359 protein-coding genes, 1 tRNA gene, 1 pseudogene and 1 riboswitch (2 of these 362 only partly in view) are annotated in these 384,769 nt (G+C 69.2%); of the genes and pseudogenes, 184 read left to right on the top strand and 177 right to left on the bottom strand.

Annotated features, from left to right (window positions below; genetic code table 11):
• Both ACWPXE_RS27615 and ACWPXE_RS27610 read right to left on the bottom strand, forming a co-directional pair.
• Positions 1–154, bottom strand: partial view of a phosphatase PAP2 family protein gene (locus tag ACWPXE_RS27615; protein ID WP_454020388.1) — the 5' portion only. It extends 551 nt beyond the left edge of the window; the window shows 154 of its 705 coding nt (coding positions 1–154); it begins with the start codon at positions 152–154; its stop codon lies off the left edge, out of view.
• A gap of 113 nt (positions 155–267) precedes the next feature.
• Positions 268–738 (bottom strand): DUF411 domain-containing protein, encoded by a 471-nt coding sequence (locus ACWPXE_RS27610; protein WP_454020387.1) that lies wholly within the window; start codon positions 736–738, stop codon positions 268–270.
• A 347-nt stretch (positions 739–1,085) separates the two neighbouring features.
• Between ACWPXE_RS27610 and ACWPXE_RS27605 the strand changes: the two genes are divergently transcribed.
• Together ACWPXE_RS27605 and ACWPXE_RS27600 are read left to right on the top strand one after the other, a co-directional pair.
• On the top strand, positions 1,086–2,654 hold the full coding sequence (locus ACWPXE_RS27605) for a diguanylate cyclase (RefSeq protein ID WP_454020386.1): 1,569 nt from the start codon (positions 1,086–1,088) through the stop codon (positions 2,652–2,654).
• A gap of 320 nt (positions 2,655–2,974) precedes the next feature.
• Positions 2,975–3,097, top strand: coding sequence for a hypothetical protein (locus ACWPXE_RS27600; protein WP_014239103.1), 123 nt, complete (start codon positions 2,975–2,977; stop codon positions 3,095–3,097).
• A gap of 72 nt (positions 3,098–3,169) precedes the next feature.
• On the opposite strand, the gene pspC is transcribed toward ACWPXE_RS27600, so the two are convergent.
• The 4 genes from pspC to ACWPXE_RS27580 all read right to left on the bottom strand — a co-directional run bounded on the left by pspC (position 3,170) and on the right by ACWPXE_RS27580 (position 4,835).
• Entirely contained in the window at positions 3,170–3,571 is a 402-nt protein-coding gene (gene pspC, locus ACWPXE_RS27595) for an envelope stress response membrane protein PspC (protein WP_237904442.1), read from the bottom strand.
• A 45-nt stretch (positions 3,572–3,616) separates the two neighbouring features.
• Complete coding sequence (gene pspB / locus ACWPXE_RS27590; RefSeq protein WP_454020385.1) at positions 3,617–3,844, bottom strand: envelope stress response membrane protein PspB; 228 nt, start codon at positions 3,842–3,844, stop codon at positions 3,617–3,619.
• A 125-nt stretch (positions 3,845–3,969) separates the two neighbouring features.
• The gene (gene pspA, locus ACWPXE_RS27585; RefSeq protein WP_454020384.1) at positions 3,970–4,641 is read right to left on the bottom strand and encodes a phage shock protein PspA; all 672 of its coding nucleotides are present in this window, start codon (positions 4,639–4,641) and stop codon (positions 3,970–3,972) included.
• A 47-nt stretch (positions 4,642–4,688) separates the two neighbouring features.
• Positions 4,689–4,835 carry a hypothetical protein gene (locus tag ACWPXE_RS27580; RefSeq protein WP_014239099.1) on the bottom strand — a complete coding sequence of 49 codons (147 nt, stop codon included), beginning with the start codon at positions 4,833–4,835 and terminating at the stop codon, positions 4,689–4,691.
• A gap of 164 nt (positions 4,836–4,999) precedes the next feature.
• Here ACWPXE_RS27580 and pspF point away from each other — a divergent pair, with 164 nt between their 5' ends.
• Entirely contained in the window at positions 5,000–6,004 is a 1,005-nt protein-coding gene (gene pspF, locus ACWPXE_RS27575; RefSeq protein ID WP_454020383.1) for a phage shock protein operon transcriptional activator, read from the top strand.
• 6 nt (positions 6,005–6,010) lie between these two features.
• Here the strand turns inward: pspF and ACWPXE_RS27570 are convergent, their stop codons facing one another.
• Complete coding sequence (locus ACWPXE_RS27570; protein ID WP_014239097.1) at positions 6,011–6,322, bottom strand: polyhydroxyalkanoic acid system family protein; 312 nt, start codon at positions 6,320–6,322, stop codon at positions 6,011–6,013.
• A gap of 207 nt (positions 6,323–6,529) precedes the next feature.
• Between ACWPXE_RS27570 and ACWPXE_RS27565 the strand changes: the two genes are divergently transcribed.
• A complete protein-coding gene (locus ACWPXE_RS27565) occupies positions 6,530–8,704 on the top strand; it encodes a transglycosylase domain-containing protein (protein ID WP_454020382.1) in 2,175 nt (724 codons plus the stop codon).
• Positions 8,705–8,785: 81 nt separating this feature from the next.
• Here the strand turns inward: ACWPXE_RS27565 and ACWPXE_RS27560 are convergent, their stop codons facing one another.
• The 7 genes from ACWPXE_RS27560 to groES form a co-directional block, all read right to left on the bottom strand.
• Positions 8,786–10,060: an NAD(P)/FAD-dependent oxidoreductase gene (locus ACWPXE_RS27560; RefSeq protein WP_454020381.1), complete on the bottom strand. Its 1,275-nt coding sequence runs from the start codon at positions 10,058–10,060 to the stop codon at positions 8,786–8,788.
• A gap of 123 nt (positions 10,061–10,183) precedes the next feature.
• Positions 10,184–10,447 (bottom strand): hypothetical protein, encoded by a 264-nt coding sequence (locus tag ACWPXE_RS27555; protein WP_454020380.1) that lies wholly within the window; start codon positions 10,445–10,447, stop codon positions 10,184–10,186.
• Positions 10,448–10,556: 109 nt separating this feature from the next.
• Complete coding sequence (locus ACWPXE_RS27550) at positions 10,557–11,705, bottom strand: NapC/NirT family cytochrome c (protein WP_454020379.1); 1,149 nt, start codon at positions 11,703–11,705, stop codon at positions 10,557–10,559.
• Between the two features lie 184 nt (positions 11,706–11,889).
• The gene (locus ACWPXE_RS27545) at positions 11,890–12,894 is read right to left on the bottom strand and encodes a cytochrome-c peroxidase (protein ID WP_454020378.1); all 1,005 of its coding nucleotides are present in this window, start codon (positions 12,892–12,894) and stop codon (positions 11,890–11,892) included.
• A 236-nt stretch (positions 12,895–13,130) separates the two neighbouring features.
• Positions 13,131–14,822, bottom strand: coding sequence for a catalase (locus tag ACWPXE_RS27540; protein ID WP_454020377.1), 1,692 nt, complete (start codon positions 14,820–14,822; stop codon positions 13,131–13,133).
• A 210-nt stretch (positions 14,823–15,032) separates the two neighbouring features.
• Positions 15,033–16,676: a chaperonin GroEL gene (groL, locus tag ACWPXE_RS27535; protein WP_035670811.1), complete on the bottom strand. Its 1,644-nt coding sequence runs from the start codon at positions 16,674–16,676 to the stop codon at positions 15,033–15,035.
• Positions 16,677–16,729: 53 nt separating this feature from the next.
• The gene (groES, locus tag ACWPXE_RS27530; protein ID WP_014239088.1) at positions 16,730–17,020 is read right to left on the bottom strand and encodes a co-chaperone GroES; all 291 of its coding nucleotides are present in this window, start codon (positions 17,018–17,020) and stop codon (positions 16,730–16,732) included.
• Between the two features lie 294 nt (positions 17,021–17,314).
• On the opposite strand from groES, the gene ACWPXE_RS27525 reads away from it, so the two are divergent.
• On the top strand, positions 17,315–17,578 hold the full coding sequence (locus tag ACWPXE_RS27525; RefSeq protein WP_454020376.1) for an usg protein: 264 nt from the start codon (positions 17,315–17,317) through the stop codon (positions 17,576–17,578).
• Between the two features lie 139 nt (positions 17,579–17,717).
• Positions 17,718–18,209, top strand: coding sequence for a lysozyme (locus ACWPXE_RS27520; protein WP_237904449.1), 492 nt, complete (start codon positions 17,718–17,720; stop codon positions 18,207–18,209).
• Positions 18,210–18,239: 30 nt separating this feature from the next.
• Here the strand turns inward: ACWPXE_RS27520 and ACWPXE_RS27515 are convergent, their stop codons facing one another.
• A complete protein-coding gene (locus tag ACWPXE_RS27515) occupies positions 18,240–21,734 on the bottom strand; it encodes a pyridine nucleotide-disulfide oxidoreductase (protein WP_454020375.1) in 3,495 nt (1,164 codons plus the stop codon).
• A 193-nt stretch (positions 21,735–21,927) separates the two neighbouring features.
• On the opposite strand from ACWPXE_RS27515, the gene ACWPXE_RS27510 reads away from it, so the two are divergent.
• Positions 21,928–23,013, top strand: a complete 1,086-nt coding sequence (locus ACWPXE_RS27510) for a COX15/CtaA family protein (RefSeq protein ID WP_454020374.1) — start codon at positions 21,928–21,930, stop codon at positions 23,011–23,013.
• 53 nt (positions 23,014–23,066) lie between these two features.
• Here ACWPXE_RS27510 and ACWPXE_RS27505 read toward each other — a convergent pair whose 3' ends face one another.
• The 3 genes from ACWPXE_RS27505 to ACWPXE_RS27495 all read right to left on the bottom strand — a co-directional run bounded on the left by ACWPXE_RS27505 (position 23,067) and on the right by ACWPXE_RS27495 (position 27,800).
• Entirely contained in the window at positions 23,067–24,287 is a 1,221-nt protein-coding gene (locus ACWPXE_RS27505; protein ID WP_454020543.1) for a polyhydroxyalkanoate depolymerase, read from the bottom strand.
• Positions 24,288–24,594: 307 nt separating this feature from the next.
• On the bottom strand, positions 24,595–25,407 hold the full coding sequence (locus tag ACWPXE_RS27500) for an endonuclease/exonuclease/phosphatase family protein (RefSeq protein WP_454020373.1): 813 nt from the start codon (positions 25,405–25,407) through the stop codon (positions 24,595–24,597).
• Entirely contained in the window at positions 25,404–27,800 is a 2,397-nt protein-coding gene (locus tag ACWPXE_RS27495; protein WP_454020372.1) for a VTT domain-containing protein, read from the bottom strand. The genes ACWPXE_RS27500 and ACWPXE_RS27495 overlap by 4 nt, the downstream gene beginning before the upstream one ends.
• Positions 27,801–28,058: 258 nt before the next feature.
• On the opposite strand from ACWPXE_RS27495, the gene ACWPXE_RS27490 reads away from it, so the two are divergent.
• The 5 genes from ACWPXE_RS27490 to ACWPXE_RS27470 all read left to right on the top strand — a co-directional run bounded on the left by ACWPXE_RS27490 (position 28,059) and on the right by ACWPXE_RS27470 (position 33,747).
• Positions 28,059–28,550 carry a hypothetical protein gene (locus tag ACWPXE_RS27490; protein ID WP_454020371.1) on the top strand — a complete coding sequence of 164 codons (492 nt, stop codon included), beginning with the start codon at positions 28,059–28,061 and terminating at the stop codon, positions 28,548–28,550.
• Complete coding sequence (locus tag ACWPXE_RS27485; RefSeq protein WP_454020370.1) at positions 28,516–28,737, top strand: hypothetical protein; 222 nt, start codon at positions 28,516–28,518, stop codon at positions 28,735–28,737. The genes ACWPXE_RS27490 and ACWPXE_RS27485 overlap by 35 nt, the downstream gene beginning before the upstream one ends.
• Positions 28,738–28,776: 39 nt before the next feature.
• On the top strand, positions 28,777–30,060 hold the full coding sequence (locus ACWPXE_RS27480; protein WP_454020369.1) for an ATP-binding cassette domain-containing protein: 1,284 nt from the start codon (positions 28,777–28,779) through the stop codon (positions 30,058–30,060).
• A 190-nt stretch (positions 30,061–30,250) separates the two neighbouring features.
• On the top strand, positions 30,251–31,261 hold the full coding sequence (locus tag ACWPXE_RS27475; RefSeq protein WP_454020368.1) for an oligopeptide/dipeptide ABC transporter ATP-binding protein: 1,011 nt from the start codon (positions 30,251–30,253) through the stop codon (positions 31,259–31,261).
• 185 nt (positions 31,262–31,446) lie between these two features.
• Positions 31,447–33,747 (top strand): mechanosensitive ion channel domain-containing protein, encoded by a 2,301-nt coding sequence (locus ACWPXE_RS27470; protein ID WP_454020367.1) that lies wholly within the window; start codon positions 31,447–31,449, stop codon positions 33,745–33,747.
• Between the two features lie 63 nt (positions 33,748–33,810).
• Here ACWPXE_RS27470 and ACWPXE_RS27465 read toward each other — a convergent pair whose 3' ends face one another.
• Entirely contained in the window at positions 33,811–35,445 is a 1,635-nt protein-coding gene (locus ACWPXE_RS27465) for a DUF3369 domain-containing protein (RefSeq protein ID WP_454020366.1), read from the bottom strand.
• A gap of 287 nt (positions 35,446–35,732) precedes the next feature.
• Here ACWPXE_RS27465 and ACWPXE_RS27460 point away from each other — a divergent pair, with 287 nt between their 5' ends.
• Entirely contained in the window at positions 35,733–36,443 is a 711-nt protein-coding gene (locus tag ACWPXE_RS27460) for an orotate phosphoribosyltransferase (protein ID WP_454020365.1), read from the top strand.
• Between the two features lie 48 nt (positions 36,444–36,491).
• Here ACWPXE_RS27460 and ACWPXE_RS27455 read toward each other — a convergent pair whose 3' ends face one another.
• The 3 genes from ACWPXE_RS27455 to ACWPXE_RS27445 form a co-directional block, all read right to left on the bottom strand.
• A complete protein-coding gene (locus ACWPXE_RS27455) occupies positions 36,492–38,303 on the bottom strand; it encodes a glycoside hydrolase family 17 protein (protein ID WP_454020364.1) in 1,812 nt (603 codons plus the stop codon).
• A 204-nt stretch (positions 38,304–38,507) separates the two neighbouring features.
• On the bottom strand, positions 38,508–39,281 hold the full coding sequence (locus tag ACWPXE_RS27450; RefSeq protein ID WP_454020363.1) for a ferredoxin--NADP reductase: 774 nt from the start codon (positions 39,279–39,281) through the stop codon (positions 38,508–38,510).
• A 182-nt stretch (positions 39,282–39,463) separates the two neighbouring features.
• Positions 39,464–40,906 carry a helix-turn-helix domain-containing protein gene (locus tag ACWPXE_RS27445; protein WP_454020362.1) on the bottom strand — a complete coding sequence of 481 codons (1,443 nt, stop codon included), beginning with the start codon at positions 40,904–40,906 and terminating at the stop codon, positions 39,464–39,466.
• A 188-nt stretch (positions 40,907–41,094) separates the two neighbouring features.
• On the opposite strand from ACWPXE_RS27445, the gene aceA reads away from it, so the two are divergent.
• Positions 41,095–42,372: an isocitrate lyase gene (aceA, locus tag ACWPXE_RS27440; protein ID WP_014239066.1), complete on the top strand. Its 1,278-nt coding sequence runs from the start codon at positions 41,095–41,097 to the stop codon at positions 42,370–42,372.
• Positions 42,373–43,059: 687 nt separating this feature from the next.
• Positions 43,060–43,623 carry a DJ-1/PfpI family protein gene (locus ACWPXE_RS27435; protein ID WP_454020361.1) on the top strand — a complete coding sequence of 188 codons (564 nt, stop codon included), beginning with the start codon at positions 43,060–43,062 and terminating at the stop codon, positions 43,621–43,623.
• 167 nt (positions 43,624–43,790) lie between these two features.
• On the opposite strand, the gene ACWPXE_RS27430 is transcribed toward ACWPXE_RS27435, so the two are convergent.
• The gene (locus tag ACWPXE_RS27430) at positions 43,791–45,773 is read right to left on the bottom strand and encodes an ATP-binding protein (RefSeq protein WP_454020360.1); all 1,983 of its coding nucleotides are present in this window, start codon (positions 45,771–45,773) and stop codon (positions 43,791–43,793) included.
• Positions 45,774–46,025: 252 nt separating this feature from the next.
• On the opposite strand from ACWPXE_RS27430, the gene ACWPXE_RS27425 reads away from it, so the two are divergent.
• The 5 genes from ACWPXE_RS27425 (at position 46,026) to ACWPXE_RS27405 (ending at position 50,355) form a co-directional block, all read left to right on the top strand.
• Complete coding sequence (locus ACWPXE_RS27425) at positions 46,026–46,718, top strand: sulfite oxidase-like oxidoreductase (RefSeq protein WP_454020359.1); 693 nt, start codon at positions 46,026–46,028, stop codon at positions 46,716–46,718.
• A gap of 225 nt (positions 46,719–46,943) precedes the next feature.
• Entirely contained in the window at positions 46,944–48,665 is a 1,722-nt protein-coding gene (locus ACWPXE_RS27420) for a 2-oxoacid:acceptor oxidoreductase subunit alpha (protein ID WP_454020358.1), read from the top strand.
• A 20-nt stretch (positions 48,666–48,685) separates the two neighbouring features.
• Complete coding sequence (locus ACWPXE_RS27415; RefSeq protein WP_454020357.1) at positions 48,686–49,528, top strand: 2-oxoacid:ferredoxin oxidoreductase subunit beta; 843 nt, start codon at positions 48,686–48,688, stop codon at positions 49,526–49,528.
• On the top strand, positions 49,525–50,058 hold the full coding sequence (locus ACWPXE_RS27410) for a ferritin-like domain-containing protein (protein ID WP_103040092.1): 534 nt from the start codon (positions 49,525–49,527) through the stop codon (positions 50,056–50,058). Before ACWPXE_RS27415 ends, ACWPXE_RS27410 begins: the two co-directional genes overlap by 4 nt.
• A 99-nt stretch (positions 50,059–50,157) precedes the next feature.
• Complete coding sequence (locus ACWPXE_RS27405; protein WP_454020356.1) at positions 50,158–50,355, top strand: DUF1289 domain-containing protein; 198 nt, start codon at positions 50,158–50,160, stop codon at positions 50,353–50,355.
• Between the two features lie 24 nt (positions 50,356–50,379).
• On the opposite strand, the gene ACWPXE_RS27400 is transcribed toward ACWPXE_RS27405, so the two are convergent.
• Entirely contained in the window at positions 50,380–50,847 is a 468-nt protein-coding gene (locus ACWPXE_RS27400) for a PA2169 family four-helix-bundle protein (RefSeq protein WP_149165499.1), read from the bottom strand.
• A 191-nt stretch (positions 50,848–51,038) separates the two neighbouring features.
• Between ACWPXE_RS27400 and ACWPXE_RS27395 the strand changes: the two genes are divergently transcribed.
• A complete protein-coding gene (locus ACWPXE_RS27395; protein WP_149165498.1) occupies positions 51,039–51,554 on the top strand; it encodes a YciE/YciF ferroxidase family protein in 516 nt (171 codons plus the stop codon).
• Positions 51,555–51,614: 60 nt separating this feature from the next.
• Here the strand turns inward: ACWPXE_RS27395 and ACWPXE_RS27390 are convergent, their stop codons facing one another.
• Positions 51,615–52,166 carry a YgjV family protein gene (locus tag ACWPXE_RS27390; RefSeq protein ID WP_454020355.1) on the bottom strand — a complete coding sequence of 184 codons (552 nt, stop codon included), beginning with the start codon at positions 52,164–52,166 and terminating at the stop codon, positions 51,615–51,617.
• Positions 52,167–52,824: 658 nt separating this feature from the next.
• Between ACWPXE_RS27390 and ACWPXE_RS27385 the strand changes: the two genes are divergently transcribed.
• Positions 52,825–53,004, top strand: coding sequence for a hypothetical protein (locus ACWPXE_RS27385; protein ID WP_454020354.1), 180 nt, complete (start codon positions 52,825–52,827; stop codon positions 53,002–53,004).
• A 77-nt stretch (positions 53,005–53,081) separates the two neighbouring features.
• Here ACWPXE_RS27385 and ACWPXE_RS27380 read toward each other — a convergent pair.
• A tRNA-Arg gene (locus ACWPXE_RS27380) sits at positions 53,082–53,158 on the bottom strand.
• Between the two features lie 170 nt (positions 53,159–53,328).
• On the opposite strand from ACWPXE_RS27380, the gene gpt reads away from it, so the two are divergent.
• Positions 53,329–53,829: a xanthine phosphoribosyltransferase gene (gene gpt, locus ACWPXE_RS27375; RefSeq protein WP_035670736.1), complete on the top strand. Its 501-nt coding sequence runs from the start codon at positions 53,329–53,331 to the stop codon at positions 53,827–53,829.
• 166 nt (positions 53,830–53,995) lie between these two features.
• Here the strand turns inward: gpt and ACWPXE_RS27370 are convergent, their stop codons facing one another.
• The 4 genes from ACWPXE_RS27370 to ACWPXE_RS27355 all read right to left on the bottom strand — a co-directional run bounded on the left by ACWPXE_RS27370 (position 53,996) and on the right by ACWPXE_RS27355 (position 58,172).
• A complete protein-coding gene (locus ACWPXE_RS27370) occupies positions 53,996–54,829 on the bottom strand; it encodes an ABC transporter permease (protein WP_454020353.1) in 834 nt (277 codons plus the stop codon).
• A gap of 8 nt (positions 54,830–54,837) precedes the next feature.
• A complete protein-coding gene (locus ACWPXE_RS27365; protein ID WP_454020352.1) occupies positions 54,838–55,785 on the bottom strand; it encodes an ABC transporter permease in 948 nt (315 codons plus the stop codon).
• Positions 55,786–55,825: 40 nt separating this feature from the next.
• Positions 55,826–57,337, bottom strand: a complete 1,512-nt coding sequence (locus ACWPXE_RS27360) for an ABC transporter substrate-binding protein (RefSeq protein WP_454020351.1) — start codon at positions 57,335–57,337, stop codon at positions 55,826–55,828.
• A gap of 88 nt (positions 57,338–57,425) precedes the next feature.
• Positions 57,426–58,172 (bottom strand): creatininase family protein, encoded by a 747-nt coding sequence (locus ACWPXE_RS27355; protein WP_454020350.1) that lies wholly within the window; start codon positions 58,170–58,172, stop codon positions 57,426–57,428.
• Between the two features lie 168 nt (positions 58,173–58,340).
• On the opposite strand from ACWPXE_RS27355, the gene ACWPXE_RS27350 reads away from it, so the two are divergent.
• Positions 58,341–59,873, top strand: coding sequence for a YifB family Mg chelatase-like AAA ATPase (locus tag ACWPXE_RS27350; RefSeq protein ID WP_454020349.1), 1,533 nt, complete (start codon positions 58,341–58,343; stop codon positions 59,871–59,873).
• A gap of 19 nt (positions 59,874–59,892) precedes the next feature.
• Here ACWPXE_RS27350 and ACWPXE_RS27345 read toward each other — a convergent pair whose 3' ends face one another.
• The 5 genes from ACWPXE_RS27345 to glnK all read right to left on the bottom strand — a co-directional run bounded on the left by ACWPXE_RS27345 (position 59,893) and on the right by glnK (position 66,052).
• Complete coding sequence (locus ACWPXE_RS27345) at positions 59,893–60,513, bottom strand: HdeD family acid-resistance protein (protein WP_454020348.1); 621 nt, start codon at positions 60,511–60,513, stop codon at positions 59,893–59,895.
• A 151-nt stretch (positions 60,514–60,664) separates the two neighbouring features.
• A complete protein-coding gene (locus tag ACWPXE_RS27340; protein WP_454020347.1) occupies positions 60,665–61,327 on the bottom strand; it encodes a LolA family protein in 663 nt (220 codons plus the stop codon).
• Positions 61,328–61,520: 193 nt separating this feature from the next.
• On the bottom strand, positions 61,521–64,043 hold the full coding sequence (locus tag ACWPXE_RS27335) for a DNA translocase FtsK (RefSeq protein WP_454020346.1): 2,523 nt from the start codon (positions 64,041–64,043) through the stop codon (positions 61,521–61,523).
• Positions 64,044–64,129: 86 nt separating this feature from the next.
• Positions 64,130–65,362 (bottom strand): aminotransferase class I/II-fold pyridoxal phosphate-dependent enzyme, encoded by a 1,233-nt coding sequence (locus tag ACWPXE_RS27330; protein ID WP_454020345.1) that lies wholly within the window; start codon positions 65,360–65,362, stop codon positions 64,130–64,132.
• 351 nt (positions 65,363–65,713) lie between these two features.
• Complete coding sequence (glnK, locus tag ACWPXE_RS27325) at positions 65,714–66,052, bottom strand: P-II family nitrogen regulator (RefSeq protein WP_035670687.1); 339 nt, start codon at positions 66,050–66,052, stop codon at positions 65,714–65,716.
• 319 nt (positions 66,053–66,371) lie between these two features.
• On the opposite strand from glnK, the gene ACWPXE_RS27320 reads away from it, so the two are divergent.
• Complete coding sequence (locus ACWPXE_RS27320) at positions 66,372–67,622, top strand: UbiH/UbiF/VisC/COQ6 family ubiquinone biosynthesis hydroxylase (RefSeq protein WP_454020344.1); 1,251 nt, start codon at positions 66,372–66,374, stop codon at positions 67,620–67,622.
• Positions 67,623–67,810: 188 nt separating this feature from the next.
• On the opposite strand, the gene thpR is transcribed toward ACWPXE_RS27320, so the two are convergent.
• From thpR to ACWPXE_RS27300, 4 genes are read right to left on the bottom strand one after another with little or no spacing between them, the layout of a single operon-like run.
• Entirely contained in the window at positions 67,811–68,347 is a 537-nt protein-coding gene (gene thpR, locus ACWPXE_RS27315; RefSeq protein WP_454020343.1) for an RNA 2',3'-cyclic phosphodiesterase, read from the bottom strand.
• 16 nt (positions 68,348–68,363) lie between these two features.
• Positions 68,364–69,407 carry an NADP(H)-dependent aldo-keto reductase gene (locus ACWPXE_RS27310; RefSeq protein ID WP_454020342.1) on the bottom strand — a complete coding sequence of 348 codons (1,044 nt, stop codon included), beginning with the start codon at positions 69,405–69,407 and terminating at the stop codon, positions 68,364–68,366.
• 13 nt (positions 69,408–69,420) lie between these two features.
• Positions 69,421–70,596: an FIST signal transduction protein gene (locus ACWPXE_RS27305; RefSeq protein ID WP_454020341.1), complete on the bottom strand. Its 1,176-nt coding sequence runs from the start codon at positions 70,594–70,596 to the stop codon at positions 69,421–69,423.
• Between the two features lie 5 nt (positions 70,597–70,601).
• Positions 70,602–71,210 carry an arylesterase gene (locus ACWPXE_RS27300; RefSeq protein WP_454020340.1) on the bottom strand — a complete coding sequence of 203 codons (609 nt, stop codon included), beginning with the start codon at positions 71,208–71,210 and terminating at the stop codon, positions 70,602–70,604.
• A 145-nt stretch (positions 71,211–71,355) separates the two neighbouring features.
• On the opposite strand from ACWPXE_RS27300, the gene ACWPXE_RS27295 reads away from it, so the two are divergent.
• Both ACWPXE_RS27295 and ACWPXE_RS27290 read left to right on the top strand, forming a co-directional pair.
• Complete coding sequence (locus ACWPXE_RS27295) at positions 71,356–72,090, top strand: ABC transporter ATP-binding protein (protein ID WP_454020339.1); 735 nt, start codon at positions 71,356–71,358, stop codon at positions 72,088–72,090.
• A 108-nt stretch (positions 72,091–72,198) separates the two neighbouring features.
• A complete protein-coding gene (locus ACWPXE_RS27290) occupies positions 72,199–74,724 on the top strand; it encodes an ABC transporter permease (protein WP_454020338.1) in 2,526 nt (841 codons plus the stop codon).
• Between the two features lie 120 nt (positions 74,725–74,844).
• On the opposite strand, the gene ACWPXE_RS27285 is transcribed toward ACWPXE_RS27290, so the two are convergent.
• The 3 genes from ACWPXE_RS27285 to dnaK form a co-directional block, all read right to left on the bottom strand.
• Complete coding sequence (locus tag ACWPXE_RS27285) at positions 74,845–75,972, bottom strand: diguanylate cyclase (protein WP_454020337.1); 1,128 nt, start codon at positions 75,970–75,972, stop codon at positions 74,845–74,847.
• A 302-nt stretch (positions 75,973–76,274) separates the two neighbouring features.
• Positions 76,275–77,420: a molecular chaperone DnaJ gene (gene dnaJ, locus ACWPXE_RS27280; protein WP_237904486.1), complete on the bottom strand. Its 1,146-nt coding sequence runs from the start codon at positions 77,418–77,420 to the stop codon at positions 76,275–76,277.
• Between the two features lie 162 nt (positions 77,421–77,582).
• Positions 77,583–79,652, bottom strand: a complete 2,070-nt coding sequence (dnaK, locus tag ACWPXE_RS27275) for a molecular chaperone DnaK (protein ID WP_454020542.1) — start codon at positions 79,650–79,652, stop codon at positions 77,583–77,585.
• A gap of 400 nt (positions 79,653–80,052) precedes the next feature.
• Here dnaK and ACWPXE_RS27270 point away from each other — a divergent pair, with 400 nt between their 5' ends.
• On the top strand, positions 80,053–80,256 hold the full coding sequence (locus tag ACWPXE_RS27270) for a hypothetical protein (RefSeq protein WP_014239027.1): 204 nt from the start codon (positions 80,053–80,055) through the stop codon (positions 80,254–80,256).
• A gap of 175 nt (positions 80,257–80,431) precedes the next feature.
• Here ACWPXE_RS27270 and ACWPXE_RS27265 read toward each other — a convergent pair whose 3' ends face one another.
• Complete coding sequence (locus ACWPXE_RS27265; RefSeq protein ID WP_454020336.1) at positions 80,432–80,947, bottom strand: hypothetical protein; 516 nt, start codon at positions 80,945–80,947, stop codon at positions 80,432–80,434.
• Positions 80,948–81,056: 109 nt separating this feature from the next.
• Here ACWPXE_RS27265 and ACWPXE_RS27260 point away from each other — a divergent pair, with 109 nt between their 5' ends.
• Complete coding sequence (locus ACWPXE_RS27260; protein WP_454020335.1) at positions 81,057–81,953, top strand: DUF1848 domain-containing protein; 897 nt, start codon at positions 81,057–81,059, stop codon at positions 81,951–81,953.
• Between the two features lie 34 nt (positions 81,954–81,987).
• Here ACWPXE_RS27260 and ACWPXE_RS27255 read toward each other — a convergent pair whose 3' ends face one another.
• The 3 genes from ACWPXE_RS27255 to hrcA all read right to left on the bottom strand — a co-directional run bounded on the left by ACWPXE_RS27255 (position 81,988) and on the right by hrcA (position 84,340).
• Positions 81,988–82,353: a response regulator gene (locus tag ACWPXE_RS27255; RefSeq protein WP_014239024.1), complete on the bottom strand. Its 366-nt coding sequence runs from the start codon at positions 82,351–82,353 to the stop codon at positions 81,988–81,990.
• A 243-nt stretch (positions 82,354–82,596) separates the two neighbouring features.
• On the bottom strand, positions 82,597–83,220 hold the full coding sequence (gene grpE, locus ACWPXE_RS27250; RefSeq protein ID WP_454020334.1) for a nucleotide exchange factor GrpE: 624 nt from the start codon (positions 83,218–83,220) through the stop codon (positions 82,597–82,599).
• A gap of 79 nt (positions 83,221–83,299) precedes the next feature.
• Positions 83,300–84,340 (bottom strand): heat-inducible transcriptional repressor HrcA, encoded by a 1,041-nt coding sequence (gene hrcA, locus ACWPXE_RS27245; RefSeq protein WP_035670634.1) that lies wholly within the window; start codon positions 84,338–84,340, stop codon positions 83,300–83,302.
• Positions 84,341–84,505: 165 nt separating this feature from the next.
• Between hrcA and rph the strand changes: the two genes are divergently transcribed.
• From rph to ACWPXE_RS27220, 5 genes are all read left to right on the top strand, one after another.
• Complete coding sequence (rph, locus tag ACWPXE_RS27240; RefSeq protein ID WP_174440200.1) at positions 84,506–85,225, top strand: ribonuclease PH; 720 nt, start codon at positions 84,506–84,508, stop codon at positions 85,223–85,225.
• A 133-nt stretch (positions 85,226–85,358) separates the two neighbouring features.
• Positions 85,359–85,961 (top strand): RdgB/HAM1 family non-canonical purine NTP pyrophosphatase, encoded by a 603-nt coding sequence (gene rdgB, locus ACWPXE_RS27235; RefSeq protein WP_454020333.1) that lies wholly within the window; start codon positions 85,359–85,361, stop codon positions 85,959–85,961.
• A complete protein-coding gene (hemW, locus tag ACWPXE_RS27230) occupies positions 85,949–87,115 on the top strand; it encodes a radical SAM family heme chaperone HemW (protein WP_454020332.1) in 1,167 nt (388 codons plus the stop codon). The genes rdgB and hemW overlap by 13 nt, the downstream gene beginning before the upstream one ends.
• A 188-nt stretch (positions 87,116–87,303) precedes the next feature.
• Positions 87,304–88,995, top strand: a complete 1,692-nt coding sequence (locus ACWPXE_RS27225; RefSeq protein ID WP_454020331.1) for a methyl-accepting chemotaxis protein — start codon at positions 87,304–87,306, stop codon at positions 88,993–88,995.
• 32 nt (positions 88,996–89,027) lie between these two features.
• Positions 89,028–89,534 (top strand): dihydrofolate reductase, encoded by a 507-nt coding sequence (locus tag ACWPXE_RS27220; RefSeq protein ID WP_454020330.1) that lies wholly within the window; start codon positions 89,028–89,030, stop codon positions 89,532–89,534.
• 4 nt (positions 89,535–89,538) lie between these two features.
• On the opposite strand, the gene ACWPXE_RS27215 is transcribed toward ACWPXE_RS27220, so the two are convergent.
• Positions 89,539–90,363 carry a helix-turn-helix transcriptional regulator gene (locus tag ACWPXE_RS27215; RefSeq protein WP_454020329.1) on the bottom strand — a complete coding sequence of 275 codons (825 nt, stop codon included), beginning with the start codon at positions 90,361–90,363 and terminating at the stop codon, positions 89,539–89,541.
• A 109-nt stretch (positions 90,364–90,472) separates the two neighbouring features.
• On the opposite strand from ACWPXE_RS27215, the gene ACWPXE_RS27210 reads away from it, so the two are divergent.
• The gene (locus tag ACWPXE_RS27210; RefSeq protein ID WP_454020328.1) at positions 90,473–91,366 is read left to right on the top strand and encodes an SDR family oxidoreductase; all 894 of its coding nucleotides are present in this window, start codon (positions 90,473–90,475) and stop codon (positions 91,364–91,366) included.
• Positions 91,367–91,394: 28 nt separating this feature from the next.
• On the opposite strand, the gene gshB is transcribed toward ACWPXE_RS27210, so the two are convergent.
• From gshB to rsmI, 4 genes are read right to left on the bottom strand one after another with little or no spacing between them, the layout of a single operon-like run.
• A complete protein-coding gene (gene gshB / locus ACWPXE_RS27205; protein ID WP_454020327.1) occupies positions 91,395–92,363 on the bottom strand; it encodes a glutathione synthase in 969 nt (322 codons plus the stop codon).
• Between the two features lie 35 nt (positions 92,364–92,398).
• Positions 92,399–93,232 carry a SirB1 family protein gene (locus ACWPXE_RS27200; RefSeq protein WP_454020326.1) on the bottom strand — a complete coding sequence of 278 codons (834 nt, stop codon included), beginning with the start codon at positions 93,230–93,232 and terminating at the stop codon, positions 92,399–92,401.
• A 33-nt stretch (positions 93,233–93,265) separates the two neighbouring features.
• Positions 93,266–93,634: a YraN family protein gene (locus ACWPXE_RS27195; protein ID WP_454020325.1), complete on the bottom strand. Its 369-nt coding sequence runs from the start codon at positions 93,632–93,634 to the stop codon at positions 93,266–93,268.
• Positions 93,631–94,572, bottom strand: coding sequence for a 16S rRNA (cytidine(1402)-2'-O)-methyltransferase (gene rsmI, locus ACWPXE_RS27190; RefSeq protein ID WP_404801035.1), 942 nt, complete (start codon positions 94,570–94,572; stop codon positions 93,631–93,633). Before rsmI ends, ACWPXE_RS27195 begins: the two co-directional genes overlap by 4 nt.
• Here rsmI and ACWPXE_RS27185 point away from each other — a divergent pair.
• Positions 94,566–95,756, top strand: coding sequence for a penicillin-binding protein activator (locus ACWPXE_RS27185; RefSeq protein ID WP_454020324.1), 1,191 nt, complete (start codon positions 94,566–94,568; stop codon positions 95,754–95,756). The two genes, rsmI and ACWPXE_RS27185, sit on opposite strands and share 7 nt — an antisense overlap.
• A 91-nt stretch (positions 95,757–95,847) precedes the next feature.
• On the opposite strand, the gene ACWPXE_RS27180 is transcribed toward ACWPXE_RS27185, so the two are convergent.
• Together ACWPXE_RS27180 and metZ are read right to left on the bottom strand one after the other, a co-directional pair.
• Positions 95,848–96,363, bottom strand: coding sequence for a phasin family protein (locus ACWPXE_RS27180; RefSeq protein ID WP_454020323.1), 516 nt, complete (start codon positions 96,361–96,363; stop codon positions 95,848–95,850).
• A gap of 111 nt (positions 96,364–96,474) precedes the next feature.
• Entirely contained in the window at positions 96,475–97,683 is a 1,209-nt protein-coding gene (gene metZ, locus ACWPXE_RS27175) for an O-succinylhomoserine sulfhydrylase (RefSeq protein ID WP_237904502.1), read from the bottom strand.
• 76 nt (positions 97,684–97,759) lie between these two features.
• Positions 97,760–97,839, bottom strand: a riboswitch (SAM riboswitch).
• A 127-nt stretch (positions 97,840–97,966) separates the two neighbouring features.
• Between metZ and ACWPXE_RS27170 the strand changes: the two genes are divergently transcribed.
• Together ACWPXE_RS27170 and ACWPXE_RS27165 are read left to right on the top strand one after the other, a co-directional pair.
• Complete coding sequence (locus ACWPXE_RS27170; RefSeq protein ID WP_454020322.1) at positions 97,967–98,479, top strand: STAS domain-containing protein; 513 nt, start codon at positions 97,967–97,969, stop codon at positions 98,477–98,479.
• A 76-nt stretch (positions 98,480–98,555) separates the two neighbouring features.
• Positions 98,556–98,753 carry a hypothetical protein gene (locus ACWPXE_RS27165; protein WP_014239005.1) on the top strand — a complete coding sequence of 66 codons (198 nt, stop codon included), beginning with the start codon at positions 98,556–98,558 and terminating at the stop codon, positions 98,751–98,753.
• A 376-nt stretch (positions 98,754–99,129) separates the two neighbouring features.
• Here the strand turns inward: ACWPXE_RS27165 and mutS are convergent, their stop codons facing one another.
• Entirely contained in the window at positions 99,130–101,772 is a 2,643-nt protein-coding gene (mutS, locus tag ACWPXE_RS27160; RefSeq protein WP_454020541.1) for a DNA mismatch repair protein MutS, read from the bottom strand.
• A 194-nt stretch (positions 101,773–101,966) separates the two neighbouring features.
• Between mutS and ACWPXE_RS27155 the strand changes: the two genes are divergently transcribed.
• Positions 101,967–102,503 (top strand): hypothetical protein, encoded by a 537-nt coding sequence (locus ACWPXE_RS27155; protein ID WP_454020321.1) that lies wholly within the window; start codon positions 101,967–101,969, stop codon positions 102,501–102,503.
• A gap of 22 nt (positions 102,504–102,525) precedes the next feature.
• Here the strand turns inward: ACWPXE_RS27155 and ACWPXE_RS27150 are convergent, their stop codons facing one another.
• Complete coding sequence (locus tag ACWPXE_RS27150) at positions 102,526–102,846, bottom strand: hypothetical protein (protein ID WP_237904506.1); 321 nt, start codon at positions 102,844–102,846, stop codon at positions 102,526–102,528.
• A 252-nt stretch (positions 102,847–103,098) separates the two neighbouring features.
• Between ACWPXE_RS27150 and ACWPXE_RS27145 the strand changes: the two genes are divergently transcribed.
• Positions 103,099–105,900, top strand: a complete 2,802-nt coding sequence (locus ACWPXE_RS27145) for a [protein-PII] uridylyltransferase (RefSeq protein ID WP_454020540.1) — start codon at positions 103,099–103,101, stop codon at positions 105,898–105,900.
• Between the two features lie 22 nt (positions 105,901–105,922).
• Here ACWPXE_RS27145 and ACWPXE_RS27140 read toward each other — a convergent pair whose 3' ends face one another.
• Positions 105,923–106,501 (bottom strand): phosphatase PAP2 family protein, encoded by a 579-nt coding sequence (locus tag ACWPXE_RS27140; RefSeq protein WP_454020320.1) that lies wholly within the window; start codon positions 106,499–106,501, stop codon positions 105,923–105,925.
• A gap of 555 nt (positions 106,502–107,056) precedes the next feature.
• Here ACWPXE_RS27140 and ACWPXE_RS27135 point away from each other — a divergent pair.
• Positions 107,057–107,989 (top strand): replication protein RepA, encoded by a 933-nt coding sequence (locus ACWPXE_RS27135; RefSeq protein WP_014238998.1) that lies wholly within the window; start codon positions 107,057–107,059, stop codon positions 107,987–107,989.
• 90 nt (positions 107,990–108,079) lie between these two features.
• Here the strand turns inward: ACWPXE_RS27135 and ACWPXE_RS27130 are convergent, their stop codons facing one another.
• The 3 genes from ACWPXE_RS27130 to ACWPXE_RS27120 form a co-directional block, all read right to left on the bottom strand.
• Positions 108,080–108,457, bottom strand: a complete 378-nt coding sequence (locus tag ACWPXE_RS27130) for a hypothetical protein (RefSeq protein WP_454020319.1) — start codon at positions 108,455–108,457, stop codon at positions 108,080–108,082.
• Between the two features lie 211 nt (positions 108,458–108,668).
• Positions 108,669–109,781, bottom strand: coding sequence for an ABC transporter substrate-binding protein (locus ACWPXE_RS27125; RefSeq protein WP_035670548.1), 1,113 nt, complete (start codon positions 109,779–109,781; stop codon positions 108,669–108,671).
• Positions 109,782–109,963: 182 nt separating this feature from the next.
• Positions 109,964–112,477 (bottom strand): ATP-binding protein, encoded by a 2,514-nt coding sequence (locus ACWPXE_RS27120; protein WP_454020318.1) that lies wholly within the window; start codon positions 112,475–112,477, stop codon positions 109,964–109,966.
• Positions 112,478–112,671: 194 nt separating this feature from the next.
• Here ACWPXE_RS27120 and murJ point away from each other — a divergent pair, with 194 nt between their 5' ends.
• The 3 genes from murJ to ACWPXE_RS27105 all read left to right on the top strand — a co-directional run bounded on the left by murJ (position 112,672) and on the right by ACWPXE_RS27105 (position 116,125).
• Positions 112,672–114,246: a murein biosynthesis integral membrane protein MurJ gene (gene murJ / locus ACWPXE_RS27115; RefSeq protein ID WP_454020317.1), complete on the top strand. Its 1,575-nt coding sequence runs from the start codon at positions 112,672–112,674 to the stop codon at positions 114,244–114,246.
• A 61-nt stretch (positions 114,247–114,307) separates the two neighbouring features.
• The gene (gene trpS / locus ACWPXE_RS27110) at positions 114,308–115,306 is read left to right on the top strand and encodes a tryptophan--tRNA ligase (protein WP_149165450.1); all 999 of its coding nucleotides are present in this window, start codon (positions 114,308–114,310) and stop codon (positions 115,304–115,306) included.
• A gap of 201 nt (positions 115,307–115,507) precedes the next feature.
• Entirely contained in the window at positions 115,508–116,125 is a 618-nt protein-coding gene (locus ACWPXE_RS27105) for a pyroglutamyl-peptidase I family protein (RefSeq protein ID WP_454020316.1), read from the top strand.
• 19 nt (positions 116,126–116,144) lie between these two features.
• Here the strand turns inward: ACWPXE_RS27105 and ACWPXE_RS27100 are convergent, their stop codons facing one another.
• From ACWPXE_RS27100 to ACWPXE_RS27080, 5 genes are all read right to left on the bottom strand, one after another.
• A complete protein-coding gene (locus ACWPXE_RS27100) occupies positions 116,145–116,906 on the bottom strand; it encodes a YkgJ family cysteine cluster protein (RefSeq protein WP_454020315.1) in 762 nt (253 codons plus the stop codon).
• Between the two features lie 15 nt (positions 116,907–116,921).
• A complete protein-coding gene (locus ACWPXE_RS27095) occupies positions 116,922–117,401 on the bottom strand; it encodes a YchJ family protein (protein ID WP_094301341.1) in 480 nt (159 codons plus the stop codon).
• A 97-nt stretch (positions 117,402–117,498) separates the two neighbouring features.
• On the bottom strand, positions 117,499–117,885 hold the full coding sequence (locus ACWPXE_RS27090; protein ID WP_014238989.1) for a MarR family winged helix-turn-helix transcriptional regulator: 387 nt from the start codon (positions 117,883–117,885) through the stop codon (positions 117,499–117,501).
• A 394-nt stretch (positions 117,886–118,279) separates the two neighbouring features.
• A complete protein-coding gene (locus ACWPXE_RS27085) occupies positions 118,280–118,480 on the bottom strand; it encodes a hypothetical protein (protein ID WP_454020314.1) in 201 nt (66 codons plus the stop codon).
• 116 nt (positions 118,481–118,596) lie between these two features.
• Positions 118,597–119,283 (bottom strand): TetR/AcrR family transcriptional regulator, encoded by a 687-nt coding sequence (locus ACWPXE_RS27080; protein ID WP_454020313.1) that lies wholly within the window; start codon positions 119,281–119,283, stop codon positions 118,597–118,599.
• A gap of 148 nt (positions 119,284–119,431) precedes the next feature.
• On the opposite strand from ACWPXE_RS27080, the gene ACWPXE_RS27075 reads away from it, so the two are divergent.
• From ACWPXE_RS27075 to ACWPXE_RS27065, 3 genes are all read left to right on the top strand, one after another.
• Positions 119,432–120,184: an SDR family NAD(P)-dependent oxidoreductase gene (locus tag ACWPXE_RS27075; RefSeq protein ID WP_454020312.1), complete on the top strand. Its 753-nt coding sequence runs from the start codon at positions 119,432–119,434 to the stop codon at positions 120,182–120,184.
• Positions 120,185–120,401: 217 nt separating this feature from the next.
• A complete protein-coding gene (locus ACWPXE_RS27070) occupies positions 120,402–121,607 on the top strand; it encodes an OpgC family protein (RefSeq protein WP_454020311.1) in 1,206 nt (401 codons plus the stop codon).
• Between the two features lie 156 nt (positions 121,608–121,763).
• The gene (locus ACWPXE_RS27065; protein ID WP_454020310.1) at positions 121,764–123,281 is read left to right on the top strand and encodes an alpha/beta hydrolase; all 1,518 of its coding nucleotides are present in this window, start codon (positions 121,764–121,766) and stop codon (positions 123,279–123,281) included.
• Between the two features lie 3 nt (positions 123,282–123,284).
• On the opposite strand, the gene speE is transcribed toward ACWPXE_RS27065, so the two are convergent.
• The gene (gene speE, locus ACWPXE_RS27060) at positions 123,285–124,145 is read right to left on the bottom strand and encodes a polyamine aminopropyltransferase (protein ID WP_454020309.1); all 861 of its coding nucleotides are present in this window, start codon (positions 124,143–124,145) and stop codon (positions 123,285–123,287) included.
• Positions 124,142–124,555: an adenosylmethionine decarboxylase gene (gene speD / locus ACWPXE_RS27055; RefSeq protein ID WP_236778146.1), complete on the bottom strand. Its 414-nt coding sequence runs from the start codon at positions 124,553–124,555 to the stop codon at positions 124,142–124,144. The genes speE and speD overlap by 4 nt, the downstream gene beginning before the upstream one ends.
• A 307-nt stretch (positions 124,556–124,862) precedes the next feature.
• Here speD and ACWPXE_RS27050 point away from each other — a divergent pair, with 307 nt between their 5' ends.
• Positions 124,863–125,624 carry a gamma-glutamyl-gamma-aminobutyrate hydrolase family protein gene (locus ACWPXE_RS27050; RefSeq protein ID WP_454020308.1) on the top strand — a complete coding sequence of 254 codons (762 nt, stop codon included), beginning with the start codon at positions 124,863–124,865 and terminating at the stop codon, positions 125,622–125,624.
• 88 nt (positions 125,625–125,712) lie between these two features.
• On the opposite strand, the gene ACWPXE_RS27045 is transcribed toward ACWPXE_RS27050, so the two are convergent.
• A complete protein-coding gene (locus ACWPXE_RS27045) occupies positions 125,713–126,207 on the bottom strand; it encodes a MarR family winged helix-turn-helix transcriptional regulator (RefSeq protein ID WP_145676155.1) in 495 nt (164 codons plus the stop codon).
• A gap of 397 nt (positions 126,208–126,604) precedes the next feature.
• Between ACWPXE_RS27045 and ACWPXE_RS27040 the strand changes: the two genes are divergently transcribed.
• Positions 126,605–127,288, top strand: a complete 684-nt coding sequence (locus tag ACWPXE_RS27040; protein WP_454020307.1) for a fumarylacetoacetate hydrolase family protein — start codon at positions 126,605–126,607, stop codon at positions 127,286–127,288.
• Between the two features lie 25 nt (positions 127,289–127,313).
• The gene (xth, locus tag ACWPXE_RS27035) at positions 127,314–128,108 is read left to right on the top strand and encodes an exodeoxyribonuclease III (RefSeq protein WP_454020306.1); all 795 of its coding nucleotides are present in this window, start codon (positions 127,314–127,316) and stop codon (positions 128,106–128,108) included.
• 22 nt (positions 128,109–128,130) lie between these two features.
• Here the strand turns inward: xth and ACWPXE_RS27030 are convergent, their stop codons facing one another.
• The 5 genes from ACWPXE_RS27030 to ACWPXE_RS27010 all read right to left on the bottom strand — a co-directional run bounded on the left by ACWPXE_RS27030 (position 128,131) and on the right by ACWPXE_RS27010 (position 133,469).
• Entirely contained in the window at positions 128,131–128,715 is a 585-nt protein-coding gene (locus ACWPXE_RS27030; RefSeq protein WP_454020305.1) for a histidine phosphatase family protein, read from the bottom strand.
• Positions 128,712–129,188, bottom strand: a complete 477-nt coding sequence (locus tag ACWPXE_RS27025) for a glycosyltransferase (RefSeq protein WP_454020539.1) — start codon at positions 129,186–129,188, stop codon at positions 128,712–128,714. The genes ACWPXE_RS27030 and ACWPXE_RS27025 overlap by 4 nt, the downstream gene beginning before the upstream one ends.
• 755 nt (positions 129,189–129,943) lie before the next feature.
• Positions 129,944–130,924: a diguanylate cyclase gene (locus ACWPXE_RS27020; RefSeq protein WP_454020304.1), complete on the bottom strand. Its 981-nt coding sequence runs from the start codon at positions 130,922–130,924 to the stop codon at positions 129,944–129,946.
• Positions 130,925–130,965: 41 nt separating this feature from the next.
• Positions 130,966–132,240 (bottom strand): glycosyltransferase, encoded by a 1,275-nt coding sequence (locus tag ACWPXE_RS27015; RefSeq protein WP_454020303.1) that lies wholly within the window; start codon positions 132,238–132,240, stop codon positions 130,966–130,968.
• Complete coding sequence (locus ACWPXE_RS27010; protein ID WP_145623201.1) at positions 132,237–133,469, bottom strand: glycosyltransferase family protein; 1,233 nt, start codon at positions 133,467–133,469, stop codon at positions 132,237–132,239. Before ACWPXE_RS27010 ends, ACWPXE_RS27015 begins: the two co-directional genes overlap by 4 nt.
• 193 nt (positions 133,470–133,662) lie before the next feature.
• On the opposite strand from ACWPXE_RS27010, the gene ACWPXE_RS27005 reads away from it, so the two are divergent.
• The 9 genes from ACWPXE_RS27005 (at position 133,663) to ACWPXE_RS26965 (ending at position 145,359) form a co-directional block, all read left to right on the top strand.
• On the top strand, positions 133,663–136,302 hold the full coding sequence (locus ACWPXE_RS27005; RefSeq protein WP_454020302.1) for an ABC transporter transmembrane domain-containing protein: 2,640 nt from the start codon (positions 133,663–133,665) through the stop codon (positions 136,300–136,302).
• Positions 136,303–136,330: 28 nt separating this feature from the next.
• Complete coding sequence (locus ACWPXE_RS27000; RefSeq protein ID WP_454020301.1) at positions 136,331–136,786, top strand: cyclic nucleotide-binding domain-containing protein; 456 nt, start codon at positions 136,331–136,333, stop codon at positions 136,784–136,786.
• A 6-nt stretch (positions 136,787–136,792) separates the two neighbouring features.
• The gene (locus ACWPXE_RS26995) at positions 136,793–137,950 is read left to right on the top strand and encodes a glycosyltransferase family protein (RefSeq protein ID WP_454020300.1); all 1,158 of its coding nucleotides are present in this window, start codon (positions 136,793–136,795) and stop codon (positions 137,948–137,950) included.
• Between the two features lie 82 nt (positions 137,951–138,032).
• Positions 138,033–138,827 (top strand): polysaccharide deacetylase family protein, encoded by a 795-nt coding sequence (locus ACWPXE_RS26990; RefSeq protein ID WP_454020299.1) that lies wholly within the window; start codon positions 138,033–138,035, stop codon positions 138,825–138,827.
• A gap of 3 nt (positions 138,828–138,830) precedes the next feature.
• Positions 138,831–139,388, top strand: coding sequence for a hypothetical protein (locus ACWPXE_RS26985; RefSeq protein ID WP_454020298.1), 558 nt, complete (start codon positions 138,831–138,833; stop codon positions 139,386–139,388).
• Positions 139,385–141,298 (top strand): ABC transporter ATP-binding protein, encoded by a 1,914-nt coding sequence (locus ACWPXE_RS26980; protein ID WP_454020297.1) that lies wholly within the window; start codon positions 139,385–139,387, stop codon positions 141,296–141,298. Before ACWPXE_RS26985 ends, ACWPXE_RS26980 begins: the two co-directional genes overlap by 4 nt.
• Positions 141,298–143,190 carry an ABC transporter substrate-binding protein gene (locus tag ACWPXE_RS26975; protein WP_454020296.1) on the top strand — a complete coding sequence of 631 codons (1,893 nt, stop codon included), beginning with the start codon at positions 141,298–141,300 and terminating at the stop codon, positions 143,188–143,190. The genes ACWPXE_RS26980 and ACWPXE_RS26975 overlap by 1 nt, the downstream gene beginning before the upstream one ends.
• A 4-nt stretch (positions 143,191–143,194) precedes the next feature.
• On the top strand, positions 143,195–144,193 hold the full coding sequence (locus tag ACWPXE_RS26970) for an ABC transporter permease (RefSeq protein ID WP_119507538.1): 999 nt from the start codon (positions 143,195–143,197) through the stop codon (positions 144,191–144,193).
• Positions 144,190–145,359: an ABC transporter permease gene (locus ACWPXE_RS26965; protein WP_454020295.1), complete on the top strand. Its 1,170-nt coding sequence runs from the start codon at positions 144,190–144,192 to the stop codon at positions 145,357–145,359. Before ACWPXE_RS26970 ends, ACWPXE_RS26965 begins: the two co-directional genes overlap by 4 nt.
• A 3-nt stretch (positions 145,360–145,362) precedes the next feature.
• Here the strand turns inward: ACWPXE_RS26965 and ACWPXE_RS26960 are convergent, their stop codons facing one another.
• Complete coding sequence (locus tag ACWPXE_RS26960) at positions 145,363–146,178, bottom strand: DUF882 domain-containing protein (RefSeq protein ID WP_454020294.1); 816 nt, start codon at positions 146,176–146,178, stop codon at positions 145,363–145,365.
• Between the two features lie 146 nt (positions 146,179–146,324).
• Positions 146,325–147,200, bottom strand: coding sequence for an MBL fold metallo-hydrolase (locus ACWPXE_RS26955; protein ID WP_454020293.1), 876 nt, complete (start codon positions 147,198–147,200; stop codon positions 146,325–146,327).
• A gap of 245 nt (positions 147,201–147,445) precedes the next feature.
• On the opposite strand from ACWPXE_RS26955, the gene ACWPXE_RS26950 reads away from it, so the two are divergent.
• Positions 147,446–148,177, top strand: a complete 732-nt coding sequence (locus ACWPXE_RS26950; RefSeq protein WP_454020292.1) for a hypothetical protein — start codon at positions 147,446–147,448, stop codon at positions 148,175–148,177.
• A 16-nt stretch (positions 148,178–148,193) separates the two neighbouring features.
• Here the strand turns inward: ACWPXE_RS26950 and ACWPXE_RS26945 are convergent, their stop codons facing one another.
• The 3 genes from ACWPXE_RS26945 to ACWPXE_RS26935 all read right to left on the bottom strand — a co-directional run bounded on the left by ACWPXE_RS26945 (position 148,194) and on the right by ACWPXE_RS26935 (position 150,805).
• Complete coding sequence (locus ACWPXE_RS26945; RefSeq protein ID WP_454020291.1) at positions 148,194–149,555, bottom strand: PQQ-dependent sugar dehydrogenase; 1,362 nt, start codon at positions 149,553–149,555, stop codon at positions 148,194–148,196.
• Positions 149,552–149,995, bottom strand: coding sequence for a DUF2231 domain-containing protein (locus ACWPXE_RS26940; protein ID WP_454020290.1), 444 nt, complete (start codon positions 149,993–149,995; stop codon positions 149,552–149,554). Before ACWPXE_RS26940 ends, ACWPXE_RS26945 begins: the two co-directional genes overlap by 4 nt.
• 120 nt (positions 149,996–150,115) lie before the next feature.
• Positions 150,116–150,805, bottom strand: coding sequence for a response regulator transcription factor (locus ACWPXE_RS26935; protein WP_109069931.1), 690 nt, complete (start codon positions 150,803–150,805; stop codon positions 150,116–150,118).
• 265 nt (positions 150,806–151,070) lie between these two features.
• Between ACWPXE_RS26935 and ribA the strand changes: the two genes are divergently transcribed.
• From ribA to ACWPXE_RS26920, 3 genes are all read left to right on the top strand, one after another.
• The gene (gene ribA, locus ACWPXE_RS26930) at positions 151,071–152,243 is read left to right on the top strand and encodes a GTP cyclohydrolase II (RefSeq protein ID WP_454020289.1); all 1,173 of its coding nucleotides are present in this window, start codon (positions 151,071–151,073) and stop codon (positions 152,241–152,243) included.
• Positions 152,244–152,422: 179 nt separating this feature from the next.
• A complete protein-coding gene (locus ACWPXE_RS26925; protein ID WP_454020288.1) occupies positions 152,423–153,394 on the top strand; it encodes a hypothetical protein in 972 nt (323 codons plus the stop codon).
• Between the two features lie 65 nt (positions 153,395–153,459).
• The gene (locus ACWPXE_RS26920; protein ID WP_454020287.1) at positions 153,460–153,981 is read left to right on the top strand and encodes a L,D-transpeptidase family protein; all 522 of its coding nucleotides are present in this window, start codon (positions 153,460–153,462) and stop codon (positions 153,979–153,981) included.
• A gap of 6 nt (positions 153,982–153,987) precedes the next feature.
• On the opposite strand, the gene ACWPXE_RS26915 is transcribed toward ACWPXE_RS26920, so the two are convergent.
• Positions 153,988–154,695 carry a YggS family pyridoxal phosphate-dependent enzyme gene (locus tag ACWPXE_RS26915; protein WP_454020286.1) on the bottom strand — a complete coding sequence of 236 codons (708 nt, stop codon included), beginning with the start codon at positions 154,693–154,695 and terminating at the stop codon, positions 153,988–153,990.
• A 99-nt stretch (positions 154,696–154,794) separates the two neighbouring features.
• Between ACWPXE_RS26915 and ACWPXE_RS26910 the strand changes: the two genes are divergently transcribed.
• Positions 154,795–155,331: a hypothetical protein gene (locus tag ACWPXE_RS26910; protein WP_454020285.1), complete on the top strand. Its 537-nt coding sequence runs from the start codon at positions 154,795–154,797 to the stop codon at positions 155,329–155,331.
• Positions 155,332–155,420: 89 nt separating this feature from the next.
• Here the strand turns inward: ACWPXE_RS26910 and ACWPXE_RS26905 are convergent, their stop codons facing one another.
• Together ACWPXE_RS26905 and ACWPXE_RS26900 are read right to left on the bottom strand one after the other, a co-directional pair.
• On the bottom strand, positions 155,421–156,578 hold the full coding sequence (locus ACWPXE_RS26905) for a porin (RefSeq protein ID WP_237904549.1): 1,158 nt from the start codon (positions 156,576–156,578) through the stop codon (positions 155,421–155,423).
• Positions 156,579–156,983: 405 nt separating this feature from the next.
• Positions 156,984–158,156 (bottom strand): porin, encoded by a 1,173-nt coding sequence (locus ACWPXE_RS26900; RefSeq protein ID WP_454020284.1) that lies wholly within the window; start codon positions 158,154–158,156, stop codon positions 156,984–156,986.
• Positions 158,157–158,499: 343 nt separating this feature from the next.
• Between ACWPXE_RS26900 and ACWPXE_RS26895 the strand changes: the two genes are divergently transcribed.
• The 4 genes from ACWPXE_RS26895 (at position 158,500) to holA (ending at position 163,343) form a co-directional block, all read left to right on the top strand.
• A complete protein-coding gene (locus tag ACWPXE_RS26895) occupies positions 158,500–159,039 on the top strand; it encodes a DUF3576 domain-containing protein (RefSeq protein WP_014238944.1) in 540 nt (179 codons plus the stop codon).
• Positions 159,040–159,150: 111 nt separating this feature from the next.
• Positions 159,151–161,721 carry a leucine--tRNA ligase gene (gene leuS / locus ACWPXE_RS26890; RefSeq protein WP_454020283.1) on the top strand — a complete coding sequence of 857 codons (2,571 nt, stop codon included), beginning with the start codon at positions 159,151–159,153 and terminating at the stop codon, positions 161,719–161,721.
• Positions 161,708–162,271, top strand: coding sequence for an LPS assembly lipoprotein LptE (lptE, locus tag ACWPXE_RS26885; RefSeq protein ID WP_454020282.1), 564 nt, complete (start codon positions 161,708–161,710; stop codon positions 162,269–162,271). The genes leuS and lptE overlap by 14 nt, the downstream gene beginning before the upstream one ends.
• Before the next feature lie 49 nt (positions 162,272–162,320).
• Positions 162,321–163,343, top strand: a complete 1,023-nt coding sequence (holA, locus tag ACWPXE_RS26880; RefSeq protein ID WP_454020281.1) for a DNA polymerase III subunit delta — start codon at positions 162,321–162,323, stop codon at positions 163,341–163,343.
• A gap of 24 nt (positions 163,344–163,367) precedes the next feature.
• Here the strand turns inward: holA and ACWPXE_RS26875 are convergent, their stop codons facing one another.
• The 8 genes from ACWPXE_RS26875 to ACWPXE_RS26840 all read right to left on the bottom strand — a co-directional run bounded on the left by ACWPXE_RS26875 (position 163,368) and on the right by ACWPXE_RS26840 (position 171,181).
• The gene (locus ACWPXE_RS26875; protein ID WP_454020280.1) at positions 163,368–164,747 is read right to left on the bottom strand and encodes an esterase-like activity of phytase family protein; all 1,380 of its coding nucleotides are present in this window, start codon (positions 164,745–164,747) and stop codon (positions 163,368–163,370) included.
• 113 nt (positions 164,748–164,860) lie between these two features.
• Entirely contained in the window at positions 164,861–165,772 is a 912-nt protein-coding gene (locus ACWPXE_RS26870) for a ParB/RepB/Spo0J family partition protein (protein ID WP_454020279.1), read from the bottom strand.
• A complete protein-coding gene (locus tag ACWPXE_RS26865) occupies positions 165,772–166,566 on the bottom strand; it encodes a ParA family protein (RefSeq protein ID WP_094301379.1) in 795 nt (264 codons plus the stop codon). The genes ACWPXE_RS26870 and ACWPXE_RS26865 overlap by 1 nt, the downstream gene beginning before the upstream one ends.
• A 49-nt stretch (positions 166,567–166,615) precedes the next feature.
• Positions 166,616–167,230, bottom strand: coding sequence for a 16S rRNA (guanine(527)-N(7))-methyltransferase RsmG (rsmG, locus tag ACWPXE_RS26860; RefSeq protein WP_454020278.1), 615 nt, complete (start codon positions 167,228–167,230; stop codon positions 166,616–166,618).
• On the bottom strand, positions 167,230–169,098 hold the full coding sequence (gene mnmG / locus ACWPXE_RS26855; RefSeq protein ID WP_454020277.1) for a tRNA uridine-5-carboxymethylaminomethyl(34) synthesis enzyme MnmG: 1,869 nt from the start codon (positions 169,096–169,098) through the stop codon (positions 167,230–167,232). Before mnmG ends, rsmG begins: the two co-directional genes overlap by 1 nt.
• A 109-nt stretch (positions 169,099–169,207) precedes the next feature.
• Complete coding sequence (mnmE, locus tag ACWPXE_RS26850; protein WP_454020538.1) at positions 169,208–170,539, bottom strand: tRNA uridine-5-carboxymethylaminomethyl(34) synthesis GTPase MnmE; 1,332 nt, start codon at positions 170,537–170,539, stop codon at positions 169,208–169,210.
• Between the two features lie 34 nt (positions 170,540–170,573).
• Complete coding sequence (locus ACWPXE_RS26845; protein WP_237904559.1) at positions 170,574–170,933, bottom strand: (2Fe-2S) ferredoxin domain-containing protein; 360 nt, start codon at positions 170,931–170,933, stop codon at positions 170,574–170,576.
• Entirely contained in the window at positions 170,930–171,181 is a 252-nt protein-coding gene (locus tag ACWPXE_RS26840) for a DUF6489 family protein (RefSeq protein ID WP_014238933.1), read from the bottom strand. Before ACWPXE_RS26840 ends, ACWPXE_RS26845 begins: the two co-directional genes overlap by 4 nt.
• A 154-nt stretch (positions 171,182–171,335) precedes the next feature.
• Between ACWPXE_RS26840 and ACWPXE_RS26835 the strand changes: the two genes are divergently transcribed.
• Genes ACWPXE_RS26835 through ACWPXE_RS26825 form a run of 3 tightly spaced genes read left to right on the top strand, consistent with a single transcriptional unit; the run spans position 171,336 to position 174,877 of the window.
• Positions 171,336–173,354 carry a thioredoxin domain-containing protein gene (locus ACWPXE_RS26835; RefSeq protein ID WP_454020276.1) on the top strand — a complete coding sequence of 673 codons (2,019 nt, stop codon included), beginning with the start codon at positions 171,336–171,338 and terminating at the stop codon, positions 173,352–173,354.
• A 5-nt stretch (positions 173,355–173,359) separates the two neighbouring features.
• On the top strand, positions 173,360–173,881 hold the full coding sequence (locus ACWPXE_RS26830) for a methylated-DNA--[protein]-cysteine S-methyltransferase (protein WP_454020275.1): 522 nt from the start codon (positions 173,360–173,362) through the stop codon (positions 173,879–173,881).
• A gap of 21 nt (positions 173,882–173,902) precedes the next feature.
• Positions 173,903–174,877, top strand: coding sequence for a quinone oxidoreductase family protein (locus ACWPXE_RS26825; RefSeq protein ID WP_454020274.1), 975 nt, complete (start codon positions 173,903–173,905; stop codon positions 174,875–174,877).
• Between the two features lie 41 nt (positions 174,878–174,918).
• Here ACWPXE_RS26825 and dnaQ read toward each other — a convergent pair whose 3' ends face one another.
• The 5 genes from dnaQ to ACWPXE_RS26800 are packed head-to-tail and all read right to left on the bottom strand — an operon-like array spanning position 174,919 to position 178,532.
• The gene (gene dnaQ, locus ACWPXE_RS26820; RefSeq protein ID WP_454020273.1) at positions 174,919–175,596 is read right to left on the bottom strand and encodes a DNA polymerase III subunit epsilon; all 678 of its coding nucleotides are present in this window, start codon (positions 175,594–175,596) and stop codon (positions 174,919–174,921) included.
• Positions 175,589–176,233, bottom strand: coding sequence for a dephospho-CoA kinase (gene coaE, locus ACWPXE_RS26815; RefSeq protein WP_454020272.1), 645 nt, complete (start codon positions 176,231–176,233; stop codon positions 175,589–175,591). Before coaE ends, dnaQ begins: the two co-directional genes overlap by 8 nt.
• Before the next feature lie 9 nt (positions 176,234–176,242).
• Positions 176,243–177,082 carry a shikimate dehydrogenase gene (locus ACWPXE_RS26810; RefSeq protein ID WP_454020271.1) on the bottom strand — a complete coding sequence of 280 codons (840 nt, stop codon included), beginning with the start codon at positions 177,080–177,082 and terminating at the stop codon, positions 176,243–176,245.
• Positions 177,079–177,687, bottom strand: a complete 609-nt coding sequence (locus ACWPXE_RS26805; protein WP_454020270.1) for a Maf family protein — start codon at positions 177,685–177,687, stop codon at positions 177,079–177,081. The genes ACWPXE_RS26810 and ACWPXE_RS26805 overlap by 4 nt, the downstream gene beginning before the upstream one ends.
• Positions 177,684–178,532: a pyruvate, water dikinase regulatory protein gene (locus tag ACWPXE_RS26800; protein ID WP_454020269.1), complete on the bottom strand. Its 849-nt coding sequence runs from the start codon at positions 178,530–178,532 to the stop codon at positions 177,684–177,686. The genes ACWPXE_RS26805 and ACWPXE_RS26800 overlap by 4 nt, the downstream gene beginning before the upstream one ends.
• A 447-nt stretch (positions 178,533–178,979) precedes the next feature.
• Between ACWPXE_RS26800 and hemE the strand changes: the two genes are divergently transcribed.
• Positions 178,980–180,005, top strand: a complete 1,026-nt coding sequence (hemE, locus tag ACWPXE_RS26795) for a uroporphyrinogen decarboxylase (RefSeq protein ID WP_454020537.1) — start codon at positions 178,980–178,982, stop codon at positions 180,003–180,005.
• A 49-nt stretch (positions 180,006–180,054) separates the two neighbouring features.
• Complete coding sequence (hemJ, locus tag ACWPXE_RS26790) at positions 180,055–180,483, top strand: protoporphyrinogen oxidase HemJ (protein ID WP_454020268.1); 429 nt, start codon at positions 180,055–180,057, stop codon at positions 180,481–180,483.
• Between the two features lie 16 nt (positions 180,484–180,499).
• On the opposite strand, the gene ACWPXE_RS26785 is transcribed toward hemJ, so the two are convergent.
• The gene (locus ACWPXE_RS26785; RefSeq protein ID WP_454020267.1) at positions 180,500–183,259 is read right to left on the bottom strand and encodes a cation-translocating P-type ATPase; all 2,760 of its coding nucleotides are present in this window, start codon (positions 183,257–183,259) and stop codon (positions 180,500–180,502) included.
• Between the two features lie 360 nt (positions 183,260–183,619).
• Between ACWPXE_RS26785 and rho the strand changes: the two genes are divergently transcribed.
• Positions 183,620–184,876, top strand: coding sequence for a transcription termination factor Rho (gene rho, locus ACWPXE_RS26780; RefSeq protein WP_014238917.1), 1,257 nt, complete (start codon positions 183,620–183,622; stop codon positions 184,874–184,876).
• A 140-nt stretch (positions 184,877–185,016) separates the two neighbouring features.
• On the opposite strand, the gene secB is transcribed toward rho, so the two are convergent.
• Positions 185,017–185,514 (bottom strand): protein-export chaperone SecB, encoded by a 498-nt coding sequence (gene secB, locus ACWPXE_RS26775; protein WP_035670309.1) that lies wholly within the window; start codon positions 185,512–185,514, stop codon positions 185,017–185,019.
• Between the two features lie 100 nt (positions 185,515–185,614).
• Positions 185,615–186,232: an FxsA family protein gene (locus tag ACWPXE_RS26770; protein ID WP_014238915.1), complete on the bottom strand. Its 618-nt coding sequence runs from the start codon at positions 186,230–186,232 to the stop codon at positions 185,615–185,617.
• Positions 186,233–186,474: 242 nt separating this feature from the next.
• Between ACWPXE_RS26770 and ACWPXE_RS26765 the strand changes: the two genes are divergently transcribed.
• The 3 genes from ACWPXE_RS26765 to ACWPXE_RS26755 all read left to right on the top strand — a co-directional run bounded on the left by ACWPXE_RS26765 (position 186,475) and on the right by ACWPXE_RS26755 (position 189,337).
• Positions 186,475–187,149, top strand: coding sequence for a Tim44/TimA family putative adaptor protein (locus ACWPXE_RS26765; RefSeq protein WP_038531572.1), 675 nt, complete (start codon positions 186,475–186,477; stop codon positions 187,147–187,149).
• Between the two features lie 13 nt (positions 187,150–187,162).
• Positions 187,163–188,368 carry a murein transglycosylase A gene (gene mltA, locus ACWPXE_RS26760; protein WP_454020266.1) on the top strand — a complete coding sequence of 402 codons (1,206 nt, stop codon included), beginning with the start codon at positions 187,163–187,165 and terminating at the stop codon, positions 188,366–188,368.
• A gap of 93 nt (positions 188,369–188,461) precedes the next feature.
• Positions 188,462–189,337, top strand: a complete 876-nt coding sequence (locus ACWPXE_RS26755) for a DUF2279 domain-containing protein (RefSeq protein ID WP_454020265.1) — start codon at positions 188,462–188,464, stop codon at positions 189,335–189,337.
• Between the two features lie 151 nt (positions 189,338–189,488).
• Here ACWPXE_RS26755 and ACWPXE_RS26750 read toward each other — a convergent pair whose 3' ends face one another.
• The 7 genes from ACWPXE_RS26750 to hisB are packed head-to-tail and all read right to left on the bottom strand — an operon-like array spanning position 189,489 to position 193,648.
• A complete protein-coding gene (locus ACWPXE_RS26750; RefSeq protein ID WP_454020264.1) occupies positions 189,489–189,857 on the bottom strand; it encodes a histidine triad nucleotide-binding protein in 369 nt (122 codons plus the stop codon).
• 30 nt (positions 189,858–189,887) lie between these two features.
• Complete coding sequence (locus ACWPXE_RS26745) at positions 189,888–190,241, bottom strand: phosphoribosyl-ATP diphosphatase (protein WP_454020263.1); 354 nt, start codon at positions 190,239–190,241, stop codon at positions 189,888–189,890.
• Positions 190,234–191,019, bottom strand: a complete 786-nt coding sequence (hisF, locus tag ACWPXE_RS26740; RefSeq protein WP_145701550.1) for an imidazole glycerol phosphate synthase subunit HisF — start codon at positions 191,017–191,019, stop codon at positions 190,234–190,236. The genes ACWPXE_RS26745 and hisF overlap by 8 nt, the downstream gene beginning before the upstream one ends.
• Complete coding sequence (gene hisA / locus ACWPXE_RS26735) at positions 191,019–191,768, bottom strand: 1-(5-phosphoribosyl)-5-[(5-phosphoribosylamino)methylideneamino]imidazole-4-carboxamide isomerase (protein ID WP_454020262.1); 750 nt, start codon at positions 191,766–191,768, stop codon at positions 191,019–191,021. Before hisA ends, hisF begins: the two co-directional genes overlap by 1 nt.
• Before the next feature lie 14 nt (positions 191,769–191,782).
• Positions 191,783–192,325 (bottom strand): N-acetyltransferase family protein, encoded by a 543-nt coding sequence (locus ACWPXE_RS26730; protein ID WP_454020261.1) that lies wholly within the window; start codon positions 192,323–192,325, stop codon positions 191,783–191,785.
• A gap of 2 nt (positions 192,326–192,327) precedes the next feature.
• Positions 192,328–192,972, bottom strand: coding sequence for an imidazole glycerol phosphate synthase subunit HisH (hisH, locus tag ACWPXE_RS26725; protein ID WP_454020260.1), 645 nt, complete (start codon positions 192,970–192,972; stop codon positions 192,328–192,330).
• Positions 192,973–193,024: 52 nt separating this feature from the next.
• Positions 193,025–193,648 carry an imidazoleglycerol-phosphate dehydratase HisB gene (gene hisB / locus ACWPXE_RS26720; RefSeq protein ID WP_145676035.1) on the bottom strand — a complete coding sequence of 208 codons (624 nt, stop codon included), beginning with the start codon at positions 193,646–193,648 and terminating at the stop codon, positions 193,025–193,027.
• A 148-nt stretch (positions 193,649–193,796) separates the two neighbouring features.
• Between hisB and ACWPXE_RS26715 the strand changes: the two genes are divergently transcribed.
• From ACWPXE_RS26715 to ACWPXE_RS26700, 4 genes are all read left to right on the top strand, one after another.
• Positions 193,797–195,371, top strand: coding sequence for a serine protease (locus tag ACWPXE_RS26715; protein WP_454020259.1), 1,575 nt, complete (start codon positions 193,797–193,799; stop codon positions 195,369–195,371).
• A gap of 84 nt (positions 195,372–195,455) precedes the next feature.
• Positions 195,456–196,004, top strand: a complete 549-nt coding sequence (hslV, locus tag ACWPXE_RS26710) for an ATP-dependent protease subunit HslV (protein ID WP_014238902.1) — start codon at positions 195,456–195,458, stop codon at positions 196,002–196,004.
• A gap of 22 nt (positions 196,005–196,026) precedes the next feature.
• Positions 196,027–197,364: an ATP-dependent protease ATPase subunit HslU gene (gene hslU, locus ACWPXE_RS26705; RefSeq protein ID WP_454020258.1), complete on the top strand. Its 1,338-nt coding sequence runs from the start codon at positions 196,027–196,029 to the stop codon at positions 197,362–197,364.
• Between the two features lie 300 nt (positions 197,365–197,664).
• Positions 197,665–199,293: an ABC-F family ATP-binding cassette domain-containing protein gene (locus ACWPXE_RS26700; RefSeq protein ID WP_454020257.1), complete on the top strand. Its 1,629-nt coding sequence runs from the start codon at positions 197,665–197,667 to the stop codon at positions 199,291–199,293.
• Here ACWPXE_RS26700 and ACWPXE_RS26695 read toward each other — a convergent pair.
• The 6 genes from ACWPXE_RS26695 to ACWPXE_RS26670 all read right to left on the bottom strand — a co-directional run bounded on the left by ACWPXE_RS26695 (position 199,253) and on the right by ACWPXE_RS26670 (position 205,003).
• Positions 199,253–200,794 (bottom strand): PAS domain S-box protein, encoded by a 1,542-nt coding sequence (locus tag ACWPXE_RS26695; protein WP_454020256.1) that lies wholly within the window; start codon positions 200,792–200,794, stop codon positions 199,253–199,255. The genes ACWPXE_RS26700 and ACWPXE_RS26695 overlap by 41 nt on opposite strands.
• 161 nt (positions 200,795–200,955) lie before the next feature.
• Positions 200,956–201,360 carry a helix-turn-helix domain-containing protein gene (locus ACWPXE_RS26690; protein WP_454020255.1) on the bottom strand — a complete coding sequence of 135 codons (405 nt, stop codon included), beginning with the start codon at positions 201,358–201,360 and terminating at the stop codon, positions 200,956–200,958.
• Between the two features lie 12 nt (positions 201,361–201,372).
• Positions 201,373–201,774, bottom strand: coding sequence for a Smr/MutS family protein (locus ACWPXE_RS26685; protein ID WP_454020254.1), 402 nt, complete (start codon positions 201,772–201,774; stop codon positions 201,373–201,375).
• Positions 201,775–202,087: 313 nt separating this feature from the next.
• Positions 202,088–202,774 carry a LutC/YkgG family protein gene (locus tag ACWPXE_RS26680; protein WP_454020253.1) on the bottom strand — a complete coding sequence of 229 codons (687 nt, stop codon included), beginning with the start codon at positions 202,772–202,774 and terminating at the stop codon, positions 202,088–202,090.
• 2 nt (positions 202,775–202,776) lie between these two features.
• Positions 202,777–204,213: a LutB/LldF family L-lactate oxidation iron-sulfur protein gene (locus tag ACWPXE_RS26675; protein WP_454020252.1), complete on the bottom strand. Its 1,437-nt coding sequence runs from the start codon at positions 204,211–204,213 to the stop codon at positions 202,777–202,779.
• Positions 204,214–204,217: 4 nt separating this feature from the next.
• Positions 204,218–205,003 carry a (Fe-S)-binding protein gene (locus ACWPXE_RS26670; RefSeq protein WP_454020251.1) on the bottom strand — a complete coding sequence of 262 codons (786 nt, stop codon included), beginning with the start codon at positions 205,001–205,003 and terminating at the stop codon, positions 204,218–204,220.
• Between the two features lie 338 nt (positions 205,004–205,341).
• Between ACWPXE_RS26670 and ACWPXE_RS26665 the strand changes: the two genes are divergently transcribed.
• On the top strand, positions 205,342–206,655 hold the full coding sequence (locus tag ACWPXE_RS26665; RefSeq protein ID WP_454020250.1) for a methyl-accepting chemotaxis protein: 1,314 nt from the start codon (positions 205,342–205,344) through the stop codon (positions 206,653–206,655).
• Between the two features lie 62 nt (positions 206,656–206,717).
• Here the strand turns inward: ACWPXE_RS26665 and ACWPXE_RS26660 are convergent, their stop codons facing one another.
• A complete protein-coding gene (locus tag ACWPXE_RS26660) occupies positions 206,718–207,317 on the bottom strand; it encodes a LysE/ArgO family amino acid transporter (RefSeq protein WP_454020249.1) in 600 nt (199 codons plus the stop codon).
• Between the two features lie 106 nt (positions 207,318–207,423).
• Here ACWPXE_RS26660 and ACWPXE_RS26655 point away from each other — a divergent pair, with 106 nt between their 5' ends.
• Entirely contained in the window at positions 207,424–208,308 is an 885-nt protein-coding gene (locus ACWPXE_RS26655) for a LysR family transcriptional regulator ArgP (protein ID WP_454020248.1), read from the top strand.
• A 3-nt stretch (positions 208,309–208,311) separates the two neighbouring features.
• On the opposite strand, the gene znuB is transcribed toward ACWPXE_RS26655, so the two are convergent.
• Both znuB and znuC read right to left on the bottom strand, forming a co-directional pair.
• A complete protein-coding gene (gene znuB / locus ACWPXE_RS26650; protein ID WP_149165374.1) occupies positions 208,312–209,100 on the bottom strand; it encodes a zinc ABC transporter permease subunit ZnuB in 789 nt (262 codons plus the stop codon).
• Complete coding sequence (znuC, locus tag ACWPXE_RS26645; protein ID WP_454020247.1) at positions 209,093–209,917, bottom strand: zinc ABC transporter ATP-binding protein ZnuC; 825 nt, start codon at positions 209,915–209,917, stop codon at positions 209,093–209,095. The genes znuB and znuC overlap by 8 nt, the downstream gene beginning before the upstream one ends.
• An 89-nt stretch (positions 209,918–210,006) precedes the next feature.
• Between znuC and znuA the strand changes: the two genes are divergently transcribed.
• On the top strand, positions 210,007–210,999 hold the full coding sequence (gene znuA, locus ACWPXE_RS26640) for a zinc ABC transporter substrate-binding protein ZnuA (protein ID WP_454020246.1): 993 nt from the start codon (positions 210,007–210,009) through the stop codon (positions 210,997–210,999).
• A gap of 71 nt (positions 211,000–211,070) precedes the next feature.
• Positions 211,071–211,868, top strand: coding sequence for a 4-hydroxy-tetrahydrodipicolinate reductase (dapB, locus tag ACWPXE_RS26635; RefSeq protein ID WP_014238885.1), 798 nt, complete (start codon positions 211,071–211,073; stop codon positions 211,866–211,868).
• A gap of 16 nt (positions 211,869–211,884) precedes the next feature.
• On the opposite strand, the gene ACWPXE_RS26630 is transcribed toward dapB, so the two are convergent.
• Positions 211,885–212,772: a bifunctional transcriptional activator/DNA repair enzyme AdaA gene (locus tag ACWPXE_RS26630; protein ID WP_454020245.1), complete on the bottom strand. Its 888-nt coding sequence runs from the start codon at positions 212,770–212,772 to the stop codon at positions 211,885–211,887.
• Between the two features lie 88 nt (positions 212,773–212,860).
• Positions 212,861–213,373, bottom strand: a complete 513-nt coding sequence (locus tag ACWPXE_RS26625) for a DUF2244 domain-containing protein (RefSeq protein WP_454020244.1) — start codon at positions 213,371–213,373, stop codon at positions 212,861–212,863.
• 93 nt (positions 213,374–213,466) lie between these two features.
• Between ACWPXE_RS26625 and nth the strand changes: the two genes are divergently transcribed.
• On the top strand, positions 213,467–214,126 hold the full coding sequence (gene nth / locus ACWPXE_RS26620) for an endonuclease III (RefSeq protein ID WP_454020243.1): 660 nt from the start codon (positions 213,467–213,469) through the stop codon (positions 214,124–214,126).
• Between the two features lie 112 nt (positions 214,127–214,238).
• Here the strand turns inward: nth and ACWPXE_RS26615 are convergent, their stop codons facing one another.
• Both ACWPXE_RS26615 and ACWPXE_RS26610 read right to left on the bottom strand, forming a co-directional pair.
• Entirely contained in the window at positions 214,239–215,054 is an 816-nt protein-coding gene (locus tag ACWPXE_RS26615; protein ID WP_454020242.1) for a bactofilin family protein, read from the bottom strand.
• Positions 215,055–215,247: 193 nt separating this feature from the next.
• Positions 215,248–215,940 (bottom strand): EI24 domain-containing protein, encoded by a 693-nt coding sequence (locus tag ACWPXE_RS26610; RefSeq protein ID WP_454020241.1) that lies wholly within the window; start codon positions 215,938–215,940, stop codon positions 215,248–215,250.
• Between the two features lie 177 nt (positions 215,941–216,117).
• Here ACWPXE_RS26610 and ACWPXE_RS26605 point away from each other — a divergent pair, with 177 nt between their 5' ends.
• From ACWPXE_RS26605 to ACWPXE_RS26590, 4 genes are all read left to right on the top strand, one after another.
• Positions 216,118–217,116 carry an adenosine kinase gene (locus ACWPXE_RS26605; protein WP_014238879.1) on the top strand — a complete coding sequence of 333 codons (999 nt, stop codon included), beginning with the start codon at positions 216,118–216,120 and terminating at the stop codon, positions 217,114–217,116.
• Positions 217,117–217,179: 63 nt separating this feature from the next.
• Positions 217,180–218,097: a sulfite exporter TauE/SafE family protein gene (locus tag ACWPXE_RS26600; RefSeq protein ID WP_014238878.1), complete on the top strand. Its 918-nt coding sequence runs from the start codon at positions 217,180–217,182 to the stop codon at positions 218,095–218,097.
• Positions 218,094–218,873, top strand: coding sequence for a TIGR02186 family protein (locus ACWPXE_RS26595; RefSeq protein ID WP_237904598.1), 780 nt, complete (start codon positions 218,094–218,096; stop codon positions 218,871–218,873). Before ACWPXE_RS26600 ends, ACWPXE_RS26595 begins: the two co-directional genes overlap by 4 nt.
• 3 nt (positions 218,874–218,876) lie before the next feature.
• Positions 218,877–219,407 (top strand): universal stress protein, encoded by a 531-nt coding sequence (locus ACWPXE_RS26590; RefSeq protein ID WP_454020240.1) that lies wholly within the window; start codon positions 218,877–218,879, stop codon positions 219,405–219,407.
• A gap of 6 nt (positions 219,408–219,413) precedes the next feature.
• Here the strand turns inward: ACWPXE_RS26590 and ACWPXE_RS26585 are convergent, their stop codons facing one another.
• Together ACWPXE_RS26585 and ACWPXE_RS26580 are read right to left on the bottom strand one after the other, a co-directional pair.
• On the bottom strand, positions 219,414–220,880 hold the full coding sequence (locus tag ACWPXE_RS26585) for a fused MFS/spermidine synthase (protein WP_454020239.1): 1,467 nt from the start codon (positions 220,878–220,880) through the stop codon (positions 219,414–219,416).
• A gap of 30 nt (positions 220,881–220,910) precedes the next feature.
• Positions 220,911–222,155: an adenylate/guanylate cyclase domain-containing protein gene (locus ACWPXE_RS26580; RefSeq protein ID WP_454020238.1), complete on the bottom strand. Its 1,245-nt coding sequence runs from the start codon at positions 222,153–222,155 to the stop codon at positions 220,911–220,913.
• Between the two features lie 108 nt (positions 222,156–222,263).
• Here ACWPXE_RS26580 and ACWPXE_RS26575 point away from each other — a divergent pair, with 108 nt between their 5' ends.
• Positions 222,264–222,818, top strand: coding sequence for a NifU family protein (locus tag ACWPXE_RS26575; RefSeq protein WP_454020237.1), 555 nt, complete (start codon positions 222,264–222,266; stop codon positions 222,816–222,818).
• 63 nt (positions 222,819–222,881) lie between these two features.
• Here ACWPXE_RS26575 and ACWPXE_RS26570 read toward each other — a convergent pair whose 3' ends face one another.
• Both ACWPXE_RS26570 and ddpX read right to left on the bottom strand, forming a co-directional pair.
• Entirely contained in the window at positions 222,882–223,922 is a 1,041-nt protein-coding gene (locus ACWPXE_RS26570; protein ID WP_454020236.1) for a polysaccharide deacetylase family protein, read from the bottom strand.
• A 231-nt stretch (positions 223,923–224,153) separates the two neighbouring features.
• Positions 224,154–224,705 carry a D-alanyl-D-alanine dipeptidase gene (ddpX, locus tag ACWPXE_RS26565; RefSeq protein WP_454020235.1) on the bottom strand — a complete coding sequence of 184 codons (552 nt, stop codon included), beginning with the start codon at positions 224,703–224,705 and terminating at the stop codon, positions 224,154–224,156.
• Between the two features lie 101 nt (positions 224,706–224,806).
• Between ddpX and tsaB the strand changes: the two genes are divergently transcribed.
• Both tsaB and ACWPXE_RS26555 read left to right on the top strand, forming a co-directional pair.
• Positions 224,807–225,493, top strand: a complete 687-nt coding sequence (gene tsaB / locus ACWPXE_RS26560) for a tRNA (adenosine(37)-N6)-threonylcarbamoyltransferase complex dimerization subunit type 1 TsaB (RefSeq protein WP_454020234.1) — start codon at positions 224,807–224,809, stop codon at positions 225,491–225,493.
• A complete protein-coding gene (locus ACWPXE_RS26555) occupies positions 225,490–226,002 on the top strand; it encodes a GNAT family N-acetyltransferase (RefSeq protein WP_454020233.1) in 513 nt (170 codons plus the stop codon). Before tsaB ends, ACWPXE_RS26555 begins: the two co-directional genes overlap by 4 nt.
• A gap of 3 nt (positions 226,003–226,005) precedes the next feature.
• On the opposite strand, the gene ACWPXE_RS26550 is transcribed toward ACWPXE_RS26555, so the two are convergent.
• Positions 226,006–226,296: a sulfurtransferase TusA family protein gene (locus ACWPXE_RS26550; RefSeq protein WP_014238868.1), complete on the bottom strand. Its 291-nt coding sequence runs from the start codon at positions 226,294–226,296 to the stop codon at positions 226,006–226,008.
• 55 nt (positions 226,297–226,351) lie between these two features.
• Between ACWPXE_RS26550 and ACWPXE_RS26545 the strand changes: the two genes are divergently transcribed.
• The 11 genes from ACWPXE_RS26545 to trmB all read left to right on the top strand — a co-directional run bounded on the left by ACWPXE_RS26545 (position 226,352) and on the right by trmB (position 237,554).
• A complete protein-coding gene (locus ACWPXE_RS26545; RefSeq protein ID WP_014238866.1) occupies positions 226,352–226,768 on the top strand; it encodes a MucR family transcriptional regulator in 417 nt (138 codons plus the stop codon).
• Between the two features lie 311 nt (positions 226,769–227,079).
• Positions 227,080–227,904, top strand: a complete 825-nt coding sequence (locus ACWPXE_RS26540) for a GNAT family N-acetyltransferase (RefSeq protein WP_051140022.1) — start codon at positions 227,080–227,082, stop codon at positions 227,902–227,904.
• 28 nt (positions 227,905–227,932) lie between these two features.
• A complete protein-coding gene (locus tag ACWPXE_RS26535) occupies positions 227,933–228,766 on the top strand; it encodes a lysophospholipid acyltransferase family protein (protein ID WP_454020232.1) in 834 nt (277 codons plus the stop codon).
• Positions 228,767–229,064: 298 nt separating this feature from the next.
• A complete protein-coding gene (miaB, locus tag ACWPXE_RS26530; protein WP_454020231.1) occupies positions 229,065–230,414 on the top strand; it encodes a tRNA (N6-isopentenyl adenosine(37)-C2)-methylthiotransferase MiaB in 1,350 nt (449 codons plus the stop codon).
• A gap of 5 nt (positions 230,415–230,419) precedes the next feature.
• A complete protein-coding gene (locus ACWPXE_RS26525; protein WP_454020536.1) occupies positions 230,420–231,499 on the top strand; it encodes a PhoH family protein in 1,080 nt (359 codons plus the stop codon).
• A complete protein-coding gene (ybeY, locus tag ACWPXE_RS26520; protein WP_014238860.1) occupies positions 231,499–232,029 on the top strand; it encodes an rRNA maturation RNase YbeY in 531 nt (176 codons plus the stop codon). Before ACWPXE_RS26525 ends, ybeY begins: the two co-directional genes overlap by 1 nt.
• A complete protein-coding gene (locus tag ACWPXE_RS26515) occupies positions 232,026–232,943 on the top strand; it encodes a hemolysin family protein (RefSeq protein ID WP_454020230.1) in 918 nt (305 codons plus the stop codon). The genes ybeY and ACWPXE_RS26515 overlap by 4 nt, the downstream gene beginning before the upstream one ends.
• Positions 232,944–233,139: 196 nt before the next feature.
• Positions 233,140–234,729, top strand: coding sequence for an apolipoprotein N-acyltransferase (lnt, locus tag ACWPXE_RS26510; protein ID WP_454020229.1), 1,590 nt, complete (start codon positions 233,140–233,142; stop codon positions 234,727–234,729).
• Positions 234,730–234,842: 113 nt separating this feature from the next.
• Positions 234,843–235,331, top strand: coding sequence for a helix-turn-helix domain-containing protein (locus tag ACWPXE_RS26505; protein ID WP_145623114.1), 489 nt, complete (start codon positions 234,843–234,845; stop codon positions 235,329–235,331).
• Between the two features lie 255 nt (positions 235,332–235,586).
• A complete protein-coding gene (gene metK, locus ACWPXE_RS26500) occupies positions 235,587–236,756 on the top strand; it encodes a methionine adenosyltransferase (protein ID WP_014238855.1) in 1,170 nt (389 codons plus the stop codon).
• An 87-nt stretch (positions 236,757–236,843) separates the two neighbouring features.
• Positions 236,844–237,554 carry a tRNA (guanine(46)-N(7))-methyltransferase TrmB gene (trmB, locus tag ACWPXE_RS26495; RefSeq protein WP_454020228.1) on the top strand — a complete coding sequence of 237 codons (711 nt, stop codon included), beginning with the start codon at positions 236,844–236,846 and terminating at the stop codon, positions 237,552–237,554.
• Here the strand turns inward: trmB and ACWPXE_RS26490 are convergent.
• Positions 237,532–237,846 carry an antibiotic biosynthesis monooxygenase family protein gene (locus ACWPXE_RS26490; RefSeq protein WP_454020227.1) on the bottom strand — a complete coding sequence of 105 codons (315 nt, stop codon included), beginning with the start codon at positions 237,844–237,846 and terminating at the stop codon, positions 237,532–237,534. The genes trmB and ACWPXE_RS26490 overlap by 23 nt on opposite strands.
• Positions 237,847–238,150: 304 nt before the next feature.
• On the opposite strand from ACWPXE_RS26490, the gene rimP reads away from it, so the two are divergent.
• The 10 genes from rimP (at position 238,151) to ACWPXE_RS26440 (ending at position 249,596) form a co-directional block, all read left to right on the top strand.
• Positions 238,151–238,636, top strand: a complete 486-nt coding sequence (gene rimP / locus ACWPXE_RS26485; protein WP_094301442.1) for a ribosome maturation factor RimP — start codon at positions 238,151–238,153, stop codon at positions 238,634–238,636.
• A 54-nt stretch (positions 238,637–238,690) separates the two neighbouring features.
• Complete coding sequence (gene nusA / locus ACWPXE_RS26480; protein WP_454020226.1) at positions 238,691–240,226, top strand: transcription termination factor NusA; 1,536 nt, start codon at positions 238,691–238,693, stop codon at positions 240,224–240,226.
• 30 nt (positions 240,227–240,256) lie between these two features.
• A complete protein-coding gene (locus ACWPXE_RS26475; RefSeq protein ID WP_454020225.1) occupies positions 240,257–240,976 on the top strand; it encodes an RNA-binding protein in 720 nt (239 codons plus the stop codon).
• 14 nt (positions 240,977–240,990) lie between these two features.
• Positions 240,991–243,726 carry a translation initiation factor IF-2 gene (infB, locus tag ACWPXE_RS26470; protein ID WP_237904617.1) on the top strand — a complete coding sequence of 912 codons (2,736 nt, stop codon included), beginning with the start codon at positions 240,991–240,993 and terminating at the stop codon, positions 243,724–243,726.
• A gap of 129 nt (positions 243,727–243,855) precedes the next feature.
• On the top strand, positions 243,856–244,434 hold the full coding sequence (gene rbfA, locus ACWPXE_RS26465) for a 30S ribosome-binding factor RbfA (protein WP_454020224.1): 579 nt from the start codon (positions 243,856–243,858) through the stop codon (positions 244,432–244,434).
• Positions 244,424–245,362, top strand: a complete 939-nt coding sequence (gene truB / locus ACWPXE_RS26460) for a tRNA pseudouridine(55) synthase TruB (RefSeq protein ID WP_454020223.1) — start codon at positions 244,424–244,426, stop codon at positions 245,360–245,362. Before rbfA ends, truB begins: the two co-directional genes overlap by 11 nt.
• A 15-nt stretch (positions 245,363–245,377) precedes the next feature.
• Positions 245,378–245,647 (top strand): 30S ribosomal protein S15, encoded by a 270-nt coding sequence (gene rpsO / locus ACWPXE_RS26455; protein WP_035670129.1) that lies wholly within the window; start codon positions 245,378–245,380, stop codon positions 245,645–245,647.
• Between the two features lie 296 nt (positions 245,648–245,943).
• Positions 245,944–248,064 (top strand): polyribonucleotide nucleotidyltransferase, encoded by a 2,121-nt coding sequence (pnp, locus tag ACWPXE_RS26450; protein WP_454020222.1) that lies wholly within the window; start codon positions 245,944–245,946, stop codon positions 248,062–248,064.
• A 195-nt stretch (positions 248,065–248,259) separates the two neighbouring features.
• Positions 248,260–249,021, top strand: a complete 762-nt coding sequence (locus tag ACWPXE_RS26445) for a class I SAM-dependent methyltransferase (protein WP_454020221.1) — start codon at positions 248,260–248,262, stop codon at positions 249,019–249,021.
• A 62-nt stretch (positions 249,022–249,083) separates the two neighbouring features.
• Positions 249,084–249,596: a hypothetical protein gene (locus tag ACWPXE_RS26440; RefSeq protein WP_454020220.1), complete on the top strand. Its 513-nt coding sequence runs from the start codon at positions 249,084–249,086 to the stop codon at positions 249,594–249,596.
• An 11-nt stretch (positions 249,597–249,607) separates the two neighbouring features.
• Here ACWPXE_RS26440 and ypfJ read toward each other — a convergent pair whose 3' ends face one another.
• On the bottom strand, positions 249,608–250,501 hold the full coding sequence (gene ypfJ / locus ACWPXE_RS26435) for a KPN_02809 family neutral zinc metallopeptidase (protein ID WP_454020219.1): 894 nt from the start codon (positions 250,499–250,501) through the stop codon (positions 249,608–249,610).
• A 125-nt stretch (positions 250,502–250,626) separates the two neighbouring features.
• Between ypfJ and ACWPXE_RS26430 the strand changes: the two genes are divergently transcribed.
• On the top strand, positions 250,627–251,181 hold the full coding sequence (locus ACWPXE_RS26430) for a TspO/MBR family protein (RefSeq protein WP_454020218.1): 555 nt from the start codon (positions 250,627–250,629) through the stop codon (positions 251,179–251,181).
• Here ACWPXE_RS26430 and ACWPXE_RS26425 read toward each other — a convergent pair whose 3' ends face one another.
• The gene (locus tag ACWPXE_RS26425; RefSeq protein ID WP_454020217.1) at positions 251,182–252,216 is read right to left on the bottom strand and encodes a lysine-2,3-aminomutase-like protein; all 1,035 of its coding nucleotides are present in this window, start codon (positions 252,214–252,216) and stop codon (positions 251,182–251,184) included.
• A gap of 65 nt (positions 252,217–252,281) precedes the next feature.
• Here ACWPXE_RS26425 and ACWPXE_RS26420 point away from each other — a divergent pair, with 65 nt between their 5' ends.
• From ACWPXE_RS26420 to ACWPXE_RS26400, 5 genes are all read left to right on the top strand, one after another.
• Complete coding sequence (locus tag ACWPXE_RS26420) at positions 252,282–253,031, top strand: glycerophosphoryl diester phosphodiesterase (protein ID WP_454020216.1); 750 nt, start codon at positions 252,282–252,284, stop codon at positions 253,029–253,031.
• Positions 253,032–253,260: 229 nt separating this feature from the next.
• On the top strand, positions 253,261–254,658 hold the full coding sequence (locus tag ACWPXE_RS26415) for an NAD(P)H-dependent flavin oxidoreductase (RefSeq protein WP_247883177.1): 1,398 nt from the start codon (positions 253,261–253,263) through the stop codon (positions 254,656–254,658).
• A 137-nt stretch (positions 254,659–254,795) separates the two neighbouring features.
• The gene (gene irrA / locus ACWPXE_RS26410) at positions 254,796–255,227 is read left to right on the top strand and encodes an iron response transcriptional regulator IrrA (RefSeq protein ID WP_114860375.1); all 432 of its coding nucleotides are present in this window, start codon (positions 254,796–254,798) and stop codon (positions 255,225–255,227) included.
• A gap of 200 nt (positions 255,228–255,427) precedes the next feature.
• Complete coding sequence (locus ACWPXE_RS26405) at positions 255,428–255,847, top strand: rubrerythrin family protein (RefSeq protein WP_014238831.1); 420 nt, start codon at positions 255,428–255,430, stop codon at positions 255,845–255,847.
• The gene (locus tag ACWPXE_RS26400) at positions 255,844–256,437 is read left to right on the top strand and encodes a DUF3501 family protein (RefSeq protein ID WP_454020215.1); all 594 of its coding nucleotides are present in this window, start codon (positions 255,844–255,846) and stop codon (positions 256,435–256,437) included. The genes ACWPXE_RS26405 and ACWPXE_RS26400 overlap by 4 nt, the downstream gene beginning before the upstream one ends.
• A gap of 16 nt (positions 256,438–256,453) precedes the next feature.
• On the opposite strand, the gene ACWPXE_RS26395 is transcribed toward ACWPXE_RS26400, so the two are convergent.
• On the bottom strand, positions 256,454–257,008 hold the full coding sequence (locus ACWPXE_RS26395) for an SH3 domain-containing protein (RefSeq protein WP_454020214.1): 555 nt from the start codon (positions 257,006–257,008) through the stop codon (positions 256,454–256,456).
• A 231-nt stretch (positions 257,009–257,239) separates the two neighbouring features.
• On the opposite strand from ACWPXE_RS26395, the gene ACWPXE_RS26390 reads away from it, so the two are divergent.
• Positions 257,240–258,229 carry a 2-hydroxyacid dehydrogenase gene (locus ACWPXE_RS26390; RefSeq protein WP_237904630.1) on the top strand — a complete coding sequence of 330 codons (990 nt, stop codon included), beginning with the start codon at positions 257,240–257,242 and terminating at the stop codon, positions 258,227–258,229.
• A gap of 56 nt (positions 258,230–258,285) precedes the next feature.
• Here the strand turns inward: ACWPXE_RS26390 and ACWPXE_RS26385 are convergent, their stop codons facing one another.
• Positions 258,286–260,970 carry a bifunctional acetate--CoA ligase family protein/GNAT family N-acetyltransferase gene (locus ACWPXE_RS26385; protein WP_454020213.1) on the bottom strand — a complete coding sequence of 895 codons (2,685 nt, stop codon included), beginning with the start codon at positions 260,968–260,970 and terminating at the stop codon, positions 258,286–258,288.
• A 313-nt stretch (positions 260,971–261,283) separates the two neighbouring features.
• Between ACWPXE_RS26385 and ACWPXE_RS26380 the strand changes: the two genes are divergently transcribed.
• Together ACWPXE_RS26380 and ACWPXE_RS26375 are read left to right on the top strand one after the other, a co-directional pair.
• Complete coding sequence (locus tag ACWPXE_RS26380) at positions 261,284–262,225, top strand: L-lactate dehydrogenase (RefSeq protein ID WP_200776617.1); 942 nt, start codon at positions 261,284–261,286, stop codon at positions 262,223–262,225.
• A 187-nt stretch (positions 262,226–262,412) separates the two neighbouring features.
• On the top strand, positions 262,413–262,859 hold the full coding sequence (locus tag ACWPXE_RS26375; RefSeq protein WP_454020212.1) for a hypothetical protein: 447 nt from the start codon (positions 262,413–262,415) through the stop codon (positions 262,857–262,859).
• Between the two features lie 159 nt (positions 262,860–263,018).
• Here ACWPXE_RS26375 and ppa read toward each other — a convergent pair whose 3' ends face one another.
• Positions 263,019–263,576, bottom strand: a complete 558-nt coding sequence (gene ppa / locus ACWPXE_RS26370) for an inorganic diphosphatase (RefSeq protein ID WP_149164613.1) — start codon at positions 263,574–263,576, stop codon at positions 263,019–263,021.
• A gap of 148 nt (positions 263,577–263,724) precedes the next feature.
• On the opposite strand from ppa, the gene ACWPXE_RS26365 reads away from it, so the two are divergent.
• A complete protein-coding gene (locus ACWPXE_RS26365; RefSeq protein WP_454020211.1) occupies positions 263,725–265,533 on the top strand; it encodes an extracellular solute-binding protein in 1,809 nt (602 codons plus the stop codon).
• Here ACWPXE_RS26365 and ACWPXE_RS26360 read toward each other — a convergent pair.
• The 3 genes from ACWPXE_RS26360 to ACWPXE_RS26350 all read right to left on the bottom strand — a co-directional run bounded on the left by ACWPXE_RS26360 (position 265,488) and on the right by ACWPXE_RS26350 (position 268,711).
• A complete protein-coding gene (locus ACWPXE_RS26360) occupies positions 265,488–266,234 on the bottom strand; it encodes a cytidylate kinase-like family protein (RefSeq protein WP_454020210.1) in 747 nt (248 codons plus the stop codon). The genes ACWPXE_RS26365 and ACWPXE_RS26360 overlap by 46 nt on opposite strands.
• A 121-nt stretch (positions 266,235–266,355) precedes the next feature.
• Entirely contained in the window at positions 266,356–267,897 is a 1,542-nt protein-coding gene (gene ubiB / locus ACWPXE_RS26355) for a 2-polyprenylphenol 6-hydroxylase (RefSeq protein ID WP_454020209.1), read from the bottom strand.
• A gap of 4 nt (positions 267,898–267,901) precedes the next feature.
• Positions 267,902–268,711 (bottom strand): class I SAM-dependent methyltransferase, encoded by an 810-nt coding sequence (locus ACWPXE_RS26350; protein ID WP_079285102.1) that lies wholly within the window; start codon positions 268,709–268,711, stop codon positions 267,902–267,904.
• Positions 268,712–268,849: 138 nt separating this feature from the next.
• Between ACWPXE_RS26350 and ACWPXE_RS26345 the strand changes: the two genes are divergently transcribed.
• The 9 genes from ACWPXE_RS26345 (at position 268,850) to ACWPXE_RS26305 (ending at position 280,386) form a co-directional block, all read left to right on the top strand.
• Positions 268,850–270,742, top strand: a complete 1,893-nt coding sequence (locus ACWPXE_RS26345) for a tetratricopeptide repeat protein (protein ID WP_454020208.1) — start codon at positions 268,850–268,852, stop codon at positions 270,740–270,742.
• Positions 270,743–270,802: 60 nt separating this feature from the next.
• Entirely contained in the window at positions 270,803–272,824 is a 2,022-nt protein-coding gene (locus ACWPXE_RS26340; protein ID WP_454020207.1) for a tetratricopeptide repeat protein, read from the top strand.
• A gap of 99 nt (positions 272,825–272,923) precedes the next feature.
• Entirely contained in the window at positions 272,924–273,766 is an 843-nt protein-coding gene (gene mutM / locus ACWPXE_RS26335; protein ID WP_454020206.1) for a bifunctional DNA-formamidopyrimidine glycosylase/DNA-(apurinic or apyrimidinic site) lyase, read from the top strand.
• A 14-nt stretch (positions 273,767–273,780) separates the two neighbouring features.
• Positions 273,781–274,275, top strand: a complete 495-nt coding sequence (locus tag ACWPXE_RS26330; protein ID WP_454020205.1) for a hypothetical protein — start codon at positions 273,781–273,783, stop codon at positions 274,273–274,275.
• Positions 274,276–274,354: 79 nt separating this feature from the next.
• A complete protein-coding gene (locus ACWPXE_RS26325; RefSeq protein WP_237904642.1) occupies positions 274,355–275,131 on the top strand; it encodes an enoyl-CoA hydratase in 777 nt (258 codons plus the stop codon).
• A gap of 173 nt (positions 275,132–275,304) precedes the next feature.
• Positions 275,305–275,565, top strand: coding sequence for a 30S ribosomal protein S20 (gene rpsT / locus ACWPXE_RS26320; protein WP_014238814.1), 261 nt, complete (start codon positions 275,305–275,307; stop codon positions 275,563–275,565).
• A gap of 633 nt (positions 275,566–276,198) precedes the next feature.
• Entirely contained in the window at positions 276,199–277,752 is a 1,554-nt protein-coding gene (gene dnaA / locus ACWPXE_RS26315; RefSeq protein WP_454020204.1) for a chromosomal replication initiator protein DnaA, read from the top strand.
• Positions 277,753–277,933: 181 nt separating this feature from the next.
• Positions 277,934–279,118 carry an extracellular solute-binding protein gene (locus ACWPXE_RS26310; RefSeq protein ID WP_454020203.1) on the top strand — a complete coding sequence of 395 codons (1,185 nt, stop codon included), beginning with the start codon at positions 277,934–277,936 and terminating at the stop codon, positions 279,116–279,118.
• 206 nt (positions 279,119–279,324) lie between these two features.
• Positions 279,325–280,386, top strand: coding sequence for an ABC transporter ATP-binding protein (locus ACWPXE_RS26305; protein WP_454020202.1), 1,062 nt, complete (start codon positions 279,325–279,327; stop codon positions 280,384–280,386).
• A 6-nt stretch (positions 280,387–280,392) separates the two neighbouring features.
• On the opposite strand, the gene ACWPXE_RS26300 is transcribed toward ACWPXE_RS26305, so the two are convergent.
• The 3 genes from ACWPXE_RS26300 to ACWPXE_RS26290 are packed head-to-tail and all read right to left on the bottom strand — an operon-like array spanning position 280,393 to position 283,001.
• Complete coding sequence (locus ACWPXE_RS26300) at positions 280,393–282,009, bottom strand: copper resistance CopC/CopD family protein (RefSeq protein WP_454020201.1); 1,617 nt, start codon at positions 282,007–282,009, stop codon at positions 280,393–280,395.
• A gap of 15 nt (positions 282,010–282,024) precedes the next feature.
• Positions 282,025–282,564 carry a YcnI family copper-binding membrane protein gene (locus ACWPXE_RS26295; RefSeq protein ID WP_137139663.1) on the bottom strand — a complete coding sequence of 180 codons (540 nt, stop codon included), beginning with the start codon at positions 282,562–282,564 and terminating at the stop codon, positions 282,025–282,027.
• A 38-nt stretch (positions 282,565–282,602) separates the two neighbouring features.
• Complete coding sequence (locus ACWPXE_RS26290) at positions 282,603–283,001, bottom strand: DUF2946 family protein (protein ID WP_454020200.1); 399 nt, start codon at positions 282,999–283,001, stop codon at positions 282,603–282,605.
• 197 nt (positions 283,002–283,198) lie between these two features.
• Here ACWPXE_RS26290 and ACWPXE_RS26285 point away from each other — a divergent pair, with 197 nt between their 5' ends.
• Together ACWPXE_RS26285 and ACWPXE_RS26280 are read left to right on the top strand one after the other, a co-directional pair.
• Complete coding sequence (locus tag ACWPXE_RS26285) at positions 283,199–284,083, top strand: ABC transporter permease (RefSeq protein ID WP_454020199.1); 885 nt, start codon at positions 283,199–283,201, stop codon at positions 284,081–284,083.
• A 13-nt stretch (positions 284,084–284,096) separates the two neighbouring features.
• Positions 284,097–284,906 (top strand): ABC transporter permease, encoded by an 810-nt coding sequence (locus ACWPXE_RS26280; RefSeq protein ID WP_454020198.1) that lies wholly within the window; start codon positions 284,097–284,099, stop codon positions 284,904–284,906.
• Positions 284,907–284,915: 9 nt separating this feature from the next.
• Here ACWPXE_RS26280 and ACWPXE_RS26275 read toward each other — a convergent pair whose 3' ends face one another.
• A complete protein-coding gene (locus ACWPXE_RS26275; RefSeq protein ID WP_149164597.1) occupies positions 284,916–285,158 on the bottom strand; it encodes a hypothetical protein in 243 nt (80 codons plus the stop codon).
• Positions 285,159–285,321: 163 nt separating this feature from the next.
• On the opposite strand from ACWPXE_RS26275, the gene ACWPXE_RS26270 reads away from it, so the two are divergent.
• The 3 genes from ACWPXE_RS26270 to ACWPXE_RS26260 are packed head-to-tail and all read left to right on the top strand — an operon-like array spanning position 285,322 to position 288,468.
• Complete coding sequence (locus ACWPXE_RS26270) at positions 285,322–285,738, top strand: acyl-CoA thioesterase (RefSeq protein ID WP_454020197.1); 417 nt, start codon at positions 285,322–285,324, stop codon at positions 285,736–285,738.
• 7 nt (positions 285,739–285,745) lie between these two features.
• A complete protein-coding gene (locus ACWPXE_RS26265; RefSeq protein WP_454020196.1) occupies positions 285,746–287,149 on the top strand; it encodes a multicopper oxidase family protein in 1,404 nt (467 codons plus the stop codon).
• Positions 287,146–288,468, top strand: coding sequence for a class I SAM-dependent RNA methyltransferase (locus tag ACWPXE_RS26260; protein WP_454020195.1), 1,323 nt, complete (start codon positions 287,146–287,148; stop codon positions 288,466–288,468). The genes ACWPXE_RS26265 and ACWPXE_RS26260 overlap by 4 nt, the downstream gene beginning before the upstream one ends.
• Positions 288,469–288,544: 76 nt before the next feature.
• Here ACWPXE_RS26260 and ACWPXE_RS26255 read toward each other — a convergent pair whose 3' ends face one another.
• Complete coding sequence (locus tag ACWPXE_RS26255; RefSeq protein ID WP_454020194.1) at positions 288,545–289,753, bottom strand: class I SAM-dependent rRNA methyltransferase; 1,209 nt, start codon at positions 289,751–289,753, stop codon at positions 288,545–288,547.
• 117 nt (positions 289,754–289,870) lie between these two features.
• The gene (locus ACWPXE_RS26250; RefSeq protein ID WP_014238796.1) at positions 289,871–290,401 is read right to left on the bottom strand and encodes a hypothetical protein; all 531 of its coding nucleotides are present in this window, start codon (positions 290,399–290,401) and stop codon (positions 289,871–289,873) included.
• A gap of 246 nt (positions 290,402–290,647) precedes the next feature.
• Between ACWPXE_RS26250 and ccoN the strand changes: the two genes are divergently transcribed.
• From ccoN to phoB, 17 genes are all read left to right on the top strand, one after another.
• Positions 290,648–292,144, top strand: a complete 1,497-nt coding sequence (ccoN, locus tag ACWPXE_RS26245) for a cytochrome-c oxidase, cbb3-type subunit I (protein WP_014238794.1) — start codon at positions 290,648–290,650, stop codon at positions 292,142–292,144.
• A 19-nt stretch (positions 292,145–292,163) separates the two neighbouring features.
• Positions 292,164–292,904 (top strand): cytochrome-c oxidase, cbb3-type subunit II, encoded by a 741-nt coding sequence (gene ccoO, locus ACWPXE_RS26240; protein WP_114861498.1) that lies wholly within the window; start codon positions 292,164–292,166, stop codon positions 292,902–292,904.
• 13 nt (positions 292,905–292,917) lie between these two features.
• A complete protein-coding gene (locus tag ACWPXE_RS26235; protein WP_014238792.1) occupies positions 292,918–293,079 on the top strand; it encodes a cbb3-type cytochrome c oxidase subunit 3 in 162 nt (53 codons plus the stop codon).
• A 3-nt stretch (positions 293,080–293,082) separates the two neighbouring features.
• Positions 293,083–293,970 carry a cytochrome-c oxidase, cbb3-type subunit III gene (gene ccoP, locus ACWPXE_RS26230; RefSeq protein ID WP_454020193.1) on the top strand — a complete coding sequence of 296 codons (888 nt, stop codon included), beginning with the start codon at positions 293,083–293,085 and terminating at the stop codon, positions 293,968–293,970.
• Positions 293,971–294,296: 326 nt separating this feature from the next.
• Positions 294,297–295,859 (top strand): cytochrome c oxidase accessory protein CcoG, encoded by a 1,563-nt coding sequence (gene ccoG / locus ACWPXE_RS26225; protein WP_454020192.1) that lies wholly within the window; start codon positions 294,297–294,299, stop codon positions 295,857–295,859.
• A 46-nt stretch (positions 295,860–295,905) separates the two neighbouring features.
• Positions 295,906–296,430: a FixH family protein gene (locus ACWPXE_RS26220; RefSeq protein ID WP_454020191.1), complete on the top strand. Its 525-nt coding sequence runs from the start codon at positions 295,906–295,908 to the stop codon at positions 296,428–296,430.
• A 48-nt stretch (positions 296,431–296,478) separates the two neighbouring features.
• Entirely contained in the window at positions 296,479–298,947 is a 2,469-nt protein-coding gene (locus ACWPXE_RS26215) for a heavy metal translocating P-type ATPase (protein WP_454020190.1), read from the top strand.
• Positions 298,901–299,038: a cbb3-type cytochrome oxidase assembly protein CcoS gene (gene ccoS, locus ACWPXE_RS26210; protein ID WP_454020535.1), complete on the top strand. Its 138-nt coding sequence runs from the start codon at positions 298,901–298,903 to the stop codon at positions 299,036–299,038. The genes ACWPXE_RS26215 and ccoS overlap by 47 nt, the downstream gene beginning before the upstream one ends.
• 207 nt (positions 299,039–299,245) lie before the next feature.
• Positions 299,246–299,908, top strand: coding sequence for a Crp/Fnr family transcriptional regulator (locus tag ACWPXE_RS26205; protein WP_237904659.1), 663 nt, complete (start codon positions 299,246–299,248; stop codon positions 299,906–299,908).
• A 218-nt stretch (positions 299,909–300,126) separates the two neighbouring features.
• On the top strand, positions 300,127–302,397 hold the full coding sequence (locus ACWPXE_RS26200) for an NADP-dependent malic enzyme (RefSeq protein ID WP_454020189.1): 2,271 nt from the start codon (positions 300,127–300,129) through the stop codon (positions 302,395–302,397).
• A gap of 150 nt (positions 302,398–302,547) precedes the next feature.
• A complete protein-coding gene (locus ACWPXE_RS26195; protein ID WP_454020188.1) occupies positions 302,548–304,053 on the top strand; it encodes an ATP-binding protein in 1,506 nt (501 codons plus the stop codon).
• Positions 304,054–304,244: 191 nt separating this feature from the next.
• Positions 304,245–305,288 (top strand): PstS family phosphate ABC transporter substrate-binding protein, encoded by a 1,044-nt coding sequence (locus ACWPXE_RS26190; protein ID WP_237904664.1) that lies wholly within the window; start codon positions 304,245–304,247, stop codon positions 305,286–305,288.
• Between the two features lie 92 nt (positions 305,289–305,380).
• Positions 305,381–306,763: a phosphate ABC transporter permease subunit PstC gene (pstC, locus tag ACWPXE_RS26185; RefSeq protein WP_237904665.1), complete on the top strand. Its 1,383-nt coding sequence runs from the start codon at positions 305,381–305,383 to the stop codon at positions 306,761–306,763.
• A complete protein-coding gene (gene pstA, locus ACWPXE_RS26180; RefSeq protein ID WP_454020187.1) occupies positions 306,756–308,054 on the top strand; it encodes a phosphate ABC transporter permease PstA in 1,299 nt (432 codons plus the stop codon). The genes pstC and pstA overlap by 8 nt, the downstream gene beginning before the upstream one ends.
• 37 nt (positions 308,055–308,091) lie before the next feature.
• A complete protein-coding gene (pstB, locus tag ACWPXE_RS26175; RefSeq protein WP_172428312.1) occupies positions 308,092–308,877 on the top strand; it encodes a phosphate ABC transporter ATP-binding protein PstB in 786 nt (261 codons plus the stop codon).
• Positions 308,878–308,936: 59 nt separating this feature from the next.
• Positions 308,937–309,737, top strand: a complete 801-nt coding sequence (gene phoU, locus ACWPXE_RS26170; protein WP_454020186.1) for a phosphate signaling complex protein PhoU — start codon at positions 308,937–308,939, stop codon at positions 309,735–309,737.
• Between the two features lie 31 nt (positions 309,738–309,768).
• Positions 309,769–310,473 (top strand): phosphate regulon transcriptional regulator PhoB, encoded by a 705-nt coding sequence (gene phoB / locus ACWPXE_RS26165; protein WP_137103701.1) that lies wholly within the window; start codon positions 309,769–309,771, stop codon positions 310,471–310,473.
• 197 nt (positions 310,474–310,670) lie between these two features.
• Here the strand turns inward: phoB and ACWPXE_RS26160 are convergent, their stop codons facing one another.
• The 8 genes from ACWPXE_RS26160 to coaBC all read right to left on the bottom strand — a co-directional run bounded on the left by ACWPXE_RS26160 (position 310,671) and on the right by coaBC (position 316,614).
• Positions 310,671–310,928 (bottom strand): hypothetical protein, encoded by a 258-nt coding sequence (locus ACWPXE_RS26160; protein WP_454020185.1) that lies wholly within the window; start codon positions 310,926–310,928, stop codon positions 310,671–310,673.
• Between the two features lie 5 nt (positions 310,929–310,933).
• Positions 310,934–311,371 (bottom strand): DsrE family protein, encoded by a 438-nt coding sequence (locus ACWPXE_RS26155; RefSeq protein WP_454020184.1) that lies wholly within the window; start codon positions 311,369–311,371, stop codon positions 310,934–310,936.
• 26 nt (positions 311,372–311,397) lie between these two features.
• Positions 311,398–312,186, bottom strand: a complete 789-nt coding sequence (locus ACWPXE_RS26150) for a HesA/MoeB/ThiF family protein (protein WP_454020183.1) — start codon at positions 312,184–312,186, stop codon at positions 311,398–311,400.
• Between the two features lie 71 nt (positions 312,187–312,257).
• Positions 312,258–313,067 carry a hypothetical protein gene (locus tag ACWPXE_RS26145; protein ID WP_454020182.1) on the bottom strand — a complete coding sequence of 270 codons (810 nt, stop codon included), beginning with the start codon at positions 313,065–313,067 and terminating at the stop codon, positions 312,258–312,260.
• Positions 313,068–313,376: 309 nt separating this feature from the next.
• Positions 313,377–314,336 (bottom strand): cysteine synthase A, encoded by a 960-nt coding sequence (gene cysK / locus ACWPXE_RS26140; RefSeq protein WP_454020181.1) that lies wholly within the window; start codon positions 314,334–314,336, stop codon positions 313,377–313,379.
• 75 nt (positions 314,337–314,411) lie between these two features.
• Positions 314,412–314,867 (bottom strand): RrF2 family transcriptional regulator, encoded by a 456-nt coding sequence (locus tag ACWPXE_RS26135; protein WP_014238770.1) that lies wholly within the window; start codon positions 314,865–314,867, stop codon positions 314,412–314,414.
• Positions 314,867–315,361, bottom strand: coding sequence for a dUTP diphosphatase (gene dut / locus ACWPXE_RS26130; protein WP_454020180.1), 495 nt, complete (start codon positions 315,359–315,361; stop codon positions 314,867–314,869). Before dut ends, ACWPXE_RS26135 begins: the two co-directional genes overlap by 1 nt.
• The gene (gene coaBC / locus ACWPXE_RS26125) at positions 315,358–316,614 is read right to left on the bottom strand and encodes a bifunctional phosphopantothenoylcysteine decarboxylase/phosphopantothenate--cysteine ligase CoaBC (protein WP_454020179.1); all 1,257 of its coding nucleotides are present in this window, start codon (positions 316,612–316,614) and stop codon (positions 315,358–315,360) included. The genes dut and coaBC overlap by 4 nt, the downstream gene beginning before the upstream one ends.
• A gap of 281 nt (positions 316,615–316,895) precedes the next feature.
• On the opposite strand from coaBC, the gene ACWPXE_RS26120 reads away from it, so the two are divergent.
• Positions 316,896–318,332 carry a sigma-54-dependent transcriptional regulator gene (locus ACWPXE_RS26120; protein ID WP_454020178.1) on the top strand — a complete coding sequence of 479 codons (1,437 nt, stop codon included), beginning with the start codon at positions 316,896–316,898 and terminating at the stop codon, positions 318,330–318,332.
• A 369-nt stretch (positions 318,333–318,701) separates the two neighbouring features.
• Positions 318,702–318,911 carry a cold-shock protein gene (locus tag ACWPXE_RS26115; protein WP_014238764.1) on the top strand — a complete coding sequence of 70 codons (210 nt, stop codon included), beginning with the start codon at positions 318,702–318,704 and terminating at the stop codon, positions 318,909–318,911.
• A 7-nt stretch (positions 318,912–318,918) separates the two neighbouring features.
• Here the strand turns inward: ACWPXE_RS26115 and ACWPXE_RS26110 are convergent, their stop codons facing one another.
• The 5 genes from ACWPXE_RS26110 to ACWPXE_RS26090 are packed head-to-tail and all read right to left on the bottom strand — an operon-like array spanning position 318,919 to position 326,313.
• Entirely contained in the window at positions 318,919–322,329 is a 3,411-nt protein-coding gene (locus ACWPXE_RS26110) for a PAS-domain containing protein (protein ID WP_454020177.1), read from the bottom strand.
• A gap of 31 nt (positions 322,330–322,360) precedes the next feature.
• Positions 322,361–323,347, bottom strand: coding sequence for a metal ABC transporter permease (locus tag ACWPXE_RS26105; RefSeq protein ID WP_454020176.1), 987 nt, complete (start codon positions 323,345–323,347; stop codon positions 322,361–322,363).
• The gene (locus ACWPXE_RS26100; RefSeq protein ID WP_454020175.1) at positions 323,344–324,549 is read right to left on the bottom strand and encodes a metal ABC transporter permease; all 1,206 of its coding nucleotides are present in this window, start codon (positions 324,547–324,549) and stop codon (positions 323,344–323,346) included. Before ACWPXE_RS26100 ends, ACWPXE_RS26105 begins: the two co-directional genes overlap by 4 nt.
• The gene (locus tag ACWPXE_RS26095; RefSeq protein WP_454020174.1) at positions 324,546–325,349 is read right to left on the bottom strand and encodes a metal ABC transporter ATP-binding protein; all 804 of its coding nucleotides are present in this window, start codon (positions 325,347–325,349) and stop codon (positions 324,546–324,548) included. The genes ACWPXE_RS26100 and ACWPXE_RS26095 overlap by 4 nt, the downstream gene beginning before the upstream one ends.
• A 22-nt stretch (positions 325,350–325,371) precedes the next feature.
• Positions 325,372–326,313, bottom strand: coding sequence for a metal ABC transporter solute-binding protein, Zn/Mn family (locus tag ACWPXE_RS26090; protein WP_454020173.1), 942 nt, complete (start codon positions 326,311–326,313; stop codon positions 325,372–325,374).
• Between the two features lie 225 nt (positions 326,314–326,538).
• Between ACWPXE_RS26090 and ACWPXE_RS26085 the strand changes: the two genes are divergently transcribed.
• On the top strand, positions 326,539–327,267 hold the full coding sequence (locus tag ACWPXE_RS26085; RefSeq protein WP_454020172.1) for an SAM hydrolase/SAM-dependent halogenase family protein: 729 nt from the start codon (positions 326,539–326,541) through the stop codon (positions 327,265–327,267).
• Here the strand turns inward: ACWPXE_RS26085 and ACWPXE_RS26080 are convergent.
• From ACWPXE_RS26080 to ACWPXE_RS26065, 4 genes are all read right to left on the bottom strand, one after another.
• On the bottom strand, positions 327,262–327,648 hold the full coding sequence (locus ACWPXE_RS26080) for a response regulator (RefSeq protein ID WP_454020171.1): 387 nt from the start codon (positions 327,646–327,648) through the stop codon (positions 327,262–327,264). The genes ACWPXE_RS26085 and ACWPXE_RS26080 overlap by 6 nt on opposite strands.
• A 126-nt stretch (positions 327,649–327,774) precedes the next feature.
• Positions 327,775–328,473, bottom strand: coding sequence for an HAD family hydrolase (locus tag ACWPXE_RS26075; protein WP_454020170.1), 699 nt, complete (start codon positions 328,471–328,473; stop codon positions 327,775–327,777).
• Positions 328,474–328,714: 241 nt separating this feature from the next.
• Positions 328,715–328,957 carry a hypothetical protein gene (locus tag ACWPXE_RS26070; protein ID WP_237904683.1) on the bottom strand — a complete coding sequence of 81 codons (243 nt, stop codon included), beginning with the start codon at positions 328,955–328,957 and terminating at the stop codon, positions 328,715–328,717.
• A 162-nt stretch (positions 328,958–329,119) separates the two neighbouring features.
• A complete protein-coding gene (locus tag ACWPXE_RS26065; protein ID WP_035679968.1) occupies positions 329,120–329,554 on the bottom strand; it encodes a Fur family transcriptional regulator in 435 nt (144 codons plus the stop codon).
• A 193-nt stretch (positions 329,555–329,747) separates the two neighbouring features.
• Between ACWPXE_RS26065 and ACWPXE_RS26060 the strand changes: the two genes are divergently transcribed.
• Together ACWPXE_RS26060 and ACWPXE_RS26055 are read left to right on the top strand one after the other, a co-directional pair.
• Positions 329,748–330,689 carry a transglutaminase family protein gene (locus ACWPXE_RS26060; protein WP_454020169.1) on the top strand — a complete coding sequence of 314 codons (942 nt, stop codon included), beginning with the start codon at positions 329,748–329,750 and terminating at the stop codon, positions 330,687–330,689.
• 103 nt (positions 330,690–330,792) lie between these two features.
• Complete coding sequence (locus tag ACWPXE_RS26055; RefSeq protein WP_454020168.1) at positions 330,793–331,986, top strand: sensor histidine kinase; 1,194 nt, start codon at positions 330,793–330,795, stop codon at positions 331,984–331,986.
• A 99-nt stretch (positions 331,987–332,085) separates the two neighbouring features.
• On the opposite strand, the gene htpG is transcribed toward ACWPXE_RS26055, so the two are convergent.
• Positions 332,086–333,975 (bottom strand): molecular chaperone HtpG, encoded by a 1,890-nt coding sequence (gene htpG, locus ACWPXE_RS26050; RefSeq protein ID WP_454020167.1) that lies wholly within the window; start codon positions 333,973–333,975, stop codon positions 332,086–332,088.
• A 230-nt stretch (positions 333,976–334,205) separates the two neighbouring features.
• Positions 334,206–335,843: a hypothetical protein gene (locus tag ACWPXE_RS26045; protein ID WP_454020166.1), complete on the bottom strand. Its 1,638-nt coding sequence runs from the start codon at positions 335,841–335,843 to the stop codon at positions 334,206–334,208.
• 172 nt (positions 335,844–336,015) lie between these two features.
• On the opposite strand from ACWPXE_RS26045, the gene ACWPXE_RS26040 reads away from it, so the two are divergent.
• The 3 genes from ACWPXE_RS26040 to ACWPXE_RS26030 all read left to right on the top strand — a co-directional run bounded on the left by ACWPXE_RS26040 (position 336,016) and on the right by ACWPXE_RS26030 (position 339,958).
• On the top strand, positions 336,016–338,529 hold the full coding sequence (locus tag ACWPXE_RS26040; protein ID WP_454020165.1) for a helicase-related protein: 2,514 nt from the start codon (positions 336,016–336,018) through the stop codon (positions 338,527–338,529).
• A 141-nt stretch (positions 338,530–338,670) separates the two neighbouring features.
• A complete protein-coding gene (locus ACWPXE_RS26035; RefSeq protein ID WP_454020164.1) occupies positions 338,671–339,105 on the top strand; it encodes an RNA-binding S4 domain-containing protein in 435 nt (144 codons plus the stop codon).
• A gap of 121 nt (positions 339,106–339,226) precedes the next feature.
• A complete protein-coding gene (locus ACWPXE_RS26030; RefSeq protein ID WP_454020163.1) occupies positions 339,227–339,958 on the top strand; it encodes a TerC family protein in 732 nt (243 codons plus the stop codon).
• A 73-nt stretch (positions 339,959–340,031) separates the two neighbouring features.
• Here the strand turns inward: ACWPXE_RS26030 and ACWPXE_RS26025 are convergent, their stop codons facing one another.
• The 3 genes and pseudogenes from ACWPXE_RS26025 to ACWPXE_RS26015 form a co-directional block, all read right to left on the bottom strand.
• Entirely contained in the window at positions 340,032–340,460 is a 429-nt protein-coding gene (locus ACWPXE_RS26025) for a CBS domain-containing protein (protein WP_145623349.1), read from the bottom strand.
• A 133-nt stretch (positions 340,461–340,593) separates the two neighbouring features.
• A complete protein-coding gene (locus ACWPXE_RS26020) occupies positions 340,594–341,208 on the bottom strand; it encodes a DUF938 domain-containing protein (RefSeq protein WP_454020162.1) in 615 nt (204 codons plus the stop codon).
• Between the two features lie 9 nt (positions 341,209–341,217).
• Positions 341,218–342,320, bottom strand: a pseudogene (locus ACWPXE_RS26015) (YbfB/YjiJ family MFS transporter).
• Between the two features lie 218 nt (positions 342,321–342,538).
• Here ACWPXE_RS26015 and ACWPXE_RS26010 point away from each other — a divergent pair.
• From ACWPXE_RS26010 to ACWPXE_RS25990, 5 genes are all read left to right on the top strand, one after another.
• Entirely contained in the window at positions 342,539–343,462 is a 924-nt protein-coding gene (locus ACWPXE_RS26010) for a LysR substrate-binding domain-containing protein (protein WP_454020161.1), read from the top strand.
• A gap of 145 nt (positions 343,463–343,607) precedes the next feature.
• Entirely contained in the window at positions 343,608–343,940 is a 333-nt protein-coding gene (gene fdxA, locus ACWPXE_RS26005) for a ferredoxin FdxA (RefSeq protein ID WP_014238741.1), read from the top strand.
• A 319-nt stretch (positions 343,941–344,259) separates the two neighbouring features.
• The gene (locus ACWPXE_RS26000) at positions 344,260–344,760 is read left to right on the top strand and encodes a CarD family transcriptional regulator (RefSeq protein ID WP_014238739.1); all 501 of its coding nucleotides are present in this window, start codon (positions 344,260–344,262) and stop codon (positions 344,758–344,760) included.
• A 199-nt stretch (positions 344,761–344,959) separates the two neighbouring features.
• Positions 344,960–345,775 (top strand): hypothetical protein, encoded by an 816-nt coding sequence (locus ACWPXE_RS25995; protein ID WP_014238738.1) that lies wholly within the window; start codon positions 344,960–344,962, stop codon positions 345,773–345,775.
• 273 nt (positions 345,776–346,048) lie between these two features.
• On the top strand, positions 346,049–346,951 hold the full coding sequence (locus ACWPXE_RS25990; RefSeq protein ID WP_145675807.1) for an RNA polymerase factor sigma-32: 903 nt from the start codon (positions 346,049–346,051) through the stop codon (positions 346,949–346,951).
• A 120-nt stretch (positions 346,952–347,071) separates the two neighbouring features.
• Here ACWPXE_RS25990 and ACWPXE_RS25985 read toward each other — a convergent pair whose 3' ends face one another.
• Both ACWPXE_RS25985 and ACWPXE_RS25980 read right to left on the bottom strand, forming a co-directional pair.
• Positions 347,072–349,042 carry an adenylate/guanylate cyclase domain-containing protein gene (locus tag ACWPXE_RS25985; RefSeq protein ID WP_454020160.1) on the bottom strand — a complete coding sequence of 657 codons (1,971 nt, stop codon included), beginning with the start codon at positions 349,040–349,042 and terminating at the stop codon, positions 347,072–347,074.
• A gap of 104 nt (positions 349,043–349,146) precedes the next feature.
• On the bottom strand, positions 349,147–350,613 hold the full coding sequence (locus ACWPXE_RS25980; RefSeq protein WP_454020159.1) for a M48 family metalloprotease: 1,467 nt from the start codon (positions 350,611–350,613) through the stop codon (positions 349,147–349,149).
• 84 nt (positions 350,614–350,697) lie between these two features.
• Here ACWPXE_RS25980 and ACWPXE_RS25975 point away from each other — a divergent pair, with 84 nt between their 5' ends.
• The 7 genes from ACWPXE_RS25975 (at position 350,698) to ACWPXE_RS25945 (ending at position 358,042) form a co-directional block, all read left to right on the top strand.
• The gene (locus ACWPXE_RS25975) at positions 350,698–351,537 is read left to right on the top strand and encodes a thermonuclease family protein (protein ID WP_454020158.1); all 840 of its coding nucleotides are present in this window, start codon (positions 350,698–350,700) and stop codon (positions 351,535–351,537) included.
• 130 nt (positions 351,538–351,667) lie between these two features.
• On the top strand, positions 351,668–352,618 hold the full coding sequence (gene pip / locus ACWPXE_RS25970; protein ID WP_237904697.1) for a prolyl aminopeptidase: 951 nt from the start codon (positions 351,668–351,670) through the stop codon (positions 352,616–352,618).
• Between the two features lie 179 nt (positions 352,619–352,797).
• Positions 352,798–352,998: a 50S ribosomal protein L35 gene (gene rpmI / locus ACWPXE_RS25965; RefSeq protein WP_014238730.1), complete on the top strand. Its 201-nt coding sequence runs from the start codon at positions 352,798–352,800 to the stop codon at positions 352,996–352,998.
• Between the two features lie 21 nt (positions 352,999–353,019).
• On the top strand, positions 353,020–353,391 hold the full coding sequence (rplT, locus tag ACWPXE_RS25960; RefSeq protein ID WP_014238729.1) for a 50S ribosomal protein L20: 372 nt from the start codon (positions 353,020–353,022) through the stop codon (positions 353,389–353,391).
• Positions 353,392–353,513: 122 nt separating this feature from the next.
• The gene (pheS, locus tag ACWPXE_RS25955) at positions 353,514–354,596 is read left to right on the top strand and encodes a phenylalanine--tRNA ligase subunit alpha (RefSeq protein WP_137115274.1); all 1,083 of its coding nucleotides are present in this window, start codon (positions 353,514–353,516) and stop codon (positions 354,594–354,596) included.
• A 13-nt stretch (positions 354,597–354,609) separates the two neighbouring features.
• Positions 354,610–357,006: a phenylalanine--tRNA ligase subunit beta gene (gene pheT, locus ACWPXE_RS25950; protein WP_454020157.1), complete on the top strand. Its 2,397-nt coding sequence runs from the start codon at positions 354,610–354,612 to the stop codon at positions 357,004–357,006.
• Between the two features lie 526 nt (positions 357,007–357,532).
• Positions 357,533–358,042 (top strand): response regulator, encoded by a 510-nt coding sequence (locus ACWPXE_RS25945; RefSeq protein WP_237904699.1) that lies wholly within the window; start codon positions 357,533–357,535, stop codon positions 358,040–358,042.
• A gap of 27 nt (positions 358,043–358,069) precedes the next feature.
• On the opposite strand, the gene ACWPXE_RS25940 is transcribed toward ACWPXE_RS25945, so the two are convergent.
• From ACWPXE_RS25940 to ACWPXE_RS25930, 3 genes are all read right to left on the bottom strand, one after another.
• A complete protein-coding gene (locus tag ACWPXE_RS25940; RefSeq protein WP_237904700.1) occupies positions 358,070–359,656 on the bottom strand; it encodes a DUF3369 domain-containing protein in 1,587 nt (528 codons plus the stop codon).
• Between the two features lie 157 nt (positions 359,657–359,813).
• The gene (locus ACWPXE_RS25935; RefSeq protein ID WP_454020156.1) at positions 359,814–360,773 is read right to left on the bottom strand and encodes an SH3 domain-containing protein; all 960 of its coding nucleotides are present in this window, start codon (positions 360,771–360,773) and stop codon (positions 359,814–359,816) included.
• 117 nt (positions 360,774–360,890) lie between these two features.
• Complete coding sequence (locus ACWPXE_RS25930; RefSeq protein WP_454020155.1) at positions 360,891–361,775, bottom strand: LysR substrate-binding domain-containing protein; 885 nt, start codon at positions 361,773–361,775, stop codon at positions 360,891–360,893.
• Positions 361,776–361,920: 145 nt separating this feature from the next.
• Between ACWPXE_RS25930 and ACWPXE_RS25925 the strand changes: the two genes are divergently transcribed.
• Positions 361,921–362,091, top strand: a complete 171-nt coding sequence (locus tag ACWPXE_RS25925; RefSeq protein ID WP_454020154.1) for a hypothetical protein — start codon at positions 361,921–361,923, stop codon at positions 362,089–362,091.
• A 7-nt stretch (positions 362,092–362,098) separates the two neighbouring features.
• Here the strand turns inward: ACWPXE_RS25925 and ACWPXE_RS25920 are convergent, their stop codons facing one another.
• The 4 genes from ACWPXE_RS25920 to glgC form a co-directional block, all read right to left on the bottom strand.
• Positions 362,099–362,854 (bottom strand): hypothetical protein, encoded by a 756-nt coding sequence (locus tag ACWPXE_RS25920; protein ID WP_454020153.1) that lies wholly within the window; start codon positions 362,852–362,854, stop codon positions 362,099–362,101.
• Between the two features lie 149 nt (positions 362,855–363,003).
• Complete coding sequence (gene lepA, locus ACWPXE_RS25915; protein WP_145675786.1) at positions 363,004–364,806, bottom strand: translation elongation factor 4; 1,803 nt, start codon at positions 364,804–364,806, stop codon at positions 363,004–363,006.
• A 142-nt stretch (positions 364,807–364,948) separates the two neighbouring features.
• Positions 364,949–366,427, bottom strand: a complete 1,479-nt coding sequence (gene glgA / locus ACWPXE_RS25910; RefSeq protein WP_454020534.1) for a glycogen synthase GlgA — start codon at positions 366,425–366,427, stop codon at positions 364,949–364,951.
• 79 nt (positions 366,428–366,506) lie between these two features.
• Entirely contained in the window at positions 366,507–367,778 is a 1,272-nt protein-coding gene (gene glgC / locus ACWPXE_RS25905; RefSeq protein ID WP_454020152.1) for a glucose-1-phosphate adenylyltransferase, read from the bottom strand.
• Between the two features lie 549 nt (positions 367,779–368,327).
• Here glgC and ACWPXE_RS25900 point away from each other — a divergent pair.
• On the top strand, positions 368,328–369,644 hold the full coding sequence (locus tag ACWPXE_RS25900; protein ID WP_454020151.1) for an ammonium transporter: 1,317 nt from the start codon (positions 368,328–368,330) through the stop codon (positions 369,642–369,644).
• A 91-nt stretch (positions 369,645–369,735) separates the two neighbouring features.
• On the opposite strand, the gene ACWPXE_RS25895 is transcribed toward ACWPXE_RS25900, so the two are convergent.
• The 3 genes from ACWPXE_RS25895 to ACWPXE_RS25885 form a co-directional block, all read right to left on the bottom strand.
• Complete coding sequence (locus ACWPXE_RS25895) at positions 369,736–370,974, bottom strand: class I SAM-dependent methyltransferase (RefSeq protein WP_454020150.1); 1,239 nt, start codon at positions 370,972–370,974, stop codon at positions 369,736–369,738.
• Between the two features lie 100 nt (positions 370,975–371,074).
• A complete protein-coding gene (locus tag ACWPXE_RS25890; RefSeq protein ID WP_454020149.1) occupies positions 371,075–371,926 on the bottom strand; it encodes an AraC family transcriptional regulator in 852 nt (283 codons plus the stop codon).
• Between the two features lie 56 nt (positions 371,927–371,982).
• Positions 371,983–373,083, bottom strand: coding sequence for an asparaginase (locus ACWPXE_RS25885; RefSeq protein WP_454020148.1), 1,101 nt, complete (start codon positions 373,081–373,083; stop codon positions 371,983–371,985).
• 118 nt (positions 373,084–373,201) lie between these two features.
• Between ACWPXE_RS25885 and ACWPXE_RS25880 the strand changes: the two genes are divergently transcribed.
• Positions 373,202–373,786 carry an RNA methyltransferase gene (locus ACWPXE_RS25880; RefSeq protein ID WP_114857863.1) on the top strand — a complete coding sequence of 195 codons (585 nt, stop codon included), beginning with the start codon at positions 373,202–373,204 and terminating at the stop codon, positions 373,784–373,786.
• 34 nt (positions 373,787–373,820) lie between these two features.
• On the opposite strand, the gene ACWPXE_RS25875 is transcribed toward ACWPXE_RS25880, so the two are convergent.
• The gene (locus ACWPXE_RS25875; protein WP_454020147.1) at positions 373,821–374,507 is read right to left on the bottom strand and encodes a ChrR family anti-sigma-E factor; all 687 of its coding nucleotides are present in this window, start codon (positions 374,505–374,507) and stop codon (positions 373,821–373,823) included.
• The gene (locus ACWPXE_RS25870; protein ID WP_454020146.1) at positions 374,504–375,079 is read right to left on the bottom strand and encodes a sigma-70 family RNA polymerase sigma factor; all 576 of its coding nucleotides are present in this window, start codon (positions 375,077–375,079) and stop codon (positions 374,504–374,506) included. The genes ACWPXE_RS25875 and ACWPXE_RS25870 overlap by 4 nt, the downstream gene beginning before the upstream one ends.
• A 404-nt stretch (positions 375,080–375,483) precedes the next feature.
• Between ACWPXE_RS25870 and ACWPXE_RS25865 the strand changes: the two genes are divergently transcribed.
• From ACWPXE_RS25865 to ACWPXE_RS25845, 5 genes are all read left to right on the top strand, one after another.
• A complete protein-coding gene (locus tag ACWPXE_RS25865) occupies positions 375,484–376,032 on the top strand; it encodes an invasion associated locus B family protein (RefSeq protein ID WP_454020145.1) in 549 nt (182 codons plus the stop codon).
• Between the two features lie 78 nt (positions 376,033–376,110).
• Complete coding sequence (gene rlmN / locus ACWPXE_RS25860; RefSeq protein WP_454020144.1) at positions 376,111–377,280, top strand: 23S rRNA (adenine(2503)-C(2))-methyltransferase RlmN; 1,170 nt, start codon at positions 376,111–376,113, stop codon at positions 377,278–377,280.
• A 27-nt stretch (positions 377,281–377,307) separates the two neighbouring features.
• A complete protein-coding gene (locus ACWPXE_RS25855; protein ID WP_014238704.1) occupies positions 377,308–377,544 on the top strand; it encodes a hypothetical protein in 237 nt (78 codons plus the stop codon).
• Entirely contained in the window at positions 377,544–377,855 is a 312-nt protein-coding gene (locus ACWPXE_RS25850) for a hypothetical protein (protein WP_200527342.1), read from the top strand. The genes ACWPXE_RS25855 and ACWPXE_RS25850 overlap by 1 nt, the downstream gene beginning before the upstream one ends.
• A 300-nt stretch (positions 377,856–378,155) precedes the next feature.
• Positions 378,156–379,391: an argininosuccinate synthase gene (locus tag ACWPXE_RS25845; RefSeq protein ID WP_035669763.1), complete on the top strand. Its 1,236-nt coding sequence runs from the start codon at positions 378,156–378,158 to the stop codon at positions 379,389–379,391.
• Between the two features lie 86 nt (positions 379,392–379,477).
• On the opposite strand, the gene ACWPXE_RS25840 is transcribed toward ACWPXE_RS25845, so the two are convergent.
• The 3 genes from ACWPXE_RS25840 to ACWPXE_RS25830 form a co-directional block, all read right to left on the bottom strand.
• Positions 379,478–381,148: a methyl-accepting chemotaxis protein gene (locus ACWPXE_RS25840; protein ID WP_454020143.1), complete on the bottom strand. Its 1,671-nt coding sequence runs from the start codon at positions 381,146–381,148 to the stop codon at positions 379,478–379,480.
• A gap of 220 nt (positions 381,149–381,368) precedes the next feature.
• A complete protein-coding gene (locus ACWPXE_RS25835) occupies positions 381,369–381,803 on the bottom strand; it encodes a VOC family protein (protein WP_454020142.1) in 435 nt (144 codons plus the stop codon).
• A 1-nt stretch (position 381,804) separates the two neighbouring features.
• Positions 381,805–382,218, bottom strand: a complete 414-nt coding sequence (locus ACWPXE_RS25830) for a rhodanese-like domain-containing protein (protein WP_454020141.1) — start codon at positions 382,216–382,218, stop codon at positions 381,805–381,807.
• 156 nt (positions 382,219–382,374) lie between these two features.
• On the opposite strand from ACWPXE_RS25830, the gene ACWPXE_RS25825 reads away from it, so the two are divergent.
• Complete coding sequence (locus tag ACWPXE_RS25825; protein ID WP_454020140.1) at positions 382,375–382,788, top strand: YkvA family protein; 414 nt, start codon at positions 382,375–382,377, stop codon at positions 382,786–382,788.
• Positions 382,789–382,792: 4 nt separating this feature from the next.
• Here the strand turns inward: ACWPXE_RS25825 and ACWPXE_RS25820 are convergent, their stop codons facing one another.
• Together ACWPXE_RS25820 and ccmI are read right to left on the bottom strand one after the other, a co-directional pair.
• Positions 382,793–383,722, bottom strand: a complete 930-nt coding sequence (locus tag ACWPXE_RS25820; RefSeq protein ID WP_200475416.1) for a DMT family transporter — start codon at positions 383,720–383,722, stop codon at positions 382,793–382,795.
• Between the two features lie 122 nt (positions 383,723–383,844).
• Positions 383,845–384,769, bottom strand: partial view of a c-type cytochrome biogenesis protein CcmI gene (ccmI, locus tag ACWPXE_RS25815; protein WP_454020139.1) — the 3' portion only. 515 nt of this gene lie beyond the right edge of the window; 925 of the gene's 1,440 nt are visible here — the last part of the coding sequence; its start codon lies beyond the right edge, outside the window; the stop codon is at positions 383,845–383,847.

The following is a 384,769-nucleotide window of genomic DNA, read 5'->3' as shown; positions in this document are numbered from 1 at the left end:
GCCGGGTCCAGCACCACCACAGCAGCGCCATCAGCACACCGCCCTTCAGCAGGTCGCTTTGAGCGATGACATAGATGGTCTTGTCCGCCGCCATGCTGGCGCGGCTGTAGCCGTTCAGCCAGCCAATGATGACGAGGTCGAATGCCGTGGTCACGCCGTTCCCTCCGTTCCGCCAAGCCGGGCGACCTTTGGAAGGCCCGCCGCTGGAAGCTAGGAACGGAAGGGCAAGCCCCGAGGGCGCCGGTTATCGGACTTATCCCGGAAGGGTCAGCGCCGCTCGTAGACGCTGTCGCCACCAGCCCCACCGAACAGAACGACGTCGTAAGGGTCCTTCACCCCTGTCTCCATGCCGGGCGAGCCCTGCGGCATGCCGGGAACGGCGAGGCCGACCGCCGCCGGGCGTTCGCGCAGCAGCCGCTGCACGCTGTCGGCGGGCACATGGCCTTCCAGGGCATAGCCGCCGACCAAGGCAGTGTGGCAGGACTGGAGCCGGGCGGGCACGCCGAGACGCACCTTCACCGGTTCCACATCGTCGACCTCCTGCACGGTCACCGGAAAACCGGCGGCCCGCATATGGTCCACCCAGCCGCCGCAGCAGCCGCAGGTCGGCGATTTCCACACCATCACCTCCGGCTTGGCCGCGGCAGAGGCCGCGGCGACGGAGGTGCCGGCCAGGCTGCGCACCGCGATGGCCAGAGCGCCCACCGTCAAGCTCGCCCCCATGGCCGTGAGAAACATCCGACGATCCAACATTCGCAACACCCGCTCCACAGACTTGCGGAAAGATGGCCTGCCGCCACCCCGTTTCAACGCAGTCTGCCGCCCGCCGCCGCCGCCTGCTTTGATCGTGGTCAAACGACATGCCGCGGACCGACGGTTGCGAAAGGACGAAATTCATTCCATAAGGACAACGAACCCGTTGCGCAGGTGAAGTTGCATCGGTTACCGCTGAATGGCAGCAATCCGCGTGGCAAACCCTGACCGGCACCGCCGGGAAACCGGTTGTTGGCCGGCAACAGGCCTAACGGACGGGCAGGCTGAACGGGCAGGCTGAACGGACGGACAGGACGGGCGGAACGCACAGCATGGAAACCGACCTTCTGTTCGCAGACGACGACCAGCCGCCGCCGCCCGAGGACGGGGCGGAGCCGTGGATCGTGCTGATCGCCGACGACGATCCGGAGGTCCATGCGGTCACCCGGCTGGCGCTGGGGGGCCTGCGCTACAAGGGGCGTCGCCTGTCGCTCGTCAGCGCCCTGTCGGCGGGCGAGGCCGCGGCCATCCTGCGCTGCACTCCCAACGTCGCCATCATCCTGCTCGACGTGGTGATGGAGACGGACGATGCCGGGCTGCGGCTGGTCCGCACCATCCGCGAGGAGCTGAACAACCACGCCATCCGAATCATTCTGCGCACCGGCCAGCCGGGACAGGCGCCGGAGGAGGACGTGGTCCTCGCCTACGACATCAACGACTACAAGTCCAAGGCGGAGCTGACGGCGAAGAAGCTGTTCACCTCCGTCGTCGCGGCCCTGCGCGCCTACGCCGACATCGTGGCGCTGGAAACCAACCGCCGCGGGCTTCAGCAGATCATCCAGTCCACCGACCGCCTGTTCGAACTGCGCTGCATGCAACAGTTCGCGGCCGGGGTGCTGACGCAGCTGTCCGCCTTCCTGCGGGTGAAGCCCGACGCCATCCTGTGCGCCCAGCGCGGCGCCACCGGCCGGCCGCTGCCCGACGGCGCCTTCTACGTGCTGGCCGGGGCCGGCTGCTACGCCGAGGCGGCCGGGCAGACCGCGTCGCCGACCAGAGCGGTGGCCCCGGACGCGATGATCCCGCCGGCCCTCGCCGACCGCATCACCGACGCCTTCCGCAGCCGCCGGAGCCATTACGGCGCCAACGAGACGACCTTGTTCATCCGTGTGCCGGACGGGCACGAAGTGGCGGCCTGGATTCACACCGACCGGCCTCTGGACGACGTGGACCGTGGGCTGGTCGAGGTGTTCGCCTCCAAGATCGCCATCAGCTTCGCCAACGTCAGCCTGTATGAGCGGCTGCGCGAAGCCAACGAGACGCTGGAGGCCCGGGTCGCCGAACGCACCCGGGCGCTGGAGGCGGCGAACGCCAAGCTGGAGCGGCTGGCTACGGTCGATCCTCTGACCGCCGTGTGGAACCGCCGGCATTTCCTGGACCTCGCCGCCGCGGAGCTGGGGAGGGCGCATCGACACGGGCGACGGCTGAGCGTGATCCTGCTCGACCTCGACAATTTCAAGGCGGTCAACGACGGCCACGGCCACGCCGCCGGGGACGAGGCGTTGCGCACGGTGGTGGTCCGCGCCCGCGAGGCCCTGCGCACCTCGGACCAACTCGCCCGCTTCGGTGGGGAGGAGTTCGTCGCGCTGCTGCCGGAGACCGACCTTGCCGGGGCCCGCATCGTGGCCGAGCGGGTGCGCGCCGCCATTGCCGGAAGCCCGGTGGTGACCGATGGCCGGGCCATCCCGATCACCGCCAGCCTGGGCGTGGCCGAGTGGAGCGCGTCGGAGCCCTCCATTGAGCTGACCTTGCGCCGCGCCGACGCCGCGCTCTACGAGGCCAAGCTGGCCGGACGCGACCGCGTGTGCGTCGCGGACGAGCCTAAAACCCCAGCCCGCCCCTGATCCGGCGTCGCGCCGCGCGCGTCACCGGCAGCCAGGAGAAGACGGCTCTGGAGCGCTGGAAGAGGGGCCGCCGCTTTCTGCTCTGGGGCCTGGACGAGGCGAAGGTGCGGGAGAAGATCAACGCCCGCCATCCCGAACACAACGGCTTCTCCATTCTTTCAGTAAAGCCTTACCTCGGTTGACGACCCGGACGGATAGGCTTCCTCATTGGGGGGGAGCCCCGGTGGCGGTCATCTGCCGGACGGACGGTTGCTGTCACCTCTTTTCGCTACCATGTCCTTCACAGTTGCGTCATTCTGCTCGGGTCAAGCGGAGGAGCCATGATGGATCTCGATCTGGTCGTGCTCGTTGGGGCGATGGCTGCGGCCCTCGCCGGTCTCGCTGCCGCCCGCCCGGCCATGAAGCCGGTGCGCGTGCGCAGCCGGAACCGCCGTCGGCGCTGACCCACCGGCGCCGCGTCAGGCGGCGCTGCGGTCAGGCGGCGGCCTTGCCCCGGAGACGCTCCGGGGCTGCCGTCAGCGGTCCAGGTTGCGGATCGCGCGGTTGAGTTCATACTCTTTGGAAGCGACATGCGCTTCCAGGTTTCCCACGCGCTTCTCGAAATCGCGGAAGCGTTGCGTCAACCCGGCCAGGGTGCGGTCGGGCTTGATCGAAACGCCGCGCCAGAAGGCCTCCTCCTCCGAATTGCGGTAGACTGCCGGCGGCTTGACCGGCAGGACCAGCACCGCGATCACATAGGCGAGAAGCACCGGCGGCATGAAGAAGAACAGGCCGAGCACCAGGGCCAGCCGCACCAGTCCGGGCCGGAACCCGAAATAATCGGCGACGCCGGCGCACACGCCCCCCACCACGCCACGCTGCGGATCGCGAAAGAGCCGGTGCGGGTTGGGCGAGTCGTAGGGCGAAGAACGGTCCATCGTCGGGCTCCCGTCAGGTCGGAATGAATGTGGAATACGGCCGGCTCACAGCTTGTCGCGCCAGTTGGGCGACTCCGCGTCGAGCACCCGTTCCAGCGCGTGGATGCGGCCCTCCAGGCGGTTGGAGATGTCCCACAACTCGCCCAGAAGCTGCTCGTCCTGGGCCGACAGCCCGCGCTGCCCGCGCCATTTGGTGATGTAGTGGAAGATGATCCAAAGCGGTGCCACCACGGTCATGAAGAGCACCGCGAGGACGAAGCTGAAACCGCTCATCGGGGGACGGCCTTTCTTGTTGTTTGGGAAACCCCTCTCCCGCGAACCGGCGGGAGAGGGGACTCAACGCCAACCCCGCTGTCGGGAAAGACGAAGTCGGGGCCGGCGCCCGCGCCGGTGCGAGATCAGCTTCCCCGGCGCGCGGCGACGCGGGCCTTCAGCGCGGCCAGCTCGTCCTGAACCTTCTTGTCGGCCTCCAGCTCCGCGATCTCCTCGGTCAGCGTCTTGGTGCGGCCCACATCGTAGGCCTCCACACGGCCCTCCAGCTCGTCGAGGTTGCGCTCCACCTGCTCGAAGCGGGAGAAGGCGTCGTTGATCCGCTCGTCATGCAGGGTGGAGCGGACGCGCACGCGGTTGGCCGCCGTCTTGGTGCGGGCGACCAGCGCCTTCTCGCGGTTCTTGGCGTCGGTCAGCTTGGCCTGGAGACGGCCGATGTCCTCGTTGGACTTGGACAGCGCCTCCTCGACCTGGACCAGCTGGGCGGTCAGGACATCGGCCTCCTCTGCAGCGCGGGACTTGGCCAGCAGCGCCTGTTTGGCGAGATCCTCGCGGTCGTGGGTCAGCGCCGTCTCGGCCTTGCGGTCCCAGGAGTCGCGCTCGCGGTGCAGGTCGGCGATGCGGCGCTCGATCTCCTTGCGCTCGGCGATGATCTTCACCGTGGAGGAACGCACCTCGACCAGCGTGTCCTCCATCTCCTGGATGATCAGACGGATCAGCTTCTCCGGGTCCTCCGCGCGGTCGAGCAGGGAGTTGAGGTTGGACTGCACGATGTCGGTCAGGCGCGAAAAGATGCTCATGGGGATGTGTCCGTTCTTGGTCGCTTGGTGGTCGGGCGTTGACGGCGTCAGCCGAGGATCGTGGCGATCAGCAGGCCGGCGGCGAAGAACGCCCAGCTCTCGGTCGGGCGGGAGGTCAGGTAGGTCCGGATGCGCGCCGCCAGCGGACGGGCCTCGCGGGTGTAGCGGCGGTGGTAGTCGCTGTAGTGGCTCATGCGGGTCTCCTTGTTTGGTCCTCTTCTTCGCAATGGCCATGCCAAAGCCGGGAATCCCCGCAAAGCCCTGGATTTTCTGGAGTGAGTGGACGGCGTCCAGGCTTGGAGCATCGCCCTTTCCGCGATAGAATGAAGAAATTCGCCAACTCTTCGCCTTTTTGACCATGCAGCCCAATCCGCCCCCTCTGCTCGGGGAGTCCCCGGCCTTCCACGCGGTCCTTGCCCACGTCTCCCGCGTGGCCCCGCTGGAGCGCCCCCTGCTGGTCATCGGGGAGCGCGGAACCGGCAAGGAGTTGATAGCCGCCCGCCTGCACTATCTGTCCCGCCGCTGGGACCGCCCCTTCGTGAAGGTGAACTGCGCCGCGCTGACAGAGAGTCTTCTCGATTCCGAACTGTTCGGGCACGAGGCCGGGGCCTTCACCGGGGCGATCCGGCGGCAGATCGGGCGGGTGGAGCAGGCCGACAGCGGCACGCTGTTTCTGGACGAGATCGCCACCGCCAGCGCCGCCGTTCAGGAAAAGCTGCTGCGCGCCGTCGAGTATGGCGAGATCGAGCGGGTCGGCGGGCGGACCCAGACCGTCGATGTGCGGGTGATCGGGGCGACCAACGCCGACCTGCCGGCGCTCGCCGAGACCGGGCGGTTCCGCGCCGACCTGCTGGACCGGCTGGCCTTCGACGTGGTGACCCTGCCGCCGCTGCGCGCCCGGCGGGATGACATCCCCATCCTCGCCGAGCATTTCGCGCTGGGCATGGTGCGCGAGCTGGAACGCCCCCTGTTTCCCGGCTTCGCCCCGCGGGCGCTGGAGCAGCTTCTGGACCATGACTGGCCGGGCAACGTGCGCGAACTGCGCAACGCGGTGGAGCGCTCCGTCGCTGCGTCCGACCCGGAGGGACCGGTGGAGGAGATCCTGCTCGACCCCTTCGCCTCCGCCTGGCGGCCGGAGGCGCCGACGACTCCCGCCCCGTCACCGGACGTCGCGACGAACGAGGTGCCCGTTGCCGCCGGAGACTTCCAGGAGCAGGTGCGGCGCTTCGAGTCCGGGCTGCTGGAGACGGCGCTGGAGCGCAACCGCTTCAACCAGCGCCAAACCGCCGAGGCGCTGGGGCTCGGCTACCACCAGCTTCGCGGGCTTCTGAAGAAGCACGGGCTGATCGGAAAGCCCGAGTAGGAGCGGCTATTTCTTCTCCAGCAGCAGCGTCCCCTTGCTCTGAAGCCGGTCCTTCACCTTGTTGGCCAGCAGGCCGAGCGCCCAAGGAAGCTGCACCTCCACGGTGACGCTGTCGTCCTGCACATCGATGAAGCCGGTAACGGTCTGGGCCATCGCCACCACGCGGAAATCCACGCGGTCGTCGGTCCAATGGTCGTCCATGCTGCTGGCGACCGCGGCGAGGTGGGAGCGGGCCTGCCCCACCCCCTCCGCCACGCGCCGCTTCGCCTCGTCGCGGCCGAGCTTGTGGGGAATGGAAACGGTCAGGGGTTTTGACATGAACAGGCTCTCCGCTGCGTCAACGCTTATTCATGGAAACAACAGTCCGCGGCGGCTTTTCTTCCACCCCCGTCATCCATCTGCAACGGTGCTAAGACAAATCTTATCTCTTTCGAGGGCGCTCTTTCGTCGCAACGGGGCGGCGGCGTATAGCTTTCCATCACAGATTACATCGGGCATGGATTTCTTGGGGGCCGCGACCGCGCCGTGAGCAACGATCGACCGGGCGAACTCTTTGCGGGGCCGCGCCCCATCCAGACGCGGGGCGAGGAACCGACGCTGCGCCCCCGCCTGCCCAAACGCGCGCCCAAGCCGGAAAAGCCCGCCAAGCCCGAGAAACCCAAGGCCGAGAAGCCGCGCAAGCCCGCTCCTCCGCCACGGAAGGCCGCTCCGAAAACCGCCAGAAGCGGCGGGCGGCGGACGATCCTCGGCACGCTGGTCTATGCCGGGATGGTCGCCGGGGTGTGGTGCGGCATCGCGCTGGGCGCGGTGCTGGCTTGGTTCGCCCTGGACCTGCCGGACATCTCCAAGGTCGCGCAGTTCGAACGGCGCGCCTCGGTCACCGTGCTGGCGGCCGACGGGGCGGAGTTCGCGCGCTTCGGCGACCTGCACGGCACGACGCTGGGCGTGCGCGACCTGCCGCCGCATCTGATCAACGCCGTTCTGGCCATCGAGGACCGGCGCTTCTACTCGCATTTCGGCGTCGATCCCATCGGTCTGGCCCGCGCGCTCTACGTCAACTGGCGGTCCGGGCGCTCGGCGCAGGGCGGCTCCACCATCACCCAGCAGCTCGCCAAGAACCTGTTCCTGACGCCCGAGAAATCGCTGAAGCGCAAGATCCAGGAAGCCATGCTGGCGCTGTGGCTGGAGCATCGCTTCACCAAGGACCAGATCCTCACCGCCTATCTGAACCGCGTCTATCTGGGGGCGGGCACCTTCGGGGTGGACGCGGCGGCGCGCACCTATTTCGGCAAGCCGGCGACCCAGCTCGACCTGCGGGAATCGGCGATCATCGCCGGCCTGCTGAAGGCGCCCTCGCGCTACGCCCCGTCCTCCAACCCGGACGAGGCGGCGGAGCGGTCGCGCGTCGTGATGGGCGCCATGGTCGACGCCGGCTTCATCACCGCGCAGGAGCTGGAGGCGGCGCGCAACGCCCCGCCGTCGGCCAAGCGCAAGCCGGGCGGCGATGGGCGCTATTTCGCGGATTGGGTGACGGAACTGGTCTCGGCCTTCGTCGGCTCCGGCCACGGCGACGTGGTGGTCCGCACGACGCTGGACCTCAAGCTGCAGCGCGCGGCGGAGCAGCGGCTGGAGGAGATCCTGTCCGGCCCCGGTGCCGCCGCCAACGCCCGCCAGGGCGCCCTGGTCGCCATGACCACCGACGGCGCGGTGCGCGCCCTGGTCGGCGGGCGGGACTACGACAACAGCGAGTTCAACCGCGCCACCCAGGCGATGCGCCAGCCGGGATCGGCCTTCAAGCCCTTCGTCTATCTGGCGGCGCTGGAGGCCGGCTGGTCGCCGGACAGCCCGGTCGAGGACGCCCCGGTCCGCATCGGCGGCTGGAGCCCCGGCAACTACGACGGCAAGTTCCGCGGCACCGTCACCATGGCCAACGCGCTGGCCCACTCGTCCAACACCGCGACCGTGCGCATCATCGACCGCATCGGGGTGGAGCGGGTGCGCCGGGTGGCGGCGGGGCTGGGCATCAACTCGCCGATGGGCAAGGACCTGTCGCTGGCGCTCGGCACCAGCGAGGTCAACCTTCTGGAGCTGACACGCGGCTACGCCGGCATCGCCAACCGCGGCGCCCCGGTCTGGCCCTACGCCATCACCGAGATCCGCGACCGCGACGGCAACGTCCTGTACCGGCGGCAGGCCGGCGGCTCCGTCCCGGTGGTCGACCCGGCGCACGCGGTGCAACTCACCCGCATGATGACCGGCGTCATCGAGTACGGCACCGGCAAGTCGGCCAAGCTCGACCGCCCGGCGGCGGCCAAGTCGGGCACCACCCAGGATTACCGCGACGCTTGGTTCGTCGGCTTCACAGCCGACCTCGTGGCCGGGGTGTGGCTGGGCAACGACAACAACGCCGAGATGAAGCGGGTCACCGGCGGCTCGCTGCCGGCCAAGCTGTGGCAGGGCTTCATGCTGGACGCCCACGCCGGACGCCCGCCCCGCCCCCTGCCGGGGATGGAGGGCGCCCCCGCCTATGTCGCCTCCGGCGGCATCGCCGAACCCGCCCGCGCCACCCCGGCGGCTGCTCCGGCGCGCGGGTCTTCGGGTAGCGGGGTGGCTTCCGGCATCGGCTCGCTGATCGAGAGCCTGACCGGCAAGGGCAGCGCGCCCCAGGTGCAGTACGACTACGGCAATCCTGTGCGGTGAGGGGGCGCGTTGCCCCCACCCCGGCCCTCCCCGCTTCACAGGGGAGGGAGATTTAGTCCCCTCCCTGCGAAGCGGGGAGGGTTAGGGAGGGGGCGATAGGGGCGAAAGCTCAGCCCCCAGATACCCCAGCACGCCCTTCCCTGCCCGCGCGCCCATGGCGAAGCAGCCCTGGAGGAGGTAGCCGCCGGTCGGCGCTTCCCAATCCAGCATCTCCCCGGCGACGAAGGTCCCCGGCAGGCGGATCAGCATCAAAGTATCGTCCAACTCCCCCAGCCGGACACCGCCGGCGGTGGAGATGGCGCGCTCGATCGGCCGCACCCCGGTCAGCACCATCGACAGGCCCTTGATCTGGCGGGCCAGCGCCGCCGGGTCGGACAGCTCGGACGCCGGGGTGAACTCGCGCAGCAGGGCGGCGCGCGGGCCGGTCAGCGACAGGGACTTCTTCAGGAAGGTCGAAAGCGATTCCGCGCCGCGGCGGCGCAGCCGTTTGGCAATCGCCGACTCCGGCAGATCCGGCATCAGGTCGATGGTCAGGGCGGCCCAGCCCTCGCGCTCGATGGCGTCGCGCAAGGCAGCGCTCAGCGCGTAGACGGCGCCGCCCTCGATGCCGGTTTCGGTGATGACGAACTCGCCCTTCAGCCGCCGGTCGCCGAAGGCGAGGCCGACGCTCTTGACCGGCTGGCCGGCGAAGCGCTCGCGCAGGTGATCGGACCAGGGCACCTCGAAGCCCATGTTGGACGGGCGCAGCGGCGCGATGTCCACCCCGCGCGCCGCCAGAAGCTCGGTCCAGGCGCCGTCGGAGCCGGTGCGCGGCCAGCTCGCCCCGCCCAGCGCCAGCAGAGTGGCCCGCGGGGCGACGGTGGTCTCGGTACCGTCGCCCCGCTGGAAGCGCAGCGCGCCGGACGCGTCCCAGCCGAGCCAGCGGTGGCGGGTGTGCAGGGTGACGCCCAGCCCCTCCAGCCGGCGCAGCCAGGCGCGGACCAGGGTGGACGCCTTCATCTGCACCGGAAAGACGCGCCCGCTGGAGCCGACGAAGGTCTCGATCCCCAACCCCGCCGCCCAATCGCGCAGGTCCGCCGGGGAAAGGCCGCCCAGCAACTCGGCGAACAGCGGGGCCTGCGCGCCGTAGCGGGCGGTGAAGGCGTCCAGCGGCTCGGAATGGGTCAGGTTCAGCCCGCCGCGCCCGGCCAGCAGCAGCTTGCGCGCCGGGGTGGGCATCCGCTCGAAGACGGCGACCGAGCGGCCCGCGGCGGCGATGACCTCCGCCGCCATCAGCCCGGCCGGGCCGGCGCCGATGATCGCAACATCGGGAGGGAAGGCGTCGGGAGAAGAAACAGTGTCAGGGGCGTCGGTCATCGGGTCCCCCGAGGGGTGAAGGATGTCGACCGGTCCCGTCCGCACCGCCTTCGCCGAAGGAAAAAGCAGGGTCGGACGGGACCGGGGCACTCAAGAAGCGGGAATCGGCGGCGCGGGACTGGATCAGTCCGCGTCGTCCTCCTGGGCCACCTCGTCGGCAAGGTCGTTGGCCATGTCGGCGAAATAGCCCGCGTCCACCTCCAGCCCGTTTTCCTCGCAGATCCGCATGAAGATGCGGTAGGCGTGCAGGATCGCGACGTCGAGAACGGCGAGGTCGCCCTCCTCGCTGTGCTTGTCGGTGATGCCACGCTCCTGGAGCGTGCCGACGATGTCGTGAGAGGCGGCCTGAAGCACCGCTTCCATGGCTTGTTTGTGCAGAGTCGACATCGCGGGGGTCCTCTTTCTCAAGTGGTCGTCTGCCGTCGGGAGCGGCGTGTTCAGCGCCGGCCCGTGGTAGAAAACCCCTCTTAGCAGCTTCGGGTTCTCGCCGCAGCGATCATCGCGCGCCGTCCTTCGCATGGCTCTGCAGATAAGTCAGCAGCAGGCGGCCCTCCTCCTCGTCCAGCCGGGTCAGCCGCTTCATGGCGTTCATCTTGCCGATCCAGGCGTTCGCGTCGAAGTCGGCCGGCGGGTGCAGCGTGTGGCAGAGCGAGCAGTTGGCGTCGTAGACCCGCGCGCCGTAATCCCACAGCGCGCCGAGCGTGCCCACATAGCCGCCCGCGCCGGTCCAGGCGGTCAGGCGGACCTCCGTCCACTCCTGTTCGGTCTCGGGATCGGTGACGGTGCGCAGTGCAGCCGCTTGCCCGGCCGCCGCCGCGTTCAACCTGACCGTGGTGATGCGCTTGCCCGGTTGGGCGTAGAGCGTCTGGGTGGAACTGCCGCGCTGCCAGCCGGTGATTTCCACCTTGAGGGCGCCGCCCTCCGCCGTTAGGACCTTGACCGGAGTCGCCGCGGCGATCTCGCCGTCCCCGGACGCCCCCGGTGCCGGCGGCGCGCCGTACAAAGCGAGGCTGGTCAGGGCGTAGGCGGTGTCGCCGGGCTTCAGGGCCAGCGCCTTCGCCTGATCCGATAGGCCGGCGAAAAGCTGGCGATGGCCGGCGGTGACGTCGGGGAAGCTGTGGGCGATGCCCTTGTGGCAGTCGATGCAGGTCTTGCCGGCCTTCTCCGCCCCTTCCATGGCGCTGGCCGCCTTCGGCGTCTGCTTGTGGAAGTCCATGGCGCCGAAGGAATGGCAGTTGCGGCATTCCTGGCTGTCGGTGGCCCGCATGCGGTCCCATTCGCGGCGTGCCAGCGTGTGGCGCTTGGCCTCGAACTTCTCCTTGCTGTCGATGGAGCCGATGAGCCAGTGGTACAGCTCGCCCGACGCCTGCACCTTGCGGATCACCTTGTGCGTCCAGTCGCGCGGGACGTGGCAGTCGGCGCAGGTCGCCCTTACGCCCGAGGCGTTCTGGTAGTGCGGCGAGGTCTTGTACTCGACATACACGTTGTCGCGCATCTCGTGGCAGGAGATGCAGAATTCCATGCTGTTGGTCGCTTCCATCGCGGTGTTGAAGCCGCCCCAGCCGACCACCCCGACGACGACGCCCACCAGACCGGCCAGCGCGAGCGCCCCGAAGCCGCCCGCCGTCTTCCATCCCCACCGCATGTCGATACCCTGATAACCACCTTGAACAGGTGAGGGGGTGCGCGTTTCCGGCACGTCCGGCACAAGCGCACCCCCCTCACCCAAACCCTCTCCCCGCTTTCGGCGGACCAAAGGTCCGCCTGTCGCGTCAGCGCAAACTTCGTTTGCGCGTGAGCGGAGGGGAGAGGGGATACACCCGCCCCCGTCAGTCGAAGGGATGCGGCTTCGGCGTCTTGTCCGTGGACGGCGGCAGGATCGGCAGAGCGAAGCTCGGCTGGTCACCGGTCAGCGACTTCAGGAAGGCGACGATCTTGGCGTTCTCGTCGGACGAGAACTTCTTGCCCAACTGGATGCGGCCCATGACGTCCACAGCGTCGGACAGCGTCGCGGCCTCGCCGTCGTGGAAGTAGGGGTAGGTCAGCGCGACGTTGCGCAGCGTCGGAACCTTGAAGTTGAAGCGGTCGGCCTCCTCCTTGGTCACCGCGATGCGGCCCTCGGCGGGGTTGTTGGTCTTGTAGGGCTCGACGACGCCCATCTTCTGGAAGGTGTTGCCGCCGGCGGCCGAGCCGTTGTGGCAGGCGGTGCAGCCCGAGTCCTTGAACAGCTCGTAGCCTTCCAGCTCGACGGTGGTGAGGGCCTTCTTGTCGCCCTTCAGCCACTGGTCGAAGCGGGAGTTCGGCGTGACCAGCGTCTCCTCGAAGGCGGCGATGGCCTTGGTCACCTCCTCGATGGTGATCTTGGTCTCGCCGAAGACCTCGCCGAATTCCTTCTGGTATTCGGGGATGGAGCGCAGCACCTCGACCGCCAGGGCGTGGGTGGAGCCCATCTCGCCCGGGTTGGCGATCGGGCCGCCGGCCTGCTCCTGCAGCGTCAGCGCGCGGCCGTCCCAGAACTGCGCCACGTTCAGGCTGGAGTTCAGCACGGTCGGCGAGTTGATCGGGCCCTGCTGCCAGTTGTGGCCGATGGAGGTCTTCAGGTTGTCGGTGCCGCCCATGGACAGGTTGTGGCACGAATTGCAGGAGATGAAGCCGGACTTGGACAGCCGGGGATCGAAGTACAGCTTCTTGCCGAGTTCAACCAATCCGGGATTGGTGATCTTCGCCGGCTCGATCGGCGAAATCGGTTCCCCGGCGGCGAACGCGGGCGCGCCGAAGGTGGCGACGGAGGCCGCCAGCATGGCCGCAAACGACACGGCAGCACGCATGGACATCGCACTTCTCCCTTATCGAAGTTCTAATATTTTGGCTAATGCCTTGATGCAAAATGACAGTGACATGCCCCACTCTGGTGATACCAGTGACAGGCGTGTCGCGCGGCAACTTGCCGCATGTCCGTACACGAACTATGGCTACTCAAAGCAATCCTTATGCGGGCGTGAAAAAGGGGCGGCGGAATGCCCCGCCGCCCCCATCGGGACGATGCTCGAACAATGACTTTTGGTTGCGCCTAATCGGCGGCTTGGCTGGTCATGCCGCCTTGCACACCGGACGGCATGCCCTTCACCACCTCGTCCGCCGTGGCGCGGTGGACCTTCACGGAGCCGGTCCACTGGCCCCAGGCCTTCGGGTCGATCGTGTCGCCGTTCTTGCCCAGCGACTTCAGCCGCTTCTGGTCCTCGTCGGTCAGCACCTGCTTGGGCAGGGGGGCCAAGCCGGCGACGTCGGCGGCGGTCATGCCCAGCATGCCGGCGACCCGGCTGCCATAATCGTCATGAACCAGGAAGAAGTGCCAGAGCATCCGTTCCTGGACGTCGCGTTCGCACTGGCCAAGCAGCGTGCCCATGTTCAGAACCAGATCGTCGCGTTCCCAGTCCATCATGGTGCAGTAGCGGGCGCGTGCCTGAACGTAATCGTTGCGGCGCTCGATCACGCTGCGGGTCAGGCGGCCATGGATTTCCGGTGGGTTGTTCGGTTCCTCCCGCTGGGCTTCGCTGAGGCCGTTGTGGATGGACGGCTCGAAATTGACGTGCGGGTTCTGCCCCGGCGCCAGATCGCGCTGGTAGGACATCTGCCCGCCCGACAGGTTGGTGGCGACCGCAGCGTTCTTGGCTTGGTTGATCGGCAACTGCTGATAGTTGGGGCCGACCCGGTAGCGCTGCGTGTCGGAGTAGGAGAAGGTCCGCCCGACCAGCATCTTGTCGTCGGAGAAGTCCAGCCCGTCGACCAGCACGCCGGTGCCCATGGCGATCTGTTCGTTCTCGTTGAAGACGTCCTCGACGTTGCGGTTCAGCGTCATCACACCGACATGGCGCAACGGGAAGTCCGACTCCGGCCAGATCTTGGTGTCGTCCAGCGGGTCCCACTCCAGTTCGGGATGGTCGTGGTCCTCCATGACCTGGACAAACACATCCCACTGCGGATAATCGCCCCGGTCGATGGCCTCGTAGAGGTCCTTGGAGGCGGAGCCGAGATCCTGCCCCTGCACCTTTGCCGCCTCCTCCGCCGTCAGGGAGGCGACGCCGCAGCGCGGGTGGAAGTGGTACTTGACCAGCACCGTGTCGCCGTTGGCGTTCACCATCTTGTAGGTGTTCACGCCGAAGCCTTCCATGTGCCGGTAGTTGGCCGGAATCCCGCGCGGGCTGAACAAATGCGTCAGCATGTGCATGGACTCGGGCGTCTGGCTCATGAAGTCGAAGATGCGGTTCGGTTCCTGCCGGAAGGTCACCGGATCGGGCTTCAGCGAATGGATCACGTCCGGGAACTTGATGGCGTCGCGGATGAAGAAGACCGGCAGATTGTTGCCGACGAGGTCCCAGTTGCCGTCCTCGGTGTAGAACTTCACCGCGAAGCCGCGCGGGTCGCGCGCCACCTCCGACGAATCGCGCCCGCCGATGACGGTGGAGAAGCGGATGGCCAGCGGGGTCTTTTTGCCGGCCTGTTGGAACAGCTTAGCGCGGGTGTATTTGGACGCCGGCTCGTCGCCGATCTTGCCCGTCGCTTCGAATTCCCCGTAGCAGACGAAGCCGCGGGCATGGACCACGCGCTCCGGAATGCGCTCGCGGTCGAAGTGGGAGATCTTCTCCAGGAACTGGTAATTCTCCAGCGTCGCCGGACCGCGGGCTCCCACGGTGCGCTGGGACTGGTTGTTGGTGATCGGGTGGCCCTGACGGTTGGTCAGAGTCTTCGATTGGTCAGCCATCGCTTTCTCCCTGAACAGCAAGCCGTGCCGGCGCACCTCTGGGGCGTCCGGTTGGGAGGTCAACGGCCCCAGTTTGGAACCGTTCCAATCCAAAACACCGCACGGCGGCACCCTGTCCGTCAGGGAGATGCCCAAACGGAAAAGGGCGGCCCCGAGGGACCGCCCTTTCCGCAAACGTCGTGGATGACGTGAGCTTCTCGACGCAGGCTATTAGAAGCCCATGCCGCCCATGTCGTCCATGCCACCCGGCATGCCGGCCGGAGCAGCCTTCTTCTCCGGCTTCTCGGCGATCATCGCCTCGGTGGTGATCAGCAGACCGGCGATCGAGGCCGCGTCCTGCAGGGCGGTGCGAACCACCTTCACCGGGTCGATGATGCCGGCGGCGACCAGATCGGTGAACTCACCCTTCTGGGCGTCGTAGCCGAAGTTGGCGTCGTTCTGGTCCAGCAGCTTGCCGACCACGATCGAACCGTCGGTGCCCGCGTTGTAGGCGATCTGACGGACCGGGGCCTGCAGGGCGCGGCGGATGATCTCGATGCCGACGCGCTGCTCGTCGTTGATCGGCTTCAGGGCGTCCAGGGCCTTGGTGGCGTACAGCAGAGCGGTACCGCCGCCGGCGACGACACCCTCTTCCACCGCGGCGCGGGTGGCGTGCATGGCGTCGTCAACGCGATCCTTGCGCTCCTTCACCTCGACCTCGGTGGCGCCGCCGACGCGGATGACGGCAACGCCGCCAGCCAGCTTCGCCAGACGCTCCTGCAGCTTCTCGCGGTCGTAGTCCGAGGTGGTCTCCTCGATCTGCGCCTTGATCTGGCCGATGCGGGCCTGGATGTCCTCGGCCGAGCCGGCGCCGTCGACGATGGTGGTGTTCTCCTTGGAGATCACGACCTTCTTGGCGGTGCCCAGCATGTCGATGGTGACGTTCTCGAGCTTGATGCCGAGATCCTCGGAGATGACCTGGCCGCCGGTCAGGATGGCCATGTCCTCCAGCATCGCCTTGCGGCGGTCACCGAAGCCCGGGGCCTTGACGGCAGCGACCTTCAGGCCGCCACGCAGCTTGTTCACGACCAGGGTCGCCAGGGCCTCGCCCTCGACGTCCTCGGCGATGATCAGCAGCGGACGCGAGGACTGCACGACGGCCTCGAGGACCGGCAGCAGGGCCTGCAGACCCGACAGCTTCTTCTCGTGGAGCAGGATGAACGGGCTCTCGAGGTCCGCGATCATCTTGTCGGCGTTGGTGATGAAGTACGGCGACAGGTAGCCGCGGTCGAACTGCATGCCCTCGACGACGTCCAGCTCGGTCTCGAGGCTCTTCGCCTCCTCCACCGTGATGACGCCCTCGTTGCCGACCTTCTCCATGGCCTGGGCGATCATCTTGCCGATCTCGCCTTCGCCGTTGGCGGAGATGGTGCCGACCTGGGCGATCTCGTCGTTGGTCGTGACCTTCTTGGCACGGCCGCGGATGTCGTTCACGACGGTCTCGACGGCGAGGTCGATGCCGCGCTTCAGGTCCATCGGGTTCATGCCGGCGGCCACCGACTTCACGCCCTCGCGGACGATGGCCTGGGCCAGAACGGTCGCCGTGGTGGTGCCGTCGCCGGCCAGGTCGTTCGTCTTCGACGCGACCTCACGCACCATCTGGGCGCCCATGTTCTCGAACTTGTCCGACAGCTCGATTTCCTTGGCGACCGAGACGCCGTCCTTGGTGATGCGCGGAGCGCCGAAGGACTTCTCGATCACGACGTTGCGGCCCTTCGGACCCAGCGTCACCTTCACGGCGTCGGCGAGGATGTCCACACCGCGCAGCATCTTCTCGCGCGCGGCGGCGGAGAACTTAACTTCCTTGGCAGCCATTGCTCACTTCCTTGAAATTCGGGGGGTTGGATCGCTCAAGCGCGGGCGGAGGCTCAGGCCTCGACGACGCCCATGATGTCGGATTCCTTCATGATCAGGAAATCCTCGCCCTCGATCTTCACCTCGGTGCCCGACCACTTGCCGAACAGGATGCGGTCGCCGGCCTTCACGTCGAGCGCAACGACCTTGCCGCTCTCGTCACGGGCGCCCGGACCAACCGCGACCACCTGGCCCTCCTGGGGCTTTTCCTTCGCGGTGTCGGGAATGATGATCCCGCCCTTGGTCTTGGTGTCGGACTCCAGACGCTTGACGACGACGCGGTCGTGCAGCGGACGGAACTTCATGGGGATGCCTCCAGGATCAAGGCTTATTGAAAGGATTGGCGCCGGGCTCGGGGCTGTTAGCACTCTCCCCCGGCGAGTGCCAGACAGCTAATCGAGCTGAGGTTTCGATTCAAGAGGGTCGTTGCGGCAATCGGTGCGATTCCTGGCAGCAGTCACCATGGCTTGCTGCTAATGCATTGAAACAGAAGAAAAATTTTTGTTGCCCGCCGCAGCCGCGAACGGCACACTTTCACAAAAGAATCACGTAGGCACAGCGCGAGGACGCCACCGGTTCCACCATCACGGAGGCAGAGCATGGCCAGTCTGGGGCTTCAGCTTCGCGATTACCGCCTGACCACGGCGGAGATTCTGTACCACATGCCGGACCACCCGCACCTGCTGCAGAGCTATCTCTGGCAGGAGTTGGATCTCGCCCCCGGCTACCCGGTGCTGCGCCGGTTCCTGGATTTCTGGCAGGCCAACCTGGACGGCAGGCTGCATTCGGTGAAGCTGGCGACCCATCGCCTGATCACACCGGGGGAGGCCCGCGCGGTGGCCGCGGAATTCCGCTGGACCTGACACCCGGCCAAGCCCTCTCCCCATGCGGGTAAATGTGAATAAATAAACCATTTTTAGGAGTTTATTGCTTCGGATACCCTTTCCCAAGCACGAACCGTTCGTGCCAATGCACGTTCACGACACGCTGGGGAAGACGATCATGACGACGCCGGTTTGCGAAGAAGCGGTCAACCTTGTGAAGCATTTCGAGGGTCTTTACCTCAAGGCCTACCTGTGTCCGGCGGGGGTGCCGACCATCGGCTACGGCCACACCGCCGGGGTTGAACTGGGGCAGAGCATCTCCTCCGCCCAGGCCGACGACCTGCTGAAGTCGGACCTGACCTCCGCCGCCGCCCAGGTGGACAAGCTGGTCACCGTCGCGCTGAACCCGAATCAGCGCGGCGCGCTGGCCTCCTTCGTGTTCAACCTGGGGGCCGGCAGCCTGCAATGCTCGACCCTGCTGCGCCTGCTGAACCAGGGCGACTACGAAGGCGCCGCCGGCCAGTTCAGCCGCTGGGTCTACGCCACGGTCAACGGCGTCAAGACGCAGCTTCCGGGTCTGGTGAAGCGCCGCGCCGCCGAGGCCGACCTGTTCGAAAGCTCCACCGAGCCGCTGCCCCAGGCGGCGGTCAGCACCGCAACGGGCGCGTGATCGCGCGGATGGGGGTGGCCAGCCACCCCCTCACCCCTTCCGCTGGCCGGTCAGCCGCAGGCCGCGGTCGATCCATTGGGCGGTCAGTTTTTCCTGGACGGCGTTCTGGCGCAGCCGCTGGTTCAGGTTGGCGAAATCCACACGGTCGAGGCTCTGGTCCTGGTTGAAGCAGGAGAAGACCACCGTCTCCTCGCCGGTCGCCGGGTCGGTGTGCCGTTGCAGGCACTGGGCACAGATCTCCTTCATCATGCATTGCATGGGGGAGTTGATGGAGCCGATGGCCGCGTGGCCGGGCTTCAGGTATGGCTTCAGCGCGCCGTGCCGTGCCGCCCCCACCGCCGCCATCATGCGGTCGGAGCCGATGGCGACGATGCGGTCCACCGTTTCCAGGGGGATGTCCGCCGGCCCCAGATCGCCCGTCGCGTAGGCGCGCATGGCCTCCACGATGTTGCCGACGAAGGTCCGGTCGCCGGGGCGCGACGGCGTGAAGCCCGGCGCCTCGTCGCAGCACCAGACGACGCGGTCGGCGGCGGCCTCGATCTGTTCGGTCTTGTAACGATCCTCCATCCGCTTGTAGCCGGCGAAGTAGACAACCCGGTTGCCGCGCGCCCGGCAGGCCTGCCCGATGGAGAACAGCACCGCGTTGCCCAGCCCGCCGCCGACCAGCGCCACCGTCTCGCCCTCCGGGATCTCGGTCGGGGCGCCGGTCGGCCCCATCACCACCACCGGGTCGCCGGGTTTCAGCAGGGCGCAGAGGTCGGATGAGCCGCCCATCTCCAGAACGATCAGGGAGAGCAGCCCGACGTCCTTGTCCACCCAGGCGCCGGTCAGGGCCAGCCCTTCCATGGCCAGCGTGGTCCGGCCGATCCGTTGCGCCAGCGTTTCGAAATTCTGCAGCCGGTAGAACTGTCCGGGTTCGAAACGGCGCGCCGCGGCGGGGGCCTTCACCACCACCTCCACGATGGTCGGGGTCAGGCGGGTCACGCCGTGCACCAGGGGCCGCAGGTCGGTGTTCAGGCGCCGCACCAGCGCCTCCGGCGTCACGGAGGTCGGCGCCCGGCGGGCCAGCGCGCGGCTGACCACCGGATAGCCGCGCTTCGCCCCGCCCATCGCCTTCACCACGTTGCCGGCGAAGGACGGGTGCAGGTCGCCGAAGAAGCTGAGGAACCGCCCGTCCGGCGCACGGGCCATCAGCACATGCGCCTGGGCCGGCTTGGCCTGCCGCTCCGGCGTCACCGGCCGGCCGTCCTCGTCGATGGCGCGGAAGCAGCGCCCGTCCAGTTCCACCCACTCCGGTTCCTCGCGGGCCAGGACGGTGTTCGGCTGGGTGCCGGCGGCCACCAGGATGGTGCGGGCGGGGAGTCGCGCGTCCACCGCAGCGGGCGCCACCACCCCGTCCGGCCCGACCGGGCTGATGGCGAGGTGGATCGCCCGAGCGGCTCCCGATTCGTCGATCTCCACCCCGCGCGGGGCGGCGCATTCCAAGAAGCGAATGCCCTCGGCCAGCCCGTGCGCCACCTCCTCGTGGTTCAGCGTGTAGCTGGGGCTGTCGATCAGCCGCCGTCGATAGGCGATGGTCGAGCCGCCCCAGGATTGCAGCAGCGCCGTGACGCGCGGCTCGCGCCCCTCGTCCCCCGCCGCCAGACGCTCCGCCCGGATGGCGCGAGCGTGGGCCAGGAACTCGTCGGCAAGGTCGGCCTCGTCGGGCGTCCAGCGGGCGCGCACCGCCGCCTCCCCCCGCTCGGCCCCCAGGACCTCGTAACGGGAGAGGAACTTCTCGACCTGGACCGGATAATAGGCCAGCGCCTCCGTCGCCGTGTCGATGGCGGTCAGCCCGCCGCCGATCACCACGATGGGCAGCCGGACCTGGAGGTTGGCGATGCTGTCCGGCTTGGCCGCCCCGGTCAGTTGCAGCCCCATCAGGAAGTCCGAGGCCTGCCGCACCCCGCGGGCGAGCCCGTTCGCCATCGGCACGACGGTCGGCTTGCCCGCCCCCATGCACAGGGCGATGTGGTCGAATCCCAGCTCCAGCGCCCCGTTGATGGTCAGCGTGCCGCCGAAGCGCACCCCGCCGATGATCGTCATGCGCCCCCGGCGCTCCAGCAGCAGCCGGATCACCTTCAGGAAATTCTTGTTCCAGCGCACGGTGATGCCGTATTCGGCCACCCCGCCGAAGCCGGCCATCACCCGCTCGTCCAACCGGTCGTAGAGGTCGCGCACGTCGCGGATCGGCCGGAAGGGCACCCGCGTGCCGCTCGGCAGCACGCCGGAGAGGTCGGCGGGCAGCGGCTCGATCTTCAGCCCGTCGATGCCGACCACCGTGTGGCCGTCGTTCATCAGATGATGGGCCAGCGTGAAGCCCGCCGGCCCCAGCCCGGCCACCAGCACCTTGTAGCCGCTGTCCGGCCGCATCAGCGGGCGGCGCAGGTCCAGCGGGTTCCAGCGGGTCAGCAGGCTGTAGATCTCGAAGCCCCAGGGCAGCTCCAGCACATCCTTCAGCGTGCGGGTCTCCGCCTGCGGGATGTCCACCGGTTCCTGTTTTTGATAGATGCAGGCCTTCATGCAGTCGTTGCAGATGCGGTGGCCGGTGGCCGCGCACATCGGGTTGTCGACCACCACCACGGCCAGCGCCCCGATGGGCACGCCGTCCGCCTTCAGCGCGTGCATCTCGGAAATCTTCTCTTCCAGGGGGCAACCAGCCAGCGCGACGCCGAAGGCGCTCTTCTGGAACTCCCCGGTCTTGCGGTCGCGCAGCCCCTTGGAGCAGCTGTCCTTGCCCTGGTTGTGGCACCAGATGCAGTAGTTGGCCTCGTCCAGCGCCCCGGCCAGATCGGTGCCAGGGTCGGTCAGGTGGAAGCCCTGGCGCTCGCGGCATGCCCCGTCGGGCAGGCGCATCATGGTGACGCCGTGCCGCTCCACCGTCTCCACGGGAACGAGACGCTGCGGATCGGTGCGGTGCGGCACCTGGAACAGCACGCCGCCGCCGTGCCGGGCGCGCCCGGCCTCGCTGAAGACCGCCCAGGCGGCGTATTGGGCGGCGCTGTCGAGCTGGTCGGCGTGGGCCGCCTCATCCTCCATCCAGGCCAGCACCTGCCGGGCGAAGGCGGCCTCGGTCAGCGGGCCGCCCAGCCAGTCCTCCAGCCTTGCCGCCAGCTCCGCCCCGTCGAGCGCGGCGACCGCCTCCGGCTTGACCGCCTTGGCGGCGCGGCGCTGAACGAACAGGCGCTTGGCGGTGTAGAGCGGCGCCAGCTCCGTGTGGCGGGCGCGCAGTTCGTCGAGCGCGGCGCGGATGCCGAACAGGTCGCCGATGAAATCCTCGGCCTGGGGGGCGAGCGCGATCAGCAGGTCGCTTTCCGCCTTGGCCTCCAGCCGGTCGGGCTGGGCGCGGGCGGAGAGCAGCCGGTTGGCGAGCGCCAGGTCCGTGTCGGACAGCCGGGCGAGGAAGGCGCGGTCGAGCCGAGCCAGCCCGTCCTGCCCGTAAAGCTCGTGGAACGACAGGCCGAAGCCGAGGGTGAGGTCCGCCATCGCCGCCCCGCATTCGAAGCCGTTGGTAAGACTGATATTTGTAACACCCGCAACCCGCCGCCTTCACCCGAAACCGGTGTCGCCGGCCACGGGGTAACCCGTGTCCGTTTGACGCAGCCGCTGCCGCACCCCACATGAGCCGGAGGTCCCTATCCCCCCGGACCTTGTCCGCATCATCCGGAGCCGCCCGTCCGTGACCGACATCACCGCCCCCGCCATCGCCGGGAAAGACGTCCGCGACCCCGCCTCCACCCGCCCCATCGCCTATTGGCTTCTCGTCTGCTGCGCGATGGTCTTCGCCATGGCGGTGATCGGCGCCATCACGCGCCTGACCGAATCCGGCCTGTCGATGGTGGAGTGGAAGCCGCTGATCGGCATCCTGCCGCCGCTGTCGGAGGCGGAATGGAACCGCGTCTTCGGCCTCTACCAGACCACGCCGGAGTTCCGCATCTACAACGCGGCGATGGATCTGGCGGCCTTCAAGCAGATCTTCTGGTGGGAGTGGTTCCACCGCTTCTGGGGCCAGCTGATCGGCTTCGTCTTCCTGATCCCCTTCCTGCGCTTCTGGGTCAACGGGCGCATCCCCGCCGACCTGTGGCCCAAGCTGGCCGGGCTGTTCCTGCTCGGCGGGCTCCAGGGGGTGATCGGCTGGTACATGGTCAAGAGCGGTCTGGTCGACCGGCCTGACGTCAGCCACTACCGGCTGGCGCTTCATCTCGGCACGGCGATCGTGATCTACGGGCTGCTGCTGCGCACCGCGCTGGGGATTCTCGACCCGCTGCCGCTGGCCGGCTGGGCGACCGAGTCCGGCCGGCTGCGCAAGCACGCGCGCTGGGCCTTGGGGCTGACCGGCGTCACCATCGTCTGGGGCGCCTTCGTCGCCGGGACGGACGCCGGGCTGGCCTACAACACCTTCCCGCTGATGGCCGGCCACGTCATCCCGCCGGAGGTCGCCAACCTGACGCCCTGGTGGATCAACGTTTTCGAGAACACCGCGGCCATCCAGCTGACGCACCGGGTGCTGGCGCTGCTGACGGGCCTCGTGGTCCTGGGGCTGGCCCTGCGGGTGTGGGTGGTCCGCCTGCCCGGCCGCGCCGGGCGGGTGGCGCTGCTGAGCGCGGCGATGGTGCTGGTGCAGATCGGGCTGGGCATCGCCACGCTGCTGAGCGTCGTGTGGATACCGCTGGGCGCCGCCCATCAGGCAGGGGCGATCCTGCTGGTGTCCGGGCTGGTCTGGCTGCTCCACGAACTGCGCCCGGTGGGCGTTCCAAAGCGCTGAACAGGAGAACACCCCCGCCACGCCGCAGCGCGGCGGGCGGGGGCTGACGGGTCTCAATCGTGCTTGCGGATGAACTCCCGCACCGCCGGCATGATGCTCTCGCGCCAGCGCCGGCCGTTGAAGATGCCGTAGTGGCCGACGCCCTTCTGGAAATGGCGGGCGCGCATGTCGTCCGGCAGCGAGGCGCAGAGGCGGTGCGCCGCCTCGGTCTGGCCGGGGGCGGAGATGTCGTCCAGCTCGCCCTCTACCGTCATCACGGCGGTCCGGCGGATCGCCGCCGGCTCCACCTTGCGCCCGCGCGACTCCATGGTGCCGTTGGCGAGCGAATGCTTCTGGAACACCGTCTCGATGGTCTGCAAGTAGAATTCCGCCGACAGGTCCATCACCGACAGATACTCGTCGTAGAAGCGGCGGTGCTGCTCCGCGGAATCACCGTCGCCGCGGACGAGGTGGCGGAACAGGCCGACATGCTCCCCGATGTGGCGGTCCAGGTTCATCGACATGAAGCCGGAGAGCTGGACGAAGCCCGGATAGACCTGACGGAAGCCGCCCGGATAATAGGCCGGGACGGTGGTGACGACGTTGCGCTCGAACCAGGACAGCGGGTGGGTCGCCGCCAGCTTCACCGGCACGGTCGGGTTGGCCATCGGGTCGATGGGACCGCCCATCAGCGTCATGGAGCGCGGCTGCACCGCCTCGTCCCCCGCCGCCATCAGCGACACCGCGGCCAGCACCGGCACCACCGGCTGGCACACCGCGATGACGTGGGTCTGCGGCCCCAGGAAACGGATCTGCTCCGTCACCGTGTCGATGTAGTCGTCCAGATCGAAGCGCCCGCGCGCCAGCGGCACCAGCCGGGCGTCGATCCAGTCGGTCACGAAGACGTCGTGGTCGGCCAGCAGCGCCGCCACCGTGCCGCGGAGCAAGGTCGCGTGGTGGCCCGACATCGGGGCGACCAGCAGGACGCGCGGCTGCGCCGGGGTGCCCTCCGGCTTGGCGAAGTGCAGCAGGTTGCAGAAGGGCTTGCGGTGGGCGATGCGCTCGGTGACCGCCACCGTCTCGCCGTTCACCACCGTGGTCTTCAGGCCGAATTCCGGCTTGGGGAAGCGGCGGGTGGTGCGCTCCAGCAGTTCCGCGCCGGCGGCCATGGCGCGACCGACGCGGGTGTAGGACACCGGGCTGAACGGGTTCTGGAAGGTGTGCTGGGTCGCTTCGGCCAGGAGGCGCATCGGGCGCAGAGCGGCGTGCTGCAGATCGTAGAGATGGTAGAGCAACATGTCCTCGCTTCGGCGGTTGGTCCCACGCCCGGTCGGCTGGGTGCCGTCATTGGTCGGCCGTCATTGGTCGTATGACCAACCGATAGATTGGCCAGCCCTTATCCGGAAGGTCAATAGCCGACACCCGTTCTCGGGCAAAAAACTTACATGGGAAACAGTCAGCGACACGAAACAGACCGCGCAACGCTGCACTGCAAAGGAGGCAAGGCAGGAGGATCAAGCCCAAAGAAAAAGGCGCGTCCGCGGAACCGCGCACGCGCCTTGCAGCAATCAAGGGTCCGGCATACCCCAGCGGGAATATCGGTTATGGCACCGCCACGGTGGCGCGCACCGGCAGATGATCGGACGCGCGACGCGTCAGCACCGTGCGCACCACCTCGTAGGATGGGATGGTCAACCCGTTGTTCACGTAGATGCGGTCGAGCCTCAGGGTGGGCATCCGCGCGTGGAAGCTGCGCGGACTGGCCCAGTCGGGGAATGCCTCGGCCAGCTTGCGCAGCCGAGGCGAGTTGGGCGCCCATTCGTTGAGGTCACCCATGAACAGGGTCGGCAGGGCCGGCTGTTCCTCCAGCCGGTCGACGATGGCGCCGACCTGCCGCGCCCGCTCCCACGGGTCGAGGCCGAGATGGGCGACGATGATGCGCACCGGGCGCCCCTCCACCTCGACGATCACGTCGATGCCGCCGCGCGGCTCCCGCCGCCCGATGCTGAGGTCGATGGGCTCGCATTTCAGGACCGGCAGCCGTGTCAGGATGGCGTTGCCGTAATGGGCGTGGGCGTTGTGCTTGGTCGGGCCGGCGTGGGCCTTCAGGCCGGTCGCCCGTTCCAGGAAAGCAAATTGATCCAGCCCGGATTCGCCGCGGTGGTGCCAGCCGACCTCCTGGAGCCCGACGAGATCGACGTCCAGCTCCTTGATGACCTCGGCGATGCGGTCCGGCGCGAAGCGCGCGTCCAGCCCGACGCAGCTGTGGATGTTCCAGGTCGCCACGCGCAGCGGCGCCATGCCCTCCGGCACCGGGCCGCTGCGGCTGTCGACGCGGCGCTTCGGGCGGCGGACACGGGCGGCGCGCAGCGCGGAGGCGATCCGCTGCACTCGCTCTCGGCTGAATCGGATCACCGCTGTTGGTCTCCCTTCGCTGTCTCTCCAGTGGTCGGCCCCACGGCCGGCCGTTTCGCCGCCAGAGCCCGCACCAGCCGATTGCCGGCCCAGCCGAGCCCCAGCGCGGTCACCGCCGCCAGCCCCAGAAGAACCATGTCGGTGGGCGTCGGTTCCGTCAACACACGCTCAAGCTGGTGCCCGAGCAGGTTGAAGACAAGAATTCCCGGCGCCATTCCCAGGATCGTCCCGAACAGATAGTCGGGAAAGCGGATGCGGGAAGCCCCCGCGACGAGGTTCACCACGGTGAAGGGCGCCACCGGCACCACCCGCAGCGCCGCCATGGCCAGCACGCCGCGCTCGCCGAGCGCGTCGCTGGCCCGCCGCACCACCGCGCCGCCGTAGCGCTCGATGGGGCGCCGGCCGGCGAGGCGGCCCACCCAGAACAGCGCCGCGGCGGAGGCCAGCACCCCGGCCAGCGCAGTGGGGAAGCCCATCCACGGCCCCAGCGCGATGGCCGTCGCCGCGATCAGCAGCAGCACCGGAAACAGCACGAAGCCCCCGGCGACATAGAGCAGGATCAGCCACAGCGGCCCGAAGGCCGATTGGCGCAGGCGTTCGAACGCCCCGAGGACGGCATCCAGGGTCGCCCAGTCGCGCAGCGGCGTGTGGTTCCACAGCCCCCAGACTCCGCCGACCACCGCCAGGATGACCCCCAGCGCCAGCCAGTGGTGACGGCGCGGGATGCGCGACGGCAGAACGCGCCACACGATGTCCGCCGCCCCCACCGGGCGTTCCGGGTCGAAGAGCATGGAGTCGGCGACGGCGGCGGCCAGCAGGCCGGGATCGGCGTCCTCCAGCGGCTCCAGCGTCCGCCCGCCGGGCCGGCGCAGCGTCTCCACCGTGCGGATGAGCGAGCCGGAGCGGCGCAGTTCCGCCGCGACACTTTCCGGCGCCACCCCCAGATGCTCGGCGATCAGGTCGTCGCGCACCCCGGCGATGGCCCGCCGGGCCTCGCGACCCTCCGTCTTCCCGTGTGGCGCCTCCAGCGCCAGATCGCATTCGGTATCCAGCCCCATCGACCGGTTGTTCAGGTTGGCCGAGCCGATGCGCAGAAGCCGGTCGTCCACAACCATCACCTTGGCGTGGATCGTGATGCCGACGCTGCCGGTTTTGGCGCTCTCGGTCTTCGCCTCCCCGGTCTTGGCGATGTAGAAGCGGAAGCGCCCGTTCCGGTCGGCCTCCCGCAGCTCCTTCACCAGCCGGGCGCGGGCGCCGAGCATCACGGTGTTCTCCAGCCAGCTCGACGTGCGGGCGGAGTTGACAACGACCACCTCCGGCCCGTCCGGCTCGGCCAGCCGCGCCTTCAGCGCCTCGGCCACGGCGACCGAGGCGAAATACTGGCTCTCCATGTAGATGAAGCGCTCGGCCGAGGCGATGGCGGCGGTGTAGAGCGCCTCGACCTCCCGCACCTCGGCGCGCCCGTTGTAGCCGGGTTCGGTGCGGGCGATGCCGACCGGCATGCCCTTGAGCAGTGGGACGAGCTGTTGCGGCCAAGGGTCGGGGCTGTCCGGCCCGGCCCGGCGCGCCTTCAGCCGCAGCCGCCGAGGACGCTTGCCGTCGGAAACGCCGCCACCGCCGCCAAGCACGTCCATGGCGGGCGGCGACAGCACGCAGCCGGTGGCGCGGCGCCAGCGTTCGCGGAACAGGTCGCCCAGCGCGCGGGCGGCGTCGCCGTCCACCGCCATCATCACGTCGTGGAAGGGCTCGTAGGGGGTGCCGTCCGGCTGGCGGCGCAGCGGCTCGTCGGCGCGGTGGGCGCGGGTGTCCCAACGGTTGGCGGTGATGTCCAGCCCGCCGCAGAAGGCCAGCCGGTCGTCGATCACCAGCATCTTCTGATGGTGGCAGGCCCCGGCGGGATGGTCGCCGTCCAGCCGGTACTGGAGCCGCGAATGGCTGAGCCAGCCGCGCAGGAACAGCGGCTGCGACCAGCGGGCCAGATCGAACAGCTCCGCGAAGTCCCACTTCAGCACATGGATGGTCAGGTCCGGGCGGGTCGCGGCCAGCCAGTTCAGCAGGTTGCCGAGCTTGTCGGGGCGGCGCGGGTGGCGCGCCTGCGGGGTCAGCCGGATGCGGGCGTCGAAGTCCCAGGCGGTCAGGTAGATGCTGCGCCGCGCCTGCCGCATCGCCGCCTTGGCGAGCGCGAAATAGTCCTCCGCATCGACGACGACCCCGACCCGCTCGGCCCGCTCCACCCGCCAGCAGGTGCGGCCCGGCACCAGCAGCGGGTCCGCGGCTGCACTGGAAAGCGCCGCGGCGGGCGCCCCGGTGAGCGCTGGTTCAGGCGGCATTGGGAAGGACGGCTGGTCGGGCATGGGACGCGGCTGGACCGGGGTTCCTGCGGGGATCGGCATCAGGGGTTCACATATGGTGCGTCCGGGACGGGCTGCGACCGACCAGGAAGGCGAATGCCCGAACAACACCGCAGCCGCCCAACCCTCCCCACCCCCCGCCGAGAGGCGAAATTCCATTGCCCGACCGGCCGGGACCTGGGTACCGTCAGGAGGAATCCATTCGTGCCCGTCCTTGCCCCGTGACCCGCTTGTTGTGAGCCGCTTGTCCGTCCCTCCACACCATCCGCCCGTCACGGCCGCCCACTCCCGGCGGGGCCTATGCTGAGCCTCGTCCTGCGCCGGGTGTTGGCCGTGGTGCCGGCCCTGCTGGGCCTCGCGCTTGCCGCCGCCGTGGTGGCCGCGCTGGCGGGACCCGGCTGGACGCAGGCATTGGGCGCCGTGCTGGCCGCCCTGCCGGCGACGCTGGCGCTGGTCGTGCCAGCGCTGGCGCTGGGGACCGGCCTCGGCGTCCTGCTCGGTGTCTTGGGCGGGGCGGGCGCCGTTTTGGGCGGGGTGGGCCCGGCCCTGCCGGGCTTTTTGCTGGCCGCGGGCTTCGCCCCCACCCTGGCGAAGGCGCCCGTCCTGCTTGGCCTCGCCCCCCTCGCTCTTCCCCCCGCCCCCCAAGCCCCGCCCCCCCCCCGCCCGGCCCGGGGGGGGGGGGTTGGCCTCCCCCCCCCCCCGGCCCCTGCGACCCAGGGGGGGGGAGGGGGGGGCAACCGCCGGCGCGCGGGCGGGGTTGTCCCGATGGGCGTGGCAGCGGTGGGAACGTGACCGCGGCCTGGCGGTAAGCCTGTTCGGCCGCACCGGTGCCGGACAACTGTTCGTCGAGGCGGCGCGCGCCGGGGACACCGGCATGGCCGTCGCCGCGCTCGCCGGTCTGTGCGGCCTCGCCGTGCTGCTGGGCGCCCTGGGCGGCGCGCTGCACGGCCGGATCGACCCACGGGTCCGGATGGCCTGATGCACGGACCTGCCGGCACCGACTCCGCACCGATCCTCATTGGCGCGACGGCCCTGGCAGAAGGCCGGGCAGCGGCTGACCGCGCACCGGCCCGCCGCCGCGGGGCTGGCTGTTCTCGCGGCGCTGATGCTGGCGGTCGCGGCGGGCCTCGTCGTCGGGGGCGGCCCGGTGGGGGCGGCGCTGGCCGCCGGGCACCAGAGCCTGACCTTCGCGCTGCTCGGCGGGCTGGGCGGGGCCGCCCTCGGCCTGCTCTGGGGAGGCACCGCGGTGGCCCTGGGCGAGCGGGCGGAGCGGGCGATGATGGCGCCCGCCATCGCACTGACCGGCCTTCCCTTGGCTTTGGCCGTTCCGCTGGCCGGTGGGCTGCTCGGTCCGGAGCGCGGGCTGGCGCCGATGGCCGTGGTGACCGTCCTGATCGCCGCCCCGGCGGTGGCCGTCATCGCGCGGGACGAGCTGCGCGCCCTGCTGCGGCGGGAGTTCCTGAGCGCCGCCCAGGCCGCCGGGCTGACCGGCGGACGCCGGCTGCGCCGCCACATCCTGCCCAACGCCGTCCTGCCGCTCGCCGCGGCGGCCTGGACCGCCCTTCCCCGCGCCCTGATGGCGGAAAGCCTCGCCAGCTTGCTCGGCCTCGGCCTGCCGGAGGGTGACCGGCTGGGGAACCGCCATCGGCGCGGCGGCGCGGGCGGGCGACGCCACGGCGCTGGCCGGCCCGGCCCTGCTGCTGGCGCTGACGCTGTGGGCGCTGCACGGGGTGGGCGACGGGATGCGGCTGGCCTTCTCCACGACCGGAGGGCGCCGGTGAGCGGATCGGAAGAGCGCGCGCCGCTGCGGGTGGAAGGGCTGTCCCTGCTGACCAGCCGCGACATCCTGCTCGACCGGCTGAGCTTCGCCGTCACGGCCGGTGAGGTGCTGGCCCTGTCAGGCGGCGCCGGGGCCGGCAAGACGCTGCTGCTGCGCGCGCTGGCCGGCCTCGCGCCCAAGGGCATCACGGTGCTGGGCGACATCCACATCCGAGGGCGGCGCATCCTGGTCACCCAGGACGGCGCCCTGGACCCGCTTCGCACGCTGGGCGCTCAGTTCGTGGACCTGCTGGCCTGCCAGTCCGGGATGGACGAGCGCACCGCCCTGCGCTGCGGCGCCGAGGCGCTGGAGCGCTTCCAGGTGCCCGCCGCCGCGCGCCGGCTGGCGCTCCACCCGCATGAGCTGGGCGAGGCGATGCGCTGGCGGGCCGCGCTGGCGCTGGCCATGGCGGCGCAGCCGGCGCTGCTGCTCGCCGACTCCCCGCCGCCGCGCTCGACCCCACTCAGCGCGTCCGCCTGCTGAGCGACCTCGCCGCCTGGACGCGGGAAGCCGGAACGGCGCTGCTGCTGGCCGGACGCCCGCACCACGACCCAATCAAGGCCGATCCAATCCAGGCCGATCCGGTTCCTTCCGGTCTGGCCGACCGCCGCCTGATCCTGGCCCATGGGCGCCTGGAAGAACCGGAGGAGGGGCCCACCCCGCCCCGCCCACGGTGGAGCCGGTCAGCGCCTCGGCGCCGCAGCGCAGGGCGGTGCGCGACCTGCGCGTCGCCTTTCCGCTGGGGCGGAGCTGGCGCGGCGAGGAGCGCTGGCTGACCGTCGTGGACGGCCTGTCCATCGCTCTGGCCGAGGGCGAGACGCTGGCCCTGCTCGGCGAGACGGGCAGCGGCAAGTCGGTGCTGGCCCGCGCCATCCTGCGGCTGGTGCCGCCGGTCGGCGGTCAGGTGTCCTGGCTGGGGACCGACCTCGCCGCCGCCCCGCCGGAGGCGATGCGCCGGGCGCGGCGGGATCTGCAAATCCTCTTCCCCGATCCGCTGGCCGCCTTCGACCCGCTGATGACCATCGGCGCGCAGTTCGCCGAGACGCTGGAGTCGCTGCAGCCCACCCGGTCCACCGCCCAATCCCCCGCCGACCGCGCTGCGCGGCTGGCCGAGGCGCTGGAGGAGGTCGGGCTGCCCGCGGCGGTCCTCGACCTGTACCCCGGCGCACTCCTACCGGCGGAGGCGGCGCGCGCCGGGCTGGCCCGCGCCCTGCTGCCGGAACCGCGCCTGCTGGTCTGCGACGAGCCGGCGGCGACGCTCGACGAGGGGGCGGAGCGGGCCGACTTCCTGGACCTGCTGCAGGCGATCCGCCGCCGCCGCCGGCTGGCCCTGCTCTACGCCACCCAGGACGCGGCAGAAGGCTTGCGGATCGCGCGGCGGGCGCTGGTGCTCCTGCTCGGCCGAATCGTCGAGTCGGCGGACAGCGCGGTTCTGGCCGCCGCGGCGCGCCCCCCCTACAGCCGCGCGCTGATCGCGGCGTCGGGCCTCGCCCGCCCGGCGCTGCACGGCGATCCGCCCTCCCCCCTGCGCCCGCCGACGGGCTGCGCCCTGCGGCTGCGCTGCCCGCTCGCCCACGACGGCTGCGCCCAGGTCCCGCCGACGCTCGACCCCGTGGCGCCGGGCCACCGAGTCGCCTGCCATGTCGCGCAGGACGAGGTCCAAGAGGACGGAAAAGCCCCGTAACCCCCTCGCAAGGGCCGCCAACGCCTTGGGCGGGGCCGCAATTCCGTCCCAAAAAGGTCTGAAACTGCGCGGGTTGGCAAGGAGGCGGGCACGGGATAACGTCCCCGGCCTTCACGCCCGCATTGCTGAAATCACAGAAAAGGACAGGGATGCTTCGCGCACGCACCCGGTGGACGGTCCCCTGCATGGGCGCACTCGCCGTCCTTCTGCTGCTTCTCGCCGGCTTCGCTTCGCCGTCGCTGGCCGCCGGCCCCGTTCCGGGCGCCACCATGCCGGCCCCCGCCGCCGCGGCCCCCGCCGAGTCCACTGCCTCGCCCGATCCAACGCCCGAGCAGATGCAGGCGATGATCACGACGCTGGAGGACCCGGCGGCCCGCGCCCGGCTGGTCGAGCAGCTGAAGGCGCTGGTCGCCGCGCAGAAGGGGCTGGAGCAGGCCAAGGCCGAGGAGGCCCCGGCGGCCAGCACCCTGCCCGAGACCATCGGCGCCAGCGCCCTGTCCTTCCTGGCCGAGCGCATGGACGTGCTGAGCCGCCAGCTCGTCCAGGTCGGCAACGTGTTCAAGGAACTGCCCGGCGCCATCGAGTGGGCGAACCGGCAGATGGTCGACCCGTCGGCCCGCGATCGCTGGGTGCAGATCGCCATCCAGTTGACGATGATCCTGACCGCCGGTCTGGCAATCGGGCGCTTCGTCGGCTGGCTGCTCGCCCGCCCGCGCAACGCCCTGGCCACCCGCCGGGGCACCACGGCGCTGGTGCGCCTGCCGCTGCTGCTCGGCCGCGCGCTGCTGGAACTGGCCCCCATCGCCGCCTTCATCGTCGTCGCCTACGCCATCCTGTCGGTCAGCGAGCCGGGGCCGCGCGTCCGGCTGGTCGCGCTGGCCGTCATCAACGCCACCGTCATCCTGCAGATCCTGCTGGTCGCCGCCCGCATCCTGATCTCGCCCTTCGCGCCGTCCCTGCGGATGGTGCGGATGGGCGACGCCAACGCGCTGCGCCTCTACCGCTGGGTCCGCCGGCTGGCCGCGGTCGGCGTCTACGGCTATTTCCTGGCGGAGGGCGCCTATGTGCTGGGCCTGCCGCTCGGCGCCTACGGCGCGCTGCTGAAGCTGCTGGGGCTGGCGATCGCCGGGATGCTGATCGCGCTGATCCTGCAGAACCGCCGCATCGTCGCCGACTGGATGCACGGCAACCCGCTGTCCGGCGATGGCGACCCGGCGGCCACCGCGGAGCGCGAGTCGGAGGGCCAGGGCGCCGTCCTGCGCTCCGCCCGCCGCCGCTTCGCCGACGTCTGGCACGTTCTGGCGATCATCTATGTCGTGGTGACCTTCGGCGTCTGGGTGCTGAACGTCTATGGCGGGTTCGAGTATCTGGCCCGCGCCACCGGGACCACCATCCTGGTCGCGGTGATCGCCCGGCTGATGGTCAACGGCATCAACCGGGGCCTGCGCCGCGGCCTGCGCATGGTTCCGGACAGCCAGGGCGCCCTGCCGCCGCTGAAGGACCGCGCCTCCCTCTACCTGCCCTTCCTGCACCGGGTGGTGAAGACGGTGATCTGGGTCGGTGCCGCGATGATGATCCTCTACGGCTGGGGCTTCGACACGCTGGCCTGGACGGACACGCGACTCGGCCAGCGCATCCTGCGCAGCACGGTCACCATCGGCCTTCTGCTGGTCGGCTCCATCGTCGCCTGGGAGGTGGTGAGCGCGATGATCGAGCGTTTCCTCGCCTCCACCGACCGCAACGGCACGCGGATCGAGCGCAGCGCGCGGGTGCGCACCCTGCTGCCGCTGCTGCGCAACGCCTTCCTGGTGGTGCTGGTGACCATGGTGTCGCTGATCACCCTGTCGGAGCTGGGCGTCAACATCGCGCCGCTGCTGGCCGGTGCCGGTGTGGTCGGTCTGGCCGTCGGTTTCGGGTCGCAGACGCTGGTCAAGGACATCATCACCGGCCTGTTCATCCTGTTCGAGGACAGCATCTCCATCGGCGACGTGGTGGATGTGGGCGGCGGCCATTCCGGTGTGGTCGAGGCCATCTCCATCCGCTCGATCCGGCTGCGCGACGGCTCGGGCGCCATCCACACCGTGCCCTTCAACTCGGTCAGCACCGTCAAGAACATGTCGAAGGACTTCTCCTACGCCCTGTTCGAGGTGCGGGTCGCCTACCGCGAGGACCCGGACCGCGTGATCGAGCTGCTGAAGGAGATCGGCACCGGCCTGCAGACCGACGCGCTGTTCGCGCCCGACATCATGGCGCCGCTGGAGGTCATGGGCCTGGACAAGTTCCAGCCCGATTCGACCCAGCTGATCACCGCGCGCTTCAAGACCCGCCCGACCCGGCAGTGGGGCGTGTCGCGCGAGTTCAACCGCCGCATGAGGAAGCGCTTCGAGGAGCTGGGGGTGGAGGTGCCGACCGGCTCCATGCAGCTCATCGTCGGCGGGAACCACCCCGACCGCGCGCTGGCCGAGGCGCTCAGCCAAGGCTCTTGAAAAGGCCGGGGCTCGTAAAAAGGCCAAGGCTCGTAAAAAAGAACGGTGCGGCCGGGGGCTGGTCTACGCCTCCGGCCCGCCGCGCTCCAGGATCGCGACGAAGGCGTCGACGACGCGCGGGTCGAAATGCCGGCCCGCCTCGGCGCGAATCAGATCGACCACCGCCGCCAGCTCCCACGCCTCCTTGTAGGGGCGGCGATGCAGCAGGGCATCGTAGACGTCGGCGACCGCCACGATGCGGCCCGACAGCGGAATGGCGTCGCCCGCCAGCCCGTGGGGATAGCCGGTGCCGTCGAACTTCTCGTGGTGGCTCTCGGCGATCTCCGCCCCCATCGACAGGTAGCTGCGCCCGCCGACCGGGCCGGAGGCGTCGCGCAGGATGCGCCCGCCGATGGTGGCGTGCTCGCGCATCTGGACCATCTCCTCGGGGTCCAGCTTGCCGGGCTTGCGCAGGATCTGGTCGGGGATGGCGACCTTGCCGACGTCGTGCAGCATGCTGGCCAGCCCGATCAGCTCGCAGAACCGGTCGTCGGCGTCACCGCCGCAGGCACCCCGCGCCTGGAGCTCCCTTGCGATGGCGGTGGCCCAGCGGCCGATGCGCCGGACATGCTCCCCGGTGACCTCGTCCTTGTATTCGGCCAGCTTGCCGAGGGCGTGCACCGTGGCGATCTGCGCGAGGCGGAGCTGTTCGTACAGCGACACGTTGTCGAACCCGACCGACATCCGGGAGCAGAAGATCTCCAGCAACCGCCGCTCCACCTCCGGCAGGCCGCCGTGCCCGCCGATGAACAGCGCGCCGGGGCCGGGGCTCTGGGTGTGGAAGAGCGCGACGCAGTGGTCGTCGCGGTGCAGGCTGCGGCCCCGGGCCAGGGCGGCGGCGATGTCGGCGCAGACCGCCTCGGGCAGCACGGCGCCGACCGGCCGGCCCGCGGCATCGGCGAAAACGCCGGTCCCGCACAGCACCACCGCCTCCCAAGGCCGGCCGTCCGGCGCTTGGCCTTCAAGATTTGGGCTTTCCGGATTTCGGCCGGGCGGCACCGCGCACAGGAAGGCGCCTGCCGCCCGCGGCAGCAGGGCGGCGACCCGCTCCACCACGCCAATGGCGAAGCGGTCCATGGAGCGCTGCTCGAACAGGGCGCCGGCGGCGTCGACGATCGTCTCCAGCCCTTGCCGGTTGCGCTCGATCGCGTCGATGTGCTGATAGGAGCGCAGGGCCGCCACCGTGGCGGTGAACAGCTTCTGGGCGGTCAGCTCGCTCTTGGCCTTGTAGTCGTTGATGTCGTAGCTGACGATCACCTGCCGCTCCGGCGCCTGTCCGGGCTGGCCGGTGCGCAGGATGATGCGGACCCGCCGGTTGCCCAGCACCTCGCGGATGTGATGCACCAGCCGCAGGCCGGCGTCCTCCGTTTCCATCACCACGTCCAGCAGGACGGCGGCGATGTCGGGGTGCTCGCTCAGGATCGCCCGCGCCTCGACCCCCGAATGGGCGGACAGGAACTGCAGGCGCCGCCCGTCGAAGGTCACGTCGTTCAGCACCACGCGGGTGATCGCGTGCACCTCCGGATCATCATCGACGATCAGCAGCTTCCAAGGGGCGGCGGCGGAGCCGGACGTCGCGGAGGACGAGTCCGGAGCGTCCTCGTCGGCGAACAACAGATCGTCGTCATCGTCCTGGCTCCAGCCCTGGATGTCCGACATCGCCGCTCCCCGCCCCGCTCTGCCAAAGCTGCATGGCTACAATTCGATTCTCTTTTTCAACGCTTGTCGCGCTTCGTGTCAACCGCTCCGGCACCTGGGCACACACGACTGCAGGCGGAGGGAGGCTGCGGCGCGTTGTCTCCCCCCGTTCCGGCTAACACCAAAGCGCCCGCCCCGGCGCGTGTGGAGGGGTTGCGGCCCGCCCCGAACGGGTGATCATCGGGAGAAAGGTGTGAGGCGAAAAAAACGAAGCTGAAGAAACAACGCGAAAAAGACGGGGGCAGGCCATGATACCGGACGCTTGGGACATCGAGCTGCGCGAAGGGGCCATCAGCGTGGCCCGCCATCTGATCGAGACCGGCTGCGTCCGGTACGACCCGGACCATCTCTGCCGCCACGGCTCGGGGCTGGTCAGCCCGGTCCATCTGGAGGGGCGGCGGCTGCTCTCCTACCCCCCGGTGCGCGACGAGGTGCTCGACTTCGCGCTGCGGATGATCGGGCAGGAGATCGGCGACGGCGAATTGGACGCCATCGCCGCCGCCGAGGGAGCCGGCGTACCCTGGGCCGCGCTGATCGCCGATCGGTTGGAGCTTCCCCTCGTCTTCGTGCGCAAGGAGGTGCCGGAGGGCCAGCAGGATTACAAGCACCGGATCGAAGGGCGGGTGGAGCCGGGCTGGCGCGTGCTTCTGGTCGAGCAGATCGCCGCCGACGGCCATCGCAAAGCTCGCTTCGCCCAGCCGCTGAAGGAGGCGGGCTGCGACGTGCGCGACCTGTTCGTGCTGTTCCAGTACGGGATCTTCGACGAGATCCAGGAGCATCTGGCCCCGCTGGGCATCACGATGCACGCGCTGGCGACCTGGTGGGACGTGCTGGAGGTGGCGAACCGCGGCCATTACCTGGACGGGCAGGCCCAGGGCGAAATCCACGCCTATCTGCACGACCCCAAGCGCTGGACCACGGAGCACCAGGGCAGCCGGAAGAGCGAGAAGGCAGCCTGAAGCGGAGCAGGCCCCCTCTCCCACGCCAAGCGGGAGAGGGGGAACCGGTCACTGCCCGGCGATGCGGACCCACTGGTGGCCGGCGCGGGCGGTTTCGCCACAGCGGACGGCCAGGACGGTGGCGGCGTAGGGCACCGCCAGCAGAAGCTGAAGACCGGCCCAGGACAGCGCTTCCCAGTTCGGGCTGGTCCACACCACCTCGTGCAGGGCCTCCATGAAGGGAAGCTGCCCGTAGATCAGCGACTCCATCGGCACCACGCCTTCCGCCAGCACGGTCAGCAGCGCGCCGAGCAGCAGCAGGACGGCCAGCGCCGACTCCAGCGGCAGGCGGCGGACGGCGCCGCACAGGCCACTCGCCGGAGCATCGGCCACCGGGACGGCGGGGCGGAACAGCCCGCCGATGCCCCAGGCGGCCAGCGCCCCCGTGCCCTCCGGACGCCGTGTTGCACGCATGGCGCCGAGCGCCAGCAGGCCGAGCGCCGGCAGGGCGAAGTACCCGTTGGGGAAGTCGCGGTAGCGTCCGTCGAACACGATCAGGAAGCTCCAGACGATCCCCAGCAGGGCGAGGGCCACGGCGGCGGCCTTGCCCACCGTCTCCAGCCGCGACAGCGCCGGACGGCCGCGCAGCGGGGCCAGCGGCTCCAGCGCCAGACCGCCGCTGCCCAGCGCCCGCCGGGCGGCCAGCAGGACGGCCATCGACAGAACGCCCGTTGCCGCCAGCATGACGACCGACAGCGCCACGTCCTGCGGGTAATGCTTGCCGTGCAGCGCCCCCCAGACGGCGTGGACGTAGAGGGTGGACAGCGCCTGCGCCAGGAAGGCCAGGGCGGCGAAGGCCCCGGAGGTCAGCGGACGGCCGCGCAGGGTCAGTCCGATGACGAGCGCCAGCGCGAGGCCGGAGGAGACGCCGAACAGCATCGGCCATTGGCGGTTCTCCACCACCGGCCCGGCCAGGGCAAACTTGGCCTGACGGTCGGCGGTGTAGAGGCCCCAGTGGCCGCCCACCGTGCCCTCCAGCTTGGCCTTCCAGCCCTGGTCGAAGGCCTCGATCACGTTGTAGTCGAAGCCCTCCTGCTCGGCGAGGCGGACGAAGCCGTTGACGAACTTGGCCTTGTTGACCAGCCCGGTGACCGCGGCGCCGCGCGACCGGCCCTCCGTCGGCCAGCCGGTCTCGCCGACCAGGATCGGCTTGCCGGGGAAGCGCTGGGCGATCGTGCGGTAGCTGCCGCGGATACGCTCCATGGCGCCGGCCACGTCGGTCGGCACGTCCTCCCAATAGGGCAGCAGGTGGATGGTCAGGTAATCGACGTGATCCGCGATCTGCGGGTATTTCAGCCACCACTCCCAGACGTCGGCGTAGGACACCGGCTGCTTCACCGCCGCCTTCACGCGGTCGATGTAGCCGGCCACCTGCTCCGGCGTCAGCTCGCGGCGCAGAAGCACCTCGTTGCCGACGATCACGCGGGTGATGACGTCCGGGTAACGGTTGGCGAGGTCGATGAGGGAGGCGACCTCCTTCTCGTTCTTGTCCAGCCGCGACGACAGCCACGCCCCCATGGTGACCTGCATGCCGTGGCGACGCGCCAGTTCCGGCACCACCTCCAGCCCTTCCAACGAGGTGTAGGTGCGCACCCCCGCCACCTGCGGGGCGAGGGCCGCCAGATCCTCGTCGATCTGCTCGGTGCTGGGGAATTTTTGCGTCAGCGGGCTCTGCCCGTCGCGGAAGGGTGCGAAGGACACGCTTTTCAGCTTGCCGCCGGGCGGCGGGTCGAGCGGCACCGGCTGGTTCGGCAGCGACCAGACGGCAAAATTCGCGAGGCCGGCCACGAGCAGCACGGCGAGGATCGTGATGAGGCGCATGGAGGGGATGTCTACACCAAATGCGGGATCGGCAAAACGGTCTGGCGAACCGGGTTGGTTCCAGAAGGAAAACGGGCGCGCCCCCGGGAGGGAGGCGCGCCCGTCAAGGACCGGTCTGGCCCGATCGGGCCGACTGGAGTTGATGACGTGCCATCGTCACGATCCATCAACGAACCACGGCCCGCTTTATTCCAGCGATTCCGCTCAGCGTTCCACAAAAGCCTTTTCGATCACGTAATGACCGGGTTCGCCGTTATGGCCCATGGAGAAGCCCAGCTCGTTCATGATGCCGCTGGTCTCGTCGAGCATGGCCGGGCTGCCGCAGATCATCACGCGGTCAACCTCGCGGTCGAAGGGGGCCAGCCCGACGTCCGAGAACAGCTTGCCGTTGCGGATCAGGTCGGTGATTCGGCCCTGGTTGCGGAACGACTCGCGCGTCACGGTCGGGTAATAGATCAGCTTCTGCGCCACGTCCTCCCCGAAGAACTCGTTCTCCGGCAGGACGGTGTTGATGATGTCGGCGTACGCCAGCTCGCCCACCGTACGCGTCGTGTGGGTCAGGATCACCTTGTCGAACCGGGCGTACATCTCCGGGTCCTTGATGATGCTGAGGAACGGGGCGAGGCCCGTGCCGGTGCTGAGCAGGTACAGGTTGCGGCCCGGCAGCAGGTTGTCGGTGACCAGCGTGCCCGTCGCCTTGCGGTTGACCAGCAGCGTGTCGCCTTCCTTGAGGTGCTGGAGGCGCGAGGTCAGCGGGCCGTCCTGCACCTTGATCGAGAAGAACTCCAGCGTCTCCTCGTAGCTGGCGCTGACCAGGCTGTAGGCGCGCAGCAGCGGACGGCCGTTCACCTCCAGGCCGATCATGGTGAACTGTCCGGGATCGAAACGGAACGAGGGATCGCGCGTGGTGGTGAAGCTGAACAGAGTGTCCGTCCAGTGGTGAACGCGCAGGACGCGCTCATGAATCAGATTGCTCATGGAATCCGCAGGTCCGTTTCGGTGACCGGCATGCTGTGGCCGGTGTCGTTTCAGAAGCCAAGCCGTGCCGCATTGCAGCACACTTCTTTAACAACAAATTCGTCAACAGACCACTAATTTATACCAACAATTTTGTTGTGGCCTTTCGGTTACCACAAGGCAGTATTGCCAAATAAACGGCCTTACTCTCCCGCTGGCGGGGCGAAGAGGTAAGGCGACAAACCGCGCAGATTCTCATCGACAATCAGGCGATGGTTCAGCGGTGGGAAGGCGCGTTGCGAGCAATCCAGCCGCGGACAGAGCCGGCAATTCACACCGATGGGCGTCGCCGCCTCGGTGTTTTCCAGATCCACACCGTCCGCATAGGTGATCTGCGCCGCGTGCTGGAGGTCGCAGCCCAGCGCGATGGCGAATTGCTGCGGCGGGCTGCGGAAGCCGCCGCCGGCCTTCACCACCGTGCGGGCGATGGAGAAATAGGTGGTGCCGTCGGGCATCTGGGCCAGCTGGCTGTGAATCTTTCCCGGCGTGCGGAAGGCCTCATAGACGATCCAGCGGGCGCAGCCGCCGCCGAAGCGCGCCAGATGGAAGCCGGCGCCGGAAAAGCGCTTGGACACGTTGCCGGCGCTGTCCACCCGCATCAGGAAGAAGGGAACGCCCTTCGCCCCCGGCCGCTGCAGCGTGGTCAGCCGCTGGCAGACCTGCTCGAACGAGGCATCGAACCGGCGCCGTAATATTTCGATATCGTATCGAACCTGATTGGCCGCCTCCCAGAAACGGGCGTAGGGCATCACCACCGCCGCCGCGAAATAGTTGGCCAGCCCGATGCGGGCCAAGCGCCGCGCCTCGTCCCCCGTCAGACCGGACGACTCGACGATCTGGTTCAGCAGGTCGCGGTGGCGCAGCAGCGCGATCTGGCAGGCGAGCTGGAAGTTGCGGCCGGACGGCGCCAGCATCTCCGACAGCAGGATGCGTCGCCCATGCCGGTCGAACCGGCGCACCGCGTAGCCCATGATGTCGGACGGCAGCAGCCGGACGCGGACGCTGTGGTTGTTCAGCAGATAGTCGGTCAGGCCCCGGTAGAGGTCGCCCTTCTCCAGCCGGCCTTCCAGCCACAGCTCCTCCGCCGCCGCCTCCAGCTCGGCGAAGTGGTTGGAATGGGCCTGGAAGAGGTCGCGCACCTCGTCCTGCGGGAAGGAGGAGGTCTGGACCAGATGCAGCTTCTCGCGGTCGGCCACCCGTTCCGACAGGGTCTGCAGGTCGTCGCGGCTGGTGCGGAAGGCGCGGTAGAGCGCCACCACCGCCTGCCCCAGCGTCGGGGCGACCGCCGCCAGCTCGCGGAAGTCCTGGTTCTTGATGTCGGAGCCGTCGAACAGCGGGTCGGCGAAGACCTCGCGCAGGCCGGCGACGAGGCGGCTCTCCTCGTCCTCGGCGAAGCTCTGCAGGTCCACCCCGAACTGCTGGCCCAGCTTCAGCAGCAGCGGCACGGTGACCGGGCGCTGGTTGTGCTCGATCAGGTTCAGGTAGCTGGGGGAGATGCCAAGCTGCTCGGCCATCTGGGCCTGGGTCAGCCCGTGGTCGCGGCGCAGCCGACGCACCTTCGGACCCAGCATCGCCTTCTTGTCCATGGCCACCCGAACTCCAGCTTGGCTGATTTACAATATTTACTGATTTACAGAGCTTTTCTGACGGTAGTTTACAAACAGACCCTTTTACAAACAAGGGCATGTTGCAAGGCAGCGAAGGCCGTTTTAGTTGTTTTGTCAGGGCAGCGCTCAAAAGCAGCGCAACGGTGACGAAAAGAAGGAAAACGACCATGTCGCTCGACGAAAAGACCAAGGCCGCTCTCCGCGCCGCGCGCTTCGAAGGCATCAAGCGCGATTACACCCAGGACGACGTGAAGCGGCTCAGCGGCTCGGTCAAGATCGAGTACACGCTGGCCGAGATGGGCGCCCAGCGCCTGTGGGAACTGCTGAACACCGAGCCGTACATCAACACGCTGGGTGCCCTGACCGGCAACCAGGCGATGCAGGCGGTGAAGGCCGGCCTGAAGGCCATCTACCTGTCCGGCTGGCAGGTCGCCGGCGACGCCAACCTGGCCGGCCAGATGTACCCGGACCAGAGCCTGTACCCGGCCAACTCGGTGCCGGCGGTGGTCGAGCGCATCAACAACACCTTCAAGCGCGCCGACGAGATCCAGACCGCCGAGGGCAAGGGCGACACCTACTGGTTCGCGCCGATCATCGCAGATGCCGAGGCCGGCTTCGGCGGCCCGCTGAACGTCTTCGAGCTGATGAAGGCGATGATCAAGGCCGGCGCCTCGGGCGTCCACTTCGAGGACCAGCTCGCGTCCGAGAAGAAGTGCGGCCATCTCGGCGGCAAGGTGCTGATCCCGACGCAGCAGCACATCCGCACGCTGAACGCCGCCCGTCTGGCCGCCGACACCATGGGCACCTCGACCATCGTCCTCTGCCGCACCGACGCGGAGTCCGCGCAGCTCATCACCTCGGACGTCGACGAGCGCGACCATCCCTTCATCGACTTCGACGCCGGCCGCACCTCGGAGGGCTTCTTCCGCCTGAAGAAGGGCACGGGTGTCGACCACTGCATCGCCCGCGGCCTGTCCTACGCCCCCTACTCCGATCTGCTGTGGTGGGAGACCTCGCGTCCGAACCTGGAGGAGGCCAAGCGCTTCGCCGAGGCGATCCGCAAGGAGTTCCCGAACAAGCTGCTGGCCTACAACTGCTCGCCGAGCTTCAACTGGAAGGCCAACCTGGACGAGGCGGACATCGCCAAGTTCCAGCGCGAGATCGGCGCCATGGGCTACAAGTTCCAGTTCGTGACGCTGGCCGGCTTCCACAGCCTGAACTACTCGGCCTTCAAGCTGGCCAAGGGCTACGCGGCGCGCGGCATGGCCGCCTACTCGGAGCTGCAGGAGGCGGAATTCGCGGCGGAGGCCGAGGGCTACACCGCGACCAAGCACCAGCGCGAGGTCGGCACCGGCTACTTCGACGCGGTCGCCACGGCGATCTCGGGCGGCCAGTCCTCCACCACCGCCTACAAGGACTCCACCGAGGCCGATCAGTTCCATTGATCCACAGCAGGGCGCGTCCGGTTCCATCCGCCGGACGCGCCCGCCTCGAACGAGACAGCACTTTGCCCCGCAAAGTGTGAAAGGGTCATACGGCCGCCCATCGCGGCAGCCTCCCCGGCTCGGGTCGTATGACCGGTTTGCGCCGATCCTCCGGACGGTTGGCTTCGGCCCCCCGCCCCGGTGACCGGTGGTTCCCGATCCGGTGTGCGAGCCGGATCTCTTCGAACGGCTGACGCTATTGACTTCAAACGGCCGGGGGTCCGCCCCCGGCCGCTTCTTTTTGCGCCAACCCGCTTTCCTTACGACCATTCGTTGTCACAGCCGCGCCATGACGGCATGGCTGACCTGCGCCATCCCAACCGACACCACCGGGAAATCGTGATTAAGTCTTGAGCGCGACCGCGAAATTGCCGCGTCGGCAGCCCTGCCCGACGGTGGGGAAGCTGCGTTGCAGTGCGGAATAAGCCATTGACTTGGGACCTCGTTGCCGCCACTTGTGTTCCATGCTCACCACAAACCGATCAGGGGCGTGATCGCCCCCCCGCCGGACCTCAGCTGACGAGGGCCGGCTGCGGGTTCCATCGCCGCGCAAGACCTTGCGCGGCGTGCGCCGTTTCTTTTCCCCGACGGCGCATTCCTCGGCGATGGCCCGCACACACTGGTTGAACGATGAAAGGACAAGACAGTATGGATCAACCCCTCGCAGGAAAGAGCATTGCCATTCTCGTCGCCAACGGCTTTGAGGAACTGGAGATGACGGAGCCGCAACGGGCTCTCCTCAAGACCGGCGCTACTCTTCGTACGATTTCTCCCGAGCAGGGACTGGTGAACGGCTGGCACGGTAAGTCCTGGGGCCATTACTTCCCGGTGGACAAGCAGGTCGGCGAGGTTTTGGGTGCCGACTATGACATGCTGCTGCTGCCGGGTGGCGAGCGCAGCGTCACCAAGCTCCAGCAGAGCGCCCACACCCGCCGCATCGTCGGCCACTTCCTGGACGCCGGCAAGCCGATCGCCGCGATCGACCAGGGCATCCAGCTCCTGGCCATCCCGAGCAAGCTGAAGGGCCGCACTCTGGCTGCCCCCGAGGCCGTCCGCGCCGAGCTGGAAGCCGCCGGCGGCAAGATCAGCGACGAGGCCCTGGTGGTGGACAACGTGACCATCACGGCGCTGGGTCATGACGAACTGGCCGCTTTCGTCGAGCAGGTCGTCAAGGTCTTCTCCGAGGCTGCCGCCGTCCGCAAGGCCGCCTAAGGCCAAGCCAGCCTAAGGCCAAGCCAGCGCGCCTCGACAGGCCGCCCGTCTTTCCTGCGGGTTTCGTCTTGTGAGTCCACGGCCGCCGCGCCTCCAGCGCGCGCGGTCGTTGCGCGTTTCGTTGCGCGTTTCAAGGCACGCGTTTCAGCGCGTGTCGTTTCCGGTCTTCAGGGCCGTCGCATGCCCCCACCGACCCGGCAGGGCGGGAAGGTCAGGCGCACGGTCGTTCCGGCCCCGAGCCGGCTGTCGATGTGGAAGGTACCGCCGTGCAGCGCGATCAACGCGCGGGTCAGCGGCAGACCCAGGCCGGAGCCGCGCTCCGCCGCCCGGTCGCGGCCCGGATTGTGGCCATGCACCTGCCCGAAGGCGTCCAACGCCACTGGAATTTGTTCTGGGCGCATGCCGATGCCGTTGTCGGCGACGGTCAGCGCGATGCCGCCATCCTCCGTCAGCTCCGCACCCACCCGCACGCGCCCGTCCTTGGCGGGGGCGAACTTGATGGCGTTGCCGATCAGGTTGGTCAGCATCTGCCGGATCTGCGAGGCGTCGCCGTGCAGGCTCGGCAAATCGTCGGGAATTTCCATGCACAGCGCAACTGCCGCCTCGCACGCCCGCGGCTGCATCATGCCGAAGGTCAGGTCGACCAGCAGGGACAGGTTGCAGGCCTCCTCGTGCAGGTCCATCCGCCCCGCCTCGATCCGCGCGAGGTCGAGCAGGTTGTTGATGAGGTCCAGCATATAGACGCCGGCCGCCGCGATCTGCCCGGCATATTCGCGGTAGCGCGGGTTGTTCGGCCCCATCATCTCGTCATGGATGATCTGGGCGAAGCCGAGCACGGCGTTCAGCGGCGTGCGCAGCTCGTGGCTCAAATGGTGGACATAGTCGGACTTGCGCTGGTTGGCCTGTTCGGCCTCGTCGCGGGCGGCGCTCAACTCAGCCTCGCGGGCTTTCAGATCGGTGATGTCGGCGCGGATGCCGACGGTTCCGCCCTCGTGGGTCCGCCACTCCTCGATGCGGATCCAGCGCCCGTCGTGAAGCTGCACCTCCATCGGAGCGCCGGCGCTTCGGTGCTGCTCGATGCGCCGTTCGATCCAGCTGTCCAGATCGCCGTCCGGCACCTGATAGACGCCCCGTTCCACCCCGCCGCGCAGCACCTCCTCGAACCGGGCCCCCGGCGTTATGAGGTCGGTGTTGGCGGAAAACAATTCCCGATAACGCCCGTTGCACAGGACCAGCCGGTCCTGGGCGTCGTACAGAACGAAGCCCTCGGTGATGCATTCGATGGCGTCGGACAGCAGATGATGGGCGCGCCGGGCCGCGCTTTCCGCCAGCACCCGCTCCGTGACGTTGCGGATGCTGCACATCACGCGGTCGCTGTCGGGCAGGGCGACCAGCCGCGCCTCGAAGAATTTGGTGCCCGCCATCTGTCCGGCTCCCGTCTGGCCAGCCCCGGTCTGGCCAGGAGGCGGCGGCAGGGAGAAGTCCAGGCCGATGACCGTCTGCCCTTCGTTCAGCCGGCCGAGCGCCGCGGCCAGCATCCCGGCGGCGGGATCGGGCAGCACCTCCTGCACGCGGTGCGCCAGGAAGCGCTCGGCGGGGACGTTCAGGTCGCCTGGGCTGGCGGCGGCGAAGTCGAGGATGGTGCCGTCGCGCAGCAGTTCGAAGCGGATGTCGGGATAGGCGTAGGACAGCGCGATGAGCTGCTCGTTCAGCCGCATCATCTCCTGCCGGGCGCCGCTGTCGGCGGGGGCTTCGGCCAGGATCAGCCCGCTCGGGCGCGGCGTCGGAACCAGCCGGAGGTCCACCTCCAGCGGCAGGGTCAGGGGGGCGTGGACGGTCGCCCGCGCGTCCACCGCCCGCCCCGCGGCGGCCTGCTCCAACGCGGCGGGGAACCGGCTGGACAGGCTGACCCGGACGGCGGCGGCGGGCGCGTCGCGCTCCAGGCCGATCAGCGCGCGGGCGGCGCCGTTCAGCCACACGGTCAACCCATCGGGGCGGAGCAGCCACAGCGGCGTGGCGAGCGCGTCCAGCCATTGCAATCCCGCTGCTTCTTCCGGGGCCATGTCCAGCTCGTCCTCCTCCAGCCGGGCCCGTCCCAGCCCGGAGGGCGCCGCATCGGTTTGCGGGGCGACGGGCAGGGCGGTGGTCATGGGCGGCAACATGGCAGGTAATGCATAGCGGACATGCTACCAGAGCAAGGCAGGGCGTGAACAGGGGCAGGGCAACCGTCCGAACCGTCTATTTCCGGCCCAACCGTGGAAAATGGGACGGAAGGGTAGCGGATCAGCCTTTCGCACCGCAAGAAACCGTGGGATCGGCGCTGACACCGGCCCCCATCCATGCATAAATCCGTACCGGTCACCAGAGACATCGCTGCCGATCCACCCCTTTGGAGGACCGCCATGGCCGACGAGCTTCCTCAAGATGGTCCGCAGGACGTGCCACAGGACGGCCGGATCCGCGACAAGCTGATCGCCACCAAGGAGCAATGGGCGCGGGAGGGCCGGGGCCTGACCGGGGAGACCGCCGACCCGGCGCGCGACCGCCTGCCGCCGGGCCAGCGCTTGGTGGAGACCTGGCCGGTGCTCGATCTCGGCATCGTTCCGCGGGTGAGCGAGGCGAACTGGACCCTGGCGGTGGACGGGCTGGTCGACACCCCCGTCACCTGGAGTTGGGCGGACCTGCAGGCCCAGCCGCGGGAGCGCGTCGTCTCCGACATCCACTGCGTCACCACATGGTCGCGCTACGACAACCAGTGGGAGGGCGTGTCCACGCGGCATCTGCTGTCGGTCGTCCAGCCACGGCCGGACGCGCGCTTCGTCCTCTGCCACTCCTCGGACGGCTACACCACAAACCTGCCGTTGGAGACCTTCGCGGCGGAGGACGCGCTGCTCGCCACCAGTTGGGAGGGCCAGCCGATCAGCCGCGACCATGGCGGACCCGTCCGAGTCGTCGTGCCGAAGCTCTATTTCTGGAAAAGCGCCAAGTGGGTGAAGCGAATCGAGTTCCTGGCGAAGGATCGCCGCGGCTATTGGGAGGTCCGCGGTTATCACAATGACGCCGACCCCTGGCGGGAAGAACGCTACAGCGAGTAGCGTGCGACGGCGCCCGCCATTCCGGACCAGAAACAATCCCGGCAACAGTCGGTGCCAAGGGATGGCCGTTAACGGGCAAGATTTGGTCAGACCTTTCCAAGACGTGACTTCGCAAAATCGTGACGTCTTTCGTCTGATTTGCGCCAGATCATTCCCCTGTTCCGCAATGCTGACGTAGCCGTACAGGCGTCGGGCGACTCACATTCGGACGCAAGGGATTAACCAATGACAGTGGACTCGGTCACGATTGCCCTGGTGGGCAGCGGTGGCGCCGGCGCGATGACCGCCGGACAGATGCTGCTGGATGCCGCCGCCAACGTGGGATGGTACGGATTGATGTCGCGGTCGACCGGCCCGCAGATCCGTGGCGGCGAGGCCGCCGCCCTCGTTCGCCTGTCGCCGACACCCGTTCACGGTCCAGGGGACCGTTTCGACATCATCATCGCCTTCGACTGGCAGAATGTGGAGCGCTTCGCGGCCGAGCTTCCCCTGTCGGAGAAGAGCGTCATCATCACCGACCCCAGCCAGGGCGACGTGCCCGCGGTCCTGGCCGCCAGCGGCGCCAAACAGGTCGAACTGCCGATCAAGGAACTGGCCGGGCGCATCCCCGGCGGGCGCGTCAACATGGTGGGGCTGGGCGCCGTCGCGGCGATCATCGGCCTGCCGCGCGCCGGCATCGACGCGGTGATCCAGAAGGCGCTGGGCAAGAAGGGCGACGCCGCCATCCAGGCGTCCAACGCCGGCATCGACGCCGGGTCCAAGGAGGCCGCCGGCTGGAACCTCGGCCTGGAACTGGCCACCCCCAACAAGGAGGGTGCCACCCGCTGGAACATCTCCGGCAACGAGGCCGCCGGGCTGGGCGCGCTGAAGGGCGGGGTGAAGTTCTGCGCCGCCTACCCGATCACGCCGGCGACCGAGATCCTGGAATGGCTGGCCCCCAACCTCGCCAAGACCGGCGGCAAGCTGGTCCAGGCGGAGGATGAGCTGGCCTCCATCGCCATGTGCCTGGGCGCCTCCTTCAGCGGCGTGCCGTCGATCACCGCGACCGCCGGCCCAGGCCTGTCGCTGATGACCGAATGCATCGGCCTGGGCGTGGCCTCCGAAACCCCGGTGGTGATCGTCGACGTGCAGCGCGGCGGCCCGTCCACCGGCATCCCGACCAAGTCTGAACAGTCCGACCTGAACATCGCCGTCTACGGCCTGCACGGCGACGCCCCGCATCTGGTGGTCGGCCCGACCTCCATCGGCGACTGCCTGTTCACCACCCAGTGGGCGGTGCATCTGGCAGAGGCCCTGCAGACCCCGGCCATCGTGCTGTCCGATCAGGCGATGGGCCAGTCCCGCGCCATCGTCGACAAGCCGGCCGACGCCCCCCACAAGGCGAACCGCCTGCTGGCGACCGACCTCGGCGGCGAGGCGAAGTACAAGCGCTACGCCGACACCGAGTCCGGCGTCTCCCCCGCCGCCATCCCCGGCATGCCGGGCGGCGAGCACACCGCCGACGGGCTGGAGCATGCGGAGAACGCCCTGCCCTCCTCGCAGGCGTCCGATCACCAGAAGCAGCTCGACAAGCGTCTGCGCAAGCTGACCTCCCACGACTACGGCGACGCCTGGGCCGACATCGAGGGCGAGGGCGAGATCGCCGTCGTCACCTGGGGCTCCGCCACCGGCCCGTCGCGCGAGGCGGTGCGCCGGTTGGAGGCCGCCGGCACCAAGGCCCGGCTGGTCGCCATCCGCCTGATCTCCCCGGTCCAGCCGGCCAAGCTGGCCGCGGCGCTGGACGGCGTCTCCAAGGTCCTGGTCGTCGAGCAGACGCACGGCGCCCAGTTCCACAAGTTCCTGCGCGGGCATTACGACCTGCCGGGCACGGTGTCGGTGTTCAGCCGCCCCGGCCCGCTGCCGATCCGCGCCCGCGAGGTGCACGAGACGCTTCTTTCCCTGATCTGACCGGCCGGAGCACGAAATCCATGGATACCCATCTGACCGACGATGTCGTGGGCCCGCTGCCCGGCGACTACAAATCCGACGTGAAGCCCATCTGGTGCCCCGGCTGCGGCGATTATTCCGTGCTGGCCGGCATCACCCGCGCCATGGCGACCATGGGGCTGAAGCGCGAGGACACCGTCGTGGTGTCGGGCATCGGCTGCTCGTCGCGCATCCCCGCCTACACCAGCGTCTACGGCTACCACACGGTGCATGGCCGCTCACTGGCCGTGGCGTCCGGCGTGAAGCTGGCCCGGCCGGAGCTGAACGTGCTGATCTTCGGCGGCGACGGCGACGGCTTCTCGATCGGCGGCAACCACTTCCTGCACGCCTGCCGCCGCAACGTCGACATGACCTACATCGTCATGGACAACCAGGTCTACGGCATGACCAAGGGCCAGGCCTCACCGACCACCGAGGCCGACTGGTGCGAGTCGAAGCTGACCCCGGAAGGGCCGGGCGTCAACCCGATCCAGCCGGTCGCCCTGGCGCTGGCCTGCGGCGCGAACTTCGTCGCCCGCGGCTTCTCCAACAACCCGAACGAGGTCGCGCGCCTGATCGTGGAAGGCGTGAAGCACCCCGGCTTCTCGGTCATCCACATCCTGTCCCCCTGCGTCACCTTCCGCCCCGAGCAGCGCGGCTGGAAGAGCACGGTCCATCCCTACGGCCGCGAGCCGACGGACGACCCGAGCGAGGCGATGCGCGCCGTCCTTGAGGACGACGGGTTCGGCCTCGGCATCTTCCTCGCCGGCAACCGCCGTCCGTTCCAGCCGGGATCGACGGTCACCCACAGCATCGCCCAGATCGAAGAGGGGTTCGCGGTATGAAGACGAAAGTCCTGAACGGGGCCGCCAACGTCGGTCTGTTCCTGGCCCACGCGCTGGCGCTGGAGATCGAGGCGGCGGAGCGCTACACCGAACTGGCCGACAGCATGGAGGCCCACAACAATGTGGAGGTCGCCAAGCTGTTCCGTGATCTGTCCACCTACTCGGCCAAGCATGCCGAAGAGGTGAAGCAGATCGCCAGGGAGCACGGCGCGCTGCCCAAGGTCGCCCCCTGGGAGTTCCAGTGGGACGCCACCACGGAGTCGCCGGAAGCCGCGGCCTTCGAGAACGCCCATTATCTGATGAAGCCGCACCACGCGCTGAAGATGGCGCTGCTGAGCGAGCATCAGGGCAACAACTATTACGCCTCGGTCGCCGCCGAGACGAAGGACCCGGAGGTCGCCCGCCTCGCCCGCGAGTTCGCGGAGGAGGAGGCCGGCCACGTCGCCCTGGTCCGCAAGTGGCTGGAGCGCTACCCGGCCCCGAAGGACGACTGGTCGGACGATCCCGACCCGCCCAACATCTCCGACTGAAACGATCGGGCAAAAGGCCTTTAGGATTGAGACCGGGCGCTACCGGGTGGTAAGGACGGGACGGCCCAGCGCCGTCCCGTTTCCTTTTTGGCCCCCGGAATGACCGACGGAACTCCCGATACCACCATCGTCCAGTCCCCCTGCGTCAGCGTGTGCAAGCTGACCGCCGACCGCGCCTATTGCATCGGCTGCCTGCGCACGCTGGAGGAAATCCGCGGCTGGAAGCACATGGACGCCGACCAGAAACGCGCCCTGCTGGCCGATCTGGAGAACCGGCAGGCCGCCGCCGCGGAGTGACCATCCCTCGATCGATGTCTTTCGTCAGGCCGCGGCGCCGCGCAGCAGGGTCATGCGGTCGCGGTCGGCGCGGATGCGGTCGAGATGCTGCACCGCCACGGCAGTGATCGGCAGGGGCAGTTCCTTGGCCAAGGCCTCCTCGTAGGCACGGACGCATTCGCCCTCGCCGCGCTGCACCTCGGCCAGGATCGCCTCGCGGTCGTGGCCCAGCACATTGGTCTTGAGTTCCAAAAAGAAGCGGTGCGCGCCGCCCATCACGGTGCCGCCCATGTCCGGCGCCCCGCCCTGTTCGGCGACGAGGCGCTGCACCTCCCGCACGATGGCGCCGCGCTGGGCGGCGAGATCGTTGAACAGGGCCTTCAAATCCTCGTCCTCCAAGGCTTCCGCGGCCTGACGATAGGCTTCGTGGCTGTCCTCGACGATGCGGATCAGATCGTTGAGGGTATCGACGATCTGGTCTTTTCCCATCATGGCCGGTTCATTTGCCGACATGGCCGCTCCCTCCCCTGGCAGTCTGCCCATCCGCTTTGAAAAACCTCCCGCCCCGGTGAAGGTTCCTTGATGCATCCGAAGGGTGCTCCGCTTGGTCAGGCCGCGTCGTCCGATGGTGACGAACCGCTGCTCCGCCTGTTGTCGGTCCATCCCCAATGGACTGTCCGATAACGCAACGAGGGAGAGGACCTGTGGCCAACACCACCAAGGAAACCCTGATCGACTGGCTGCGCGACGCCCATGCCATGGAAAGCCAGGCCGTCGAGATGCTGGAGCGGCAGGCGGAGCGCATCAAGAACTATCCGGACGTCCTCGCCAAGGTGCAGGAGCACATTGAGGTGTCGAACCGGCAGGCCGACCGGCTGAAGCAGTGCCTGCAGCGTCTGGGCACCGACACCTCGGCCATCAAGACCGGCGTCGCCATGCTGATCGGCAACGCCCAGTCGCTGTCCGGTGTGGTGGCGTCCGACGAGATCGTGAAGGCGTCGATCTTCGACTATTCCTTCGAGCATTTCGAGATCGCCAATTACCGCGCCCTGATCTCCGCCGCGGAGCAGGCCGGGGAGCCGGAGATCGCCCGCATGCTGCAGCCCAGCCTGGACGAGGAGTTGGAGATGGCGGCGTGGCTGGAACAGCGCCTGCCGCAGCTCACCAAGACCTATCTGGAGCGCCGGGAAACCGCCGGCGTCGCCGAAGCGAAGCGCTGATCCCAACATCTCGCTTACGAGACCGTGCCGGGGCACCGTCCCCGGCACGGTTTCCGTTCGTCAATGCACCGCCAGCGCCGATTGCCGGCGCACCGCCGGGCGGGCACGCCACAGGCTGAGCAGATGGCCGGACAGGGTCATCGCGTCCGACGCCAGCCCGAAAGCCGAACCGGCCAGCGCGTTGTGGCCGGCCCCGACCACCGTCGAGGACAGGAAGAACAGCCGCATCCGCCCGACCGTGCTCTGCCAGCGACCGATGGTGCCCAGAACGAAGCCCGCCGCCGACAGGGCGGACATCGGTCCCTGCCACGTCGTCGCCGCGACAGCCAGTGCCGCCGGGACGGTCAGTGCGAACAGCACGCCCAGCCAGCGGGGCCGCCGTTCCGGATAGGCGGCGGCCATCTGCACGAGGCCGAGCGCGCACATCAGCATCCCCGTATGGGCACCCAGAGCGAAGAAGTGGACGACGAACAACGCGCCGGCCCCGGCCTGCGCGGTCAGGATCGCCCGCCGGTCCTGCAGCAGCGTGGACAGCACGCCCAACGCCAGACCGGCAAGCCCGCTCACCGCGACCAGCGACAGGGACGGCAGGTAGTGCAACAGGAAAACCATGGATAACGCCTTCACCCTTCGGAAAATGCTGCGCCGCAGCAAAAGGCCGCGGCGAAGGGGGCGGACGCTAGGCGCGGATGGTTAACCGGCTGTGAATCGGGGTGTGATCAAGAGTGGGCGTCCCGTCCCGCCGCACTGACTCGGGATAAAGGCAAAAAGCGTTTAATGCCAACGATCTCGCAACCCATGGCCTGACCATGGGCATACCCCTGTGGTCGGGGGCACCCCATGGGCATTTCACCTTTGCGACGTTTCCCCGGAACGGCCGGACCGTCATTCTTCGCACCGCAAGATGACACGCCCAACAACACACGCTCTCGACGCCGTGCCTTCCCGAAACGCCGTGCCTGAGACGCCTCTGGAATAAGACGCTCTGGATGAGATGCCCTATGACCCAGCTGACGAAACGGGACGCCGCACGTCTTCCCGCACCACCCACCTGTTGCCATTGCGGGAAACCTTTGCGGGCCGGGGAACCGCATTGGGCCGGCGATAGCGAGAACCGCCCCTGGCATTATGGTTGCGCCGAGCGGGTCGGCCTGACCATGTCCTGGACGCGGGTCCGCCACCGCCGCGCGATCGTCGCGGGAGCATGACCGCGCCGCGCTGTTACCTCCCTGACCGAGATTGATCGGCAGGACTTCAAAAAGGGGGAAGCATGAAGGGGACACCACAAAGCATCTGGCTGTCCATGGCCAACCGGTCGGCCAGTCAGGCGATCGGTTTCTGGAGCGGCGTGTTCAACGCCGCCGCCCGGCGCAACCAGACCTCCCTGTTCAACACCATGACCAAGCCACCCAAGGCGAAGCGCACGACACCGAGAAAGAAAAGCCGCTAAGGCAAACATCGGCGAGATGGACACCAGAAAGCACAAAAGCCGCCCAAGGGCGGCTTTCTTGTGCAGACTGAAAGGAATGGCGCGCCCGAAGAGATTCGAACTCCTGACCCCCAGATTCGTAGTCTGGTGCTCTATCCAGCTGAGCTACGGGCGCATTCCTGTTTGTCTTCCCGGCGGCGGCGGTAACCGTCCGTCGTCGAGGCGCGCAACTTACTCAAAAGGATTCCGGGCTGCAAGACCTTTTTTCGCCTTTTCACGCGGTCGATTGCCCGGCGGTGGGGCTTGCGGTATAAGCGGCGCACGTTTCTTTCGGAGTCCATAGCCGTGCCAGAAGCCGTTCCGTTCAACAAGCACTTCCCGGTGTCGTGGGAGGAGCTTCACCGCAACGCCAAGGCGTTGGCCTGGCGCCTGATCGACAAAGGTCCGTGGAAGGGCATCATCGCCATCACCCGCGGCGGGCTCGTCCCGGCGGCGATCATCGCGCGCGAGCTTGAGCTGCGCATGATCGACACCGTCTGCGTCTCCAGCTACGACCACCAGAACCAGCGCGAGGCGATGGTTCTGAAGGGCGTGGAGGGCGCCAACGCCGGGGACGGCGAAGGCTGGCTGATCATCGACGATCTGGTCGACACCGGGAAGACCGCGGTGGTCGTGCGCAAGATGCTGCCCAAGGCGCATTTCGCCACCGTCTACGCCAAGCCGCTGGGGCGTCCGCTGGTCGACACCTTCATCACCGAGGTGAGCCAGGACACCTGGATCCACTTCCCCTGGGACATCGAGCTGCAATTCTCCCAGCCGATCGCCAAGCAGCACCGCGGCGCCTGAAAATTGCCCTCTCCCCTCTGGGGAGAGGGTGGCCCGGAGGGCCGGGTGAGGGGGTTGCGCTTGTGCCGAACGTACCGCCACGCGCATCCCCCTCACCCTAACCCTCTCCCCAGAGGGGAGAGGGGATTATGACACTTGACACAAGCCCGGCCGTCTTGTGTCAAGTTTACAGCAGCCCCGCCGAGCGGTGGCGCGGGTCGAGCGCGTCGCGCAGCCCGTCGCCCAGCAGGTTCAGCCCCAGCACCGTCACCGCGATGGCCGCCCCGGGAAAGATCGCCTGGAGGGGGGAGGTGAACAGGAAGGTCTGCGCGTCGCCCAGCATCTTGCCCCAGGACGGCGAGGGCGGCTGGATGCCAAGGCCGAGATAGCTCAGCGCCGCCTCGTTCAGCACCGCCACGGCGAACAGCACCGTCCCCTGGACGATCACCACCCCGGCGATGTTGGGCAGCACATGCACCAGCGTCACCGACAGCGGCCCGCGCCCCAGCGCCAGCGCGGCGCGCACGAAGTCCCGCCGCCAGACGGCCAGCGCCGCCCCGCGCGCCACCCGCGCGAGGACCGCGGCGTTGAACAGGCCGAGCGCCAGCACGACGTTCAGCGCCCCCGCCCCCAGCGCCGCCGTCAGCAGGATCGCCGTCAGCACCGCGGGAAAGGCGAACAGCAGGTCGCCCAGCCGGGCCACCGCCTCGTCCCCCCAGCGCCCCCAGGCGGAGGCGGCCAGCCCCAGCGGCACGCCCAGCAGGGCGCCCAGCGCCACCGCGGCCGCCCCGACGGCCAGCGAGTTGCGCGCGCCGACCAGGATCATCGACAGCACGTCGCGCCCGAAATGGTCGGTGCCCAGCCAGTGGACCGGCCCCGGCGGGCGCAGCCGGGCGACCACCCGCACCTGCTCCGCCGGGAAGGGCGTCCAGACCAGCGACAGCAGCGCCGCCCCGACCACCAGCGCGGTGAGCAGCCCGCCCAGCAGCAGACTGACCGGCAGGCGTTTCAGCCGTTTCATAAATCGTGTCATGCCGTCACCCGCGGGCGCGGGTCGATGGCGGCGCAGGCGATGTCGACCAGCGCGTTGACCGCCACCACCGTAACCGCCAGCAGCACGACGACGCTCTGCACCACGATCAGGTCGTGCTGGCCGATGGCCTGATAGAGCAGCCGGCCCAGCCCCGGCAGGGTGAAGACGTTCTCCACCACCACCGCTCCCGCGACCAGAAAGGAGAATTGCAGGCCGAGGATGGTGGCGACGGGGATCAGCGCGTTGGGCAGCACATGGCGCCGCAGGACCACGCGGCGCGGCAGGCCCTTGGCGACCGCCGTGCGCACATACTCCTCGCGCAGCGTGTCGAGCGCCGCCGTGCGGGTGATGCGCGCCAGGATCGCCGCCTCCGGCAGGGCCAGCGCCACGGCGGGCAGCAGCAGCGCCTTCAGCGCCGGCCCCGCCCCGGCCTCACACCCCGGAAAGCCGCCGGCGGAGAACCAGCCCAGCCGCACGGAAAACAGCAAAATCAACAGGATGGCGAACCAGAAGCCGGGCACCGCGATGCCCATCTGCCCGAAGGCCATGACCGCCCAGTCCCCCGCCCGCCCCTGCCGCCCGGCGGCGAACAGGCCGAGCGGGATGGCGATGCCCGCCGAGAGGACCAGTGCCAGCCCGGCCAGCGGCAGGGTGATGGCCAGCCGGTCGGCGACCAGCCCGGCGACCGGGCGCGCGTAGGTCAGGCTGGTGCCGAAATCGCCGTGCAGCATGCCGCCCACCCAGCCGGCGTAGCGGGCGGGCCAGGGCCGGTCGAGCCCCATCTGGGCGCGCAGGGCGGCCACCGCCTCCGGCTGCGCGCTGGTGCCCAGCATCACCAGGGCGGGGTCGCCGGGGATCGCCTCCAGCACGGCGAAGACCACCAGCGTGGCCAGCCACGCCGTCAGCGCCAGGGTCAGCAGACGCCGCACCAGGAAGGCGAGCACGCGGGTCAGCCCCCGCCGGGTCCGGTCCGGCCGCGCCGGATCACTTCCACCGGACGCCCGTCACGTCGTTGGCCTGGATCGGGCGGTTGACCCACATGCCCTGCACCGCCGACTTCTGCACGGTGGCCGAGGGCAGCATGAAGAGGAAGCCGTTCACCGCGTCCTCGGCCAGGATGCGCTGCTGCTCGCCGTAGAGGGCGTTGCGCTTGGCAGGGTCCTGGGTGCGGTCCAACTCCGCTCCCACGGCGTTGAAACGCTCGCTGCGGTAGTTGAAGTAGTAGTCGGGGCGCCCGTAGATGTCGATGTCCAGCGGCTCCGTGTGGGCGATCAGGGTCAGGTCGTAATCCTTGCCCTTGAAGACCTTCTCCAGCCAGGGCGCCCATTCCATCGGCTCGACCGTCACACGGATGCCGACCTCGGCCAGCATGGCGGCGATCAGTTCGCCGGAGCGGCGGGCGTAGATCGGCGGCGGCAGGCGCAACGTCGTCGCGAACCCGTCCGGAAGACCGGCCTCGGCGAGCAGCGCCTTGGCCTTGTCCGGGTCGTAGGGGTAGAGGCCGGTCAGGTCGACGTAGCCGGCGCGGTGCGGCGGGAAGTGGCTGCCGATGGCCGCCCCGTTGCCGAACAGCACCCCGTCGATCAACGTCTTGCGGTCGATGGCGTGGGCCATCGCCCGGCGCACCCGCAGGTCGTCGAAGGGCTTTCGGGCGTTGTTGGTGCCGAGGATCGTCTCCCCCTCCGTCGTGCCGACCATGACGGTGAAGGCCCCGTCGTCGCGGAACTGGGGCAGCGCCTCGTAGGTGTCGAATTGCGGGAAGCTGTCGATGTCGCCGGCCTTCAGCGCGGCGACCTGGGCCGCCGGGTCGCTGATGAAGCGGAAGGTGACGCGCTCCAGCGCCGGCTTCGCCCCGTCATAGTCGGGGTTGCGCACCAGCACCACCCGGTCGCCGGCCACCCAGCGCTCGAACTTGAAGGGACCGGTGCCGACCGGGGTCTGCTTGTTGGCGCCCGCCGACTCCGGGGCGACGATGGCCGCGTCGCCCGACGCCATGTGGAAGAGGAACAGCCCGTTCGGCCGCGACAGGGTGACGACCACGGTCCCCGCATCGGGCGCCTCGACAGCGGCGATGGCGGCGAAATAGCCCTTCTGCGCGTTGACCGACTCGGCGCCGCGGGCGCGGTCGAGCGAAAACTTCACGTCCGCCGAATCGGCGTCGGTGCCGTCGTGGAACTTCGCCCCCTTGCGCAGATGGAAGGTGTAGGTCAGCCCGTCCGCCGACACCTCCCACTTCTCGGCGAGGCCCGGCACCACCTTGCCTTCGGCGTCGATGCGGGTCAGCGGCTCGAACAGGTTGGCGTAGGTCACCTCGTCAATGGCCGCGGCCGCCCCCGCCGTGGGGTCGAGGTGCGGCGGCTCCAGCCGCATCCCGACCACCAGATCGGTGCGGGGAGCCGCCTGCGCGAGGGCCGGACCGGCGGCCAGCGCGCCGGCCAGCCCGAGAACCGCTCCCATGGTGATGGCGAGCGCGGCGCGCCTCTGGCGGTTCGGCATGACGGCTGTTTCCCCCAATCGTTGTCTCGGCGCGGGATGATGCGGTGAAGCCCCGCCCGAGTTCAAGACCGCAGGATGGCTTTTCCGCTCACGCCTCCGCCATGAAGGCGCCGTACTGGCGGGAAATCGCCTCCACCGCCGTGTCGAACAGCCGCTTGCCGTGCTCCGGCGAGGCGAGGCCGGGGGCGGAGCCGATGCGCCCGTCCGGGTGGCGGCGCCGGAAGTCGCGGGCGTCGTAGAAGCCGCCGGGCGACGCGGTCTCCGGGTCCATCGCCGCCGTCTTGATCGACTCGGGATAGGCGTACTGGGTCAGCGACACCTCGCTGGGCGTGGCGTGGGAGCCCTCCTTGCCGCCGAACAGCTCCCGCGACAGGCGGCCGATCTCCTGGTTCTCCCACCAGTTGACCAGGGTGCAGCGCAGCTCCGGCGCCTGCCGGCCGCGCAGGGCGCGGTTCTCCGCGTAGATCTCGTAGAAGGCGGCGCGGACCGACGCGACGTTGCCGCCATGGCCGTTGACGAAGAAGAAGCGCTCGAACCCATGCTCGGCCAGCGACATCACATAGTCGCGCAGCAGGGCGATCAGGGTGGAGGGCTTCAGCGTCATGGAACCGGCGAAGTCCATGTGGTGCACGGCCATGCCCACCGGGATGGTCGGCCCGACCATGGCCCCGGTGGCGTCGCCGACGCCGCGGGCCACGACTTCCGCACAGATGGCGTCGGTGCCGATCAGGCCGTTCGGCCCATGCTGCTCGGTGGAGCCGATGGGCAGGATGATGCCCTTGGAGGTCTTCAGGTAAGCCTCGGCCTCGGCCCAGGTGCTGAGAAGAAGCTGCACGGTCTCTGACCCTTGCTGTGTGTTTTGCTCTGGGAAGAAGTGTAGGGCAGCACCGCCCGCCGCCCAAGGCCGCTTGGCCGCGGAACGGCCCTGCGCCGCCCGGCACGCTGGCAATTCCCCTCGCCCGACCATACACTCGCGTGCATTTCCCAAGGAATGGCGTCTTTTATGGTTGCGCGGATCAACACGGTGGCGTTCCAGGGCATCGAGGTTCTGGACATCGACGTTCAGGTGCAGATGTCCGGCGGCATCGTCGCCTTCACCGTGGTCGGCCTGCCCGACAAGGCAGTGGCCGAAAGCCGGGAACGGGTGCGGGCGGCGCTGCACGCGCTCGGCCTCGCCCTGCCGGCCAAGCGGATCACCGTCAACCTCGCCCCGGCGGACGTGCTGAAGGAGGGCAGCCATTTCGACCTGCCCATCTCGCTGGCCCTGCTGACCGTCATGGGCGTGCTGCCCGACCTGGAGATGAGCCGCTATTGCGCGCTGGGCGAACTGGCGCTGGACGGGGCGCTGACCCCGGTGGCCGGGGTGTTGCCGGCGGCGATCAACGCGCTGGCCCACGACCGCGGGCTGATCTGCCCGGAGGCCTGCGGTGGCGAGGCGGCCTGGGCGGGCGAGGGGCTGGACGTGCTGGCGCCCGCCACGCTGCTCGCCCTCATCAACCATTTCCGCGGCCAGCAGGTGCTGACCCGCCCCCGCCCGCGCATCCAGGAGAGCGCCGAGACACCGCTCGACCTGCGCGACGTCAAGGGCAACGAGACGGCCAAGCGCGCGCTGGAGGTCGCCGCCGCCGGCTCGCACAATCTGTTGATGATCGGGCCGCCCGGCTCCGGCAAGTCGATGCTGGCCGCAAGGCTGCCCGGCCTGCTGCCGCCGCTCGACCCGGCGGAGGCGCTGGAGGTGTCGATGATCCACAGCGTTGCCGGGCTGCTGGAGGGCGGTAAACTGCTGCGCCAGCGCCCCTACCGGTCGCCGCACCAGTCAGCCAGCCTACCCGCCCTGGTCGGCGGCGGGTCGCGCGCCAAGCCCGGCGAGATTTCGCTCGCCCACAAAGGCGTTCTGTTTCTCGACGAGCTTCCCGAGTTCCCGCGCGGCACACTGGAGGCTCTGCGCCAGCCCTTGGAGACCGGAAAAGCGGTCGTCAGCCGGGTGAACCACCATGTGACCTACCCGGCGCGGGTACAGTTGATCGCCGCCATGAACCCCTGCCGCTGCGGGCATCTCGACGACGCGTCGCTGGCCTGCGCCCGCGCGCCGAAATGCGCCGCGGACTACCAGTCGAAAATCAGCGGGCCGCTGTTCGACCGCATCGACCTGCACATCGACGTGCCCGCCGTCAGCCCCGCCGACCTCAGCCTGCCGCCGCCCGCCGAGGGCAGCGCCGAGGTGGCCGCCCGCGTGGCGGTGGCCCGCGCCATCCAGGCGGAGCGCTACGCCGGCTTCGGCCCCTTTCCCGAGGGCCGGGCGGTGCGCACCAACGCCGAAGCGGACGGCGAACTGCTGGAAAAGGCCGCCGCCCCCGACCAGCTGGGCCGCGCCCTGCTGACCGAGGCCGCGGAGCGGCTGAAGCTGTCGGCCCGCGGCTATCACCGCGTCATGCGCGTCGCCCGCACGCTGGCCGATCTGGAGGGCGGGGGCGGCGTGCGCCGCCCGCACATCGCGGAGGCGCTCGGCTACCGCCGCATCGCCCCCGGTCGATAGGCTTGGGTCCGCTGAGCGTTTATTCCGCCGCCACGGCGTTGCCGTGGTTGGAATGATGGTTCCGGTCGTGCAGGCAGCGGCGCAGGCGGACGGCGGTGATGATGGCCAGCGCGCCATAGGCGATCAGATAGCTGCCCACGCCCAGCGCCACGGCCAGCAGGCCCAGCGACGGCAAAACCCACATGCCGAAGCCAAACAGCACCGACAGGGCGCCGGCGACGCCCCAGGCCCATTTGCCGTGGGTGCGGTGCATGCGCCACGCCGTCATGATCTTGGCGAAGCCGGTGATGACCGACCAGGCGGCGATCACGAAGATCAGCGCGAAGAGGCTCGCCTCCGGCCACAGCAGGGCTACGGCGCCCGCCACCAGACTGACCACGCCGTCAAGGAGGAAGGGCAGGCTGCGCTCCTGCGCCTGGGCGGCGCGGACGCCGCCGACGATGGCGAACAACCCGTCCATCAGCAGGTAGGCCGCGAGCAGAACCGCCAGGGTGGCGACCGTCGCCCCCGGCAGAAGGAAAGCCAGCAGGCCGAGCATCACCGCCCCGGCACCGCGCAACGCCAGCGCCCACCAGTTGCGTGCCAGCAGATCGTTCATGCCCTGGACCCGCTGGGCCTCGTACATCGCCTCCGTTGCCATGTCTCGTCTCCCCTCATCCGTTCGAGTGCACCGGACGCGGGTGAGCGCGCCCCATACAGCACGGCAACAGGATCAGGAGGACTTCGTTGCGGCGGCGGGTTGTCGCGGCGGCGGGATTCGCGCGAAATCCGTGCGAATTCTTTGGGGCGGGTCAGTTGCTGCGGCCGTAGTCGCCCTTGCTGGGTTCGATGAAGTAGAAGAGCTTCGAGTCGAACTGCATGCCCTCGCGCGGGTTCATCAGCGCCACCTCGGTCGTCAGCCCCTGGGCGTCCAGCACCCGCCATTTGCGGAGCTGGAAGGGCCGATCCTCGAAGACCAGCGTCAGGGTGCCCTTGCCGGGGTCCTTGGTCTCGGTCAGGCTGATCTCCACCAGCCCCGGCGCCTGAAAGACGCCGGTCACCGTCACGTCGCCGGACAGCCGGATGTTCTTGCGCAGGATGAAGTCGGCCAGCGTGCTGCCGATGGGAGCGCTGGACTGCTGCCGCATCTCCCCGTCCCAATAGAAGATGAAGGCGCCGTCGGCGACGACGAAGTCCTTCACCGGTGGGTCGTACTCCAGCCGCATCCGGCCGGGACGCGCCAGGTAGAAGGTGCCGGCGGTCTGGTGCCCGTTCGGGGCGACCTGCACGAACTTCGATTGCAGCGTGCCGATGCCGTTCAGATAGCTTTCCGCCTGGGCCACCAGCGCCTGGTCCTGGGTGGACAGGGCGGCGGCGCGCGGCGCGGCGAGCGCGGGGTCGAGGATCGCCCCCGCCGTGGTGACGGACAGAGCGACGGCAGCGGCAGCCAGAATGCGGCGGAACGGGATCTTCATGATGCCTGCTAGGTAACCGGACGTTCCGGGCGGAAATGGGGCGTGGCGGTGGTGGTTCCAAGGATTAAAGCGAACTCACGGTGCCCCCACCCCGACCCTCTCCCGCTGACGCAGGGGAGGGAGTCTAGCGCGAAGCGGCGGCAGTCCCCTCCCCTGCGAGAGCGGGGGAGGGCTGGGGTGGGGGCAAACGCCGCTACTCCTCGATGTTGCGGGCCAGTACCTCGCGCTTGCCGGCGTGGTTGGGCTTGCTGACCACGCCTTCGGTCTCCATCCGCTCGATCAGACGGGCGGCGGAGTTGTAGCCGATGCGGAGCTGGCGCTGGATGAAGCTGGTCGACGCCTTGCGCTCGCGGCAGACCACCGCCACCGCCTTGTCGTAGAGGTCGTCGCCCGATCCGCCGCCGGCACCCGACCCGTCGTCGAAGGAACCGCCGTCCTCGTCGTCCTCCTCGGTGATGGCGTCCACGTAGCTCGGCTCGCCCTGGGTTTTCAGGAACTTCACCACCTGCTCGACCTCGCCGTCGGCGACGAAGGGGCCGTGGACGCGGGTGATGCGGCCGCCGCCGGCCATGTAGAGCATGTCGCCCTGGCCGAGAAGCTGCTCCGCCCCCTGCTCGCCCAGGATGGTGCGGCTGTCGATCTTGGAGGTGACCTGGAAGCTGATGCGCGTCGGGAAGTTGGCCTTGATGGTGCCGGTGATGACGTCGACCGAGGGGCGCTGCGTCGCCATGATCAGGTGGATGCCGGCGGCCCGCGCCATCTGGGCGAGGCGCTGGATTGCGGCCTCGATGTCCTTGCCGGCCACCAGCATCAGGTCGGCCATCTCGTCGACGATCACGACGATGTAGGGTAGCTCCTTCAGGTCGAGCGGCTGCTCCTCGAAGATCGGCTTGCCGGTGTCGGGGTCGAAGCCGGTCTGGACGCGGCGGGTCAGCAGTTCGCCGTCGGCGCGGGCCTCGCGCAGGCGGGCGTTGTAGCCCTCGATGTTGCGCACACCCAGCTTGGACATGTTGCGGTAGCGGTCCTCCATCTCCCGCACCGTCCATTTCAGGGCGACGACCGCCTTCTTCGGGTCGGTGACGACCGGCGTCAGCAGATGGGGGATGCCCTCATAGACCGACAGCTCCAGCATCTTGGGGTCGATCATGATGAAGCGGCAGCGGTCGGGCGGCAGGCGGTAGAGCAGCGACAGGATCATCGTGTTGATCGCCACCGACTTGCCCGAGCCCGTGGTGCCGGCGACCAGCAGGTGCGGGAAGCGGGCGAGATCGGCCACCACCGACTGGCCACCGATGTCCTTGCCCAGCGCCAGCAGCAGCTTGCCCGCCGTCTTGTCGAAGACGTCGCCGGCCAGCAGCTCGCGCAGCAGCACCGTCTCGCGCTTGGCGTTGGGCAGCTCGATGCCGATGACGTTGCGGCCCGGCACCACGGCGACGCGGACAGACACCGCGCTCATCGAGCGGGCGATGTCGTCGGCCAGGCCGATGACGCGGGACGACTTGGTGCCGGGGGCCGGCTCCAGCTCGTAGAGGGTGACGACCGGGCCGGGATGGACCTTCTGCACCTCGCCACGCACGCCGAAGTCGGACAGCACGCCTTCCAGCTTCACCGCGTTCTCGCGCAGCGCCGCCTCGTCCACCTTCTCGCCGCGCACGCTGGTCGGGACGATCTGGAGCAGGTCGAGCGGCGGCAGCTCGTAGCCGTCCGCCTCCTCCAGATTGAGGGCGGCCTGCTTGGACGGGCGTCCCTGGTCGGCGGCCTTCTTGCCGCCGGCGGGCGGGGTGACCACCGGAACGGCGCGGGTCTTGGCCTCCACGCGCGGCTCGACGCTGATGGAGTCGGACAGCCGGCCGCGCGGCGCGGCGCGCAGGGTGATGGCGGCGCTGTCCTCGTCGGGTGTCTCGTCGAGAGTCGGGGCGACGGCCTTCTTGTCCGCGGTGGCGAGGCTGGGCTCCCGGCGCAGCAGGCCACCGGTCTGGTGAACCGCGTTGCGCGCGGCCTCCGCGCCCTTGTCGCGCACGAAGGACACGCCGGCCCGCGCGCCCCGCCCGAGGCGGGCAAGGCCGGCGGCGGTCTCGCGCAGGCTGGCCGCCCATTCGCGGATCGACAGTCCCATGGCGACGAACAGGATCAGCCCGCCGGCCACGCCGGCCACGGTGCCGACCAGCGGATTGCCGGGGCCGCCGAACAGCAGCTTGCTGACCCCGTCCAGCAGCACGATGCCGAAGCTGCCGCCAGGATGGCCGTTCAGCGGGTCCCCGCCCCCGCCGCCCATCCCGGCCAGGAACATGGCGACCAGAAGCACGCCCCACACCGCCAGCACGCTGCGGAACAGCGGGTGGCGGATGCTCTTCTGCAGGCTGAGCCGCCAGCCCCACATCATCGGAACCAGCGCCAGCAGATAGGCCGCCCAGCCCAGCGACTGGATCAGGACGTCCGCCAGATGGGCGCCGAACCGGCCGAACAGGTTGTGGATGTGGGTGTTCGCCGCCGGAACCGCGTTCCACGAGGGGTCGGCCGGGTTGTAGCTGCCCAGGATGACCATCAGCACCAGACCGACCACGCCCAGCGCGAAGCCCGCCAGCTCGCGCGCCCGCGCGACCACGAAGGCGCGCGTGGCGGGCGAGAAGAAGGGCGGCTTCTCCGGCCGCGCACCGGCGGGCCGTGCTCCAGCGCTTTTGCCGCTTCCGCTGCGGGGGCTTGCGGGTCGTGCCATGGGCAGAAGGTCCTCAAGAACGTGCTGAACCGGACCCGTCCTTCGGGGCGAAAGACCGGGGTGACGTGAGCCGAACCGGGCGGCTCTTATCCCAGAATGCGGGCGATGGTGCTGCAGGCGTGGGCGACCGTCTCGGCGTCGTTCACCAGCGCGATGCGGATGAAGGGCGCGCCGGGGTTGACCTCGCCGGGGTTGCTGCGGGTCAAGTAGGCGCCGGGCAGCACGCGGATGCCGCCCTCCGCCCACAGGCGGCGCGTCGCCTCCTCGCCGTCGCCGACCTCCAGCCATAGGAAGAAGCCGCCGTCCGGCCGGTAGTAGCCGTAGCGCCCCTTCAGCGCGGCTTCCGCCGCGTCGAACTTGGCGCGGTAGAGCGCGCGGTTCTCCTCGACATGGGCCTCGTCCCGCCACAGGCCGGCGCTGGCCGCCAGCACCGGCAGCGGCATCCCGGCGTTGGAGTAGCTGCGCAGGCGTGTGAAGCGGGACATCAGCTCCGGATCGCCGGCCACGAAGCCCGACCGCAGCCCGGCGGCGCTCGACCGCTTGGACAGGGAATGGAAGACCAGGATGTTCGCCCAGGGCTTCCCGCCATGAGCCAACCCCGACGCGACCTGGAGCGCGCCGACCGGCGGCCTGTCCAGGTAGATCTCGGCGTAGCACTCGTCCACCGCCAGGATGAAGCCGTAGCGCCGCGCCAGCCCGATCGCCCGCTCCAGATAGGCGGCGTCGGCCGCCGCCCCCTGCGGGTTGGCCGGAGTGCAGAGGTAGAACAGCGCCGTGCGCTCCAGCAACTCCGGCGTCAGCGCGTCGAGGTCGGGCAGGAAGCCGGTCTCGCGAGTGGAGGGCAGGAACACCGGCTCCGCCCCCGCCAGCAGGGCTGCCCCCTCGTAGGGCGCGTAGAAGGGGTTGGGCATCAGCACCGCCGGCTGCCGGCCCGCCTTGGACGGCGGCACGGCAAGCAGGGCGAGCAGGAACAGCGCCTCGCGCGTGCCGGACACCGGCAGGACGGACTTTTCGGCGTCGAACAGCCCGTCCGGCAGGGCGTAGCGGCGGGTCAGCCAAGCGCCCACCGCCTCGCGGAACTCCGGCGTGCCGCCGACCGGCGGGTATTTGCCCCACAGATGGGCGTTGGCGCGCAGCGTCTCGTCGATGATGGCCGGCGGCTGGTGCTGCGGCTCGCCCACCGACATCATGATCGGCTCGGCGTTGGCGCGCGGCGTCACCCCGGACAGCAGGGCCGCCAGCCGCGTGAAGGGGTAGTCCGACAGCCGGTCGAGCCGGTCGTTGACGAGAGCGAAGGTGCCGAGGTCCGGGAGCGACATGCCGCCGAGAATCCTTTCCATGAGGACGGCCCGAGAAGGCCGGGCCGGCCCCGAAGGGCACGGCCCGTCAGGGGCCTCTGGGGGCCTCTGCCCGATACGAAACGGAAACGATCCTATCGACGGTGGAGTCCCGGCACAAGGGCACAAAACCGGACGAGGCCCGGTCAAGGGAAAGCATACGCCGCCCGTTCCGGCGGCCTTGGCGCCACGGTGGAAAGACTGGCGCGCCCGGCCTCAAGTCACCGGGCAGATCATCGATGCCCCGCGGCAAGAAAAAGCGGACGCGCCTTCCCCCCTTGCGGGAGGGGCCGGGCCATGACGCCCCGCCCTGTCCGCTTCCTCCAGGACGCCTCAGAGAGCTTCGGTGTTGGTTTCGCCGGTGCGGATGCGCACGGCCTGGGCGATGTCCAGCACGAAAATCTTGCCGTCGCCGATGCGGCCGGTGTTGGCGGCCTTCTGGATCGCCTCGACCACCTGCTCGTACTGGTCGTCGGACACCGCGACCTCGACCTTCACCTTGGGCAGGAAGCTCACGGAATACTCGGCGCCGCGGTAGATCTCGGTCTGACCCTTCTGGCGTCCGAAGCCCTTCACCTCGCTCACCGTCAGGCCCTGGATCCCGAGCGACGTCAGCGCCTCGCGCACTTCGTCGAGCTTGAACGGCTTGATGATGGCCATAACCAGTTTCATGTGGCTTCCCCTTGGGTATGCGTGTTTGCGGGCCCTTGCGGTCGCCCGGTCCCCCCTCGGCCGATCCCGCCATGACGGCGGGTTTTCCGAACGTGACTCGAGCGTGTTCGCCTCGACCATAAAAAGCAATGTCTTCAAAAATCGTGCCGGTTGCAGAATCGGCCCTTTTCAGCGGTTTTTGGCTGTTTCGCCGATCGATTGGGCAGGTCATGCCTAATAATTACGCAATTTGGGGGCCGCGACGCAGCGCCGCTGGACATCCGGACCAAGCGGAACGATTGTTCGTACCCGTCTACACTGATCGAAGGGCAGCGCCATCATGACCGAATCGGGCACCACCGCAGCGCAGGAGATCACGACCGACGTCGTCGTGTTGGGCGGCGGACTGGCCGGACTCAGCATGGCGGCGGCCCTGGCCACCGCGGGCGTTCCGGTCGTCTGCATCGACCGCGACAGCCCGGACCGGCAGGCGGGGGACGACTTCGACATCCGCACCACGGCGGTCGCCTATGCCTCGATGAAGGTGCTGGAGGGGGCGGGCGTGTGGAAGCACATGGAACCCTACGCCGGCCCGATCCTGGACATCCGGGTGGCCGACCAGTTCTCGCCCCTGTTCGTCCATTACGACCACACGGAGCTGACCTGGGACGGCAAGAACCAGCCCTTCGGCTGGATTCTCGACAACAAGGACATGCGCCGCGCCCTGTTCGCCCGCGCCAAGGAACTGCCCGGCCTGCACCATCTGGCCCCGGCCCAGGCGGTGTCGATCGAGCGCACCCGCAGCGGCGCCACGGTGACGCTGGCCGACGGGCGGGTGGTCAAGGCGCGGCTGGTCGTCGGGGCCGACGGGCGCCGCTCGATGGCGCGGGAGAGCGCCGGGATCAAGCTGCGCACCTGGGCCTACGACCAGACCGCGATCATTTGCACGATCCGCCATTCGGAGCCGCACAACGGCGTGGCGGTGGAGCATTTCCTGCCCAACGGCCCCTTCGCCGTGCTGCCGATGACCGAGAACCGCTCCTCCATCGTGTGGAGCGAGAAGCGGTCGCTGGTCGACATGTATCTGAAGCTGCCCGAGGACCAGTTCATCGACGAGTTGACTCGCCGGTCGGGCGGGTATCTGGGCGACATCGAGCTGGTGACCCGGCGCGACGCCTGGCCGTTGTCGGTCCTGCTGGCCGAGCGCTTCATCGCCGAGCGCGTCGCCCTGATCGGCGAGGCGGCCCACGCCATCCACCCCATCGCCGGGCAGGGGCTGAACCTGGGCCTGCGCGACGTGGCGGCGCTGGCCGAAGTGATCGTGGACGCCCACCGGCTGGGGCTGGACGTCGGCTCGCCGGAGGTGCTGGCCCGCTTCCAGCGCTGGCGCCGCTTCGACACGGTGCTGCTGGCCGTGGTCTGCGACGGTCTGGTGCACCTGTTCTCGAACAACATCCCGCCGATCAAGCTGGCCCGCGACGTCGGCATGGCCGTCGTCAACCGCCTGCCGCCGCTGAAGCGCTTCTTCATGCGGCACGCGATGGGCGTGGTCGGCGAACTGCCGCGGATGATCAAGGGCGTGCCGCTGTAAGAGCGGTTGGTTTCTCGGGGGACAAGAGGGTCTTCACGGATTACACGGATTTCTTTTGTTCATGCTTCAGCGCATGCCTTACCGATCAGCTCGCACTGGGCAAGACCAAATAAAAAATCCGTGTAATCCGTGCCTAAATCCGGGAAATCCGTGAAGACCCTGTTGCCCGACAAGAATCCCGAACCCACTCACCCCAACCCGTATTCCGACAGCGCCTCGTACACCGCGGCCCCCTTGCCCAGGTGGCTGCGGTAGAGCGTGAAGTGCTCCACCCGGATCGGACCGGCGCGGAACATCCCGCGCTCCTCGACGAAGCGCCCGATCCGGTCCTTCGGCGCGTCCTTCAGCCGGGCGAGCGTGACGTGGGGCGAGAATTTGCGCTCCTCCGCCGGCAGGCCGCAGCGGACCAGCGCCGACTCGACCTTGGACTGGAGGTGCGACAAGGCGTCGCTGCGCTCCACCCCAGCCCAGAGGACGCGGGCGTTGCGGCCGCTGCCGTACACGCCCACGCCGTCCAGAACCAGATCGAAGGCCGGCGCCACGATCTGCGCCAGCGACTCGTCGATCTCCGCCGCCTGATCTCCCGGCACCTCCCCGATGAAGCGGAGCGTCAGGTGCAGGTTGTCCGCATCGGTCCAGCGGGCGCCGGGCACACCGCCGCCCAGCCCCGCCAGACGCCGGCGCACATCCTCCGGAAAATCGAGGGCGACGAAGAGACGGATCATTGGCTTTCCGGAACGGTTACGGGCAGGGGTCGGGATAGCGGGCGTTGACCGCCTCGATATCCTTCATCACCTCATCCGACAGCGTGACGTCCACCGCCGCGATGTTGGACTTCAGGTCCTCCATGGTCGTCGCGCCGATCAGCGAGGACGCCACGAAGGGCTGCTGCAGGGTGAAGGCGATGGCCATCTGCGTCGGCGACAGGCCGTGGCGCCGGGCGACATCCAGATACTCGCGGGTGGCCGCATCGGCGTTGACGGTGGCGTAGCGCGACTTGCGGTGATCCAGCGCGCGGCGGGTGCCGGCGGGAACGGCGCCGTCCAGATATTTGCCGGTCAGCGTGCCGGCGGCCAGCGGCGAGTAAGCGAGAAGCCCCACATCCTCGCGCAGGGACACCTCGGCCAGACCCTGCTCGAAGGTCCGGTTCAGCAAGTTGTAGGCGTTCTGGATCGAGGCGATGCGCGGCAGGCCCTTGTCCTCCGCCAGCTTGAGGAACTGCATCACCCCCCAGGGCGACTCGTTCGACACGCCGATGTGGCGGACCTTGCCGGATGTCACCAGCTCGTCGAGCGCCGCCAGGGTCTCCTCGATGGGCGTGCCGTCCTTCTCCGGCCGGTGGACGTAGTTGCGCGCGCCGAAGCGGTTGGTCGAACGGTCGGGCCAGTGGAGCTGGTACAGGTCGATGTAGTCCGTCTGGAGCCGGCGCAGGCTGGCCTCCACCGCCGCGAAGATGTTGGCGCGGTCGAGCTTTGCCTCGCCGTTGCGCACCCAGGCGAAGCCGCCGTCGGTGGCGCCGACGACCTTGCTCGCCAGGATCACCTGGTCGCGCTTGCCGTTCGCCTTGAACCAGGTGCCGATCACCTCCTCCGTACGTCCGTACGTGTCGGCGGTCGGGGGGATGGCGTACATCTCCGCCGTGTCCCAGAAATTGACGCCCTCGCCGAGCGCGTAATCCATCTGGGCGTGGCCCTCGGCCTCGCTGTTCTGGCGGCCCCAGGTCATGGTGCCCAGGCCGATGGCGCTGACCGACAGGCCGGTGCGGCCGAGCGGACGGTATTGCATTTGTCTATGATCCTTAAAGGAACAGGGTGAGCACGCCCGTGTATCCGTACAGGCGGGCGTTGGAGATCTCGCCGCTGGCGAAGAATCCGGCCAGCGGGATGTCGCCGAAGGTTTCGCGGATCAGCGCCAGCTCCTGGCTGCCCTCGCCGAACAGGCTGGGGCCGCGGGCGATGCAACTGACGTAGAGGGCGCCCTTCGGGGTGGTCTTCACGCGCTTCTTCAGATTGGCCAGCATGCGGCGCATGTCGGCCTCGGCGCTTTGCTGGTCGCGGCGGGTGAACAGGATGGGCTGGCCGCTCTGCACATGGTGGGCGACGGCGATCCAGCCGGCGCGCGGGTCGATGGCGATCAGGTCGCGGACCAGATAGTCCGCTGTGTCGCTGCCAGCGATCGGCAGGCCGGCGAAGATGTAGCCGGACACCCGCTTGAGGTCGCGGGCCAGCAACTCGCCGATGTCCTCCTTGAAAACCTCCAGCGCCGGGCGCCCGTCGATCTCCAGGACGACGTTGTCCTCCGCCGCGGTGATGGTGCGCACCGGCCCGATGGGCGTGCAGCCCTGGCTGAGCCCGGTGGCGACCGGCACCTGCGGCGCGAACAGCACGCCCGACACGCCGCCGTCGGCCACCGGCCCGCCGACCATCGTGGCGGTGTTGCCGGGGATGGTGAATTGCGGGAACTCCGACCGCGAGGCCGACAGGCCGCCGACCAGGAAGGCCCCGGTTGATTCCGCCAGCGAAACGACCAGCCCGGCCAGATCCTGGTGGCGCGGGTCGGCGTGGGCGAGCGCCAGCATGGCGCCGTGCTTGTCCAGCCAGCCGCCGGCCATGCGGCGCAACGGCTCCATGTCGCCCGACACCACCGGGAACAGGCGGAAGCCCTCCGGCGGCAGGCGGGCCACCATCACGGCGATGCCCGGCTTGTCGAAGATCTCCTCGTCGTTGGCGCAGACGCCGATGCCGACCGTGCCCACCCAGTCGCGGATGCCGGTGACGCCGCGCAGCAGGGTGACCATGCTCGTCGCGTGCTCGGCCAGCGCGTCGGTGATGTAGAGGAAGCCGAGGTTGCAGCCCTCCACCGCGCCGAGTTCGTCCAGGCACGACTTGACGACGGCGCCCCATTCGGTGCCGGTGGCCGATGCGGCCTTGAAGCAGGTCTCGGTGGTGGCGCTGTCGCCGGCCAGGGTCGCCATGGGTCTCAGTCTCCGCTTTTGGCGATGCCGTCCAGAAGGCGGGCGACGTGGGGCGTGATGCGCTCCACGATCACCTTCACGCCGGCCGCGTTGGGATGGATGCCGTCGGGCTGGTTCAGCGCGGCGTCGGCCGCTACGCCGTCCAGGAAGAACGGGTAGAGCTGTACGTCGTACGCCTTCGCCAGATCCGGGTAGATGGCGTTGAAGCTCTCCATGTACGCGCGGCCCAGGCTGGGCGACGCGTACATGCCGGCCAGCAGCACGGGCAGCTTCTCGCCGGTCAGCCGCTTCAGGATGGCGTCGAGGTTGGCGCGCGCCGCGGCGGGGTCGAGCCCGCGCAGCATGTCGTTCGCCCCCAGTTCCACCAGCACGGCGTCCGGCTTGTCGGCCAGCGCCCAGTCGAGCCGCGACAGACCGCCGGCCGTGGTGTCGCCCGACACGCCGGCGTTGACGACGGTGACGTCGTAGCCCTTCGCCCGCAGCGCCGCCTGCAACTGGGGAGTGAAGGACTGCGCTTCGGGAAGGCCGTAGCCGGCGGTCAGGCTGTCGCCGAGCGCCAGAAGGGTGTAGGGGCCTTTCCCCGCCCCGCTCTGGGCGAGCGCGGGGGCGGTCATGCCGACCCCTGCGCCGATTCCCACAACGACGGCGAGAGCGGCCAGCCCTGACCGAAGGAGGGCCATGTTGAAATGGCGGCGCACCATGCCATATGGCGTGAGGTTTTCCCGCCCATTTCCCCGCCCGTTCCAGAGACGCATGCCAATGTCCCGACCCGATTCCGTTGAGGCCACCATCGTCGATCTCGACGAGGTGCATCTGAGATTGGACAGCGCGGCCGGACCCGTCAACATCCTGAGAGGCTTGAATCTCCGCATCCGGCCCGGTGAACGGGTCGGCGTGGTCGGCCCGTCGGGCTCCGGCAAATCGACCATGATGATGGTCATGGCCGGGCTGGAACGCCCCACGGGCGGGACCGTGCGCGTCGCCGGACAGGATCTGGGCCGGCTGGACGAGGACGGGCTTGCGCGCTTCCGCCGCGACCATGTGGGGATCGTCTTCCAGGCTTTCCACCTCGTGCCGACGATGACCGCGCTGGAGAACGTCGCCATCCCCCTGGAATTCGCCGGGGCCGCCGACGCCTTCGACCGCGCGCGCTCCGGGCTGGAGGCGGTCGGGCTGGGCCACCGGCTGAGCCACTATCCGGGCCAGCTGTCCGGCGGCGAGCAGCAGCGCGTCGCCCTGGCCCGCGCCTTCGTCGCCGAGCCGTCGCTGCTGCTGGCCGACGAGCCGACCGGCAACCTCGACATCGGCACCGGCGCCACCATCGTGGAGCTGCTGTTCGACCTTGCCGAGCGGCGGGGCACAACGCTGGTGCTGATCACTCACGACCCCTCCCTGGCCGACCGCTGCGACCGGACCGTGCGCCTGATGGACGGACGCATCGTCGACGACGGCCTCGCCGCCCGCGCCGAACGCGAACGCGTGGTGGGGGATTGAGATGTCCGGGAGCGTGGCTGAGCCGGGCCCCCACCCAACCCCCCCCCGATGTGCAGGGGGGGGCTTTATCCACCCCTCACACATCGTCACACCCGGCCGGACGCACCGATGACCAACCTCGCCCTCGCCTTCCGACTGGCCCGCCGCGAGCTGCGCGGGGGCCTGAAGGGGTTCCGCATCTTCCTGGCCTGTCTGACGCTCGGCGTCGCGGCCATCGCTGCGGTCAATTCCGTGTCCGGCGGCGTGCTGTCGGGCCTGCAGGCGGACGGGCGGGCAATCCTGGGCGGCGACGTCGCGCTGCGGCAGATCTACGCACCGCCGACCGACGAGCAGCGCTCCTGGCTGGAACAGGCCGGGCGCCTGTCGCAGTCGGTGGACATGCGCGCCATGGCCCGCTCCGCCGACGACGCGCGGTCCACGCTGGTCGAACTGAAGGCGGTGGACGGCGTCTACCCGCTCTACGGCTCCGTGGCCCTGGCGCCGGAGGGTGACCTGCACACGGCGCTGGCCAACCGCGACGGGCGCTGGGGGGCGCTGGTCGAGGACGGGCTGCTCGACCGGCTGGGGCTGAAGACCGGCGACACGCTGCGGCTGGGCGAGGGCGAGTTCGCCGTGCGCGGCGTGCTGACGCGGGAGCCGGACCGGGCGTCCAACGGCGCCTTCTCGCTGGGGCCGCGGGTGATGATCGGCCTGCCGTCGCTGGAGGGCACCGGCTTGCTCCAGCCCGGCAGCATCGTCTATTGGACCGCCAAGCTGGCCCTGCCGCCGGGCACCGACGTGGCGGCGTGGCAGAAGGCGCTGACGGCGCGCTTCCCCGATGCCGGCTGGCGGGTCCGCGACTTCACCAACGCCTCCCCGCAGATCGAGCGCTTCATCGACCGCATGACGCTGTTCCTGACGCTGGTCGGGCTGACCGCCCTGCTGGTCGGCGGGGTCGGGGTGGGCAACGCGGTGCGCAGCCATCTCGACTCGCGCGCCCGCACCATCGCCACGCTGAAATGCCTGGGCGCGCCGGGCGATCTGGTCTTCCAGGTCTATCTGCTGCAGATCCTCGCCTTGTCCGGACTGGGCATCCTCTTGGGGCTGCTGCTCGGCGCGGTGGCGCCGCTGGGGCTGGGGTCGCTGCTCGATCAGGTGTTGCCGGTGCCCACCCGGATCGGCGTCTACCCGGGCGCCCTGGCGCTGGCCGCGCTCTACGGCCTGCTGACCGCGCTGACCTTCTCGCTGTGGCCGCTGGGCCGCGCGCGGGAGGTGCCGGCGGCGGCGCAGTTCCGCGATGTGGTCGCCCCCGCCGGAGGCCGCCCGCGCGCGGTCTATCTGGCGGCGATGGCGCTGACCGTGGCGGCGCTTGCCGGGCTGGCCGTCGCGACGGCGCACAACAAAATGTTCGCCGCCTGGTTCGTGGGCGGCTCCATCGCCACCTTCATCGCCTTCCGCGTGGCCGCCTGGCTGGTGGTGCGCGGGGCCGCGGCGGCGGGGCGCCCACGCCGTCCGGGGCTGCGGCTGGCGCTCGCCAACCTGCACCGGCCTGGCAACCCGACCGGGGCGGTGGTGCTGTCGCTCGGCCTCGGCCTGACGGTTCTCGTCGCCATCGCGCTGATCGAGGGCAACTTCTCCCGCCGGGTCAACGAGACGATCCCGAAGGACGCGCCCAGTTTCTTCTTCGTCGACATTCAGCCCGACCAGTTCGAACCGTTGAAACGGATGGTCAGCGCTCTGCCCGGCACCAGCGGGTTCGAAGCGGTGCCGTCCTTGCGCGGACGGATCGAGACGGTGAACGGTCAGCCGGCGGAAAGGGCGCTGGTCAACCCCGAGCAGTCCTGGGTGCTGTCCGGCGACCGCGGCATCACCTATTCCGCCAAGCTGCCGGAGCATTCGGAGATCGTCGCCGGCTCCTGGTGGCCGGAGGACTACAAGGGGAAGCCGCTGATCTCCATCCACCAGAACGTGGCGAGCGCCTTCGGCATCGGTCCCGGCGCGACGATGGGGATCAACGTCCTGGGCCGCACCATCGAGGCGACGGTTGGCAACGTGCGCGCCGCCGACTTCTCGACGCTGGCCATCAACTTCGCCCTGGTCTTCGCGCCGGGCACGCTGGAGCGGGCGCCACAGACCTGGATCGCCACCGTCCGCAGCACCCCGGCGGCGGAGCCGGAGGTCCAGCGCTCCGTCCTGCAGCGCTTCCCCAACGTGACGCTGGTCCGGGTGAAGGACGCGCTGGACACGGTGGGCACCATGCTGGGCCACATCGGCACGGCGGTGCGCATCACCGCGGGCATCACGCTGGCCGCCGGCACGCTGGTGCTGGCCGGCGCGGTCGCCGCCGGGCACCGCCGCCGGGTCTACGACGCGGTGGTGTTGAAGGTGCTGGGCGCCACGCGGGCCGACGTGCTGAAGGCGTTCCTGCTGGAATACGGGCTGCTGGGCATCCTGACCGCGGCCATCGCCGGGGTCATCGGCACCATCACGGCCTGGGCGGTGATGACCTTCCTGATGCGCTGGGACTGGACCTTCCTGCCGTCGGCCGTGCTGACCACGGCGCTGCTCAGCACGGCCATCACGCTGGCCTTCGGCTTCCTCGGGACGTGGCGGGCGCTCGGCCAGCCCTCCGCCCCGCTGCTGCGCAACGACTAAAGCGGATTGCCATCCGCTTTGGACCGCGACGGCGGTCCCGGTCGCACATGCGACCGGAGCCCGCCGGCGAATGAGGCGATAAGAGTCTAAAGCGAACGGAAGTTCGCTTTAAGGGAGCGGTCAGGCCGGTTCGGGGACCCGGTCGTCGGCGACGATCCGGTTCTTGCCGGACTGCTTGGCCGCGTACATGCGCTGGTCGGCCAGATCGACCAGCCTTTCCCAGTCCACCGGGCGGTCGTGGAGGTATTCGGCGACGCCGATGCTGGCGGTCTGCGGGGTGCCGTCCGGGCGCTTGCCCAGGCCCCGCTCGTGCAACCGCTCCACCGCGGTCAGGGCGCCCTGACGGCCGGTGTTGGGCATGATGACCACGAACTCCTCGCCGCCCCAGCGGACCAGCACGTCGGACTGGCGCAGCATGGCGCGGATCGCCTCCGCCGATCGCCCGAGCTGTTTGTCGCCCTGGTCGTGGCCGAACCGGTCGTTGATCGACTTGAAATTGTCCAGGTCGAAGAAGATCACCGACAGCGGATGGTCCGAGCGCTGGGCGTGCGCGAACTGCAACCGCAGAAGCTCCTCCCCGATGCGGCGGGAGAAGGCGCCGGTCAGCCCGTCGTGCGACGCCTGATCGACCAGGGCCATCATGAAGTGCAGCTGGCTCATCGCCGCCAGCGTCGCCACCACCATGATGAGCACCAGCAGCCACAGGGCGCCCAGATAGGAGGGGAAGGGGAAGACCAGCGAACCGTAGAACCCGGCCAGCATATGCGCCGCCAGCATCGGCGTCGCGAAGGCGAGCCCCTCCAGCGCGGTCAGCGGGAAGACGCTGAGCCCCGCCACCATCACGAAGGGCAGGAAGGCGTAGCCGGCGGCGACCGCCAGCGCGCTGCCCGCGATCATGTCCTCGTTCAGCATGGGGTGCGAGGCGAGGAAGAAGATCGTCGGCACCGCCAGCAGCAGGGCCAACCCCCGCCACGCGCTGCCCATGTCGTCGCAGATCCGGTAGCCGAGCGCCAGCGCGCCGAAGGCGAAGCTGGACACCAGCCGCAGGCCGGCCAGATAGCCCCACAGAGGCCAGGGGAAGATGAAGACGTCGATGACGATCCACAGCGGCGTCAGCACCGCGAACACGGCCGCGACCATGCGGACGCGGGAATGGATCAGCACGGCCCGGCGACGCTGGATGATCGGGGTGTGCCCCCCGGGATGCATCAGGTCGCGCAACTGCTCGAAGGAGAGATCGCCGCTCACCGCCTGGAATGCCCTCTCCGCGAACCGTCTGAGGAGATTAAGCGCTTGTTGATACACGCGATGCCCCCCATCGGCAACGGCAATTGCTATGATTTCCAGGGATACGTGCGTATGCGGCGCGGCCTGTGGCATCAACGCATGTGTACGTGATTTGCCGGGACAGTCTTCCCGCCACCCGCCGCTGTCAACGCCAGAGTGGTCATACCACTGGGGCAAAAGCACGCGGCGCGCATGAAAAAGGCCCGGCACGAAAAAGGCCCGGCGATGGGCCGGGCCTTTTCCTGCGGTCGGAACGGAGGCGGTCAGTCCTTCAGGTCTTCCCAAAGCTCCTTCACCTTGGCGAAGAAGCCTTCGGACTGCGGGTGCGAACCTTCCTTGCCGGCGGTGTCGAACTCGCGCAGAAGCTCCTGCTGCTTCTTGGTCAGGTTGACCGGAGTCTCGACGACGGCCTGGATGTACATGTCGCCGCGCTGCTGGCTGCGCAGCACCGACATGCCCTTGCCCTTGATGCGGAACTGGTGGCCGGACTGGGTGCCGGGCGGGACCGTCACCTTGGTGCGGCTGCCCTCGATGGTCGGCACTTCCACCGTGCCGCCCAGCGCCGCGGTGGTCATGGGAATCGGCACGCGGCAATGGATGTTGGCGCCATCGCGCTGGAAGATCGGGTGCGGCGCGATGGCCAGGAAGATGTAGAGGTCGCCCGGCGGCGCCCCGCGCAACCCCGCCTCGCCCTCGCCGGCCAGACGGATGCGCGTGCCGTCCTCCACGCCAGCGGGGATGTTGACCTGGAGGGTCTTCTCCTTGCGCAGGCGTCCGGCACCGCCGCAGCTCTTGCAAGGGTCCTTGATGACGCGGCCCTGGCCGTGGCAGGCCGGGCAGGTGCGCTCGATGGTGAAGAAGCCCTGCTGGGCGCGCACTTTGCCATGGCCCTGGCAGGTCGGGCAGGTGACCGGCTGGGTCCCCGCCGCCGCCCCGGAGCCGCTGCAGGAGTCGCAGGCGACGGTAGAGGGAACGCGGACGTTGGCCGTGGTGCCCTTGAAGGCTTCCTCCAGCCCGATCTCCAGATTGTAGCGCAGATCCTGGCCGCGGCCCGACGCGCCGCCGCCGCCGCGGCGCCCGCCCATGAACTCTCCGAACATCTCGTCGAAGATGTCGGCAAAGCCGCCGCCGCCGCCGCTGAAATCGAAGCCGCCGAAACCACCGCCGGCCCCGCCGCGCCCGTTCTCGAAGGCGCCGTGGCCGAAGCGGTCATAGGCCGCGCGCTTCTGCTCGTCCTTCAGAACGTCGTAGGCTTCGCTGATTTCCTTGAACTTGTGCTCGGCGTCCTTGTCACCCTGGTTGCGGTCCGGGTGATACTGCATCGCCATCTTGCGGTACGCTTTTTTGATCTCGTCCGCGCTGGCGCCCTTCGCCACCCCGAGCAGCTCGTAATAGTCCTGTTTCGCCATGGGCCCCGACCGCCTTCACATACTAATAGACCAATCATATCTCCGGCCCGCCACCGCAGGACGGATGACGGGCCGGACGATACTGCATGGCGCCGGGTTCTCCCGGCTGTGACACCGGAGGCAACGGGCGGTTGCCCAACGGTTGCCTCCGGTTCCGAACGCTTAGGCCGACTTCTTCTTGTCGTCGTCCACTTCCTCGAAGTCGGCGTCGACCACGCCCGGCTCGTTCGGGGCGGCGCCCGCCGCACCGGCGGCACCGGCGCCCGGGGCCTCGCCCTGGCCGGCCTTGTACATGGCCTCGCCCAGCTTCATCGACACCTGGGCCAGCGCCTCGGTCTTCGCCTTCACGGCCTCCAGGTCCTCGCCGTCCAGCACCGACTTCAGCTCGGCCACGGCGGCCTCCGCGGCGGTCTTGTCGGCGGCGGGGATCTTGTCGGCGTTCTCCTTGATCGTCCGCTCGGTCGTGTGGATCAGGGCGTCCGCATGGTTGCGGGCGTCCACCAGCTCACGCCGCTTCTTGTCGTCGGCGGCGTGGGCCTCGGCGTCCTTGACCATCTTGTTGATGTCGGCGTCCGACAGGCCGCCCGACGCCTGGATGCGGATCTGCTGCTCCTTGCCGGTGGCCTTGTCCTTCGCCGTGACGCTGACGATGCCGTTGGCGTCGATGTCGAAGGTCACCTCGACCTGCGGCACGCCGCGCGGGGCCGGCGGGATGCCGACGAGGTCGAACTGGCCGAGCATCTTGTTGTCCGCGGCCATCTCGCGCTCGCCCTGGAAGACGCGGATGGTCACCGCGTTCTGGTTGTCCTCGGCGGTCGAGAAGGTCTGGGACTTCTTGGTCGGGATCGTCGTGTTGCGGTCGATCAGGCGGGTGAAGACGCCGCCCAGCGTCTCGATGCCCAGCGACAGCGGGGTGACGTCGAGCAGGAGGACGTCCTTGACCTCGCCCTTCAGCACGCCGCCCTGGATGGCGGCGCCGATGGCGACGACCTCGTCCGGGTTCACGCCGCGGTGCGGCTCACGGCCGAAGAACTGCTTCACCGCCTCGATGACCTTGGGCATGCGGGTCATGCCGCCGACCAGGATCACCTCGTCGATCTCGTTGGCCTTCAGGCCGGCGTCGCGGAGCGCGGCCTTGCAGGGCTCGATCGTGCGGGCGACCAGCTCGTCGACCAGGGCTTCCAGCTTGGCGCGGGTCAGCTTGACGTTCAGGTGCTTCGGGCCGGACTGGTCGGCGGTGATGAAGGGCAGGTTGACCTCGGTCTGCATGGCCGAGGACAGCTCGATCTTCGCCTTCTCCGCGGCTTCCTTCAAACGCTGCAGTGCCAGACGGTCCTTGCGCAGGTCGATTCCCTGCTCCTTCTGGAACTCGTCGGCGAGGTAGTCGATGATGCGGGCGTCGAAGTCCTCACCGCCGAGGAAGGTGTCGCCGTTGGTCGACTTCACCTCGAACACGCCGTCGCCGATCTCCAGCACGGAGACGTCGAAGGTGCCGCCGCCGAGATCGTAGACCGCGATGGTGCCGGCGCCCTTCTTCTCCATGCCGTAGGCCAGAGCGGCCGCCGTCGGCTCGTTGATGATGCGCAGCACTTCCAGGCCGGCGATCTTGCCGGCGTCCTTGGTCGCCTGGCGCTGGCTGTCGTTGAAGTAGGCCGGAACGGTGATGACCGCCTGGGTCACCTTCTCGCCCAGGTAGTTCTCCGCCGTCTCCTTCATCTTCTGCAGGATGAAGGCGCTGATCTGCGACGGGCTGTACTTCTTGCCGACGGCCTCCACCCAGGCGTCGCCGTTGTCGCCGGAGATGATCTTGTAGGGAACGAGGCCCTGGTCCTTCTTGGTCAGCGGATCGTCGTAGCGGCGGCCGATCAGACGCTTGATCGCGAAGAGGGTGTTCTCGGGGTTCGTCACCGCCTGACGCTTGGCCGGCTGGCCGACCAGACGCTCCGCGTTCTGCGCGAAGGCGACCATGGAGGGCGTGGTGCGCGTGCCTTCGGCGTTCTCGATCACCTTGGCGCTGGAGCCTTCCATGACGGCCACGCAGGAGTTCGTGGTGCCGAGGTCGATGCCAATGACTTTGCTCATGTTCAGCCTCTGTTGTTCGGCAGATGCGTGGCGGCCCGTTTGGTCCGGCACCGCCGCGATCCCCTTGGGGTCGGTGGAACGGTTGGGTGGATTCACGTCTGTCGCCGGAGATATAGGCAGGTGCGTTTCGGGCTGCAACGCCCTGGTCATTCCGCCAACCGTCAAAAGACCAAAAGGTGACGCGCACGCCGGGGCATATCGTCGCGCCTGCGGCTTCGCGCCGCAAGTGAATACCAGGGTATTCAGAAGCATAAGGCGTGCAACCGCCCTCCTTTATCCCCCGACCGTGCCGGAAGCGGTCTGTTACAGGGCTTTAACACAAGCAAAACGGTCGCAACCCAGCCATGTTAACTTTTCATTAACAAGTAATGGTGTGCATTACAGTGCACAATCAATTGCCGGTTGCCTTGTTTCTTTGTTGTCCGAAGATTCTAATAGTGGAGAGTCGAAGGAAATATGATATATCCCTCGCTGGTCAGGGGGCCGCTCTTGCCAGCAGATATGGCTTTCCGAAGCGGGACCGTGTGCAGCATTCCATAGGGGGATCAAGATGATGGACGAACGGCGCGACATGGCTCTGGCCATCAAGTCCTGCCTCGACAGCCTTATGGACGACGCGACGAAGTGCGACCTGGACGATCTGGCGCGCTTCATCAGCTTGGCCGCCCTGGCGGCGGAAGAGGCGGCCATGGCCTTCGATCCGAAGGCGGCGCAGTTGAAGGCCCTGATGTCCGGCGGCGCCGGCCACTGCTGACCGCCGGAATCTTGATTGCCGGAATCTTGACCGCCTGAGCGCTGAACGCCTGAACCGGCGCGGGAACGCCGGAGACTTCGGGCTCGCAAGACATCAGGCCGCAAAAGAACCGGAAAAGAAAAAGCCGCCCTCGACGGGGCGGCTTTCCTGCTTCCGACGGCTGTCCCGAATCGTTCTACAGGATCTCCGCCGCGCGGATCGCCCCGTCGAGCAGGGCCAGCGTGCCGGCGCAGGACTCATCCCCATCCATGACCATGGGCAGGCGGTAGCTGAACATGGCCGCCGCCGCCTCGCCGTCCCGCTCCGCCCCGACCAGCCAGAGGTAATGGGCGTCGGTGCCGCCGTCCTCCTCCGTCATCATCACCGCCTGGGCCAAGACGCCGTCGTCGCCCCAGGGCTCGACGATCCGGTCGCTGGCGCGCTGGTCGTCGGGGCGCACGAAGCGCAGCGCCATCTCGCGCAGCACCGCCACCGCACCGTCCGGCCCGTCCTTGGGCGCCACCCGGTCGGTGACCAGCCGCAGCACGCCCCCCGCCGGGGCCGGCGGGTGGAAGGCGGCCACGGCGTGGCCCTCATGCTCCTCCACCTCCGGGCGCCAGCCGTCCGGCAGCCGGAACCGCACCACCCCTTCCCACTCCACGCTGTGGCCCGCACCGTTGCCCACGCTGTGGCCGTCCTGTCCGCCCGTCACGGCATCCTCCCCTGATCCTGTGCCCCTCTGATCCTGTGCCGGCACTTTAGGCCGAAGCGCCGGCGAATCCAGCCTTGATCGCGGCCCGCCGGGCCACCATGGTCCGGCGATGATCATTTCCGCCAGCTACAAGACGGACATCCCCGCCTTCTACGGGCGCTGGTTCCTGAACCGGCTGGAGGCCGGGCACTGCCGCATGGTCAACCCCTATGGCGGCCAGACCTACCGCATCGGTCTGACCCGCGCGGAGGTCGATGGCTTCGTCTTCTGGACCAAGAATCTCGGCCCCTTTCTGCCGGGGCTGGAGGAGGTCTCGGAACGCGGCTTTCCCTTCGTCGTCCAGTACAGCATCACCGGCCTGCCCACTGCGCTGGAGCGCTCCGTCCCCGACGCGGAGCTTGCGGTGGAGCACATGGCCCGGCTGCGCGACCGCTGGGGGCCGCGCGCCGCCGTCTGGCGCTACGACCCCATCGTGACGGCACCCATCGTGGAGGCAGAAGCCACGCCGCCGTCCTGGCACCGCGAGACCTTCGCCCGGCTGGCTGGCCGGATGCGCGGCCTGACCGACGAGGCGGTGGTGTCCTTCCTTCAGCCCTACCGCAAGACGGCGCGCAACCTGGACGCCGCCGGTGTGCCCTGGCGCGACCCGGACCCCGAGGAAAAGCGCGCCCTGCTGGCCGATCTGGCCGGCATCGCCGCGGAGCACGGCATGGTGCTGACGCTGTGCACCCAGCCGGAACTGGCCGGCGTCCCCGGCACGGCGCCAGCCCGCTGCGTGGACGCGCAAAGGCTGTCCGACGTCGCCGGGCGGCCCATCGCGGCCAAGGAAAAGGGCAACCGCCCCGGCTGCCTGTGCGCGGAAAGCCGCGATATCGGCGATTACGACACCTGCCCGCACGGCTGCGTCTATTGTTACGCCGTCGCCAACCGCGCCACCGCGCAGCGACGCTTCGCCGCCCACGATCCGGAGGGGGAGTTCCTGTTCACGCGGGAGCGGGCGGGATAAGGCCCCCCGGCCCGCCGTCTCGGCGCCTTCCCGGTTACGGACAGACCTTCTTCACGGTCTCGACCAGCTTGTCCGGGTTGAAGGGCTTGACCAGCCAGCCGGTGGCCCCGGCCTCGCGGCCGGCAGTCTTCTTGGCGGGATCGGCCTCGGTGGTCAGCAGCAGGACAGGGGTGGCGCGGTTGAGCGCGCTGCCGCGGATGGCCCGGGTCAGTGCCAGACCGTCCATGCCCGGCATGTTCAGGTCGGTGATGATGCAGTCGAACTTCTGCCGGTTGACCTCCGCCAGACCGGCGGTGCCGTCCGCCGCCTCGGTGACGCCATAGCCGGCGTTGCGCAGCGTGAAGGCGACCATGTCGCGGATGGTCTTGGAGTCGTCGACGGTCAGAATGGTCTTGGCCACGGGTCCGGTTCCCTGAATGAGCGGCCGCCCGGAACGGGCAATTCACGGGGCGCCGCGAGACTCCCCGACGCGAATCGGGGTTCCGATGCGAATAGGCGAAGGACCAGCCCGGCGCAAGCCCTTCGGTACGCAAAGGATCGCGCGCGGACACTCATCCGGGACCGCCGAGCGAAAAAAAGCGGCGCGGCGGGCCATGCCGCCGCGCCGCCGCAAGAGACGTGCAGCCTGCCGTCCGGAGGACGGTCAGGCCTTCGTATCGACGTGCTGGCCGCCCATCTCGTGAGGACCGGCCTTGGCGACGCCCACCATGGCCTCGCGCAACAGGCGGCCGTGGATGGTGTAGCCGGGCTGGAGCACCTGCACGACGGTGCCGGCGGGCTTGCCGGTGTTCTCGATCTCGAACATCACCTGATGGAAATTCGGATCGAACAGCTCGCCGGTCGGGTCGATCTTCTTGATGCCCGCACGCTCGAAGGCGGAGATGAGCTGGCGCTCCGTCGCCTCCACGCCGACGGAGAGGCTCTTCAGCACCTCGTCGTTCTCTCGGCCCTCGGCGGGAACGGCCTCCAGCGCGCGGCGCAGGTTGTCGGCCACCGTCACCAATTCCTTGGCGAAGCTGGACACGGCGAACTTGCTGGCGTCCTCGCGGTCGCGCTGGGCGCGGCGGCGGGTGTTCTCCACCTCGGCCATCTGACGCAGGAGCTGGTCCTTCAGGCTGGCGACCTCGGCCTCAAGCTGGGCCACGCGATCCCCGGCACCGGCGTCCGCGGCCTTGTCCTGGGCGGCCTTCTCTTGGGCGGCCTTGTCCTGGACGGCTTCGGTCTGCTCCACCTCGGCTTCGGCGGGCTTGTTCTGCTCTTCGCTCATGGCTCTCTCGTTGTCGTCTTGGGTCGTCGTCTGATGAGGGATGGGTGAAGCATTGCCAAGGTCGTCACACGACAGGTCGTCACCCGACAAGGCGGCTGATGACCTTGGCTGTATAATCCACAAGCGGGATGATCCGGGCATAATTGATGCGGGTCGGGCCGATCACGCCGATGGCGCCGATCACCTGCTCGCGGCTGTTCTGGAAGGGAGAGATGATCAGCGAACAGCCGGAATGGCCGAACAGCACATTCTCCGCGCCGATGAAGATCTGCACCCCGTCGCCCTTCCCGGTGGCGTCGAGCAGGCGCAGCATGGTCTCCTTGGTCTCCAGCGCCTCGAACAGGGCGCGCACGCGCTCCAGGTCCGACAGGGCGGTGACGTCCTCCAGCAGCTTCGCCTGGCCGCGCACGATCAGCTGGCCGCTGTTCTGCCCGCCGCTGCCCGCCCAGGTGGCGAGACCGGCGGAGACCACGCGCTGCGACAATTCGTCCAGCTCGGTCTTCTGGTCCTCAATCTCGCGCAGCACGGCCTGCCGCGCCTCGTCCAGCGTGCGGCCGACCAGCTTCGCGCTGAGGAAGTTCGACACCATCTGCAGCGTCGCGGCGGGCACGCCGACCGGAACCTCGATGACGCGGTTCTCGACCAGCCCGTCCTCGTTGACCAGCACGACCAGCGCCCGGCCGGGCGCCAGCGACACGAACTCGATGTGCTTCAGCGGCCGGTCGGTCTTCGGCGCCACCACCAGCCCGGCGCAGTGCGACAGTCCCGACAGCAGGGTGGAGGCCTCGCCCAGCACGTCCTGCAGCGACCGCCCGGAGGAGGCGCATTTCGCCTCGATGGAACCGCGCTCGTCCTCGCTCAGGCTGCCGATCTCCAGCAGGCCGTTGACGAACAGGCGCAGCCCGGCCTCGGTCGGGATGCGGCCGGCGGAGGTGTGGGGGGCGTAGAGCAGCCCCTGTTCCTCCAGATCGGCCATGACGTTGCGGATGGTCGCGGGCGACAGGGCCATGCCGAGCCTCCGCGAGATCGTGCGCGAGCCTACCGGCTCGCCGGTCGCCACATAGGCGTCGACGATCAGCCGGAAGATCTCGCGGGACCGTTGGTTCAGCTCGGTGATCATGGCGGGGCGGGGACCGGACGATGCTGTTGGGGCACGGATAAGGGGCGTCCCGAATTTAGGCAGGTGTCCGCGCCGAATCAACGTGCGCCCCGGTTGCGCGCTGGACGGCGGGGGCGGCGGGCGCTAGCTTGCCGCCGATTTCAACAGATTCGCGGATCATGCCCGATGCGTCCCTCCGGCCGCGCCCACGACCAGTTGCGCACCATTTCCCTTGAGCCCCATTTCAGCAAGCACGCCGAGGGGTCCTGCCTGGTGCGGTTCGGCGACACGCACGTCCTGTGCACCGCCAGCGTGGACGAGGGCGTTCCGCGCTTCCTGAAGAACACCGGCCTGGGCTGGGTCACCGCCGAATACGGCATGCTGCCGCGCTCCACCCACAGCCGCACCGACCGCGAGGCCGCCAAGGGCAAGCAATCGGGGCGCACCCAGGAGATCCAGCGCCTGATCGGCCGTGCGCTGCGCGCCGTCACCGACCGTGCCGCCATGGGCGAGAAGCAGATCAAGATCGACTGCGACGTCATCCAGGCCGACGGCGGCACCCGCACCGCCGCCATCACCGGCAGCTTCGTCGCCCTGCATCTGGCCTTCCAGCATCTGATGCAGATCGGCGCGCTCAAGACCATGCCGCTGACCGACCATGTGGCCGCCGTCTCCTGCGGCATCTACAAGAACGCCAGTGTTCTCGACCTCGACTACGCCGAGGATTCGACGGCGCAGGCCGACGCCAACTTCGTGCTGACCGGCAACGGCGGCATCGTCGAGGTGCAGGGCACTGCCGAGGAGCGCCCCTTCAGCGAGCCGCAGTTCATGGAGCTGCTGGCGCTCGCCCGCAAGGGCATCAACGAGCTGGTGGCCTTGCAGAAGGCGGCGATCGCGGTGAAGTAAGGCGTCGCCCCCTCCCGCCCGCTTCGCGGGCACCCTCCCCCGCCGCCGGCGGTGGAGGGGAACAGGCCCCCTCTCCCGCGAAGCGGGGGAGGGTCGGGGTGGGGGCAACAGTCCACATCGAAGGAACTCCCCCATGACCACGCCTCCCCGCCGCTTCACGGGCGGCACGCTGGTGATCGCCAGCCACAACAAGGGCAAGGTCCGCGAGATCGCGGCTCTGCTCGGCCCCTACGCCGCGTCCTTCGTGTCCGCGGGCGAGCTTGGCCTGCCGGAGCCGGAGGAGACGGGGACCAGCTTCGTCGCGAACGCCGAGCTGAAGGCCCTGGCCGCCGCCAAGGCGGGTCATGTCGCGCTGGCCGACGACAGCGGGATGGTGGTGCCGGCGCTGAACGGCGATCCCGGCATCTACTCCGCCCGCTGGGCCGGTCCGGACAAGGACTTCCAGATGGCCATGGGCAAGGTCGAGGACGGGCTGAAGGGCCAGACCGACCGCCGCGCCTGGTTCGTCTGCGCCCTGTCGCTCGCCTGGCCGGACGGCCATGTCGAGACGGTGGAGGGCCGCTGCCCCGGCACGCTGGTCTGGCCGCCGCGCGGCGCGCATGGTTTCGGTTACGATCCGATGTTCAGGCCGGACGGCCACGACATCACCTTCGGCGAGATGGACCCGGCCAGGAAGCATGAGATGAGCCACCGGGCCGACGCCTTCCGCCAGCTTGTGGAGCGATGCTTCAAGTGACCCCCGATCCGGGCTTCGGGATCTACATCCACTGGCCCTTCTGCAAGGCGAAGTGCCCGTACTGCGACTTCAACAGCCACGTCCGCGACCGGGTCGAGCATGACCGCTGGCGCGCCGCGCTGGTGCGGGAGCTGGATCATTACGCGGACGCAACGCCCGGCCGCCGAGTCACCTCGGTCTTCTTCGGGGGCGGCACGCCGTCGCTGATGGAGCCGGCGACGGTCGGCGCCGTGCTGGAGCGCATCGCCACCCGCTGGACGGTCGGCGACGACCTGGAAGTGTCGCTGGAGGCCAATCCGACCTCGGTCGAGGCCGACAAGTTCCGCGCCTTCCGCGCCGCCGGGGTCAACCGCCTGTCGATGGGCATCCAGGCGCTGGACGACGCCGCGCTGAAGTTCCTCGGCCGCCAGCACAGCGCGGCCGAGGCGACCGGCGCCATCGCGCTGGCCGCCCGGACCTTCCCCCGCTTCAGCTTCGACCTGATCTACGCCCGCCCCGGCCAGTCCGTCGCAGCGTGGGAGGCGGAGCTGACCCGCGCGCTCGACCACGCGGTCGGCCATCTGTCGGTCTATCAGTTGACCATCGAGGAGGGCACGGCCTTCTTCCCCCTGCACGCGCGGGGCGATCTGGTGCTGCCCGACGAGGATCTGGCCGGCGACCTCTACGAGGCGACGCAGAACCTGCTCGACCGCGCCGGGCTGCCCGCCTACGAGATTTCCAACCACGCCCGCCCCGGCGAGGAGAGCCGCCACAACCTGACCTACTGGCGCTACGGCGATTACGTCGGCGTCGGTCCCGGCGCCCACGGCCGGCTGACGCTGGACGGCGAGAAGTTCGCCACCCGCGCCCACCGCGCCCCGGAAATCTGGCTGGAGCGGGTGGAGCGCGACGGCCACGGCGCCGCCGCGCCCGAGCCGGTCGCCCGCGAGTCCCGCGGGTCGGAGCTGCTGATGATGGGGCTACGCCTGCGCGAGGGGGTGGCCCGCGCCCGGCTGGTCGAGGAGACCGGCCGCGACCTCGACGGGCTGGTCGATCCCGCCGCGCTGGAGCGTCTGGTGGCCGGCGGCTTCCTGGAGGTCGGCAAGGACACGTTGCGCGCAACCCACGAGGGGCGGCAGCGGTTGAACGCCGTTCTGGGGGCTCTTCTGGCCTGACCGCGCCAATACCCGGAAACGTGGTGTGACAAAGGCGCCCAGTCCCCGGCGAGCGCCGCATTTTTATATGTCCGTTTATGATTTTCCTGTGACTGTCGATCATTCTTGGAGTCCCGGCAAAGACAAGGGCAAACAACCGCCGCTTGCCGGGACGCGGGACAGGGCAGACAGTTTCAGGCAGACATCCCATGACCCTCACGAAGCTTTCCATTCGGGCCAAGCTGTGGGCGCTCGTCGTCGCGGCTTCGGTCGCATCCTTCGCCATCGCCGGTGCCGGCCTTTATCTCAATTACAGCCGAATGCACGCCGACCGGCTGGACACGCTGCACAGCATCGTGGAAACCGGGGTCACCCTGGCCGCCACGCTGGAGGCGGACGCCGCCGCTGGCAAGATCACCCGCGAGGAGGGGCAGGCCCGCTTCAAGGCCGCGGTGGCCGGCATCCGCTACGCCGGCGGCAAGGAGTATCTCTTCGCCCACACCATGGACGGCTACGGCTTCGCCCACGTCAACGCGAAGCTGATCGGCGCCGACGTCAAGCCGCTGAAGTCGGCCAACGGCGTCCACATGATCGTGGAGTTCATCCGCATGGTCCGCGCCACCGGCGACGGCCTGCTGGAGTACGACTGGCCGCGCACGGTCGGCGGCAGCGACTTGGCGGTGAAGCTGGGCTATGTCCGCGGCTTCGAGCCGTGGAACATCTTCATCGGCACCGGCATCTTCATCGACGACATCCGGGCCGCCTTCCTGGACCAGCTCCGGACGCTGGCCTTCGTCATCCTCGCGCTGGCGGTGCCGGCCATCGGCCTGATCGCCTGGGTTGGCACCGACATCAGCCGGGTGTTGCGCGGGCTGGGCGCCAAGATGCGCTCGCTGGCCGACGGCAACCTGTCCACCCGCTTCCCCGAGGCGGAGCGCGGCGATGAGATCGGCGCCATGGCCAAGGCCGTGCTGGTCTTCCAGACCAACGCCCGCGACAAGCAGCGGCTGGAGGCCGAACAGGCCGCCTCGGCCCAGCGCGCCGGGGAGGAGAAGCGCCGCGCCATGCTGGCGCTGGCCGCCAGCTTCGAGCAGAGCATCGGCGCCGTCGTCCGCACCGTGTCCGACGCGGCGGCGACCATGGAGGAGCGCGCGGCCGAGATGAACCGCGCCGCCGCCCAGACCGACGAGCTGGCGACCTCGGTCGCTGCGGCGACCGAGCAGACCTCCGCCAACGTGCAGACCGTGGCCGCCGCGTCGGAGGAACTGGCCGGCTCGATCCAGGAGATCAGCCGTCAGGTCGCCGAGTCGTCGCGCATCGCCGGCGAGGCGGTGACTCTCAGCGGGCGGGCCAACGACAAGGTCGGCGGGCTGGCCGAGGCGGTGCAGAAGATCGGCGCGGTCGTCCAGCTCATCAACGACATCGCCAGCCAGACCAACCTCTTGGCGCTCAACGCCACCATCGAGGCGGCCCGCGCCGGCGAGGCCGGCAAGGGCTTCGCCGTGGTGGCGAGCGAGGTCAAGGCGCTGGCCAACCAGACCGCCAAGGCGACCGAGGAGATCGCCGCCCAGGTCGCCAACATCCAGTCCGTGACCGGCGACGCGGTCGGCGAGATCCAGGGCGTCACCCAGGTCATCCTGCGGGTGAACGAGATCGCGACCTCCATCGCCTCGGCGGTCGAGGAGCAGGGGGCGGCGACCCGCGAGATCAGCCGCAACGTCCAGGAAGCGGCGGGCGGCACGCAGGAGGTGTCGGCCAACATCACCGGCGTCACCGGTGCGGCGACCCAAAGCGGCGCCACCGCCCGCGACGTGCTGGAGATGTCGCGCCGGCTCGGCCACCAGCTCGACACGCTGCACCGCGAGGTCGGAGGCTTCCTTCAGCAGCTCCGCGCGGCGTAAGGTGGGGTGAGGGGTCCAGGAAAGGGATTGGGATGCGCATCAGTCTGGTGGTGGCCGCCGCGCGCAACGGTGTGATCGGCCGCGACGGCACCCTCCCCTGGTCCCTGCCCGGCGACCTGAAGCGCTTCCGGGAGCTGACGATGGGTAAGCCGGTCCTGATGGGCCGGCGCACCTGGGAGTCGCTGCCCCGCAAGCCCCTGCCCGGCCGCGACAACCTCGTGGTCAGCCGCAGCCATCCGGCGGGGGAGCGCGACGGCGCGCGCTGGTTCGGCGGCCTCGACTCGGCGCTGGACTGGTGCCGCGGCCGCGGCGTCCCGGAGGTCGCCGTGATCGGCGGCGCCGAACTGTTCCGCGAAACCCTGCCACTCGCCGACATCGTCCACCTGACCCGCGTCGAGCGGGATGTGGAGGGCGACACCGTCATGCCGCCGCTTGGGCCGGAGTGGGTGGAGACGGAACGCGGCCCGCTGCTGACCGAGAACGGGCTGGATTACCGCTACCTGGACCTCGTACGGCGCCCCGTCCGCGCTGGGGCGTGACGGGTCAGGCCAGCAGCGCCCGCACCCGCTCGGCGTCTTCCGGGGTTGCCGGGTTGTAGACGAGCATCGTCAGGTCCGGCCGCCCGTCCACGGCGAAGGCCGAATATTCCAACTCCAACGTGCCCAGCGTGGGATGGCGGAGGCGTTTGACGCCCTCCCCGAAATGGCTCACGTCGTTCGCAGTCCACAGGGCGGCGAATTCCGGACTCTGGCGCGACAGATCCTCGACCAGCACCCGCACCGCGTCGTCGGCACCGGCGCGCGCCGCGTCGGCGCGGAAGGCACCGACGACGAAGCGCGCCACCCCCTCCCAATCGAACTGGGCGGCCCGCACGCGCGGGTCGCAGAAGATGAGCCGCAGGATGTTGCGCCGGGCCGCCGGCAGGGCGCCATAGTCGGTCAGCACCGCGGCGGCGGCGCGGTTCCAGGCGACGACGTCCCAGGTCGCCGTCTTGACCAGGGCGGGGCTGGGGTTCAGCGCGTCCAGCACCCGCTGCAGGCGCGGCGTCACCGCCTCCCCCACCGGATGGCGCAGCGTGGGCAAGCGGTTGAGGCCGAGGAGGAAGAGATGCTCACGCTCGGCGTCGGTGAGCATCAGGGCGCGGGCGATGCGCTCCAGCACGTCGGCGGACGGCGCTCCGCCGCGCCCCTGCTCCAGCCAGGTGTACCAGGTGGTGCTGATGTTCGCGCGCTGGGCCACCTCCTCGCGGCGCAGGCCGCGCGTGCGCCGGCGCTCCGCGGAAAAGCCGAAGGCCGCGGGATCGAGCTTCGCCCGGCGGTCCTTCAGATAGGCGCCCAGCCGGCTTCCCCCCGATCCGTTCTCCGTCATGGCGCGCCGGCCCGTCCTGTTGGTCATTATACCCCGATAACGTCACGACTTTACCAGAATAAGCCCCGCACCGACAGTGGCCTGCGACCCTGATCGGAAGAGGTTTCCCATGCGTGTCTTCGTCACCGGCGCCACCGGCTTCGTCGGTTCGGCCATCGTCCAGGACCTGCTCGCCAACGGGCACCGGGTTCTCGGCCTCGCCCGCTCCGACGCGGCGGCGGCGTCCCTTGCCGCGGCCGGGGCGGAGGTCCACCGCGGCTCCCTCGACGACCTGGAGAGCTTGCGTGCCGGTGTGTCCGCGGCCGACGGCGTGATCCACACTGCCTTCAATCATGATTTTTCGCGCTTCGCCGACAATTGCCGGGAGGACCATCGGGCGATCCTCGCCATGGGCGAGGCGCTGGAGGGCAGCGACCGTCCTCTGCTGGTGACGGCCGGCGCGGTCGTGGCCGCGCGCGGGCCGGTGGCGGTCGAGAGCGATCCGCACCGGCCGCCGTCCGACGCCCTGCCCCGCCAGACCGAAGTCGCCGCCGGGGAGCTGGCCGCCCGCGGCGTCCGGGTCGGCGTCGTGCGCCTGCCGCCCTCGACCCATGGCGTGGGCGACCATGGCTTCGCGCGCATCCTGCACGACATCGCCCGCCGAACCGGCGTTTCAGCCTTCATCAGCGACGGTGGGAACCGCTGGGCGGCGGTGCACCGCCGCGACGCGGCGCGGCTGTACCGGCTGGCCCTGGAGGCCGGCGCCCAGGGCGGCCCGTTCCACGCCATCGCCGAGGAAGGCGTGCCGCTGCGCCGCGTCGCCGAGGCCATCGGCGCGCGGCTGGGCCTGCCCGTGGTGTCGAAGACGCCGGACGAGGCAACCGCCCATTTCGGGTGGTTCGCCTTCTTCGCCGGCGTCGATTGCCCGACCTCCAGCGCCCACACCCGCGCCCTGCTGGGGTGGGAGCCGCGCGAGACCGGCCTCGTCGCCGACCTCGGCCAGCCCGGCTACTTCACCGAGTGACCGGCCGGGGGGCGGGAGGCTCCGGCCCTCAGGCCCCCTTGTTCTCGCCCTTGTTCTGGCGCTGGCGGCGCTCGATGGCGTCCCACAGGGTGGCCTCCAGCGCCGATCCGTCGAGCCGGTTGATCTCCTGGATGCCGGTGGGCGAGGTCACGTTGATCTCGGTCATGTAGTCGCCGATCACGTCAATCCCGACGAAGACCAGACCCTTCTCGCGCAGCACCGGACCGATGGCCTTGCAGATCTCCTGCTCGCGCGGGGTCAGCTCGGTCTTCTTGGCGCTGCCGCCGGCGTGGAAGTTGGCGCGGGCCTCGCCCTCCTGGGGCATGCGGCTGACGGCGCCGGCGGGCTCGCCGTCGATCAGGATGATGCGCTTGTCGCCCTGGCGGATCTCCGGCAGGTACTTCTGCACGATCACCGGCTCGCGATAGAGCTGGGTGAAGAGTTCCAGCAGCGAACCGAGATTCTCGTCGTCCGGCTTCAGGTGGAAGACGCCGGCCCCGCCGTTGCCGAACAGCGGCTTGACGATGATGTCCTTGTGCTGCGCCCGGAAGTCCAGGACGGCCTGCTTGTCACTGGTGATCAGCGTCGGCGGCATCAGGTCGGGGAAATGGGTGACGAACAGTTTCTCCGGCGCGTTGCGCACCTCCGCCGGGTCGTTCAGCACCAGCACCTTGGGCTGGATGTGCTCCAGCATGTGGGTGGCGGTGATGTAGGCCATGTCGAAGGGCGGGTCCTGGCGCATCAGCACCACGTCCATGGTCGACAGGTCGACGATCCGCGGCTCGCCCAGCGTGTAGTGGGCGCCCTTCTGGCGGACCACGGTCATCTCGCGCAGGCGGGCGGTCAGGACGTTGCCGGTCAGGCTGAGGTCGCGCGGGTGGTAATGGTAGAGTGTGTGCCCGCGCTTCTGCGCCTCAAGCGCCATCATGAAGCTCGAGTCGGTGTCGATGTTGATGGACTCGATGGGGTCCATCTGGAAGGCGACGGCGAGGCTCATCCTGCGGGTCTCCGAAACGGGCTTTTGAAATGGGATCAGTTCAGTTGGTTCTTGAGCTGCTGGATCAGCGCGGCGACCTGATGGCGGTGCCGTTCACTGGCGGTCAGCTCCAGGAAGCTCTCCAGCGCGGCGATGGCGGCGGCGAGGTTGCCGTTGTGGGCCTCCAGAAGGCCGGTCTCCCGCCACAGCGACGCCTCGCCCGGGGCGAACAGCCGCATCGCCTCCAGCACCTCCAGCGCGCGCGGCACGTCGCGGGCGGTCAGGTGGCGCAGCTTGATGTTGTTCTGAAGCCGCAGCAGGATCTCGCGGTTGGACACGGTCTGGTAATGGCCGGGCTCCAGCTCCGCGGCGCTGCCGGCGGTGGCCTTCAGCAGGTCGCGCAGGTCCACGGCGGTGCGCACCTGCCCCTCGTTGAAGGGGTCGAGGATGGCGCGGGCGCCGTCGGCCTCCAGCCGCACCAGGAAATGGCCGGGGAAGTTCAGCCCCAGCATCGTCCAGCCCTGCGAGCGGGCGGCGTGCAGGTACAGGATGCCCAGCGCCACCGGCAGGCCGCGGCGGCGGTCGATGACGCGGAGCAGGTTGGCGTTCTGCAGGTCGTCGTAGGTTTCCTGGTCGCCGGCGTAGCCGTGGCGCTCCACGATGACCTCGTGCAGCCAGGAGACGCGGGCCTCCAGCCCGTCGAGGGTGGGCGAGACGCGCTCCGCCAGATCGTGGGCGATGTCGGCGAGGTGGCGGCGGTAGTCGGCCAGCGCGGCGCCCGGCACCTCCAGCGCGCCCAGCGCCAGGGCGGCTTCGGCCAGATCGATCTGCTCGTCCGGCTGCTGCCCCACGCGGCGCAGGATGTCACGGGCCTCGGCGCGGCTGGTCACGGGCGGCGTCCTTCCTCTTCTTCAGCCTTCGCGTCAGGCCCGCCACGCGTCCGGCACGTGGCGCGGCCAGGACCAAGGGGTAACGAGCATGACGTCGAAGCGCAAGACATAGCCGGCATAGTGGGGGTTGGCCCCCAGATAGGCGTGGGCGGCGCGGGCGAGGCGGCCCCGCTGGCGGGCGTTGACCACCTCGTTCGCGGTGTCCCAGTCGCCGCGGGCCTTGACCTCGACGATCGCCAGAGTGTCGCCCCGCCGGGCCACGATGTCGATCTCTCCCATTGGTGTGCGCAGGCGGCTTTCCAGGATGCGGTAACCCTTCAGCCGCAGCGCCAGCCGGCAGAGCTGCTCGGCGTAGCGGCCGTAATTCTCCGCCCGGCGGCGCAGGGCGTCCGGCGCGCTCATGGTTTCCCCTCCCGTGACAGCTCCAGCGCGCGGGCGTAGACGGTCCGCTTGTTCTGGCCGGTGCGGGCGGCCACGTCGGCGGCGGCGTCGCGGACCGACAGGCGGGTCAGCGCCTCGCGCAGCAGGGCGTCCACGTCGGCCTCGCTCGGGGTGGCCTCCTCGCCGGGCGGACCGATGACCAGCACGACCTCGCCCTTCGGCGGGCCGGCCTCGGCGTAGTGGGCGGCCAGCTCCGGCAGGGTGCCGCGCCGCACCTCTTCGTAGAGCTTGGTCAGTTCCCGCGCCACCGCGGCCTCCCGCGCGCCCAGGATGTCGGCGAGGTCGGCCAGCGACTCGGGCAGGCGCTGCGGCGACTCGAAGAAGACCAGCGTGGCCGGAACGTTCTTCAGTTCCCCGGCGGTGGCGCGCCGCGCGCTGCTCTTGTTCGGCAGGAAGCCGGCGAACAGGAAGCGGTCGGTCGGCAGGCCGGACAGCACCAGCGCCACCAGCGGGGCGGAGGCGCCGGGCAGCGTGGTGACCGCCACCCCCTCCGCCACGCACTCGCGCACCAGCTTGTAGCCGGGGTCGGAGACCAGCGGCGTGCCGGCGTCGGTGACCAGCGCGATGGATTCGCCCGCTTTCATGCGGCCGATGAGGACCGGACGCATCTTCGCCGCGTTGTGTTCATGATAGGAGACGAAGGGCGTGTGGATGCCATGGATGCCCATCAGCTTCGCCGTCACCCGCGTGTCCTCGCAGGCGATGGCATCGGCGCGGCGCAGCGTGTCGAGCGCGCGCAGCGTGATGTCGGCGGCGTTGCCGATGGGGGTGGCGACCACATAAAGGCCGGCGCCGAGTTTACTTGCGGCCCTCGGCTCGCTACCTTCAGCGTCACCAGAGACGCCGGGCCCGGAAACGGGTTCGGGCGCCGGACCGGATGTGGAGATCGTTGGTGGCACGCTTGACGACACCTTTCTCGCGCGCTTGGGGGCAGCGGGCTGCCGCCGCCCTGTTGGTTGTCGGCACGCTTTCGGCCTGCTCGACTGTAAAGGCCCCGGCGCCGCCGACTCAAGCGCCGCAAGCGCCCGTCGCCGCCGTTCCGGCCGCCCCGCAGACCCTGAAGGTGGCGATCCTGCTGCCGCTGTCCGGGTCCAGCGCCGCCATCGGGCAGGCCATGCTGGAGTCGGCGCAGATGGCGCTGTTCGATCTGGCCGGCGACCGGTTCGAGCTGCTGCCCCGCGACACCAAGGGCACGCCCACCGGCGCCGCCGATGCGGCGCGGCAGGCGATCGCCGAGGGGGCGAGCCTGATCCTCGGCCCGCTGTTCGCCGCCGACGTGGCGGCGGTGAAGCCGGTCGCCCAGTCCGCGGGCGTGGACGTTCTGGCCTTCACCAACGATTGGACCCAGGCCGGCAACGGCACCTACGTGCTGGGCTTCGTGCCCGCCGATCAGGTCACCCGCGTGATCGGCTTCGCCCGCTCGCGGGGCGCCACGCGCTACGTCGCGCTGGCCCCGCGCACCGCCTATGGCGACGCCGTGGTCAACGCCGTGCAGGCCGCCTCGCGCCAGTTCGGCGGGCAGGTGGCGCAGGTCGAGCGCTACGACCCGGCGGTGACCGATCTCGCCCAGCCGGCGCGGCAGGTGACCCAGGCCGGCGTGCAGCCGCAGGCGGTCATGCTGGCCGAAGGCGGGCCGCGCGCCCAGGGCCTGGCGTCGGCGCTGTCGGCCAACGGGCTGAACACCCAGCAGGTCAAGCTGCTCGGCACCGGCCTGTGGGACGAACCCGGCCTGGGCCAGGAACCCGCTTTGGCCGGCGCTTGGTTCGCCGCCCCGTCCCCGCAGAGCCGCGCCGACTTCGAGGCGCGCTTCGAGAGGACCTATGGGCGCAAGCCGCCGCGCATCGCCACCCTGTCCTACGACGCAACGGCCATCGCCGCGGTGCTGGCCAAGATGCCCGACGCGTCGGGCCGCTTCGACCGCGCGGCGCTGAACAACCCCAACGGCTTCGAAGGCATGGACGGCGTCTTCCGCCTGCGCGCCGACGGCGTCGTGGAGCGCGGTCTGGCCGTTCTGGAGGTCACCCCCAGCGGCCCACGCGTGATCGATCCCGCCCCGTCCAGCTTCGAAGTGCTGGGGCAGTGATCGCAAAGCGCTGAAACAGAAAGTTCTTAACCTCGAAGGCACAAGAGCACGAAAAGTTCGTGTCTTTGTGCCTTCGTGGTGAACCGCAACCTTATCCGTGCTGCTTCGCCAGACGGCGGGCGTTGGCGCGGACGGTGCGGTAGGCAGGGGTCATGCCGGCCTGGGTCAGGGCCGTGGCCGACTCGACCATGTAGAGCGCGGCGTGGATCCCGGCCTCCACCGACTCGGTGACGGTGCGGCGCTGCAGTTCCATCAAGTCGGCGGGGTTGCGGCACTGGCCGAGGCCGGTCACCATCACCATGGCGACCTGAAGCTGGCCCTGCATGAGGGTCATCCAGGCCTGCTGCATTTCCCCGATGCCCTTGGCGACGGCGTGGGTGGCCTCCACCATCGCCTCCACCTTCTCGGAGCCCATGCGGACGAACTCCGGGTTGGCGAGGTCGATGGGGTTGTTCATGGCCGCCGCCATCATCGCGGTTCGGTAGCCGATCGTCTGGGCCGCCGCCACCCCCATCTCGCCCGTCTTGACGCCGGTCCGGGTCAGATCGCCCGCCACCGTCAGAAAGCGTTGCGTCGGTTCGCCGTTGCCGGCCTTGCGTCTCGCCATTCGCTCCACCTCACCAAAGGACCCGACCGGACCAAAAGCCCCGGCCGGGCCAAAAAAACCGTGACCCGGACGCCAACGCTGCACTGCAGCATTTGGTTCCGGGTCCAGTCTTTACAGGGAAGCGAGCGCGCGGTCGAGATCTTCAACGATGTCCTGGGCGTCCTCCAGCCCGACGGACAGGCGGAGCAGGTTCGGACGGATGTTCGCCGCCGCCTTCTCCTCGACCGTCAGCTTGGAATGGGTGGTGGTGTCGGGGTGGGTGATCAGGCTCTTGGAGTCGCCAAGGTTGTTGGAGATCATCACCATCCGCAGGTCATTCAGGGCGCGGAAGGCCTCCTCCTTGCCGCCCTTCAGGAAGATCGACAGCATGGTGCCGCCGCCGGTCATCTGGCTGCGGACAAGATCGTGCTGCGGGTGGCTGGGCAGGCCCGGGTAGAGCACCCGCTCCACCTTCGCGTGGCCTTCCAGGAACTCCGCCACGGTCAGGGCCGCCGCGCTCTGCGCCGAGACGCGCAGTTCCAGCGTCTCCAGCCCCTTCAGAAGCAGCCAGGCGTTGAAGGGCGAAATGGTCGGGCCGGTGTGGCGCAGGTAGGGGTGGATCACGTCCGACCCGTACTGCTTGTCGTTGGTCAGGATGATGCCGCCCAGACAACGGCCCTGGCCGTCGATGTGCTTGGTCGCCGAATAGATGACGACGTCGGCCCCCATCTCGAACGGGCGCTGCAGCACCGGCGTGGCGAAGGCGTTGTCCACCACCACCTTGGCCCCGGCCTTGTGGGCGAGAGCGCTGACCGCGCGCAGGTCGACGACCTCCAGCCCCGGGTTGCTGGGCGTTTCCAGGAAGACGACCTTGGTCGGCTTGGCCAGCGCCTCCTCCCACTGGGACAGGTCGGTGCCGTCGACGAAGACGGCCTCGACCCCGAAGCGGGCCGACAGCTCCTTGATCACCCAATAGCAGGAGATGAACAGCGAGCGCGGCGCCACGATGCGGTCGCCGGTGCGCAGGTTCGACCACAGGGCGCCGTGCACCGCGGCCATGCCGCTGGTCGTGGCGTAGGCCCAGGCCGCCCCCTCATACTCGCACAGCCGGTCCTCGAACATCGCCGTGGTCGGGTTGCGGAAGCGCGAATAGACGTGGCGGGAGCCGTCGTTGACGAAGGCGCTCTCCGCCTCCTCCGCCGAGCCGTAGACGAAGCCGGAGGTCTGGTAGAGCGCCTCGCAGGTCTCGTCGAAGGACGAGCGGCGGACGCCGCCATGGACCAGACGGGAACGCGGGCGAAGCCCCGCGACGTTCGGATTGCGATGATCGGTGCGCGCCATGGCCGCTTTGTCTCCTCTGTCCGCCGGCGGGGCAGACCGGCAAAACAAAAAACGCCCCGACCGATCGGGTCGAGGCGCGGACGCGGCTCGGACCTTTTTAGCGGGTTGTTTTACGTGGCCCGCAAGCCGGTCGACCAAATCACCACGTGCCCCCGCTTGTAGGACCGCCGCGGCGCGGCGTCAAGGGACAAGGAGGCCGTGACAAAAAGAGGGCGACCTGCGTCAACATCGCGCAGGACCGCAGGCCGCCGCCCGCTTGCCCAGCGAAGGCCCGGACCGGATCATGGCCGCCGGACGTCAGGAAAGGGTGCGGACCGTGCAGTATCGCAAGGAGCAGGAGCGGCACTTCACCCGTCTGGTGTTCACCGGGCGCTTCACCAGCCAGGACGCCGGTCCGGTGCGGCAGGCCATCGCCGACGTGACGGGCGGACCGGAGCGCCGCCACCTCCTCGACCTGACCGGGCTGGAGTTCATCGACAGCACGGGCGTCGGCCTGTTGCTGGTGATGAATGGGGAGGCCCTGTCGGCGGGCAAGGCCCTGTCCCTGCTCTGCGCGTCCGGGCAGGTGCGCAAGGTGGTGGACCTGACCCGCATCGCCATGATCATCCCGGTGTATGAGACGGTGGCCGACTACATCGCCGCCAGCGTGCCCGAAGCCCTGCTGGTCGCCACCCATCCCTGCGCGCCGGGCGAGGACCCCATGGCCGTCGCCGCCCGCGCGCTGCACGCCAAGCCGCTCCTGCCACCCGCGAGCGCCCCACCGGACGCTTCCGATCGGGACGGCGCTTCGGGATAGGGCGCTCGCAGCGCGGGCACGGGCTTCCCATCTGAAGCATCGGACAGAGTCCGTTCCGCGTTGGGGGAGGCACCGAATGGTTCATCTGCACAAGTCGCTGGAATCCGAAGCGTCGAAGGCCGCCGAGCGGGAGGGCCGCTCGCTCGACCAATTCGTGAACGAGGCGGTGGAGGAGAAGCTGCGCCACGCGCAACGCCCCGCTACCCAACGCCACGTCACCCCTATCCATGACCGCGGCGCCCCGATGGACGAGGACGCCGTGGAACGGGCGTAGCGCCCATGGAATGACCCTGGGGATGGGATTGCGGCGGCTGTGGTTCAGCGCTATATTTCTCGCACCAGTGGTCAATAGACGACACCTCCGGTACCGCGCGCTCGGAAAGGCCGATGGCCGGAACGGCGTGCACACGAAAAGAGGGGCGGCGTTGCAGCGCCGCCCCTCCGTCGTCTGGGTTACAGCACGGCGACGAGCAGCGCGAGGATCGCGACGACCGTCTGGATGACCGTGCAGATCACCAGCACCTTACCAGGGGTCAATAACCACACCCCCTTCCCGCCGCTTGGATGACAACGCCCCTTGCCCATGGCCCGGGACGCTGCGGCGGCGGATTTTCATACAATGACGTGTGTTCCGTCGCAAATATTCCCGTTCAACGCATCAAACCCCTCAGGCGATACAACTCATCGAGCGCCTGCCGTGGCGTCAGGCTGTCCGGGTCGATGGACTTCAGCGCCTCCTCCACCCGCGACGGCTCCGGCGGGGCGGCGGGGGACGCCGCCGGGGCCGGCGGCGGACGCTTCAGGGCGGCGCTGAACAGCGGCAGATCCTCGGCCAAGCGATGGATGGCCGCGTTCTGGTCGCCCGATTCCAGGATGGTCAGCACCTCCTCGGCGCGGCCCACCACGGCGCCGGGCAGCCCGGCCAGCTTCGCCACATGGATGCCGTAGCTGCGGTCCGCCGCCCCCGCCGTCACCTCGTGCAGGAAGACGACGTCGCCCTGCCATTCCTTGATGCGCATGGTGTGGCAGGATAGGCCCGGCAGCTTGCCGGCCAGCATGGTCAACTCGTGGTAGTGGGTGGCGAACAGCGCGCGGCAGCGGTTGACGTCGTGCAGATGCTCCACGCAGGCCCAGGCGATCGACAGGCCGTCGAAGGTCGCCGTGCCGCGCCCGATCTCGTCCAGGATGACCAGCGCGCGGTCGCCGGACTGGTTCAGGATGGCCGCGGTTTCCACCATTTCCACCATGAAGGTCGAGCGGCCGCGCGCCAGATCGTCGGCCGCACCCACGCGGCTGTAGAGCCGGTCCACCACCCCGATGTGCGCGCTCTCCGCCGGCACGAAGCCGCCCATCTGGGCGAGCACGGCGATCAGCGCGTTCTGCCGCAGGAAGGTCGATTTGCCGGCCATGTTCGGGCCGGTCAGCAGCCACAGCCGGTTGTCCGGGGCGAGGTCGCAGTCGTTGGCGACGAAAGGCCCGGCGTTGCCGGCGTCGAGCACTGCCTCCACCACCGGGTGCCGCCCGCCCTTGATCGAAAAGGCGAGGCTGCCGTCCACCACCGGCCGGCGGTAGCGCCGCTCCGCCGCCAGCTCGGCCAGCGAGGCGGCGACGTCGAGCGCGGCCAGCGCGTGGGCGGCCTGGGCGATGGCCTCGGCGCGGCTGGTCACCTCCTCCACGAGGTCGTTGAACAATTCCAGCTCCACGGCCAGCGCCTTGTCGGCGGCCTCGGAGATGCGGCGCTCCAGGTCCGACAGCTCCACCGTGCCGAAGCGCACGGCGTTCGCCATGGTCTGGCGGTGCATGAAGACCTCGCGCCCCTTCTCGGACATCAGCTTGTCCGCGTGGGTCGCCGTCACCTCGATGTGATAGCCGAGCACGTTGTTGTGCTTGATCTTCAGCGCCGGCACCCCGGCGATTCCGGCGTATTTGACCTGAAGCCCGGCGATCAGCCGCCGGCTCTCGTCGCGCAAGGTCACCAGCTCGTCCAGCGCGTAGGAATAGTCGCGCGCGATGAAGCCGCCGTCGCGGGCGAGCAGCGGCAGCTCCGGCGCCAGCGCCTGCGTCAATTGCTGGACCAGCTCGCTGTGCTCGCCCAGCCCCTTGGCCACGGCGCCCAGCCCGTCGGGCAGCGGGCCGCCGGGATGGCCGTTGAGCAGCAGGCGGATGGCTGAGGCCTGGGCCAGACCGTCGCGCACGGCAGCGAGGTCGCGCGGACCGCCGCGCCCCAGCGTCAGGCGGGACAGGGCGCGCTCCAGGTCCGGGCAGCGGCGCAGCGCCTCGCGCAGGTCGCCGCGCAGCCGCTCCTCGTTCAGCGCGAATTCGACCATGTCCAGCCGCTTGGCGATGGCCGCGGGGTTGGTCAGCGGCGCCGAGAGCTGGGCGGCGAGCAGACGCGCCCCCGCCCCGGTCACCGTGCGGTCGATGGTGGCGAGCAGGCTGCCGCGCCGGTCGCCCGTCAGGGTGCGGGTCAGCTCCAGGTTGCGGCGGGTCGCCGCGTCGATCTCCATGACGGCGCCGGGGCCGAGCCGGCGCGGCGGCGACAGGCGCGGCACGCGGCCCTTCTGCGTCAGCTCCACATAGGCGACCAGGGCGCCCGCCGCCGCCACCTCGGCGCGGGAGAACGGACCGTAGGCGTCCAGCGTGCCGACGCCGTAGAGGGTGAGCAGCCGCTGCCGCCCGTTCTCGCTGTCGAAGCGCGGGGTCGGCTGCACGGTCAGGCGGGACTTCCATTCGCCCCACAGCTCGTAGAGGTCGGGGCTCTGGCACAGCTTCTCGGAGACCAGAACCTCCTGCGGGTCGAGGCGGCCGAGCGCGGCGCCCAGCCCGGCGCGCTCCACCGGCTGCACGACCAGCTCGCCGGTGGACAGCTCCAGCCAGGCCAGCCCGAGGCCGCCCGCAGCCTCCGCCACCGCGGCCAGCCAGTTGGAGGCGCGGGAGTCGAGCAGGCTGTCCTCGGTCAGCGTGCCGGGGGTGACGATGCGGATGACGCCGCGCTTCACCACCGACTTGGAACCGCGCTTCTTGGCCTCCGCCGGGTCCTCCATCTGTTCGCAGATGGCGACGCGGAAGCCCTGGCGGATCAGGCGCTGCAGGTAGGATTCATGGCTGTGGACCGGGACGCCGCACATCGGGATGTCCTCGCCCAGATGCTGGCCGCGCTTGGTCAGCGCGATGTCCAGCGTCCGGGCGGCGTTCACCGCGTCCTCGAAGAACATCTCGTAGAAATCGCCCATCCGGTAGAACAGCAGACAGTCGGGATGGGCCTGCTTGATCTCCAGATATTGCGCCATCATCGGGGTGGCGTCGGGAGGAATGGCGGGGGGCGAAATGGCGGCGGGCGCGTCGGACACGGGTCTTCAACCGGTTGCGTTGTGTCGGGCAAGGTCGGGGCGGCACCCTAGCACGCCCGCGCTGGTGCCGCGATGACCGCTTCGTTAGACTGTTCGATGCCCGTAGAACGAGCAAGCCGAAGCTGAAGGAGACCGCCGTGACGCAAGCGCCCGACAACACTGATGGCCGGACCACGAACGGCCAGGACACCGTCCGGGAGGTGCGCGAGGTCGTCGCCCTGTTCAAGACCCGCGAGGCGTTCGACAAGGCCGTGGCCGCCCTTCTGGACGCCGGCTTCGACCGCGACGACCTGTCGGTGCTGGCCAGCCACACCTCGCTGGAGGTCGCCGACCAGCGCCCGCAGGCCCCGTCGGACGAGGCTCTGACCGGGCTGGTGGGCGAGCTGAAATACGCCTTTCCCCTGACCACCGCGGGGCTTCTCGCCATCGTCGGCGGCCCGATCGCCGCGCCGCTGGCGGCCATCGTCGCCGCCGGCCTGGGCGGCGTCGCCATCAAGGATTACCTGGACGAGCTGACCAGCCACCCCGACACCGACGAGTTCAGCCGCGCGCTGGAGGCCGGCGGCGTCATCCTGTGGGTGCGCACCGCCGAGGTGGAGGACGAAGTGGAGGCCGCCGAGATCCTCGAAGGCAACGGCGGCGCCAACATCCACCTGTCGGTGCGCGAGGAGTAGGCGGGGAAGGAAACGCCGTCCGTCAGGCGGCGCAGGCGCGCCTCTCGCCTCCGCCGCCGACCACGGTCAGCCCGCGCAGGCGGAACTGCGCCCGCACCACCGCGGCCCAGCCCTTGCGGATCTGGGCGATCTTGATGGCGTCGGAGGCCTTGGCGTCGGTGGCGGTGCCGCAGATCTCGAACAAAAGCGCGTCGCCGATGGAGCCGGGGCACAGCGCCAGGGCGTGCACCAGCCAGGCCATCAGCTCGGCCGGGGTGTGACGCGGCAGACCGCGCTCCGCCAGGGTCAGGGCGTTCCCGAGGTTCGCCAGCTCCCGCCGTGCCGTTCCGGGGTTCGGGATCATCAATGGCCTCCCTCGCGCGTGTCTCACGGACGACTCCTTACCTCTTTGGAATGGAGCGCGTCAGTGACGGCCATCACAGCACGACCGTTCCAGCACAGCCGTCGCAGCAGCGCTCCCAGTTGGATCATGCAGGAAACAGACGGCAGCCTCTTTTGGTGTGCCGCGTGCGAATTATCCTCTTTCCCGTTATAGTCGGGACGCCGCACGGTTCGTCGCACCCCTCGCATCCCTGGGAAGGCTCACGTTTTGTCGATGCTCTCCACCCGCGCCGCCTCCGCCGACGCGTCCGACGCCAAGGACGCCGGCACCGCCAACATCCCCAACAAGCGCGCGATCCTGTCCCGGCGCAAGCTGGCGGAGGACCTGGAGAAGCTGGTGGCGGAGCATGGGACCGGCGACAAGCTGCGCCCCGCCCTGATCGCCCGGCTGCGCGGCGCGCTGAACGACGGGCGGGCGGAGGTGCGCGCCCGCTTCGAGGCCAAGGGATCGGGTGAGGACTGCGTGCGGCAGAACTGCTACCTCGCCGACGGGGTGGTGCGTTCGCTGGCCGACCTCACGGTCACCCACATCTTCCCCTCGCCCAATCCGACCTCCGGCGAGGTGTTCGACATCGTCGCCACCGGCGGCTACGGCCGGGGCGAGCTGGCGCCCTTCTCCGACATCGACCTGCTGTTCCTGCTGCCCTACAAGCGCACCCCGCGGGTGGAGCAGGTGGTGGAGTACATGCTCTACATCCTGTGGGACCTCGGGCTGAAGGTCGGCCACGCGGTGCGCAGCGTCGACGATTGCATCCGCCAGTCCAAGGCCGACGTCACCATCCGCACCGCCATCCTGGAGTCCCGCTACCTCTGGGGTCCGCGCAAGCTGTTCACCGAGCTGCGCCGCCGCTTCGACCGCGAGGTGGTGGCCGGCACCGGGCCGGAATTCGTCGAGGCCAAGCTGGCCGAGCGCGACAACCGCCACCTGAAGCTGGGCGACAGCCGCTACGTGCTGGAACCCAACCTGAAGGACGGCAAGGGCGGCCTGCGCGACCTGCAGACCCTGTTCTGGATCGCCAAGTACCTGTACCGGGTCGAGGACGTCGACGATCTGGTCGGCAAGAAGGTGCTGCTGCCGGAGGAGGCGCAGCGCTTCGCCAAGGCGCAGAACTTCCTGTGGACCGCGCGCTGCCACCTGCACTACCTGACCGGGCGCATGGAGGACCGGATGACCTTCGACGTGCAGACGTCGATCGGCAACCGCATGGGCTACACCGACCACGCCGGGACCAAGGGCGTGGAGCGCTTCATGAAGCATTACTTCCTGGTCGCCAAGGACGTGGGCGACCTGACCCGCATCTTCTGCGCGGCGCTGGAGGCGGAATCGAAGCGCCCGCCCAAGTTCAACATCCTGCGGCTGGCCGCACTCGCCCGCCGCAAGGACGTGGACGGCTTCGTGGTGGACGGCGAGCGGCTGAACGTGCGCAGCGACCGCCAGTTCAAGGACGAGCCGCTGGACATGATCCGGCTGTTCCACACCGCCCAGCAGAATGACATCGACATCCACCCCAACGCGCTGCGCGCCATCACGCGCTCGCTGTCGGTGGTGGGGCCGAAGCTGCGCGCCGACCTGGAGGCCAACCGGCTGTTCCTGGAGATCCTGACCGGCCGCAAGGACCCGGAGATCACGCTGCGCCGCATGAACGAGGCCGGGGTGCTGGCCCGCTTCATCCCCGACTTCGGCCGGGTGGTCGCGCAGATGCAGTACGACATGTACCACGTCTACACGGTGGACGAGCACACGCTGTTCGCTCTCGGCATCCTGCACAAGATCGAGATGGGCGAGCTGACCGACGAGCTGCCGCTGTCGTCGGAGGTGATCCACAAGGTGGTGTCGCGACGCGCGCTCTACGTCGCCGTGCTGCTGCACGACATCGCCAAGGGCCGCGGCGGCGACCATTCCATCCTCGGCGCGCGGGTGGCGGAGAAGCTGTGCCCGCGGCTCGGCCTGACGGCGGAGGAGACGGAGACGGTGGCTTGGCTGGTGCGCTGGCACCTCGCCATGTCCTACACCGCCTTCAAGCGCGACCTGGAGGACGACAAGACGGTGCGCGACTTCGTCTCGCTCGTCCAGTCGCCGGAGCGGCTGCGCCTGCTGCTGGTGCTGACGGTGGCCGACATCCGGGCGGTCGGCCCGCAGCGCTGGAACAACTGGAAGGCCACGCTTCTGCGCGAGCTGTACAACCGCTCGGAGGAGGTGATGTCCGGCGGCCTGTCGGTCGAAGGGCGCGGGCGCCGCATCCAGGCCGCCCAGGCAGCGCTGCGCGCCGAGCTGTCCGACTTCGACGATGCCGATTTCGAACGGCATCTCGCGCTCGGCTACCCGGCCTACTGGCTGGCCTTCGACGCGGAGACGCTGGGCCGGCAGGCGCGGCTGGTCCGCGAGGCGCTGCGCGACGAACGGCCGCTGACCGTCAACACGCGCATCGACCGCGGCCGGGCGATCACCGAGGTGACGATCTTCGCCACCGACCACCACGGTCTGTTCTCCCGCCTCGCCGGGGCGCTGGCGGCGGCGGGGGCGGACATCGTCGACGCCCGCATCTTCACGATGACCAACGGCATGGCGCTGGACGTCTTCACCGTGCAGGACGCGGCGGGCGGCGGCGCCTTCGAGAGCGGCGACAAGCTCGCCAAGCTGTCGGTGATGATCGAGAAGGTGCTGTCCGGCCAGTTGAAGCCGCTGCACGACCTGACCAAGCGCAAGGCCCCGCACGCCAGCCGCACCCGCGTCTTCCACGTGCCGCCGCGCGTGCTGATCGACAACAACGCCTCCACCACCCACACGGTGATCGAGGTCAACGGGCGCGACCGCCCCGGCCTGCTCTACGACCTGACCCGCGCGCTGACCAACCTGACCCTGCAGATCTCCTCGGCGAAGATCTCGACCTACGGGGAGAAGGCCATCGACGTCTTCTATGTGAAGGACGTCTTCGGCCTGAAGGTCACCCACGAGAGCAAGCTGGCCCAGATCCGCGAACGGCTGCTGCACGCGCTCGCCGACCCGGCGGGGTGAGGACGGGGGTGACGCCCGTTCCTCAGGACAGTTGGTCCTCCACCCAGCCGTCGATCACTTCGGCGGCCAGACCGGCCAGCACGCCCGTCGCCATGCCGGCGGCATAGTCGGACGCCCAGTGCCGTTCGGTGGCGAGGCTCGACCAGCCCACCGCCGCGGCGAAGCCCAGGCTGACCATGGTCGCCGAGGACAGGCCGCGGTTCAGCCCGACCGCCGTGGTCAGCGCCGACACGTTGATGGCGTGGCCGGAGGGGAAGGAGGCGTGCTTGCCGTCCGCCTTGCCCCAGCGGCTGGGGTCGCGGCCCTCGTTCGGGCGGGCGCGGCAGACGACGCGCTTGATCCCCTTGCCGGCCACCGTCCCCAGCGCGATGGCGAGCAACCCCTGCCGGGCGAGGCGCGACCAGCCCGGCTTCTCCATGCCCAGCCCGGCGGCCCACAGCGCCCCCAGCGCCGGCATCAGCACCATGCGGGAGCTGGGCACCTGGAGCCCGTCACGCAGGGCCGGCACCTCCGCGCCCAGGGCGACGGCCTTGCGGCGGGCGGTTCCGTCCAGCCCGTTCACGCCGTCCAGAACGCGGTCCGTGAAACCCTCATCGCTCATCTCGCGGATCTCCCAAAGCACGCCCCCAATCACCGCGGAGGCCAAGCGTAAACAGCCGCGCTGGCGTTTCGTGCCCGCATGGCCCCGCAAGGCAGAAGTGCCCGGCGCGGAGGGGCGCCGCCTTGGCAATCGCCGACCATGCCGCTTCCCCTCACCCGCCGAGGAGAGGGAGGAGTCGGCGATTGCCAAACCGGCCCACCGTGGCGCCTTGGCAATCGCCGACCGCCGGTCCAGACATCGGCCAGACATCGCCAAGATCACCCCATGAAATCCCGAGTCGCGACTCGCCCGCTCCACCCCGCCTTGGCAATCGCCGACCAATGCCCGAGTCGCTTTAAGTCTGGGCCGAGTCTCCGATGATTCCCACACGGTCCCTTGGCGAACGCCGACGAGTCTTCTGGCAATCGCCGACGCACCCCCGAGTCGTCCCCAGGCAATCGCCGACCTAGCAAATAGACTCCAGCAATTAGGTCTCAATTAGCCTCGTCGGCGATCGCCAAATGGACTCTCCGGACGGTGCATGATCGACTGCAGGCAGAATGGACGGGGGGACCTATGGGCGACGTGCACCAACTCATCATGACGCATGGCCGGCGCGAGGCGCGGAACCTCGTGGACCCGAAGCGGGCCAGCGTCGTCGATGTCGCGGCGGCGGTGCTGGAGGACGAGTCCAACGCGCTGGGCATCACCTACTCCGGCTTCTGCCTGACCAGCCTGCCCCACCGGAAGCTGGCGCCGGACGCCGAATGGCGCCGCGACCAGGGCCGCGTCACCCTGCTGGTGGAACCGGGCAAGGAGCGCAAGCGCGACGGCAGCCTGATGCCGGTCGGCGTCCCCTACGGCGCCAAGGCGCGGCTGATCCTGCTCTATCTCCAGACCCGCGCCATCCAGGACAACAGCCGCGAGATCGAGCTGGGCCGCTCGATGAACGACTGGCTCGACCGCATGGGCGTCTCGGCCGGCGGGTCCACCTACAAGGCGGTGCAGGAGCAGGCGACCCGCATCAACCTGTGCCGCCTGACCTTCTTCTGGGACAAGGACGGAGCCGAGGGCTTCGCCAAGGAGAACATCGTCAACGGCGGCATCCGCCTGCGCGACGACGACGGCCAGGGCACCCTGTGGCGCGAGACGGTGCAACTGTCGGAAACCTTCTTCGCCGCGCTGAAGCGCTCCCCCGTCCCGATCTGGGAGCCGGCGATCCGCCACATCGGCGGCTGCTCGATGGCGATCGACGTCTATGTCTGGCTGGCCTACCGGCTGCATGTGCTGCGCGACCCGATTCCGGTGACCTGGAAGGCGCTCTTCACCCAGTTCGGCGGCGGCTACAAGGAGCTGAAGCACTTCAAGCCGGAGTTCCGCGTGGCGCTTGATCTGGCGCTGGCCGTCTACGAGGCGGCGCGGGTGGAGTTCTCCGACACCGGCGTCCTGCTCTACCCCTCGCCCCCGCCGATTCCGGAGCGCAAGATCCTCCCCGCCGCGCGCGGGTGAGTCGGCGGCGGGTCAGTCGGCGATTGCCAACCCACCCGGCTCCGGAATCGGAGTCGGCGATTGCCAGAGCCCCAGCGGCCGAGGCGACGCCTACCCCGCCTTGAAGGCCTGCACGTTGCCGCCTTCCCGCGTGTAGACCTGCATCGGGCGGCAGCTCTCGTCCATCTTGACGATGAGGACGCCGGCCTTGTCGCGCGGATAGAGCCACATCTCGTACTGCGACACCCGCGCGCTCGGCCCGGTGCGCGCTTCGCTGTAGATCGCGGTCCGGAACTGCCCGACCGGAATCCCCTCCCCGGCCAGAACGGAGGCGACGGGACGGTTGCAGGGTCCCTTCACCATGCCGTCCAGCGCCTCCACCGCTCCAGGCGCGGGCTCCGCGGTGCGCGGCGGTCCCAGCGAGGCGCAGGCGCCGAGGCCGAGAAGGCTGGCGCACAGGATGATCCCGGCGGTCCTGCGAGTGCGCAAACGGCGTCCGGCGTGGCGATGCATCGCGGCCTCCCTGCCCAATGACGGTGTGCAGTTACCTCTGCGCAAACACGGCGACGGGGAAAAAGGTTCGCACCGGTCCTTGGCAATCGCCGACCCACTGGAGAATCGGGCGGGCCGGGAATCAGGCGGACAGAAAAAAGGCGGGGCACCGCGGCCCCGCCTTCCTTTCCGAATCGGCCGGATGGACTCAGTCCACCTGGACCTTCTCGCCGTTCTTCCAGGCCCAGAACACATAGCCCGGCTGCTTCAGGTCGCCCTTGTCGTCGAAGGACAGCGACCCGACCACCGTGTCGAAGGACGGGCCGGCGCGCAGCGCCTTCGCCACGGCGTCGGACTTGGCGCTGTTGGCCTTCTGCACGGCCTCGGCGTAGGTCTGCACCGCGGCGTAGGCGAACAGGGTGAAGCCGTCGGTGCGGATGTTCTTGGCCTGCAGAGCCTCGACCACCGGCTTGGCGGCGGGGTTGCGCTGCGGGTCGGGCGAGAAGGTGAACAGCGTGCCTTCCGCCGTGTCGCCGGCGATGTTCCAGTAGGACTGCGGCTGGATGCCGTCGGCGCCGATGATCTGCGGGCGGAACTGCTGGTCGGCGGCCTGGCGGGCGATCAGACCCAGCTCCTGGTCGTAGCCGCCGTAGTAGAGCACGTCCACGCCGTCCGACTTCAGCCGGGTGATGAGCGCGGAATAGTCCTTCTCGCCGGCGGTGATGCTGGTGAAGGCGGCCTCGGTGATGCCGGCGGCGTTCAGGCGGCGCTTCACGTCGTCGGCGAGGCCCTGGCCGTAGGCCTGCTTGTCGTGGACGATGGCGACCTTCTTGCCCTTGTAGCGGTCGGCGATCAGCTTGGCCGCCACCTCGCCCTGCTGGTCGTCGCGGCCGCAGACGCGGAAGACGTTCTTCAGGCCGCGGTCGGTGAGCTGCGGGCTGGTCGCGGTGGGGGAGATCATCACGATCCCCTCCTCGCCATAGACGTTGGAGGCGGCGATGGAGGCGCCGGAGCAGACATGGCCGATCACCGCGGCGACGTTCTGGCTCACCAGCTTGTTGGCGGCGGCCACCGCCTGCTTGGCGTCGCAGGCGTCGTCGGCGATGGTCAGGACCAGCTTCTGCCCGAGCAGCCCGCCCTTGGCGTTGATGTCGGCCACGGCGGCCTCGACGCCGGCACGGGTCTGCTCGCCATAGGCGGCGGCGGCGCCGGTCATCGGACCGGCCAGCGCGATGGTGATGTCGGCCTGGGCGGCCCCGGCCCACAGGCCGGCCCCCAAGGCGACGGCGGCGGCGGTCACAGCCAGCTTCGCACGGATCATGGGTGGATTCCTCTCTCCGGGAACAGGTTCTTTTTGTCGAACGCTTTCGGGTCGGAGACCGCGGACGCTGCCTCCGAAACAGGCAAACAAGCAAAGGGACGGGTTCGACGCAATGGGCAAACAGGCACGGGCTGCCGCACGCCCGGCGCATGACACGGCCTTTAGAATGGCAAAGGGCTGGTTCAGTCGACCAATTCGCGCGACGCTGCGCCGGACGGCGTGGCTGGCGCCGGTGGGGCCAGCGCGGCCGGGGCCAGGGCCAGCGCGATGGCCCGGCGCAGATCGTCGGCCAGGACGGGCTTGTGCAGGATGCTGAACTTGCCGGCCTCGGCCTCCGCCAGACGCTCCGGGGCGGTGTCGCCGGTCACCAGGATGCCGGGGATCGGGCGCTTCGACCGCCGCCGCACCTCGCGGATGGTTTCGGTGCCGGTGTGCCCCTCGCCCAGCCGGTAGTCGGCGACGATCACGTCGGGATCGGGGTGGCGGCGCAAAGCCTCCACCGCCTCGCCGAAGCTGGCGGCGGGAAACACCTCGTGCCCCCATTGCCGGATCATCGCGCACAGCCCCTCGCGGACGATGGGGTCGTCCTCGACCACCAGCACGCGGGCACCGGCCCGCATGCGGGCGGTCACGGGGAAGTCTCCCGGCAGCGTCTCGGCCGGGGCCGGAGCATCGGCGAGCGGCACCTCCACCCGGAAGACCGATCCGCGCCCCGGTTCGGAGCGCAGGCTGACCGGGTGGTTCAGCATGCCGGCCAGCCGGCGCACCACGGCGAGCCCGAGACCCAACCCCTGGTCGCGGTCGCGGCTGGCGTTCCCGACCTGCACGAACTCCTGGAAAATGTCCTCCTGCCGGTCGGTCGGGATGCCGATGCCGGTGTCCCACACCTCGATCCGCAGCACCGCGCCGCGCCGCCGGCAGCCGACCAGGATACGCCCGCGGTTGGTGTAGCGCAGCGCGTTCTCGACAAGGTTCTGCAGGATGCGGCCGAGCAGCATCGGGTCGCTGTCCACATGGGCGCCGCAGGGCATGATGTGCAGCAGCAACCCCTTGCGCACCGCCACCGGGCGGCTGTTGGCGGCGATGCGGTCCAGCAGCTCGGTCACCGGGAAGACCGCGCGCTTCGGCTCCACCGCCCCGGCCTCCAGCCGCGACACGTCCAGCAGCCCGTCGAGCAGCATCTTCAGGGCGCCCAGCGCGCGGTCCATGGTGGTCAGGATCTTGCGCATGGCGGGATCGGTGGCGCGGGCGGACAGCGCCTCCATCAGCAACATCAGCGACTGCACGGGCTGGCGCAGGTCGTGGCTGGCCGCCGCCAGGAACTTCGACTTGCCGATGTTGGCGCGGTCGGCCTCCCGCCGCGCCTCGGCCAGCGCGGCCTGGGCGGTCTTGTGCTCGGTGATGTCGCGGACGGTGGCGATCACGCTGACCAGCCTCCCCCCGGCGCCGCGCACCGGCGAGGCGCGCAGCTCCAGCCAGACCTCCGGCGCGCCGCGTCCCGCGGCGCCGCCGGGACGCAGGAACTCCGCGCTCATGTCCCCGGCGTCCTCGGCGCCGTCGCACAGCGGGCCCAGCCCCGCCTTGTCCCCCATCAGCCCGGCCAGCACCTCCCGCGCGGCGCGCCCGTCGGCGGCGCCGGGGCCGATCCCCATCAGCCGGGAAAAGGCGGGGTTGGTGTAGACCACCGGCACGCCAGGCCGGGTGGCGTCGGCGATCAGGATGCCGTCGCCGCTCCATTCCATCGCACGGTTGCGGATGCGCAGCGCCCGGTCGCCGTGGCGCCGCCGCTGAAGCTCCACCAGGAAGGCGGTTGTGAACAGCAGGATCACCGCGGTGGCGGCGGCGGCCCAGATGATGGAATAGAAGCGGTTCTGCCGCCACGCGCCGAACACCGTCTCCACCGACTCGCCGACCACCGTCATCAGCGGGTAGTCGGCAGAGGCGCGGAAGGCATAGATGCGCTCCACCCCGTCCACCGGGCTGACGACGCGATGGTGCCGGACCGTTCCGCTGCCGGCCTCCGGCCACAGGCCGGAGCCCCGGAAGCTGCGCCCGAACACCTGATCCTGAAGGGCCTGGCGGGCCAGCAGGGGCCCGTCTGCGCGGGCGATGGCGACCGAGCTGTCGCGCGGCAGGTCCAACCGGCCATAGAAGCGGGAGAAGATCTCCGCCGGGACGTCCACCACGGCGACGCCGCGGAACGTCCCGTCCGCCCCTTCCAGCCGGCGCGACACCGGGATGAACACATCCGACGTGCCCGGGCCGACGAAGGGCAGGCCGATGACGAAGCCCTTCTGATTTCCCTTCCGGTGGGCGTTCGACTTGTGCCGGGCGAACTCCTCCCACTCCAGCACCGGATTGCGGGTGGTGGTCCGCCCCAAGCCCATGGACAGCCAGCTGTTCGCGTCGTAAATCCGGATGGAGGCGGCCAAGCCTTCCTCGAACGACCGCCGGGTGGGAATCAGGAGCGGAATGTCCTTTTCGACATGGGAGGCGACGTCGATCAGAAGATCGTCCAGCCGGCGGAAGGTGGCGATGGCCTGTTCCTCGACCAGCTGCGCCATCGCCGCCGTGTGCTGGCGGGTCGTCTGGTCGAGGAAGCGTTCCTCACGGTCGATGCGGGTCAGCAGCGTCCACCAAAGCGCCGCGATGGCGACGGCGACCGCAACGGCGGGAAAAACGAGACGAGCCTCCATCCCCCGCGGAAAAGCGATCCATCGTCGCACTGCCGACCTCAAACACTGCCTAATGGTCATTATGCGCCAGCCGACTTCCCCCTTCAATGGACAAACCGGCGACCAATGATACAGGAAATAGAGAGCAATCAAACTTTTGCGGGTTCTTTGGTACCGCCGCCGCAAGGATCGGCGCCGAACGGGATGGTCGGCGGATGAGTTTCGCCCGCGCCATCGCAACCGTCGGCAGCCTGACGCTGCTGAGCCGGCTGGCCGGCTTCGCCCGCGACATTCTGACCGCGGCGGTGCTCGGCGCCGGGCCGGTGGCCGACGCCTTCTTCGTGGCGCTGAAGCTGCCCAACTTCTTCCGCCGCCTGTTCGCGGAGGGGGCCTTCAGCGTCGCCTTCGTCCCGCTGTTCGCGGCGGAGCTGCAGCGCAACGGGCGCGCAGCCGCGGTGGCCTTCGCCGAGCAGGCGCTGGCCATCCTGCTATGCGTGCTGCTGCCTTTCACCGCCCTGGCCATCCTGGCGATGCCCGCCCTGATGCACGCCCTGGCGCCGGGATTCGTGGACGAGCCGGCGAAGTTCGCTCTGGCCGTGGACATGGCGCGGCTGACCTTCCCCTATCTGACGCTGATTTCGCTGGTGGCGCTGCTGGGCGGCGTGCTGAACGCGCTGGACCGCTTCGGCCCCTTCGCCGCCGCCCCCATCGCCTTCAACCTGACGCTGATTGCAGCCCTGCTGACCGCGCCGCGGCTGGGGCTGGAGCCGGGGCGGGCGATGGCCGCGGCGGTGACGCTGTCGGGCGTGGTGCAGCTGGTCTGGATGGGCTGGGCCTGCCGGGCGGCGGGGGTGACGCTGCGCCTGAGCCGGCCGCGGATGACCGAGGGGATGCGCCGCCTGTTCCGGCTGGTCGGGCCGGGGGCCATCGGCGCCGGGGTCATGCAGATCAACCTGTTCCTGAACGTCGTTCTGGCCTCGCTGCTGCCGTCGGGCGCGGTGTCCTTCCTCTATTACGCCGACCGGCTGAACCAGATGCCGCTGGGCGTCATCGGCATCGCCATCGGCACAGCACTGCTGCCCGTGCTCGCCCGCCACGCCGCGGCGGGGGACGAGCGGATGGTCCGCCATTACCTCAGCCGCGCCCTGGAATTCAGCCTGCTGCTCGGCCTGCCGGCGGCGGTGGCGCTGGGCGTGGCCGGTGCGCCCATCGTGTCGGTGCTGTTCGAGCGCGGCGCCTTCGGCCCGGCGGAGGCGCAGGCGACGGCCTGGGCGCTGGCCGCCTACGCCATCGGCATTCCCGCCCATGTCATCGTCAAGGCGCTGAACGCCGCCTTCTTCGCCCGCCAGGACACGGCGACCCCGGTGCGCGTCGCCGTGGTGGTGACCGTCGCCAACTTGGCGCTGGGCATCGCGCTGATGCCGGTGTTGGGGCATGTGGGGATCGCGCTGGCGACAGGGCTGACCGCTTGGCTGAACCTCGCCCTGCTGGGCCACGCGCTGCGCCGCCGTGGCTTCCTGCAGCTCGACGGGCGCTTCCTCGGCCGCGCGCCGCGCATCGCCGCGGCGGCGCTGGGCATGGGGGCGGCGCTGCTGGCCGGCGCGGCGCTGCTGGCGCCGGGGCTGGAGGCCGCGTCCACGCTGGTCCGCTTCGGCGCGCTGGCCCTGCTGGTCGGCGGCGGCGTGGCGGTGTTCGGGACGCTGGCGCAGCTGACCGGCGCCACCGATCTGGCCGACCTGAAGGGCTTCCTGCGCAAGGGCACTCCGGAATTGGAGCCGCCCGTGTCTTGACCCCGCCCGGTTCCGGGGCGATAACAGCCGCCTTCCAGAAGTTTCGAGCGAGAGTCCTCCCGTGAACCGCATCTTCTCCGGCATGCAGCCGACCCGGCAGCTTCACCTCGGCAACTATCTGGGGGCGCTGCGCAACTGGGTCGAGCTGCAGAACAGCTACGAGTGCATCTTCTGCGTCGTCGACCTGCACGCGCTGACCATCGATCAGGACGCGGAGGTCCTGCGCAACAACATCCGCGAGGTCACCGCGGCCTACATCGCCGCCGGCATCGACCCGGAGAAGAACATCCTTTTCAACCAGTCCTTCGTCCCGGCCCATTCGGAGCTGGCCTGGATCCTCTCCTGCCACACGCCGCTCGGCTGGCTGAACCGCATGACGCAGTTCAAGGAGAAGGCCGGCAAGCAGAAGGACATGGCGAACCTCGGCCTCTACTCCTACCCGGTGCTGATGGCCGCAGACATCCTGCTCTACAAGGCCACCCACGTCCCGGTGGGCGAGGACCAGAAGCAGCATCTGGAGCTGGCCCGCGACATCGCCGGCGCCTTCAACCGCCGCTACGACACCGAGTTCTTCCCGCTGCCCGAGCCGCAGATCCTCGGCGAGGCGACGCGCGTGATGTCCTTGCGCGACGGCACCAAGAAGATGAGCAAGTCGGACGAGTCCGAATATTCGCGCATCAACATGACCGACGACGCCGACACCATCGCGACCAAGATCCGCAAGGCCAAGACCGATCCGGAGCCGCTGCCGGACAATGTGGCCGACTTGGAGAAGCGTCCGGAGGCCGACAACCTCGTGACCATCTACGCCGCCCTGTCCAGCCAGACGCGCGAGCAGACGGTGCAGCAGTTCGCGGGCGCCCAGTTCTCCGGCTTCAAGGCGGCGCTGGTCGACCTGTCGGTCGCCAAGCTGGCACCGATGACCACCCGCATGAAGGAGCTGCTGGACGACAAGGCGGAAATCGACCGCCTGCTGCGCCGCGGCGGCGAGCGCGCGGCGGCCATCGCCGAGACGAACCTGAACGGCGTGAAGGACATCATCGGCCTTCTGCGTCCTTGAGCTAAAATGATTGGGTTCAGCCTTCTTAGCCCTCTCCCCTCTGGGGAGAGGGTGGCCCGAAGGGCCGGTGAGGGGGTTGCGCTTTTGCCGGACATATCGACACGCTCAACCCCCTCACCCTAACCCTCTCCCCAGAGGGGAGAGGGGACTTGGAATGCCATAGCCGCAGTTCTTGACCACTCCGACCGAAAGGCGTCCGCCGTGACGGCTCCCATCCTGCTCACCGGGTTCCAGCCCTTCGGGGATCACGCCGTCAACCCGACGGCGCTCCTCATGGAGCGGCTGGCCGGCGAGCCGGGGATCGTCACCGCGGTCCTTCCCGTCGAATACGACGCCTGCGGCGCGGCCTTCGCCACCCTGCTGGAGGAACACCGGCCCGCCGCCGCCCTGTGCTTCGGGATGGCCGCCGGGTCCGAATACATCAAGATCGAGCGGTTGGCCTGGAACCGCGACGAAAGCGAGCAGGCCGACAACGCCGGCGTGATGCGCACCGACGACGTCATCGAGCCTGACGGGCCGACCGCCTACGGCTCCACCCTGCCCGTCCCCACGCTGATCCGCGAGCTGGCCATCGCCGGCCTGCCGGTGACCTTCAGCGACCACGCCGGCGGCTTCGTCTGCAACCACCTGTTCTACCGCGCCCGCCACGTGATCGAGACGGCGGACCTTGACGTTCCCATGGGCTTCGTCCACCTGCCGCCGCTGCCCGAGCAGGTCGCCGACCAGCCCGGCCGCTCCGGCCTCACGCTGGACCAGCAGGAACGGGCGCTGCGCGTGCTGGTCGGGCTGCTGCGCCAGGGGCTGGGGATCGCCGCCTGACCCCCTGGCTTCGCCGCGATCAGGGGCGCTGCGCCAGCCGCTCCATCTCCTTGGCCCAGCCCGCGTAGTTCTTGTGGAACTCCGCCAGTGCCGGATCGTTCCGGGTGCGCTCGGCCATCGCCTGCATCAGCGGCACCTGGGCTGCCGCCAGTTCCCGCGCATCGGTCCGCCGCGTCGCGGTCAGGAAGGAGGACAGGCTGGTGACCAGTTTCCCCCCCGCCGGGGCCGTTGCCATCTTCGCCAGTTCGTTGACGATCCAGGGCATGTATTTCAGCATATAGTCGGCGTAGACGCGCATGACCGGCGCCTGCTCCAGCAGCTCGGCGCGCTCGCGGTCGAAGTCCGCACGGTCGAGGATGGCGTGGTTGCGGTAGACGACCGGCGCCTCCGCCGAGACGTCGCACTCCCAACCCTTGCGCGGAACCAGCAGGTCGGCTTGGTCCTTTTCCTCGCGGTAGGGGTAGAAGGGCATGGTCCGGCAGCGCGACGGCTTGTCGGCGTGGATGCCGCAGAGATTGTCCGGCTGGAGCGCCGGGCAGGGGAAATGGTTCGGCAGGTAGGCGGTGGGTTGGATCAGCACAGCCACCGTCTTGCGGTTGGGCAGGCGCACGGTGGTGCCCAACCGGGTGGCGAGGTCGTAGGATTTGGCGTTCGACCGCACCACCGTCCAGACCAGCGCCAGCGGAAAGCGGACGGCGTGGACCACCGCGTCCGTGAGCGTCAGCGGCAGCAGCCCGTGGCAGCATTTTCCGCAGGCGGTGCAGGCGAAGCGCGGTTCCATGATCCGGGTTCGCCCTCAGCGGCCGCAGCAGGCCTTGAACTTCTTCCCCGACCCGCAGGGGCAGGGCTCGTTGCGGCCGACCTTGACGACGCGGCGCGGCTCGCCCTTCGGGTTCACCTCGCCGGCGCTGTAGAGCCACTGGCCGTCCAGGCGGCGGAAGGACGCGCGCTCGTGATGGCGCATGTCCTGGCCGTCGCGGCGGAAATGGATGAGAAATTCGACGGTGCCCTCGTCGCCTTCCTCCGTCGCGCGCAGTACGTCGAGCCGCTGCCAGTCGCACTCGTCGGCCACCCGCTCCGCCTCGGCGCGGTTGAAGTCCTCGCGGATCTCCGGCGCGTGGGTGCGCTCCACATGGTCGAGGTCGTGGCGCACGAAGGCGGTGTAGCGCGACCGCATCAGCGCCTCCGCGGTCGCGGCGGGCGCGCCGGCCAGGATCGGGCCGCAGCAGGTCTCGAAGGAAAGGCCCGAACAGCAGGGGCAGGCGGAGGAGGTCATGGCGCGCGGGTCCGTCGGTGGGTCCGGGGCTGGTGTGGCAGGATGGACCACCCCGGTCAAGCGCTGCGGACCGAACACAACGGATGGGCAGGTGGACTCAGGCCGAACGGGCGCGGCGCGGTTCGGACGGGGTGTGGACCGCCGGCTTCACGATGGCGCGCAGCTCCTCAAGGAAGGCGCGGCCGGTGTCGGTGAGCGTGACGATCTTGCGGCGGCGTTCGCGCGGGTCTTCCTGGGCCTGGACGAGGTCGAGTCCGGCCTTCCCGAAGCTGTGCCAGCGGCTGAGCGCCGCGACGTTGCGCGACGCGGAGGATTGGGCGATGCCCAGGCGTTCCGCAAGCTCGCCGATGGAAATCCCTTCGTTCTGCGCGATCGTCATGAAGGACAGCGCATACTGGATCGGCAGGTCGGGATCGAGCTTGCGAAACGCCTCGAGCACATGGACGACGGTGGTCACCTCGTCAGGGCGAACGTGGGCCGGCATCAGCGACCCTCCCCGAGCGAGGACCCCATCGGGCCGGTGTGTAGATGATGTTCAGGCGTCCAAGCCATATCACGAATTCCCCGTTATCCCGCCGGGCGTCGAAAAAACGATCCGGAGAGGCCCAATGGGCGTGCTCAACGAAGACCGAACGACCGCAAAACCCCAAAAAGACACACATGGCTTCCTCTCGATATCCGGAATTCGCGTTCCAATGCGCTGGGTTGAAGAAGGGAGCCGTTAGCTCGCTGGGTGGTATGGGCGGACCAATCGCCCTGTCGGCGATTCGGGGTGGTGGGTACGATGGCTTTCATCGTCGTCTCCGTGGGTTGAAGAAAGGCAGGGGTTGAAGGAAGGCGCGGCCCCGAAGGGAAACCGCAGGATCGGGTATCGCCTGTCAGCGATACGCTTGCAACGTCAAAAATGACCGGGCATCCGAAAGGTTCCGTTCCCGGATATGTTGGGCCGGGATATAGCCCGCTTCGCTTCCGTCCAGCCCGATGTCGCGCCGCAGATGGGCGCTCAGCGTCTCCACGCCGGCATCGTCGCCGTCGCGGTCCAGCCACTGCCGCAGCAGGGCGTTCCACAAGGTTTGCATGACTCCTCTCCTTGGTGCAGAGGAGCAATTAATCCGCTATCGGATGATTTCCGTCAAGCCCGATTTCCGCGTGCCGGACCAAGCGGTTGGATGACAGGGGACGCTTCCCCGAAATCTCAGGTGGCCGGGTGGCCGCCGACGCGGGCGTCCCAGCCCAGCATCGCGACCTCGGCCACGGCCTCCAGCTCGGCGCGCTCCGCGCCGTCGCGGGCGAGGATCGACATGCCGGCCTGCACCGTCTGCACGAAACGGGCGAGCGCGTGGAGATCGACCGAGGCCGGAATCTCGCCCTCGGCCACGGCCCGCGCCATACGCTCCGTCAGGATATCGACCGCCGAGGCGCGCGCCGATCGCACCACCTCGCCCAGTTCGGCGTGCCCCTCGCTGCCGACCGCCGACAGCGTCACCATGCAGCCGCGCGGGATGTCGCCGCGGCAGCCGGTGAGCGCCGCGGCCGAGTCCATCAGCAGGCCCATGACCGCCTCGCGCGCCGTGCCGGCGGTGAAGAAGCGCCCCCAGACCAGCCCCTCGTAGCTTTTGCGGTAATGGTTCACCGCCTCGACGTAGAGCGCCTCCTTGGAGCCGAAGGCGGCGTAGAGACTGGGCGAGCCGATCCCCATGGCCTCCGTCAGGTCGGCGATGGAGGTCGCCTCGTAGCCCTTGGTCCAGAACAGGCGGGTCGCCTGAGTCAGGGCGGCCTCGCGGTCGAAGGCGCGCGGCCGGCCGCGCCCGCGGGCGGGTGGCGTGCCGTCCGTCTGGACGGTCCTGTCGTCGGTGGGCGGGGTCGGGCGTGATTTCTGCATCGATCACTATTTAATCCCGCCGACGCGTGGGGGCAATGACCTCGGACAGCGGCGTTCTATTTCTGTGTCGATCAATACAAAAAACATTGACCGCGGCGCCGAACGCCTCTAGCTATTTTTGTATCGAACGATACAGAAAGTCCGGAACATGGTTGAGCCGAGTGGTGAGTTGGTTGGCAAGCGCGCGCTGGTGACGGGCGGTTCGCGGGGCATCGGCGCCGCCATCGCGCTGGCGCTCGCCGACAAGGGCGCGGATGTGGCGATTTCCTACGAGCGGTCGGCCGAGCGCGCCGCCGAGGTCGTCCGGGCGATTGAGGCAAAGGGCCGGCGCGCGGTCGCCATCCAGGCCGACAGCGCCGATCCGGCGGCCATGGCGACCCTGGTCGGCCGGACGGTGGAAGCGCTCGGCGGCCTCGACATCCTGGTCAACAACGCCGGCATCGCCCGCCAGGGCATGGTCGCGGAGATGAGCCTCGCCGACATCGACGCGCTTCTGAACGTCAACGTGCGCGCGGCGGTGCTCGTGGCGCAGGCGGCCATCCCGCATCTCAAGGACGGGGGGCGCATCGTCTTCATCGGGTCGTGCCTCGCCGACCGCATCACCGCCCCGGGCGTCACCGTCTATTCGATGACCAAGTCGGCGCAGGTCGCCCTGACGCACGGCCTCGCCCGCGAACTCGGCCCGCGCGACATCACGGTCAATCTGGTCCAGCCGGGGGCGACCGACACCGACATGAATCCCGCCGACGGCGCCCATGCCGAAATCCTGCGCTCGCAGACGCCGCTCGGCCGTTACGGCCAGCCGGAGGATGTGGCGGCGGCGGTGGCCTTCCTGGCCAGCCCGGCGGCCCGCCAGATTTCCGGGGCCACCCTGACGGTGGACGGCGGCCTGAACGCCTGAGGCCTGAACACCCGATGCTGGAACCGGTTCGGGGAAGCCTTTGTTCGAAAAGGCTCTCCCGGACGGCTTCGGCCAAGGATTAACGATCCGTTAACGCCGAATATGGGGCGACCCGAGGAGCGCCCACACCAGCGACGGAGACGCGACAGATGCGCCACGCACCGATGAAAACGGCCGTTTCCCCCACAACCCGGCCGCCGCGGCGGAGCGTTGCCCAATGAGCCGCTCCGCGACGCTCGACGGGTTGCGGGGGTATTTCCTCGTCTTCATGATGGTGAACCATGTGGTGCTGGCCGGCGGCGTGCTGCTCGCCAAGGTCAACCACGCCGAACTCGGCTATGTGCAGGACGCCCAGGGCTTCGTTCTGCTGTCGGGCATCGTCGCCGGGATGTACTACACCCGCGTCTGGACCCAGCGTTCACCCGAGGCGGCCCGGCGGCGCCTGTTCGCCCGCGCCCGCGAGCTGTACGTCTCGACCATGCTGGTGATCGCTCTGGTCACCGCCATGGTGGTGCTGGTCCCCGGCGCGCGGGAGCCGCTGGGCGGCTTCCTCGGGCATCTGGCTTGGCTGGAGCCCGGCACCCTGCTGGCGAGCGCGCTCCTTCTGCATTCCCCGACCTTCACGGATCTGCTGATCCAGTACATCCTCTACCTCGCGGCGACGCCGCTGCTGCTCCGCCTGATCCTCGACGGCCACGCCCGCAAGGTCGCGCTGGGCAGCGCCGCGCTGTGGGCCGCCGTGCAGATGGGCCTGCATGTGCCGGTGCTGACCGCTCTCGACGCTGGCCTGGGGCGGCTCAGCGACGGGCTGGCGGTGCGCGGGCCGTTCAACCCGCTCGCCTGGCAGGTGCTCTACGTCGCCGGGCTGCTGATCGGCAGCGCCGTGCAGCGGGGCCGCTTCGACACCGACCGCTGGTTCCCGGTCGAGCGGCCGCCCTGGCTGGTTCCGGCGCTGGTCACCGTGGTGGTCTGCGCGGCCTGGCACCTGTCCTTCGTCCATGAGCTGGTCAGCCCGATCGTCGGCGAGCGTTTCCTGCGCTACGTCGACCGCACCGAGTTCAGCCTCGTCTACCTCGCGAATTTCGCGGCGCTGGCCTATGCCGTGTCCTGGCTGCTCATCGCCGGGCCGCGGTCGTCCCACCCGGTCGCCGCCGGCACCGCCCGGCTGCTCACCGCGCTGTTCAACCTGCCCTTCCTCCGGCTGCTGGGACGGCACTCGCTGCAGGTCTACCTGTTCCACGTCCTGGTCGCCTACGCGATCCTGCTGATCGACCTGTTCGGCGGCCCCTTCAACCAGCTCACCAAGGCGGTCCTGCTGCTCGCCAGCGTCGCCAGCCTCGCCATCCCCGCCCTGTGGCGGGAGCGGAGCCGCGCCAAGCCGGCGGAGCGAGGCGCCGTCCGGATGGGCCCGTCCCGGGGCTGAACGCGCCGGGGCCTGGACGGACGGAATTCCTCTTGTCCTGGACAAGCCCGCCCCGCTGGGTCAAAGAGAAAGCATCAAAAGTGGTGGGACCGGTGGATGGGCCATCGCCCGGCCGATCCCCGCCCGCCCTTTCGCTGCTGAGGACGATCGACCCGCGTGACGAGACGCGCCCATCATCGGTGGTTGGGGACTCTCTCCGCCGCCCTGCTGGCGGTGGCGCTGGCGCCCGCGCTTGCTCCGGCGCCGGCCAAGGCCGACCCCCGCTTCGTGCCCGGCCCCTGCTGGTTCTCCGTGCCGGAGGGTGAGGCCGCGCTGTGCGGGACCGTCGGCGTGCCCGACCGGCGCGACCGTCCGGCGACGCGGGCCTTCCGTCTGCCGGTCGTCGTCCTGCTGTCCACCGCCAAGCAGCCGTCCCCCGACCCGGTCCTGTTTCTGGAGGGCGGCCCCGGCGCCTCCCCCTTCGGCAGCGGCGAGGCGGTGGAAGAGCGGATGGAGGTGTGGTGGTCGCTGACCGCCGGCTTCCGCCGGTCGCGCCACGTCGTGCTGTTCGACCCGCGCGGCGCCGGACGAGCGGAGCCGGACACCGACTGCCCGGAGCTGGACGTGCTGGGCGCCTCGCCCCGCCTGCGCCCGGTGTCGCGGGACCGCCGCGCCGCGCTGGAGCGCACCGCCATCGCCGCTTGCCGCGACCGCTTCACCGCCGCCGGACTGGACGGCGCCATGTTCACCACCCCCATCGCCGCCGACGACGCCATGGACGTCGCCGCGGCGCTGGGCGCGCAGCGGGTCAACCTGTTCGCCGTGTCCTACGGCACGCGGGTGGGGCTGGAGATCCTGCGGCGCCACGGCGGGCGGGTGCGCACGGCGGTGCTCGATTCCATCTACCCGCCGGACGTCAACGCGACGGAGGAGGCGCCCTGGCTGGCGCACCGGGCGTTCAAGCGGCTGTTCGACGATTGCGCGGCCAACCGCGTGTGCCGCGCCGCCTATCCGGACTTGGAGCGCCATCTGCTGGAGCTGGTGGAACGGCTGGGCAAGGCCCCGGTGGACGTGCCGGTGGGCGATCCGGAGATTCCGCGCTGGGCGCGGCTGGACAGCGGCGCCGCCCTATCGGCCCTGCTGGAGGCGATGGCCGAGGGCGAGAGCGTGCCCCGCCTGCCCGCCCTGATCGAACGGGCGTGGCGGGGGCGGTACGACCGCCTGTCCGACTGGGTGCCCGCCCCCTGGCTGGGCGACCCCGACTCGGCGGAGGGCATGGCCTTCTCCATCGAATGCCGGGAGACGGTGAACCCCGCCGACCCGCTGCGGCTGGCCGACACCGCCCGCCGCTTCGCCCCCTACGGCGCCGTCACCGCCGACGATCCCGGCCGACGCGTCTGCGCCCAATGGCCCGCCGCCGCGCAGGAGGCGTCGGAACGGCTGCCGGTGGCCAGCCCGGTGCCGGTGCTCCTGCTGTCCGGCGCTTACGACCCGCTGACCCCACCGGAATGGGCGGAGCGCGCCGCGGCGACCCTGCCGAAAAGCCGGCATCTGGTCTTCCGCAGCGCCGGGCATCTGGTCACGGCGTCGGACGACTGCGCCGTGTCCGTCGCCGCACAGTTCGTGGATTCGGAAACCCTGCCCGCCAACGCCTGCCCGGCGGCGGCCAAGCCACCGGGGTTCCAGCCGCCGTAAGCCCTACTTCAGCGCGTCCAGCATGAAGGCCGGAAGGGCGAAGCTGGCGATGTGGATGTCGGGCGTGTAGTAGCGGGTGGTCAGCCCCGCCGCCGCGAAGCGCGGGCGGATCGCCTCCGCCGTCTGGCGGCGCAGCGCCGCGTCGTCGGTGGCCCAGCCGAAGGCCATGAAGCCACCATAATAGCTGGGCACCGGCGCCACGAAGAAGCCGGCATCGCCGAACAGCCGGCCGAGCCGCCGGTGACTGTCCTTCAGCTCGCCCGGCTGGAGGAACGGCACGCCGTTCTGGGTGACCAGCACACCGCCGGGGGTCAGCCGCGCCTTGCAGTCGGCGTAGAACTCCTCGGTGAAGAGGACGGCGCCCGGCCCGTGGGGGTCGGTGGAATCGACGATGACGACGTCGAACCGCTCCGTGGTCTCCTTGACGAAGGCGCAACCGTCGGCGATCACCAGATCGGCGCGCGGGTCGTCGAAGGCCCCGGCGCTGATCGACGGCAGATGGGCGATGGACAGATCGACCACGGAACGGTCGATCTCCACCATCGTCACCCGCTCCACCGCCCTGTGCTCCAGGCAGCGGCGCAGCATGCCGCCGTCGCCGCCGCCGACGATCAACACGCGGCGGACGCGCCCATGCGCCAGGATCGGCACATGGGTCAGCATCTCGTGATAGACGAACTCGTCGCCTTCGGTGGTCTGGACGACGCCGTCGAGCGCCATCACGCGGCCCAGCACCGGGTTCTCGAAGATCACCAAGTCCTGGAGGCCGGTGCGGTCGCGGTGCAGGACGCGGCCCATGCGCAGGCGCTGGGCCACATCCGTATGCAACGTCTCGTCGTACCAGCCGGAGCCGGAGTCGCTCATGACCCGGTTTCGCCGCGCAGCAACTCGTCGCACTTCACGCCCGTGGGCTTGAAGGCGCGCTCCAGCACCGGGATGGCCTTCATGGGCTGGGCGTCGCCGCACATGAAGATGTCCAGCGCGGCGTAGCCGCGTTCCGGCCAGGTGTGGATGCTGATGTGCGACTCGGCGAGCACCGCCACGCCGGAAATGCCGCCGTTCGGCGTGAAATGATGCAGGTGGATGTGCAGGAGCGTAGCCCCCGCCACCTCCACGGACTCGATCAGCGTGGAACGGACATGGTCCAGCTCGTCCAGACGTTCGGCACCCCACAGATCGACGATCAGGTGGGTGCCGGCGCAGACCTTGCCATCGCGGACGATGAAATGGTCCTTGCGGTCGTCTTGAGATTCCCTCCAGGGACCAGAAGTCACGTTGGTCCGGTTGGAGATTTGACCTTCCGTTTGGGCTTTCCTTGGATCGCTTCCCAAGTCCATCCCCAATTGGAAGAGAGAAGCGGTCTTCGCCATCGTTCTCCCCCATCAGCAGATGTTCCGCGCAGATGGCGCGGAGGAGGGGGGCATATGGGACAAATTCGCATGCGAATCAACACAATTCTGTCCCCGCATCCCCTTTGTGCTTGGCGGCGGGCCTCTGGCGCGGCGCGCGGCGGCGGCGCATAATCGCCCGTCCGCCGACTTCCGGAGCGGTCCGGAATCCTGTCTGGAGGTCCTCCCCGCCATGAACCGCAAGCCGCTGATCGGCGTTCCCGCCTGCACCCGCATGATGGGCGAGCATCCCTTCCACGTCGTCGGCGACAAGTATGTGCGCGCGGTGTCGGACGGGGCCGGCGGCATGCCGCTGCTGATCCCGGCGCTGGGGACGGCGCTGGACATGGACGAGGTGGCCGGACGGCTCGACGGGCTGCTGGTCACCGGAAGCCCGTCGAACGTCGAGCCGCACCGCTACGGCGGGTCGCCCAGCGAGCCGGGCACCCTGCACGACCCGGAGCGCGACGACACCACCCTGCCGCTGATCCGCGCCGCTCTGGAGATGGGCGTCCCGCTGCTGGGCATCTGCCGCGGCTTCCAGGAGCTGAACGTGGCGCTGGGCGGCACGCTGCACCAACGGGTGCACGAGGTGCCGGGCTACGCCAACCACCGCGAGGACAAGGAGGCGCCGCTGGCCGTGCAGTACGGGCCGTCGCACAGCGTCCGGCTGACCCCCGGCGGCGTGCTGGAAGGGCTGGCCGGCGGGGCGGCGGCGGTCACCGTGAATTCCCTGCACGGGCAGGGGATCGACCGGCTGGCCGACGGGCTGATCGTCGAGGCGATGGCCGAGGACGGGCTGGTCGAGGCGGTGCGGGTGGCCGGGGCGCCGGCCTTCGCGCTGGCCGTGCAGTGGCACCCGGAATGGCGGTTCTGGGAGAACCCGCTGTCGGCGGCGATCCTGCGCGCCTTCGGAAGCGCCGCCGCCGATCGGGCGCGGCGGCGCCTTTCCTGAAAGATGATTTCAGGACAATAGATTAGGTCAACAATCGGCGGGTGCCGCGTGCCCAGGATTTGGGCACGCCACTCTCAGCCCGTCAGCTTCAGCCGGCCCGCGAGATGCGGCGGAGGAAGTCGATGAGCTGCGCCTGCTCCTCGGCCGAGAGATCCTTCACCATGGCCTTGTCATGGGCCTGGATGCGCGGAATCAGCTCGTCCAGCAGCTTCTCCCCTTCCGGGGACAGGCGGAGCGCGTAGGAGCGGCGGTCGTTGGGCGAGGGCGCCCGGATGACCAGGCCGCGCGACTCGAGCCGGTCGATGACCGCGACCATGGTCGAACGGTCGATGCCCACCGCCGAGCCCAGGTCGGACTGCGACAAGCCCTCGTTCTCCTTGATCATGATCAGGACGCCGAATTGCCCCGGCGTCATGTCGTGGGGCGCCACGGCGTTCTGGAAGCTCTGGAACACGGCCACCTGCGCCTTGCGCAGATTGTAGCCGACGAGCTCCGGCAGAGGGCCAAGGGCCATCTTTCCGGACTTGCTCGGACGCTGGCGGGTGCGCCGGTCCGAGGGGGTGGGGCGGTCGATGTCGGTCAACGTGAAAGCCGTCGTTTATTGACTAGTCTATTGGTCGTGTAAAATGCAGGCAGGTGCCGATTTTGTCAGCAAGAACCACACAATCCGCCTCGCATGCATAGCACCCATTCCCGTTACGCATTGGTTCCACCCGGAAGCGGCTCCACCTCTAGCCCTATGAAGTGATCGCGCTCCTGACCCCGGCCCCCCCGGAAACAGGCATGCCGGCGCGGTTGCCCGCCGACGGTTCATTCCCCTGCCGCAGACGGGTTCCGAAAACGGAGCTTCCGACGCCCGGTCCCCCCCAGGCCGGGCGTCTTCGCGCCAAAGCCCCGGCCCAACGGCTGGGGCTTTTTTCTGGTGCTCTTTCCGGTAGGGTGGTTGCCCAAACCGCACCCCTCCGAAAGAAAGGCGCGCCATGGCCTACGCCATTCCCCTGTGGCCCCAGCCCACCGTTCCGGTCGCCGGCGGCGATCCGTTCCCGGTCCGCCGCATCTACTGCGTCGGCCGCAACTACGCCGCCCACGCGCGCGAGATGGGCGCCGATCCGGACCGCGAGCCGCCGTTCTTCTTCATGAAGCCCGCGGACGCCATCGTCGCCGACGGCACCGCCATCCCCTACCCGCCCCGGACCGCCAACCTGCACCATGAGATCGAGCTGGTCGTGGCCATCGGCACCGGCGGGCGCGACATCCCGGTGGAGCGCGCGCTGGACCATGTCTACGGCTATGGCGTGGGGCTGGACATGACCCGCCGCGACCTGCAGAACGCGGCCAAGAAGGAAGGCAAGCCCTGGGACATGGGCAAGGGCTTCGACCAGTCCGCCCCCTGCGGCACTCTGCGCCGCGCCACCGACATCGGGCACCCCGACAAGGGGTCGGTGACGCTGTCGGTCAACGGAGAGCTGCGCCAGAAGGGCGATCTGGCCGACCTGATCTGGTCGGTGTCCGAAACGATTTCCTACCTGTCGGGTCTGGTCGAGCTGCAGCCGGGCGACCTGATCTACACCGGCACGCCGGAGGGCGTCGGCCCGGTGGTCGCCGGCGACCGGCTGGAAGGCGCGGTCGAAGGCGTCGGCTCCATCGCCGTCACCATCGCCTGACATCGGCAATACGGATCACCGGACGATGCGCATCGCCACCTGGAACATCAACTCCGTCCGCATGCGGATGGACCTGCTGTTGCGCCTCATCGACGAGGCGCAGCCGGACGTCATCTGCCTGCAGGAGACCAAGGTCGTCGACACCGACTTCCCGATGGCCCCGCTGGCCGGGAAGGGCTACGTCCACGCTCACATCCACGGGATGAAGAGCTACAACGGCGTCGCCATCCTGTCGAAGCTGCCCTTCGCGTCGCGCGACGTGCAGCACTGGTGCGGCAAGCAGGACTGCCGCCACGTCTTCGCCGAACTGCCCGGCGGGATCGAGCTGCACAGCGTCTACATCCCGGCGGGCGGGGACATTCCGGACCCGGAACAGAACGACAAGTTCGCCCACAAGCTTCAGTTCGTAGACGAAATGACCGAGTGGTGGACGACCCGGCGCAGCCCGGACCGCCGCATGGTCATGGTCGGCGACCTGAACATCGCGCCGCTGGAGAACGACGTCTGGAGCCACAAGGAGCTTCTGAAGATCGTCTCCCACACCCCGGTGGAGGTGGCGAAGCTGACGGCGATGCAGGAGTCCATCGGCTGGGTCGACGCGCTGCGCCATTTCGTTCCGCCCACGGAAAAGCTCTACACATGGTGGAGCTACCGCGCGAAGGACTGGGCGGCCTCCGACCGCGGCCGGCGGCTGGACCACATCTGGGTCACCCCGCCGCTGAAGGACGCGCTGACCGGCCACCGCGTCCTGCGCGAGGCCCGCGGCTGGGAGCCGAAGCCGTCCGACCATGTGCCGGTGATGGTCGATCTCGCCGTGTGATCTGGACTTATGATCCGCTGAGTCACCGCGCCGCCAGCGGCACGTTCATCGCCACGACCGACGGCGTCCCGTCCTCCGCCACCCGGAAACGGTGGGCGCAGCCGTCGGTCAGGCGGTGGGCGGGCTTGCCAACCATGTCCCAGCCGGTGGCCAGCGCGTAGAGCGCCCGCATCACTCCGTTGTGGGCCACCGCCCCGGTCGGCACGCCTCCGGCGCCCACCTCGGCCAGCCAGGGAATCAGCCGCGCCTGCACGTCGCGCGGGCTCTCCCCGCCGGGCGCCCGGAAGTCGAGGCCCATCCGCTCGCGGTCCGCGGTCAGGGCGCCGCTCGACCGCAGTTCCTCCAGCAGGCGACCTTCCCACTCGCCCCAGCCCATCTCGACCAGACGCGGTTCCGGCACCGGGTCGAGGCCGAGCAGCCGGGCGGTCTCCCAGGCCCGCCGCTTCGGGCTGGCGACCCAGCGGTAGCCCAGAACGTCCGGCGGCAGCCTCCAAGTGGCGACTCGGGCGCGGCCCTCGTCGGACAGCGGCTCGTCGATGCCGCCCTGGAGACGGTGCGCGGCGTTCCAGGCGGTCGGCCCGTGGCGCAGGATGATGAGGTCGGTCATGGATTCCCTTTCCGCGCGGCGCGCCGGACGACGGTGTCCAGAACCTCCATCGCATTGCTCAGATCGTGCTCCGCAGCGGCGATGCGACGTGCGGCCTCGCCGAAACGGCGGCGTTTCCCCGGGTCGTCGAGCAGCACCCGGACGGCGGCGGCGAAGGCCTCCGCGTCGCCCACCGGCGGCAACAGGCCGGTCACCCCGTCGCGCACCACGTCCGGCACCCCCCCGGTCCGCCCCGCCACCACCGGCAGCCCGGCGGCCTGGGCCTCCAGCAGGGCCATGCCGTAGGCCTCGTTCACCGCCGGCCAGACCATCAGGTCAGCGGCGGCGTAGAGCGCGGTGAGATCGCAAGAGCTTTGCTGGCCGAGGATTAAGCCTCCCCCCCCCGCCCGGCGGGGGAGGGTGGGGGTGGGGGTAAGTGCGCCTCCCCCGAACAGCGCCTCGATCCGGGAACGCACGGGACCGTCGCCGGCGATCAGCAGATGCGGACTCGCCCCCCCCCCCCCCCCCCCCCCCCCCCCGGCGGGGGGGGGGGGGGGGGGGGGGGGGGGGGGGCCCCCCCCCCCCCGGGGGGGGGGGGGGGATCATGCCGACGGCCAGCAGCCACGGGACGTCCGGGTTCAGGCCGTAACGCTCGGCCAGCTTCGCCCGGTGCCGGTCGCGCTCCGCAGCGGCGGCCGCGAAGGGGCGCGTGTCGAGGAAAGGCCGCAGCCGCACCAGCCGGTCCGGCGATTCGAGCAGCGGCAGCACCCCCTCCGCGTCGTGGCCGGCAAGGTTGACGACGGCGGCGGCTTGCCGGATCGCCGCCTCCGCGGCGCGGTGGCCGGCGGCGAAGGGGCCGGTGGCCCGCTTGGCCGCGAAGGACGCCTCCGCCACCACATAGGGGATGCCGAAACGGCGGCTGACCGCCGGGCCGATCCAGTCCGGCGCCTTGTGATACAGGTGATACGTGAACCAAAGATCCGGCGGGTCGTCCCGCCAACGCGCCGTCAGGCGGTCGGCGCAGCGCGCGCCCAGCGCCGCCAGACGCTCCGCCCGGCCCGGACGGCGTCCGTCGTCCCAGCTGCGCAAGGTGCAGGCCAGCGTCACCCTGTGCCCGGCCGCCTCCAGCGCGGCCATCAGCAGCCGGGCCATGCGCCGGTCGCCCGAGGGCACCGGGTGGGTCGGGGATTTCAGCGGGGCATAAAAGGCGATGCGCATCGCGGCCCCGGTGTCATGGTGGAAAAAACGCTCAGAACGGGGTCGGTTCCCGCGCGCAGACGACCCGGTTCCGTCCGGCGGCCTTGGCGCGGTACAGCGCCTCGTCCGCGCTGGACAGCATGGCGTCCACGTCGCGCGTCCCGGCGGCGCAGCAGGCCACGCCGATCGACACGGTGAAACGCACGGTCTCGACTCCCGATGGGACCTTCAGTTCCGCCGTGCGGCGGCGGATGCGCTCCGCCACTATGCGCGCCCCGGCGATGTCGGTCTCCGGCAGCAGGATGGCGAACTCCTCGCCGCCGGTGCGGCCCAGCAGATCGTTCTCCCGCAGCAGGGCGCGGCAGGCGGCGGTGAAGGTCCGCAACGCCTCGTCCCCCACGGCGTGGCCGCGGCTGTCGTTGATGCTCTTGAAATGGTCCAGGTCGAGCATCAGCAGGGTGACCGGCCGGCCGTAGCGGCGGGCACGGGCCAGCTCCTGCTCCGCCGCTTCGACGAAATGGCGGCGGTTGGACACGCCGGTCAGCGAATCGGTGATCGAGAGCCGGCGCAGCCGCTCCTCCGACTCCTTCAGCGCCGTCACGTCGTTGATCAGCACGTAGATGACCGGCAAGCCGTCCCAGGGCAGGGGCGACATGCTGACCTGGACGCAGGTGCGCTGCCCGTCGGTGGACACCATCACCCCGTCCTGGCACCGCACCAGCTCCTGCTGGCGCAGGCAGCGCAGGAAGGCGTCCCGCTGGTCGTCGATGCCCGACTCCTCGACGAAATCCAGGAAATGGCGCCCGACCAGGGCGTCGCCGCTCTGGCCCAGGATGCGCGCCGCCTCCTGGTTGGCGAAGACGATGCCCATTTCCTGATGGATCAACAGCCCGGCGGGCAGCAGGTCGAGCATGTCGCCCAGCTTGCTGCGCGTCAGCGACAGCTCGTGGCTGGTGGCCACGGCATCGCTGTCGTCGTCGAAGTCGATGAAGGAAAGGATTTCCGGTTCGGGAAAGGCGGACAGAGTCGACATGACGTCGCAAAGGTGGAGCAAAGCCGCACTCTATCCCGTCATCAGCCGCCGTGCAATGCACAGCATCCCCCAAACGGCATAAAGGACTGTTGGCTATTTCCGGTTGTGAAACGATCGTGAAGCCGATCGATGCCTGAATCGCTGCCGAAGTCGCGGCGTACCCGCGCGGCACCCGCCGCCGCCAGCGCCGCGCGGCGGGCCGGGTCGCGAAGCAGCGACTCGAGCGCACCGGCCAGCGCGGCAGGGTTCTCGGGGGCCACCAGCGTGCCGGTGACCCCATCCTCGATCAGCTCGGCCACTGCGGCGGCGCGGGTGGACAGGCAGGCCAGCCCCTGGCTCTGCGCCTCCATCAGCACGTTGGGCAGCCCGTCACGGTCGCCGTCGCGCGCGGTGCGGCAGGGCAGGACGAACAGGTCGGCGCGGCGGTACTGGGCGATCACCGCGTCCTGGGCCTTCGCCCCCTGCCAGTCGATCCGCCCCTCCAGCCCCAGCGCCGCCGCCTGCGCCTTCAGCGCGGACAGCCGGTCGCCGCCGCCGATGTGGGTCCAGCGCCAGTGCAGCCCGGCGGGCAGGCGCGCCAGCGCGTCGAGCAGCAGGTCGAAGCCCTTCTTCTCCACCGCCCGACCGACCGACAGCAGCCGCACCGGGTCGGCGGGGTCGGACCCGTCGCGCGCCGGGCGCGCGTCCGGCGGGGCGGGGAAGCGGCTGAAGTCCAGGCCGTGGTAGAGCAGGTCCACCCGCTCCGGCTCCGGCGCCAGTTCGCGCAGGCGGGCGAGGCCGAGCGCGGTGCAGGTGACGCCCCAGCGAGCCTCGGCCAGCTTGTCCCGCAGGTCCCAGTCCGGCGAGGTCCAGATGTCCTTGGCGTGGGCGGAAAAGCTCCAGGGCAGGCCGGTCAGCAGCGCGGCGTAGCGCGCGACGCTGGCCGGGGTGTGCAGGAAATGGGTGTGCAGCCAAGTGACGTCCGCTGGCAGTTCCGCCGCCAGCACGCAGGCCTGGCCGAAGCGGCGCGCGCGGTTGCGGCTGGGGTCGCGCCGCAGGTCGGCCAGCCAGGCGGCCCGCGCCGCCGGCCAGCCGGGGCGCCGCCGCGCCGCGGCCAGCGCGCGCAGCACGCGGGCGGGCGCGTCGTGCAGATATTCGGGCAGATAGGTCACCGGGGCGGTGACGCGGCGGTTCAGTTCGTGCACCGCCTTGTCGGTCGGTTGACGCAGGCTGACGATCAGTTGACGCAACCCCCGCCGTTCCAGCCCCAAAATCTCCTGCGCGATGAAGGTTTCCGACAGGCGGGGCCAGCCCTTCACGATGACGGCAACGGTCACGCCGCGTCCCCGGCGGCCAGTTGGCGCTCCGAAGCGCAGGGTTCGGAGGACGGTTCCGGCAGATAGCGGGCCGACAGGCGGTTGACGCTCTCCAACCCACCGAGCAGGCCCGGCACCACGACCGAGGAGGGCGGCGCCTGCCAAGGCAGCCGGCGCAGCGCCGCCGCCATCGCCGCGGCGTCGCGCACCCCGTCGTCCATCAGGACGGAGACCAGACCCAGTTCCTGCGCGCGGGCGGCGCGGATGGTCTGCTCGCGCCGCGGCACCTCGCGCGGGACGATCAGCGCCTTCTTGTCGAAGGACAGGATCTCGCAGAAAGTGTTGTAGCCGCCCATGGCGACCACCCCCACCGCCCCCTGCATCAGCCGCTCGATCCGCGCCTCGAAAGCGGTGGCCTCGACGTTGGGCAGGGCTTCCGCCCGGGCCAGGAACTCGGCCTGGAGGTCCGGCTGCATGAAGGGGCCGAACACCAGCACGGCGCGGTAGGGGATGCCGGGATCGCTCTCGTAGGCGCGCAGCACCCAGTCGACCAGCGCCTCGCCGTCGCCGCCGCCGCCGGGGGTGACCAGGATGTAGGGTTCGTCCGGCAGGCCGGGACCGTGCGGGACCGCCGGGGGCACGGTGCGGTGCAGGTAGCCGGTGTAGACCATCTTGTCGCGCACCGACTGCGGGACCTCGATCCCCTCCAGCGGGTCGCAGATCTGCGGCAGGCCGTAGGCCCAGATCTCGTCGTACAGGTTTTCCAGCGCCGGCAGGACCTTCTTGCGCTCCCACTCCGGGGCGAGCAGGGCCGGCTCGTCCATCACGTCGCGCAGGCCGAGCACCAGCGGCACGCCGCGGCCCTTCAGAAGCTCCAGCGTCTCCCGCACCTCGCCGCGCAGGCCGAGCGGTTCCTTGTCCACGATGAACAGGTCGGGCTGGTAGATCTCCGCCGTGTGGCGGATCAGCGAGGCCCGCATGGACAGGATCTCGTCGATGTCCAGATGCAGGTTCAGCGCCGTGTATTCGCCGTTGCGCAGCTTGATGACGCCGGGGATGCGCACGAAATCCACCCGCGTGCGGAAGTCGAAGCTGCCGACGATGGGCGAGCCGGACAGGATCAGCACGGACAGGTTGCTGTAGCGTTCCACCAGCGCATGGGCGATGGCCCGGCAGCGGCGCAGATGGCCGAGGCCGAACGTGTCATGGCTGTAGATGAGCACGCGGCCCGAGGTCGGACGTTCGCTCATGAAGTTCCTACCTCTCCCGATTGGCCTCTTGTGTCCGGCCGCGGCTTGGCCGATGAACGGGTGTGCGTCATGCCGCCGTCACAATGGCGGCAGACCGCGTGCAGGCAAACCATAGTCCCAGCGGCCAAGCGGCAGAGGGGGTAAGGTTTCTGCCTGCTCCCGGCACCGGCGTCCCCTTGCGTAGAATGGCGCTATGGAATCCAGCATTTTCCGATTCATCCTTCGGCACAGCGTCCGTCAGCAGATCGTGCTGACACTGATGACCCTGGCGTCCTTTCCCTTCCTCTACGCCTCGCTCGACCTTCCGAAGAGGATCGTCAACGAGGCGATCGCCGGGAAGAAGCTGCCGGAGTCCTTCCTAGGCTTCCATCTCGATCAGGTCAGCTATCTGTTCGTCCTATGCGGACTGTTCCTGACTTTGGTGCTGGTCAACGGCGCGTTCAAGTACGTCATCAACACCTACAAGGGCCGGCTGGGCGAGCGGATGCTGCGCCGCCTGCGGTACGAGCTGTACGTTCGCGTCCTGCGCTTCCCCCTGCCCCGCTTCCGCAAGATGTCGCCCGGGGAGATCATCCCCATGATCACGGCGGAGGTGGAGCCGCTGGGCGGCTTCATCGGGGACGCCATCGCCATCCCGGTGTTCCAGGGCGGCACCCTGCTGGTCTACATCGCCTTCATCTTCGTCCAGGACCCGGTTCTGGGGGCAGCGGCGGTGTCGCTGTACCCGTTCCAAGGCTGGCTCATCCCACGGCTGCAGCGCAAGGTCAATCAGCTTGGCAAACAGCGCGTACGTGCCATGCGCCAGATCGCCGACCGCATCGGCGAGACGGTGTCCGGCATCCAGGAGGTGCACACCCACAACACCGCGTCCTGGCATCTCGCCGATCTCAGTCACCGTCTGGGCGACGTGTACCGCATCCGTTTCGAGATTTACCAAAGAAAGTTTTTTGTCAAATTTCTAAACAATTTCATAAACCAGCTGACCCCGTTCTTCTTCTACTCGATCGGCGGTTATCTGGTGATCCATGGTCAGCTGTCCTTCGGCGCGCTGGTCGCGGTGCTGGCCGCCTACAAGGACTTGGCCGCTCCTTGGAAGGAGCTTCTCGACTGGTACCAGCAGAAGGAGGACAACCGAATCAAGTACGAGCAGGTGGTGGAGCAGTTCCACGTTCCCGACCTGCTGGCCGAACGCCTGCTGCGCGAGGAGGAGGACGTGCCGTTCAAGGGCAGCCTGTCCTTCCGCAACGTCGCGTTCGGGGAGGACGGCGGGTCGCCCATCCTGGAGGGGGTGACCTGCGACATCCCGCTGGACGGCCACACTGCGCTGATCGGCGTCGGCTCCGGGCGGGACGAGCTGGCGCAGCTCGCCGCGCGCGTGCTGCTGCCCTCGTCGGGCCAGATCCGGCTGGGCGAGCGCGACTATGCGGAGCTGCCCGAGAGCGTGACCGGGCGGCGCGCCGCCTATGTCGGCGCCACCCCCTACCTGTTCTCGGCCTCGCTCTACGACAACCTCGTCTACGGGCTGCGCCACCGGCCGCTGCGTGAGAACGGCGACGGTGAGGAAGCGGCGGAGCGGCGCAAGAGCCGGATGGCCGAGTCGGTGCTGTCCGGCAACGCCACCGACGACGTGGACGCCGACTGGATCGACTACGCCGCCGCCGGCTGCGACGGGCCGGAGGACCTGAAGGCCCGCATCCTGCGCGTGGTGACGATGGTCTCGCTTCAGGACGATGTGTACGGCATGGGTCTCAACCGCACCGTCGACCCGGAGCGGCGCCCCGACGTGGCCGCCCGCGTGCTGGAGGCGCGCGACGCCATGCGCGCCACGATGCTGAACAACCCGGACCTGGGGCGGCTGGTGGAGCGCTTCGACCCCGACCGCTACACCGTGAACGCCACGCTGGCGGAAAATCTGCTGTTCGGCACGCCGGTCGGCCCGATCTTCCAGACCGACGCGCTGGCCTCCAACCCCTACATGCTGCATGTGCTGGACAAGGTGGGGCTGACCGACACCATCCTGGAAACCGGCCACAAGGTGGCGGAAACCATGGTCGAGCTGTTCGCCGGCCTGCCGCCCGGCCACGAGTTCTTCGAGCGCTTCTCCTTCATCGGCTTCGCCGAGCTGCCGGAATATCAGGGCATCCTGGCGCGCACCGCGAAGGAGGGGCTGGGCGCGCTGCGGCCCGAGGAGCGGACGCGGCTGATGACCCTGCCCTTCAAGCTGATCGGCGCCCGCCACCGTTTGGGTCTGATGACCCCGGACCTGGAGAAGAAGCTCTTGCAGGCGCGGCACCTCTTCGCCAGCGACCTGCCGGCGGACCTGAAGCACGCCGTCGCCTTCTTCGACCCGGAGGCCTACAACGCCGCGGCCAGCATCCAGGACAACATCCTGTTCGGCAAGATGGTCTACGGGCAGGCGCAGGTGCAATCCAAGGTGGGCCGCATCGTGGCGGATCTGGTGGACCAGCTTCACCTGCGCGACACCATCGTCGAGGTCGGGCTGGACCATCCCGTGGGGGTCGCCGGGTCGCGCCTGTCCGCGGCGCAGCGCCAGAAGGCGGCGCTGGCCCGCGCCCTGCTGAAGCGGCCGGACCTGCTGGTGCTGAGCGAGGCGACCAGCGGCCTGGACACCAGCAGCCAGACCAAGGTGCATTCGGCCATCATGGGGGAACGCAAAGGATGTGGTCTTGTGTGGGTTCTGCACCGCGCCGGCTTGGCACGGGCGTTCGAGCGAGTCATTGTAATGAAGGACGGGCGAATCGCCGAACATGGGCGCTTCGACGAGTTGAACAGGCCCGGTACGTTGTTGCATGAATTGGTGTCCGCCGAATAAGGCCGGCGGCGTTGAGGAGGCAGACGGCATGAGCATCGCCGAAGAAGTCAATTGCCTGCGCAGGATTCCCCTGTTCGCCAACATCGACACTGCCAAGCTCAAGCTTCTCGCCTTCACCAGCGAACGGTTGAGCTTCCGGTCCGGCGACATCCTGTTCGAGCAGGACGAGATGGGCACCTGCGCCTACATCCTGCTGCGCGGGGAGGCGGAGGTGATCGTGACCGGCCCCGGCGGGCCGCTGGCCGTCGCGACGCTGGGGTCCAACGAGATCGTCGGCGAGATCGCCATCCTGTGCGACGTGCCGCGCACCGCCACCGTCCGTGCCAGCACCGACCTGGAAGCGCTGTGCGTGCCAAAGGACCATTTCCTTCAGATGATCGCCGACTTCCCGCAGATGGGGCTGGAGATCATGCGTTCCCTGGCCCACCGCCTGGAGCAGACGACGACGCGCCTGCGCGAGGTGCTGGCCGCCCGGGCGATCTGACAACTCATGCATGTTCTTTTCCACGTCCAGCATCTGCTGGGCATCGGCCACGACCGCCGCGCCGCGCTGATCACCCGGGGACTGGCCGAGGCGGGCGTCGCCGTCACCGTGCTGCGCGGCGGGCATCCGGTGCCGGGGATCGATTACGGCCCGGCGGCGGAGATCGTCCAGCTCCCCCCCGCCCGCGCCGCCGACAGCGGCTTCAAGACCCTGCTCGACGAGCACGACCGGCCCATCGACGACGCGTGGCGCGCCCGGCGCCGCGCCGCGGTTCTGGAAACCCATGAGCGGGTACGGCCCGACGCGCTGCTGATCGAATCCTTCCCCTTCGGGCGCCGCGCTTTCCGGTTCGAGCTTCTGCCGCTGCTGGAGGCCGCCAAGGCCGGCGGGGCGGTCACCGCCGCGTCGGTGCGCGACATCCTGGTGACCAAGGCCAAGCCGGAGCGGCTGGAGGAAACCGTTTCGACGGTGGAACGGCTGTTCGACCATGTGCTGGTCCATGGCGACCCGGAGCTGATCCCCTTCGCGGCGACCTTCCCAGCCGCCGCGCGGATCGCCGACCGCATCCGCTACACCGGTTACGTCGCGGCCCCGCAGGGCGGCGCTGCGACCGGCGCCGACGGCACCGGCGAGGTGATCGTGTCGGTGGGCGGCGGCGCGGTCGGCCTGCCGCTGCTGCGGGCGGCCCTGGCGGTGCGTGCGTCAACTCCCGCTGGACTTGACGCACCCTGGCGCCTGCTGGCCGGTCCGGACGTGCCGGAGGCGGATTTCCGCGCGCTCGCCGCCGCGGCACCGCCGGGCACCGTCGTGGAGCGGGCGCGGCCAGACTTCCCCGCCCTGCTCCGCCGCTGCCGCCTGTCGATCAGCCAGGCCGGCTACAACACCGCGCTCGACGTGCTCCAGGCCGGCTGCCGGGCGGTCGTCGTTCCCTTCGCCGCGGGCAGCGAGACGGAGCAGGCCACCCGTGCCCGCCTGCTGGAGGAGCGGGGCCGGCTGGCCGTGGTCGACGAAGCCATCCTGACCCCGGAAACCTTGGCCGCGGGCGTTGCCAGGGCGCTCGCCCTGCCCCCGGCGCCGGCCATCCCGCTGCGCCTGGACGGTGCCGCCGCCACCGCCCGGCTGCTGTTGGACGCGGTGGCCTACCGCCAAGGCAACAGTCGCTAAGCCAATCAAGACGCTTGGATTTTTCCGGTGCGGGGGCCATGCTGGGGCTGATCCCCTGCCTCGGCCCAGCCTTGCGATGACCATGACCGCCCCTTCCGACAGCCCGCCGCGCGCCGGTTGGGACGCGTTGACCGCCGAGCTGGACGCCTGGGCCGCCGCCGGGCGCACCGCCACCCTCTGGTGGCGTGACGACGACGCCGTCGAGCCGACGCCAGCGCTCGACCGGATGGTCGCCCTGTCCGTCGAGACCGGGGCGCCGCTGGCCCTGGCCGTCATCCCCGCCGGGGTCACGGACGCCCTCGCCCCCGTTGTGGACGCGGCCCCCACCGTCACGGTGCTTCAGCATGGCTGGTCGCACACCAACCACGCCGCTCCCCCCGCGAAGAAGGCGGAACTTGGCGCGGACCGGCCCGCCGCCGCTGTGCTGGCGGAACTGGCCGAGGGGCGGAACGTGCTGGACCGTCGGTTCGGGCCGCGCGCCCTGCCCGTTCTGGTGCCGCCCTGGAACCGCATCGCGCCCGGCGTGGCCGCGGGCCTGCCCAGTGCGGGCTTCGCCGGCCTGTCGGTGTTCGGGCCGAGACGTGTGTCAACCGTCAACATGATGTGTGTCAATACACACATCGATCCGGTGGCCTGGAAGGACGGCAAGCGCTTCCTGGGCGACGTGGAGTCGCTGGGCATGACGGTCGCCCATCTGCGCGCCCGGCGGCTGGGCGCGGTGGACGCGGCGGAGGCGACCGGCCTGCTGACGCATCATTTGGCGATGGACGGTGAAACCTGGGCCTTCACCGCGCGTTTCCTGACCGTGACCCGCCGCCACCCGGCGGCTCGTTGGCTGCCCGCTGATACCTTGTTCGCCGCAGAAGGACTTCGCTGAGACATGGCCGAGCTGCCCATGGCCAGACCCTCGACCGGAGAGACGCCGAGCGTCGCGGAGATGCGCTACCCCGCCGGGGCGCTCGCCGGCGACTACGCGCGGGCCGGGGCGGGGCTGGCGCTGACGGTGCTGCCGCTGGCCTTCCTGCCCGTCATCCCCTGGATCGCCGTGCCGCTGGCGGCCTGCGCGCTGCTGTTCGCGGTCTTCGCGGCGCGCACCCTGCAACGCCAGCTGACCCGCCTGACCATGGACGGCGAGGGCTTGCGGGCCGACGGGCCGCTGGGCGGCGCCATCCGCTGGGACGCGCTGTCCGGGCTGAAGCTGCGCTATTACGCGACCAGGCGGGGGCGCGACGACGGCTGGATGCAGGCGGCGCTGACCGGTGGCGGCAAGACCCTGCGCTTCGACAGCAACCTGGAGGGCTTCGACGCGGTGATCGAACAGGCCGCCCTCGCCGCCGGGCGCAACGGCGTGGCGCTGACCCCGGTGACGGTGGACAATCTGATCGCTCTCGGCATCGAGCCGCCGGAGGACCCCAACGAAAAGAGGCCGGCGCCATGAGCCGCACGCTGCTCCGGGTGGAGGACCTGAAGGTCGATTTCCAGGTGCCGGGCGGCGTGGTCCATGCGGTGCGCGGCGTGTCCTTCCGGGTGCGGGCGGGGTCCACCGTCGCCCTGGTCGGGGAATCCGGCTCGGGCAAGTCGGTGGCGGCGCAGTCGATCCTGCGCATCCTGCCCCGCAACGCCGCCATCGCGGGCGGGACAATCCTGTTCGACGACGGAATCGTCAGCGAGGGCCCAGTAAACAAGAGTGGTGGCCCTGTCGACATCGCCGGGCTGAAGGCCGACGGCACGGCGATGCGGGCGCTGCGCGGTGGCCGCATCTCGATCATCTTCCAGGAGCCGATGACCTCGCTGTCGCCCCTGCACACGGTGGGCGACCAGGTGGGCGAGGCGGTGCGGCTGCACCAGCGGGTGACCGCCCGGCAGGCCCGCGCGCAAGCCGAGGACATGCTGCGCCGGGTGCGTTTCCCCGACCCGAAGCGGGCGCTGGACACCTACCCGTTCGAGCTGTCGGGCGGCCTGCGCCAGCGCGCGATGATCGCCATGGCGCTGGTCTGCCGCCCTGCCCTGCTGATCGCTGACGAGCCGACGACCGCGCTGGACGTCACCATCCAGGCGCAGATCCTGAAGCTGATCAAGGACCTCCAGGCCGATCTCGGGATGGCCGTCCTGCTCATCACCCACGACTTGGGGGTGGTCGCCAACCTCGCCGACGAGGTGGTGGTGATGCACCGCGGTCGGATCATGGAATCCGGCACCCGCGAGGACATCTTCGCCGATCCCCGCCATCCCTACCTGAAGGCGCTGCTGCGCGCCGTTCCGCGCTTCCACATGGCGCCGGGGGAACGGCTGGCGCCGATCCGCTCGATTACCTCGCAGGGCGGCAGCCTGCTGGAGAAGGATCACCAGCCCTGGCCGCCCGGCGCCGACGCGGCGGGGCCGCTGCTGGTGGTGGAGGGGGTGCGCAAGCGCTACGGCGCGCGCAAGGCCGGCTGGTTCGGCGCCAAGGCCGGGGCCGGCACGCTGGCGGTGGACGATGTCAGCTTCGCCATCGCGCGCGGCGAATGCGTCGGGCTGGTCGGCGAGTCGGGCTGCGGCAAGACCACCCTGTCGAAGATCCTGATGCGCGCCCTGACTCCAGACGCCGGCGGAGTGCGCTTCAACGACCATGGCCGGATCGTCGACGTGCTGGGGCTGGAGGGCGCCGCGCTGACCGCCTTCCGCCGCAAGGTGCAGTTCGTCTTCCAGGACCCCTTCGGTTCCCTGAACCCGCGGATGACCGTCTTCGACATCATTGAAGAACCGCTGGTCATCCACGGCATCGGCGACGAGGCGGAGCGCGCCGCGCGGGTCAAGGAGCTGATGGGGCTGGTCGGGCTGGACGCGCGGCATCTGCGTCGCTACCCGCACAGCTTCTCCGGCGGCCAGCGCCAGCGCATCGGCATCGCCCGTGCGCTGGCCCTGCGGCCCGAGCTTCTGCTGCTCGACGAGCCGGTGTCGGCGCTCGACGTGTCGATCCAGGCGCAGGTTCTCAATCTGCTGAAGGACCTGAAGGAACGGCTCGGCCTGACCTACCTGTTCGTCAGCCACAATCTGGCTGTGGTGGACTACATGGCCGACCGCATTCTGGTGATGTGCCGCGGCCGCATCGTCGAGTCGGCGCCGCGCGAGGCGCTGTTCCGCAACCCGGTCCACCCCTACACCCGCGCCCTGCTGGCCGCCGTGCCGGAACCGGACCCCAGCCGCCCGCTGTCGCTGACCGACCTGGAGGAAGGCCGCGCCTCCGACCCCGCGCGCTGGCCGGCCCCCTTCACCATCGACGAGGACCACCAGCCCCATCTGGTCGATCTCGGCGGCGGCCATTGCGTGCGCGCCGACGCCGCCGTCCGCGTGCGGGAGGTGGCGTGATGAGGCTGGCCCGCCCCGCCCTGCTGCTGCTTGCCTTCCTCGGACTCAGCGCCTTCGACGCGGTCGAGACGCCGATGCTGGAGAACGCGGTCGGCGCCGGATCGCTGCCGCCGGTGGAGAAGCGGCTGCCGCTCACCCCCCTGGTCGAGCCGATGGACCGGCCCTGGCAATCGCCGGGGCGCCACGGCGGCGACCTGCGCCTGCTGATGGCGCGGACCAAGGACACGCGGCTGATCTACGTCTACAGCTACGCCCGGCTGGTCGCGCTGACCCCGAGCCTGCGCATCGTCCCCGACATCCTGGAGCGGGTGGATGTGGAGGAAGGGCGGATCTTCACCTTCACGCTGCGCCGCGGCCACCGCTGGTCGGACGGCCATCCCTTCACGGCGGAGGACTTCCGCTACTGGTGGGAGGACATGGCCAACAACCCCAAGCGCTCCCCCGGCGGGCCGCCGCCGGAGATGATGGTGGCCGGGGAAGCGCCCAAGTTCGAGGTGCTGGACGCCGCGGCGGTGCGCTACACGTGGACCCGCCCCAACCCCTTCTTCCTGCCGATGCTGGCCGGGGCCAAGCCGGTGGAGATCTACGCCCCGGCCCATTACCTGCGGCGCTTCCACCCCCGCTTCACCGAGCCGCTGGAGCTGAAGCAGCGCGTGGAGGCGGAGCGGCAGAAAAGCTGGCAGCAGCTTCACAACCGCAAGGACAATCTGACCGAGTTCGACAACCCGGACCTGCCCACCCTGCAGCCCTGGGTTCCGACAACCGCTCCGCCCGCGGAACGTTTCATTTTCGTAAGAAACCCCTATTTCCATCGGGTGGACCCGGCGGGGCGGCAGTTGCCCTACATCGACCGGGTCATCATGACGGTGGCCGACGCCAAGATCATCCCGGCCAAGACGGGGGCGGGCGAGAGCGACCTCCAGGCACGCTACCTGCGGTTCGACAACTACACCTTCCTGAAGCAGGGGGCGAAGCGCAACGACCAACGGGTCACGCTGTGGCGCACCGGCATCGGGGCGCAGGTGGCGCTGTTCCCCAACCTGAACTGCAACGACCCGGTGTGGCGCGCGCTGAACCGCGACGTGCGCTACCGCCGCGCCCTGTCGCTGGCCATCGACCGCGAGGAGATGAACCAGGTCATCTATTACGGCCTCGCCATCCCGTCCAACAACACGCTCTTGGAGGTCTCGCCCCTGTGGGTGCCGGCCTACCGCGACCGCTGGGCGCAGTTCGACGTCCGGCAGGCCAACCGGCTGCTCGACGAAATCGGCCTGACCAAGCGCGACGTCAACGGCGTCCGCCTGCTGCCCGACGGCCGCCCGCTGGAGATCGTCGTGGAGACGGCCGGGGAAAGCACGGAGGAGACCGACGCGCTGGAGTTGATCGCCGACGGCTGGCGGCGCGTCGGGGCGCGGCTCTACATCCGCTCCTCGCAGCTCGACGTGTTCCGCAACCGCATCTTCGCCGGCGACACCTGCATGTCCATCTCGCGCGGGCTGGACAACGCCATCGCCACTGCGGACATGAGCCCGGCCGAGCTGGTGCCGGTCGATCAGGCCAAGTACCAGTGGCCGAAATGGGGCCAGTTCTTCCAGACCATGGGCAAGGACGGCGAGCGCCCCGACATGCCCGAGGCGCGCGACCTGCTGGAGGCCTTCCGCGCCTGGCGCGACGCCCCGGACGAGGCGGGTCGGGCGGCGGCCTGGACGCGCATCCTGACGCTCAACGCCGAGCAGGTCTTCACCATCGGCACGGTCGCCGGGGTGCCGCAGCCGGTGGTGGCGCGCCGCACCCTGCGCAACGTGCCGGAGGAGGGTCTGTTCAACTACGACCCCGGCGCGCATTTCGGGCTGTACCGGCCCGACGGCTTCTGGTTCGACGGAAAGGGGTGAGGCCATGCTGGGCTACGTGATCCGCCGCATCCTCATCATGATCCCGACGCTGCTGGCGATCAGCGTCATCACCTTTGTCATCATCCAGCTTCCCCCCGGCGACTATCTGACCACGCTGGTCAACGAGATGCAGAGTCGGGGCGAGAGCATGGACCAGGGCCGGCTGGCCATGCTGCGCGAGACCTACGGGCTCGACCGGCCCATGTATGAGCAGTACGCGCTGTGGCTGGCCGGGATGCTGCGCGGCGACTTCGGCTATTCCTTCGAATACAACCTGCCGGTGTCGGACGTGGTGGGCGACCGGCTGTCGCTGACCGCCATCGTGTCCTTCGCGACCATCCTGTTCATCTGGGTGGTGTCCTTCCCCATCGGCATCTATTCGGCGACGCGGCAGTACAGCCTGGGCGACTACGTCCTGACCTTCCTCGGCTTCCTGGGTCTCGCGACGCCCAGCTTCCTGCTGGCGCTGGTGATGCTGTACTTCGCCAACGTGTGGTTCGGCACCTCGATCGGCGGGCTGATGGACCCGCGCTACATCGGCCAGCCCTGGAGCTGGGGCAAGGCGATGAGCGTGTTCGAGCACATGTGGATTCCGGTGATCGTCATCGGCACCGCCGGCACCGCCGCGATGATCCGCCGCCTGCGCGCCAACCTGCTGGACGAGCTGCACAAGCCCTACGTCGTCACTGCCCGGGCCAAGGGCCTGCCGCCGGGGCGGGCGCTGGTGAAATACCCGCTGCGGGTCGCGCTGAACCCCTTCGTGTCGGACATCGGCAACCTGCTGCCGCAGGTCGTCTCCGGCGCCGCCATCGTGTCGGTGGTGATGTCGCTGCCGACGACGGGGCCGATGCTGCTCCAGGCGCTGCGCAGCCAGGACATGTATCTGGCCGGGTCCTTCCTGATGTTCCTGGCGGTGCTGACGGTGATCGGCGTCTTCCTGTCCGATCTGGCGCTGGCCGCGCTCGACCCGCGCATCCGCCTGAGCGGGGGAGCCAGCCGATGAGCGCGCTTCCGACCCAGACGCCCCTGCCCCACACCGTCGACACCGCCCCCTGGGACCCCGACGAGGTCGAGCGGCTGTCGCCCGAGCAGGAGCGCTTCACCACCGCCTCGCAATGGCGGATGGTCTGGTGGAAGCTGCGGCGGCACAAGCTGGCGGTGGCGTCGGGCATCGTGCTGCTGCTGCTCTACGCCTCGACCCTGGTCAGCGAGGTCCTGGCGCCCTACGCGGTGGACAGCCGCAATTCCCACTTCATCCACGCCCCGCCGCAGACCGTGCACCTGTTCCACGAGGGGCAGTTCGTCGGCCCCTTCGTCTACGGCTACAGCTACCGGCTGGACATGGAGATCCTGAAACGGGACTACACGCCCGACCCCACGAAGGTGCAGCCGATCCGCTTCTTCTGCCGCGGCGACCGCTACGAGTTCTGGGGGCTGGTGGAGAGCGACTGGCACCTCGCCTGCCCGGCCGACGGCGGGACGCTGTTCCTGATGGGCACCGACCGGCTGGGGCGGGACCTGCTGTCGCGGATGATCTACGGGACGCGCATCTCGCTGACCATCGGGCTGATCGGCGTCGCGGTCAGCTTCGTGCTGGGCATCGTGATCGGCGGCATCGCCGGCTATTACGGCGGCTGGGTGGACAACCTGATCCAGCGGCTGATCGAGATCATCCGCTCCTTCCCCGAGCTGCCGCTGTGGATGGCCCTGTCCGCCGCCTTGCCCGTCACCTGGAACCCGATCTTCATCTATTTCGGGATCACGGTGATCCTGGGCCTTCTGGAATGGACGGGCCTCGCCCGCGCCGTGCGGTCCAAGCTGCTGGCCCTGCGCGAGGAGGACTTCACCACCGCCGCCCAGCTCATGGGGGCCAGCCCGGCGCGCATCATCGGGCGGCACCTGCTGCCCAGCTTCATGAGCCACCTGATCGCCTCGGCGACGCTGGCGATTCCGGGCATGATCCTGGGCGAGACGGCGCTGAGCTTCCTCGGCCTCGGCCTGCGCCCGCCGATCACCAGCTGGGGGGTGCTGCTGACCGAGGCGCAGAACATCAACGTGGTGGCGCTGTACCCCTGGCTGATGTTGCCGGTGCTGCCGGTGATCGTGACCGTGCTGAGCTTCAACTTCCTCGGCGACGGACTGCGGGACGCCGCGGACCCGTATCGGTAAAGCTCAGGGCTTCTTCTTCGCCGCAGGCTCCGGCTGCTCCTTGAGGGAGGCCAGCACCATGCGGACACGGGCGAGGTCGGCGTCACCGCCCTTCGCGGGGGTGGAGGCGGGCGCGGCCTTGGCCGGAGTACGCTTCGGCGGGGTGGGCTCCGCCGCCGCGACCTGCGTCCGCGGTGCGGTGGGAGCGGGCTTGGCGGCGACCGCCTTGCCCGACGCGGCCTTCGCCGGGGTCGCCCTGGCCTCAAGGATGCGGGGATCGCCGCTCTTCGGACTCCAGGTGCGGACCGGGCCGGTGTCCACATGGACGTGGCCGGTGTGGGGATAGAGCGCGTAGCCGCCGCGCTGCAGGGCTGCGGCCTCGTCGGCGAGGCGGCGGGGCGGGACGCCGGGAATGGAGATGTCGGCGGCCTGGCCGCGGAGGTGATAGCTGTTCTCCGCCACATTCGGGTTGCTGCGGGCCAGCGTGACGTTGGTCAGCGGCGAGCGGTAGCCCGAGGTGATGTGGACCGGCGTGTCGGCGTCGGCGCCGCAGCGGTCCCGCAGGTCGGCCAGAAGCTCCACCAGGGTGGGATCGACGGGCACCGTCTCGCCGGTGCGGCGGTCGCGGAACAGGCTGGCGATGCGGTCCAGAGCTTGAGGATCATAGCCGTCGGCGCGGCGGTAGGTGACGCTGACCGTCTCGCCGCTGGCGGGATGGTGCAGGACGATCGAACGGGGGCCGCCCTCGAACGAGGCCTGGGAACCCGGAGTGGAGGCGCAGCCGGCGAGCGTTCCGCCGGCGAGCAGGCCCAGCAACGATAAGCGCAGAAGATGCCGCATGCGTCTCCCCAGAGTTCTCTCTGCGGTTGCAGGCGGTTTTCATACCATAATTGTCACACGATCCGGCAGTGACAACGGGCCACGGGACGCGAACGGAGGCTTGGCCGTGTCCTTGGCGCATCACTGTCCAAGGGGATAGTTGTCGATCAGAGGGGAAGCGCCATGCCTTCGCGGGCAACCAGCGTGCCGGGGCGCCGGGCTTCGGCGGCGGTGGCGATGACGTCCAGGTCGGCATCGCTGCGCCGGGGGTCGTGATGGAAGATGACCGCGCGCTTCACATCGGCCTCGTCGGCGATGCGCAGGCACTCCTCCCAGGTCGAATGGCCCCAGCCGATGCGGGCGGCGTATTCGTCGTCGGTGTAGGTGCAGTCGTAGATCAGCAGGTCGCTGCCGCGCACCAGCTCCATCACGGCGGGGTCGCGGCCCTCGGCGGGATGCTCGGTGTCGGTGACGTAGCACAGGCTGCGCCCGGCGAACTCCACGCGGTAGCCGGTGGCCCCGTCCGGATGGTTCAGCGCGGCGGTGCGCACGGTGACTCCCGGTTTCACCGCCAGCGTCTCGCCGCTGACGAAATCATGGAAGGTGCAGTCGGCCCGGAAGATCTCCACCGGCACCGGGAACAGCGGTGCCGACATCATGCATTCCAGGACGGAGCGCATCGTCCGCTCCCGCTCCAGATGACCGGCCCTGATCCGCACGCGGCTCGCCGCGTCGAAGGCCGGCGCGAAGAAGGGCAGGCCGCAGATGTGGTCGAGGTGGCTGTGGGTCAACAGCAGATCGACGTCCACCGGCTCCCCCTGGCGCATCAGCGTTTCGCCCAGCGGGCGCAAGCCGGTGCCGGCGTCGAGGACCAAGAGAGCGTTCCCGCAGCGCAGCTCGACGCAGGGGGTGTTGCCGCCGTAGCGGACCGTGTCCGGCCCCGGGGAGGCGATGCTGCCGCGCACGCCCCAGAAGCGAACGGTGAAGTCCGGCGGGGTGTCAGGCGCACCGGAACAGGCGTCGGAAACGGTTCGTGCCGTCATGGTACCGACAATTTGGCGGTAGGACCCTCGCGAGTCGAGTGAAAAGGTTGTTTCACGAAACGACCCTCCGGCGCGTCCATAAGCCGGTCCGCCTCGATGGAAGGGGGGACGGCGCGAGACGGGGGTAGGAGGAAAAGGCGTGCCGCACCGCCGAGATGTGGAGATGCCCAATCCAATAAGATGTGGTAGTTTGCGCCCGTTCGCCCATCGACGCGAAAAATCGCCTCCGGACCCCGACCCCTCGGATGGACCCAGACAAACTCGCCAAAGTCCTTGCCATGGCCGAGTCGGAGCATCAGGGCGAGGCCCAGTCCGCTCTGCGCGCCGCGCGCATCATGCTGTCGAGGGCCGGCCTGTCGTTCCGCGATCTTGCCCGCGGTGCCCGTCCGGTCTCCACCACCCCGGAACCGCCGCCCGCCGCCAGTGCCCCGCCGCCCGACCGTCCGCCGCCGCCCGACCAGCTCGTCCACGGCTTGCGCCGACAGGTGCGCGATCTGGAGCTGGAGGTGGCCGGGCTGAAGCGGCAGCTTGAAAAGAGCAACGGCGACATGGAGCGCCAGAGGGAGGAGGTCGACCGCTGGCGCGGCCTCGCCCGCGAGACCGCGGAAAAGCTCTGGGACCTCGGCAAGGCGCTGGAGCGCAAGCACAGCCGCCACACCAGCCTGGACAAGCGCCGCGCCATCCTCGACTTGTTGCAGGACCCCAACAGCGCCCTGCTGGCCGATCATGAGATCGCGCGGCGGGTGGGCACCTCGCCCAAGCTGGTCGCCCATTGGCGGCGCCGGCTGGCCATCGTCGGGCGCAAGATCCGCCTGCTGCCCGTGGTGCCGCGCGGCCGCGGCCTGTGGGGCGGCGGGCGTCCGGCCGGACCGGCCCGCGGCGGCGCGGCCCTGGAGAACAAGCGCCAGCGCTGGATGGGCTATCCGGTCGCCGTCACCATCTCGGACCGGTCAGGACCGCTCGGCAAGCGGCCCTGACGCGGCGTTCCCAGTTTCAATTGGACGATCCGTTCCCACCGGACGTCGCGCTGCCCATATCCGCTGGTGCCTGGGCGCTGGGCGAGCGATCGGTCACCGCGACGCGCCAGACGGTGTTCGACAGGTCGTCGGCGACGATCAGCGCGCCCTTGGGGTCCACGGTGACGCCGACCGGCCGGCCGTAGGTGTGGCCGTCCTCGCCCATGAAGCCGGTCACCACCTCGACCGGATCGCCGGAGGGTGCGCCGTCGCGGAAGGGGACGAAGATCACCTTGTAGCCGCTGGGCACGCTGCGGTTCCAACTGCCATGTTCGCCGACGAACACGCCGTCGGCGAAGCGCTCGCCCATCACCGGCGAGGAGAAGGCCACGCCCAGGGCCGCAACGTGCGATCCCAGGCTGTAGTCCGGCTTGATCGCCGCGGCGACCAGCTCAGGCTTCTGCGGCTGGGCGCGCGGGTCGACGTTCTGGCCCCAATAGCTGAAGGGCCAGCCGTAGAAGCCGCCTTCACGGACCGAGGTCAGGTAATCGGGGACGAGGTTGGGGCCAAGCTCGTCGCGCTCGTTGACCACCGCCCACAGTGTGCCCGTTCCCGGCTGGATGGCCAGCGCGGTGGGGTTGCGCAAGCCCGTGGCGTAGGGCCGGTGCGCGCCCGTCCGCGCGTCGATCTCCCAGACCATCGCGCGGTCGGCCTCGGCGGGCATCCCGCGTTCCGTGATGTTGCTGTTGGAGCCGATGCCGACATAGAGGAACCGCCCGTCCGGGCTGGCCGCCAGCGACTTGGTCCAGTGATGGTTGATGTAGGAGGGCAGGTCGGTGACCTTCTCCGGCGGCCCCTCGGCGCGGGTCTGGCCCTCGCGGTAGGGGAAGCGCACCAGCGCGTCCTGGTTCGCGACGTAGATCTGGCCGTTCACGAACGCCAGCCCGTAGGGCGCGTTCAGATGGTCGGCGAAGACCGTGCGCTCCTCGTATTGCCCATCGCCGTCGGCGTCGCGCAGCAGGGTGATGCGGTTGCCGCTGGGAACCGAGGTTGTGCCCTTGGCCTTGATGATGCCGGCGATGAAGTCCTTGGGCCGCAGCGGCGGGGCCGAGCCGCCCCGGCCTTCGGCGACCAGGATGTCACCGTTGGGAAGGACGAGGGTCTGGCGCGGAATGCCGAGGTCGGTGGCGATCGCCGTGACGGTGAAGCCCTCCGGCACGGTCGGTTTCCGGTCCCCCCAGGAGGCGGGGTTGGCGATCTTCATGCTGGGCAGCAGACCGTGCTGCTGCTCCGGCAGCGGCGGGTTGGCGCCGTACACGGGCTGCGACGGGTTGTTGTCGTCGCAGGCGGTCAGCAGGGCGACGAGCGCGGCGGCGGCCAGCAGGCTAGTGCGTTTCATCGCGTCTCTCCCATCGGACGGCTCATGCCGAAGCTGGAGAAGCCGAACCAAGTCGCCAGGAGGGCGGTCACGGCGACGGCCGCCGACAGGATCAGGCCCTCCGGCATGATTCCCCAGGCGTCCCGCGCGTGCACGAAGGCGTTGACGAGGCCGAGCGCGACGGTGACGAGCAGCAGGACGAAGTAGACGAGCCCGCGGCCGCGGCGCCGGCCGGCGCGGAACAGGTCGATGAAGGCCCAGAGGAGCGAGAAACCGGCGAAGACCATGCCGCCGGCGATCAGCCAGGCGGCGAAGTTGCTCCACTGGATCTCGAAGCTCCTGGAATAGGCGATGTCGCAGAGCAGGCCCCCCAGGAACAGCGGAAGGGAGGCGGCAAGCAGCACCGCGTGCAAGGGATGGATGGCCCTTGCCGGCCTGCCGTGATCGACGATGGCTACCAAGACGTCATCTCCTTGCCCGACGGGGGTCCGTGCCGCGGCGGCCCGGAAATCAATCTTTTCAATGGGCAGGGATGAGGATGGTTCCGCGCCGCGGCAGGCCGGCGGTCGCCTGACCGGGGATCAGGGCACCAGACGGTAGCCGCCGGGCTCCGTCACCAGGATCTCGGCGTTGGACGGGTCACGCTCGATCTTCTGGCGCAGGCGGTAGACGTGGGTTTCCAGCGTGTGGGTGGTGACCCCGGCGTTGTAGCCCCACACCTCACCCAGCAGGGTCTCGCGCCCGATCACCGCGCCGCCGGCCCGGTACAGGTATTTCAGGATCGCCGTTTCCTTCTCGGTCAGGCGGATCTTGCGGGCGCCGCCGTCGGCGAGGAGCAGCTTGCCCGCCGGGCGGAAGCTGTAGGGGCCGATGGCGAAGACGGCGTCCTCGCTCTGTTCGTGGACGCGGAGCTGGGCGCGCAGCCGGGCCAGCAGCACCCCCATGCGGAAGGGCTTGGTGACGTAGTCGCTGGCCCCGGAATCGAGCCCGAGGATGGTGTCGGCGTCGGAGGCCGCCGCGGTCAGCATGATGACCGGGCAGCGCACCCCCTCGCGCCGCAGCAGGCGGCACAGGTCGCGCCCGTCCATGTCCGGCAGCCCGACGTCGAGCAGGATGGCGGCGAAACCGCCCTCCCGCGCCACGGCCAGGGCCGAGGCGCCGTCTCCGGCCTCCACCGTCTCGAATTCCTCCAGAAGCTGGAGCTGCTCGGCGAGGGACTGCCGGAGGGCGGTGTCGTCGTCGATCAGAAGGATGCGTTTCGCAAGCGTCATTCGGGGGCGTTCACCGGTGGCTCCGGGCGCGGAACTTATCATGGCCCGCGCGGGATTGCCCTAGACTTATCGGAAAGGCCTGAGCATGGCACAACCCGGCTTCGCCCGCACCGGCGGCGGTTTCCAGCATCGTTGCGCCGTCGGCAACGGTGTGGCGCGCGGGATTTGCTGGACAGGGGTGCGCCACCTGCGCTTTGCTTCCCGCGCTCTCCGACCCATGTCGGGATCTTTCGCCCTTCGGGGCGCAGCACGCGAAGCCTCCGTTATGTACGCCGACGCCCCTTCCGACTCCGCCCCGCCCGAAGCCGTCCTGCCCATGGACGAAGCCGCCATGCGCGCGGTGGACCGGGCCACGGCCGCCCTGCGCCGGGGCGAGGCCGTCGCCATCGAGACCGCCGACGGCAGCGTCGGCGCCGCGGTGTCGGTGGAATCCGTGGCGATCGACGCCGTGCAGCGGCTGGTGCAGCTGACCGGCGCCGCGCCGGTCCTGGCCGTCACCCGCCGCCGCGCCACGGTGCTGAAGCTGATGGGTGAGGGGACGGGCGTCGTCGCCCTGTCGCTTCCCCGCTGCCTGACCGCGGACGAGGCCCACGCGCTGGCCGACCCCGAACACCGCCCGGACGGGGCGATGCCGGAGGGCCTGACCGCCACGGCCATGGACCCCGGGTCGCGGGAAACGGCGGCGGTGGACCTTGCCCGGCTGGCGCGTCTGCTGCCGGCAGCCATCGTCGCCCCCGCTACTGAACACACGGCCACCGGCCACACCGGCAGCGCCGGGGAATGGGCGGCGAAGCACGACCTGCTGCTGGTCCGCGCCCGCGACATCGCCGACTACCGTGTCCATGTGGTGCGCACGCTGCGCCGGGTGGCCGAGGCCCGCGTCCCGCTGTCCGGCGCCGAGAACACCAGCATCGCCGCCTTCCGCCCCATCGACGGCGGGCCGGAGCATCTGGCGATCATCGTCGGCAACCCGGTCGCGGGCGAGCCGGTGCTGGCCCGCCTGCATTCGGAATGCTTCACCGGCGACCTGCTGGGCAGCTTGCGCTGCGACTGCGGCCAGCAGCTGCGCGGCGCCATCGCCGAGATCGCCCGGCAGGGCAGCGGCGTCCTGCTCTATCTGGCGCAGGAGGGGCGGGGGATCGGCCTCGTCAACAAGCTGCGCGCCTACCGCATCCAGGACCGCGGCTTCGACACGGTGGACGCCAACGAGATTCTCGGCTTCGAGGCGGACGAGCGGGTCTATCTGCCGGCGGCGGAGATGTTGCGGCAGTTGGGCTTCACCGCCGTGCGGCTGATGACCAATAACCCGGAGAAGCTGCGCCAGCTCGCCCGCTGCGGGATCGAGGTGGTCGAGCGCGTTCCCCATATCTTCCCGTCCAACGGCCACAACGAAGGCTATCTGCGCACCAAGGCGGAGCGCAGCGGGCATATGTTCTGAGACCACATCTCCTGAGAATCGATTCTTCAGGGGGCAGGAAACGCCCCTTGCCCGGCAGATCTTGCCGGGTCGCCGTCCGGACCCATGCCGAAAGCGCCCGAGACGACGGGATTCCAGCCCAGGGAACTGGCACACCGGTTGCTTAGGACAGGGCTGGACACCGCGACGGGAGACCGCCCATGGCCATCGACGCCACCACCATCGACGCAGCCGCCGCTTCGCGGCCGGTGCAGCGCGAGCGGTCGCCGGGCCAAGCGACGCCCGCCCTGACGGTCATGGAGAGCCGGGACAGCCCTGACCGGTACGAGGCCGAGGCCGATATGTCCTTCGGCGACTTCCTGGACATCATCAACCCGCTCCAGCACATCCCCATCGTCAACACCGTTTACCGGGAGATCACCGGCGACACCATCAGGCCGTCGTCCAAGGTCATCGGCGGCATTCTGTTCGGCGGCCCACTGGGCGGCATGGCGTCCATCGCCAACGCGGTGGTGGAACAGGCCCAGGGCAAGGACATCGGCGGGCAGATCATGGCCTCGCTCGGCTTCGACGGGGACGCCGCTGCCAGCCATCCGCCCGCCGGCACCGCCGGAGCCACCGCGGTCGCCACCCTGCCGGACTCCGCCGCCGGCACCTCGGCACCGGCCATGGCCGCTGCGGCGCCGGCCGCCCAGCCGGCCCGCACCGTCACGGCGGAGCTGCCGGACGCCAAGCGGCCCGCAGCGCCGCCTCATGGGGTGGGGGCGGCGGAGGGCGGGTCCGGGCGCGATGGCCTGACGGACACGCCGCACCCCTCGCGGATGCCGGCGCGCGACACCCCGCTGGCGAACAGCCTGATGGCCAAATACGCCGCCAAGCCGCACCCCTCCACCATCGGCTTCGCCGCCACCGCGGCTCCCTCCGGCTTCCGCAAACCCGCGGAGGCGCCGGCGGCGGCCCAACCGGACGCCGTGGCCGGTACCGGGGCGGCGAATGTGCCAACGAACACGCCGGCGCAGGCGAACGCCGCCCCGGCGGCGGCCAACAGCAATGCCTTTGCACCCGTGACGCCGGACATGCTGTCTGAGACGATGATGCGCAATCTGGCCAAGTACGAGCAGGGCCGGCGGGCCGCGCAGACCCCGGCGCCCAGCTTGCGGGTGTCGGGCTGAGCGCAATGACCCCAGAAACGGACAGGGCGGAAACGGACAGGCCGGAAACGGGCGAGGGAAGGGCGATGGAGATCACGGTTCGTCTTGCGGACCCGCCGTCCGATGGCCGTCTTGACTGGCCCGGCGGCTCGTTCCGCTGCGTTCTCGGCCGCGGCGGCATCCGCTCCGACAAGCGGGAGGGCGACGGCGCCACCCCGGTCGGCCGCTTCGCGCTGCGCCGCGTGCTGTGGCGCGACGACCGTCTGGAGCGGCCCGAGACGGGCTTGCCGGCATCGCCCATTGCGCCAGACGACGGCTGGTGCGACGACCCTGCGGATCCCGCCTACAACCATCCGGTCAAGCGCCCCTACGCCGCCAGCCACGAGGAGCTGTGGCGCGACGACCATGTCTACGACGTCATCGTGGTGATGGGACACAACGACGATCCGGTGGTGCCGGGTCTGGGCAGCGCCGTGTTCATGCATGTGGCGCGGCCCGACCAGGCGCCGACGGCGGGCTGCGTCGCGCTGCCCCTGCCGGACCTGCTGCGGCTTCTCAAGGATTGCGCGCCGGGCACCGCACTGACCGTGGCGGACCCGGCGGAATAGGCGGCGCTATCCGGCGGCGGGGGTGGGGCGGGCGCCGAAGATCGCCGTGCCGACCCGCACATGGGTGGCGCCGAAGCGGATCGCCGTCTCGTAATCGCCGCTCATCCCCATGCTGACCTCGGGCAGGCCGGCGCGGCGCGCCATGTCGGCGAGCAGGGCGAAGTGCATCGCCGGCTCCTCGTCCACCGGCGGGATGCACATCAGGCCGGTCACCGGCAGGTTCCAGCTGTCGCGGCAGGCGGCCAGAAAGGCGTCCAGCTCCGCCGGGGGAATGCCGGCCTTCTGCGGCTCCTCGCCGGTGTTGACCTCGATCAGGCAGCGCGGGCGGCGCCCGCTGCGCGCCATCTCCTCGGCCAGGGCCTCGGCCAGCTTGGGCCGGTCCACTGTCTGGATCACGTCGAACAGGGCCACCGCGTCCTTGACCTTGTTGGTCTGGAGCGGGCCGATCAGGTGCAGTTCCAGGTCCGGAAAGCGCTCGCGCAGTGCGGGGAACTTCGCCTTGGCCTCCTGCACGCGGTTCTCGCCGAAGACGCGCTGGCTGGCGGCCAGGGCCTCCTCCACCGCCTCGACCGGGTGGGTCTTGGAAACGGCGACCAGCGTCACCGCGCCGGGATCGCGCCCGCTGGCGGCGCAGCCGTCCTGGATGGAGCGGCGGACGGACTCGAGCCGGGCTGTGACGGTGGCGTCTGGTGTGTCGGTGTGCGAAGCGGACATGCCGGTCCTCCCCCTTTTATGGCGCCTGCCTGTACAGGAACCGGAGGGCGTGGTAACGGACGGGCCGACGAAACGCAAGCACCCCGAGGAGAACAAGGCATGCGTGGTTGGATGCGTCCCCTGATCCTGTCGGCGCTGATTCTGGGGGCCGCCCCGTTCACGGCCGGCAACGCCCTTGCCCAAGGCACCGGGAACCCAAACGCCGGAAGCCAGAATGGCGGCAAGCCCGCCGCCGGCAAGGAAGCTCCCAAGACGGCGGCGGGGTCGGCCATCGCCCAGGCGCCCTTCGCCGTGCGACCGTTCCCGCTGCAGGACGACGGCACCTACAAGGAATTCTTGGGCGCCGCCGCCGCCGACCTCAACCGGCGCTGCACCAAGCAGGAAAATTATGGTTGGGAGTTCAAGAAGGACGACGACGCCCGCCGTGACCAGATTCTCGAATCCACCCTCGGCGGCTTCCGCAAGGCTGGCTGGAAGCTGGGCGAAGTGAAGGTCCGTTCCATCCGCGATGCGGGAACCACCGCCTACACGGCGGAAAAGGCCAAGCAGCGCCTGCTGGCCGTCTGGACCCCGATGGAGGACGCGGCGATCCTGCTGCTCTGCGAGACCGAAGCGGCGCCAGCGACCAAGAAGTAAGGGTCACCGGAAAGCAAGGCCCGGCACCAAAGAAAACGGCGGCGGATGGGTATCCGCCGCCGTTTTTGTCAGAGCTGCCGCAAGGCCGATCAGAAGGCCAGGCGGGTGTCGATCATGATGATGTGCGCGCGGTCGTCCGGGTTGATGCCGCCGTTGTCGAGCGTCGTCATCTTCGAGTCGAGGTCGAGGTAGCTGTACTCCAGGCCCGTGGTCAGGCCGGGCGCGATGGTGTAGGTCACGCCGGCCTGATACAGCTCGGCCTTGACCGGGGCCACGAAGCCGGTGTTCGGGCTGGTGCCGTTCGAACGCGACTGCGAGTAGTTGGCGGCCAGGATGAACGGGCCGGTGGCGTACTGGGCGCCGACGATCCAGATGTCCTGCTTCTCCTTCACGGTCAGCGACTTGTCGTAGCCGCTGTCGCCGCTGTAGGCGTAGCTGCCGCCGATCTTGAAGTCGCCGTAGCCGACGTTCAGGCCGGCATGGACCGAGCTGAGCTTCTCGAAGCGGGTGGCGCCGACGCCAACGCCGTCATCGACCGCATCGCCGAACTGGTAGAAGGCGCTGGCCGCGACGCTGAAGCCGCCGAACTCGTTGGTGTAGGTGCCGCCGGCCTCGACGACGTCCTGGAAGCCGCCGTTGTCCTGACGACGGTTGATCGAGGTGTGCGAGTCGCCCGTGCGCGGGGTGTAGGAGACGCCGCCCTGGAAACCGGCGATGGTCGGGGTCAGGTAGATGACCTTGGTGCCGACGTCGCCCGAGGCGAAGGCGCGGAAGTTGTTGGTGGTGGTCGGCAGCAGCGAGTAGGTCTGCGAACCGGTGAGGAACTCCACCGTGTTGTTGTCCGGACCGCCGGCGATGCCCTCAACGTTCGGGCCGATGATGCCGAACTCGTCGGACAGGCCGTTGATCGTGCCGGCCTGCAGGGTGCCGAAGCCGCTGTTCACGAAGATGAAGGCGCGGTCGGAGTCCATCGTGCGGACATTGCCGGCGCCGTTGGCGGCGCGCATGCGGACGCGGCCGCCGTACTCCAGACCGTTGTCGGCCGTGGCGACCGGCGTGACGGTCACGCGGAAGCGGTTGGCGAACTCCGTCGAGCGGGTGCCTTCATCACGGTCCTGTTCGACATAGGCGCCCTGGAAGAAAGCGTCACCGCCGACCTTGACCTCGAACTTGGTCTGGGCGGAAGCCATGCCGCTGCAGGCGATGATCGCGATGGCTGCGCAGCCCGTAACAAGAGAACGCTTCATTGATGGTCCATCCTTCTAGCAGGCTCCCAAGAAGACTGGAGCCGTGCGGTTGTGCTTCCCATCAATTACTAAGCCACCCGTTCGCTCACCCGACAAGAGCGATTCGACAGTGGCAACGGTGCAACTGTAACACAGTTGCTATTCCGACACAGTTGTAAGTGTTTAGAGTATAATGGTTTTTCCCGTATGCCGTAAATATAGCACATTGCTTGTCCAGATTTTGGGCGCGATGAACAAACTTTACGCACCAAAAAGCACCAGGGCAGACGGCGAACCGGCGGGCGAAAGCGCACGGAAAAGGCGTAGCGCGACAGGCAAGGGCAGCGTGACAGGCAAGGAAGATGGGCAAAGAAAAAGGGCGGTGGCCGAAGCCACCGCCCTTCTCCATCCACGGATGACCGCAGATTAGAACGCCAGGACCGTACGGAGCAGGACGACGTGACCGTCGTTGTCCAGGTCCGCAGCGGCCGTGCTCAGGTCGCTCTCGGCCTTGAAGTAGTCATACTGAGCCTGCAGGGTCAGGCCCGGAGCGACGGTGTAGCCGGCGCCCACTTCGATGACTTCCAGGGTGCGGTCGCCAGCGGTGTAGAGGCTGCCGGCGTCCTTGCCGCTCTTGTAGTTGGCGCCGACGACGATCGGGCCAGCGGTGTACTGAGCGCCGACAACCCAGAGGCGGCTCTTCTCGTTGTCCGAGGTCGCGGTCTGGATCTGGCCCGACTCACCGAAGTCGGTGTACGAACCGCCGAGCGAGAAGCCGGCGTAGCCAAGCTGGGCACCGACCTGCCAGGCGTTCAGGTCCTCGACGCTGGCGCCGACCGTGGTCGTGCCGGCAGCGGAACCCCAGTAGTAGCCAGCGCTGGCCTTCAGCGAAACGCCGCCGAAGGTGTTGCTGTAGTTGGCGCCGACTTCGACCAGATCCTCGAACGTGGTCGAGAAGCCGCGGCCGGTGGCGGTGACCGGGGTCAGGTCAGCGCGGTTGACCGAGGCGTGCGAGTCGTCGTTGCGCGGGGTGTAGCTGGCGCCCACCTGCAGGCCGGCGAAGCGCGGCGAGAAGTACACGATCTTGGTCGCGTTGTTCTCGACGACCAGCGACTGGCTCAGCATCGAGCCGTTCAGACCGGCGAGGCCGCCACCGATGTCGGAGGTCTGGCCGATCCAGGCGGCGACGCCGTCATAGATGCCGAGCTGCAGGTAATCCTGCGGAGCGGTGACGTAGGTGGCGTCGTTGAAGGAGTTGGTCACGCCCATCTGGACCTGACCGAACGCGCCCTGCGCGAAGATGTAGCCGCGGTCGGCGTCCATCGTGCGGGCGTTGTTGGCACCCGAGTTGGCGCGCATACGGATGCGGCCACCGTACTCCAGACCGTTGTCGGCCTTGGCGGTCGGGGTCACGATGACGCGGAAGCGGTTGCGGAAGTCAACCGAACGGGCGCCCTGGTCGCGGTCTTCGTTGACGTAGCCGCCTTCGAAGTAGGCGTCGCCGCCGACCTTGACTTCAAACTTGGCCTGAGCGTTGGCAGCGCCGGCACCCAGAGCCAGAGCGGCAGCGGCGCAGCCCGCGAGCAGATAACGGTTCATGATTGTTGCCTCCATCCTGGCAGCAGAATTTTCAGCCCGGTTAACGTCCTGGCTGGCTCTGTGGTACGCAGATGCGGGGACGCCAGCAAGCCGGAAATCGAAAAGTTGCAGCAATGAAGGAACAGTGTGTCCGACGGAACACACCTTCATTGTGCGCCGCCGTTGGAATTCCGCCGCCCGCGCCATCCCGTCCGCAGGGCTCCGGCATCGCCCCGGACACAGCAAAGGCACAGGCTGCGCCCCGCATCGGCTGTTGCCGCGGGCGGGCTTTTATGGTCTTTTCACCGGCATCCGCCGCGGTATCGTGCGCGGTACCCCGAATTTATTGATCCAGGTTCCGACCATGCGCCGTTCCCGTGTCCTTCGCCTTGCCCCCGTCGTGCTCGCGGCGTCGCTCGCCGTGGCCGGCTGCTCCAGCTGGGGCGGCCAGACGGAAACCGTCGATGAGCAGATCAAGAAGGAATACAAGTTCGGCAGCCTTCTCGGCACCGACGGCGGCTTCAGCCTGTTCGGCAAGAACAAGCGCAACGGTGCCGAGCAGGGCGATCCCAACGGCATCGGCGTCAACAGCTTCCTGTGGCGCGCCTCGCTGGACACGCTGTCCTTCATGCCGATCGTCTCCGCCGACCCGTTCGGCGGCGTCATCCTGACCGACTGGTACACCCCGCCGGACACCCCGAACGAGCGCTTCAAGGTCAACCTGTACATCATGGATCGCCAGCTCCGCGCCGACGGCGTGCGGGTGTCGGTGTTCAAGCAGCAGCGCGCCGGGTCGGACTGGCGCGACAGCGCGGTCGGGCCGGAGACGGCGACGACGCTGGAGGACGCGGTGCTGACCCGCGCCCGCCAGATCCGCGTCGCCCAGCAGGCCGCGGCACGCTGAACGGGGGCGCCGGGCGGGGTGGGGGGCAGGCATCGGTCCGCCGCCTGTTGCCCCGCCGTCGGCGCCTTATTTGTCTAGATCCACGAAACTCACGGAACGGCGTCTGCGGTCATGTCGCGTTACAATGTCAAGGAAACCGAAGCGAAGTGGCAGGGCGAGTGGGAGCGGCAGGGCTGCTTCACCGCGCGCGAGGACGCTTCCCGTGAGAAGTATTACGTGCTGGAGATGTTCCCCTACCCGTCGGGGCGCATCCATATGGGGCATGTCCGCAACTACACCATCGGCGATGTGATCGCGCGCTACAAGCGCGCCCGCGGCTTCAACGTGCTGCACCCGATGGGCTGGGACGCCTTCGGCCTGCCGGCGGAGAACGCCGCGCTGGAGAAGAAGACCCACCCGGCCAAATGGACGCGCGAGAACATCGCGGCCATGCGCGCCCAGCTGAAGACGATGGGCCTGTCCATCGACTGGGACCGCGAGATCGCCACCTGCGACGTGGAGTATTACCGCCACGAGCAGAAGATGTTCCTGGATTTCCTCAAGGAAGGCCTGGCCTACCGCAAGGAGTCCTGGGTCAACTGGGACCCGGTCGACAACACGGTCCTCGCCAACGAGCAGGTGATCGACGGCCGCGGCTGGCGCACCGGGGCGCTGGTCGAGAAGCGCAAGCTGTCGCAGTGGTTCCTCAAGATCACCGCCTACGCCGACGAGCTGCTGAAGGGGCTGGACACGCTGGACCGCTGGCCGGAGCGCGTGCGCCTGATGCAGGAGAACTGGATCGGCAAGTCCACCGGCGTGCGCTTCCGCTTCGACCTCGTCGGGCGGACGGATAAGCTGGAGGTCTTCACGACCCGGCCCGACACGCTGTTCGGCGCCTCCTTCGCGGCGATCTCGGCCAACCATCCGCTGGCCGCCGAACTGGCCACCGGCAACCCCGCGCTGGCCGAGTTCATCGCCGAGTGCAACCGTCTGGGCACCAGCGAGGAAGCGATCGAAACCGCCGAGAAGCGCGGCTTCGACACCGGGCTGCGGGTGGTGCATCCCTTCGACCCGTCCTGGGAACTGCCGGTCTACGTCGCCAACTTCGTGCTGATGGAATACGGCACGGGCGCCATCTTCGGCTGCCCGGCCCATGACCAGCGCGACCTGGACTTCGCCCGCAAGTACGGCCTGCCGGTCACGCCGGTGGTCGTTCCGGCGGACGCCGATCCCGCTGCCTTCACGGTCGGCGACGAGGCCTATACCGGTCCCGGCCTGCTGCGCAATTCGCGCTTCCTCGACGGGCTGGAGGTCGAGCCGGCCAAGCAGGAGGTCGGCAAGCGGCTGGAGGAGCAGGGGCAGGGCGAGCGCACCACCCAGTACCGCCTGCGCGACTGGGGCGTTTCCCGCCAGCGTTACTGGGGCTGCCCGATCCCGGTCATCCACTGCGAGAGCTGCGGCATCGTCCCGGTTCCGCAGCAGGATCTGCCGGTCGTTCTGCCGGACGACGTGACCTTCGACAAGCCCGGCAACCCGCTGGACCACCACCCGACGTGGAAGCACACGAGCTGCCCGAGCTGCGGCAAGCCGGCGGTGCGCGAGACGGACACCTTCGACACCTTCATCGAGTCGAGCTGGTATTTCGCCCGCTTCTGCTCGCCCAAAGCCGAGGACGTCGCCTTCACGCGCGAGGCGGTGGATTACTGGCTGTCCGTGGACCAGTACATCGGCGGCATCGAGCATGCCGTGCTGCACCTGCTCTATTCCCGCTTCTGGACGCGGGCGATGAAGCAGTGCGGCTACCTGAACGTGGAGGAGCCCTTCGCCGGTCTCTTCACCCAGGGCATGGTCAATCACGAGACCTACAAGGACGCCGGCACCGGCGCCTGGCTGGCCCCGACCGACATCCGCAAGAACGATCTCGGCGACTACATCCGCAACGACAACGACGGTCCGGTGACGGTCGGCCGCGTCGAGAAGATGTCGAAGTCCAAGAAGAACGTGGTGGATCCGGCGCACATCATCGGCACCTACGGCGCCGACGCCGCCCGCCTGTTCATGCTGTCCGACAGCCCGCCGGAACGCGACCTGGAATGGACCGAAGCCGGCATCGACGGCGCCTGGCGCTACATCAACCGCCTGTGGCGGATGGTGACGGAATCGCCGGTCGCTCTGCCGCCCACCGGGACGCCGAAGCCGGACGTCTTCAGTGCCAAGGCCGAGGCCACCCGCCGTCTGGTCCACAAGGCCATCGCCGGCATCTCGGAAGACCTGGAGAAGTTCCGCTTCAACAAGGCGGTGGCCCGCGTGCGCGAGCTGTCCAACGCCCTGGCCGAGCTGGACGGCGCGGGCGAAGGCGAAGCCTGGGTCCTGCGCGAAGGCTTCGAGGCCACCGTCCGCCTGATCGCCCCGATGATGCCCCATCTCGCCGAGGAGCTGTGGGCGCAGCTCGGCCATGCCACGCTGCTGGTCAACCAGCCCTGGCCGCAGGCCGACGCCGCCCTGGTGGTCGAGGACTCGGTCACCATGGCGGTGCAGGTCAACGGCAAGCTGCGCGCGACGCTGGAGCTGCCGCGCGACATGGCGAAGGATGCCGCGGAGCAGGCCGCCCTGGCCGATCCAAACGTCCAGCGCGCCCTGGAGGGCAAGCCGGTGCGCAAGGTCATCGTCGTCCCGAACCGGGTGATCAATGTCGTCGTCTGACCTTCATAACGACAATAGCCACAACGGCAAAGCCGGCGTCCGGCGGCGGGGGCTTCTGGCCTTCGCCCTGCTCGCGCCGGCGGTGCTTGCCACGGCGGCCTGCGGTTTCCAGCCCATGTATGGAAACCTCGGGGCGAACAGCATCGGCACCGCCGAGCTCCAGCAGGTCGAGATCGGCGGCATCAAGGACCGTTATGGCCAGAAGCTGCGCAATCTCCTGATCGACCGCTTCTACGCCGATGGCCGCCCCGCCGCCCCGCGCTACCGGTTGGAGACCGTGCTGACCGCGTCGGAGCAGAAGCTGTCCCTTCAGAAGGACGCGACCGCCACCCGCGCCCAGCTCGTCGTGAACGCCCCTTACCAGCTCATCGACGCGGCAACGGGCGCGATCCTGTTCCAGGCCAACGCGCGCTCCTACATCAGCTACAACGTGCTGGAGCAGCAGTACGGCGCCCTGGTCACGGTGGAGAACGCCTACGACCGCGCAATTCTGGAAATCTCCAACGAGATCACCACCCGCGTGGCCGCCCAGCTCGGCCGCAAGCTCTGATCCACACTGGACAACCGGAGGCCGGTCCTCCGCCACCGACGGTGTCTTCGTGAAGCTGCAAGCCCGGGCGATCGACGGCTTCCTGCGCAGCCCCGATCCCAAGATCCGCGCGGTCCTGCTCTACGGCCCGGACACCGGTCTGGTGCGCGACCGCGCCATGGGGCTGGGCCGCACCGTGGTCGCCGACCTGTCAGACCCTTTCCGGGTCACCGAGATGCTGGGCCGCGCCGTCGCCGACGACCCCGCGCGTCTGGCCGACGAGGCCGCCGCCCTGTCCTTCACCGGAGGCCGCCGCCTGATCCGCGTGCGCGAGGCGGAGGACAACGTCGCCGCCGCCTTCACCGCCTTCCTGGCTGCACTTCCGCCCGGCGACAGCCTCGTCATCGTCGAAGCCGGCGATCTCGGCAACCGGTCGAAGCTGCGCACCCTGTTCGAAGGGGCCGACGGCGCCGTCGCCATTCCCTGCTATGTGGAGGAGGAGGCGGCGCTCGGCCGGGTCATCGCCGACATCCTGCACGGCCATGGCCTGACCGCCGACCCCGACGCCCTGACCTTCCTTGCCGGCAACCTGGTCGGCGACCGCATGGTGGCGCGCGGCGAGATGGAGAAGCTGGCGCTCTACATGGGCACTGAGACGCGTGTCCGACTGGAGGATGCCCAGGCCTGCGTCGGTGACAGCGCGGCCCTGTCGCTCGACGAGCCGATCTGGGCGGCGGCGGAGGGCGACTTCGCGACGCTCGACCGCTCGCTGGCCCGGCTGTTCGCCGAGGGCATGTCCCCGGTGCCGATCCTGCGCGCCGCCCAGCGTCATTTCCAGCGGCTGCAGCTGGTCGCCGGGCAGGTGGCGGCGGGCAAGTCGGCGGACGCCGCGGTGGAAGCGCTGCGCCCGCCGGTGTTCTTCAAGATGAAGCCGCGGCTGACCGGTCAAGCCCGCCGCTGGCCGGCGCCGCTGGTCCGTCAGGCGCTGGAGCGGCTGGTCGAGGCCGAGGCGGATTGCAAGCGCACCAACATGCCTGACCAGACGCTCTGCGCCCGCGTCCTCTTCCAGCTCGCCTCGCTGGCGCGGCGCTGACGCTCTTCCTTATTTTGCGGCCCCTTATTTGGCAGCCAGGAACTGCGGCACGCGCAGCAGGATCAGCTCGTTGTGGTCCTGCTTGCCCAGCGCACGGCCCGACGAGTAGGGGAGGTTGTTGTCGTTGCCGACGACGATGTGCTCGGCGTCCACCACATCGACATTCTCGATGGTCACGAAGGGGAAGGTGAACGTGCCCTTGTCGCCGCCGAGCCGGGCGACGCCCTTCGGATCGTCGATGTCCATCAGGTCGACATAGCCCACCTTCTTCACGAAGCCCTCCGCGTCGGCTTGGGCGAAGTCGATTTTGTAAACACGCTTGAACTTCGCCGGGACGTTGAAGCAATCCGGGGTGGGTTGGCCGGTGCAGCCCTGGGCCGGGTTGCCCTCGCCGTTGTCGCGCTCGATGATCAGGCCGGTGGTGGCGTCGATCATGTTGAAGTCGCCGATGTTGTTGCCGTTGGCCTCCAGAAGGTATTTGAAGCTGCGGCCCGTGAAGTCGCCCTTGGCGACGTCGAACTCGGCGATGCGCAGATACTCCCGCCCGTCCTTGGTCTCCCAGGCACCACCCGTCCCAAGCTGGGCGTTGAACAACGGCCCTTCGAACAGCGTGTAGAGGAACCGGCCGTCCTTCGACGCGGCCATCCCTTCGAAGCCACGCGAGCGCCGCACCTCGAAGCCGACGGCGCCCGGCACAGCCGGGGTGGACACCGCGTAATGGTCGGGGGAGCGCACGGGCTTGCCGTCCACCGTGCTCTCATGCAGGGACAGCAGCGTGCCGGTCCGGTCGGTCACCAAGATGTAGGGGCCGAACTCGTCGCCGAAATACATCCGGTCGCCGATGATCTGCACGCTCTCGACGTCGAAGTCGGCACCCGTCAGGTAGCGTTCCTTGGTCGCCTCGGTAACGATGGGGAAGGGCACCTTGCGGTCGGGATCGCGCAGGAACAGCGTCTCGGCCACCGCCGCCGCGCCGGTCTTCCAATCGATGGTCAGCCTGTGCACCGTCAGCATGGCGTCGGCGGAGTTGCCCTTGCTGCCGAAGCCGTTGTCGGTCAGCACCAGGAAGCTGCCGCCGCCCAGCGCCTTGATCCCGGAGAAGCCCTGGACCGGCTGGCCCTCGAAGGGCAGTGCCATGCCGGTGCCGCGCGCCGCGCCGGGTGCCGACAGGAAGGATGTGCCGTCGATGCTGCGGGGCTGGTCGACGCGCTTGCGGTCGGCAGCGGTGAACTTGCCGGAGGTGCGGAAGAGGTCCGGCGCGTCGGCGGGCGGCGTCACAAAGGTCGCCGCGTCGATGACGCCGTGCCCGACCAATTCCGCCGGGAATTTCTGGTCCGCAAGAGCCGGCCCCGCAATCAGTGCCGCGGTAAGGCCGGCAAGGCACAGGCCGTGGATAGGCTTCATGATTTCCCCCTCTGTGTCGGCTCCGGCCACGTCGCTGCGGCCGGACGACCCTGTTTAGGGGGAGATCATGTTAGTGCCGTTTCACTAAAGTGACAGTTTGGTTCCGCGACTTCCTACTCACCACCAAGCCGGCGCAGTACGTCGTCGAGCTGGTCCAGCGTCTGGTAATGAATGGTGATGGAGCCGCCCTTGCCCTGGGGCGTGATGGCGACCTTCAGCCCGATGCGGGCCGAGATCTCCTCCTCCAGATTCACCAGATCGACGTCCTTGAGCGTCGGGTCGGTGGCGGCACCGCCACGTCCGCCAGCCTTCTTGGTCTTGACCGGCGCACTGCCGCGCATCAGGTCTTCGGTCTGGCGGACGTTCAGCCCACGCTTGACCACCTCGCGCGCCACCGACACCGGATCGGAGGAGGTGAGCAGGGCGCGGGCGTGACCGGCGCTGAGTGCCCCCTCCTGCACCATGCCCTTGACCGGATCGGGCAGGGCGAGCAGGCGCATCATGTTGGCGACGTGGCTGCGGCTCTTGCCGACCGAGCGCGCCAGATCCTCCTGGGTGTGTTCGAACTCCTCCATCAGGCGCTTATAACCCTCCGCCTCTTCGAGCGGCGTCAGGTCCTGGCGCTGGATGTTCTCGATCAGCGCGATTTCCAGCGCTTCACGATCCGACAGCTCGCGGATGACGACCGGCACTTCGTGCAGGCCGGCGATCTGCGCGGCCCGCCAGCGGCGTTCGCCGGCGATCAGCTCATAGGAGTTGGTCGTCTCCGAATCCCGGCGGACGAGCAGGGGCTGGAGGATGCCCTTGTCGCGGATCGACTCGACCAGCCCCTGCAGCGCCTCATCGTCGAACGTGCGGCGCGGCTGGTACTTGCCGGGATGGATGAACTCGATGGGCACCTGCTTGGACTGGCGCACCTTGTCGAGCGCGGAATAGTCCTCCGCCGCCTCGCCGAACAGGGCGGACAGGCCACGACCCAGGCTGGCGCGGCGGGCACCGCCGTCCGAACGTTTGGTATCCTCCATCACGCGCTCAGCCTCTTCTCACGGCGCAGCACCTCGCCGGCCAAATGAATGTATGCCTGCGACCCAGGGCAGCGCATGTCGTAGATCAGCACCGGCTTGCCGTGGGACGGCGCCTCCGAGACCTTCACGTTCCGCGGGATGACGGTGTCGTAGACCTTCTCCCCGAAGAAGCCGCGGACGTCGGCGGCCACCATGTCGGACAGGTTGTTGCGCTTGTCGAACATGGTCAGCACGACGCCATGGATATCGAGGTCTGGGTTGAAGGCGCGCTTCACCCGCTCGATGGTGCGGACGAGGTGGCTGAGCCCCTCCAGCGCGTAGAACTCGCACTGCAGCGGCACCATCACGGCGTGGGAAGCGACCAGCGCGTTCAGCGTCAGCAGGCCGAGCGCCGGCGGGCAGTCGATCAGCACGTAGTCGTATTCCAACGCGCTCTTGTCCACCGCCTCGCGGAGCCGGAACTCGCGCCGCTCGGAGGTGACCAGCTCGACCTCGGCGCCGGACAGATCGACGGAGGAGGTGATGATCGACAGGTTCGGCACCGTCGACACCGTCGCGGCGTCCTCCAGCGGCATGCCGTCGAACAGCACGTCGTAGATGCCGACACGCCGGTCGGCGCGCGGGATGCCGAGGCCGGTGGAGGCGTTGCCCTGGGGATCGAGATCGATCACCAGAACACGCTTGCCGATGGCGGCCAGGGCGGTTGCCAGATTGATGGTGGTCGTGGTCTTGCCCACGCCGCCTTTCTGGTTGGCAATCGATATGACGCGAGCAGAGGGAAGGGCGGAGGGCATGTCAGCCTCGCGGGAAGCGTCGGAGCGGGAATGCATCAGGGTCGCGGTCTTAGACACGGGCGATACCACTCACACGCAGGATGGTTCCGGTGGGGTCGGTGCGGCTGTCGAAGCGCTCGGTCCGCATCTTCCAATATTTGGTGGTATCGGTCAATTCGTCCGCCACATTTTGCCCCTTGGGAAACAGTGCCGCACCCCGGTCCTGGAGGAAGGGATAGGCCCAGGTCAGCAGGTCGTTCAGCGGCGCCAGGGCACGGGCCGTCACCACGTCGGCGGCAATCGGCGGCACCGCCTCGATCCGCTTGTTGTGGACGGTGACCGGCGCTCCGGCGACGCGGGCCGCCTCGCGCAGGAAGGCGCATTTGCGGGAGTCGCTCTCCACCAGATGAACCTCCGGCACACCCATGATCGCGAGGATCAAGCCGGGGAAGCCGGCGCCGCTGCCCAGATCGACCAGCACCCGAGCGCCTTCGGGCAGCAGCGGGTAGAGCTGCGCGGAGTCGAGGAAATGACGGCGCCAGGCGTCGGGCAGGGTGGAGGGACCGACGAGGTTGATCTTCGGCTGCCACTTGCGCAGCGTCGCCTCATAGGCGGCGAGGCGGTCCAGCGTTTCACGTGAAACACCGGTCTCATCCTGGAAGGCCGCAGCATCGAACAGGCTCATCAGACGGCCACCTTCACGTCGCGCCGTTTCACGTGGCGGAGCAGGGATACCAGCGCCGCCGGGGTCATACCGGGAATGCGGGCCGCTGCCCCCAAAGTCGCCGGGCGGGCCTGCCGGAGCTTCTGCCGGATCTCCGCCGACAGGCTGCCGATGGTGTCGGGATCGAGATCGTCGGGCAGCTCCAGCGCCTCGTCCTTGCGGAAGGCACGGATGTCGGCCTCCTGCCGGTCGAGATAGCCGGCGTATTTCCCGTCGATCTCCAACTGCTCGGCAACGTCGGCAGGGATCGCCGATAGCTCCGGCCACAGCCGGGCGAGAGTGGAGAGGTCGAGGTCGGGATAGCGCAGCAGGTCGGCAGCGGTCCGCCGCACACCGTCCTGGTTGACCGCGATGCCCTGCCGTTGCAGCTCCGCCGGGGTGGCCTGAAGGGCGCGCACCAGCGTGCGACCGGTGGACAGCGCCTCGGCCTTCGCCGTGAAAGCGTCGCGCCGCGCCGACCCGACGCAGCCGATGGCCAGCCCCTTCGGTGTCAGTCGTTGGTCGGCGTTGTCGGCGCGCAGGATCAGCCGGTACTCGGCGCGCGAGGTGAACATCCGGTAGGGCTCGTTGGTGCCCCGGGTGATCAGATCGTCGACCAGAACCCCGATGTAAGCGTCGGCGCGGTCGAGCACGAAGCCCTCCGCCGAGCCGCCGGCCAGCAGGGCGGCGTTGATGCCGGCCATCAGGCCTTGCGCCGCCGCTTCCTCGTAGCCGGTGGTGCCGTTGATCTGGCCGGCGAAGAACAGACCGGGAGTCCGGCGGGTCTCCAATGTCGGCTTCAGTTCCCGCGGGTCCACGAAGTCGTATTCGATGGCGTAGCCGGGACGAATCATCACCGCCCGCTCCAGCCCCGGCATCGTCTTCAGAAAGCCGAGCTGGACATCGCGGGGCAGGGAGGTCGAGATGCCGTTCGGATAGACCGTGTCATCGTCCAGCCCCTCCGGCTCCAGGAAGATCTGGTGGCGCTCCTTGTCGGCGAAACGCACCACCTTGTCCTCGATGGACGGGCAGTAGCGCGGGCCGGTGCTCTGGATTTTGCCGGAGTACATCGGCGCACGGTGGAGGTTGCCGCGAATCAGCGCGTGCATCTCCGGCGTCGTCCAAGTGATCGCGCAGTCGATCTGCGGCGTGTCGATGCGGTCGGTCAGATAGGAGAAGGGCGGGGGCGGCGTGTCGCCCGGCTGCTTCTCCAGAACGTCCCAATCGATGGTCTTGCCGTCGAGCCGCGGCGGGGTGCCGGTCTTCAAACGGCCAAGCGGAAAACCCAAACGCGCCAGCGTGTCCGACAGACCAATGGACGGCGCCTCGCCGACGCGTCCCGCCGGGGTGGTTTCCTCGCCGATGTGGATCAGCCCGCGCAGGAATGTTCCGGTGGTCAGCACCACGCTTCCCGCCGCGAGGGTCTCGCCGGAACCGGTCACCACACCCGTGACGCGGCCGTCCTCGCCGATGGTCAGGTCCTCGGCGCCACCGGCCTCGATGGACAGGTTCGGCTGTTCCGCGAGGATCGCCTGCACCGCCTGCCGGTACAGCTTGCGGTCGGCCTGGGCGCGTGGGCCGCGGACGGCGGGACCCTTGCTGCGGTTCAGGATGCGGAACTGGATGCCGCCGCGGTCGATGGCGCGGGCCATGACGCCGTCGAGCGCATCGATCTCGCGCACCAGATGCCCTTTCGCCAACCCGCCGATGGCCGGGTTGCAGGACATCTCGCCGATGGTGTCCAGCTTGTGGGTGAGCAGCAGGGTGCGCGCACCCATGCGCGCCGCGGCGGCGGCAGCCTCGCAACCGGCGTGGCCTCCGCCGACAACAATGACGTCGAACGTTCGCATGGCCGGACCATAGCCGAGTCAGCGCCGGACGCCAAGCGCCGCGACGCCGCGCGGCCCGTGTTTCACGTGAAACAGAGCGGCACGGCGCGTTTGTCACGACATCCATAGTTCACTTGCCGATGCAGAAATCCCGGAAGATCACATCCAGCAGGTCTTCGACATCGACCCGCCCGGTGATGCGACCAAGGGCGCGGCTCGCCAGACGCACATCCTCGGCCATCAGCTCCGGCAATGGAGCGGTCAAGGCGCGGCGAAGGGCATCCCGACACTCCTCCAGGGCGGAGCGGTGGCGGGCACGGGTCAGGGCGGGGGCACCGCTGCCCGCCAGCCGATCGGCGGTAAACGCCGTCAAACGCCGCTCCAGCTCCGGCAGGCCGGCGCCGGTCCGGGCCGAGACCGCCACCGCTTCCCAGCCGCCGACCACCGGCACCGCGGCATCGACGACGTCCGTCTTGTTCAGGACGACCACCGTGTCCTTGTCGAGCAGGGCGACGGTCGCCGGGTCGAGTGTGGGTAGGGCGGTGGCATCGAACACGGCGACCTTCACGTCGGCCCGGGCGGCGCGGTCGAGTGCGCGGCGGATGCCTTCTTCTTCCACCTCGTCGGCGGCCGCCTCCCGCAGGCCCGCCGTGTCAGCCAGCACCACCGGGTAGCCGCCAAGGTCGAGATGGACTTCGATCACGTCGCGGGTAGTGCCGGCGCGGGCCGAGACGATGGCGGCCTCGCGGCGAGCGAGAGCGTTCAGCAGGCTCGACTTCCCAGCGTTCGGTGCGCCGACGATGGCGATGTGCAGCCCCTCGCGCAGCCGTTCCCCACGGCCACGGTCATCGAGGTGGGCGTCGATCTCGCCGGCGAGAGTGCTCAGTATGGGACGCGCGGCGTCCGAGACGCCGGAAGGCAAATCCTCATCAGGGAAGTCAATGTCGGCCTCGATGTGGGCGAGCGACCGGGTCAGCCGATCGCGCCAGCCGTCGTAGAGTTTGCCGAGCGCTCCCTCCATCTGGCGCAGGGCCTGACGGCGCTGGACAGAGGTCTCCGCGTCCACGAGGTCGGCGACCGCCTCGGCCTCGGTGAGGTCGAGCTTGCCGTTCTCGAAGGCGCGGCGGGTGAACTCACCGGGTTCGGCGACGCGCAGGCCGGGCAGGGTGGACAGCGCCTCCACCACGCCGGCCACCACGGCGCGCCCGCCATGCAGGTGCAACTCGACCACGTCCTCACCGGTGAAGCTGCGGGGGGCGGTGAAGCGCAGGACCAGGGCGTCGTCCAGCGCCTCGCCGGTTTTGGGATCGCGCAACCGGACGAGCGTGGCCATGCGGGGTCCGGGAAGCGGCTTGCCGGTCAGGGCGGCGAGCGCGTCGCCGGAAGCCGGACCCGAAACGCGAACCACCGCCACACCGGCGCGGCCGGGGGCGGTGGCGAGGGCGAAGATGGTCGGGATCATCGTGCCGAGTATCATCGTGCCGGTTCCGGAACGATCAGCCGACCTGTTCCGGCAGCAGTTCTTTTTGTTCCGGCTTCAGCATGAGCCGTTCCACGCGGTCACCACCAACCAAGTGCGTCTCCAGGATCGCGTCCACGTCGGCGAAGGAGCGGTAGGTGTACCAGACGCCCTCTGGATAGATGACCAGCACCGGACCCAGCTCGCAACGGTCCAGGCAACCGGCGGCGTTGATCCGCACACGGCCGTCCAGACCCAGCTCGCGGGCGCGGGCCTTCATGTAGTCGCGGAGTTTTTCGGAACCCCGGGCGGCACAGGAACCGCGCTTGTGTCCGTCGGGGCGGCGGTTGGTGCAGGAGAAAACATGGGCTTCGAAGTAGGGCTTCGGATCGGTCACTTGCGTCCATCCTGTCCCATGGCGGCGGCCATCTGGGACCAAAACATTTTCTGAAGCTGCTCCATGCCCTGAATCCCCGCCGGCAGCCACGTCTTCATCATCGTCTCGGGGTCCATGGCGAGCAGGGAGGCCTGCATCCGGTCCTGAATCTCCTGCATCATGGCGTCCTGCATGGGCTTCACGTCGGGAAGGCCCAGGAAGTGGCGCGCCTCCTCGGGAGTGCAGTCGATGTCGATGGTGATTTTCATGGCCCCATTCCCTTGGAAGGCGCGCGGTGCGCGGGAAATTAAGGGTTGAGCGCCGCTTCGGCTCATGCCCCACTATACAGATAGGGAGCCCTGGCGCAACGGCACCGCCGCGCCAGTTTATTCCCAACCACGCCACAGACCGGAAACGCCTGCGATGCCCGCGAACCTGCTTGGCCGGGAGACCAGCCCCTACCTGCTCCAGCACAAGGACAACCCCGTCCATTGGATGGCCTGGGGCCGCGACGCCTTCGAACGGGCCAAGCGCGAGAACAAGCCGGTGCTGCTGTCGGTCGGCTACGCCGCCTGCCACTGGTGCCACGTCATGGCGCACGAGAGCTTCGAGAACCCCGAGATCGCCGGGCTGATGAACGAGCTGTTCGTCAACATCAAGGTGGACCGGGAGGAGCGGCCCGACGTCGACCAGATCTACCAGTCGGCCCTGGCCATGCTGGGGCAGCAGGGCGGCTGGCCGCTGACCATGTTCCTGACCCCGGAGGCCGAGCCCTTCTGGGGCGGCACCTACTTTCCGCCGGCCTCGCGCTACGGGCGGCCCGGCTTCCCCGATGTGCTGCGCGGCGTGGCGGAGACCTACCGCAACAAGCCGGAGAACGTGACCCGCAACGTCGCCGCGCTGAAGGACGCGCTGGGCAAGCTGGCCGAGAACCGGGCGGCGGGGGAGGTCGACCTCGCCATGCTGGACCAGATCGCCGACCGGCTGGTCCGCGAGGTCGATCCCTTCCACGGCGGCATCGGCCACGCCCCGAAATTCCCCCAGGTGCCGATCTTCACGCTGCTGTGGCGGGCCTGGCTGCGCACCGGCAAGGAGCCCTACCGCGAGGCGGTCACCAACACGCTGGCCCATATGAGCCAGGGCGGCATCTACGATCATCTGGGCGGCGGCTTCGCCCGCTACTCGGTGGACGAGATGTGGCTGGTGCCGCATTTCGAGAAGATGCTCTACGACAACGCCCAGCTCCTCGACCTGATGACGCTGGTCTGGCAGGCGGAGCGGGAGCCGCTGTTCGAGGCGCGCATCCGTGAAACGGTGAGCTGGGTTCTGCGCGAGATGATCGCCGAGGGCGGCGGCTTCGCGGCGACCCAGGACGCCGACAGCGAGGGCGAGGAGGGCCTGTTCTACATCTGGAACGAGGAGGAGATCGACCGGCTCCTCGGCCCCGGCGCCGAGGTGTTCAAGCGCGCCTACGGCGTCACGCCCCAGGGCAACTGGGAGGGGGCGACCATCCTCAACCGGCTGCACCGCATCGAGGCGCTGGACGCCGAGACCGAGGCAACGCTGGCCGAACAGCGGGCGATCCTCTGGCGGGAGCGCGAAAAGCGGATCAAGCCGGGCTGGGACGACAAGGTGCTGGCCGACTGGAACGGCCTGATGATCGCGGCCCTCGCCCAGGCCGGCATGGTCTTCGACGAGCCAGAGTGGATCGCGGCCGCGCAGCGCGCCTACGCCTTCGTCCGCGACCGCATGACCGAGGACGGGCGCCTGCTGCACAGCTGGCGGGCCGGGCAGCTCAAGCACCGGGCAACGCTGGACGACTACGCCCACATGGCACGCGCAGCACTCGCCCTGCACGAGGCGACCGGCGACGCCGGCGCGCTGGAACAGGCGCGGGCCTGGGTGCGGGTGCTCGACGCGCATTTCTGGGACGCCCAGGCCGGCGGCTACTTTTACACGGCGGACGACGCCGACGACTTGATCGTCCGCACCAAGTCGGCCGGCGACGCGGCGACGCCGAGCGGCAACGGCACCATGCTGGCCGTTCTGGCGACCCTGCACCACCGCACCGGCGAGGTCGCCTACCGGGAGCGGGCGGATGCCCTGGCCGCCGCCTTCTCCGGCGAGCTGAGCCGCAATTTCTTCCCGCTGCCGACCTACCTGAACGCGGCGGAGCTTCTCCAGAAGGCCCAGCAAATCGTCATCGTCGGCGACCCGCAGGCGTCGGACACCGCGGCGCTGCGCCGGGCGGTGCTCGACCGACCGCTTCCCGACCGCATCCTCAGCGTCCTGCCGCCGGGGACGGATCTGCCCGCCGGGCACCTGGCGCACGGCAAGGGCATGCAGGGCGGGGTGGCGACCGCCTATGTCTGCACCGGCATGACCTGCTCCCCCCCGGTGACCGCGCCCGACGCGCTGGCTGCTGCCCTGGCCCGGAGATGACCAACATGGCGACGACCCTCAAAAACCCGGCCACCGGCAGCCTGACCATCGATAGCCCACTGGGCCTGCTGACCCTGACCAGCGCCGCCGGCGCCATCGTGGCGCTCGACTGGGGCAGGCTGGGCGACGACCGGCCGGACCCCGTGCTGGAGGAGGCGGCGCGCCAGCTCCGCGACTATTTCGCCGGGACGCGGTTGGATTTCGACCTGCCGCTGTCCCCCCGCGGGACGGCCTTCCGGCAGAAGGTCTGGGCGGCGATGCAGGGCATCCCCTACGGCGGCGTCCTGACCTACGGCGACGTCGCGCGGCTGCTGGACACGGCGCCGCGGGCCGTCGGCGGGGCCTGCGGAGCCAACCCGATCCCGGTGATCATCCCCTGTCACCGCATCGTCGGGGGCGGTGGGGCGCCCGGCGGCTATTCCGGCCTGGGCGGCCTGCAAACCAAGGACTGGCTGCTCCGCCACGAGCGGCGGTACCGGGTGACAGCGGAACAGGCCGGCGATACGCTGGAGCTTCAGCTTCAATAAAAAGGGAAGGGACCAACCACCATGGTTCACGCGATCCGCATCCACGACTACGGCGGACCCGAAGCGCTGCGCTGGGACGAGATCGAGGTGGGCGACCCCGGCCCCGGTCAGGTGCGCCTGCGCCAGACTGCCGTCGGGCTGAACTACATCGACACCTATCACCGCTCCGGCGCCTACAAGCTGCCGCAGCTTCCCGCCATCATCGGGACCGAGGGCGCCGGCGTGGTCGAGGCCGTGGGGCCGGACGTGACGACGCTGAAGCCCGGCGACCGGGTGGGCTACGCGCCGCTGATCGGCGCATACGCCGAATCCCGCCTCGCCCCCGCTGACCGGCTGATTCCGCTGCCGAGCTGGATCGAGGACCGGCAGGCCGCCGCCATGCTGCTCCAGGGTATGACCGCGCAGTTCCTCCTGCGCTCCACCTACGCGGTGCAGCCGGGCGACACCATCCTGGTCCAGGCCGCCGCGGGCGGCGTCGGCCAGATCCTCTGCCAGTGGGCGAAGCATCTGGGCGCCACCGTGATCGGCACGGTCAGCAGCGACGAGAAGGCTGAGCTGGCCCGCTCCGCCGGCTGCGACCATCCCATCGTCTACACCCGCGAGAATTTCGTGAATCGCGTGAAGGATCTGACCGACGGGCAGGGCGTGCCGGTGGTCTATGACGGCGTCGGCAAGACGACCTTCATGGACAGCCTGGACTGCCTGCGGCCCCGCGGCTTCATGGTGCTGTTCGGCGCGGCGTCCGGACCGGTCCCGCCGCTGGATCTCCAGGTCCTGGCGGCCAAGGGCTCGCTCTACGTCACGCGCCCGACCTTGTTCAGCTACGTTTCCAAGCGCGACGACCTGATGGCCAGCGCCGCCGACCTGTTCGAGGTGGTGCATACCGGCGGGGTGACCATCAACGTCGGCCAGACCTTCGCGCTGCGCGACGCGGCGGAGGCCCATCGGGCGCTTGAGTCCCGCGCGACGACCGGGTCGACGGTGCTGCTGCCGTAAGGTTCAAAGCCCTCTCCCGCCCCGGGAGAGGGAATAACAACTCACTCGGCGGCCCAGAGCGGGTTCTTCAGCTTCTTGAGAAGCTCCGCATGGGCCGCCAGCTCCTCCTCGCTCGGCGCGTGGGCGCGCGGGGCGCGGTAGGGGCGGTCGATGCGGATCGCCGCGGGACCGCCCGCCGCCGGGCCGGAGGCCAGCGCCAGACCGGCCTGACGCCCGCCGCGCAGCTCCAGATACACCTCGGCCAGAAGCTGGGCGTCGAGGAGCGCGCCGTGGTAGGTGCGGCTGGAGTTGTCGACGCCGAAGCGCTTGCAGAGCGCGTCCAGGGTGGCCGGCGCGCCGGGGAACTTCTGCCGCGCCATCATCAGCGTGTCGATGGCCCGGTCCTTCGGCATCACCGGGTAGCCGGCGATCCGCATCTCCCAGTTCAGGAAGTGCATGTCGAAAGCGGCGTTGTGGATCACCAGCGGCGCGTCGCCGATGAAGGCCACGAACTCCGCCACCACGTCGTTGAACAGCGGCTTGTCCGACAGGAACTCCGTCGTCAGCCCGTGCACCGCCACGGCGTCCGGCGGCACGTCGCGCTCCGGGTTGACGTAGCAGTGGAAGGTCTTGCCGGTGGCGACGTGGTTGTGCAACTCGACGCAGCCGATTTCGATCAGCCGGTGCCCTTCCTCGGGCTTGAAGCCGGTCGTTTCCGTATCGAGGACGATCTCACGCATGAACCACCTGTCCGGGCTGGTATCCCCGCGGTGGCCACTGCCGTCCGCGGCGCCGCTTCACGTCGGCGAGGATGTTGCGCAGCGCCCGCCGGGTGGCCCGCCGCCCGTCGCCGGTGTTGACGACGTGGTCAGCGCGCCGCCGCTTCTCCGCGTCGGGCATCTGCCGGGCCAGAATAGCGGCGAACTTGTCCGGCGTCATGCCCGGCCGCGCCAGCACCCGTGACTTCTGCACCAGGAAGGGGGCGGTGACCACCACGCTGCGGTCCACCTTGCGTTCCCCGCCGGTCTCGAACAGCAGGGGGATGTCCAGCACCGCCACGCGGACGCGGCGGCGCGCCGCCTGCCTCAGGAAGCGCCGCTGTGCGGCCTGCACCGCCGGGTGGAGGATCGCCTCCAGCCGCTTCAGCGCCGCCGGGTTGCCGAAGACCGCGCCACCCAGCGCCCGCCGGTCCACCGCACCGTCCACCACGACACCGGGGAAGGCGGCCGCGATGGCCGGCACCGCTGCGCCGTGACGCCCCAGCAGGCCGTGCACCACGGCGTCGCTGTCACAGACCGGCGCGCCCATACGCTTCAGCATACGCGCCGCCGTGCTCTTGCCCATGCCGATGGAGCCGGTCAGTCCCAAGACGATCATCGCGCGACCTCAGCCCTGGAGAACGGCGACCTTCAGCCCCTCGGTCACCTCCGGCTCTCGGCCGAACCAAGCGGCGAAGCCGGGACGGGCCTGGTGGAGCAGCATGCCGACGCCGTCCACCACACGGTTGCCGCGGGCCTGCGCCGCGGTCAGCAGCGGGGTCATCAGGGGCGTGTAGACGATGTCGGTGACGACGGCCGAACCGGGGAGGGCGCGCAGGTCCAACTCCAGCGGCGGCTGACCCGCCATGCCCTGGGTGGTCGTGTTCACCACCAGCGCCGCCCCTTCGAGAAGCGTTTCACGTGAAACCCAATCGGCGGTCTCGATGGCGCCTCCGATGTCGGCGGCCAGTTCGTCCGCCCGCGCCCGCGTGCGGTTGACCAGCCAGACCCGTGGTGCTCCTTCGTCGAGGAGCGAGGCGACGACGGCCCGCGCCGCGCCACCGGCCCCGATGACCAATGCCGGCCCGTTCGCGGCATTCCAGCCCGGTGCGCCGCTCTTCAGGTTCTCAATGAAGCCGAAGCCGTCGGTGTTGCGGCCCTCCAGCGTCCCGTCCTCGCCGACCACGATGGTGTTGACGGCGCCCATCCGTTTGGCGGTGTCGTCCAGCCGGTCGACCGTGCGGTAGGCGGCCTCCTTGTGCGGCACCGTCACGTTGCAGCCGCGAAAGCCCAGCGCGGGCAGGGCGCGGATGGCCTGCTCGATGCGGTCGGGCGGCACGGCCAGCGGCACATAGGCGCCGTCGATGCCGTACTGCTCCAGCCAATAGCCGTGCAGCCGGGGCGAGCGCGAATGGCCGATCGGCCAGCCCATCACCCCGGCCAGCTTCGCCTTGCCGCTGATCGTCATTCCGCAATCACCCCATGCACCCGCAGGAACCCGAGCAGCGGCAGCAGCGGCAGCCCGAGGATCGTGAAGAAATCGCCGTCCACCCGGTGGAAGAGCTGCGCACCCAATCCTTCGAGGTGATAGGCGCCGACCGACCCCAGCACGTCGTCCCCCGCCGCGTTCAGGTAGGATTCCAGGAAGGCGTCGCTGAACGGGCGCATGGTCAGACGGGCGCGGTCCACATGGTGCCACAGCCGCTCACCGTCGCGGATCACCACAGCGCAGCTCACCAGCCGGTGCGTCTTGCCGCGCAGGTCCTGCAACTGCGTCCGTGCAGCGTCGCGGTCGGCCGGCTTGTCGAACCAGCGGCCCTCGCATTCCAGCATTTGGTCAGCGCCGATCACCAGCGCACCGGGGTGCTTGCGGGTGACGCGCTGCGCCTTCAGCTCGGCCAGCGCCTCGGCCACATCCTCGACCGGAGCGCCCTCGGCGCGGGCGGCCAGCTTAATCTCCTCCTCGTCCACCGCCGCCGGGGCGAGCGTGACGCGCACCCCGGCGCGCTCCAGCATCTCCGCCCGCGTGCGGGAGCCGGAGGCGAGGACGACGGTGGGAACCGCTCCGCTCACGTCATCGGCCCTTCGGGAACGATGCCGGGCAGACCGCCGGTCTGGCGGCGGGCGAGCAGCATCATGATCTCCGCCGCCGTCTCCTCGATGGAGCGGCGCGACACGTCGATCACCGGCCAGCCGCGCCGGGTGAACATGCGCCGTGCGTCGGTGACCTCGGCGCGCACCACCTCGGGATCGACGTAGGTCGAGGACTCGTTCTGGTTCAGCAGCTTCAGCCGGTTGCGGCGGATCTGCACCAAGCGGTCCGGGTCCTTGGTCAGGCCGACGACCAGCGGCCGGGTCAGCTTCTCGATTTCCGGCGGCATCGGGCATCCCGGGACAATCGGAATGTTCGCCGCCTTGATGCCGCGGTTCGCCAGATAGATGCAGGTCGGCGTCTTCGACGTGCGCGACACGCCCATCAGGATCACGTCGGCCTCATGCAGGTCCCAGCTCGACTGGCCGTCGTCGTGCGCCAGCGCGAAGTCCATCGCGTCCATGCGCCCGAAATACTCGGCGTCCAAGGCGTGCTGGCGGCCGGGCTGACGCTGCGATTCCACACCGAGGAATGCGGCCAGCGCGTTGATCAGCGGGTCGAGCACCGGGATGCAGGGGACCTGCACCTCACGGCAGAAGTCCTGGAGGCGGCGGCGCAACTTCTCGTCGACCAGCGTGAACATGACGAGGCCGCGATTTTCCTGGACGCCCTCCAGAACCATGTCGAGCTGACGCTCGGTCCGCACGAGATTCCAGAAATGCTCGACCGGGCGAACATCGTCGAACTGGATGACGCAGGCGCGGGCGACGCTGTTGATCGTCTCGCCGGTCGCGTCCGACACAAGATGCAGGTGGAACTGTCTCATCCGTCCCCAACGTGTTGTGGAGAACCCGTCCGAATCTGTGGACAACGGGGATCTCCTGGATTCTGTCCCTCCGGGCGGGACTCGTCGCCCCCGCTGGCGCCCCCTTCGGGACAATCCGCGCGCCCTCTCCGGAACATGGGTACAATGACTCCCGCGGACCATGTTATCCACGGGATTCCCAGGCTTCCCGGTATAGCATTTCCGCCGTTTCCAGCGAAAGCGTCCGGAGTCGTCCACAGAATCCAGATTTCGTCCACAGCGCGCCGTCCAGCCTGTGGACGATTCTGCGCAAAGCGGGGATTCCCGTTTTCCACAGGCACCCACCACCCCTTCTTCCTTTCTCTCTTTAAAAAGAATACTGAGTAGAGGGTGAGAACCCGCAGACCCGATTCACTTACAGGGGAACGATCCGCCGTGTCCGAGGCCGTGTCCAAGATTGCCAAGCCGATGCTCGCCGCCCTTGCCGGCGAGGTGCGCCAGCGCCCGCCCTTCTGGCTGATGCGCCAGGCCGGCCGTTACCTGCCGGAATATCGGGAATTGCGCGCCAAGGCCGGCAGCTTCCTGGACATGTGCTACAACCCGGATCACGCGGTGGAGGTGACCCTGCAGCCGCTGCGCCGCTACGACATGGACGCGGCGATTCTGTTCTCCGACATCCTGGTGGTGCCGCACGCCCTGGGTCAGCCCTTGGCCTTTCTGGAGGGCGAGGGGCCGAAGCTCGACCCTGTGAGAAGCGTGGAAGACCTCAAGCGCCTGTCCCGCGACCGCTTCCACGAGCGGCTGGAGCCGGTCTATGAGACCGTCCGCCGCCTCTCCAGCGCGATTCCGACCCACACCACGCTGATCGGCTTTGCCGGGGCGCCCTGGACGATCGCCTGCTACATGGTCGAAGGGGCGGGGTCCAAGGAGTACGCGCACGTCAAGCGCTGGGCCTACGGCGATCCCGCCGGGTTCGGTGCGCTGATGGATCTGCTGGTCGAGGTGACCGCCGATTACCTGTGCACCCAGATCGAGGCCGGGGCCGAGGTCGTGCAGCTGTTCGACAGCTGGGCGGGGGTTCTGCCGGCGGGCGAATTCCGCCGTTGGGTGATCGAGCCGACGCGGCGGATCGTGGAACTGGTCAAGGCGCGCCACCCCGCGATTCCGGTCATCGGTTTCCCGCGCGGTGCGGGCCTCTCCTATGAGGCTTACGTCACGGGCAGTGGGGTGGATGCCGTCGGGCTCGACACCACCGTCCCGGTGGCTTGGGCGGCCGGGAATCTGCAATCCAGATTGCCGGTGCAGGGCAACCTCGACCCGATCATGCTCGCCGCCGGTGGCGAGGCCCTGCGCAGTGCGGCGTCGGAGATTCTGGAGACGCTTGCCGGGAAGCCCTTCGTCTTCAACCTGGGCCACGGCGTGATCCAGACCACGCCACCGGACCACGTCGCCGAGCTTGCCCGTCTGATCAAGGATTGGCCGAACCAGGGCTGAGACCTCGGTGGGTTAAGAAAGCGCGCAACAGGAAGGGAAGGGGAGACCGGTGCTTTATCTCTGGGTCAAGGCTCTGCACGTCATCAGCATCATCGCCTGGATAGCCGGGCTTCTCTATTTGCCGCGGCTGTTCGTCTACCATTGCGAGACGGCGCCGGGCTCCGAATCCTCGGAGCGGTTCAAGGTGATGGAGCGCCGCCTGCTGCGCGCCATCATGAATCCGGCGATGGGTGCGGCCTACCTTTTCGGAATCGCGATGATCGTGATGGAGCCGGCCTGGATGAAGCAGGGCTGGCTGCACGCCAAGCTGCTGTTCGTCCTGGCCCTGACCGGCACGCACATGATGATGGCGCGCTGGCGCAAGGACTTCGAGGCGGACCGCAACTCCCGCCCGCAGCGTTTCTTCCGCATGTGGAACGAGGCGCCGACCCTGCTGATGATCGGCATCGTCATCTTCGTGATCGTGAAGCCGTTCTGACGGGAAGGGGCGGCGGTCAGCCCCGCCGCCCCATCATCCGGCGGGTGACCGCCTTCTCCGCCTCGACCGCCAGGAAGATCCCCAGACCGGCCGCCGTCATGGCCACCCACTGGGTCCAGTCCACCGCCGACGTGCCGAACAGGCTCTGCAGGGGCGGGGCGTAGGTGAAGGCGAGCTGGAAGACCAGCATCAGCCCGATGGAGATCCACACCGGGCGGCTGCCGAACAGCCCTTGCCGGTTCAGCACCGAGGCGGTGACCGCCCGGGCGTTCAGCAGGAAGAAGATCTCCCCCATCACCAGCGCGTTGACGGCCATGGTGCGGGCGACCGGCGTCGGGTCGCCGTGGCCCTCGTGCAGCAGGAAGAATCCGAAGCTGGTGGCGACCAGAAGCGCCATCACCAGCACCATGCGCCCGATCAGGAAGCCGGGCAGGATCGGCTCGTCCTGCGGGCGGGGCGGGCGCTTCATCACCGCGGCCTCCGGCGGCTCGAAGGCCAGCGCCAGGCCCAGCGTCACCGCGGTCACCATGTTGACCCACAGAATCTGGACCGGGGTGATCGGCAGCGTGTAGCCGGCCAGCACGGCGACCAGGATCACCAGCGCCTGGGCGCCGTTGGTCGGCAGCATGAACAGGATCGTCTTGCGCAGATTGTCGTAGACGGTCCGCCCTTCCTCCACGGCGTGGGCAATGGAGGCGAAGTTGTCGTCGGCCAGCACCATGCTGGCGGCCTCCTTCGCGGCCTCCGTGCCCTTGCAGCCCATGGCGACGCCGACGTCGGCGCGCTTCAGGGCGGGGGCGTCGTTCACCCCGTCGCCGGTCATGGCGACCGTGTGGCCGGCGGTCTGGAGCGCGCGGACGAGGCGCAGCTTGTGCTCCGGCGTGGTGCGGGCGAAGACGTCGGCGTCGCGCGCCACGGCGACCAGCGCCGCGTCGTCCAGCCGGTCCAGATCGGTCCCGGACACGGCGTCGCCCGACAGGTTGAATTGCCGCCCGATGGCCTGGGCGGTGCCGGCGTGGTCGCCGGTGATCATCTTGACGCGGATTCCCGCCGCCTGGCACTCGGCCACCGCCGCCACGGCCTCCTCGCGGGCCGGGTCGATGAAGCCGCACAGGCCGAGCAGGATCAGCCCCTCCCGCACGTCGTCCATGTCGAGCACAGTCTGGCCGGGCAACGCAGGGCGGGCGGCGAGCGCCAGGACGCGCTGGCCATGAGCCGCCAGGTCCTCCACCTGCACCAGCCAGTGGGCGGCGTCGAGCGGCGCGCTGCCGCCGTCCGCAGCCCGTACGTGCGTACACATGGACAGCACGCGCTCCGGCGCACCCTTGACGTACAGCAGCCCGTGCCCCTCATGGTCGTGGTGCAGGGTGGCCATGTACTTGTGTTCGGATTCGAAGGGGATGACGTCCGTACGCGGGCAGCGGGCGGCTTCCTCCCGCGCGTCCAGCCCGGCCTTCATGCCGAGCGCCAGCAGGGCGCCGTCGGTCGGGTCGCCGGCCACCGTCCAGCCGCCGCTGCCATCGCCGCCGTCCTCGCCGCGCTGAAGCTCCGCGTCGTTGCACAGCAGGGCGGCGCGGGCCAGCTCGACCAGCACGGGATCGGCGGCGGGGTCCAGGGCCTTGCCATCGCGGCGGAACTCGCCTTCGGGGCGGTAGCCGGTGCCGGTCACCGCGCAGTCGCCCGCCGCGGTCACCACGGTCTGCACGACCAGCTCGTTGCGGGTCAGCGTGCCGGTCTTGTCGGAGCAGATGATCCCGACCGAGCCCAGCGTCTCCACCGCCGGCAGGCGGCGGATGATGGCGTTGCGCCGGGCCATGCGGGTGACGCCGATGGCCAGCGTGATCGTCATCACCGCCGGCAGCCCTTCCGGAATCGCCGCTACCGCGAGACCGACCGCGGCCATGACCATGTCCGGCCAGGGTTCCCCCTGCACCAGCGAGCCGTAGAGGAAGGTCAGCGCGGTCAGCGCCAGGATGCCGATGGTCAGCCAGCGCCCGAAGACGGCCATCTGGGCGAGCAGCGGCGTGGTCAGCTCCTCAACGCCCGCCAGGAGCGTGCCGATGCGGCCCAGCTCTGTCCGGTCCCCTGTGGCCACCACGACGCCCGTGGCCTGTCCCTGGGCCACCAGCGTGCCGGAATAGGCCATGCCGCCGCGCTCCGCCAGGGGAGCGTCCGCGGCCACCGCGTCGGCGCTCTTGGCGACCGGCACGGACTCCCCGGTCAGCGCCGCCTCCTGCACGCGCAGCCCCTTGACCCGGACCAGCCGCAGGTCCGCCGGCACCTTGTCCCCCGAAGCCAGCAGGACGCGGTCGCCGGGCACCAGATCCTCCGCCGCGACGGTGACCTGATGGCCGCCGCGCAGAACCACCGCCTGCGGCGACAGCATGCTGCGGATGGCGTCCAGCGCCTGCTCCGCCTTGCCTTCCTGGACATAGCCGATGGCCGCGTTGATCAGCACCACGCCGGCGATCACCGCGGCGTCGACGAACTCGCCGAGCAGGACTGTGACGACTCCCGCGCTGATCAGCACATAGATCAGCAGATTGTCGAACTGCGCCAGGAAGCGCATCAGTGCCGACCGGCGGGGCGGCGGGGTCAGCCGGTTGGGGCCGTAACGCCGTCGGCGCTCCGCCGCCTCGTCGGGCGTCAGCCCGTCGTCGGGGCTGTCCAGCGCGGCCAGGGCTTGGTCCGGGGGTTGGGCGTGCCAGGGCAGGGGGTCGGTGGAGGCTTCGGGAGCAAGGATGGTTCCGGGTCCGGAACGGTCATGCGGGCTCATGATGTCAACCAAACCGTTTCTGTCCTGAACGTTCAGGTCGTGCGCTGGTGGCCTGGATAACAGGGGATGCGGCATCGTGACCCGGACGAAGACGCGCAAGAATCCAGCCCGTTTCCAAGAATTCGCTTTCATTTGACTTGCAGACGGCGTTCCGCTAACCATCTTTCCCACCACGGGGCGGCAAGCCTCGCGGGCACCCATCCCACATCCGCCGTTCCGTCCCTCCCCAACGATCTGGGCGCGACGTCCGACAGGCATTCCCAGCCTTCAGCGCCGTTCGACGCTCAACCGACGCACCCTGCGCCGGCCCGGGACCTCTGGCACTCCCCCTCGCATGACCGATTCCCTTAAGGCACCCCCATGCATCTCCAAGAGCTGAAGTGCAAGAGCCCCGCCGAACTGCTGGCGTTCGCCGAGGAACTGCAGATCGAGAACGCCAGCACGCTGCGCAAGCAGGACATGATGTTCGCCATCCTCAAGCAGCTGGCGGAAAACGATGTCCCGATCTACGGCGACGGCGTGCTTGAGGTTCTTCAGGACGGCTTCGGGTTCCTGCGCTCGCCGGAGGCCAACTATCTTCCCGGCCCTGACGACATCTATGTCAGCCCCAGCCAGGTGCGCCGCTTCAGCCTGCGCACCGGCGACACGGTCGAAGGCCAGATCCGCGCGCCCAAGGACGGCGAGCGCTACTTCGCCCTTCTCAAGGTCAACACGATCAACTTCGATGCGCCGGACAAGGTCCGCCACCGCATCAACTTCGACAACCTGACCCCGCTCTATCCGGAAGAGCGGCTGCGCATGGAAGTCGACGACCCGACCAAGAAGAACTACACGGGCCGCATCATCGACCTCGTGGCGCCGCTGGGCAAGGGCCAGCGCGGGCTGATTGTCGCCCCGCCGCGCACGGGCAAGACCGTGATGCTGCAGAACATCGCCCATTCCATCGCGACCAACCACCCGGAAGCCTATCTGATCGTCCTGCTGATCGACGAGCGTCCGGAAGAGGTGACCGACATGGCCCGCTCCGTGCGGGGCGAGGTCATCAGCTCCACCTTCGACGAGCCGGCGACGCGCCACGTCCAGGTCGCCGAGATGGTCATCGAAAAGGCCAAGCGGCTGGTCGAGCACAAGCGCGACGTGGTCATCCTGCTGGACTCCATCACCCGTCTGGCCCGCGCCTACAACACCGTCGTTCCCTCCTCGGGCAAGGTGCTGACCGGTGGTGTCGACGCCAACGCGCTGCAGCGCCCGAAGCGCTTCTTCGGTGCGGCCCGCAACATCGAGGAGGGCGGTTCGCTGACCATCATCGCGACCGCGCTGATCGACACCGGCAGTCGCATGGACGAGGTGATCTTCGAAGAGTTCAAGGGCACCGGCAACTCGGAAATCGTGCTGGACCGCAAGCTCTCCGACAAGCGCACCTTCCCGGCCATCGACATCTCCAAGTCGGGCACCCGCAAGGAGGAGTTGCTGGTGGACAAGGGCACCATCTCCAAGATGTGGATCCTGCGCCGCATCCTGATGCCGATGGGCGTGACCGACGCGGTGGACTTCCTGGTCGACAAGCTGAAGCACACAAAGTCGAACTCGGAATTCTTCGAGTCCATGAATCAGTAGTCGGTGGTTTCCTCTCCCCCATCCGGTCCAAGGACGGGGGAGGGCACAAAAAAGGCGGGAGGCCCCAGTGGAGCCTCCCGCCTTTTTGTTTGCCCGAAACCGATGGCCCGGATCAGAACGCTGCCGTCAGAACCGCCATGTCAGAACGGCGACTGCGGCGCCTCTTCGGCCTGGGCCTGCTGGCCGGCGGTCTGGCGGCGGTACAGGTCGACGAAGTCGATCGGGTTGATCATCAGCGGCGGGAAGCCGCCGTCCTGGGTGCAGCCGGCCACGATGGCGCGGGCGAAGGGGAACAGCATCCGCGGCGCCTCGATCAGCAGCACCGGGCGGTGATGCTCCTGCGGCAGGCCCGGAAGCTGGAACAGGCCGCCGTAGGCGACCTCGACCAGGAAGGCGGTCGCCTCGGCCTGCTTGGCTTCGCAATGCAGCTTGAGCACGACCTCGTAAACGTCCTCGCCCATCGGCTGAACCTGCACGTCCACGCCGATGTTGACCTGCGGCTGCGGCTGGCCGGGCAGCAGGCTCTGCGGGGCGTTGGGGTTCTCGAAGGACAGGTCCTTCACATACTGCGCCAGCACATGCATCGGCAGCGACGAGGCGGCTTCCTGATCTTGACCGTTGATCTGCTGATCGGACATGGACAACTCCTGGCCGCGGGGCGGCATCACGATGGAAAGGTCTTCAAGACCCGCTGGCTAGCACGGAACCGCTGGCTCCACAAAGTGAAACCGGTGCGTTTCACCCGCGGTCGTTGCGGTGGGGCGAACCGGGCGGCGCCCAGCGGGAGTCACCGAGCTTCGGCATGTCATCCGGACCGTCGCGGTCCGACGGACCGGCGCTTCCCGGGCGGCCGCCGTCGGGGTCGACCTCCTGGTATTCGACGTCGATCACGCCCGGCGGCGGGCGGTTGCGCGGCCCGCCGTGGGGGCCGTTCGGATTGCCGGCGTTCCAGCCTTGGCCGCCCGCCTGACCGCCCATGCGGCCATGCATCTGGAAGGAGGTAGCGCCTTTCATACGGTCGAACAGCCAGCGGCCCAGGGCGTTGCGGATCGGGCGCACGAACAGCAGGATTCCGACGATGTCGGTCAGGAAGCCGGGGATGATCAGCAGCAGACCGGCGACGACGACGCAGAATCCCTCGAACACGGCGCCGACCGGGCTTTCGCCGCGCTCCGCCGCCTGCTGCGCGCGCTTCAGCACGGACAGACCCTGCCAGCGGATCAGCACAGACCCGAGGATGGCGGACAGGATGACCAGCCCGACCGTCGGACCGGCGCCGATCCAGTCGCCGACCTCGATGAAGGTCGCGATTTCCGCGATCGGCAGCAGAAGGAACAACAGCAACAGTGGATTCATGGCCGTCCTTGCTCTTTCAACCCCAAGGGCCTATCTACACCAGGGTACGCACCCGATCTTTGGTTGGAAGAACAGCTCCGGCACGGGTCATCGGGTGGAATCCTCGGCGGAGAGAGCGAGCAGGGACTTGGTCCCGGCACCGTTCCGGTACACTTAATGCTCACCCGCCGGAGGGTCCAGTAGTGGATCAAGCGGGGCCGGTGATTTCGGGGCCGGCCTTCAGTCACCCGGAAGGATGGATGATGGGAGATGGGTTTGTGTTCGTCGAGATCCTGATCTTCGCGATGATCGCGGCGTTTCTCGTGTACCGGCTGCGCAGCGTGCTCGGCCGCCGCACCGGTGAGGAACGCCAGCGGCCGAACCCCTTCACGGCCCGCCCCAACAACCAGCCCGACAACGTGGTGGCGATGCCCAACCGCGAGCGGCCTGTGCCGAACGCCGCCCCGTCGCCCGACGAGCCGGTGTCGCTGGCCACCGCGCTGGAGCAGATCAAGGCCGCCGACCCCAGCTTCGACGAGAAGTATTTCCTGCAGGGCGCCCGCGGCGCCTTCCAGATGATCGTGGAGGCCTTCGCCAAGGGCGACACGGCCACCCTGCGCCCGCTGCTCTCGGACGAGGTCTACGACAACTTCGCCCGTGCGGTGCGCGAGCGCCAAGCGGCCGGCGAGACGCTGGAGACCCGCATCGAGACGATCACCGACGCCGACGTGGTGGAGGCCCGCATGGACGGCCGCACCGCCCTGGTCACCGTGAAGTTCGTGTCGGAGCAGATGAACGTCGTGCGCAACAGCGCCGGTGCCGTGGTGGACGGCGATCCGAACAGCGTGGTCGAGGCCGTGGACGTCTGGACCTTCGCCCGCAACACCCGCGCCGGCGACCCGAACTGGGCGCTCGTCGAAACCCGCACCCCTCAATGACCGATCGGTTCTGATGTTTTCTCTTCCGGTTGTTCGTCTCAGCGCCGCGGCAGTCCTTGCCGCGGCGTTTCTCATTGGCTGCGAGCGGAAGGAGGAGGAGGCCAAGGCGCCGCCGCCTCCGCCGCCCGAGAAGCTGGTCCTCACCCCGGTCGCCTTCACGGCGCTGCCCGGCTGGAGCGCCGACCGCGTGGCGGAGGCCGTCCCGGCCTTCCAGCGCTCCTGCGCAAAGGTCAGGGCGCTGGCCGCCGACCGTTCCATCGGCCCGGACGGGGTCGGCGGCAAGGCGGCGGACTGGCAGGACCCTTGCGCCGAACTGGCCAAGCTGCCGCCCGGCGACGACGCGGCGGCGCGGGCCTATTTCGAGACGTGGTTCACCCCCTACGCCGCGGCCAACAACGCCGAGCGGCGCGGCCTCTTCACCGGCTATTACGAGGTCGAGTTGAAGGGCAGCCGGTCGCCGGACCCGGCCTTTCCGGTGCCGCTCTACAAGCGCCCCACCGATCTGGTGATGGTCGACCTCGGCGAGTTCGCCGACCGCTGGAAGGGCGAGCGCATCGCCGGGCGCGTCACCGCCGGGCGGCTGAAGCCCTTCGAGGACCGCGCGGCCATCGAGGCCGGGGCGCTGAGCGGCAAGGGGCTGGAGCTGGTCTGGCTGCAGGACCCCATCGCCACCTTCTTCCTGCACATCCAGGGGTCGGGTCGGGTCAGCTTCCCCGACGGGACGGAGACGCGCGTCGGCTACGCCGCCCAGAACGGCCACAAATACGTCGCCATCGGGCGGGAGCTGATCGACCGCGGCGCCCTGAAGCGCGAGGAGGTGTCGCTCCAGACCATCCGCGCCTGGCTGCAGGCCAACCCCGGCGAGGCGGCGGCGCTGATGAACAGGAACCCCTCCTACGTCTTCTTCCAAGAGCTGAAGGGGGAGGGGCCGAACGGCGCCCAGAACGTCGCCCTGACGCCGGGGCGCAGCCTCGCCATCGATTCCAAGTTCCTGCCCTACGGCGTGCCGGTCTGGCTGGACGCCGAGGACCCGTTGGACGCCCAGACGCGGCTGCGCCGCTTGCTGATCGCCCAGGACACCGGCGGGGCCATCCGCGGCCCGGTCCGCGGCGACGTCTTCTGGGGTCACGGTCCGGAGGCGGAGGAGAAGGCCGGCGTGATGAAGAGCGCCGGGGAGTATTACGTTCTGCTGCCGAAGACCGTCGCGCCGGCGTCCTAACCGGACGTCCAACATCCGGAAGAATCGGGGCGGAGCGGGGGCTCGTGTGTCATCATGCCGGGAAGCGTCCACCGGAAGGAGGGCTCATCCCGCATGATGCTCCTGGCCCGAGCGATGGCGGCCCGAGTGACCGGACAGGTGATCGCGGGGTTCCTGACCGCCGCGTTGCTCCTGCCCGGAAGACCGGTCTCCGCCTCCATGATGGAGGACCAGGGATGGAGCAAGGAGGACAAGGCGCTCGCCCTCAACGTCGGCACCGGCGTATTGGCCCTGGGGTGGGGCGTATGGTCCTGGGATTGGGGCACCGGCGGCCCTCGCTTTCAGGATGAGGGTTGGTTCGGCCGCAGCACGACCGAAGGCGGTGCCGACAAGATCGGCCATGCCTGGACCGGTTACGCGATCAGCCATCTGCTGGCCCGCCAATATCAGAGTTGGGGCTTCACCCAGACGGACTCCGCCCGGTACGGCGCGCTGTCGTCGCTGGGCATCATGGGCTTGGTGGAGGTCGGTGACGCCTTCAGCGACGACTACGGATTCTCCTATCAGGACATGCTGTTCAACACCGTCGGGGCCGTGGCTGGCTACATCTTGTGGGACAACCCGGAATTGGCCCGCAAGGTTGATTTCAGGGTCGAGTACAACCCGTTCTCCGGCGGCGACAAATACCAAACCGACGTCTTCACCGATTACAGACGGCTAAAATATCTGCTCGCGGTAAAGGCGGATGGGTTCGACGCCATCCAGGACCCTCTGCTGCGGCATCTGGAGTTCCATGTCGGCTTCTACGCGCGGGGCTACGAGGATTACAGCACCAACCCCAGCCGCGACGATCGAAGCCAATATTTCTATCTCGGCATTGGCTTGAACCTGACCCGCCTGCTCAGCCCGCATGTGAAGACCGGCGGCGTGTTCCACTACATCCAGCCGCCCTACACCTACATATCCAAGGATTGGCGCATCGCTCCCTGAGCGGAACCGATACCCTTGCAGAGCACCGGATCAGCGCCCAGGGATGAAGAAAAGCAATGGGGCGCCGAAGGTTTCCCTCGGCGCCCCGATGTTTCACGTGGATCGGCGGGTGGGATCGGAGTGGGATTCCTTTCTCATTACCCCTTGGCCATCATCCCCTGGTGATCATCGGGCCCAGGCGACGGCCGGCGAAGACGTGGATGTGCAGGTGCGGGACTTCCTGGTTCGCGTCCTCCCCGCAGTTGGACAGGATGCGGTAACCGGGCTCGGCGGCGCCGGCGCCGCGCGCCACCTCGCCGACCGCGCGGAACAGGCCGGCGATCTCCACCTCCGTCGCGCGGGCGCTGAAGTCGTCCATGTCGACGTAGGCGCCCTTCGGGATCACCAGGATGTGCGTCGGGGCCTGCGGGTTGATGTCGTGGAAGGCCAGCGCGTGCTCGGTCTCCAGGACCTTCTTGCACGGGATTTCGCCGCGCAGGATGCGGGCGAAGACGTTGTTCGGATCGTAGGTCTTGGCCATCGCGTCGTTTCCCCTTCCGCCTTGCAATCGTTAAGCTTTGCGCGCGTTCTTTTCGGCGATGCCGCTGGTGCCCTCGCGCTGGGCCAGCTTCTCCCACACCTCGGCGGGCTCCAGCCCGGCGTCTGCCCACAGCACCATCAGGTGATAGAGCAGGTCCGCCGACTCCGAGGCCATCGCCGCCTTGTCGCCACGCACCGCCTCGATGACCGTCTCCACCGCCTCCTCGCCGACCTTCTGGGCGATCTTGGCGGTGCCGCGGTGGAACAGCTTGGCGGTGTAGGAGGTCTCCGGATCGGCGCCCTTGCGCGCCTGGACGGTGGCGTAGAGCCGGTCCAGGACCTCGGCGGAGATGGCCGCGGCGGTGGCCGCCTTGTCCTCAGCCATGCGCGGCCTCCCTCACACGGGCCGGGCGCACCGGGATGCCGGCCTCGGCGAGCGCCGCCTTGGCTTGCCCGATGGTGTAGGTGCCGAAATGGAAGATGGAGGCCGCCAGAACCGCCGTGGCGTGGCCCTCGCGGATGCCCTCCACCAGATGGTCCAGCGTGCCGACGCCGCCCGACGCGATGACCGGGATGCGCAGGCCGTCCGCCACCTTGCGGGTCAGGGCGAGGTCGAAGCCGCTCTTGGTGCCGTCGCGGTCCATCGAGGTCAGCAGGATCTCGCCGGCGCCGTAGGACTCCATGCGCTTGGCCCATTCGATGGCGTCGATGCCCGTGGCCTTGCGCCCGCCGTGGGTGAAGATCTCCCAGCGGCCCGGCTCGACCTGCTTGGCGTCGATGGCGACGACGATGCACTGGGCGCCGAACTTCTCCGCCGCCTCCTGCACGAACTCCGGGCGGTGGATGGCCGCGGTGTTGATCGACACCTTGTCGGCGCCGGCCAGCAGCAGCTTGCGGATGTCCTCGACCGTGCGCACGCCGCCGCCGACGGTCAGCGGCATGAACACCTGCTCGGCGGTGCGGCGCACCACGTCGTAGATGGTGTCGCGGTTCTCGTGGCTGGCCGTGATGTCGAGGAAGGTCAGCTCGTCCGCCCCCTCCCGGTCATAGACGCGGGCCTGCTCCACGGGATCGCCGGCGTCGATCAGATCGACGAAGTTGACCCCCTTGACGACCCGCCCGTCCTTGACGTCCAGGCAGGGGATGACGCGCATCTTGAGCATCAGCCGGCCTTTCCGGTGACGGGAGCGGGAGAGAGCAGGTCCAGCGCCGTCTTCGGATCGATGCGCCCGTCGTAGAGCGCGCGGCCGCAGATGACGCCTTCGATGCCGGTGTCCTCCTCCTTCTTCAGCGCGATCAGGTCGTCGATGGAGGAGACGCCGCCCGACGCGATCACCGGGGTGGTCAGGTGGAAGGCGAGGTCGGAGGTCGCCTCGACGTTCACGCCGCCCATGGCGCCGTCGCGGTTGATGTCGGTGTAGATGATCGCGGCGACGCCGCTGTCCTCGAACTTCAGCGCCAGATCCAGCGCCTTGATGGTCGAGGTCTCGGCCCAGCCGGCGACGGCCACGTAACCCTCGCGCGCGTCGATGCCGACGGCGACCTTGCCCGGGAACTCCCGGCAGGCTTCACGGACCAGCTCCGGTTCGCGCAGGGCGACGGTGCCGAGAATGACCCGGCTGACGCCCTTCTCCAGCCACATGGCGATGGTCTTGAGGTCACGGATGCCGCCGCCCAGCTGCACCGGGATGGTCACGGCGCCCAGGATGCTCTCGACCGCCTTGCCGTTGACCGGCTTGCCCTCGAAGGCGCCGTTCAGATCGACCAGATGCAGCCATTCGAAGCCCTGGCTTTCGAACAGGCGGGCCTGATCGGCGGGTTCGGTGTTGAAGACGGTCGCCTGGCTCATCTCGCCGCGCAGCAGCCGAACGCAGGCACCGTCTTTGAGGTCGATGGCGGGATAGATGATCATCGCGGTGTCTCGTCCTATGGCGTGTCGTGGAGCGTGTCGGGGGTGAGGTCTTTCACATAGAAATGTCCGGCCAGCCTTTTGCCGTCCACCAGCGCATAGAAGGGATGCGTGCCCCAGCGTTTGAAGCCCAGATCCTCGTACAGCGTGATGGCCGCGCTCTGGGTCTCGCGCACGTCGAGGTTCAGCACGCGGAAGCCGGACGCCCGCGCCTCCTCTTCGACCGCCACGGTCAGGCGGCGGGCGAGGCCATGGCCGCGCGCCCAGGGGGCGACGAAGCTGGTGGTCAGGGTGGCGGCGTGGGCCTGCGCCTCGTTGTTGCGGGCCGGTTTGACGAGCTGGGCGGAGCCGGCGATGACGCCGTCCAGACGGCCGACGAACAGGATGCGTTCCGGCACCACCAGAACGCCCTTCCAGTAGCGTTCCATGATCTCGCGGGGGGGTGGCGCCACCCAGCCGAAGCCGCCCCCGGCCTTGACGGCGTCGTCGGCGGCGTCGCACAGGTCGTGCAGGTCGCCGGTCTTCAGCGTGTCGATGCGTTCGACCGTGACGTCGGTCATGGTCAGACCCGCCAGGTCAGGAAGTTGGCGACCAGGGCAAGCCCGGTCTCCTGGCTCTTTTCCGGGTGGAACTGGGTGCCGACCAGATTGTCGCGCCCGACCACCGCGGCGAAGGGGCCGCCGTAATCGGCGCTGGCGATCACGTCCTCCGACCGTTCCACGGCGAAGCGGTAGGAATGGACGAAATAGGCGTGCGCCCGCTCCGGCAGGCCGGCCAGAACCGGGTGCGCCCGGCGGATGTCCAGCTCGTTCCAGCCCATGTGCGGGATCTTCAGCGTCGGGTCAGCGGGCTCCAGCTTCACCACCTCGCCCTTGATCCAGCCCAGCCCCTCGGTCACGCCGTATTCGCGCCCGCGCTCCGCCATCAGCTGCATGCCGACGCAGATCCCCAGGAAGGGGCGGCCCTTGGCATGCACCACCTCGTCCAGCGCGTCGAGCATGCCGGGGACCTCCGACAGGCCGCGCTTGCAGTCGGCGAAGGCGCCCACACCCGGCAGGACGATGCGGTCGGCCTTGCGCACGGCGTTGGCGTCGGAGGTCACCAGGACCTGGAAGGAGGCATGGGACTCCGCCGCCGCGCGCTCCAGAGCCTTGGCGGCGGAACGCAGGTTGCCGGAGCCGTAATCGATCAGCGCAACGGTTTCCATGAAACGAGGACCTTCAAGAGAGACCCGGCCTTGTCGGAGCCGCCGGTTTTTTTCAGAGGGAGCCGCCCAGCGTCCCCTTGGTCGAGGGCACGGCGTCGCGCTTGCGCGGGTCGATGTCGATTCCGGCCCGCAGCGCGCGGGCAAGCGCCTTGTAGCAGCTTTCCACGATGTGGTGGTTGTTCTCGCCGTAGAGGCATTCGACGTGCAGCGTCACGCCCGCGGCCATGGCGAAGGCCTGGAACCATTCGCGGAACAGTTCGGTGTCCATGTCGCCGATCTTGTCGCGGCTGAAGGACACCTTCCAGATCAGGTAGGGCCGGTTGGAGAAGTCCAGCGCGACCCGGGTCAGCGTTTCGTCCATCGGGATGTAGGCGTGGCCGTAGCGCTGGATGCCCTTGCGGTCGCCCAGCGCCTTCGCCACCGCCATGCCGATGGCGATGCCGCTGTCCTCGGTCGTATGGTGGGCGTCGATGTGCAGATCGCCCTCAGCCACCACCGACAGGTCCATCAGGCTGTGGCGCGACAGCTGCTCCAGCATGTGGTCGAGGAAGCCGACGCCGGTCTTCACGTCATAGACGCCGGTGCCGTCCAGATTCACGGCGACCCGGATCCGGGTTTCGGTGGTGTTCCGCTCGATCGAGGCGCGGCGGACGCCATTGGCAAGGCTCTGGTCCATGAGTCCGGGTTTTATCAGGAAGCGCGCGGGCGCGCCAGAGGCGCAGCCCCCGAAAACGCCTATGACCGTCGGTCGAGATGCCGCATAATGCGTGTGTGTGCATGGTCGTGTGCACGCTCGACGCGCATAATGGGATATGCCACCGGACATGCCGACGCCCGGACGCGTTTTTCTGCCCCTCGCCGCCCTGCTGGCGTTGGCCGCCTGCATGGGCGGGGACCTGCCGCAGACCCGCAAGGCGCCGCCCGTCGCCCGCGGTTCGACGGAGCCGGTCCGCTTCGACGGCCTGTCGCTCGGCTCGATGCGGCGGGGCATGGTGACGGGGCGTTACGTCTGGGCGCTGGAGTGCTGGCCGCCCTATGAGGACGTCCACTGGACCAGCGGGCGCAGCCTGCACGAGAACTCCACCTTCCAGGAGCGCTTTGCGGAGGTTCTGGCCGACGCCGGCTACGACGTCGCGGGTGCCCCGGGCAGCGATTACGAGGCGGAGTTCGACCGCAAGCGTGCCCGCTACATCCTGCGCGGCGACCTGCGCGCGGTGAACAGCGACCTGTGCCGCCGCCGGAGCTGGCTGACCGGCCGCAGCGAGGGGGTGTCGGGAATCGGCAGCCTGCGGGTCGACTGGGCGGTTTACGACGCCGTGACGGGGCGGCTCGTCCACCGTGTCACCACGACGGGGGTGGCTAGCAAGGACAGCGGCGTGCCGCAGGGCGACGTTCTGCTGATCGAGGAGGCCTTCGCCACGGCGGTGGAGGCGCTGGGCGCCGACCCCGGCTTCCGCACCGCGGTATCGCGGAGCGGCGCGATAGCGTCAAGTGGCCCCGCCATAGTGTCAAGTGGCCGGGGAGGAGTGTCAACCGCCCCGCTGGGAGCGTCAAGTGCGGCTCCGCTAGTGTCAAGTGGGGCGGCAGGAGTGTCAAGTGCCGCTCCGCATGTTTCAACTGGGCCGGCCATGGTGTCAACCGCGACGGTCGATCCCGGAGGCGCATCGGCCGGATCGGCTCCTTTTCTGGTGGAAACCCGACCTCCGACCCTGATTCTGCGTATCGCCGACCCACTCCAGGGCTACGCCGATGATCCCGCCGCCCGCGTGTCCGCCGCGACCGTTCACGTCGGACCGGCGGAGCGCAAGGGCAGGGGGATCGTGTTGGGAGAGCTGGACGGCCAGTCGCTTCTGCTGACGCTCGACGCCGGCCTGGACGCCACCGTCACCGTCGCGCCTTCGCGCGGGGTGTCGATGGACGGAACGGTGATGGCGCGCGACGTTTCGGGCGGAATCGCCCTGGTCCGGGTGCCGGCGCGGCTGCGCACGGCGCCGCTGCGTCTGGATGCCCCGGCGGTCAGCGAGCCGGTGATGACGGTCCTTGAGCGGGGCGACGACACGGCGGCGGGCATTCTGGCGGCCCGGCGCGCCGATCCGCAGGCGCCGCCGGGGGTGGAGGCCACGCTGCTGCAGGCCGACCTGAGCGGGCCGGACCCGGCACCGGGCGACCCGCTGGTGGACGAGGCGGGCAATTTGCTGGGCGTGGCCCGTCCGGGTCCGCCGCCGGGTGGGGCGCACGGCCTGTCCGCCTTCGTTCCGGTGATGGAAGCGCTGGCCCGCCTGGGGGTGGAGGTGACCCAGGCCGCTCCCCGGTCAATTCCGTCCCATGGCCCAATTCCGTCCCGTGGGATACCGGTCCATGACGGCAGACTTGACGGGACCCGCCGTCCCCCCACATAGACCCGTGTTCCGATGTGCCTATGTCGGCCGGCGTCACGCCGGGCCGTTCGGGCACGGGCGCTTCTTTCTTCGAACACGGTCCCGATGACTTCCCACGATCCCATCCAGTGGCACGGCACCACCATCCTCTCGGTCCGCAAGAACGGGCAGGTGGTCATTGCCGGCGACGGCCAGGTGTCCGTCGGCCAGACGGTCATGAAATCGAACGCCCGCAAGGTGCGCTGGCTCGCCGGCGGCACGGTGATGGGCGGCTTCGCCGGCGCCACCGCCGACGCGCTGACCCTGTTCGAGCGGCTGGAGACCAAGCTGGAGAAGCACCCCGGCCAGCTGCTGCGCGCCTGCGTGGAGATGGCCAAGGACTGGCGTACCGACCGCTACCTGCGCCGGCTGGAGGCCATGATGGCCGTGGCCGACCGCAACGTCAGCCTGATCCTGACCGGCAACGGCGACGTGCTGGAGCCGGAGGATGGCCTCATCGGCATCGGCTCCGGCGGCGCCTACGCCCTGTCGGCGGCGCGCGCGCTGGTCGACGTCGATGGTCTGGACGCGGAGGCCGTGGCCCGCAAGGCGATGAAGATCGCCGCCGGCATCTGCGTCTACACCAACGAGAACGTCACGCTTGAAAAGCTCTAACCCTCAGACCGGGTCCCCAGCCATGTCCGCCCCCAGCATCGCCGCCGCCACCGCCGCCTTCAGCCCGCGCGAGATCGTCTCCGAACTCGACCGCTACATCGTCGGCCAGCACGAGGCCAAGCGCGCGGTCGCCATCGCGCTGCGCAACCGCTGGCGCCGCCAGCAGCTCCCCGAGGGGCTGCGCGAGGAGGTTCTGCCCAAGAACATCCTGATGATCGGCCCGACCGGCGTCGGCAAGACGGAGATCGCCCGCCGTCTGGCGAAGCTGGCCCAGGCGCCCTTCCTGAAGGTCGAGGCGACCAAGTTCACCGAGGTCGGCTATGTCGGCCGCGACGTCGAGCAGATCGTCCGCGATCTGGTGGAGGCCGCCATCGGCCTGACCAAGGAGCGGCTGCGCAAGGAGGTCGCCGCCAAGGCCGAGCTGCGCGCCGAGGAACGCGTGGTCGACGCGCTGTGCGGCGAGAACGCCAGCCCGGAGACGCGGCAGAAGTTCCGCAAGATGCTGCGCGAGGGCACGCTGAACGACCGCGAGATCGAAATCCAGGTGGCCGACACCGCCGGCGGCCTGCCGACCTTCGACATCCCCGGCATGCCGGGCGCCCAGATGGGCATGCTGAACCTGAACGACCTCTTCGGCAAGGCGATGGGCGGGCGCACCAAGTCCCGGCGCATGTCCGTTGCCGAGAGCTACACCGTCCTGATGGCGGAAGAGTCGGACAAGCTGCTGGATCAGGAAAAGGTCGTTTCGGAAGCGATCCAGGCGGTCGAGCAGAACGGCATCGTCTTCCTCGACGAGATCGACAAGATCTCCGCCCGCTCCGACTACAAGGGCGGCGCTGACGTCAGCCGAGAGGGCGTGCAGCGCGACCTGCTGCCGCTGATCGAGGGCACGACCGTCAGCACCAAGCACGGTGCTGTGAAGACCGACCACATCCTGTTCATCGCGTCGGGCGCCTTCCACCTGTCCAAGCCGTCGGACCTGCTGCCGGAACTTCAGGGCCGTCTGCCGATCCGCGTCGAGCTGAAAGCGCTGGAGCAGGAGGATTTCCGCCGCATCCTGACCGAGCCGGAAGCCAGCCTGATCAAGCAGTACAAGGCCCTGCTGAAGACCGAGGAGGTCGATCTCGTCTTCACCGACGACGCCATCGACGAGCTGGCCCGCCTCGCCACCGACATCAACGCGACGGTGGAAAACATCGGGGCGCGGCGCCTGCATACCGTTTTGGAGCGGCTGCTGGAGGACATCAGCTTCACCGCCAGCGACAAGGCCGGCCAGACCGTGACCATCGACGCGGAGACCGTCCGCGCCCAGGTCGGCGGCCTCGCCAAGAACGCCGACCTGTCGAAGTTCATTCTGTAAGACGCGTCGCGGCTATTTCATCGGTGATCCCCTCTCCCCTCTGGGGAGAGGGTTAGGGTGAGGGGGTTGTGCTTGTGCCGGACCTACCGCCACGGGCAACCCCCTCACCGGCCCTCCGGGCCACCCTCTCCCCAGAGGGGAGAGGGTTATGAGAGTCCACCCGCCTTGATCGGCTTTCTTGATCGGCGGCCCGGCCGGCCCTAGGATGGCCGCCATATCACCACGGCAGGATGCGCAGAACGATGGATTTCAACCCGACCGCAACGTCCGTTCGTTTCGTCTTCGGGGAAATCCGCGTCCATGCCTGCTTCCATCACGCCGCCCGCCATCATCCTGGCGAACCTGTCCTGGTCCACGCCTGACGGGCGTTCCGTCCTATCCGACATCAGCCTGGGTTTCGGCCTTGAACGGACCGGGCTCGTCGGACGCAACGGCACCGGGAAATCGACCCTTCTCAAGCTGATGACGGGCGCGCTGCGTCCGCAATCCGGGACGGTGTCCGTCCGTGGCAGCCTGGGAATCCTGAATCAAAACCTGTCGGTGAGACCGGACGACACGGTGGCCGGGCTGTTCGGCGCGACCGCCATGCTGGACCTGTTGCGCCGCGCCGAGCGGGGCGACGCGGACGCCGACGCGCTGGCCGAGGTGGATTGGACGCTGGAAGGCCGCATCCGGTCGGCGCTCGGCCGGGTGGGGCTGGAGGCGGAGCCCGAGACGCCGCTGAGGTGCCTGTCGGGCGGCCAGCGCACGCGCGCCGCCCTGGCCGCGGCGATCTTCCCGGAGCCCGATGTCCTGCTGTTGGACGAGCCGACCAACGATCTCGACCGCGAGGGGCGGGAAGCGGTCGTCGGGCTGCTGGCCTCCTGGCGGGCCGGGGCGGTGGTGGTCAGCCACGACCGCGACCTGCTCGACCGCATGGACGCCATCGTCGAGCTGACCTCCCTCGGCGCCACCCGCTACGGCGGAAACTGGAGCCATTACCGCGCCGGCCGGGCGCTGGCCCTCGACGCCGCCCACCACGATCTGGCGGATGCCGAGAAACGCGTGGCGGAGGCGGCCCGGACGGCTCAGGCCACCGCCGAACGGAAGGCGCGCAAGGACCGGGCGGGGCAGCGGAAGGCGGCGAAAGGCGATCTGCCGCGCATCCTCCTGGGTGGCCGGAAGGAGCGCAGCGAGGCCACCGGCGGCGACAACGCCCGCCGCGCCGCCCAGCAGAAGGCCGACGCGCTCGGCGCCGTGGCCACCGCCCGCGCGCGCATCGAAGTCCTTCAGCCGTTGTCGGTCGTGCTGCCGCCCACCGGCCTTCCGCCCGGCCGGACCGTGCTGACGCTCGACGGCGTCACCGATGGCTATGAAGCGGGAAGGCCGATCATCCGCGAACTGTCCTTCACCATCACCGGGCCGGAGCGCGTCGCCGTCACCGGACCCAACGGGTCGGGCAAGACGACCCTGCTGGCGCTCGTCGCCGGCCATCGCGCCCCCTGGTCCGGGACGGTTCGCGTCGTTGCCGGCGCCGTCATGCTCGACCAGCGGGTGAGCCTTCTCGATCCGTCGGCGACGATCCTGGACAATTTCCGGCGCCTCAACCCGCGGGAAGGGGAGAACGCCTGCCGGGCGTCGTTGGCCCGCTTCATGTTCCGCGCCGACGCCGCGTTGCAGCGCGTGTCAACCCTCAGCGGCGGGCAGACGTTGCGCGCCGGCCTCGCCTGCGTCCTCGGCGGCACCGTCCCTCCACCCCTGCTGATCCTGGACGAGCCGACCAACCACCTGGACATCGAGTCCATCGAAGCGGTGGAAGCCGGGCTGCGCGCCTATGACGGGGCACTGCTGGTGGTCAGCCACGACGAGGCCTTCCTCGACGCCATCGGGCTCACGCGCCGGCTGGACCTCACCAGTCCGTCAGGAAGCGCTCCTTCGGCAGGTGGATGACGACCGACGTGCCGGTCCCCTCCAGCGAGCGGATTTCCAGCCGGCCGCCATGCCGCTCCACCAGCGACTTGGCGATGGACAGGCCCAGCCCGATCCCCTCGAACCGGCGGGCCAGCGAGGAATCGCCCTGGAAGAAGGGCTGGAAGACGGTTTCCAGGCGGTCTTCAGGAATGCCCACGCCGCTGTCGAACACCTCGGCCACCAGGGCGCCCGCGGAATCGACGCGGGCCGACACGCCGATGCGTCCACCTTCCGGCGTGAACTTGATGGCGTTGGACAGGAGATGCAGCAGCACCTGCTTCAGCGCCCGCGGGTCGGCGAGCAGGGGCGGCAGCTCGCTGGCGATGTCGGCCTCGACGTGCAGCTTGCCGCGCTCCGCCCGCTTGGCGACCAGACGGACGCAGGACACCACCACGTCGCGGAAGTCGCACAGCGCCTCCTCCAGGCCGACCTGACCGGCCTCGATGGTGGCCATCTCCAGCAGGTCGTTGATGTTGGCCAGCAGCAGCTCGCCTGAGCGTTTGATCTCCGCCGCGAAGTTGACGTACATGGGATTCTCCAGCGACCCCAGCATCTGCTGGTGGATCACGTCGGCGAAGCCCAGGATGCCGTTCAGCGGCGTGCGCAGCTCGTGGCTCATGTTGGCGAGGAAGGCGGTCTTGGCGCGGTTGGCCAGCTCTGCCGCCTCCTTGGCCTCGATCAGCGCCTGCTCGGCGGCCTTGAAGGCGCTGAGGTCGCGCAGCATCGCGACGAAGACGTGGAAGCCCGGCAGGTCGATCTCCGACAGGGACAGCCAGACGACCATGGCGGTGCCGTCCCGCCTGAGGGCGGTCACTTCCCGCCCGACGCCGATGACCTGCCGCACCCCCGTCTCGTTGTAACGGCGCATGTAGGTGCCGTGCTTAGCGGCTTCCTCCGGCGGCATCAGGATGGTGATGTGCCGGCCGGTCAGCTCATCCGGATCGTAGCCGAGAAGCTGTTCCGCCGCTTGGTTGGCGGCCAGGATGATGCCGCGGGCGTCCACGGTCAGGATGGTTTCGACCGCCTGTTCCACGATGGCGCGGTTGCGCGCCTCGCTGCGCTGAAGCTCCTCGTCGGCGGCGCGGGCGGTCGTCACGTCCTCGATCACCATGGCCAGCGCCTGCGGCCGGCCGTCGGGGCCATGCAGGCAGGACGGGCGCATGGCGGCGCGCATCACCCCGCCGTCGGCGCGCAGGAACCGCTTCTCGAAGGGGTCCGGCGCCGCCTCGCCCCGCATCACCCGGCCGAAGCGCAGGCTTTCCCAGGCCCAGTCCTCCGGGTGGGTGACGTCGGCCAGATGCCGGCCGGTCATGTCCTGCGGGCTGTATCCCAGGCTGTTGGCGAAGGCGGGGTTGGCGGCCAGAATGCGCCCGTCCGGCGCGGCCACGACCATGCCGACCGACGCGCTGTCGAAGATGGTGCGGAACAGGGCGTCCGTCACGCCATGCTGGGGCATCACGGACCCGACCTCGGCGGTCATACGATAATCCCGTCTGGTCAAGCCTGGCTTCGGGGCAACCCGGACGGGATGGTAAGGGATTCAGCGCGGCGAAAGCGAACGCGAAACGTCCGGTTGCCCAGGCCGAAGGTGCGACCGATTAACCCACAAGGCAAATCAGGGCGTTGCGAGGTCTTCTCATCCTATCGCCGCCGTGGAGCCGTCCGCCGCCGCACCGCCGCGCCGCCGCGGGCCGGCGCCTCGTCCAGCAGAAGGAGCAGCCGGTCCAGCGTTCCGTCGTCCAGGTCGTGGATGCGTTCGGCCAATCGGTTCGCCAGCTCGGTCGCCTTCGGGTTGAGCCCGGCGGTGTCCACCGTCACCCGCGGGTGCGACAGGTCGGCCAGCCGCTCCAGCTCCTCCGCCTCGTCCCAGATGATGCCGAAATAGGCGCAGATCTGCCGGACGAGCTGGGCGGAGGGCTGGCCGCGCTTGCCATGCTCCAGCGCCGACAGATAGGCCGAGGAGATGTGCAGGTCCGCCGCCATCTGCTTGAGCGTCACGCTCTTGCCCTCGCGCAGGGCGCGGACCCGTTCGCCGAAGGGTGTCATCGCGGCCTCGTCCTAGCGGTGCCAGCCCTGATGCTGGTCGCGCCGCCGCTTGATGAGGACGTACAGCGCCCCATCGCCGCCGTGCCGGGGCTGCGCCGGGCGCACCGCCAGCACCATCGGGCGCAGGGAGGCGTCGGCCAGCCAGCGCGGCACCGACTGGCGCAGCACGCCGACCCCGCCGGTGTAGGTGCCCTTGCCGGTGATGACCAGCACGCAGCGCCGCCCCTCGTGCCAGGCGCGGTGGACGAAGCCGCACAGGGCGCCGTGGGCCTGGGCCTGGCTCATCCCGTGCAGGTCGATGCGCCCGTCGATTTCCATCTCGCCGCGCGAGAAGCGGTCGGCGGTGCGGCGGTCGATGTTGTCGAGGTTGCCGACCTTCAGCGGCGGCTGCGACGGGCGCCCGCCCTTCGGCACGCCCCCGCGCGGCGGGCGGGGGGGGGGGCCGTCTCTTTTACACATCTCCCCGCCCCCGCGACTAAGGCGGAACTCGTATGCCGGCTTCTTCTTGTCAAAAAAAAAAATCTCCTATTCCTCGCGATTTCGGCTAATCATCTATTCCGCCACAGCCGCCGTTCCTCGGTGGAGACCGAGCGGCGGCGGCTCATGGCATGGACCTCGGCGCGGCCCGTCCGGGCGCGCAGGTCGAAGGGCGGGGCGGATCAAACACGGCTAAACACGGGTTCCGGCGCGGGTTGCTCAGCGATAAACCCTTGAACACTCAGTCGTGTCAATCCTCCACCAGCAGAATGTGAAGGCGCCGCGGCCCGTGGGCGCCCAGCTCGATCCGCATCTCGATGTCGCCGGTCCGCGACGGCCCGGTGATGAAGTTGACGGTGCGGGGCAGGGCGCCCTTTCCGCCATCGGTCGCCCCGGCGGCGCGCAGGCGGTCCCAGGCGTCCTCCATGGTGCCGACGATCTGGCCGCGCTTCAGCACGACGATGTGGGTGTCGGGCAGGAAGTTCAGCGTGGTCGGCCGCTCGGCTCCGGACAGCAGCATCAGCGTGCCGGTTTCCGCCACCCCGGCGAAGGCGCCGGTCAGCGACGCGCCGTCGCTGTCGCGGGCGCGACCCTTGGTCACCGTCAGGGTCGGGCGCTGGTCCCAGGGGATGGGGTCCAAGGCGGTGTCCGGGGCGACCCGGACCTCGGCGGGCAGGTTCAGCCCGGCCAGATAGTCGGCCACCGCCCCCGGCACCTCGGCCATCCCGCCCAGAAGTTCGACGGTTGCCGAGACCTCCGTCGCCATGGCGGCGAACAGCTCGACCTGCTCGTCGTGGGGACGCTGGGCGCGGGCCGGGATCAGGTTGCGCGGATGGGTGGCGAGCCTCTGGCGCGCCTCCTCGGACCCCTCGGCGGAGTTCAGCGCCTTGCGGATGCCGCCCAGGATCTGGGCGCGGGCGGAGCTGGTGTCGGCCATGGTCAGCGCGTCCCCTTCTTTTCGGCCGCTTTCCTTTCGGCCCACATCTGCTGGAAGGTCCTGCCCTCCGGCGCCGGCATGTCGCGGTGCCGGGTCCAGCCCTGCGCCAGCGGCAGGCGGGCGAAACGCCCCTTGCCGCGGCCCAGCATCCCCAGCGCCCGCACCGCCATGCGGGTGGCGGCGTGGTACAGCGCCGGGCGCCGCGCGAACCAGCCCCAGAGCGCCAGCCCCCGGCGCATGGCGGCGGGCTGGAGGTTCTGTTCGAACTCCTTCTCCCGCCAGTGGCGCATCATCTTGGGCAGGGGGATGCGCATCGGGCAAACCGCCTCGCACCGCCCGCAGAAGGTGGAGGCGTTGGGCAGGTGCCCGGCCTCCTTCACCCCCAGCAGGGCGGGCTGCATCACCGACCCGATCGGCCCCGGATAGACCCAGCCGTAGGCGTGGCCGCCGACCGATCCGTAGACCGGACAGTGGTTCATGCAGGCACCGCAACGGATGCAGCGCAGCACGTCCTGGAACTCGGTGCCGAGCAGCGCCGACCGCCCGTTGTCGAGCAGAACGACGTGGAACTCCTCCGGCCCGTCGAGGTCGCCGGGGCGGCGCGGCCCGGTGGAGAAGGTGGTGTAGGCCGACGCCTCTTGGCCCGTCGCGGAGCGCGCCAGCAGGCGCAGCACCAGCGCCGCGTCCTCCAGCGTCGGCACCACCTTGTCGATGGTGGCGATCACCACATGGACGCGGGGCAGGATCTGCGTCAGGTCGCCGTTGCCCTCGTTGGTGACGATGACGGTCGAGCCGGTCTCCGCCACCATGATGTTGGCGCCGGTGATGCCGACGTCGGCCTGCTGGAACTTGCGGCGCAGCACCTGCCGCGCCTCGGCGATCAGCACCTTGGGCTCGTCCAGCACGCGGTCCGCCGGCAAGTCGGTGTGGGCCTGGCGGAAGGTGCCCTCCACGTCCGCCTTGGACAGGTGGAAGGCCGGGGCGATGATGTGGCTCGGCGGCTCGCGCCGGAGCTGGATGATGTATTCGCCGAGATCCGTCTCGATGGGTGTCAGGCCGTTGGCCTCAAGGTGGTCGTTGATCCCGATCTCCTCGGAAATCATCGACTTGCCCTTGGTGACCGTCTTCGCCCCGACTTTGCGGCAGATGCCCAGGATGGCGTCGCGCGCCTCCTGGTCGGTGCGGCACCAGTGCACATGGCCGCCCTGCTCGGTGACCTTGCCCTCGAAGGCCTCCAGATAGGTGTCGAGGTTGGCCAGGACGTGGTTCTTCAGGTCGCGGCCCTGGTCGCGCAGAGCCTCGAACTCCGGCAGCCGGTCGGCGGCCTGTTTGCGGCGGTTGACGAACCCGGCCGGCGCGATGGCCAGGACCTTCTGGAGCCGCTCGTCGCTCAGCGCCTTGCGGGCGTTCTCGGGGAAGGCGTGGGTGGTCGGCTGCATGGCGTTATGCCCTCCCACTTTTTATGGGCTCACCGATGGGAGGGGTGTCGGTGACGCCGGCCAGCACCTCCGCGACATGGCGGACGCGGATGGCGGAGCCCTCGCGCTTCAGCTTGCCCGCCATGTTCAGCAGGCAGCCCATGTCGCCGGCCAGCAGCGTGTCGGCCTTGGTGCCCGCGATGTCGGCGGTCTTGGCCTCGACCATGCGGTTGGAGATGTCCGGGTACTTGACGCAGAAAGTGCCGCCGAAGCCGCAGCAGACCTCCGCCCCCGGAAGCTCGTTCAGCGTCAGCCCCTCGACCTTGGCCAGCAGGCGGCGCGGCTGCTCCTTTATGCCCAGCTCGCGCAGGCCGGAGCAGCTGTCGTGGTAAGTGATCGTGCCGTCGTAGCGCGCGCCGGTGTCCGTCACCCCCAGCACGTCGGTCAGGAAGGACACCAGCTCGTGCGTGCGCGCCGACAGGTGCCGGGCGCGCGCCGCCCAGGCTGGGTCGTCGGCCAGAAGCTCCGGGTAATGCTTGCGGATCTGCCCGGCGCAGGAGCCGGAGGGGACGACCACGTGATCGAACCCTTCGAAGGCGGCGATGGTGCTGCGGGCGAGATCGCTGGCGGTGGCGCGGTCGCCGGCGTTGAAGGCCGGCTGGCCGCAGCAGGTCTGGGACGCGGGCACTTCGACCGTGCAGCCGGCGTCCTCCAGCAGCTTCACCGCGGCGAAGCCGACCGTCGGGCGGTAGACATCGACGAGGCAGGTGACGAACAGCCCCACTCGGGGGGCGGGGCGGGTGTCGGCCATGGTGTCCTGTTCTTCTTGTGTGCTTATCCCCTCACGCTGGCGACTGTAGGTCGTCCTGTTGGGGATGGCAACGGGCCGGGCCGGCGGCGTCCGGTCGCGGTGCGCCGCTGGTCGAAGGGTCTTGCACAACCAAAAGTAAAAAGGACGAACATACAGAAAGCGAAACAAACAATGGGGCCGGCACGCTTTCTGTTTCAAAAAGATGGAAAACGTTTTTACCAAAATGAAATCTAAATTCACATATCGTCCGTATACGAAGACAGGCTGGCCGATCGCTTCGGTCATGAAGATCATCTGGAAGTTGTAGCGATTGTCGTGTGAGGGGAGGGGGCAAGTCCATGAGTCTGATGGGATTTTTCCGGGGTGGGTCCAAGGGTGGCAACGGGCGCGGCGCTGAACTGGCCGAGCTGACCGAAGCGCTCGACCTCTACGGCAACCACGCCGGCGTCGGCCTGTGGGACGCGGTGTTCCACAACGGCGACCCGGCGCATCCGCAGAGCCGCTGGACCTGGTCCGGGCAGTTCCGCCGGCTGCTCGGCTTCGAAGGCGAGCAGGATTTCCCGAACCTGATGACCTCCTGGTCGGACCGCCTGCACCCGGACGACAGCGCCCCGACCTTCGCCGCCTTCGGCGCCTTCCTGGCCGACGCCAGCGGCCGCACGCCCTTCAACGTGCGCTACCGCGTCAAGATGCGCGACGGCTCCTACCGCTGGTTCCGCGCCATCGGCGGCTGCCGGCGCAACGCGGCCGGCGTGGCGCTGCGCGCCTGCGGCTCGCTGATCGACGTCCAGGAGGAGGAGGAGATGCGCCAGCGCGCCGGCTCCCTCGCCGCCGACTTCGACGCGAAGGTCAAGAGCGTGGTGCAGGCGGTGTCCGGCAGCTCGGCCGACATGCAGGGCGTGTCGCGCCAGCTCGGCGCCCTGTCGGAACGGTCGACCCGCCAGAGCGCAGAGGCGGCCAGCGCCACCGCCCAGGCGGCGTCCAACGTCCAGGCGGTCGCCGCGGCGGCGGAGCAGCTTTCCGCCTCCATCGGGGAAATCGGCCAGCAGGTCGAGCGGTCGGTCGCCATCGCCCGCGAGGCCGTGTCTCGCACCGAGCAGATCGGCGGCACCGCCGACAGCCTCGCCCAGTCGGCGCAGCTCATCGGCGACGTGGTGAAGCTGATCCAGGGCATCGCCGGGCAGACCAACCTGCTGGCGCTCAACGCCACCATCGAGGCGGCGCGCGCCGGCGAGGCCGGCAAGGGCTTCGCCGTGGTGGCGAGCGAGGTGAAGAGCCTCGCCAACCAGACGGCCAAGGCGACCGAGGACATCTCCGCCCAGATCGCAGGCATCCAGGCGGCGACCAACCAGACGATCGGCGCCATCCAGGGCATCGGCGAGACGATCCGGTCGATCAACGAGATCTCCACCACCATCGCCTCGGCCGTGCAGGAGCAGGCGGCGGCGACTCAGGAGATCTCCAACAACGTCGCCCAGGCCGCCCGCGGCACCGACGAGATCGCCCGCAGCATCGAGGCGGTCAGCGTGGCGGCGAACGAGACGGCGCAGGCTTCCACCCTCGTCATCCGCTCCTCCTCCGACCTCTCGGGCCAGTCCGACAGCCTGAAGCATCAGGTCGAGACCTTCCTGCAGGCGCTGAAGGCGTCCTGACGGCAGGACCGGCGCGGGGAAGGGGGATCTCCGCGCCGGCCCCTGGGAGACGATGCTTTGGCTCAGGCCACCAGAGTCACCGCGATCGTGCACATGACGACACCGATGCCGGTGTCGAGCGCCCGCCACGCGCCGGGCCGGGCGAAGACGGGCCGCAGCAGGCGCGCACCAAAACCTAGCGCGAAGAAGAACAGGACGGACGCGGTCATCGCCCCCAGCGCGAAGGCGTGCTTGCCCTCGGCGAACTGGGTGGACACCGACCCGACCAGCACCACCGTGTCCAGATAGACGTGCGGGTTCAGCCAAGTTAGCGCCAGGCAGGTCGCCAGCGTCGCGCCGAGCCCCGCCGGAACCGCTGCCGCGGGGTCCAGCGCGCCGCCCGCCTGCCAAGCCGAGCGGAAGCTGCGCAGCCCGTAGACCAGCAGGAAGGCCGCCCCGGCGTAGCGGGTCGCCGTCTCCAGCCAGGGCAGCCATCGGGCGGCCTGGGCGAAGCCGCCGACCCCGGCCAGGATCAGCAGGGCGTCCGACACCGCGCAGGTCGCGCAGACGGCCAGCACATGCTCCCCGCGCAATCCCTGGCGCAGCACGAAGGCGTTCTGCGCGCCGATGGCGACGATCAGGCTGAGACCCAGCAGAAGGCCGGGAAGAAAGGCGGAGAGCATGGCGGCCCCATTCGTTGGCGATAGTGCGGCGGAGGCCGTTCCCCTACCATCGCCGTCCGGATTAGAATAACTAAAGTCTCTTATCCGGATTAAGGAACGCTAAGCCATGCTGGACTACGCCCTGCTCGCCGCGCTGGCCGCGGTGGTCCGCACCGGCAGCTTCGAGCGGGCGGCGGCGCAGCTCCACGTCACCCCCTCCGCCGTGTCGCAGCGGGTGAAGTTGCTGGAGGAGCGAATGGGGACAATCCTGGTGGTGCGCGGATCGCCCTGCACCGGCACCCCCGCCGGCCTGCGGCTGAGCCAGCACGCGGAACGGGTGGCCCTGTTGGAGAGCGAGTTGCGGGACGGGCTTCCCGGCCTGCCGCAGGACGGGCCGGCGGTGACGGTGCGCATGGCGGTCAACGCCGATAGCCTCGCCACATGGTTCGTCGCCGCGATGGCCGGGACGCCGGACGTGCTGTTCGACCTCGTCCTCGACGACCAGGAGCACAGCGCCGACTGGCTGCGCCGGGGAGAAGTGCTGGCGGCGGTGACGTCCGGCGCCCAGCCGGTGCAGGGCTGCGACAGCACCCCGCTGGGTGCCTTGCGCTACGTGGCGACGGCCAGCCCGGATTTCCTGCGCCGGCATTTCCCCGATGGGGTGGAGGCGGCGGCTTTGGCCCGCGCACCGCGCCTGACCTACAACAGCAAGGACCGGCTGCAGACGCAGTGGACCCGTCAGGCCTTCGGGGTGGAGATCGCCTCGCCGACCCACTGGATGCCCTCCACCCACGCCTTCGTGGACGCGGCGCTGGCCGGGCTCGGCTGGGGCATGAATCCGGAACCGCTGGTCGCCGGCGCTTTGCGCGACGGGCGGCTGGTCGCGCTGGTGCCGGGCCAGCCGCTCGACGTGCCGCTGTTCTGGCAGCGCAGCCGCATCGCCAGCCGCACCCTGGCCGACATCACGCGCTCGGTGTTGACGACGGCGCGCGCCCGCTTGACGCAAGTCTGACGCTTACCGGTTCGCCGTCGGCACCATCATGCTCGCCAGGAAGAGGGCGGCGGCGGCGACCACGATGCTCGGCCCACCCGGCAGGTCCCAGTTCAGCGAGGAGAGCAGACCGCCCAGCACCGCGGCGATCCCGAAGACCGAGGCCAGGGCGGCCATCGCCTCCGGCGTGCGGGAGAAGCGGCGGGCCGCCGCCGCCGGGATGATGAGAAGCGAGGTGATCAGCAGGATGCCGACGATCTTCATCGCCGCCGCGATGACCAGCGCGATCAGCAGCATGAAGGCCAGCCGCAGCGCCTCCACCGGCATGCCCTCCACCCGCGCCAGATCCTCGTCCACCGTCACCGCCAGCAGCCGGCGCCACAGCAACAGAAGCCCGCCCAGCGCCGCCGCCCCGCCGGTGTAGATCCAGGCCAGATCGCCGGTGGTGACGCTGAGGATGTCGCCGAACAGATAGGCGACCAGATCGACGCGCAGCGTCTCCAGGAAGGCGATGGCGACGAGGCCCAGCGACAGCGACGAATGCGACAGGATGCCCAGCACGGTGTCCGTGGCCAGCGCGCGGCGCCGCTGCAGCCCGACCAGCGCCAGCGCCAGCGCGACGCAGACCCCGACCACGCCGATCAGCGGGTTGACGCCCAGCAGGAAGCCCAGCGCCACCCCCAGCAGGGCGGAATGGGCCAGCGTGTCGCCGAAATAGGCCATGCGCCGCCACACCACGAAGGAGCCCAATGGGCCGGCGACCAGCGCGATGCCGCAGCCGGCGGCCAGCGCGCGCAGAACGAAATCATCCATGGCAGCAGTCCCCGTCATGGCCGGGCACCACGGCGCCGTCGCTGGCGTGCGCGTGGTCGTGGTGGTGGACATAGACGGCCAGCGCGTCGGCGTGGCCGCCGAACAGGGCGCGGTATTCCGGGTGGCGCCGCACGTCCTCCGGCGCGCCCTGGCAGCAGACATGGCCGTTCAGGCAGAGCACGCGGTCGGTGCGGGCCATCACCGTGTGCAGATCGTGGCTGACCAGCAGTACGCCGCAGCCGCGGGTGCGGCGCAGCGTCTCGATGCGCCCGAACAGCTCGGCCTGCCCATGGACGTCCACCGCCTGGTCGGGCTCGTCGAGGACGAGAAGCTCGGGATCGCCGAGCAGGGCGCGGGCCAGCAGCACCCGCTGCATCTCGCCGCCGGACACCGTCTGGACCGGGCTGGCGGCGAGGTGGGAGACGCCGGCCTCCTCCAGCGCCGCGGTGATGCGCGCCTCGGTCACCGGGCGCCACAGCGCCAGGAAGCGGCGGACCGTCAGCGGCAGGGTTGCGTCGACGGTCAGGCGCTGTGGCATGTAGCCGATGCGCAGGCCCCGGCGGCGCTCCACCACCCCGGATGAGGCGCGGACGAGGCCCAGCACGGCGCGCACCAGCGTCGTCTTGCCCGCACCGTTGGGGCCGATCAGCGTGACGATCTCGCCGGGCCGCACCTCCAGATCCACGCGGTCGAGGATCGTCCGCCCGCCCAGCCGCACCGTCAGGCCCTTGGTGTCGACCAGGGGAGGGGCCAGGGACGGGATCGGCGAACACGCCGCGTGGGGAGCCGCGTGATGGGCCCCGTGATGGATTGACATGTTATGTTATAACGTGACATTGCTGGAAACGAAGACAGCTATGCGCCGGAAAGACCCGGCTGTCCAGTCAGACGATGAGGAACCCACCCATGCGTGCCGCGATGCGCCCCCTGCCGCTCCTTGCCCTTGCTGCAACCCTCGCCGCCGCCCTTTCCGCCAGCCCGGCGCTGGCCGAAGCGCCGAAGGTCGTCGCCTCGATCAAGCCGGTCCATTCCCTGGTCGCCGCGGTGATGGAGGGAGTGGCGGAGCCGGCGCTGATCGTGCGTGGCGCGGCGTCCCCCCACACCTACGCCATGAAGCCGTCGGACGCGAAGGCGCTGGCCGCCGCCGACCTCGTCTTCTGGATCGGGCCGGAACTGGAAGGCTTCCTCGAAAAGCCGGTGACGGCGAACGCGAAGAAAGCCACCTCCGTCACGCTGCTGGAGGCGCCGGGCGTCACCCTGCTCGACGCCCGCGAGGGCGGCGCCTGGGAGGCCCACGACCATGGGCATGAACACAAGCACGATCACGGACACGATCATAAGCATGAGGACAAGCACGCCGATGAGGACGGGCACGGCCATGACGAGGTGAACACCCACATCTGGCTCTCCCCCGCCAACGCCCGCGCCATGGTCGCGGCCATCGCCGAGGCTCTGGCGGCCAAGGACCCGACCAACGCCGCCGCCTACACCGCCAACGCCGAGCGCACCGCCCGCTCCATCGACGCGCTGGACGCGGAGCTGAAGGCGACGCTGGCCCCGGTGGCCGGCAAGCCCTTCGTCGTCTTCCACGACGCCTACCAGTATTTCGAGGCGCAGTACGGCCTGAACGGTGTCGGCGCCATCACCGTCAGCCCGGAACGCCGCCCCTCGGCCAAGCGGTTGTCGGAGATCCGCGCCAAGATCGGCGGCCTCGGCGCCGCCTGCGTCTTTGCCGAACCGCAGTTCGAGCCGGCGCTGGTCAACACCATCGTCGAGGGCACCCCGGCGAAGAAGGGCGTGCTCGATCCCGAGGGGGCGGACCTGAAAGACGGCCCGGGCCTCTACCCCGCGCTGATGCGCAACATCGCCGCCTCGCTGAAGGATTGCCTGGGCTCCTGACGCGTCTCGGCGCTTAAGCCCCGCCCCCGGCTGTGCTAGACCCGTGTCGGAATTCTCCCAGGGAGGCAGGCATGAAGATCGGGGTCGTCGGGTGCGCGGGGCGCATGGGGCAGATGCTGGTGCGCGAGATCGCCGCCACGCCGGGCTGCACGTTGGCCGGCGGCACGGAGCGGGTGGGCGGCCCCGCGCTCGGCAAGGACATCGGCGTTCTCGCCGGCCTCGAACCGCTGGGCGTTGTTGCCATCGAGGACACGGCGGCGCTGTTCGCCGAGGCGGACGCGGTCATCGACTTCACCAGCCCCGACGCCAGCGTCCGCCACGCGGCGCTGGCCGCCCAGTCGGAAACGGTGCTGGTCATCGGCACGACCGGCATCGGCCCGGCCCAGCAGGAGGCCATCGCCCAGGCCGCCACCCACACCCCGATCGTCCAGTCGCCGAACATGTCGCTGGGCGTCAACCTGCTGCTGGCGCTGGTCGAACAGGTCGGCCGGGCGCTGGGCGACGACTACGACATCGACATCCTGGAGATGCACCACCGCAACAAGGTGGACGCCCCCTCGGGCACCGCGCTCGGCCTCGGCCGGGCGGCGGCGGCGGGGCGCGGGGTGGCGCTGGAGGATGTCTGGCAGAAGGTCCGCGACGGCCACACCGGCGTGCGCCCGCGCGGCGAGATCGGCTTCGCCACGCTGCGCGGCGGCGACGTCATCGGCGACCACACGGTGGTCTTCGCCGCGGAGGGCGAGCGGGTCGAGCTGACCCACAAGGCGTCGGGCCGCCAGATCTACGCCAAGGGCGCCGTTCGCGCGGCGCTGTGGGCCAACGACAAGCAGCCGGGCCTCTACAGCATGAAGGACGTGCTGGGCCTCTGACCGGTCAGGCCGCTCTTCAAGCGGCCGCCTCGTCCTCCGGCATGGCGTGCCCCTGCTCCCAGGCGAGCAGGGCGCGCTTGCGGGGGATGCCGTAGCGGTAGTTGTGGATGATCCCCGACTTCTGGATCACCCGGTGGCAGGGGATCAGCACGCAGACCGGGTTGCGCCCCACCGCCGCCCCCACCGCCCGCATGGCGGTCGGCTGGCCGATGGCGCGGGCCACGTCCTCGTAGGACACGACGGCGCCGGAGGGGATGCGCAGCAGCGCCTCCCACACCTTGATCTGGAAATTGGTGCCCTTCATCAGCAGGCGCAGCGGCTCGCCTCCTGCGGAACCGTCCCAGCGGAAGGCGCGGGCGGCGACCGGGCGGGTGACGTTGGCGTCCTCCACCAGACGGGCGGCCGGCCAAGCGGCGGCCATCTCGGCCAGCGCGTCGCGCCCGTCCTCCTCCTCGGCGAAGCTCAGCCAGCAGACGCCGCGCTCGGTGGCGGCGACCAGCGACGGGCCGAAGGGGGTCGGGTGCAGGCCCCAGCGGATGGTCAGCCCGCCGCCCAGTGCCTTGTACTCGCCCGGCGTCATCGCCTCGCAGGCGACGAACAGATCGTGCAGCCGCGACGGGCCGGACAGGCCGACGTCCAGCGCCACGTCCAGCACGCTCTGGTTCGCGGCGAGCAACCGCTTGGCGTTGTCCAGTGTCAGGAATTGCAGGAAGCGCTTCGGGCTGATCCCCGCCCATTGGGTGAACAGCCGCTGGAAATGGAAGGGGCTCATGCCGGCGACCGCGGCCAGCTCGTCCAGTCCCGGCTGGTCCTGCCAGTGGTCCACGAGATGACGGATGGCGGTGGCGATGGCGCGGTGGCGCCGCGCGTCGACCGGGTCTTCGGCGGGATTCAGGCACGGCATGGCGTTCTCTCCCAGGCTCCATGTCTGGCGCAGGATGCGCCGCCGGAGCGGGCCGACCAACCCGTTTCTTGCGCAACGCGCCTCGCGGTCAGGGCACCGGTTCGGGGTGGCAGGGGGCACGGCGCCACAGGGTCAGCGCGCCGCGCAGCGCCTTGGCGAAGTCCGCCCGCTCGTCCGGCGTCAGGAAGGCGCCGACGGCCACCGACTGCCCATGCGAGGAGAGAGTGACTTGGCCGCCGTGCCGGGGCGGGCCGTCCAGGGTGACGCGCAGCCAGTTGGGCTGAAGGCTCCAGCGCCGCTCCGGCTTGTTCCAGACGACGCGCTGGACGGTCAGGTCGGTGTCGGTCAGGCGCACCCGCTCATACAGCCGGGCGGCGCGGTTGTTGACGCGGAAGGCCAGCCAGAGGATCACCACGTCCAGCCCGCAGAAGGGCACCACCGGCCATGCCCCATTGGCGGCGAAGATGCCGGCGATCAGCAGGTTGGCGAGGATCACCACGCCCATCAGAACACGGAATCCGTGCCGTCCCAGGCTGCGATGCGGGTGCAGGATCGCGTCAAAGAAGACGCGGGAAGCCGGGGGCAGATTATGACTGGCCATGGTCATGCACACAAACTGGTGTGGCTTGGGCGCGGGTTCCACCCGGCGTGTTGGCCCATTCGCCATGTTTGCATGGACGGCCAGGGTCCCGCTATGCTGCGCGCCATGAAGCCCGCCGCCGTCCAGGAATTCTTCCGCCGCCTCAGCGCCGCCAACCCGGAGCCGAAGAGCGAGCTGGAATACATCAATCCCTACACCCTGCTGGTCGCCGTGGTGCTGTCGGCGCAGGCCACCGATGTCGGCGTCAACAAGGCCACCGGCCCGCTGTTCCAAATCGTCACCACGCCGCAGCAGATGGTGGAGCTGGGGGAGGAGCGGCTGCGCGGCTACATCAAGACCATCGGCCTGTTCAACACCAAGGCCAAGAACGTCATCCGTCTGTCGGAAATCCTGGTCGCCCAGTATGGCGGCGAGGTGCCGCGCGACCGCGAGGCGCTGGAAACCCTGCCCGGGGTCGGGCGCAAGACCGCCAACGTGGTGCTGAACGTCGCCTTCGGCGAGGAGACCATCGCGGTGGACACCCACATCTTCCGCGTCGGCAACCGCACCGGCCTCGCTCCCGGCAAGACCCCCGACGCGGTGGAGGCCAAGCTGCTGAAGGTGGTTCCCAAGGCCTACCGCCGGCACGCCCACCACTGGCTGATCCTGCATGGCCGCTACGTCTGCAAGGCGCGCAAGCCCGACTGCCTCGTCTGCCCGGTCAGCGACCTGTGCGGCTTCAAGGACAAGGTCCTGCCGGCCGCCGCGGTGTGAGCGGCAAGGTGTGATGTTTCCCGTGAAACGCTTGCGATACCTGGAAAAAGAAAAAGCCCGGCGAGGGGTCGATCCCCGCCGGGCTTGATCGCGATACCGCGTTTAACGGCGTTTAGCCGTCCACCACGATTGGGTCCAGCGCAGCCGGGGCCGCTTCCGCCGGGGCGGCGGGGGCCGCGGCCGGCTTGGCCGCCGGGGTGTATTTGCCGATCTCGCCGTTCAGCAGGGCGCCGGCCTCGACCGCCAGCTCGCCGTACTTGATCGAACCGTTGATCTTGCCGGTGGAGCGCACGGTCAGGCGGCCGCGCACGATGATGTCGCCCTCGAAGCGGCCGCCGATGTCGGCCTCGTCGATCTCCACGGCGCCCTTGAACAGGCCGGTTTCGGCGATCTCGATGGACCGGCCGTCGCGCAGCTTGGCCTCCACCGTGCCTTCCACGACCAGGATGTCGCAGGACCCGATCTCACCGTTCAGGGAGATGTCGCGGCCGACGATCAGGCGGCGCTGGTCGCTGGCGAGCGGAGCGGCCGGCGCCGGAGCGACCGGGGCGGGGGCCGCGGCGGGAGCGGCGGCCGGGGCGCCGTACCCCTCGGGACGGCGCGGCGTGGCACCCGGCAGGTCGACGGTGCGGCGCGGAATGTCCGTCGGCTTGTAGCTCGAACCGGGGATCGGGGCGCCGGCCGGCGGCTTCGGGGTGCTCGTGTTCATCTCGGGTCCCTTGGAGGAAATCGGCTCGGGTTGCGGCGTGCGGGCGACCGGGGCGGAGGCGGCCGGCGGATTCGCCGCGGACGGGTTGCTCAGGGAGGCAAGCGGCGACACCGCCGCCGCGGGTTCGGCGGCGCCCGCCTGTGGTGCGGCCAAGGTGGCCGGGTCGGCGCTTTGGGTCTTCGGCGCACCGACGGGCGGATTCTTTCGTCCGAACAGCATGAACGTTGATCCCCAGGTCAGTCAGGTCGTGAAGGTTGGCAGGTCGTCGAGGTCGGGTCATTGGAGGCGGTTTCGCATGAACCGGGCCCGATCGACGGCAGCCAAAAGACCACCCCGCCGGGGTAACACGGTCATCCGGCCGGCCGCAAGTGGGCTTTGGTGCACGGTCGGGGCCGCGCCGCCCAGCGGTCCGTCACGGCCCTTCCCGGCGGGAAAGGCCCGGCATGGACCCCGTCATGGAATGGTAGACATGGACCATGAAGGCGCTCGCGATCACCGGCACCAGCAGGTTGACGAAAGGAATTGTCGAAAGAAAGGCAATTACCGCGCCAGCCAAAAATGGTTTCAACGGGCTGGAACGCCGCAGAAACCCCGCCTCCTTCCGTCCCATCCGCCGGATCGCCACCATCTCGAAATATTCGCGGCCGAGAAGATAGCCGTTGGCGGTGTAGAAGATCAGCAGGTTCAACCCCGGCACCATCAGATACAGGGGCAGGGCGAACAGATTGACCAGCAGGACGATGGCGAAAAAGCGCAGCGCGGTCAGCAATTCTTCCCCGAGGCCGGTCTGGCGGGGCGGTGGCAACTGGGGATAGTGGCGCCGTTCCACCGCCTGCACCACCTCGTCCAGGAAGAAGCTGGACACCATGCCGACCGTAGCGGGAAACAGCACCCAGGCCAGCAGCAGGACGGCCAGCCCGCCCAGCACGTCCAGCACCCCGTCCACCCAGGCGTAGCCGGTCAGCGCCGTGTGGAACAGCGCCCACCACACGGCCCCGGCCAGCAGGGCGAAGGCCAGGATGGCGGACAGCACGCCGATCCACACGACGCGGCGGGAGGCCGGGTCGGAAAGCTGTCCGATGGCGAGAATCAGGGCGCGGATCATACGGACTCTCTCTATGGGGCCGTTGCAGTCGGGCGACGCTTATCTACGACGGAGGGCCGTTCCATTCCAGGGGGCCTTGCGCCGCGCTTGAGATGTGAGGGCGGGCCGCTATACTCGCGCCCGGTTTTGTTCAGCGGTCCAAACACCGCATTTCCCCAGCCTTTCCAAGGAGCGCCCATGGCCACGGCCGAATTCGACGTCACCGGCATCGGCAACGCCATCGTCGACGTGATCGCCCATGCCGACGACGCCTTCCTCACGGCCAACGGCATCGAGAAGGGCGCGATGACGCTGATCGACGCCGCCCGCGCCGAGGAGCTGTACGGCCGCATGGGTCCGGGCATCGAGGTGTCGGGCGGTTCCGCCGGCAACACCATGGCCGGCATCGCCTCGCTGGGCGGTCGGGGGGCCTACATCGGCAAGGTCCACGGCGACCAGCTCGGCCAGGTCTTCCGCCACGACATCCGCGCCGCCGGCGTGCATTTCGAGACGGCGGCCGGACACGGCGGCGCCCCGACCGCGCGCTGCCTGATCCTGGTAACGCCGGACGCCCAGCGCTCCATGAACACCTTCCTCGGCGCCTGCGTGGAGCTGGGGCCGGAGGACATCGACGAGGCGCTGATCGCCAACTCGCAGGTCACCTACCTGGAAGGCTATCTGTGGGACCCGCCCCGCGCCAAGGAGGCCTTCCGCAAGGCGGCGTCCACCGCCCACGGCGCCGGGCGCAAGGTCTCGCTCTCGCTGTCCGACAGCTTCTGCGTCCACCGCCATCACGCGGAGTTCCTGGACCTCGTCGAGGGCCACGTGGACATCCTGTTCGCCAACGAGCATGAGATCACCGCCCTCTACAAGACCGACCGCTTCGAGGATGCGCTGGAGGCGGTGAAGCGTCTCGGCAAGACCGCCGCCCTGACGCGCAGCGAGAAGGGCGCCGTCATCGTCTCCGGCGGCGAGGTGGTCGAGGTTCCCGCATCCCCGGTGGCCCGCGTGGTCGACACCACGGGGGCCGGCGACCTCTACGCTGCCGGCTTCCTCTACGGCTTCACCCGTGGCATGGCCCCGGCGGTGTGCGGCCGCATCGGCGCGCTGGCCGCGGCGGAGATCATCAGCCATGTCGGCGCCCGTCCGGACGTCGTGCTGGCCGATCTGCTTAAAGACGCGGGCGTTCCGGCCTAATTGCCGGAACAGCGCCTGTACGGTATAAGCTGGCGGACCTTCCCGTCCGCCGGCCCCGCCCCCATGCAAGTCTATCTGCCGATCGCCGAGATGTCGGTCAACGCCCTGCTCGTGCTCGGCATGGGGGGGCTCGTCGGCTTTCTGTCCGGCATGTTCGGGGTGGGCGGCGGCTTCCTGATGACGCCGCTGCTGATCTTCATCGGCGTTCCGCCCGCCATCGCGGTGGGCACCCAGGCCAACCAGCTCGTCGCCGCCAGCGTGTCGGGCGTGCTCGCCCACTGGCGGCGCGGCAACGTGGACGTCAAGCTCGGCGTCGTCATGCTGCTGGGCGGCATGGTCGGCACGGTGGTCGGCGTATGGATCTTCTCCATACTGCAGCGGATCGGCCAGATCGACGCGGCGATCACGCTGTCCTACGTCTTCTTCCTCGGCACCATCGGCACGATGATGATGGTGGAGGCCAGCCGCGCGCTGATCCGCCGCCGCGCCCCCACCGCCAAGCGGGGAAAGCTGCACCGTCACATGTGGCTGCACGGCCTGCCGCTGAAGATGCGGTTCCAGCGCTCCAAGCTCTACATCTCCGCCCTGCTGCCGGCCGGGATCGGGGCGGTCGGCGGGATGCTGGTGGCGATCATGGGCATCGGCGGCGGCTTCATGCTGGTGCCGGCGATGATCTATCTGCTGAACATGCCGACCGGGCTGGTGGCCGGCACCTCGCTGTTCCAGATCATCTTCACCACGGCGATGGCGACGCTGCTCCAGGCGGCGACCAACCAGACGGTGGACGTGATGCTGGCGCTGCTGCTGCTGATCGGCGGGGTAGTCGGCGCGCAGTTCGGCACCAAGGCCGGCGGCCGTCTGCGCGGCGAGCAGGCGCGCCTTCTGCTGGCCTCGCTGGTCGTCGCGGTGGCGCTGAAGCTCGCCTTCGATCTGGTGGTCGAGCCGAACGACGTCTTCACCATCTCGACGAGGATGTCGTGAGCGCTGTCCGCAGGGGCACCGGACGGCTGTGGTCCGTCCGGATCGCCGGCGGGCTGGTGGGGCTTCTGGCGGGGGTGTTCCTGGCTGCGACGGTGTGGGCGCAGCAGCTCGTCGCCGATCTGTCGAGCCACCTGATCGCCATCACCACCGGCTTCACCGGGACGGAGGTTGTGCTGTTCGGCACCACCGACGGGGCGGGCGACGTCGCCATCGTGGTGACCGGCCCGCGCACCCCGGTCACGGTGCGTCGCAAGGAGCGGATCGCCGGCATCTGGATCAACGCGCGCAGCGTGCGGTTCGAGCAGGTGCCCGGTTACTACATGGTCGCAACGAACCGCCCGCTGGACCAGTTCGTCGGCCGCCCGGTGCTGGAACGCCACCAGATCGGCCTGCCGAACCTCCAGCTCGGCCCGCGCGAGCAGCTGGCCCCGGACCAACTCGCCCTGTTCCGCTCCGCCCTGATCCGCAACAAGCAGCGGGCCGGGCTCTACGGCATCACGCTGGGGCAGGTGGCCTTTCTCGGCGAGCGGCTGTTCCGGACCAACATCTATTTCCCGGCCAACGTGCCGACGGGGCTGTACAATGTGGAAGCGCTGCTGATCCGCGACGGCGAGGTGGTCAGCGCCCAGACCACGCCGCTGGTGGTGTCCAAGGTCGGCTTCAGCGCGGAAATCTACGACTTTGCGCGCAACCAGCCGATGATTTACGGTGTTGCCGCGGTGATTGGCGCCATCGCCGCCGGCTGGCTGGCCGGCGCCATCTTCCGGAGGGTGTGACCCATGTCCGATCCGATTGCGACCGATCCGAACGCCGGGGCGGACGTCACCCCGGAAGCCACGGCCAAGCCGCCGGTCCGCATCTTCCTGGTCGTGGTGGACGAGAGCCCGGAGCTTCAGCTCGCCCTGCGCTACGCCTGCCTGCGCGCGCGAAAGTCGGGGGGCAAGGTGGCGCTGCTCTACGTCATCGAGCCGGGCGAGGTGCAGCAGTGGCTGGCCCTGGAAAATCTGATGCGCGAGGAGCAACGCGCGGAGGCGGAGCAGAAGCTGCAGAAGCTGGCCCGCGACGTGAACCGGCTAACCGGCACCCTGCCGGCCCTGTACGTGCGTGAAGGCAACCGCCGCGACGAGGTGCTGGCCCTGATTGACGAGGAGCCGAGCATCTCCATTCTCGTGTTGGCCGCCGGCGTCGAACCGGAAGGGCCGGGGCCGTTGATCTCCTACTTCACCAACCGCGGCCTTGCGAAGATGCGCATTCCGCTGACCATCGTGCCGGGCGGCATCGGCATCGACGCGCTGGACGCCATCACGTAAGGCGTCTCAACGTCCATAGAGGGCGGTAAGGCTGCGCTGGTCGATGTCGGACCGGTCGTCGGTCAGCACCGGGTGCCCGGCCAGTTCGGCGGGGGCCAGCGACTCCAGGATGCGCGAGGCCGCGTACGTTGCACCCGGCGGAGCGGCGCGCAGGCGTACGCTCAGATCCTCAAGCGTACGCGCCTCCTTCGTGGCGATCAGCAGATAGTTCCCGCGCCCGGCGTCGGCGACGTACACCGATGGGAAGACCGCCCCCTGCGTCGCCGCCAGCGGCCCGACCAGAGCGTCGCGGTCCATGGGGGAGGCGACGTTCATGACCAGCACGCCGCCCGGCGCCACCCGCCGCTCCACCGCCGCGAAGAACTCCCTGGTCGCCGTGAAGAATGGGATCAGCGCGGTCGAATAGAGATCGACGATCACCACGTCGTGCTGCTCCGGCGACCGCTCGACGTGGCGGCGGGCGTCCTCCACGGCGACTCGCACCTCGGGCCGCAGGCCGAACCTCTCGCGCGCCACCTCGACCACCGCGGGGTCCAGCTCCACCCCCAGGATGTCGGCGCCCGGCCAGACGTCGAGGATTTCCTTGGCGGCGGCACCGCCGGCCAGCCCCAGCACCAGGACGCGCTTGCCGTTTCCCAGGGCTGGGACTGCGGCGAACAGGTCGTAGTAGAGGCCGGTCGGGCCGCCGTCCTTGCGCAGGCGCGACTGGGTGGCCCAGGCCACGTTCAGATGCAGGCGGATTTGCTCGGCGTCCTCCTGCACCATGATGGTGTTGTGCGGCGTCTCGCGGTAGAGGGCGAAGCCCTGCCCCTCGCCGTGGCCGGCGGCCCAGGCCAGGGGAACCGCCAGGGCGGCGGCGGCGGCCACCCGTTTCCCACCCGGAACGAACAGGCAGGCGAGCGCCGGCAGCACCGCCGCCAGGGCGTAGCCCGCCGACACCCCGACCTGCGGGATCGCGTAGAAGGAGGCGAAGAAGGTGCCGCCGATGCTGCCCAGCGTGCCGACCGCGTAGATCCGCCCCGCCGCCGCGGCACCGGTCAGGCTGCTCAAGCCCGCGCAGATCGGCGATACCATGGCCAGCGCGAAGGACGGCAGGCCGAGGATCAGCCCCGCCCCGACGACCGACCCCTCCACCGCGTTGAAGCGGCCCGCGGCGTCGGCCAGCATCGGCTTGCCCAGCCAGGGCGTCAGCGCCGCCGCGGCGACCCCGGCCAGCAGGGCGGCGCGCAACGCCGGCACCGCCTTCGGCCCGTCGCCGAGCTGCCCGCCGGTCCAGTAGCCGGCGGCCATGAAGGTCATCACCACGCCGATGACGGCGCCCCACTGATAGACCGAATAGCCGAAATGCGGCGCCATCAGCCGCCCGCCGAGGATCTCCATCATCATCAGCGACCAGCCCGCCGAGAAGGCGGCGGCCACCAGCGCGAAGGAGCGGAGGGACGGGCGGGAGGGGGAGGGATCGGGACCGCTCAAGTCCGGCGATCGTGGGTTTGTTGCATCGCCCTATTCATCGGTCCCTGTCTTCCCCTTCAGCCCATAGACCTCGATCGGGTCGTTCAGCCCCTTCACCGGATGCCAGCCGACCGAGACGAGGCGGCTGGCGCAGGCCTCGGCCACCTCGGCGGAGGTGAGGACGTTGCGCTCCAGCCGGCTGCACAGCCCCTCGATCCGGCTGACCAGATTGACCGCCGGGCCGATGACGGTGAAGTCCAGACGGTTGGCGGAGCCGATGTTGCCGTACATGACCTCGCCCATGTGCAGGGCGATGCCGCAGCGCAGGGTCGGCTGGCCCCAGGCGGAGCGTTCGGCGTTGCGGGCGGCCATGTCGGTCAGGGCCTCCTCCGCGGCGTCCAGCGCCTTGGTGCAGGCGGCGGCCCCGGTCGGGTCGCTCTCCTCCAGCGGGAAGATGGCCAGCATGGCGTCGCCGATGAACTTCATGATCTCGCCGCCGCGGCTTTCCACGGCGCCGCCCATGATCTCGAAATAGCCGTTCAGCAGCGCGATCAGCTCCTCGCGCGGCAGCCGGTCGGCCAGCGAGGTGAAGCCGCGCAGGTCGCAGTACCACAGCACGGCGCGGACGTTGGCGCCGGTGCCGCGCCGGATGTCGCCGGACAGGATGCGCGCGCCGGTGCGGTGGCCGACATAGGTGTCCAGCACCGTCGTCGCCAGCCGCCGCAGCGCCAGCGTCTCCAGCACCGCGCCCAGCGCCGGCAGCACCGCGTCGACCAGCGCCAGATCGGCGGTGGAAAAGCCGCCGGGCCGATCGGTGGTGAAGCTCAGCACGTTGCGCCGCCCCCCGGCGAAGAGCACGGTCATGGCGACATAGTCCGTCGCCCCCTGCGCCCGCAGCTCGGCGAAGACCGGGTAGGGCCAGGGCGGCTCCATCTGCTCCAGCCGGTAGCGCAGGCCGTCGGCCCCGTCCTCGATCAGGGTGGCGAAGGGGCTGGTCAGATATTCGGTGCTGTTTTCCGTGCCGTGGGCGCGGGTGGTGGTCTCCACCTGCTCGGCGTTGCGGCGCCAGAAGAAGGCGATGGTGCGGATCTGCGGGTGCAGCAGGGGCAGCGCGCAAACGGCGCGCAGCAGCGGGACGCCGGACGCCATCAGGCGCCGGCAGAAGCGGTCCATCATCGGCTCGAAGCCGGGTGCGTGCCGGCCTTCCAGAAGCAGCCATTCGACGACCTCCCGCGCGGCGTCGTCGATGGATGGGGCCGCAGGGGTTGCCGGTGCGGTGGCCGCGGGCGGTGCCATGCTCACGGATCGATAACCATAAAGATGCGATGCTTGATCTGTCGGCGGATTCTGCCCAAGTTTCGCCTACGCCGCCAGTGTTGTTCGGCGCCGATGGAGGATATCACCATGTTCATTCAGACCGAGCAGACGCCCAACCCGGCGACTCTCAAGTTCCTGCCGGGGCGTGACGTGCTCGGACGCGGCACCGCGGACTTCCCGTCCCGCGATGGTGCCGCCGCTTCGCCGCTGGCCCAGCGGCTGTTCGAGATCGACGGGGTCCAGGGCGTGTTCCTGGGCGCCGACTTCGTGACCATCACCAAGGCCGGCGACAAGGAGTGGTTCCTGCTGAAGCCGTCGATCCTCGGCGTCATCATGGAGCATTTCACCGCCAACCGCCCGGTGCTTCTGGAAGAGGCGGCCGGCGACGGCCACGCCGTCAGCGCGGACGACGACGAGATCGTCACCCAGATCAAGGAGCTGCTGGACACCCGCGTGCGCCCGGCGGTGGCCCAGGACGGCGGCGACATCACCTTCTACGGCTTCGAGGAGGGCGTGGTGTATCTGGAGATGAAGGGAGCCTGCTCCGGCTGCCCCAGCTCCACCGCCACGCTGAAGGCCGGCATCGAGAACATGCTGCGCCACTACATCCCCGAGGTGGTCGAGGTTCGCGCCGTCCGCTGACGGCATCCATCGGATGGGCGTGGTCCGAACGGACGGATCGCGCCCGCCGGTGTCGCCCTCCGCTTACTCCGGAACCACGAACTGCATGCCCAGCCAGCGCCAGCGTCCCTCGGGGCCGGGCAGGGTGCAATTCACGCGCGTGCGGCCCGGCGGGAAGGGGTCGCGGATGCGCACCTCCACCCGGTCCTCCGTCACGCGCTCCAGCGCCGTTCGGCCCTGGCCGGCGGCGAAGCAGGCCAGCCGCGCGATGTCGCCGATCTCGTCCGACACGGTGAAGCCGATCGACGGCGGGTTGACGGTCAGCAGCGGATCGTCGGGCGTCAGGTCGGTCACCGGCAGCGGCAGCGCGTTGGCGGCCAGCCGGAAGCGGTCGACGCTGCCGAAACTCTCGTTCATCACGAAACGCGGCAGGGTCGCCCGGTCGGCCTGCGGGTGCAGGACGCCCGACTGTTGGCCGAAGGCGGCGGCGAAGCCCTGCTCCGTCACGATGGTCCGCAGCGCCGACGACACCTCGCCCTGTGGGTAGGCGAACAGGGTGGGGCGCTGGCCGGTCTCCGCCTGCAGCCGGTCGGCCATGCGGCGCAGCTCCGCCTTCACCTCCTCGGCGGGGCGGGACACCAGCGACTGGGTGGAGGCGCCGAGCCCGCCAAGCGTGACCCCGGCGGCGGCGAGCTGCCGCACCTCCGCCCAGGTCATGTGGGCGGGCGACCCGCGGTCGATGGCGTCGGTCGCCACGAACAGGGTGAAGGGAAGACCCGCCGCCTTCAGCCGCGGCCACGCCTCACGGAAAGTGGAACGGCTGGCCTCGTCGATGGTGATCGCCACCGTCCGGTCGGGCAGCGGCGCGCCGCTGCGCAACGCCTCCAGGATGCGGGGCAGGGGCAGGACCTGGTAATCCCCGTCCTGAAGCTCGTCCAAATGGGCTTCGAACTGGTCGATCCGGATGCTGATGGATGGGGTCTGGTCCTCGCCGAAGCGGTCGTAGGCGAAGACGACGGCGGTGTTCGTGGTTCCGTCTGCCGCAACGCCGGGGCTTCCCGCCAGGGCCTGGAAGGCCCAGGCGGCGGCCACGGCGAAGAGGGTGGCGGCGCGGCGGAACGGCATGGCGGCCTGTCGTGGGTCCGGAACAGTCGCGCGGCCGGACGAGGGTCCGGGCTGCGCCACGGCTGGTGTGGCACAGGCACGCCGCCGGGAACAAGTCCGCAACACATACGCTGTGCTTCGCGCGCTTTCGTGATGCAGCCTTGCAACAACCCCTATGACACTAGGCCCTATGGCGCCCGGCCGCCGACGGGGCGCCCGCGGCCGGACCGCCAGGGGCCGGATCGCCAGGGATCAGCCCATCATCAGGCCACCCAGCGCCGCGTCGGTCAGCAGGGGGTAGCGCTGCTCGTCCGGCAGTTGATAGTGCCACCACTCGCAGCTGTAATGCCGCCAGCCCGCCGCCGTCATGACGCCGAGAAGAGCGGCGCGGTTGCGCTGCTGCTCGGTGGTCAGGTCGGTGCGGCCATGATGGGACTGTTCGGTCATGTCGTCGAAGCCGGTGCCCATGTCCAGCGGGCGCCCGGTCCCGTCGGCCAGCGTCAGATCCACCGCGACGCCGCGGGAATGGGTGGAGCCGCCCGACGGATCGGCGATGTAGGACGGATCGGGCAGCGCCCGCCACAAGGCCCATTGCGCCTCGACCGGGCGGAAGGCATCGTACAGCCGCAACCGGCAGCCGATGCCGCGGGCCAGCCGGATCGCCGCACGCAACGCCGCCGCCGCGTCGGGGTGCAGCAGGCAATGCGGGTGCCGGTAGATGGGCACCCCGGTCAGGTTGTCCGGCGTGGCGTAGAGCAGGTCGATGTCGACGTCGAAGTCCGGCGGTGCGATGGGTGTAAGCATGATCCATGCCGTCAGGGAAGACCGGGGCTGTCTAGCACGCTCTTGACCCAGGGCTGAAGTGGGGCTTTGAAGATGGCGGATTTGATGAAAGCGTGGGGGTCATGAGAGTTCTGGGACTGGACACGGCGACCTCCGGCTGTTCCGCCGCGCTGTGGGATGACGGCGCCGTCACCGTGCGGCGGCGCGAGCCGATGGCCCGCGGGCAGGCGGAGGCGCTGGTGCCCCTGGCGCAGGCCGCGCTGGCGGAGGCCGGCTGCCCCTTCGACGCGCTCGACCGCATCGCCGTGACCGTCGGGCCGGGCGCCTTCACCGGCCTGCGCATCGCGCTGGCGGCGGCGCGCGGCTTCGCCCTGGCCGCCGGCCTGCCGGTGGTCGGGATCACCAGTTTCGACGCGGTCGTTCATGGATTGCCGGACGCGGAGCGGGATGGCCGCGCCGTGCTGGTCGCCGTGGACTCCCGCCGCACCGAGCCGTTCCTGCAACTCTTCCATCCGGACCTGACGCCGTTCGGCGAACCGGCGATGCTGGAGCCCGCCGCGGTGCCGGGCTGGCTGGACGGGCTGCTCGCCGGTGAAGCCGGTGCCGTGCCATTGCTGATCGCCGGGGACGGGGCAGCCGCGCTGCGCCCGCTTCTGGAAGGGCGTGCCGACACCGCGTTCGCCGCCGGCCCGGGCACGCCCGACGCCGCCGTGGTCGCCGCCCTGGGCGCCCGGCGTGAGGTCGGTCTGCCGGCCCAGCCCTTCTACCTTCGTCCGCCCGACGTCTCCCTGCCACGGAAGACGGCATGACGGCGGCCCCGCCCGAGGTGTCCAGCCCCCGGACGTCCCATCCGGTGCGGCTTCAGGCCGCCGGCCTCGCCGACGCCGCGGTGATCGCAGCCTTGCAGCAGGGTTGCTTTCCCGACGATCCCTGGAGCGGCGAGGCGGTCGCAAGCCTGATCGGCCAGCCCGGCTTCTTCGCCGCGCTGGCCTTGCGGGAGGGCGTGGAGGGCGACGATCCGGTTGGCTTCCTGCTGGCGCGGGTCGCCGCGGAGGATGGCGAGATCATCGCCGTCGGCGTCCGGGCCGACGCGCGGGGGGAGGGCACCGGCCGGCGTCTGGTCGCGGCGGCGTTGGACGGCGCCCGGGCGCTGGGTGCCACGGCGCTGTTCCTTGAAGTCGCCGAAGACAATGGTATGGCGCAATCCCTGTATAAATCTTGTGGCTTCTTTGCCGTTGGCCGTCGTCCCGGTTATTACCGCAGGGCGGACGGAAGGGTTGCCGCCCTGGTGTTGCGGTATTCGTACACCGACAAATAAACCTTAACCTTTCTGAATCCACAAACGGTGCACCCCGTCCGGCTCATCCGGATTTTCGGGCGTCACGGCGAGAATGGAGTGACCCAGTTCGGCTAAGGATCGGGGTACATTCTCCAAGGGTTCGCCAGCGTTCAGCCGGACTTCAAGCGTCTGCCCGGCCGCCATGCGCTCCACCGACAACTTGGTCTTGACGAAGGTTAACGGGCACACCTCGCTGGTGATGTCCAAAAACAAATCCGGCGATTTTTTTTCGTACACTGCTTCCTCTTTAAGAGCAAAGGATGGATATTGCACGCGGCCACAAACCTCTTTATATGGAGAGGAACGCCAAGCTGCGGAGCAAGCTTACATGAGCAATGGTAACCCTTCCAACGCGCTGTTGTCTCTGACCACGGAGATCGTGGCGGCGCATGTCTCGAACAATACAGTCGCTCTCGGCGATCTTCCGACGCTGATTGAGCAGGTGTACAAGTCACTCGCGAATGTCGGGACCGAGCCGGTTGCGACTGAGGAGCGTCCGCAGCCCGCGGTGCCCATCAAGAAGTCCGTCACTCCCGACTACATTGTATGCCTGGAGGATGGCAAGAAGCTGAAGATGCTGAAGCGCCATCTGAAGACGGCCTACGACATGTCGCCGGAGGAATACCGCGACCGCTGGGGCCTGCCGGCCGACTATCCGATGGTCGCCCCGAACTACGCCCGCCAGCGCAGCTCGCTGGCCAAGCAGATCGGTCTCGGCACCCGCGCCCGCCGCGGCGCGGCCTAAGGTCCATCGGGCTTGTGCGTTGGTGTCCGGCGGACCGCCGCTGTTCGGTCCGCCCCGGAACCCCATCGCCCGGATGTGACCGTTTCTTCCTTCCCGCGTGATCATTTGCCGTCCCGCCTTGCCGCCGTCCCCGTTTGTCGGGGCCGGACCTTGTGGCTTGCCCGGAGTCCGGGCTTGCCGGGGGCGGGTTCGTCACGTCGCGGTTGACCGGCAACCGGCCATTCGTGTTATCCCTGTTCCGTGCCCGACCGGGCTCCGGAAGGAGAACCGGCGGTTGCCGCGACCCGAACAACGCCAGCGAAGCGTCGAGTATGGCTGATACAGGCACGGACCAGGGCAGCTCTTCGGATCTGCGCATGGGCTCCCTCGAAGTGCGGCTGGCCGAAAGCGCCGCCGAGATCGATTGGGCGCAGGCGCTGCGCTACCGCGTCTTCTATGAGGAGATGTCGGCGGTGCCGTCGCCGGACATGGCCGCGCGCCATCGCGACTTCGACGATTTCGACACCATCTGCGACCATCTGCTGGTCATCGACCACGCCCGCGGCGACGGCCCGGACTCCGTGGTCGGCACCTACCGGCTGATCCGCCGCCCGGCGGCGGCCAAGGCCGGGCGCTTCTATTCCAGCGACGAATACGACATCGGGCGGCTGCTCAGCTATCCGGGGGAGATCCTGGAGCTCGGGCGGTCCTGCGTCGACGCCGCCTACCGCACGCGCGGCAGCAGCATGCAGCTGCTGTGGCGCGGCATCGCGGCTTATGTCTTCCACCACGACATCGCTGTGATGTTCGGCTGCGCCAGCCTGCCGGGCACCGATCCGGTGGCGATGGCCGAACCGCTCGCCTACCTGCATCACTTCCATCTGGCCCCGGAGGAGTTGCGCCCCGTGGCGCTGCCGGAACGCTATGTCGGCATGGATCTGATGCCCCGCGACCAGATCGATCCGAAGCGCGCGCTGACCGTTCTGCCGCCGCTGATCAAGGGCTATCTGCGGCTGGGCGGCTTCATTGGCGACGGTGCGGTGATCGATCACCAGTTCAACACCACCGACGTGTCGATCGTGGTGAAGACCGACCTGATCACCAACAAGTATTCCAAGCATTACGAGCGGCGCAGCCGCGACGCCCAGATCGCGTGATCCGCGATTGCATCAGGAGACGGGTCGCATGACGGCGGTGGATGCAACCGGTGCGCGTGCCCTGGGGTCGCCGGTGCGGGGCGGGCTTCGTCTGGCCGTCTATCTGCTGTGGACGCTCCTGCTGGTCCCGGTGCAGGCGCTGGCCGTCGCTGTGCGCTCGCCGCTGCGCTTCCGGATACCGCGGTTCTACCACCGGGTCTGCGCCGCCATCCTGGGCATCGGCGTCGTGGTGCGCGGCGAGCGCGCCACGGACGGGCCGGTGCTGTTCGTCTCCAACCATTCCTCCTACCTCGACATCACGGTGCTGGGGTCGGTCATTCCGGGCTCCTTCGTGGCGAAGAGCGAGGTCGCCGGCTGGCCTTTCTTCGGGGCGCTGGCGAAGCTCCAGCAGACCGTCTTCGTGGAGCGCAAGGCCCGCTCCGGGGTGGAGAAGCAGCGCGACGAGCTGGGCGCCCGGCTGGACGCCGGCGACAGCCTGATCCTGTTCCCCGAGGGCACCTCCAGCGACGGCAACCGCACGCTCCCCTTCAAGACGGCGCTGTTCGCGGTGGCCGCCCGGCGCATCGGAGACCGGCCGCTGACCGTGCAGCCGGTCAGCATCGCACCGACGCGGCTGGACGGCATCCCGATGGGGATCGCCTTCCGTCCCTGTTACGCGTGGTACGGCGACATGGATCTCGCCCCCCATCTGTGGACCGTCTTCACGCTGGGCCGCATGACGGTGGAGGTGGAGTTCCACCCCCCGGTGACCATCGACGGCTTCTCCAGCCGGAAGGCCCTGGCCGACCATTGCCAGCGCGCCGTGGCGCGTGGCGTGGAGCGCGCGGTGTCCGGAAAGCCGCTGCCCACCGTCGTCCCGTGATGGAAACTTTCCACACCGCGGAATGGGCCGCGAAACGAATGATCGGCTCGCGGGCACGATTGACTCGTTTTCCCGCAGTCGTGCTACCATATCGGCTGGGTGCGATGCCGCGACGCGGCGGGTCGCGCGCCGGATTGCGCCGCTTGGACCGGTGCCGTCCAGGCGCGCGTTTTTGCATTGGTCGAGATCGCGGCTGGCCAAGACACAATTGGCCGAATTCGCGTTTGGTCCGGATCGTTCAGCGCTGTGGAAGGGATCGTTGAGTAAGAAGCTCTTCATCAAGACCTGGGGTTGTCAAATGAATGTCTACGACTCCGCCCGCATGGCGGATGTCCTGGCACCCCTGGGATACCAGCCGGTGGACGAGCCGGACGGCGCCGACATGGTGATCCTCAACACCTGCCACATCCGCGAAAAGGCCTCCGAGAAGGTGTTCTCGGAACTGGGCCGCCTGCGCCAGCTCAAGGACGTCAAGGCCGACGCCGGCGACGGCCGGATGATCGTCGCCGTGGCCGGCTGTGTCGCCCAGGCCGAGGGCGAGGAGATCGTCGCCCGCGCCCCCTTCGTGGACATGGTGTTCGGGCCGCAGACCTATCACACCCTTCCGGAAATGGTGGCCAAGGCCAGCCGCAAGGCGGGCAGCGTGCTCAACACCGACTTCCCCGTGGAGTCCAAATTCGACTTCCTGCCGGACGAGAGCGCCAGCCAAGGCGTCTCCGCCTTCCTGGCGGTGCAGGAGGGTTGCGACAAGTTCTGCACCTTCTGTGTGGTGCCCTACACCCGCGGCGCCGAGTTCTCGCGGCCCGGCGCCCAGATCGTGGCGGAGGCCCGGCGCCTCGTCGCCGGCGGCACGCGGGAGATCAACCTGCTCGGCCAGAACGTCAACGCCTGGCACGGGGAGGGGCCGGACGGCAGCACCTGGGGCCTTGGACGGCTGGTCCGCGAACTGGCGGACATCGACGGGCTGGAGCGCATCCGCTACACCACCTCGCACCCGCGCGACATGGAGGACGACCTCATCCGCGCCCACGCCGAGGTGCCGCAGCTCATGCCCTACCTGCATCTTCCGGTGCAGGCGGGGTCGGACCGCGTGCTGGCGGCGATGAACCGCAAGCACACGGCGGGCGACTACCGCCGCATCGTCGACCGGCTGCGCGCCGCCAAGCCGGATCTGGCGCTGTCGGGCGACTTCATCGTCGGCTTCCCCGGCGAGAGCGACGCCGATTTCGCGGCGACCCTGCGCCTCGTCACCGACGTCGGCTACGCCCAGGCCTATTCCTTCAAGTACAGCCCGCGCCCCGGCACCCCGGCGGCGCTGGAGCACGGCCAGCTGCCGGAGGACGTCAAGGACGCCCGTCTCGCCGCGCTCCAGCAGTTGCTGAACGCGCAGCAGCAGGCCTTCAACCAGAGCTTCGTCGGGCGCACCGTGCCGGTCCTGTTCGACCGCGTCGGCAAGCGTGCCGGCCAGCTCCTCGGCAAGAGCCCCTATCTGCAGTCGGTGCACGCCGACGCCAACGAGCGGCTGCTCGGCCGCATCGTCGAGGTGCGCATCGACGCCGCCCATCCGAACAGCCTTGCCGGCAGCGTGGCGACCGGTGAATACCGCAGCTCCGCCACCGGCACGCAACCCGTGGAGGCGACCGTTTGAACGGCTTGCCCGATCAGCGCCCCGACCCGCGCTCCGATCAACGCCCAGATCAACGGATTGATCTGAACTTCGACGACAACCGGCTGCTGCCGATGCTGTACGGGGAGCATGACCGCCACCTCGCCCGCATCGAGAACCAGCTGGGCGTTTCCCTGATTTCCCGCGGCAACACGCTGACCATCGCCGGTCCGGCGGAATCGTCGGAAGCCGCGCGTTCGGCCATCGATGCCCTCTATGAGCGACTGAAGCGCGGCATGACCGTCGGCACCGGCGAGGTGGACGCCGCCGTCCGTATGGCGACCGGCGTGGGCGGTGCCGTGCGCGACCAGAATCTGGCGACGCTCAGCCGTGGCGAGGTCGCGGTGCGCACCCGCCGCAAGGGCGCCATCACCCCGCGTTCCCCCATGCAGGCGGCCTATCTCCAGGCTCTGGCGGAAAGCGAGATGGTCTTCGGGCTCGGCCCGGCCGGCACCGGCAAGACCTACCTCGCCGTCGCGCAGGCGGTGGCGCTGCTGACCACCGGCCAGGTCGACCGCATCATCCTGTCGCGCCCCGCCGTCGAGGCGGGGGAGCGGCTGGGCTTCCTGCCCGGCGACCTCAAGGAGAAGGTGGACCCCTATCTGCGCCCGCTCTACGATGCGCTGCACGACATGCTACCGGCGGAGCAGGTGAAGAAGCGGCTGGAGTCCGGCGAGATCGAGATCGCGCCGCTCGCCTTCATGCGCGGCCGCACGCTCGCCAACGCTTTCGTCATCCTGGACGAGGCGCAGAACACCACGCCCATGCAGATGAAGATGTTCCTCACCCGCCTGGGCGAGGGGGGCCGCATGGCGGTCACCGGCGACATCTCCCAGACCGATCTGCCGGCCGGCGCCAAGTCCGGCCTGCGCGAGGCGCTGGACATCCTGGAGGGGGTGGAGGGCATCCGCTTCGTCCAGTTCACCGCCGCCGACGTGGTGCGCCACCCGCTGGTCGCCCGCATCATCCGCGCCTATGACCATGCCGAAGGCCAACGCAAACCCGCCCCCCGGCGGGCCGCCGCGGACGGCGGCGGGCCGGCGGCGGATGCGGAGGGAACACCGTGATGGCCGTCGATGTCGTCGTTTCACGTGAAGCGGGCGATTGGGCTGACAACGCCGAATGGCTGTGCGAACGGGCGGCGCTCGCTGCGCTCTCCGTCACCTACGACGAGGATGAGGGGCCGGCGGAGTTGTCCGTCGTGCTGGCCGACGACGCTCTGGTGCACCGCCTGAACCGCGAATACCGTGGCAAGGACAAGCCGACCAACGTGCTGTCCTTCGCCCTGACCGAAGCGGAGGAGCCCGAACTGGGCGAGGACGCGCCGGTCATGCTGGGCGACGTGATCCTGGCCTGGGAGACCGTCGCCCGTGAAGCCGCCGAGCAGGGTAAAACACCTTCGGACCATATGACCCACCTTGTGGTGCATGGCGTTCTTCATTTGCTCGGGTATGATCATGAGACGGATGACGAGGCCGAGGAGATGGAGCAGCTCGAAACCGACGTGCTCGCGACCCTCGGCATCGCCGACCCGTACGCCGCCACGCGCTCTCCGCCCGGGGAGCCGAATTTGGACGAACAACCACCGGACCGATGAGCGAGATTTCCGACAGTCGAACGCCCCGTGAAGACGGGGCCGAAGATCAGCAATCCTTGGGCCACCTGTTTCGCGGGTGGATGAGGACCGTCCTGGGGGGGCGCGACGACGCCACCCTGCGCGCCACGATCGAAGACCTGATCGAGGATCAGGACAGCGGCGAGGGATCGCTGGGGGCGGGCGAGCGCGCTTTGCTCGCCAACATCCTGAAGCTGCGCGACCGCACCGTCGACGACGTGATGGTGCCCCGCGCGGACATCGTGGCGGTCGATGTGGACACCCCGTTCCCCGCCCTGGTCCAGCGCATGGCGGAGGAAGCCCATTCCCGCCTGCCGGTGTTCCGTGAAACGCTCGACGACGTCGTGGGCATGGTCCACATCAAGGACGTTCTGGTGGCGATGGCCAGCCGGACGCCGGTCGAGCTGAAGGACATCGTGCGCGATCTCAGCATCGTCGCACCCAGCATGCCGGTGGTCGACCTGCTGGTGCAGATGCGCCAGAAGCGTCAGCACATGGCGCTGGTGGTCGACGAGTTCGGCGGCATCGACGGCCTCGTCACCATCGAGGATCTGGTCGAGGAGATCGTCGGCGAGATCGAGGACGAGCACGACGAAGAGGCGACCCCCCATTTCGTCGAACGTCCAGACGGCACGATCCTCGCCGACGCCCGTGTCTCCATCGAGGATTTCGAGGACCGCGTCGGCGCCTTCCTGACCGAGGAGGAGCGCGAGGAGGTCGACACGCTCGGTGGTCTCGTCGTCTCGCTGGCCGGACGCGTGCCCGGTCGCGGGGAAATGCTGACCCATCCCTCCGGCCTGGAGTTCGAGATCGTCGAGGCCGACCCCCGCCGCATCAGGCGGCTGCGCGTCCGCACCGCCCCCGCCGAGAACTCCGCCCTGGCCGAGGTCGGGTAAGCCCCTCGGGGTTTTTCACCACGAAGACACGAAGGACACAAAGACGGCACAAAGAGGCTCTACCGCATCCCCGGACCCACCGGTGAAGCGGGAGCCTCTCTGTGCCCCTCTTCGTGTCTTCGCGCCTTCGTGGTGACGTCGTTTCCAACCCGGCACAATCCTCTCTCCAGCCCATCCGCATCCGGAGTGTCACCCCTTGACCGCCACCGACATGACGACCCCCCCGGCCCGGCTGGGCCGCCTGTCCGCGGGTCTGGCCGGGCTGACCGGTTGGCGCCGGCTGCTGGCGGCGGCGGGATTCGGCGGGCTGGCGACGCTGGCCCTGCCGCCGGCCGGCGCGGTGCCGCTGCTGCTGATCGCCTTTCCCGGGCTGCTCTGGCTGCTCCACGGGGCCAGGACCAAGCGGCAGGCCTTCGCGGTGGGCTGGTTCTTCGGCTTTGGCCATCACCTGCTCGGCCTCTACTGGATCAGCGCGGCTCTGTTCACCGACATCGAGCGCTTCTGGTGGGCGCTGCCGCTGTCGGCGGCGGGGCTGCCCATCCTGCTGGCGATGTTCACCGGCTTCGCCACGCTGCTGGTCTGGACGCTGAAGGGAAGGGGGCTGGGGCGGGTGTTCCTGTTCGCCGCCTCCTGGGCGCTGTTCGAATGGCTGCGCGGCCATGTCTTCACCGGCTTCCCATGGAACCTCGTCGGCTATGGCTGGACGGGCGTCCTGCCGGTTCTGCAGGGCGTCTCGCTGATCGGCATTTATGGCCTCAGCCTGCTGACCGTGCTGGTGGCGTCGCTGCCGGCGGGCTTGGCCGACACGGCGGTGCCGCGCCGCCGCGCCTGGGGGGCGCTGGCCGCCGGGCTGGCGCTGTTCGCGGCGCTGGGCGTCTGGGGCGGGCTGCGGCTGGCCGGGGCGTCGGACGCGGCGGTGCCCGGCGTGCGGCTGCGGCTCGTCCAGCCGGCCATCGACCAGCGGCTGAAATGGGCGGCGGGCGAGCGGGTGCGCAACGTCCAGCAGCAGATGGAACTCTCCGTAGCCCCGTCCAGCGAGCCGGTCACTCACGTGATCTGGGCGGAGACCGCGGTGCCGCTGTTCCTGGACCAGGACGCCCGCCTGCGTCAGGCGCTGGGGTCGGTCACCCCACCCGGCGGGCTGCTCATCACCGGGGTGCCGCGCATGGAGACCGGACCGGAGGGCGCGCCGCTCTATTACAACAGCCTGGCGGCGGTCGACGGCAGCGGCGCGGTGACGGGACGCTTCGACAAGTTCCACCTCGTGCCCTTCGGCGAATACATGCCGCTGCGCCGCTGGCTGCCGGTCGGGGCCATCGCCGGCAACGGGGCCGAGTTCTCCGCCGGGCCGGGGCCGGTGTCGCTCGATCTCAAGGGCCTGCCGCCGGTCAGCCCGCTGATCTGCTACGAGGTGATCTTTCCCGGCGCCGTTCTGCCGAGCGGTGAAGATGGCGCCGGACGGCCGCGCTGGATGCTGAACCTGACCAACGACGCCTGGTATGGCAACACCGCCGGCCCGCACCAGCACTTCGCCATCGCCCGGACCCGCGCGGTGGAGGAGGGGATGCCGCTGGTCCGCGTCGCCAACACCGGCATCTCCGGCGTGGTGGACGCGCACGGCCGCATCACAGCCATGCTGCCGCTTGGTCACAGGGGTGTGGTCGATGCGGCCTTGCCGGAAGCGCTGACCGCCCCCACTCTCTACGGACGTGTGGGCGATGGCGCGTTTGGGTTGCTTCTTTTGACCTGTTTCGCGGTGGGCCTGCGCGCACGACATCGCAGTTAGCGCATCCGAGACTCTTTTTTCAATCACGCGCATCGGGAGCGCTCGGGCGCGCTTGACTGCATACATGGATATGTCGTATCAAGGTTGCACAACTGTTTCAGGGAATTAGAGCAATGCAAGCAACGCCAGCGCGGGGCCGCCGGGCCACTGCCGGCCGTCCCAAGACGGGAAAGCCGAACCCGATCGACGTTCACGTCGGTTCCCGCGTCCGGTTGCGCCGGACCCTTCTGGGTATGAGCCAGGAAAAGCTGGGCGAGGCCATCGGCCTGACCTTCCAGCAGGTGCAGAAGTACGAGCGCGGCGCCAACCGCATCGGCGCGTCGCGCCTGTTCGACCTCAGCCGCGTCCTGGACGTGCCGGTGTCCTTCTTCTTCGACGACATGCCGGCGGAAGCCGCCGCGGCTCCGGTTGACGACGAAGAGGGCAACGCCGCCGGTTTCGAGGAGCGTTCGGGCGGCTACGAGCCGGATCCGATGGCCAAGCGCGAGACGCTGGAGCTGGTGCGCGCCTATTACCGCATCAACGACCCGTCGGTGCGCAAGCGCCTGTTCGAGCTGACCAAGGCCGTTGCCAATTCCGGCATGGTCGAAGCGGCCGAATAACACGGTTTAGAGACCTGAGCCGAACAACCGGAAGCAATCCGGACGGCAGGAAGATTGGGGAACGCGGCCCTCCGGCCCGTTCCCCGATGTCGTTTCAAGGCGAATTTCCGGCGGCCTCCTCCAACCCCGGGGAGATTGCTTGACCTGGAACGCAAACCTTGTCACATACGGAAAATGACTGGCTTTCCGTGGGTGCTGCGCCGGTCTCCCAATTTAGTTTTGTTGAATAGCCCCCGCCCATTGCCGAGGTTCGTCGTGGCCAAGCTCAACTACGTGTTCACCAGCGAGTCCGTGTCCGAAGGCCATCCGGACAAGGTGTGCGACCGCATCTCCGACGCCATCGTCGATCTGTACCTGTCGCACGATCCCTACGCCCGCGTGGCGGTGGAAACGCTGGCGACCACCAACCAGATCGTGCTGGCTGGTGAGGTGCGCGGGCCGGAGAGCATCACCCCCGACATGCTGGTCCAGGTCGCCCGTGCCGCGGTGAAGGACATCGGCTACGAGCAGGACGGCTTCCATTGGGAGAAGATGGACGTCAAGTGCTTCGTCCACTCGCAGTCCGCCGACATCGCGGTCGGCGTCGACGCCGCGGGTGAGAAGGACGAGGGCGCCGGCGACCAGGGCATCATGTTCGGCTACGCCTGCAACGAGACGCCGGCGCTGATGCCGGCGCCGATCTATTACAGCCACGCCATCCTGAAGTCGCTGGCCGAGGCCCGCCATTCCGGCTCCGCTCCGCAGCTCGGCCCCGACGCCAAGAGCCAGGTGACGCTGCAGTACGAGAACGGCAAGCCGGTGCGCGCCACCGCAGTGGTCGTCTCCACCCAGCACGCCGACGGCCTGACCCAGGAGGAGGTGCGCGAGATCGTCCGTCCGCATGTCCTGAACGTCCTGCCCGCCGGCTGGATGTGCGACGAGGCGAACTTCTACGTCAACCCGACCGGCCGCTTCGTCATCGGCGGTCCGGACGGCGACGCCGGTCTGACCGGCCGCAAGATCATCGTCGACACCTACGGCGGTGCCGCGCCGCACGGCGGCGGAGCCTTCTCCGGCAAGGACCCGACCAAGGTCGACCGTTCCGCCGCCTACGCCGCGCGTTACCTCGCCAAGAATGTGGTCGCCGCCGGCCTGGCCGAACGTTGCACGATCCAGCTCTCCTATGCCATCGGCGTGTCGAAGCCGCTGTCGGTCTATGTGGACACCCACGGCACCGGCACGGTCGACGAGGACCGGCTGTCGGAGGTTCTGCAGAAGCTGGTGGACCTGTCGCCGCGCGGCATCCGCACGCATCTCGGCCTGAACAAGCCGGTCTACGCCCGCACCGCCGCCTACGGCCATTTCGGCCGCGAGGCGGAGGCCGACGGCGGCTTCTCCTGGGAGAAGACCGATCTCGTCAACGACCTGCGCGCCGCCTTCTTCTAAGACAGGCTTCTTCTAAGACCGGACCCGTCCGTCCGGGATGCAGGGGCCATGCGGCCCCTGCATTCGTTTTGGGACCCTGCTGTCACGATGACCGACTCCTTCCTGGACTCGTCCAAAAGGCTCTACGGGCGGCGCAAGGGGCGTCCGCTCCGCAAGCGCAAGACCGAACTGCTCGACGGGCTTTTGCCATCGCTGGAAATCCCGGTGCCTCAGCCGGGCGACCGGATCGACCCCCACGCCCTGTTCGCCAACCCCATGCGCGACGTCTGGCTGGAGGTCGGCTTCGGCAGCGGCCACCACATGGCGTGGCAGGCGGCGAACAACCGCGACGTCGGGGTGATCGGGGCCGAGCCCTTCATCAACGGCGTGGCCGGCCTGCTCAAGCTGGTGGACGACGAGGGCGTGCAGGACAATGTCCGCATCCTACCGGACGACGCCCGTCCGCTGCTCGACGCCCTGCCGGACGCCTCCATCGGGCGCGCCTTCGTGCTGTTCGCTGATCCCTGGCCGAAGAAACGCCACTGGGAACGCCGCTTCATCGGTCCGGACAACCTGCCGCGCCTCGCGCGCGTGCTGAAGGACGGGGCGGAACTGCGTCTGGCCAGCGACGACATGGGGCTGGTGCGCTGGATGCTGGAGCACACGGTCCGGCATCCCGATTTCGAATGGACCGCCCGCGGCCCGTCCGACTGGCGCCAGCGCATCGCGGACTGGCCGCCCACCCGCTATGAGGAAAAGGCCATCGAGGCCGGGCGCAAGCCGGTCTTCATGCGCTTCATCCGCAAGGCGCGGGGGTAGACACCACCGGCTCCCCGTAATGCTCCACCAGCGGGAACGGATCGTAGAAGCGGTGGAGCAGGGCCTTCCAGCGGGCGTAGCGCTCGGACCCGCGGAAGCCTTCGGTGTGGTTCTCCAGCCGGTCCCAGCGGACGAGAAGAAGGTAGCGGTCCGGCGCCTCGAGGCAGGGCCGCACCTCCAGCCCGAGGAAACCCGGAGTCGCGGCGATCAGGGGCTGCGCCTCGGCCATCGCGCGTTCGAAAGCCGGGCCCTGGCCGGGTTTGACCGCCAGGAGGGCCGTTTCGAGGATCACGGTGAGCTGCCTTTCCAAGCTGTTTTCGGCAAGGTGCGACGGCCGCCGAAGGCTTGACTTTACCCCGGCCGGACCCGCCCACCAAGCGCCTGGCATAGAACCTTGCGGAAAAGCGCTTGCGGCTTGCTCCGGAATGTCTATATTCACCGCATGAACCCATACGGATCGGCGGCTCGGGAAACCGGGCCGGCGGGACGCTTTGCGGGTGGGCCTTGGCCCACTTATTTTTTTATCAGCGTATGGAATCCCCGTGTTGGTCCCAGGGCGCTGTGCCAGGGGAGACCGCGGGGGCGGGTCAGGTGGAATGGAAGCAACCGGTCGTATCGAGCAGATCATCACGCCGTCGGTCGAGGCCATGGGCTACGAACTCGTGCGTGTGCAGTTGACCGGTGGGCAGCGCATGGTTCTGCAGGTCATGGCGGAACGCGCCGACGGCGCGCCCATGACGGTCGAAGACTGCGCCGACATCAGCCGCGCGATCTCCGCGGTGCTCGACGTTGAAGATCCGATCAAGAGCGCCTACACGCTGGAGGTCAGTTCACCCGGCATCGACCGGCCGCTGACCCGTCTGAAGGATTTCGAGCGTTTCGCCGGTTTCGAGGCCAAGCTGGAGACCCGGCTCGCCGTCGATGGCCGCAAGCGCTTCAAGGGCATGCTGAAGGGCGTCGAAGACGGCCTCGTGTGCATCGAATCGGAACAGGGAGCCGCCCGGTTGGAGTTCGACAACATCCTGCGCGCCAAGCTGGTCTTGACGGATGAACTGATCCGCGCCAGCCAGGGCCAGGGTTGACGGCCGCTCCGGGCTTCACTCGAAGAACAAACGCCAGTCCAGGAAGTGTGACGGATGGAACTGCTGCAAGTCGCTGACGCGGTTGCCCGCGAAAAGAACATCGACCGGGACGAGGTCCTGGAGGCGATGGAGCAGGCGATTCAGAAGGCCGGGCGCTCCAAGTACGGCCACGAGCACGACATCCGCGCCCGCATCGACCGCAAGACGGGCGACATCCACCTGACCCGCCACCTGGAGGTGGTCGAGGCGGTGGAGAACGAGGCGACCCAGGTGACCCTCGCCTACGCCCAGCGCCGCAAGCCCGGCGCCCAGGTCGGCGACTTCCTGGTCGATCCGCTGCCGCCCATCGACTTCGGCCGCATCGCCGCCCAAACGGCCAAGCAGGTCATCGTCCAGAAGGTGCGCGACGCGGAGCGCAAGCGCCAGTTCAACGAATACAAGGACCGCACCGGCGAGATCGTCAACGGTCTGGTCAAGCGCGTCGAGTACGGCAACGTCACCGTCGACCTGGGCCGCGCCGAAGCGATCCTGCGCCGCGACGAGCTGCTGCCGCGCGAGCACTTCAAGAACGGCGACCGCGTGCGCGCCTACATCTTCGACGTGCGCGAGGAAGCGCGCGGCCCGCAGATCTTCCTGTCGCGCACCCATCCGATGTTCATGGCGAAGCTGTTCGCACAGGAAGTGCCGGAGATCTACGACGGCATCATCGAGATCAAGGCGGTCGCTCGCGATCCGGGCTCGCGCGCCAAGATCGCGGTGATCAGCAACGACAGCTCCATCGACCCGGTCGGCGCCTGCGTCGGCATGCGCGGCAGCCGCGTCCAGGCGGTCGTCGGCGAGCTGCAGGGCGAGAAGATCGACATCATCCAGTGGAACCAGGAGCCGGCGACGTTCATCGTCAACGCCCTGGCCCCGGCCGAGGTCGCCAAGGTCGTGATGGACGAGGACAACAGCCGCATCGAGGTGGTGGTGCCCGACGACCAGCTGTCGCTGGCCATCGGCCGCCGCGGCCAGAACGTGCGCCTCGCCACCCAGCTCACCGGCTGGGACATCGACATCCTGACCGAGCAGGAGGAGTCGGAGCGCCGGTCGGACGAGTTCCGCACCCGCTCGCAGCTCTTCATGGACGCGCTGGACGTGGACGATGTGATCGCCCATCTCCTGGTCGCCGAAGGCTTCACCTCGGTGGAGGAGATCGCCTATGTCGAGACCGAGGAGCTGGCCGAGATCGAGGGCTTCGACGAGGACGTGGCGGAAGAGCTGAAGCAGCGCGCCCTCAACTTCCTCGACGAGCAGGACGTCCGCATGACCGAGAAGCGCCAGGTGCTCGGCGTCGAGGACGCGGTGGCGGAAGTCACCGGCTTCAGCCCCACCCTGCTGGTGAAGCTGGGTGAGAACGGCGTGAAGACGATGGACGACCTCGCCGACCTCGCCGCGGACGAGCTGCGCGACATCCTCGGCAAGGAGGCCCCGACGGAAGACGAGGCCAACGAGATCATCATGGCCGCCCGTGCCCATTGGTTCGATGGCGAGGAAGGCGCGCCCACCGCGGCGCAACCCTCGCCCGACGACCAGGCGGCGCAGAGCTGAGCCGGGATTTAGGACGCACAAACGGTACGGATGGTTGGACTGAGCGACAGGAACGAACAGACTCCGGCGGACGGTGAACCGGACGGCCTCGCGGCCGAAGGGGAGGCTCTGCTGCCGGCGGACCTGGAAAAGGGTCCGCTGCGCCGCTGCATCGCCACCGGCACCGTGCAGCCGAAGGACGGCATGATCCGTTTCGTGGTATCACCCGATGGCGAGATCGTGCCTGATCTGGAGGAACGGCTTCCGGGCCGCGGCCTCTGGCTGTCGGGGGACAAGGCGGCCTTTGCGAAGGCCATCGGCAAGAACATGTTCGCCAAGGCGGCGCGGCGCGCGGTGCGCGTCCCGCCCGATCTGGCGGAGCGGCTGGAGAAGCTGCTGGAGCGGCGGTGCCTGGATGCCTTCGGGCTGGCGCGCCGGGCCGGGCAGGCTCTGGCCGGATACGAAAAGGTGCGCGAGGCGCTGAAGACCAATCAGGTCGGACGCTCCGGACCGCCCTATCTGCTGGTCGAGGCCAGCGACGGTTCGCCCGACCAGCGGGGCAAGATCACAGCGCTGGCGCCGAATATGCCGGTTGTTGACCTGTTCGACGCCGCGGCGATGGCCGCGGCCCTGGGACGGGAAAATGCCGTGCACGCGGTGGTGGCGCGCGGGAAGCTGGCCAAGGGATTGGCTCGCGACTCCGCGCGTCTCAAGGGTATCAAGGGCTTTGTCGCCGGCTCTCCGCCGGCCGGCCACGTAAGCAACGTCTGACCATTCGGGAACCGATGACCGACAGCAACGACCAGGACCAAAAGAAAGTCTTGCACCTCTCCGGCTCCGGCAAAGGGAAGCTGGAACTGAAGAAGCCGGTCGAGACCCAGGTCCGGCAGAGCTTCTCCCATGGCCGGTCGAAGCCCGTGACCGTGGAGGTCAAGCGTAAGCGGGCCGTGGAGAAGGGCGCCCTGCCGGGCGTGGCCGACGGCGGCGCCGCCGCGCGTCAAGCCGCCCAGGGCATCCCCGTCCGGGGCGTGCCGGGCCAGCGCCAGCGCGGCGGTGGTGGCGGCGCCGTCCGTCAACTGACCAACCAGGAACGCGAGGCGCGCATCCGCGCTCTGCAGGGGGCGGCCGAAGACAACCGCCGCCGCGCCGAGGAGGAGGCCGAGGCCGCCGTCCTGGCCGCGGAGGAGGCCGTCCGCGCCGCCGAGGAAGCGGCGTCCCAGCCGGTCCAGGTGGCCGAGGCGGAGCCGGAGATTCTCGACGCCGAGACGCTGCGCCAGCGCGAGTTGGCCGAGCTGCGCGGCATCGAGGAGGCGGAGCGCGCCAAGGCCCAGGAGGCCGAGCGCCGCCGCCAGGAAGAGGAAGCCAAGCGCAAGGGGGCCGAGGAGGCCAAGCGCAAGGACACCGAACAGCCCCGTCCGCAAGGTGCGGGCGCCCGTCCCGCCGCCGGTGGCGCCGGTGCGCGCACCGCGGCCACCACCACGGAGGCTCCGGCCGCCCGTGGCCCGGGGGCTCCGGCCGCTCCGCGCTTCGGCGAGGAAGAGGACGATCGCCGCGGCAAGCCCGGGAACAAGAAGGCTCCGGCTCCGGCTCCGGTCCGCAAGGCCGCTCCGGGCGCCGATCGCCGCAAGGGCTCCAAGATGACCGTCTCGCAGGCGCTCAGCGACGAGGGTGGTGAGCGCACGCGCTCGCTGGCCGCCGTCCGCCGTGCCCGTGAGCGCGAGCGGCTCCGTCAGATGAGCCGTCAGGAGACGCAGAAAGTGACCCGCGACGTCGTGCTGCCCGAGGTCATCACCGTCCAGGAGCTGGCGAACCGCATGGCGGAACGCGGCGCCGACGTGATCAAGCAGCTCATGCGCATGGGCGTGATGGCCACCATCAACCAGACAATCGACGCCGACACGGCGGAGTTGATCATCGCCGAGTTCGGCCACCGCGTGCGCCGCGTGTCGGAGGCGGACGTCGAAGTCGGCCTGCGCCTCAACGACGATGCGGAAACGGCGCTGGTGCCGCGTCCCCCGGTCGTCACGATCATGGGTCACGTCGACCACGGCAAGACATCGCTGCTCGACGCCCTGCGCCAGACCGACGTGGTCAGCCGTGAGGCCGGCGGCATCACCCAGCACATCGGCGCCTATCAGGTGCAGCTGGAGTCGGGTGCGAAGATCACCTTCATCGACACGCCGGGCCACGCCGCCTTCACCGAGATGCGTGCCCGCGGCGCCAACGTCACGGACGTGGTGGTGCTGGTCGTGGCGGCGAACGACGGCGTCATGCCGCAGACGATCGAGGCGATCCATCACGCCAAGGCCGCGAAGGTTCCGATCATCGTCGCCATCAACAAGATCGACCTGCCCGACGCCAAGCCGGAGCGTGTCCGCCAGGAACTGCTCCAGCACGAGCTGGTCGTGGAAGAACTGGGCGGCGACATCCAGACCGTGGAAGTGTCGGCCAAGGCCAAGCGCAACCTGGACAAGCTGGAGGAGGCCATCCTCCTGCAGGCGGAAATCCTCGAGCTGAAGGCCAACCCGGAGCGCACCGCCGAGGGCGTCGTGGTCGAGGCCAAGCTGGAGCGCGGCCGCGGTTCGGTCGCCACCGTGCTGGTCCAGCGCGGCACGCTGAAGGTCGGCGACGTCTTCGTCACCGGGTCGGAGTGGGGCCGCGTCCGCGCCCTGGTCAACGACCGCGGCCAGAGCGTCGAACAGGCCGCCCCGGCCAGCCCGGTCGAGGTGCTCGGCCTCAACGGCACGCCGCTCGCCGGCGACGACTTCACCGTCGTCGAGTCGGAAGCCCGCGCCCGTGAGATCGCCGAGTTCCGCCAGCGCAAGAAGCGCGAAGCCGCCAACGCGGCGTCGGCCCGCGGCTCGCTGCAGGACATGTTCAGCCGCATCCAGGCCGGCGAGGCCAAGGAACTGCCGGTCGTCATCAAGGGCGACGTGCAGGGCTCCATCGAAGCGATCTCCAACGCCCTGGAGAAGCTCACGGCGGAGAACACCGAGGTCAAGGTCCGCGTGCTGCACGCGTCGGTGGGTGCGATCAACGAGTCCGACATCACGCTGGCGAACGCCTCCAACGCGATGGTCATCGGCTTCAACGTCCGCGCCAACCCGCAGGCCCGCGACATGGCCAAGCGCGACAGCGTCGAGATCCGCTACTACTCGATCATCTACAACGTGATCGACGACGTGAAGGCGGCCCTCACCGGCATGCTGTCGCCGACCCTGCGCGAGCGTTTCATCGGCTACGCCGAGATCCGCGAGGTGTTCAACATCACCAAGGTCGGCAAGGTCGCCGGTTGTATGGTCACGCAGGGCACCGTCAAGCGCGGCGCCGGCTGCCGCCTGCTGCGCGACAACGTCGTCATTCACGAGGGCACGCTCAAGACGCTCAAGCGCTTCAAGGACGAGGTCAAGGAAGTGCGCGAGGGTTACGAGTGCGGTATGGCCTTCGAGAATTACGACAACATCCTGGCCGGCGACATCATCGAAGCCTTCGAGATCGAGGAGGTGGCGCGCGAGCTGTAAGCCCGCCGCCGCACCCCGGCTCACAGGCCGGTCGCAGATGACGTTACAGTTGACAAGGGCGCCCATGCGCCCTTGTCGCGTTTTCGCGGAGGGGCGGACCCCTCCCGCACCGCATTCGGGATCGACAGCATGAGAAAGAAACACGACCTGGCCGGAAAGCCGCCATCCCAGCGCCAGCTCCGCATCGGCGAGGAAATCCGTCACGCCCTGGCGGATCTGTTCCGGCGCGGCGACTTCCACGACCCCGAACTGGCGGAACTGAACGTCACGGTGACCGAGGTGCGGATCAGCCCGGACCTGCGCAACGCCACCGCCTTCGTCACGCCGCTGGGCGGCGGCCCGATGGACGAGACGCTGTCGGCCCTGCGCCGCGCCGCCCCCTTCCTGCGCGGCCAGGTCGCCCGCGCCATCAACCTGCGCCACGCCCCGACGCTGAGCTTCGAGGCCGACACCTCCTTCGACTATGCCGGTCGCATCGACGACATCCTGCACAGCCCGGCGGTCGCCCGCGACGTCGGCTACCGCTCGCTCGCCGACCGCGTGAACGGCGACGACGACCATGACGACGAGGACGACGGCTGGGACGAGGAGGACGAGAAGGAGACGGACGACCTCGACGACGATGAAGACATCGACGACGAGGATGAGGACGAAGACGACGGGGATGAGGGCAACGGCGGCGAGGGCGAGGGGCGCCGTGGCTCGTAAGCGCAGGGGCGAGCCGATCCACGGCTGGATCGTGCTGGACAAGCCGGCGGGGATGACCTCGACACAGGCGCTGTCCAAGGTGCGCCGCCATCTGAACGCGGAGAAGGCCGGGCACGGCGGCACGCTGGACCCCATCGCCACGGGCATACTGCCCATCGCGCTGGGCGAGGCGACCAAGACCGTGTCCTACGCCATGGACGGCGAGAAGACCTACCGCTTCACCGTTGCCTGGGGCACCCGCACCACCACCGACGACCGCGAGGGAACGGCGGTGGAGACCTCCGCGGCGCGTCCCGACGCCGAGGCGATCCGCGCCGCTCTGCCCGCTTTCCTGGGCTTCGTCGAGCAGATTCCACCGCAATACTGCGCGCTCAAGATCAACGGCGAGCGCGCTTACGACATCGCCCGCGAGGGCGAGGTGGTGGACATCGCCCCGCGCACCGTGCGCATCGACCGGTTGGAACTGATCGAGACGCCGGACGCCGACCATGCGGTTCTGGAGGTGGATTGCGGCAAGGGCACCTATGTCCGCTCCATCGCCCGCGACCTCGCCGAACGGTTGGGGACGGTGGGGCACATCCGCGATCTGCGACGCCTGCGCGTCGGGTCCTTCACGCTGGACGGGGCGATTTCCCTGGACGATCTGACCGCGATGGAGCAAGGTGCCGCGGTCGAAAGACTTCTGTTGCCGATCGAGACCGCGCTGGACGACATCCCGGCGCTGGCCCTGACGGACGCGGAAGCGCACCGACTGAAGCACGGCCAGACGGTGGCACTCCTCACCCGGCAGGACCGCGAACGCCTCACGGCGCTGCGCGGCGATGTTGGTGGGGATGGCACCGTTATTGCGCTTTTCGGCGGTAAGCCGGTGGCGCTGGCGCGCGTGGAGGGGGCGGAGGTCCGTCCGGTGCGCGTTCTCAACCTATGAACGATGGAGACCCCGATGTCGATCACGCCCGATCGCAAGCAGGAACTCATTAAGGACTATTCGCGCGGCACCAACGACACCGGTTCGCCCGAGGTCCAGGTCGCGATCCTGTCCGAGCGCATCCGGAACCTGACCGAGCACCTGCAGGGCCACAAGAAGGACTTCCACTCCCGCCGTGGTCTGCTGGTGATGGTCGGCCAGCGTCGCCGTCTTCTCGACTATCTCAAGAAGAAGGACAACAGCCGCTACGCCACGCTCATCGAGCGTCTGGGCCTGCGTCGCTGATTTCCAAAAGGCGTCCGTGCCGGTGACCGAACATCCGTCCCGATCTGCGCTCGACCCGCCGCACCGCGTTCCGGTGCACCGGGGAGCGTCGCGCCGGTCGGGACGTTCGGTTGTTCGCGAAGCTATGTTCTAGTCAGACGGCCGGCCCGGACCTTCCGGGACCGGCCGTTTGATTTTTTTAGCCCTTTTCGGGTTTTGCCCTTTGTTGGGTTTTCACATGCGGGGTCCGACGACCGATGACCCCGGCTTAGGCCAGCAATCCGGCGGGCCTAGGTGTCGGATGGAAGGAAGAATCCATGTTCAAAGTTTTCCGCAAAGAAATCGAATGGGGTGGACGCAAGCTGACGTTCGAGACGGGCAAGATCGCCCGTCAGGCCGACGGCGCGGTGCTGGTCACCTATGGTGAGACCACGGTCCTCTGCACGGTCGTCGGCGCCAAGTCGCCGAAGCCGGGCGTCGATTTCTTTCCGCTGACGGTCAATTACCAGGAAAAGTCCTTCGCAGCCGGCAAGATTCCCGGCGGCTTCTTCAAGCGTGAAGGCCGCCCGACGGAGAAGGAGACGCTGGTCAGCCGCCTGATCGACCGTCCCATCCGTCCGCTGTTCGCCGATGGCTTCCGCAACGAGACGCAGGTCATCTGCACCGTGCTGAGCCACGATCTGGAGAACGATCCGGACATCGTCGCGATGGTCGGCACCTCGGCCGCGCTGACGATCTCCGGCATCCCGTTCCTCGGTCCGATCGGCGCCGCCCGCGTCGGCTACGTCGACGGCCAGTATGTGCTGAACCCGACCATGGACGCCGTCGGCGGTTCCGCGCTCGACCTCGTGGTCGCCGGCACCCAGGACGGCGTGCTGATGGTCGAATCGGAAGCCAAGGAGCTGTCCGAGGAGATCATGCTGGGCGCCGTGATGTTCGGTCACAGCGGTTTCCAGCCGGTCATCGACGCCATCATCGATCTGGCCGAAGAGTGCGCCAAGGAGCCGTGGGACCTGCCGGAGCCGGCCTACGACCGCGCCGCGCTGAAGGCGAAGCTGCGCGCGACCGTCGGCGCCGACGTGGAGGCCGCCTACACCGAGACGGTGAAGCAGGTCCGCTACGAGAAGATCGGCGCCGCCAAGGCGAAGGCGCTGGAGGCTCTGGCCGAGGCCCATGAGACCCAGGCCATCGTGACCGAGTTCAAGGAGCTGGAGGCCGACATCCTGCGCGGCGCCGTCCTGAAGACCGGCCGCCGCATCGACGGCCGCGACACCAAGACGGTCCGCCCGATCGTGTCGGAGGTCGGCGTGCTGCCGCGCGCCCATGGTTCGGCGCTGTTCACCCGCGGCGAGACGCAGGCCCTGGTCGTCACCACGCTGGGCACCAGCCAGGACGAGCAGATCATCGACGCGCTGCAGGGCGAGTACCGGGAGCACTTCATGCTCCACTACAACTTCCCTCCGTACTCGGTGGGCGAGGCCGGCCGCATGGGCTCGCCGGGCCGCCGCGAGATCGGCCACGGCAAGCTGGCGTGGCGCGCCATCCACCCGCTGCTGCCGAAGAAGGAAGACTTCCCCTACACGCTCCGCGTGGTGTCGGAAGTGACCGAGTCCAACGGCTCGTCGTCGATGGCGACGGTTTGCGGCACCTCGCTGTCGCTGATGGACGCCGGCGCTCCGCTGGCGCGTCCGGTGGCCGGCATCGCCATGGGCCTGATCAAGGAAGACGACGGCTTCGCGGTCCTGTCGGACATCCTGGGTGACGAGGATCACCTGGGCGACATGGACTTCAAGGTGGCCGGCACCGACGCTGGCATCACCGCGCTCCAGATGGACATCAAGATCACCTCGATCACCGAGGAGATCATGAAGATCGCCCTGGGCCAGGCCAAGGACGGCCGCCTGCACATCCTGGGCGAGATGTCCAAGGCCCTGACCGGCGCCCGCGACGCGGTGAACGAGAACGCCCCGCGCATCACCGTGATCAACATCCCGAAGGAGAAGATCCGCGACGTGATCGGCTCCGGCGGCAAGGTGATCCGCGAGATCGTGGAGCAGACCGGCGCCAAGATCGACATCGAGGACGACGGCACGGTCAAGGTCGCCGCGGTGGACACCAAGGCCGCCCAGGCCGCCATCGACTGGATCAAGGGCATCGTCGCCGAGCCGGAAATGAACGTGGTCTACACCGGCAAGGTCGTGAAGGTCGTCGATTTCGGCGCGTTCGTGAACTTCCTGGGCTCCCGCGACGGCCTCGTCCACATCTCCGAGCTGGCGCAGCAGCGCGTCGGCAAGGTGTCGGACGTGGTGTCGCAGGGTGACTCGGTGAAGGTGAAGGTCATCGGCTTCGACGACCGCGGCAAGGTCAAGCTGTCGATGAAGCAGGTCGATCAGGCCACCGGCGAAGACCTGACCAAGAAGGACGGTCCCGCCGCCTGATCCGTCTTCCCGCGCGCAAGCGGGAACGACGCTTCTCATCTCCCTCCCCTGCGCGAGCAGGGGAGGGTCGGGGAGGGGGTGGGACGCTTCCGCCCCCAATCCTCCTTCGCTCCTTCATCGCGTCCGGCCTTCGGCTGCTCCCGTCCCCTGTGTTACAAGGTGGAACCACCACCATTGCGGGACGCGTGCCTGTCCATGCCCGACCAGCCCTCCGAAACCGCAGTCTTTCCGCCGGATGGACCGTCCTTCCGGATCGACTGGGGACTGCAAGGTCTTCTCCGCCTCGTCGATTCCTATGAGTTCCGCACGGTGCTGGACGTCGGATCGGGCGGTGGCGACCACGCGCGCCTGCTGCGCCACATCGGGAAGGAGGTGGTGACGGTCGATCTGCACCGCAGCGCCGACATTCGCACCGACTTCATGGATGCGGCCATCGACCGGACCTTCGATGTGGTCTGGTGCTCCCATGTGCTGGAACACCAGCGCAATCCCGGTGCTTTTCTCGAAAAGCTGCGCCGCTGCCTTGTTCCGGACGGCGTGCTGGCGATCAGCGTCCCGACCCACCCGGCCGACCGCATGGTTGCCGGCCATGTGACGAGCTGGAACGCCTGGCTTCTCTGCTACAATCTGGTGCTTGCCGGTTTCGACTGCGCACAGGCGCGCTACGTCAACACGGTGGATCTCAGCCTGATCGTCCGCAACCGCCCCGCCCTGGCCGGCGACATCGGCACGGGGGCGGGCAGCGGGGCCGACCTCGATCCGGCGGACGGAGCCGATCCCTTCACCGCCGTCGCCCCTTTTTTTCCCTTCCCGGTCGGCCAAGGCGCCACGGCGCCGCTGGGAGAGATGAATTGGGGTGGTTTCGATTACCTGCTTCCCGCCGGCTTCCCGTCCTTCCGCCTGCACAGCCGCTTCCTGCCGCCGGAAGGGCTGTTCATCGGCGGGGGGACGGGGTGATGGCCGGTGCCCCGATTGTTCCACGATCGGTACTTCCCGTTCCACGGACCCGGTGACCCGCGATGCCCGCTTCCATTCCTGCCGACGCCACCCGTTGCCTGCATTACGGCGACGGCATGTTCCTGACGAGCGCCTTGATGACGCTCGAACAGCGGTTCCTTCTGAACTGGAACGCCTTGCAGAACCGGCTGCTCCATACGCCCGGCGTGCTGGAGGGGCTGGCGGTGACCCACGGCGGCGGCGACCGCGTGACGGTCGGGAGCGGTGCGGGCTTCGACGCCATGGGGCGCTTCCTGGTGCTGCCCGGCGAGGGCGCGTCCCTGACCGTGCCCGGCGGTTCGTCTGCTTCCTGCTACGTCCACCTGCTCTTCCCCGACCCGGCGCCGGTCGGCGAGGATGGAACCACCATGAATCTGGCGGCCTCCCCGCGGGTCGGCGACACGGAGGAGGCGCCGGACAACGGTGTGCTTCTGGCCGAGATCCGGCGCGATGCGGCGGGGGCGGTCGCCGGCGTGATCGACCGGCGCCAGCCGGTGCGCTCCCGCCTGCCCGCGCAACTGACCGACGCCGGATGATTTGAGGAGGGCTACAGCCGCTCCGCCCCGAACGTGTCGCAGGCGTTCAATTCCCCCCGCTCCAGCCCTTTGCGGAACCATTGCACCCGTTGGGCGGAACTGCCGTGGGTGAAGCTGTCCGGCGTCACGGTGCCGCGGGACTGCTTCTGCAAGCGGTCGTCGCCGATGGCGCTGGCGGCGGTCAGGGCTTCCTCGACGTCGCCGGGCTCAATGATCTGGCGCTCGCGGTTGGCGTGGTTGGCCCACAGCCCGGCGAAGCAATCGGCCTGAAGCTCCAGCCGCACCGACAGCCCATTGGCGTCGGCCTGGGAGCCGGCCTGCCGCTGGGCCTGCTGCACCCGGTCGGAGATGCCCAGCAGGTTCTGCACATGGTGGCCGACCTCGTGGGCGATCACATAGGCCTGGGCGAAGTCTCCCGGCGCGCGGAAACGGTCGCGCAGGTCGCGGTAGAAGCTGAGGTCGATGTACACCTTGCGGTCCTGCGGGCAGTAGAAGGGACCCATCGCCGCCTGGGCGAAGCCGCAGCCGGAATCCACCGTGCCGGAGAACAGCACCAGCGCCGGGTCCTGGTAGGTGCGGCCGATTTGCTGGAACTGGGCGGCCCAAGTGTCCTCCGTGTCGGCGAGAACAACGGAGACGAAGCGTTTCAGCTCGTCGTCGCCACCGCCGCGCGGGGCGTCGGATTGTTCGGTGCGGGCCTGCTCCTGCGGGACGGTGCCCTGCAGAAGGTCCAGCGGGTTGATGCCCAGCAGGAGCGACACCACCACGATCACCGCCAGCCCGCCGATGCCGATGCCGCCGCGCCCTATGGGGATGCCGATCCCGCCCGTGCGGAAGCCGCCGCTTCCGGGCGTGCCGCGCCGATCCTCGACATTCTCGCTCTCGCGACCGTCCTGCCACCGCATCGCCCGATCCTCCCCCGACGCATTGCGAGAGGAAAACCAGCGAAAGGGCGTGGCTGTTCCGGCGCTCCGCCGGATGCGTCAACCACGCGCTTGACCGAAAGCGGGGCCGTGCCAATTCCTAAGGCATGAACCACCGCTCCTTCGTCCCGACGGAACCCGCAACCGACACCGGCCCGCTGCCATTCCACGTGCACTGGTGGCAGGCTCTGGTCTTCTGGCTGCTCACCAACACCTATGGCGTGTTCGAGCGGGGTGGGGAGCCGTTTCCCGGCTATCAGCCCTCGCCGCTGCAGCCGCCGGGCTGGGCCTTTCCCGTCGTCTGGTTCAGCATCAGCCTGATCCAGCTCTGGGGCTGCGTGCGGCTGCTGAACGCGCCCTGGACAATCCGCTGGCGCCCGGCGCTGATCGGCTTGCAGGGGGCGCTGTGGCTGCTCTACGCCAGCTTCGGCTTCGCCTATTTCACGATGGGCAGCCCGATCCTGGCGGCGGCCTGGACCATGGCCTACTTCATCATCGCCGCGACCTGCGTGCTGCTGGCTTGGCCGGACGACCGCGCCATCGCGGCGAGCTGGCTGCCGCTGGTGCTGTGGACCGGCTTCGCCTCCATCGTCGCCGTCCATGGCGTGGTCCTCAACCCCGACCCGCTGTTCGGGCTGGGGCCGGGACTGGGAACGCGCTGATCAGCCGCGGTAGCGGTGCGTCGCCCCGGTGAAATCCTCGGCGAGATAGCCGTCCTCACCGTCCGGCCGCACCCAGCCCGGTGCGGCGGGGGCCTTGCCGTGCCCGCCGGGGATGTCCAGCACATAGGTCGGCTGGCAGAGGCCGGAGACGCGCCCGCGCAGTCCCTTCACCAGCGCCTGCCCCTCGGCCAGGGTCGGGCGGAAATGGCTGGTGCCGGCGGCGAGGTCGGGATGGTGCAGATAATAGGGTTTGATCCGGTTGCGCACCAATCCCCGGAACAGCGCCTCCAGCGCCGCCGCGTCGTCGTTGATGCCCTTGAGCAGCACGCTCTGGCCCAGCAGGGGAATGCCGGCGTCGGCCAGACGGGCGATAGCGCCGCGCGCCTCCTCCGTCAACTCGCTGGCGTGGTTGACGTGGACGGCCATCCAGGTCGCCACGTCCGGCGCCTTCAGCGCCTCCACAAGCTCCGCCGTGACGCGCGCCGGGTCGGCGACGGGGATGCGGGTGTGCAGCCGGACCACCCCGACATGGGGAATGTCGGACAGGCTGCGGACGATGTGGGACAGACGCCGCGGCGACAGCAGCAGCGGATCGCCGCCGGTCACCACCACCTCCCACACCTCGGGATGCGTACGCACGTACGCCAGGGCGGCGTCCAGCTCCTCGGGCGACAGGGCCTCGCCGCCCGGGCCGACCATTTCCCGCCGGAAGCAGAAGCGGCAATAGACCGCGCAGGCGTGCAGCGGCTTCAGCAGGACCCGGTCGGGGTAGCGGTGGACAATGCCCTTCACCGGGCTGCGCGCGACGTCGCCGATGGGGTCCTCGCGCTCCTCCGGCGCGGTGTACGCCTCCTCGGGGGAAGGGACGTACTGCGCGTACAGGGGATCGCCGGGCGCGGCGTCCGCCAGCGTTTCCAGCAGGTACGGGGTCAGGGCGATGGCGTAGCGGTCGGCCACGGCGGCCACGGCCTCGCCCGCCGCGGGCGTCATCAGCCCGGCGGCCACCAGATCGGTCACGCTGTGGGCTGCCTTCATCGCTCGTTCCCGATCCGCCGCTTTGCGCCTAGTATGAGAGGCCCGCTCTTACTCCTGCAGGACCCATGCTGTCGACTCTTCCCCGTCTGATCGGCCACCGCGGCGCCAAGGAAAGCGCGCCGGAAAACACGCTCGCCAGCCTGCGCGAGGCCGCCCGCCAGGGCGCCGCCTGGGTCGAGGTGGACGTGATGCTCACCCGCGACCGCGTGCCGGTGCTGATCCACGACGACACGCTGGAGCGCACCACCAACGGCGCCGGGCCGGTGCCGGACCTGACCCTGGCAGAGCTGAAGGCGCTGGACGCCGGTTCCTGGTTCGACGCCCGTTTCGCCGGCGAAACGGTGCCGACCCTGGAGGAGGCGCTGGGCGTGATCCGCAAGTTGGGCCTGGGCCTGAATCTGGAGATCAAACCCTATCCCGGCCAGGAGGTGCCGACAGCGGAAGCCGCGCTGGAGCTGTTGAAGCGGCTGTGGCCCGGCGGCCTGCCCCTGTTGGTGTCCAGCTTCGAGGTGCCCTGCCTGGAGGTGGCGCGCGACCGGGCGCCGGAGATTCCGCGCGGTTACCTGCTGTGGGACCCTCCCGCCGACTGGGCGGCCATCGCCGACCGCATCGGCGCGGCCACGCTGAACGTCCATCAGGATCGCCAGACGGCGGAGAGCGTCGCCGCCTACCGCGCCACCGGGCGTCCGGTTCTGGCCTACACGGTCAACGACGCGGCGCGGGCGCGGGCGCTGTTCGACTGGGGTGTGGCCGGACTCTTCACCGACGCGCCTGGCCGGCTGGCGGCGGAGCTGGCCGCCGGGACGTCCCCGTGAAGCGGTTCTCCCAGGGACCACCGGTTGACGCTTGGGGACATGTCGCTGTGACAGATTTTTTTCTAACACCGCGAATCCGCTCGTCCGCACGGAAATTTCCTCATATATAGATCGCTCATGGCGGCATGGGCCGTCGGGGGCACGACTCCCGGCGGCGTTTTTCGTCGTCTTTCGGGTCGCGCTGTCCGGGTGCCCGCACGCGGGCGCTCTCATGGTCTTGGAGGTTTCGTTGAAGGCGCTTAAGCCGTTGCTGATGTCTGGCCGGGAGGTTCTGCCGCTCGTCGAGGGTGGCAAGGGAATTGCCGTCTCCAACGGGGAAAGCTCGGGCGCCTGGGCGGCGGCCGGGGGTATCGGAACATTCTCGGGCGTGAACGCCGACAGCTACGACGAGAACGGGAATCTCCTGCCGCAGGTCTATCACGGCAAAACCCGTCGCGAGCGTCACGACGAGCTGATCAAGTTCGGCATCCAGGGCGGCATCGCGCAGGCGCGCATCGCGCACGAGGCGTCGAACGGCCAAGGCCGCATCCACATGAACGTCCTGTGGGAAATGGGCGGCGCCGAGCACATCCTGCACGGCGTGCTGGAAGGCTCCCAGGGCCTGATCCACGGCGTCACCTGCGGCGCCGGCATGCCCTACCGCGTGGCGGAGATCGCCGTGCACTACGGCGTGCACTACTACCCCATCGTCTCCTCGGCCCGCGCCTTCCGCGCCCTGTGGCTGCGCGCCTACCACAAGTTCCGTGAGAACCTGGGCGGCGTGGTCTACGAGGACCCGTGGCTGGCCGGCGGTCACAACGGCCTGTCCAACTCCGAAGACCCGCTGAAGCCGGAGGATCCGTTCCCCCGTGTCCTGGCGCTGCGCCAGATGCTGAACAGCTTCGGCCTGAACGACACCCCCATCGTGATGGCAGGCGGCGTCTGGTGGCTGTCGGATTGGGAAGACTGGATCGACAACCCCGACCTCGGCCCGGTGGCCTTCCAGTTCGGCACGCGCCCGCTGCTGACCCAGGAAAGCCCGATCTCCAACGCCTGGAAGCACCGCCTGCTGACGCTGAAGGAAGGCGACGTCTTCCTGAACCGCTTCTCGCCGACGGGCTTCTACTCCTCCGCCGTCAAGAACCCGTTCCTGATGGACCTGATGGCCCGCTCGGAGCGTCAGGTGGCCTATCTGCCCAAGCCGGTGGGCGAGCATTCCGCCGAGCTGCCGCTGGGCCCGCGCGGCCGCCCGGTCTATGTGACCGAGACGGACAAGGCCCGCGCCGAGGGCTGGCTGTCCCAAGGCTTCACCAGCGGCCTGAAGACGCCGGACAGCACGGTCATCTTCGTCACGCCGGAGCAGGCGGAGCGCATCCACCGCGATCAGGTGGACTGCATGGGCTGCCTGTCGGCCTGCAACTTCTCCAACTGGGCGCAGAACGAGGAAGGCACGAACGGCAAGCGCGCCGATCCGCGGTCCTATTGCATCCAGAAGACCCTGCAGGCGGTCAGCCACACCGACGACTGCGAAAACCAGCTCATGTTCGCCGGTCACAACGCCTTCCGCTTCGCGTCGGACCCCTACTACAAGGACGGGTTCATCCCGACCGTGAAGCAGCTGGTCGAGCGGATCGCCACCGGCTACTGACGCCGGCGGCCCGCGGCTTTGCGGGGGGCGCTTGCCCCCTGACCTGAAATCGTTCTAAAGTGAGCGGGCTGCGGCAGATCGCCGCGGTCCGTTTCGCGTTTCGACTTTGTGACCTGAACCACGGCGAACAGACGACGATGACCGGCACCCGACCCTTCAAGCGCGCCCTCGATCGCCTGCAGACGGCAGGCTTCCGCCCGACGCGCCAGCGTCTGGGTCTGGCCCGCCTGCTGTTCGAAGGGGAACACCGCCACGTCACCGCCGAGCAGCTCCACACCGAGGCCATGGGGGCGGACCTTCGGGTGTCGCTGGCCACGGTCTACAACACGCTGAACCAGTTCACCGCCGCCGGCCTGCTGCGTGAGGTGGTGGTGGAGGCGGGCAAGTCCTACTTCGACACCAACACCAGCGACCATCACCACTTCTTCCTGGAAGGGACGGGCCGGCTGGAGGACATCCCCGGCGACGACGTGGTGGTGCAGCATCTGCCGCCGGCCCCGCCGGGCACGCGCATCGCCCGGGTGGACGTGATCGTCCGGCTGAGCGCGGAGCAGGGCGAGGAGCGCTGAGGGCAAGGACCGCTGAAGGACAGGCGGCCGATGGCCGTCTCCGGAAAAAATCCGTCTCCCGACCGGGTCTTCGGGGAATTTCCGGAACATTGACGCGTTTTGGGAGCAATGGCATAAGCCGTAGCCGAGGCTCGGCCGCCGGAGGCCCCACGCCCGCGCGCGGCCGGGCCGGACAGGAACCCCGTCTGGAGAACGCCGCCATGTCGCTGAAGGGCACGAAGACCGAGCAGAACCTCAAGGCGGCCTTCGCGGGTGAGAGCCAGGCCAACCGCCGCTATCTCTATTTCGCCCAGAAGGCCGACGTGGAAGGCCACAACGAGGTCGCCGCCGTCTTCCGCTCCACCGCGGAGGGCGAAACCGGCCACGCCCACGGCCACCTGGAATTCCTGGAGGAGGCCGGCGACCCGATCACCGGCCTGCCCATCGGCGACACGGTGAGCAACCTGAAGGCCGCCATCGCCGGCGAGACCCACGAATACACCGACATGTACCCTGGCATGGCCCGCACCGCCCGCGAGGAAGGCTTCGAGGAGGTCGCGGACTGGTTCGAAACACTGGCCAAGGCCGAGCGGAGCCACGCCGGGCGGTTCCAGAGGATGCTGGACCAGCTGTCGTCATGACGGCACGCCGGACCGCGATCACCCGCGCCGACATTCTTCCCCTGGACCGCTATGCCTTCGAACGCGCCGCCCGCCGCAGCGCGCTGGTCGCCGTGAAGAAGAGGCGCCGCGTCGCGGTCGGTCCCTACGCCCTCATCCATTTCGAGAATTACGAGACGATGTGGCAGCAGGTCCACGAGATGCTGTTCATCGAGCGGGGCGGCGAGGCACAGATCGACGGCGAGCTGCGCGCCTACAACGGGCTGATTCCCCAGGGGACGGAACTGGTCGCCACCGTGATGTTCGAGATTGCCGATCCGGCGCGCCGCGCCGCCGAACTTGGCCGGCTGGGCGGGGTGGAGCGGACGGTGACGCTGCGCTTTGCCGGCCACACGGTGACCGGCCGGCCGGAGGAGGACGTGGAGCGCACGAACGAGGCCGGCAAGGCGTCCGCCGTCCATTTCCTGCATTTCGACTTCATGCCGGAGCAGATCGCCGCCTTCCGCACCCCCGGGACGGAGGTGATCCTCGGTATCGGCCATCCCCGGTACGGCCACATGGCGGTGATGCCGGAGGCGGTGCGGGCGGAGCTTGCGGAAGATTTCAGGTAGAGGGCGCTGTGCTCCCTTACTCGAACGTCTCGTCCTTGTAGGCGCCCCAGAACTCCCCGCGGCTCATCCAGCCGCGATAGCCTTTCAGGTCCACCTCGCACCACTCGCCTTTGCATTTGCGCAGCCAGCCGATCACTCCAGGCTGGGCGCGGGCCACGACGGCGGCGTCGCCGCGCGGCTCCTTGCGGACGCTGCGGATGTCGCCGGTGATGACGATGCTGCGCTTGCCCGACAGCATGCTCTGATGCACCCAGCCCTCGCTGCCTTCCCAATCGCGGATGCGGCGCCAGGTGTCGAATTCCTGGGTGATCTCCACCGGCATTTCCTTGCGGGTGAACACCCATTCAATGGGGTAGCGCACGTTGGGGCCGGTGCGCGCGTTCACCTCGCCCGAGCGCAGCGACACGAAACGGGGGATCGGCAGACCCGAGGCGTGGGTCGGGTCCTTTTCGCGCCGTCCGCCTTCCGACGCGTCGGCGGTGGATGGCGTGACCGGCGCCAGGGCTGCGACGGCCAGCGCCAGAACGGCGAGAGCGCGGCGGATGGCAGACGTCGTCGGCAACGGCAACACCGGCAGCCCCGTGCTGTGGAGATCGGAAGGATTTGAGTCGGAGGCACTATAATTAGGGGTAGCCGCCAGGAGCAAGCGCAAGGCGCGGGCGGGCGTGCAACGTCGGTTCTTGTCACATGGCGGGGCGGCTCATCAGGCTGGCCGCCGCGCCGAATCGTCACTGCCATCTGGACAGCTTCCCAACCGCTTGATAGGACAAGCGTCGGCCCGGAATGGGGGAGGCACCGTCCAATGACCGAAAAGAAGAAGCCGCTCGTCGTCGTCACCCGCAAATTGCCCGACGTCATCGAGACGCGGATGATGGAGCTGTTCGACGCACGGCTGAATTCCGACGACGAACCCTTGACCCACGCGCAGCTCATCGACGTGGCGCAGACGGCCGACGTGCTGGTTCCCACCGTCACCGACCGGATCGACCGCGAGGTGATCGAGAAGGCCGGGCCGCAGCTCCGCCTCATCGCCTCCTTCGGGACGGGCGTGGACCACATCGATCTGAAGGCGGCGCGGGAGCGCGGCATCAGCGTCACCAACACGCCGGGCGTCCTGACCGAGGATACGGCGGACATGACCATGGCCCTGCTGCTGGCGGTCGGCCGCCGGCTGGCGGAGGGCGAGCGGCTGGTCCGCTCCGGCCAGTGGAAGGGTTGGGGGCCGACGACGATGCTCGGCCACCGCATCCAGGGCAAGCGGCTGGGCATCCTCGGCATGGGCCGCATCGGGCAGGCGCTGGCGCGCCGGGCGCGGGCCTTCGGCATGTCGATCCACTATCACAACCGCCGCCGCGTCTATCCGGACGTCGAGCAGGAGCTTGAGGCGACCTATTGGGACAGCCTGGACCAGATGCTGGCGCGCATGGACGTGGTGTCCATCAACTGCCCGCACACCCCGGCGACCTACCACCTGCTGTCGGAGCGCCGGCTGAAGCTGTTGCGCCCGCACTGCTTCATCGTCAACACCTCGCGCGGCGAGGTCATCGACGAGACGGCGCTGACCCGGATGCTGTCGAAGGGCGAGATCGCTGGCGCCGGCCTGGACGTGTTCGAGCATGAGCCGGCGGTGAACCCGAAGCTGCTGCGGCTCGACAACGTGGTCCTGCTGCCGCACATGGGCTCCGCCACCATCGAGGGCCGCATCGACATGGGCGAGAAGGTCATCATCAACATCAAGACCTTCGCGGACGGCCATGCCCCACCCGACCGCGTCCTGGAAACGCTGCTGTAAGGCTGAGTGCTGGAGAGGGCGTCCGGAGGACGCCCTCAACCCAGGAAGACCGGAGGCTACTCCGCGGCCAGACCGCCGCCCAGCTCGATCCGCACCTCGACCACGCCGGGCTCGTCCAGGTTCTCCTTGCGGATGAAGCCGAGCGCGCGGCACATGCCGAGCATGCTGGTGTTTTCGCGCAGGACCTCGCCGTAGACCTCCTTGATCCCGCGGGAGCGGGCGTAGTCCAGGATCTTGTTCATGAGCTGGTAGCCCAGCCCCTGGCCCTTCATGTCCGACCGCACCATCACGGCGTATTCGGCGCGCAGGTTGTCGGGGTCGGCGGTGATGCGCACCACGCCGTACATGATGGTGTCGCCGGTCTCCGGGTCCGGCCCGACGGCGACCAGACCCATCTCGCGGTCATAGTCCATCTGGGTCAGGCGGGCGGCGGCCTGGTGCGACAACCGCTTCAGCGGAGCGAAGAAGCGCAGCCGCAGATCCTCCTGCGTCTGGTTGGCCACCATGTGGTGCACCAGCGGCTCGTCTTCCGGCAGGATGGGGCGGACGACGAACTGGCGGCCGTCCTTGATGGTGATGCGGTCCTCCAGCCCCTTGGGATAGGGGCGGATGGCCAGACGCTTGGCGCCGGGCAGGGCCGGCACGCCGACCTTGATGCGGGCGTCCAGCGCCAGGACGCCCTCCGCGTCGGCGAGCAGCGGGTTGATGTCCAGCTCGGCGACCTCCGGGAAATCGACGATGAGCTGGGAGATCTTGTTCAGCGTCAGCGCCACCGCCTCCAGATCGACCGCGGCGCGCGAGCGGTAGCCCTGCAACTGGCGCCAGATGCGGGTGCGGCCCATCAGCTCCGTCGCCAGCTTCATGTTCAGCGGCGGCAATGCCAGCGCGTAGTCCTCCACCACCTCCACCCCGATGCCGCCCTCGCCGAACAGCAGGACGGGGCCGAACAGCTCGTTCTCGGTCATGCCGACGATCAGCTCGTAGGCGTCGGCGCGCACCGCCATCTCCTGGACGGTGAAGCCCTCGATGCGGGCGTCGGGCACCGCCTCGCGCACGCGGGCCAGCATGGCCTCGGCCTCGGCCTTGACCTCCGCCGGCTCGGTCAGGTGCAGGGCGACGCCGCCGACGTCCGACTTGTGGGTGATGTCCGGCGACAGGATCTTCAGCGCCAGCGGCCCGCCGATCATTTCGGCGCAGTGGGCGGCCTCCTCCGGCGTGTCGGCGCGGCGGGTGTCCACCACCGGGACGCCGTAGGCGGCGAGCACGCGCTTGGCCTCATACTCGCTCAGCCAGTCGCGCTTCTCGGCGATGGCGCGGGAGATGATCTTGCGCACCGTGATGCCGTCGGGCTGGAAGTCCTCCGGCACCGACGGCGGCGTCTCCATCAGCAGCTCCTGGTTCCGGCGGTATTCCACCAGATGCAGGAAGGCGCGCACCGCGTGGCTGGGCGTGTCGTAGGTGGGGACGCGGTTGGCGGCGAACAGCTTGCGCGCCTCCGCCGCGGTGTTGTCGCCCAGCCAGCTCGTCAGCACCGGATGCTTGCGCGTCTTGTTGGCGATCATGGTGTCGACCACGGCCTGCGCGGCGGCCAGCCCGTCGGTCACCGCGGTCGGGCAGTTCAGCACCAGAACGGCGTCGTTGTTGGGATCGGCCATCAGAGCGTTCAGCGCGTCGGCGTAGCGCTTGGGCGGGGCGTCGCCGCCGATGCGCAGCGGATTGCGGGCGCTGCCGGCGCCCAGCGCCTTCTCCAGCGCGTCCATCGTCTCCGGCGCGAACTGGGCCAGCCGCCCGCCGGACAGGATCAGGCTGTCGGTCGCCATCACGCCCATGCCGCCGCCGTTGGTCAGGATGGCCAGCCGGTCGCCGGTGATCGGCGACCCGGTGCCCAGCGTGCCCACCGCGTCGAACAGCTCGTCCAGGCCGCTGACGCGCAGGATGCCGGCGCGGCGGAAGGCGGCGTCGTAGACGGCGTCGGAGACCGCCAGCGCTCCGGTGTGGGAGGTGGAAGCCTCCAGCGCCTCGTCGGTGCGGCCGGACTTGATGACGATCACCGGCTTCTGGCGGGCGGCGGAGCGCGCCGCCGACATGAACTTCCGCGCGTCGCTGATGCTCTCGATGTAGAGCAGGATGGCGCGCACGTTGGCGTCGCCGGCCAGATAGTCCAGCAGGTCGCCGAAATCGACGTCCGCCTTGTCGCCCATCGAGATCAGATGCGAGAAGCCGATCCCCCGCGCCGTCGCCCAGTCGGCGATCGAGGTCACCACCATGGAGGACTGCGCCACCAGGGCGACGTCGCCCTTCTTCGGGGTGACATGGCCGAAGCTGGCGTTGAGCCCGCGGCCCGGCACCATGATGCCCAGGCTGTTGGGACCCAGGACGCGCATCAGGTGGGGCTTCGCCGCCTCGCGCAGGGTCTGGGTCTGCTCCTTGGAAAAGCCGCTGGAGATGACGATGGCCGCCTTGGTTCCGCGCTTGCCCAGCGCGTCGACGGTGGCTGGCACCGTGGCGGCCGGGGTGCAGATCACCGCCAGGTCCGGCGTGACCGGCAGATCGTCCACCGACTTGTAGGTCAGCACCCCCTCGACCGCGCGCTCGCCGGTCACCGGCATGATCGGGCCGTCGAACCCGGCGTTGAACAGGTTGCGGGCCACCACGGCGCCGATGGTGTTCGGCTTTCGGGTCGCCCCGATCAGGGCGATGGAGGCGGGCTTGAACAGGCGGTCGAGGTTGCGAACGGTCATGGCCGGGTTCCGGGGGTTCGTCTCACACAGCAAGGCTCGAACAGCCGCCATTCCGGTAAAGATCGGACCGGGGCCGTCGACTTGCAATCAGCGGTAAGGAGGCAATCGCGGGACGGGAACGCGACCGATCGCCGCTCATGTTGCGGTGCAACATACACATTGGTCATACCTTTGTACAGGCGCCCTTTGTCGCGCCCCCCTCCGAAGCGGATATCCCCGCACCGGATATCCCCGCTGTGCATCGGGGCTTGAGCGGGCGGGCGCGATGCTCCACCCTGTTGACCCTCAACGGAAAAAACAGGGAGCGGGAGCCATGAAGGTCGGGATCGTCGGGGCCGGCGCGGTGGGCGCCACGGCGGGATTCGCCATGGTGATGAGCGGTGCGGCCAGCGAGGTCGTGCTGGTCGACATGAACGAGAAATTGGCTGCGGCCCAGGCGCAGGACATCGCCCACGCCGTGCCCTTCGCCCGCGCCGCCCAGGTGCGCCACGGCGGCTATGCGGCGCTGGCCGGGGCCGGCGTGGTGGTGCTGGCCGCGGGCGTGGCGCAGCGGCCCGGCGAGACGCGCCTGCAGCTGCTGGAGCGCAACGCGGCGGTCTTCGGCGCCATCATTCCGGCCGTCCTGGCGGCGGCGCCCGACGCCATCCTGCTGGTGGCGACCAACCCGCTGGACGTGATGACGCAGATCGCCACCCGCATCTCCGGCCTGCCGCCGTCGCGGGTGATCGGCTCCGGCACGATTCTCGACACCGCGCGGTTCCGCGCGCTGCTGGCCGACCGGCTGGGGGTGACGCCGAAGTCGGTGCACGCCCATGTGGTGGGCGAGCATGGCGATTCGGAAGTCCTGCTGTGGTCCGGCGCCACCGTGGCCTGCCTGCCGGTGGACCGCGGCGCCGAGCGGCTGAAGCGTCCCCTGACCGCGGAGGACCGCGCCGCCATCGACGAGGGCGTGCGCCGCGCCGCCTATCACATCATCGACGGCAAGGGCCACACGGCCTTCGGCATCGCCGGCGGCCTGTCGCGCATCGTGGCGGCCATCGCCGGGGACGAGCGGGCGGTGCTGACCTGCTCCATCCTCAACGACGAGGTGCTGGGGGTGCCGGACGTGGCGCTGTCCCTGCCGCGGGTGATCGGGGCGGGCGGCGTCCTGGAGACGGTGATGCCCGACCTGTCGGAGGAGGAGGCGGCGGCGCTGAAGCGCAGCGCGGAAATCCTGAAGGAGGCGGTGACCTCGGTGGAGAAGTCGCTGCCGTGATGGCGTGAGGGACGCCGCCGCGCCGGGCCCCAACCCGGCCTCCGCCACTGCGCGGGGGAGGGGCTTTTCCAAATTCCCTCCTCCGCGAAGGGAGGAAGGGTCAGGGAGGGGCCCGGTTCGTAAGGCTTTCTTTCATCCGAAGCGTGGTTGGGTGTCGTCCTCGGATGCCTTTGGAGTGAACCGGTCAATGCTGCGGGTTTTGGCTGTGCTTTTGGTGGTTCTTCATGCGAATGGAGCGTCCGCTGGTGATGACGCTCCCAACAGAGAGGCGTATCTGGGGCATATACTTTGTGCGCGAACGGTAATGGTATCTTTCGATACGTTTCTCGGTGCCTGCCAGATGGATGAGGAAAAAGACGTTCAGGAAAATATAAGGCGCAACATCGATACTTTTGATAATTTCATAGAAAATATTTTTGAAATTGAAAAGGATAAAATAATTCCACGGAAAGAAGATTTGACTGATGAACTTTTCAGGATAAAAAATTTTCTGGGGAATGATCATTTTTATAGTATGTGCAGACAGAGATGGAACAAAATCAAAGAGGATGGCCTTATGACAAAAATAATCAATGAAATAACAGAAAAAGACTTGCAAGAAATGTCCAGGATTGCTTCTTCGGCTTGTTTTTAGCTAACACGGACATTTTTTTCAAAACTCATACAAGAATCAGCAAGCAGAAATCCGTGTAAATTCTGTTGACTGCAAAAGCCCCCGAGCCCCGGTCCGCGTTGCAGGACCGGCCCCGCGCTGCGGAGCCGGCCCTTGCAACCCGTCCAGTCGAGAGGCGCGTCAGACCACCGGGCCGAGCTGGCCCTTGGTGGCGGCGGCGGCGCGCTCCATGCCTTCCTGGATCTTCTTGGCGGCTTCCTGCTCGTCGCCCCAGCGCAGGATCTTCACCCACTTGTTCTTTTCCAGATCCTTGTAGTGCTGGAAGAAGTGGGCGATCTGCTCGGTGGTGATCTCCGGCAGGTCCTTGTAGGACTTCACGTTGCTGTAGAACGGGTGCAGCTTGTCGACCGGAACGGCCAGCAGCTTCTCGTCCTCGCCGCCCTCGTCCTCCATGAACAGCACGCCGATCGGGCGCGAGCGCAGCACGGCGCCCGGGATGACCGAATGGCGGCCGACCACGCAGACGTCCACCGGGTCGCCGTCACCCGACAGGGTGTGCGGGATGAAGCCGTAGTTGCAGGGGTAGTACATGGCGGTGTGCAGGAAGCGGTCGACGAACATCGCGCCCGACTCCTTGTCGATCTCGTACTTCACCGGCTCGCCGCGCAACGGGATCTCGATGACCACGTTCACGTCCCACGGGGCGTTCTTGCCGACCGGAACCTTGCTGAGATCCATGGAAAACCATCCTTCGACTGCAAAAGCGGGTTGCGCTTGGTTGTGGACGCGGGCCAAAGCTCCCGGCGCCGCGCGCGCGGAGTTTAGGCAGATGCGGGCATAAGTCAAAGCCACTTGCGCAGGTGCGGCAAAGGGACGAGCCTTCGCCATGCCCTGCATCCTCTTTGCGCTGCTCTGTCTCGCCTTTTTTCCCCTTGCGGCGCGGGCCGACCCCCCCGCGAAGGCTGTCCACGCCATCGCCATGCATGGCGACCCCGCCTATCCGCCGGATTTCGCGCATTTCGCCTACGTCGACCCCGACGCGCCGAAGGGCGGCACGCTGCGCCAGGCGGTGACCGGCGGCTTCGACACGCTGAACCCCCATGTGGTCAAGGGCGTGCCCGCCCTGGGGCTTGGTTTCGTCTTCGAAACGATGCTGGCCCGCTCGTGGGACGAGCCCTTCTCGCTCTACGGCCTGCTGGCCGAGAGCCTGGAGGTGCCGGAGGACCGGAGCACCGCCGTCTTCCACCTGAACCCCGCCGCGCGCTGGCACGACGGGACGCCGGTGACCGCCGCCGACGTGCTGTTCTCGCTGGAGGTCCAGCGCGCCCATGGCACGCCGAACCGCCGCCAGTTCTACGCCAAGGTGGCGAGCGCCGAGGCGCCGGACGAGCGCACCGTCCGCTTTGCCTTCGCCCCCGGCCCGGACGGGCGTTTCGACCGTGAGATGCCGCTGCTGATGGGGCTGATGCCGATCCACGCCAAGGCGTGGTGGGCGGGGCGGGATTTCGCCGCCACGACGCTCGACCCGCCGCTGGGCAGCGGCCCTTACCGGATCAAACAGGCGGAGGCCGGACGGCGCATCGTTTACGAGCGGGTGGCCGACCACTGGGGGCGGGACCTGCCGTCGCGGCGCGGGCTGTTCAACTTCGATGCGCTGGATTTCACCTATTACCGCGACGACTCGGTGGCGCTGGAGGCCTTCCTGGCCGGGCAGGGTGACGTGCGGCGCGAATCCGATCCCGCCAAATGGGCCACCGGCTACGACGGTCCGGCGCTCCGCGCGGGGCGGATCGTGCTGGAGGAATTGCCGCACCGCCGCCCAGAGTTCGCCCGCGGCCTGATCTTCAACACGCGGCGTCCCCCGTTCCAGGACATCCGGGTGCGGCGGGCGCTCGGCCTCGCCACTGATTTCGCCTGGATCGGCAAGACGCTGTTCCACGGCGCGCTGGTCCGCACGGCGAGCTATTACCCGAACTCCGAGCTGGCGGCGGAGGGGTTGCCGGGGCCGGAGGAATTGTCGGTGCTGGAGCCCTTCCGCGACCGCCTGCCGCCGGAGCTGTTCACCACGCCCTTCACCCTGCCGCGCACCGACGGCAGCGGCCCGGCGGGCGCGCGGGACAACCTGCGCGAGGCGCTGCGCCTGCTGGCCGAGGCCGGCTGGCGGGTGAGCGGTGGGCGGCTGATCGACGGGGCGGGGCGTCCCTTCGCCTTCGAAATCCTGCTGGGCAACCCGGCGGACGAGCGGGTGGCGCTGGAATACGCCCGCTCGCTGGAGCGGCTGGGGATCGCCGCCACAGTGCGCACGGTGGACAACGCGCAGTATCAGGCGCGGCTGGATCATTTCGATTTCGACATGACCCTGCGTTGGTGGGTTTCCAGCCTCTCGCCGGGCAACGAGCAGCTTTATTATTACGGGTCCGAGGCGGCGGACCAGCCGGGCAGCCGCAACTATCCCGGCATCCGCGACCCGGTGGTGGACGCCGTCGCCGCCTCCATCGCCGAGGCGCGGACGCGCGCCGATCTCGTGGCCCGCGTCCGCGCGCTCGACCGGGTGCTGCTGTGGAGCCATTACATGGTGCCGCTGTTCCACAGCCCGGCCGACCGCATGGCCCGCTGGTCGCGGTTGAAGCACCCGGAGGCGACGCCCCTCTACGGCCCGCTGGTCGAATCCTGGTGGATCGAGGAGGGCGGCTGAGCCTCCGCATGTCCACCATGATTCTGCCCGCCATGGACCCGGTAGGCGTGCAGGATCACATCGACCACGGCGTCCAGGTCGGTGAAGCGGTCGGTGTTGACGATCAGGTCGTACTGCAGCGGATCGCCGTTGGAGATCTTGAAGAACTCCTTGAAATACTTGGCGCGGGCGGCGTTGACCCGCTGCACCTCGTGCAGCGCGTCGGCGACCTTGGCGGGATCGCCGCCGGCCAGCCGTGCGGCGCAGACCTCGTCCGATCCGACGATGCGGACGCGGAAGCGCGGTGCCCCGCGCAGCAGCAGATGCGCCCCGCGCCCAACGATCACCCCGCCGCGGAAGGCGATGCCGTTGACCACGCGGGTCAGCAGCCGCTGGTACTCGGTCAGCGGGTCGTGCAGCCCCATCAGGCTGGCGTAGAGGAACATTCCCGCCCGCCCCGGCAGTTTCTCGTCGAGCTGGCGCATCAGCGCGGGGTCGGAGGTGGCCGTCGCCACCACGGCGTCGAGGATTTCCTTGTCGAAGCAGGGCACCCCCAGCGACTTGGCGAGCTTCGCCGCGATCGCCTCGCCGCCGGTCCCATGCTCGCGGGCGATGGTGACGACGGGGGGCGCGGACTCCAGCGGGCCGGAGCGGGGCCGGTGCGGCTGGAACTGGTCGGTTCGGATGTAGGTCAGAAGCGCCTGGAATTCGTCGCGGGCCATGGCTTCCCTCCGCGAACGGTTGCGACGACTCCAGTGTCCGGCCGGGCGGCGGCGGGGTCAACGACGCCCAAGGGGGAGAGGCACGTCGCCGCACCCCTTCCGCGCGCCGCCGAAAAGGACCCTACAGCACCCGGACCGCGATCACCGTCAGCAGGATGACGATGATCCACAGGGCGACGCGCTCGCTGATCCGGCGTTCCACCCAGCGGTCGAGCATGTGCTTGATCGAATGGGGGTGCAGGCGCAGGCCGCCGTCGGCCAACTCGGCGGCGGCGCGTTCGGCTTGGTTCACCAGACGGGGCAGGCGGCGCACCGTCGACACCACGGCCTCCAGATCGTCGAGGATCTGGGCTTCCGGCCCGCGGTTCTCGCGCATCCAGTCCTCGATCAGCGGGCGCGCCAGCTCCCACATGTTGATGTCGGGGTTCAGGAAACGGCCCACCCCCTCCGCCGTCAGCATGCTCTTCTGGAGCAGGAGGAGCTGCGGCTGGGTCTCCATCTCGAACTGCTCGGTCACCGCGAAGAGCTGGGCGAGCAGCCGGCCGACGGAAATCTCGCTCAGCGGCTTGTTCTGCAACGGCTCGCCGATGGCGCGGCAGGCCTGGGTGAAGACCTCGATCGACTGGTGGCGAGGGACGTAGCCCGCCTCGAAATGCACCACCGCGACGCGGCGGTAGTCGCCGGTCAGGAAGCCGATCAGCATGTCGGCGAGGTAGGTCCGCGTCGCCCGGTCCAGACGGCCCATGATGCCGAAATCAACGGCGGTGATGTTGCCGTCCTGGGTGACGAACAGGTTGCCGGGGTGCAGGTCGGCGTGGAAGAAGCCGTCGCGGAACACCTGGTTGAAGAAGCTGGCCGAGGCCTTGGCTAGGATCTCGTCGCGGTCGAAGCCGGCGGCGTCGAGCCTTTCCGACTCGTCCACCTTGAAGCCGCGGATGCGCTCCAGCGTCAGGACGCGGCGCGCCGTGCGGTCCCAGTCGATGGCCGGCACGTTGAAGGTGGGGTCGTCCTTGAAGTTGTCGCCCAGCTCCGACGCCGCCGCGGCTTCCATCCGCAGCTCCATCTCCAGGCGGGAGGTGCGGGCGAAGGTGTCCACCACCTCGCGCGGGCGCAGCCGCTTCAGCTTGGGCATGACCAGGACGGCCAGCTCGGCCAGCCAGTAGAACAGGTCGATGTCCCGCTCGAAGGCGTTCTCGATGCCCGGCCGCAGAACCTTCACCGCGACCTCCCGCCCCTCGGCGGTGACGGCGAAATGCACCTGCGCGATGGAGGCGGCGGCGACCGGCACCTCGTCGAAGCTGCGGAACAGCGTCCCGATGGGGGCGCCCAGCTCCTCCTCGACGATGGCGCGGGCCTGGGCGCCGGGGAAGGGCGGCAGCTTGTCCTGAAGCTCGGCCAGATCCAGCGCCATCCGCTCGCCGACGAGGTCGGAGCGGGTGGACAGAAGCTGCCCCAGCTTGATGTAGGTCGGCCCCAGATCGGCCAGCGCGCGGGCCAGCCGCTGGCCGACGCGGCCCGGCTCCTTGGCGTTGCCGACCCAGCGCCAGAACAGCGCGAAGCCGGGGGCGGTCTGCGGCAGCGTTTCCGGCAGCGCGTTGTAGCGCGCCAGCGTGCGGCCGATCACGAAGAGGCGGCCGATGTTTCGGGCGGTCCGGAACAGCATCCGGTCAGATCCGCCAGCCGGAATGGATGGCGGCGATGCCGCCCGTCAGGTTGCGCACGCGCACCGCGCCGAAGCCCGCGGCCTCGATGCGCTTGACCATGGCCTGCTGCTCGGGGAAGCGGCGGATGCTCTCCGCCAGATAGCGGTAGCTGTCCTCGTCCCCGGCCACCATGCGGCCGAGCCGCGGCAGGACCTGGAAGGAATAGACGTCGTAGATCTCGCGCAGGACCGGAAGGACCACGTGGCTGAACTCCAGGCAGAAGAACTTTCCGCCGGGCTTCAACACGCGGCGCGCCTCGGAAAGCGCGGCGTCGATGCGCGTGACGTTGCGCAGGCCGAACGCAATGGTGTAGGCGTCCACCGAACGGGAGGCGATGGGCAGCCTTTCGGCGTCGCCGACCGTCCAGTTCACGCCGGTCAGCAGGTTGCGGTCGTAGGAGCGGTCGCGCCCGACGCGGACCATCGACTCGGTGATGTCGCAGACCACGGCCCGCCCGCCGCCGCGCTCCAGGAAGCGGAAGGCGATGTCGCCGGTGCCGCCCGCCACGTCCAGCAGCGTCATGTCGGCGCGCGGCGCCACCATCTCCATCAGCGTGTCCTTCCACAGCCGGTGGATGCCGCCCGACATCAGGTCGTTCATCAGGTCGTAGCGCCCGGCCACGCTGTCGAAGACAGCGCGGACGAGGCCGGACTTGGCGTCGGGATCGACGGGACGGTAGCCGAACCAGTTCCCTTCGGCCCCGGCGGACACGCCGGTGGCCTGGGCCGGAGCTGCGGGCTGGGACGGGGCGGAGGGGGTGCGCGGATCGGTCATGGCGCGCAACATAGCGCGCGACCTGGGCTTGCGCCAGCCGGGGCGTTGCCGTGACGCACCCCCGGCGCGCGGTTTTTGCGGGCTTGACCCCGCGCCCCGCCTTCGCCACCGTGCCCCCCGGGCGGAACAGGGGGGACCATGGCCACGCTGCAGGAAGCCCTGCTGATCGCCTTCGACCTCCAGCGGGAGGGACGCTTCGCCGAGGCCGACTCGGTCTACGGGCAGATCCTCGACGCCGTTCCCGGCCACCCGCAGGCCCTGCATCTGCGCGGCCTTCTCCTCGCCCAATGCGGGCGCTTGGAGGAGGGCTGCGCGCTGGTCGGGCAGGCCATCGCCGGGGATGGAGGCCAGCCCGACCTGCACGCCAACCACGCCAACCTGCTGGAAGCGCTGGGCCGGTTCGGCGCGGCGGCGGAGGCGCTGGCCCGCGCCGCCGCCCTCGATCCGGAGCGGGTCGCGCTTCTCAACAATTTCGCGGTGCGGCGGCTGGCCGCCGCCGATCCGGCCCCGGCGGAGCAGGCCCTGCGCGCGGCGGTGGACCTTCGGCCGGGGCTGGCCGATCCGCGCGTCAACCGTGCCCAGGCGCTGGACGCGCTGGGCCGGACGGACGAGGCGCTGGCGCAGCGGCGGGTCGCCGCGCTGCTGGCGCCGGACGACGCCGCCCTGCTGGGGGCGCTGGCCCTGCGGCCCGATGCGGGCGAAGGGGATCTGCGCCGCGCCCTGCGGCTCGACCTGGAGCGGGCGGCGCTGTGGAACCGGTTGGGCGCGCGGCGGAAGGACCGCGGCGCGCTGTCCTCCGCCCGCAGCGCCTATGAGCGCGGTCTAGCGCTGGCCCCCGCCGACGCGGCGCTGTGGAACAACCGGGCCAACGTGCAGAAGGGGCAGGGCGATCCGGGCGGCGCGCGGGACGCTCTGCGGCGGGCGGCGGCGCTCCAGCCGGAGTCGGCGGCCATCCGCAACAATCTCGCCGACGCCCACGCGCTCTGCGGCGCCCCGGAGGCGGCGCTGGCCGAGGCGGAGGCGGCGCTCGCCCGCGACCCCGCCCTGGCCGACGCGCGGCTGGCGCGGGCCTCGGCGCTGCTGGCGCTCGGGCGCTTCGCGGAGGGCTGGGACGCCTGGGAGGACCGTTGGACCGCCGAACCCTGGTGCCGCACCGCCGGACGCTTCCCGCAGCCGCTGTGGACGGGCCAGCCGCTCCGCGACGGACGGCTGCTCGTCTGGGGGGAGCAGGGGATCGGCGACGAGCTGATGTTCGCCACGCTGCTCCCGTTGTTGACGCAATCGTCAATAGATAAGACGCAATCATCAACAGGCGCTTTGGCGAGCTGCCTGTTGGAATGCGACGCCCGGCTGGCGCCGCTGTTCGCCCGCGCTCTGCCGGGAGTGGAGGTGGTGCCGCGCGGCCCGCTGCCGGACCCGCGCCTGTCCGCCCCAGACATCGCCGCGCAGATCCCCTCGGGCAGCCTGCCGCGTCTGCTGCTGCGCGGCGAGCAGGATTTCCGCCGGCTGCGCCCGATCCTGTCCGCCGACCCGGCGCGGACACCGGCGGTTCGGCGGGGTGGTGGGCGGCCCCTGGTCGGCATCGCCTGGCACACCACCAACCCGAAATGGGGACGCCTGCGCAACGTGCCGCCGGCCGATCTGGTGCGCGCTCTGCACGCCGCGGGTGCCGACATGGTGGTGCTGCAGTACGGTGACTGCGCGGAGGAAGTGGCCGCGTTGGCGGCGGAGGGCATCGCCCTCACGCTGCCGCCCGGGCTGGACCGCAAGGACGACCTGGACGGGCTGGCCGCGCAGATCGCCGCCACCGACCTCGTCGTCACCATCGACAACGCCACCGCCCATCTGGCCGGCGCGCTGGGGCATCCGGTCTGGGTGCTGCTGTCCCATGCGCCGGACTGGCGCTGGCTGGTCGGCCGGGACGACTCGCCCTGGTACCCCTCGGCACGCCTGTTCCGGCAGGGGACGGCGGGGGACTGGCGGGGGCCGCTGGAGGCCGTGACCGACCGGCTGCGAGCGCTTTTCCGGTAGCTCTGCTACCCTTCGCGTCCTCCCACCCCTTCACTTCCTCCCACGGCCCGGCACGGAAACATGGCGACAATCGCGGAAGCCCTGGCCATCGCCTTCGACCACCACGAGTCCGGCCGTCTGGCCGAGGCCGAGATCCTCTATGGGCGCATCCTCGACGCCGATCCCCATCAGGCGACCGCTCTGCATCTGCTGGGCGTGCTCTACGGCCAGACGGACCGGCCGAAACTGGCCGCGGCGCTGTTCGTCGGGGCGATCGGGCTGGTTCCCGACAATCCGGGCCTGCGCTACGACCTTGCCCGCGTCCGGCTGATCCTGGAGGACGGGGAGGGGGCGGTAACCGCCCTGCGGCGGACGCTGGCGCTCCAGCCCGACCACGCGGCAGCGCTGTTCCAGCTCGCCCTGGCCTGCCGCGGCGTCGGGCGGCACGACGAGTCGCTGCTGGTGCTGGAACGGCTCCTGGCGCTCCAGCCCGACAGCCTGGAGGCTCGCTACCTCGCCGACCGGGCGGTGGAGCGGGAAGGGCGGGAGCTTCTTGATGGAGGGGAAGTCGGGCAGGCGGTGGCGCGGCTCACCCGCCCGGTGGCGGAGGCGGTGGGAGTGCCGCTCCTCTCCGCCCACGCCGCCGCGCTTTACCGCGATGGCCGGGTGGAGGAGGCCGCCCGGCTGTTCCGCGGGCTGCTGGCCGCTCGTCCGGCGGAGGCCCTGGCGCTGTGGAACCTGTCGCTGTGCCGGCTCGACGGGCTCGACGCGGCGGCGGCCGAGCGGCTGGCCCGCCGGGCGCGCGCCCTGGCCCCGCAGGAGGCGGAGGGCCACGCCAAGCTCGGGCTGGCGCTGGCCGCCCAGGGGCGGCGGGAGGAGGCGATGACCGCCGGGCGCGCGGCGCTGGTCTGCGATCCGGCGCACGCTCCGTCCCTGTCCAACCTCGGCGCGCTGACCATCCAGATCGGGGGGGATGCGCAGGCCCTGCGGCTGGCCGAGCGGGCGTTGCGGCTGGCCCCGGATCTGGGCGAGGCCCAGGTCGTCCGTGGCGATGCACTCGTCCATCTCGACCGCCCGCGGGACGCGGAGGAGGCCTTCCGCAGCGCCCTGCGGGTGGCGCCGCAACTGACCGTCGCCCACTGGAATCTGGCCCATCTGCTGCTGCGGCTGGGCGATTACGCCGCCGGCTGGGCGGAGTACGAGTGGCGCTGGAGGAGCGAGGCCCTGGCCGGGCAGCGCCGCCCCTTCCGTCAGCCGCTCTGGGACGGCACCGATCTGGCGGGGCGGACCATCCTGGTCCATGCGGAGCAAGGGCTGGGCGACACCATCCAGTTCATCCGCTTCCTGGATCATGTGCTGCAGGCCGCCCCGGCGCATGTCCATCTGGAGGCGCACGGCCCTCTCCTGCCGCTGCTGGAGCGCAACACCGATCCGGCGCGGGTGACGGTGATCCCGCGGGCTCCCGACTTTCCGGGCGTAAGCGGCTTGCCCGACACCGACGTCCAGATTCCGCTGATGAGCCTCGCCGGCCTGTTCTGCCCGAGCCTGGAGGCGATCCCCGCCCGCGTGCCCTATCTGCGTCCCGATCCGCGGCGCGTCGCCGCCTGGAGCGAGCGGCTGGTGGAGGGGCCGGGGCCGCGGGTCGGGCTGGTCTGGGCGGGCAACCCGTCCTTTCACGGCGACGCCCAGCGCTCGCCCCGGCTGGCCGGGCTGCGGCCGGTGCTGGACGTGCCGGGCGTGCGCTTCTTCGGGCTTCAGAAAGGGCCGGGGCGGGAGGATCTGGAAGGGGTGGCGATGCCGCCTTCCTTCACCGATCTGGGGCCGGACATCGCCGATTTCGCCGACACCGCGGCGATCATGAGCAACCTCGACCTCGTGATCTCCTCCTGCACCGGCCCGGCTCATCTGGCCGGGGCGCTGGGGGTGCCGGTGTGGATCGTGCTTCCGCACGCGCCGGATTGGCGTTGGTTGATGGGGAGGGAGGACAGCCCCTGGTATCCCACTGCCCGCCTGTTCCGCCAGACGCGCGTCGGCGACTGGTCCGGCCCGGCGGCGGCGATGGCGCGCGCCCTGCGGGGGCTGGTGGACGGCTCGGAGGGCTGAGGGCGCCATCCATTCGCCGCCACGGGTGCCCGCTCCCCGACGAGCGTCAATCGGTGCCCCTTGCGTCAACCGGCGCTTCCCACCATCCTCCTTGCCATCATGCCCGAACTTCCCGAAGTCGAAACCGTCTGCCGTGGCCTCGCCCCACATCTGGAGGGGCGGACTCTCGTCCAGGTGCTCCAGCGCCGCGCCAACCTGCGCGTTCCCTTTCCAGACGGCTTCTGCGAGCGGCTGACCGGGCGCCGCGTCGAGTCGGTGCGCCGCCGTGCCAAGTACATCCTGGTCCATCTCGACGACGGGACGGTGCTGATCGCCCATCTCGGCATGTCGGGCCGCATGATCATCGCGCCGGAGCGGCCCGCCGCCTGGGGCGTCCACGACCATGTCGTGCTGGAGACCGACGCCGGGACGGTGGTGACCTTCAACGACGCCCGCCGCTTCGGCCTGATGGACCTCGCCACGGCGGAGACGCTCGCCGAGCATCCGCTGCTGCGCGCGTTGGGGCCGGAGCCGCTGGGCAACGCCTTCTCCGGGCCGGTGCTGGCCGCGCGGCTGGCCGGACGGATGACCAGCATCAAGGCCGCCCTGCTGGACCAGAGCGTGGTCGCCGGGCTCGGCAACATCTACGTGTCGGAGGCGCTGTTCCTCGCCCGCCTCAGCCCCACGCGCATCGCCGCCACGGTGACCGGCGCCAAGGCGGAGCGGCTGGCCACGGCGATCCGCGCGGTGCTGGAGCGGGCCATCGCCGCGGGAGGGTCGTCCTTGCGCGACTACCGGCAGGCGTCGGGGGAACTCGGCTATTTCCAGCACCAGTTCTCGGTCTACGACCGCGAGGGCGCGCCCTGTCCGGGCTGCAGCTGCGACGTGGCGAAGACGGGGGGCATCCGCCGGATCGTCCAGGCGGGCCGTTCGACTTTCTATTGTCCGCAACGCCAGCGTTGATATAGGTGGAAGGTATGACGGCTCCATCGGCCACCGCGAGGGCGACGCTCGCCGCCCTCCTCCTCCTCGCCGGCCCCGCCCTTGCGGGTCTGGCCGGGGTTCCATTGCCCGCAACCTCGTCCGCCTGGGCCGCCGACTCTGCCCGCGCCGACTCTGCCCGCTACGTCGAAGGCATGGGGGACGTGCCGGTCATGCCAGGCCTCACCCCCGCCGAGGAGGCGCCGCTGGTCTTCGACAAGCCCGCCGGACGCATCGCGCAGTCCGTCATGGCGGGCGCCATGGACCGGAACGCGGTCCTGTCCTTCTACAACCAGACCATGCCGCAGCTCGGCTGGAGCCGCGCCCCGCAACGGGCGGGCGGAAGCGCCAGTTTCCTGCGGGAGGGCGAGGAGCTGCGCCTGGAATTCGTCGAGCCGGCCCCCACCACCGACGTGAGGGCCACCGCCGCGAGGGCCACCGTCCGGAAGGCGGCGGCCACGGTGGTCCGCTTCTCGCTGATACCGCGCTGATCCTCCAAACGAGACCAAGAGCAAACCAGAAGCACCCCCGCCCGGAGCGAGGGGGCAAACCACGGGAGCCTGCTGCATCATGCCGTACGAAACCATTCTCGTCGAAACCCGCGGACCGGTCGGGCTCGTCACGCTGAACCGGCCCAAGGCGCTGAACGCGCTGTCCGACCTGCTGGTGACCGAGCTGGGCCAGGCGCTGGACGCGCTGGAGGCCGACGACTCCGTCGGCGCCATCGTGGTCACGGGTTCGGAGAAGGCCTTCGCCGCCGGCGCCGACATCAAGGAGATGCAGAACTTCTCCTACATGGACGTCTACAAGGCCAACTTCATCACCGCCAAGTGGGAGCGGCTGGCCAAGTGCCGCAAGCCGACCATCGCCGCGGTCGCCGGCTACGCGCTGGGCGGCGGCTGCGAGCTGGCGATGATGGCCGACTTCATCCTGGCCGCCGACACCGCCAAGTTCGGCCAGCCGGAGATCACCATCGGCACCATCCCCGGCGCCGGCGGCACGCAGCGCCTGACCCGCTTCGTCGGCAAGTCCAAGGCCATGGAGATGTGCCTGACCGGCCGCCTGATGGACGCCGCCGAGGCCGAGCGCGCCGGCCTCGTCAGCCGCATCGTGCCGGCGGTGGATCTGGTGGACGAGGCGGTGCGGGTTGCCGAGAAGATCGCCAAGCTCTCGCGCCCGGTCGTCATGATGGCCAAGGACGCCGTCAACGCCGCCTATGAGACCACCATGTCGGAAGGCATCCGGGTCGAGCGCCGAATCTTCCACGCCACCTTCGCCGTCGAAGACCAGAAGGAAGGCATGGCCGCCTTTGCCGAGAAGCGTCAGCCGGATTGGAAGCATCGCTGACATCCCCCGACTCCTCCCCCGTATCTAGCGGGGGAGGACCAGAAATCCGTCAAGATCTCGTAATCTTTCCTTTGCCGAAAAACAGTGTTGGACGGTGCCTTGACTCTCATTCGGCTGGAGCGTATAAGGCCCCCTCGCACTGGGACAGGCGTGTCGTCCGGAGTAGGGTTTTCATGGCCAATCATAAGTCTGCTGAAAAGCGCATTCGTCAAACCGCGCGTCGTACGGAGATCAACCGTAACCGCGTCAGCCGTATCCGCACCTTCGTGAAGAAGGTCGAGACGGCGATCTCGTCCGGCAACAAGGCTGAAGCCGCTGAGGCTTTCAAGGCCGCGCAGCCGGAAATGATGCGTGGAGCCTCCAAGGGCGTTCTGCACAAGAACACCGTGTCGCGCAAGCTGTCGCGCCTGTCGGCCCGCATCAAGGCTCTCTGAGTTTACTCGGCGTTATAAAGCCGCGCACCAGGTCTGGGCGCGGCTTTTTGCGTTTTTGATAAGTACAGTCTCCGTTCTTTCCGAGTCCTCCGGCAGAACTCCGGTGGGGTAGGGGATCGCGGCTGTTGGATGGCGAGTCGCCTCCGGCGGTCCTGGTCTTTGGCAAAGGCAGGGGCGGGTTTCGGAAACGCTGCGTGATTTTTGCCGCAGTCCGGACCGTTCGCTTTCTGTCCTATTGCCACGGCGAGGGCGGCTGATTAGACTTTCCTTCCGTTGGGAATGACGCACCGATGTCGTCTTTGACGTCACGCGCCGTTCGCTGAGGGACGGAGACGTTCAAAGCCGCGGGCAAGGTTGCGGGACGCTCAAGAAGCTCGACTCGACCCGTTGCTCCTGGAGCGATGCTTTTCTTAAAACTCGACGTGGCAAAGGCGGAGTCCAACTTCGCCAAAGGGATAGTATTGCCGTCCAGTTGGGAGGCATCCACCGTTGGAGTCTTCAGGAGAGGAACGTTTTGAAGGCGCGGGACCTAAGTTAAGGGGCCTAGGTTAAGAGGTCTGGGTTCAGTCGGGCGGGATGGTGCCCCCTGCGGCGCGGGGCCGTCCGGGGGGAAAGGAGCGGGGTAGGGGAAGCATGTCGGTCGGCGCGTCGTTGGATCAGCAGTGGGCCCGCATCCGGGGCCGCCTCAAGGACGAGGTGGGCGAGATCGCCTACCGCAGCTGGCTGCAGCCGCTTTCCTTCGCCGGAATCCGCGGCGGGGAGGTGCGCATCGTCGTGCCCACCCGCTTCATGCGCGACTGGGTGCTGACCCACTACGCCGACCGCATCCGCAACCTGTGGGCCGGCGAGAATCCGGACGTCCTGTCCATCGACGTCGTGGTCGCCTCGGCCAACGCCCCGTCCATGCTGATGCCGGAATTGACGTCGGATGGGGACGCGGGCGAGCCGTCGCGCGACTCCGCTCCGGCGGACGGCGCCGGCGGCGGCCCGCTTCCCCCGGCGCCCGCCCCGCGGGCCGCGGCGCTCGGCCAATCCGCTTCCTATGGGGCCGCTTCCTACGGTGCCAATTCCTACATCGGCTCGTCCTATTCGGCGGGGCCGCCCTCCTTCGCGTCGGACGAGTCGCCCACGGCGGTCGCCTCGGTGCTGGAGGACCGTACCGACATCTCCGCGCCGCTGGACCCCCGCTTCACCTTCGAGAATTTCGTGGTGGGCAAGCCGAACGAGCTGGCCCACGCCGCCGCCCGGCGCGTCGCCGACGCCACCTCGGTCACCTTCAACCCGCTGTTCCTCTACGGCGGGGTCGGGCTCGGCAAGACGCACCTGATGCACGCCATCGCTTGGCAGATCCGGCGGAACGATCCGAACCGCAAGGTGATCTACCTGTCGGCGGAAAAGTTCATGTACCAGTTCATCCGGGCGTTGCGCTTCAAGGACACCATGGCCTTCAAGCAGCAGTTCCGCTCGGTGGACGTGCTGATGATCGACGACGTGCAGTTCATCAGCGGCAAGGACAGCACCCAGGAAGAGTTCTTCCACACCTTCAACGCGCTGGTGGACCAGAACCGTCAGGTCATCATCTCCGCCGACAAGAGCCCTTCCGACCTGGAAGGTATGGAAGAGCGGCTGCGCTCCCGCCTCGGCTGGGGCCTCGTCGCGGACATCCACCCGACCACCTACGAGCTGCGGCTGGGCATCCTGCAAGCAAAGGCGGATGCGCTGAACGCGGCCATCCCGCTGAAGGTGCTGGAGTTCCTCGCCCATAAGATCACGTCCAACGTGCGCGAGCTGGAAGGGGCGTTGAACCGCATCGTCGCGCACGCCGAGCTGGTCGGCCGGGCCATCTCGCTGGAATCGACGCAGGAGGTGCTGCACGACCTGCTGCGCGCCAACGACCGCCGCGTCACCATCGACGAGATCCAGAAGCGGGTGGCGGAGCATTTCAACATCCGCGTCGCCGACATGCATTCGGCCCGCCGCGCCCGCGCCGTGGCCCGCCCGCGGCAGGTCGCTATGTACCTCGCCAAGCAGCTCACCGCCCGCTCCCTGCCGGAGATCGGGCGCAAGTTCGGCGGGCGCGACCACACCACCGTGATGCACGCGGTGAAGAAGGTGGAGGAACTGCGCACCACCGACCCTGCCTTTGCCGAGGACGTCGAGCTTCTCCGCCGCATGCTGGAGAGCTGAGCGGGCGGTTACAGGTCGATGAAGTTTGCGCCCACTCCCGCTTGAGCCATGGACGGCGCCCGGATATCGCGGCACAGTTGCCGCTGCGGCGGAGTCCGGCAGGACTGGTTCCGCGGCCGGCCCCGCGATGGGCACAGCCAGCATGAATTCGGGCCAATAAGAAAAGGGGAGAGCAGGTGCCATGACCAAGGTTCCGGAAACCACCAGCCTGGAACAGCGCTCCAGCGCCGAGACGCAGCGCGCCGCCAAGGGCTTCACCCGCCGCCTGCTGCTCCAGGGTGCGGCCGCCGTTGCGGGCGTCGCCTCGGTCGGCCCCTTCATCCTGCGCGAGGGCCGCGCCGCGTCGGGCAGCGTCAAGATCTTCTCCTGGGCCGGCTACATCAACCCGGACATGCTGGCCGACTTCGAGAAGAAGACCGGCATCAAGGCCAGCCTGACCGAATACGGCACCAACGACGAGCTGCTGAACCAGCTCAAGGCCACCGGCGGTGCCGGCTTCGACATCATCCACCCCACGGTGGACCGCGTGCCGAACTATGTGGAGTTCGAGCTGGTCCAGCCGCTGGACGAGTCGAAGGTCAAGTGGGACGGCTGCCTGAAGTCGGCGGTCGAAGGCTCCGCCGCCATGGGCGGCGTGGTCGGCGGCAAGCGCTTCTTCGCCCCCGCCGACTGGGGGACCGAGGCCATCGCCTATGATCAGGCCAAGTCGCCGCTGACCTACGGCACCGCCAGCTACGGCGACCTGTGGAAGCCGGAGCACGCCGGCAAGGTGACGGTGCGCGGCCATTCCGGCCTGATCGGCATCGGCCTGTGGCTGGAAGGCCAGGGCAAGCTGCCCCACCCGATCCGCGAGCAGTTCAAGGACGAGGCGAAGGCGCGCGCCAACTTCGACGCGATCCTTCAGGTTGCCGCCGCCAACAAGAAGGCCATCGGCCAGTTCTGGTCGAACGAGAACGAGGCCCAGGGCGCCTTCCGCACCAACGGCTGCGTCATCGGCCAGACCTGGGATTCGTCTGCGGTCGCCCTGCGCAAGGAGGGTCTGCCGATCCGCTTCCTGGCGCCGAAGGAAGGGGCGCTGGCCTGGATGGAGGGCTTCGCGATCCCGGCCAAGGCGGCGAACCTGGAGCAGGCCTACGCCTGGATCAACTGGTTCTACACGCCGGAGGCGGGCGCCCTCTACACCAACCATTCCGGCATCTCCAGCACGGCGGTCGGGGCGGAGGCGCATCTGTCCGACCTGAACAAGCAGTTCTTCGCCGACGCCTATCCGGGCGACGCGCTGCAGAAGCTGTGGTGGTGGCCGATCCAGGAGGCTTGGTACGTCTCCATCCGCAACGAGTACCAGGACCGCTTCCTGGCGGCGTGAGTGCGACCCTCTCCCGCCTCTCCGCCCAATATCCCCTCTCCCCTCCGGGGAGAGGGTTAGGGTGAGGGGGATGTGCTTTTGCCGGACGTACCGCCACGCACAACCCCCTCACCGGCCCTTCGGGCCTCCCTCTCCCCGGAGGGGAGAGGGTTAAGGATGGCGGCGTGTGATCGTCCCACAAGGGATTGATTTTCAATCAGGTGCCTATGAGTCAGGACGTCCAGCTCGAGTCCGTCACCATGCGGTTTGGTTCCGTCACCGCCGTCCGCGACGTGTCGCTGACGGTCGGGGCGGGGGAATTCTTCAGCTTCCTCGGCCCGTCGGGCTGCGGCAAGACCACCATCCTGCGCATGGTCTCCGGCTTCATGGAGCCGACGGAGGGCGCCATCCGCATCGGCGGCCGTGACATGCGCGGCATCGGCCCGAACAAGCGCCCGACCGCGCTGATCTTCCAGAACCTCGCCTTGTTCCCGCTGATGACAGTGGCGGAGAACATCGGCTTCGGGCTGGAGGTGCGTGGCGTGCCCTCGGCGGAACGGCAGGGGCGGGTGCGCAAGCTGCTCGACCTCGTGGCGCTGCCCGACGCCGCGGAAAAGAAGGTGACGGAGCTCTCGGGCGGCCAGCGCCAGCGCATCGCCATCGCCCGCGCTCTGGCCGTGGAACCCGCCGTCCTGCTGCTGGACGAGCCGCTGTCGGCGCTGGACCTGAAGCTGCGCCAGCACATGCGCGCCGAGCTGCGCGACCTGCAGAAGCGGACCGGCGTGACCTTCATCTACATCACCCACGACCAGGGCGAGGCGCTGACCATGTCCGACCGGATCGGCGTGATGTCCAGGGGCGTTCTGGAGCAGGTGGGCGACGGCCGGGCCATCTACGACCATCCGGAAACCGCCTTCGTCGCCTCCTTCGTGGGGGAGAACAACCGCTTTTCCGGGACTGTCGCCGAGTCGGCCGACGGGTTGGCCGCTCTGGACACGCCCCACGGCCGGCTGATCGGGCGCAACCCGCGCCGCCTCGCCCCCGGCGACCGCGCCACCCTGTTCGTCCGGCCGGAGCGTATGGCGGCGGGGGCGGGGGCGGAGAACGCGCTGGAGGCGCGGGTCACCCACCGGGATTTCGAGGGCGCCTTCATCAACGCCTTCCTGGAGGGCGGCATCACCGTCCAGGTCCCGCATCTCGGCGACGAGCCGCCGCTGACCCCCGGCGACCCCGCCCGGATCGCCTTCCGGGCGGAGGACGCCGTGGTGCTGCCCGACACGCCGGCGTAACGCCGGTCAGCGCCCGATTGGCACCGCCGCGCGGAAGGGCACCTTCTCGAAGTCACTGACCAGAGCGTCGAGCCGCACCGCCCAGGACCCGGCCACCGGCAGCGTCACCCCGTCCGCCGCATAGACCCCGGGCGCCACCTTGGGCAGGGGGCGGGTGATGCCCTCGATCCCGGCGGCGGGCAGGGCCAGCTCCGCCGACACCTCCAGCGCGTCGAGCGGCGCGCCGCCCGGTCCCGTCAGGCGCATCTCGACGCGGTTCGCTCCCGGCGTGGCTGGGGTCACCGTCACGATGGCGGTGCGCCCGCGCGCCACGATCGCGGTGCTGAAGCCCGCCGGCTTCTCGGCGAAGACCGGCAGGGCCTGGGTGCGCGGCGGCGGGGTGGTGCCCAGCCCGGCGGTGAACAGCACGACCAGCGCCGCCACCACCATTTCGGTGTGGACGCTGGCGCGCAGCCGGGCCGCGGCCTGTCCGCCCATGACCTCCAGCCGCGGTGTCAGCCGCCAGCGGTTGACGGCGGCCAGCGCCAGCAGGGCCAGCGCGCAGACGATCTTGCCGGTCCACATCTGGCCGTAGGCGGTGGTCAGGATGGTGCGCGGGTCGCCGAGTTGCAACGCGCTCAGCCCCGCCCCGGCCAGCAGCAGGACGGCCACCGCCGGAACCGCGATGGCGGAGAAGCGCCGAACCAGCCGTAGCGACTCGGCCGGCGGTTCTGTCCGCAGCAGCACGGCCAGCGGCCAGAAGCTGCCGATCCAGAAGGCCACCGCCAGACCGTGCAGGGTGACCAGCGGCACGCTGAGCCAGCGCGGCTCCGCGGTCGCGGCGTGGCCGGTGGCGGCCAGCGCCAGCGCCGCCCCAACCGCCCCGGCGACCAGCAGCACGCTGCCCGCCGTCCCACGCTCCTCCAGCGCCAGCCCCAGCGCGGCGGCGATCAGGCTGAGCAGGGCCAGGAGGACGCTCGGCCCCGCCGTGCTGGTCAGGCCGGCGATCCAAGGCGGGGCGCTGGCCAGGGCGGACAGCGGCGCCCCTTCCAGCACCGCGCCGGCCAGACCGGCGTTCAGCACGGCCACCAGGGCGGCGACGCCGACGCCCAGGCACAGGCCGGGGCGCAGGCGGCGGTTCAGCGGACTCCACCGCCCCGCCACCAGCACCAGGAACAGCCCGCCGCCGACCGCCGCGAGCAGGCTTCCGTAATGGAGCGCCCGAACCGCGGCAGCGGCCAGCAGCGTGGCCGGCGGTGTCGCGCCCCCCAGCTCCACAGGTCGTTCCGGTTCCGCACCGATCCCGAACAGGAGCGATCCGGCGACCGGGTGACCGTCCGCCGAGCTGACGCGGTAGCTGAGGATGTGGGTCCCCACCGCCAGCCCGCCGGGCAGCGCGACGCGAAGCGCCCCGTCCCCGGCGGCCGGGGCGGGCAGGGGAAGCGTCACCCCGCCGGGGCCGATCAGCGTCACCGACACCGGCCGAACCGGTTCGTTGAAGCGCAGCACGGCCTCGGCGGGCGGGTTGTCGAGCCGCGCCCCGTCCTCCGGGGCGCTCTCGACCAGCACGGCATGCGCCAGGGCCGGCGCGGACAGGGACAGCAGCATCAGGGCGGCGACCCACCCCACGACCAGCCGGCGCATGCGTTTTTCCTTCCCTTACGGCTTGGCGGTCAGGGTGACGCCGGGGGCCGGCTCCTTGACGTCGTGGTCGGTCTTGCCCGGCTCCGGGATCTCGATCCAGCGGTGCACGCCCGTCTCGCACTCCTGCACCACGGGGAAATAGACCACGGTGCCGGGGGCGGCGTCGGGCAGGCGGGCGCGGAAGACGAACTCGTCGTAATGGGCGTCCGGCAGCGAGCCGCCGGTCCAGGCGATCTCGGTGACGCCCTTGCTCAGCGACTCGCCGTAATAGTCGTAGGCCTTGGCGTATTGGCCCTCCTTGGTCGTCAGGGTCCAGCCGGGCTTGGGCATCGGCTTTACCGCGATGACTCCCTCCGGGATCTGCACGCGCAGGGCCACGGTGGGGGACGCGCCGCAGCCATGGCCGACGCGCAGCACGCCCTTGTAGGTGCTGGCGGCGGGGGCCTGCTTGGTCTCCAGCGTGGTGTGGGCGAGGGCGGCGGAACCAGGAAGAAGACCGGGCAGGCAAGCGAGGACGGCGGCGGCCAGCAGGGCGCCGCGGGTGTTGCGGATCATGGGAACTCTCCGGTGTGGGTCTGTCTGAGGGTGTCGGTTCAGACACCCACCGGAGGCGCCCTGGCGGAGAAGGCGCGCGGGACGCGGCCGGCCCCGGCCTCGTCGTCCGTGGGCAGCGGAACGGCGGCCAGCACGATCCCGGCCGGCGGCAGCGGGGCCGGTGCCAGGACCGGACCCAACAGGGACCCGCCGCCCAGCGACAGGCAGATCGGACAATAGGTGACGTGGCCCAGCGTACCGTCCGGGACGGGGCCATGGTCGGAGTGCTGCACGGCGGAGGCGTCGGGCGCGGCGCCGGAGTGGCAGATCGAGCCGGCCATGGCGAGCTGCGCCGACTCCGCCAGCACCTTGGCCAGCGGCGCCGGGATGTGGGTGGCCATGACCAGGGCGTGGAAGACCAGCACCAGCGCGGCGACCCACGCTGTTGCCTCCTTCATCACGCCGGATGTCCGCCATGCACGCATGACGCCACTATGGGCACAGTCCGGGGACCGGAAAAAGGCAATAAAAATGTGGTTATTCGAAGTCTCTGGTCTTTTGCCGGGGCATAGCCTCGCTTGCGCTCCGGCCCAGGGTCGTGAGAGGCTTTCGATCCTAGAATCTTGGCTCAGTCTCGGCGGGTGGGGGAGTGGTCATGGGCGGCGTGCTGCGCCGGTACGGTCCGGTTCTGACCTCGGCGATCCTGCTGGCGGTGGCCGCGTGGCTTCTGCTGCTGGTCGTGCTGCCGCAATTGCTGATGGTGGATTTTTCCTTCCGTCCGTCGCTGCCGCCCAGCAAGGCCGGCGGGCCGGAGGACGTCTACACGCTGCGCAACTACGCGACGCTGTGGACCAACCAGATCCATCTGGCGATCTTCCTCAAGACGATCTGGGCCAGCAGCCTCGTCACCGCCGTCACGCTGGCCGTCTGCTACCCCGTCGCCTTCTACATGGCGCAGGTGGCGCCGCGGCGGCGCCTGCCGCTGCTCGTGTTGATGCTCGTCGTGCCCTTCTGGATCAACGAGCTGCTGCGCACCTTCGCCTGGTACATCATCCTGGCCTTCAACGGGCCGCTGAACGCGCTTCTGGTCGGGCTCGGCCTCTTTTCGGAGCCGCAGCGGCTGCTCGGCGGCGACGCCGGGGTGATCATCGGGATGGTCTACGTCTACATCCTCTTCATGGTGTTCCCGATCATGAACGCCATGGAGTCGCTGGACCGCAACCAGATCGAGGCGGCGCGCGATCTGGGGGCCGGCTGGCTGCGCATCCACCGCCGCATCGTCATCCCCCACGCCAAGCCGGGCATCGCGGTCGGCTGCATCATGACCTTCATGCTGGCGGCGGGCAGCTACGCCGTGCCGGCCCTGCTGGGCGGACCGCAGAGCCGCTGGTTCACCGAGGTCATCTACAACTGGTTCTTCGAGGGCGGGAACTGGAACCAGGGGGCGGCCTACGCCTTCATCCTGCTGATCCTGTGCGTCGCCTTCATCCTGCTGATGATGCGGCTGTTCCGCGTCGGCCTCACGGATATCGCCAAGTGACGGACATCGCCAAATGACCGCCGCAAGTTTCCGCCGCTGGGTCACCGGCGCCTATCTGGTCGTGTTCTTCGGCTATCTGTTCCTGCCGCTGGGGATCATGGCGGCGGCGACCTTCAACAGCAGCCGCTTCCCGACCGTCACCCCCTGGATGGGCTTCACGCTGCAATGGTTCGGCGCCCTGTGGGCCGACCAGCGCATGTGGCAGGCGTTGGGCACCAGCCTGCTGGTCGGGGCGGGGGTGATCGCGGTGGCGGTGCCGCTGGGGCTGGCGGCGGCGCTGCTGCTCGACCGGCTGCACAGCCGGGCGCGGACCTTCCTCTACGCCGTGATGGTGTCGCCGCTGCTGACGCCGGGGGTGATCGTCGGCATCTCCACGCTGGTCTTCTGGCGGGAGTGGTTCGGGGTGACCGGAGGCCTGTTCCTGACCATCCTGGCGCAGTCCAGCTTCATCGCGGCCTACGCGATGCTGCTGTTCCTGGCGCGGCTGCAACGGTTCGACCAGACGCTGGAGGAGGCGGCGCTGGATCTGGGCGCCACCCACGGGCAGGTGTTCCGGCGGATCACGCTGCCGTATCTGACGCCGGCCATCCTGTCGGCGTCCTTTCTGGCCTTCCTGCAGAGCTTCGAGAACTACAACACGACGCTGTTCGTGCGCGGGCTGGACACCACGCTGACGGTCTACATCGCCTCGAAGGTGCGCACGGGCCTGACGCCCGCGGTCAACGCGCTGTCGCTGATCCTGATCGCGCTGACCATCCTGGGCGCCGTCGTCTACGAAATCCTGCGCCGGCGCGAAGCGCGCCGGCAGCCGGACCCCGCGTGACGGCAGGAATCAATCTTCGCTTTCGTCGGCGTCGGCTTCGATCTGGGCGGCCAGATCGCGCAGCATGTCGATGACGTCCTCGTGGCTGGTCTCGTCCACGGCGGTGTTCACGGCGGCCTCGATCATGGCGACGGCGATGTAGGGGCCCAGGACCCCGCCTTCCTTGATCGCCGCCTCGAGATGCTTCTCGGCGACCGACAGGGCCTTCTCGAAGAGGGCCTCGGCCGTCTGGTTGGTGCTGTCCTTGCTCATCTTGCGGTCCGTTGCGGGTGTTATGGTGCGACTCCTATAACACCGGCCCGCCCGGCTTGGCGCGGCAAATCGGGACGGTGCGGGGAATGACCGTCATGCCCGGGCTTGCCCCGGCCCGCGCCACCGGCCACATTCGGCCCCAACCACCATTCGACAGGCGACCATGACCGATCCGACCCGCCCCGACCTCTACCGTTTCTGGATCGCGGAGCATGTGCGCTTCGCCGACCTCGACGCGCTCGGCCACGTCAACAACAACGCCATCGGCGTGTATTTCGAGCAGCTTCGCGTGTCGCTGGTCCATGAGTGCGGCGGTTTCCGCGGCGAGTCCCCTTGGACCGTGGTGCTGGCGCGCAGCGTCATCGACTACAAGGCGGAGCTGCTGTTCCCGGCGGACATCCGCGTCGGCGCGCGGGTCGCGAAGGTCGGCAACACCTCCGTCGTTCTGGGGGCGGCGATCTTCGACGGCGACCGCTGCATCGCCGTGCAGGAGGCCGTCTGCGTCATCGTCGACAAGGACAGCCACCGCCCGACCCCGGTTCCGGCGGACCTGCGCGACGCCCTGGCCCGCTACGTGTGAGGACGCCGTGCCGCCCTTTCTCCCGCTGACCCGCCGCGATCTGCTGACCGGCTCCGCCCTGCTGGCTGGGACCGGTCTGCTGCCGCGCGCGGCCCGCGCGGCGGTGGGGGAGGGGACGGCGGTCAGCCTGTCGGCCGGTCCGGCCCGCGCCAATCTGGCGGGGGCGGGCTTTCCCGACACGGCGGTCTGGGCCTATGACGGGCGGATTCCGGGGCCGGAGCTGCGCTTCCGCCAGGGCGACACGGCGCGCATCGCCTTCGCCAACGGCCTGCCGGAGCCGACGACCATCCACTGGCACGGCCTGCGCGTTCCCAACGCCATGGACGGGGTGCCCGGCCTGTCGCAGCCGCCGGTGCCGGCGGGCGGGCGGTTCGACTATGAATTCCCGCTGAAGGACGCCGGCACCTTCTGGTACCACCCCCACGTCAACAGCGGGGTTCAGGTGGCCCACGGCCTGACCGGCGCCTTCATCGTGGAGGAGCGCGAGCCGATCCGCGTCGACCGCGACCTGCTCTGGCTGCTCGGCGACTGGCGGCTGACCAGGGAGGCGGAACTGGCCGGCGGCTTCGGCCATCCCATGGACGCCACCCACGCCGGGCGCATCGGCAACACCGTCACCATCAACGGCGCCGTCCGGGACCGCGTGCCGGTCCGCGCCGGGGAGCGTGTCCGCCTGCGCCTGATCAACGCGGCGAACGCCCGCGTCTTCGCGCTCGACTTCCAGGGGCACGCGCCGCGGGTGATCGCGCTCGACGGCCAGCCGGTGACCCCGCACGCCCCGCCGGACGGCAAGGTGGTGCTGGCGCCCGGCCAGCGCGCCGACCTCGTGATCGACATGGAAGGCAGGCCGGGCGAGGAGTTCGACGTGGTCGACGGCTTCTACCCGCGCATGGCCTACCGGCTGACCCGCCTGACTTACGGCGACGAGGCCCCCTTGCGTGATTCGCCGCTGGACGCCCCGATCGCGCTGGCCGCCAACCCGCTGCCCGAACCCGATCTCGCCGGCGCCGTCCGCCAGGACGTGGTGCTGGACGGCGGAATGCACGGCGCCATGCCGAAGAACGCCGGGCCGCGCGGCCCCTTCTGGGCGCTGAACGGCGTGGCGGCGATGGGGCATCATCATCTGGAACCGCTCATCACCGTCAAACGCCGTCAAACGCAGGTGACGGCCTTCGTCAATGAGACCGGCTGGTGGCACCCCATGCACCTGCACGGCTTTCCCTTCCGCGTCCTCTCGCGCAACGGCCGGCCGGCCGAACACCGCGAGTGGCGCGACACCGTCCTGCTCGGCCCCCATGAGACGGCCGAGATCGCCTTCGTGGCCGAAGAGGCCGGCGACTGGATGCTCCACTGCCATGTTCTGGAGCATCAGGAAGCCGGCATGATGGCCGTCCTGAGAGTGACCGCGTGAAACGACCCGCCCCCAAACACCGCCCGTCCCCGCAGCGGCGAGCCCCGCACCGCCCCCGCCTTGCCGAGGTGACCATCGGCGAGGTCGGCGCCCGCGGCGACGGCATCGCCAGCTTCGAAGATGCCAAGCTCTTCGTGCCGCTGACCGTCCCCGGCGACCGCGTGCGGGTGGCCGTGAAGGAGGCCGCCAACGCCAAGGGAGACGGTCTGCGCGCCGACCTGCTGGAGATCCTGGAGCCCGGCCCGGGACGCGCCGTGCCGCCCTGTTCCCATTTCGGAACCTGCGGCGGCTGCACGCTCCAGCACATGGAGGACGCCGCCTACGCCGCCTGGAAGGTCGGGCTGGTGCAGGGCGCTTTGGCCCGTGTCGGGCTGGGTGACGCGCCCCTGGAGCCGCTGTCCCGGACGCCTCCGGCCGCGCGCCGCCGCGCGCGCTTCGCCGCGCTGAAGCGGGGACGCCGCGTCTGGCTCGGCTTCAACGAGCGGATGAGCCACCGGCTGGCCGACCTGACGGAATGTCCGGTGCTGCGGCCCGGCCTGTTCGCGCTGGTGGAGCCGCTGCGCGGGCTGCTGCTGTCGGTTCTGCCGGACGGCAGCGGCTGCGACGTGATCGCCACCGACCTGGAAGGCGGGATCGACCTCGTGCTGGTCGGCCCGCGCAGCCTGGACCGCGCGGCTCGGGAGCGGCTGGTGGCTTTCGGCGAGGCGGAGGGTGTGGCCCGCATCTCCTGGCAGGCCGACGAGCGTGGCACATCGGAGCCCATCGCCCACCGCCGTCCGCTGGCGGTGTCCTTCGCCGGCCTGCCGGTCACCCCGCCGCCCGGCGCCTTCCTCCAGGCGAGCGCCGAGGGGGAGGCCGCCCTGGTTGCCGCCGTCCTCGCCAACATCGGGGAGCCGAAGCGGGTGGCCGACCTGTTCGCCGGTCTGGGCACCTTCGCGGTCCCGCTGGCCCAGCGGGCGGCGGTCCATGCGGTGGAGGGGGACGCCCCGGCGCTGGCCGCGCTGAACAAGGCGGCGGGGGCGCTGCGCCTGACCACGGAGCGGCGCGACCTGTTCGAGAACCCGCTGACGGCGAAGGAACTGGCGCGGTTCGATGCGGTGGTCTTCGACCCGCCGCGCGCCGGTGCCGCAGCCCAGGCGCAGGCCCTGGCCGGGTCGAAGGTGCCGCGGGTGGTGGCAGTGTCCTGCAACCCCGCGACCTTCGCCCGCGACGCCCGGACGCTGGTGGACGGCGGGTATGTGTTGAGCCGCGTTTACCCCGTGGACCAGTTCCTGTGGTCCGCCCACGTCGAGGTCGTCGGGGTGTTCAGCCGCCCGTAGCGGCCGCGAGGGGAACGGGGAGCCACAAAGGGCACGACGATCATCACCATCCTCGTGCCTTCGTGGTGAGTCACCCTCAGTCCAACTGCATCACGATGGCCTTGAGATAGGCCGACTCCGGCAGATGCGGGTGCACCGGATGGTCCGGGCCGGCCCCGGCGCTGCGCAGGATGCGCCCCGTCCGTCCGGCGTCGTGCAGGCCGCGGGCGACCTGCTCGGCAAAGGTCGGCGGGTCGACGTTGTGGCTGCAGGACGCGCAAAGCAGGAAGCCGCCCGGCGCGGTGATCTTGGCGGCCAGACGGGTCATCTTGCGGTAGGCGCGGCAGCCGACGGCGAGATCCTTCTTGGCCTTCACGAAGGCCGGCGGGTCGGCGATGACCACCCCGAACCGCTCGTCCTCGGCGTTCAGCCGCTCCATCTCTTCGAAGGCGTCGGCGCGGCGCGCCTCGAAGCGGTCAGCCACCCCGTTGGCCTCCGCCGCGCGGGCGGCGTTGTCCAACGCGCCCTGCGAGCGGTCGACCGACACCACCGACGACGCGCCTTCGACGGCGCAGAGCACGCCGAAGCCGCCGTTGTAGCTGAAGAAGTCGATGGCCCGCTTGCCCTTCGCCAGCTTGGCGATGAAGGCGCGGTTGTCGCGCTGGTCGTAGAACCAACCGGTCTTCTGCCCGCCCAGCGGGTCGGCGAAGAAGGTGGCGCCGTTTTCCTCCAGCCGGATCGGGCCGTCGATCTCGCCCTTCACCAGCCGGCTTTCCTCGGGCAGTCCCTCCAGCGCGCGCTGGGTGCTGTCGTTGCGCAGGATGACCGCGCGCGGGGCCAGCACCTCGTCGATGGCGGCCAGGATGGCGTCGATGCGCTGGTCCATGAAGACGCTGTTGGCCTGCACCGTCACCACGTCGCCGTAGCGGTCCACGATCAATCCCGGCAGCCCGTCGGCCTCCGCGTGCACGACGCGGTAGTAGGGCCGGCCGAACAGCGCCTCGCGCATCGCCACCGCGCTCCTCAGCCGCCCGGCGAGGAAGGCGTGGTCGACCACCGTCGCCGGGTCGCTGGACAGCATCCGCGCGGCGATCAGGGTGTGCGGGTTGAAGGTGGCGATGCCCAGCGGTTTCCCGCCGGGGTCCAGCAGGCGCACCGGGCTGCCCGGCGGGATGGCCTTGGCCGCCGTGTCCATCTGGACTTCGTTGGAATAGACCCAGGGGTGGCCGTGCAGGACGCGCCGCTGGCGGCCGGCCTGCAGATGGATCGCCCGGTATTTGACGGGGGTGGTGGGGGTGTCGGTCATGATGGCCGCATCCTAGCCGCTCGCGCCCGCCGAGCAAACGGTCACATCGCCGGAGTCGTAGGAAACGGAGGATGGAGTCGCGGGATGGGGCGGGGCGCCGGCCCGTTCCGGCGGGACTTACGGGATGCCGAGTGGGCTTTCCGCCTGCGACCGATGCGCGCGGTTGTCGTTGGCGCCGTCCATCGCCTTGCACAGCCGCAAGGTTTCCGTGCGGTGCCCGTCCTGGTGAAAGCATGTCAGCAGGGACCCGCGCGACCCGGTCTCCCCGGCCAGCAATTCCGGCAGGGAGGTGTGAATCGCCGTGCATCCGTGGCTGCGCGCCAGACGATCCATGGAGTGCAGCAAAGTCTCCGCCGGACCCGTCATGTCGAACAGGTCGAGCACGACGAAATTCTCCACGGCCAGAATTCGGCCGTGGCGAAGATGCTCCGCAATAGCGTATGAGAAAAGTCCATGGAGGTACCCCCGTGCGTTCTGCACGGTCATGATGCCCGTCGGCGTCGCGGGGGTATCAACCGGCCCGATAAGTGCTGCGGCAAATGCGCGCCATTGCTCCACCGGCAGGTCCGGGAAGATGGCCCGCACCAGCGGATAGGCCTGGTCGATCTGACGCTGACCGAGAGGTTTCGCGATGAAGCTTTCGTCCATGCCCGTCCGACCGCGTGAAGGACGGTGAACGATGGCAGGCACCGGTAAGACCGGTCGTTGACGTAGATCAATGTTGCAAGGTCCACCCCTACACATATTGGGATTATTGGAGGCAGGCGCAACCGGCGTCCGCATAAGAAGTGCATCGTATGTGAACCTGCCCCCCTCCTTAACAGTACGTACCCAGCGGTGGTGCAACCTCAGAGGGAGCGGCCCGAGCCGCCCGGGGCAAACGGGAGAGATTGAATGACATCAGCGACTCTGACGCCAGGGGCCGCCCTGGGCAGCCAGCGGGTGTCGGAAAATGTGCGTTACTACGAAGACGCCGTCCGACTCTTCGTCATCGCTGCAGTGTTCTGGGGCGTCGTCGGCTTCCTGGCCGGCGTCTTCATCGCGCTGCAGCTCGCTTTTCCGGCGCTGAATCTCGGCCTTGAGTGGACGAGCTTCGGGCGCCTGCGGCCGGTCCACACGTCGGCCGTGATCTTCGCGTTCGGCGGCAACGTCCTGTTCGCCACCTCGCTCTACTCCGTGCAGCGCACCAGCCGCCAGTTCCTGTTCGGCGGTGAAGGCCTCACGAAGTTCGTCTTCTGGAACTACAACATCTTCATCGTCCTGGCGGCGCTCAGCTACGTGCTCGGCTACACCCAGGGCAAGGAGTATGCGGAGCCGGAGTGGATCCTCGACCTCTACCTGACGGTCATCTGGGTCCTCTACGCCATCCAGTTCGTCGGCACGGTGATGACCCGCAAGGAGTCGCACATCTACGTCGCCAACTGGTTCTTCATGGCGTTCATCCTGACCGTCGCGATCCTCCACATCGGCAACAACGTCAACGTCCCGGTGTCGCTGACCGGGATGAAGTCCTACCCGTTCGTCTCGGGCGTGCAGAGCGCCATGGTGCAGTGGTGGTACGGCCACAACGCGGTCGGCTTCTTCCTGACCGCCGGCTTCCTCGGCATCATGTACTACTTCGTTCCGAAGCGCGCGGAGCGGCCGGTCTATTCGTACCGCCTGTCGATCGTGCACTTCTGGACGCTGATCTTCCTCTACATCTGGGCCGGCCCGCACCACCTGCACTACACGGCCCTGCCGGACTGGGCGCAGACGCTGGGCATGACCTTCTCGGTCATGCTGTGGATGCCGTCCTGGGGCGGCATGATCAACGGCATCATGACCCTGTCGGGTGCCTGGGACAAGCTGCGCACCGACCCGGTCCTGCGCTTCCTCGTGACGTCGGTGGCCTTCTACGGCATGTCGACCTTCGAGGGTCCGCTGATGTCGGTGAAGCCGGTCAACGCCCTGTCGCACTACACCGACTGGACGATCGGCCACGTGCACTCCGGTGCGCTCGGCTGGGTGGCCTTCATCTCCTTCGGCGCGATCTACTATCTGGTCCCGGTCCTGTGGAAGCGCTCGCAGCTCTACAGCCTGCGTCTGGTCAGCTACCACTTCTGGACCGCCACCATCGGCATCGTGCTCTACATCACCGCCATGTGGGTGTCGGGCATCATGCAGGGCCTGATGTGGCGCGCCTACGACAACCTCGGCTTCCTCCAGTACTCGTTCGTCGAGACGGTCGCGGCCATGCATCCCTTCTACGTGATCCGTGCTCTGGGCGGCGTCCTGTTCCTGGCTGGTGCCCTGATCATGGTCTACAACCTGTGGCGCACGGCCAAGGGTGACGTCCGCATCGAGAAGCCCTATGCCTCCGCCCCGCACAAGGCGGCGGTCGGTGCGGCCTGACGCCGGAGGAACTGAGAAAATGGCTGAGCAAAAAAAGGGCTTTAGTCACGACACGATCGAGCGGAACACGCTTCTGCTCATCGTTCTGATCCTGATCACCGTGTCGATCGGCGGCCTCGTCCAGATCGTCCCGCTGTTCACGATCGAGTCGACGATCGAGAAGGTGGATGGGGTCCGTCCCTACTCGCCGCTCGAACTGGCTGGCCAGAACATCTACTTCCGCGAAGGCTGCTACAACTGCCATAGCCAGCAGATCCGTCCGTTCCGCGACGAGGTGGAGCGCTACGGTCACTACTCGCTGGCCGCGGAAAGCATGTACGACCATCCCTTCCAGTGGGGCTCCAAGCGCACCGGTCCGGACCTGGCCCGCGTGGGTGGCAAGTACTCCAACGACTGGCAGGTGGCCCATCTGGTCGATCCGCGCGCCGTAGTGCCGGAGTCGATCATGCCGGGCTACGCCTGGATGAAGGACCGTCCGCTGAAGTACACCGACATCCAGGATCACATGAAGACCCTGCGCATCGTCGGCGTCCCCTACACGGACGAGCAGATCGCCAGCGCCAAGGCCGACCTCGAAGCGCAGAAGAACCCGGACGCCGACACGGCCGGTCTGATGAAGCGCTACCCGAAGGCCGTCGTGGCGAACTTCACGGGCAACAAGGGCGTCACCGAAATGGACGCGCTGGTGGCCTACCTGCAGGTCCTGGGCACCATGGTGGATTTCACCAAGTACCAGTCGCCCAAGCAGCTCCAGCAGTAACCGGGAGGGATCCATGGACTTGGATTCGATCACTGTCGCCCTGCGGTCCTTCTGGACCGTCTGGCTGGCCCTGCTCTTCACCGGCATCGTGGTCTACGCCATGTGGCCAGGCAACCGGGGCAAGTTCGAAGACGCCTCCCGGATCCCGCTCAAGGAAGATGGTCAGGAGTTTTAGGCCATGGCACAGAAAGAAAAGGACGCCCTTTCCGGCGTCGAGACCACCGGCCACGAGTGGGACGGCCTGCGGGAGCTGAACAACCCCCTGCCCAAATGGTGGCTGTACATCTTCTACGTCTGCATTGCGTGGTCCCTCGTCTACTACGTGCTCTACCCGGCCTGGCCGCTGGGCAAGAGCTACACGAAGGGCCTGCTCGGCTACTCGCAGCGCGAGGAGCTGGTGCAGAAGATCGCCGAGGGCAAGAAGGCTCAGGAAAAGTACCTGACGGCCATCGCGGCGACCTCGGTCGAGGACATCCAGAAGAACAAGGACCTCCTTGCCTTCGCGATGGCCGGCGGCCGCTCCTACTTCAACGAGAACTGCGCCGCCTGCCACGGCGCCGGCGGTCAGGGCGCCAAGGGCTTCCCGACGCTCGCCGACGACGTGTGGCTGTGGGGCGGCACCACCGCCGACATCTACAAGACCATCCAGCACGGCATCCGTGCGGATGACGGCGACACCCGCGGGACGGTCGGCATCGGCATGACCGCCTTCGGCCGGGACGGCATCCTGAACCGCGAGCAGATCGGTCAGGTCGCCGAGTACGTCCTGTCGCTGAACAAGCGGTCGACCGACGCCGCCGCCGCGGAAAAGGGCAAGACCGTCTATGACGAGAACTGCGCCGCCTGCCACGGCGACAGCGCGCAGGGCTCGGTTGCGGTCGGCATGGACGTCGGCGCTCCGCCGCTCGTCACGGCCAACTGGCTGTATGGCGGCGACAAGGCCACGCTGGTGGAGACCATCACGAACGGCCGCGCCGGCGTGATGCCCGCCTGGTCGAAGCGTCTGGACGACGCGACGGTCAAGTCGCTGGCCGTCTACGTCCACAACCTGGGCGGCGGCAAGTAAGCCATCCAGACAGGAAGGACCGGCCGGGGAGGGGGACGCTCTCCCTGGCGGGTCCGCCGGACTTCGGTGCCGGGGAGGCGACTCCCCGGCATTTTCTTTTTGGACCTTCTCCTTCCTAGGCCGCCCTTTTTGTGGTCTGCGGAGAGGGCGGAATCCCTCCGATCCGCTCCCGAATCCTTTGATCCAGCGCAATGCCCCTGTGACGTTCTGCCGCCATAGTCCCCTCGCCACGGCCGAACCATGTCGGCATGGCCAAGCCGCCCGCGCGGCGGTCGCCAGAAGAAGAGGGTCCAGACGAAGAGGGCCCAGACGAAGAGGGCGAGGTCATGAGCACGACCACCGAACAGCAGCCGCCCCAAAGCGATCGATTGGGAAGCGACCGATTGGACAGTGACCGGTTGGAACGCCCGGCCGTCGGGGATGCGCCCGCCGCCGCCCCGCCGAAGGCGCAGCGTCGCGCGTCGCGCTCCATGTACCAGAAGCACGCCAAGGTCTATCCCAAGGCGGTGCACGGCACCTTCCGCCGCGTCAAATGGGCGGCGCTGGCGGTTCTCCTGGCGATCTACTATGTGCTGCCCTGGGTTCGCTGGGACCGCGGGCCGAACGCCCCCGACCAGGCGGTGCTGCTCGACCTCGCCAACCGCCGCTTCTACCTGTTCTTCGTGGAGTTGTGGCCGCAGCAGATCTATTACCTGACCGGCGCGCTGATCGTGGCGGCTTTGGGCCTCTTCCTGGCGACCTCGCTGGCGGGCCGCGTCTGGTGCGGCTACGCCTGCCCGCAGACGGTGTGGACCGACCTCTATGTCTGGGTGGAGCGGCTGGTCGAAGGCGACCGTGGCGAGCGCATCCGCCTCGACCAGGGCGCCTGGACCGCCCGGAAGGCCGGGCGCAAGGTTCTGAAGAACCTGATCTGGCTGCTGATCGCTCTGGCGACCGGCGGCGCCTGGATCTTCTACTTCACCGACGCGCCAACCTTGCTGGGCGAGATGCTGCGCTTCGAGGTGTCCTCCACCGCCCTCGGCTTCATCGGGCTCTTCACCGCCACCACCTACCTGCTGGCCGGTTTCGCGCGGGAGCAGGTCTGCACCTACATGTGCCCGTGGCCGCGCTTCCAGTCGGCGATGATCGACGAGGACAGCCTGATCGTCACCTACCAGGACTGGCGCGGCGAAGGCCGCAGCCTGCTGCGCAAGTCGCAGAGCTGGGAGGAGCGCAGGGCCGAGGGGCTGGGCGACTGCATCGATTGCTTCAACTGCGTCCAGGTCTGCCCCGCCGGCATCGACATCCGCGACGGGCTGCAGATGCAGTGCATCGGCTGCGGCCTGTGCATCGACGCCTGCGACGAGATCATGATCAAGGTCGGGCGGCCGGCCGGCCTCATCAAATTCGACACCCAGACCAGCCAGGTGGCCATCGCCACCGGCGGGCAGCCGGTGCGCTTCCGCCTGCTGCGCCCGCGCACGATCCTCTACACGCTGATGATGCTGGTCATCGCCGGCGGCATCGGCGTCGGGCTTCTGCTGAAGCCGGGGCTGGACATCAGCGTCCTGCGCGACCGCGCCCCGCTGTTCGTGGCGCTGTCCGACGGGTCGGTGCGCAACGCCTACACCTTCAAGATCTCCAACATGACCCGCGACCCGCGCTCCTACACGCTGGCGGTCTCCGGCGTGGCGGAGGCCAGCCTGTCGGTGGCCGGCGACGGCCAGGACGAGCAGGCCGGCACCCAGCGCCTGACCGCCGATCCGGACATGGTGGCGACCTACAGAATTTTCGTGACCGCGCCGCGCACCGGTTTGCAAGGCGCCTCCCAGCCCCTTACCTTCAGGCTCACCTCGGCCGATGGTGAGGTGGCGACCTATGACTCCGTCTTCATGGGGCCGGCCAACTGATCCCGACCGGCTCTTCGCGCTGCATTCACCAAAGGTCAAGACGACGATGACGCTGTCCACCGACGCCGGAACCCGCCGCACCCCGCCCCGCCGGACCGGCCGCCAGCCCGGCTGGTACATCCCCTGGATCTTCGTGGCCGGTTTCGCCGTCGTGATCGCGGTCAACGGCGTGATGCTGCATTTCGCCCTGTCGAGCTGGACCGGCGTCCAGACCGAGCAGCATTTCATGAAGGGCCTGAAGTACAACGAGGATCTGGCCGGCGCCCGCGCCCAGGCCGAGCGCGGCTGGAAGGTCTCCACCGACTTCACCAGCACCGAGGCGCAGAAGGGCATCCTGGCGCTGACGCTGCACGACAAGTACGGCAACCTGCTGAAGGACGCCGAGGTGAAGGTCGCCTTCATCCGCCCGACCAGCGAGGGCCACGACGTGCGTCTCGACCTGCCCTATCTGGGCGAGGGCCGCTTCGCCGCCCCGGTGGCGCTGCCGCTGCCCGGCCAGTGGGACCTGCGCGTGGAGATCCACCACGCCACGGGCGACTACCAGGATGAGCAGCGCCTCTTCATCAAGTAAGCACCCAGCACCCAACGCTACGGCACACCAGCACACGGGTTTCGTGACATGACCGTCTGCCTCCACTGCGGGCAGGAGCATCCCGAGGGCACCGGCACCATCGCCTCCGACGGCGCCGGCCCCTTCTGCTGCACCGGCTGCGCGGCGGCCTACGACCTCGTCCGCGGGCTCGGGCTGGAACGCTATTACGAGCGGCGCTGCGTCGATCCCGCCGCCCGGCCGCTGCGCCCGGACGGCGAGGCGCCGCCCCTCGACTATGCCCCCCACGCCAAGCACGCCGAGGATGGCACCGCCTCCCTGCATCTGATGATCGACGGGCTGCAATGCGCGGCCTGCGTCTGGCTGATCGAGACGGCGCTGGCCCGCCAGCCGGGGGTGACCCACGCGCGGCTGAACATGACCACGCGCCGCCTCTCGGTGATCTGGCGCGAGGCCGAGACCGACGCCAACACGGTCGTCGATACCGTCGCCCGCATCGGCTACCGCGCCGTGCCCTTCGATCCGGAACGGCTGGGCGACGCTCAAGCGAAGACGGAGAAGGAGCTTCTGCGCTCGCTGGCCGTCGCCGGCTTCGGCGCCAGCAACGTGATGCTGCTGTCGGTGTCGGTCTGGGCCGGGCACGCGACGGGCATGGGCTCCGCCACCCGCGACCTGATGCACTGGCTGTCGGCGCTGGTCTGCATGCCGGCCATCGCCTACGCCCTGCGGCCCTTCGCGCGCTCGGCCTTCCAGGCGCTGCGGCGCGGGCGGACGAACATGGACGTGCCGATCACCATCGGCGTCCTGCTCGCCACCAGCATGAGCCTGTTCGAGACGATCAACAGCGGCCAGCACGCCTATTTCGACGGCGCGATGATGCTGCTGTTCTTCCTGTTGATCGGCCGCTACCTCGACCAGCGGGCGCGGGGCCGGGCGCGTTCGGCGGCGGAGCAGCTTCTCGGCCTGCACGCCACCTCGGTGACCGTGCTGAACGAGGACGGGCGCAGCGCCATCGTCCCGCCGGATCAGGTCAGCCCCGGCTCCACCATCCTGGTGGCGGTGGGCGAGCGGGTCGCGGTCGACGGCACGGTGGCCGACGGTGTGTCCGACCTCGACACCGCTCTGATCACCGGCGAGACGGTGCCGGGCAGCGTGCGCCCCGGCGACCGCGTGTTCGCCGGCATGCTGAATCTCACCGCCCCGCTGCGCGTGACCGTCACCGCGGTGGGGGAGGGCACGCTGCTGGCCGAGATCGTCCGGCTGATGGAGGTGGCGGAGCAGGGCCGCGCCAAATACGTCGCCATCGCCGACCGGGTGTCGCGCCATTACGCCCCGGTCGTCCATGTGGCGGCGCTGGGCACCTTCCTGGGCTGGCTGATTCTCGGCGGGCTGCCCTGGCAGGATTCGCTGATGAACGCCGTCGCCGTGCTGATCATCACCTGCCCCTGCGCGCTGGCCCTGGCCGTGCCGGTGGTCCAGGTGATCGCCAGCGGGCGGCTGATGCGGCAGGGCATCCTGCTGAAGACCGCCACGGCGCTGGAGCGGCTGGCCGTCATCGACACGGTGGTCTTCGACAAGACCGGCACGCTGACCGAGGGTCGGCCCGTCCCGCAGTTCGACGGCGTGGCCGAGGACGACCTGCGCCTCGCCGCGGCGCTCGCCGGGACCAGCCGCCACCCGCTGGCCCGCGCCCTGACCCGCGCGCTGCCCAGTGTTCCCGTCGCCGCCGGCGTGCGCGAGGTCCCCGGCGCCGGCCTCGCCCTGGACAGCCCGGAGGGGGAAATCCGGCTGGGCAGCCGCGCCTTCACCGGCGCGCCGGACACGGCGGAGGACGCCGCGGGACCGGAGCTGTGGCTGGCCCGCCCCGGCGCCGCGCCGGTGCGCATCACCTTCCTCGACGCGCCGCGCGCCGACGCCGCGGCGGTGGTGCGCGGGCTGAAGGCGCGGGGCCTGGACGTCCGGCTGCTGTCCGGCGACCGCCGTGGTGCCGTGGCCGCGGTGGCCGCGCAGCTGGGCATCGAGGACTGGCGGGCCGGCCAGACGCCCGCCGACAAGACCGCCGTTCTGGACGCGCTCGCCGCCGAGGGCCGCAAGGTGCTGATGGTCGGCGACGGGCTGAACGACGCCCCGGCGCTGGCCGCGGCCAGCGTGTCGATGTCGCCGTCCACCGCGGTGGACGTCAGCCAGACCGCCGCCGACGTGGTGTTCCAGGGCCGCCGCCTGCGCCCCATCCTGGAGGCGTTCGAGGTGTCCCGCCGCTCCGGGCGGCTGGTGCGCCAGAATTTCGGCATCGCGCTGGTCTACAACCTGTTCGCGGTGCCCATCGCCATGGCGGGCATGCTGACGCCGCTGCTGGCGGCGCTGGCCATGTCCTCCTCCTCCCTGATCGTTATCGCCAACGCCCTGCGGCTCAGCCGCGGAGCGGTGACCAAGGACCTGACCGATGACCGAGCTTCTCTATCTGATCGCGATCGCGCTGAGCCTGGGGCTGATGGGCCTGGGGGCGTTCCTGTGGGCTCTCAAGTCCGGGCAGTTTGACGATCTGGACGGGGCGGCCCACCGCATCCTGTTCGACGACGAGCCGCCGCGCCCGAACGCCGAGCCGTCGAACCCGCCGAAAGGGCGCTGATTGGCCGCTCCGGCGGGCCGCTCATAAGGCATTCGTATGGCAATTCGGCCACGGCCCCCGTGAGCACCGTTGCGAAACAGACCGAATATGACGATTATGGGGGCGTTGTACGGCTAAGGGTTGGGTCATGCCATGCCACCCTTTGACATGGGGCGCGCCCGCGAAAAGGGCGCGGCGAGTGAGATGAATCCCTGTGGGGCCTGTCCCGTGCGCAGTCTGACCGTCTGCGCCGCTCTGGACCCCGAGGAACTGCGCCGTCTCGCCGACATCCTCCAGACGTCCCGCGTCGAAGCCGGACAGACCCTGTTCAGCGAGGGCGACGCGGCGGACGCGCTCTACAACGTCACCGCCGGCACCGTGAAATTGTACAAGCTGCTGCCGGACGGGCGCCGCCAGATCACCGGCTTCCTCGTCACCGGCGACTTCCTGGGTCTGGCCGTCAATGAGAGCTACGCCTACACCGCGGAGACGGTCACGGCGGCGACGCTCTGCCGCTTTCCGCGCAAGAAGATCGACGCGCTGATGGACGAGTTCCCGAAGATGCAGCGCCGTCTCTTCTCCATGGCCTCGAACGAGTTGGCGGCGGCGCAAGACCAGATGCTGCTGCTTGGCCGCAAGACGGCGAAGGAGAAGATCTGCTCCTTCCTGCTGATGCTGTCCCAGCGCGCCGCCCGGCGCGGGCACAAGGAAAACCCCGTCTACGTGCCGATGAGCCGGGCCGACATCGCCGATTATCTGGGCCTGACCACCGAGACGGTCAGCCGCACCTTCACCCAGCTGAAGACCGCCGGGGCCATCTCGCTGCAGGAAGGCAACAAGGTTCTGATCAGCGACATGGACGCCATCTACGACATGGCCGAGGGCTGCTGAGTCTCTTTCCGGGCACGAAACGATTGCTTCGGTCATCATTCGTGATCTGATATGTCGTATTCCAGGAAAAATTCGCATCTTTCGTGCGATCCCGCTCTGGCGGGACGCGCCCGCGCGGGCTAACATCCGCCGCCCGACCGGCCGGAACCGAAAACAACAACGACGGCCGGCCCAAAGAAGAACGGCTGCAACAGCCCACGCTCAGGAACCGAACCCCGATGACCGAACCCGATACCAAGCGCGTCACCGACGAAGAAGCCCTTCTGCTGCACTCCTCCGGACGTCCGGGCAAGCTGGAGATCGCGCCCACCAAGCCGCTGACGACCCAGCGCGACCTGTCGCTGGCCTATTCGCCGGGCGTGGCCGTTCCCTGCCTGCGCATCGCCGAGGACCCCAGCACGGCCTACGACTACACGGCCAAGGGCAACATCGTCGCCGTCATCTCCAACGGCACGGCGGTGCTGGGCCTGGGCGACCTCGGCGCGCTCGCCTCCAAGCCGGTGATGGAAGGCAAGGCGGTGCTCTTCAAGCGCTTCGCCGACGTGGACGGCATCGATCTGGAGGTCGAGACGAAGAACGTCGACGAGTTCGTCAACTGCGTCCGCTTCCTCGGGCCGAGCTTCGGCGGCATCAACCTGGAGGACATCAAGGCGCCGGACTGCTTCATCATCGAGGAGCGCCTGCGCGAACTGCTGGACATCCCCGTCTTCCACGACGACCAGCACGGCACCGCCATCATCGCCGCCGCCGGCCTGATCAACGCCTGCGACATCACCGGGCGGAACCTCAAGGACGTGACGATGGTGGTCAACGGCGCCGGGGCGGCGGGCATCGCCTGCGCCGAGCTGTTCACCACCATGGGCGTGCCGCGCGAGAACATCATCCTGTGCGACACCAAGGGCGTCGTCTACCGGGGCCGCACCGACGGCATGAACCAGTGGAAGTCGTCCTTCGCGGTGGAGACGGACAAGCGCACGCTCCAGGAGGCGGTGGCCGGTTCGGACGTCTTCGTCGGCCTGTCGGCCAAGGGCGCGATGACGCCGGAGATGGTCAAGTCGATGGCGGCCAAGCCGATCATCTTCGCGCTGGCCAACCCCGATCCGGAAATCACCCCGGAGGAGGTGAAGGCCGTCCGCTCCGATGCCATTGTGGCGACGGGCCGCTCCGACTATCCGAACCAGGTTAACAACGTCCTGGGCTTCCCCTACCTGTTCCGCGGCGCGCTCGACGTGCGGGCGACCACCATCAACGAGGCGATGAAGGTCGCCGCCGCCAAGGCGCTGGCCGCCCTGGCGCGCGAGGACGTGCCGGACGAGGTGGACGCCGCCTATTCGGGCCGCCGCCTGCGCTACGGGCCGGAATACATCATCCCGGTGCCCTTCGACCCGCGGCTGATCGTGACGGTGCCCGCCGCGGTGGCCCAGGCCGCCATGGAAACCGGCGTGGCGCGCAAGCCCATCGTCGATCTGGCGGGCTACCGGAATTCGCTGCGCACCCGGCTCGACCCCACGGCGGACAGCCTCCAGCTCATCCTGGAGAAGGTGAAGGCCAACCCGCGCCGCGTCGTCTTCGCCGAGGGCGAGGAGGAGCGGACGATCCGCGCCGCGCTCGCCTACCGCGCCGCCGGCTTCGGCACGCCGGTGCTGATCGGGCGCGAGGCGGTCATCAAGGAGCAACTGGCGGCGATGGGCCAGTCCGGCGTCTCGCTGGAGATCCACAACGCCCGAGTCTCCGACGCCAACCGCCGCTACAGCGACTATCTGTACCGCCGGATGCAGCGCAAGGGCGCCCTGCTGCGCGACTGCCAGCGCATGGTGAACCAGGACCGCAACGTCTTCGCCGCACTGATGGTGGCGCAGGGCGACGCCCACGCCATGGTCACCGGCCTGACCCGCACCTTCGGCGTGGCCTTCGAGGAGATCCGCCGGGTCATCGACGCCAAGGCGAACGAGCCGGTCTTCGGCCTGCACGTCTTCCTGACGCGCAACCGCACGGTGCTGATCGCCGACACCACGGTGCATGTCCGCCCCAACGGCCAGACGCTGGCCGACATCGCCATCGGCGCCGCGGCCAAGGCGCGCCAGATGGGGCACGAGCCGCGGGTGGCGCTGCTGTCCTTCTCCAACTTCGGCCAGCACCCGCACCCCCACACCGACCCGCTGCGCGAGGCCATCTCCATCCTCGACAGCCGCCGCGTCGATTTCGAGTATGACGGGGAGATGTCGGCGGACGTGGCGCTGGACTACCAGCTGATGAAGCGGGTCTACCCCTTCTGCCGGCTGTCCGGCCCGGCCAACGTGCTGATCATGCCCGGCCTGCATTCGGCCAACATCACGGCGAAGCTGCTCAACAAGATGGCCGGCGGCCAGATGATCGGCCCGCTGCTGATCGGCTTGGACAAGCCGGCGCAGATCGTCACCATGGGCGCCTCGGTCAACGATCTGGTCACCGCGGCGGCGCTGGCGGCCCACGACTCGCTGCCCTGGTAAGCGGGAGGGCGTTTTTTGGACGACGCGCGGGCCGGGCGATGACCCCGGCCCGCGCGTTAATCTTTTGTGACGCCCGCTCACCGGCTTGCGGGATAGTGTAAAAGCGGAGTTCCGTCCCGACAACCGTCCGACGCACGGAAAGCGCCGATCATGACTCCCAAGCCGATGCCGCCCCTCCGGTTGATCCTTGCCGCCGCGCTGGCGCTGGCGCCGCTGCTGCCGGCCCTGTGGGGACTGTGGCGGCAGGGGATGATCGGACCGGCGGTAGCGATCCTGGGCGGGCTGGCCGGGGTCGGCGGGGTGGCGCTGATGATCCAGCTGTATTTCCGCGACCTGCGGACGGTGGCCGCCCACGCGGCACAGCTCGCCGCCGGCCCGACGGAGGCGGTCCCGTCCTTGCCCGTCACCGCCTCCCGCCCGGTGCGGGCGGCGGCGGCGGCGGCGGTGCGGCTGCACCGGGTCATGAACGCCCGCACCGAACTGGCGCTGGCCCAACTCGAAGCCAACGAGTCGATCATCGAGGCGTTGCACGACCCGCTGGTCCTGGTCGGGGCGGAGCGGCAGGTGGCGCGGGCCAACCAGGCCGCGCGCGCCCTGTTCGGCGACCGCATCCTCGACCGCGACCTCGCCGCCTCGCTACGCAACCCGGCGGTGCTGGAGGCGGTGGACGCGGTGCTGAAGGGCGGCGCCTCGCGCATCCTGGAATTCAGCCTGCCGGTGCCGGTGGAGCGCATGTTCGAGGTGCGGGTCAAGCCCTTCCAGCGGCGCGTCCCCCGCCCGGCCCCCGGCGATGACGGGGTGCCCGCCGGAACCGTGCCGGGGCGGATGGTCATCCTGACGCTGCACGACATCACCGCGCTGCGCCGGTCGGAGCAGATGCGCGCCGACTTCATCGCCAACGCCAGCCACGAGCTGCGCACGCCGCTGTCCTCCCTGCTCGGCTTCATCGAGACGCTGCGCGGCCCCGCCCGCGAGGATCTGGAAGCGCACGAGCGCTTCCTGTCGATCATGCAGGACCAGGCCAGCCGCATGGCCCGCCTCGTCAACGACCTGCTGTCGCTGTCGCGGATCGAGCTGGACGAGCACATGCCGCCCGCCGGCAAGGTCGACGTGCTGGACCGGCTGGACGGGGTGATGGCGGCGCTGGAGCTGAAGGCGGCCAGCCGCCGCATCCGCCTGACGTTGGAGGCGCCGGACGGCCTGCCCGCGGTGGTCGGCGACGAGGACCAGCTCACCCAGGTCTTCCAGAACCTCGTCAGCAATGCGATCAAATACACGCGCGAGAACACCGACGTGACCGTCGCCGTGTCGCTCGCCGACGGTGTGGCGGTCGGGGTGTCCGGCCCGGCGGGCCGCGGCGGGCGGGGGATGCAAATGGTCGCCGTCGCCGTACGCGACCAGGGTGAGGGCATCGCCCGCACCCACCTGCCGCGCCTGACCGAACGCTTCTACCGCGTCGACGCCGCGCGGTCGCGGGCCATGGGCGGCACCGGGCTGGGGCTGGCCATCGTCAAGCACATCGTGAACCGCCACCGCGGCCGCCTGACCATCGAAAGCGCGGTCGGGGTGGGCAGCACCTTCACGGTCTATCTGCCCGCCGCGTCGGAGGAGTCGGGTGAGGGCTGCGCCGCGGAGCCGGTGCGGCGCCAAGCGTAGAGGTTGCGTCTACCCCGTCCGGCGTGACCGAAAGTGGGCGTCGTCATGAAACTGTCATAAAACCGTAATCAGCGCGTCGCGGACCCCGACTAGTGTCCGCCCCGCAAGCCGCCCGTCCCTGGGGGAAGCGGCACGGGGTTGAACCATCGCGTTCCCCGGAAAAGGGGCAACCGGACCATCGGAGGGATACCGTGAATTCCAAGAAGCTCGCCGTCACCGCCGCCGCGGTCGTCGCCATGACCGCCGCCTTCGCGGGTGCTGCGAACGCCCAGTCGCGCGACCAGATCCGCGCCGTCGGCTCCTCGACCGTGTTCCCGTTCACCACGGCGGTTGCCGAGGCCTTCGGCAAGGGCGGCAAGTTCAAGACCCCGGTCGTCGAGTCGACCGGCACCGGTGGCGGCCTGAAGCTGTTCTGCGCGGGCGTCGGCCCGCAGCACCCGGACGTCGCCAACGCCTCGCGCCGCATCAAGAAGTCCGAGGTCGAGCAGTGCGCCGCCAACGGCGTCGCCCAGATCACCGAGCTGAAGATCGGCTACGACGGCATCGCGCTCGCCTACTCCAAGCAGGCCCCGCACACCGACCTGACCACCCAGATCCTGTGGAAGGCCCTGGCCAAGGACGTGCCGGTCGACGGCAAGATGGTCGCCAACCCCTACAAGAAGTGGTCGGACATCGACCCGAAGCTCCCGAACAAGGAGATCGAGGTCCTCGGCCCGCCCCCGACGTCCGGCACCCGCGACAGCTTCAACGAGCTGGTGATGCTCGAAGGCTGCAAGAAGGTCGCCGAGGTCAAGACCATCGTCGCCGACGAGAAGGCCCGTGAAAAGGCTTGCATGACCATCCGCGAGGACGGCGGCTACGTCGAGGCCGGCGAGAACGACAACCTGATCGTCCAGAAGCTGACCGCCAACCCCGACGCCTTCGGCGTGTTCGGCTACAGCTTCTACGACCAGAACCGCGACAAGCTGCAGACCGCCAAGATGGACGGCGTCGATCTGTCGCCGGAAGCGGTCCAGGCCGGCAAGTACGAGCTGTCGCGCCCGCTGTTCATCTACATCAAGAACGCCCACGCCGGCGTCATCCCCGGCATCCGCGAGCTGGTCGCCGAGTTCACCTCGGAGCGCGCGATGGGCGAGGACGGCTACCTGTCCGACAAGGGTCTGATCTCCCTGCCGAAGGCGGAGCGCGACGCCGCCCGCACCTCGGCGACCAACCTGACCCCGCTCCAGCTCTGACCGGCTGACGGAACCGGCGGCTCTCCTCGGAGGGCCGCCGGTTTCCCGTTTGTGCCAGGAGCCCGTTTTCAGCCCATTTCCGGCGGTTTCGCATGCAGCTCACGGTACTGCTCATCATTCTGGCCCTGCTCACAGTGATCGGTTACCAGATGGGCCGGTCGCGTGCCGTCGCCTCCGTCGGCGGCCGCATCGTCGAGCTTCATTCGGTGCCGTCCTACCACGGCTTCTACGTCGCCCTCTGGGCGGGGCTTCCGGCCCTGCTGCTCTTCGCCTTCTGGGGGGCGTCCGAAGGCTGGCTGGTCATGCAGATGGTCCTGTCCGGCCTGCCGGACCGGCTGGTCAACGGCGACGCCCAGTCGCTCGGCCTGCTGCGCGCCGACATCCTGAACCTCGCCCACGGCGTCGCCACGGGCCGCGAGCCCGATCCGGAGGTCGTCGCCGCGGCGGAGCGCTATCTGCGGCTGCACGCGCTCGGCGACTGGAGCCTGCTGGTCATCGGCTGCTGCGTCGCCATCGGCGGCCTGCTCTACGCCCGCGGCCGGATCGACCCCGACCTGCGCGCCCGCAACCGGGTGGAACGCACGGTCAACATCGCGCTGGTTATCTGCTCGCTGGTCGCCATCCTGACCACCATCGGCATCGTGCTGTCGCTTCTGTTCGAGGCGATCCGCTTCTTCGCGGTGGTCAATCCCCTGGAGTTCCTGTTCGGCACGCACTGGAGCCCGCAGATGGCCATGCGCGCCGACCAGGTGGGCTCCAGCGGCTCCTTCGGCGCGATCCCGCTGTTCGCCGGTACGCTGCTGATCACCGGCATCGCCATGGCGGTGGCGGTTCCGGTCGGGCTGATGGCGGCCATCTTCATGTCGGAATACGCCAGCCCGGGCCTGCGCACCTGGCTGAAGCCGATCCTGGAGGTGCTGGCCGGCATCCCGACCGTGGTCTACGGCTTCTTTGCCGCCCTGACCATGGCGCCCTTCGTCCGCGACGTGGGCAACAGCCTGGGGCTGAGCGTCAGCTCGGAATCGGCGCTGGCCGCCGGCTTCGTGATGGGCGTGATGATCATCCCCTTCGTCAGCTCGCTGTCGGACGACGTCATCAACGCGGTGCCGCAGAGCTTGCGCGACGGCTCCTACGGGCTGGGCGCCACCAAGTCGGAGACGATCCGGCTGGTCGTGCTGCCCGCCGCCCTGCCGGGCATCGTCGCCGCCGTCATGCTGGCGGTCAGCCGCGCCATCGGCGAGACGATGATCGTCACCATGGCCGCCGGCCTCACCGCCAACCTGACCGCCAACCCGCTGGACGCCGTGACCACGGTGACGACGCAGATCGCCACGCTGCTGGTCGGCGACCAGGAGTTCGACAGCCCCAAGACGCTGTCGGCCTTCGGGCTGGGCCTCGTCCTGTTCGTCGTGACCCTCACCCTCAACATGGTCGCCCTCCGGGTGGTCCAGAAGTATCGAGAGAAATATGACTGACCTCGTGGAACAGGATACGCGGGCCATGTCGGTCGCCGTCACCAAGTCGCGCTACCAGAGCGAGGAGTTCTCCGCCCGCCTGCGCCGCCGCTACGCCGCGGAGCGCCGGTTCCGGATCGCCGGGATGCTCGCCGTCGGGATCGCGTCTCTGATGCTGGTGGTTCTGCTCGGCTCCATCGTCAGCAAGGGCTACACCGCCTTCTGGCAGGCGCAGATCCGGCTTGAGGTGACCCTGGACAAGCAGCAGGTCGAGGAGCGGAACTACACCGCCATCGTCCGGCAGGCGCTCTACGCCCAGGTCCCCGCGGCCACCGACCGCGCCACCCGCCGCTCGCTGAACGACCTGCTGTCCTCCGGCGCGCCGTACGAGCTGGAGGCGATGGTCAACGCCAACCCCTCCATCGTCGGCACCACGCAGACGGTCTGGGTCCGCGCCGACGACGAGATCGACCAGTTCATGAAGGGCTTCATCCGGCGCGACGTGCCGGAGAGCGAGCGCCGGCTGAACGACGTCAAGATCGGGGCCATCGACGCGCTGGTCGCCAACGGGTCGATCCGCAGCACCTTCAACACCACCCTGTTCACCGCCGGCGACAGCCGCGAACCGGAACAGGCGGGCATCCTGGGGGCCGTCGTCGGCTCCGCCCTGACGCTGGTGGTGACCATGCTGCTGTCGGTGCCGATCGGCATCGCCGCCGCGGTCTATCTGGAGGAGTTCGCGCCGAAGAACCGCTGGACCGACCTGATCGAGGTGAACATCAACAACCTCGCCGCGGTGCCCTCGATCATCTTCGGCCTGCTCGGTCTGGCGGTGTTCCTCGGCTTCTTCGGGCTGCCGCGCTCCGCCCCGCTGGTCGGCGGCCTGGTGATGGCGCTGATGACCCTGCCGGTCATCATCATCGCCTCGCGCGTCGCGCTGAAGGCGGTGCCGCCGTCGATCCGCGAGGCGGCGCTGGGCGTCGGCGCCTCGCCGCTGCAGACGGTGACGCACCATGTCCTGCCGCTGGCCCTGCCGGGCATCCTGACCGGCACCATCATCGGCATGGCCCGCGCGCTGGGCGAGACGGCGCCGCTGCTGATGATCGGCATGGTGGCCTTCATCGTGGACATCCCCGGCGGCCTGACCGACAGCGCCACGGCCATCCCGGTGCAGATCTACATGTGGGCGGACAGCCCCGAGCGGGCCTTCACGGAGCGCACCTCCGCGGCGATCCTGATCCTGCTCGCCTTCCTCATCCTGATGAACGGCTTGGCCGTCTTCCTGCGCAAGAAATTCGAGAGGCGTTGGTAACCCCATGAGCGTCCAGACCCACATCCCGGCCACGGCCATGGCTTCGCGTCCCGCCGCCGGCATCCACGGCACCAAGATGGTCGCCCGCGACGTCAAGGTGTTCTACGGGGCCAAACAGGCGCTCAAGGGCATCAACCTGGAGATCCAGGAAAACCGCGTGATGGCGCTGATCGGCCCGTCCGGCTGCGGCAAGTCGACGTTCCTGCGCTGCCTGAACCGCATGAACGACACCATCGAGAACTGCCGCGTCGAGGGGCTGATCGCGCTCGACGGCGAGGACGTCTACGGCAAGTCGATCGACGCCGTGCAGCTCCGCGCCCGCGTCGGCATGGTCTTCCAGAAGCCGAACCCGTTCCCGAAGTCGATCTACGACAACATCGCCTACGGCCCGCGCATCCACGGCATCGCCAGCCACCGCGACGAGATGGACGAGATCGTCCAGACCTCGCTGAAGCGCGCCGGGCTGTGGAACGAGGTGAAGGACCGCCTGCGCGAGCCGGGCACCGGCCTGTCCGGCGGCCAGCAGCAGCGCCTGTGCATCGCCCGCGCCATCGCCGTCAGCCCCGAGGTGATCCTGATGGACGAGCCCTGCTCGGCGCTCGACCCCATCGCGACGGCCCACATCGAGGAGTTGATCGACGAGCTGCGCGAGAACTACACGATCGTCATCGTCACCCACAACATGCAGCAGGCGGCCCGCGTCTCCCAGAAGACCGCCTTCTTCCATCTGGGCGACATGGTGGAGTGCGACGACACCGAGGAAATCTTCACCAACCCGCGGGACGAGCGCACCCAGGGCTACATCACCGGCCGCTACGGCTGATCCCCGGCCTCTGATCCCCAACAGCGCCGCCACTCCTCCCTCAGCGAAGGACGTGAAGCATGAGCAACGAACACATCGTGCGTTCCTTCGCGCACGAACTTGAGCGCCTGTCCAACCTGATCACCCAGATGGGCGGCGTCGCCGAAGCGCAGGTGGACGCCGCCGTGAAGGCGGTGGCCCGCCGCGACGTCGCGCTGGCCGCCCAGGTCATGCAGGCCGACCAGCGCATCGACGCCTACGAGCGCGATATCGACGCCGAGGCCGTGCGGCTGCTCGCCCTGCGCCAGCCGCTGGCCCAGGACCTGCGCGAGATCGTGTCGGCGCTGAAGATCGCGTCGGATCTGGAGCGGATCGGCGACTACGCCTCCAACATCGCCAAGCGCTCGCTGGCGCTGGCCCAGGTGCCGGTGGTGCGCCCGGCGGCGGCCATCCCGCGCATGGGGCGGCTGGTCGAGTCGATCATGAAGGACGTGCTGGACGCCTACATCGAGCGCGACGTCCAGCGCGCCATCGCCGCCTGGGAGCGCGACGAGGAGCTGGACGACCTCTACACCAGCCTGTTCCGCGAGGTCCTGACCTACATGATGGAGGACCCGCGCAACATCACGCCCTGCACGCACCTGCTGTTCATGGCGAAGAACCTGGAGCGGATCGGCGACCACGCCACCAACATCGCCGAGACCATCCATTATCTGGTGGTCGGGACGACGCTGCGCGCGGCGCGCCCGAAGAACGACGGCAGCAGCTTCGCCGTGGTCGAGCCGGGTGGTTCGGTCATGGATGCGGCCACGGAGGCGGTGGAACGGGGATTGCCGCGGGACGGCGGCCCGGATAACGATGGAGCGGGACATGCCGCGTGACGGCGAGACGCGCAGTGGGAGCGGGACAAGCATGAATTCGGCGCTGAAGCCGCTCGTTCTCATCGTCGAGGACGAAGCCGACATCGTGACGCTGCTGAAGTACAATCTGGAGAAGGAAGGCTTCCGCGTGAACGCCGCCACCGACGGCGAGGAAGCTCTTCTGCTGGCCGGGGAGCAGACGCCGAACATCGTCCTGCTCGACTGGATGCTGCCGCTGATGTCGGGGCTGGAGGTTTGCCGCCAGATGCGCCGCAACAGCAAGATGCGCGATATCCCGATCATCATGCTGACCGCCCGTGGCGAGGAGGCGGACCGCGTGCGCGGCCTGAACTCCGGCGCCGACGACTACATCACAAAGCCCTTCTCCCCGACCGAACTGGTCGCCCGCATGCGCGCCGTTCTGCGCCGCTCGGCCCCCGGCATGACGGACGAGACGCTGCAGTTCGCCGACGTGACCATGGATCTGGCCGCCCACCGAGTGCGCCGGAACGGTCGCGACGTGCATCTGGGGCCGACCGAGTTCCGCCTGCTGCGCCATTTCATGCAGCATCCCGGCCGCGTCTTCTCGCGCGAGCAGCTTCTCGACGTGGTGTGGGGCCACGACGTCTATGTCGAGCCGCGCACCGTCGACGTTCACATCCGCCGCCTGCGCAAGGCGATGAACGAGGAGACGGAGATGGACCTGATCCGCACCGTCCGCTCGGCGGGCTACGCGCTGGACAGCAAGTCCGTGTGAGCGGCAGGAGTTTTGGGGGGCAATAGGGTTTTCACGGATTTGGACACGGATTTCACGGATTTTTATACTCGTGCGCAGCTCGTGTCGGATCGATCAGCTTGCACGAAGCAAGTCCAAGAAAAATCCGTGTCATCCGTGCTTAAATCCCTGCAATCCGTGTGAATTTTGTTGTTCGCCGAGAATCCGAAGAGCTGCCCTCACCCCTCCAGCAGCCCCACCGCCTCCCGCAAAATCGCTACCTTCGGGCCGAAGCGCTTTGCCGGGTCGCTGTCCTCGATGAAGCCGATCATCATGCGCAGGGCGTGCGCCACCCGCGGTGCGAGATCGGGATGCGCCGTCACATGCTGCGCCAGATGGACCAGCGCGTCCCGGTAGGGGCGGCCCTCGAAGCCCTCCGCGGCGATCGCCTCGAAGCGGTTCGCCTGTTCGATCACCAGGCTGTGGTCGTCGGTCATCGCGCTCACACGAACAGGATCGCGCCGGTCTTCGGCGCGTCGTTCAGGAAGGTGACGACGCCGCCGGTCATCACCGGCACGTCGAGGCGCAACTGCACACCGGCAGGCAGGCCGAGCGCGCGCAGCCCCATTTCGCAGGCCATGACCGTGACCTTCAGCATCACGCAGGCCTCCAGCAACTCCTCGAAGCCGGCCAGTCCGTTGGCGGTGAAGGCGGCGTCGCGCTCCGCCGGGCGGCTGCCGTCGTCGGCGGGGTCCAGCCGGTGCCAGCCCGGCGCGCCGTCCGCACCCTCGGCCAGCAGCGTGTTCAGGGCGCGGCCGGTGAAGAACAGCGTGACCTTGCGGTTGGTCGCCGCCGCCGCGCTGGCCATCACCAGGGCGTAGTGAACCCGGTCGAAGCCGCCCGCGAACAGGACGATGGACAGGGACTCAGGACCTTCCATGACTAAAGGGTTCTCCCAATCGCCGCTCAGTGGGCGGACAGGTCGTGGATGGTCGGGTGGGGGCCGCACAAGGGGCAGTCCGGGTCGCGGCGCACGGTGATGCGCTGGAAGGAGGCGTGCAGCGTGTCCAGCATCATCAGGCTGCCCGACAGGCCCTCGCCGATGCCCATGATCTCCTTCAGCACCTCGGTCGTCTGGAGCGAACCGACGAAGCCGGCCAGCGCTCCCAGCACGCCGCCCTCGGAGCAGGACGGCACCAGACCGCGCGGCGGCGGCTCCGGGAACAGGCAGCGGTAGCAGGGGTGCGGATCGCCGAGATGCGCCTTGAAGGTGGACACCTGCCCGTCGAAGCGCAGGATCGCCGCCGACACCAGCGTCTTCTTCGCGAAGTAGCAGGCGTCGTTCAGCAGGAAGCGCGTGGCGAAATTGTCGGACCCATCGGCCACGATGTCGTAGCGGCCGATCAGGTCCAGCGCGTTGTCCTTCGTCAGGCGCGTCTTGTGCACCTCCACCGCCACGTCGGGATTGAGCGCGCGGATGCGGGCGGCGGCGCTCTCCACCTTCGGAACGCCGAGCGACGACTCGTCGTGGATCACCTGCCGTTGCAGGTTGGACAGGTCCACCGTGTCGTCGTCGATGACGCCGATGGTCCCCACCCCCGCCGCGGCGAGGTAGAGCAGCAACGGTGCGCCCAGCCCGCCGGCCCCGACGACCAGGACGCGGGCGCGCAACAGCGCCTCCTGCCCGATGCCGCCGACCTCCGGCAGGATGATGTGGCGGGAATAGCGGTGAAGCTGGGTGTCGGTGAAATCCATGATCCGCAGAATAGCGCGGAACGCCCCATGCCGCGCAAGCCCCCTCGCTCGGGCTCCTGCGGCGGGCGGCGTCAGGCGAGCAGGCTCATCTTGTAGGGGGTGGTCTTCGACGTGCTGGACGACTTGTTCGCGTCCTCCGCCGCCCACTGCTTCAGCCGTGCCTCGCGCTCCCGCATGATCTTGTCGAACGGGCGTTCCTCGGTCGATTCGGGCGACTTGGCGACCTTCTGGACGAAGTTCAGCTGATAGGGGATTTCGCCGATCACGTTCTTCGGCGGGACGATCACCAACTCGTACTGGCCGGGGTCGATCTTGAAGCTGGGCTTCTTCAGCATGTCCTCACCCGACTTGGCCGGGTCCATCGTGTCGCCGGAGGCCACGACCTTGCCCTCCTTGCTCATGAGGGCCCAGCGCGTCAAGGGAAGGGACATGTTGCCGACGAACTCGCCGCCCTGCGCGACGGTCAGCGTGTGCTTCTGGACACCTGGATCCTTGCCGACGACGGCGCGGGCGATGCCCTTCATCTGGGCGCCGGTCCCCACCATCATGATGTTCTGGCGTTCGGTGATGTCCAGCGTGTATTCGCGTTCATTCACGCCGCGGACGGCCTGGGAGATGACCGCCGTGTAGGTGCCGGGGCCGAGCTTCGCGCTGGCCTCCGCCGCCTCGTTCTTCGCCTTGGCCTCGGCGACGACCTTGTTGTTCTGGTCGACGATCTTGATGTTGGTGTTGATGTCGGCGATTCGGAAATTGAATTCGCCGGCCTTCGACACCGTGAACTGGCGGTAGTCGGTGGATGCGAGGTTGGAGTCCAATTCGTTGGTGATGCCGCGGAACTGGAACCAGTTCATCGTCGAGGCATTCGGAATCGCGACGCCCATGGTGGCCTCCCCCGCTGGTCCTGTGCCGTCAGCTCCGCATCGTCGGGCGCCCGTGGCGCAAGCCGGGCCGTCGCCTGAAAAGGCGGAGCCGCGCCGGCCGAAACTCCCGGCGCAGACAGGTTAGATTACTAAAATCCAATCTTTTTGTCAAAGCGCCGCCTGATACCAGGGGCAGGCACAAAGACCGGACGGACCCCACTCTACAGCAGGATGCGCGGCGGCGCAATATTCGCCGCCCGGTTGCGCAGGAACATGTGCCGGATATCCCTCTCCCACAGCCGCAGGCGGATGTGGGAGAGGGGCGCCGGGTTACTCCAGCCCTTCGAACAGGGCGGTGGAGAGATAGCGCTCGGCGAAGGATGGCAGGATCACGACGATCAGCTTGCCCTCGTTCTCCGGACGGGAGCCGATCTCCAGCGCCGCGGCCAGCGCGGCACCCGAGGAGATGCCGACCGGGATGCCTTCCAGCTTCGCCACCTTGCGGGCCGTCTCGAAGGCGCGCTGGTTGGAGATGCGCACGACCTCGTCGATCAGGTCCTTCTTCAGGACGTCCGGCACGAAGCCGGCGCCGATGCCCTGGATCTTGTGCGGGCCGGGCATGCCGCCGGACAGGACGGGGCTGTCCTCCGGCTCCACCGCGATGGTGCGGAAACCGGGCTTGCGGGCCTTCAGGACCTCCGACACGCCGGTCAGCGTGCCGCCGGTGCCGACGCCGGAAATCAGGAAGTCGGCCTTGCCGTCGGTGTCCTTCCAGATCTCCTCCGCCGTGGTGTTGCGGTGGATCTCCGGGTTGGCGGCGTTCTTGAACTGCTGGAGCATATAGGCGTTCGGATCGGTGGCGACGATCTCGTCGGCCCGGCGGATGGCGCCCTTCATGCCCTCCGCCGCCGGCGTCAGGACCAGCTCGGCGCCCAGCAGCTTCAGCATCTTGCGGCGCTCGACCGACATGCTTTCCGGCATGGTCAGGATCAGCCGGTAGCCCTTGGCGGCGGCGACGAAGGCCAGCGCGATGCCGGTGTTGCCCGACGTCGGCTCGACCAGGGTGGTGCGGCCCGCTTCGATGGTGCCGGCGCGCTCCGCCGCGTCGATCATCGCGAAGCCGATGCGGTCCTTTACGCTGGCCAGCGGGTTGAAGAACTCCAGCTTGCCGACGATCTGGGCCTTGGCCCCGGCGTCCTCGGCCAGCCGATTGACGCGCACCAGCGGCGTGGCGCCGACGGTGTCGAGAATGCTGTCGTAGATCTTACCGCGAAACTCGGAACCCGGCATTTTTCACTCCTCCGGTATGTGGTATTTTCCCACTTTCTACAGCATGTGTAGAATTTAACCGTTTTCCGGGTGGGATCAAATCGTAAAATCGATGCGGTCTTCGGTCTCGCTCTCGACGCCGGCGGTGCGGGCGCGCAGGCAGAGATCCTCGATGGTGATGTCGTCGAGCTTCTTCATGCATTCCTCCTGAAGCTCGTTCCACAGCGGGCGCACCACCTTGTGCCCCAGGATGGAGCCGGCCGGTTCCTCGATGGGGTCGGTCGCGGTCTCCATGGAGCGGACGACCTTCACGATCTCGCCCAGCGTGATCCGCCGGCGCTCGCGGGCCAGCCGGTAGCCGCCGCGCGGCCCGCGCACGCCGGCCAGGACGCCGTCGCGGACGAGCTGCTGGAGCACCTGCTCCAGATAGCGCTTGGGAATGCCCTGGCGGCGGGTGATCTCGCCGGACTGCACGGGTTCGGTGCCGGCGTTGTAGGCGATGTCCAGAACCGCCTCGATCGCGAACATCAGCTTCTTGGAAATGCGGAGCATCAGCGCGACTCCTGCGCAGGGGAGGGCGGGACGAACTGGCCGGTGGAGCCGAAGCCCCCGGTGCCGCGGGCGCTGTCGGGCAGCGCGGCCGACTCGGCCCAGGCGGCGCGCTCATAGCGGGTGATCACGAGCTGGGCGATGCGCTGCCCGCGCTCCACCGTGAAGGGTTGGTCGCCGTGGTTGATCAGGATCACCCCGACCTCGCCGCGGTAGTCGGCGTCGATGGTGCCGGGGCTGTTCAGCACCGTGACCCCGTGCTTCAGCGCCAGGCCGGAGCGCGGCCGGACCTGCGCCTCGTAGCCGTCGGGCAGGGCGAAGGCGACGCCCGTGGGGATCAGCGCGCGGCGGCCCGGTTCCAGGACGACCGGCTCCGCCAGCGCGGCCAGCAGGTCCATGCCCGCCGCGTGTTCGGTCGCGTAGGCCGGCAGGTCCAGCCCTGCGGCGTGGGCGAGCCGGACGATGGGAACAGGAATGGCGGATGCCGTTGCGCTCACGGAATGGTCTCCTGGGGGGCGGGGGTAGAGGGCGGAGTGAAATGCCGGGCGATGGCCTCGGCCAGGCGGGCGGCCACGGCGTCCTTGCCCATGGTGGGCCAGTCCTCGGCGCCGTCGGCGCGGATCAGATGGACGGTGTTGTCGGCCCCGCCGAAGGTGGTGGTGCCCGGCGACACGTCGTTTGCGACGATCCAGTCGCAGCCCTTGCGCGCGCGTTTGGCGGTCGCGTAGTCCACCACGTTGCCGGTCTCCGCGGCGAAGCCGACGACCAGCGCCGGACGGTGCGGCCCCGGCTGGGACAGGGTCGCCAGGATGTCGGGATTCTCGGTCAGGGTCAGGCTCGGCGGGCCGCCGCCGTCCTTCTTCAGCTTACGGTCCGACTCGCCGGCCACGCGCCAGTCGGCGACGGCGGCGGCGCAGACCGCGATGTCCGCGGGCAGGGCCGCCTCGCAGGCCGCCAGCATCTCCCGTGCCGTCTCGATGGGGCGCACGGTGCAGCCGGGCGGGTCGGGCAGGCGGGTCGGGCCGGTGACCAGCGTCACTTCCGCCCCCAGCCGCCGCAGCGCCTCGGCGATGGCGTGGCCCTGCTTGCCGGAGGAGCGGTTGGCGATGTAGCGCACCGGGTCGATCGGCTCCACCGTCGGGCCGCTGGTGACCAGGGCGCGCTTGCCGGCCAGCGGCTTGGGCGCGTCCAGCTCCTCGAAATGGGCGGTGATGGCCTGGACGATCTCCATCGGCTCGGCCATGCGCCCGAACCCGTACTCGCCGCAGGCCATCTCGCCCTTGTTCGGGCCGATCCGGCGCACGCCGCGCTTCTCCAGAAGCACCAGATTGTCCCGGGTCGCCGGATGCTCCCACATGCGGACGTTCATCGCCGGGGCGACGAGCACCGGCTTGTCGGTGGCCAGCAGGACGGTGGCGGCCAGATCGTCGGCCATGCCGGCGGCCATGCGGGCCAGCAGGTTGGCGGTGGCCGGGGCGACGACCAGCAGATCGGCGTCGCGCGACAGCTGGATGTGCCCCATCTCCGATTCGTCGGTCAGGGACCATAGATCCTGATAGACGGTGTCCTCGGTCAGCGCCTGCACGGACAGAGGCGTGACGAACTGCGCCCCCGCGCGGGTCAGGACCGCGCGCACGCGCACGCCCCGCTCCTTCAGGCGGCGGATCAGCTCCAGGCTTTTGTAGGCCGCGATGCCGCCCGCGATGACGAGCAGGATGCGCTTGCCGGACAGCACGGATGTTTCGGCCACGGGCGTCCGCCGCTCCTTGCTATGGATTTTGTAGAATTCAGATATTCCATCACGGCGCCCGGTACAAGCGTCCTTCGCTGATCCTCACAGCGAATCCGGTGTGAAATGCACATCCATGACCGAAATGTGAAACCATGGATGGGATATTTCCTTGCGCGCCCGCATTCCAGGTCTTTCGTCCGCGGCCCGTCATCGCGTAGAGTGCATTTTTAAGGATTTGCTGATAACCAGTGCAATCCGACTGTCTTTTTCCGTATTTTCCATTTGAATTCAAACGGTCCATGCCCGCCCGCTCAACGCCAATCCTTCTCGTCGAAGACACGCCGTCGCTGGCCCGCGTCTATGCGGAGTTCCTGAAGAAGGACTGCACCGCCGTCACCACGGTGGAGACGGGGGCCGAGGCGCTGGAGCAATTGGCCGACGGCGTGCCGCGGATCGTGCTGCTGGACCTCCAGCTTCCTGACATGCACGGGATGGACGTGCTGAAGCGGATCAGCGCCCAGGCGCTGCCCTGCGCGGTCATCATCATCACCGCCCATGGCTCGGTCGGGGTGGCGGTGGAGGCGATGCGCTACGGCGCCTATGATTTCCTGGTGAAGCCCTTCTCGGCGGAGCGGCTGACCGTCACCGTGCGCAACGCCATGGAGCGGCTGCGCCTCGCCCAGCTCGTCGACAGCTTCGAGAAGGACCTGGGGCGCAGCCGCTACCACGGTTTTCTTGGCTCCTCGCTGGCGATGCAGGCGGTCTACCGGATCATCGACAGCGCCGCCTCCTCCCGCGCGACGGTCTTCATCACCGGCGAGTCGGGAACAGGCAAGGAGGTCTGCGCCGAGGCCATCCACCGTCAGAGCCCGCGGGCCGACCGGCCCTTCATCGCTATCAACTGCGGGGCTATCCCCAAGGACCTGATGGAGAGCGAGATCTTCGGCCATATGAAGGGCTCCTTCACCGGGGCGGTGGCCGACCGCGAGGGGGCCGCGGCGCGGGCCAATGGCGGCACCCTGTTCCTCGACGAGATCTGCGAGCTGGCGCCCGACCTCCAGACCAAGCTGCTGCGCTTCATCCAGACCGGCACCTTCACGCCGGTCGGCGGCAGCCGGTTGGAGAAGGTCGATCTGCGCATCATCTGCGCGACCAACCGCGACCCCCTGCGCGAGGTCGAGGAGGGTCGCTTCCGCGAGGACCTCTATTACCGGCTGCATGTCATTCCCATCCATCTGCCGCCCCTGCGCGAGCGCGAGGACGACGTGCTGGAGATCTGCCGCCAGTTCCTGAGCGATTACGCGCGGGAGGAGGGCAAGGGCTTCGTCCGCTTCTCCCCGGCGGCGGAGCAGGCGCTGCGCACCTACCACTGGCCGGGCAATGTGCGGCAGGTGCAGAACGTGGTGCGCAACATCGTGGTTCTGCATGACGGCGACACCGTGACGCCGGTCATGCTGCCGGCCCCGCTCGGCACCCCGGCGGGCGCCGCCGTGGCGTCGCCTGCGGTCGGCGCCGGGAACGGCCATGGCGGCGGGCACGCCGCCGGCCATGGACCCGTGGTCCACGCGCCGTCGCCGAAGACGGTGAAGCCGCTGTGGGAGGTGGAGCGCGACGCCATCGAGGAGGCCATCGCCGCCTGCGACGGCAACATCCCCCGCGCCGCGGCCCTGCTGGAGATCAGCGCCTCAACCATCTACCGCAAGCGTCTCGCCTGGCAAGCCGAAGGAAAACTCTGATTTCCGGCCGCTCCGGGAGTCCCATCCCCCGTTTCCAGCCTCACGCCTCTGGTCCTGTCGAAGCATAGGCTTCGTGTGCGTTCAATTCACGCAAGACCATCGAAAGTCTTGCCGTGCCGGGACCTGCCGCCATCGGCTTATTTCCAAATGACCGGTCTGGCCACATTGGGCATATGCCGTGAAGCCGCCTTGCCGGTTCCGGTGCCATCCGGCTAGCCTCCCCTCGCGTTGCTTTGCTTGCGCTTCCGCGTGGCGCCACACCGGATCGCCACACATGACCGCCGCACCGTCCATCGTCCTTCGCCGGTCCCTTTCGCCCCGCGGCGCGGATCGGCGGCGGAACCCGACCGAGGAGCAGGAGTTCGCCTTATGACCACCGGCACCGTCAAATGGTTCAACACCACCAAGGGATATGGCTTCATCGCGCCGGAGGCCGGCGCCAAGGACGTGTTCGTGCACATCACGGCCGTGCAGAAGTCGGGTCTTCACGCCCTGTCCGAGGGCCAGCGCGTCGAGTTCGAGGTCGCGCGCGGCAACAACGGCAAGGACGCCGCGGTCAACATCAGCGTCATGGAGTGAAGCCGCGTCATGACGTGACGTAGCCGCGGAGCCGGTAGGCCTCCACGGCTTCCCGGGTGAGGCGGGGGATGTCGCGGCACAGCGACGTCACCTCACCCACCGCGTTGCTCCGGCAGGCCAGCTCCAGCGCCCGGGCGGCCGCCGACAGGTCGCGGGCGCCGAAGGTCCCCGCGGTGCTCTTCAGCGTGTGGGCCTCCTTCGCCAGCCCGGCGAGATCGGCCGGGCCTCCCCCCGCCGCTTCCGCGCCGCCGCGGGCGATCCTCTCGGCCCGCTCCAGCGTCTCCTCCACGAACTGGCGGATGACGTCGGCCAGAAGCTCCGCATCGAGATCCTGGGCGAGCTGTTGCAGGACCTCCATGTCTAAAACGCCTTTCTCCGGCGTGCCCATATCCCCGACGCGCGCAGAGGTGGGGCCGTCCCAGGGCGTGGCAAGGGCGGCGGACTCCAACGGGGCGGACTCCACCGTGGTGGCGTCCAGCCAGCGGGCCACCGTCTCCAGAAGATGCGGACGGTCGATCGGCTTGGCGACGTGCCCGTTCATCCCGGCGGCCAGACAGCGTTCGCGGTCGCTGTCCATGGCGTCGGCGGTCATGGCGATGATCGGGACGGTGCCGGCCGGCGGCGGCAGGGCGCGCAGCCGGTGGGTGGCGGTCAGCCCGTCCATCTCCGGCATGGCGAGGTCCATCAGGACCAGCCCGTAGGGCGACGGGCCGGCCGCCGCGGCCGCCATCGCCTCCAGCGCTTCCCGTCCGTTGTTGGCGATGTCGACGCGATAGCCGGCGCCCCGCAGCAGCAGGGCGGCGACCATCTGGTTCGTTGGGCTGTCCTCGACCAGGAGAATCCGCCGGCCTGTTCCGGCGGTGGACGGGGCGGCGGGGCTTTGCACAGGCGACGGCGCGGCGGGCGGCGCTTCCGCCACACTCCGCCCGGTGACGGCGGCGAGCAGGCGGGAGGGCCGGGCCGGCTTCGTCACCGTGGCGTCGGCGCCATTGCCGTCCCCGCCCGCGGTCCGGTGCGGCAAGGCGAGACGGACGATCCGCCGCACGCCCCGCGCGCGCAGCCGGTCGGTCAGCGAGCCGGCGACCGGAGTCTCCACGCTGCCGATCACCGCGATGCCAGCGGCGGGCAGGGTGCCGGCGTCCAGCCCGGCCACCATCGCCACGACGTCCGGCGCGCTGACCGTGGCCCCCCAGGAGTGGAGCTGCTCGGCCAAAGCCCGCCGGGCGACGGGGTTGGATTCCAGAAGCAGAACCGTTTCCCCGGCCAGCGGCGGTTCCGCGACGGCGGCCCACGCCGTCCTGGGCTCCAGTGGCCCGGCCTCCGGCGGCCCGGGCTCCAGCGGCAGGGTGAACCAGAAGCGGCTGCCCTGGTCGGCGGTGCTGTCGAAGCCGATGCTTCCTCCCATCATCTCCACCAGCCGCTTGGAAATCGCCAGCCCCAGCCCGGCGCCGTCGTGGCGCCGCGACAGGCGGGGATGCACCTGGGAGAATTCGGTGAAGAGGTCGGCCTGCGCGTCCTGCGGAATGCCGATCCCGGTGTCGGTCACCTCGAAGCGCAGGCGCGGCGGCGCCTGTCCGCCGCCCTCCAGCTCCGACAGGGTGACGGCGACGCCGCCGCGGTCGGTGAACTTCACGGCGTTGCCGACGAGGTTCAGCAGGACCTGCCTGACCCGCCCCGAGTCGCCGCGCAGCGCCGCCGGCAGGCCGCTGGGGATGCAGACGGCCAGCTCGATCCCCTTGGCGAAGGCGCGGGCAGCCTGCAGCTCGACCACGCTCTCCACCACCTCGGCGGGGGAGAAGCGGCCCGACTCCAGGGTCAGCTTCCCGGCCTCCATCTTGGAGATGTCCAGGATGTCGTTCAGCATGAACAGCAGCGCCTCCGCCGACTCGCGGGCGGTGCGGGCGTAGGCGCGCTGCTCCTCCCCCAGCGGGCCGTCCAGCAGCAGCCCCAGCATGCCGAGGACGCCGTTCATCGGGGTGCGGATCTCGTGGCTGATGGTGCGCAGGAACTCCGACTTGGCGCGGCTCGCCAGCTCCGCCTGCTCCTTGGCGAGGCGGAGCTGCGCCTCCGCAAGGCGGTGGGCGGTGATGTCGCGGAAGGACACCATGGCCATTGTCCGCCCGCGGTAGGGAACGTAGCGGGTCTCCCCCTGCACCGTCAGCCGTTCGCCGTTGCGGCGCAGGCAGATGGCTTCAAAGGGGGTTTCGTCGCGGGCTCGGATGCGCAGCCAGTTGAGTTCACGGTCCTCCGGCACCATCAGCGCGGTGATGGACAGCCCCGTCAGCTCGTCCGGCGCATAGCCCAGGATGGCGGCGGCGGCGCGGTTGGCGTCGGCGATCACCCCTTGCTCATGCACCAGGATCCCGTCCATGGCGGCGTCCGACAGTTTGCGGAAACGGTCCTCGCTCTCGCGCAGGGCCAGCTCCGCCCGGCGGTGATCGGTGATGTCGGTGTAGGTCATCAGGACCGAGCGGTCGGGCAGGAAGCCGGCGGTGATCTCCAGGACCCGGCCGTCGGGGCGCGTGCGCTCGATGCGGCTGGCGCCCTCGGGGCGCAGGTTGGTCAAATGGCGGGCGACGATCTCCGCCGTATCGCCGGGGCCGAACTCGCCGCGTTCGGCCATGAAGCGCAGGAAGCCGGCCATGCTGAGGCCGGGATGGAGCGCGTCGTCCGGCAGGTCGAGCATTTCCCGCAGGCGCCGGTTGCAGGTCAGGAAATGATAGTCCGCGCTCCACACCACGAGGCCCTGCGACATGGCGCTGAAGGTGGCCTCCAGAAGGTCGGACTTGTGGGCCAGTTCCTGCTCGCGCCGTTTCAGCTCGCTGATGTCGGTGCGCAGCCCGACATAGCCGCCGTCGCTGGTCCGCCGTTCCTCGATCTTGAACCAGCGCCCGTCGCCGATCCGCAGCACTTGCGGCCCCTGCGGGTTGCGGTGCCGCTCCATCTCCCGCTCGACCCAGCGGTCGATGTCGCCGAGGCCGCAGTCGGGGTAATGGCCGGCGGCGGCGGCGCGGCGGATCAGCGATTCGAAGGTGATGCCGGGCTCCAGAGGCCCCAGCAGGGCGTAGATCTCGCGGAAACGGGCGTTGCATTGGACCAGCCGGTCATCCGCGTCGAACAGGGCAAAGCCCTCGTTGACGACCTCGATGGCCTCGGACAGGCGGCGGTGGGCGTCCGCCGCCCGGCTGTCGGCGGCGCGGGCCTCCGCCTGGGCGCGCCGGGTGGCCTCCCGCTCGCGCAGCACCGCCAGGGCCATCACCGCGCCGGCCAGCCCGATCCCGAAGAAGGGCCAGATCAGCTCGTCCGTCCCATGCTCCAGAAGATGCTGCAGCGTGTGCAGCGCGCTCGCCATCAGGAGGAGGAACGCGACCAGGGTGAGCCAGCTCCAGCGGCGCGGCCGGCGGTGGGGGAACGGCATTCGGCGCTCCGCATCGGACGAGGCGAAAACGTTACGGCTTTTGCGCCTCCGGAGCAATGAATCCGGGGGAGTTGCGCAACCGGCCGACGGCGCGGCGCCGGCCCAGCAGACCGTGGCGCGGCCCGAACAGGACGGCCAGCGCCAGAATCAGGCCGGACGCCACCGCGATCATCCCCGCCGCGTTCAGCGAGTGGGAGGCCCCGAGCAGCATCGGCCCGAAGGCCGCGGCGCCATAGCCGGCCAGCGCCGCCAGCACCCCCAGCGCGACGCTGAGCAGGATCTGCGCGGCCAGCCGGTCGGTCAGCAGGCGCGCCGCGGCGGGCGGGGCGATCAGCATGGCGATGACCAGGATGGAGCCCACCGCCTCGAAGGCGGCGATCGCGGTGGCGGCGACCAGAAGCACCACCCCGTAATGGAACAGCCCGGCCGGGATGCCCAGCGTGGAGGCCAGCGCCGGATCGAAGGTGGTGATCTTCAGCTCCTTGTAGAACAGCCCGACCAGGGCGACGCAAAGCGCGAAGACGGCGGCCAGCGTCAGCACCTCCCGCGGCAGGGCGGCCCACACCGCCGGGTCGCCCAGCGATTCCCAGCCCTTGGGGGCCAGCCACAGGATGGTCTCCAGCTGGCCATAGAGCACGCAGTCGGCGTCCAGATCGATGCCACCGGCGGACGCCTGCTCGATCATCACCACGCCGGCGGCGAACATCACGGTGAAGACGACGCCCATGGCGGCGCCGGACTCCAGCCGGCCCAGCCGCCGCACCGCCTCGATCAGCAGGCCGGCCAGCGCCGCGGCGGCCAGCGCGCCGAGCATCATCGGCAGCGTCTCCCGCGTGCCGGCGACCAGGAAGCCGCCGACGATGCCGGGCAGGATGGCGTGGCTGACCGCGTCGCCCATCATCCCCTGGCGCCGCAGCACCAGGAAATTGCCGACCAGCGCGCAGGCGGCGCAGGCCAGCACGGCGGCGAGCAGGGCGGGGGCGTCGATCTGAAGGAATTCCTGGACGTCGGGCATCATGACGGGGCGCTCCGCTCCTCCAGCAGCCGGACCATGTCGCCGGGCAGGACCGAGTCGATGGGGTCCACGCCCCAGTTGGCGTGGGCGGGCAGCAGGGCCGGGTAGTCGGCCAGGAACCGCTCCCACAGCCGGCGGTCGCGCGCCGCCGCCCGGGCGGCGGTCTGCCCGGCGGGGGTCAGGGCGCCGTCCCGGATATACCCGCGCAGGCGCAGCCAGAGCGCCACGGAACCCTCCACCGGCCGGCCGTCCAGAAGGTCGGTCAGGGCGCGCCGCTCGGCGAAGGTCAGGCGCAGCCGCCCTTGACGCAGCGCGGCGGCGACCAGCCCGCGCGCCGGGGCGAACAGGAAGCTGAGCAGGAAGAAGCCCCCGGCGACCAGGACGATGACCGCCCCCGCCGGCAGCTTGGGCAGCAGGGCCGACAGGGTGGCGCCGAGCCAGCCGGACAGCGCGCCGATCACCGCCGCGGCCACGGTCAGGGCGGGCAGCCGGTCGGTCCAGAAGCGGGCGGCGGCGGGCGGGATGATGAGAAGCGCGACCACCAGGATCAGCCCCACGGTCTGGAGGCCGATCACCGTCACCAGCGTCGCCAGCCCCATGAGCACGAGGTCGAGCGCCCCGACCGGCCAGCCCTGCACGGCGGCGAAGCCGGGATCGAAGGCCAGCACCCGCAGTTCCTTGAACAGCAGGGCGACGGCCAGCGCCGCCCCGGCGGCCAGAAGGCCGATGGCGATGGCCTCACCCTGAGCCATGGCGGCGGTCTGGCCGAGGATGAAGGTCTTCAGCCCGGCCTGCCCACCCAGCTCCAAATTCTGGATGACGCTGAGCAGCACGACGCCCAGCCCGAAAAAGACCGACAGCACCGCGCCGATCGCCGAATCCTCGGTCAGCCGGGTGAAGCGGGACAGCGCCTGCACGGTCAGCAGCCCGACCACCCCGCTGGCCACCGCCCCGGCCAGCAGCAGGGGCAGCGACCGCTCCGGCAGGCCGAGCGCCGCCCCGACCAGGAAGGCGACGGCGATGCCGGGAAGGGTGGCGTGGCTCAGCGCGTCGCTGACCAGGGCGCGGCGGCGCAGCAGCAGGAAGGTGCCGACGGTTCCGCCGGCCAGCCCCAGCGCGGCGGTCCCGGCGACCACCACGGCGCTGTTGAAGCCGGACTGGAAGGTCAGGACGCGCAACGCCTCCTCGAACATGGGGTCGATCATGATGCCTCCGCGGCGGCGGGAGCCGGCATGGGCCGTCCGCCATAGGTGCGGGACAGCAGATCGGGGGTCATCACCCGCGCGACCGGCCCCTGAGCGACCACGCGGGTGTTGAGCAGCAGGGCGTGGTCGAAATAGTCGCTGACCGTCTGAAGATCGTGGTGAACGCAGATCACCGTCCGCCCGGCGGCGTCGAGGTCGCGCAGCACCTGGAGCACCGCGCGCTCCGTCGCGGCGTCCACCCCGGCGAAGGGCTCGTCCATGAAGTAGAGCTGCGCCTCCTGCGCCAGTGCGCGGGCCAGGAAGACGCGCTGCTGCTGGCCGCCGGACAGCTGGCCGATCTGGCGCCTGGCGAAGTCGGCCATGCCCACCCGCTCCAGCGCGTGCAGCGCCGCCTCCCTGTGGGCGCGGGTGACCGGGCGGAACCAGCCGATCTTCCCGTAGCGGCCCATCGCCACCACGTCGAGCGCCGAGACGGGGAAGTCCCAGTCCACGCTTTCCCGCTGTGGCACATAGCCGATCAGGCGGCGCTGCTTGGCGATCGGGCGGCCGAACACCTCGACCGTCCCCGACACGCTGGGGACCAGCCCGAGGCACGCCTTGATGAGGGTCGATTTGCCCGCCCCGTTCGGCCCGACCACGGCGATCAGCCCACCCGACGGGGCGGCGTAGTCGACGTTCCACAGCACCGGCCGGCGGTGGTAGGCGACGGTCAGGCCGCGGATCTCCAGGGGCGGCGGCCCGATGGGCGAGGCCTCTTCGGGGGCGGTGCGGCTGCCGGGGGTGCGCCAGAGATACTGCATGGTCCGTTCCTTCTCCGCCGCGTCAGCGCTGCGCCAGGGCGAGCTTGCCCTGGAAGCCGGCGGCCGGCGCCTCGCCGCCCAGCGCGCGGGCGATGGTCGTTACATTGTGGTCGATCATGCCGATGTAGGTGCCTTCGTAGCTGCCCGGCGCACCCATGGCGTCGGAGAACAGGGCGCCGCCCAGCGTCACCCGATGGCCGCGCGCCCCCGCCCCTTCGACCAGGGCGCGGACGTTGCGGTCGGACACGCTGGTTTCCGGGAAGACCGCCGGCACGCCGCGGTCCGCCAGCAACGCGGCCAGCTCCTCGATGATCCGCAGCCCGGCCTCGGATTCCGTGCTGATTCCCTGGATGCCGCGGACCTCGATCCCATAGGCGCGGCCCAGATAGTTGAAGGCGTCGTGGGCGGTCACCAGCACGCGGGCCTTGCCGGGGATGGAGGACAGGATGCGCCGGGCGTACGCGTCGAGCCGCGCCAGCTCCGCCCCGTACGCGTCGGCATTGCGGGCGTACGTCTCGGCGCCCGCGGGGTCGAGCCGGGCCAGCCCGTCGCGGATGGACGGCAGGGTGCTCGCCCAGATCCCCACATCCATCCAGATGTGCGGGTCGTGGGCGCCCTCGAACTCCGGCGGGCTGAGCAGCCGCTCCTTGGGCACCGCGTCGCCCAACGCCACCACCGGCTTGCCGGACTCGCGCAGCCGGTCGAAGGCAGCGGTCATCTTGCCTTCCAGATGCAGGCCGCTGATGAACACCGCGTCGGCCCGCAGCAGCTTCACCGTGTCGGAGCGGGTGGGCTTGAACAGGTGCGGATCGACGCCTTCGCCCATCAGCGCCTCCACCTCCGCCCGGTCGCCCGCCACCGCCCGCACGAGGTCGGCGACCATGCCGGTGGTAGCGACGATATGGGGCCGTTCACTTTCGGCCTGCGCCGCTCCCGGCAAGAGGAGGCAAACGGCCAAGCCCATGATGGCAATAAAGTTCGTCAGGCTCTTCGTCGCGAAGGTTTTTGAACATATGTTCATATTCATTGATCCCGACAAAGATCGGCAAGGTTAGGGCGGAAGGACCAAGTAAACGGGGCGGAATGCATTTGCGTTCCATGAATATATGAACCGCCTCTCGGGCCTTGCAAGGCGGCTCGTAACGATCCGTGTCTTACCGAACGGGGCGGAGTGCGCTAGAGTGGCGGAATGATCGTGCTCTTTACGGATTTCGGGCTGTCCGGCCCCTACACCGGGCAGATGAAGGCGGTGCTGGCGCGGATGGCGCCGGGCCTGCCGGTCATCGACCTGTTCGCCGACGCGCCCGCCTTCGACCCGCAGCTGTCGGCCTATCTGCTGGCCGCCTACGCTCAGGAGTTCCCGGCGGACAGCGTTTTCCTCTGCGTGGTGGACCCCGGCGTCGGGACCGACCGCCGCCCGCTGGTGGTGGAGGCCGACGGACGCCGCTTCGTCGGGCCGGACAACGGCCTGTTCGAGCTTCTGCGGCGGCGGGCCGAGTCGGTGCGCGCCTGGACCATCGGCTGGCGGCCCGAGCGGCTGTCGGCCAGCTTCCACGGGCGGGACCTGTTCGCCCCGGTGGCGGCCAGCCTTGCCATGGGGAACCCGGTCGCGCTGGAGCCCGTCGCTCCGGCCAGTCTCGCGCGGTCCGACTGGCCGGACGATCTGGCGCGGATCGTCTATGTGGACGTCTACGGCAATGCCATGACCGGCCTGCGCGCTGACCGGCTGCCGGAGAACGCGGTGCTGCGGGCCGGTGGGCGCACGGTGCGCCGGGGCCGGACCTTCGCCGACGTCCCGGTGGGGGAGGCGCTGTGGTACGCGAACTCCAGCGGTCTGGCGGAGATCGCCGTCAACCGGGGCCGCGCCGACCATGACGCCGGGCTGGGGGTGGGGACGCCGGTGGAGGTCGTCCTATAGCCCGTCCAGGCAGAGGTCGAGCAGCGCCAGATCCACGGGGCGGACCAGCACGGTGACCGGGCTGTTCCCCGGCTGGGCGTCCGGCGCGCCGGCGGTCAGGATGATCCGGGTGTGCGGGTAGAGCATGCAGGCCAGCGCCGCGGCCCGGTCCCCCTCATCCTCCAGCCGGTGGCGGCGCAGCAGGGCGACGGACGGACCCTCGGCCCCGATGAGGCTCAGCGCCTCGAAGCCGCCGGACACCGTGGACACGGTGAAGCCGCGTTCGGCCAGATGGCGGGCCAGCGCGTCCCGCTGGCCGGGATCGTCGTCGGCGACCACGGCGCTGCGGCCCCCCTGGCCGGGCGGGCGGATGTCGGCGTCGATGGAAAAGCCGGTCGTCATGGGGGTCTCACCACGGGCTTCCCCGAACTTCAGGGGCCTTGAACCTGAGGGGCTTTCTAAGCCAAGCGGATTGCGGTTGCAAATCCCCATGGGCGGCACGCGCCGCCCGATCAGCGGATCTTGAGGTCAGCGGATTTTGACGACGGTGGGACGGTCGACGATGGACAGCATCGGCAGGTCGCTGGGCCGGTTGCCGTAGCCCCAGGTCTCGCCGAACGGGCCATTGGCGGCGATCCAGCCGCGCACCCGTTCCAGCTTGTCGAGCCGGACGCAATTGCCGGTGCACAGCCGCCCGGTCAGGGTGCCGTCCTCCACCTCCATCCCGGTGGCGAGCAGGTCGTCGACGTTCAGCCCGCGCAGCAGCGCCGGCATGTAGACGTCGAGCGCCCCGGTGGCGACGACCACCCGTCGCCCCTCGCGCCGGTGCATCTTCAGGGTCTCGACCAGCGGGGCGTGCCAGCGGATGCGATGGACCAGCCGCTCCGCGGCGGCCAGCGCGTCGGCCACCGGAACGCCGCGCAGCGTGCGGCGCAGCAGGATGGTCTTGACCGATCCCGGAAAATCCACCCCCGGCCCGCGCCCGCGCGCGTGGCGGTGCAGGCCGGACCGCAGGGCGTCCAGGAAGGCCAGCCGGGCGCGGTTGCGCCCGATGACCTCGCCGATGAACATCAGCAGGCTGTCGCCGTGGATCAGCGTCCCGTCGAAGTCGAAGAAGGCCACCCCCGGTGCGATGGAGGCCAGGGGACCGACGCCGTGTGTGGTGGCGCCTCCGGTGGAGGGACCGGAGGTGATGGCGTCGAAAACGGGCGTGGCGCTGGTCTGCATGCGCCCTTATCCGGCGGAACGCGCCGCGTCACAAGCCAAATGCGTTGAACGGCGCCGTCCGGGGCAACTTAAAGCGAACTTCCGTTCGCTTTAGATTCACATCGCCTCATTCGCCGGCTCTCAGCGGATGCCGATGGCATCCGCCTGCCGCCAGCGGGAACGATGTTCCCGCGAGAGGCGGGCTTCGGCCGCATGTGCGGCCGGGACCGCCGTCGCGGTCCAAAGCGGATTGCAATCCGCTTTAGTGCAGCGACGGGCTGGGGGAATCATCCGCGTCGTCCGCCTCGATGAGCATCTCGCCCACGGCGATTTCTCCGGCGCATTCCTCCAGCCCGGCCTTCACGGCGATCAGGAGGTTGATGATCTCGCCGTTGTCCTGCTCCAGGATGCGCAGGCGCTCCTCCAACTTGTCCAGACGGCGGGTGACGCTGTCGGTCAGCCGATCGAGGCGGGCGAGAACCGGGTCGTTGTTCGTGTCGTCCATGGCGGCGGTTGGTCCGTCGATGATTCGTGTGCGGTCCTGAAGCTAGGACCACGCACCGCCTCTGGACAGACCCGCGCCCGGCGCAACCCGCAATTGATGGGATTGTCGTCCGGATGGTGCCCGGCGAGTCCCAAAGGACTCAAGGCTGGGCACGCCCGGGCGTTACTCCCCCTCCGACGTGGTGGTGCGGCGGCGCAACGGAACACCATACAATTCGAGCCTATGGCCGAGCAGTTCATAGCCCAATTCGCGGGCTATGACTTCCTTCAGCCGTTCGAGATCTTCATTCTGGAACTCCACCACCTTTCCGGATTCGAGATCGATCAGGTGATGATGGTGCTCCGACCCGGCTTCCTCGTAGCGGGCGCGGCCGTCGCCGAAGTCCAGCCGGTCGATGACGTTCGCGTCCTCGAACAGGCGCATCGTGCGGTAGACGGTGGCGATGGAGATGCGCGGATCGATGGTGGACGCCCGGCGGTGAACCTCCTCCACGTCGGGGTGGTCGGCGGCCTCCGACAGCACGCGCGAGATCACGCGGCGCTGGTCGGTCATCTTCAGCCCTTTCTCGATGCAGAGCTGTTCGAGGCGCGAAGGCATGGAAGTCCCCTTGTTGTCGTCTCACTGGCGCGCGCGGTTCGGCCCCGTATGGCTTGGCGCCTGTGGCCCCGGCCGCGCGTTGGCCGCCGTCCCTCCCCGGCACGGCCACCCAAAAGCCCGAGCACCATACTGTGATTCGGAACCATTCACAAACGCCGACGTTTGGTGTCGGCTTACGGAGAGGGCGCGCGCCATGATGACCCTGGACATCCACCACACCACCACCTACCGCTACGCCAATCCGGTGACCTTCGGCGACCACCGCCTGATGTTCCGGCCCCGCGACAGCCACGATCTGCGGTTGATCGAGACGGGTCTGGTGATCAGCCCGCCGCCGGCCTCCGTCCGCTGGCTCCACGACGTTTTCGGCAACTCCATCGCGGTGGCGAGATTCGACCAGCCGGCGACGGAGCTGCGCTTCGAAAGCCACATCCGGGTCGATCACTACCCGATGGGCGAGCTGGAATTCCCCATCGAGGACTACGCGCGCTCCTATCCCTTCAGCTATTCCGCGGAGGAGGTGCCGGATCTGGCGCTGACCACCCAGCGGCACTATCCGGACCCCGAGCATCTGGTGGACGAATGGGCCCGGCAGTTCGTGACGCTGGGCGAGGGCGGGCCGCCCGACACGCAGGACATGCTGGTGTCGATGACCCGGGCCATCAAGGAGACCTTCACCTATCAGGCCCGCGACCTGGAAGGCACCCAGAGCCCGGTGGACACCCTGACGTGGAAGAGCGGCTCCTGCCGCGACTTCGCGCTTCTGATGATGGAGGCGGTGCGCTCGCTTGGCTTCGCGGCGCGCTTCGTATCCGGTTACCTCTACGATCCCGCGCGGGACGGGCAGGAGGGCGCGATGACCGGCGGCGGGGCGACCCACGCCTGGGTGGAGATCTACCTGCCGGGCTGCGGCTGGGTGGAGTTCGACCCGACCAACGGCATCGTCGGCGGCAAGAACCTGATCCGCGTCGCCGTCGCCCGCGACCCCTCGCAGGCGGTGCCGCTCGGTGGTTCCTGGATCGGAGCGCCGGCGGATTTCCTCGGCATGACGGTGGATGTGCAGGTCACCGCGACCGGCGGGACGGGTGCCGGCGGCGCTCCGCAGAACCCGGTGCCGGCGGCCGGCGCCGCCTGACACGGCAACCAATTGCAAACGAACGTCTGGCAGGATGGAGGGTCCGGGGCTGCTTCGGTTCCGGACTAACCGTCCCATCCGACAGACGAGGCTGCGTCACCCCGTGCTCGATCCCGATCCGACCAGTCCCGCCCCCGGCGGCACGCCGGAAACGGAGGCCGCCCCTGTCCTGACGGCGGCCCTGCTGGCCGTCCCTGAGCCGTCCGTCGGGCCGGACGTGCCCTGCCGCACCCTGCGGGATCGGTTGGCCGCCCAGCCCGGCCTGCCGGCGCTCGCCGTGACGGCGGAGGACGGACGCGTTCTGGGGCTGGTGGACCGTCTGGCGCTGGCGGGGATTGCCGATCCGCAGGCGCCGGCACGGACGGCGATGGACCCGGCGCCGCTGCTGGTCGAGGCGGACCTTCCGCTCTGCGAGGTCGCGCGGCGGATCATGCAGGACAATCCCGGCGCGCTGGCGTCCGGCTTCGTCGTGCTGGAGAACGGGCGGTACCTCGGCATCGGGTCGGGGGTGGCTCTGCTGGCGCGGACGGACGAGCAGATCATCGAGCGGACCCGCCAGCTTGACGAGGCCCGCCGCGCCGCGGAGCGCGCCAACCGGGCCAAGACCGCCTTCTTCGCCTGCATGAGCCATGAGATCCGCACCCCGCTGAACGCCATGATGGGTTTCGCGGAGCTGCTGGAACAGGAGGTCCTGGGGCCGATCTCCAACCCGCTCTACCGCGACTACGCCCGCGACATCGCGGAAAGCGGTCGCCATCTGATGGACCTGATCAACGACCTGCTCGACCTGTCGAAGGCCGAGGCCGGGCGGCTGGAGCTGGCCGAATCCCTGGTGGACGTGCCGCGCGTCGCCGTGGGCAGCGCCCGCCTGCTGTCCGACCGCGCCGGGCGGGCCGGGGTCGGCATCGACACGGAGCTACCGCCCGACCTGCCGCCGCTGCGCGCCGACGAGCGCAAGCTGAGGCAGATGCTGCTGAACCTGCTGTCAAACGCGGTGAAGTTCACGCCGCCCGACGGGGTGGTCACTCTGAACGGCCGCGTGGCGGCCGATGGGACGCTGTGCCTGTCGGTGCACGACACCGGCATCGGCATGACCGCCGACGAGCTGGAAAAGGCGCTGGAGCCCTGGGGCCAGATCGACAGCGCGCTGGGCCGCAACCACATCGGCACCGGCCTCGGCCTGCCTCTGACCAAGCGGCTGGTGGAGCTTCACGGCGGCCGTCTTGACATCGACACCGCCCCCGACCGCGGCACCACCATGACGCTGGTCTTCCCGGCGGAGCGGGTGGGCGGGTAGCGTTGCCCCCACCCCGGCCCTCCCCGCTCTCGCAGGGGAGGGAGATTTGGTCCCCTCCCCTGCGAGAGCGGGGAGGGTTAGGAGGGGGCACCGTGGGGCTTATGCCAGCCCCTTCTCCATTGCGCTCGCCAGACGGCGGGCGAAGGCGGCGGGGTCGGGCAGGGCCTCGCCTTCCACGATGCGCGCTTGGTCGAGCAGCAGCCACGCCGCGTCGTCCAGCGAGGTCGCCGCACCGCTCGCCTTGGCGCGCTCGGCGAGGCGCTTGATCAGCGGGTGGGCGGGATTGACCTCCAGGATGCGCTTGGCCGCCGGGGCGTCCATGCCGAGCTGCTTGTGCTGCTTCAGCAGGCGCTCCAGGTGCATGTCCATGTCGTTCTCGTCGGCGACGAGGCAGACGGCGCTGTCGGTCAGGCGCTCCGACGGGCGGACGTCCTTCACCACGTCCTGGAGCGTCAGCTTCAGCAGGACCAGCAGGTCGGTCAGCTCACCTTCGGAGGCCTTCTCCTCGGCCGGCTTCTCCTCGCCGCCCTGGATCTTGCCGAGATCGGCGCCGCCGCGGGTCACCGACTTGAAGGGCTTGTCCTGGAAGCTGCCGACCGACGGCACCCAGAACTCGTCCACCGGGTCGGTCAGCAGAAGCACCTCGACGCCCTTGGCCTTGAAGCCTTCAAGCTGCGGGCTGCGCTTCAGCGTCTCGATGTCGTCGCCGCTGATGGTGAAGATGGCCTCCTGGCCCTCCTTCATGCGACCCAGATACTCCTCCAGCGAGACCAGACCGTCACCGGCGGTGCTGCGGAAGCGCATCAGCTTCAGCAGATCGTCCCGGTGCTCGTAGTCGTCGTAGAGGCCCTCCTTGAGGACGGCGCCGAAATTCTCCCAGAAGGCCGCGTATTCCTCCGCCTTCTCAGTGTCGCGGGCCTTCTTGCCCAGCTCCGACAGGACGCGGCGGGTGATGCCGGCGCGGATCTTGGCCAGCATCGGGTTGTGCTGGAGCATCTCGCGGCTGATGTTCAGCGGCAGATCCTCGCTGTCCACCACGCCGCGCAGGAAGCGCAGGTAGGGCGGCAGCAGCCCTTCCGCCGAATCGGTGATGAAGACGCGCTTGACGTACAGCTTCACCCGGTGGGCGCGCTTGGGGTCGAACAGGTCGAACGGCTTGGAGGACGGCACGAACAGCAGGTTCGTGTATTCGATGGCGCCCTCGGCCCGCCAGTGCAGGGTCAGCCACGGATCGTCGAAGGCGTGCCCGACATGGTGGTAGAACTCCGTGTACTGCTCCGCCGTGATCTCGTTCTTGGAGCGCATCCACAGGGCCGAGGCGCTGTTCAGCGACTTGGCGTCCTCGCCCTCCCCGAAGAGGATCGGGATGGCGATGTGGTCGGAGTATTTGCGGACGATGGCGGAGAGGCGGTGCTCCTCCAGATACTCGTCGTCGCCTTCGCGCAGGTGCAGCTTGATCTGCGTGCCGCGCGGCAGGTCGGCCACGTCGGAGATGGTGAACTCGCCCTTGCCGTCCGACAGCCAGCGCCAGCCCTGCGTCTCCCCGGCCTTGCGGGTCAGCACCTCCACCCGGTCGGCGACCATGAAGGCGGAGTAGAAGCCGACGCCGAACTGGCCGATCAGGTTGACGTCCTTCTTGGCCTCGCCCTCCTTGGCGCTGTCCTTCAGGTTGCGCATGAAGGCGGCGGTGCCTGAGCGCGCGATGGTGCCGAGGTTCTCGACCAGATCCTCGCGGTTCATGCCGATGCCGTTGTCGGCCACGGTGAGGGTCCGCGCCTCCTTGTCCACGATCAGCCGGACCTTCAGGTTCGGGTCGTCGGCGGACAGTTCGGGCTGCGTCAGCGCGGCGTAGCGCAGCCGGTCGCAGGCGTCGGAGGCGTTGGAGACCAGCTCGCGCAGGAAGACTTCCTTCTCGCTGTAGAGCGAGTGCGCGACGATGTCGAGCAGGCGGCTGACCTCGGCCTGGAAGCTGAGCCGTTCCTCGGTCATGGTGTCATCCTTGATCGTTCTTGTTGGTGGTGGGCTTGTTGGTGGTGGGCTTGCCGATGGGTCCGGAGGACGGCGCAGATATGTGCGAGCGCGCGGCCCCATGCAAGAGCGATCGGCTGGCGTTGTCGTGGAGTTTCGCAACCGGAGTGGTGGGGTGAGGGAAGTCTTGCCCCCACCCTAACCCTCCCCCGCTGGGCGGGGGAGGGGACTAAAATTTCCGGCCCCAAGCCTCAGCGCTTCTTGCCCTGGATCGGCTCCGGCGTCGGCTGGCCCATGCCCATCATCGCGCTCATGTCCGCCCCGTTCAGCAGGAACTGGCCGGTCTCGGTGACGTCGATCTTGTAGCTGCGCACGTCGTTGCCGGCGTCGTCCTTGGACGCCTGCCCGAAGGCCTGGAGCATGGCGATCACGCCCAGCGCGTTCTGGGTGCTCTCGTCGGCCTTCTTGCCCGGCTTGGGCTGCATCGCCTTGGTGGCGGCGTCCAGACCGCGCAGCAGCACGGTGCTGCTGCCCACCGCGCCGAAGGCGGAGTTGGCGGCCATGCGCATGGCGCCGGTCATGGTGCCGGAGATCGCCGGGGTGTTGACGACGAAGCGGTCGATGCTCAGCTCCGTCCCGATCTCGGCCATGGCGCCCATCAGCCGGTTGCCGATGGCGGCCATCGCCGCCTCGTCGGCCCCGTCATCGGGCAGGGCGGCCTCCTCCTCGCCGTCTTCCTCTTCATCCTCCTCGCCCGCGGCGGCCTGGGCCTCGGCGAGCGTGGCGAGGTCGGCGAAGGCCCGCCACAGCGAGGCGGTCGGCAGCTTCGCGGTGCTGATCTGGATGTCCAGCTTGTCCGGCATGAAGGCCTTCGGCGCCACCTCCGGCTCCAGCGTCAGGCCGCTGGACTCGATCCCGAAGGTGGTCGAGGCCATCGGCTTGTCCAGATCCTCGGCGCTGCCGCGCAGGACGAGCTGGCCGAGGGCGAGGCGGGTGCCATCCTCCGGGTTCAGGGCGGTCAGGCCGGACAGGCGGAGCCGCCCGCTGGCCCCGCCCATCAGGTTCTGCATCAGCGGGATCAGCTCCGCCGCCGGGGGCTGGGTGCCGGCCAGGGCGTGGGTCTGGGTCAGCCGCTGCATGGCGTCGGCGCGGGCGAGGTCGACGCGGGTGTAGGTGCCCTCCATCGTCAGGCCGCCGAGATTCAGCACCTCCTTCTTCGTCTCGTCGAGGAAGCGCAGGTTGCTGACGGACAGGGCGCCGGGGCCGCTCCACAGCGGGGTGCCGGCGGCGGCGGTGCCGTCCGGCTTCAACTCCCCGGCGACGGTGATGGCGCCGACGGTCAGGGCGCTCTCGTCCTTCTTGCCCTTCTTGCCCTTGCGGTCGCTGGTGACCGACAGGTCGCCCAACTCCGCGTCCATGGACAGCGCCGTCTCGTAGGCGCCGGACCACAGGGCACTGATGCGCTGGCGGCCCAGCTTGACGGTGGCCGACGGCTTGCCGTTGTCCAGGATGGCGACGCGGTCGGGCAGGGTGGCGGTGACGGCGTGGGTGTTGCCGTCCTGCGGCTTCACCATCAGGCGGATGGTGCCGATGTCGGCGGTGGTGCCGTCATCCGACACCGCGGTCAGGGCGGGCAGGGCGACCTCGTAATGGTCGCCGGCCGGGGTCGCCACCGGCTCGCCGGTCCAGCGCAGCTCGGTCGTGTCGCCCTCGCTCTTGGGGAACCAGCGGGCCAGCCCGTCCTTCAGCGCGGCGGCCAGCGCCCTGGCCCCGTCCTCGGTCACCGGGGGGGCCTCCGCGCGGGCGGCGGCGGGCGGCAGCGCCAGGGTTGCGAGCATCAGCGCGGCGGCGAGCGGACGGGCGGGAAGACGGCGCATGGTGTGGCGCATGAGGAATCCCTTAGGGTGGAGCGCGCCAGGGTAGACGGGATAACCGGCGCCCGTCCATCGGCCCGAGGTTTTATACCGTTTCCGAAAGAGTGCGGCCCCGGATGGTCCTTGCGGCATGGCACGGCCGCCCTGACGCTTGCATTGCCGGTCCCCAGGCCCAAAACTTACGCTTATGACCTCTGTCCTTTCTTCGTCCGGGGGCGGTCTGGGTGCGGGTGGCCGGGTGGTCGCCGTGCTGGGGCCGACCAACACCGGGAAAACCCATCTCGCCATCGAGCGCATGCTCGGCCACCGGACGGGGATGATCGGCTTTCCGCTGCGCCTGCTGGCCCGCGAGAACTACGACCGTATCGTGTCGATCAAGGGCAAAAACGCCGTGGCCCTGGTGACGGGGGAGGAGAAGATCCTGCCGCCCAGCCCGTCCTACTGGGTGTGCACGGTGGAATCCATGCCGCTCGACCGGGCGGTGGACTTCCTGGCGGTGGACGAGGTGCAGCTCTGCGCCGATCCGGAGCGCGGGCACATCTTCACCGACCGGCTGCTCAACGCGCGCGGGCTGGTGGAGACGATGTTCCTCGGCTCCGACACGGTGCAGCCGCTGATCCGCCGGCTGGTGCCGCGGGCCGAGTTCATCAGCCGCCCGCGCTTCTCGCAGCTCACCTACGCCGGCTACCGCAAGCTGACGCGCCTGCCGCCGCGCTCCTGCGTCGTCGCCTTCTCGGCGACCGACGTCTACGCGCTGGCCGAGATGATCCGGCGCCAGCGCGGCGGCACCGCGGTGGTGCTGGGGGCGCTGTCCCCGCGCACCCGCAACGCCCAGGTCGGGCTCTATCAGGCGGGGGAGGTCGACTATCTGGTGGCGACCGACGCCATCGGCATGGGGCTGAACATGGACGTCGACCATGTCGCCTTCGCCCGCATCGTGAAGTTCGACGGCTTCGCCCCGCGCCGCCTGCGCGCGCCGGAGGTGGCGCAGATCGCCGGGCGCGCCGGGCGGCACATGCGCGACGGCACCTTCGGCACCACCGACGAGGTGGGCGAGCTGGAGGCCGACGTGGTCGACCGCGTCGAGAACCACCAGTTCGAGACGATCAAGACGCTGATGTGGCGCAACAGCAAGCTGCGCTTCGACACGCCGGGCTTCCTGCTGAAGTCGCTGGAGGAGCGCCCGCCGATCCCGGAGCTGCTGCGCGCCCGCGACGCCGACGACCATCTGGCGCTCCAGGCGCTGGTCCGCGACCATGAGGTGATGGACCTCGCCAAGGGCCGCGACAACGTGCGCCTGCTCTGGGAGGTTTGCCAGGTCCCCGACTTCCGCAAGGTGCTGTCGGACGCCCACACCCGGCTGCTCGGGCAGATCTTCCGGCAGCTGCGCACCGGCATCGGGCGGCTGGACGAGGACTGGGCGGCCAAGCAGATCGCCCGGCTGGACCGCACCGAGGGCGACATCGACGCGCTGGTCGCCCGCATCGCCCACATCCGCACCTGGACCTACATCTCCAACCGGCCGAGCTGGCTGACCGACCCGGTGCACTGGCAGGCGCGCACCCGCGCCATCGAGGACAAGCTGTCCGACGCCCTGCACGAGCGGCTGACGCAGCGCTTCATCGACCGCCGCTCGGCCACGCTGGTCCGGACGCTGAAGGACGGGCGGGAGCTGATCGGCGGCGTGCGCGCCGACGGCGAGGTGGTGGTGGAGGGTCACCCGGTGGGCCGGCTGGAGGGCTTCCGCTTCGTCCCCGACGCGCCGGAGCGCTCGGAGGAGGCCAAGTCCCTGCTGACCGCCGCCCGCCGCGCGCTGCGCGAGGAGGTGGCGTCCCGCCTGCGCGCCTTCGAGCAGGAGCCGGACGACGTGTTCGCCCTCGGGCCGGACGGGGTGCTGACGGCGGACGGCTTGCCGGTGGCCCGGCTCGGCCCCGGCCCGTCGGTTCTGACCCCGGCGGTTCTGCCCTTCGACGAGGGGCTGCTCGACCAGGGGCAGCTCGACCGCGTGCGCGTCCGCTTGGAGCGCTGGCTGAAGGACCGCGTCGCCGCCCGGCTGCGCCCCCTGCTGGCGTTGCGCGATGCGACCGATCTGACGGGAACGGCGCGGGGGCTGGCCTTCCAGCTCGTCGAGAACATGGGGGCGATGCCCCGCGCGCCGGTCGCTCCGATGGTGGAAGGGCTGGAGAAGGCCGACCGCAAGGCGCTGTCCCGCCACGGGGTGCGGCTCGGCGTGTCGCATCTCTACCTGACCGCGCTCGCCAAGCCGGGGGCCGTGGAACTGCGCGGGCTGCTGTGGGCGGTGAAGCACCGCCTGCCCCTGCCGGTGCCGATCCCGCCGCCGGGCCGCGTCTCGGTGGAGGCGACGGGCGCGCCGCCCGCCTTCTGGGAGGCCATCGGCTATCCGGCGGCGGGGCCGCGGGCGCTGCGGGTGGACATGCTCGACCGGCTGGAGACCGAGCTGCTGACGGCCGCCAAGGAGGGCCGGGCGGTGGCCGAGCCGGCGCTGGCCCAGATGATCGGCGCCAAGCCGGACGAGCTGGGGGCGGTGATGAAGGGGCTTGGCTACACCCGCTCGGTGGCGGAGGATGGGGCGGTCTCCTGGCGCCGCCGCCGCAACCCGCGCCACAAGCCCCGCCGCGAGGTCCCCGTCAACGCCGACCACCCCTTCGCCAAGCTGCGCCAGCTTTCGGGAATTGGATGAAGAGATACACACTTGCCCCCACCTGACCCTCCCCCGCTGGGCGGGGGAGGGGATGACGTTTGCGTGGTGGAAAACCCCTCCCCTGCCCAGCGGGGAGGGAAGGGCCCACGGCGTCAGCCGTGGGAAGGGTGGGGGCGCCGCATGACCGACCTCGATGACAACGACGACGATCTCCCCGGCTCCGACCCCACCCCGGCGGGCCGGCTGCGGATCGACAAGTGGCTGTGGTTCGCGCGCTTCTTCAAGACGCGCAGCCTCGCGGCGAAGCTGTGCAACGGCGGCGGCGTGCGGGTGTCCGGCACGGTGGTCGGCAAGGCGCATTACGCGGTGAAGCCCGGCGACGTGCTGACCTTCGCGCAGGGGCGGCACATCCGCGTCATCAAGGTGGTCGCGCTGGGCAGCCGGCGCGGCCCGGCGCCGGAGGCGCAGGCCCTTTACGAGGACCTCGCCCCGCCGGTGCGCGAGGAGGCGATCCACGACCCCTACCGCGCGCCGCCGGCCCCGCGGGAGCCCGGCGCCGGCCGCCCGACCAAGCGCGACCGCCGGGCGCTCGACCAGCTGTACGGAGAGGAGTAAGCCGGAACAGCCGGAGAAAGCGGGGGCGAAGCGCGGGCGGGGCATTGCCATTCGGGGGGCGCAACCTCATCTGCGCAAAATAATCCCGCAACGGCCGACTTTTTCGGAGCCCGCCGCCCTCATGCTCGAACTGTTCTCCGACCCGCAGGTCTGGGCCAGCCTCCTGACGCTCACCGCGTTGGAGATCGTGCTCGGCATCGACAACATCATCTTCATTTCGATCATGGCGGCCAAGCTGCCGGTCCACCAGCAGCAGAAGGCCCGGCAACTCGGTCTGGCGCTGGCGCTGGTCATGCGGCTTCTGCTGCTCGCCTCCATCTCCTGGGTGGCGACCCTGACGGAACCGCTGATCACCGTGCTCGGCATGGGCTTCTCGGGCCGCGACCTGATCCTGCTCGGAGGCGGCCTGTTCCTGCTGGCCAAGGGCACCATCGAGATCCACAACACCGTGGAAGGCCACGAGGAGGGCAGCGCCGCCCCCAAGCTCGCCAGCTTCGGCGCGGTGGTCGGTCAGATCATCGTGCTGGACATCGTCTTCTCGCTGGACAGCGTGATCACCGCGGTCGGCATGTCCAACGACCTGCCGGTGATGGTCACCGCCGTCGTCATCGCCATGGCGGTGATGCTGTTCGCCGCCCGCCCGGTGGGCGATTTCGTGAACCGCCACGTCACCGTGAAGATGCTGGCCCTGTCCTTCCTGCTGCTGGTCGGCGTGGCGCTGATCGCCGACGGCTTCGGCTTCCACATCCCGAAGGGCTATCTGTACTTCGCCATCGCCTTCTCGACGCTGGTCGAGGCGCTGAACCTGATGGCCGCCGCCCGCCGCAAACGGAAGAAGGCCGAAGCGCACTGACGCTCCGGCCCTCCTGAAGACGTGCTCGACGGGCCGCCCCTGCAATGGGGGCGGCCCGTTCGCTTTCCGGGGATCAGGTCCGCATCAGACCGTCGCGGAACTCCACCTCCTCCACCAGATGCTCGTAGGCGAGTTTGAACAGGTCGCGGATCGAGACGATGCCGACCGCGCGCTTGCCCTGGGTGATCGGCAGGTGGCGGTAGTGCTTCGACTGCATCAGGGTCAGCGCCTCGATGGCGTCCGCGTCCGGCGGCAGGGTGTCCGGGTTGCGGGTCATGATCGCCGATACCTCGGTCTCCAAGGCGTCGATCTGGGTGGAGAGCACCTTGTTGTTCAGGTCGCGCTCGGTGACGATGCCGACGAGGTCGCCGTGGTTCACCACCAGCACGGCGCCGATGTTCTTCTCCGCCATCAGCTTCGACACGGTCAGGACGGAGGTGTCCTCCGGCACAAGGATGAGTTCCTGCGACTTCACCACGTCCGGAACCAGCTTCCGCTTCATCATTTCCCCCAATTTGTAATTTGTTTACAAACTCAAGCGCTGCAGGGAAACAATAGCAAATATCGCGGGTGCAAAACTGCGGCAGAAGACCGCACCTCGGGCGAGGTGGTCCGGATGGGCGAGTGGGCGGTGCCTAGCGGCGGCGCAGCACGACGGTCAGGTTGTTGGCGGGCATTTCCACGACCTCGGCCAGAGCGAAGCCGGCGGCGGCGCGCTCCACCGCGTCGAGGTCGCGCACGCCCCAGGCGGGGTTGCGGGCCTTCAGGTCGGCGTCGAAGGCGGCGTTGCTCGGCGCGCTGTGCCGCCCGCCGCGCATGAAGGGGCCGTAGAGCAGCAGCGGACCGCCCACCGGCAGAAGGCGGGCGGCCCCGGCGAACAGACCGAGCGCCGCCTCCCACGGGGCGATGTGGATCATGTTGATGCAGACCACCGCGTCGGCCGCCTCGACCGGCCAGTCGCGCGCAGCGGCGTCGAGGTCCAGCGGGTCGCGCAGGTTGGGCAGCGCCGCCGCGGCGGCCCAGGAGCGGATGCTGTCACGCAAGCCCGGGTCGGGGTCGCTCGGCTGCCACGTTACGCCGGGCAGCGCCTCGGAGAAGGCCACGGCGTGCTGGCCGGTGCCGCTCGCCACCTCCAGCACCAGACCTTGCGGCGGCAGGACGCGGCGGAGCACCTCCAGGATGGGGGCGCGGTTGCGCTCCGTCGCGGGGGCGTGACGGCGGGAGGTCTCGGGGTGCAGCGGATCGAACATGGGGGCAGGCTACCCGCGCCCGGCGCCCAGGGCAACCGCGGCGGGCTCGCGGCGCCCGGCCATCCAGGCCCCGGCGGCGAGGGGGAGCGCGCCGGCCAGCACCGCCGCGGCGGCCCCCAGCAGGGCGGAATCGAAGCTGCCGGTGCGAGCCGCCACCATCCCCGCCGGCACCGGCCCGATGATCTGCCCCAGCCCGTAGACGGCGGTCAGCGCGCCGATGACGCGGGCCGACGCCCCGCCCGACAGGTGGCGCCCCAGCGTGAAGGACAGGGTGACGATGCCGACGAAGGTCCCGCCGAACAGCACGGCCGACAGCAGGGCCGCCGCGGGGAGCCGGTGATCGGCAGCAGGATGCCCACCGCCTGCACGACATGGGCGAGGATCAGCGCCCGCCAGAGGCCAAGCCGCCGCCCCGCCGCCGCCCAGAGGATGCCGGACGGCATGGCCGCCAGTCCGGTGACCATCCAGGCCGCGGCGCCGAGCGGCGCCGTCTCCGGCATGGTCTTCAGGATGGCGACCAGGAAGGTGCCGGTGACGATGTATCCGGCCCCCTCCAGGAAATAGGCCAGCGTCAGCAGGATCATCGGGGCGGAGGGGCGGAGGGAGGGCGCGGGTGTGGGCCGGGCGGCGGCCAGATGGCCAGGCTCGCGCGGCGGGTCGCTCACCCACAGCCATGACAGGGTGCCGAAGCCCAGGCAGGCCAGCCCCAGCCACAGCCAGTCGCCGCGCCAGCCGAGCCGGTCGCCCATCACGGCGACGAACAGGCCGCTCGACGCGATGCCGAGGCCGACGCCGGTGTAGAGCCAGCCGGTCCAGGACTCCCGCCCGGCGCGGGCCAGCGCGTCCAGCGTCATGGCAATGCCCAGGATGAACAGGCCGGCGCTGGCCAGCCCGGAGACGAAGCGCAGCACGGCCCAGGCCGCCATGCCCTCGGTGAAGCCCATGCCAGCGGTGGAGGTGACGCTGGCGATCAGCGCGGTGCGGAAGACGGCGGTGCGCGCCGCGCCCTGCGGCACCAGCCCGACGCCCAGCGCCCCCAGGAAGTAGCCGAGATAATTCAGCGAGGCGAGCAGCCCCGCGGCGTCGGTGCCCAGCCCGGTCGCCGCCTGCATCGCCGGCAGAATCGGCGTGAAGGCGAAGCGCCCCACCCCCATGGAGATGACCAGCACCAGCACGCCGCCGATCAGCACCCGGACCATGGCTTCCTCCCGCAGGCTCGTTTTTCGTGTGGGTCCATCCTCGCGCGACGGAACCCTCATTTCTAATGATTTGTTTCGATGGTATGCTTCACTGTGAGTGATGGGAGATGTTCGGATCGGGGAGGGTGGCGATGGACCTCGCGGGCCTGCGGGTGGTGAAAGCGGTGGCGGACACCGGCAGCGTCAGCCGGGCGGCGGAGACGCTGAACTGCGTCCAGTCCAACGTGACGGCGCGGCTGAAGCGTCTGGAGGAGGATCTCGGCGTGCCGCTGTTCCTGCGGCTCAGCCGCGGCATGGCGCCGACGCCGGCCGGGCGGGTGCTGGCCGACTACGCCGACCGCGTGCTGCGCCTCGTCGCCCAGGCGCGCGACGCGGTGGCCGACGCGGCGGGGCGGGGCGGGCGGCTGTCCGTGGGCACCATGGAGACCACCGCCGCCGTGCGGCTGCCGCCGATCCTCGCCCGCTTCCACGCGGAGAATCCGGATGTCGAGCTGACCATCGTCCCCGGCCCCACCGAAACCATGCTGGGGGAGGTGCTGGCCGGTCGCATCGACGGCGCCTTCGTCTCCGGGGCGGTGGAGCATCCCGAACTGGTCAGCCAGCCCGTCTTCGAGGAGGAGCTGGTGCTGGTCGAACCGGCCAGCGGCATCACCAGCGAGTCCGGGCGGAACACCCTTCTGGCCTTTCGGCGCGGCTGCGCCTACCGCGCGCGGGCCGAGACGGCGATGCGGGAGGCCGGGCGGGTTCCCTACCGCGTGATGGAGTTCGGGGCGCTGGAGGCCATCCTGGGCTGCGTCGGCGCCGGCATGGGCGTCACCGTCCTGCCCCGCGTCGTGGTGGAGCGGGAGCCCTGGCGCGGCCTGTTCACCGCCCGCCCGCTGCCGCCGGAACTGGCCCGCATGCCCACCCGTTTCGTCCGGCGGGTGGATTCCATGGAGACGGTGGCGCTGCGCACCTTCCTGGAGGCGGTCGCGGAGGGGAATATGGAGGGTGGGGCTGCGTCGCTTGCGCCCACACAACCGGCAGGGTTGATCCCGTCTCAGGCGGCGTGCTAGGCAAGCGCCGCGGTTGGCGCCATGGTTCTTTCATGACCTCGACCGCACCCACGCGCGAGCACGTCAGTCGAAGCGTCCATCGAAGCGACTCGAACCCCGGCGCGTGAACACCGCCGGAACTGGCGAGAACAGCGGAGAACGAATCATGCCCTACGTCGTGACGGAAGACTGCATCAAGTGCAAGTACACCGATTGCGTCGAGGTCTGCCCCGTGGACTGCTTCTACGAGGGCGAGAACATGCTGGTCATCCACCCGGATGAATGCATCGACTGCGGCGTGTGCGAGCCGGAATGCCCGGCCGAGGCCATCGTGCCGGACACCGACGGCCGTGCGGAGAAGTGGATGGAGCTGAACCGCGACTACGCGGCGCAGTGGCCCAACCTGACCCGCAAGAAGGACGCGCTGCCCGACGCCGACGCCATGAAGGGCGTGGACGGCAAGTTCGACAAGTTCTTCTCTCCGAAGGCCGGCGGCTAAGCGGAGTCGGGACTATTGCGGCGCATGACATTCTTTTGCCGCCATGCAAAAACGACAGGTCGGCCATCGGCGGGCAACGTCAGAATCCGGACGGCTGCCCGCGCGTAGCCTTTGTAACCCGGCCGTAACATCGCTATAATACGCGCCCGGAGCCGGCCTCAGCGTCATTGCCGGATTTCCCATAGACCAAGGGCTCAGTGCAACAGTGCGCGGCGTGGAGGACCCCATCCCCACGGTGTGTCGTTGTCACCGGGCCTTTTTCGCCCCCTCCACCGGGGCGGCAAAATGGCGCGATCGCGAGAAGTGAGAGCCAACCCAAATGTCGAACAAGCTTGACTTCGAGGCCGGTGACTTCGTCGTCTACCCGGCCCATGGCGTCGGTCGGGTCGAGGGAATCGAGACCCACAGCATCGCTGGCATGGATGTTCAGCTCTACGCGATCACGTTCGAAAAAGAGCGCATGACGCTCAAGGTTCCGGTCGGCAAGGCCAAGGCCGCCGGCCTGCGCCGCCTCAGCACGAAGGACCGCATCAAGGTCGCCCTGGAGACGCTGCAGGGCCGTTCGCGCGTCCGCCGCACGATGTGGAGCCGCCGCGCCCAGGAGTATGAGGCCAAGATCAACTCGGGCGACCCGGTGGCCATCGCGGAGGTCGTGCGCGACCTGTACCGCGGCGCCGACCAGTCCGACCAGTCCTACAGCGAGCGCCAGATCTATCAGGCCGCCCTGGAGCGTCTGGCCCGCGAACTGGCCGCCGTCGAGAAGATCGACGAGACCAAGGCCACCGAGCGGCTGGAGCTGGTCCTGAAGAAGGCCGCCTGATTCCCGTCCGAGCCCGTTTCCCGGTTCGGGGGACGGGAACCGCTTCGAGAGTGTGATGTTGACGATGAAGGCGCGGCGCTTTGGCCGCGCCTTTGTCTTAAGTTTTCGTCTTTCGCCGGGCCTGCGCGGCGCCTACACTCCCGCCCCCGGCCTGTTCTGGGCCGGTCCGTGACCGCTGGATGGGGTGAGCGTCTCCGGCATGTCTGAAGCGCAGAAATTCATCGATCTCCGAAACCCGCGGCGCATCTGGGCCGTCGGCTCGATCCATGCGCAGACGGACCATCTCCACGCCGTGCATGAGGTGATCGCGGCGCGCTTCCTGCCCGGCGACCGGCTCGTCTATCTCGGCAACATGGTCGGCTGGGGCGAGCGGGTGCTGGAGACGGTGGACGCCCTGCTAGCCTTCCGCACCTGGCTGCTGAGCTGGCGGGGCATGGAGGCCGGCGACATCGTCTATCTGCGCGGCGCGCAGGAGGAGATGTGGCACAAGCTGCTCCAGCTCCAGTTCGCGCCCGACCCGCAGCAGGTGCTCGACTGGATGACCCGCCACGGGGCGGGGGCCACGCTGGCCGCCTATGGCGGCACGGTGGAGCAGGGCATGGCGGCGGCCCGCGGCGGCACCATGACGCTCGGCCGCTGGACCCAAGGGCTGCGTCAGGCGATGCACGCGCAGCCCGGTCACGAAAATGTGTTCAACACCCTGCGCCGCGCCGCCTACTGCACCGGTCCGGAGAGCGGGGAGGGCGGTGTGCTGTTGGTCAGCGCCGGCGTGGACATTCGCCGCCCGCTGAACCACCAGGGCGACGCCTTCTGGTGGGGCGCGCCCGGTTTCGCCCAGATGTCAGAGCCTTACGGCGGTTTCGCCCGCGTCGTGCGGGGCTACGACCCGGCCCGCAAGGGCGTGGCGGTGACCGACCGCGTGGCGACCCTGGACGGCAATTGCGGGTTGGGTGGGCACCTCGTTTGTGGATGCCTGTCGCCTTCGGGTGAGATCCTGGACCTGTTCCAGGTCTGACCCATCTCCCTTTTTCCTAACCGTCTTACCCATCCCCTCGGCCTCCGCCACCGAATCCCTTCCGGTGCGGATGATCCGAAACGTCTTGTGCTGCGTATGACGTGCAACAGGGCGAGGGGAACGGCTGTTGTCCCAACCGTCGGCAATCCGAGGCGAACCGGCCATGGTGAACCGACGGATCATTGGACCTGAGGGGGCCTGTCCCTTCGGACTCCGCAGCACAGGGCACGAGCAGCCTGAAACGCGGCCGCCCAGACGGGAAGGAAGGGACGTATGGCCTACATTGACGATCCCGAGACTCAGCGCGCGAATCTGAGTTTCATCAAGGCTTCCATGCGTGAGCCTCTGCTGACGCGCGATCACGAATTCGATCTCGCCCGCAAATGGCGCGAGGGCGGTGACGAACGGGCCCTTCACGAACTGGTCCGCGCTTACACCCGGCTGGTGGTGGCGACCGCCGCGCGGTTCCGCAACTACGGCCTGCCCATGGGCGACCTCGTTCAGGAGGGCAATGTCGGGCTGATGCAGGCGGCCAGCCGGTTCGAGCCGGACCGCGAGGTGCGTTTTTCCACCTACGCGGCTTGGTGGATCCGCTCGGCCATGCAGGACTACATCCTGCGCAACTGGTCCATTGTCCGCACTGGCACCACCGCCGCTCAGAAGTCGCTGTTCTTCAACCTGCGCCGCCTGCGCGCCCGCATCGAGAGCATCACCCAGGGCAACAGCGGCGGAGGCAACGGCCTGACCAAGGAAGGGCGGGAGTGGATCGCCGGCGAACTCCAGGTCGACGTGACCGAGGTGGAGGCGATGGAGATGCGGCTGTCCGCCTCCGACCAGTCGCTCAACTCCCCGGTCGCCGACGGCTCCGACGAGGACTGGCAGGACTTCCTGGCCGACCAGCGCCCCTCGCCGGAGGAGGTGGTGATCGGCATGCGCGACAGCCGCACCCGCTCCCAATGGCTGGCCGAGGCGCTGGGCGAACTCAGCCCGCGCGAACGCACCATCATCCAGGAACGCCGCCTGCGCGAGGAGGGCGCCACCCTGGAGCAGCTGGGCCGCGAACTGGGGGTGAGCAAGGAGCGGGTGCGCCAGCTCGAACACCGCGCCCTGCTGAAGCTGCGCCAGTCGATGCTGAAGCGGGTGGAAGGGTTCGGGGATCTGCTGGCGGACGCGTGAGAGGGCTGTTGCCCCCTCCCTAACCCTCCCCCGCTTCGCAGGGGAGGGGACTGCCGTCGCTTCGCGATCATCTCCCTCCCCTGCGAGGGGGGGGGGGGCGGGGGGGGGGGCAAGCCCACGCTACGCCTTCTCCTCCTCCCGAACCGCCCCCGCACCATCCCCGCCATCGCCATCCAAGGTTACCCGCCACACTTCCGTCGTGCCTGTGCGGCCACGAAGCGTGCGGTCGCCGACGCAGTCCAGCGGGGCCGCGCCGTCGCCCTGGAAGGCGGTGGCGGCGCTCGACAGGACGATGACCTCCTCGTCCCCCTGAAGGGCGGAGGCCAGCTCCTCGATGCGGGCGGCGACGTTCACGGTGTCGCCGACGATCGTGTAGTTGATGCGGCTCGCCGACCCGATGTTGCCGACCACCACCGGCCCGGAATGCAGGCCGATGCGAACGCGGATCGCCGGCAACCCCTCCGCCGCGCGGCGGCGGTTGCCTTCGCGCACGGCGCGGGTGATGGCGTGGGCGGCGCGCAGCGCGCGGGCGGCATGGTCCGGCTGTTCCTCCGGCGCGCCCCAGAAGGCCATGATGGCGTCGCCGATGAACTTGTCCACGGTGCCGCCCTCCGCCTCGATGCAGTTGGCGAGCAGAGTAAAATGCTCGTTGAGCAGGGCGGCGGTGTCGGCGGCGCCCATATGCTCGGCCATGCGGGAGAAGCCGCGGATGTCGGTGAACATCACCGTCACCTCCCGCTCCTCCGACTGGAAGCTGGTCAGGCCGCCGCGGCGGTGCATCAGCCGCAGCACCAGGGCCTTCGGCACATAGGTCTCGAACCAGCGCAGACCGGCGACCATGGCGTTGAAGGCGCTGTTGGCGCGGGCCAGTTCGCGAAGGCGCGAATCGGGAAGCTCGTCGATCGCGCGGAAGTCGAAGGTCCGGACATGGTCGGCCGCCTCGGCCAGATGGGCCACCTGGGTGCTGATGCGCCGCCCGACGATCAGCGCCACCGCCACCGAGATCAACAGGATGCCCAGCCCGGCGAGGCCGGTGGTGTAGAGGCGGCGCACCTCGGCGCTGGCCTCGTTGGCGCGGAAGCTGATGCCGATGGTCCAGTCCTGCTGGCCGTAGCCGGCCATGCTGCGCATCAGGAACAGGTAATCCTCGTCCAGCACATTGACGAGCCGGCCCTCCACCCGCTTCTTCAGGGCGTCCACCGGTTGGCCGGTCTGCCACAGCGCCGCCAGCGCCGGGTCGGCCACCTGATCGATTCGCGGCAAAGGCGGACCGTCGGTCTTGGTGGAGAAGTCGAACTTCATGCCGGCCAGCGACGGGTGGGCCAGAACGTGCTGCCGGTCGAACAGGACGAAGGCGTTCAGCCCCTGCTCCACATAGAGCGTGGACAGGAAGCGCGACAGGTCGCCCAGCGACACCCCGACGACCACCTGCCCCAGATAGGTGCCGTTGCGCCGCACCGGCTGGAACAGGGTGACGAAGCTGGTCCCCGCCTCCTTCGACCACAGCGGGTCGGCCCAGACCGCGGTGGTGCGGTCGGCGCCGTTGCGCAGCTCCGGCCCCAGCTCCGGCTCGTGGCGCAGGTCCTCCCGCCCGATGTGGAGCTGGTTGCCCAGCCGGTCGGCGCGCAGGCCGGTGCGGTTGGGATGGAAGAAGGCGATGCCCGTCACGTCCGGCGCCCCGGCCAGCGCGCCGCGCAGCGTATCCTGGAGAGAGCGGGAATCGGCCGGGTCCAGCTCCCCCCGCTCCATCAGTCCGGCCACGAAACGGGCCATGTCCCGCGCGGGGTTGAGCTGGTTGCGGATGCGCACCTCCACCCCCGACAAAGCGAGGTCGGCGCGGTCGTTCAGCAGCGCGAAGGTGTTCCGGCTGGCGCTGACGAGGCCGAGCACGAGCACGCTCGCCACCGCCAGCAGCATCAGCGACCCGAAGCCGGCCACCAGCACCGCCGCGATGGGCAGGCGCAGGCGTGGGCGTCCCAGCGCGGGCGGGCGCGTCCGGCGCGGACCACCCTTCTTGCGCACGGCCTCCTTCGGTCCGGAGACGCGCAAGCCGGTTCGCAGAAAACGCCGTTTGGTGGGGTGGTCAGCCATGGCGCGGAGCCTACAGGACGCACGCGTCCATCGGCAATCGGCCATCGCGCCGCGTCCTGTAACGGTCACCCCGCCTTCAACCGGGCGCCATCAACCGAGCGCCGTCAGCCGGTGATGATCTTCACCGGACGTCCGGGCTGGATCGGCGTGCCCGGTGGAAGATCGTTGATGATCCGGAACAACTCTTCCGCGTAAGGCTCCCGCGGCATCTGGCGGATGAAGCTCTCCACGCTGTCGCCGGGGCTGGCGGTCTCCACGCGGATACGCCGGGGCTGGTAGGACGCGGCCTCCTGCCGGGTCAGCCGGCGGAAGCTGACGGCGGTCTGGCGGAAGTCGGCGTCGAAGCGCGACAGCGCGCCGCCGGGGGCCAGGAAGGTGAAGCGGTAGAGCGTGCCGGAGTCGGCGCGGATGGCGACCAGTCGCACGTCCACCGCACCGGCGTCGGTCTTGCCCTGGGTCAGCGCGGTGGCCGCCGGCATGCCGTTGACGGCGAAGGATTGCAGGTCGCGCAACGGCGCCCCCTGCGCCCAGCTGCCGGTCAGATAGGCGGCGGGGTCGCGCACGCCCGGCGCCTTGCCGCCGTCGAACACGATGGCGCCACCGTTCGGCCCCTTGGCGATCACCTGCTGCGCCCCGTTGAGGAGGCTGTAGCCCTGCGGCACGTCGAAGGCGATGCCCAGCTGCGGGTGGGCGAAGGTCCGGCCGCGGACGAAGCCGTTCTCCGGGCTGTCGCCGTAGATCACCCCGTTCATCGCCGCCATGTAGGGATCGACGGGACGCGCCCCGCGGGGAAGTTCGCGGGCGATGGCCGCCGCCTCGTCGACGCGCGACGCGGTCTGCGGGTGGGTGGCGAAGAAGTCGAAGCCGCCTTCTCCCGCACCCTTGCCGGAGCGCAGGCCGGAATATTGGGTGTCGCGGCGCATGGTCTCCAGGAAGGTCGCCATGGCGAAGGGGTCGTAGCCGGCGCGGTGCAGATACTCGATGCCCAGCCGGTCGGCCTCCGACTCCTGGCCGCGGGAGTAGCGGGCGAGCAGGGCGGTGCCGCCGATGTTGGCGATCTGCGCCAGCTCCGGGCTGCCCAGCACAAGGCCGATGCCGGCGGCGAGCAGCCCGGCGATGGTCTGGTTGGTCTGCCGCTCCTGGCCATGGTGGGCGATGACGTGGCCGATCTCGTGCCCCAGCACGCTCGCCACCTCCGCCTCGTCCTTGGCAAGCGCCAGCAGGCCGCGGGTGATGTAGACGTAGCCGCCGGGCAGGGCGAAGGCGTTGACCACGTCACTGTCCAGAACGGTGAAGGTCCAGGGTCCGGAGCGGTCCGTCTGGGCGGCCAGCCGGTCGCCGATGCCGGTGATGTAGGCCTGCAGCCGCTGGTCGGGGTAGGCCCCGCCATACTGGGCGAGGATCTTGGGATGCTCCTGCGCACCGATGGACTCCTCGCTGCCGCCGAGGAGCTGGGCTCTGGCCGGGGCACAGGCCGAGGTGAGCAGCAGGACGGCTAGGCCCGCGGCGGCGATCCGGCGCAGCGGGGACAGGGAAGACGGCTTGCGTTCGGTCGTCGGTTCGGGCGTCATGGGTCGTCATATCGGAAGGGGGCTCACAGAGATCAAACTCCCCGTCCGGCCCGCCTGTTCCACGGCTCCATCCCTTGGCCCGCCATGCCGCGCCGCATTCTCTCGCTGATGCTGTCCGCCCTGCTGCTGATGGCGAACACCGCCGGGCCGGCGGAGCTGCACGTCGTCGCGGTGATCGACGGCGCCACGCTGCTGCTGGAGGACGGTCGCAGCCTGCGTCTGGCCGGCATCGAGCCCGCCGCACCGCCCATGGGAGCCGAGCCGGGCGCCCCCTGGCCGTTGGCCGAGGCGGCGCGGCAGGCGCTGGCGGAGCTGGCCGTCGGGCAACGTCTGAGCGTGCGGGGGGAGGCGCGGACTGACCGGCACGGGCGCCTGCTGGCCCAGGTGGTGCGCGGCGACGGTCTGTGGCTCCAGGGCGAGCTGCTGGCGCGCGGCCTCGCCCGCGTGCACACCCGGCCGGACGCCCGCGCCCTGGCCCGCGAGATGCTGGCGGCGGAGGCCGGCGCGCGGGCGGCCGAGCGCGGCATCTGGCGGACTCGCGCCTACGCCGTGCGGCCCGCCGACCCGGACGCGCTGCGCCGGGACCGCGACAGCTTCCAGATCGTCGAGGGGCGGGTGCTGCGGGTGAGCAAGGCGGGCGGCGACGCCTATCTGGATTTCGGCGAGGACTGGCGGACCGACGTCACGGTGCACATCGGGCGGGCCGCGCTGCGCGAGTTCGTGGCCGCCGGCATCGACCCGCTGTCCTACGAGGGGCGGGTTGTCCGGGTGCGCGGCTGGGTGGGCCTGCGCGCCGGTCCGCTGATCGAGGCGACCCATCCCGAGCAGATCGAGCGGCTGGACGGAGCCGGCCCGCCCGTCCGCACCGCAGGGCATGACACGGCCCCGTCGCCGGATGCGGTTGATGAGGAGGATGAGGAGTGAGCCGATGGCGGAGGCCGGACCGGCGCCCTACACTCGCTTGAGGATCGGCATCGGGAATGATTGGGCCGGATTCCTTGGATCGGCTACTCTGTGGGCCGGACGACCCGGCCCGGACTGACAGGACCTCTTCATGCCCCGCAGCGAGCTTTTCCCGCCCATCGACCCCTACCAGACCGGCTTCCTGCCCGTGGACGAGATCCACACGCTCTATTGGGAGCAGTCGGGAAACCCGCGCGGCGTGCCGGTGCTGTTCCTGCACGGGGGGCCGGGGGCGGGCGCCTCGCCGACGCACCGGCGTTTCTTCGATCCCGGCCATTACCGCATCGTCGTGATGGACCAGCGCGGGGCGGGCCGCTCCACCCCGCTGGGCGAGGTGCGCCGCAACACGACCGAGCTGCTGGTGGAGGACGCCGAACGGCTGCGCCGTCATCTGGGGATCGAGCGCTGGCTGCTGTTCGGCGGAAGCTGGGGATCGACGCTGGCGCTGGCCTACGGGCAGACCCATCCGGAACGCTGCCTGGGGCTGATCCTGCGCGGCATCTTCCTGATGCGGAAGACGGAGATCGACTGGTTCCTCTACTCCATGCGCACGATCTTCCCGGAGGCCTGGGCCACCTTCGCCGGCCACATCCCGCCGGAGGAGCGCGGCGACCTGCTGGAGGCCTACTGGCGGCGGCTCAACGCGCCGGATGCGGCGACCCGCATGGCGGCGGCGCGGGTGTGGAGCCTGTATGAGGGGTCCTGCTCCTCGCTGCTGCCCTCGCCGGAGCTGATCGCGACGAGCGCGGAGGACACCCACGCTCTGGGTCTCGCCCGCATCGAGGCGCATTACTTCCGCTCCAACCGCTTCACCCCGGAGGACAGGCTGCTGCGTGACGTGCACCGCATCCGGCACCTGCCGGGGGCGATCGTCCAGGGCCGCTACGACATCGTCTGCCCCATCACCAGCGCCGACGACCTGCGCCGCGCCTGGCCGGAGGCCGATTACCGCGTGGTGCCCGACGCCGGCCATTCCGCCATGGAACCGGGCATCCGCGCCGCCCTGGTCCAGGCGACGGAGCGGTTCAAGGAGTACCGGTAGGGAATACCGGCAGGGGAGGGGACGCGCCGGCCCCTCTCATACCTCTCCCGCATTCGCTCCCCCTTGCGTTGCGGCGTGGCCGCGCGTATAACCCTGCGCTCCAACGGGCGGCGAGGCCGGGTCCGAGACCCAGGGCATGCCCAACCGTCAGTCGGGAACATCCAACGCAAGGATTGAAAATGCCCAAGCTGAAGACGAAGAGCGGCGCCAAGAAGCGCTTCAAGGTGACCGCGTCCGGTAAGGTGCGCGCCCAGGCGGCCTTCAAGCGCCACTGCCTGGAGCAGAAGAGCCCGAATATGAAGCGCAATGCGCGCGGCATGATGACCCTGGCCGAGCCGGACCAGAAGATCGTGCTGAAGAACTGGCTGCGCAACGCTTGATATCGTAAGGGAATCTGAACCATGGCTCGTGTTAAGCGCGGCGTCACCACGCACGCCCGTCACCGCAAGATCCTGAAGCTCGCCAAGGGCTACCGGGGTCGCAATTCCAAGAACTTCCGCATCGCGATCGAGAAGGTCGAAAAGGCCCTTCAATACGCGTATCGCGACCGCCGCAACAAGAAGCGCGATTTCCGCGGCCTGTGGATCCAGCGCATCAACGCCGGTGTCCGCCAGTACGGCCTGACCTACTCGCGCTTCATCAACGGCATCAAGCTGGCCGGCATCGAGATCGACCGCAAGGTCCTGTCGGATCTGGCCGCCCGTGAGCCGGAGGCCTTCAAGGCCATCGTCGATCAGGCCCAGGCCGCTCTCGCCTCCAAGGCCGCCGCCTAAAGGGTTCGCCGCGCAAGCGGAAACCCCGGTCCGGCGCCGGACACGAAAGAAGGGAGCCGTGCCTCTGGGCCGGCTCCCTTTTTCTTTACGCTCGCACTTCCTTATGGCTCGCGGGAAATGACATGCTCGATGCGCTGAAAGACGAACTCCTGTCGCAGGTCAACGCCGCTGGCGACCTCGCGGCCCTCGAAGAGGTGCGGGTCACCGCGCTCGGCAAGAAGGGGCGCATCACCGGCTTCATGAAGGAGCTGGGCGGGCTGTCGCCCGACGAACGGCGCGAGCGCGGCCAGCAGCTCAACGCGCTGAAGGACGAGATCGCCGCGGCCATCGACGGCCGCAAGGCCGACCTCGCCCGCGCCCATCTGGAGGCCCGCCTCCAGGCCGAGCGCATCGACGTCACCCTGCCGGTCCGTCCGCAGACCGAGGGGCGCATCCACCCGATCAGCCAGACCATCGACGAGATGGTGGCGATCTTCGCCGAGATGGGCTTCAGCGTCGCCGAGGGGCCGGACGTCGAGGACGACTTCCACAACTTCACCGCCCTGAACTTCCCGCCGGGCCACCCCGCCCGCGACATGCACGACACCTTCTATCTGCCGGATGCCCCCTCTGAAAACGGGGCCGACAAGAAGATGCTGCTGCGCACCCACACCAGCCCGGTGCAGGTCCGCACCATGCTGAACAAGAAGCCGCCGATCCGCATCATCGCGCCGGGCCGCACCTACCGGTCCGACTACGACATGACCCACACCCCGATGTTCCACCAGATCGAGGGGCTGGTCATCGACGAGGCGACCCACATGGGCCACCTCAAGGGCTGCCTGATCGAGTTCTGCCGCGCTTTCTTCGACGTGGACGACCTGCCACTGCGCTTCCGCCCCAGCTTCTTCCCCTTCACCGAGCCGTCGGCGGAGGTGGACATCGGCTGCTCCCGCAAGGGCGGCGAGCTGAAGCTCGGCAACTACGGCGACTGGCTGGAGATCCTGGGCTGCGGCATGGTGCACCCCAACGTGCTGGAAGCCTGCGGCATCGACAGCACCAAGTACCAGGGCTTCGCCTTCGGCATGGGGATCGAGCGCGTGGCGATGCTGAAATACGGCATCCCCGACCTGCGCACCTTCTTCGAAGCCGACCTCCGCTGGCTGAAGCATTACGGCTTCGTGCCGCTCGACGTTCCCAGCATGGCCCAGGGCCTGACGCGCTAAAGGAGCCGGACCCATGAAGTTCACGCTGTCCTGGCTGAAGGACCATCTGGAGACCGACGCCACGCTCGACCAGATCGTGGAAAAGCTGACCGCCCTCGGCCTGGAGGTCGAAGGGGTGGAGGACCGCTCCAAGGAGCTGAAGCCCTTCCGCGTCGCCCACGTCGTCTCCGCCGAGAAGCACCCGGACGCCGACAAGCTGCGCGTCCTGGTCGTCGACACCGGCACCGAGAAGCTGCAGGTCGTCTGCGGCGCGCCCAACGCCCGGGCCGGGCTGAAGGGCGTCTTCGCGCCGGAGGGGGCCTACATCCCCGGCTCCGACATCACGCTGAAGAAGGGCGTCATCCGCGGCGTCGAGTCGAACGGCATGATGTGCTCCGAGCGCGAGCTGATGCTGTCGGAAGAACACAACGGCATCATCGAGCTGCCGGACGACGCGCCGGTCGGCGCCGCCTACGCCGACTATGCCGGCCTGGGCGACCCGGTCATCGACATCAGCCTGACGCCCGACCGCGCCGACTGCGCCGGGGTGCGCGGCATCGCCCGCGACCTCGCCGCCGCCGGTCTGGGCCGGCTGAAGCCGCTGGCGGCGGAGCCGGTCAAGGGCGCCTTCGCCAGCCCGTTCGGCGTGACCATCGAGGCGCCGGACGCCTGCCCGATGTATGTCGGCCGCTATTTCCGCGGCGTGAAGAACGGCCCGTCGCCGAAGTGGCTGCACGACAAGCTGGTCGCCATCGGCCTGCGCCCGATCTCCGCGCTGGTCGACATCACCAACTTCATCACCTTCGACCTGTCGCGCCCGCTGCACGCCTTCGACGCCGACAAGGTCAAGGGCGGGATCGTCGTCCGCCTGGCCCGTGAAGGCGAGACGCTGGCGGCGCTGAACGGCAAGGAATACCCGCTCGACCCGGGCATGACGGTCATCGCCGATCATGAGCGGGCCGAGGCGCTGGGCGGCATCATCGGCGGCGAGGCGTCGGGCTGCACCGAGACGACGGTCAACGTCTTCCTGGAGGCGGCGATCTTCGACACCGTGCGCACGGCGCAGACGGGGCGCAAGCTGGGCATCGAGTCGGACGCCCGCTACCGGCTGGAGCGCGGCGTCGATCCGGCGGCGGTGGTGTCGGGGATGGAACGGGCCACCCGCCTGATCCTGGAGATCTGCGGCGGCGAGGCCTCCGACCTCGTGATCGCCGGCGAGGAGCCGCAGTGGCGCCGCACCCTGACGCTGCGTCCGGGCCGGGTCGCCGCGCTGGGCGGTGTCGAGGTGCCGCGCGACGAGCAGACCCGCATCCTGATCGACCTTGGCTGCGAGATCGTCGGCGAGGATGTGGACGGCACCCTGCGCGTCGTCCCCCCCTCCTGGCGCGCCGACATCCATGGCGAGGCCGATCTGGTGGAGGAGGTGCTGCGCATCCACGGCTTCGACGCCATCCCGGCGACGCCGCTGCCGCGCGACAGCGTGCTGACCCGTCCGGCCCTGACCACCAAACAGCGCCGCGTCGGGCTGACCAAGCGCACGCTGGCCGTCCGCGGCCTGTCCGAAGCCGTCACCTGGTCCTTCATGGCCGGTCCGGTGGCCGAACTGTTCGGCGGCGTCGGCGAGGGGCTGACGCTGGTCAACCCGATCAGCGCCGACCTCGACGTGATGCGCCCGTCGATCCTTGGCAACCTGATCCAGGCCGCCGGGCGCAACGCCGACCGCGGCTACGCCGACGTCGGCCTGTTCGAGGTCGGCCCGGCCTTCCGCAAGCCGTCGCCGGACGGGCAGGACATCGTGGCCGCCGGCATCCGCGCCGGCAACGCGGTGCCGCGCCACTGGGCGGAGAAGGCCCGCGGCGTCGATGCCTTTGATGCCAAGGCCGACGCGATGGCCGTGCTGGAGGCCGCCGGCGCGCCGGTGACCAACCTGCAGGTCACCACCGACGCGCCGGGCTGGTACCATCCGGGCCGCTCGGGCGTGCTGCGCCTCGGCCCGACGGTGATGGCCCGCTTCGGCGAGATCCACCCGACCGTGCTGGGCACGCTGGGCGTCAAGGGTCCGGTGGTCGGCTTCGAGGTGTTCCTGGACGCCATTCCGCTGCCCAAAAAGAAGGGCGGCACGGCGCGTCCGCTGGTCCAGCTCTCGCCCTTCCAGCCGCTGGAGCGCGACTTCGCCTTCGTCGTCGGCAAGGACGTGGAGGCCGACAAGCTGATCCGCGCCGCCAAGGGTGCCGACAAGGCGCTGGTCAAGGACGTGACCGTCTTCGACGTCTACCAGGGCACCAACCTGGAGGAGGGCAAGAAATCCGTCGCGCTCTCTGTCACGCTCCAGCCGACCGAGCGCACCCTGACCGAGTCGGAGATCGAGGCCGTCGGCCAGAAGATCGTCGCCGCGGTCGCCAAGGCCACGGGCGGCAGCCTGCGCAGCTGACATCGACGTTCCTGACACGGGCGCATCCAAAGGCTGCGGATCCCGGAAAGGGTTCAATTTCGTAAGACAAAGTTTGGGCCCCCGCCGCAAGGCGGGGGCTCATTGTTTTTCCATGTCCGGATGGAACGGCTCCCAATCCGGACAGTTCAAAGGATTGTTCCGGAAGCGACACGTCTGGATTCGCGGAACATGCCGCGGTCCGTTGTTTGAAGCACGTTTCGGTGCGGCATCCGGACGTGCCTCATATGCGCTTTTTCAGAGTTGAATGGAATTGGTCCATCAGATAAAGCGAATGAACGTAAATTTTCAAATCATGCGTTCGTATTGTCTCGATGCTGCGCAACGCTGCCTATAAATTTCAGGAATGGAATGTTTTCTTTCCACGATACATGGCGGGTGTTTCAGAAAATTCGTCTGGCTGATATTTCTATTTTTTTAATATTTTTCATTCTTTTTTGAAGCGGCCATGTGGAAAACGGCGCGGGGTGCCCTGGCTCCGCCGCCCTCAGAGCTGGTGAAGAATCCGATGCTGAGCTTAACGAACGACCACGCCAGAACCGCCTCCGTCCTCGCCATGACCGGGGATGCCGGCAATGGTTCGGTGGACGGCGGCGGTGCCTTCCGCCGTGAAGACGGAGATGGAGGAGCGCCGGCCGAAGCCAGCCGGCTGGTCATCGTCGTGGACGACGACCGGTCGATCGTGGAAGGGTTGGCGCTGCTTCTCGAAGCCTGGGGGTATGACGTGCTGACCGCCCTGTCGCTGAACGAACTGGCGCAGCGGCTGCCCCAGGCGCCCGGCCGTCCGGGACTGGTCCTGGCGGATCACTTCCTGCCGGCGGGGGGCACGGGCGCCCAGGCGGTGGAGATGGTGCGCGCCCATGTCGGCGCCCCGGTGCCCGCCCTGATCCTGACCGGCGACACGATGCCGGAGCGTCAGGCCGAAGCCGCCGCCCTGGGCTGCCGGCTGCTGCACAAGCCGGTGCAGATCGGTCCGCTGAAGGACATGGTGGACACGCTGATGAGCGGCGCCGGCTGATCCCGCCGCCTCTTTCTCCGAAGGGTGTCACCCCCGGCGCAGGCTGCCGGACACCGCCAGGAAGGCGTCGACCACCACCGGATCGAACCGGCTGCCGGACAGGCGCCGGATCTCGGCCACCGCCACGTCATGGTCCAGCGCCTTGCGGTAGGGCCGGTCGCGGGTCATGGCGTCGAAGCTGTCGGCCACCGCGACGATGCGGGCGCTCAGCGGGATGGCGTTGCCCTGCAGGTGGTCGGGATAGCCGGTGCCGTCCCAATTCTCATGATGCGACCGGGCGATCTCCGCCCCCAGATGCAGATGCGTCCGTCCCTCGGACCGCTGACTCGCGCGGTCCAGCAAATCCCAGCCCGTGGTCGTGTGGGCCTGCATGACGGCCCGCTCCTCCGGGGTCAGCGGCCCGGTCTTGCCGAGGATGGCGGGGTCCAGTGTGGCGTTGCCGACGTCGTGGAGGATGGCGGCCAGACCGACCGACTCCAGGAACACCGTGTCGAGAACGGAGGGATGGCGCCCCTCTTCGGCCAGCCGGCGGGCGATGCGGTCGGTCACCATGGCGATGCGCGGGCCGGTTTCGGCCTCCGCGCTGGGATGACCGGCGCGCTCCGCCAGATCGGCCATGGCGATAACCGTATGCTCCTGGCTGCGCCGCAGCTGTTCGTACAGGTGCAGGTTGTCGAAACCGACCGAGATCTTGCGGCAGAACACCTCGATCAGGTTGCGGTCGAGGTCCGACAGGGGCCGGTCGGAACTCAGATAGACCACGTTCTCGCGGTCGTTCGGCGTGCGGATGTAAAGCGTGCAATGGTCGGCGGCGTAGCGGTTGCTGCGCGACTCCAGGCAGCGCTTCACCTCCGCCAGAACGGCGGGCTCGACATGGTTGGCCGCTGGCTCGTCGATCAGCGTCTCGAACCGGCCGGACCCGGCCAGGACGTACAGGCCGTCCGCCGCGCCGCTGATGACCGGACCGCGCTGCACGCACAGGATGGCGTCCGGCCCGACGCCGAGGATGCCGGACAGCTGCGTCAGCACGCCGGCGGCGAACAGCTTCATCGAGCGCGCCTGGAACAGCGACGATGACGCCTCGATGATCTTCTCCAGCCCGCGCCGGTTCATCTCGATCGCCATGATGTCCTCGTAGGAGCGCAGGGCGGCGACCGTGGTGGTGAACAGCTGCTGGGCGGTGAGCTGCGTCTTGGCCTTGTAGTCGTTGATGTCGTAGTCGAGGATCACCGCGCGCTCCGGCGCCTGGCCGGGCTGGCCGGTGCGCAGGATGATGCGGACGTGGCGGTTCTTCAGCTCCTCCCGGATGTGGTGGACGAGCTGCAGCCCGGCGTCGTCGGTCTCCATCACCACGTCCAGCAGAATGATGGCGATGTCCTCCTCCCGCTCCAGGATCGTCCGTGCCTCCGCGGCGGAATAGGCGGAGATGAACTGGGCGGAGCGGCCCTTGTAGGCGAAATCGGCCAGGACGAGCTTGGTGATGGAGTGCACCTCCGGCTCGTCGTCCACGATCATCATCTTCCACCGGTTTCCGGTGGCCGGCGACCCGGTTTCACCGTTTCCGTCGCCGTCCTGGTCGTCCAGAAAGAGGAACTCGTCGTCGGAGTCGGTCATGGGCAAAGCCTGGGGCGGAGCGGGCAGGGGGTAAGAAAGATTAACACGGCACGGCGGTGCCCGCCTACCGCCACGATCGATGCATTTTTGACGAAAAAGCTCAATAATTTGCATTGAGCGCGGGGACTGTTCCGCTTGGTGGAAAGCGGCGCGAGGATCAGAAGGTCTCCAGCTCGATCACCCAGCAGTCCATAGAGCGCTGCGCCAGCGCGCCGCAGACATTGTCCACCTGGGTCCGGGTGAAGGGGCCGACGCCCATCTGGTAGGTGGTGCGGGCGCCGCGGAAGACCGGCCAGACCATCGGCGGCAGGTCGCGGTAGGCCGTTCCTGGGCCGTAGGTGAATTCCTGCCACGCCCGCAGCCCCTCGGCGTGGCTGACATACTCGCCGAGCCGCGCAGCGAACAGCGCCCCCGGCTCGATCGGCGGCATGCCGGGCAGCGGGTAGGGGGCGACCACCCCGATCAGACTTTCCGCCGTGGCAACCGCCCGCGTCCGGCCGGGCATGCCCAGCGTCACCCGCCCGTTCGCGGAGTCGATCAGGCTGACCACGTCGCCCTTGCGCAGGGTGAAGCTGCGCCGCTTCTTGTTGTCGAGGATCTCCGTCGCCTTGATGGCGTCCGCCGCGACCACATAGCCCTGGGCCGGCACCTGGGCGGCGATCTCCCACGCGCTGCGCGGCACCACGGCGGCGCTGCGGTGGATGACCGGCGGCTTGCCGGTCGAGGGGGGCGATCCGCCGGCGTTGGCCCCGCCGGCGGTGGCGCCCATGGCAGCGGTGATCGAGCGCGACACCATCAGCGCCGGGTCCAGCGAGTCGGAGGGCACATAGCCGATGGGCTGGCCGCCGATGGCGACCTCTGTCCAACTGGTGCCGCGCGGTGTGCCCAGCGCGTTCAGCGCCTTGCCGCGCGGCAGGGTCTGGATGATCCGGGCGTCGGCGTTGGGGCCGATGCGCACCTCGATGTCGCGGTTCAGGACCACCTCGCCGGTCAACGGAGCGCCGATGGCGACGGGGCTTTGCGCCAAGGCGGCGTCCGGGGCGAACCACATCGTCGCCGCGGCCAGGATCAGCCGCAGCGCCAGGGCGCGGAAGGCGGTGGTGGAACGCGTGCGCACGGCGGTTTGCCCCCATGGAGGAGGGGCCATTCTGCATCGGTCCGGCCCGCCGGGGCAACCCGGCGCGCGTCCGGGGCGGCGGATGTCACGAAGCGGGACCAAGCGTTAGGCCGGCCGTCAGGCCAGGCGCCCCTCGCCCACCAGATCGTGGATGGCCTCGGCCAACAGGCGGACCGGCTTGGCGGCCATGCCGGGGGCGCGGTGCAGCGCGATGTCGATGTCCGGCAGGTCGGGGAAGCCGTCCGCCGCGGTCAGCCGGCGCAGGCTGGGCGGGATGGTGCATTCCTCCATGGCGGTGACGCCCAGCCCGCCCAGCACGGCGCCGTGCACCGCCACCACGCTCTTGCTGATGAAGGCGACGCGCCAGCCGCGCCCGATGCCCTCCAGCGCCGCGACGGCGAGGTCGCGCACCACGCAGCCCTTGGGGAACAGGGCCAGCGGCAGCGGGTCCTCCCGCTCGATGGGGATGGAATCGACGACGATGGAGCGTGGCGGGGCGACCCAGGCCACCGGCTCCCGCCGCACCAGTTCGCCGCTGCGGCTGTCCGGGTGGCGGGTGACCAAGGCGAGGTCGTAGCGGCCCTTGTCGATCTCCGCCACCAGATCGGGGCTGTTGTCGCAGATCACCTCCACCGGCACGTCGGGGTAGGCGGCGGCGAAGCGGGCGAGCACGCCGGGCAGCAGCATGGTGGCGTAATCGTCCGGCGTGCCGATGCGCACGCTGGCTACCGTGGCGGGCCGGCGCATCAGGGCCAGCGCCTCGTCGTTCAGGGTCAGCATCCGCCGGGCGTAGGTCAGCAGAAGCTCGCCGTCCTGGGTGAGGTGGACGCTCTTGGTGTCGCGCTGGAAGACGCGGGTGCCCACGACCTCCTCCAGCCGGCGGACCTGCTGGCTGACGGCGGCCTGGGTGCGGCCCAGCGTGTCGCCGGCACGGGTGAAGCTGCGCGCGTCGGCGACGGCGACGAAAGCGCGCAGAAGGTCGGTGTCAAGGTTGGCCGGCATGGTCACGCATTCAAGCAGAGGGGGCGCGCGGGTTCAACGCGCGAAAGGACCATCACGATCTGTGATGATCCTCATAAAGCCTATTCGTTTCCAAGATTTTCCACGCGGGCGCAGGGTGCCCTCCAAATCTTGGGAGAACGGAGCGATGGGCGTGTTCGACGCGATGACGACGGTGGTGCTGGAGGCCGGACGGCTGGACCGCGAGGAGGAGCGCCGCCCGATGACGGTGACGGTGGCAGCGCCGTCGCCGTGGCGCTTCCGGCTGCCGCGGATGCCGGCTCTGCCGGTGCTGCTGCTGACGATCCTGGTGGTGTGAGCGCGAATCAGGTGGCGGGCGTGCCGTCGGCGGGCTTGTCCGCCGGGGCCTCGGCGGCCGGCGCCGGCTCGGGAGTGGGCGTCGCAGCCGGCGTCACAGGAGGCGGGGTGAGGCGGATGGGCGCCGGCCCGCCGCTGTCGGGAGTCGAGGCCGCCGGAGCCTCGGCAGGTGCCTCCGCGGCGGGCGGGGCGGGAAGCTCCTTTGCCTCGATCGCCTCGGCGGGCTTGGCGTCCTTTTGGGCGTCGTCCTTGGCCGCTTCCTTCGCCACGTCCTTTAGGACGGGAGCCGGCTCCGGGTCCGTCGAATAGTCGGCGACGATGCGGGCCTGACTGCCGGCGATGACGAGAACCTTCTGCCCGATCTCGATGGGCTTCTCTTCCCGCTGGGTGACCGACAGAAGCTCGCCGTCCGGCTTGCGGACGATGTATTCCCAGCCCGTGGTGTCGCCGGTCACATGCTCGATCGAGGTGCCGATCAGCCCGCCGATGGCCGTGCCGCCGACCGCGCCCAGCGCCGCGTTGATGCCGAAGGTGCCGGACTGGGAGCCCAGCACGCCGCCCGCGGCCCCGCCGGTGACGGCGCCGACGGTGCCGCTGGTGCTGATCTTGACCTGACGGAACCCGATGACGACCGCCCGCTCCACCTTGTTCGCCTGCTGGGTGGCGGTGGCGGCGTAGGTGTTGGGCGAGTAGTTCGGGGTGCAGCCTGCAAGGATGCCGACGACCAGGGCGGCGGGCAGGCCGAACATGACAGTGCGCGTCACGGGACATCATCCGTTTGGAAGCCTGACCGGGTGATAGGCGATTCCGCGTGGCGAGTCATTCGACTTTTTGTGGGCTCCGGGATGCGTGGACAAAAAGAAAGCGGGCCTTTTCGGACCCGCCTTCCGTCATGCCGTCGCGAGGCCGGCGCTTATTCGTCGCCCATCTTGAGGGCGGCGATGAAGGCGCTCTGCGGGATTTCGACCTGGCCGAACTGCCGCATGCGCTTCTTGCCTTCCTTCTGCTTGTCCAGCAGCTTGCGCTTGCGGCTGATGTCGCCGCCGTAGCACTTGGCCGTCACGTCCTTGCGCAGCGCGCCGATGCTCTCGCGGGCGATGATCTTGCCGCCGATGGCCGCCTGCACGGCGATCTTGAAAAGCTGGCGCGGGATCAGCTCCTTCAGCCGCTCGCAGAGCTGGCGGCCGCGGCGCTCCGACTGGGAGCGGTGGACGATCATCGACAGGGCGTCCACCGGCTCGGCGTTCACCAGGATCGACATCTTCACGAGGTCGCCTTCCTCGTAGCTGTCCATCTGGTAGTCGAAGCTGGCATAGCCGCGGCTGATCGACTTCAGCCGGTCGTAGAAGTCGAAGACCACCTCGTTCAGCGGCAGGCGGTAGACCAGCATGGCGCGGGCGCCGGCGTAGGTCAGCTCGATCTGCTGGCCGCGCCGCTCGGTGCAGAGCTGGAGGATGCCGCCCAGATACTCGTCGGGCAGCATGATGGTGGCCTTGATCCACGGCTCGTCGATGCGGTCGATCTTCATCACGTCCGGCATGTCCGCCGGGTTGTGCAGATCCATCACCGTGCCGTCGGTCATGTGGAGCTTGTAGACCACCGACGGCGCGGTGGTGATCAGGTCGAGGTTGAACTCGCGCTCCAGGCGCTCCTGGATGATCTCCAGATGCAGCAGGCCGAGGAAGCCGCAGCGGAAGCCGAAGCCCAGCGCCGCCGACGTCTCGGCCTCGTAATGGAAGCTGGAGTCGTTCAGCTTCAGCTTGCCCAGGCTGTCGCGCAGCCGCTCGAAGTCGGCGGCGTCGACCGGGAACAGGCCGCACCACACCACGGGGATGGAGGGCTTGAAGCCGGCCAGCGGCTCCGCCGCCGGGCGGCGGTCCTCGGTGATGGTGTCGCCGACCTTGGTCAGCGTGATGTCCTTGATGGCGGCGGTGATGAAGCCCATCTCGCCCGGCCCCAGCTCGCCGGTCAGCAGCGCCTTCGGGGTGAAGACGCCGACGCGGTCCACCTCGTGCGCGCTGCCGGCGGCCATGAAGCGGACCTTCTGGTTCACCTTCAGCCGCCCGTCGACCACGCGCACCAGGATGACCACGCCGAGATACGGGTCGTACCAGGAATCGACCAGCAGGGCCTTCAACTCGCCGTCGGCGTTGCCCTTGGGCGCGGGCAGGCGCTGCACCACGGCTTCCAGCACGGCGTCGATGTTCAGGCCGGTCTTGGCCGAGATCTCCACGGCGTCGGTGGCGTCCAGGCCGATCACGTCCTCGATCTGCTGCTTGACGCGGTCGGGCTCCGCCGCGGGCAGGTCGATCTTGTTCAGGACCGGGATGATCTCGTGGTTGTTGTCGATCGCCTGATAGACGTTGGCGAGCGTCTGCGCCTCCACACCCTGCGAGGCGTCCACCACCAGGATCGAGCCCTCGCAGGCGGCGAGGCTGCGGCTGACCTCGTAGGCGAAGTCGACGTGGCCCGGCGTGTCCATCAGGTTCAGCGTGTATTGCTGCCCGTCCTTGGCCTTGTAGAGCAGGCGGACGGTCTGCGCCTTGATGGTGATGCCGCGCTCGCGCTCGATGTCCATGCTGTCGAGCACCTGTTCGCGCATCTCGCGCGAATCGAGGCCGCCGCACTGCTGGATCAGACGGTCGGCAAGGGTCGACTTGCCGTGGTCGATGTGTGCGATGATCGAGAAATTGCGGATGTGCGAAAGGTCAGTCATCGGTGCCCGGAGCCCTGGTTTGGGGCGGAACATAGGGCGGACGGACGATGCGCGCAATGGCGGCGTGGACAGGCCCTATGGAATGGCCCTGTCCCCGTTCCACTCCTTTCGCGGGAAACGCGGGGATCGGCCCCGCGCTCTCCTACGCCACCAGAACCGGCGCCACCGCTCGGTACAGCTCCATGTACTCCTCCGCCGGGCCGTGCCAGCCGAAGTCGCGGGTCATCGCGTGCTGCTGCATGGCGTGCCAGCGCTCGGGCTTGCGGTAGAGGGCGGCGGCGCGGCGCAGCGCCCAGGTCAGTTCCTGGACGGTGGCGTTGACGAACTGGAAGCCGGTGGCGCTGCCGTCGTTCACCGCCGCCGGGTTGGCGTCCACGATGGTGTCGGCGAGGCCCCCGGTGCGGCGGACCAGCGGCAGGGTGCCGTACTTCAGCGCGTACATCTGGGTCAGGCCGCAGGGCTCCGACCGCGAGGGCACCAGGAACAGGTCGGCGCCGGCCTGGATGCGGTGGGACAGCGCCTCGTCGTAGCCGATGCGCACGCCGACCGACTTCGGGAACCAGGTGGCGAGGTGGCGGAAGCCGGCCTCCAGCGCCGGCTCGCCGCTGCCGAGAACAGCGAGCTGGCCGCCCCAGGCGATCCATTGCGACGCCGCCTCCAGCACCAGATCCAGCCCCTTGTGGCCGGTCAGGCGGCTGACCACCGCGGCCAGCGGGGCGTCCGCCCGGCGGTCCAGGCCGAAGGTCGCCTGGAGGTCGGCCTTGCACAGGTCCTTGCCGCCGAGGTCCGCGGCGCCGTAGCGGGCGGCGATGTGCGGGTCGATGGCGGGGTCCCAGATGTCATAGTCCACGCCGTTGAGGATGCCGGTCAGCGCCTCGGCCCGCGTGGCGAGCAGCCCTTCCAGGCCCGAACCGTGCTCCGCCGTCTGGATCTCGTGGGCGTAGGTCGGGCTGACCGTGGTCAGGCGGTCGGAGTAGAAGCAGCCGGCCTTGAGGAAGCCGACCCCGCCGTAATACTCCACCCCGTCGATCCGGAAGGCGGCGGACGGCAGGCCGAGGTCGCTCATCATCCAGGCACCGAACAGGCCCTGATAGGCGATGTTGTGGATCGTCGTCACCGTGCCCGGCCGGAATGGCCCGGTGAAGCGGTCGGGGCGCAGCTCCAGATAGGCCGGGATCAGGCCGGTCTGCCAGTCGTGCCCGTGCAGCACGTCGGGACGCCACCAGGGATCGAGGCCGTCCTCCGCCGCGAAGCCCGCCGCGCACCAGGACAGGGCCGCGAAGCGTTCCGCGTTGTCCGGCCAGTCCTTGCCGTCCGGTCCCAGATAGGGGTTGCCGGGCCGGTCGTAGAGCGCCGGCGCGTCCAGCACATAGGCCAGCACCCCGTCGGGCATCCGTCCGATCCGCAGCGTCGCCGGGGCGCCGCCGGGCAGATCGGTGAGCGGCGTGCCGACCGGCTGCAGGTCGGCAAGCCCGTTCAGCACCGCCGGATAGCCGGGCAGCAGCAGGCGGACCTCGGCTCCGGCGCGGTTCAGGGCGGGGGGCAGGGCGGCGGAAACGTCGGCCAGCCCGCCGGTCTTCACCAGGGGGTAGCATTCCGGCGTGACGAACAGGACGCGCATGGAGGCGGGGTCTTTCGGTTTCTTCTTGGTCTTGCTCACCGCCCCCTCGCCCCAGGGGGGCGAAGGGGGATGGGAAGGGTCAGTCCTTGGGCAGGCGGTCGATCATGTCCTGGGTGATCAGGCAGACGCCGCCCTCGCTGCGGTGGAAGCGCTTGGCGTCCAGCTCCGGGTCCTCGCCGACGACCAGCCCCTCGGGGATCACCACGCCGCGGTCGATCACCACCTTGGTCAGGCGGCAATGACGACCGATGTCGACGTCCGGCAGCACCACCGCCTGATGCAACTCGCTGAAAGAGTTGACGCGCACCTCGCTGAACAGCAGCGAGTTCTTCACCAGCGAGCCGGAAACGATGCAGCCGCCCGACACCAGGCTGTCCACGGCCATGCCGCGCCGGTTCTCGTCGTCGAAGACGAACTTCGCCGGGGGAAGCTGCTCCTGGTAGGTGAAGATCGGCCACTCGCGGTCGTACATGTTGAGCTGCGGCGTGACGTGGCAGAGGTCGAGGTTGGCCTCCCAATAGGCGTCGATGGTGCCGACGTCGCGCCAGTAGGGCTCCGACTCATGGCCGTTCAGGATGGCCGACTCGGCGAAGTCGTGGGCCATCACCCGCGCCCCGCTCGTCACCAGATACGGGATGATGTCCTTGCCGAAGTCGCGGGACGAGCCGGGTTCGTTGAAGTCGCGCTCCAGCTGGTCGTAGAGGAACTGCGCGTTGAAGACGTAGATGCCCATGCTGGCCAGCGACTTGTCCGGGTTGCCCGGCATCGGCGGCGGGTCGGCGGGCTTCTCGACGAAGTCGATGACGCGCTGCGTCTCGTCCACATGCATGACGCCGAAGCCGGTCGCCTGGGCGCGCGGCACCTGGATGCAGGGGATCGTCACATCGGCCTTCTTGGCGATGTGGTCGAGCAGCAGCGCGCCGTAATCCATCTTGTAGATGTGGTCGCCGGCCAGGATCAGGATGTATTCAGGCTCGTGGTCGCGCAGGATGTCCAGGTTCTGGTAAACCGCGTCGGCGGTGCCCTGGTACCAGGCGGTCTCGCTGATGCGCTGCTGCGCCGGCAGCAGGTCGCAGAACTCGTTCATCTCGCCGCGGAAGAAGTTCCAGCCGCGCTGCAGGTGGCGCAGCAGGCTGTGCGACTTGTACTGCGTCAGCACGCCGATGCGGCGGAAACCCGAATTGATGCAGTTCGACAGGGCGAAGTCGATGATCCGGAACTTGCCCCCGAAATAGGTGGCCGGCTTGGCGCGACGGTCGGTCAGCTGCTTCAGCCGGCTGCCCCGGCCGCCGGCCAGGACAAGTGCCACGGCGCGGCGCGGCGCCAGCCGCAGATCCCGTTTGTCGAGCATGTGTCTCCCCTTTCGGTTCTCTTTTTTGCTGTCGGCCATCCGGAAGCGTCCGGCGGACCCGTATGGGCGGAGGCCGCTTGTCCCCGGCCCCGTCCGGCTCCGCCGGTTGAGAGGGTGACCGTGCCACATTTCACGGGGGCGGGCCAATAGGCCGAGGGGAACAGGCCGGAAATAGAGGGGGGCTGCCCAACGGTTGTGCGGAAATCAGGCGCATCACTGTGCACAATAAACAGGCAAGCGCGTGGGAAACGGGCGCGCGGCGCCTCAACAGGGGGCAGCCAACCTGCAATCCATGGGCGAATCACGCTGCGGTGCAAGGCTTTGGGTGGTCCGATTTTCTGCTCAATTTCTGGGCAAGGCAGTCCGGCGACTCGGGTCCTATGCTGCTTTGCGGTCATCCGAAAGGCCGCAACCACCGCGATTCCTAGCCCTTTTGGGTTGGCACGCTTCTTGAAGAGAAATCGGCGTACACGGTCCCCTCCCGCCGCCCCGTCTGTACCGGGGACGGGGCGAAACGGGCCAGAAGCATTCGAATAAAGAGGAGCCTCGATGAGCCGTCTCTTCACCCTCGCCGCGCCGACGATGGCGGCGATTCTGGGCTTGGCCGGTCTGCCTGCCGCTGCCCTCGCCCAGGAAGCGGCCGCCGCCGCGGCCGAGCCGACCCTGAGCAGCGGCGACACGGCTTGGATGCTGGTCGCCACGGCGCTGGTTCTGTTCATGACCATCCCGGGTCTGGCCCTGTTCTACGGTGGCATGGTCCGCAAGATGAACGTGCTGTCGGTCGTGATGCAGAGCTTCGCGATCTGCTGCCTGGTCAGCATCCTGTGGTTCTTCGCCGGTTACAGCATCGCCTTCACCGAAGGCACCCCGTATTTCGGCGGCCTTTCGAAGTTCATGCTGGCCGGCATCACCAAGGACAGCCTGTCGGGCGTCATTCCGGAGACGATCTTCGTCGTCTTCCAGATGACCTTCGCCATCATCACGCCGGCCCTGATCACCGGCGCCTTCGCCGACCGCATGAAGTTCTCCTCGATGCTGGTCTTCACGGGCCTGTGGTCGCTGATCGTCTACGCGCCGATCACCCACTGGGTCTGGGGTCCGGGCGGTTATCTGATGGGTGACGGCGTGCTCGACTACGCCGGCGGCACCGTCGTGCACATCAACGCGGGCGTGGCCGGTCTGGTCGCCGCCATCGTGCTGGGCAAGCGCAAGGGCTACCCGAACGAGAACTTCGCCCCGCACAACCTGGTGCTCAGCCTGATCGGCGCCTCGATGCTGTGGGTCGGCTGGTTCGGCTTCAACGCGGGTTCCGCCGTGGCCGCCGACGGCCGTGCGGGCATGGCCATGCTGGTCACGCAGATCGCCGCCGCCACCGCCGCCATGTCCTGGCTGCTGGTCGAGTGGGCCACCAAGGGCAAGCCCTCGGTCCTCGGCATCATCTCCGGGGCCATCGCCGGCCTGGTCGCCATCACCCCGGCCTCGGGCTTCGTCGGTCCGACCGGCGCCCTGGTCATCGGTCTGGCCGCCGGCGTGATCTGCTACTGGGGCGCCACCGGCCTCAAGCGCGCCCTCGGCTATGACGACTCGCTGGACGCCTTCGGCGTGCACGGCGTGGGCGGCATCGTCGGCGCCATCCTGACCGGCGTCTTCGCCCAGGAAGCCATCGGCGGCACCGCCGGCGCCCTGGAAGGCAACGTCGGCCAGATCTGGACGCAGGTCTACGGCATCCTGGCCACCATCGCCTACTCGGCGGTCGGCTCCTTCATCATCCTGAAGGTCATCGACGTGGTGATGGGCCTGCGCGTCGACGAGGACGTCGAGCGCGACGGCCTGGACCTCGCCCTGCACGGCGAGACCATCCACTAAGCACCTTTTGCAGCCTGGTTGTTTCCTCCATGAACTTCCGCCGCCGGGGCCTCCCGGCGGCGGATTTTTCATTTTGGAAGCGGTGACGCGCTCAGCGGCGCAGATACATCTTGCCGACGCCGTTCAGCGCCGTGAAAAGCTGCGCGAACTGCGCCAGGAAAGCGTCCCAGGCCAGCGGCCCGGCCTTCTCCGCCACCGCTTGGTGGATGTCGCCCAGGCTGGTCCGCCCGTCCACCCGCGCCAGGATCGGCCCGGCCAGACGGGGCAGGGGCAGGGGGATGACCGCGCCCATCAGCTCCGCCTCCAGCACGCCGCCGGGGGGCAGGCCCTTGGCCACCGCGGCGCCGTCGAGGTCGCGCAGCACCGGCACCACCTCCGGCCCGTCCGGGCGGGCGATGGCGCCCTCGGCATCCTCGGGACGGACGAGATAGGCGATGTGCTTGGTCATGCTGCCGGTGACCTGCTCGGCCCAGGCGGCGCGCTCCAGCCGGGACAGCCCGTCGAGCCGCTTCAGCAGGCGGGGGTCCTTCACCCAGACGGCGGGGTCGTAGCGGTAGGGGTCCACCAGCGCGGCGATGGCCAGACCGCCCGCCGCCGCCAGCTCCGCCAGCTCCGGCACGGTGAAGGGCCGGTCGCAGGAATGCAGCAGCAGGTCGTAGAGGTCGGCGTCGGCCTGTTTGTGGTCGTTGATGAAGGGGTTGCGCAGCAGCCAGTTGGACGTCGGCAGGCGCTCGATCAGCCGGCGGGCCAGCGCCACCCGCTCCTTCGGCGGCAGGTCCGCCGCGATGGTGCGCAGCGCCGCCTGCATGGGATAGACGCCGGTGCGCCCGTACGGTGCGTAGACCATCAGCCCGATCCCGCCGCCCGGCTTCAGCGCTCCCGCCAGCGAGCGGATGCCCGCCGCCGGCTCGTCCAGATGGTGCAGCACGCCGCAGCAGTCGACGTAGTCGAACGGCCCCCCCTCCTCCAACAGCCCGCCGAGGTCGAGCAGCGAGCCGCGGCGGAAGTCGATGTTGGTCAGCCCGCGCGCCTTGGCCCGCGCCTCGGCGATGTCGCGCGCGGCGTCGGAGAGGTCGAGATAGGTGACGTGCCCCGGATTGCCGGCGTCAGCCAGCTGCTGGGCGATCATGATCGTCCCGTCGCCGGTCCCGCCGCCGGCCACCAGCACCCTGAGGGGCTTGGCGTGGTCGAGACGCCCGCCGAAGACGTTGTGGTTCACCTCGTCCAGATGGCTGGGCGATCCGGTGATCAGGCGCTTTTTCTCGTCGGCGGGGTTGCGCGCGGGATAGGGGAAGGCTTCGTACTGGGCGCGCAGGGTGTCGATGCTCATGGATCGGGCAACCGGTCAGGTGGACGGGTGCCGGACCATAGCATCAATGGAACGGGCTTGGGGGATGGGGAGGGGAGGAACGCCTCCCCTCCGCCTCCTCTCACGCCAAAGGCAACCGGATCTCCGTCAGCCACTCCTCGGGGGGAAGGGTGCGGGGATTGTTCAGATATTCCTCGACGCAGGGGCGGTCGGCCGGCGCGTGGCCGCTCGACGGCAGCCAGTCGCGGTAGAGCCAGCGGTAGGGGCGTTCCAACTCCGCGTAGGGACCCTTGTGGATCAGAACGGCGTGCCGGCCGCCGGGAATGTCACGCGCGCGAACCGGTCCGTCCTCAGGGATCGGTCCGTCGACCAGCAACGCGGCCTCGGAACGGAGATGGTCCGCCGGAACCGATTCCGGGTCGTCGTAATAAAGGGCGAAGGACCGCGTCTCCGGTCCCACAAGGCCGCGGCCCGCGGCCCAGGCGTACAGCCGCTCGAAGGTCGTGCCGATGTTCATATAGGGGCCTTGGTGAGCCATGGCGGCCACGCGCAGCGGCGGCAGATCGCGGATGGTGACGTCGTGCATGCTTCGCTCCTCGTCCGGTGGTTGGTCGGATGGAGGAACCAGGCGGCCTTGCCGCCGGTAGGCGCCGGGGCTCAGGCCGTAGACCTGCCCGAAGGCGCGGGTGAACGCCTCCACGCTGCCGTAGCCGGCGCGCCGTGCGACCTGCTCCATGCCGTCTCCGCCCTTCACGAGGTCGCCTGCGGCACGGTGCAGACGCAGCCGACGCAACGTGTCCGCCGCCGTTTCCCCCGCCATGGCGCGGTAGATGCGGTGGAAATGGTAGGGCGAGAAGCAGGCGACGGCGGCCAGCCGTTCCAACTCCAGCGTCTCGTCCAGATGGGCGGCGATGTGGTCGATGACACGCTCGATGCGGCGGCCGTAGTCCAGCAGGGTGTCGGGCTTGGTCATGGGTCCTCCATGCCCGGCACCCTAGCCGAGGGCCGCTTGATCGCGCTTGCGGACCTTCAGCCCTCCGCCGGGCGGACCACGCCGACCTCCAGGCCGTTGCGGTTGGTCACCGGCTGGTTGATGAGCTGGCCGGCCCGCGCCCACTGTTCGTCGGACAGCACCTTGGTGGCGCGGATCAGGGCGGCCAGGGCGACCTCGCGGGCGCGGGGGGTGCCGTCGTCGATCTTCAGGGCGATGCCCAGGCCCTGCTTGGGCAGGACGGCGCAGCCCACGCCCTCGGCCCCGCCCTTGACCAGCACCAGCCCGCCCGCCGCCTGCATCATGCCGGTGTCGAAGCTGTCCTTGCCGGCGATCAGGTGCGGGTGCGACCGCCAGGCGCGGCGGATGCGGGCCACCGCCTCGGCGCGGGAGTCGGGCAGATCCTTGGGGTCGCCGATGCGGGCCATGGCGTAGGCGATGGCGCCCAACGGGATGCCGATGGTCGGGATGGCGCAGCCGTCGACGCCCCAGGGGGCCTGCGACAGGTCCTGGCCGGTCATCTGCTCCATCACGCCGAGGATGCGCTGCTGCACCGGGTGGTCGAAGCGGACATAGCCCTTGGTCGGTTCGCCCCTGTGCAGGGCGGTGGTCAGGAAGCCGGCGTGCTTGCCGGAGCAGTTGTTGTGGAAGGCGGTCGGCGTCTCGCCGTGGCGGATCATCTCGTGGGCGGTCTCGGTGTCGGTCGGCAGATGCGCCCCGCACTCGTAATCGCCCACGGTCAGGCCGATGCGCTTGATCCAGGCCTCCGCGATGCGGGTGTGGCGGATCTCCCCATGGTGGGAGGAGCAGGCCAGCGCCAGCTCCTGGTCGCCCAGCTCGTAGGCGTCCAGCGCGCCCGTCTCGACGAGCGGGATCGCCTGGATGGCCTTGATGGCGGAGCGCGGGTAGACCGGCGCCTGGATGTCGCCCCACTGGGCCAGCACACGACCGTCGGAATCGACGATGCAGGCGCGCCCGCGATGGACGGATTCCACCATGCCGCCGCGCGTCACCTCGACGAGGATCGGCGCCTCCGGCGGTCCGGACAGGTCGGCGTGCCCCTCGGCGGGGTGGTGATGGTCGGCGTGGCCGTGGTGGTCACCGTGGCCGCCGCAGCAGGAGGAATGGTCGTGGCTCATGGGTGGAGAGCTTGCCTCTCTCCGGGGCGCGAGGCAAGGTGTCGCACCATCGGACCCACCGGATCACGGCCGATTCGCGCTATGCGCGGGCCGAAACTACGAGTGATTGTGCAAAGCCATGCGTGGATATTTCGCCATCGGGGTGGAGCGGATCAGCAAGCCGGGCAATGTCGGCAACCTGATGCGCTCCGCCCACGCCTTCGGCGCCTCCTTCTTCTTCGCCATCGACCCGGAGCCCGACCTGCACGAGGCGCACATCGTGGACACCTCCGGCGCGTCGGAGCATCTGCCGCTCTACGTCTACGACCGGGTGGCCGATCTGGCCCTGCCCAAGGACTGCCAACTCGTCGGGGTGGAGCTGACCGAGGACGCGGTGGAACTGCCCAGCTTCCGCCATCCGACGCGCGCCGCCTATGTGCTGGGGCCGGAGCGCGGCAGCCTGTCCGAACCGCTGCTGGAGCGCTGCGACTTCACGGTGAAGATCCCGATGAAGTTCTGCATCAACGTCGGGGTGGCCGGCGCCCTGGTGATGTACGACCGGATGATCAGCCTGGGCCGCTTCGCCGAACGCCCGGTGCGCGTCGGCGGCCCGACCGAGCCGCTGCGCGATCACCAGCACGGCCGCCAGATCATGCGCAACCCGGAGCGGCGCCGCCGTATGCGCGGCATCCAGAAGCCGGTGATCGTCCGTGACGATGACTGATGTCGTCCGCGACGACGGATGATCCGGTTCAAATTCAGAACGTCACGAAGGGGTTGAGGATCAGCCCCAGCGCGCCGGTGAAACGAAGCGGCGCGTCGGTCACGGCCAGGCACAGGCAGCCCTCGTCGTCGGCCACCGGGCGGTGGCGCACGGAGTCGTCGGCGACGGACAGGTCGCCGCGGGCGAACTGGCCCAGATCGTCGGTGAAGCCGCCGTCCAGAACCAGAGTCAGTTCAATCCCCCGGTGGGTGTGGTGGGGCGGCCCGACGCCGCTCGCCAGCCGCATCAGCCGGGCCTTGCCGCGGCGTTCGGAACCGGACTCCAGTGGGGAACCCAGCGGGATGTCGTAGCAGTCCATGCCGCGCATAAGCCGCTTCCAGGGCAGGCGCGACAGGTCGCTGCCGACATAGCGGCGCAGCGGCTCGGGCAGCAGCGGCACTTCGGCCGGCTGGCAGACCAGCTTCGGCCGGGGCGCGCGGGGCAGGGGCGGCAAGTCGTCCAGCCGGGCGAGAACCGTCTCCAGGCAGGCGGGGTCGACCTCCTCCGGCTCGATGCTCTCCAGCAGGGCGCCGCCGACCGCTTCCATCTCGGCGACGTTCAGGCGGCAGCAGGGGCACAGCGCCAGATGCGTCGCCACGATCAGCGACGCCGCCTCGCCCAGAGCGCCGCCGGCATAGTCGATCAGCAGGGTGTCGCCGGGATGGTGGGTGGGCACGGTCATCGGGAGTCCCTCATGGCCTTGCGCAGCCGCTCCATGGCCAGACGCAGGCGCGACTTGACGGTGCCCAGCGGAATGCCCTGTTCGGCGGAGATCTGGCTGTGCGGCTTGTCCTCGAAATAGGCCAGCCGCAGCAGGTCGGCCTGTTCCGGCGGCAGGGTCTTCAGCGCCGCTTTCAGGCGTCCGGCGGTTTCGCGCGCCGCCACCCCGTCGTCGGCGCTTTCCACCGGGTCGGGCACCAGCGTGGGGTCGGCTGGGTCGATCTCGGGCCGCTGTTCCCGCCGCAGCGCGTCGATCCGCCGGTTGCGGGCGATGGTGAACACCCAGGTGGCGGCGGACGCCTGGGTCGGGTCATAGGTTTCCGCGCGGCGCCACACCAACAGCATTACGTCCTGCACCAACTCCTCCGCACCGCCCGCGTCGCAGCCCTGGCGGCGCAGATAGGCCTTCAACCGTGGGGCGAAATGCCCGAACAGGGCCGCGAAAGCCGTGCGGTCGCGGTCCCGCCCGACCGCGGTCAGCAGTTCTTCGAAGGTCCGGTCGGCGCCGGCGGCAGAGGAACCAAGATCCTGCATCCACGTCTTCGGGCACGTCTTCGGGAGCGCCGTCTCTGCGCGCATGGGCTTTGCGCACAAGGGCAAGCCCCGCATCACATGGTGCGCGGGGCGCCCCGCTGCAAAGCGTGTTTGGCGCTCCCCCGCGTCGTGTGCACCGTCGAGTGGTCGGGCGGCCAGTGGTCTCATGGGTGTGCTGCGGCGTTCGGTCCAGCGTTCGATGGACCTTCTACGCGTCCTGTTCTCGGTCGGATCACCGGCTTTCGACGCGAAATCGAGCGATCGATTGCAGGACCGGCTCGCGGAACAACCCGTGACTTCGCCGCCGGGACGGGGCGGCGGCCCTGGAAAGCCTCACCGAATTGGGGTAGGGTCCGACCCACTCCCGAACCCGTCCGCGAAACCATTCGAGCCTTCGCCAACCGATGTTGCCCATTCGCACCATCCGTCGCACCGCCGGCGCCGCTCTGCTTCTGGCCGGTCCGATCCTCGCCGCAACCGTTACCACGGCTGGCGCCGCCGATCCGCGCCTGCTGGGGACCTTCAAGGACTGGAACGCCTTCGCCTTCGACGAGGGCGGGCACAAGGTCTGCTACCTGTCCAGCCAGCCCAAGAAGAAGGAGCCCGCCGCGGCCAAGCGCGGGGACATCTATGTGCTGGTCACCCACCGCCCGGCGGAAAAGGCGCTGGACGTCGTCAGCGTCGTCGTCGGCTATCCCCTCAAGAAGGACAGCGAGTCCACGCTGGACGTGGCCGGCAAGTCCTTCAAGCTGTTCACCGACGGCGAGACCGCCTGGGCGCGCGACGCCGACACCGACAAGGCCGTCACCGCCGCGATGCGCGACGCCAAGGGCAAGTCCATGGTGGTGAAGGGTGTTTCGGGCCGCGGCACGAAGACCACCGACACCTACAGCACCGACGGCTTCGCCCAGGCTTACGACGCGATCAACCAGGCCTGCGGCGTGAAGCGCTGAGCAGCGCTGCTCTTTTCACTTGGTCGCTCCTCGTTTCGTCTTTTGACTCCGGACGCTCGTGGCCCTATTTAGGGGGCCATGAGCGCCTCCAACCATGCTGCTGCCTTTGCCCTGCCGGCTGTTGACGCCGACGGGCGCAAGAACCTTGTCGGCCTGTCCCGCGACGAGCTGGAAGCCGAAATGCTGTCCGTCGGCCTGGAGAAATTCCGGGCCCGCCAACTCTGGCACTGGATCTACCACCGCGGAGCCACCGACTTCGCGGTGATGACCACGCTCGCCAAGCCAGTGCGCGAGAAGCTGGCGGAAAGCTACGCCGTGGCCCGCCCGACGGTCGTCCGCGACCTGAAGTCGGTAGACGGCACGCGCAAGTGGCTGCTGCGGATGCCCGACGGGCAGGAGGTGGAGAGCGTCCACATCCCCGAGGAGGACCGCGGCACGCTCTGCGTCTCCTCGCAGGTCGGCTGCACGCTGACCTGCCGCTTCTGCCACACCGGCACGCAGCGTCTGGTGCGCAACCTCGACGCCTCGGAGATCGTGGCCCAGGTCATGCTGGCCCGCGACGCGCTCGGCGAATGGCCGGCGCCGCCGGACGGGCGGATGATCTCCAACATCGTCATGATGGGGATGGGGGAGCCGCTCTTTAACTACGAGAACGTCGCCAAGGCGCTGAAGATCGTCATGGACGGCGACGGGATCTCGATCTCGAAGCGCCGCATCACGCTTTCGACCTCCGGCGTCGTCCCGGCCATGAAGCGCTGCGGCGAGGAGCTGAACGTCAACCTCGCGGTCAGCCTGCACGCCGTGACCGACGAGCTGCGCGACATCATCATGCCCATCAACCGGAAATATCCGTTGAAGGAGCTGATGGACGCCTGCCGCAATTACCCCGGCCTGAACAACGCGCGGCGCATCACCTTCGAATACGTGATGCTGAAGGGCATCAACGACAGCCCGGCGGACGCCCGCGCCCTGGTCAAGTTGCTGGAAGGCATCCCGTCGAAGATCAACCTGATCCCCTTCAACCCCTGGCCGGGCGCACCCTACGAGCGTTCGACCGACCGGGCGATCCAGATCTTCGGCGACATCGTCAACAACGCCGGCTACGCCAGCCCCGTCCGCACCACCCGCGGCGAGGACATCATGGCCGCCTGCGGCCAGTTGAAGAGCGCGTCCGTCCGCCTGTCCGCCGCCGACCGCGCCGCCATCGAGAAGGTGCTGGCCGAGAAGGACGCGGCGCTGGCCGGGTAAGGCCGGAATTATCCCTGGGAGTGCTCCGTGCCTGAGTTCGCCGTCGATCCCGGCCTGATCCTGTTCCTGTTCAACGCGGCGGCGGTCTGGCCGCTGATGCGCATCTTCCGCCGGGCGGGCTTCTCGCCCTGGTGGGCGCTGGTGATCTTCGTGCCGGTGATCGGGCTGGTCGGCGTGCTGGGCCTGCTGACGGTGCGGCGCTGGCCGGCGCGGGTCCTGGTCGACGGGCCGGCGCGGCCGCGCAAGGCGCGGAGGGCCGCGTGATGGAGATGCTCGACGCCATTGTCGGCCTGCTCAACGCCGTCTATTGGCAGCCCTGGGCGGCGATCATGTCCACCGACCCGTGGACGGCGAACCTCGTCATGGCGATCCTGCTGATGCTGAAGCTGATCTTCGGCGGCTGGGTGCTGGCCAAGGGCGGGCGCAGCCCGCTGTGGGCGCTGGTCCTGCTGATCAACGGGGCGGACATCCTGGCGATGTGGCTCTACGCCTACATCCGCTGGCCCTTCGTGGACCGGGCGCCCGCCCGCCCCGCCGCGGAGAGCACCGTTGCGGCCGACGCCGGGACGGATTGAGCGTAGGGCGGTCGCCCGAATGCCAAGCGCTGAAGACGCCGGCAAGATCGACACGGATTTCACGGATCACGACCGGATTTCACGGAGGCGATCGGCTCGATGCGCTTGGCGTGTGGCCGGAACGGTGACGTCCGAGAAATCCGTGCTCAAATCCGTGAAATCCGTGTCGATCTTGCCCCCCGGCCAAGCGGCGTCCCCTTCGAGCGATTGCCTTGGGACCGAGCGGGACCGATTGATTCGCATCGGTCGTAGGGCTACTGTCCGGCACCGATATTTTTCCCCACCCGCGTGAGTAGTCCCATGAGCGGTGCGTCCGGCAAACAGATCAAGAAAGTGGTGCTCGCCTATTCGGGCGGCCTCGACACCTCGGTGATCCTGAAGTGGCTCCAGGAAACCTATCAATGCGAGGTGGTGACCTTCACCGCCGACCTCGGCCAGGGCGAGGAGCTGGAGCCGGCGCGCAAGAAGGCCGAGCTTCTGGGCATCAAGCCGGAAAACATCTTCATCGACGACCTGCGCGAAGAGTTCGTGCGGGACTTCGTGTTCCCGATGTTCCGCGCCAACACCCTCTATGAGGGCACCTACCTGCTCGGCACCTCGATCGCACGGCCGCTGATCGCCAAGCGCCAGATCGAGATCGCCAACCAGGTCGGCGCCGATGCCGTGGCCCACGGCGCCACCGGCAAGGGCAACGACCAGGTCCGCTTCGAGCTGGGCTACTACGCGCTCCGCCCGGACATCAAGATCATCGCCCCGTGGCGCGAGTGGGACCTGAACAGCCGCACCCGGCTGATCGACTACGCCGAGAAGAACCAGATCCCGATCGCCAAGGACAAGCGCGGCGAGGCCCCGTACTCCACCGACGCCAACCTCCTGCACATCTCCTACGAGGGGAAGGCGCTGGAGGACCCGTGGGTCGAGCCGTTCGAGGACATGTACACCCGCTCCGTCGCCCCGGAGAAGGCCCCGGACACCCCGACCTACGTCGAGGTCGAGTTCAAGCGCGGCGACGCCGTGGCGATCGACGGCAAGGCCCTGTCCCCGGCGGCCCTGCTGACCGAGCTGAACCGTCTGGGCGGCGAGAACGGCATCGGCCGCCTCGACCTCGTCGAGAACCGCTATGTCGGCATGAAGTCGCGCGGCGTGTACGAGACGCCGGGCGGCACCATCCTGCTGGCCGCCCACCGCGCGATGGAGAGCATCACGCTCGACCGCGGCGCCGGCCATCTGAAGGATGAGCTGATGCCGCGCTACGCCGAGCTGATCTACTGCGGCTACTGGTTCAGCCCGGAGCGTCTGGCGCTCCAGGCCCTGATCGACCAGACCCAGGAGCCGGTGAACGGCGTGGTCCGCCTGAAGCTGTTCAAGGGCAACGTCACGGTCGTCGGCCGCAAGTCGCCGAACAGCCTCTACCGCATGGACTATGTGACGTTCGAGGAAGACAGCGTCTACAACCAGAAGGACGCGGAAGGCTTCATCAAGCTGAACGCGCTCCGCCTGCGTCTGGGCGCCATGGCCCGCGCGAACGTCAAGTAAGCGCGAGACCGTTGTGAACGTGGAACGAGGGGGCTTCGGCCCCCTCGTTTCGTTTCGGGCGATGGCTGCGTGGTGCGGAACGCCGCTCACGCCGCCCGGATGTTGACGAGGAAGCGCTCGACCTCCAGGCGGAGCGTTTCCGCCTGCCGGCTGAGTTCCTCGGCAGACGACAGCACCTGGGAAGCGGCGGACCCGGTCTCCACCGCGGCCTGATGAACCTGGACGATGCTGCCCGACACCTCTGTCGTGCCGTGGGCGGCCTGCTGGACGTTGCGGGCGATCTCGCCGGTGGCAGCACCCTGCTCCTCCACCGCGGCGGCGATGGTGGTGGCGATGCCGTTGATCTCCCCGATCGTCCCGCCGATGATCTTGATGGCGCGGACGGTTTCGGTGGTCACGCCCTGGATCGTCTGGATCTGGGTGGCGATCTCCTCGGTCGCCTTGGCCGTCTGGTTGGCCAGCGACTTGACCTCCGAGGCCACCACGGCGAAGCCCTTGCCGGCCTCCCCGGCGCGCGCGGCCTCGATGGTGGCGTTGAGCGCCAGCAGGTTGGTCTGGTCGGCGATGGCCTTGATGAGCCCGACCACCTCGCCGATCTTCTGACCGGCCTCCGCCAGGCCCTGGACTGTCCGGTCGGTGCGGGCCGCCTCCTCCACGGCGTTGCCGGCGATGGTGGTGGAGGTCGCGACGTGGCGGCCGATCTCGGTGATGGAGGCGGACAGCTCCTCGGTGGCTCCGGCAACCGCCTGGACGTTGGTGGTCGCCTGCTCCGACGCGGCGGCGACCGTCGACGCCTGCCGGCTGGTCTCCTCGGCGGTGGACGACATCGACTCCGCGGTGGCGCGCATCTCGGTGGCGGCGGAGGCCAGCATCTTCAGCGTCGCGTGCACCGTGCTGTCGAAGCCGACGATGTACGTCTCGACGAGCGCCTGCCGGGCTTCCTTGCGGGCCTGCTCCTGGCGCTGCTCCTCCGCCATCCGGCGGTTCGCGGCGGCGGAGTCCTTGAACACCGCCAGCGAGCGGGCGAGCGTGCCGACCTCGTCCATTCGGTCCGTGCCGTCGACGGTGATGCCGAGATCGCCCTTGGCGAGGCGCTGCATCAGTTCGGCCATGGCGTGCAGCGGGCCGACCACGCGGAACAGCGTCGTCGTCACGGCAAAGGCCGCGGCCAGAACGCCGAGGAGCACCGCGATCCCCAGGATCCAGCGGGAGGTGTCGTAGGCGGCGTTGGTCCGCCCATACTCGGCCTCGGCCTCCTTCAACTGCAGGTCGACCAGCTTGCCGACGGCCGCCGCCACCGGGTCGATGCTGGGGTAGAGCGTGGACACCGCGAAGGCTTCGAGCGCGGCCTGATCCCTGGCCTGCATCAGCGCGCGGGCGGTCGTCGCGGCGGCGCGCGCCTTGCCCATGTGGCGCTCGGCCTCGTTCGCCAGCTCCTTTTCGCGGGCGTTCATCGAAGTGGCCGTGAAGGCCGACCAGCGCGTCGCGATCTCGCCGAGCGCGGCATCGATGGATTTGAGACCGCCTTCCCACGTCTCGGCGCCGCCGCGCACCTTGTGCGTGGTGTCGACGATGTTGACGGCGAACATGTCGGAGACGACCTTCAGGTCGCGCAGCGGGACGACGCGGTCCTTGAACACCGTCTCCATGCCCTGGTGCGACTGCCCAAGGGCCAGCCAGCCGGTGGCCGCAATCGCGAAAAGAAAGAAGCACAGAACAGAGAGAGCAACCAAAAGGCGTGCTTTGACCGTAGACATCGGCTGGTTCCACGATGCGTTGACGTTGCAGGTCATTGCATCGTGGATGGTACATATTAATATTGATCTACATTTTAACGAAAATATATTTCGTCAAAAAGTAACATTCTTCGTTTTTGAACGACACCGTCATGGGTGTCATGACGGTGTCCTGGTCCGAACGGCGTCAGACGCCTCCACCGCATTCTCGATCAAAGATTGCAGATGGACGACGTGCCCCTCACCCTTCCAGCCTGAAGCTCCCGTCCTCGCCCAGCGCGGCGAAGGGGTTCCAGGCGACCTCCCAGGGATGGCCGTCCGGATCGGCGAAATAGCCGCTGTAGCCGCCCCAGAAGACATCCTGCGCCGGCTTCAGGATGCGCCCGCCGGCCCGCTCGGCCTGGGCCATCACGGCGTCCACCTCGGCCTTGCTGCGCAGGTTGTGGGCCAGTGTGATGCCGCCGAAGCCCGAGGTCGGGCCGGACTCCGCCAGATGCGCGTCCTCGGCCAGCGCCTCCCGCCCGAACAGGGCGAGCGCCACGCCACCCAGCTGGTAGAAGGTGATGGCGTCCTGGCTGACCGGAGAGGGGGTCCAGCCCAGCCCCTCCTCGTAGAAGCGGCGGCTGCGCGCGAGGTCGGCAACGCCCAGAGTGATCAGGCTGACTCTCTGGTCCATCTCAGCTTCCCTTGCGTTCGGTGGCGGGCGGCATGGCGACGGGCAGCCCGGCCTCCTTCCAGCCCTTGAAGCCGCCTTCGAGGTGGCAGACGTTCTCCAGCCCCATCGACTGCACGGTGTCGGTGGCGAGCGCCGAGCGCCAGCCGCTGGCGCAGTAGAAGACGAAGCGCTTGCCCGACGCGAAGACCGGCTTGTGATAGGGGCTGTCCGGGTCCACCCAGAATTCCAGCATGCCGCGGGTGGCCGGGAAGGCGCCGGGGATCATGCCGTCGCGCGTCAGCTCGCGCGGGTCGCGGATGTCGACGAAGACCACGTCGGGGTCGCCGTGCAGGGACAGCGCCTCCTGTGGCGTGATCGCCTCGATGCGGGCGTTCGCTTCGGCCAGCAACTCCTTGTAGCCCTTCTTCATCGGCATGGCGGTTTCCTCCTTCTGACCCTTTGGCCGTAGTCGAACCCTTGGCGGGACCGTTGGCGCGTCTGCGCTGTTGTCACTCCACGCAACTGTGCAACAGGCCGCCCCGCCCGGTCCACCGGGAAGGGCGGCCGGTGCAGGGGGAGCCCAGGGAAAGCCATGCCGATCGCCACCGACGGACCCACCGAAGCCGCCGCCGCTTTGCCCACCGTCATTGATCCCGTCCGCGTGGAGCGGAACGAGCGCTACGTCCGCCGCCGCTTCTGGAACACGCTGCGCGCCAACCTGCACCGCGTTCCCTTCCTGGAGCAGGCGCTGGCCGCCTTCTTCTGCGCGACCGACCCGCAGACGCCCTTCAAGGCGAAGGCGATCCTGATGGCGGCGCTGGCCTATTTCGTGCTGCCCGCGGACTCGATCCCGGACTGGCTGATCGCGGTCGGTTTCGTGGACGACGCGGCGGTTCTGGCCACGGCCGTCCATGCGGTGCGGAGCAATCTGAAGCCCGAGCATGAGGATCGCGCCCGCGCCGCCCTGCGCAAGGAACAGCGGATGAAGCCTGCCGCGGAGCATTGACGGCTCACGCCTTGGCCGCACTCCGCTCCGCGCGTGACTGCGCGGCGTCGCGGTGCGCGGTGTAGAGGGCGGAGGCGGCGATCACCCCGGCGCCGACCCAGCCCCAGACGTCCATGGCCTCGCCGAACAGCGGCCAGGCGAGCAGGGCGGTGAAGGGCAGGCGGGCGTAATCGTAGGGCATCATCGCCGAGGCCGGCGCCAGCTTGAAGGCGCGGGTCATCGCCAACTGTCCCAGGGTCAGGATGCCGCCCAGCAGGACGAGCCAGCCGAGCGCCGTCCAACTCGGCCACTCCCACACGAACAGCGCCGGCACCAGCGCCATCGGGGTCAGGAACAGCCCCATGTAGGCGACCACCACCATCACCCCGTCGGAGGTCGCCAGCGCCCGCACCTGGAGCGTGGTTATGGCGGCGGCGACGCAATGCAGGAGCATGACCAGGATCGTCGGGTCCAGGGTGGCGTCGTCGGGGCGGATGACGATCATCACCCCGGCCAGCCCGACCAGGACGGCGGCCCAGCGTCGCGCCCGCACCGTCTCGTTCAGGAACAGCGCGGCCCCGGCGGTGACGAAGAGGGGGATGGTGAAGCTGAGCGCCGTGGCGTCCGGCAGCGGCATGTGGGTGACGCTGTAGAACCAGCACAGCATCGCCACCAAGCTGGTCGCCGAGCGCGAGGCGTAGAGCCCCGCCCGCCCGGTGCGCAGCCGTCCCAGCCCGACCGCCGCGATCCAGGGCAGCATGAACATCAGGCTGAACAGGTTGCGGAAGAAGACGATTTCGAAGGGATGAAGCTCGCCGCTGACATGGCGGATCATCGCGTTGCCGATGGCGATGAACAGGGCGGCCCCCAGCATCCAGAAGGCCGCCTCCAACGGCTTTCCCGCCATGCCGGGGCCGGTGGCGGGACCTTTGGCGGTGAGCGCGTGGGTGGGCAATCGGTCGCGTCCCTGGCGGATCGGCCTGCGGGTGGCGCTCCATTGCCGGAAACGCCACCCCAGCGTGCATCGCTATCCTGCTCTTCGGACCGGCCAGGGTGCAAGGGACATTCGGGAGAGGATCAGCCGCCGGCCTTCAGCGACTCGAGGCGGGCGCGAATCAGCGTGTATTCCGGCTCCTCCGGCTTGAACTGAGCCAGCAGGCGGGTCCACAGATCGGTGGCCTCGGCGGTCTGGCCGACGCCCGCGGCGTTCAGGCCGAGCAGCCAGAGCGCGTCGCGGTTGTCGGGCTCGGCCGCCAGCGCCTGACGGAGCGAGGCGACGGCCTCCTCCGGCATCGGGCCGGGCTTGCTGCTCCGCGGCTCCGCCGACAGCAGGGCAGAGGCGTAGGCGACCAGAACGTCGGGCCGCTGGGGCGCCCGCTCCCGCGCCTTGCGGGCGGCGTCGATGGCCTTCGCCGACTCGCCCATCACGCCGTAGGAGCGCGACAGCCGCAGCCAGCCGTCCACGTCGTCCGGGTTGGCCTCCAGCCGGGCGGCCAGCCCGTCGACCATGCCGCGGATCATCTGCTGGTCCTCGCCCTCGGTCTGGCCCTGCGCTTGGCCCTGACCCTGATTCTGGCCCTGGTTCTGGGCGACCGGCGGCTGTTGCTGGGCGGGCAGCGGTTCCGGCGTCACCTTGGCCGGGTCGAGGTTCAGCGCCTTGGCGGCCTCCGCGATCTGCGTCCGGACGATCGGCACCCAGGGCGCGTCGGCGTGGGACTCGGCGAGCAGGGCGCTCCAGCGCTCCAGCGCGTCCTTGGTGTCGCCGGCCTGGAAGCGGGCCAGCGCGGCGTAGAAGCGGGCGCGCGGCTCCTTGGGGTCCTTCGCCAGCACGCGGTCGAAGGTCTTGCGGGCCTCGTCCGGAACGGTACCGCCATTGGCCGAGATCAGGACCTCGCCGTAGCTGCCGAGAAGCTCCAGATCGTCGCCGGCCAGGGCCACCGCCTTGCCCAGCGCGTCGGCGGCCTCGGGCAGGCGGCCCATCTTGGCGTAGGCCTGGCCGAGG

Source organism: Azospirillum sp. Marseille-Q6669, from assembly GCF_965111635.1.
The sequence above is the reverse complement of the archived record's forward strand: the minus strand, read 5'-3'. Positions and strand labels throughout refer to the sequence as shown.

Excerpts from the sequence above, each read along its gene's own strand:
- ACWPXE_RS27545 (WP_454020378.1), bottom strand. The coding sequence starts at position 12,894 with ATGTCCATGCGTGCTGCCGTGTCGTTTGCGGCCATGCTGGCGGCCTCC.
- ACWPXE_RS25900 (WP_454020151.1), top strand. The coding sequence starts at position 368,328 with ATGAGCCGTCTCTTCACCCTCGCCGCGCCGACGATGGCGGCGATTCTG.
- ACWPXE_RS27425 (WP_454020359.1), top strand. The coding sequence starts at position 46,026 with ATGGCCGACGAGCTTCCTCAAGATGGTCCGCAGGACGTGCCACAGGAC.
- ACWPXE_RS26680 (WP_454020253.1), bottom strand. The coding sequence starts at position 202,774 with ATGGCCGACACCAGCTCCGCCCGCGCCCAGATCCTGGGCGGCATCCGC.
- ACWPXE_RS26660 (WP_454020249.1), bottom strand. The coding sequence starts at position 207,317 with ATGCTCTCCGCCTTTCTTCCCGGCCTTCTGCTGGGTCTCAGCCTGATC.
- ACWPXE_RS26955 (WP_454020293.1), bottom strand. The coding sequence starts at position 147,200 with ATGACGGCACGAACCGTTTCCGACGCCTGTTCCGGTGCGCCTGACACC.
- ACWPXE_RS25875 (WP_454020147.1), bottom strand. The coding sequence starts at position 374,507 with ATGACCGTGCCCACCCACCATCCCGGCGACACCCTGCTGATCGACTAT.
- ACWPXE_RS27010 (WP_145623201.1), bottom strand. The coding sequence starts at position 133,469 with ATGAGCGAACGTCCGACCTCGGGCCGCGTGCTCATCTACAGCCATGAC.
- ACWPXE_RS26025 (WP_145623349.1), bottom strand. The coding sequence starts at position 340,460 with ATGAAGCGGAAGCTGGTTCCGGACGTGGTGAAGTCGCAGGAACTCATC.
- secB (WP_035670309.1), bottom strand. The coding sequence starts at position 185,514 with ATGTCCGATCAGCAGATCAACGGTCAAGATCAGGAAGCCGCCTCGTCG.
- pheT (WP_454020157.1), top strand. The coding sequence starts at position 354,610 with ATGAAGTTCACGCTGTCCTGGCTGAAGGACCATCTGGAGACCGACGCC.
- grpE (WP_454020334.1), bottom strand. The coding sequence starts at position 83,220 with ATGAGCGAAGAGCAGAACAAGCCCGCCGAAGCCGAGGTGGAGCAGACC.
- ACWPXE_RS26695 (WP_454020256.1), bottom strand. The coding sequence starts at position 200,794 with ATGACCGCCGAGGTCGGGTCCGTGATGCCCCAGCATGGCGTGACGGAC.
- ACWPXE_RS26115 (WP_014238764.1), top strand. The coding sequence starts at position 318,702 with ATGACCACCGGCACCGTCAAATGGTTCAACACCACCAAGGGATATGGC.
- pnp (WP_454020222.1), top strand. The coding sequence starts at position 245,944 with ATGTTCAAAGTTTTCCGCAAAGAAATCGAATGGGGTGGACGCAAGCTG.
- ACWPXE_RS27460 (WP_454020365.1), top strand. The coding sequence starts at position 35,733 with ATGATACCGGACGCTTGGGACATCGAGCTGCGCGAAGGGGCCATCAGC.
- ACWPXE_RS26380 (WP_200776617.1), top strand. The coding sequence starts at position 261,284 with ATGAAGGTCGGGATCGTCGGGGCCGGCGCGGTGGGCGCCACGGCGGGA.
- ACWPXE_RS27330 (WP_454020345.1), bottom strand. The coding sequence starts at position 65,362 with ATGTCGCTCCCGGACCTCGGCACCTTCGCTCTCGTCAACGACCGGCTC.
- ACWPXE_RS26155 (WP_454020184.1), bottom strand. The coding sequence starts at position 311,371 with ATGGAAGGTCCTGAGTCCCTGTCCATCGTCCTGTTCGCGGGCGGCTTC.
- ACWPXE_RS26825 (WP_454020274.1), top strand. The coding sequence starts at position 173,903 with ATGGTTCACGCGATCCGCATCCACGACTACGGCGGACCCGAAGCGCTG.
- ACWPXE_RS26420 (WP_454020216.1), top strand. The coding sequence starts at position 252,282 with ATGCTGTCGACTCTTCCCCGTCTGATCGGCCACCGCGGCGCCAAGGAA.
- glgA (WP_454020534.1), bottom strand. The coding sequence starts at position 366,427 with ATGCGCGTCCTGTTCGTCACGCCGGAATGCTACCCCCTGGTGAAGACC.
- ccoP (WP_454020193.1), top strand. The coding sequence starts at position 293,083 with ATGGCACAGAAAGAAAAGGACGCCCTTTCCGGCGTCGAGACCACCGGC.
- mutM (WP_454020206.1), top strand. The coding sequence starts at position 272,924 with ATGCCCGAACTTCCCGAAGTCGAAACCGTCTGCCGTGGCCTCGCCCCA.
- ACWPXE_RS26135 (WP_014238770.1), bottom strand. The coding sequence starts at position 314,867 with ATGCTCCGCATTTCCAAGAAGCTGATGTTCGCGATCGAGGCGGTTCTG.
- ACWPXE_RS27005 (WP_454020302.1), top strand. The coding sequence starts at position 133,663 with ATGGAATCCAGCATTTTCCGATTCATCCTTCGGCACAGCGTCCGTCAG.
- ACWPXE_RS26810 (WP_454020271.1), bottom strand. The coding sequence starts at position 177,082 with ATGACGATCAGCGGCAAGGCGAAGCTGGCCGGGGTGATGGGCTGGCCG.
- gshB (WP_454020327.1), bottom strand. The coding sequence starts at position 92,363 with ATGAGCCTCGCCGTCGCCTTCCAGATGGACCCCATCGAGTCCATCAAC.
- ACWPXE_RS26475 (WP_454020225.1), top strand. The coding sequence starts at position 240,257 with ATGGTTGGACTGAGCGACAGGAACGAACAGACTCCGGCGGACGGTGAA.
- ACWPXE_RS27000 (WP_454020301.1), top strand. The coding sequence starts at position 136,331 with ATGAGCATCGCCGAAGAAGTCAATTGCCTGCGCAGGATTCCCCTGTTC.
- ACWPXE_RS27430 (WP_454020360.1), bottom strand. The coding sequence starts at position 45,773 with ATGACCACCGCCCTGCCCGTCGCCCCGCAAACCGATGCGGCGCCCTCC.
- ACWPXE_RS26065 (WP_035679968.1), bottom strand. The coding sequence starts at position 329,554 with ATGCCTTCGCGCCTCGAACAGCTCTGCATCGAGAAAGGGCTGAAGATG.
- ACWPXE_RS27260 (WP_454020335.1), top strand. The coding sequence starts at position 81,057 with ATGATCATTTCCGCCAGCTACAAGACGGACATCCCCGCCTTCTACGGG.
- ACWPXE_RS26545 (WP_014238866.1), top strand. The coding sequence starts at position 226,352 with ATGAGCAATGGTAACCCTTCCAACGCGCTGTTGTCTCTGACCACGGAG.
- ACWPXE_RS26310 (WP_454020203.1), top strand. The coding sequence starts at position 277,934 with ATGACCAAGGTTCCGGAAACCACCAGCCTGGAACAGCGCTCCAGCGCC.
- ACWPXE_RS26100 (WP_454020175.1), bottom strand. The coding sequence starts at position 324,549 with ATGATCGACCCCATGTTCGAGGAGGCGTTGCGCGTCCTGACCTTCCAG.
- speE (WP_454020309.1), bottom strand. The coding sequence starts at position 124,145 with ATGAGCGACTCCGGCTCCGGCTGGTACGACGAGACGTTGCATACGGAT.
- ACWPXE_RS26235 (WP_014238792.1), top strand. The coding sequence starts at position 292,918 with ATGGACTTGGATTCGATCACTGTCGCCCTGCGGTCCTTCTGGACCGTC.
- hemW (WP_454020332.1), top strand. The coding sequence starts at position 85,949 with ATGCTTCAAGTGACCCCCGATCCGGGCTTCGGGATCTACATCCACTGG.
- ACWPXE_RS26900 (WP_454020284.1), bottom strand. The coding sequence starts at position 158,156 with ATGAACCGTTATCTGCTCGCGGGCTGCGCCGCTGCCGCTCTGGCTCTG.
- ACWPXE_RS26505 (WP_145623114.1), top strand. The coding sequence starts at position 234,843 with ATGCAAGCAACGCCAGCGCGGGGCCGCCGGGCCACTGCCGGCCGTCCC.
- ACWPXE_RS26655 (WP_454020248.1), top strand. The coding sequence starts at position 207,424 with ATGCTGGACTACGCCCTGCTCGCCGCGCTGGCCGCGGTGGTCCGCACC.
- ACWPXE_RS27020 (WP_454020304.1), bottom strand. The coding sequence starts at position 130,924 with ATGTCGACTCTGTCCGCCTTTCCCGAACCGGAAATCCTTTCCTTCATC.
- dnaK (WP_454020542.1), bottom strand. The coding sequence starts at position 79,652 with ATGACCAGGGCGTTGCAGCCCGAAACGCACCTGCCTATATCTCCGGCG.
- pspB (WP_454020385.1), bottom strand. The coding sequence starts at position 3,844 with ATGAGCGGTTTCAGCTTCGTCCTCGCGGTGCTCTTCATGACCGTGGTG.
- rho (WP_014238917.1), top strand. The coding sequence starts at position 183,620 with ATGCATCTCCAAGAGCTGAAGTGCAAGAGCCCCGCCGAACTGCTGGCG.
- ACWPXE_RS26030 (WP_454020163.1), top strand. The coding sequence starts at position 339,227 with ATGCTCGAACTGTTCTCCGACCCGCAGGTCTGGGCCAGCCTCCTGACG.
- ACWPXE_RS26920 (WP_454020287.1), top strand. The coding sequence starts at position 153,460 with ATGGAGATCACGGTTCGTCTTGCGGACCCGCCGTCCGATGGCCGTCTT.
- ACWPXE_RS25945 (WP_237904699.1), top strand. The coding sequence starts at position 357,533 with ATGCTGAGCTTAACGAACGACCACGCCAGAACCGCCTCCGTCCTCGCC.
- ACWPXE_RS27335 (WP_454020346.1), bottom strand. The coding sequence starts at position 64,043 with ATGGCACGACCCGCAAGCCCCCGCAGCGGAAGCGGCAAAAGCGCTGGA.
- ACWPXE_RS26835 (WP_454020276.1), top strand. The coding sequence starts at position 171,336 with ATGCCCGCGAACCTGCTTGGCCGGGAGACCAGCCCCTACCTGCTCCAG.
- ACWPXE_RS27525 (WP_454020376.1), top strand. The coding sequence starts at position 17,315 with ATGGCCAGTCTGGGGCTTCAGCTTCGCGATTACCGCCTGACCACGGCG.
- glnK (WP_035670687.1), bottom strand. The coding sequence starts at position 66,052 with ATGAAACTGGTTATGGCCATCATCAAGCCGTTCAAGCTCGACGAAGTG.
- ACWPXE_RS26575 (WP_454020237.1), top strand. The coding sequence starts at position 222,264 with ATGTTCATTCAGACCGAGCAGACGCCCAACCCGGCGACTCTCAAGTTC.
- ACWPXE_RS26960 (WP_454020294.1), bottom strand. The coding sequence starts at position 146,178 with ATGCGGCATCTTCTGCGCTTATCGTTGCTGGGCCTGCTCGCCGGCGGA.
- coaE (WP_454020272.1), bottom strand. The coding sequence starts at position 176,233 with ATGATCGTCTTGGGACTGACCGGCTCCATCGGCATGGGCAAGAGCACG.
- ACWPXE_RS27520 (WP_237904449.1), top strand. The coding sequence starts at position 17,718 with ATGACGACGCCGGTTTGCGAAGAAGCGGTCAACCTTGTGAAGCATTTC.
- pheS (WP_137115274.1), top strand. The coding sequence starts at position 353,514 with ATGCTCGATGCGCTGAAAGACGAACTCCTGTCGCAGGTCAACGCCGCT.
- ACWPXE_RS26385 (WP_454020213.1), bottom strand. The coding sequence starts at position 260,970 with ATGACCGTTCGCAACCTCGACCGCCTGTTCAAGCCCGCCTCCATCGCC.
- ACWPXE_RS25870 (WP_454020146.1), bottom strand. The coding sequence starts at position 375,079 with ATGCAGGATCTTGGTTCCTCTGCCGCCGGCGCCGACCGGACCTTCGAA.
- ACWPXE_RS26675 (WP_454020252.1), bottom strand. The coding sequence starts at position 204,213 with ATGCAGCCGACCACCCACGCCTTCCCCGAGAACGCCCGCAAGGCGCTG.
- rpmI (WP_014238730.1), top strand. The coding sequence starts at position 352,798 with ATGCCCAAGCTGAAGACGAAGAGCGGCGCCAAGAAGCGCTTCAAGGTG.
- ACWPXE_RS26360 (WP_454020210.1), bottom strand. The coding sequence starts at position 266,234 with ATGGCCCGCGACGAATTCCAGGCGCTTCTGACCTACATCCGAACCGAC.
- ACWPXE_RS27345 (WP_454020348.1), bottom strand. The coding sequence starts at position 60,513 with ATGGCAACGGAGGCGATGTACGAGGCCCAGCGGGTCCAGGGCATGAAC.
- ACWPXE_RS25880 (WP_114857863.1), top strand. The coding sequence starts at position 373,202 with ATGCGTGGATATTTCGCCATCGGGGTGGAGCGGATCAGCAAGCCGGGC.
- ACWPXE_RS26615 (WP_454020242.1), bottom strand. The coding sequence starts at position 215,054 with ATGCTGTTCGGACGAAAGAATCCGCCCGTCGGTGCGCCGAAGACCCAA.
- ybeY (WP_014238860.1), top strand. The coding sequence starts at position 231,499 with ATGGCCGTCGATGTCGTCGTTTCACGTGAAGCGGGCGATTGGGCTGAC.
- groL (WP_035670811.1), bottom strand. The coding sequence starts at position 16,676 with ATGGCTGCCAAGGAAGTTAAGTTCTCCGCCGCCGCGCGCGAGAAGATG.
- ACWPXE_RS27125 (WP_035670548.1), bottom strand. The coding sequence starts at position 109,781 with ATGATCCGTGCGAAGCTGGCTGTGACCGCCGCCGCCGTCGCCTTGGGG.
- ypfJ (WP_454020219.1), bottom strand. The coding sequence starts at position 250,501 with ATGCGGTGGCAGGACGGTCGCGAGAGCGAGAATGTCGAGGATCGGCGC.
- ACWPXE_RS27300 (WP_454020340.1), bottom strand. The coding sequence starts at position 71,210 with ATGACCGCCCCCGCGCTCGCCCAGAGCGGGGCGGGGAAAGGCCCCTAC.
- ACWPXE_RS27095 (WP_094301341.1), bottom strand. The coding sequence starts at position 117,401 with ATGACCTCCTCCGCCTGCCCCTGCTGTTCGGGCCTTTCCTTCGAGACC.
- fdxA (WP_014238741.1), top strand. The coding sequence starts at position 343,608 with ATGCCCTACGTCGTGACGGAAGACTGCATCAAGTGCAAGTACACCGAT.
- ACWPXE_RS25930 (WP_454020155.1), bottom strand. The coding sequence starts at position 361,775 with ATGCCGGCCAACCTTGACACCGACCTTCTGCGCGCTTTCGTCGCCGTC.
- ACWPXE_RS26145 (WP_454020182.1), bottom strand. The coding sequence starts at position 313,067 with ATGGGCGTCGCGATTCCGAATGCCTCGACGATGAACTGGTTCCAGTTC.
- ACWPXE_RS25995 (WP_014238738.1), top strand. The coding sequence starts at position 344,960 with ATGTCTGAAGCGCAGAAATTCATCGATCTCCGAAACCCGCGGCGCATC.
- ACWPXE_RS27090 (WP_014238989.1), bottom strand. The coding sequence starts at position 117,885 with ATGCCGGCCCACGTTCGCCCTGACGAGGTGACCACCGTCGTCCATGTG.
- ACWPXE_RS25830 (WP_454020141.1), bottom strand. The coding sequence starts at position 382,218 with ATGCCGATGAAGAAGGGCTACAAGGAGTTGCTGGCCGAAGCGAACGCC.
- ACWPXE_RS26095 (WP_454020174.1), bottom strand. The coding sequence starts at position 325,349 with ATGCAGTATCTCTGGCGCACCCCCGGCAGCCGCACCGCCCCCGAAGAG.
- ACWPXE_RS26985 (WP_454020298.1), top strand. The coding sequence starts at position 138,831 with ATGGCCGAGCTGCCCATGGCCAGACCCTCGACCGGAGAGACGCCGAGC.
- ACWPXE_RS26020 (WP_454020162.1), bottom strand. The coding sequence starts at position 341,208 with ATGTTCGATCCGCTGCACCCCGAGACCTCCCGCCGTCACGCCCCCGCG.
- ACWPXE_RS26010 (WP_454020161.1), top strand. The coding sequence starts at position 342,539 with ATGGACCTCGCGGGCCTGCGGGTGGTGAAAGCGGTGGCGGACACCGGC.
- aceA (WP_014239066.1), top strand. The coding sequence starts at position 41,095 with ATGTCGCTCGACGAAAAGACCAAGGCCGCTCTCCGCGCCGCGCGCTTC.
- ACWPXE_RS26995 (WP_454020300.1), top strand. The coding sequence starts at position 136,793 with ATGCATGTTCTTTTCCACGTCCAGCATCTGCTGGGCATCGGCCACGAC.
- hisH (WP_454020260.1), bottom strand. The coding sequence starts at position 192,972 with ATGGAAACCGTTGCGCTGATCGATTACGGCTCCGGCAACCTGCGTTCC.
- ACWPXE_RS27570 (WP_014239097.1), bottom strand. The coding sequence starts at position 6,322 with ATGTCAAAACCCCTGACCGTTTCCATTCCCCACAAGCTCGGCCGCGAC.
- infB (WP_237904617.1), top strand. The coding sequence starts at position 240,991 with ATGACCGACAGCAACGACCAGGACCAAAAGAAAGTCTTGCACCTCTCC.
- ppa (WP_149164613.1), bottom strand. The coding sequence starts at position 263,576 with ATGGATCTCAGCAAGGTTCCGGTCGGCAAGAACGCCCCGTGGGACGTG.
- metZ (WP_237904502.1), bottom strand. The coding sequence starts at position 97,683 with ATGGCGCGCACCGATCATCGCAATCCGAACGTCGCGGGGCTTCGCCCG.
- ACWPXE_RS26625 (WP_454020244.1), bottom strand. The coding sequence starts at position 213,373 with ATGGCCAGTCATAATCTGCCCCCGGCTTCCCGCGTCTTCTTTGACGCG.
- ACWPXE_RS27305 (WP_454020341.1), bottom strand. The coding sequence starts at position 70,596 with ATGGCGACCCTGGCCGGCGACAGCGCCACCACCGAGACCTGCTTCAAG.
- ACWPXE_RS26090 (WP_454020173.1), bottom strand. The coding sequence starts at position 326,313 with ATGGGCTTGGCCGTTTGCCTCCTCTTGCCGGGAGCGGCGCAGGCCGAA.
- ACWPXE_RS25990 (WP_145675807.1), top strand. The coding sequence starts at position 346,049 with ATGGCCTACATTGACGATCCCGAGACTCAGCGCGCGAATCTGAGTTTC.
- pip (WP_237904697.1), top strand. The coding sequence starts at position 351,668 with ATGCCCCGCAGCGAGCTTTTCCCGCCCATCGACCCCTACCAGACCGGC.
- dapB (WP_014238885.1), top strand. The coding sequence starts at position 211,071 with ATGAAGATCGGGGTCGTCGGGTGCGCGGGGCGCATGGGGCAGATGCTG.
- ACWPXE_RS27225 (WP_454020331.1), top strand. The coding sequence starts at position 87,304 with ATGACCCTCACGAAGCTTTCCATTCGGGCCAAGCTGTGGGCGCTCGTC.
- ACWPXE_RS27490 (WP_454020371.1), top strand. The coding sequence starts at position 28,059 with ATGCTGAGCCTCGTCCTGCGCCGGGTGTTGGCCGTGGTGCCGGCCCTG.
- ACWPXE_RS27050 (WP_454020308.1), top strand. The coding sequence starts at position 124,863 with ATGAACCGCAAGCCGCTGATCGGCGTTCCCGCCTGCACCCGCATGATG.
- dnaJ (WP_237904486.1), bottom strand. The coding sequence starts at position 77,420 with ATGGCGAAACAGGACTATTACGAGCTGCTCGGGGTGGCGAAGGGCGCC.
- ACWPXE_RS27140 (WP_454020320.1), bottom strand. The coding sequence starts at position 106,501 with ATGAGCGATGAGGGTTTCACGGACCGCGTTCTGGACGGCGTGAACGGG.
- ACWPXE_RS26910 (WP_454020285.1), top strand. The coding sequence starts at position 154,795 with ATGCGTGGTTGGATGCGTCCCCTGATCCTGTCGGCGCTGATTCTGGGG.
- ACWPXE_RS26785 (WP_454020267.1), bottom strand. The coding sequence starts at position 183,259 with ATGAGCCCGCATGACCGTTCCGGACCCGGAACCATCCTTGCTCCCGAA.
- ACWPXE_RS26280 (WP_454020198.1), top strand. The coding sequence starts at position 284,097 with ATGACCGCCGCAAGTTTCCGCCGCTGGGTCACCGGCGCCTATCTGGTC.
- ACWPXE_RS26400 (WP_454020215.1), top strand. The coding sequence starts at position 255,844 with ATGACGGCACGCCGGACCGCGATCACCCGCGCCGACATTCTTCCCCTG.
- ACWPXE_RS26270 (WP_454020197.1), top strand. The coding sequence starts at position 285,322 with ATGACCGATCCGACCCGCCCCGACCTCTACCGTTTCTGGATCGCGGAG.
- ACWPXE_RS25825 (WP_454020140.1), top strand. The coding sequence starts at position 382,375 with ATGCCGATCGCCACCGACGGACCCACCGAAGCCGCCGCCGCTTTGCCC.
- thpR (WP_454020343.1), bottom strand. The coding sequence starts at position 68,347 with ATGATCCGTCTCTTCGTCGCCCTCGATTTTCCGGAGGATGTGCGCCGG.
- ACWPXE_RS26570 (WP_454020236.1), bottom strand. The coding sequence starts at position 223,922 with ATGCCGTTCCGCCGCGCCGCCACCCTCTTCGCCGTGGCCGCCGCCTGG.
- hisB (WP_145676035.1), bottom strand. The coding sequence starts at position 193,648 with ATGGACCAGAGCCTTGCCAATGGCGTCCGCCGCGCCTCGATCGAGCGG.
- ACWPXE_RS27410 (WP_103040092.1), top strand. The coding sequence starts at position 49,525 with ATGAAGACGAAAGTCCTGAACGGGGCCGCCAACGTCGGTCTGTTCCTG.
- nusA (WP_454020226.1), top strand. The coding sequence starts at position 238,691 with ATGGAACTGCTGCAAGTCGCTGACGCGGTTGCCCGCGAAAAGAACATC.
- ACWPXE_RS25980 (WP_454020159.1), bottom strand. The coding sequence starts at position 350,613 with ATGACGCCCGAACCGACGACCGAACGCAAGCCGTCTTCCCTGTCCCCG.
- ACWPXE_RS26865 (WP_094301379.1), bottom strand. The coding sequence starts at position 166,566 with ATGCCCTCCGCCCTTCCCTCTGCTCGCGTCATATCGATTGCCAACCAG.
- ACWPXE_RS26425 (WP_454020217.1), bottom strand. The coding sequence starts at position 252,216 with ATGAAGGCAGCCCACAGCGTGACCGATCTGGTGGCCGCCGGGCTGATG.
- ddpX (WP_454020235.1), bottom strand. The coding sequence starts at position 224,705 with ATGCTTACACCCATCGCACCGCCGGACTTCGACGTCGACATCGACCTG.
- ACWPXE_RS26300 (WP_454020201.1), bottom strand. The coding sequence starts at position 282,009 with ATGCGCCGGCTGGTCGTGGGGTGGGTCGCCGCCCTGATGCTGCTGTCC.
- znuB (WP_149165374.1), bottom strand. The coding sequence starts at position 209,100 with ATGGATGATTTCGTTCTGCGCGCGCTGGCCGCCGGCTGCGGCATCGCG.
- ACWPXE_RS26405 (WP_014238831.1), top strand. The coding sequence starts at position 255,428 with ATGTCGCTGAAGGGCACGAAGACCGAGCAGAACCTCAAGGCGGCCTTC.
- phoB (WP_137103701.1), top strand. The coding sequence starts at position 309,769 with ATGAATTCGGCGCTGAAGCCGCTCGTTCTCATCGTCGAGGACGAAGCC.
- ACWPXE_RS25840 (WP_454020143.1), bottom strand. The coding sequence starts at position 381,148 with ATGTCTACGGTCAAAGCACGCCTTTTGGTTGCTCTCTCTGTTCTGTGC.
- ACWPXE_RS26340 (WP_454020207.1), top strand. The coding sequence starts at position 270,803 with ATGGCGACAATCGCGGAAGCCCTGGCCATCGCCTTCGACCACCACGAG.
- ACWPXE_RS26350 (WP_079285102.1), bottom strand. The coding sequence starts at position 268,711 with ATGACCGATCCGCGCACCCCCTCCGCCCCGTCCCAGCCCGCAGCTCCG.
- ACWPXE_RS26895 (WP_014238944.1), top strand. The coding sequence starts at position 158,500 with ATGCGCCGTTCCCGTGTCCTTCGCCTTGCCCCCGTCGTGCTCGCGGCG.
- ACWPXE_RS27600 (WP_014239103.1), top strand. The coding sequence starts at position 2,975 with ATGATGGATCTCGATCTGGTCGTGCTCGTTGGGGCGATGGCTGCGGCC.
- phoU (WP_454020186.1), top strand. The coding sequence starts at position 308,937 with ATGAGCAACGAACACATCGTGCGTTCCTTCGCGCACGAACTTGAGCGC.
- ACWPXE_RS27170 (WP_454020322.1), top strand. The coding sequence starts at position 97,967 with ATGGCCGCCGGACGTCAGGAAAGGGTGCGGACCGTGCAGTATCGCAAG.
- ACWPXE_RS26605 (WP_014238879.1), top strand. The coding sequence starts at position 216,118 with ATGGCCACGGCCGAATTCGACGTCACCGGCATCGGCAACGCCATCGTC.
- ACWPXE_RS27075 (WP_454020312.1), top strand. The coding sequence starts at position 119,432 with ATGGTTGAGCCGAGTGGTGAGTTGGTTGGCAAGCGCGCGCTGGTGACG.
- ACWPXE_RS27120 (WP_454020318.1), bottom strand. The coding sequence starts at position 112,477 with ATGGAGGCTCGTCTCGTTTTTCCCGCCGTTGCGGTCGCCGTCGCCATC.
- ACWPXE_RS26800 (WP_454020269.1), bottom strand. The coding sequence starts at position 178,532 with ATGAGACAGTTCCACCTGCATCTTGTGTCGGACGCGACCGGCGAGACG.
- ACWPXE_RS26905 (WP_237904549.1), bottom strand. The coding sequence starts at position 156,578 with ATGAAGCGTTCTCTTGTTACGGGCTGCGCAGCCATCGCGATCATCGCC.
- irrA (WP_114860375.1), top strand. The coding sequence starts at position 254,796 with ATGACCGGCACCCGACCCTTCAAGCGCGCCCTCGATCGCCTGCAGACG.
- ACWPXE_RS26840 (WP_014238933.1), bottom strand. The coding sequence starts at position 171,181 with ATGAAAATCACCATCGACATCGACTGCACTCCCGAGGAGGCGCGCCAC.
- rpsT (WP_014238814.1), top strand. The coding sequence starts at position 275,305 with ATGGCCAATCATAAGTCTGCTGAAAAGCGCATTCGTCAAACCGCGCGT.
- ACWPXE_RS26630 (WP_454020245.1), bottom strand. The coding sequence starts at position 212,772 with ATGCCGTGCCTGAATCCCGCCGAAGACCCGGTCGACGCGCGGCGCCAC.
- ACWPXE_RS26215 (WP_454020190.1), top strand. The coding sequence starts at position 296,479 with ATGACCGTCTGCCTCCACTGCGGGCAGGAGCATCCCGAGGGCACCGGC.
- ACWPXE_RS26715 (WP_454020259.1), top strand. The coding sequence starts at position 193,797 with ATGCCGACGCCCGGACGCGTTTTTCTGCCCCTCGCCGCCCTGCTGGCG.
- ACWPXE_RS27540 (WP_454020377.1), bottom strand. The coding sequence starts at position 14,822 with ATGGCTGACCAATCGAAGACTCTGACCAACCGTCAGGGCCACCCGATC.
- ACWPXE_RS26200 (WP_454020189.1), top strand. The coding sequence starts at position 300,127 with ATGACCGAACCCGATACCAAGCGCGTCACCGACGAAGAAGCCCTTCTG.
- rlmN (WP_454020144.1), top strand. The coding sequence starts at position 376,111 with ATGAGCGCCTCCAACCATGCTGCTGCCTTTGCCCTGCCGGCTGTTGAC.
- ACWPXE_RS26990 (WP_454020299.1), top strand. The coding sequence starts at position 138,033 with ATGACCGCCCCTTCCGACAGCCCGCCGCGCGCCGGTTGGGACGCGTTG.
- ACWPXE_RS26290 (WP_454020200.1), bottom strand. The coding sequence starts at position 283,001 with ATGAAGGAGGCAACAGCGTGGGTCGCCGCGCTGGTGCTGGTCTTCCAC.
- ACWPXE_RS27085 (WP_454020314.1), bottom strand. The coding sequence starts at position 118,480 with ATGCAAACCTTGTGGAACGCCCTGCTGCGGCAGTGGCTGGACCGCGAC.
- ACWPXE_RS26745 (WP_454020263.1), bottom strand. The coding sequence starts at position 190,241 with ATGGCTGAGGACAAGGCGGCCACCGCCGCGGCCATCTCCGCCGAGGTC.
- ACWPXE_RS27405 (WP_454020356.1), top strand. The coding sequence starts at position 50,158 with ATGACCGACGGAACTCCCGATACCACCATCGTCCAGTCCCCCTGCGTC.
- ACWPXE_RS27445 (WP_454020362.1), bottom strand. The coding sequence starts at position 40,906 with ATGGACAAGAAGGCGATGCTGGGTCCGAAGGTGCGTCGGCTGCGCCGC.
- ACWPXE_RS26120 (WP_454020178.1), top strand. The coding sequence starts at position 316,896 with ATGCCCGCCCGCTCAACGCCAATCCTTCTCGTCGAAGACACGCCGTCG.
- ACWPXE_RS26195 (WP_454020188.1), top strand. The coding sequence starts at position 302,548 with ATGACTCCCAAGCCGATGCCGCCCCTCCGGTTGATCCTTGCCGCCGCG.
- ACWPXE_RS26690 (WP_454020255.1), bottom strand. The coding sequence starts at position 201,360 with ATGACACCCTTCGGCGAACGGGTCCGCGCCCTGCGCGAGGGCAAGAGC.
- ACWPXE_RS26365 (WP_454020211.1), top strand. The coding sequence starts at position 263,725 with ATGCCCTGCATCCTCTTTGCGCTGCTCTGTCTCGCCTTTTTTCCCCTT.
- ACWPXE_RS27295 (WP_454020339.1), top strand. The coding sequence starts at position 71,356 with ATGTCCCGACCCGATTCCGTTGAGGCCACCATCGTCGATCTCGACGAG.
- ACWPXE_RS27270 (WP_014239027.1), top strand. The coding sequence starts at position 80,053 with ATGATGGACGAACGGCGCGACATGGCTCTGGCCATCAAGTCCTGCCTC.
- ACWPXE_RS26305 (WP_454020202.1), top strand. The coding sequence starts at position 279,325 with ATGAGTCAGGACGTCCAGCTCGAGTCCGTCACCATGCGGTTTGGTTCC.
- ACWPXE_RS26515 (WP_454020230.1), top strand. The coding sequence starts at position 232,026 with ATGAGCGAGATTTCCGACAGTCGAACGCCCCGTGAAGACGGGGCCGAA.
- ACWPXE_RS26535 (WP_454020232.1), top strand. The coding sequence starts at position 227,933 with ATGACGGCGGTGGATGCAACCGGTGCGCGTGCCCTGGGGTCGCCGGTG.
- xth (WP_454020306.1), top strand. The coding sequence starts at position 127,314 with ATGCGCATCGCCACCTGGAACATCAACTCCGTCCGCATGCGGATGGAC.
- ACWPXE_RS27215 (WP_454020329.1), bottom strand. The coding sequence starts at position 90,363 with ATGACGGAGAACGGATCGGGGGGAAGCCGGCTGGGCGCCTATCTGAAG.
- mutS (WP_454020541.1), bottom strand. The coding sequence starts at position 101,772 with ATGATGGCGCAATATCTGGAGATCAAGCAGGCCCATCCCGACTGTCTG.
- ACWPXE_RS27320 (WP_454020344.1), top strand. The coding sequence starts at position 66,372 with ATGACCGAATCGGGCACCACCGCAGCGCAGGAGATCACGACCGACGTC.
- ACWPXE_RS26875 (WP_454020280.1), bottom strand. The coding sequence starts at position 164,747 with ATGAAGCCTATCCACGGCCTGTGCCTTGCCGGCCTTACCGCGGCACTG.
- trmB (WP_454020228.1), top strand. The coding sequence starts at position 236,844 with ATGACCGACTCCTTCCTGGACTCGTCCAAAAGGCTCTACGGGCGGCGC.
- ACWPXE_RS26045 (WP_454020166.1), bottom strand. The coding sequence starts at position 335,843 with ATGCGCCACACCATGCGCCGTCTTCCCGCCCGTCCGCTCGCCGCCGCG.
- rph (WP_174440200.1), top strand. The coding sequence starts at position 84,506 with ATGCGTCCCTCCGGCCGCGCCCACGACCAGTTGCGCACCATTTCCCTT.
- ACWPXE_RS27415 (WP_454020357.1), top strand. The coding sequence starts at position 48,686 with ATGGATACCCATCTGACCGACGATGTCGTGGGCCCGCTGCCCGGCGAC.
- ACWPXE_RS27605 (WP_454020386.1), top strand. The coding sequence starts at position 1,086 with ATGGAAACCGACCTTCTGTTCGCAGACGACGACCAGCCGCCGCCGCCC.
- ACWPXE_RS26275 (WP_149164597.1), bottom strand. The coding sequence starts at position 285,158 with ATGAGCAAGGACAGCACCAACCAGACGGCCGAGGCCCTCTTCGAGAAG.
- ACWPXE_RS27360 (WP_454020351.1), bottom strand. The coding sequence starts at position 57,337 with ATGCCGAACCGCCAGAGGCGCGCCGCGCTCGCCATCACCATGGGAGCG.
- ubiB (WP_454020209.1), bottom strand. The coding sequence starts at position 267,897 with ATGCTGTTCCGGACCGCCCGAAACATCGGCCGCCTCTTCGTGATCGGC.
- ACWPXE_RS26770 (WP_014238915.1), bottom strand. The coding sequence starts at position 186,232 with ATGAATCCACTGTTGCTGTTGTTCCTTCTGCTGCCGATCGCGGAAATC.
- leuS (WP_454020283.1), top strand. The coding sequence starts at position 159,151 with ATGTCGCGTTACAATGTCAAGGAAACCGAAGCGAAGTGGCAGGGCGAG.
- ACWPXE_RS26870 (WP_454020279.1), bottom strand. The coding sequence starts at position 165,772 with ATGGAGGATACCAAACGTTCGGACGGCGGTGCCCGCCGCGCCAGCCTG.
- ACWPXE_RS27610 (WP_454020387.1), bottom strand. The coding sequence starts at position 738 with ATGTTTCTCACGGCCATGGGGGCGAGCTTGACGGTGGGCGCTCTGGCC.
- ACWPXE_RS26330 (WP_454020205.1), top strand. The coding sequence starts at position 273,781 with ATGACGGCTCCATCGGCCACCGCGAGGGCGACGCTCGCCGCCCTCCTC.
- pstC (WP_237904665.1), top strand. The coding sequence starts at position 305,381 with ATGCAGCTCACGGTACTGCTCATCATTCTGGCCCTGCTCACAGTGATC.
- ACWPXE_RS26070 (WP_237904683.1), bottom strand. The coding sequence starts at position 328,957 with ATGGACGACACGAACAACGACCCGGTTCTCGCCCGCCTCGATCGGCTG.
- ACWPXE_RS26600 (WP_014238878.1), top strand. The coding sequence starts at position 217,180 with ATGCAAGTCTATCTGCCGATCGCCGAGATGTCGGTCAACGCCCTGCTC.
- pspA (WP_454020384.1), bottom strand. The coding sequence starts at position 4,641 with ATGAGCATCTTTTCGCGCCTGACCGACATCGTGCAGTCCAACCTCAAC.
- ACWPXE_RS26035 (WP_454020164.1), top strand. The coding sequence starts at position 338,671 with ATGACCGACCTCGATGACAACGACGACGATCTCCCCGGCTCCGACCCC.
- ACWPXE_RS26085 (WP_454020172.1), top strand. The coding sequence starts at position 326,539 with ATGATCGTGCTCTTTACGGATTTCGGGCTGTCCGGCCCCTACACCGGG.
- glgC (WP_454020152.1), bottom strand. The coding sequence starts at position 367,778 with ATGCTCGACAAACGGGATCTGCGGCTGGCGCCGCGCCGCGCCGTGGCA.
- ACWPXE_RS26925 (WP_454020288.1), top strand. The coding sequence starts at position 152,423 with ATGGCCATCGACGCCACCACCATCGACGCAGCCGCCGCTTCGCGGCCG.
- dnaA (WP_454020204.1), top strand. The coding sequence starts at position 276,199 with ATGTCGGTCGGCGCGTCGTTGGATCAGCAGTGGGCCCGCATCCGGGGC.
- ACWPXE_RS26590 (WP_454020240.1), top strand. The coding sequence starts at position 218,877 with ATGTCCGATCCGATTGCGACCGATCCGAACGCCGGGGCGGACGTCACC.
- ACWPXE_RS27560 (WP_454020381.1), bottom strand. The coding sequence starts at position 10,060 with ATGACCGACGCCCCTGACACTGTTTCTTCTCCCGACGCCTTCCCTCCC.
- ACWPXE_RS27555 (WP_454020380.1), bottom strand. The coding sequence starts at position 10,447 with ATGTCGACTCTGCACAAACAAGCCATGGAAGCGGTGCTTCAGGCCGCC.
- ACWPXE_RS27180 (WP_454020323.1), bottom strand. The coding sequence starts at position 96,363 with ATGGCGAGACGCAAGGCCGGCAACGGCGAACCGACGCAACGCTTTCTG.
- ACWPXE_RS26445 (WP_454020221.1), top strand. The coding sequence starts at position 248,260 with ATGCCCGACCAGCCCTCCGAAACCGCAGTCTTTCCGCCGGATGGACCG.
- ACWPXE_RS27495 (WP_454020372.1), bottom strand. The coding sequence starts at position 27,800 with ATGCCGATCCCCGCAGGAACCCCGGTCCAGCCGCGTCCCATGCCCGAC.
- ACWPXE_RS26915 (WP_454020286.1), bottom strand. The coding sequence starts at position 154,695 with ATGTCCGCTTCGCACACCGACACACCAGACGCCACCGTCACAGCCCGG.
- znuA (WP_454020246.1), top strand. The coding sequence starts at position 210,007 with ATGCGTGCCGCGATGCGCCCCCTGCCGCTCCTTGCCCTTGCTGCAACC.
- pstA (WP_454020187.1), top strand. The coding sequence starts at position 306,756 with ATGACTGACCTCGTGGAACAGGATACGCGGGCCATGTCGGTCGCCGTC.
- ACWPXE_RS25850 (WP_200527342.1), top strand. The coding sequence starts at position 377,544 with ATGGAGATGCTCGACGCCATTGTCGGCCTGCTCAACGCCGTCTATTGG.
- ACWPXE_RS26250 (WP_014238796.1), bottom strand. The coding sequence starts at position 290,401 with ATGGACGAAAGCTTCATCGCGAAACCTCTCGGTCAGCGTCAGATCGAC.
- ACWPXE_RS25895 (WP_454020150.1), bottom strand. The coding sequence starts at position 370,974 with ATGAGCATCGACACCCTGCGCGCCCAGTACGAAGCCTTCCCCTATCCC.
- tsaB (WP_454020234.1), top strand. The coding sequence starts at position 224,807 with ATGAGAGTTCTGGGACTGGACACGGCGACCTCCGGCTGTTCCGCCGCG.
- mnmE (WP_454020538.1), bottom strand. The coding sequence starts at position 170,539 with ATGATCCCGACCATCTTCGCCCTCGCCACCGCCCCCGGCCGCGCCGGT.
- ACWPXE_RS26110 (WP_454020177.1), bottom strand. The coding sequence starts at position 322,329 with ATGCCGTTCCCCCACCGCCGGCCGCGCCGCTGGAGCTGGCTCACCCTG.
- rimP (WP_094301442.1), top strand. The coding sequence starts at position 238,151 with ATGGAAGCAACCGGTCGTATCGAGCAGATCATCACGCCGTCGGTCGAG.
- hslU (WP_454020258.1), top strand. The coding sequence starts at position 196,027 with ATGTCCGCCCCCAGCATCGCCGCCGCCACCGCCGCCTTCAGCCCGCGC.
- ACWPXE_RS25985 (WP_454020160.1), bottom strand. The coding sequence starts at position 349,042 with ATGGCTGACCACCCCACCAAACGGCGTTTTCTGCGAACCGGCTTGCGC.
- hisF (WP_145701550.1), bottom strand. The coding sequence starts at position 191,019 with ATGCTCAAGATGCGCGTCATCCCCTGCCTGGACGTCAAGGACGGGCGG.
- ACWPXE_RS26730 (WP_454020261.1), bottom strand. The coding sequence starts at position 192,325 with ATGACCGACGTCACGGTCGAACGCATCGACACGCTGAAGACCGGCGAC.
- ACWPXE_RS27580 (WP_014239099.1), bottom strand. The coding sequence starts at position 4,835 with ATGAGCCACTACAGCGACTACCACCGCCGCTACACCCGCGAGGCCCGT.
- ACWPXE_RS26945 (WP_454020291.1), bottom strand. The coding sequence starts at position 149,555 with ATGAAACGCACTAGCCTGCTGGCCGCCGCCGCGCTCGTCGCCCTGCTG.
- cysK (WP_454020181.1), bottom strand. The coding sequence starts at position 314,336 with ATGCCGGGTTCCGAGTTTCGCGGTAAGATCTACGACAGCATTCTCGAC.
- ACWPXE_RS26375 (WP_454020212.1), top strand. The coding sequence starts at position 262,413 with ATGCTGCGGGTTTTGGCTGTGCTTTTGGTGGTTCTTCATGCGAATGGA.
- pspF (WP_454020383.1), top strand. The coding sequence starts at position 5,000 with ATGCAGCCCAATCCGCCCCCTCTGCTCGGGGAGTCCCCGGCCTTCCAC.
- ACWPXE_RS25890 (WP_454020149.1), bottom strand. The coding sequence starts at position 371,926 with ATGACCAAGCCCGACACCCTGCTGGACTACGGCCGCCGCATCGAGCGT.
- ACWPXE_RS26935 (WP_109069931.1), bottom strand. The coding sequence starts at position 150,805 with ATGACGCTTGCGAAACGCATCCTTCTGATCGACGACGACACCGCCCTC.
- htpG (WP_454020167.1), bottom strand. The coding sequence starts at position 333,975 with ATGACCGAGGAACGGCTCAGCTTCCAGGCCGAGGTCAGCCGCCTGCTC.
- ACWPXE_RS26220 (WP_454020191.1), top strand. The coding sequence starts at position 295,906 with ATGACGCTGTCCACCGACGCCGGAACCCGCCGCACCCCGCCCCGCCGG.
- rsmG (WP_454020278.1), bottom strand. The coding sequence starts at position 167,230 with ATGAGCCTGTTCGATGCTGCGGCCTTCCAGGATGAGACCGGTGTTTCA.
- ccoO (WP_114861498.1), top strand. The coding sequence starts at position 292,164 with ATGGCTGAGCAAAAAAAGGGCTTTAGTCACGACACGATCGAGCGGAAC.
- ACWPXE_RS27165 (WP_014239005.1), top strand. The coding sequence starts at position 98,556 with ATGGTTCATCTGCACAAGTCGCTGGAATCCGAAGCGTCGAAGGCCGCC.
- ACWPXE_RS26285 (WP_454020199.1), top strand. The coding sequence starts at position 283,199 with ATGGGCGGCGTGCTGCGCCGGTACGGTCCGGTTCTGACCTCGGCGATC.
- ACWPXE_RS25885 (WP_454020148.1), bottom strand. The coding sequence starts at position 373,083 with ATGAGCCACGACCATTCCTCCTGCTGCGGCGGCCACGGTGACCACCAC.
- ACWPXE_RS27070 (WP_454020311.1), top strand. The coding sequence starts at position 120,402 with ATGAGCCGCTCCGCGACGCTCGACGGGTTGCGGGGGTATTTCCTCGTC.
- ACWPXE_RS26965 (WP_454020295.1), top strand. The coding sequence starts at position 144,190 with ATGAGCGCGCTTCCGACCCAGACGCCCCTGCCCCACACCGTCGACACC.
- ACWPXE_RS26075 (WP_454020170.1), bottom strand. The coding sequence starts at position 328,473 with ATGCAGACCAGCGCCACGCCCGTTTTCGACGCCATCACCTCCGGTCCC.
- ACWPXE_RS25940 (WP_237904700.1), bottom strand. The coding sequence starts at position 359,656 with ATGACCGACTCCGACGACGAGTTCCTCTTTCTGGACGACCAGGACGGC.
- ACWPXE_RS26000 (WP_014238739.1), top strand. The coding sequence starts at position 344,260 with ATGTCGAACAAGCTTGACTTCGAGGCCGGTGACTTCGTCGTCTACCCG.
- ACWPXE_RS26060 (WP_454020169.1), top strand. The coding sequence starts at position 329,748 with ATGATGACCCTGGACATCCACCACACCACCACCTACCGCTACGCCAAT.
- lptE (WP_454020282.1), top strand. The coding sequence starts at position 161,708 with ATGTCGTCGTCTGACCTTCATAACGACAATAGCCACAACGGCAAAGCC.
- ACWPXE_RS27420 (WP_454020358.1), top strand. The coding sequence starts at position 46,944 with ATGACAGTGGACTCGGTCACGATTGCCCTGGTGGGCAGCGGTGGCGCC.
- ACWPXE_RS25865 (WP_454020145.1), top strand. The coding sequence starts at position 375,484 with ATGTTGCCCATTCGCACCATCCGTCGCACCGCCGGCGCCGCTCTGCTT.
- ribA (WP_454020289.1), top strand. The coding sequence starts at position 151,071 with ATGTACGCCGACGCCCCTTCCGACTCCGCCCCGCCCGAAGCCGTCCTG.
- ACWPXE_RS27080 (WP_454020313.1), bottom strand. The coding sequence starts at position 119,283 with ATGCAGAAATCACGCCCGACCCCGCCCACCGACGACAGGACCGTCCAG.
- ACWPXE_RS26610 (WP_454020241.1), bottom strand. The coding sequence starts at position 215,940 with ATGATCCGCGCCCTGATTCTCGCCATCGGACAGCTTTCCGACCCGGCC.
- rbfA (WP_454020224.1), top strand. The coding sequence starts at position 243,856 with ATGAGAAAGAAACACGACCTGGCCGGAAAGCCGCCATCCCAGCGCCAG.
- rpsO (WP_035670129.1), top strand. The coding sequence starts at position 245,378 with ATGTCGATCACGCCCGATCGCAAGCAGGAACTCATTAAGGACTATTCG.
- pstB (WP_172428312.1), top strand. The coding sequence starts at position 308,092 with ATGGCTTCGCGTCCCGCCGCCGGCATCCACGGCACCAAGATGGTCGCC.
- ACWPXE_RS27550 (WP_454020379.1), bottom strand. The coding sequence starts at position 11,705 with ATGCGGTGGGGATGGAAGACGGCGGGCGGCTTCGGGGCGCTCGCGCTG.
- ACWPXE_RS27135 (WP_014238998.1), top strand. The coding sequence starts at position 107,057 with ATGGGCGACGTGCACCAACTCATCATGACGCATGGCCGGCGCGAGGCG.
- hslV (WP_014238902.1), top strand. The coding sequence starts at position 195,456 with ATGACTTCCCACGATCCCATCCAGTGGCACGGCACCACCATCCTCTCG.
- ACWPXE_RS27220 (WP_454020330.1), top strand. The coding sequence starts at position 89,028 with ATGCGCATCAGTCTGGTGGTGGCCGCCGCGCGCAACGGTGTGATCGGC.
- ccoS (WP_454020535.1), top strand. The coding sequence starts at position 298,901 with ATGGGCCTGGGGGCGTTCCTGTGGGCTCTCAAGTCCGGGCAGTTTGAC.
- ACWPXE_RS27400 (WP_149165499.1), bottom strand. The coding sequence starts at position 50,847 with ATGTCGGCAAATGAACCGGCCATGATGGGAAAAGACCAGATCGTCGAT.
- mnmG (WP_454020277.1), bottom strand. The coding sequence starts at position 169,098 with ATGCGAACGTTCGACGTCATTGTTGTCGGCGGAGGCCACGCCGGTTGC.
- ACWPXE_RS27100 (WP_454020315.1), bottom strand. The coding sequence starts at position 116,906 with ATGGAACCGCGCTTCGCCTGCACCGCCTGCGGAAAATGCTGCCACGGG.
- ACWPXE_RS27450 (WP_454020363.1), bottom strand. The coding sequence starts at position 39,281 with ATGAGCAATCTGATTCATGAGCGCGTCCTGCGCGTTCACCACTGGACG.
- ACWPXE_RS26040 (WP_454020165.1), top strand. The coding sequence starts at position 336,016 with ATGACCTCTGTCCTTTCTTCGTCCGGGGGCGGTCTGGGTGCGGGTGGC.
- ACWPXE_RS27150 (WP_237904506.1), bottom strand. The coding sequence starts at position 102,846 with ATGATCCCGAACCCCGGAACGGCACGGCGGGAGCTGGCGAACCTCGGG.
- ACWPXE_RS27290 (WP_454020338.1), top strand. The coding sequence starts at position 72,199 with ATGACCAACCTCGCCCTCGCCTTCCGACTGGCCCGCCGCGAGCTGCGC.
- ACWPXE_RS27195 (WP_454020325.1), bottom strand. The coding sequence starts at position 93,634 with ATGAGCGCGCCGGACGCCCTGCGCCGCCGGGCGGAGAATTACGGCCGC.
- ACWPXE_RS27370 (WP_454020353.1), bottom strand. The coding sequence starts at position 54,829 with ATGAAACGGCTGAAACGCCTGCCGGTCAGTCTGCTGCTGGGCGGGCTG.
- ACWPXE_RS27465 (WP_454020366.1), bottom strand. The coding sequence starts at position 35,445 with ATGTCGGACATCCAGGGCTGGAGCCAGGACGATGACGACGATCTGTTG.
- ACWPXE_RS26430 (WP_454020218.1), top strand. The coding sequence starts at position 250,627 with ATGAACCACCGCTCCTTCGTCCCGACGGAACCCGCAACCGACACCGGC.
- ACWPXE_RS26950 (WP_454020292.1), top strand. The coding sequence starts at position 147,446 with ATGGACCCAGACAAACTCGCCAAAGTCCTTGCCATGGCCGAGTCGGAG.
- ACWPXE_RS26765 (WP_038531572.1), top strand. The coding sequence starts at position 186,475 with ATGGGAGATGGGTTTGTGTTCGTCGAGATCCTGATCTTCGCGATGATC.
- ACWPXE_RS26555 (WP_454020233.1), top strand. The coding sequence starts at position 225,490 with ATGACGGCGGCCCCGCCCGAGGTGTCCAGCCCCCGGACGTCCCATCCG.
- lepA (WP_145675786.1), bottom strand. The coding sequence starts at position 364,806 with ATGACTGACCTTTCGCACATCCGCAATTTCTCGATCATCGCACACATC.
- miaB (WP_454020231.1), top strand. The coding sequence starts at position 229,065 with ATGAATGTCTACGACTCCGCCCGCATGGCGGATGTCCTGGCACCCCTG.
- ACWPXE_RS26150 (WP_454020183.1), bottom strand. The coding sequence starts at position 312,186 with ATGGATTTCACCGACACCCAGCTTCACCGCTATTCCCGCCACATCATC.
- dnaQ (WP_454020273.1), bottom strand. The coding sequence starts at position 175,596 with ATGCGTGAGATCGTCCTCGATACGGAAACGACCGGCTTCAAGCCCGAG.
- ACWPXE_RS27390 (WP_454020355.1), bottom strand. The coding sequence starts at position 52,166 with ATGGTTTTCCTGTTGCACTACCTGCCGTCCCTGTCGCTGGTCGCGGTG.
- ACWPXE_RS27040 (WP_454020307.1), top strand. The coding sequence starts at position 126,605 with ATGGCCTACGCCATTCCCCTGTGGCCCCAGCCCACCGTTCCGGTCGCC.
- ACWPXE_RS27340 (WP_454020347.1), bottom strand. The coding sequence starts at position 61,327 with ATGAAGATCCCGTTCCGCCGCATTCTGGCTGCCGCTGCCGTCGCTCTG.
- ACWPXE_RS27030 (WP_454020305.1), bottom strand. The coding sequence starts at position 128,715 with ATGACCGACCTCATCATCCTGCGCCACGGGCCGACCGCCTGGAACGCC.
- rdgB (WP_454020333.1), top strand. The coding sequence starts at position 85,359 with ATGACCACGCCTCCCCGCCGCTTCACGGGCGGCACGCTGGTGATCGCC.
- znuC (WP_454020247.1), bottom strand. The coding sequence starts at position 209,917 with ATGTCAATCCATCACGGGGCCCATCACGCGGCTCCCCACGCGGCGTGT.
- ACWPXE_RS27310 (WP_454020342.1), bottom strand. The coding sequence starts at position 69,407 with ATGCAATACCGTCCGCTCGGCCGCACCGGCCTGTCGGTCAGCGCCATC.
- nth (WP_454020243.1), top strand. The coding sequence starts at position 213,467 with ATGCTGCGCGCCATGAAGCCCGCCGCCGTCCAGGAATTCTTCCGCCGC.
- mltA (WP_454020266.1), top strand. The coding sequence starts at position 187,163 with ATGTTTTCTCTTCCGGTTGTTCGTCTCAGCGCCGCGGCAGTCCTTGCC.
- ccoN (WP_014238794.1), top strand. The coding sequence starts at position 290,648 with ATGACATCAGCGACTCTGACGCCAGGGGCCGCCCTGGGCAGCCAGCGG.
- ACWPXE_RS27385 (WP_454020354.1), top strand. The coding sequence starts at position 52,825 with ATGAAGGGGACACCACAAAGCATCTGGCTGTCCATGGCCAACCGGTCG.
- hemE (WP_454020537.1), top strand. The coding sequence starts at position 178,980 with ATGCTCGCCGCCCTTGCCGGCGAGGTGCGCCAGCGCCCGCCCTTCTGG.
- ACWPXE_RS26325 (WP_237904642.1), top strand. The coding sequence starts at position 274,355 with ATGCCGTACGAAACCATTCTCGTCGAAACCCGCGGACCGGTCGGGCTC.
- groES (WP_014239088.1), bottom strand. The coding sequence starts at position 17,020 with ATGAAGTTCCGTCCGCTGCACGACCGCGTCGTCGTCAAGCGTCTGGAG.
- ACWPXE_RS27145 (WP_454020540.1), top strand. The coding sequence starts at position 103,099 with ATGCTCTCCACCCGCGCCGCCTCCGCCGACGCGTCCGACGCCAAGGAC.
- ACWPXE_RS26700 (WP_454020257.1), top strand. The coding sequence starts at position 197,665 with ATGCCTGCTTCCATCACGCCGCCCGCCATCATCCTGGCGAACCTGTCC.
- ACWPXE_RS26160 (WP_454020185.1), bottom strand. The coding sequence starts at position 310,928 with ATGACCGACGACCACAGCCTGGTGATCGAACAGGCGAACCGCTTCGAG.
- ACWPXE_RS26540 (WP_051140022.1), top strand. The coding sequence starts at position 227,080 with ATGGCTGATACAGGCACGGACCAGGGCAGCTCTTCGGATCTGCGCATG.
- hisA (WP_454020262.1), bottom strand. The coding sequence starts at position 191,768 with ATGATCATCTATCCCGCCATCGACCTCAAAGACGGTGCCTGCGTTCGG.
- ACWPXE_RS26580 (WP_454020238.1), bottom strand. The coding sequence starts at position 222,155 with ATGGCACCGCCCGCGGCCACCGCACCGGCAACCCCTGCGGCCCCATCC.
- ACWPXE_RS26105 (WP_454020176.1), bottom strand. The coding sequence starts at position 323,347 with ATGATGCCCGACGTCCAGGAATTCCTTCAGATCGACGCCCCCGCCCTG.
- ACWPXE_RS27470 (WP_454020367.1), top strand. The coding sequence starts at position 31,447 with ATGGGCGCACTCGCCGTCCTTCTGCTGCTTCTCGCCGGCTTCGCTTCG.
- ACWPXE_RS27210 (WP_454020328.1), top strand. The coding sequence starts at position 90,473 with ATGCGTGTCTTCGTCACCGGCGCCACCGGCTTCGTCGGTTCGGCCATC.
- ACWPXE_RS26390 (WP_237904630.1), top strand. The coding sequence starts at position 257,240 with ATGACCGAAAAGAAGAAGCCGCTCGTCGTCGTCACCCGCAAATTGCCC.
- ACWPXE_RS27435 (WP_454020361.1), top strand. The coding sequence starts at position 43,060 with ATGGATCAACCCCTCGCAGGAAAGAGCATTGCCATTCTCGTCGCCAAC.
- ACWPXE_RS26830 (WP_454020275.1), top strand. The coding sequence starts at position 173,360 with ATGGCGACGACCCTCAAAAACCCGGCCACCGGCAGCCTGACCATCGAT.
- ACWPXE_RS26345 (WP_454020208.1), top strand. The coding sequence starts at position 268,850 with ATGGCCACGCTGCAGGAAGCCCTGCTGATCGCCTTCGACCTCCAGCGG.
- ACWPXE_RS27515 (WP_454020375.1), bottom strand. The coding sequence starts at position 21,734 with ATGGCGGACCTCACCCTCGGCTTCGGCCTGTCGTTCCACGAGCTTTAC.
- ACWPXE_RS25925 (WP_454020154.1), top strand. The coding sequence starts at position 361,921 with ATGGGCGTGTTCGACGCGATGACGACGGTGGTGCTGGAGGCCGGACGG.
- ACWPXE_RS25975 (WP_454020158.1), top strand. The coding sequence starts at position 350,698 with ATGCCGCGCCGCATTCTCTCGCTGATGCTGTCCGCCCTGCTGCTGATG.
- ACWPXE_RS26980 (WP_454020297.1), top strand. The coding sequence starts at position 139,385 with ATGAGCCGCACGCTGCTCCGGGTGGAGGACCTGAAGGTCGATTTCCAG.
- ACWPXE_RS26670 (WP_454020251.1), bottom strand. The coding sequence starts at position 205,003 with ATGGCCGACACCCGCCCCGCCCCCCGAGTGGGGCTGTTCGTCACCTGC.
- ACWPXE_RS25835 (WP_454020142.1), bottom strand. The coding sequence starts at position 381,803 with ATGGACCAGAGAGTCAGCCTGATCACTCTGGGCGTTGCCGACCTCGCG.
- ACWPXE_RS27350 (WP_454020349.1), top strand. The coding sequence starts at position 58,341 with ATGGTTGCGCGGATCAACACGGTGGCGTTCCAGGGCATCGAGGTTCTG.
- hrcA (WP_035670634.1), bottom strand. The coding sequence starts at position 84,340 with ATGATCACCGAGCTGAACCAACGGTCCCGCGAGATCTTCCGGCTGATC.
- ACWPXE_RS26440 (WP_454020220.1), top strand. The coding sequence starts at position 249,084 with ATGCCCGCTTCCATTCCTGCCGACGCCACCCGTTGCCTGCATTACGGC.
- ACWPXE_RS26665 (WP_454020250.1), top strand. The coding sequence starts at position 205,342 with ATGAGTCTGATGGGATTTTTCCGGGGTGGGTCCAAGGGTGGCAACGGG.
- rplT (WP_014238729.1), top strand. The coding sequence starts at position 353,020 with ATGGCTCGTGTTAAGCGCGGCGTCACCACGCACGCCCGTCACCGCAAG.
- pspC (WP_237904442.1), bottom strand. The coding sequence starts at position 3,571 with ATGGACCGTTCTTCGCCCTACGACTCGCCCAACCCGCACCGGCTCTTT.
- ACWPXE_RS26975 (WP_454020296.1), top strand. The coding sequence starts at position 141,298 with ATGAGGCTGGCCCGCCCCGCCCTGCTGCTGCTTGCCTTCCTCGGACTC.
- ACWPXE_RS26080 (WP_454020171.1), bottom strand. The coding sequence starts at position 327,648 with ATGACGACCGGCTTTTCCATCGACGCCGACATCCGCCCGCCCGGCCAG.
- ACWPXE_RS26755 (WP_454020265.1), top strand. The coding sequence starts at position 188,462 with ATGATGCTCCTGGCCCGAGCGATGGCGGCCCGAGTGACCGGACAGGTG.
- ACWPXE_RS26255 (WP_454020194.1), bottom strand. The coding sequence starts at position 289,753 with ATGACCGACACCCCCACCACCCCCGTCAAATACCGGGCGATCCATCTG.
- ACWPXE_RS27455 (WP_454020364.1), bottom strand. The coding sequence starts at position 38,303 with ATGCGCCTCATCACGATCCTCGCCGTGCTGCTCGTGGCCGGCCTCGCG.
- ACWPXE_RS26750 (WP_454020264.1), bottom strand. The coding sequence starts at position 189,857 with ATGGCCAAGACCTACGATCCGAACAACGTCTTCGCCCGCATCCTGCGC.
- murJ (WP_454020317.1), top strand. The coding sequence starts at position 112,672 with ATGAGTTTCGCCCGCGCCATCGCAACCGTCGGCAGCCTGACGCTGCTG.
- ccoG (WP_454020192.1), top strand. The coding sequence starts at position 294,297 with ATGAGCACGACCACCGAACAGCAGCCGCCCCAAAGCGATCGATTGGGA.
- ACWPXE_RS26295 (WP_137139663.1), bottom strand. The coding sequence starts at position 282,564 with ATGATCCGCAACACCCGCGGCGCCCTGCTGGCCGCCGCCGTCCTCGCT.
- ACWPXE_RS25845 (WP_035669763.1), top strand. The coding sequence starts at position 378,156 with ATGAGCGGTGCGTCCGGCAAACAGATCAAGAAAGTGGTGCTCGCCTAT.
- ACWPXE_RS26970 (WP_119507538.1), top strand. The coding sequence starts at position 143,195 with ATGCTGGGCTACGTGATCCGCCGCATCCTCATCATGATCCCGACGCTG.